Source organism: Pseudomonadota bacterium, from assembly GCA_041395565.1.
Lineage (GTDB): Bacteria > Pseudomonadota > Gammaproteobacteria > UBA9214 > UBA9214 > UBA9214.
On the sequence record JAWLAI010000002.1, the window covers coordinates 227,614 to 653,701 of the forward strand.

The window sequence follows — 426,088 nt, forward strand, 5'->3', positions numbered from 1 at the left end:
GCTGCCCGCTCAGGCGGCCAGTTGCCGCAGGACGTACTGCAGGATACCGCCATGGCAGTAGTATTCGTATTCCTGCGGGGTGTCGATGCGCACCTGCACCTCGAACGCCTTGCGGCTGCCGTCCGGCGCGGTGGCCGTGACCCGGGTGACCGGGCGCAGGCCGCCCTGCAGGCCCTCGATATCGAATACCTCGTGCCCGCTCAGTCCCAGGCTGTCGGCGGAGTCGCCGGCCCAGAACTGCAGCGGCAGGATGCCCATCCCCACCAGGTTGGATCGGTGGATGCGCTCGTAGCTTTCCGCGATCACGGCCTGGACGCCGAGCAGGCGCGGCCCCTTGGCGGCCCAGTCGCGCGAGGAACCGGAGCCGTACTCCTTGCCGGCCAGCACGATCAGCGGCACGCCGTCCCGGCGATAGCGCTCGGAGGCATCGAAGATGCTCATCTGCTCCCCGCCCGGCAGATGCAGGGTAATGCCGCCCTCGGTGCCGGGGGCGAGCCGGTTGCGCAGGCGGATATTGGCGAAGGTGCCGCGCATCATCACCTCGTGGTTGCCGCGGCGCGAGCCAAGCGAGTTGAAATCACCCGCGGCCACGCCCAGGGCGTTGAGGTATCTGCCGGCCGGACTGTCCGGCTTGATGGCGCCGGCTGGAGAGATGTGGTCGGTCGTGACCGAGTCGCCCAGCAGCGCGAGCACGCGTGCGCCGTGGATCGTGGCCGGTTCTCCGGCCTGTTTCGACATGCCGTCGAAATAGGGCGGCTTGCGGATGTAGGTCGAGGCGTCGTCCCAGGCGTACTGCTTCGAGGCGGGGGACGACAGTACGTTCCAGTGCTGCTCGCCTGCGAAGACATCCGCGTACACGCTGCTGAATTCCTCCTGCTTGACGCTGTGCGCGATCGCGGCCTGGATCTCCTGCTGCGTCGGCCAGATGTCCTTCAGGTACACCGATTCGCCGTTGTTACCCGTGCCGAGCGGCTCCGACTGCAGGTCGATATCCATACGCCCGGCCAGGGCATAGGCAACCACCAGCGGCGGCGAGGCGAGGTAGTTCATCCGCACCTCGGCATGCACGCGGCCCTCGAAATTGCGGTTGCCGGAGAGCACCGAACAGACCGAAAGGTTGCCGTCCTGGATGGCGCGCGAGACCGGTTCCGGCAACGGGCCGGAATTACCGATGCAGGTCGTGCAGCCGTAGCCGACGGTATGGAAACCGAGCGCCTGCAGGGCCGCCGTCAGCCCGGCCTGCGCCAGGTAGGCGGTGACCACGCGCGAACCCGGTGCGAGCGAGGTCTTTACCCAGGGCTTGACACCGAGACCATGCTGCATGGCCTTCTGCGCCACCAGTCCGGCAGCGATCATGACCGAGGGATTCGAGGTGTTGGTGCAGGAGGTGATCGCCGCGATCACGACGGCCCCGTCGTCGAGTTCGACCTCCTGCCCGTCGAGCGTGGTGGTGACGGCATGGCTGTTCAGATTGCGTTCGGACTTGAGCGCCGCCAGCGCCTCGAGAAAGCGTGGCTTGGCGTCGTGCAGCGGGACGCGGTCCTGCGGGCGTTTCGGACCGGCGAGGCTCGGCACCACGCTGGCTAGGTCCAGCTCGACGGTGCGCGTGTAGCTGGCGGCCGGCGCGCCGGACGTGCGGAACATGCCCTGGGCACGCGCGTAGGCCTCGACCAGCGCAATCTGGTGCGCGTCGCGGCCCGACAGCTGCAGGTAGGCCAGGGTTTCGGCATCGACCGGGAACAGGCCGCAGGTGGCGCCGTACTCGGGCGCCATATTGGCGATGGTCGCCCGGTCGGCAAGCGAGAGGTGGTCGAGACCGTCGCCGAAAAACTCCACGAACTTGCCGACCACGCCTTCCTTGCGCAGCATCTCGACCACGGTCAGCACCAGATCGGTCGCGGTGGCGCCTTCGGGCAGGGTGCCGTGCAGGTGAAAGCCTACGACCTGCGGGATGAGCATGGAGATCGGCTGACCGAGCATGGCCGCTTCTGCCTCGATGCCGCCCACGCCCCAACCCAGCACGCCCAGGCCGTTGATCATGGTGGTATGGGAGTCGGTGCCGACCAGGGTGTCGGGATAGGCCTGGCTGCCGTTTCTGAAGACCACCCGCGCCAGGTACTCGAGATTGACCTGGTGCACGATGCCGGTGTCGGGCGGAACGACCTTGAAACTGGAAAACGCCTTCTGGCCCCACTTGAGGAAACGGTAGCGTTCCTCGTTGCGGCGGTATTCGAGCTCGCTGTTGAGATCCATCGCCTGTGCCGTGCCGAAACTGTCCACCTGCACCGAGTGATCGATGACCAGCTCGGCGGGCTGCAGCGGATTGATGCGGTCCGGATCGCCACCCAGCGCGGTCATGGCGTCGCGCATGGCCGCGAGGTCGACCACCGCCGGCACGCCGGTGAAGTCCTGCATCAGTACCCGTGCCGGCCGGAACGCGATCTCGGTATCCGGTTCCGCCTGCGCATCCCAGTTGATCAGTGCCTCGATATCGCTGCGGGTGACGGTCTTGTCGTCCTCGCAGCGCAGGAGGTTTTCCAGCAGGATCTTGAGCGAATAAGGCAGGCGCGTGGCGTCATCCGCCCCGCTCAACCTGCGCAGGTTGTAGAATTCGTAGGACTGGCCCCCGACCACGAGCGTGTCACGGGTATCGAAACTGTTGATCATGGAATCTCCTGCAAACGGAACGCACCACCGGCAAACGGCGGCAATTATACACAGAATCCGCTGGCTGTCGGTTACAGCGCGCCGTGCAGGCGCGCCTCGCGCAACAGGGTGGCAGCGGCTTCACGCAAGTGGCGACGGCCGAACAGCAGGCGCAGGCGGCTGCCGCCGCACTGACGCCAGAGCACGGCGGCACGGATGCCCGCAAGCAGCAGCGCCCGGATCATGTTGCGGGTGGACGTGCCCGACAGCACCCCGGGATCGCCATGCACCAAAATGCGCGGGGTCAGGGTGCTGATGGTCTGGGTATAGAGTTCGGCCAGCGCCCCGACCGTCTCCGGGTCAGGTGCCCCGGCCGCCGGCAGCTGTGCGGCAATCCGGCGTAAGCCGCTGCCGAGACGCGCCTGCAGGTCCGCGTTCCGCGTCAGCTTGCGCTCCAGGTGCAGCAGCGTGATGGCATAGCCGGTGAGTTCCATGTCGCGCAGCCGGCGCTCGTCACCCAGCTGGTCGGCCAGCGTTTCCAGTCCGACGCGCAGGGCGGGGATACCGCCGTAGACATCGCTTACGCTTGCGGCGTCGAGCTTCAGGATACTCGTCAGGCTGGCCTGCGTCGCGGCCGCGTCCCGCATCCGGCCCAGACCGGTCTGCCGCACCAGCGCGGCGACCTGAAACAGGCCGGCGAGTGCAATGGCGCGGTTGCGCGGTGTGCGGTTGTCGGGACTGGTCATAACCTGTGTCAAGAATCCCCGCGGCGGCGGCCGGCGCGAACCGGCCAGGTCACCCGGGCCGGCGCTCGGCAGCGACCGTCCGGGATGCGCGTGGCGGTGCTGCGCGGCGCCACCAACACAGTGCCTGCCGGAGCGGGATTACGCAACCGGCAGCGCCGCGTCCAGGGCGCGCTCGATGATGGCGCCGCCCAGGCATTCGTCGCCGGCGTAGAACACGACGGACTGTCCCGGTGCGATGGCCCGCTGCGGCCGGTGGAACGTGACCCGGCATGCAGCCGTGGCGTCGGTCTGGACGCGGCAGGCCTGGACCGGCTGCTGGTGGCGGATGCGTGCCGTGCACTCGAACGCCGGTGCCGGCGCTGCGCCGGCGATCCAGTGCGTGTGGCTGCCGAGCAACCCGGGGCTGTAGAGCGCGGGGTGGTCGCTGCCCTGTACCACGTACAGGATGCCGCGTTCCAGGTCCTTGCCCGCCACGTACCAGGGGGCGCCGCTGGATTCCCGCAGACCGCCGATCCCCAGCCCCTGCCGCTGGCCGATGGTGTAGAAGGCAAGACCGCGATGCCGGCCGATGACCCGGTCGTCCAGCGTGCGGATGTCACCCGGCGCGGATTGCAGGTAGCGGGAGAGGAAGGCGCTGAAGCGCCGCTCGCCGATAAAGCAGATCCCGGTACTGTCCTTCTTGGCGTGGTTGGCGAACCCCGCATGCCGCGCCATGGCCCGCACCTGGTGCTTGTGCAGGGTGCCGAGCGGGAACAGGCTGCGCGACAGTTGTTCCCGGTCGAGCGTATGCAGGAAGTAGGTCTGGTCCTTGTGGGCATCCGCACCCATGAGCAGGCGTACCGCGGGGGCATGCTCGATGCGCGCGTAGTGGCCGGTGGCGATGTAGTCGGCCCCCAGGCCCAGGGCGTGGTCGAGAAAGGCGCGGAACTTGATCTCCCGGTTGCAGACGATGTCAGGACTGGGTGTGCGCCCGGCGGCACATTCCTCCAGGAAGACGGCGAAAACGCGGTGCCAGTAGGCGGCAGAAAAACTGACTGCCTCCAGACCGATGCCGAGTCGCGCCGCGACCGCGCGTGCATCGGCGAGATCCTGCGCGGCTGGACAGAAATCCGTGTCGTCGTCATCGTCCCAGTTCTTCATGAACACCGCGCTGACGTCGTGGCCTTGCTCCAGCAGCAACAGGGCCGCCACGGCCGAATCGACACCGCCTGAAAGTCCCACGACGACCCTGCTCATGTGCCGCTGCGCCCCGTTCCCGACACGGCCGGCGGCCGCTAAACGATATCCGTCAGCAGGGCCAGCGGGTAGTCGGCGCCGGCCAGGTAGTCATCGATGGTGCGCTGCACCAGTGGGCTGCGCAGCTGATCCGCCCTGGCGCGGACCTCGGCGGCCGTGAGCCAGAGGGTGCGCTCGATGCCGGCATCCAGGTCGCAGTGCGGATCATGCGCGAGTCCGCGCCCGGCAAAGGCGACCCTGAGATAGGTCTGGTGGCGCTCGGGCATGCGCCAGCGATAGATTCCGGTAATGCGATCGGGCGCGAAATCCCAGCCGCTCTCCTCGCGGGTCTCGCGGATCACGGCAGCGATCAGGCTTTCGTCGTCTTCCAGGTGGCCGGCCGGCTGATTCAGCACCGAGCGTCCAGCGACGCGTTCCTGCACCAGCAGAAACCGGCCGTCCTGTTCCAGGATCGCGGCAACCGTGACGTGGGGCTTCCAGATCATAAATAACTTTCAACGGTTTAGGTTTGCAGAAAAGTCCAGGGCCGTGCTGCGGTGCTTGCCGGTATGTGCAGGCTTGCGAGCCGGCGATGCTGGATAATTGGCGCTCGCACTGTAACAAACAATCCCCTATACTTCACAACTCGTTCGTGGGGGTGTAGTTATGGCGTCTACCTGAGGCAATATCTCATAGCCTCAATCTAACGGTAAACAACTACGGGCTTATTAACAAAAACGTTCTGGAGGAATTGGTAATGACTGGCTTGCTACGAAAGACTCTGTTTACGGTATTCCTTTTCGTCGTGACAGCAGGGGGCGCCCTTGCCGACGACATCCTGATGCCGTTTGTGCTGGCTTACACCTCGAGCGGCGATGTCGCATCGGTCGCGTCCGAGGTCAAATCCAAGCTCACCGGTGCCGGTTTCCAGGTGGTGGGTGAGTACTCACCCTACGCCGATGCCGATGTCATCGTCGTTACCAACGATGCACTGAAGAACCATGCCGCCAAGTCGGAGTTCGGTGCCTATGGCGCGATGGTCCGCGTGTCCGTGACGAAGGACGGCGACAGCACCGAGGTGGTTTACACCAACCCGGTCTACATGGCGGCCGCCTACCGGATGGCCTCCGACCTGGCCGATATCCGCGCCCAGGTGGAAGGCGCGCTCGGCGCCGAGAAGGAATTCGGTTCCGAAAAGAACCTGACGGCGAAGGACCTGCGCGATTATCACTACACCGTGATGATGGAGTACTTCGACGATCCCAGCGTGCTGGCCGAGTACGACAGCCAGGAAGAGGCCGTCAAGGCAGTGGAGGCCGGGCTGGCCGCCGGCAAGGGCGCTACCGCCAAGGTCTATCGCATCGATATTCCGGGCAAGGATGAGACCGTGTTCGGTGTCGCGCTGAAAGGCAAGGACAAGGACGACTGCAGCGGCGATCAGTTCGTCATGAGCCGCATCGACAAGGCGGCCCCGCGCTCCACCGCGCACCTGCCGTACGAGATCGTGGTCTCCGACGGCACGGCCTACGCGCTGTTCGCACGTTTCCGCATCGCGATCAACTGGCCACACCTGCCGATGGTCGCCAGCGAAACCGGCGCCACCTTCATGAACATCATGTGCTCGCCGGGCGCGATCGAGGAAGCGCTGATCAAGGCCTCCGGCGGCGACGTGTAAGAACAAACCGCCTGCCACGAGCGGCCGGATGCTGTAACCTAGAGCCCCTGCATCCGCAGGGGCTTTTTTTTGCGATCCAGTAACACAAACCAGGACTGATTCATGGCGTACAAGCACATCGTAATACCGAAGGACGGCGACAAGATCACGGTGCATCCGGACCAGTCGCTCAGCGTGCCGGAGCGGCCCATCATCCCCTACATCGAGGGTGACGGCATCGGCATCGACATCACGCCGGTCATGCGCGCGGTGGTCGACGGCGTGGTGCAGGCCGCCTACGGCGGCAAGCGTGCCATCGCCTGGATGGAGATCTATGCCGGTGAAAAGGCGAACAGCGTTTACGGCGCCGACACCTGGCTGCCTGCCGAGACTCTCGACGCCATTCGTGAATACAGCGTTGCCATCAAGGGGCCGCTCACGACACCGGTGGGCGGCGGTATCCGCTCGCTCAACGTCACCCTGCGCCAGGAGCTGGACCTGTACGTGTGCCAGCGGCCGGTCCGGTACTTCGACGGTACGCCGAGTCCGCTGCGCGAACCGCAGCACACCAACATGGTCATCTTCCGCGAGAACTCCGAGGATATCTACGCCGGTATCGAGTGGCCCGCGGGCAGTGCCGAGGCCGTCAAGATCATCGACTTCCTGCAGCGCGAGATGGGCGTGACCAAGATCCGTTTCCCCGCCACCTCCGGGATCGGCATCAAGCCGGTGTCCGCGGAAGGCACCAAGCGCCTGGTGCGCAAGGCGCTGCAGTATGCCGTCGACCAGGATCTGCCCTCCGTCACGCTGGTGCACAAGGGCAACATCATGAAATTCACCGAGGGTGCCTTCAAGGCCTGGGGCTACGAGCTGGCGCGGGAGGAATTCGGCGCGGTCGAGCTCGACGGCGGCCCCTGGTGCACCTTCAGCAATCCCAGGACCGGCAGGGAAATCGTGGTCAAGGACGTGATCGCTGACGCCTTCCTGCAGCAGATCCTCCTGCGCCCGAAGGAATACAGCGTGATCGCCACGCTCAACCTGAACGGCGATTACATCTCGGACGCACTGGCCGCGCAGGTCGGCGGCATCGGCATGGCCCCCGGCGCCAACCTCTCCGACACGGTCGCGATGTACGAGGCGACCCATGGTACCGCACCGGGTTATGCCGGCAAGGACCAGGTCAATCCCAGCTCGCTGATCCTGTCGGCGGAGATGATGTTGCGGCACCTCGGCTGGAACGAGGCGGCGGATCTCATCATCAAGGGCCTGTCCGCCACCATCGCCGGCGGCACCGTGACCTATGACCTGCATCGGCTCATGCCGGGCGCGACGCTGGCGAGCTGCTCCGGCTTCGGCCGCGCCATCCTCGCCAACGCCTGAGGCGTTTGCCGCACCGGCGCGGCGGCCGTGCGCAGTCATGCGCGGCCCGCTGCGCCGGCTTCCCGCATGCCACGCAAGCGGGCGTCGCCATTTCAAGTTCGCACCGGTCTTGCCGATTCATGGGACAGGGTCCGGTCGCGCAACTTGTCGTCTGCCGCGCTGTCAAACACCCGTCGGGCTACTCTGTATGTTTATGAAGTGAGTGGTAAAATACCCTCATCGTGAACAGGTGCCCGGAACGGGAGGCAGGAACCGGATTATGAGCGGTGAGCAGGAACGTCGGGACGGTGACGGGCTAGCGCTCCAGGAGGCAAAGCCCGAGCTCAAGGAACCGTCCATGTACAAGGTGTTTCTCCTGAACGATGACTACACGCCCATGGAGTTCGTCGTGACCTTGCTGGAGAAACTGTTCGGGATGGATCGCGAGAAGGCAACGCGCATCATGTTGCTGGTGCACAGTCAGGGCAAGGGGGTTTGCGGCATCTACACCTACGAGATCGCCGAAACCAAGGTGGCGCAGGTCAATGAATATTCCCAGCGCCACCAGCACCCGCTGCTGTGCAGCATGGAAAAGGTCTAGTTGGCGATTTGCTTGCGAGGTGCTGACATGTTGAGCAAGGAACTCGAATTCACCCTGAACCTGGCCTTCAAGGAGGCGCGGGAGAAAAACCACGAGTTCATGACCGTGGAGCACCTGCTTTATGCGCTGCTCGGCAATCCCTCCGCGGTCGAGGTGCTGCGCGCGTGCGGCGGCAACGTCGAGCAGCTCAAGCGGGAAGTCGGCGCCTTCATCGAGGAAACCACCCCGAAACTCAACCCGGGCGACACCCGTGAGACCCAGCCCACGCTGGGATTTCAGCGCGTGCTGCAGCGCGCGGTGTTCCACGTGCAGTCGTCCGACAAGAACGAGGTTACCGGCGCCAACGTGCTGGTGGCCATCTTCAGCGAGCAGGAATCCCAAGCGGTGTATTTCCTGAACAAGCTGGACATCACGCGCCTCGACGTCATCAACTACATCTCGCACGGCATCTCCAAGGTCAACGAAACGCCCGACGAAAGCATCGAAAATCCGGCGGACACCGAGCTGCAGGACAACACCGCGAAGCAGCCGCTGGAAACCTTCGCCACCAATCTCAACGAACTCGCCGCGCAGGGCCGCATCGATCCCCTGATCGGGCGCCGCGCCGAGGTCCAGCGCACCATCCAGATCCTGTGCCGCCGGCGCAAGAACAACCCGCTGTTCGTGGGCGAGGCGGGCGTGGGCAAGACGGCGATCGCCGAAGGGCTGGCGCGCATGATCGTGGAAGGCGATGTACCGGATGTGCTGTTGAACAGCACCATCTATTCGCTCGACCTGGGCTCCTTGGTGGCGGGCACCAAGTACCGCGGCGATTTCGAGAAGCGCTTCAAGGCGGTGCTGTCACAGCTGCGCAAGGAACCGGGCGCCATCCTGTTCATCGACGAGATCCACACCATGATCGGCGCCGGCGCCGCGTCCGGTGGCGTCATGGATGCCTCGAACCTGATGAAGCCGCTGCTGGCCTCCGGCGAGCTCAAGTGCATCGGCTCGACCACCTACACGGAATACCGCGGCATCTTTGAAAAGGACCACGCCCTGTCCCGGCGCTTCCAGAAGGTCGACATCAACGAACCCTCGGTGGAGGAAACCTTCACCATCCTCAAGGGTCTCAAGTCGCGCTTCGAGGAGCATCACAAGGTCAAGTACTCCATCGGCGCCTTGCGCAGCGCGGCCGAGCTGGCCGACCGCTACATCAACGACCGCCACCTGCCCGACAAGGCCGTGGACGTGATCGACGAGGCCGGCGCCAGCCAGCGCCTGCGTCCGCCGTCACGGCGCAAGAAGACCATCGGCGTCGCCGAGATCGAGCATGTCATCGCACTGATGGCGCGCATTCCGGAAAAGTCGGTTTCCGCCTCCGACAAGGAAACGCTGCGCAACCTGGAGCGCGATCTCAAGATGGTCGTTTACGGCCAGGATAAGGCGATCGAGACCCTGGCCACATCGATCAAGATGCAGCGCTCCGGACTGGGCAACGAGACCCGCCCGATCGGATCGTTCCTGTTCGCCGGACCGACCGGTGTCGGCAAGACCGAGGTCACCCGCCAGCTCGCACGCATCATGGGATTGGAGCTGGTCCGGTTCGACATGTCCGAGTACATGGAACGGCATACCGTATCGCGCCTGATCGGCGCACCGCCCGGTTATGTCGGCTACGACCAGGGCGGCCTGCTGACCGAGGCCATATCCAAGAACCCGCATGTGGTGCTGCTGCTGGACGAGATCGAGAAGGCGCATCCGGATGTCTTCAACCTGCTGCTGCAGGTCATGGATCACGGCACGCTGACCGACAACAACGGCCGCAAGGCGGATTTCCGCAATGTCATCCTGGTCATGACCACCAATGCCGGGGCGCACGAGATGAACCGACCCTCCATCGGCTTCACCCAGCAGGACCACAGCTCGGACGCCATGGAGGCGATACGCAAGCTGTTCACCCCGGAGTTCCGCAACCGGCTCGACGCCATCGTGCAGTTCGCGCCGCTCGACCCGACCGTGATCGTACAGGTCGTGGACAAGTTCATCTTCGAGCTGGAGGCGCAGCTGCAGGAACAGCAGGTGACGCTGGACCTCGACGAGGCGGCGCGGCTGTGGCTGGCCGAGCACGGCTACGACCCGAAGATGGGTGCACGGCCGATGGCGCGGCTGATCCAGCAGCACATCAAGAAGCCGCTGGCGGAGGAATTACTGTTCGGCCGGCTCGTGGGCGGCGGTCACCTGCTGATTCACCTGGAAGACGGCGAACTCGCCTTTGATATCGAGGGCAAGGCGCTGCCGGTCACCTGAGGCCGCGGGGGCGGCTAGCGGGCGCGGTAGATGATGCGCCCCTTGGTCAGGTCGTAGGGGGTCAGCTCGACAGTGACCTTGTCGCCGCGCAGGATGCGGATGTAATGTTTGCGCATCTTGCCGGAAATATGCGCCGTCACCACATGGCCGTTCTCCAGTTCGACCCGGAACATGGTGTTCGGAAGGGTCTCGACCACGGTCCCCTCCATCTCGATGTGATCTTCTTTTGCCATGAAATTCCAAGCGCCTGTTGAATTCAGCCGGGCATTATACCGGAATTGGGCGTCCTTCATATCCCGTCTTCTACCGAGATCCGCCAGCGCCCGGGGGCAGGGCCGTCGGCACAGGATTCGGCGAGGATCCGCACGAATTCCCGGCGCGGCATGGTGATTGCGCCCAGGCTGGCCAGGTGCGCGGTGTGCACCTGGCAGTCGATCAGGCGAAAACCGCGCTGCTGCAGCAGTCTCACCAGCTGGACGAACGCCACCTTGGACGCATCCGGTTCGCGGGCGAACATTGATTCACCGAAGAAAATACGACCCAGCGCGACCCCGTAGAGCCCGCCGACCAGGACGTCGTCGCGCCAGCATTCCGCCGAATGCGCGTAACCGGCGGTGTGCAGCGCGATGTAGGCCGCCTGCATCTCGGGGATGATCCAGGTCCCGGCCTGCCCGGGTCGCGGCGCGGCGCAGTGGCGGATGACCGCCGGAAAGTCGCGATCGAAGCTGACGCGGAACCGTTCCCGGCGCAGCGTTCTGGCGAGGCTGTGCGAGACATGCAGGTCCGATGGGTACAGTACCAGGCGCGGGTCCGGCGACCACCACAGGATCGGCTGGCGGGGTCCGTACCAGGGAAAGATGCCCCGGCGGTAGGCCGCGAGCAGCCGCGGCAGGGACAGGTCTCCGCCCAGCGCAAGCAGGCCGTCGGGATCCCGCAGGGCGAGTTCGACGTCCGGGAAGCCGGACGCCGGATCCTTGCTGTCGATCCAGAACGGTGCCGTGTCGTTGCTGCGTATCATTGCTGGCCGCCTGCCTGCCCGTCTCCGCTGCCGCCGTCGCCGTCGCCCGTACGGTAGGGCGAGGTCTCCTGCAGGTCGTCATGATACGCGACCATCAGGGTATGTTCCTGGTTCAGGTAATGCGCGATCGCGGCGCGAAATCGCTCGTCCCGGAGCCAGTGGGCGGACCAGGTATAACTGGGCAGGAAGCCGCGGCTGATCTTGTGCTCGCCCTGGGCGCCCGGTTCGAACAGTTCCAGACCGTGCCGGATGGCGTACTCGATACCCTGGTAGTAGCAGGTCTCGAAATGCAGGCTGTGATAGTCCGCGCGGCAACCCCAGTGACGTCCGTACAGCGCCGTCGGGCTGCGCAGCATGATGGCGCCGGCGACCGGAAGCTGATCGTGCAGCGCTAACACCAGCACCACCTGGTCGCCCATGGTGCGGCCGATCTCCTCGAAGAACGCCAGCGACAGGGTCGGGATGCCGGATTTCTTCTCGAAGGTCGTGCGGTAGAAATCATGCATGACCCGCCACTGCGCGGGCGTTACCTCGCCGCCGTGCAGGATTTCCATGCGGATACCCGCATCCGCCACGTAACGGCGCTCGCGGCGGATCTTCTTGCGCTTGCGTGAGGTCAGGCCTGCCAGAAAATCGTCGAACGACGTGTAGCCTCTGTTATGCCAGTGAAAGTGACAGCTGCTGCGGCGCAGCAGCCCGCGCGCGACCAGCAGGGCGGTATCCGCGGGATCGGTGAACAGCCAGTGCAGCGAGGAGGCCCCGGCCGCCGCGGTCAGTGCCAGCGCGGCATCGACCAGCGCCTGCGCCACCGCGTCGCGGTCGGCATCCGCTGCCACCAGGATGCGGGCGCCGGTAACGGGCGTATAGGGGATGGCGGCCACGAGCTTCGGGTAATAGGGCAGGCCGGCGCGATGATAGGCATCGGCCCAGGCCCAGTCGAAGACGAACTCGCCGTAGGAATTGTCCTTGAGGTACAGCGGCACCGCACCGCACAGCCGGCCGTCCGCGCCGTAGGCGGCGAGATGGCGCGGCAGCCAGCCATAGTGCGCGCCGACGCAATCATGCCGCTCCAGGGCGGCGAGGAATTCGTGCCTGAGAAGGGATGCGCGGTGCCGGCAACGCGGTTCCAGTCAGCGGCCGTTACCGCGTCGATGCACTCCAGTACGGCCGTACGCATCGTTCAGTCCGCGCCCGGGCCGACCGCCTCGGTAGCGCCGGCCGTATCAGCCCCCGGAACGGTGCGCCAGGTTGTCGAGATAGGCCTCGGCATCCAGGGCGGCCATACAGCCGGTGCCGGCCGAGGTGATCGCCTGGCGGTAGACGTGGTCGCTGACGTCGCCCGCGGCGAAAATGCCCTCGACGCTGGTGGCGGTCGCCATGCCTTCCAGGCCGCTGCGCACCTTGATGTAGCCGTTGGCCATGTCCAGCTGGCCATCGAATATCTGCGTGTTGGGCCGGTGGCCGATGGCGATGAACACGCCGGTCAGTTCGATGTCGGACGTGTTGTCGTCCTTGATGTTCCTGACACGCATGCCGGTGACGCCGCTGGCATCGCCCAGCACCTCTTCCAGCACGCTGTCCCACAGGATCGTGACCAGGCCTTCTTCCTGCTTGCGGAACAGCCGGTCCTGCAGGATCTTCTCGGCACGCAGTTCGTCGCGCCGGTGCACCAGGGTGACGTGTGCAGCGATATTCGCAAGATAGAGCGCTTCCTCCACCGCGGTGTTGCCGCCGCCGATCACCGCCACCTGCTGTTGCCGGTAGAAGAAGCCGTCGCAGGTGGCGCAGGCCGAGACGCCCTTGCCCTTGAACGCCTCCTCCGAAGGCAGTCCCAGGTACATCGCCGAGGCGCCGGTCGCGATGATGAGCGCATCGCAGCTATAGGTGCCGGAATCACCCGTGAGCGAGAAGGGGCGGCGACTGAAATCGACACTGTGGATGTGGTCGAACACGATCTCGGTATTGAAGCGTTCCGCGTGCCGGCGCATCTCCTCCATCAGTCCAGGCCCCTGCAGGTCGGGCGCGCCACCCGGCCAGTTCTCCACCTCCGTAGTGGTCATGAGCTGGCCGCCCTGTTCCAGGCCGGTCACCAGCACCGGCGCCAGATTGGCGCGTGCGGCATAGACCGCGGCCGTGTAGCCAGCCGGTCCGGATCCGAGGATGAGAAGGCGGCAGTGCTTGATATCGCTCATGTATAATGCTCCGATTTGAATCCGTGAGACGCCGTTCGTGTAATGTCAGCATGCTGGCGGGAGAGTTTCGACCGGATTGTGGTCGCCGGGTTCCGGCAGCAGCCGGCAACCGGTCCGACCGACGCCTCGCGAATGGTACGTAACTTGACGAACAGGGTAAAGCAAGCGTGAAGATCGGGATTCCACGGGAGATCAAGCCCCTGGAGGGGCGCGTCGCACTCAGCCCGGACGCCTGCGCCGCGCTGGTGCAGGCGGGACATGCGGTGTACGTGGAGCAGGGCGCCGGGCTGTTGTCCGGCTTCAGCGATGCCGGCTACAGCGCGGCAGGCGCGACACTGTGTCCCTCCGCCGCCGCGACCTACGCGGCGGCCCAGCTGCTGGTCAAGGTCAAGGAGCCGATCGCGGGCGACCTCGCGCACCTGCGCAAGGACCACCTGCTGTTCTGTTTTCTGCATCTGGCGCCCGAGCCCGCGCTGACCCGCAGGCTGCTGGAGATCGGGCTGACCGCCATCGCCTTCGAAACCGTGGAAACCGACAGCGGCGAGCTGCCGCTGCTGGCCCCGATGAGCGACATCGCCGGCCGGCTGGCGACGCAGATTGGCACGCACCTGCTGCATCAGCCTCAGGGCGGCAAGGGTCTGCTGCTCGGCGGGCTGCCGGGTGTCGGGCGCGGTCGCGTGGTGGTGCTCGGCGCCGGGCATGCCGGAGGCAATGCGGCGGCCATGGCGGCCGCGATCGGCGCCGAGGTCACGGTATTCGACCTGCGCCGCGACCGGCTGGCCGCCATGCGCGCGCTCGGCAACAATGTCACCAGCCTGTATCCTTACCCCGACAACGTGCGCACGCATGTTGCCGCCGCCGACCTGCTGATCGGCGCGGTTTTGCGCACCGGTGCGCGGGCGCCGCACGTCGTCACGCGCGAACTGGTGGCCAGCATGGAGCCGGGCAGCGTGGTCGTCGACATCTCGGTCGACCAGGGTGGCTGTATCGAGACCACGCGACCGACGACCTATGCGGACCCGACCTACGTCGAGGCAGGCGTCGTGCATTTCTGCGTGACCAACATGCCCGGTGCCGTGCCGCACAGCGCCAGTCATGCGATTTCGGCAGCCCTGCTGCCCTATGTGCTGCAACTCGCGCAGGCGGGCTGGGAGGATGTCGCCGAGCTGCGCCGGGGCATCAACGTGCGCGCAGGCGCGGTGATCCACCCGGCCTTGCAAGTCAATACTTGATTGCGGCACAAAATAGCAAATAGAATCCTGCGATTGGCGAGACAAGCTCCGAAAGAAGATTATTTTGGCCCAGGCACGGCGCAAAACGACTGATGTTCCCCGGATCACCCACCAGGTGACCCGCGGCCTGCGCGAGGGCGCGCTGCTGCTGCTCGGCACGCTCGGCATCTTCCTGCTGGTCTCGCTGGCCAGTTACCACCCGGCAGATCCCGGCTGGTCCAACAGCGGGGCGGTCACCCACATCAGCAATGCCGGTGGCCTGATCGGGGCGTGGCTGGCCGACGTGCTGCTCTACCTGCTCGGATTCCTGGCCTATCTGTTTCCCGTCATGATCGCCTACAGCGGCTGGCTGGTTTACCGCGACCACAGCCCGACCGGCGGCATCGATCTGCACGTGCTCGCGGTGCGCTGGGCGGGTTTCCTGCTGACGGTCGGCGCCGGCTGCGGCCTGGCGGCGCTGGAAGCGGGCAATACCAACAGCGGCCTGCCGGCCGGCGCCGGCGGCGTCCTCGGCAAAGTGATCACCGGCGGCCTGATCGACGTGGTCAGCCCGGTCGGCACCATGTTGTTCCTGCTGGCCCTGTTCCTGACCGGGGTCACCCTGTTCACCGGCATATCGTGGCTGTCGGTCATGGATTTCATCGGCAAGCACACGCTGACCGCGGGCGACTTCCTGTATTACTACGGCGCGATGGTCCCGGAATACCTGGCGGCGCGGCGCGCGCGTAACGAGCGCAAGGAAGTGATAGAGACGGTGCAGCGGAAGCTGGCCGCCCGCAAACCGGTGCGGATCGAACCCGTCATCGAAAAGCCGCCCGTCAGCGATCGCAAGGAGCGCGAGCGCCAGGTCCCGCTGTTCGACCCGCCGGAAGACGGTGAACTGCCGCCGCTGTCGCTGCTGGACGAGCCGCGCGAATCCCAGGCGGGCTACTCGGAAGCTGCGCTGGAGGCGATGTCGCGCCTGGTCGAGATGAAACTGCTCGACTTCAACATCGAGGTGGAGGTCGTCGCCGTCAATCCAGGCCCGGTGATCACGCGCTTCGAGCTGGATCTCGGCCCCGGGGTCAAGGTCAGCCAGATCACCAACCTGGCCAAGGACATCGCGCGCGCGCTGTCCGCGATCAGCGTGCGCGTGGTCGAGGTCATCCCGGGCAAATCGGTGATCGGGCTGGAGATCCCCAACGAAAACCGCGCCATCATCACGCTGGGCGAGATCCTGAACACGCGCGAATACGATGACTCGTCCTCGCCGCTGACCCTGGCGCTGGGCAAGGATATCAGCGGCGTGCCGGTGGTGGTGGACCTGGCGAAGATGCCGCACCTGCTGGTGGCCGGCACCACCGGCTCCGGCAAATCGGTCGGCATCAACGCCATGGTACTGAGTCTGCTGTTCAAGACCCTGCCGAAGGACGTGCGCCTGATCATGATCGATCCGAAGATGCTCGAACTTTCGGTGTACGAGGGCATCCCGCACCTGCTCACCCCGGTGGTCACCGACATGAACGACGCCGCCAATGCGCTGCGCTGGTGCGTCGGCGAGATGGAACGGCGCTACCGCCTGATGGCCGCGCTCGGAGTGCGCAACATCGCGAGCTACAACCGCAAGGTCAGGGAGGCCATCGAGGCGGACGAACCCATCGAGGACCCGCTGTTCAATCCCGAGGAGGCGCTGGAAGGTACCGAGCACCCGACGCTGGAGACGCTGCCCTACATCGTGATCATCATCGACGAGCTCGCCGACATGATGATGGTGGTGGGCAAGAAGGTCGAGGAACTGATCGCGCGTCTGGCGCAGAAGGCGCGTGCGGCCGGGGTGCATCTCATCCTCGCCACCCAGCGGCCCTCGGTCGATGTCATCACCGGCCTGATCAAGGCCAATATCCCGACCCGCATCGCCTTCCAGGTTTCGTCCAAGATCGACTCGCGCACCATCCTCGACCAGATGGGCGCCGAGCAGCTGCTCGGGCACGGCGACATGCTCTATGTCGCGCCCGGTACCAGCGTCCCGGTCCGGGTGCACGGCGCCTTCGTGTCCGACCAGGAGGTGCACAAGGTCACCGCGCACCTCAAGGGTCGCTCCGAGCCGGAGTACCTGATCGATATTCTGGAGATGCCCAGCGAGCCGGTCCCCGGGCTGTCACCGGCCAACGGCGGCGGTACCGGCGACGACACCGAATCCGACCCGCTCTACGACCAGGCCGTGATGATCGTGACCCAGACCCGCAAGGCCTCGATCTCCGGTGTCCAGCGCCGGCTCAAGATCGGCTACAACCGCGCCGCGCGCATGATTGAACATATGGAGGAAACCGGTGTCGTAGGCCCCATGGAAACCAACGGCAGCCGCCAGGTGCTGGCGCCGCCGCCGCCCGACTGAGGGACTCATGCCCATCCGTCTGATCAAGGTCCTGTGCACGGCCCTGCTGTGCCTGGCCACGCCGGTGCTGGCGGGAACAACACCGGCGTACGTGGAGCGTTTCTTCAGCGATCTGGTCACCCTGCAGGCCGATTTCGACCAACTGGTGGTCGACAGCAGCGCCCGGACCGTCCAGTCGTCACGCGGCCAGCTTTGGATCATGCGTCCGGGGCGCTTCCGCTGGGATTATCTCGCCCCGTACAAGCAGCAACTCGTTGCCGATGGCGAGCGGGTCTGGTCGTATGACGAGGACCTGGAACAGGTCACTGTGCAGCCTGCGAACGAGGTGCTGACCGCGACCCCCGCGATGCTGCTCAGCGGCAGCCGGCCACTGGCCGAGGCATTCACCATCGAGGAAGTGGCGAACGGGCAGGTGCGGCTCACCCCGCGCACGGACGACAGCAACATCACCACGCTCACGCTCGCCTTTGCCGACGGCGTGCTGTCCCGCATCGAGGCGCACGACAGCTTTGGCAACACCACGACCTTCAGCTTCAGCAACGTGGTCCGCAACCCGCCGCTCGGAAAGGAACTCTTCCACTTCGAGCCGCCGCCCGGGGCGGATGTGGTGGGAGCAACCGACTGACGCCACGCGCGTATGCCGGATCACGCCGTTGCACCCTACCGGCCCCTGGCCGACCGCATGCGACCGCGCAACCTGGCCGCTTTCACCGGCCAGCCGCATATCCTCGGTCCGGGCAAGCCGCTGCAGCGCGCCATCGAGGAGGGCAATCTGCACTCCATGGTGCTGTGGGGCCCGCCGGGCACCGGCAAGACCACCCTGGCACGGTTGCTGGCCGAGCAGTCCAACGCACAATTCCTCACCCTGTCGGCGGTGCTCGCGGGGGTGAAGGAAATACGGGCCGCCGTCGCCACGGCGCAGGAACTGCGCGAGCGGGATGGGCGGCCGACCATCCTGTTCGTGGACGAGGCGCACCGCTTCAACAAGTCCCAGCAGGACGCCTTCCTGCCTTACGTGGAGGATGGCACGGTCATCTTCATCGGGGCGACCACCGAGAACCCGTCGTTTGAACTGAACCGCGCGCTGCTCTCGCGGGTGCGTACCTACGTGCTCAGACGACTCGAACCCGCTGCCCTGCGCGCCATCATCGACACGGCGCTCGCCGATCCCGTGCATGGACTGGGCACGCGCCGGCTGTCGATTCCGGGTGACTGGCTCGACCGCTTGGCCGTGGCCGCCGACGGCGACGCGCGGCGTGCACTGAACCTGCTGGAGATCGCCGCGGATCTGGCCGCGACGGAAGACGGCGTGGCGGTCATACCCGAGGGTGTGTTTGCCGAGGTCATCAGCGGCGGTACCCGGCGCTTCGACAAGGGCGGGGACGACTTCTACGACCAGATCTCCGCGCTGCACAAGTCGGTACGCGGCTCCAGCCCCGACGCGGCGCTGTACTGGCTGGTGCGCATGCTGGACGGTGGCTGCGACCCGCTCTATCTCGCCAGGCGCATCGTGCGCATGGCATCCGAGGATATCGGCAACGCGGATCCGCGTGCGCTCACGCTGTGCCTGAATGCCTGGGACGTGCAGGAGCGCCTGGGCAGCCCCGAAGGCGAACTGGCGCTGGCCCAGGCGGTGCTGTACCTGGCCTGCGCACCCAAGAGCAATGCCGTGTACACGGCCTACAATACGGCACGCGGCGACATCGGCAGGACCGGCTCGCTGGAGGTGCCGGTGCACCTGCGCAACGCACCGACCCGGCTCATGAAGGAACTCGGCTATGGCCGGGAATACCGTTACGCGCATGACGAACCGGAGGCCTACGCGGCCGGTGAATGCTACTTCCCGGAAGGCATGGGGACGCCGAACTACTACCGACCCGTGCCGCGCGGCCTGGAGATCAAGCTCGCCGAGAAGCTCGCCCACCTGCGCGAGTTGGACCGCCGGCAGGCGAAGAAATGACGGCCCGCGCCAAGGCGCAAATACGCCAAGGCTAGCGCCCCAGCGGATACAGCGCACCCAGGTAACAGAGAGGATCCGCTGATTGATACGTCAGTGCGAGGAACGACGTTCCGCAGCAAGCGCCAGTCAGTCGATGCCATAGTGGGGATTGCACCGCTGCAATCGCAGAGACGGGTTAATCAGATGTTCCACAATCATTTGCGCCTGAATTCAGTTGCGTGTTCGATCCCGCCAGCATTGATCAGCCGCTGTGATCGCTGTGGTAAATCGTTTATTCCGGCCTGGGTCCTGAAATTTCCGGCGTGCCTGCATGCCGCCCAGGAGGTACCATAGCGCCATGAATCAGGTCGCGCGGACATGAACCAGCTGCTCGCCATCGCCGCCGGCGGTGCGCTCGGGGCGCTGCTGCGTTACTGGACCTCGGTGTCGGTGCACGGCCGCTTCGGCACGGCCTTTCCCTGGGGCACCCTGACGGTGAATGTCCTCGGCAGCCTGCTCATGGGCTTCCTCTATATCTGGCTCATCGAACGCACGGCCGCCGCTCCCGCGCTGCGCGCCTTCCTCATGATCGGCCTGCTCGGCGCCTTCACGACGTTCTCGACCTTTTCCATCGAAACCCTCAACCTGCTGGAGACCGGCCAGGCGGGCAGGGCGCTGGCCAACGTCCTGGTCAGCGTGATTGTCTGCATTTTCGCCGCCGGCCTCGGCGTCTTCGCTGCGAGGCAGTTATGAAACAGCTCGATGTCATCTTCGTCCATGTGTATCTGACCGAGGGGGAGGGACGCCTCACCGCTTTGCTGAAATGCCTGCATGACGAAGCCAAGGTCAGGGGCGTGACCGTGCTGCGCGGCATCAGCGGCTTTGGCCGATCCGGTAAACTGCACTCGTCCAGCCTGCTGGACATGTCGCTGGACCTGCCGCTGGTCGTGGAATTCTTCGACGAGCCGCACAAGCTCGAACGGATCATGGCGCATATCGGCAAGGAAATCGAACCCGGACATGTCGTGAGCTGGCCGGCGACGCTGTATGTATAACCCGGGTGCTCCGGCAAGCCACCGTTACAGATCCCATCTCATAATCCCGCACGGGATTATGAGATGGGTTTAGCGTCTCTAATAGGGGATCAGTAACCCCCCCCGCCTTCAGGCGGCAAATCGTCATGCCGGCGTATGCCGGCAGCCAGAGAGACTGCTCCATGGGTAGATCTGGATTGCGGCCTGCGCCGCAATGACGGGGACCTTCATACAGGCGTATGGGCAAGTGCGGTGCACGGGGAGCGTGGAACGCCAGCGGAGTTGTATGTCGGGGCAATCGGCCGGGTGGCCGATCGATCCGGCTTTCAGCCGTAACCTGAAGCCACCGGCTTTAGCCGGTGGAGTATTCACCCATTCGCCAGCCTGCCGGCTCCTGCATTACAATCCCGCTCCAGCAGCACAACCCGACAACGCCGAAAAGGACTGCCATGCTCGATCCCCGACTCCTGCGCACCGAACTCGAGACCGTCGCGAGGCAACTGGCCCGGCGTGGTTACACCCTGGACACGGCAGCGCTGCAGGCGCTGGAGGCACGCCGCAAGGCGCTCCAGGTGCGGACCCAGGAATTGCAGGCTGAGCGCAATGCCCGCTCCAAGGGCATCGGCAAGGCCAAGGCGGCGGGCGCGGATATCGCACCGCTGCTGCAGGAGGTCGAGGGCCTGGGCGCGCAGCTCAAGGCGGCCGAGGACGCGCTGGCAGCGCTGCAGGAGGAGCTCAACGCCATCCTGCTGGAGATTCCCAACATACCGCACGACTCCGTTCCGGAGGGCAGGGGCGAGGAGGACAATCCCGAGCTCCGGCGCTGGGGCGAACCGACGGCCTTCGATTTCGAGCCGCAGGACCATGTCGACCTCGGCGAGCGGCTGGGCCTGCTGGATTTCGAGACCGCCGCGAAGCTCACCGGGTCGCGTTTCGCCGTGATCCAGGGTCTGCTCGCGCGGCTGCACCGTGCACTGATCCAGTTCATGCTCGACACCCATACCCGTGCGCACGGCTACCGCGAGGTATATGTTCCCTACCTGGTGAACGCCGATAGCCTGCGCGGCACCGGCCAGCTGCCCAAATTCGAGGCAGACCTGTTCCGCACCGCCGGCGAACAGGCGTACTACCTGATACCGACGGCGGAGGTGCCGGTCACGAATCTGGTGCGTGATGAAATCATCGACGCCGCCGCGTTGCCGCTGCGGTTGACCGCGCACACCCCGTGCTTCCGTTCCGAGGCCGGGTCCTATGGCAAGGACACGCGCGGCATGATCCGCCAGCACCAATTCGAGAAGGTGGAAATGGTCCAGCTGGTGCGGCCGCAGGATTCCTGGGCCGCCCTGGAGGAACTCACCGGTCACGCCGAGGCCATCCTGCAGCAGCTCGAGCTGCCCTACCGGGTGGTCGCGCTGTGCACGGGCGATATCGGCTTCTCCGCCGCGAAGACCTACGATCTGGAGGTGTGGCTGCCGGGGCAGCAGAAATACCGCGAGATCTCCTCGTGCAGCAATTTCGAGGCGTTTCAGGCACGCCGCATGCAGGCGCGCTGGCGCAATCCCGAAACCGGCAAGCCGGAACTCCTGCACACCCTGAACGGATCCGGACTGGCAGTGGGGCGCACACTGGTCGCGGTCATGGAAAACTACCAGCAGGCGGATGGCTCGATCCGCGTGCCCCCGGTGCTGCGGCCCTACATGGGCGATGTCACCGTCATCGGTGCCTGAGCCCCCGCGATCCCCGAGAATCCCGGTGCGGGATGATGAGATAGGTTCTAGAAAATGCGGTAGCGGTTGTACGGCCGGTTGGTAAAGCGCAGCAGCTTGCCGGCGGCATCCTGCAGCAGCAGTCCCGACTGGTTGCGCAGGAAGGTGTAACGGGTCGCGGAGTTGGTCTTCGGGCTGTACAGGGTAACGACGTCGCTTTCGAGCGTGATGGCGCCATCGACGCTCAACTGGCCCTGCCGCAGACGAAAGCGGTTGCCGCGGATCTCCAGGATTTCACCGGACGTCCCGTACCAGCGTCCATCGAGCAGCGAAACGGCCGCGGGCAGTCCGCCGCCATACCAGTTGCCGGGCATAAGGTTGCCGAATTGCTGCGGGTAGCCCCTACCTGAATTCCGGAACGGCGCATAACCCGCCCCCGGCCAGCCAGTGGCCGGCATCGCGCTCCAGGGGTTGCTGCCCAGCGACCACGGCGACATGCCGGACCAGGGCGACATCCCCGACCAGGGCGACATACCGAAGGTATTGAACGGGGAATAGCCGAAGCTGGTGAACGGCGAGCCGAGACCCGACAGCATCGGCCAGGATTGCATTCCCGCATTAAAGTTGTTCAGGCCGCCGACGCCGAAATTGTCGCTCCAGTTGCCACCACCCCAACCGTTATCCTTGTCGTGCATGGCATCGGACATGACGTTCATCATGGTCAGCATCATGCGGAACATCATGCTGAACATGTCGTCCGCCGCCCGTGCCGATCCTGCCCCGGACAGCGCGCACAGCAGTAGGAGAATGGCGCCTGAGCGTTTCATTGCCTGACCTGTGTCAATCGACACCTGTCCCTGAGAGTAGGAGATTTTCGCACCCGCATCACTTTACGCAGTATAAAACCAGATGTAGGGTTTGGATACAGAACCAACCCCGAGATTTTGTGCTTTTACCCGGTCGATCGCATGATCGTGCCTGACAACGCCGGCAGTCGCGTGCGGGCGCTGTTTTCATTTACGGATCATGCAATTATCGGCGCCGTTCATGTTAGACTTGCGCTTTTTAACCCAGCCCGCTGATGCAATGACAAAAATCAACGAACTGCTAGAGCAACGCATCCTGTTCCTCGACGGTGCGATGGGTACCATGATCCAGCGCCACAAACTCGGCGAGGCGGATTACCGGGGCGAACGCTTCGCGGCGTGGCCGCGCGATCTGAAGGGCAACAACGACCTGCTGGTGCTGACCCGCCCGGCGCTTATCGCGGACATCCACCGCGAGTACCTGGAAGCCGGGGCGGACATCCTGGAGACGAACACCTTCAACGCTACGCGCGTGGCGATGGCCGACTACGGCATGGAGGAACTGGCCCACGAAATCAACGTCGCCGCTGCCAGGCTGGCACGCGACGTCGCGGACACGTTCACCCGGAAAACGCCGGACAAGCCGCGTTTCGTCGCCGGCGTGCTCGGCCCGACCAACCGCACCGCCTCGATCTCACCGGACGTCAACGATCCCGGTTTCCGCAACATCACATTCGACGCGCTGGTCGCGGCCTATCTCGAAGCCACGCGCGGCCTGGTCGAGGGCGGCGCCGACCTGCTGCTGGTGGAGACCGTCTTCGATACCCTCAACGCCAAGGCGGCGCTGTACGCCATCGAGGAATACTTCGAAACCGCCGGCATACGCCTGCCGGTGATGATCTCGGGCACCATCACCGACCAGTCCGGGCGCACGCTCAGCGGCCAGGTGACCGAGGCCTTCTACAATTCGCTGCGTCATGCGCGGCCGCTCTCGATCGGGCTCAATTGCGCGCTCGGCGCCGCCCAGTTGCGCCAGTACGTCGAGGAACTGTCCGGCATCGCGGCAACCTTCGTCTCGGCGCATCCCAACGCCGGACTGCCGAACGAATTCGGCGAATACGACGAGACGCCGGAGACCATGGCCCGCGAGCTGGCGGACTGGGCCGCGAGCGGTTTCGTCAACATCATCGGTGGCTGCTGCGGGACCACGCCGGCACACATCAGGGCCATCGTGGCGGCGGTCGGCAAACACCCGCCACGCAGGATCCCCGCCATTCCTCAACAGTGCCGCCTCGCCGGCCTGGAACCGTGCAACATCGGCCCGGAATCGCTGTTCGTCAACGTCGGTGAACGCACCAACGTCACCGGCTCGGCGATCTTCCGGCGCCTGATCACGGAGGGCGACTACGAGCATGCCCTGGACGTCGCCCGCCAGCAGGTGGAAAACGGCGCGCAGATCATCGACGTCAATATGGACGAGGGCATGCTCGACTCGCAGGCGGCGATGGTGCGTTTCCTGCACCTGATCGCGGCCGAACCCGACATCGCGCGCGTGCCGGTCATGATCGATTCCTCCAAGTGGGAGGTGCTCGAGGCCGGGCTGAAATGTATCCAGGGCAAGGGCGTGGTGAACTCCATCAGCCTGAAGGAAGGCGAGGACGAGTTCCTCGCCCACGCCAGGGCGGTGCGCCGCTACGGCGCCGCCGCGATCGTCATGGCCTTCGACGAACAGGGGCAGGCCGACACGCGTGCGCGCAAGCTCGAGATCTGCCGGCGCGCCTACCGGCTGCTGGTCGAACAGGCCGGCTTCCCGCCGGAGGACATCATCTTCGACCCGAACATCTTCGCGGTCGCGACCGGCATCGAGGAGCACAACAACTACGGGCGCGATTTCATCGACGCCACGCATGACATCAAGTCGCAGTTGCCGCACGCGCTGGTCTCCGGCGGCGTGTCCAACGTCTCGTTCTCGTTCCGCGGCAACAACCCGGTGCGCGAGGCGATCCACGCCGTGTTTCTCTTCCACGCCATCCGTGCCGGCATGGACATGGGCATCGTCAACGCCGGCCAGCTGGCCATCTACGACGAAATCCCGGGTGAGCTGCGCGAGCGGGTCGAGGACGTGGTCCTGAATCGCAGACCGGATGCGACCGAACGCTTGCTCGAGATCGCCGAGCGATACCGCGGCGACGGCACCGGTGCGGAGCAGGCCGTCGCCGCGGCCTGGCGCGAGTGGGAGGTCAACAAGCGCCTGGAGCATGCGCTCGTCAAGGGCATCGCGGACTACATCGAGCAGGACACCGAGGAGGCGCGGCGCGCGGCCGCCCGGCCGCTCGAGGTGATCGAAGGCCCGCTCATGGCCGGCATGAACGTGGTCGGCGACCTGTTCGGCGCCGGCAAGATGTTCCTGCCGCAGGTGGTCAAATCCGCACGGGTGATGAAAAAGGCGGTGGCCTATCTGATGCCGTATATGGAAGCCGAGAAGGACGCCGCTTCCACCAGCAACGGCCGCATCCTGCTGGCGACCGTGAAGGGCGACGTCCACGATATCGGCAAGAACATCGTCGGCGTGGTCCTGCAGTGCAACAACTACGAGGTGATCGATCTCGGGGTCATGGTGCCGGCCGACAACATCCTCCAGGCCGCGCAGGAACGGCAGGCGGACATCATCGGCCTGTCCGGGCTGATCACGCCGTCGCTGGACGAGATGGTGCACATCGCGCGCGAGATGCAGCGTCGCGGCCTGACGCAGCCGCTGCTGATCGGCGGCGCCACGACCTCGCGCATCCACACGGCGGTGAAGATCGACCCGGCCTACACGGGCGCCGTGGTCTATGTGCCGGACGCCTCGCGCGCGGTGGGCGTGGCAAGCAATCTGCTCAGCGCGGAGCGCCGCGAGGACTACATCAGGGAGCTGAAGGACGGCTATGGCGAGTTGCGCGCGCAGCGCGCCGCGCAGCAGAAGGAACGCCGGTTGCTCGACCTGGTCGAGGCCCGTGCGCGCAAATTCGCCACTGACTGGGGCCATTACCGGGTGGCGCAGCCCGCGTTCCTGGGCCTGAAGGTGTTCGATGACTATCCGCTCGCCGAGCTGGTGCGCTACATCGACTGGGGCCCGTTCTTCAAGGCCTGGGAGCTGTCCGGCAGGTTCCCGCAGATCCTCGACGACCCGAAAGTCGGCAGCGAGGCCACGCGCCTGTTCGAGGACGCCAACACCATGCTGAAACAGATCGTCGGCGAGAAGTGGCTGCAGGCCCGGGCGGTAATCGGCCTGTTCCCGGCCAACAGCAGTGGCGATGACATCGAGCTCTATACCGACGACAGCCGCAGCACGGTGCGCACCGTATTCCACACCCTGCGCCAGCAGATCGCGCACCGCGGCAACGCACCGGACTACGCGCTGGCCGACTTCGTCGCTCCCGTAGAGTCGGGTATTGCCGATTATATCGGCGCCTTCGCCGTCACCACGGGCATCGGCATCGAGGCGCGACTCGCCGTGTTCGCGGCGGATCACGACGACTACCACGGCATCCTGCTCAAGGCCCTGGCCGACCGCCTGGCCGAGGCCTTCGCCGAGCGGATGCACGAGCGTGTGCGCCAGGAGTTCTGGGGCTACGCGCCGGCAGAGAGCCTGTCCAACGAGGAGTTGATCCGGGAGGAATACCGCGGTATCCGGCCGGCGCATGGCTATCCCGCCTGCCCCGACCACACCGAGAAGGCCATCCTCTGGGAGCTGCTCGAACCCCTCGCCAATGCCGGGATTTCGCTCACCGAGTCCTATGCCATGTGGCCCACGGCATCCGTGTCGGGACTGTACTTTGCGCATCCCGAGGCATGCTACTTCGGCACCGGCAAGATCGGTCGCGATCAAGTCGCGGACTATGCCCAGCGCAAGGGCATGACGCACGCAGAGGCCGAACGCTGGCTGGCGCCGGTGCTGGGCTATGATCCGGAGGGGAATGCGTCCTGAGCGCGCAACAGCGCTTGCCGGCCCCGGCCGGACTGCCAGCAAGCGCGCCGCTCATGCCCTGGCATGTGCGGCTCAAGTTGGCAACCGGTCTGCCGCCCTAAGATGGTCGCCTCGGGCCGGATACCGCCGACCGTCGTACCGCGGCACCCGCCGCAACCACAAACCAGGAGCAGGGCATATGCAGAGATCACCGCTGAAGCTCACGAGCACGCTGTTAATGGCAACGCTCACGCTGGCCGTCGCCGGTCCAGCGTCCGCCACGCCGCCGCCCTGGGCACCGGCGCACGGCTACCGTGACAAGCACCATGACCGTTACGAACACCGGGAGCATTACAGCTACCGCGAGTACCGGCCGGCGCTGCCCTGGCATAGCCGCGACCAGGAAAATCGCTATATCCGCAACGGGCGCTGCGACCGTGACGCACTCGGGGCGGTCGTGGGCGGCGTGGTCGGCGGTCTTGCCGGCTCGCGCCTCGGCAAGGGGGACGGACGCACCGTCGCGACGATCGCCGGGACGGTCATCGGCATCCTGGTCGGCCGTTCGATCGGTCAGAGCATGAACGCCAGCGACCAGCAGTGCACCGGCCAGGTCCTCGAGCATGTTCCGGATCGGGCTGCGATTCAGTGGCGCAACCCCGACACCGGCGCGGAATACCAGGTCACCCCCACCACGACCTACCAGGATCCGGGCGGTCGCTACTGCCGCGAGTACACCACACGGGCCACTATCGGCGGACGTGCGGAGCAGGTATATGGTCGCGCCTGCCGGCAGCCGGACGGCAGCTGGGCCAGGCTCTGAACCGGGCGGGGATCGGTATTGCGACGCCGGCCGGTACGCAGGTGCCGGACGGCGTGCTGATTATTTGAATTCCCCCACGCGGGCGTGGGGGATAATGAGATAGGTTCTAGTCGCAGACCTCGGACTTGGGGTATCTCTCCCTGACCTTGCGGATCTTCTCGTCGATGGCCTGCTGCATGGCCGGATTACCCTGGCGTGCCTCGTAGGCCGCCTCCAGCTGCTCCGCGACACTGGGATATTCCGCGCGCCGCATCTCGGCATATTCCTCTTCATGGTAACGGTTCGCGAGTTCGGCCAGCGCGAGCCGGATCTGTTCGTCGCTGGGGCGCGGCACGTCCGCGTTCCATTGCGCAATGACCGGGTCCTGTGCCGGATTGTCGTGCCGGATGACGTAATCGACGCCGGCGGAGACATTCGGGTTGATCAGGTGTATAGCCCGGCACAGGGTGCGCACGCGGTCGTCATGACGGATGAGGTGGTGCTGCTGGGCCACGTGCTTGATGTCGCTGTTGAGCTTGCGGGAGTTCTTCCACAGGAAAACGATCCAGAAGCAGACAAGTATCAACAGCAAGACAGCGATGTTGGTTACGCCTTGGTCCATGGTGTTGCTCCTCTGTTATTGTCAGTCGCTTCCGTCAATAGTGTCGCATGCGGCCCCGAACCACAAGAGAAGCGGGGTATTGCGGCCGCCCCCGACCGCCTGCCGCGGCGTCGTCGCGCCGTGGGCAGGGCCACGTGGGGGGGGGGGGCGGCTGCCGCTGGGGACAGCCGCGCCCGCCGGTCGCGCATCACTTGAAGATGTTTTTGAGAAAATCCTGCATGGCCGACCAGGAGGCCGCATCCGCATCGGCGTTGTACGCCAGCGGCAGCCCGAACTGCTGGCCAAAGGCATCCGCGTCCGGGTTGGTGAAGCTATGCTTCGCGCCCGGGTAGCTGATGAAATTGTAGTCCACGCCTGCGGCATCCATGTCCTGCTCGAACAGCTCGATCTGCTCCTTCGTCACGAACGGGTCAGCCGCGCCGTTGGCCACCAGGAACTTGGCGGTGACCTTGTCACTGATCGGACCGAGACCGCCGAGACTGCCGTGGAAACTCACCACGCCGTCGAGATCCTCGCCCATGCGCGCCATTTCGAGGACCACGCTGCCGCCGAAGCAGTAGCCGATCGCCGCGTTATGTGACGGATCGACGCTGGGCTGCCGGTTGAGGAAGGCACGGGCGGCCTCGAAGCGCGCCTTCATGAGGGGCAGGTCCTTGCGTACGGCACCGGAGAATTTGCCGGCGTCCTCGGGATGGCCGGCGGTGCGGCCGTCACCGTACATGTCGACAGCGAGTGCCGTGTACCCCAGCGCGGCCAGCATCTCGGCACGCCGGCGCGCATAGTCATTCAATCCCCACCATTCGTGTACGACCAGCACCCCGGGGCGCTTGCCCGCGATCGCGTCATCCCAGGCCAGGTAACCCTTCATGGTCGTCTCCCCGTCCTGGTAGGTGACTTCCTGGCCGACAACGCTGGCCTGGGTGCATGGCACCCCGCCCAGCAGCAGGATCAAAACGAGTGCATATCGCGACATGGCGCCTCCCCGGTACTCGGTTGCTGTGGATGGTACCCGGAATATAGCCAAAAATCCGCTGCGGCGCTTTATGTGGACGGCATTCTGATAAATAATCCCGGCTGACCGCAACGACCTGAATCCATGCACGGGAGCCTGCCATGAAAATGCCTGCCAGTCTGTTACTGCTTCTGCCGATCCTGCTGGTCACCGGCTGCACCGGGATCCCCAGCTATACCCCCGGCGGCGACGAAGATCAGCCGTCCGCCACGCGCATGGAACGCGTCAGGCCGCAGGACCGTCAGTCTACCCGGGAACGCAGGGTACAGTTCGGCAACTGGCGGGTGGACTGCATCTATGAGGAAGTCAATTTTTCCACGCAATGCAAGGCCGAAACCTACGGCAAGATCAGTGTTTCGGTCGGCGACGAGATCTATCATCCTACCCCGGTGCTGTGGATTGCCTGGCTGAAGGGCGAACCGCGTGGATACCGTTCGGTCTGCGTGTTCGGACACGACTATCCGGTGAAGGCGGTCAGCATGCGTGTCGACGGCAATCCGCCGCTGCAGATCGGCGCACACAACGCCACCGGCTGCGTCCCCGCCGACAGTAACATCCTCAAGCAACTGCGTGCGGGCCGTGAGCTGGCCGTGACCTTCCACCGCTGGCCCTGGGGCGAGACTACCGCGACTTTCAACCTGCACCGATCCAGCCGGGCGCTCGAAGAGCTGGACCGGCTCGTCGCCGCACAGTGAGTCAGCCACAGGCGTGGCGGACAGGACCTCGGGCCGCTGCATGAAGCGTGACTGGCCCGCCATCTTTCCCGAACTGGTCGCGCCGGGACAGGTAGCCATGGAGGCCGAGGTCGCGGCCTTGCTGGATGCGGCAGCCGAGGTCAGGGTGCCGGCGCGCGCAACGATATTCCACCAGGGCGACCAGTGCAGCAACTATCTGCTCGTCATCGAAGGCAGTGTCAAGGTGATGACCCGCGCCGAGAACGGCCGCGAGATCGTGCTCTATCGGCTCAGCCCCGGCGATTCCTGCGTACTGACCACGTCCTGCCTGTTCGGTAACAGCCGTTATCCCGCCGAAGGCGTAACGGCCACCGCGGTCCTCGCCCTGGCGATACCCGCCGACCGTTTCCATCAAGCCGTGCAGACCTCCGTCGCCTTCCGGCGGTTCGTGTTCGCCACGTTCAGCGGCCATCTCGGCAGTCTCATCACCCTGGTCGAGGAGGTCGCATTCGGCCGGGTGGACGTCCGCCTGGCCCGTCACCTGCTCGATCACGCGGACGCGACGGCTGCCCTGCAGGCCACCCATCAGGAACTTGCGACCGAACTTGGTACCGCGCGCGAGGTGATCAGTCGTCAGCTCAAGGATTTCGAACAGCGCCAGCTTGTCCGGCTGCAGCGCGGCAGCATCACCCTGCTCGATACCGAGCGCCTGGGTTCTCTGGCAAGCGACTGAAAATATATGAAAACTTCTGGAGTGGTTGGCTGCGGATACCGCTTCGCTTGACCTCCGTCAAAGATATAGCGCCTGCTGTGGCGGTAGTGTCGCGCTATTGCGGGGCCGCAGCGCCAGGCGGTTGCCCCGGATAACGTGCGATAACAGGAGGAGAATATGAGCAAACCCGCGCGCTTCAACCCGCAGTTGGTGGCACTGGCCGCCGCACTCGCCCTCTACGGCGCTTCCGGCTGGCCGAATCCGGCACTGGCCGAAGCCGAGAACGCGCCTGCCGCCGCAACCGCCGACGTGGCACCAGCAGCCACCGCGGAAACCGCAGCGGCGGCGGCAGCCCCGGCGGAAACCGCAGCGGCGCCGGCAACGGCCACGGATGCCGCCGCCGACACGGGCACTGCGGAATCAGCAACACCGGCCCACGCCCGCAACCGCACCCTGCAGAACCAGCGCATCGCGCAGATCAGGGAGGCCGCGCGGCAGCGGCGCGAGAACATGGAACGTTGGCGCAGTGCGCGTCGCTGGTGGAACAATCCCGCAGCGGAAGACCGCCGCCAGTGGAACCGCGCGCGCAGCGAGTGGCAACGCGAGCTGATCGAGGCACGCCGTCGCGCCGATGAACAGGCCCGGCCGGACTATTCCTATCGCTACCGTTACTGGCGCGCCTATCCCTAGACGCGCAACCGGCACGGTCCGCGCACCGCGCCGCTTGCGAGCGGGAACGCTGCGTAGCGCGCATGGTTGCCGCCCGCCGCGTCCACGTGGCGTGAGCGGTTGGGTACAGGCGGCCGCACGGCCACTCAGGCAAAGGAAGCGTTGTCGTGGATATCAAGGTTCTGCTGACCGTATTCATCGCCGTATTTATCGCCGAACTGGGCGACAAGACCCAGCTGGCAACCATGCTGTTCGCCGCCGACCGTGAGGTCAGCAAGCTGACCGTCTTCCTCGGCGCCTCGTTGGCGCTGATCGTGGCATCCGCCATCGGCGTGCTGGCAGGAGGTCTCGTGTCGGCTTACATCAGCGCACGGGTCCTCCGCTATATCGCCGCCGCAGGCTTCATCGCCATCGGGGTCTGGACCCTGCTGAAAACCTAGCCGCGACGGGTCTGCCGGCTGCCGGCACACGCGATGACGCACCGACCCTATTCGCTCATGCTCCATGGCGGCGCACTGACACCGTCCACGCCGCTGCGCACTGAGGCGCTCGCCGCGCGACTCGACAGCCTGCATGCCATCCTGGAACAGGGCAGGGAGATCCTGGTACGCGGCGGTAGCGCACTGCGGGCCGTCGAATACTGTGCCTGCCGGCTCGAGGACGATCCCTTGTTCAACGCGGGCCGTGGCTCGGTACTGAATGCTGACGGCGCCATCGAGATGGATGCCGCCATCATGGACGGGCGCGACCTCGCCGCAGGTGCCGTGGCTGCCATCCGCCGCATCGCCAATCCGGTCGCCCTGGCCAGGCAGGTCATGCGACACAGCGGGCACGTGCTGCTTGCAGGTGCGGGTGCGGCGCGCTACGCAAGGCAGCAGGGCATACCCCGCGTCGCCGCAGCCGCGCTCGTCACCGCGGCGCGCCTGCAGCAGTATCGAAGCGCAGACCCGGGCGACGGGTCGGAGTCACCGACCGGCACCATCGGCGCCGTGGCCTGCGACAAGCGCGGCAATCTGGCAGCGGCGACCTCGACCGGCGGTGTGGCGCGCAAGCGGGCTGGCCGCATCGGTGATTCAGCACTCGTCGGTGCGGGAGTGTACGCCGACAATTTGAGTTGCGCGGTTTCCGCGACCGGTCGTGGCGAGGATTTCATCCGCACCGTGCTGGCGAAGTACATCGCCGACCGGATCGAACTGCTGGGCGAAGACGCGGCGCGTGCGGCGCAGGCCGGCATCGAACAGCTGCAGCGCCGGGTTGCGGGTCACGGTGGCGTGATCGTCATCGATGCCAACGGCCGCTGCGCCAGCCGCTTTACGCCCGGGGGAATGCTGCACGGCTGGATCGAGCACGGCGGACCTGCGCGTTGCAGTTGGAACGGGGTGCCGCCATGCGGCGTGCCGCGTGCGGACGCTACAGGAGGAATAGGCAGGTGAACGGCGCGGTGACGGCTGACGGCCGCCACCGCACGAAAATCAGGCTAGAGTGCGAAAGTCGTGTAGACCCAGACGAGACCCAGTACCAGCGCGATGCTGGTCACGCCCATCAGCACCGTGACAATGTGATTCTTGCGCCAGCCCCGGAATACCCAGTAGCTCTGCAGGCCGACAAAGCCCGCCGCGGTTCCGACCACCATGACCAGTCCCTTGTTGGCGATGTCGGAACTCAGGATGAAGACAATGAAAAACACGAAGGCAACACCCAGCGGGGTCAGGGTGAACATCCAGTCCTCGACTTCATGCCGGTCACGACTGGTGTTCAGCATTTTCGCCAACTTTCCGGTTTCATCCATAGCTCGTCTCCTTGTGTCGATTTGGTGTAAGGATAATGCCAGCCGCTCGAAATTTGTTATTGACGCTAATCAAATCCGGTTAATACAAAACGCATGCTATTCTAATTCACGAAATTACCGATACAACCACTGACAAAATGACGCACGTGTTAGCGTATTCCGCGCTGTACAGCGGCACCCGCGCGACGGCATACAACTCGTCAACAAAATGTCATCTCGTCTCCGGCCATGCCTGCCGGCGCACGCCATGCGCATCAAGTTACGAACGCACAGGCAACGCGCTAGACCTTCGTCTATGCGTTTAACCGAGCGCAACCGGCCGACGGCATGATCGTCCTGTTCAACAAGCCCTTCAGGGTGCTGTCGCAGTTCACTGCCGCCGATGGCAAGACCACCCTCGCGGACTACATCGACATCCCCGGTGTCTACTGTGCCGGACGCCTGGACTACGACAGCGAGGGTCTATTGGTGCTGACGGATGACGGTCGGCTGCAGCAAAGCATCAGCAACCCCCGTCACGGCAAGCACAAGGGTTACTGGGTACAGGTCGAGGGCGTACCCGATGCGGCCGCGCTGCAGCGGTTGCGCTCCGGCGTCGCGCTGAACGACGGCATGACCCGTCCGGCACAGGCCGAATGCATCGAGCCGCCCCAGCTCTGGCCGCGCGATCCGCCCATCCGCGTGCGCAAGGCCATACCCACCGCCTGGCTGGATCTGACCATCGGCGAGGGCCGTAACCGCCAGGTCCGGCGCATGACGGCACAGGTGGGTCATCCCACGCTGCGGCTGGTCCGTTACCGTGTCGACAAGTGGACGCTGGACGGTATACCGAGCGGCACGTATCGCGTGCTGGCATGAACCTGCCGCACGACAGCCGGCTACCGAGCGCGCCCGGCCGGGACCCGCACTGTCGTGGCCGCTAGGCACAAGCGCGCTGCCGGTACCCGCTGGTCCGGCGAGGTCACCCGCACGAGTAATGCGCTCGACCTGGAGGCGGGCGTATTCACCTGGCAGGACCCGGTCCGCATCGCGCGCTCCCTGCAGCGCTCGGCCGAAGCCAGCCGCCGCCGCAAGCGTCCGCCATTCCACTCTGCCATGTCGATGCTGGTGTTATACATCAACCGTGCCGGCCGCAATCTGGACCGTCAGCAGCGCGCAGTCCTGGAACAGGCCAAGGACGAGCTGCGCCGGCTCTACGGCAGGACCCCGCGCAGTTGAACCCGGGGACACCGCCGCGGCCGTTTTACGCTATGCTTCTGAGGTCGACCCTGAACAGGAACCCGCAATGACGCTCAGGCTCGGATCCGCGGCATTCGTCCAGGGCGGAGAGATCCCCGCCCGCTATACCTGTGACGGGAGCAACCGCGCACCGCCGCTGGCATGGACCGGTGTACCCGCTGCGGCGCACAGTCTGGTCCTGATCGTCGATGATCCGGATGCCTCGGATCCCGACGCGTCGCACCTGCCCTGGGTGCACTGGGTGCTGTACAACATTCCGCCAACGGCGCACGGGCTGCCGGAAGGCTGCGGCCCGGCGGACCTGCCGTCCGGTACACGCGAAGGCAGCAACAGCTGGAAACGCACCGGCTATGGCGGCCCTTGTCCACCGCTCGGGCGGCACCGCTATGTGCACCGCCTCTATGCGCTGGACAGCGTGCTGCCGGACCTGCAGACGCCCGGCAAACAGGCCATCGAGAACGCCATGCAGGGACATGTGATCGCACAGGCCGAGCTGATCGGCACCTACAGGAGGTCCGACTAGCATTGCTCACGAGATCCGCCCGGCCGGGACCGGCGCAATGATTTATGCCCGGCAGCGCAGGGCATGTGCCGTGGCTGCAGGCTCTAGCCACTATGCGACAATCGGGGATGCGAAACCTGTTAGCCCTGCACCAGGTCCGGCTGCCATTGTGCGTGCGTGGCCGTACCCGCCGGCTGCCTATGCTGGCCACCGCGGGCAGGGGATGACCGGGCCGGTGCGGACGCATGCACTGGCCCGCATCCGGCCATGCCGATACTAGCGCGTGCCGGCAGTACCGGCAGGAAACCGTTCATGGAGACGCCGGGCCCCGAACCGCTGCTGTACTTTGCCTATGGTTCGAACATGTCCACACCACGCCTGCGCCGTCGCATCGCCAGCGCACGCCGCGTTGCCGTGGCCAGCCTCGCGGGTCATGCACTGCGCTTCCACAAGCGCGGCCGGGACGGTACCGCGAAGTGCGACGCCTGCCACACGGGTCGTGCCCGCGATGTCGTACACGGCGTCGTGTTTGAAATCCGCGCCACGGACAAGCCGCGGCTGGATGCCTGCGAGGGACTCGGCCACGGGTATCTCGAGAAGACGGTTACCGTGACGGACCGCGCCGGCGCTCAGTACCGTGCCTTCACCTACTACGCCACTGACATCGCGGCGGGGCTGCTACCCTATCGGTGGTACAAGCAGCATGTATTGCGCGGCGCGTGCGAGCATGCGCTTCCCGCCGCTTATATCGCGCGCATCCGGCGCATTCCCGCATGCGCCGATCCCGTACCCGGAAACCACGCGCGCGAACTCGCGATCTATCGTGACTGACGCCATGCCGCTCCTGCCGGCTGCCAGGGGATGCAGCTAGCTGTTTGTATTGAAAGCGTTTTTATACGCCCGCCCTGGCAGCATTGCCTGACAGTTTGTCAGCCCCGGGAAACGGGGCTATTCTCAGGCGCATAACAACACGCTGCAACGGAGCATACGGGGGGATGTTCCATCATGGACAAGCCACACAAGCCAGATCTCAGCCTGCAGTCCATCATCGACTCGCATTCCAATCCGTTCGTCCTGCTGGACGAGAATTTCACCATCATCGCCGCCAACAAGGCCTACTGCGATGCCTACGGCATCACCGACGACAGCGTGGTCGGCCACAAGTGTCACCGGATCTCGCATCATTTCGATACCCCGTGTGCGATGAACGGCGAGGACTGCCCGTTGGCACAGGTCCTGGAGACCAATGCACGCTACGAAGTCCTGCACATCCATTACGATCAGCATAACCAGCCGGAGCACGTGCGCATCAAGGGCTATCCGATCCTGGGTGCGGACGGCACCCGTTACGTCGGCGAGGAGGTCATTCGCCTGGCCCGCGCCACCGAACTCGATTGCGAGGAGCAACAGCTGATCGGCAGGTCCATGGCCTTCCGACGCTGCATCGAGGGTTTGACGACGGCGGCGGCCTCGGATGCGAATATCCTGCTGGTCGGCGAAAGCGGGGTGGGCAAGAACCTGGCTGCCAGTTATATCCACAACCGTTCATCCCGCAGCGGCCGCACCTTCATCACCATGGACTGCAGGAACATCGATGCAGCACAGTTCGAGAGCGAGCTGTTCGGCCATGAGCGCGGCGCCTTCGCCGGCTGTGTCGGTCGCCGGCGCGGTCTGCTGGACGAGGCCGACGGCGGCACGCTGTTCCTGGACGAGGTCGGCGATCTGCCGCTGGAACTGCAGGGCAGGCTGCTGAATGCCATAGAAACCGGACACTATCGCCGGGTCGGCGGCCGCGAATTGCGCAAGTCCGACATCCGCATCATCGCCTCGACCCATCAGGACCTGCCGACGCTGATCCGCTGCAACAGCTTCCGTTCCGATTTCTACTACCGGCTCTCCGGTATCGTGCACAAGATCCCCGCGTTGCGCGAACGCAAGGACGATATACCGGCGCTTGCCGATGCGCTGCTCGTGCGTCTGCGCGATCCGGCCGCCTATCGCTGCCAGATCGACGAAGACGCGCGCATGTTGCTGGCGGAGTACGACTATCCCGGCAATGTGCGCGAACTGCGCAATACCCTGCAACGGGCGGTGTCGCTGTGCACGGACGGGCATATCCGGGCCGAGCACATCCGCTTCGACGAGCGACCCGCCGTCCCGGCGCCGGCCGGCGGCGACGCGCGCTCGCTGCGCCAGATCGAGTCCGAGCAGATCGCCTACCTGCTGGAGAAGTACCAAGGCCACCGGCGCAAGGTCGCCCGGGAACTGGGCATCAGCGAGCGCACCCTGTACCGCAAGCTGGAAAAATACCGGCTGACCCGCGCCGGCAGGACACCGTGACAGCCGCCGTTCGTGATCCGCCGCCAGCCGGCGCATGCGGGCGGCGGCAGCGCTGATTTTCGTCATGTCCTTCCGCGTCCTGCTACAGTCGCTGCGGCTGCCGTTCCTGGTGCTGACCCCGGTCTGTGTGCTGCTCGGCGTCGCCACGGCTGCGCATAGCGACGCACATCTCGACCCGATGCTGGTGCTCGCGACGCTGGCTGCCGCCCTGTTCGCACACATCAGCGTCAACACGCTCAACGAATATCACGATTTCACCAGCGGTCTCGATCTGCACACGCAGAAGACACCGTTCAGCGGCGGCAGCGGGGCACTGCCGGCGCACCCCGGTATGGCCCCGGCCGTGCTGGCGACGGGGCTGTTGTCGCTGGGGGTCGTCGTGCTGGCCGGCTGCTATTTCCTCTATCTGCGCGGACTGGTGCTGCTCCCCGCCGGCATGGTGGGCCTGCTGCTGGTGACGACCTACACGCGCTGGCTGAACCGTTCGCCGTGGCTGTGCCTGGTCGCACCCGGTCTGGGCTTCGGCCCGCTCATGGTGGCCGGGACCCATTTCGTGCTGACCGGGCAGATCACCGCCCAGGCGCTCAGCACCGCCTTGGTGCCGTTCTTCCTGGTAAACAATCTGCTGCTGCTGAACCAGTATCCGGACATCGAGGCCGATGCCGGCGCCGGCCGCAGGCACGTGCCGATCGCCTTCGGCACGACCACGGCCAATACCATCTACGCAGTGTTCCTGGCCGCGGCTGCGGTGGACCTGCTGGCTGCCACAGCCAGCGGGCTGCTGCCCGCTACGGCGCTGCTGGCGCTGCTCACGCTGGCACCGTCATGCTTCGCATGGGTCGGCGCCCTGCGACATCACGGCGGCATCGGCCGCTATCCGCGCTACCTTGCCGCCAATGTCGCCACCGCGGTACTGACACCCGCCGTACTCGCGGCCGTGCTGATCGTTGCGCACTGAGGCGGCATCCCGCAGCGGCTTCAGAACGTCGTCTTGGCCTCCAGCAGGAGCTGCACGCTGTCGATCGAATCCGTGCGATCGAGCGGAAAGGCAAGGTCGACATGAATCACCTTGCCGCTGCCGGTGCGGTTGTTGCCGATGCGCAGTCCGAAGCCGACATCCGACAGCCAGCCGAGATTGTCCGCACCAACCGGATTCTCGCCCCAGGTGCGGCCGACGTCGGCGAACACCGCGCCGCCGATGCGGAACAGGTTCCACGGGTACCAACGCGTGAAATAGCGCTCCTCGATTGTGAGCAGCAGGCTGCGGTCGCCGCCCTGGTAGCGTAACGGGTAACCGCGCAGGCCGCTATCGCCGCCGAGATACAGCGGGTTGTCCAGGTCGAGATTCGTACCCGCGCTCGCCGCCACCTTGCTGAAGAACATGCGCCGCGGCGAATGGCGGTAATACCAGCTGGCACTGGTGTCCAGCAACAGGTTCTGCGCGCCGCCATCCTGCCAGCGCCCGCCCAGGCCGGCGGCGAGATAGAGGGCATTCTCGCCAGGATTGCCGAAGCCGCGGCTGACGGTGGAATCCAGCAGCACGGCATTGTCGAGCGAACCGAACGCCGTGCTGGCGAAACCCAGCTGCAGGTTCAGCTGCAAGCCCCGCAGGATGTCCTCGACGCGTCCGATCTGGTCTCGGTTCACCACGACCGCGTAATCGTCCTCGATCACTTCCAGGCCCACGAACGGGAAGACGTACTTGCGGTCTTCCGGCAGCACGCCGGCCTGTGGCAGCGTGCTGTTGCCGTCCGGGCTGAAGCGGTGCTCCTCGAACCCGAAACCTGCGCTGTAGCGCATCACCCAGCCGGACTTCAGGCCCGGCGAGAAACCGACGTGCACCTGATAGCCGTCTTCCTCGTGGCGGAACTCGGCCTGCTGCTCACCGCGGTCGTAGAGCGTATCGACACCGTTGCTGCTGTGCAGCGACAGGCCGTGGGCATGGCGGCTGTCCAGGGCGTAGAACGGTAACCCGGCGTCGAACTGATAGCCGCTGCCCTCGTCACTGTCGGCATAGGAAGCCAGCAGACTGTAACGCGTCCCGCCCACCTCGCGGTCGTAGTATTCGATCATGTCGGATTCGCTGTCCACATCCGCCTGGTGGCGCAGACTGAGCGAGATGCCGGTACCGAGCAGGTTGGACTCCTCGAAGCCGATCGTGCCGCTGTTGGTGCCGCCGTTACGGCCGAAATCGAGCCTGGGCTTCAGCGTCCAGACGTCGGTGGTCTTGACCCGCAGGTCCACCACACCGTCCGCGTAACGCACCGGTTCGATACGCGCGTTCTCGAGGTAGGCATTGCTGCGCAGGATCCGTTCGGATTCCTCGAGCAAGCGCTGTGAGTACACGTCCCCGGACCGGAACAGCAGCTGCCGGCGGATGACGTGCGGCATGGTCCGGATATGCAGGCGGTTCGCGGCGCGGTAGAGCAGGCGGTTCTCCTTGGGATCTTCGGGGTTGAAGATGTCGCCGTTGTCGATGAGGATCTCGCCGATCCGTGCGCCCGTCGCCTCCAGGTAGGCCGGGGACAGCGGATCGACTGCCGCCGTGGCCGTGACTTCCGCCCGTGCCGGACACAGGAACAGCAGCGCGCACAACAATACTGCCGGGCTAGTGCCACGCATGATTCAGCCCAACACCGGAAACAGGCCGCGCAGGCCGTTGGCGATGATTTCTATCGCGATGGCGGCCAGCAGCAGTCCGAACAGGCGATCGATGATACTCATGCCGATCCGGCCCAGCGTGGTGCCGATCTCAGCGCCAGGCTCAGCACCAGCCACAGCACGACGCAGACCAGCAGGATGCAGCCGATGACGACAACCGGATGCAGGGTTGCGCGGAGCGCTGCATCTGGATGATGACGGTGCTGATGGCGCCCGGACCGGCAAGCATCGGAATCGCCAGCGGTACGACGGCGATACTGGACATGTCCGCGGCGGTCTTTTTCTCGGTATGGGTGGTCCGCAGCGTGTCGGGCTCGGCGCGCAGCATGGCCAGCGCCATCAGCAACAGCACGATCCCCCCGCCGACGCGGAACGAGGACAGGCTGGTGCCGATGAAGGCGAGCAGGTGCTCGCCGAACAGCGCAGCCGTCACCAGCACCACCGCCACCGTGATGCTGGTGATGAGTGCCACGCGTCTGCGCTGGCGGCTGTCCTGGCCCTGGGTCAGGGACAGGAATAGCGGCACTGCGATGAAAGGGTCGAGGATGACCAGCAGGGCGGTCGTGAAGCGTGTATATTCGGTCCAGTGTTCCATGCGTCTCGGGCCAGCAGGATGGATGCGGTGGCAGCATGATTATCAAGTTACCTGCGCCAGATTAACAGAGGATTAACCGACCATGCCTGCGCGGCCGGCACCATGCCCGGCAAACAGACCAGCGTGCGATTCTGCAACAACCGTGAGGAGGCCAACATGTCCCAGATCAATCCGCACAACGATACAGTAAGCAGCGCGGAAACCAGTGCCATCTGGAAACACCACGTCAGCGTGCCCGACACGCCGGACGGCTTCACGGTGCGTACCGCCTACCCCGGCAATCCCGCCGGCGTGGAAGTCATGCTCGAACGCTGGGAGGCGGGCAGCAGTGAACCCCCGCACTCGCATCCCGGCGACGACATGACCGTGGTGGTGGCGGGCAGGATGACCGTCAGGTTCTACCTCCGCCGGGGCGACGACCTGGTCATCGATGGCGAGCCGCTGGTGCTGAATGCGGGTGACACCGGATACATCCGGGCCGGCAGGATCCACGATGCAAGCTACCTGGATGACTGCAAGCTGGTCTATGTGCATGACCGGGCCTTCGGGTTCATCCCGGCCTAGGGCACGAGGCGGCGTATGCTGCCCAGCCGTAATCGATCCCGCCGCTGCGCACTGGCGCTGCTGCTGGCCTGCCTGGGCGGATGCAGCGGCAGCGGACAGCGACTCGACCCGCAACAGCCTGCGACGCTCGCGGCGGGCGATCACACCTTCACCCTGCAGCAGGGCGATCTGACCCGGCGCTACCATGTCCATGTTCCTCCGCGGCGCGACGAGCGGCCACTGCCGCTGCTGCTGGCGCTGCACGGCGGGGGTGGCAGCGGCCGGCAATTCCAGCGCGAGAACGCGCTCGACCCGGTCGCCGACCGGGAAGTGTTCCTGGCGGTCTACCCGGACGGGACCGGCCCGTTGCGGGAGCGCCTGCTGACCTGGAATGCCGGCACGCATTGCTGCGGCTGGGCGCGGGCGCACGCGGTCGACGACAGCGGCTTCCTGGCCGCCGTCCTCGACGACCTGGCCGCACGCATCCCCTTCGACACGGGGCGCGTCTACGTGACCGGACATTCCAACGGCGCCATGATGGCCTACCGCTTCGCTGCCGAATATGCCGAACGTGTGGTGGCGATCGTGCCGGTAGCCGGTGCCATGGATCTCGCGACCTTCAATCCCGCACGGCCGGTCGCCGTACTCCATATCCATAGTACGGACGACCCGCGCGCCCTGTACGAGGGCGGACTCGGCCCCAGCTTTCCGGGTACCGATCAACGCGTCGAGCACCAGCCGGTGACCAGCGGGCTGGCACGCTGGGCGGCGTACAATGGTTGTGAGCCGCAGCCGCAGGTACTCGACACCCGTGCCGGCAGCGGGACGAATGCCGGGCAGGACCTGACGCATCTCGTCTACCGCGGCTGCCGTCCGGACGGGGCGGTGGAACACCTGCGCCTGAGTGGCAGCGGTCACGGCTGGCCGGGCGTTACGGCGCCGCGGTGGCGGCAACGACTGCTGGGACCACCCACCACGCTGGTCGATGCATCCGCAGCGGCCTGGCAATTCGCCGCGCGTTTCGTCCGCGACAGGTGAGGGACATGCCGCGCCACTGAGCTGCGCTCAAGCACCATTACCGGCCGTCCCGCCGCAGACAAAGGTCCCGGCCCGGGGCCACGCCAGTCACGGTTCCTCCAATCCTTCCAGCCCCATGCTGCGGACACGCCGGCGCCACAGGCGGCGGGCATGCGCCTGCAGATCCGGGGTCCGGTCGCCCTCGTCGACGATCTCGAGTCCCAGCAGCGTCTCGAGTAGGTCTTCCAGGGTGACCAGGCCGACCAGGCTGCCGTATTCGTCGACGATGATCAGCATATGCGCCCGTTGCTGCAGGAAGGCCTCGAATGCCTGTGCCACGGATATGGAGGCCGGCAGTGCGCGCAGCTCGCGGCGGTAAGCGGACAGCGGGGTGTCGGTATTACCGCGCGCCTGTGCCAACAGCAGGTCGCTGCGCAGCACGAAGCCGTTCAGGTGTTCGGGATCGTCCCGGTAGATCGGAATGCGGGAAAACCGCTGCTGCCCGTGCTTCCAGAAATACGCCGCCACCGGCAGCTCTTCCGGCAGCGCGAATATGACCGGGCGCGGCGTCATCACCGCGGTTATCCGGATCTCACGCAGTCGCAGCAGGTTCTTGAGCACCCGGGTCTCGTCGCGGGCGAGCAGGCCCTCGCCGGCACTGATCTCTGCCATGGCCGCCAGCTCGTCGCGATTGAAACCGGTCAGTACCGGTCCGTGGGACAGGCCGCGCGTGATCAGTTCCGCCAGCAGCACGAACGGATAGAGCATCCAAATCAGCAACTGCAGCAGGTAGGCGGTGGCCGGTGCCAGCTGCTTCCAGTAGTGGGCCCCGAGTGTCTTGGGAATGATCTCGGAGAAGATCAGGATCAGCAGGGTCAGTACCGCCGAGGCGAGCCCGACCCAGGCGTTGCCGAATACCACTGCCGCCTGGGCACCGGCGCCGGCGGCACCGATGGTATGGGCGATGGTATTCAGCGTCAGGATTGCCGCCAGCGCCCGGTTGATCTCCGCCTTCATGCGCCCGAGCAGCAGCCCGGAGCGGCGTCCCTCCCGCTGCAGCAGGGTAATGTAGGGCGTGTTCACGCTGAGTATGACCGCCTCGGCGACCGAACACAGAAACGAGAATCCCAGCGCGACCAGCACATATACGGTCAGCAATACCATGCCGCCGCATTATACCTGCATTGCGGCCAGCGCCGGCCGGCGCGGCTGCCGGACCGGGGCCGGTAGCGGAGCTGGCCCGCAGGCGTTGCGCCATGGCTGAATGTGAACCGCGTCCGCCCAGCGTCCGCAACGGCGCGCTAGAGTGGCCGGGTACTGCCTGCCGGAGAGACCATGCGCCCCAACACCGCCATCCTGCTGATACTGCTGCTGCCGGCGTTTGCGCCGACTGCCGCTGGCGGTGGCCTGCACCTGGAGCTGTTGCAGTGCTGGCGCGCTGCGCTGACCGGCGGCGTGCCTTGCCGCACGGACGGGCGCGCGCCGGCTGCCGCGGGCACGGCGCTCACGACCGGCCAGGCCATATCCACGGGTGCGGCAGCCGGTGCGCGGCGGACCGTGGTGTATCCCGGCGGCACCGGCTTCACTGTGGGCGAGGACCCCGGCAGCCAGCGGCAATACCGGCAGGGTGATGTCATCCGCTACTACAGCGTACTCGACAACGGCGGCGGAGTGGAAACCGGCACGGAAAGCGACGCATATCCGCTGCTCTCCGGTAGCGCGTCCGTCCTGCCGCTGAACGATCTCGCGCGCGGCGTCGGGGGCGTCCCAGCCGGACGCGACGAGCGGTCCCGCGACGCAGCGACAGCGCATCCGCGCTGGCCAGCGGCTGCCGGTCTGGAAGCATGGCGGCGCGGCGGTAACAGGCCAAGCCGCCCGTAGCCGGGGGCGGACGCCCCCCGTGACAGCAGCGCGATCGAACTTCCAAGCCGAGGCGTCAGCCGCGCTGTTCCACGACGACGGCGGTCTCCTCGTCGCACAGCCCCCCGCACATGAACCGGGCCGGCAACTGCGGGAAGGCGCTGATGATCGACACCAGCAGGCTCGCGAAGTAGGGGACCGACTGGACCAGCAGCACGATGATCCACAGCAGCAGATCGAGCATGCCCGCACCGCTCTTCCAGGCAATCGTGCCTGCTGCCAGCCACAGGGCAAGCGCGAACAGCGTTTCCTCGCGGGCCGACATCAGGGCACGCCAGAGCGCGCTGGTCCGTTCCATCTTGGGTGTGCGCAGAAACGGTCGTGACCGGGTCACCAGTCCCAGCCAGATCGCGCGCGCGATGGTGTGCGACAGGGACAGGCCGGCGAGCGCAGCCGCCAGAGTCTGGCGCAGGGTGCCGACGATACGCACACCGCGATACAGATAGAAAACCTTCGCCATCTTGAAACAAAACAGCACCAGCGGAAGAATTGAGAAGATGATCAGCGGCGGATCGAGCGACAGCGGCTCGAACACCATGGCGAACGACCAGAACAGTGCCGCGAAGTTGAACAGCAGGTTGACCCCGTCTGCGATCCAGGGCAGCCAGCCGGCAATGAAGTGGTAGCGCTGCCCGGCGGTCAGCCTGCTCTTCACCAGGCCGAGCAGGTCGCCCGCATGGTGACGCATGATCTGCATCGAGCCATAGGCCCAGCGGAAGCGCTGGTTGCGGTAGCCGCTGAAGGTGTCCGGCATCAGGCCCTTGCCGTAACTGCGCGGGATGTACATTGCCTGGTGACCTTGACGCAGGATCAGCAGGCCGAGTTCGGCGTCCTCGGTGATGCACCACTCGCTCCAGCCACCGACTTCCTCCAGCGCCGTCCTGCGCACCAGTGTCATGGTGCCATGCTGGATGATCGCATTACGGTCATTGCGCGTGATCATGCCGATGTAGAAGAAGCCGCGGTACTCCGCGTAGGACATGGCCTTGAAGGCATTGTCGCCGGCATCGCGATAGTCCTGCGGCGCCTGCACGATGGCGATTCCTGGCTGCCCGAACTGCGGCATCAGGTCCCGCAGCCAGTTCGGGGCTACCACGTAATCGCTGTCGATTACCCCGATCACCTCGGCCTCGGGCGCGGTGTGCCGCAGCGCGAAGTTGAGCGCCCCCGATTTGAAGCCAGCCAGGGGATCGACGTGAAAGAAGCGGAAGCGCGGACCCAGCGCCTGACAATGCGCCTCCACCGGCTGCCAGACGGCCGGATCCTTGGTATTGTTGTCGATCACCAGCACTTCGAAGCGGGGATAATCCAGCCGCGCCAGCGCATCGAGCGTTTCGATCAGCATCTCCGGCGGCTCGTTATGCGCCGGCACGTGAATGGATACCAGCGGCAGGTCCGTGTCGTCGGCCGGCAGCGGTATGAACAGGCGCCGCCGCTCCCTGGCCCAGAGGGCCTCGGCCCATTCGTGCGCCTCCACCAGCACCACGATGATGACGCCGATCATGCCGATCAGCATCAGCACCCCGACCAGGATGGCGCTCCAGGAGAGGTACTGCTGCAGGTAGCGGTAGACGATGAGCACGGCCGCGGTGGCCATGACATAGGCCACGATGGCGAGGAAGCCGCGACCGCGCGAATTCAGCGAGATCGCATCCGTCAGCAGCAGGGTGAAGGTGATCATCGCGATCACCACGGAGATTCCAGCCAGCAGGCGCCACTCCGGTATTTCCACGATCGGTTCGGTGAAGGTGAACTTCGGTTTCCGCAGGACGTCGTAAACCCCCCAGTAGGCGCCGACCGCGCCTTCGACCTGCTTTTTCCAGGGCTGGTCGAAGGCTTCCATGACGTAGTAGATGTAGTTGTTCTCGGCGGCCACTTGCAGGAACCGGCGCAGGAACGTGGCCTCGTTGGCCTCCGAGGCCACGGCGCCGCCGCGGATCCGGCCGTTGCTGGGCCAGCCCACTTCCGAGATCACGATCGGTTTGCCGGGGTAAGCCGCCGCAAGCTCCCGGTAGCGGCGCACGACGTAGTCGACGGCCATATCCAGCGGTATGTTCTCCCAGTAGGGCAACAGGTGCACCGCGATATAATCGACATGGTTGACCAGTTCGGGATACTTGAGCCAGATATGCCAGGGTTCCGCGGTACTGACCGGTACATGCAGCTTGCCACGCACGTAATCCAGGTAGCCGGTTAGCTCCGCAAGCGGCAGGTCGTTGCGCAGCAGGGACTCGTTGCCAACGATGACCCGGACCACGTTGCGGCGATTCTTGTCAGCCACCTGCACCAGCTGCTCCACTTCCTTGCGGCTGCGCTCGCGACGGCCGTCGACCCACGCGCCCAGTGCCACGTTGAGGCCGTACTTGCGCGCCAGCGCGGGCACCTCGGCCAGCGCACCTTCGAGGGTATAGGTACGCACGGCATTGGTCTTGCCGGCCAGCAGGGCAAGGTCGGCGTCGATCTCCTCGACGGTCGGATTGATCTGCTTGAGCGGATCGTGGTGCAGCCGCATGGGCGAGAACGAGAATCCCTGGATGACCGCAGGCCATGCCGGCTCCTGCTCCGGGCGATTGAGCAGTGCCCACATGCTGACGGTGATGGCCGCGATTACCGCAGCGATTATGAGATTGGTCCGGGTCATCGTGCGCAGGAAACCTGCCGCTGGGCTATCCCGCAGTCAGGAAGCGATATTCTTGGTGGCGGGATGGTATCCCAAAGCGCAAGCAACTGTCGACAATTCCCCGGCTGGGGACCGCGAAATGACGCGGCTGGGGGAAGCGCCGCGACCCGGCTCGCCCCGGCAGCCGGCTTACTGCGGGTTTGGCAGGCGGCGGCCCGTTTGATCAAGTAGAATGTCTGCATGAGCGAGCACGCTTTCAGCGCGGCATGTGCGACAGGGCAGGACTGGCAGGCAGTGGTTGCAGCACTGCTGGCGGCTCCCGGCATGCAGCGCAACGGCGCAGGCCCGGGATTCATCTACGTGACCGATCCGCTGGCACCGGACCTCGCTGCCATCCTCGAGGCACTGCGCGCGGGCACGGGCGTGCGCGACTGGGTGGGGAGCGTCGGCAGCGCGATCTGCGCCACCGGCCGGGAGATCTACGACGTCCCGGCGGCCGCCGTCCTCGTCGCGGACTTCCCGCCGGACAGCTACCGCCTGATACCCGCAGGCATCCACGCCCTCACCGACATGCTGACGCGGCAACAGGCCTGGTTGCAACAGCGGCAGGTCCATTTTGGCGTGGTGCACGGTGATCCGCGCGACCGCCACATATCCCAGCTCGTCGACTCCCTGTCGGCCCAGCTCGACCCCGGCTTCCTGGTCGGTGGCCTGTCATCGGCAGCCAGCGACGACGCGCTGCTCCAGGTGGCCGGCGCTATCCAGCACGGCGGCCTGTCCGGCGTGCTGATGTCCACGGAGGTGGCTGTCGTCAGCGGGTTGACGCAGGGCTGCACCCCGCTGCCGCAGCGGCATGTCATCACGAAATGCCAGGGCAACGTACTCGCGGAACTCGATCACCGTCCCGCGCTCGACGTCTTCCGGGAAGACATCGGCGAGGTCATGGCACGCGACCTGTCCCGCGTCGCCGGCTACATCTTCGCCGGCATCCCGGTGCCGGGTTCGGACACCGGCGATTATCTGGTCCGCAACCTGATCGGCATCGATCCGCACGAGCGGCTGCTGGCCATCGGCGACAACCTCGAGGAAGACGCCGCGCTGCTGTTCTGTCGCCGCGACGGTGCCGCCGCGCGCCAGGATATGCAACGCATGCTGGACGATCTGAAGCGGCGCGCGCCGGGTGACATCCGCGGGGGGCTCTATTTCAGCTGCCTGGGACGCGGTCGGCACCAGTTCGGCGAGGATTCCGCGGAACTGCAGATGATCCGTGACACGCTGGGGGAATTTCCGCTGGCCGGCTTCTTCGCCAACGGGGAGATCTCGCACAACCGGCTGTATGGCTATACCGGTGTGCTGACCCTGTTTGTCTGAGCAGTACCGCTGGCCGGCTGGTGCCGGAACCCATCGCGTCGCTGTCCGCGGCCGCGGGGAATTATGAGATAGGATCTAGGTCTTCCAGTACTGCTCGGTCGTAATCTGGCCGGGTTCGCGCCGGCGGTTCTTCTTCATGCCACGCGCCTCCAGCACGCGCTGGGTATCGGCCACCATGTCCGGATTGCCGCAGATCATGACCTGGGAGGTCGTGGCAGCCAGTGCCAGGCCGGCACGCTGCTCGAGCGCGCCGCTCTCCAGCGCTGCCGTGATGCGTCCGCGCACGGCGAAGCCGGTGTCCTCGCGGCTGACGAAGGGAATGTAGCTGAGCTGCTGCGGGTGGGCCGCGCGCAGTGCCTCGATCTGGTCCCGGTAGGTCAGTTCCGGCAGATAACGCACCGCGTGCACCAATACGAGGTGGCGGAACTGATGCCAGGCCTGAGCGGTCGCCAGGATGGAAAGAAACGGTCCGATCGCGGTACCGGTGGACAGCATCCACAGCACGTCCGCGGCCGGCACTTCGTCGAGCACGAAGAAGCCGGCGCTGCGCGGCGAGATCAGGACCCGGTCGCCGGGCCCGAGTGCGACCAGTCGCGCGGTGAGCGGCCCGTCCGGGACACGCACGAAGCAGAATTCCAGCAGCGGCTCATCCGGCCCGTTCACGAACGAGTAGGGACGCGCGACCAACTCGCCTTCGAGTTCCAGCGCCAGCCGGGTGAACTGGCCGGCCCGGAATGGCGGGATGTCTGCCTGCAACCGGAGTGAGTACAGCGTGTCGGTCCAGCGCCGCAGGCTCACGACACGGCCTTCGACCCAGTCTGCCATTAGACAAGGTCCGTGCAGGCGCCGGAAGCGCCGCCGACTACCCCATGGAGATCATGCATTTTGCCGCTTCACCCGCTGTCGTCACATGCCTTATCATAGCGCAAATCACGACAGCCCCGCGGCAGGCAGTGGGGCTGCTGCAGCCCGATCCGGACACACGACTCCGACACATGCAACAGCCATCAACCTGGGAAATGCTGCTGCTCGGCGTACTGGTACTGCTGGTGCTGTGGTGGATGGGGCCCGGCATCAAGGCAACCCTGGAGCGCAGCCGCCAGGCCGAGAACCGCGACTGGGCCGGCTTCCTGCTGCCCATCGCACTGGTGGTGCTGTTCGTTCTGTTGCTGATCAAGCTGGTCTGAGCATGACACCTGCACTGTCGATCCGCGATCTGCGCAAGATCTACAAGGGTGGGCTGGTCGCCCTGAAGGGCGTCAGCCTGGATGTCGCGCAGGGCGATTTCTTCGCGCTGCTGGGCCCCAACGGTGCCGGCAAGACCACGCTGATCGGGATCGTGGCCTCGCTCGTGAACCGCAGCGCCGGGTCGGTCGCCATCTTCGGCCACGATATCGCACGGGAACCGGCCGCCGCGAAGGCCTGCCTCGGGCTGGTGCCGCAGGAATTCAATTTCAACATGTTCGAGCCGGTGGTCGAGGTGGTCGCGAACGCCGCCGGCTACTACGGCATTCCGCGCGGCGAGGCGTTCCGGCGCGCCGAGAAATACCTGAAGCATCTGGACCTGTGGGACAAGCGCCGGGTGATGGCGCGCAACATCTCCGGCGGCATGAAACGCCGGCTGATGATCGCGCGCGCCCTGGTGCACGAACCGCGGCTCCTGATCCTGGACGAACCGACCGCCGGCGTCGACATCGAGATCCGCCGCTCGATGTGGCGCTTCCTGCGCGAGATCAACCAGGCTGGCACCACCATCATCCTCACCACGCATTACTTGGAAGAGGCGGAAAGCCTGTGCCGAAATATCGCCATCATCGACGAGGGGGAGCTGATCAGCAATACCAGCACCAAGCAGCTGCTCAACACCCTGCACAAGGAAACCTTCATCCTGGATGTCGAGCAACCGCTGCAGCGGGCGCCGCTGCTGCGGCAGCACCGGGTGCAGCTGCTGGACGAACATACCCTGGAAGCCGAGATCTATCGCAATGAAACGATCAACACCCTGTTCGCCGAACTGACGGAGCAGGGCATCCGGGTACTGAGCATGCGCAACAAGACCAACCGGCTGGAGGAACTGTTCATGCGCCTGGTGGAAAACGGCGGCGGGGAACAGCCATGAACGCCCGCGGCAAACTGATCGCCTTCCAGACCATCCTCACCAAGGAGACGCTGCGTTTTGCGCGCATCTGGGTGCAGACCGTGCTGCCGCCGGTGGTGACGACGGCGCTGTATTTCATTATTTTCGGCAACCTGATCGGACCGCGCATCGGCACCATGGAAGGTTTCGATTACATGGAATTCATCATCCCGGGGCTGATCATGATGGCCGTGATCACGAATTCCTACGCCAACGTGGTCTCCTCGTTCTACGGCTCCAAGTTTCAGCGCCACATCGAGGAGATGCTGATCTCGCCGACGCCGACCTATGTCGTGGTGCTGGGCTTCGTCTGCGGCGGGGTCATGCGCGGCCTCACCGTCGGCTGCGCCGTGACCGTCGTCTCGCTGCTGTTCAACCCGCTCAACATCCACAGCCTGCCGGTCATGTTCAGCATGATCCTCTTGACCTCGGTCCTGTTCTCGCTGGCGGGGCTGATCAACGGCGTGTATGCCAACAGCTTCGATGACATTTCGATAGTGCCGACCTTCGTGCTGACTCCGCTGACCTACCTGGGCGGCATCTTCTACTCGATCAGCATGCTGCCGGAGTTCTGGCAGCAGGTCTCCCGCTTCAATCCCATCCTCTACCTGATCAATGCGTTCCGCTACGGTTTCCTCGGCATCTCCGATATCAGCCTGCTGACCTCGTACACGATCTGCTGCGGCTTCATTCTTGCACTGTATCTGTTCAGCCTGTATCTGCTGCGTACCGGGCGCGGCATCCGCACCTGAGTGCGGTGCCCTGCCGGGCGGGTGCGCTTGCCGCATGGCGACAGCGGCGGGCTGGATGACTGCGCTGCTAGAGCACCAACCGGCCATCCCGGACGGAGAGCGCCAGCTGTCCTGACAGCAGGCGCTGCAGGCGCGCCCCGACCAGCCGGTAGCGCCAGCCGTGCAGCAGGCTGCTGGCGGGATCGTCCAGCAGCAACGCCTCGAGATCGCGGCGGCCGGCCAGCACGCTCTGATGCAGCCGGTTCTCCTCCGCGGTGATGCGCACCACGGCCATCATCACGTCGATCAGTGCCTCCTGGGCCGGGGCGAGCCGGGCGCGGCGGTCGCTGTCAGCAAAGGGCTGCGGCGGACGCGCGGCGGCCTGACGGATCAACTCCAGCATTTCCGCACCGGACCGGCCGAGCAGGCCGTCGCCGAGCCCGCGGATGGCACCGAGCGACTCCAGCGTTGCCGGCCGCTGCCGTGCGATGTCGACCAGCGTGTCGTCGCGCAGCAGCCAGCCGCGCGGCCGGTCACGGCGGCGTGCCGTTTCCTCGCGCCACTGTGCCAGTGCCTGGAGCACCGCAAGCGCGGGACCCTTCAGACGGCTGGCGGCCTTGACCCTGAGCCAGGCCTGCTCGGGCGGACTGTCGTAGAGCGCGGCATCGGAAAGCTGGCGAAAATCCTCCGCCAGCCAATCGAGCCGGTCGAGCGAGCGCAGTTGCGAGACGATGCGGCGGTAGATATCGACCAGGTAGATCACGTCGTCGGCCGCATATTGCAGCTGCGCCGAGCTCAGCGGCCGTACTGTCCAGTCGGCGCGGGTATGCAGCTTGTCCAGCGCTACCCCGGTCATTTCCTGTACCAGGTTCGCATAGCCGATCTGGTCTGCATATCCGAGCAGGGGCGCGGCGACCTGGGTATCGAACACCGGGGCAGGGGCGCGTCCTGCCAGGTGATAGAAGATCTCCATGTCCTGGCGGCAGGAATGCATGACCTTGGTGATGCCGGGCGCTGCCAGCAGGTCGAGCAGGGGCGTGAGATCAGTCAGCGCCAGCGGATCGATCACGGCCACTTCCCGCGGCGTCGCGATCTGTACCAGGCACAGCTTCGGGTAGTAGGTCTTCTCGCGCAGGAACTCGGTGTCGATGGCGAACCAGTCGTCTTCCGCGAGCCGTGTGCAGAGCGCACCGAGACCCGCTGCCGTGTCGAGATACGCGACGGGCTGCGCCTCGCTCACCGGCGCAGTCCCGGGACGGGTGCACGGTGTGTCGCAGCGGCTGAACAATGCCGTGGATAATCTGTCACATGCATAAGCTGTCTGGTCCCCGTGTGCAGCCCGCTGCAGGAGCGCTGCATGATACAGACATCCCCCGGGCAATTCAGCTTCAGCCGCCCGCGACTGACGCGCTACAATCTGCCGGACAGTCTCTCCGCAGCCGCCGCGGGCAGCGCCGGCAGGCAGCTGAAGCCAGATCTGTAATGATCATGTATCCTTTTGTAATGAATAATTAATATGAAAGTTCTCCTGATCAATCCCTATGAACTCGGGCGGCAGCCGTTCGGCCTCGCGGAACCGGCCGCCTGGCTGGCACGGGAAGACTGCGACGTCAGTTGCTGCGACCTGTCGCTGCAGCGGCTCGACAACTGCCTGACAGCGGACACCGACATCGTCGCCATCTACGTCGCCATGCACACCGCCACCCGCATCGCGGTCGAGGCCCTGCCGAAGATCCGCCGGCTCGCGCCCGGCGCACATCTGTGCGTGTACGGCCTGTACGCCCCGATGAACGAGCCGCTGTTGCGCACACTCGGTGTGGATACCGTGATCGGCGGCGAATACGAGTCCGGACTGGTTCAGCTGGTGCGGAACCTGCGGGCCGGTCGGCCGGGCGCCACGGATATCCCGCGCATCAACCTCGGCAAGACGTCGTTCCTGCTGCCGGACCGCAGCCGGCTGCCGGCACTCTCGCGCTACGCCAGCCTGATCCTGCCCGACGGCACACACCGCACCGTCGGTTTCACCGAGACGACCCGTGGCTGCAAGTACCATTGCCGTCACTGCCCGATCGTACCGGTGTACGAGGGCCGTTTCTTCGTCGTCCCGGCCGCTGTCGTGCTGGCGGATATCCGCGCCCAGGTCGCCGCCGGCGCGCAGCACATTTCCTTCGGCGACCCGGACTTCTTCAATGGCCCGGGGCACGCATTGCGCATCGTGCGTGCCATGCGGGCGGAATTCCCGGCACTGACCTTCGACGCCACCATCAAGGTCGAGCACCTGGTGAAATACCCGGACGAGATCCGGGAACTCGGCAAGCTCGGCTGCCTGTTCATTCTCTCGGCAGTCGAAGCGCTGGATGACGCTATCCTGACCCGGCTCGACAAGGGTCATACCCGGGCGGATTTCCTCGCCGCGCTGGCGCTGATGCGCGCCGCCGGCATCGACCTGGCGCCAACCTTCGTGGCGTTCACCCCCTGGACCACGCTGGACGGCTATATCGATCTGCTGCGGCAGCTCGCCGCATTGCAGCTGGTCGAGGCGGTGGCACCGGTACAGCTCTCGATTCGGCTGCTGATCCCCGCCGGCTCGCGCGTGCTCGGGATCGCGGGGATGCAGGAGACCGTCGGCGCGTTCGATCCAGCGACGCTTGGCCACCCGTGGCGCAATCCCGATGCGCGCGTCGACGCCCTGCAGCAGGCGGTGGCGGACTGGATCACCCGCGCCGAAGCGGCCGACACGCCGCGCGGCGAGATCTTCCGCGGCATCTGGCGGCTGGCCTGGGAGATACGCGGACAAGCGGCGCCCGCACTTGACCTGGCCGCCGCCGGCAGCCCGGTTCCGCGGCTGTCCGAGAACTGGTATTGTTGCGCCGAGCCGACCTGCGAACAGCTCGTGTCATTCTGATTCGCCACGCACACGGACACGCCCGCCGGATGCCGCGCCTTGAACAGGATCCTCTTCGTCCCCGGCAAGAATCCCAAACCGCCGCCCGACCTGCATCGCCATCAGCTGTTGCGCTGCCTGCTGCATGGCGTCAGGCGCCTCGACCCCGCGGTCGCGGACGCCATTGCCGCGACCGACTGTTTCACCCTCGTCGCCTGGAACAGCCTGCTCTACGACACGCAACGCGACATCGCTGAGGACCGGCGCTGGGTCGATCACCTGCTGTTGCAGGATCCTGACGGGCCAACCGGCCTCCAGGATGGCCGCACGCTCGGCTACCGGCTCACCCGGGCCATGTACCAGATCGGCGACCGCCTGCCCTGGCTCATCCCGCTGCTGCCGGACCGGCGAGTCAAGTTATCGATCCGGGATACCGAAATCTATTTCCGTAACCATGGCAACATCGGCTGCCGGATCCGCGCCGTGCAGAAGCAGCCGCTGCGCGCGGCGGTGGCCAGGGGCGACCGCGTCCTGCTGATCGGGCACAGCATGGGATCGGTGATCGCCTACGACGCGCTGTGGGAACTCGATCACCTGGAAGGATTGCCGCCCTGTGTGGACTGTTTCCTCACCATCGGCAGCCCGCTCGGCATGCGCTACGTGCAGCGCCGCCTGATCGGGTTGGGGCAGGCGCAGCCGCGAATCTATCCCGGGAACATCCGGCGTTGGGTTAATATCGCGGCGCGCGGCGATCTGGTCGCGCTGGATCCGACCCTGGCCGACGATTTCAGCGAAATGGTGAGGGACGGGGCGGTGGCGAGCATCACGGACATGACCAGAGACGTGTACAACCATTATCGCGACGGGCATGGGCTGAACGTGCACAAATCCTACGGCTATCTGGTCAACCCACACCTGGCGCGTGTCGTTACGCAGTGGTGGAACGGCGCATGAAGCGCGTCCTGATCGCGCATCGCGGCGAACCCGACCACTGGCCGGAGAACTCGCTTGCGGGTTTCCGCGCCGCGCTGGCTGCCGGCGCGCATTACCTCGAAACCGACGTCCAGCTCACCGCCGACGCCGTCCCGATCCTCTGCCATGATGCCACCCTGTTGCGCGTGACCGGCCAGGACCTGGAAGTCGGTCGCACGGACTGGGCGCGGATTGCCGCGCTGCCGGCCGGCGAGGCGGGACGCTTCGGCAGCGCATTCGCGGACACACGGATCCCGCGTCTGGCGGATTTCGTGCACCTGCTGGCGGAATGGCCGCAGGCGCAGGCCTTCGTGGAACTCAAACGGGAAAGCCTGCAGCGGTTCGGCGCTGCGGTCGTGATCGAGCGCGTGCTGGCATGCCTGCAACCGGTGCTGGCGCAATGTATCCTGATCTCGTTCGATGCCGCCGTGCTGGCCGAGATCCGCCGGCACCATGACGTGCCGATCGGCTGGGTGTTGTCCGAATGGTCGTCCGCGAGTGCGGCGACCGCGGCGGCCCTGGCCCCGGATTACCTGTTCTGCAACCGCAAACGGCTGCCGGAGGCACCCGCGCCGCTCTGGACCGGTCCCTGGCAGTGGGTCGTATATACCGTCAACGACGCCGCGGAGATCGCGCCGTTGCTCGCCCGCGGCTTCCGGCTGGTGGAGACCAACCAGATCAGCCGCTTGCTGGCCGCTACCGACGCGGCGGACACGGGCAACCGCCATGTCTGATCATTTCGACCTCGTCGTGGTTGGCGGCGGCATCCATGGGGCGGGTGTGGCGCAGGCGGCGGCCTGTGCCGGTTATACCGTGCTGGTGCTGGAACAGACCGCCCTGGCGGCAGGGACGTCCAGCCGTTCCAGCAAACTGATCCATGGTGGCTTGCGCTACCTCGAAAGCCATGCCTGGGGGCTGGTCCGGGAAAGCCTGCACGAACGCAGCGTGCTGCTCAGGATCGCCCCGGAGCTCGTGCGCCTGCAACCGTTCCACATACCGGTCTACCCGGACACCATGCGCCGCCCGCTGACGCTGCGCGCGGGCCTGAGCCTGTACGCCATGCTCGGCGGCTGGCGCCGGTCCAGCCTGTACCGGACCTTGCCACGCCGCCTGTGGGAGACGCTGGACGGTCTCGATACGCGCGGACTGCAGGCAGTGTTCCGGTATTTCGATGCCCAGACCGACGATGTCGCGCTGACCCGGGCCGTGATGCAATCAGCAGTCCGCCTCGGTGCCACCCTGGCGTGTCCCGCCGAATTCAGTGCGGCCCGCATCGATACCCATGGCTGCAGCATCAGCTACCTGCAGCGCGGCATCGACAAGCACTGCACGGCAACCGTGCTCGTCAACGCCGGCGGCCCCTGGGCCGACCGCATCGACGCGCGGATCGAGCCACAGCCGTCTCGGATCCCGATCGAGTTGGTGCAGGGGGCACACCTGGTCGTTCCGGGCCGGCTCGAGCATGGCTGCTACTACATGGAGGCACCGCGGGACCGGCGCGCGATCTTCCTCCTCCCCTGGGGCGAGCATGCCCTGCTGGGTACCACCGAGCACCGCTACGGCGGCGATCCCGCCGCGGTCTGCGCCCGCGCGGACGAGGAAAGTTACCTGCTCGAGGTGCTCGCGCATTATTTTCCGCGGCGTCCGGCCACGGTCATGGCCCGCTTCGCGGGACTGCGCGTGTTGCCGGCTGCGGACGGTACGGCGTTCGGCCGTTCACGCGAGACCATGCTGCGCATGGATGATTCCCGGCGACCGCGCCTGGTATCGATCTACGGCGGCAAGCTGACCGGCTACCGTGCGACGGCGACAAAGGTCCTGCGCGCGCTGCAGCGCACCCTCCCGCCCCGCACGGCCAGGGGGGACACCGCGGTGCTCAAGCTGGTTCCGGTGAGTTGAGGTGGACGGTCTGACGCTTGCCATCGACCAGGGGACGCACGCGACACGGGCACTGGTCTTCGACGCGCAGGGCAGGGCGATCGCGCAGGCCCGCCAGGCCGTCGCCCTGCAGACCCACAGCCACGAAGCGGTCGAACAGGACGCAGCAGAGATACGCGCCTCGTTACACACGGTGCTGGCACAGGTACTGGCCGATCCTGCGCTGGCGGGGCGTGCGATCACCGCTGCCGGACTGGCGACACAGCGTTCCAGTGTCGTGGCCTGGGACCGCGTCACGGGACAGGCCCTGGCACCGGTGCTCAGCTGGCAGGATCGCCGCAGCACCGCGTTGATCGCGGCACTGGCTACGCACGAAACGGAGATCGCACAGCGCACCGGGCTGCGTCTGTCCCCGCATTACGGCGCCGGCAAGATGCGCTGGCTGCTCGACCATATCCCTGCGGTGGCGGCTGCGGCGCAGGAGGGACGCCTGCTGCTGGGACCATTGGCGAGCTTCCTGCTCTTCCACCTGCTGGAGGGCCGACCCACCGCCGTCGACCACGCCAATGCCGCCCGCACCCTGCTGTGGAACCTGCGCTCACGTGACTGGGACCCGACCTTGCTGGCGCTGTTCGGAATTTCGCGGGCGGCACTGCCGCAGTGCCGGCCGATCCGTGCCGACCACGGCCGCCTGGTCTCCGGCAGGATCCCGCTGCGTGCGGTGAACGGTGACCAGACTGCAGCACTCTATGCACTCGGCAGTCCGCGCACGGACACCATCCTGGTCAATATCGGTACCGGTGCCTTCGCGCTGATGCCGATCGACGAGCCGGCGCGGCGCCCTGCGGGACTGCTCGCCGGCATCGCCAGCAGCACTGCCGCAGAGGCGCGGTACTATCTCGAAGGCACGGTCAACGGTGCGGGTGCTGCGCTAAGCTGGGCAGCGCAGCGGTTCGCGCTCGACGGGCTAGAGCAGCTTTTACCGGCCTGGCTGGACGAGATCCGCATACCGTCGCTGTTCATCAACACCGTCGGCGGACTGGGCGCCCCCTGGTGGCGTTCCGGAACAGAACCCCGGTTCGAACGGGCGGGGATCGCCGCACCCGAGGCCATGGTGGCGGTGCTCGAGAGTATTGTCTTCCTGCTCCAGGCCAACATCACACTACTGTGCAAGGCGCATCCCGTTATCGACAAGATCCGCGTCAGCGGTGGCCTGGCCAACCTCGATGCATTGTGCCAGAAACTGGCCGATCTCTCGGGGCTGACGGTACAGCGCCCGCCGCAAGTGGAGGCCACCGCACGCGGCATTGCCTGGCAGGCGGCCGGCGTCAGCGTCGACTGGCCGGCAGCAGGCACCAGCAGCAGCTTCCTGCCCGGGGACGATCCCGCGCTGCGCGCGCGTTACGCACGCTTCATCGACATCCTCGAGTCCCGGACGTAACAGAACATGGCTGCCGTTGCGCGTCCGGCGCAGCGCCGCGGTTGCGGCCGCGTTGGACGGGCGCCGCCAGGGCAGCTCACTCCGCGCCCTAACCGGGCGCGGCAAACAGCCAGAGGAACCCGCTGTTGTAAAACACGTGCAGGATGACCGGTGCGGTCAGCGCCCGCGTGCGATCCTTGAAATAACCGAACACCAGGGATGGCAACAGCACCAGTGCCGCCCACAGTGGCGGGTGGTTGAGGAAGTGCAGCAGGGTGAACACCGCGCTGGTGAGCAGATTGGCATGGGTCAACGGCCCGAGCGCGCCCGCGCCGAGGCGCTCGCGCAGGAGTTCCTGAAGCAGTCCGCGGAAGGCGATCTCTTCGAGCACCGGGTAGACCAGCGCCGGCATCAGGAACAATGCAGGCTGGCGCAGTGGCCAGCCCCAGGCCGGCTGCGGGGCGAGCAGCGGGAACAGAGCCAGCCAGCAAAGCGGTCCCGCCAGCAGCGCCAGATAGAACAGACCGTCCCGTGCCAGTGCAGCCGGTGCGTTCAAGCGCTTCAGTTGCTTTTCAGTTGCTGGATCAGCTCCGGCTCGAGATCGAAGCCGACCGGCCAGTTCGGGTTGATCGAGATGCCGACACCGCTCCCGATCCGGTCCAGCACCCAGCTGAATTCCGCCAGCAACCCCCCCTCATAGCCGGGAAAGTCGCTAACGAAGTCCTTGGCCCGCTCGGGACTGGTGAACAGGATCAGGACCTCGATGCCGTCCTCACTCTTGAGCGTCAGCGGAACCGCCTTGCTGCTGGCCGTGAATCCGCCGATACCGAGCTGGTCACGCACCGGCATGAATACCTGGGTATCCATGAGATAATGCATGAAATCCGCGTCACTGAGCTGGCCCTCCTGGGCCGCCAGCAGCTTCTCTTCCAGCTCGTTACGCGCGTCGAATGAATCGTGCATTACGACATCCTGAAAAAAACTGGCCCCGCGGGGCGGGGCCAGTCGGGTTGGGGGGAGGTGCGATTACTCGTCGCCGCCCAGCGCTCCTAGCAACTGCAGCAGACTCAGGAACAGGTTGTAGATGGACACGAACAGTGTCACCGTGGCCAGTATGTAGTTGGTCTCGCCGCCGTGGATGATCTCGCTGGTCTGGTACAGGATCATACCCGACATCAGCAGCACGAACATGGCGGAGACGGCCAGCGACAGGCCGGGCATGTGGAGGAACACGCTGGCGATGCCCGCCAGGAACGCCACCAGGATGCCGACCATCAGGAAACCGCCGATGAAGCTGAAATCCTTGCGGGTGGTCAGTACGTAACCGGACAGGCCCAGGAAGATGATGCCGGTACCGCCCATGGCGGTCATAACGACCTGATCACCGTTTGGAATCGACAGGTACATGCTGATGATCGGGCCGAGCGTCAGTCCCATGAAGCCGGTCAGCGCAAACACGAACAGCAGGCCGAGGCCGCTGTTGCTGAAACGCGTGGTCAGGAAGAGCAGGCCGAAGTATCCCACCATGGTGACGAGCATGCCCAGCGGAGGCATCTTGAAGGCGACGGCCGCGCCGGCGCATAAGGCGCTGAAGAGCAGGGTCATCGACAGCAGGGCATAGGTATTGCGCAGCACCTTGTTGGTGGCCAGCACTGACTGTTCAGAACGGATTACGGTCTTTTCAATCATGCTCATGTTGTAGCTAACTCCTTGGCTGTTAAACTTCGCTGCCGGATATGACAAGCAAATACCCGAGCGGTTCACTAAGAATATACAGCCACGCGCCAAACAGCAACTTGCTAAACACGTCATTTCCATGGCAATTCGCTGGCCACGGCGCGGACGCTTCCGGTATTCTTCCGTGTCACGCCGCTGCCGGGCGAGCGGCCCGCCCGTCGGGAATCCGCCGGTGGAGCGACGCAGCGGCCGCCGGCAGCAAGCGGCAGGACGCTGGCCCAAACCAGGAGAGGTGGCTGAGTGGTCGAAAGCGGCGGTCTTGAAAACCGTTGACCGGCGACGGTCCGTGGGTTCGAATCCCACCCTCTCCGCCATATCGAGCGCACGACGGCCCCGGCGGGATCAGTCGTAGAGCGCAGCACGCAGGGCAGACCCGCACCCGAGCCAGGTTCGATCCGGTCTACGCCGCGCGCAGGCGCGGCCTTGATCCGGTGCCGGCGGTACAAACAACCTCAGGTTTGGCGTGCCAGTGTAATCGAGCCGTGCAGGGTGTGCCGATGCGCCATCCGCGACTACGGCTCGTTCCGGCGATCAGCATATTGGCAACAGGAGCACAGCAGGCCGGCAGCGGCATGGGATCATGTGTGGTATAGCAGGCATCAGCAACCTGGGCGAGGGTCCTCACATCGATCAGGCGCTGCTCGAAGCGATGGTAGGCATGCTGCGTCATCGCGGGCCGGACGGCACGGGCTACTATCGCGATGCCGTGACGGGTCTGGGTCATGCACGCCTCAGTATCATCGACCTGGACGGCGGGCAACAGCCGATCCACAACGAGGATAAAACCGTCTGGGTCGCATTCAACGGCGAAATCTTCAACTACATCGAACTGCGCGAAGCGCTGATCACGCGCGGCCACCGGTTCTACACCCGAACGGATACCGAGGTCCTCGTGCATCTGTACGAGGAGTACGGAACGGATTTCGTGACCCGGCTCAACGGGCAGTTTGCGATCGCGCTGTGGGACTGCGCCAGGAAGCGCCTGATACTGGTACGGGACCGCCCCGGGATCCTGCCCCTGTTCTATGCGCAGGACGGTGACCGGCTGCTGTTCGCCTCCGAGGTAAAGGCCTTGCTGTCCGGCCTGGGACGGCGTCCCGAGTTGAACGTTGATGCGCTCGATCAGCTACTGACATTCTGGGCGCCCGTAGCTCCGGACACCATGTTTACGGGCGTCAGGTCCCTTGGTCCCGGCGAAATGCTGGTCGTGCATGCCGGCCGCGTGACGCGGCTCCGCTACTGGGACTGGCAGTTCCCGGAGGACAACGCCTATCACCAGGGAAACATCGAGACACAGGCCGAGGAACTGCACGCGTTGCTCACCGATGCAACACGTATTCGCCTGCGCTCCGACGTGCCGGTGGGCGCCTATCTGTCGGGCGGCCTGGATTCCTCGGTACTGGCTGCGTTGATTCAGCATGTCAGCACTGCGCCGTTGCGCACCTTCTCCATCCGCTTCGACGATCCGGGGCTGGACGAGGGCCGCTATCAACGGCTGATGATCGAGCATCTGCAGGTGGATCACCGCATGGTGCAATGCGGTCAGGACGCGATCGCAGCGCGCTTTCTCGACGCAATCTGGCACATCGAGAGCCCCGTAGTGCGCATGGCACCGGTGCCGATGGGCATACTTTCCGGGTTGGTGCGCAGCGAACACTACAAGGTGGTGCTTACGGGTGAGGGCGCCGACGAGGTCCTGGGCGGTTACGACATTTTCAAGGAATCCAAGATCCGCCAGTTCTGGGCGCGCGATCCGGCCTCGCACTGCCGCCCCCTGCTGCTGAAAAGGCTCTATCCCTACCTCGACATGAGCCAGGCGAGTTCGCTGAACTACCTGCAGAGTTTTTTCGGCGCAGGGCTCGATCAGCCTGATTCCCCGTTTTTTTCGCATATCCCGCGCTGGAACACCACGGCCAGGTGCAAGGAGTTCTTCTCTGCACAGACCCGCGAGCGACTGGCAGACGATGCCGTCGGGCGCATTACCAGAACCTTGCCCTCCGCGCTGGACGCGTGGCATCCGTTCAACCGCGCCCAGTACCTGGAGGCCAGGTCGCTGCTGGCAGGATACCTGCTGTCGGCTCAGGGTGACCGCATGCTGATGCAGCATTCGGTGGAGGGGCGCTACCCCTTCCTCGATCACCGGGTCATCGAATACTGCAATCGCCTGGACCCGAGACTCAAGATGCGGGTCCTGAACGAGAAATTCCTGCTCAAGCGGGCCATGCGGCGTTACCTGCCGGACGCCATCCTCGAACGCTACAAGCAACCCTACCGTGCGCCGGACATCCCGAGTTTCTGCTCGGCACAGGCACCCGCCTACGTCGATGCCCTGCTCGACGATGCCATGATCCGCCGCACCGGCTATTTTGACAGCCGCAAGGTACAGCTGCTGCGCGCCAAGATCCGGCGGGGGAGGGCAATCGGCTACAAGGACAACATGGCCTTCAGCAGCATTCTCTCGACACAGGCCTGGCATCACCTGTTCGTGGACCAGTTCGAGCAGCGGATCAAGCTCCCAGGCCACCGTGCCGATATCGTCTAATCAATCAGTTAGGTGTTTTCACATGTTGCCAGAACGCCAGGTGCGCGAGTACATCCTCGAAAACTATCTGTTTACCGACGATGAATCCGCGTTAACGAATTCCGATTCCTTCCTGGAATTGGGCATACTCGATTCCACCGGCATCCTCGAGGTCATTCTGTTCCTGGAAGAGGAATTCGGCATCAAGGTGGCACCCGAGGAAATGATTCCTGAGAACCTCGATTCGGTCGAACGGATCGTCAACTTCATAGGGCAAAAGCAGCGCAGCGTCAGCTGATTGCGACATGACCGACACGCTCGCAAGCCTACTTCACGCCTCGGTACAGCGCACACCCGACAATGCCGCCCTGGTGCACAGGGACACACGCCTGAGCTACGGAGCGCTGTGGGAGCAGGCCAGCATCATGGCCGGCTTGCTCCGTGCATCCGGCCTGCGGCCCGGGGCGCACGTTGCCCTGTTGCTGGATAATTCGCCGGTCTATGCAATCGCCTACTACGGAGTGATGCTGGCCGGCGGCGTGGTGGTCGCCCTGAACACGGCAAGCCGGGCACGTGATCTCGCCAACTGGATCCGGCACAGCGAATCGCAATGGCTGATCGCCAGCCATCGGCATCCCGAGCTCCGGTCACTGGTCGTTCAGCTGGGGACCTCGATACGTTGGATCGATACCGGACCAGCGGACGCCTGCAACACGCCGGAGCCTTATGCGCGCTGGACGGCCATCGTCACCGACGGCGGCCTGCGCGGCGAGTTGCCCGGGCAGCCGGCTGCGGCGGAGCTGGCCGCGATCATCTATACCTCCGGCACGACCGGTCAGCCCAAGGGCGTCATGCTCAGCCACCGGAACCTGTGTGCAAACACCCGTTCCATCCTGTCCTACCTTGACCTCACGTCCGGCGACAGTGTCATGAACGTCCTGCCATTCCATTATTCCTACGGCAACTCGGTGCTGCACACCCACCTCGCCGTCGGCGCGAGCGTGGTGCTGGAGAACAGCCTGCTCTATCCGCACGAGGTCGTTGCCACCATGGCGGCCGCGCGGGTCACGGGATTCGCGGGCGTGCCATCGACCTTCAGCCTGCTGCTGCAGCGGGTGCGGCTGGCGGATTACGATCTGTCCAACCTGCGTTATGCTACCCAGGCGGGTGGCCCAATGACAGCGGCTGCGATCCGGCAATGGCGCAGCGCATTGCCACATACGCGCTTCTTCGTCATGTACGGCCAGACCGAGGCCAGTGCGCGGCTGACATACCTGCCACCCGCCATGCTGGACAGCAAGATGGGATCGGTGGGCGTCGCCATACCCGGTGTGAGCATCCGCGTCGTGGACCGCCAGGGCAATCCCGTGCCACCTGGAAGCGTCGGGGAAATCCAGGCGCGCGGCGAAAATATCATGCTGGGCTACTGGAAGGACGGGACGTCGACTGCGGCCTGTATTGCCGACGGCTGGTTGCGCACGGGTGATCTGGCCAGTTGCGATGAAGACGGCTATCTCTACCTGGCCGGGCGGACTTCGGACATGATCAAGTGCGGGGCGAACCGTATCAGCCCGGCTGAGATCGAGGAGATCCTACTGGAACTCGAGGGTGTCGAGGAGGTGGCTGCCGTGGGCATACCCGACGCGATACTGGGACAGAGCATCAAGGCGGTGGTAGTCCTGGCATCCGGTTACGAACCCGACGCAAGGCGTATCAAGCGGCACTGTCGTGAGCATCTGGCGGGCTACAAGGTGCCGAAGATCATCGAATTCGCGCGCGCGATTCCAAAAACAGCAACTGGCAAGGTGCAGCGCTTCAGGCTGCAGGACGCACCGGAGTAGAACATGACGCAACAGACTGGCAGCGGCTTCGCCGCGGACGTATTGAATCTGGATTGCGCGGCGGAAGCCGGGCGTATCGCAGCACGCCTGAAACAGATCCTGCGCGAGGACCTGCACCGGCGCGGCCTGGTGGTCGCCATTTCCGGTGGCATCGACAGTTCGGTCAGCGCTGCATTGTGTGTGCATGCGTTGGGCAGTCGCAAGGTCTTCGGCCTGCTGTTGCCAGAGCGCGACTCGTCGCCGCACAGCCTGCAACGCGGCAGGCTCCTCGCGGAGCACCTCGGCATCTCCTATCTGGTACACGATATCGCACCCACGCTGGAAGCGATCGGCTGCTATCACTGGCGCGACGAGGCCATTCGGGCCGTGGCGCCGGCATACGGTGACGGCTGGAAAAACAAGATCGTCATCCGCGGCGGGGCCCATGGCCAGGTGAATCACTTCGCGCTCGTGGTCCGCGCCCCGGACGGGCTGACACAGGAATATCAACTGCCGCTGCGGGAGTATCTCCAGATCGTCGCGGCCACCAACTACAAGCAGCGGATCCGCAAGACCATCGAATACTTCCATGCCGACCGGCTGAACTATGCGGTTATCGGGACCCCCAACAGGCTCGAATACGACCAGGGTTTCTTCGTGAAGAACGGGGATGGAGCGGCCGACGTCAAGCCCATAGCCCATCTCTACAAGACCCAGGTATATGCCATGTCACGCCACCTCGGATTACCCGAGGAGATCTGCTCGGCAACGCCGACCACGGACACCTACAGCCTGGAACAGGGTCAGGATGAATTCTATTTCGCGCTGCCCTACGACAAGATGGATATCGCGCTCTGGGCTCACAACCACGGCATACCGGCAGGCGAGCTGGCTCCGGCGCTGGACCTGGCGCCAACAGCTGCGGAGTTCATCTACCGGGACATCGAGGCGAAACGCCGCGCTACCCGCTACCTGCATGCCGCTCCGGTCCTGGTGGCGACCGTTCCGGAACTGCACCAATAGTGGCTGTCGCGTGGCGGTCGACTAGCGGTGCGCCGGCGCCTGCCGTGGCGTCAGACTGGCGAGGAACCCCAGCAGTTTCGCGGCGACATACGCCTGTGCCGGCGCATTCAGATGCCCGTCATCCGGCGTGTACTCGGGTGCCAGCGCAAAGTAGGTGCGGCCGCCGTCTTCGAATGTCACCCGCGTTCCGTCCGGCCGTGTCGATTCCAGGCGCGCGAGATCGAACAGCGGTTCCCTGCCCAGATACGCCTGGCGCAGCAGTTCGTTGTACTCGTGGCGCTTAATATTGTCTGCATGGCCACTGATGTCGCGGCCGATGAGTTGCTTCACCCAGGCCTTGGGGCCGCGCTGCAGGACCGTCAGCGGCGCGGTCACATGAACGAAGGTGATGTCCGGATGTGCCGCCCTGAGCGCCGCCAATGTCTCCTGATAATGTCGGAATACGGTCTGGACATCTGCAGCAGGGCCAATGTCGAGGTAACAGTACTTGGCAAACGCGAAATCCATGCGGGGCAGGGCTGCAACCGTGGCGGCGAAGTCGCGGTTCTTGGCAGCGGGGTCTGCATTGCTGCCGATGTAGGAATCCGCGAACCAGCCATCATCCCCCAGCGCCGCGGGTGATTCTGCCGTACCAGACGATCCCAGATGCACGAAATTGAGGTGCAGGTCGGGATTCGCTGCGGCAAGCCGATGCATACCTGCCAGAATGTTTTGGCCGACAGACTGGTGCCCGAAATAGATCCGCTGCCTGGCCAGCACCGCCAATTGTCCTGCGTCGATGTCGTTCATAGCCTGCCTGGTCCTTTCCTCCAGCACCCTGTGATCCTGGCCGCACGCTGTTGCAAGCAGACCCAGCGCGATCCCCAACCATGCCGATTTCATTGCAGCCACGACGAGGCTTCTCCTGCCACGATTCCCATGCCTGGCCGGTCAGGGCATCAGGTTGCAGCCCGTCGCTGCCGTGGCTGCGATTCAGGTTCAGCCCCGACTCGCAGCGGTTTTGCGGGATTGCCGGCGATGGTCAGGCCGGCGGGTATATTCCTGGTCACGATGGAGCCGGGATAGATAGAAACATCGTCGCCGACAGAGACGCCCTTGGCGATGATGCTGCGCGCACCGATCGATACCCGATCCCCAATCCGGACACGGCACTGTTCCGGGCGCTCCTGCGGCGGACCACGGTCCGGTGTGATGGCGTGGAAATCGGTATCCATGATCCCGGATTCCTCCATCAGCAGGTCATCGCCGATGCTGATTCCATGGCTCGAAGAAATCCTCCCGGCATACAATCTGGCGCGTGCGCCGATCGAGATCTCCGCATCCGGGCTATGGGTATACAGGGTCACGTAATGACGGTTGTCACCCGGGATCCCGGCCACCACACAATCATCCCCGAGTCGGACCCTGCCCGCGCCACAGATCTCGAGTTTGCAGTAAAGCCGCAGCCCCCTGCCGATACAGATACGCGAGCCTCTGCCGGTTTGGGAGATACGGAACAGCATTCCGCGCAGCCGTGCAAGCAAGTCCCTCATGTCACCCTCAGCAGATTTTCGATGCGTTCGATGCTCAGGAAGCGATCGACCGGATTACCGAAAGCCACATGCCTCGAAGGCACGCGCTGCCGGCAGCACACGGCGCCCAGACTCAACACGCTCTCATCACCGACATGGCATCCGTCGAGTGCGACCGTCTGGCTCGAGAGCCAGCTCTGGCTGCCCAGCGTAATTCCCTCCGGGACCGCAGGTTCGGCGGATGCACGCCCGGAATGCGACCCGCTGCGGGACCAGAACGGTGTATCCTGGACCAAGCAGTTGGCGAACATGGCCTGTGCGCCGATGGTGACGCGGTTCTTGCAACGGATGGTAATGCCACCGAGATTGCAGCGCGGGCCTATCTCCACCTTCGCATCAGCAGACAGGGTGGTGATGTTGAGGCCATCGAAAACATTCCAGCGCACGGCACAACCGCGCCCGATGAAAACCGCGCCCGGTCCCTGGATACTCACCGGTGCCGACACCAGAAACGGCAGCTGAATCCGGACCTGTCTCCGGAACAGGCGGAAAAAGACCGCGTAGGCGGTACCCCGCAGCGCTGCCGTTGCCCACTCTAGTACGTAACGCGGATTGGAGCGCAGTTTCTGTATGGCTCGGGTTAGCAGGTGTGTCATAGTCTTGGTACGCGATGTGGGCGCAGGGATAGACGCTGTCCAGGATCGGTATCGGCCAGCCCAGTGAGTGATTCAGCGCGCCCGACCGGCAGCGATCCGCGCATTAACGGCAGCACCTCGGCGCTTCGACCCATTATAACAACCATATCATTCATTATCATAGGGTTAAGACAGAGATCGCGAGCGGCCCCGGCGCTGGCACGAGCGTGCAGGTGGGGCAAGCACAGCGCCTTCCGGCCGGTGTCAGCAGACACGCAGCTGCTGCTGCAAACCTCACGACAGGCATATCCGGACGCAGATCCCGCTAGCGGAGGCCGGCGTTGTTTGTCGAATAACGGCCCTACGGCAGTGCAGGCAGTGCGCGGGCATTGACTCCGGCCATCCTAGACTGCAAAGTCAGCAGCACGTGATCGGCAATAAGCCCACACCAGCGGGGTTTTATCCTGCGGGTCTGTCATGACATCCTGCGACGATTCAGTACAAACCTGATCATGCATCGAGTAACATTGCCCATCCTCATGAATTAAATAGTTTTTCATCCACTCCCCGCGCGGCACGGACATGGATACTGCAAATCCGGTTATCACCCAACGCCTCGGCAAGCTGCTGGCATCGGTATTCCTGATGTTCGCGCTGATGGCGGTCAATTCCGTATACCTGGTCGCGATCACGCTGTTGGAAGAAACCAGCGGTCGCCTGTACCAGGATTATTTCTACCTCATGATGTTCCTGGCACACCTGGTGCTGGGCCTGGTTATGATCGTGCCGTTCCTGTGGTTCGGGGTCGGCCACATGCGACGTGCGTTGCAACGACCGAACCGCGCCGCGATCACTGCCGGTATCGCACTGTTCATCAGCGCGCTGGTATTGCTGCTGACCGGCCTGCTGCTGACCCGATTCGAATTTTTCGAACTCAACGATCCGGACATACGGCGGATCGGTTACTGGATTCATGTCCTCAGCCCGCTCGTGGTGATTTGGCTGTTCGTGCTGCACCGGCTGGCTGGCCCTCCCATACACTGGCGCAAGGGCTTGCGCTGGTCGGGGCTCGCGCTGGTCTTTGCGGTCCTGATGGTCGCAATGCAGGCCGGTACCGGCAGCCGCGAACAGGCGCCAGCCGGGATCGTGTGCTCACCCTCGTTCGCGCATGTGGCAGGCACCACCCCGATTCCGCCGGAGCACCTGATGACGGATGCGACCTGTGCCACCTGCCATGAAGAGATTGCGCGCACGCATGAGCACAGCATGCACCGCTTCAGCTCCATGAACAACGAGGCCTACAAATTCAGCGTGGAGGAGACACGCAGGGTCGTACTCGAGCGCGACGGCTCGGTCGGCGTGTCGCGCTTTTGTGCCGCCTGCCACGATCCGGTGCCGCTGTTCAGTGGCCGCTTCGACGATCCCGGCTATGACCTGGAACATGACCCGACCGGCCAGGCCGGCATCACCTGCATGGCCTGCCATGCCATCACCCAGATCAACAGCCCGCGCGGCAATGGCGACTACACGCTGGCAGATCCGCCACGCTATCCGTTTGCCTTCAGCGAGTCCGGCCTGCTGACCGGCATCAACCACCTGCTGATACGGGCGAAACCCGAGCTGCACAAGAAGAGCCTGCTCAAGCCGCTGCACCGCTCGGCAGAGTTCTGCTCGCTCTGCCATAAAGTGAGTCTGACGCAAGAAGTGAACCACTATCGGTGGCTGCGTGGACAGGATCACTATGACAGTTTCCTGCAGAGCGGTGTCTCGGGCCACCGTGTGGACAGTTTCTACTATCCGCCGCAGGCGATCCCGCGCTGCAGCGAGTGCCACATGCCGCTCGAGGCCTCGGATGATCCGGCGGCGCGCGATTTCGACAGCAGCGGCCAGCACAGTATTCACAGCCACCAGTTTCCGGGGGCCAACACCGGCGTCGCGACGCTGGCCAACCTGCCTGCAGCAGTTGTCGCGGCCCAGCAGAAGCAGATGCGCAAGGCAGCGCGGGTCGATATCTTCGCCATCAAGGAAGACGGGCACATCGACGGTGCACTGCATGCCCCGTTACGTCCTGAAGTGCCGGTGCTGCAACCCGGCAAGCGCTACCTGATCGAAATCGTCGTCCGCACCACGGGCATGGGTCACGCCATGACCGAGGGCACCGCCGATTCGAACGAACTCTGGTTGGAGGTGGCCGCTACCAGCGGCGACAGCGTGATCGGCCACAGCGGCAGCATGGACGCCAGCGGTGCGGTCGATCCGTGGTCGTATTTCGCCAATGCCTATGTTCTGGACCGTCATGGTAACCGCATAGACCGGCGCAACGGGCAGGACATCTTCGTCGCGCTCTACAATCACCAGATCCCGCCCGGTGCCGCATCCGTGGTGCATTACCTGCTGGAAATCCCCGCTGATGCCAGCGGCGATATCACGCTGGAGGCACGCCTCAACTACCGCAAGTTCGATACGACGTACCTGCGCTACGTACAGGGTGATGATTTCCATTGCAATGATCTGCCGGTCACCGTTCTCGCGAGCGACCAAGTCAGCATACCGCTCGCCGGCAGCGGTTCCGGCCAGGCCGAGCAGGATCGGGATATTGCAGTGGCCGAACGCTGGAACGACTACGGCATCGGACTGCTGCGCGAGGGTGACAGTGGCTCGACCAAGGGCGAACTGCGCCAGGCGGAGCAGGCCTTCAAGCAGGTGGAATCGCTGGGCCAGGGGTACGGTGCGTTGAACCTGGCGCGCGTCTACTTCAAGGAAGGCCGCCTGGACGAAGCAGCCGCGGCGCTGGTGCGCGCGGGCCACGGCGAGCAGCCGGCACCGCCCTGGACCATTGCCTGGTACAGTGCCCTGATCGATCGTCAGAACGGCCAACTCGAGGCCGCTATCGATGCGCTCAAGACCATCGTCGACAACCGCTTCGTGCTCGCACAACAGCGCGGCTACGACTTCTCATATGACACCCGGGTGCTGAACGAACTGGGTCGCACTCTCTACGAGCGTGCACGCCAGCTGCGCGCCCCCGGACAACAGACGGCACGCGAACAACTGCTGGAGGCGGCACGCTCCTGGTTCGAAAAGACCCTGGTCATCGATCCGGAGGATGCGGCGGCACATTTCAACCTGGCGCTGGTCTATTCGCAGCAAGACAGGCAGGCGCACGCAGATGAGCATCGCGCGCTGCATGAAAAATTCCGCCGCGACGACAGCGCCATTGAGCAGGCCGTCACCCGCCATCGCAGCACCAACGCGGCAGCCGATCATGCGGCCTCCGAAATCGCAATCTATTCGCTGCAACGGGATGCCGGCGGCTTCACTGTCCGGCCTGGCGCCGGAGCGGTGTGCGGAACAGCACGGCCGGTAGCCGGAATACCACCTGACACAGATCAAACCGGCAGGGGTTCACATGAAGTTACACTTCCACCACTACTAGCAGGAGAAATGCACTCAGGTGAATAACCAGAACCGCCCGGAGCGGCAACCGCACGGCGAGCACATCATCCGCAGCGCCTTCTATCGCTCGCTCGCGGTAATCCTCACACTCGCAGCCGGCGCGGGTGGGCTGGTCTGGTACCTGGATCGCGGACCGGAAACACCGGCACCTGTAGTCGAATCCGGCCCCGTTGTACCCGTGGCCGATGACAAGGCGGGGGAACCCCGTCCGCCGGCAGCAACCTTCGCGGATATCGCCCGCGCTGCTGGTATCGCGTTCACGCACACCAACGGAGCCTACGGCGAGAAACTCATTCCGGAGGCCATCGGCAGCGGTGTCGCCTTCCTGGATTACGACAACGACGGCGACCAGGATCTGCTGCTGGTTAATTCGGCCTGGTTTCCCGGACAGTCGCATGGCACGCCGCCCATCCAGGCACTTTACCGTAACGACGGCAGCGGCAGCTTCACCGACGTCACGCAGGAATCCGGGCTGGCGCTGACCTGTTACTGCATGGGTGTCGCAGTCGGCGATTACGACAACGACGGCTGGACCGACATCTATCTCACCGCGCTGGGACCGAATCACCTGCTCAAGAACACCAACGGTCGGTTCAGCGATGTCACCGCTGCAACCGCGACGGCCGGCGGTGCAACTGACTGGAGTACTGCGGCAGCCTTTGTCGATATCGACAATGACGGCGATCTTGACCTGTTCGTGGGCAACTATGTCGAGTGGTCTCGCGAGATCGACATGGAAATCGATTTCCGCCTCACCGGCGTCGGGCGAGCGATCGGCGCACCCAACCACTTCTACGGTACGCAGAACCGGTTGTACCGCAACGACGGCAATGCCACCTTCACCGACATCACGGAAGCCGCCGGCATGCTGGTGCGTGATTCCAATACGGGTGTTGCGGTCGGCAAGACACTCGCGGTCGCTCCGGTCGATTACGATCGCGATGGCCTGATCGACCTGTTCATCGCCAACGATACCACCCGCAATTTCCTCTTTCATAATCTGGGGCAGGGGAGATTCGAGGAAATCGGCGTGCTCGAGGGCATCGCATATGACCGCAACGGCAAGGCAACAGGCGCCATGGGCATCGATAGCGCATGGTATCGCAATGACGATGATCTCGCCGTCGGCATAGGCAATTTTGCCAACGAAATGAGTTCGCTGTACGTCACGGCCGGCGGCAGGCCTCCATTTGCCGACGAGGCGGTGCTCGAGGGGTTCGGACCGGCATCGCGGCTGGCACTGACCTTTGGCCTGTTCTTCTTCGACTATGACCTGGACGGGCGGCTTGACCTGTTCCAGGCCAATGGCCATCTGGAGACAGAGATCAGCGTGGTGCAACCCAGTCAGACCTATGCACAGCCTGCTCAGCTGTTCTGGAACTGCGGCGACGCCTGCCGGAACCGATTCCAGCTGGTGGATTCTCCCGGTGACATCTCGGAGCCCATGGTTGGTCGGGGCGCAGCCTACGCCGATATCGACCAGGACGGCGACCTGGATATCGCGGTAAATCAGAATGGCCGTACCGCGGTGCTGTTCCGTAACGAACAGCAGCTCGGGCATCACTGGCTGCGACTCAAGCTGGTCGGTACCAGCGCTAACCGCGATGCCATTGGCGCAGAAGTGGAGCTGCGTGCGGGTGGTACGATCCAGCGGCATGTCGTCATGCCGACACGCAGTTATCTGTCGCAGGTGGAACTGCCAGTAACCTTCGGCCTCGGTACTGACACGGTAATCGATACCCTCCGGATCACATGGCCAGGCGGCGAGGTTCAGACGGTACCGGTCGGGCAGGTGGATACCACAATCACCGTGACGCAGGCAGCTTCGCTACAGCAGCATGACTGACCAGGGGCTACACCGACTGCTGGCCGCCGCCATTTTCCTGTTCGTCAGCGCACAGGAAGCGCAGGCCGATGCACTCTCGAGTCTGCCCGGCGACCTGGCGGGAAAGCTTGAGGCGCTGGCGACAGTCGCGACAGACACGCTGGATCGGGACGCACGCGACCAGCTCGCACAGGCACGCCAGAACGTAGTAGACACTGTCGTGCAGCCTCATCCCGATAGTGAAATTGCAGATGCCTACGGCGAGTTGGGCTCCCTGTATCTTGTTCAACACGTATACTCGGCTGCGGATGTCTGCCTGCATAATGCGCGCGTACTGGCACCCGACGCCTTCCGCTGGACCTACCTGCATGCTTATCTGGCCACGCTCAACGGCGAAACGGCGGCAGCTGCCGAACGTTACCAGCAGGCACAAGCGCTGCGACCTGACTATCTCGCCGTGACGTTGCGTCTGGCCGATACCTGGCGTGATCTCAATGAGCAGGACAAGGCCCTGGAGGCCTACCGGCAAGTCGCGGACAGCCGCGGCCTGGAAGCCGCGGCGGCATTCGGTCTTGGCCAGATCGCCATGCTCAGACGAGAACACGATGAGGCGATCCTGCAGTTCGAGCGGGCGCTGACGCTGCAACCTGATGCATCCCGGATCCATTACCCGCTGGCACAGGCGTTGCGTGCAGCCGGCCGCGACGAGGAAGCCCGCAAGCAGGCAACCCAGGTCGGGGACCGGCTTCCCACATTTACAGATCCGCTGATTGAAAGTCTGCAATCGCTTCGACTTGGTTCCCGCAGCCACTTCAGCCAGGGCATGAAAGCGATCAAGCAGCGGGATTACACCGGCGCCCGCGATGCCTTTGCCCTCGGGCTGGCACGGGAACCCGACGATACCGAAGCCCGCATCAGTTATGCGCGCGCCCTCTATCTGAGTGGCGACACGGCTGCGGCCAAGGAACAGCTACGCATGGCGCATGAGCAGGGCCCCGATAATATCCTTGCCATATTTTTGCTCGGAATATTGGCGGAGGAGGCCGGGGAAACCGCAATCGCACTGAAACACTACGCACAGGTCATCGAACTGGATCCCGCGCATGCCGGCGCCAACTTCTATCTGGCCAATCACCATTACCGCAGCGGAGCACTAGCCAAGGCGCTACCACACTTTGCTGCCACGCTCGCCGCAGATCCGGAGAATCTCGCAGCCTATCTGGCCTATGCAGGTGCACTGCTGCAGGCCGGACATGCCCGCAGCGAGATCATGGCGGTCATGAGCAGCGCCCTGCAACGCTTCCCCGACCAGTTACCACTGCGCTTTCTGCGCATCCAGATGCTGGCCTGCAACGACACCGGACCGGGCTGTGACCCCGGGCAGGCAGTCGTCGAGGCAGACAGGCTCGCCGAACAGTCAGGTCCGGCGCGGCGCGAGCTGCTGGCGCTGGCGCACGCCGCTGCGGGAGAATTCGAACAGGCGGTGGCCGAGCAGCAGGCGTTGGTATCGGATGCCATCTGGATGATGCCCGCGGAAATCAGCCGGCTGCGCGAGGCGCTGGACGCGTACCAGGCGGGCCAGATTCCCAGGCCGGAGACCTTGTTTAGCTGGCGTTTGCTGCAGGCACCACGGACGCGTCCGGCCGACGTTTTCCGCGACTATCCGACACCCAAGCCGTATTAAAAAAAAGGCGCGTCCTCTTGGACGCGCCTTGATCGTCAGACCCGATGGTCTTACTTGGCGGTGCTGGTCGACGGTGTGGTCGGTGCAGTGTAGGTATAGCCGGGATAGCCATACCCATAACCCGGATAACCCCAGCCGCCGTAGCCGGGATAGCCGCCCCAGCCGTAGCCGGGATAGCCGCCCCAGCCGTAACCGGGATAGCCGCCCCAGCCGTAACCGGGATAACCGCCCCAGCCGCCATAGCCAGGGTAACCGCCCCAGTAGCCCGGATAACCCCAGGGACCGTCCCAATAGTCGTTACCCCACCATGCGCTGGCCGGGCTCGCCGCGAGTACGGCAGAACCGGCGATCGCAGCAGAGGCAACGAGTTTTGCTACCTTGTTCATTAGTAGTTCCTCCAACTCATACCAGAATGAATAACCAACAATCCACGCTGTATACGCGATACACCCGTGTACACCCAATTATAAAAACGCGTTAGCGAACTGTCTGCTGCTACGTAACGCCAGACGGCAGGATTGTTAGCAATAATTGACACAGATCAATTTTATCAGTGGCTTATCAGGTTCCTGCACAGAAGACATCAAGCGCGCCGCCACCGGGGGACACTGCAAATCCCGAGGGCAGCACGGCATCCCGTCCGCCGGTAATCCAGGCTGCGATATCGTTGAGCACGGTAGCTGCCTGCAAGTCACGTGTCAGCATGTGATATCCCTCCGGATACAGCACCAGGCGCCAGGCAACATCTCGCAGACCACTCTGCCCGGTGAGCAACCGACACATCGCAGTACGTGGTATGACTTCATCGTGTTCGCCATAAAGCAGCAATACAGGTCGGGTCACGTTACCGCTGTTGCGATAGGCCTCCTCCATCAATCCGGTCAAACCGTAGAGCGTGTCGATACGTGTCGCCTTGATAACCATGGGGTCACGGCCGAGCGCACGCAGCATCTCGATATTGTCAGAAGGCTTGATATCAAGCCCGTCAGCGGTAACCCGGCTCGCCGGGAATAACCACGCAGCGAGCCTGAGAACCGTTGCCTGCCACAGCGGCATGGTCTGCCATCCCCAGATCGCAGGTGCAACCAGGATTACGCCCTGAATACAGTCATCTTCGCCCGGTTGCGCGGTCATGATACTGACCGCGCCACCCATGCTCTCGCCGAGCAGGTATAGCGGGGTCCCGGGATACTGCCGGCACAGCAGTCGTGCAACGGTTGCGGCATCCTGTTGCAGGGCATTCCGTCCCGGCCAGATTCCACGTTGTTCGGTCGCGCCAAAGCCGCGCTGGTCGTAGGCAGCCGTCAAGATGCCGCGTGCAGCCAGATAGCGGCCAGGCTCGCGGAATGCATTGTGGTAGTCATTGAAGCCATGCAGCCCCAACATTATGGCCCGGGGCTTGCCCGCAGGGCGGTACATGGCAAGCGGCAGCCGGTAGCCGTCAGCCATCACGGCTGCTTGTGGATATAGGGCAGCGGCCTGTGTAGTATTCGAATCAGACTGGATCTGCGGCCCGGCGCATGCTGCCAGGAATAGGGCGACGAGGACTAACAGGCGCTGGCTCACTTGCCCGAATTTGAATGATATTTGTAGTTAAACGGAGAATGCACCATGGCTAATGAAGGATACCACGAACCGCTCGATGAACTCTCGGATGAAACCCGCGACATGCATCGCGCCATTACCTCGCTCATGGAGGAACTGGAAGCCGTTGACTGGTACAACCAGCGGGTCGATGCGTGCAAGGACACCGAACTCAGGGCCATCCTGGCACATAACAGGGATGAGGAAAAAGAGCATGCCGCCATGGTGCTGGAATGGATTCGGCGCCGGGATCCAGCTTTTGACAAGGAGTTGAAGGACTACCTGTTCACCAAGAAGGAAATTGCGCACGGCTGAACCAGTCCGCCGGCAAGCCATTACTGACCAGACACCTGCGCACTGATTGCTAGGTGTTAGTTGCAGGCATCCGGAGCAGGCGGCGGATGAGCATACTCAGAACCAGACCGAAAGATACAGCTGAAAAACGTCAGCGGCAAAGCTGTAGAAGGGTTCCTCGCCAGGCACAGGGGAGACAACCCGCAGGTCCCTGAAATCGTCGTAATTGAACATGATGTGATCCCAGGCCACATTTACCGTGCCGCGTTCAAGCGAGTGCCAGCCGTTCTCGAGAAAGTCGTAACTCAAGCGCACACCAAATGTGTGGCTGCTGAAGGTGCTCAGCTCCTTGTCACGCGCCAGGAAATTCTGCGCATCCTCATGCGGGAAAAGATCACTGTAGAAGTCGGCTGCCCCCTGCGTGTAATAGCGGTAGTGGCCGTCGACAGTCCAGCCACCTGCGAGTGGGTGGGTATATCCCGCTTCCAGGGTGTGCGCATCGATGCCCCAGGTGTCAGTGAAATACCGGTATTCACCTGAAATGGCTGCACGATATGGCAAGTAGTAACGGGCACGCAGAGCGACTGCGCTGCTGGTGCGGGTATTGGGATACATCTCCGGCTGGGTACCGGAAGTATTGTTCAGCTCATCGTACCAACGCACCGTTCGATAGGGATTGTTCAGGAACCCCTCGTCGGTAATGCCTTCATAGTTGAGTTCCATCACCATGTCCTTGGTGATGACCTGTGACAGGCCGAGTTTGTAGTTTTGCCGGTTGACATCGCGCGAGAATGTATCATCCAGATTATTCTGGACCGTATCCCAGCCTCGAATATAACCCATCGATACCGTCGTCATGTTTTCAAACATATCCATGCTGATACCGAAACTCGCGGTATTAGCCTCGTAGTCATTCTCCGTGCTGTTGGTATAGGACACGCTGATTGTCGAGTTTCCATGTAGGTAATCAGCACCGCCGGTAAACTCCTTGCGCTCCTCAGTGTATGCGCTGGCGCCGCTGGTCACGACATCGATCGAAGCACTGCTGATCGAGTCGACGTAGTAGTTGCCATTCAGCGCAACATTCTGCCCAATTTTTTTCAGCACCATTACGGAAGGACCGTTGATCTCAACGCCGCCACCTTCGTAGGAATGATACAGAACGTCGGCACGGTCGTCTGGCAGCACACCTGCATCGGCTGCCAGCGACGTACAGAGTAATATGGCCGTCAGTTGCAGCCGCTTGCATAAGCTAGTTGCAGCCACAACCACCTCCATGTCCGCCTTCGGCTCCGCGCGCAGCCTCGCGCGCCTGGTAGACATGCGTAATATATGCGCCCGAGACAGGATCGCGTTCGAAACTCATGATGGGATCGGCGAGATGGGCCCGCTCGTAGGGCTTTACCCATGGTTCGAGCGTACCGCATCCCGCCAGGACCAGCAGCATTGCCAGTAGACCGTAAAGGCGCAGGCGCATGGTGGCAGGTTACTCCTTGATCAGGCTACGCACCTGCTCGACATAGGTATTTTCCAGGCCCGGCTTATAGCCCTTGTGCAGATAGCGTACTTTGCCGTCGCGATCGACCAGCACGGTGCTCGGCATCGCCACGACGTCATACTGCTTGCTTACGGTGCTGTCATTGTCGAACAGTACCGGGAAGCTGACCGGCATTTCCTGCAGCATTTTCTTCGCAGCTGTTGAATTCTCCTCGACGTTAACGCCGAGCACTGTGAATCCCATTGCCTTGTACTTGTCGTGCAGTTCGCTCGGGATCGGCATTTCCTGGCGGCAGGGACCGCACCACGACGCCCAGAAATTGATCATGACCACCTCGCCGCGTAACTCGCTGAGCCGCAGATTGTCACCGCCGGCGCTTTTCAGTGTGAAGTCCGGGGCAGGGGACTGTTCGATACCGGCGAGTGCGGACGCGGACAACAGAATGAACAATGTCGCAAGGCTGAAATTCCTGAACGTGGCTAGTTTGAGATTCATGGCATACTCCTTAGAAGAAAGCGGTCAGTCCCAGTGTGCCTTCCAGATTATGGGTATACTTGGCGGTACCCAGCAGATCCGATTCAAACACGTGATCCTTGAAATCGATGTGCAGCGCAATCCAGTCGTTTACCAGGAAGCGGTAGCCGGCACCTATATCGAATGTGAAATGACTGTCGTCGGCGAACTCTGTATTGCCGGCGCCCGCGATCAGGTACAGCGCACTGTTGAATGCATAGCTGCTGCCAATGAAGCCTTCACCGGGTAGGATGTTGTAACCCAGTGAGATATTGTAATAATAGAGATCGCGCTGGCTGTCGGTGAGGAGCTGGGCGCCGCCGCTGAGAGTTTCATAGCTCGTCTTGCCGGCCTGCGTGGTGCCCGCTGCCAGTTCGAAGAAGAAGTCTTCCGTCGTATGATAGGCTGCGCGCACACCGTACACCGCGTTGCTGCCAAAATCCTCGATACTCATTACACCCACGAAGGCACCAACCTCGAAATCCTCGCTGTCGATGTCGGCCTCGGTTATCGTGCGCCGTTCCAGCCCCGGCTTTATCACGGGTTCCGATTCCGAGTACACCTCCGGCTCCTCGGTGCGCAGCATGGAACAACCGCCTGCCAGGCCGAGCAGCAGTGTCAATGCCGCCGACTTTAGAAGAAAAATGCAAATCCGGCTTTCCATTCGTTGATCTCCTGGTTGTCATCCTTGTTCTGGAAGATGACATGATTCTGGTATTCAGCCCGCAGGATGAATCTGCGGGTCAGATAGCCGCGCAGACCCAAACCGACATTGCTGATCTGCTCTGTACGATCGCGTTCATTGACAAGCGTTACGTGCGGATCCGTATAGATTGCACCTGTCCCGAGCAGGAAATACGGGGATATACGCCATTCCGGAAACGGTTGCGCCAGCAGGTTAACGCTCGCCGTCAGGGCGTCTGAGAAGTTACCGAACACCTGAGACAGGACCAGCTCGGCGGAAAGGTTCGGCGTCAGGTAATAATCGGTGTATACCGACATGACGTTCGCACCTTCGAAGTCGCCGGACATGAATCCCGTTTCCCAACGTCGACGCGTGAAATCACCGAGCTCCGCCTCAGCGAATTGCGTCGGTTCGCCTTCCGGCGACAGTGTCAACGTCATCGCAGCGCGGCTCGCCCATCCTTCCTTGCCCTTGGCAGTGCGCAACATGAACCAGTCGGTCCGGCGCTTGATGACCTCGACCAGTTCGCCCCTGTCCACGACATGGAAGACTGGATAACCGCGCCCCGGTCCGGTATGCAGCTCGATGTAGGGTTCCGCGATCCGTACCGCGTAGTACGGCGTATCTGCATGCGCTACCGTTACGCCTAGACATAGCAGCAGACATGCAACGATGACACGGAGATGGGCCAGTGCTTCAATGCAAACGGCATTAGTCGTCACAAATTCGCCAACTTTAACAAGTTACCGCGCAGTCACGGCTAGGGAACGACCGACGGATCGTTGTAGTACTGCGCACCGATATCCAGCCATTCGGCCAACAGTCGCAATTCTTCAGGAGTCAAATATCCGTCGTGCGTGCCGCCTGCAGCAAAGGGCGCGAAAAAGGCAGTGCTGGCGAGGGCGCCGGCCGGCGACATCGGTGGATTGACGATGATCGGCTCCGGTGTCGGCAGGCCCGTAACAGGGTCGATGGGGCCGGTCGGTTGCATGATGTCCTGCAGACCGCCCATACCATCCAGTTCCTCGGCATTGTCCTGGAACAGCAGTTCCCGATACGCCTTGAAGTGTTCAGGGACATTCGGGTCGACCCCGTCGGTCAGGTCGAGCTGGCCCGCCGGCACCATGGCCGCCCCCATGTTGTCCGCCCTGGCATGGCAGTTGATGCAGGTATCGGCACCGGCGACGCCGCGAGTGACACTCCAGAGCGGGTGTATATGGGTTTCGTAATGGATCATCGCCCGGCACAGGCTGGTCCAGGCAGGAGGGCTGCCGGTCTGGCAGGCAGCCGACTGCGGTGCGGGTGTTGTGAGTGCGGCATATGCCAGCGTAGTGCTGGCATCAGGCGTACGCACAGTCGGATCCGTCCAGTAGTCCACATAATGCAGGTCGGCGGAGGGCAGGAGGGTATCCGGAATTACGCGTGTTATCGTCTCAGCCATGCTTTCGCCGGGGTTGGAAAACAGCATGTTGGCGTTGTTGGTGTTCGGGAACTGCCCGTTTGCCGGAGCGCCGGCATAAGCCGATATCGGTGCTTCGGGATGCCCATGCGGCGTTCCACTGGTATGGTCATGGCAACCGTTGCAACGCACTTCCTCGCCCGGCCTTAACTGCAACCAGTTCTGGTGACGGCTGGAAAGGCGTCTGCCAGTGCCGTCGACCACGCTGATCGCCAGTGGCACGTTGGCCGGCACATAGGTGCGCACGGAACCATCGGGCTGAACCGGGGCATAACCGACTATCTCGCGCATCAGCTGTTGCGCGCTCGCGCCGAACGCCGTCCCGGGTATCTGCTTGGTATCATTATCCGGCATGCCAACGCTCTTCACGATTCGCAGAAAACGGGCAGGGCGGTCAGCGGCCGTCGTCAGCGCAGGATCGGCGAGCGTCGCGATATCCGGCACCGCGGTGTCGACGCCATCGACATCGTAGACACTACGAATATTCAGTATCCCGGCATTCATGGCCGCCGCTTCCGAGTCAAGATCGACTCCGGGCACCTTGTCGAAAATGATAGTCGGCACCTGATGCGGTGATACAGCAACGACATCTGAATAGGCGAAGCCTTCCTGCGGAACTACGATTGGAATCTGGGTATTGTTATCCATGTCGTAGATATAGACGCCATAGATGGGGTCGGCCTCGACTGCGGCAGGATCAGCGAGCCGGGCAGGGGTGCAAGGTACGATGAGACCATTCTCCACGACACGGCAGGCGCTCCAGCTTACCAATGCGCGGCTGGTACCGTCATTGAGTGGCCACGCACTCATGAAGCGGCCTCCTGGCGAGATCGAGTTGTCAGTATGCACCTCCATTCCGGTAGCCGGCTCCTGTGCCGGTCCACTCAAAACCCCCGTATTGGCCGCAGTCGGGAAGGTGTTGTCGATGTAATTGCTTGTGTCGATCAGCGTCAGATCACCACCAAGATTGGTGCCGGTAAACGGCAGCATGACCGTCATTATGCGGCCATCCTCCATCTCGCGCGGTTGTAGAAACTGTATCGTCGAGTTGTTGGTGCCGGTTGCATGACTGTGTGCTCCGTAGAGCAGCTGCAACTCGGTACCGTCGGGATTCATTTCATACAGGCTGATTTGCTCGCGGCCACCCATATTGTCCCAACGGCTGAACATGATCCTGCCGGAATGTGACGGATCCGCGCGCACGACCGGATCTAGATCATGACTGACGTTCATTGAAATCTGCTGGATATTGCCGCCGGGTGTATCCGGTAGCCCGGGAGGACCGAAATCGCCGGCCTCCATGACATGCAGCATCATGGCGTGCTCGGCTCGGTTCTCGTCCATTGCATAGAATGGACCAGTACCTTTTCCTTCGTCGGTCAGCGTAGCACGGAACTGACGCTGCCGATTGGACGAAAAGACGATTCTTCCATCGGGCAGGTAATGTGGTGCGATATCATCACCAGCCATGGATGAATTCGCCGTGGTTACACGCCGTAATCTGTCGGTCGGTATATCGTATTCCCAGATATCCCACTTGTTCTGCTCATCTCGTGTGGCATTGGGGATATCCGGCAGACGCAGGGAAAATATCAGCCTGGTACCGTCATAGGACACCTCTACATCCTTGACATCACCCAGTCCGCCCGTGATGGTGCCGGTGACGTTGTGCGTAGGCGCACTGGGAGATGCGAGGTCACGATAAAAGAGATCGCCGCCGGGGGTGAATCCTTCTGCCGTACGAATATCCTGCTGTACCAGTGCTCCGCCGGCATCGAACGCCAGTGGTCGCATGACGAAGGCGATACCGAAATCCTCTACTAGCGGGTCCGGGTCCTGACCGCTGCCGGTCCCGCCGCACCCGCTCAGTACGACCGACACCAGCGCGAGCAAGGCAAGCCTCCAAGCGGCTGTTTTCATTGGATATACTCCAGATTCGATATTGGTATTCATGGCTAATCGGCTCTCCGCGTAGCAAACCTGATACACGCAACAAAACCGATCACAGGATTGTGATCAGTTTCTCAGAGATCTTGAGCAGCAGGTGCGATACCACTATAGGGTTGGGCTTTGCACCATTCCGCGACGTCGATCACAGAAATTTATCGCCCTGCACCTCAGTATCTGCCTTCAGGGGCCGACTGCTGGTCCTGTAACCATCACCAGCCGGGATAGATCGCATGTGTTACAAGACTGAACGGAACTATGTTAAATACCGCATTTCCATTCGCAACGTCACACTTTTACTGCTTGCCTGCGCGGTATCAGCGTCGGCACTGGGTGGCGATCTGGAACGCCGTCAGGCCAAAAGAATCCATGACCGTATAGCCGGCGTCCCGCCCAGCGATACCGTTCTCGATGCAATGGAGGCCGCAATCGTCGGTAACGATGCTATCGGTGCCGCCTACATGGCGATGGATAACAGCGAATTCTACAACGTCACGCTCAAGAATTTCGCCACACCCTGGACGAACGAGGAGCAGACCCTGTTCGCACCCCTGAATGACTACACGGCGACCGTGATCGGTATGGTGCGTGACGATATCCCTTTCAACGAATTGCTGTCGGCAGACATTGTTTACAGAGGAAACCCGTCACTGCCTATCCCAGACTATTCGATGACGAACAATGACCACTACGAGGCATTGGAGAATCAGGGCTATGATCTGAAGACCGTGCTGGTACAGAGTGCACAGTCTGTTGAAAGCACGCTACCTACTAACGCGACCGCTGGTGTCATGACTACCCGCGCAGCTGCCGAAGCATTCTTTGTCGCCGGGACCAATCGGGCAATGTTTCGCTTCACGGTACTGAACCATCTCTGCAACGATCTGGAGCAGCTGAAGGATACCAGCAGGGTTACTGACAGGATCAGACAGGATGTGTCTCGCAGCCCCGGCGGTGACAGCAGAATATTCTTGAACTCCTGTGTCGGATGCCACAGCGGAATGGATCCTATGGCACAGGCATTCGCCTATTACAATTACAACGAGACGACCGGTAGCATCGAATATACCCCGGGTATTGTACAACCTAAGTACACAATCAACTCGGATACATTCAAATATGGCTTTGTGACGCCGGATGATTCGTGGAACAACTACTGGCGCGCCGGACAGAATTCATTGCTGGGATGGGATACGAATCTGCCAGGTAGCGGTAGTGGTGCAAAGACCCTCGGCATGGAACTAGCCAACAGCCATGCTTTTGCGAGCTGCCAGGTACAGAAGGCATTCGAAACCGTGTGCTTGCGCACTCCGGGGAATGCCAGTGACAGAAACCAGGTGGATGCCATTACTGCTGATTTCATTGCTAGCAACTACAACATGAAGACTGTCTTTGCTGAAACGGCTGTCTACTGCATGGGTGATTGAGGCATGAGCATACGTATCCTGAAAGATATTATTGATAACGCCCTGCGGTTTTCTGTAGCAGCAATGCTTGCTGCAGGCCTGGTTGCCTGTGGTGGCGGCGAAAGCACGGTTCAGAATCAGAATTCTGCCGGCACCAGTTCCGCACCGACCTATTCTGGCCCGGCGCCTGCTACCGCCGATGTTCAGTCGTTCAAGCTCAATGTCTGGGATAATCTGTATCAGGCCAACAGATGTGGTGGATGTCATATCGCGGGAGGGCAGGGCCCGACGGCGTTCGTGCGTACGGACGATATCAACCTTGCATATTCCGCTGCCAATACGATAGTCGATCTCGCTACTCCAGCCAATTCGCAGATGGTGGCCAAGGTGGCAAGCGGGCATAATTGCTGGCTCGGTTCCACTCAGGCGCAGGCCTGCGCTGACATCATTACGGCCTATATCACAGCCTGGGCTGGCGGCACGGCAAGCGGTGGTAACGTCATCACGCTGACAGCTCCGCCACTGAAGAGTCCGGCTGATACCAAGCGCTATCCGGCAGACTCGAGCCTGTTCGCTACTTTTGTGCACCCGCTGCTGACAGCCAACTGTTCCGGCTGTCATGTGGATTCCGCTGTCAATGCCCAATCGCCGTTCTTCGCTGACAGCGATCCCGACGCTGCCTACGAGGCGGCCAAGACGAAGATGAACCTGAACAATCCAGCTGATTCACGCTTTGTCGTGCGGCTACGCGACGAGTTCCACAATTGCTGGGATCCCAATAGCACCGGAAGCTCGGATTGCGCGGCATCCGCGCAAGTCATGGAAGCCGCAATTACCAACTTCGCCAACCAGGTTTCCGTGGTACCGATTGACCCGAACCTCGTCACTAGCATGGCTCTTACCTTGCCGGACGGCATTGTCGCCAGTGGTGGCAGCCGTATCGAGGACAACGTCATTGCCAAGTACGAGTTCAAGTCAGGATCCGGCCTAATCGCTTACGATACCAGCGGCATTTCTCCGGACATGCACCTTACCCTGAGTGGCGGTGTCGACTGGGTCGGGGGCTGGGGTATCAATATAACCAGCGGCAAGGCACAGGCACTGACAAGCGACAGTGCCAAACTCTATAACATGATCTCCGCTACAGGCGAATACACCATTGAGGCCTGGGTTGCTCCAGCCAATGTCTCCCAGGACAACACGGCACGAATCGTCAGTTACTCTGGCGGAACGACACAGCGCAATTTCACACTGGGGCAATCGCTGTACAATTATGAATTTCTGCATCGCAGTGACACCACTGACCTCAATGGCGAGCCAATGCTGCATACGGCAGATGCCGACGAGGACCTGCAGGCTACGCTGCAACACGTTGTCGCCACCTATGATCCTGTCAATGGACGCCGGATCTACGTCAATGGCGTATTCACGGGCGATACCGATCCGGTTAACGGCGGTTCACTGGTTGACTGGGACAACAGCTTTGCCTTCGTTATCGGCAACGAGGTGTCTAATGACCGCCAGTGGCAGGGCACCGTCCGGTTTGTTGCCATACACAATCGCGCACTGACTCCGGAACAGATAGTCCAGAATTTCAATGTTGGAGTTGGTGAAAAATTCTTCCTGCTGTTCAATGTTGATGCGCACACTGGCGTACCGGACAGCTATGTCATGTTCGAGGTTAGCCAGTTTGACAGTTACAGCTACCTGTTCAACAAGCCAATATTCATCAGCCTTGATCCTGCCGCCACACCCGATGGCATACCGGTGCGCGGCATTCGCATCGGTATCAATGGTTCGCTGGCGACCGTCGGCCAGGCATATGCCAACCTCGACACTACTGTCAGCAGCTCGCTTTACACGCCAGGCGTAGGTCAGCCGTTGTCGCCGCTTGGCACGATCATCGCGCTTGAAAGTGGGCCGGCGCAGGATGAATTCTTCCTTACCTTTGAACAACTCGGCAACGACACCAATGTGTTCACTGAACCGGCTGTTGTGGTACCGGCCTCGCCGCCGGATCTGCCGGAAGCCGCGGTAATCGGGCTGCGCAACTTTGACGAAATCAATGCCACCATGGCCAAGGTAACTGGCGTCGATAAGAATCAAGTCGACGTTAATGGCGTGTTCCAGACCGTCAAGCAGCAGCTGCCGTCTGCGGAGAATATCGAGGGATTCGTTTCTGCTCAGCAAATGGCGATATCCCAGCTGGCTATCGAGTACTGCAGCGCCCTGATAGAGAACCAGGGCACGATCTCGCGCGAAGCATACTTCCCTGGATTCTTTGCGCCAGCGCCGCTGCCGGAGTCCGCAGGCACCGCCTTCAACACTGCCGGCAAACGCGCCCTGATCATTACGCCCCTGATGGACCGGATACTCAACACGGGGCTCACGGTACAGCCGGATACCGCCGCGGTCACGACGGAGATCGAGAACCTGATGCTATTGCTTTCGGCTCCAGGCTGCTCGGCCACGCCACCGGTGACGTGCAATAGCGTCGCGCGTACCGAACAGGTTGTGAAGGCGAGCTGTGCTGCAATTCTCGGCAGTGCGGCCATGCTGTTGCAATAACATCACGAGGACTACCAGATGGCGAGAAACCGCAAATTCCGCGACCTCAACGAGCCCTTGCGCCTGAACACCCACGGCCGTCCGCGGACACGGCGCGAGTTCCTGGGGCAGGGTCTGATCGCCGGCCTTGGCCTCGTGACGGGTCCCACCCTGTTCAGCCTGTTTGCCAATCCGCGCAGCGCTGCGGCAGCGCTCTCACCGGAATACGATGCCCTTAAGGCCGCATGCGGGATCAGCACCCTGGGCGCGGGGAAAATACCCTTCATCTGTTTCGACCTTGCCGGTGGTGCGAATATCGCAGGGTCCAATGTCCTGGTCGGACAGCAGGGCGGACAGCTCGACTCCCTGAGCACCGCCGGATACAGCAAGCTTGGTCTGCCAGGAGACATGACTCCGGACTCAATCGATCCCTTGACCGGGCTCAATTACACCAACTTGGATTTCGGACTGGCATTCCATACGACAAGCGCCATGCTCACCGGCATCATGGAAAAGGCGCAGACTCGTGCTGCACTTGTCAATGGTGCAGTTATCCCGGCACGTTCGGATAATGATACAGGCAATAATCCGCACAACCCGATGTATGGCCTGGCCAAATATGTACTCGCGAATCCGAGTATCACTGCCTACGGCAGTGTCGTCGACCTGATAGGGTCACGCAGTTCTGACTCCGGCGGCAATTCCATGGCGCCCGCGGCAATGATAGATCCGGCATTGCGACCGACCAAGGTTGATCGCCCGTCAGATGTGACAGGTATGGTAGACACAGGTGATCTGATCGGTGTTCTCAGCCAGGATGATGCCGTTGCAGTGATGGAGTCTATCGAGCGTATCAGCAAGATGAAGCTAGACAGGGTCAGTACGCAGGTGACGGCGGATGCCGTCATCAAGGACCTGGTCCGCTGTGGCTATATCAAGGCAGCTGATATCGCTGATCGCTTCGGCAACCCGAGTCAGCTGGATCCCGCTCAGGACCCCGCTATCGTCGGTCCAGCCGGCATATTCACGCAGAGTGAATTCGACAGCGACAGCGAATTCCAGAAGACAGCTTCCGTGATGAAAATGGTGATCAACGGTTTTGCCGGCGCCGGGACGATAACCATGGGTGGCTACGACTATCATACCGGTGATCGATCCACAGGCGAGGCACGCGACCTGCGCGCCGGTCGTTGCATAGGCGCCTGCCTGGAATACGCAGCACGCGTCGGCGTGCCACTCATGGTCTACGTATTCAGCGACGGTTCGGTGTTCAGTAACGGCAGCGTAGACAACAGTGCAGGCGGCGGTGGCAAAGGTGTCTGGACCGGTGACAACTCCTCCACGGCCGCTTCATTTTTCCTGGTCTATAACCCGACCGGCCGACCGGCATTGCTTGGCTCAGACATTATCGAACAGGCCCGCCATCAGCAGATCGGATGGATGCGCCCGGACGCATCGGTGGAAACAACGGCCACCCCGGCAGCGAACCAGGTCAATCTATTGGTTGAAACGGTGATCCTCAATTACATGGCTTTACACGGCGAGGCAGCCAGCTTCCCGAATCTGTTCCCGAATCATGGTCTTGGCAATGCGGTGATGATGGACAGCCTGACTGCCTTCAATCCCATTGTGAACGGCTTTATCACCTAGCAGGCTGCACTGTTACAAGCAGCCCGGATGATGGGCTCGTCGCCGTAAACCAGGGCAGTCATTGCAGCCGGCCCGGTATTGCGGCGCCTTTCATCCGGGCTGCATCCCGTCAATCGGCCGGGATCGCTGCCGATATACCCGTCCATGCGCGTGCTTCGTTGCCTCCTGGCGATTGTTTTCCTGATGCTGATCATCCCGGCAGCATCTGCCGAGTGGTTGCGGCAGCACGCCGCGATCATGGGTACGGATATCAATGTCGAGTTATGGTACCCGGATGCGGTAAAGGGGCGCGATCTCATCGAGGCCGTGCTGGACGAAATGCGGCGCATCGACCGTCTGATGAGCACCTACCGCCCCGACAGTGAGATCTCGCGCATCAATGACACAGCCGCAAATCAACCGGTCACCGTTGGCAGCGAATTGTTTCACCTCATCGAGCAGGCATTGGAATATTCCGGCTTGACTTCAGGCGCATTCGATATTACATACGCAAGTGCCGGTTATCTCTATGATTATAGGAATCAAAAGAAACCCGATGAAAATCAGTTGGCTGCCGCTCTGCCTGCCATCGACTACCGTCACGTTGTCCTGGACGCAGCGAACCAGAGCGTGAGTTTCACACAGCCTGGGGTACGAATCGATCTCGGCGGCATCGCCAAGGGGTACGCTGTAGACCGCTGCATCTCGATCCTGCAGACGGCAGGAGTGGCAAATGCCCTGGTCAGTGCCGGCGGCGACACGCGCGTCATAGGCAGGCACTGGGACCATCCATGGGTGATAGGAATCCGCGATCCACGCAAGCGGGACGGTATCGTCACCCGTATTCCCTTAGAGAACATGGCGATATCGACGTCCGGGGATTACGAGCGCTATTTCGAACAGGATGGGGTCCGCTACCACCATATCCTCAATCCCGGAACCGGAAGGTCGCCGCATGAGATTCACAGCACGACGATCATAGGTGAAAACGCGACCCGCACAGATGCGTTGTCCACCAGCATATTCGTGCTTGGTGTGCAGCAGGGACTCGAGCTGGTCAATCGTCTGCCAGATGTCGAAGCCATCATCATCGATGCAGCCGGGAAACTGCATTATTCAAATGGGCTAGCCCGTCTGACCGACGCGAGATAAGCCTGGCATGACGGGCGGCATCGACCTATGTTCACACGCAGCCGTAGTTTCAATACCGGCGTGATTTTGTGAATCAGCTCGCAATATCCAACACGGGATCGCTGCAGACTCCGCATCAGTGACCGGAGCGCCAAAATTCGATCAATCTTTTCCCGCTGTAACCGACATATTTCGAGTCAGACGCGTGACTGCCGGCAATCCTCGAGGTCCAAGATGTTGCATCCAGAAATAAGCGGAAATTCAGTCAAATACATCATTGCAGGCATGATCCTGATGCTGGCGCTCAATGTCGCACTTGCCGACACACCTGGCACCGTCAGCCTGGATGAGGACATCCAATCACTGAAGCAGGATGTTATCGCACTGAATCGTGACCTGTTCCTGCTTGAAGAAGAATTGTTGTATCCAGCCAACACACAATTGGCCGTATTCGTGTCTCTCGATGTTGGTGAATTTTTCAAACTCGATTCGGTGCAACTGAAGATCGATGACAAGATCGTATCGAATTACCTTTACACACAGCGCGAGGTTGATGCCCTGCACCGAGGAGGGATTCAGCGACTCTACATGGGCAACCTGAAGGCAGGTGAACACGAACTGGTCGCTATCTATACCGGCATGGGTCCCAAAGGCCGCGACTACCGGCGAGGCGCGAACCTGGTGATCAACAAGAGCCTGGGCGCCAAGTTTGTCGAATTGAACATCGTTGACAACCCGAGCAGTGAACAGCCGGATTTCAGTATCAAGGAATGGGAATAAATCATGTTCCTGTTTGCTCGCAGCATTCTCTTGCCAGCGATGCTCGCGATGTGCTCTGCAATGTCTGCTGCAGAAGCAATAAAGCATCCAACGACTGCCCAGGACCTGCAGTACGGCGAAACGCTGTTCTATTATTATCAGGACGATTGGTTTGACAGCATCGTTCGGCTGCAAATTGCAAAAAGTCAGAACCGTCTTCCATACCACGGTCAGGAAGCTGAACTGCTGCTGGGCGGGCTGGATCTTTCCTACGGTTTGCGTGGCGAGGCGAGCCGCATCTTCGAGGTTCTGCTCACCGACTCAAACGCTGATGAACGCACCCGCAATCGCGCGTGGTTTTATCTTGCCAAGATATCCTATCAGCGCAGTGATATCACCACGGCATTGCAGGCACTGGCGCATGTCAGCGGCAAGATGACGCGATCAACGCGAACGGAAATTGCGCAACTGCACAGCCTGCTTCTGCTGCAGCTTGGACAAAATGAAGAAGCGATCAAAGTACTGCAGTCCGCAAGAAATGATGACGCATGGTCTCCCTATCTGGCATACAACCTCGGCGTTGCTCTCATTAAAAGCGGCAGTCTGCAAGAGGGTGCCGATGAACTGGATAGTATTGGTAAGATGTCCGGTCGCAGCGATGAAATACGCCTGCTGCGCGACAAGGCGAATCTGGCGCTGGGCTATAGTCATCTTCAACACGGGGAATCGACTGAATCAAGAACATTTCTAGACCGCGTACGTCTGGAAGGACCACTTTCCAACCAGGCATTGCTGGGGGCTGGCTGGGCCAATGCCGACTCGAACGATTACGGTCGCGCGCTGATCCCATGGAGCGAGCTTGGTAAGCGTGATTTAACGGATCCTGCTGTGCAGGAAGCGCTGCTTGCCATGCCATATGCCATGACCCGCATGAATCTGCACGGGCGGGCGGTACAGCATTACAACGACGCCATAGCAGTACTGTATGAAGAGAAGGAAAAACTCGACGCTTCCATAAATGCCATAAAAAATGGCGAGATGCTCGAGGTGCTGGAACAGCAGGATTTGCGCAGCGGTTCCGGCTGGCTGCAGAAGCTGACGGTGGACTCACAGTCACCGGCGATGCGTTATCAACTCACGCTCATGGCCGAGCATGAATTCCAGGAAGCTGTGAAGAACTATCGGGATTTGCTGAAGCTGCATGCCAATCTACAGACCTGGTCTGACAGTATGGATGCATTCGGGGAAATGCTCGCAGCGCGCGAGCAGCGCTTTTCCGATCATCGTCCTGCAGCCGAACAGGCCATACGCGCCAATGTACACACCCAGCTAGAGCAGCGGCATCGCGAACTCAGGCTGCGTGTCACGTCAGCCGAATCGACTGATGACCCCGTCAGTCTGGCTTCCGCAGAAGAACTTGGATTCTGGAATAATATCCAGAAAATCAACCGCAAGCTGGACGGCATGCCAAAAGGTGTGCAAACGGCTGGATTGCGCGAACGCGCACGACGAATTAAGGGTGCGCTGTACTGGGATATGAGCATGGACTTCAAGCCTCGCCTTTGGCAGGCCAAACGTCAACTGGTCGAAATAGCCGGACTGCTGGATCAGACGGCTCAGGCACGCCATTCGCTGGAATCCGCGGACATGCACACCACCACTGAATTTTCCAGTTACCAAGGGCGTGTTGATACGCGCAGAAAACAGGTTGATCGCCTACTGGCACGCACGGACAAGCTGCGGCTGGCACAAGGTAATTCTATCGAACAACTAGCGGTGGCGGAGCTCGAACAGCAAAAGAGTCGTATCGACACCTATATCGTACAGGCGCGCTTCTCACTGGCGCAGACGTTCGATAGCGCCCTGCATTCCGGAACAGGCGGTATCGAATGATGAGGTGTCTGCCAATCATGGCTATCCTGGCTACTTGCTGCAGTAGCTGCTCGTTGTTTCGTGCCGATGATTCTCGGACAATTGCGGATCTCGGCAATCGCCCCATAGTCCTGAGCGACTTACCGATCGACTCTACGGATCAGCAGGCTATGCTCGCCTACCGTAATTTCCTCGATACCGGCGACGCAACCGAGGCAAGGCCTCAGGCGATGCGCAGACTCGCTGATATCAGCCTCGAAGCAGAGGTATTACCTGAGGTTCAGCTCGAAGAGGCTAATGAGCCTGTCGCTTATCCGCAACAGATTCGCGATTCCATCCACCTGTATCAGGACGTCCTGAAGAATTATCCGGACCGCGCTGACAATGATTCCGTGCTGTATCAACTCGCTCGCGCCTACGAAATGGACGGCGAGGCGGAAAGTTCACTGGCGACTCTGAATAAGCTGGTCGCACAGTATCCGCAAAGCAAGCTTCGTATCGAAGCGCAGTTCAGGCTGGGTGAAATACTCTTTGTCAGGAAAGACTACCACCTGGCCGAACGGGCGTATCAGGAAGTGGTCTACGCCAGAGAAAATAATCCATTTTACGAACAGTCGCTGTACAAGCTGGGTTGGTGCTATTTCAAACAGGGCATGTTCACAGAAGGCCTAGAGGAATTCACAGCCCTGCTTGATATCAAGCTTGCAGCACAGACCAACGACGGTGATCGCCTTGACGCGCTCGAACGCGCGGACCGCGAACTCATAGACGATACTCTGCGCGTGATGAGCCTGAGTTTCTCGTATGAGGAAGGCGCCAGAACTGTCGCCGTATACTATGCATCGCATGGTACCCGGCATTATGAAGACCTTGTTTACGATCGTCTTGGCGCACTCTATCTAGACAAGGAGCGCTATACTGACGCCGCTGAAACATTTCAGTCATTCGTGAACAGTAATCCGATACACCGGCAGGCTCCTGCATTTCAGATGCGCGTGATCGGAACTTACGAAGCCGGCAATTTCCCCTCCCTCGTGTTGCAGGGTAAAACGGAATTCGTGAAACGCTACAATCTCCAGGGTGAGTACTGGCAGCACCATAACAGGGAAGAAGCAGGGCAGGTGCTGGGATTCCTTAAGGAAACCATGACCGACCTGACACGTTACTATCATGCACAGGCGCAACGCAGCCATAAGCAAGAAGAATATGCCGAAGCCGCGCACTGGTACCGTACCTGGCTGGGGTCATTCGTCGATACGCCTGAAGCGCCGGCCATGAATTTCCTGCTGGCTGAACTGCTGGATGAATCCGGCAAGCATGATGAATCTGCCACCGAATTTGTTCGCACTGCCTACGATTACGGTGAGCATTCCAAGGCGGCCGAGGCCGGCTATGCCTCGGTTCTCGCTTATGAAAAACACGAGGCACAACTGAACGGGACAGAGCGCGACAGCTGGCATCGTGAGTCGATTGAAAATGCATTGCGCTTTGCGGCAAGTTTCCCGCAGCATCCCCAGGCAGTCGCCGTTCTTACCCACAGCGCGGAGCAGTTGCTCGCTGTTGGTGAAACACAGCGCGCCATTCAGGTGGCGCAGCAGGTCATCGATGCTGACTCTGCCTCAGCGCAGCAACAGCTGGTCTGCTGGACCGTTCAGGGTCACGCCTTTTTCGATATCGAAGATTACCTCCATGCCGAACAGGCCTATCAGCAGGTGCTGGCGAGAACAGCAGCTGATGACAAGAATTTAAGTCTTTTGACAGAAAGGCTTGCCGCGTCTATATACAAACAGGGCGAAGCGGCACAGGCAGCCGGAGACATGTCTGCAGCCGTTGGTCATTTCCAGCGAGTCGGCAGCGTAACACCGACGGCGAGCATTGTTGCAACGGCAGAATTCGACGCAGCCGCCGGTCTCATGCAACTGCAGGACTTTGGTGCCGCTGCGAGTACGCTGGAACGCTTCCGCAACAGCTACCCTGACGATCCGCGTGCTGGCGAGGTTTCACGCCGGCTCGCATCAGCCTATCTCGGCAGCGCCCGCCCCCTACAGGCAGCCAGGGAATTCGAGCGTATCGGTCGCAGTGAAGCAGGGCCGGAATTGCGCAGAGATGCATTGCTGCAAGCCGCAGAACTGTATACCAAAGCAGGAGAAGACGCGCAGTCAGTCGCATTGTACGAGAACTACGTAGAACAGTTTCCCCAACCGCTCGAGGCTGCCGAAGAGGCGCGTCACCATATTGCCGACTACTATCATGATGCCGGTGAAACGCGTGCATGGCAGGACTGGCTCGCAAAGATCATCGCTGCAGATGCAACTGCAGGGCGTGATCGTACGGATCGCACGCGCTACCTCGCTGCGATCTCTAGCCTGGCTTTGGCGGACGCAAAGAATGATGAATACCAGGCTGTCAAGCTGACGCTGCCGTTGGACAAGACATTGGCTCGCAAGAAGCGCCTGCTAGAGGATACGCTGGCACGATACCAGCAGGCAGCCGCTTACGATGTCGCTATCGTTACCACTGCCAGCGCCTTCCATACAGCACAGCTCTATTCGCACCTGGGCAAGGCCCTGATGGAATCCGAACGACCGCACAATCTTGGTGCAGACGCACTCGAGGAATACAACATACTGCTGGAAGATCAAGCATATCCATTCGAGGAGCAGGCGATTGCATTGCACGAGACCAATGCCACGCGCGTTCAGTTCGGCACATTCGATGCGTGGATTGAACGGAGCCTGCAGGAACTGGCACGACTCGTCCCGGGGAAATATGCCAAGCTCGAAAGGAGCACAAAATATGTGGCAACGCTTCATTAAACCAGTTCCGCTCTTGTATCTGATCTTGCTGGCGGGGTGCGCCACAGCACCGCAGGTGGAGACCGTGCAAAGGCCGCCGGTAAGCGCGCTCAATGCGGCCACGGATGCTGACGTAGATGCGGAGTTTAAGGCCGCAGTGGCTCTGATGAAGGCAGACCGCTGGGAAGCGGCAGCGGAGAAACTTGCCGCGATCACCGTGACAGACTCGCAATTATCTGGTGCCTGGACCAATCTTGGTATCGCCAGGAACATGCTTGGTGATCAGGCAGGCGCAGAAGCTGCGCTGCGCCAGGCAATCGCAGTCAACAGCAGCCAGGTTGCCGCCTATAGTGAGCTGGCTCTCCTGTGCCGCCGCAGCGGGCGCCTGGAGGAAGCCGCAGCCATCTACAACCAGGGCCTGGCCGTCAATCCCAACAGTGAAGATATCCATTGGAATCTGGCCGTGCTGTATGACCAGTATCTCACGGAACCCGTCCTCGCGTTACAACACTACGAGCGTTACCAGCAATTGACGGGATCTGAGGACAGGTTTTTACTGTCGTGGATAGATGAATTGCGCGACAAAGCCAGCCAGGTGAGCGTAGCTGCGGGAGCCAAACAATGAGTACGATTGACGTTCGATACCTTGCAGCCTTCACAGTACTACTGTTGTGCAGCCTCGGCACGGCGCTTGGTGCCGACAAACTCGAACTCGAGGGCACGACCATCACGGGTAATCAGGAGCTGCCCAAGGCACTCCATATCGTGCCTTGGAAGCCTGCAGAAGCTGGCGAACTGGCTACTCGTCCGATGAACAGCCTTGTTGACCAGATTCTGGCGCCTGTCGACCGTGACGTATTTCTCAGGGAACTCGAATACTACGAAGCAGTTCACAGTTCTGAATAACCAGTTTATTTAAGGTTATTGAACTTTTCTGCGGCCGTGCCGATTCGCAACACTACCAGCGCGCTGGCGCATTGAATTCAGGAAACACAGGGGAAGCAAGAGGACTTTGACTATGGACTTGTACAATACTTTTGTCGGATTTTTCCAGTCTGGCGGGTTTTTCATGTACCCGATTGTTCTGGTTCTTGCGCTGGGACTGGCAATCGCAGTGGAAAGATATATCTACCTGAGTGCCGCGAATAGCAGCAATCAACGCCTGTGGAAGAAGTTGGCACCCCATCTTGCCAAGGGTGATTATCTTCAGGTCGCCATGCTCACCGAAAAGTCGCGCTCTGCAATCAGTCATATCTTCGGTTACGGCCTTAGCCGCGCCAGAACGTCACGGCGCCGGGACGATGTTGAAATTGCCATGGAGGAGGGACTGATGGAAACAGTTCCGAATCTTGAAAAGCGTACGGCCTATCTGGCCACATTCGCCAATATCGCCACACTGCTAGGCCTGCTCGGGACCATCATCGGACTGATCCAGGCATTTACCGCTGTGGCATCGGCCAATCCATCGGAAAAAGCCGATATGTTGTCAGCGAGTATCTCGGTCGCGATGAATACCACGGCTTTCGGCCTGATGGTAGCCATCCCGTTACTGCTCATTTATGCGGTTTTGCAAACCAAGACCACGCAATTGATCGACAGCCTGGAAATGGCTTCTGTCAAGTTTCTTAACAGCATCACCGAGAAACCGCTCGAAGGTAAGGCGGGATGAGAAACCGCTTCACCCGAAAGCACAGGTCCCAGGAATCCGGTGATATCAATATCACCGCATTCATGAATCTGATGGTGATCCTGGTGCCTTTCCTGCTGATTACAGCAGTATTTTCGCGCATAACAATCCTGGAGCTGAACCTGCCAGCCGCAGCCAGCACGTCACAGCAGGACATCGAGCAGAACTTCCATCTCGAGATTGTCGTGCGCAGTGACGGGATCGAGGTGGGCGATCGTGACGGCGGCCTGATCAAGCGTCTGCCGCTGAAGGACGGCAACCAGGACTATGAAGAGCTCTCCACGTTGCTGCAACAAGTCAAGGCGCGTTTTCCAGAAAAGGCTGATGCAACATTGCTGCTGGAGCCTGATACCGAGTACGAGACAATGGTGCACGTCATGGACAACATACGCACTGCACGTGTGGTACAAGCGGGCAGCGTGATCAGTGCCGAGCTCTTCCCGGAGATCTCCATCGGTGATGCACCAGACTCGCAGATGCAGGTGGCAAAAAAATGAAAATGTCGAGACGCGCCAAGCGCATGGAGCGCCAACACGTACGCCATGGCCGCGGCATGGGGCTGAATCTCGTTTCCTTGATGGACATATTCACGATTCTCGTGTTTTTTCTGCTGGTCAACACATCCGACGGCGAGATATTGCCAACCCATAAGTCCGTGAAGCTGCCGGAGTCCATATCGGAGCAACAGCCGCATGTCACGGTAACTATCATGGTCAACGAGGAAAGCGTACTGCTGCATGGCCAGGTAATCGCATCAGTCTCCAGTATCATGCAAGAGCAGGGCAGCTATTCACGTGTGCTGCAAACCGCACTCATCACCCAGGCGAACGAGGCCCTCGGCGGTAACGGCACAACCCCGGACCGGCGGGAAGCCACGATCATGGGTGACAAGGAGATACCCTACAGCCTGTTGAAGAAGGTCATGGCCTCCTGTACCAAGGCCGGTTTCAACCACATCTCACTTGCAGTACTGCAGAAGCCACTGGAGAGCTGAGCATGTCTGCAATCGTACTGAGCTTCGATATGACCTGGGGAGCACTAGGCCCGGATGACCTGCGCTTCCGGCGCATCGTGCGCACAAACCTCGTATTGGCACTATTGTTCGGTATCATCATGCCGTTCCTGCCACTGCCGGAAGTCGTGAAGCCGGTACAAGTCGAGCCGCCGCGAATGGTACAACTGCTGTTCGAACAGGACGAAGTTAAACCCCCGCCACCGCCGCCGCCAGTACCTGTCAAGCAGGAACCCGAGCCTGTCAAGGAAAAGGTAGAAGCGCCTAAGCCGGTTGTGAAGAAACCGGTCGTGGTAAAGAAGCAGATCCAGGAAAAGCCCAAGATCAGTGCGCGCGAGCAGGCCGAACAATCCGGATTGCTGGCATTGCGCGATTCCCTCTCCGACCTGCGTCAGAATTCGGTTTCACAGAGCTTTTCCAAGAAGGGCGAACTCTCCCAGGCGGTCGGTTCGGCCAAGCAGACAGAGCGCGCCATTCTGACTTCCGGCACCACACGCGGCAGCGGCGGAATACAGACCTCCAGCCTGAGCCGTAATACCGGTGGCGGAGAACTGGCCGGTCGCAGCACCACCAGGGTGCACAGTCCAACCGGTAATGCCGCCGGAACTACGGTCGGTGGCAAAGGCAATGGCGGGAAATCGGCCGGTCGCAGCATCGAGGAAATACAGATGGTGTTCGATCGCAACAAGGGATCGATCTATAGCGTTTACAATCGGGCCTTGCGTTCTGACCCGAGCCTTAAAGGCAAGCTCGTACTGCGCCTGACCATTGCACCGTCCGGCAAAGTGATTAGCTGTGAACTGGTTTCCAACGAGCTGGGTAACCAGGATCTGGGCGAAAAAATCGCTGGCCGGGTCAAACTGTTCAATTTCGGCGCAAAAGACGTATCGGAGATCACCATCACCTATCCGATAGACTTCCTGCCCGCTTAGTTGCCTAGCATCGCTTGCGAGCAGGGCCATCATGCTGAAGCTACTGGTATTGGCGTTACTGTGCCTGACCAGATCCTGCGCTTACTACATATACGGCTACACGCAGCGGGACGCCTAGAACCGGTACGTCCCGATCGGCGACACACCCGGTGATTTCAGGCGCAAGCGACTCGGTTACATCATGGGCTGCAGTGCACCGATTGACGGCTTCGTAGCCGCTCATGGCTATCCTGACATGACCTACGAGACCACCATCAACAACCGTGCGGCGCTTGCGCTCTATTACGTGAAGCCAAATGAAGTATATGTATTCATTGAGAAAAACAGGAATCCTGATTCCAGGTACCTGCTGGATCACCGGCGCCGCCTTGACAGCGAGCGCGCAGCCTATGCGGAATTGAGCGGGACTATGAGCTTGGATTCCATCTAGCCTGCGCTATCGCTCGCAGTTGCAACCGGACACAGCCGGTATTTAACGCCCGCGTTCCGAAACAGCTACCGCCACCATCCTTTCCGCCCGCCGGCGCAGCAGCGCTGCATCGAGTCGGCAATTCCGCATGCTCACAACACTGCGCGACCAGCAGCAAACCCGCTACAATGCGCCGCATGCATGAAACAGCACCACATCCGGTCGACACGGCGGTTGTCACAGCCCGCGGTCTGAGCAAGCGCTACGGCGGCCGGGTCGTGGTCGACAATGTGAATTTCGACATACCGCCTGGATGCTGTTTCGGGTTTCTCGGACCGAACGGGGCAGGGAAGACCACCACGTTGCGTATGGCGATGGGGCTGACACCACCCAGCTCAGGCTCACTGTCGATCTTCGGCCTGCCGGTGGGCGTACACGCCGGCAGAATACGCAGCCGGACGGGCATCGTCCCGCAGGCCGACAACCTTGACCCCGATTTCAGCGTCGAGGAAAACCTTATTGTCTATGCCACTTTTTTCGGCCTGTCGCGCAAACAGGTATTACCACGTATCGAAGCCCTGCTCGAGTTCGTCTCGCTGTCCGACCGCCGCCGAGCCAAGACCACAACCCTGTCGGGCGGCATGCAGCGCAGACTGACGATCGCTCGTGCACTGGTCAATGATCCGGAACTGGTCGTTCTGGATGAGCCCACGACAGGCCTGGATCCACAGGCGCGTCATGTCATATGGGGACGTCTCGGCGAACTCAAGGCCAGCGGCAAAACACTCCTGCTGACGACTCATTACATGGAGGAAGCCGAGCGCCTGTGTGACGATCTGGTGATCATGGACCACGGCCGGATTCTTGCCCGGGGTTCACCGCGGGAGCTGGTAACGATGCACGTTGAACCGGAAATCGTCGAGGTCCGCGGACAGAGCGGCGCACTCGCCCAGCTGGCTGCGCTGGCCGGTTGCCGCCTGGAGCGCATGGGTAACAGCCTCTACTGCTATACAGACAATGCCGCAGCCCTAATCGAACAACTCAAGGATCGCCCGGCGCTCAGATTCATCCATCGCCCGACCGGACTTGAAGACGTGTTTCTGCGTTTGACCGGCAGGGAGTTGCGTGACTGATGACTGACCTGAGCCTGCCGCGCCTGCGCCCTGGGGCGCTTGCCGTCTGGAGACGGAACATCCTGGTCTGGCGGAAACTGCTGATACCGGCGCTGCTGATGAATTTCGGTGAGCCGACGCTCTACCTGCTGGGATTGGGCTACGGTATCGGCCACTTCGTCGGTGCAATGTCCGGTATGCCGTACCTTGCGTTCCTGGCCTCCGGCATCATCGCCTCGAGCGCCATGACCACTGCCAGCTTCGAGGGAATGTACTCGGTATACACCCGCATGGTACCTCAGAAGACTTACGACGCACTGCTCGCAACCCCGCTGGAGATAGACGATGTCTTGGCCGGCGAAATGCTTTGGTGCGCGACAAAAAGCCTGTTCAGCGGGATGGCGATACTCACCGTAGCGGCGGCGCTGGGGGTGGTGGACGGCTGGCAGGCACTCTGGGTGTTGCCTGTGGTGTTCCTGACAGGTATGTGTTTTGCTGGCCCGGCCATGATCATGGCCGCCCTGGCAAGCAATTACGACTTCTTCAACTATTTCTTCGTGCTTGTCATCACGCCGATGTTCATTCTGTGCGGGGTTTTCTATCCGATCGAGACCCTGCCACAGGCAGCGCAGGGCCCGGTCGGACTACTGCCACTTACACATGCCGTTGCATTGACGCGCGCACTGGTCGCCGGGGCTCCGCTTGAACAACCCTGGCTGCATCTCGGCGTACTCCTCGCGTATGCGCTCGTCTGCTACTATATCGCCGTTATCCTGGTCAGAAGAAAGCTGCTGGTATGAACATGCACTACCACGCAGTACAATCGGTATGTTCACCTCCGCTGGTCATTGCCGCCATAGCGCATAACGCCGTGGCACCTGAACCGTGTCACCCACGGACCCGGGTATGAAGGGAGTGAAATCCCGCTACCGGATGCGCTGGCTATTCGAACTCGCTGCATTCCTGCTGCTGATACTGCTCATCAATACCTGGCAGTCACGTGATGCACCGACGGGTACCGCACCCGACTTCACAGGCACATTGCTGGACGGCAGCCGGGCCGCATTGTCACATTTCCGCGGCAGACCGGTGCTGCTGCATTTCTGGGCGACCTGGTGCCCGGTCTGTGCCATGGAGCAAGGGACCATCGACGCCCTCGCCGAGGAATATCAGGTCGTGACCGTTGCCATCGACGATGATTCCGCCGCGGTTCAGGACTACCTGCGTACAAGGGGATTCGACTACCCTGTCATCCATGATCCCGACGGCGCCATTGCCCGGACATACGCCATTCGCGGGATTCCAGCCAGCTTCGTGCTCGATGCCGAGGGCCGCATCCGCTTCGTCGAGATGGGCTATACCACCGGCCTGGGCCTGCGCCTGCGGCTGTGGTGGGCGGGGAGGAACCGGCACACCATGGCGGCATCCGGGACTTGATATCTCAGTGCAGCACCACAATATTGGACCCATTCGCCTTACTACAGGAGTGCGAACGTGTATGATTCCAGGCACATCGTCTGCCCCCATTGCAACGCAGTGAACCGTGTCGCCGCCAACCGGCTTGCTGACCAGCCCGCTTGCGGCAAATGCCATCGGCCGCTGTTTACCGCCCACCCGCTGGACCTCAATGGCAACAATTTCGAACAGCACATCGGCCGCAGCGATATCCCGGTCGTGGTCGACTTCTGGGCACCCTGGTGCGGACCATGCAAGATGATGGCTCCCGCATTCGAGCAGGCCGCCGCCCAACTGGAACCGCGAACCAGGCTCGCCAAGCTCAATACCGAGAACGAGCCGGCACTAGCCAGCCGGTTTCGCATCCAGAGCATCCCGACCCTGGCGCTGTTCCGCGACGGTCGTGAGATCGCGCGTCAGCCGGGTGCCATGGGGGCGGGCGATATCGTGCGCTGGGTGAATACACATGTGCGCTAGGCCAGATTCACCGAGCTGCAGTCAAGCAGACTGACAGGGCTACGGATCGGCAACTGCGGCCGGACCATCGCGTCAAGGCAGGGGGGTACAGGCAGTCCAGCCGAGCCCGGGAATCCGGCCATCGCCAGGCGGCCCTGCCGCTAGCCGGCAGTGAACAACGTGCGCTGGCGGCAGCAATTGACTCCCCGCCGGCGGCGTCGATAATGATCGCTATCCCGATGTCGCCGACCACCGACTGCGCGCAGCCATGCCTGACTGGATCGCTCATCTTAACAGCAACGTTTTGTCGCACTACCGGACGCGTCTGGTAGGCGGGTTTGACGAGCCGTTTTACCGGGCACACCGCGATGAAATCCCGGCCGAGATCCAATTCACCCGTGATTACGAACGCAGCGCGCTGCATGAACTCGCGCACTGGTGCGTGGCAGGGGAGGCACGCCGCCGCCTGGATGATTACGGTTACTGGTACGCCCCGGACGGGCGCACCAACGACCAGCAGCGGGCATTCTTCGAGGTCGAGGTCACGCCGCAGGCGCTTGAGAAACATTTCTGTATGGCGCTGGGCATAGCCTTTTGCGTCAGCGTCGACAACCTCGGCAATGGGGCCGTAGACGGAATCGAGGGCTTCGCCGCAGCAGTGAACATGTGCTTCGACCGTTACACCCGCCACGGGCTGCCTGCGCGTGCGGCACTGATCAGCCGCCATCTCAGCGTTTACCGCCATGCATCTGAAAAAAATAACAATCAACCTATTGCATGATATTGCAGTACGACTTTCACAACTGCGGAGCACGCGGCGATGCTTGCCGCGAATGCGCCGGCTGCCGCTGGCAGCCCTGTTGTGCTGGCTGAGCGCATGCCTCGTCACCGCCGTGCCTGCGGAAGATACCCGTAACGGCGAATGCGTCATCCTCTTGCATGGCCTCGGACGCACCGCGCTCTCGATGCGTACCATCGAAGCGGCTCTGACCGATGCGGGCTACTGCGTCCGGAACAGGAGCTATCCCTCGCGGTCGGCTGACATCGAATGGCTCGCTGCCGCAGCCATCGGTGACGGCCTGGCATACTGTGAATGGCATGACGCAAGCAGGATTCATTTTGTCACCCACTCGCTGGGAGGGATCCTGGTACGCCAGTATCTGCAGGATAACCGCATCGAAAATCTGGGTCGCATCGTCATGCTGAGCCCGCCCAACCAGGGCAGCGAAATCGCCGAATTATTAAAGGCGCGACCACTCTACCGCTACGCGGCCGGTCCCGCCGGAGCGCAACTGGGCACCGGCAACGACAGCGTACCGTTGCACCTCGCCCCGATCCCCGGGCAGATTGGAATCATCACCGGCGCCAGTAGTCTGGATCCCTGGTTCTCACCCCTGATTCCCGGGGCCGACGATGGCAAGGTTTCGGTCGAGCGTGCCAGGCTCGCCGAAATGCACGATTTCCTCGTGGTCGATCATGGACATACCTTCATCATGCAGGCCGGCGAGGTCATTGCCCAGATTATCGCTTTTCTGCAGACGGGGAGCTTCCGCCACGAGCCGGCTGGAGGAGCGTCAGCTACGGGTAGTTAAGACATCAGTCGCTCAGGCCGATAGCCGGAATAATCCGGAACCCAAGAAACCGGGGTAGCTTATGGGTAATACTTCATGCCGGTTCTTTAGTTTGCTCGGGCCTATGCTGCTGGTCAGCGCGCTGGCGGCATGCGCAGCAGAACCGGCCCGCATGAGCCAGTCACGCCCGGCACAAGCAGCTGCCGAGACCGCAACACACCCCGGCGCACGCATCGCGGCCACCCTGATCGGCACACCCTACCGCTATGGCGGCGCCTCTCCGCGCGGCTTCGATTGCAGTGGTTTGGTGTATTACGCCTATCGCAAGGCCGGCATACCGGTCCCGCGCACGACTCGCGCACAGCTGCGCCATGCCGCCCGCATCCCGCGCAACCGGCTCCAGCCGGGCGATCTGGTTTTCTTCAAGCTCGACAGACGACCGGTATCACATGTTGGCATCTATGCGGGTAACGACCGCTTCATACATGCCCCGTCCAACGGCAAGCCCGTATCCTATACCCCCATGAACGATCCTTACTGGCAGGCGCGCTACGTCACTGCCGGGCGATATTACTGAAGCGAACGGGCAGGGCGGGCACTGGTCACCGGGCATGTTGCCGTACCGTAGCCGGTATCCCCCCAGACCAGGCGCAGATGGCCTGGCACGACCTTGCAGTTGTATCATGGGCCTATGCGGAAGAGCATCGCACACCCCTTCGCGCTGGTTGCGGCGCTGATGCTAGGACTTGCTTCATCGTACGTCATGCCATCACCACCGACATCATTGCAGGATTGCCCGGCCAGCCCCAACTGTGTCTCCAGCCAGGCTGCGGATCCGGCACATGGAATCGAAGCATTCCAATATTCCGGCTCCGCTGCGGAGGCCATGCGTCGACTGCGGTCAGCACTGCTGTCCGAAAAGCGGATTACCCTGGTGACAGAAACGGCTGGCTATATCCATGCCGAGGCACGCAGCCTGGTATTCCGCTTCGTGGACGACATCGAGTTCCTGCTCGATCCCGCGCAGTCTCTGATCCAGGTGCGCTCAGCGGCACGAACCGGTTACAGCGATTTCGGCGTCAATCGCAAACGCCTGGAACGGATCCGGCGGAACTTCAGTCCGCAGCGGTGATGGCACGTGCCGGAAGAGGGTGTCAGCAAGTTTGTCCTGCACTATACGCACATGCCGGCTGGCAGTGTGGACCTGCCTGAGGCTCTGAATCAATGGCGCAGCCGGCTCTGGCAGCATCGTCTCATCGGCTACCTGGCAGCATCTGGCGGTGGCATAGGCTACGGCAATGTCAGCCGCCGCATCCAAACCGGCCTCAGCGGGGCCGGATTTCGCGGCTTCATCATCAGCGGCACACAAACCGGCGCACTCGCAATGCTCGACGCCAGCCAGTATTGCTTGGTGACCGACTGGGACGCAGAGCAGAATCGCGTAACCGCGCAAGGCCCCGTGAGACCGTCTTCTGAAGCGCTGACACACGGCATGCTCTATGACCTGGATGCTGACATCAATGTCGTATTTCATGTACATTCAGCGACCATTTGGCAGGCGGCGAGGCGATTGGGTCTGGCAACGACGAAACCTGCGGTAGCGTATGGCACCCCGGAGATGGCGAGCGAAGTGGCACGTCTGTACCGCAATGCCGACTTCACCCGGCAAACGGTCTTTGCCATGGGCGGGCATCGGGACGGCATTGTCGCATTCGGTCCCGACGAGGAAACTGCCGGCCGTGCGCTCCTGGAAACCCTCGAGCACAGCCAGCGGCTCTGAAATACTGCTGCCTAGGCAATCAAGCAGGATCGGCAACGGGCCTTGTCACGGGAGCCCGTTACCGAGCGCGACGCGCGACTGCGGAGTTTCACTGAACTTCCCGGGTCAAATTTATGCCAAATGCTTTTGTCCCTAGCATGCTGGCAGCCACATGATGCATAAAACGGCAGAACCCCAGTATGACAGGCAGCGAAGACAAACCGAAGGCGAGCGTACGCTGTTTACACCAGGTGGGCCTGTGAGAGCGGTTGCGAACAGCGGCATAACAGCAGGGGGATCCTGCCGTGCCGGATCCGTTATGCCGGTCTCCAGTATATTTAACATAATATACATTACACGAACTAATACGCATGCGCATGACACCCCAAGCCCCAGGCCCCCACATACCCTGCCGCGGTCCGGCCAACCTGGATTTGCAGGCATGAACCGCAGTCGCCTGCGTCCCTGGCTGCTGCTGTGCTGCCTGCTCATCCATGGCACGGTCCGGGCCGAGACATTCCTGCTGCCGCCCGATGACGTTGACGTGATCGGCCGCCTGGAATTCACCAGCGCCGGCCGCAAGGATACCTTGCTCGATATCGCGCGCCGGTATGACATCGGCCAGAATGAAATCCTGCTCGCCAACCCGACCGTCGACCGCTGGATGCCCGAGGACAACTCGCGCGTGATCATCCCGAGTCGCTATGTGCTGCCCAAGGCCGAGCGCACCGGCGTCGTCATCAACCTGCCGGAGATGCGTCTCTATTACTTTCCCAGCCAGAAGGCTAAGAGTGGCCAGCCCAGGACCATGATCACCCACCCGATCAGCGTGGGACGCATGGACTGGCGCTCGCCGCTGGGCAAGACCACCATTGTCAGCAAGCAGACCGATCCCACCTGGACGCCGCCCGAATCCATCAAGCAGGAGGCGCTGGCCGACGGTCGCGTACTGCCGGACGTGGTACCGGGCGGGCCGGACAACCCGCTCGGACGCTTCGCCATGCGCCTGGGCAAGGCCGGCTACCTCATACACAGCACCAACAAGCCCTACGGGGTTGGCATGCGCGTCACGCATGGCTGCATCCGCATGTACCCGGAAGACATCGAGGGTCTGTTTGCCGATATACCCGTGGGCACCCAGGTTAACCTGGTCAACCAGCCAATCAAGCTCGGCTGGCTGGCTGGCGCGCTGTTTCTGGAACTGCATCCGCCACTCGAGGAAGACGAACCGCTTTACCAGGATTATCTGCAGCGCGTCCTCGACGCCGTCGCCGACATGCTTGCCGAGCAGCCCGATGCCACCGGCCTGAATGCCGACCGGCGCCTGAGTCTGAGCGGTGCCGCCCTGCGTCAGGCAGTGGAAGAAAAAAGCGGGATACCCATCCAGATAACGCGTTGATCCGGACCAGCGTCACCCCGCCTGAAAAAGACAAGGCCCCTCGCGGGGCCTTGTCAGGTGCTGTGCACGTAAGCGTCGCTTACTTGTGCATCGCCTTCTTGAACATACGGTCGATCTTGGTTTCCGTATCCTCCGCGATGGCCTTCGCCTCGTTGGCCGTCCGCAGGGCATCGGCAGACTGGGATCTGGCAGCTGCGGCATCAGACTTGGCAGCTGCAGCATCCGCACTTGCGGCATCGACCTTGGCCTGCAGGGCAGCCATCTCGGCGTTACCGGTAGAGGCACAGCCGGACAGACCCACCATCACGGCCGCCACTGCAGCCAGTGCATACATGCGAACTCGACTCGAAATATAGACAGACATTCCTTTCTCCTGCTCGAAAATTGAAAAGCGATAATGATCCAACCACCCTGTTGGCCGGCGGTTGGTGCGTATGCTACATGAAATCCGCAACAACTTGAAATGACGTCAAACAGCGACAAATCCACCTGCGATCAGCGAATTTCCACTGGTGTGCCGACCTCCACCCATTCCAGCAATTCCTCGATCTCCGCGTTCGTCAGCGCTACGCAGCCATTGGTCCAGTTGTAGTCCCTGTGTATCTCGGCATCACCCTCGCCCAGGCCATGGATGCCGATCATCCCGCCCAGTGCCGTGTTCTGCGGTGGCCGTACACCGGTCTTGGCAGCTCGACGAATTGCCAACCATTCTTCCTTGCTAATCAATTTATTAAAGAATCCTCTTGAAGCCGTATCTAGATCTGGATAGTTCAGTCCGAGGAACCGGTGATAGCGGGTACGCGTCGTGATCCAGCCTATCGTGAAATAGCCGAGCGGCGTCTTGTTGTCCCCTCTGTGCTTGGCGTCTGTCACGCCGAAGCGCCCGATCGCGATGTCGTCGAAGCGCTTGAGTACCTCGCCTTCCCGCATGACCGCCAGCGTACCGGCGTTTGTATCAACCAGTATGTGCACGTCGGCCGCGACCGCGTTACCGGCAACCACCAGTACCAGCAAGAACAGCAGACGAAACCCGGGACGACAGAATGGCATTTTTGCTATACCCTTTGACTGCGCGTTGGCGCGCGGCTGGAAACGGCGTGCATTGTACCTGTAACACGGTCGTTGTGGCGCCATGCCAGCCCTGCCTTGAGAACGCCGAATGCATCGTATTTCCCGGGACGACAGCCCCGCCCCCGCGAGTGTCCGCGCGCAAGAACTGGAAGCCGCAATGACAGATTACTACGCGTCTGAGTTCCTACTGAATGCAGGCGTCGTCTATCTCAACCACGCCGCCGTAGCGCCTTGGCCACGTCGAACCGTCGACGCAGTACGGGATTTCGCCGCCGAAAACGGTCACTACGGCTCACGCAACTACGCCGACTGGGTACACACCGAATCACTGTTGCGCGAGCAGCTCCGCCAGTTACTGCATGCCCGCTCGACCGAAGAAATCGCGTTGCTCAAGAACACGTCCGAAGCCCTGTCGGTCGTGGCCTGGGGATTACCCTGGATTGCTGGGGACAACGTCGTGGTAAGCAACCAGGAGTTTCCTTCTAATCGCGTGGTCTGGGAGTCACTCGACACCCTGGGTGTGGAGACACGCGTTGCCGATCTGAATAATGCCGACACCCCCGAGGCCGCGCTGATCGCCAGTATGGATGACCGTACCCGGCTGCTGGCGGTCAGTTCCGTACAGTTCGGCACGGGGTTGCGACTCGACCTCGAACAGCTCGGCGCCGCCTGCCGCGCACGCAATGTGCTGTTCTGCGTGGATGCGATCCAGAGCCTTGGCGCGATGGATCTCAACGTGCGCCGCTGCCAGGCAGATTTCGCGATGGCTGACGGACACAAGTGGATGCTGGCACCGGAGGGACTCGCGGTATTCTACTGCCGCCGGGAGATCATGGATCGGCTGGTACTGCGCCAGTATGGCTGGCACATGCTGAGAGACCCGCTCGACTTCGACGGCCGCTCCCGTGCGGTAGCGACCGATGCACGCCGGTTCGAATGTGGCAGTCCGAACATGCTGGGAATCCATGCCCTGCATGCCAGTCTTGATCTGTTGCTCGAAGTCGGCATCGACCGCATCGAGCGGCAGATTACGGCGCACACACGCTATATGCTGGATTTCCTGGCGGCTCGTGCGGACCGTTACGAAACCATCACGCCCGGCGCACCCGGCAGGTACGCCGGCATCGTCACCTTCAGACCGCGTCACGGCGCTCCGGACGCCCTCTTCGAAAGACTCCGGCAGCACCAGATCGCCTGCGCGCTGCGCGGCGGTGGCGTGCGCCTTTCGCCGCACTTCTACACGCCCCGCGCGCAACTGCACGCCGCCCTGGAACTGCTGGATGAATAGTCATCCGCGCAACGCCAACCGCGAGACGCCGCATTCATATTCACACGCGCCCTGCCGATAGTCACTGGGATGAGAACGGTGCCTCCGGTCTGCGCCATGCAACTCGACGCCACCATTCCAGTCTAACTTGTTAGTTGCTGTTTTTTATATAAATTCGTAGTATCAATACAAACACTTCAGGCGCCCGCGCGCCAGGGAATGCCGTCATGATGTGGATGACTGAATTGCTCGGGGTGTTCATTGCCGTCAGCCTGATGCTCGCACGCAAGGCGCCGCGCGGCCTATGGATAGCGTTCCTCGCCGCCCTCCTGACCTACTGGTCCTTGGTGCATACCCCGGCCTTCTGGCTCGCGACAACCACCTGGTTATTGTTCCTGTCGTTCACCGCCCTGCTACTGGTTGACCCACTGCGTCACGCCCTGGTGATGCGACCGCTGCTCGCCCTCTATCGCCGCATCATGCCCGGGATGTCCGACACGGAACGCGCGGCACTGGAGGCAGGTAGCATCTGGTGGGAAGCGGAGCTGTTCAGCGGGCAGCCGGACTGGCATCGCATGCTCAGCTACAAGGCGCCGGTACTCACCAGGGAGGAACAGGAATTTATCGATGGTCCGACCGCACAGCTCTGCGCCATGGTCAACGACTGGGAGATCACCGAACAACGCCACGACCTCACCGAGGAAACCTGGGATTTCCTCAAGCGCAAGGGCTTTTTCGGCATGATCATTCCCAAGGAATACGGCGGGCTGGGCTTCTCGGCACACGCCCATTCCTCGGTTGTCATGAAGGTCGCCAGCCGCAGCATCTCGGCCGGCGTGACCGTGATGGTGCCCAACTCACTGGGTCCGGCCAAGCTACTGCTGGCATACGGTACCGATCAGCAGAAACAGCACTACCTGCCCAGGCTTGCGCGCGGAGTCGACATCCCCTGCTTTGCCCTGACCGGTCCCGAAGCCGGCAGCGATGCGGCCTCGATGCCTGACACGGGCGTGGTCTGCCGGCAGCGCTTCGATGGCCGCGACGATGTCCTCGGGATACGCCTGAACTGGGAAAAGCGCTACATCACTCTCGGGCCCGTCGCGACGCTGCTGGGTCTCGCCTTCCACCTGAATGACCCGGATCATCTGCTCGGTGACACGGAAGACATCGGCATCACCCTGGCATTGATCCCAACCAAGACACCCGGCGTCGAAATCGGTGACCGCCACTACCCCATGAGCCAGGCCTTCATGAACGGCCCAAACCGCGGGCACGACGTCTTCATCCCGATGGACTGGGTGATCGGCGGCCAGGAGTACGTCGGCCAGGGTTGGCGCATGCTGATGAACTGCCTGTCGGACGGGCGCGCCATCTCGCTACCCGCGCTGAGCACGGCAGCCGGCAAGCTGGTCAGCCGCAGCGTCGGCGCGTACGCGGCCGTACGCAAGCAGTTCAAGGTACCCATCGGTAAGTTCGAAGGCGTCAGCGAGGTACTGGCACGCATTGCCGGCCTGAGCTACATCATGAACAGCGCCCGCGGCTTCACGACGGCCGCGCTGGACAGCGGCACGGAACCATCCGTCGCCTCGGCGATCGTCAAGTATCATCTGACCGAACGCATGCGCATCGTGATGAACGATGGCATGGATATCCTGGGCGGACGCGGCATCAGCATGGGCCCCCAGAACTTCATAGCCCGCTCCTACCAGGCATTGCCAATCGCCATCACCGTGGAAGGCGCGAATATCCTGACCCGTAACCTGATCATCTTCGGTCAGGGGGCAATCCGCTGCCATCCCTACCTGTTCCGGGAAATGGAGGCGGTAGCTAGCGGCGACATCGCCGCCTTCGATGCCGCGTTGCTCGGTCACGGCAGCCATGTCATGAGCAATGCCAGCCGCAGCCTGTTCCACAACATCAGTTGCGGCCGCCTGCTGCACGCGCCGCAGCATGGGATACGCGGACATTTCTACCGCCAGTTCGGTCGCATGAGCCTGGCCTTCGCCGTCATCACCGAAACGACCCTGCTCTCGCTGGGCGGCGGCCTCAAGCGCAAGGAGTCGATATCCGGCCGGCTCGGCGATGCGCTGAGCTGTCTCTACCTTGGCAGCGCCGTACTCAAGCACCACTATGACAATGGTTCACCCGATGACGAGTTGCCGTTGCTGGAATGGGCCTGCAGGGATCTGCTCTATAACATCCAGCAACGTCTGTTCGAGGTGGTGGACAACCTCCCCGGACGCCTCGTCGCACGCATCGCGCGCATGCTGGCATTCCCTCTCGGCAAGGGTTACCGGCGGCCTGACGATGCGCTCTGCCAGCGTGTCGCAGATATCCTGCTGCAGCCTGGCGCAGTGCGTGATCGCCTGACGCAAGGCGTGTATATTCCGGAAGACGAAAACGAACCGGTCGCACAGCTCGAGACTGCACTGCAGAAGGCCGTCAGTGCAGAACCCGTACTGAAAAAGCTGCGCAGCGCCATGCAGCAAGGCCGCATCGCGCGCGGCGATCCCGAGGCGAGCCTGGCTGCCGGCCTCGCAGCCAACATCATCACAGAAGTCGAGGCGAATACCGTGCGTGCCGCCATCGCCGCACGCCAGATTGTCATCCAGGTCGATGCATTCGCACCTGAGTTCTTCACCAAGGAGCAGAGGTTATGGGGGGACAGCAAGCTGGATGGGGTGGCCGGCCGGTCTATGTAGTCGACGGCAGCCGCACGCCTTTTCTCAAGGCACGCGGCAGGCCGGGGCTGTTTTCTGCATCCGATCTGGCTGTCGCCGCCGGCCGGCCGCTGCTCGTGCGGCAGCCGTTTGCACCCGAGGCGCTCGATGAAGTCATCCTCGGTTGCGTCATGCCAAGCCCGGACGAAGCCAACATCGCAAGGGTGGTGGCGCTGCGGCTGGGTTGCGGCGCGCGCGTCCCGGCGTGGACCGTACAGCGCAATTGCGCCTCCGGCATGCAGTCGCTCGATTCCGCAGCGCAGAACATAGCGAGTGGCCGTTCCGATCTGGTGCTCGCAGGCGGTACCGAAGCCATGAGTCGTGCTCCGGTGCTCTACAACGATACCATGGTGCACTGGCTCGCCGATCTGGCCGGGGCGCGCACCCTGAACGCACGCATCAGGCTGCTCGGGAAATTGCGACCGGCGCACTTCAAACCGATCATCTCGCTGCTGCGTGGCCTGACCGATCCGGTGGTCGGCCTCTCCATGGGCCAGACTGCCGAGATTCTCGCACACCGTTTCGCTATCACGCGTGAAATGATGGACCGCTACGCCATGCGCAGCCACCAGCGTCTCGATGCCGCCCAGCGCGAAGGCCGCCTTGACGAAATCGAAGTGCTCTACGATGGCAAAGGCAGGGTGCATGATCATGACGACGGCGTGCGCGCCGACAGCAGCATGGACAAGCTGGCGCAGCTGAAACCCGTATTCGACCGTCCTGTCGGTCACATCACCGCCGGCAACAGCGCCCAGATCACGGATGGCGCCGCCTGGCTGCTGCTCGCCTCCGAGGCGGCCGTGGGCAGATACAATCTGAACGTCATGGGCAGGCTGGTTGACAGCCAATGGGCCGGGCTCGATCCCGCACAGATGGGGCTCGGTCCCTGCTACGCGATGGCACCGATCATGCAGCGCCACGGACTCGACACGTCCGACCTTGATTATATCGAAATCAACGAGGCCTTTGCGGCACAAGTGCTGGCATGCGTCGCTGCCTGGCAGGATGCGGATTTCTGCCGGTCCGAGTTCGATCGGGAGCATCCCTTCACACCCATCGATGAGCAACGACTCAATGTCGATGGCGGCGGCGTGGCAGTCGGGCATCCGGTCGGCACCAGCGGTGCACGTATCGTCCTGCACCTGCTGAAGACACTCGAACAACACGCAGCCCGCCGTGGTATGGCAAGTATCTGCATCGGTGGCGGCCAGGGCGGCGCCATGCTGGTCGAGAGAACTTGACATGATTTCCGCATGCGGACATTGCCGCATACGGGCAGACGCTGCCCGCGCCGCAGACCGCAGGCAATCACCCGCTCCCCTGCCGATCCTGAACATGGACCATCACTCATGACCGACGCCAACGATCCGGAACATTTCCGACTCGAGTTCGACGCCGACAACATCGCCTGGCTGTCCTTCGACAAGGACGATAGCGGCACCAATGTGCTCAATCTCGAAGTCTTCGCTCAGCTCGACCGGCACCTGCAGTCGATTGCCGCGCGCGGCCCGCGCGGCCTGGTGCTGCAATCCGCGAAATCCAACGGGTTCATCGCCGGCGCCGATATTACCGCCTTTACCAAGGTGACGACGGAACAACAGGCGCTGGAGCTGCTGCATGCCGGCCAGGCCGTATTCAACCGGCTCGAATCCCTGCCCTTCCCGACCGTGGCACTCATCCATGGCTTCTGTCTGGGCGGCGGCCTGGAACTGGCCCTTGCCTGTCGTTACCGGATTACTCGTGATGATCGCGGCACCCGGCTGGGCCTGCCCGAGGTTCGGCTCGGTATTCATCCCGGCTGGGGCGGCAGCGCACGTCTGGTCCCGCTGATCGGCGCTGTCAAGGCGATGGACCTGATCCTTAGCGGCCGCACGGTCGACGGTCGCGCCGGCCGGCGCATGGGGTTCGTCGACCTCGTGGTACCGGAACGGCATCTGCAGGATGCAGCCCGGAAACTCGTGCTGGAATCCCCTCCGGCGCGGCAGCCGCGATTCGCCGAACGTCTCACCAACTCACCGTTGGTGCGCCCACTGCTGGCCGGCCTGTTGCGCAGGCAGGTCGCCAAGCGCGCTGCCCGCGCGCACTATCCCGCGCCTTACGCCATGATCGACGTGTGGCGCAAGCACGCCAATGACAAACCTGCCATGCTGGCAGCTGAGGCGGCCTCACTCGCCCGTCTCGTCACCGGCGATACCGCGAGAAACCTCGTCCACGTGTTCTTTCTCCAGGAAGAACTGAAGTCACTCGGCAAGGACAAGTCCTATCAGCCACGCCACGTGCACGTCGTGGGCGCAGGCACCATGGGTGGGGACATCGCGGCCTGGTGTGCGCTGCGCGGCTTCCATGTCACGCTGCAGGACCAGTCGCCCGAACGCATCGCCCCGGCAATCGCCCGGGCACACAAGCTGTTCGCGGACAAGCTCAGGAAACCCGACCAGGTGCGGTCGGCGCTCGATCGGCTGATGCCGGATCACAAGGCGCTCGGCGTGGAACAGGCCGATATCGTGATCGAGGCAATCTTCGAGGATGCCGGGGTTAAACGCGCGCTGTACCAGTCGCTCGAACCGCGCATGAAGCCTGATGCCATCCTCGCCACCAATACCTCGAGCATCCCGTTGGAAGACCTCACGCCTGCATTGTCACGACCGGAACGCCTGGTCGGACTGCATTTCTTCAATCCGGTCGCCAAGATGATGCTGGTCGAAATCGTCCAGGGCGCGGAGACGGCGCCGGAGGTCAGCGCCCGTGCCATGACCTTCACCCGTCAGATAGACCGGTTGCCGCTGCCGGTCAGCAGCACCCCCGGCTTCCTGATCAACCGCATCCTCATGCCCTATCTGATGGAGGCCGTCGAACTCGTCCAGGAAGGCGTTCCGCCGGCGCTCGTCGACCGGGCCGCCACCGCTTTCGGTATGCCGATGGGACCGGTCGAACTCGGCGACACGGTGGGTCTGGACATCTGCCTGCACGTAGCCAGGATCCTCGCCGGTCATTTCCACGAGGCGGTTCCCGGCAAATTGGTGCAACTGGTCGACGACGGTCATCTCGGCAAGAAATCGGGGCAAGGATTCTACCACTGGAAAGGCGGCCGTCCGGTCAAGCCGAAACCGACCGGCAACGGCTGGACCGCGGAGGAAATCGGCAACCGACTGATACTGCGCCTGCTGAACGAGGCTGTCAGCTGCCTTGACGAACATGTCGTCAGCGCAGCCGATCTGCTCGATGCCGGCATGATATTCGGAACCGGCTTTGCGCCCTTTCGTGGCGGCCCCATCAACTATATCCAGACTGTCGGCAAGCAGAAGCTGCTCGGCCAGCTGCGCGAACTGCAACAGCAACATGGCGAACGCTTCGCACCTGATCCCGGCTGGGAGCATATGTCAGTATCCTAGGGAGAAACATTCATGCACCACTCCGCGCAGACGAAGATACCGGCGGAAACGGCACGGACGCTGGCAGGGCTGTTTCGCGAACGGGTGCGGCGCACACCGGACAAGGTCGCCTATCGCCAGTACCACGACGGCGACGGCAGCTGGCACGACTACACGTGGGCCGACATGGCGCACGATGTTGCGCGCTGGCAGTCAGCATTTGCCGCGGAGGGGCTCGAACACGGCGACCGGGTTGCCATCCTGTTGCGCAACTGCAGGGAATGGGTACTGTTCGAGCAGGCGGCGCTGGGTTGCGGCCTGGTGGTGGTGCCGCTCTATACCGATGACCGTCCCGAGAACAGCGCCTACATACTCAACAACTCCGGCTGCAAGATCCTGTTTCTCGAGGGCCAGGCGCACTGGCAGAACATTAACACCGTACTCGCGGAACTGGGGGGACTGCAGCGCATCCTGACCATCGAGCCGGTCACGGTAGCGGCCGGGGAAACACGGGTACGTACGATTGCCGAGTGGGTGCCGGTCGGTGACGCAGAACTGCGCTGCGATGACGGCGCTCCCGGCGAGCTCGCCACGATAGTCTACACCTCGGGAACCACCGGACGCCCCAAGGGCGTCATGCTCAGTCATTGGAATATCCTGTTCAACTGTGACAGCGCCCTGGATGTGGTACAGATTCTGTTCGACGACCTGCTGCTTTCCTTCCTGCCGCTGTCGCACACCTTCGAACGTACGGTGGGCTACTACATCCCGATGATGGTCGGTGCGACGGTCGCCTATGCGCGCTCAATCCCGCAACTGGGAGAAGACCTGCAAACCGTGAAGCCGACGCTGCTGATCTCGGTGCCGCGCATCTACGAGCGTGTCTACAACAAGGTTCAGGCAGGACTGGCAGAGAAACCACCGATTGCGAGCTGGCTGTTCAACACCGCGGTCAATATCGGCTGGGCCCGTTTCGAGCATCAGCAGCATCGCGCCGGCTGGCGCCCCAGCTTCCTGCTCTGGCCCCTGTTCGACAAGTTGGTCGCCAGCAAGATAATGGCAAAACTCGGCGGACGCATGCGCATGGCCGCATCCGGGGGCGCCCCGCTGCCACCACAGATCGCACGGGTGTTCATCGGGCTGGGACTGCCGCTGATTCAGGGTTACGGCCTCACTGAAACCAGTCCCATTCTCACCGCGAACCCGGTCGACGACAACGATCCCAGCAGTGTCGGTATCCCCCTGCGCGGTCTCGAACTGAAGGTCGCCGAGAACGACGAACTGATCGCGCGTGGACCCTGCATCATGCTCGGATACTGGGACAATGCGGAGGCGACCGCTGAGGTGATCGACGGCGATGGCTGGTTTCATACCGGCGACAAGGCCAAAATCGAGAACAATCACGTCTACATCACCGGGCGACTGAAGGAAATCATCGTGCTGGCCAACGGCGAAAAGGTGCCGCCGGCCGACATGGAGATGGCGATCGCACTGGATCCGTTGTTCGAACAAGTTCTGGTGATCGGCGATAACCGGCCGTTTCTCACCACCATCATTGTGCTGGAACCCGGCCAGTGGAAATTGTTCGCCGCCGAACTGGGGCTTGATCCGCATGCACCAGAATCGATCAACGACCCGATCCTGGAAAAGGCGGTATGTGAACGGATCAAGAGCAGGCTTGCCGCTTTCCCCGGCTACGCACAGATCTATCGCGTCAGCTGCACGCTGGATGCCTGGACTATCGACAACGGCCTGATCACGCCTACCCTCAAGCTGAAGCGCAACCGCATCCTGGAACATTTCTCCGCAACGGTTGCCGCCATGTACGAGGGACACTGACGGCCAGCTGCAGGCCGTCCCGCACGCGCATGCCCGACCGTACGCTGCTTCCCGACGATCGCCACCTCGCGATCCGTATCATGGCCACGCCGGCGGACACCAACGCCTCCGGTGACATCTTCGGCGGCTGGCTCATGGCACAGGTAGACATCGCCGGCAGTATCATTGCGCGCCGGCGCGCCAACGGCCGCATCGTCACGGTCGCGGTCAACTCGTTCACGTTCAGGCAACCGGTCTTCGTCGGAGACCTCGTCAGCTGCTATGCACAGATCACGCGCATCGGCAGGACGTCGCTAACCGTCAACGTCAAGGCCTTCGCCGAGCGCCAGCAGGAAACGCACGCGATCATCCTGGTGACCGAGGCGGACCTCACGTACGTCGCGGTGGACGCGGACCGCCGCCCCCGCCCCATGCCCTGAGGCCGTCCCGGCTACGCTTTCCCTAGAGCGCTGCCGGGGGCCGGAACAGCGTCCGGAAATTCGCAGTGGTGGCCGCGGCAATGGTGTCGTAGCTCTCGCCGCGCAGTCCGGCGATGCATTCCGCCGTATGGCGGACCCAGGCCGGCTGATTGGGCTTGCCGCGGTGCGGCACCGGTGCGAGATACGGACAGTCGGTCTCCACCAGCATGCGCTCCAGCGGCAGCCTGCGGGCCACCTCCTGCAGGATGGTCGCGCTGCGGAAGGTGACGATACCCGAGAACGAAATGTGGAAATTGAGTGCCATGGCCTGCCGGGCCAGCTCCCAGTCGCCGGTAAAACAGTGCATGACGCCGCCGATCTCATCGGCCCGTTCGTCCGCGAGGATGTCGATGGTATCCGCGCCCGCGTCGCGCGAATGAATGATCAGCGGCTTGCCGGACTCGCGCGCCGCCGCGATGTGGCGCCGGAACCGCTCCCGCTGCCAGCCAAGATCGCCTTCACTGCGGAAATAGTCCAGCCCCGTTTCGCCGATGGCGACCACCCGGGGGTGCCGCGCCAGCTGCACGAGATCGTCGATGCTGGGTTCGCGACCGCCGCGCTCGTTGGGGTGCAATCCAACCGAGGCCGTCACATCGGCATGCGACTCGGCGATGCGCAGCATGGCCGGAAAGTCCTCGAGGTTGACCGCCACACAGAGAAAATGCCCGACATCGCTGGCACGAGCTGCCGTCAGCACCCCGTCGAGACTGCCGCCAAACGGTGCCAGGTCGAGCATATCCAGGTGGCAATGGGAATCGACGAGCATGTGGACAACCGCGTAGCAGGACAGCGGTAATGATAGAGGGTTTGCCGGCTACTGCCAAACCGGCAGGCCGGGCCGGCCGCCGCTTACATGGTGTGGGTCGGACGGTCGCTATCGAGCGCGCCGGCCAGGAAGCCCTCGATCTTGTTGCGGGCGTGGCCGTCGTCCTGATTGCTGAACTGCACGCCGATACCCGCTGCGCGGTTGCCCTGTGCGCCGACCGGGGTAATCCAGACGATCTTGCCGGCAACCGGAAGTTTCTCGGGCTCGTCCATCAACGTGAGCAGCATGAACACCTCTTCACCCAGCTTGTATTCCTTCTTGGTGGGAATGAACAGGCCGCCACCCTTGATGAACGGCATATAGGCAGCGTAGAGCGCACTCTTGTCCTTGATGGTAAGCGAGAGTATGCCCTGTCGTGCTGAGGTTCCAGTGCTCATTGTCGACGTTCCCCTGTGGTTACTGCCCTGCCGCCCAGGCGAGCAGGATATCTTCAGCCAGCAACTGGCGATTCAGGCTGCCGTCATTGTAGCGCAGCAGGCTGTTGATCCTGTCCAGTTGCCGGTACAGCTGCCGGTTGTCGAATCTGCCGGCCAGCCGGTTCAGCCCTTCGGCCAGGTCCGGGCTGCGTATCGTACCGGCGGCGTTGCCGCCAAGACGAATTCGAATCAGGTCCATTAACCAGTCGCGCATCCACTTTACCGCCTGCAGATTCTCGTCCTGGCCCCAGTCAGCCGCAACTGCCAGCGGATTCGCCCTGCCCTCGAGCACCCCCAGCAGCGCCTGGAACCGTGCCTGCCGCGCTTCGACGACCCGCGCCTCGGCCAGCCGCAGCGCCTCCAGTGGGGCACCGCCAGCGAGTTGCAGATAAATTTGCGGATCCTGTCCTGCAAGCTGCCCGGCCAGCCAGGTCTGCGCGACCGCCGGGTCCGGCGGCGGAATAAACACCTGCTGGCAGCGGCTGCGTATGGTGGCGGGCAACCGCGCCGGCTGCGCGCTGATCAGCATCAGTATCGTGTTATCGGATGGTTCCTCCAGCGTCTTTAACAAGCTGTTGGATGCATTGATGTTCATGGCCTCCGCCGGTGCCACGATCGCGACCTTGTAGCCGGCGCGATGGCTGGACAGCGCAAGCTTTTCCGCCAGCCCGCGCACCTGGTCCACCTTGATGGCCTGGGCGCCCTCTTCCGGGGCAATCATGAAAAAATCCGGATGACTGCCGGCGCCGAACTGCTGGCAGCCGGGACAGGCGCCGCAGGCCGCGGCTCCCTCCGCACGCCGTTCGCACAGCAGCAATGCCGCGAGTGTACGGGCAAGGGCCGTCTTACCCACCCCGGGCTGCCCACACACCAGCAGACCGTGCGGCAACCTGCCACGGGCGATCACCCCCAGCAGCTGCTGCAGGCGGGATTCCAGCCAGGGATACGGGCTCAGCATATCCACGCCGGCGCTCCGGGTACGGCCCAGGGGGCAGCCTGACACAGGCCGGCCAGGCAGGATGTCGGACAGCGCCCCGGCAGCCGGTGGGCACACCCCGGTCCCGCGCAGCCGGCCCGGTGGTCGCCATGCTTCGGGGCACTACTCAAAGCGGCAGGCATTCCCTGATCAACTGCTGCACACCCGCCAGCGGCTGACTGGCATCGATGACACGGTAGCGACCGGGATGCCTGCGGGCCAGTTCCAGGTAGGCCTGGCGTACCCGCTCGAAGAATTCCACCCGTTCGCGCTCGAAGCGGTCCGGCGCGCCGCGAGCGCTGATGCGTGCCAGTCCGGTGGCAACAGGCAGGTCGAGCAACAGGGTGAGATCAGGGCGGAAGCCGCCCTGCACCAGGTCCTCCAGCCGGGCGATGACCGCAGCATCCACGCCGCGCCCGCCGCCCTGATAGGCATAGGTGGCATCGGTGAAGCGGTCGCACAGCACCCAGCGGCCGGCCGCCAGTGCCGGCCGGATCACTTTCGCCAGGTGCTCGGCACGCGCGGCGAACACCAGCTGCAGCTCGCACAGGGTATCCATACCGGTATGGGCAGGATCGAGCAGCAGTTCCCGGATCGCCTCGGCCAGCGGGGTTCCACCCGGCTCGCGCGTGACCACGACATCCTTGCCCGCAGCCTGCAGCTGCTGGCGGATGAAATCCATGTTGGTGCTCTTGCCAACCCCCTCGATGCCTTCGACGGTAATGAATTTTCCGGTCACTGCGCGTCTTCCTCGCCGGGCAGATCAATGCCTGATTTGCCGCGCTGATACTTGTCCACCGCACGGTTGTGCTCGTCCAGGGTGCTGGAAAAATAGTGACTGCCGCCCCCCCTGGCGACGAAGTAGAGACTGTCTCCTGCAGCCGGATGCAGCACGGCATCGATCGCCTCCCTGCCGGGCATGGCGATGGGCGTGGGCGGCAGGCCGTCGCGCATATAGGTGTTGTAGGGTGTATCACGCATCAGATCGGCACGGCGCAGGTTGCCGTCGAAGTGCTGGCCCATACCGTAGATCACGGTCGGATCGGTCTGCAGCTTCATGCCCTTCTGCAGACGGCGAAGAAAGACACCGGCAATCCGGGCACGCTCCTCTGCCAATCCGGTTTCCTTTTCCACTATGGAGGCCAGGATCAACGCTTCGTAGGGACTCGCCAGGGGCAGTCCCTCCGCGCGTTGTTCCCAGGCGCGCTGCAGGTAAGCCTCCATGGCATCCCACGCCCGCCGCAGGAATTCCACGTCGGTCGTATTGCGCGGAAAGTGATAGGTGTCGGCGAGGAAACGCCCTTCCGGCTGCTCACCTGGATGTCCGATGCGCTCCATGATGGCCGTCGTATCCAGGCCAGTCAGCGTATGCTGCAGGCTGGGATGCGCCGCGACGCGCGCCAGCATCTCGGTAAAGGTCTGCCCCTCGATCAGCGTCAGGCCGTACTGCAACACCCGACCTTCGGTCATCAGCTCGAGCAGGGCCGTCGGGGTCAGGTCACCGGTGAGGGTATATTCGCCTACCTTGAGGTGACGCGCCGCGTCGAGCCGGCGACCGAGCTGAATGAAAAAACGCGGGTAACGGATGATACCCGCTGCGTGCAGCCGCCGGGCCAACAGCCCGAGCGAGGTGCCTTCGCTGACGGTGAAGATGTAGGGGTCCTGTGGCAGGGTGATCGGTGTCTGGCTGAAGTGCTGGTAACGGCTGTAGATCACACCGATTGTGCCGAGTGCGAATACGACCAGCACAACCAGCAGTTGCAGGAACCGGTGTTTGCAGCGGGGACAGGCTTGTTCGTTCATCGACCGGTCATCACGATTCGTCTGGTTGAGCCTGCAGCAGTGCCTGCAGGTACGGCGCTATTCTACCAGCCGGATAGCAGCGCTCTGCAATCCGGGTCACAGGCCAGATGCCGATCAGGCTGTTGCACAGCATCACCTCGTCCGCTGTGTCCAGTTCCGCCAGCGGGATGTCGCGGATCCGCACCGGGATCCCTGCCTGCGCGGCCAGTTCCAGGATCAGCGCACGCGTGACGCCCGCCACCCCGCAGTGCGTGAGATCGGGGGTGGACAGCACCTCGTCCCTGAGCATTAGGATATTGCTCATCGTGCCTTCCACGATATTGCCGCGCGCATCCTGCATCAGACCCTCCGCGATGGCAGGATCATCCCATTCGGCGCGCGCCAGCACCTGCTCGAGGCGGTTGAGGTGCTTGATCCCGGCCAGCCGCGGATTGCGGGCCAGCCGCTCACTGCAGATGCGTACGCACACACCCTGTTGCGCGTAATCTGCCGGCCAGTCCGGATACGGATGCAGCTGCAGGATCCGTGTCGGTACGGCTGCCGGATCCGGCCGGTAGCCGCGCCCGCCCGTGCCCCGGGTAACCAGTATCTTGAGTACGGCACGCGCGGCATCCCGGCACAGTACCGCGGCCTCTTCCCGCAGCAGAGCCGCAGCGGGCGGCGCGATGCCGAGACGGGCGCAGCCAAGCTGCAAGCGCTCCAGGTGACGTGACCAGTGCCGGGGTATCCCGTCACGAACGGCCATTGTCTCGAACAGGCCGTCGCCGTACAACAACCCGCGGTCCCGGGTCGACAGGCAGTCGCCGGCCGCGCCGTTGACCAGGACCCTTAGCACCGCTGCGCTCATGCCTCGTGCAACCCCAACGCACGCAGCAGACCACGGGCCTTGGCGCGTGTTTCCGCGAGTTCGGCATGGGCATCCGAGTCCGCCACGATACCGGCGCCCGCCCGCAGTTCGATCCGGCGGCCGTGGCTGACCATGGTGCGAATGAGGATATTCATATCCATGCTGCCATCAAGATTCAGGTAGCCCATCGAACCGGTGTAGGCACCACGCGGCCGGCACTCGAGTTCCGCGATGATCTCCATGCAACGCACCTTGGGACATCCTGTAATGGTGCCACCGGGAAAGACAGCGCGCAGCACCTGCCCGGGACGGATCCCGGAGCGCAGGCGTCCGCGCACATTGGAAACAATATGGTGCACATGTGCATAGGTTTCCAGTGCCATGAGTTCGTTGACCTCGATGCTTCCGGGCACGCAGATCCGGCCGAGGTCATTGCGTTCCAGGTCGATGAGCATGATGTGTTCGGCACGCTCCTTGGGATGCGCGAGCAACTCGCCGGAGCTGGCCGCATCCGCCGCCGCTCCCGCGCCGCGCGGCCGGGTACCGGCGATGGGACGCGTTTCCACGCAGCCGCCCGCCACCCTGACCAGCCGCTCCGGCGAGGAACTGATGATGGCGGCATCGTTCCAGACAGCCAAACCGCCGAACGGCGCGGGATTCTGGATACACAGATTACTGTAGAGGACATCCGGGGGAACTGCATCCCGCAGACTGGTATACCATGCCCGCGACAGATTGACCTGGAAGACATCGCCCGCGACGATGTAGTCGTGGATGCGCGCCACGGCATCGAGGTATTGCTGCGGATCATCTTCCTCGATCCCCGCCAGAGCGACAGCGCGCATCGAGGCCGGCGCAGTCAGCGCAACGCGTTCGATATCCCGGCGCATGGTCTCCAGCAAGTCCCGGCGCCCGGATTCGGCGATGATCACGGTACGTCCGGTGGCATGATCGTGCACGATCCCGCCCGGCATGCGGGTGGCAAACGCCACCGGCAGCGGCGCTGCGGCAGCCGGCTGCTGCAGGCGTGGTTCGATCTGGCCGGCGAGCTCGTAGCCCAGGTAGAGAAACCAGCCCCCCCTAAACGGCAGTTCCGTGTCTGCGTCAGCCGCCTGTTCGCGCAGCCACCAGCCATCCAGCGCCGACAGAAAATCTGTCGTGCCTGCCGGCTCCGGAGCATCCAGCTGGCCGTTTGCGTCCAGCACCAGACTCTGTCCGGGACAGGCGAACAGGATGTCGTAGCGGCCCCCTGCCGAGCTCTGGAGCAGGTAGGGATAGCGCACCGGATTCGAGCGGTGCAGGGCCAGCAGCGTCAGTACCGTTCCAGCCTCTGTGATGAGTGCGGCCATCTGTGCATCCGCTGCCCTCAGCCTGTCCCGACGCAGGACAGCTGGACAATTGCGGGCAGGCGTCCCTGCCCGGGTGCGATTATCCGAGGTGGCGAAATACCAGGGTACCGTTGGTGCCCCCGAAGCCGAAAGAATTCGACAGGGCGATGTTGATTACCATGTCCCGTGCCGTATGCGGCACGTAGTCGAGATCGCAGGCAGGATCCGGATGCTCGAGGTTGATGGTGGGCGGCGCCACCTGGTCGCGTAAGGCCATTACCGTGAACACCGCCTCCACGCCGCCGGCGGCACCGAGCAGATGGCCTGTCATCGATTTGGTCGAACTGATCGCCACTTTCCCGGCGCTGGCACCGAAGGCGCGCTTGATGGCAAGCGTTTCCGCCACGTCACCCGCCGGTGTCGAAGTGCCGTGCGCGTTGATGTAGTCGACCGCGTCGTGGCTGATACCGGCATCGCGCAAGGCGGCATCCATGCACTGGGCCGGTCCCTCGCCGCCTTCCGAGGGCTGGGTCATGTGGAAGGCGTCGCCGCTCATACCGAAACCGACGATCTCGCAGTAGATGTCGGCGCCGCGCCGGCGTGCATGTTCGTATTCCTCGAGCAGCAGGATGCCGGCACCGTCACTCAACACGAAACCGTCGCGGTCGCGGTCCCAGGGGCGGCTTGCTGCCGTCGGATCGTCATTGCGGGTGGACAACGCGCGCGCCGCGGCGAAGCCGCCGATTCCGGTGGGACAGGTGGTCATCTCCGCACCACCTGCGACCATGATGTCTGCATCGCCGTAGGCAATGGTCCGCGCGGCCACGCCGATGTTGTGTGTGGAGGACGTACAGGCCGTGACGATGGCGATGTTGGGTCCCTTCATGCCGTACATGATGGAAAGGTTGCCGGCGATCATGTTGATGATGTTGCCGGGCACGAAGAACGGCGAGATCTTGCGCGGACCGCCATCAAGGTAATTCTGGTAGGCGACCTCGATGCCATGCAGCCCGCCGATGCCGGAACCGATGGCTACGCCCGCACGCGCGGCGTTGTCCGGCGTGATCTCTATGCCGGCATCACTGATGGCCTGGACAGCGGCGGCAATGCCGTAGTGGATGAACGCACCCATGCGGCGCGCGTCCTTGCTGTTGATGTACTGCGTCACGTCGAAGTCGCGGATCTCGCCGGCAAATCGCACCGGGAAATCGGCCGCATCGAAGTTCGTGATGGGACCGATGCCACTCCTGCCGGCACGGATGTTGTCCCAGGCGTCCGCGACGCTGTTTCCAACAGGTGAAATGATCCCCAGACCGGTTACTACCACGCGTCTCTTGGACACAGTTCGACTCCACTAACGCCTGTTTGGCTCCACAATAAAACAAAAGGCCGCACCCGTCGCGACGGTGCGGCCGGCATGCTCATGGAAATGCTTAGCCCAGGTGAGCGTTAACGTAGTCAATCGCCTGCTGAACTGTAGTGATCTTTTCGGCCTCCTCGTCGGGAATCTCGCACTCGAATTCCTCTTCCAGCGCCATGACCAGCTCGACGGTATCCAGAGAATCCGCGCCAAGGTCGTCGACAAACGAAGAGTTCGCGTTGACTTCTTCTTCCTTTACGCCCAACTGCTCAACGACAATCTTCTTGACGCGTTCATCAATCGTGCTCATTTCAGGTGGTTCCTCTCTGTTTTATGGAGCGCAGCCGCGGCCGCGCGAAGTATTGTAGTGAATGGCCGCCGCTAGTTACAAGTCGCGGCCCCCCTGCCATTACAGGCACTTGCGTGGGCACGGCGGCGGTTCTGCGCGGCGCCGCGCGTGCTGATTATTTTTATTTATTTAACAGATGTTTAATGTCCTCGATCCGAACAAGGCGCAGATCAGTGCATGTACATGCCGCCGTTGACGTGAATTGTCTCGCCGGTGATATAACCGGCGTCGCTGGAAGCGAGAAACGCCACGGTGTTGGCGATGTCGGTCACGTCTCCGAGCCGCCCGAGCGGGATCTGGCCCAGCAATGCGGCACGCTGTTCTTCCGGCAGTGCCCGTGTCATGTCGGTATCGATGAATCCGGGCGCGACGGCGTTGACCGTGATGCCGCGCGAACCGATCTCGCGTGCCAGTGATTTGGCGAATCCGATCACGCCGGCCTTGGTCGCCGCATAATTGGCCTGGCCTGGATTGCCGGTCGCACCGATCACCGACGAGATCATGATGATACGACCGAAACGCGCCTTCATCATACCCTTCAGACAGGCGCGGCACATGCGGAATGCGGATGTGAGATTGGTCTCGATCACCTCATCCCATTCCTCGTCCTTCATCCGCATCAAGAGATTGTCGCGCGTGATACCCGCATTGTTGACGAGTATGGCCGGGGTACCGTAATTCTCCGTCACGGCCTTGATGAATGTCGCGATCGAATCGGAATCGCTCACGTCCAGCACCATGCCTTCCCCCCTGATCCCGGCAGCGGACAGTGCCGCGGAAATCGCCTGTGCGCCCTGCGCCGAGGTCGCGGTCCCGATCACGGTTGCCCCGCGTCGTCCCAGTATCTCCGCGATGGCCTTGCCGATGCCACGGCTGGCCCCGGTCACGAGTGCGATCTGGTTTTCAAATGACATGGCTGCTCTCCACCTTGAATCTAATGCTGACTGTTACCGGCCGTCGGCGCCGACCAGGGCGGCATCCAGCGAGGCCGGATCCTGCACGGTCTCGGTGCTGACCGTCTTCGCGATGCGCTTGTTGAGACCCGCCAACACCTTGCCGGGGCCGGCCTCGATGATACGCGTGATGCCGTCTGCGGCCATGGCCTGCACCGTCCGGACCCATTGCACCGGGCTGTAGAGCTGGTGCCGCAAGTTCGCGCGGATGACATCCGGCTCGCTGTGGGGACTCGCATCGACATTCTGAATGACCGGGATACGTGGCGTAACGATGCTGGCGGCATCCAGGCGCGCCGCGAATTCCTCAGCTGCCGGTTCCATGAGCGCGCAGTGCGAAGGCACGCTGACCGGCAGGATGACCGCGCGCTTGGCACCGGCCGCTTTCGCCGCGGTCACCGCGCGCTCGACGGCACCGGCATGGCCGGCGATGACCACCTGGCCGGGCGAATTGAAGTTGACCGGGCTGACCACCTCGCCGGCTGCCGCGGCAGTGCAGACACCGGCCACGACATCGTCATCGAGACCCAGAATCGCCGCCATGGCCCCCACGCCGGACGGAACCGCGTGCTGCATGCAGCGGCCGCGCTCGGCGACCAGGGCGACGGCATCCGAGTATTCCAGTGCGCCGGCACAAACCAGCGCCGTGTATTCACCCAGGCTGTGACCTGCCATCATGGCCGGTTGCGTCCCGGCGCGACTCTGCCATACACGCCAGACCGAAACGCCCGCCGCAAGCATCGCCGGCTGGGTATGGTCTGTCTGGTTGAGCTGCGCTTCCGGTCCTTCCTGGACCAGCGCCCAGAGGTCGTAGCCGAGGACATCGCTGGCCGCCTCGAAGGTCTCGCCGACCTGCGGATAGGCCGAAGCCAGCTCAGCCAGCATACCGACGGATTGTGAGCCCTGCCCGGGAAAGACCATGGCCAGCGTCACGCCAGTTTCTGATATGTTCATGGGATTACCTGTTTTGCTGCGCCGGGCATAGCGGCACCAGCTGTCGTTTTGATCCTGCCGTCCGGCGCTCCCGGCCCGCGAGCGCAACGGCAGAAATGTAGCGCAACATCGTCAAAATTTCACATTACCGGGGCAGCGCGGCGCGCCGGCAGTCCGCCTGCCCGGGTCAGTACCGGACCAGTGCCGAGCCCCAGGTGAAGCCGCCGCCGAAGGCCTCCATCAGCAGCACCTCGCCACGCTTGATACGGCCGTCGCGCACCGCGACGTCCAGCGCCAGCGGCACCGAGGCCGCAGAGGTGTTGCCATGTTCGTCAACCGTGACCACCACATGATCCATCGACATTTTCAGCTTCTTGGCGGTCGCCTGGATAATCCGGATGTTCGCCTGGTGCGGAATAAGCCAGTCGACGTCGGATTTCTGCATGTCATTCGCCGCCAGTGTCTCGTCGACGATGCGGCCGAGCGTGTTCACGGCCATCTTGAACACTTCGTTGCCCTGCATCTGCACGTAGGCCTCGCCTGCCTGCACGTGTTCGTAACCCTGGGAAATGCCGCTGGGTACCGTGAGCAGATGTTCGTAACTGCCGTCCGCATGCAGGTGGGTTGACAGGAGACCGGGTTCGTCGCTGGCCTCCAGCACCACGGCACCGGCACCGTCGCCAAACAGGATTGCGGTACTGCGATCGTTCCAGTTGACGATGCGTGACAGGGTCTCGGCACCCACGACCAGCGCGCATTTCGCGGCGCCTGTCTTGATGAACTTGTCGGCCACGCCCAGCGCGTAGACGAAACCCGTGCAGACCGCCTGGATGTCGAAGGCGGCAGTGCCATGGATATCGAGGCGCTGCTGCAGCAGGCAGGCGGTGCTCGGGAACACGCGGTCCGGTGTGGTCGTGGCGAACACGATGAGATCGATCTGGCGCGGGGTCTTGCCGGCCGCCTCCATGGCGCGTGTCGACGCGATCTCGGCCAGGTCGCAGGTAGTCTCGTCACCGGCCGCGATGTGGCGCTTGTAGATCCCGGTACGCTCGCGGATCCAGCTGTCCGAGGTGTCCATGATCTTTTCCAGGTCATGGTTGGTCAGGGTCTTTTCCGGCAGGTAGCCACCGGTGCCCGTGATGCGCGAGTATTTCATACCGCTTCCTGCCGGCCGGCGCGCCAGGCTTCGAGCTGCAGCCGGATGCGCTCCGGCACCTGTTCGCGCGCCGCGATAACCGCCACCTTGACGGCATTGGCGAAGGCCAGCGCATCCGCGCCGCCATGGCTCTTGATGACAATGCCGTTCAGACCCAGCAGACTGGCACCGTTGTAGCGGCGCGGATCGATGCGGCGGCGGAATGCCCTGAGCACGGGCATGGCCACCAGCGCGGCCAGGCGTGTCAGAACATTGCGGGTGAATTCCTGCTTAATGAACGTGGCGATCATCTGCGCCACGCCCTCGCTAGTCTTGAGCGCGATATTGCCGACGAAGCCATCGCAGACGATGACATCGAAGCTGCCACGGTAAATATCGTCGCCCTCGGCGTAGCCGATGTAGTTCAGGTGACTGCCGGCGATCAGTTTCGCGGCTTGCTTGACCTGTTCGTTGCCCTTGATCTCCTCCTCGCCGATGTTGAGCACACCGATGGCGGGACGCTCGTTGCCGTCCACCGACTGTGCCAGCACCGAGCCCATCAGGGCAAACTGGAACAGGTGCTCCGCATCGCAGTCGACATTGGCGCCAAGGTCCAGCATCCAGGTATGCGTGCGCTGTGTCGGCAGCGCGGTGCAGATGGCCGGGCGGTCGATGCCGGGCAGCATCTTCAGCACGAAACGCGCGGTGGCCATGAGTGCACCGGTATTGCCCGCGCTGACACAGGCGTGCGCACCCCCCTCCTTGACCAGGTTGATTGCGACCCGCATGGAGGAATCCTTCTTGTTGCGCAGGGCATGGGACGGCAACTCGTCCATGTCGACGCACTGGCTGGCATGCGCGACGCGCAGGCGCGGGTTGTCCGCTCCGCCCGCCCGCTGCAGGGCAGCCTGCAGGATCGCACTGTCGCCAACCAGGATGATATTGATGTCGCTGTGCTGCTCCAGCGCCAGCATGGCCGCCGGCACCACGACGCCACAGCCGATATCGCCACCCATGGCGTCCAGCGCAATCGTCAGCGGACTCGTCATGTCAGGAACGGCCGGCGGATTTCAGCCCTGCACACACAGCCGGATCGGACGCCGGGCCGGGCTTGGCAACACCCGTCCGGACACCCGCCGTGCTCATGCATGGACAGGCCGATCAGGCCTGGTCTTTGGCGATGACCTTGCGGCCGCGGTAGAAACCGTCGGCACTGATGTGATGGCGCAGATGTGTCTCGCCCGTGGTCGGTTCGATGGACAGCGCCCGTGCAGTCAGCCGGTCGTGGGCGCGGCGCATGCCACGCTTCGACGGTGTCTTGCGGTTTTGCTGAACGGCCATAGTCTCACTCCTCTACTACTGCTTCTGTTTCAATCCCGCCAGCACGGCAAACGGACTGTCACGCAAGTCGTGCTCGGGCGGTCGGTAGGCTTTCACAAATTCATTGCACTGCGCATCCTCGACATGCGCGGGCACCAGCGGCAAGGCGAGCAGCACCTCGTCCGCAACGATATCGGCGATACGGACCGGCTCGGCGCCGACGACCAGCGGTTCGTAACGCGCGTGCAGCCGGGCCGCCGCCTCCGTATCGCGCACGATCCCAAGCCGGAACGCCAGATCCAGCAATAGCTCGAACGGCTCCAGGCAGCGCTGGCACTGCAGCTCCACGGTACCGTGTACGGTTCCGGCCAGATATCGCGTCCCGTCGGGATCCTTGCCCAGCTCGAGACTCACCTGCAGAGTCCCCGCACTCGAACTCAGCAGCGGCACGACCCGTTCCATACTGGCCAGCGGCAGGCGGCCTTGCAGTACCCGCCCCGCATCGGCTGTCGCGAGCAGGTCGAGGCGCTCGGGCAAGTGGTCAATCATAACCCGCGAATACTACCCGGAACCGGTCACCACTGTCAAAGGAAAAACCCTGAAAAATCGGCAAGTTCCGGGTACGGCCGGCGCCTGCCCGCTATTGACAGCCGCAGGGAAATTCCGTACTTAGGCGGGACACCGGCAGCCGCAGCAGACGGGCCGCCCCCACTCGACCGGGATCACGACTTGCTCAAGAAAATCCTGATAGCCAACCGTGGCGAAATTGCCGTGCGCATCATACGGGCCTGCGCAGAGGCCGGGATCACCTCCGTGGCGATCTATGCCGATGCGGACAGCCACGCCCTGCACGTGAAAAAGGCTGACGAGGCCTACAACATCGGGCCGGAATCCATCGCCGGCTACCTCAACGCCCACCGCATCGTCAATCTCGCGATCGCGACCGGGTGCGACGCGGTCCACCCCGGTTACGGCTTCCTCTCGGAAAACCCGCTGCTGGCGGAAATCTGCCAGTCACGCAACATCAGGTTCATCGGGCCGGATGCCGCCGTGATCAGGCAGATGGGCGACAAGGTCGCCGCGCGCCATGCCATGCAGGCGGCTGGCATTCCGGTGATCCCCGGCAGCGACGGCAACCTCGCCAACGTCGACGAGGCCGTGATCCTGGCCGCGGAGATCGGCTATCCCGTCATGCTCAAGGCGACGTCGGGCGGCGGCGGCCGCGGGATCCGGCGCTGCGACAATGAAACCCAGCTGCGTCGCAACTACGAACGGGTGCTTTCGGAGGCCAGCAAGGCCTTCGGCTCGGCCGAGATATTCATGGAGAAATGCATCGAGCGGCCGCGCCACATCGAGGTGCAGATCCTGGCTGACCGGCATGGCAACGTCGTACACCTGTTCGAACGCGACTGCTCGATCCAGCGCCGCCACCAGAAGCTGATAGAGATCGCCCCGTCGCCGCAGCTCGACGATACCCAGCGCCAGTGGCTGGGCAAGATGGCGGTGCGCGCCGCACAGGCCGTCAACTACGAAAACGCCGGCACGGTGGAATTCCTGCTCGCACCCGATGGGCAATTCTACTTCATGGAGATGAACACCCGTCTGCAGGTCGAGCACACGGTAAGCGAGGCCATTACCGGCATAGATATCGTGCAGGAACAGATCCGCATCGCCAGCGGACTGCCGCTGACCTACTTGCAGGAGCAGATCGGGCGCCGCGGCTTCGCCATGGAGCTGCGCATCAACGCCGAGGACCCGAAGAACGATTTTCTGCCCAGTTTCGGCCGCATCACACGCTACTTCGCCCCGGGCGGCCCCGGCGTCCGTACCGATGCCGCGATCTACACCGGCTACCAGATCCCGCCGCACTACGATTCCATGTGCGCGAAACTCACCGTATGGGCGCTGACCTGGGAAGGCCTCCTCAACCGTGCCAGCCGGGCCCTGCGCGATACCGGGGTCTACGGCGTCCGGACCACCATCCCGTACTACATGGAAATCCTCAAGGTACCCGGGTTCCGCTCTGGCCGCTTCGATACCGGATTTGTTGAGGATCATCCCGAGCTGGTAGGCTACACCACCAGCCGGCCCAACCGCGAACTGAGCGCCGCGATCACTGCCGCCCTGTCCGCCCATCTGGGCCTGTAACCCGACGCAGCAGGAAGTCCTTCACCCATGCCAAGCGTACACGTTACCGATGTCATCCTGCGCGATGCGCACCAGTCGCTGATCGCCACACGACTGCGCACCGCCGACATGCTGCCAGTGTGTGCACAGCTGGACCGTATCGGCTACTGGTCACTGGAAGCGTGGGGCGGCGCCACCTTCGATGCCTGCCTGCGCTATCTGAAGGAGGATCCGTGGGAGCGCCTGCAGCAGCTGCGTGCGGCCCTGCCGAATACGCGCCTGCAGATGCTGCTGCGCGGACAGAATCTGCTCGGTTACCGGCATTACTCCGACGACGTGGTACGTGCCTTCGTGGCACGCGCCGCCGCCAACGGTATCGACGTGTTTCGCATCTTCGACGCGCTGAACGATACGCGCAACCTGAAAACGGCGATCCGGGCGGTGCTGGAGACCGGCAAGCATGCGCAGGGCACGATTTGCTATACCACCAGCCCGGTACACGATATCGGGACCTTCGTCGCCATGGGACGGGAGCTGGAAGCCATGGGTTGCCAGAGCATTGCCATCAAGGACATGGCCGGCCTGCTGACACCGATGGTCACCGCGGAGCTGGTCACCCGGCTGCGCGAAGCGGTCTCGCTGCCGCTGCACCTGCATTGCCATGCCACGGCGGGTACTGCGGAGATGTGCCTGCTCAAGGCGGTGGAATGCGGCTGCACTCACATCGATACCGCCATCTCGTCGTTCTCGGGCAGCACCAGCCATGCCGCCACCGAAAGCCTGGTGGCGGCGCTGCGTGGTACGGATTTCGACACGGGGCTGGATCTCGAGGCACTGCAAACCATCGCCCAGCATTTCCGCACGGTGCGCAAAAAATATCACCAGTTCGAAAGCGAGAATCACGATCCTGACACGCGCGTGCAGGTCTATCAGGTGCCGGGCGGCATGATCTCCAATCTGTACACCCAGTTGCGCGAACAGGGCGCGCTGGACCGCGTCGAAGCGGTCTTTGCCGAGATCCCGCGCGTGCGCAAGGAGCTCGGCTATCCACCCCTGGTGACGCCCACCTCGCAGATCATCGGCACCCAGGCGGTGCTGAACGTGCTCACCGGCAAGCGGTATCAGACGATCACCAACGAAGTGAAGCTGTACCTGCAGGGTCGCTACGGACGCCCGCCGGCACCGCTCGACCCCGCCGTGCGCCAACAGGCGATCGGCAAGGAAAGCACCATCGATGTCCGCCCCGCGGACCTGCTCGCAGACGAGATGGCTACATTGCGCGCCGGCATCGGTGACCTGGCCGCGAGCGAGGAGGACGTGCTCACCTACGCAATGTTCCCCGAGATCGGCAAGGATTTCCTCAGCCACCGCAAGGCAGGCACGCTCACGCCCGAACCGCTGGCACTGGAGGTGGCCGAGCTGGGCGGCGAACGGCGTTCGCGCCCCACCGAGTTCCGGGTCATCCTGCACGGCGAGCCCTACCACATCAAGATCACCGGTACCGGCCACCGCACCCTGGACAACCGTCCGTTCTACATGACGGTGGACGGCGTTCCCGAGGAAGTGCTGGTGGAGACGCTGGACGAGCTCCCGGCGGAAGGCGGGCGCGGCAAACGCGAGCCGCACGCCTCGGGCAGCCAGCGCCCGCGTCCGACCCAGCCGGGGCACGTCACCACATCCATGCCCGGCACCATCATCGACGTACTCGTGCAGGTCGGCGACAAGGTGGAAGCCGGCACACCGGTCCTGATCACCGAGGCCATGAAAATGGAAACCGAGATCACGGCGCCAATCGCCGGCACGGTAGTTGCCGTCAACGTCAGCAAGGGCGAGGCGGTCAACCCCGATGAGACGCTAGTGGAAATCCGGGCCGGCGGTTAGCCGCCGACTGCTGCCATGACCGGCCAGCCCCCCCTGATCCTGGCCTCGACTTCCCCGTTCCGCCGGCAATTGCTGGAGCGGCTGCGCCTGCCGTTTACCACCGCGGCACCCGAGGTCGACGAAACCCCGCGCCCCGGCGAAACGCCACATGAGCTGGTCATCCGCCTGGCCGAGGCCAAGGCGCGCGCCATCGGTGCCACCCAGCGCGGTCTGATCATCGGTTCCGACCAGGTCGCCACGACGGGTACTGACATCCTGGGCAAGCCCGGCACGCACGAACGCGCAGCGGCACAGCTGGGCCACCTCTCCGGCCAACGCGTCACCTTCCATACCGGTCTCTGCCTGCTGCACAGCGCCGTCGACGAAGTACAGGTGGATGATGTGCCCTACCACGTAGTGTTCCGCACGCTCGCCACCGACCAGATCGAACGTTACCTGCGTGCGGAACGACCCTACAACTGCGCCGGCAGCTTCAAGTCGGAGGGGCTCGGCATCACCCTGTTCGAACGCTTGGAGGGCGATGACCCGACCGCGCTGATCGGCTTGCCGCTGATCCGGCTGACCCGCATGCTGGCACGCGCCGGTGTGATCCTGCCCTAGCGCCTGCGCCCCGGACCGCGCGGCTGCATCCAGGGCGGCGCCCCCCCGGCGGGGCCGTGCGGCGGCATGCCGGGCGGTGGTGGCATGCCCCAGGGCGGCGCTGGCGGGGTCTGACCCGGCCGGGTCGCGGCGGCCTGGCGCCAGACCTGCAAGCGCCAGTGCTGCTGGTGCCGGAAGGCATCCAGCTCCTGCCGCTGATGCGCGTCGAAGCGTTGCCGTTCCTGGTCCTGATAGGCGCCGAAGCTTTGCAGGTCGCGCTGCTGTTTCAGCTGCAGGCCGTTCAGCTCCTGCTGCTGGTGCGCGCGGAAAGCCGCCCATTCCTGTCGCCACCACTCCTGATCGAGATCGTCCTCGTCCAGTTCGGGGGTCGGCCCTGCAGATGCTGCAGCTCCGCCCGCTTCCGCCGGCGCCGGCGCGTCACTGCCGGCCACGCCGGCCTCGGCCGCAGGCGCGTCCGTTTCCGCCCGTGGCGTACCGGGCAACGGCGTGCTCAGGATGTCCTTGATACGCTCGAGCAGCGAATCGTCCGCTACGTCACCCGCCGCCGGGGCCCGGCCGTTCGTATCCGCCGTCCGCGTACCCGGGAGCGGCGCGTTCAGGATGTCGCCGAGCCGGTCGAAGAAACCCTTGTCCTGTTCCTGTGCCATGACGCCCTCCCCCGAATCAGGCTGCCGGCTTGATCAGCTGCGTCAGCCAAACCAGCAATACGGCACCTGCCAGCGCCGCGACGCAGGTCAGCAGCAGACCACCTACCGTGCCGCCGCCACCGATACCCAGCAATGCCAGCAGATAGCCGCCAACCACGCCGCCGGCGATACCGAGCACGATATCACCGATCCTGCCGAACGGCGGCGTACCGCCCAGCAAGTTGCGTGCGAGCAAGCCCGCGACGGCGCCGATCGCCAACCAGACGAACAATGACCAAGCCGGCATAGCTGTTTCTCCTCGTAATGGTGTGTGAACCTCGCGCCCGGGCCGGTGGCTGCCCGGTCACTAGCGCAGCGTCGCCGTGTTGTCCGTCAGCAGCTCGCCCAGGGTACGCGCCATGGCTACGCCGATGCGATCGCTGATACGCTTGAGCAGGTCCGGCTCGCGGGTGTAGTCGACGATATCCTCTGCGCCGATCACGTCGCGCGCCACCTGTCCGGCACTGCCGATGTGATCGGCCAGGCCCATGTCCACACTTTCCGCGCCGGTCCAGACCAGCCCGCTGAACAAGGCCGGGCTGTCCTTGAGGCGGTCGCCGCGACCGGCGCGCACCGCGTTCTTGAACTGTTCATGGATGTCGCCGAGCAGTTGTTTCACGTGTTGGACATCCGATTCCTTGCTCGGCAGGAAGGGATCGAGGAAGCCCTTGTTCTCACCGGCAGTATACAGACGTCGTTCGACGCCGAGCTTCTGCAAGGTATCGACGAAGCCGAAACTGTCCATGCGCACGCCGATGGAACCGACGATGCTGGCGTCGTCGACATAGATCTCGTCCGCCGCGGACACGACATAGTAGCAGCCGGAGGCGCAGAGGTCGGTGACCACCGCGTATAGCGGGATATCCGGATGCTTCTCGCGCAGCCGCTTGATCTCGTGATAGATGTAGGACGATTGCACGGGGCTGCCGCCGGGCGAATTCGCACGCAGGATCACGCCCTTGGTGTTCTCGCTGTCGAAGGCGTCGCGCAGGCCCTCGATGACCGTGTCCGCATTGGCCTCGCTGGTATCCGCTATGGGGCCGGACAGGTCCACCAGGGCAGTATGCTTGGTCGTGCCTTCGAGCAGTTCGGCCCAGTCCGTCGGTAGGTAGAGGATCAGCAGCGCCAGCAGGTATACGGCCAGCAGGCACTTGAAGAATATGTTCCAGCGGCGCGCCCGGCGTTGCTCTTCGAGGGCCGCGAACGCCAGCCGGTTGACGACATTCCGATGCCAGCTGTCATCGGCTCCGCCACCCTGCTCCAGCGACTCGAAGTGCACATTGCCCCGGCGCCTGCCGCCGAATAATCCCTTGTCTGACATACCCTCTCCCCTACGGTTGAAACGTCAATTTTTTACAAGCCCCGTTGTGGACAGCCATGCCGGCAGCTCGGCCACGCCGTCCAGGCATGTCAGCGGCGCATGCCGGCACAGTCGCGTTTCCGAATGCACGCCGGACCGTACCGCCACCTTGCCGGCGCCGGCATTGGTGGCCATTTCCATATCATACTCGGTATCACCCACCATGAGCGTCGCACGCGCCGCCACACCCACTTCCTCCATCAGCTCCAGCAGCATGCGCGGATGCGGCTTGGAGGCCGTCTCGTCGGCACAGCGGGTGGCATCGAAATGATTCGTGAGACCGGTCTGCTCGAGCACCTGTATCAGCCCGCGGCGGGCTTTACCGGTGGCGATGCCGAGCAGAAATCCCTGTGCCCGCAGCAGTTCGAGCATCTCGCGTGCACCCGCGAACAGGCTGGAGCCCTCGGAGGCGAACCAGTACCTGCGGTAGGCCTCGACGAATGACTGCCGGAACGCCTCGTCGCGCCCCGGCAGCAACGCTTCGACGGCCTCGCGCAACCCCAGTCCGATCACGTCCTTGACGGTGTCGTCGCGCATCGGTGGCAGCCCAAGATCGGCGATAGCCCCGTGCAGGCAAGACACGATCTGCGCCTCGGAATCCATGAGGGTGCCGTCCCAGTCAAATACGATGAACTTTACGCTCGCGGTCATGAAAATCGGGGGGCGTGATCGGGCAGTGCGCGGATTGAACCGCGGATTATGACGATTCGAGCCGTTCGAGAACAGCCTGCAGGGCGGGGTCGAGCGGCGCCGTGACTTCGATCACCGCAGCGTCGGCAGGGTCGGTGAAGCTCAGCCGGCTGGCGTGCAGGAACATCCGCCGCAGCCCGAATGTGCGCATGCGGGTGTTGAAGTCCCGGTCACCGTATTTCAGGTCACCGGCGAGCGGATAACCGAGATGGGCGGCATGCACGCGGATCTGATGGGTGCGGCCGGTCAGCAGTTCGACCTCCACCAGCGTGGCACCCGGATAATGCGCCAGCGGACGGAACACGGAGACCGCCGGTTTGCCGTCGGCCGCGACGCGCACCACGCGTTCCCCACCCTGCAGCTGGTTCTTGCGCAGCGGTGCATCCACAGTTCGCTCCCCGCCCTTCCAGCCGCCGGCCAGCAGCGCCAGATAGCGCTTGTGTACCGTGCCTGCGTGCTGCTGCGCATGGAAGGCCCGCAGAAAACTGCGCCGCCGCGCCAGCAGCAGGCAGCCGGAAGTCTCCCGATCGAGCCGGTGCGCCAGTTCCAGAAACGGTGCCCCGGGATGCGCCGCCCGCAGCGCCTCGATCACGCCAAAACTGACCCCGCTGCCACCGTGTACGGCCATGCCCGCCGGCTTGTTGACGACCAGGCAGCGGCCGTTCTCGAACAGCACCTCCAGCGACAGCCGCGGTGGCGGCTGTCGGGCAGGTCCCTCCGGCGCAGCCAACCGCACGGGTGGGATCCGCACCGCATCGCCGGCACGTACCTTGTAGCGCGCCTGGATGCGTCCGCTGTTCACGCGTACTTCGCCGCGCCGCAGGATGCGGTAAATATGGCTCTTGGGGACACCCTTGAGATGCCGTGCCAGAAAATTGTCAATGCGTTGGCCGGCCTCCTCGTCGCTGACGTTGACAAGGCGCGCCTGCGGTCGGTCGGTAGTTGTGGCGGATGTTCGGGACATGGGCGTTGGCGTCGGCACGGGTAATCTGGGAAATTGTACAGGGAATCACCCGTTTGTAGCAGCTGAACCTGTTTGCGGCTAATCTGTAACATTGATATAGTGCAGCCTCGGCGCCGGCCACGGGCGGACAAGTTTCACCCGGCGCACGCCGAAATACCTGTTTACCCGGGAGATGGCGGTGCACCAGCAGCGTGCATCTCTCTGTTGTCTGTGTTTGCTGTAGAAACCTGTTTAACGAACATCGCTCCCATGGAACACGCTCAGCTCCTGTTCATCACGTTCAGCCTGGCACTGCTGGCGGGTATTGCCGTTTCCCGTACCCGTACCGGCTGGCTGCGTGTTGCGGCACCGGCACAACAGCCGGTGTGTCTGTGGCGGTTCCGGGTCGAGCGCACGAGAGACAAAAACCATGAAAAGAATGCTTATCAACACCACGCAGCCCGAAGAGCTGCGTGTCGCCATGGTCGATGGCCAGAAGCTCTACGACCTTGATATAGAAGTCCCTGCCCGCGGCCAGAAGAAATCCAACGTCTACAAGGGTAAGATCACACGCATCGAGCCCAGCCTCGAGGCCGCCTTCGTCGATTACGGCGGCAACCGCCACGGTTTCCTGCCGCTCAAGGAGGTGGCGCGCAACTATTTCAGCGAGTCAGCGCGTCAGTCCGGCGGACGGCTCAGCATCAAGGATGCCCTGCACGAAGGCCAGGAACTGGTGGTCCAGGTCGAGAAGGAGGAGCGCGGCAACAAGGGCGCCGCGTTGACGACCTTCATCAGCCTCGCCGGCCGCTACATGGTGCTGATGCCGAACAATCCCCGCGCCGGTGGCGTCTCGCGGCGCATTCAGGGCGATGACCGCGACGAGGTGCGCGAGGCCATGAGCGCCATGAACATTCCGGAAGGCATGGGCGTGATCGTGCGTACGGCCGGCATTGGTCGCAGCAGCGAGGAACTGCAGTGGGACCTCGACTACCTCACCCACCTCTGGAGCGTCATAGAAACGGCGGCGAATGAGCGACCGGCCCCCTTCCTGGTGTACCAGGAGAGCAACGTCATCATCCGCGCGTTACGTGATTACCTACGCAACGACGTTACCGAGATCATCATCGACAGCAAGGAGGTCTTCGAGACCGCCCGGGAATTCATGGAGCGGGTGATGCCGCACAACCTCGGCAAGCTCAAACTGTACCAGGAAACCATCCCGCTGTTCAGCCGCTTCCAGATCGAGTCCCAGATCGAATCCGCCTTCCGCCGTGAAGTGCGCCTGCCCTCGGGCGGCGCCGTGGTCATCGATCATACCGAGGCACTGGTCGCCATCGACGTCAACTCCGCCCGCGCGACCAAGGGCGGCGACATCGAGGAAACCGCCCTCAATACCAATCTGGAGGCCGCCGACGAGATCGCCCGCCAGCTGCGCATCCGCGACCTCGGCGGGCTGGTGGTGATCGATTTCATCGACATGCAGCCGGCACGCAACTTGCGCGAAGTCGAGAACCGCCTGCGCGAAGCGCTCAAGCTGGACCGTGCCCGGGTGCAGATCGGCCGCATCTCGCGCTTCGGCCTGCTCGAAATGTCACGCCAGCGGCTGCGGCCATCCCTCGGCGAATCGAGCCAGATCGTGTGCCCGCGCTGCACCGGTCAGGGCACCATCCGCGGGGTGGAATCACTGTCGCTGTCGGTGCTGCGCGTGATCGAGGAAGAGGTAATGAAGGAGAACACGGCACGCGTGATCGCCCACGTGCCGGTCGATGTCGGCACCTTTCTCCTCAATGAAAAACGCGATCTGCTGGCCATGCTGGAGGCGCGCCACAAGATCACCATCATGCTCATCCCGACACCGGCGCTGGAAACGCCGAATTTCGACGTGCAGCGGATCCGCACCGACGAGGCAGGCCCGGTACGCCAGCAGGCCAGCTACGACCTGACCCTCACGCGGGAGGATGTCGAGGGCCAACCGGGACATGCAGATGCGCGTGCGGATGCAGAAATACCCGCAGTCCGCGCGGTCTCGCCACTGACCCCCGCGCCCCTGCCGGCTGCGGCCCCCTCCAATCTGGCTCCGGTCGAAGCGACCAAGCCGGGCCTGCTCAAGCGCGTTTTCGGCAGCCTGTTCGGCAGCGGGATGGATGCGGAGCAGTCCGCGCAACCCGTATCGATCGACGTGGAACGTCGCGAGCGTCCCGCGCGCGAAGCCGGTGGGTCCCGGCGTGGCACGAACCGCAAACAGGAGGACCGCCAGGGCGGCGGCCGCCAGCCACGCCAGGGCAAGACGGCGCAATCGCGCCAGGGCGATACCCGGAAAGCCGCGCCATCCGGCGCCAAACCGGATTCCCAGACCGACGAAGCGCAGCCTCAGACCCAGGACGAGGGGCAGTCACAACAGCGACGCAGCTCCCGCCGCGGCCGGCGCGGCGGCCGCCGGCGGAGTGGACGCAACGGTGGCCCGGAGGGTGCAACCGGCACGACCGAGAAGCGGACCGAACAGGAGGACAGCCGGAGCGGTGCCGAGAAGGAAACGACAGGCGGTCGCGGCACGGGCAGCGAACAGCGTACACCGCCACCCGCACGTACCGGCGCGGACAAGTCCGCACCTGATACAGCTCGCGGCGAACCTGTGGCAGCCGCTCCCGTCGCTGCACCGGCGGCATCCGGGCACACGCACAAACCCGCCGAGGCACCTGCGGCACAGGCGGCAGCCACCCCGACGCGCAGCGACTCCAGCGCATCGGGCCCCACGGACGCAGGTCAGCCCAAGGAAAAAATAGCGGCGGAGTAACCGTCCCGCCCGTTCAGATCCCGTGCTGCTCGCGGATCTTCGCGAGCAGCCCGCGGGAAGCCGCCTCGATCAGATCGAGCACCCGCTCGAATCCCGTGGTACCGCCGTAATAGGGATCCGGCACCTCACGTACGCCCAGCTCGGGTGCAAAATCCAAGAACAGGTGCAGCTTGGCACGCTGTTCCGGCAGGCAAAGGCTGGCGAGGTCTTCGTAATTGCTCTCGTCCATCGCCAGTACGTAATCGAACTCCTCGAAATCCGCCGCATCGACCCGGCGAGCCTTCTGGTCGCTCAGGTCGACCCCGCGACGCTGTGCTGCGGCGCTGGCCCTGCTATCCGGGGGCTCGCCGATATGATAAGCATGCGTCCCGGCCGAATCGATGCGGATTCTGTCCGCTAGGCTGGTTTCCGCGACATGCCGGGCGAACACACCCTGCGCCGTCGGCGAGCGGCAGATGTTGCCCATGCAGACGAACAGGACCTTAATCGTTTCCATGGGAAGTACTATACAGAAGTCGGTTTGTGGCTACAGGCGTGCAACAGACCGCTCAGCCGTGCGCCAGCCTCAGGTAGGGCCATTCCCGACTGGCGTGATCCTCCATGATCCGGACCACCGCGGCGTGCCCGTGCAGTTGCGCAAGTTGCAGTGCCGTCTGCCCGGAACTGTTCCTGACATCGGTATTGGCGCGATATTTCAGCAGTGTCGAGACGGCGTCGGCATGGGCCGACTGGGCGGCCAGGTGCAGTGCTGTTTCATGCCGCGCTGTCATCGCATCTACAGCGGCACCATAGCGGATCAGCGCGTCGCAGATCGCGGCATGACCCTGCAGCGCAGCGATCTGCAGCGGCGTATAGCCACTGGCAGGATCGGCCGCATTGAAATCGGCCCCCTGCTCCAACAGCTGCAGCGTCAGCCCGGCATCACCGCGCATGGCGGCCTGATGCAGCGACTGCTCGGGGGCGGCGGAATCAGTCACCTTCCCCACCCGCGCCGGTTTGATCCGATGTACCTCGGCCGGCTTCGCGCGGGCCGGTTCATGCTCTGCCCGCAGCGCCGGCGCCGTCACGGTTTGTTCCTGCAGCAGCCGTGCACCGACGAACATCACGTAGGGCAGGATCGTAGCCGCTAACATCAGTGGCTCATGCAGGTGCCGGAAAAAATGCGGGTAGGCAGCCATGAACGAGACGGCATCCATTCCGGGCAGGGCCACGATACCCCGCCCTGCCAGCCACCAGAACAGCACCGGCAACATCATAAAGCTTGCAAATAACCATAAGACAAGGTATTTCAACTCTTTTCCAATACGTTTCATGGACATTCCAGAGTAAATTAAAAGTTCCTGATTTGCTGATTATAAAGTGATCACGGTGACACAACCACTCTCTCCGAGGCGACGGAGACACGTTTGATCGCGCGGGATGGCGCTTGGTTCCGCTGGTGTCGGCGCGGCGCTGTACACCCGGTTTACGACACCGGTTGTCGCACGGATTATGATGACCGCACCACGAGCGAGCACGGCTGCAGCAACTGCCGGACACAATCATGACAATAAAGAAACAGCATTTATGGATAGACCGTGAGTACGACCGGATCTCGACCGAGATACCCTGTCGGATAGGACCGGTGGGCGGCGCCAGGAAATCCGCCGTCATCGTCAACCTTTCTGCAGGTGGTCTCAAATTCACCTGCAGCCGCGAAGTCTTCGATCTGCTGTTGCCGGAAGACCAGCGTATCCCGGGCCAGATCGGCAACGTGGATATCGAGATACAGTTTCAACTGCACAGCACCGGGAGCAGGAAGCCGCTCAACATCCGGACGCTTGCCCGGATTATCTACACGGAGCGGCTTGCCCAGGACAGTTACACCGCAGGTATCAAGTTCCTCAGTCTGGGGGAAACCGATGTCCGGGCACTTGCAACCAGCATTCGCGAGCGCAATATCCGCCCCGGCTGGTTGTAGCCGGGTATACACCTCAACCGGCATCCGCGATCAGCCCCTCGACTAGCAACAAATCGGCTTCGGTGTCGACACCAGGTCCGGGCATGCGGGCGGCCAGGCTGACATGGATCTTCATGCCATGCCAGAGCACGCGCAACTGCTCGAGCTTCTCCACCGTTTCGCAGGGCGCGGGTTCGAGGTCGCAATACCGGCCGAGGAAACCGACGCGGTAGGCATACAGACCGATGTGACGCAGCCCGGCATGGCCGTCAGCCCCCGGCGCGTCGCGCACGTACGGTATCGGTGCGCGACTGAAATACAGGGCAAATCCCGCCCGGTCGAGCACGACCTTCACCACATTCGGGTCGCGTTGCGTGACGGACGAATTGAATGGATGGGCGAGCGTGGCCATGGCCGCCTCCGGCGTGGCTGCCAGATCATCCGCCACCTGCCGGATCAGCTGCGGTTCGATCAGCGGCTCGTCACCCTGCACATTCACCACGATACTGTCTGGCGGCCAGCCGCGCCGGGCGACCACCTCCGCCAGGCGTTCGGTACCTGAGCCATGCGCAGCAGCGGTCATGCAAACGTCCGCACCGAAGCCCGCTGCGGTGCCGGCGATGCGCTCGTCATCGGTGGCAATCACGACCTCGCGAGCACCGCACTGCCCCGCCCGTTCGAAGACATGCTGTAGCATGGGACGGCCGGCGATCGGCAGCAACGGCTTCCCCGGGAGCCGCGTAGAGGCATAGCGCGCGGGAATGACCACCCTGAAATCGGAGGCGGACATGGCTCCGCTCAGACGTCTTCGTCGGCAGCAAGCCGGCGGGCCTCATCGACCAGCATCACCGGGATGTCATTGCGAACCGGGTAAGCCAAACGGTCGACCTTGCACACCAGTTCCTGCGCTTCCTTGTGATACACGAGCGCTCCCTTGCATACCGGGCATGCGAGAATTTCCAGCAATTTTTTATCCATGACAGACTCCTGGAGCAAATTCTCCGGCCACGCCCGGCACCCCCGGACGACAGCCGCGTGCCGCCAGCAGGGCATCCAGTCGCGCCTGGAAATCCCGCGACAGCTCGGCCCGTACCGGCACGTACCACTCATTGCCGCTGGCAAAGCGCCGGCACTTGACCGCATCCTTCGCCGTCATCAGCACCGGCGCATCGTCGTCGAAGCGCAGGTCGATGGCCCGAAAGCGGTGATGATCCGGAAACGGATGTTCCTCCACCCGCCGGATCACCTGGCGCAGGGACTGGAAGAACCGCTCCGGATGACCGATGCCTGCCACCGCATGCACCTTGCCATCACGGAACTCGGCCAGCGTACGTGTCACGCTATCGTCGCGCAGGTTGCGCGCCTCTCCCGACTTCAACTTCATCGGGTGCTCACCCGCACCGCCGATACCATTGACGACCAGCAAATCAGCCTCGCGCAGGCGACTGACCGGTTCGCGCAGCGGTCCGGCCGGCAACATGAAACCCACACCGAACCGGCGCACGCCATCGATCACGATTATCTCGATATCGCGTCCGAGCGCATAATGCTGCAAACCATCGTCGCTGATGACGAGATCGCAGTCATTGTACTTCAGCAGCGCCTCGGCCGCGGCTACCCGGCGCGGCCCGACCGCCATCGGACAACCGGTCAGACCGGCCAACAGCACGGCCTCGTCGCCGACGACGGCAGGATCGCTGTCCGGCCGCACCTGCTGCGGCCAGGACGCGGCCCTGCCGCCGTAGCCACGCGCCACGATACCGGGCTTGAAACCCCGCTCACGCAGGTATGCGGCCAACCAGGCGACCAGCGGCGTCTTGCCGGTACCGCCAACGGTGATATTGCCGACGACGATAACCGGGGCGGCAACGCGGCGGGTCCGCAACAAGCCCTTGCGGTAGGCGGCGCGCCGGAGCCGGACCGCAATCCGGAACAGCAGTGACAGCGGGGTCAGCAGGGCCAGCCATGGACTGCGGGCATACCAGTAATGCGCCAGACGCTTCATCCCGGGTAGCGCGAAATCCGCGTTATTCTTCCTCGATCTTCGACGTCGCCAGGGATATGTGTGTCAGACCCAGCTGGCTGGTCGCGTCCAGCACCCGGATCACGGCCTGGTGTGGCGTGTTGGCATCGGCGCGTATCGTCACCGGGATGGCGGCGCGCTTGCCGAGGGCCTTGCCGATCGCCGCTTTCAAAGTCTTCAGCTCGGAATTGATCACCTGTTGGTCGCCGATGAAATACCGGCCCTGGGCGTCAATCACGATTTCGAGCTTTTCCTCATCCTGTGGCGTGGCCTCGGCTGTGGCCTCGGGCAGCTCGATCTGGATGCGCGACTGCTGTTCGAAGGTGGTCGAAACCATGAAAAAGATCAACAGCAGGAACACCACGTCGATCAGCGGCGTCAGATTGATATCCGGTTCGTCGCTATCACCCGGTTGCAGGTTCATGGCAGCCTTCTCCTAGTCGTCGCGCCGCTTGCGGGTGCCGTGCATGATTTCGACCATCAGCATGGCTTCCTTCTCCATGCGCAGCACCAGCATGCGCACGCGTCCGCGGAAATAGCGGTAGAACATCAGTGCCGGGATGGCGACCGACATGCCGGCTGCCGTGGTGATCAGCGCCTTCGATATGCCATCGGCGAGCGCACCGGGATCGCCCACGCCCTGCGTGGTGATGGTCGCGAACACCTCGATCATGCCGAACACCGTCCCGAGCAGCCCGAGCAGCGGCGTGATGGCGGCGATCGTTCCGAGCGAGTTGAGGAAACGCTCGAGTTCATGGACGACATGCCGCCCGGTATCCTCGATGCTCTCCTTCATGTATTCCCGGCTCTTGTGGCGGTTGATGATACCGGCTGCGAGTATGGCACCCAGCGGCGAGCTCGCCTGCAGTTCCTTCAGATGCTGATCGTCAAGCTGGTTGATCTTCTCCCAGCGCCAGACCTGGGCGACCAGGTGCTTGGGCAGGACCCGCCGCACCTGCAGTGACCAGAGGCGTTCGGCAATGATCGCCACGGCGATCACCGAACACGCGATGATGGGCAGCATCAGCCAGCCACCCGCCTTTACCAGTTCCAGCACGCTATCACCGTCCTTTGTCCAGTTGAGGAATCACCAGCCGCTGCAGATCATACTGTATTTACTGCTGCAGCCAAACAATGCTATTCACGCCAGCTCCAGACATGCCGGGACCGCTCGCGCCAGCTGGACACCTCCGCGCCGGGTCTCGCCGCTTCCAGCCGGATACTGATGGCGCCGGCGCGACCGGTCTCCAGCATGGCTGCGCCGGCAGCGCGATAACGTTCGACCACATCGTGTTTCGGAAATCCGTAACGGTTGCGCCAGGCCGCAGGCACGATCACGAGTTCAGGCGCCACGGCCGCCACGAAGCCCGGCGACGAGGATGTGGCGCTGCCGTGGTGCGGCGCAACCAGTATGTTCGCCCGCAGTCCGTTCCGATGGCGCGCCAGCAACTGCGTCTCCGCGGCATGTTCTATATCACCCGGCAGCAGCAGACTGCCGCCGGCAGCGCTCCGCACGCGCAGCACGCAGGAGGCATTATTACCGACGTGGGCATCATCCACGCCCGGGTGCAGCAGCGCGAATTCGACTCCGTCCCATTGCCATACCACACCCTGACGACAGGCGCGTGCGCCGGTACCCGGCAGGCGCTCTGGCACGCTGGTGTGGATGGTCCGTACCGGATAGGCAGCCAGCAGCGAATCGGTACCGCCGATGTGGTCATTGTCACCATGACTCACCACCAGCGTATCGAGCCGGGTGATCCCCTGGCTGCGCAGGAACGGGACCACCACAGCCCCCCCGGTATCGAATGCCGGGCCGTAGCGCGGCCCCGTGTCATAGACCAGGGCGTGGTTGGCAGTCCGGACCACGGCAGCCAGCCCCTGCCCGACATCCAGCAGGGTGATCCACGCCGCGCCCATCGGTGGCGCAGACGGCCGCACCAGCAACAGCGGTAGCAGCAACACACCACCCAGCCAGCGGCCTGGCAGCCCGCGCGGCATGCACAGCAGTGCGACTCCGAATAGTGCCGGGGCGAGCGTCCAGAGCGCGGGCTGGTGCCGGGTCCAGACCGCCGCATCCAGGCGTGCCAGCGCCTGCAGCGCCGGCCAGGCCAGCTCCAGCAACAGCGCCGCCACCCCCAGCAGCCAGGTACCCAGGGCTGCATGCACGGCAAAGACCGCGGCAGCGAATAGCGCCAGGGGCACGACCAGCAACCCGACGAACGGTACGGCAAACAGGTTCGCCAGCGGCGCGACCAGAGAGGCCTGCTGGAACTGCAGCAGCAGGACCGGTGCCATGCACAGCGCCAGTGCCAGATGCGTCAGCAGACGCTGTCGGATGCGTTCGGTCATATTGCCGCAGCGTCCCGCTGCGAGCCAGGCGATGCTGCTCACGGCCAGAAACGACAGCCACCAGCCGGCCGCGAGTATCGACAGCGGGTCGAACAGTAACGTACCGAGCAGCGCCAGGCTGATCAGCCGCCCGGGTTCGGTCTGCCGGCCTGTGAGCAGCGCCAGCATAACGACACCGATCATGATCAGCGCTCGCCGCGCCGGGATACCGAATCCTGCCAGTTGGGCGTACAGCAAGGCGGCGCCGAGGGCAGCCCCGGCTGCCAGGTACGGGGCCGGCAGGCGGACGGCACCAACGCCGAGACGCGACCAGCCCCGGCGCGCCAGCCAGAACGCCAGGCCGGCAACCAGGCTGATGTGCAACCCGGAGATTGCCAGCAGATGACTCGTCCCGGTGGCATTGAGCACCTGCCACTGCGTGCTGCCGATGGCACTGCGTTCGCCAACGGTGAGCGCGCGGATGAATGCCGCACCGGTGGCATCTCCCAAATGCGAAAAGGTCTGGATCAGCCGAACCCGGAAGGAGTCCAGCGCGGACAGGTGACCGACCGACAGGCGCGTGTTGCGCGGATCGTTGCGCACGTAGCCCGTCGCCCGGATGCGTTGCTGGAACAGCCAGCGCTCGTAGTCGAACCCACCGGGATTGGCCATCCCGTAAGCCCGCTTGAGACGTACCGCGAGTCGCCAGCGCTCTCCGGCTGCTGGCGCGCCGTCCTCACCGTACCAGCCCAGCCGTACCGTCGCATCGAACTCCTGCCAGATGGCGCCGGATTGCAGCCGCGTTATCCGGAACCGGAACCGCGAATAGCGCCCGCTGTAGCGTTCGGGTGACCCACTGACCGTGCCCTCAACCAGCACCGTCCTGCCTTCGATAGCGGGATCCAGGACCGGCTGCAGCGCCAGCGCCGCATGCATCACCGCCCACGCGAAGCCCAACGGCATGGCCGCCATGGCCCTGAACCGAGGACAGATCAGCAGAACCAGGGCGAGCGGCAGTGCGCTGAGCGCGGCCGCGACTGGCAATTCTGCGAACGCGCATAGCGCGCAAACACCAGCCGTGAAGTAAATTGCGATATGGAACATAGTCTTCCATGATATTTACGGATTCCGGATTAACCGGCGCGCGCATCAGGAAGACTGTTTGCAGTACGCGCGCTAGCGCAGTCGGCCATCCTCCAGATGCACGACCCGATCCATGCGCTCCGCAATCGCGTTGTCATGCGTCGCCACCAGCAAGCTGGTACCGAGCTCACGGTTGAGTTCCAGCATCAGCGCGTAGACCTGGTCTGCGTTACGGCGATCCAGATTACCGGTCGGTTCGTCCGCCAGCACGCAGCGCGGGTGAGTCACCAACGCACGCGCCACCGCGGCACGCTGACGTTCGCCGCCCGAAAGCTCACCCGGCTTGTGACCCAACCGGGCGGAGAGTCCCACTCGCTCCAGCATGGCAGCGGCCTGCCTGCCTGACTCCGCGGGTGCCAGCCCGCGCACCAGCAATGGCATGGCCACATTCTCCAGCGCGGTGAATTCCGGTAACAAGTGATGAAACTGATACACAAAACCCAGCATGCGGTTACGCAACCTGCCCAGCCTGGCCGCATTGAGCCCGGCCAGCACCTGGCCGGCCAGGATGACGCGCCCCGTCGTCGGCTGGTCCAGCCCGCCCAGCAGATGCAACAGCGTACTCTTGCCGCTGCCCGACGCGCCCGTGATCGCAATGCGCTCGCCGCCCGCGACCGTGAAATCGATCTCGCGCAGGATCGTGAGGGCCTGGCTGCCTTCGCGGAATGTCTTGCCCAGCTGCTCGCAGCGCAACACCTCACTCATAGCGTAGCGCCTCGGCCGGGTGGGTGCGCGCCGCACGCCATGCCGGATACAGCGTCGCCAGCAGGCTCAGCAGCAAGGCCACTGAAGCCATTACCCAGACGTCGCCCCAGTGCAGTTCGGACGGAACCTCGCTGATGTAGTAAACGTCCGCGGCCAGGAACTGCACTTTGAACAACCGCTCGATCGCCGGCACGATCGTCTCGATATTCAGTGCGAGCCCCACACCACCCGCCACTCCCAAGGCGGTACCCAGCACGCCGATCACCACACCCTGGATGATGAAAATCGTCATGACCGAGCCCGGTGTCACGCCGAGCGTCCGAAGAATGGCGATGTCGGCACGCTTGTCGGTAACTACCATAATCAGCGTGGACACGATATTGAATGCGGCGACCGCGACAATGAGTGTCAGAATAATGAACATGACGCGCTTCTCGGTCTTCACCGCGCGGAAGAAATTGGCATGCTTGCGGGTCCAGTCCTCGAGCCGGTAGTCGCCTGGCAGCTGCGCTGCGAGCTGGCGTACCACCGCGGGGGCATCGAACACGTCGTCGAGCTTGAGGCGCAGACCGCTGACCGCGTTATCGAGACGGAACAGTTTCGCCGCATCTTCCAGGTGCACCAGCGCCACGCCGCGGTCGTATTCGTACATGCCGACCTCGAACGTGGCCACCACGGTGAAACGCCGCAGGCGCGGCAGTATCCCGGTCGGCGCGATGGTGATCTGGGGCGATACCACGGTGACCGAATCGCCGACTCCGACGCCCAGCGCGGCGGCCAGTTCACTGCCGAGGATGATGCCATAGCCTCCGGCGACGAGCTGCGTGATAGTGCCACCCCGGATATGGTCCACGACATCGGACACCCCGCCTTCCAGTGACGGGTCGATACCACGCAGGATGGCGCCACTGACCAGTTGGCCGTTGCTGAGCATGGATTCGCCGCTGACGTAGGGCGCCGTGGCGAGCACGTGCGGCTGGTCCCCGACCGTCGACGCGAGTGCGCGCCAGTCCTCGAGCCGGCCATCATAGCGGGTGATGGTGGCGTGGGCTGCCATGCCGAGTATGCGCGCACGCAACTCGGTTTCGAAGCCGTTCATGACCGACAAGACCGTGATCAGCGCCGTCACGCCCAGCGCGATACCGAGCATGGAGGTCAGAGTAATGAAGGATATGAAGTGGGTGCGCCGTTTCGTCCGCGTGTAACGCAGGCCGATGAACAGCTCGAGTGGACGGAACATGGATTGGGCGGTTTCCCTTCCGGGGCGATCAGGAGGTGGGATTATTACATACCCGCTGTCGATGTTTCACTTGCAGCAATCCTGACTCAGGACGCGTTGACGGGACATCGCTCGCCAGTTTCAGGAGATCTTGCGGACACCCGGCCGTGAGCCCAGCGCGCCGGATCCGCTGGCCTGCGGCTACCACTGCAGCATGCTGCCGCGCCCACCTGCCCGTGCACCCGGCGAGTCCACTGCGCCGATCCAGGGCTGACCGGCCCTAACCAGAAACGGCGCCGGCCGGAACGGCCGTTGCCGGTTGCCGGGCGGCTCAATTCAGGCGTGTACCGCGGGTCGGCACGGCAGGCAACATGCAGTCTTGCTGCAGCATGCGGAAGCGCAGCGATTCCGCCAGCCGGCGCGACACCCAGGCCTCCCCCGCGTACAGCGCCGGAATGGCCTTGCGCAGCATGGAACGCATCCCGGCACGCGGTATGACCCCAGAAAAGCCAAGAGAAACCGCGTCCAGCACATTGTTTTCCATGTACTTATCAGCGATCAGGAGGAACTTGAGTCGGGGTTGGGAGCTGCGGATCTCGCTCAATTCGATCACCCCCCGCGCCGTCAGCGCCGCCTCTTCCACCACCATGATATCGCTGCCGGCGATTGCGTCGCGGACACCGGCCGCGTGCAGCGTCTCGGCGCAGGCGATGATCTCGAATTCGGGACAGCTGTCGAGGATATCAGCACTGCCCGGGTACTCCGCCGCCGCCGCGATGACCGTTATTTTGATTTTTTTCATAAGATGTTGTTTTTATAGTTTTAACGAGTCTAGGTTCGAGGTGCCGACGGCGCAATTGGACGTAGGTACCAAGCGGATCGCACGCCGTTGACGGCAAGGTCGGTGGCCGTTGCCCGCTCCGCAGGCCAGGAATCCTGAAAGTCGGCAGCACCCGTGCCGATAGGCATGCGTATGCCACCAGTATACGCAATGACAGCCCGATGACGGCGCACCCCGCACAAGCGAACTTGGCATTGTTACGGCTATGCCGTGCCGTGTTCGCCTCCATGCTGCTTTGGAGCGGCGTGATCTCCGGCTCGATGGCTGCGGAATTCGCCCTGTCGGCGGAATCGATGGCGAAGATCAAGCACGACTACGGCGACCCGGCGGTCGAGCGCGTCCTGCAGTGGCAACGTATGATACAGACCGCCGGCACACTGGATGATCAGGAAAAACTCAGGCTCACGAACGACTTCTTCAACCGTCTCAGCTTCGTCAGCGATATCGAACATTGGGGCAAGGAAGACTACTGGGCCACCCCCGTGCAGTTGCTCGCCTCTGCCGGGGGCGACTGCGAAGACTTCTCGATCGCAAAGTATTTCACGCTGCGGCAGATGGGCATACCGGCAGATCGGATGCGGCTCACCTACGTCAAGGCGCTCGAGCTGAATCAGGCCCACATGGTCCTCACCTACTACAGCAAGCCCGGCGTGGACCCGCTGGTACTCGACAATCTGATCAACGACATCCGTACGTCCTCGAGCAGGACCGACCTGCTTCCGGTATACAGTTTCAACGGTAACGGGCTGTGGCTGGTGAAGGCGCGGGGGATGGATCAGCACGTCGGCAATCCGGACAGGTTGAGCCGCTGGCAGGAGGTCATAGCCCGGATCAGCGACGAACACCTTGCTCTGCCCTATTGAATGGCCACACACTAGCCCCCTGGCGGCTACTGCGGCGTGACGGACGCTGGAATGAGATGAGCCTCTACAAACAACTCTCATCAGGCATACTGCTGGTGCTGCTGGCCGCCTTTCTCGGGACGGTTGTCATCAGCACGCAAAACCTGCGCAGCTTCATGCAGGACCAGCTCGAGTCCCACGCGCGCGACACCGCCACCTCGCTCGGCCTGTCGCTCTCGCCGCACATGTCACCGCCGGATATCCCGGTCATAACCGCCATGATCGGGGCAGTATTCGATCGTGGCGAGTACCGCAGGATCGTGCTTACCGGCACTGACGGAGCAACCGTGCTGGAAAAAAGCGTCCCGCCCGATAACGGCTCGGCCCCCGCATGGTTCGTCCGGGCGTTCCCCCTGGAAGTGCCCGGCAAAGAGGCCTTGGTCATGTCCGGCTGGAACCAGGCCGGCGTGATCTCCGTCACCAGCAACACGGGGCGGGCCTACGACCGCCTGTGGTCCACTACGCTGGACAACCTGGCCATGTATCTCGCACTCGCCGTGCTCAGCCTGGGTCTGGCGACCGCGGCCGTCAGGGTCCTGTTGCGCCCACTCGCACGGGTCAAGACACAAGCCGACGCCATCCGCAACAATTCGTACATGATCCAGCGGCACCTGCCGCGCACGCCCGAACTGCGCAGCGTCGTGCAGGCAATGAACCTGCTGTCCGAGAAGGTGGGCAAGATCTTCAGCGAGCAGTCCGCGCTGACGGAGCGGCTGCGGGAACAGGCCTACCGCGACCCGGTGACGGGACTCGGCAACCGGCGGTACTTCGATCGCCAGCTTGCCGCCCTGCTGGACGCCAGGGATGAAATCACGCAGGGCACGCTGCTGGTACTGGAACTGCGTGACTTAGCACGCGTGAATGAACGCACCGGCTATACCGCTGGTGACATGCTGCTGCAGCGGACGGGCGAACTGATCCAGGCGCAGCTCGCCTATCTCGAGAACAGCTTTGTAGCACGCATATCCGGCGCCGCTTTCGGTATAGTCGCCAGCGGCCTGCCGCCCGGCAGCGCCGATGCCCTGGCCGCCACACTCTGTCGCGACCTGTTACAGTTACGTGCCGATGGCCTTGCCACGTCCAATGACATCGGCCATATCGGCATAGCGATGTGGCGTCATGGGAAGAACCCTCAGGACGTGCTGTCCGAGGCAGATATGGCACTGCGCGCTGCCCAGGCCAGCGGTCAGAACACCTGGCAACGCTACCAGCCGGTCGCCGCCAACCAGCCTGACGTGCACACCATGGAGAGCTGGCGCCGGCGACTGCGAGGCGTCATCGACCGTGGCACCATTGTCCTGTACCTGCAACCGGTTTGCGAAGCTGCGGGACGGTCCGGCACGCTGCTGCACCGGGAGGTCTATGCACGCATAGACGACCACAGTGCCCACGGCGTCAATGCCGGCATTTTCATGCCACTGGCGGAGCGCTTTGGTCTGGCGAGCCAGCTCGACAAGCTGACCATCACTCGCCTGCTCGAACACCTGGCACGGGATGCCGAGGGCACGGCTCCGTTTGCGATCAACCTGTCCTCGACTTCATTGCACGACACGGTGTTCATTCAATGGCTGTGCAGCACGCTCGCGCAGATACCCGAACAGGCGCCGCGTGTCCTGATCGAGTTTCCCGAACATGCGGCACTCGCGAACACGCGCAACGCACAAAGCCTGGTTGAGCGCCTGAAAGCGCTGGGATGCGGGTGCGGTATCGACCATTTTGGCAGGGGTTTCGCCTCCTTCGGCTATCTCCGCAGCATGCCGGTCAGTTACGTGAAGATCGACAGCAGCTACATTCGCGACATCAACAGCAACAGCGACAACCAGTTCTTTGTCCAGGCGCTCACCGATACCTTGCACAGTCTCGATATCAGGGTCATCGCGCAGTCGGTAGAATCGCCCGCCGAGCGGGAAACCCTGGCAGGGCTCAATATCGACGGCCTGCAGGGACATCTTACCGGCAGGCCCGAGCCGGTGCGCTCGGCAGAGAGCAAGAGCCAGCGCAGCTGAGCCGGGTCTACGGGTCAAGGCAGGGCTGCAGCCGGAACGGGCCCGATACCGACAGGACGGCTACAGGGCAGATCGCAAGATCCACCGCCGCCGCCCCACAGGTCTGATCATGCCCGGCGGGCGCAGTCAACTTCACCCTAAACCCGTCCCCACCCGTGCCGATACCCTAACAGGTGGCAGCGGCAGGACTTTCCGCCCGCGCCACGGGGGGGCAGACAGCTGCTGCGTGAGTGGCAGGTAAGACACCGAGCGGACCGGCGGGCGCACAACGACCCGCCGTAGCGACCGCCGTACCGGCCCCGGGAACCAGAGTGAGACATCGGCAGACGGCAGGCTGACTCAATGACGGCGAAAACTTCAGCGGACAGCAATTACATTCTGATAGTCAGCCGTGACGGTGACGTCACGGAACGCTATTCGGCTGTACTGCAAAAGAACCATGCCGTCCAGCTTTCGAATACGCTCCCGGCGATGCACGCATGTATCGCCGGCAGCAAGCCGGTCCTGATCTTCGTCGATCCGCTGGTCTGCCGGCAAAACACCACACCCGAGCTGACCGGTCTGCTGAAAAAACTGGCCGGCAACCATGTGGTCGTAATCGAGAACGCAACCGACCGTATGGTCGACCAGCGCAGCCTGTTCAAGGCCGGTGCCCGGGGATTCTGTAGGGATGACATCACGCCCGCCCTGCTCGTCCGTGCCGTGGCGCAACTGCTCGACGGGGAATACTGGATACCCAGGAAACTGATATCCCGCATGATCAGCGAACTGGCAAATGAAGGTTCGATGACGGCAGCGGATAACACTGCCAACAACACCTTGATCAGCTCACTGACGCCACGCGAGTTGCAGGTTGCACGCATGGTTCACCTGGGCGGCAACAACAAGATGATTGCGCGTGAACTCGACATTTCCGAACGCACGGTCAAGGCGCATCTCAGCGCCATCTTCCGCAAGCTGGACATCGAAAACCGGCTCAATCTCGCACTGTTCTTCAACGAGATCAGCTGACGCCTGTCAGCGCAGCTGGCCAGACAGCGCAGCCATCCAGATTCGGCTGCTGTTCGGACCCTCGCCAGGTCGCCAATCCAAGCTGCCGAGACACCGAGGAACCCGGCACGATTATCGGCCTTGGTCTGCATGGACGAAAATCCGTCCCGCTAAGCACAACTGTAGCCGCAGCATCGCGGATTCTTTATTTTCCCGCAACTCGGCCTTACGATAAGGCATGCCTGATCACTCGATCATTTTTTCGATCTTCCTCATCTTCACGGGGGCTGCAGTACTGGCCGCCGTCGCCCTGTTCGCGAGGCAGTCATTGCTGGTTGCCTATATCCTGCTGGGTGTTATTGCCGGCCCCTGGGGCCTGCGCCTGGTAACCGACGCCTCGGTGATACAGCAGATCGGACATATCGGCATCATCTTCCTGCTGTTCCTGCTGGGTCTGAATCTGCAGCCATCCCAGCTGGTGCGCATGTTCAGGGAAGCCCTGCTCGTTACCGTGGCCAGCTCGCTCGCCTTCTGCGTGATCGGCTTCCTCCTTGGCAGGGCATTCGGGTTCAGCACCTTCGAGAGCCTGATCATAGGTGCCGTCACCATGTTCTCCAGTACCATCATCGGGCTGAAGCTGCTGCCCACCACAGCCCTGCATCATCGTCACATGGGACAGGTCATGGTCAGTATCCTGTTGTTGCAGGACATTCTGGCAATCCTGATCCTGGTATTCCTGGAAGGCTATTCGCAGGCATCCATCCAGTGGCAGCGGATCGGCAGTCTGGCGCTCGTGATACCCCTGCTGATAGCCGCTGCCTTCATCATCGAGCGCCACGTTCTGCAACCGCTCATGCGCAGGTTCGACACCATCCAGGAATACGTCTTCCTGACCGCGATCGGCTGGTGCCTGGGGATAGCCCAGCTCGCGGAAGCAGCCGGACTTTCATACGAGACTGGGGCGTTCATAGCCGGTGTCGCGCTCGCCGCCAATCCGCTCTCGCTGTTCATTGCCGAGAGCTTCCGCCCGTTACGCGACTTTTTCCTGATCATGTTCTTCTTTTCGCTCGGTGCCAGCTTCAACCTCACCATCCTGGCTGATATCTTCGTTCCCGCGCTGGCCATCGCCACCGTGGTGCTTGCCATCAAACCCCTGGTGTTCGCGCAGCTGCTGCGCTACTCCGGGGAGCAGCGCAAACTTGCGCTGGAGGCCGGTTTCCGGCTCGGCCAGGTCAGCGAATTCTCGCTCATGATCGCGGTCCTGGCCCTGAACGCGGATGCCATTGGCAGCCGTGCGTCCTATCTCATCCAGACCACTACGCTGCTCACGTTCGTCGCTTCGTCCTATCTGATTATGCTGAACTACCCGACCCCGATCGCCGTCAACGCCAGGCTGCGCCGCGACTGAATCTGGCGGCTGCTGACCCGGCATCTTACCGCTGGCGTGCCTGCGTCCCCGGACGCGGCCATCGCCGCCACAGGCATGGACGAATTGCCGCAATGATCGTATAGTTCACCTCAATCCGGGCCCAGCTGGTCGCCCGGGCACAACCTATCGGATCGGCTGCCAGTATGCGTAGATCAGCAAGCGAAACCGTGGAACGCAGACGTCAAGCTCGCACTCCTGTCAATATCAATGCCCTGGTCATCGGCGAAAAGACGGTGCCGAAGGGCTGCCGCGTCATGAACGTCAGCCAGAACGGCATGCAGCTGCAGTGTCATGCCGACGGGCGTCTGCTGACGTTCAAGGAAGGTGACAGTGTCGACGTTCACCTTACCATCCAGCACGAGGGCAAACAGAAGAAACTGACTATCCCGTCCTGGGTACGCCACGTGGCCGCGAACACGATCGACGTAGAGTTCCACAAGCCCGATCCGCCGCTGGTTGATCTGATCGAAACCTACCGTGCCAGCGAACAGCACAAGCTAGAGGCGGCACTGGGCCGGTTGGATCGGCGGGTCGCGGGCAACAAGACCGGCACCGGAGTCGCCGGTGTTGAGCAATCACCTGCAGCCAAGCAGGTACCGAAACAGAACAGCCGCCCTTTTTACGCCGTGGTACTGGCGACGCTGTTTGCCGTTTGCGTAATCACCGGTGGCTACGTCTACACGGCCAGTATCGACAGTCGCATCACCACCCTGGAGACGATCAGCGAGCGCCAGGCCAATGAACTCTCCGAATTGCAGAACCGTGTCTTCAGCGCCAGCCTGCAGGAAGGCAGATACGCCTCGCTCAACGCCCGCATGACGGCGATCGTCGATGCAATCCTGGGTTTGGAGGAACGACTGGGTCCCGGCCGCACCGGCACCATCACCACGCCACTGCATGAACGCCTGCAGAAAGCTGGCAATCCGTTCGCGGATCAGGCCACGGTCAAGTCCGCCACGCCGGCCGGCAAACCCGCACCGGATGTCCAGACAGCGGCAATCGGCTCTACCCAGACTCCCGCCGCCCAATCGGCACCGGCCACCGGCAGTGGTGCTGTAGCGACGCCGGAACCGGCAGCTCGCCCCGTAACGGCGCAGCCGGGTTCCCAAGCCACACGCAGCGACCGGCCAGTGCAGCCCAAGGCGCAGGCAGAGGTGCCGGCTGTCAAGGCCGACGCGGTCCCACCGACCGCCGCGGCGAAGACCAGTACGGACAACAACACCCCGGCGCCCGTGGAAAAGTCAGCACCGTCGCCTGACGCGCCATGGGTCATCAATCTCATCTCATCCACCGACAAGGCATACGTGGAGCGATTCAGCAAGGAAAGTGGCGCCGCGGCCCGGTTCAATACCGAGCTGAACAGCGCCAGTGTAAACGGCAGGCAGTACTGGCGCCTGCAGATCACCGGCTTTGCCAGCGCCGCCGAGGCAAAGTCACAGGCGGGCGCCGTCAAGACGGCACTCGGCCTCAAGGATGTCTGGATATTCAGGCAGAAGTAGTGCCGCCGGCGCCTGCCTATACAGGCTGCAGCAGCTGCGCGCCATCACGGGTTTGCGCGCCAATCACCTGCGCGCAGGCTAGCTGCGGCGGCTGGCCTGCAGTCGCTGTGCAGCAAACCGAGTAATGCGCACGGCGCACGTGCCTAAGCACCTGCGGCGGTGACCGCAGCACCTACGCAAGACTGGACATCGTCGGCACCAGTGCAATCGAGACCGCGACAGCCACGGAAAACACCATCAACGCGAGCCTGAAACGACAGGGAAGGCGCTTGGTGCAATGCCTGGTTTTCTCAAAAAGGGACATGATCATACCCGCCTGCAAACTGGTAAAAGTGTGTCTTAAGCCGCGCGCCAGGACGACTTGTCGCGCGTGCCGGCAACCCTGTCCGGCGCAGGAAACTTCGCAGATCGAAGTCGCAGCCGCCAGCGTAATGGCGTCCCCAAGGGGATTCGAACCCCTGTTACAGCCGTGAAAGGGCCGTGTCCTAGGCCGACTAGACGATGGGGACAAAAAAACTCAACCCGCACGCACGGGTTAGAAATTGGTGGAGCCAGGCGGGATCGAACCGCCGACCTCTTGCATGCCATGCAAGCGCTCTCCCAGCTGAGCTATGGCCCCGAGACGAAGCGCGCAATTTACGTTAGACGTCCTGCCCTGTCAAGGGATTACGCGCAGAAATACGTCGTGCGCCCGGCATAACCGGCTGAAACCGTGGCAATTCCGAGTTAGCGCTCCCGCTGGGCCTCCTCGATCTTCGCCCAGGAGTCACGCAGGGTCACGGTACGGTTGAATATGAGCGCCTGTGCGGACGAATGCAGCGCATCGACACAGAAGTAGCCTTCCCGCTCGAACTGGAAACGTTCACCCGGGACGGCATTTTCCAGCGCCCCCTCGACGACGCATCCGGTCAGCGTCCGCAGGGAATCAGGATTCAACGCCGCCCGGTAGTCGCCCTCCGCATCAGGAACGGGATGACTGAACAAACGATCGTACAGGCGAACTTCCGCTGTCACGCCGAACCTCGCAGATACCCAGTGGATCACGCCCTTGACCTTGCGTCCTTCCGGGTTGGCGCCCAGGGTAGCGGCATCGTGGCTGCAGTGAAGCTCGATGATTTCCCCGTGTGCATCACGGATGATCTCGTTGCAGCGGATGACATAGGCATTGCGCAACCGTACCTCGCCACCGGGTATCAGCCGCTTGAATCCCTTTGGCGGATTTTCCTCGAAGTCGCTCCTGTCGATATAGAGTTCGCCGGTAAACACCAGCACCCGGGTTCCCATGGATGCATTCTGCGGATGATTGGCGACCTCGAAATGCTCGACCCGGTCCGGCGGATAATCGGTGATGACGACTTTCAGCGGGCGCAGCACGGCCATCCGGCGCGGTGCGCTGTTATTGAGATCCTCGCGAATGCAGTTTTCCAGCACCCCCATTTCGACGGTGTTTTCCGATTTGCTAACACCGATGCGTGCGCAGAAATCGCGGATAGCGTCCGGGGTATAGCCACGCCGGCGCAATCCGGCAATGGTCGGCATGCGCGGATCATCCCAGCCTTCCACGTAGCCCTCGCTCACGAGTTCGGTAAGCTTGCGCTTGCTCATGACCGTGTATTCGAGATTCAGTCTGGAGAACTCTATCTGCTGGGGATGACACGGTGCCGGGATATTGTCGAGCGTCCAGTCGTACAAGGGACGGTGATCGGCAAATTCCAGCGTACAGATCGAATGGGTGATCCCCTCGAGCGCATCCGATATCGGATGGGTGTAATCGTACATGGGGTAGATGCACCATTCGGCCCCGGTCTGGTGATGAATGACGCCGTGACGGATCCGGTACAGGGTCGGATCCCGCATATTGATATTCGGTGATGCCATGTCGATCCTGGCACGCAGGACGCGCTCACCATCCTGGAACTCGCCGGCACGCATACGCGCAAACAGGTCCAGGTTCTCTTCCACGCTGCGGTTTCGGTATGGGCTTTCCCTGCCGGCCTCGGTCAGGGTTCCGCGGTATTCACGGATCTGCTCTGCGCTGAGATCGCAGACGTAGGCCTTGCCAGCCTTAATCAGGTCTACCGCGAATTCATGGAGTTGTTCGAAATAATCCGACGCAAAATACAGACCGTCCCAGCCGAACCCGAGCCAGCGCACATCCGTCTTGATAGCCTCGATATACTCGATATTCTCCTTATGGGGATTGGTATCGTCAAAGCGCAGGTTGCAGGAACCACCATAGTCCTGCGCTATGCCGAAATTGAGACAGATTGACTTGGCATGACCGATATGCAGATAGCCGTTCGGCTCTGGCGGGAAACGGGTTGCAACACGCCCGGCATGCTTGCCGCTCGCGATATCCGTATCGATGATCTGGCGTATGAAATTGACGCCGGTCGGGGCATCCGGGTTTGTCATCCTTCAATCCTCGTCGCGTCGCTGCGAGATGTAATTCAACGCCCTGTCGATCCTGCGCAAGCAGGCTTCGCGCCCGACCAGGTGCAGGGTCACGTCGATACCCGGCGAGGCAGCCCGCCCCACCACCGCAACACGCAGCGGCTGGGCGACCTTGCCGAGCTTCAGGTCCAGCTGCGCCGCAACATCCTTGACGACCTGATGTAGCGCATCGGGTTCCCATGGTGCCAGTGCAGCCAGGGCTTCGCGCAGCTTGGCAAGCGGTACAGCGGACGCGGCAGTCAGGAACTTCCGCGCTGCATCGTCCTCGTAGGCTTCGAAATCGCGGTAGAAGAACTCGCTGATTTCCGCCATCTCCACCAGCGTCTTGGCTCGTTCGCGCTGCACTTCGGCCACGGCCACAAGATCCGGACCACAGGCCGGGTCAATCCCCCGCTGCCCCATGTGCGGACTCAACACACGTGCGATCCGGGCGGGCTCGGAACCCTTGATGTAGCACTGGTTGAGCCACAGCAGCTTTTCGGTATTGAACGCCGAGGCGGCCTTGTTAACCGCATTGATATCGAACAGCTCGATCATCTCCTCGATCGTGAAAATCTCCCGATCGCCATGCGACCAGCCCAGCCGCACCAGATAATTGAGCAGGGCCTCGGGCAGGATTCCCTGGTTGCGATATTCCATCACGCTTACCGCCCCGTGACGCTTGGACAGCCGCGCCCCGTCATCGCCCAGGATCATGGGCACGTGCGCGTAGACCGGCTGCTGCGCACCGAGCGCCCGGAGTATGTTGATCTGCCGCGGGGTATTGTTCAGATGATCATCGCCGCGTATGACATGGGTAATCTCCATGTCCATATCGTCCACCACCACGGTCAGGTTATAGGTTGGCGAACCATCGGTACGGCGTATGATGAGATCATCGAGCTCGCTGTTATCGAATACCACCCTGCCGCGCACCTGATCATCCACCACCACGCCGCCCTCCGCCGGATTGCGGAATCGCACGACATGCGGCTGATCCGGCGCAACCGACTTGCTGCGGCAATGGCCGTCGTAACGGGGCTTGAACTTGCGCTGCATCTGTGACTCGCGCAGGGCCTCGAGACGCTCCCGGGAACAGTCACAGCGATATGCCAGCCCCCTGTTCAGGAGGTCATCGATAATCTCGTTGTAGCGCTCGAACCGGTGCGTCTGGTAGAAGGGACCTTCGTCGTAGTCCAGCCCGAGCCAGGTCATACCCTCGAGTATGGCGTTGATCGAATCCTCCGTAGAACGCTCGAGGTCGGTGTCCTCGATGCGCAGAACGAATCTGCCGCCATGCCTGCGGGCATACAACCAGGAGAACAGTGCAGTACGCGCACCGCCGACATGCAAATAGCCGGTCGGACTAGGGGCAAACCGTGTTTTTACGCTCATACTTCAACCACATGCGGAATCCGAGGCGGGATTATACCGTGCGGTCGAACATAATACAGCGTCACGCACGGTTCACGCCGCCGCCTTGCCGACTTACTCCCTGGCGGTGGCAAGATCAGCGCCGTAGGCGGGAATATAGGCGGTAGCCAGTTCGTGCAGTTTCTCCAGCGTGACGGGCTTTGCCAGGAAGGCCTGCACACCCAGTTGCTCGCAACTCTGCTCAACATCCGCAGTTGCATCGCCGGTGATCATGACGATGGGTATTCTCCTGGATTCCGGCGTGGCTGCGTAATACCGCTTTATGATGTCGATGCCGGACATCCCCGGCATCTGCATGTCCACGATCAGCAGGTCATACCCCGAATGTCCGAGCTTTGCGAGTGCGATCTCACCTGTTTCTGCGAAATCGATACTGACACCAAGATATCCGAACATGGTTGAATACACGTAGCGATTGATGTCACTGTCTTCGGCAATGAGAATGCTGGCGCCCTCAGGTGCACCTGAACCGAATTCCTGCAACCTGCGTCTGTTCTCGGTCATGGCAGCATATCGCGCCTGCTGCTGCGCGGTCGGCAGCTGGAGTGGCAGCGTAAACCAGAACCGGCTACCGGATCCGTACCGGCTATCCATACCGATCCGTCCACCCATCAGTTCTACCAGGTTCTTCGCTATCGCCGTACCGAGCCCGGTTCCGCCATGCTGCCGCTGCGCCGTGTCATCGGCCTGGCGAAATCTGTCGAATATGTGCGCGTGAAACTCCTGCTTGATCCCGATGCCGGTATCAATGACCTCGAAACGAAGGCTGTCCCCGGCATCGGGCGAACACTCAAGCCTGGCGAGGACATCGATGCCTCCCGTTTCGGTGAACTTGACAGCATTGCCGATCAGGTTAACCAGTACCTGCCGCAGCCGCTGCCTGTCACAGACAATGCGCGCCGGCACCTGCGGATCGATCACGGTTGAATAGTGCAGACCCTTGCCTTCGGTTTGCAGCGAAAACATGCCTTCGATCGACCCGAGCAAACCGCGCAGATCGGTCAGCACCGGCTTCAGGCGAACGTGGCCGGATTCGATCCTGGAGAAATCCAGCACCCCCTCGATCAGGTCCATCAGGCTATCCGATGCTTCCTTGATACGCACGGCCATCTGGCGATGCTGCACGATGTCATCAACCCTGTTCATCATGCTGCTGAAACCCACGATGGCATTCAGTGGCGTTCTGATCTCATGACTGATATTTGCAATAAATCTGGATTTTTCCCTGCTAGCTGTCTCTGCTAATTGCTTTGCATCTTGAAGACGCTTCAGCATGACAGCAACGTAAACAGGAATAACTGAAAGCAACATCATCCCTGTAATAGCCAATAAAAATTCATTTTCCCAAAACTGAGTGGTTAAACAAACAATGGTAAATCCTGTTAATGACATGCCAGCGCATAGGATTAATTCACGATAACCATATCTGAAACCATTACCCACAGATAACCATAGATATAAAACGAAATATGGGATTCCATACTCTTCAAAGGCATGCATAACGATACTTGTTACTATGACATCAAAAGCCATGTATACGGTATGACGCCATTTTCTCCCATCAGGCCATACAAGTACTTGAATTATACTGGCGCATGAAACCACCAAATATATATATCCGAGCAAGACGACTTTATTCAGCTGACCTTGCTCAAAGATATCTAACGAGTTAATTGTCAAACCATAGGAAACAGCACACCCCACCAGCAGCAAGCGCATAAACGCCTGCTCAAGCTCAAGATTTCTTCCCCTTCCAAGAAAAAACAGGCGCTTACTCTTCATCACACCCCCATCCCGCCGCCCCCGACACACCGTCAGAGTTCATACTGCATTATCCCGGATACTACAATTCGGGCGCCTCCCGCCAAATACTGTATATAATCACAGTATATGAGCCCTGCCCCTTATACCGATACCACCGCCTGGCCACGCGCTATCGCACTGGTCGACATGAACGCCTTTTTCGCATCCGTCGAACAGCGCGATCACCCCGAGTGGCGCGGACGCCCGGTGGCGATTACCAACGGCCTCAAGGGTACCTGCATCATCACCTGCTCCTACGAGGCCCGCGCCCATGGTATCAGGACCGGCATGCGCCTGAAGCACGCACGCCGGCTGTGCCCGGAACTGATCCAGTGCCCGGCACGCCCCGAACGCTATGCGGCCACATCCACCGCAATCATGTCGGCACTGCAGGACCTCACGCCGGATATCGAGGTCTTTTCCGTAGACGAGGCGTTTCTGGACATCACCCGCTGCCAGCGCCTACTCGGCACCCCGGAGCAGATCGCCTGGCTGGCCAAGCGCAGGGTATTCGATGCTTCGGGCGTCCTGTGCTCGATTGGCGTCAGCGGTGACAAGACCACCGCCAAGTTCGCCGCCAAGCTGGACAAGCCCGACGGACTGACCGTGATCCCACCCTGGGAAGCGGCCCAGCGCCTGTATGACATGCCGGTAACCGCACTGTGCGGCATCGCCGAAGGCATTGCCGGTTTCCTGGCCGGGCACGGCGTATACACCTGCGGCGAGGTCGGACGCCTGCCGGTCAGCGTGCTGGCACGGCGCTTCGGCAACCCGGGCCGGCGCATCTGGCACATGTGCCAGGGTCAGGATCCGGCCGGCCTGCAGCTCGATGTACCGCCCCCGAAATCCATCGGCCATGGCAAGGTCGTGCCGCCAGGCACCCGCGATCGCGAATTGTTGCTGACCTGGCTGCTGCACATGAGCGCCAAGGTCGGCGCACGCCTGCGACGCCATCAATTGCAGGCGCAGATCTTTTTTATCGGTCTGCGTACCCGCACCGGCTGGGCCGGCGGCAAGCTGCGCAGCGCGCTGCCGACCAGCGACGGCCGGGACATCATGGCCCTGTGCCGCCAGGTCATCCACGAGATCTGGCGCGGTGAAGGCGTACACCAGGTGCAGGTGACCGCGCTGGATCCGGCACCCGCCGGCTGCCAGCTCGAGCTGTTTGCCGGCACGGACGAGACACGGCACGAGGTCAACCGGGTCATGGATGCGGTTAACCGGCGCTACGGCGAACTGGTACTGGCCCCTGCCCGCCTGCTTAACCGCTCCAGTATGCCGAATGTCATCGCACCGGCCTGGAAGCCATTCGGACACCGCCAGACCCTCTGAACCTCGATGTGTGACGGCATCTACTACAGCGCCTGCGACCGGGACATCCGGAGCTACTTTCCCAACCCGAAGGCACAGCTGCCGGTCATGACCCGCACCGGCGGCACGATCCTGCTCGCATGGGGGCGACGGCATGACCAGAGCGGCAAGCTACCGCTCGGCGGCTGGGCACGGCTGGACAGCATCTACGCAGGGCGCTGGGATCGCTGGTTCCCGATGCCGGTCAAGATACCGGCCAAGAGCTTCATGGAAAAGGATTTCGAAGGCCGCAGCCACTGGTATGACCTGACCCGTGGGCAATGGATCCAGGGCCTGGTGGCACGCGACGGGCATGAGCGGCGCATCTATGTGGTCACGATCGAACCGGAGCTCGCCGATGCGATCCATGTGCGCTGGCCGCGCATCATGAGCGGTCGGTAGACGGGCTAGCCTGCCCGCTCACTGCCGCGTGACAGATTCATTACTGCCTGAGGGCCCGGTCGGCGACGGGATGGTGTGGTGCCCGGGGCCGGGGTCGAACCGGCACGGGGTTGCCCCCGAGGGATTTTAAGTCCCTTGCGTCTACCAATTTCGCCACCCGGGCCGAGGTTTGCCCGACGATTCTACTAGAACCCATTACAAAATTCCGCGCGGCCGCAGCCGTGACCACAGGAGCGTACCGCAACACGATCAGGCGCAAAAACCGTCAGCCTCCCAAAGGGTTGCACCCGGAAACGCGCACGGCACCGCGCAGGACTTAACCCAAGGGCAGGCAGCGCCTGCACGCGCGCGTCAGGGCAGCCGTACTGCCGGAAGATGCCGGCAACTTGTGCACCAAGGTGCGCCACGAGGAAACGGGCAAATTTGGAGGCTGAGGCCGGAATCGAACCGGCGTACACGGCTTTGCAGGCCGCTGCATCACCACTCTGCCACCCAGCCACGGAACGGGCGAACCGGCGCCCTGACAGTAAAAACCCCGGAAACCGGGGTTGGAGGAAATTTGGAGCGGGAAACGAGATTCGAACTCGCGACCCCAACCTTGGCAAGGTTGTGCTCTACCAACTGAGCTATTCCCGCACACGGCAAACCGCCATTTTATAGACTGGCAGGGTACTGTCAAGCTTCCTTACCGCCTTTCGAGCCACCGGTAGCGCCGAAGATGACCGGCCAGGCGGCCCGCATGTAGATCAGCATGGACCACAGCGTCAGGACGGCAGCCACGTACAGCAGCACCAGTCCCACCTCGTGCGTCGGAAAGGGCCCAAGCGGGGCGTCATACAACAACAGCAGGATCGCAACCATCTGCGCAGTGGTCTTGACCTTGCCGATGATCGACACGGCAACCGTGGCACGCGCACCAATTTCCGACATCCACTCGCGCAGCGCCGAGATGGCGATTTCCCGGCCGATGATGATGGCGACGGGAATGGTAAAGAGGAGATCGTGATTGGATTCGACCAGCAGCACCAAGGCAACGGCCACCATCAGCTTGTCCGCAACCGGATCCAGGAATGCGCCGAAGACCGATTGTTGCTTCAGGCGCCGCGCCAGATATCCATCCAGCCAGTCGGTCACGGCAGCGAGGCCGAATACTGCAGCGCACAGCAACGGCATCCAACGGCCGGGCAGATAGAACACGACCACCAGCACCGGGATCAGGATAATGCGCAACAGAGTCAGTATGTTCGGCAATGTCCACTTCATACGGCTTTACCCTGCCCATCAGTCACCGTGAAAAGCGTCATAGATCTGCTGCGCCAGTGTCCGGTTGATGCCCTTGACGCTTGCAAGATCCTCGATGCCTGCACGCGCCACTTCCCTGAGTCCGCCAAACTGCTGCAGCAACAACTGGCGACGCCTGGCGCCGACACCGGGAATACTCTCCAGCGGCGAGGCAGTCCGGCGCCGGGCCCGCTGCTGGCGGTGACCGGTGATGGCAAAACGGTGCGCCTCGTCCCTGACCTGCTGAATCAGGTGCAATGCGGGCGAATCCGGCGGCAACACCAGCGGCTGTGCCCGTTCCGGCAGGATCAGGGTCTCACGTCCCGGCTTACGCCCGGGACCTTTGGCCACACCCACCACTCTGAGGTCTGTCACCTGCAACTCTTCGAGCACCCTGCACGCAGCTGCCACCTGCCCCTTGCCACCGTCGATCAGCAGCAGATCCGGCATGCGGCCTTCGCCTTTTTGCAGCCGGGTATAGCGCCGCGTAATGGCCTGATCCATTGCCGCATAGTCGTCACCGGGCTCGATATCGCGGATATTGAAGCGCCGGTAATCCGATTTTATAGGTCCCTCAACCCCGAAAACAACACAGGATGCAACCGTGGACTCGCCACCGGTATGACTGATATCGAAGCACTCGATACGTTCCGGCGTATCCGGCAGCTGCAACGCCTCTGCCAGTGACGCCAGCCGTGCAGCGAAGCTGCTGCGCGTGTGCAAGTGAGCATGCAGCGCATGACTGGCGTTATCCAGCGCCATCTTCACCCATCGTGCCCGATTGCCGCGCACCCGGGAACGCAAGGTCACGCTGTGTGCCGCATGCTGGCTCAGCGCCTGCGCAATGATCACGCCGTCCTGCAGCTCATGGCTGAGCAAGAGTTCGGGCGGTATATCCTTGCCAAGATAATACTGGGGTAAAAACGCGGACAGAACCTCGTGCGGCGCAAGCTCCATCGGCGTCTTTGGGAAAAACACGGCATTACCCAGATTCCTGCCACCACGGACAAAAAACACCTGCACGCAGGCGCTGCCCTGCGCGATCGCGCAAGCGACGATATCGAGGTCGCCGTGCGCGGTGCTGATGTACTGCTTTTCCTGGACATGGCGCAGGCTGCTTATCTGGTCCCTGAACACTGCAGCCTGCTCGTAGTCCTGCTCGGCAGCTGCCGCATCCATGCGCCGGACCAGTCCGTCGATGACCTGGCCGCTCTTCCCCTCCAGGAACATGACGGTATTTTCGACATCCTGCGCATAGGATGGCGCATCGATCAGACCGACGCATGGTGCGGTACAGCGCTTGATCTGGTATTGCAGACACGGCCTGCTGCGATTATTGAAGAAGCTGTCTTCGCACTGCCGCACCCGGAACAGTTTTTGCAGCAACTGCAGACTCTCGCGTACCGCACCGGCACTGGGATAAGGACCAAAATAGCGACCGGCTGCGCGGCGCGGACCACGGTGCAGCGCCAGGCGCGGAAATGCCTGACTGGAAGAAACAAGGATGTAAGGATAGCTCTTGTCATCGCGCAGCAGTACGTTGTAGCGCGGCCGCAGCTGCTTGATCAGGTTGCTTTCCAGCAGCAGCGCCTCCCCTTCGGTATGGGTGACCGTCACTTCGATGGCGGCAATCTGGCCGACCAGCGCTGCCGTCTTGGCAGACAGGCCGCTGTTGCGAAAGTAACTCGCGACCCGCTGCTTCAGGTTGCCGGCCTTGCCGACATAGAGTACGGTGCCGTCGCTGTCCAGCATGCGGTAAACACCCGGACGTGCTGCCAGCGTTTTCAGGAAGCCACGCGCATCGAAAACAGCAAGCTTCCTGTTCATGCGGGTTCCGTTTCGGCCGGTACACGGGATGGATCTGTGGCCAGCAACTCACCGGCGCACCGGAACACGGCACGGAACATCTCGGGAGTGAGACGTCGCGTCTGGGTGTTGTAGCGGCTGCAATGATAGGAATCCACCAGGCGCAGTCCGGCTGCCAGCCGGTGCACCGCCCCGTGCCCGAAGACGTGAGCGGACAGGCGCAAGCCGAGGGCACGCAGGACCGCCTCGTGCGCCACCCGGCCGAGCGCGATGATCACGGCGTGGTCCGGCAGTGCTTTCAATTCAGCCTGCAGATAGCGATTGCAGTTCCGGACTTCCGCCGGCGCGGGCTTGTTCTGTGGCGGCAGGCATTTCACCGCGTTGGTTATCCTGCAACCGCAAAGCTCCAGGCCGTCATCACGCGCCACGGAAACCGGCTTGGTGCCATAGCCGAAGGCATGCAGGGTCTCGTAGAGCAGAATACCGGCAAAATCCCCGGTGAACGGACGGCCGGTAGCGTTGGCACCATGCATGCCCGGTGCCAACCCGACGATCAGCAGCCGCGCCCGCGGGTCACCGAAAGCCGGCACCGGCCGGGCATGGTAGTCAGGATGTTTGCCCGATACGGTATCGAGGAAATCGGCCAGCCGGGGACAGATTCTGCAGTCAGGATCGAATTTCCGTGAACTCTTCGGTGACATTCAGGGCTTCAGTGCGGCCATTGTTGGGATCAAGGCGCAGTACCTCGTGCGCATTCGTATTGGCAATGTATAGGGTATTGTTGCTGAACGCCAGCCCACCCGGCTCGTCCAGACGCCGATCTAGCAGCACGCTGGTAACATGCCGCGATTTCACCCCGATGCGCCTAATCTTGTTATTGTACGTGTCCGCCACCCAGAGCAGGTTCTGGCTCTGGTCTGCCTTGATATCGAGCGGATACTGCAGCCGCGCCGCGAGACCGACGCCGTCCTGCTCGCCGAACGAGAACAGGCCTTCCCCTACCAGCGTCGTAACAAGGCCGGTTGACGGATCCACACAGCGTACGGCGGATGCGGTGGCATCGACAGTGTACAGCATGTCGTCGCAGACCGTGAGGCCGGTTGGCTGGGCGAACGACGCGGTACTGGGCGGGCCGTCAGCTAGGCCCTCGTGGCCGCTGCCGGCCAGCACCTCAAGGCGGTTGTGCAGCAGCGACAGACGCCATATCTGATGGGCGCCCGCCATTGCGACAAACAGGCTGCCCTTGTGGAACACCACGTCCGTCGGCGAGTTGAGCGCAGTCGCAAGCGGCGCACCACCCGCTGCGGCCGGCGGACCGCCCCGTTTGCCGGTCCCTGCGATCGTAACCACTTCATCACTGCGCAGGTTGACGCGCCGGATCGCATGGTTGCCCTCGTCTGCGACGAACAGGAACTCATCATTCACCGCGATACCCTGGGGGTTGCTGAAGGCAGCCGATTGCCCGATGCCATCGAGGAATCCCGGGCCTTCACCACCGTACTGTCGTAGCACGTGGCCATTACCCGACGTGACCAGGATTCGGTGGTTGCCGCTATCGGCGATATACACCCTGTCCCTGGCCGCGACGATCCGGCCCGGGAAGTTCAGTACGCCCCGCTGTTCCGGGCTGGGCGTAATGCGGATACTGTTGGCAGCCTGTCCGACCTTCCCTGCCCGTCTGCTCAGCAGGCTGCCGATAACCTGTTCCAAGCGCTCGCCCTTACCATCGCCCGACAGCGAACCCACGATATAGCCCGCGTGATCGATCAGGACCTGGGTCGGCAGCATCCTGATGCCATACAGACGCTTCAGCTTGTGTTCGGCGTCGTGTATGACCGGAAACGCGATCGTGTGTCGGTTGATGGACTTCCGGACATGCGAACGTCGCAGCTCGCTGCGAAAACGCGGCACATGCACCCCGATAATGACGAGATCGCTGCGGAACCGGCTGGCCAGATGCTGGAGATCCGCCAGTGCATGACAGCAGTGAATGGAACAGTAGCTGCCGAAATCCAGCAGTACGATCTTACCGCGCTGCTCCGCCAGCCTGACCGGCGCGTCGACATTGAACCACTCCAGGCCGCCGGGAAAGGCCGGCGCATGACTCAGCACAGCAGACATCCTCGCGCTCCCGCCCTGCCTGCAGACATCACCAGCCACGGCAAGGCCCAATCCACGACAGCATAGCGCCGTCGCACAACGGGACTCTGACGGATGTCTCAAATCCGGCAGTCGGCAGATCATGCGGCAGCGATGCCGTACAGCCACGTCGCCGCCGTCAGTGCGAAATATTTTCCTTGATCAAACCATACCGAATCGCAAAGCGTGTCAGGTCGACTTCGCTGTATACCCCCAGCTTGTCGTACAGACGGTAGCGGTAGGTACTGGTTGTCTTGGGGCTCAAACAGAGCTTTTCCGAAATCTCCTTGTTGGTACTGCCCCTGACGATCATCAGCATGACCTGGGTCTCGCGCTGGGTGAGGCGGTCTATGGGCGACTTCTCCCCGTTGTTCAGAAATGACAGTGCAAGTTTCTGCGCGACAGCCGGTGTTATGTACTGCTTTCCGACGTGGACAGAGCGGATCGCGTTGATGATTTCGCGCACATCGCAACCCTTGGTCAGGTAGCCGACAGCACCGGCCTCCAGCAGGCGCGCCGGAAATGGATCGTCGTCATGGATCGACACGACGATGATCTTGATGCCGGGCAGGGAACGGGCGATCTTGCGCGTCGCCTCGAGCCCCCCGATACCGGGCATACTGATATCCATCAGGATCACATCAGGCCGCTGCTTTCTTACCTGCTTTATGGCCTGCTCGCCGTTTTCCGCCTCGGCCACAACGGCGATGCCGTCGACATCATCGAGGATGCGCTTGATACCGTTTCGAACCAGACCGTGATCATCGACCAGCATGACGTTGATCATTCTCCCCTCCTCCTGTAATCCCTTGCGCGTTGTTGTCCCTAATACCACTTTTCCAACACCGAGGCTAGCGCCCCGGAAAAGCGCGAAAAATAGGAAAAATCCTACAGCTTGGAGGAACGATCGCAGGCAGAATTGGTAGGTTATTGCCTCACGGCCGCAGCGCTCCTGAACCAGTCAAGCCGGTCGCGCAGGCTGACCACCCTGCCCACAATAATGATCGTCGGCGGCTTGACCTCATGGCGCTCACCCAGGGTCGGCAGTGAGGCCAGCGTTTCGATATAGACTCGCTGCTGCGGCGTGGTACCCTGCTGGACCACGGCCACCGGTGTATCGGATGGCAGGCCATGCGCGATCAGCTCGCGGCTGATCACCGGTATGCTGTACATCCCCATGTAGAAGACAATGGTCTGCGCCGGCTTGGCCAGACGCTCCCAGTCGAGATTGACGGTGCCGTCTTTCAGATGGCCGGTCACGAAGATGCAGGACTGGGCGTAATCGCGATGGGTGAGTGGTATACCGGCGTATGCGGCACAGCCCGCAGCCGCGGTTATTCCCGGCACCACCTGGAAGGGTATACCCTCCTGCGCCAGTGTCTCGATTTCCTCGCCGCCGCGACCGAAGATGAACGGGTCACCGCCTTTCAGCCGCAGCACCCGTTTGCCCTGCTTCGCCAGACGCACCAGCAGCTCGTTGATGCTTTCCTGGCTGAGCGTATGCTTGTCGCGCTCCTTGCCGGCATAGATGAGGTCCGCATCGCGTCGCACCATGTCCAATATCGGTTGCGCCACGAGGCGGTCGTACACCACCACGTCGGCCTGCTGCATCAAGCGCAGTGCACGGAAGGTGATGAGATCCGGATCACCCGGACCGGCACCGACTAGATAAACCTCGCCGCCGCTGTCAAAATTCTCGCTGGTGTCGGCGATAGCCTCCTGCAGCGCCGCACGCGCCTTGTCTTCCTGGCCTGCGAACAGCAACTCGGCAACACGACCCTGCAGGATACTCTCCCAGAAGTAGCGTCGTTGCGCAGCCTTGGGAAAGCGCTGCTTCACGCGCTGGCGGTATTCGTCGACCAGGCGCGCGAGCCTGCCGTAAGCTGCAGGGATAAAACTCTCCAGACGTGCACGCAGCAGCCTTGCCAGTACCGGCGAGGCGCCGCCGGTCGACACGGCGACCTGGACGGGGGAGCGATCGATAATCGAGGGCACGATGAAGCTGCACAGTTCCGGATTATCGACCACATTGACGGGGATACCCTGTGCCCTGGCCAGATCCGACACCTGGTGATTGACCGCCTCGTCGTCGGTGGCCGCGATCGCCAGTGCCATACCGTTTATGTCATCGGGCTGGAAACCCCGCTGCACGCAGGTCACGGACGCCGCCAGCGCCTGCACCTCGTCGCAGCGCTGCGGGGAAACCACCGTCACCAAGGCGCCAGCCCGCAGCAGCAGGGCAACCTTGCGCGCCGCCACCTTCCCGCCCCCGACCACCAGGCAAGGCCGGCCCTTCACCTTGAGGAAGATAGGCAGATAATCCATCGGGTTTGCTTCCGTCCAGGTTCAACCGGCCAGCAGGGGATCGAGTCCACCGCGCTTGTCCAGCGCAGCGAGATCGTCATAACCGCCAATGTGCCGTTCGCCGATGTAGATCTGCGGCACGGTCCTGCGCCCGGTCAGCCGTGCCAGTTCCTGGAAACCATCCGGCATATTGTCGATGAAGATCTTGTCGATCTCCGTCACGCCCTTGGCCTTGAGCAGCATTTCGGCACGCACGCAATAGGGACAAAAGGCGGTGCAGTACATACGAATATCAACCATCTGGTTTCACCTGCAACGGTTACGAACCCTTGAGTATGGCAATCTGCTCGAACAGGGGTTCGGTGACCGGCTTCAGCTTCTTGCGCATGACCGAGCCGATGGCATCGGTACCGGCAAACACCGTATCGAGCACATGCTCGTCCAGCAGTCCGAGATACAGCATTGCGCGGATATGATGCACGTGCCCGGGCAGCGCCTGCAACACCGCGGTTAACGCGGCATCCTCGACTCGGGCCGCCCCCAGCTGGCGCTCCACCTCCGCTGCGATCTCCGTGCTGCCGGTCGGCCGCCGCGTGGGCAGCGCGCGGGCATGGGCCGCCATGGCGTGCATCAGTTCGACCATCACGTCCTGGTTGGACGGCTTGTGCAACACCTGCTCGACCGTGCGCAGGAATGCCTGCCCGGGCGCCCCGAGCAGACGGCACAGCTGGTGGGCATAGGGATTATCCGCCTGCAACTGCGCGGCCAGCGCAGCCCGCACCTGTTCCCAGACCGGTCCCGGTTGCACCTCGCCCGGCAACTCATCCGGCAGGGCCTGCAGAAAACCGACGTGGAAGCTGTTGCGATGCCGGCCCTGCTCCCACAACCGCAAACGCGCTTCGGCGCTGATCAACTCACCCTGCAGCACCAGCCGCACAGAGTGGATCTGGTCACGCGCCTCTTCCTCGAACGGCAGGAATTCTAGCAGGAACTGCGCCAGTTCCGGGCCCATACGCCCCGCCACCACGGCTTCCTGACGCAGCATGCAGCGTGCATTTTCCGCGGTCTGCGCCGCCCACCAAGCCCGGCTGGCAATCTCGTCCGTGATGCCGGGCGCATTGACCACGGCCACGACCGCCTCGGGTTCCCCCAGCAGCAGCAGCGCCTCCAGGCTGCTGTCGCGCGCCTGACCCATGCGGGTCCAGCGTTTCAGATAGACCGGATAGCCGCCGGGCGACCCCAGCACGTGGCTGGACAGCGCCTCGCGCACCAGGCGCAGATAGGTTTCATCACGGCAGTTCGGATTGAGCTGGATCCTGGCCTCGCCCCGTTCAGACAGCGCATACAGGACCATCTTCGACTCATCGATGCGCACGGCCTTGAGGGAACCGGCCAGCAAAACATTCACGCGCAGCGCGTCTTCCGGTGTCAGTTCCACGATGGCATATCGGCCCGCTCAGGGTATGTAGCGATTAGAGTTCGAAGCCTGCTGCGGCAAACAGCCGTCTGGCCTCTTCCGGGTCCTGTTCGACACCGTTACCTTCCTGATACATCTGCGCCAGGGTCGTCAGCGATCCGGCAAGTCCCTGCTCGGCGGCCTTGCGGAACCAGAGCGCCGCCTGAGCGCTGTTCTGCTCCACGCAATCGCCTTCCAGATACATGAAACCAAGCCCATGCTGGGCGATGGCATGCCCCTGCTCAGCGGCGGCCTTCATCATCTTGTACGCACGCAGTTCGTTGCGTACCACCCCGAGCCCGTTCTGGCACATGATCGCCACGCGGTGCTGTGCATCCGCATTGCCGGCATCCGCCAGCGGCGAGAGCAGCCGCATGGCCATGGAGAAGTTCTTGGCTTCGAACGCCGCTATCCCGCTAGTGAATTCAGGACTGTTGATTACCTCAGCCATTGACTGCCTCGCATGATCGGTTCATCCCCGCGGAAGGCGGTGACGCCAGTGGCACAATGCTAGTCATTCGGCCCCGGTGATCGAATACCTCTAAAGAGAGAATCTTCACGATTTTCATATGGATACATCAAGGTCTTGCGGGGCGGCCCACTCCCCCCATCGGGATATACGGAGCCCATTTTGCCTCCTGTATACTTCCCGACTCGAGTTTATCTCAATCGAAACAACAAGCTAGCGCACATGACAGGACGTGGCGCCGGTACGGACGCAGCGACACGCGGCCCGCGCGGACAGGCACCGACCTGCGGTCTTGTGGCTACGCTGGCCGTGGCGACAACGTCGTCCGGAGTAAACATGAACTGCGCGACACCGCGCCGAGCGCCGGGTGCGCGGACAGATTCTGCAAACAGCCAATGACCCTAACGAGGATGCGACGATGAACCAGGAATACTACAAGGCAGTCACCAAGATGGAAGAGATGGGTGTCGACCCGGAATACATCCAGGGCTGGCAGGGGGGCTACCTGCTGAATCCGGAGCGTGAGGAGCAGCGGGTAAACGACGCCTACTCTGCCGGCTACGAAGACGGCAAGGCCCGCAACACGGACAACTTCGACAACTGGAAGAAGTAGCTACCGGCCAGCGCGGCGTAAAAAGGCGGGCGCGGCCCGCCTTTTTTTATGTCTGCGGTACGGTGAACAGCTCGCGCAGGGCCTTGCGCAGCGGCTTCAGCGCCGCCGGCACCTCGACATCCATCACCTGATCGGTGATCCACTGGTTGTCCTTAGCGCCCATCACGGCGCGCACATGCTCTCCGAAATAGCGTTTCATCGCGTAACCGGGCTCGCCGTCCGGCATGGTGAATTCGGCAAGATCCGCCGTCCGTGCATTGAGCAGGTCGATGAACGACCGCCGGTATTCGCCCGCACCCTGCACGCCGCTGCGGTTGTCCTGCATCTGGTCGGCAAGGTGACGGGCCAGGGCGGAAATGAATTCCTGGCGTTGCACCTGGTCCAGCTCGGCGGCCTTCAGGCGGTCACAGAAGTGCACCAAAAATGCCACAAATTCTGCAATGACATCCAGCCGCTGCGCGTTGCTGTCGGTCTGGAACCCTTCGTTTTCCAGATTCAGCGTCCCCTGCTGCGCGATTCGCCAGACGATGAAGGCGACCGCACCGCCGATTTCAGCCAGGCTGCGTTCCCGCGCGCTGATATTCCACTTGCTCTTGACTCTCACCTTGGATCTCCCGGCGCCCGCGTCTGCGATGGCGAGGCATGATGGCACATGCTAGCATAGAAAAAACTGCGGGATTATCAGGGTAGCGATCGTGAAATGCAGCAGCGGGCAGCGCGTGACACCGGCCGACATCAGCACGCTGATGCCAACCCTGGAAGCCGTCCGCACCAATTGCCACATTTCCGATGCGCAATTTGCCACCAACTACACCCTGTGCGTCTACCTGCTGAAGATGCGCGAATACTTCCGCTGGGAACAGGGACTGCCGTTCGGGGCCGCGCTCCCCCACCATGAACTCACCGAGTGGCTGACACAACGCGAACAGCACTGGGACAGCATCGAGCACAGTCACTACGAACGCGTTCCGGTCGGCAGCAATCGCTACGATCCGTTCGATGCCGCGGCCATCAATGCGGCACTGAACCCGCTGGGGTATGTCTACAGCAGCGGATTCGGCCCGGGCATGAAACCCGTGTTCTTTCTCGGCACGCTGGAGACACACCGGCGCCACCGCGACTACCGCTTGCTGGTCTCGGGCCGGGAACTGGCGCGCGATCTGGCCGCACCGCCGGCCATGAGCCTGGACGGCACCATCTTCATCCGCCGCGAATCGCTGCGGCGAATGCTGTGGGAACGACTCGAGGAATGGCGCTGGAACCGGCCCGCCAATGCCATGCAGCAGGCGCTGGCCTGTTATGATTTCGACAATGCGCCGGATACTGCGCTCGAGGCGATGACCGACGATGAACTGCAAACCGCCATCCTGCACGAGATCGGTGAAGTGCAGGCCGGCAGACTGCTCGGGCCGCAATGGGAAGACATGCTGGTGAGCTTCGGCCATAGCAAGGTGGAGATTATGCTGCGTGCCGTGCGCGATCATCTGGCCGATGCGCTTTCGACGCTGCCGGGTCTGCTGGCGGCAGGCAGCCCGGCTATGCTGCACGGGTACATCGGCGGCCTGTCCAATATGCGCAAGGAGCTGTTCCCGCAGCTGCTCGCCGCCTATGAGATCTGGACGGTAACCGGCAACCCCCGAGAACTCGAAGCGCTGAACGCACAAGCGGCAGTACACTGGACCGCGCTGGCCGGCCGGCTGCTCGAACTGTTCGGTGCGAATGGTGCGGATTGCCGGCAACAGCTCATCACCGCCATCGAGGCAGGCACGCTCTAGCGCGCCGGACGCCGGAAGGAGACCATGACCCAATCCGCCCCCGCCCAGGCCGTACCGCTGACGACCCTACGGGAAGTCAAACCACTGAGCTTTATCTTCGAGAAACCACGCGCACTGCCGCTCGATGTCTGCCAGGAGATGATCCGCCGCTTCGAGGCCAGCCCCGAGGAGCAGTATCCAGGGCGCATCGGCCAGACGGTCGAGGAGGAATTCAGCATCAAGCGTTCGACCGATCTGGTGGTCAGCGGCAAGGCACACTGGCAGGACATCGACCGCGAGTTGTTCCGTTCGCTGAGTCTCGCGATCCAGGAGTTCCGCACCGCCTACCCGTTCTTTCGCGGTCCCTTCAAGGACAGCGGCTACGCCATCCAGCGCACCCGACCTGGCGAGTTCTATCACTGGCACATCGACGGCGGCAGTCACGAGTTCGCCCAGCGCCAGCTCGTGGCAGTGTGGTACCTGTGCGATGTGCCCGCCCCGGGCGGTGCCACCGAGTTCTCCTACCAGGATGTCCAGGTCCAGCCCGAGGCCGGCAAGCTGCTGCTGTTTCCGCCGTTCTGGACCCACGAACACCGCGGCGCCGAGGTCAGATCGGGCGTAAAATACATCGCCACCACCTGGGTAGTGTTCGCCTGAACCGCCCAGACCCACCCGGCCTGCGGATTATCGAGCCGGGCTCGGCCGAGGATTTCCGCAGCTACTACGATCTGCGCTGGCGCATCCTGCGTGCACCGTGGGACCAGCCACGCGGCAGCGAACGGGATGCACGGGACCGCGACGGCATTCATCTCATGCTGATCGATGCATCCCGGCGGCCGCTTGCCGTCGGGCGCGTGCACTTCAACACCATCCGCGAGGCACATATCCGCTACATGGCGGTCGAGGTCTCGCACCAGCGCCACGGCCTCGGCAGCCGCTTGCTGGCCGCATTGGAAGCTCGCGCGCGGTCATTGGGTGCAGCGCGCATCGTGCTCGACGCCAGAGAAACCGCCATGGGTTTCTATCGCAGGCATGGATACGGATTAGACGGCACGGGACACATGTTGTTCGACAGCATCGCCCACGTGAAGATGAGCAAGCTGGTCGGGGGTAACGCTGCTCAGGGTAGATAACCGGCGGCGTGCGCCATGGCCTGCAATGCCTCCCGGTCGGGATAGCCATCGGCAAGTTGTTCGCGATGAATACACCAGTCGGCGAACTCGGCAGCCGCGTCGGGGTCGGTGCCCTGACAGCCGAGTACCGTTATCACGGCAGCACCGATCTTCCAGGGCCCACCGCCGCGCACCGCGCCTTCGACGCGGCAGATACCCCGTTCCGGCCCGAGGCGATCCCAGAACGGGCGAAAATACACCATCCCCCCGGGGTACGCGAAACGTTCCACCATGACGTCCCGACTGCCATCCGGATAGCGGATCAGCAGGGGCGCGGTTACGCTGAACAGATCGGCCATGTTCGTAGCTGCGCCCTACCGCACTCAGCCCGTAACCAGCTCGGTACCCTGCATCTCGCCATTGGTGTCGATGCGAATGCCAGTGACACCGGGCACCCGTGCGAGGATGTAGGCGGACAGCAACAACAGCATCTTCTTGTTGTCCTGATGCATGGCAGTCAGCATCTTGTCGCCCACGATCTGGCAACGCTGCTCCAGACTGGGATTGTCGACCCAATCGCGGCTCATCTGCCAGCCCCGGTCCATGTCGGCGTCCATCTTCGCGAAAAAATCATCCGCCTCCTGAATCAGGCTGTCCGGCACCCGCACCGGATACACCTGTTCCTCAACCACCACGTTCAGAATCATGATTACCACCCTGATTTTGGTTACACTTCCGGTTTCGGAACCATGTTACCGCAGACCCGCCACCGGTTGCAGGACTGAATCATGCTCACAGTCATCAGCAAGGTACTCGACAGCGCCCAGATCCGGCAGGCCAGCGAGCTGATCGCCGCGGGCCGTTTCGGCGATGGCCGCACCTCGGCCGGGAGCGCCGCCAGGCGCGTCAAGCGCAACGAGGAACTGGCGCTGGACCCGCAGCGGCTGACGGCGCTCAATAATCTGGTCATGGGCCAGCTGGTCCGGCACCCCACCTTTCGCAGTGCCGCCATGCCCCGCAGGACCGCCACCCCCTTTTACGCCCGCTACGTCCCCGGCATGGCCTACGGTAATCACGTCGACGACCCGATCATGGGACAGGGCGAGTTGTACCGCACCGATGTCTCGGTGACCGTGTTCCTCAATGCACCGGAGGAATACGGCGGCGGCGAACTCTGCATCCAGACGCCGTTCGGGGAACAACAGGTGAAGCTGCCGGCCGGCGACGCCGTGATCTATCCTTCATCCAGCATCCATCGCGTCGCCGCGGTTACCCGCGGCGCACGCCTGGTCGCCGTGAGCTGGGTCCAGAGCCTGATACGCGAACCCGAGCGCCGCGCCCTCCTGCACGAGCTCAATCAGGCGCGCGAAACACTGTTACAGGATCGGCCGGACGCGCCGGAGACAGCGCAGGTCAACCAGAGTTACGTCAACCTGGTGCGCATGTGGGTGGATGTGTGAACAATCCTTGCCCGCGCCAAGACGCCAAGAGAAAAAGATCGCCACAGAGGACACAAAAATAACTTATTCCGCTGTAGGAAATACAGCTCCCCTGTTTTGGATGCCCTAGATCTCACCCGAAAATTCCTCCCCCCTTGCGCGGCCAGCTCGTGCCGTGAACTGACGTTCCCACCAGTAATATGGTAACCGTCGATTCACCTTTGACAGTACACAAAGGCGTTGACTAGAAGCCACCCCGTCGAGCCGATTCCGGCTGTTGCCGCCCGCTTTTCAATTCCACTTGACTGGAATCAATGTATGACCACGATTTCTGGGCGATAAGATCGGTAACAAGATGACGAGACCATGGCAAACTATTCCGGCTTTGTCGCGCTTTCTGTCCTGGGCGGCTTCCTGATTGCAGCAGCCCTGTATTGCCTGCGTGTGTCTATACGCGAGTTGCTGAGCGGGCAGCATTTCCGCGCAGGGCTGGCGGGGCAGATAACCCGCCTGCGTCTCGGCAGATTGTTCGCCAGGCATGACATCGATCTGCACGACTACCTGTCTAGCCAGACCGCCGCGGAGATTTTGCGGCAGATCCGCAACTGCAAGCAGTGTCGCAATTTGTCCCGCTGTGATTACTACCTGAACGAGATGCGCAGGGATAATGATATCGACCCTTCGTTCTGCCCTAACCGCAACGCCATTGCCCGGCTCCGGCAACGCCTGCAGTCCTGATACAGAATCGGGACAGAGGGGCTGGATGCATGATACTGCGGCCGCGTCAGTGACGCCGCCATCTCCCGGTGCCCACTGTGCCAGACAAATCACTGCGGACATCCGCGTCCTCTGCACCGCTCGGCAACTGCATCCATGCATTGCTCGGTCTCCCATGTCCCTGTGGTCGTGTGCGGTGCATTGCAGATTGAGTTTACTCGCGCCGGTGCTTCGCGGCGCGAATCATTGATCAAGCAGTTGGCCCAGAGCAGTCGATCATCCCGGTTCAGCCGGGTACCGCGCAGCCATAGCGGTCAGTCCTGACGTGCGCCGGCGTACCCGGGCAGCGGTCGCGGTAATCAGGTGTGCCGTCGGCATCGCTGTGCTTGGGACAGCCGTTGGCGGCGACACCCAGCGCTATCGCCGCCGGCGTGTCGTCCGGACAGTAATCCCGGCTGTCGATCACGCCGTCCCGGTCGCTGTCGTACTCGCAGCCCCGCCGGTCCACCGGAAAGGCCTGCGCCCCCGGCTGCAGCCGTGCCGGATTGACCGCCGCGGAGTACTTGAAATCGGCGGGCAACTTGCCGAGCTGCGCAGTATCCGGGCAGCTGTCCTGCGCATCCGGCACGCCGTCATGATCGTTATCCGCCGCCTGCACGTTCGTCGCAGGTACGACGCCAGCCGCAAGTAACACGGCAAGACACCACTTGAATCTGGTCATAAACACTCCCGCCGCCCGAATCCGATCGTCGGGTGGCGTATGCCACCCGACAAGCGCCACTGGAACCCGGCCGGTGCTAACGGCCGAGGATCGCGTCGACCTCTTCCTGGCTGAGATACTGGGCGACGTAGTTGCCGGCACCGATCACCGCCTCGATCTGACCCACAAAGGCTCGCAGATGATTCTCGGATCCATCGATCAGTGAACGGTAGGCATTGCGCAGCGCCGTCTCGTCGGTGTAATGCAGGCCGCAGGGATCGCTGTATCCGGCATCGACCATCACCTGCGGACACTCGGCGATGTCGTGCATGTCGAGTTCCTCGATCAGGGCTCCCACGTACAGCGCAGCAAGTTCGCTCTCGGCGCCCTTGCTCACCAACGCCTGGTATTTCTCCGCGAAATACCAGCCCCATGCCACACCGCTGAACACGCCCACGCTGCCAGGCAGGTTGTTGGCATCCGGGTTCGGATCCGGCAAGCCATACTGTTCCAGCCGGTCGCGCATCGTGTCCGTGTGGGTCTGCTCAGAGCGGGTCGCGATGGTCGAAAAGACAGCCTGCTCCGGATACATGCCGGCAAGGCTGAGATAGACATCCCGGGCCAGCTTCTCTTCCTCGCGCATGAATGTGAGGTGCGCAGCCTCGTTCCCATCGAGTAGCGGGGCACTCGCGGCATCGATCCGCAGACCGTGTCCGCCTTTACCCGCTGCTGCCGCAGTGGAGACGAGCACAGCCGAGCACAGGGATACAGCCAGCATGCTGCCGGTTCGTGGATGCTGCGTGATGCGGGTTGCTTTCATGTGAACTCCTGTCGTTGCGGAAAATGATGCACGGCGGTCCGGCACCTGATTGCCATGACGATTCGAGACGCCTGGTGCAGCGATTGCGAAACGCGTCGTGCGCTACGGCAGGCCGGCTGCCTCGAGGTGCAGGCAGTCTATAAAACGCATGCCGACATTGAATTGATATTTCTTAAAATCCGCGGCCGGATTGGGTGAAGCGTGACGCAGTTCGCAACAGCTGGGGATTGCTTGAGTACCGATACGCCATGTACAGAGCAGACTGCGCGCGCAACACCAAGACGAAGCAATACGCCTCGCGCAGGGATCAAATGGCTACAGGGAACACCAAGGGCGCTGAGAATCCAAGCGACAACCAAAGATGCCGGATACAATCACCCGCAGGCGCGTGAGACAGCCGTCAGGAACAACGAACTTTCATTATGCCCCGCAACCAGCGCTAGACCTGCGATTGCATTCTTGGCGCCTCGTATCTATGCGCGGGATGGTATTAAAGCAGGACTTACGCCGGTCCGATATTCATTGCCACCGACAGCCGCAGCTCGCTGCTGTTGTTGGCCGTGACCTCGTGCATGACACCCGGGCCGAACATCACGAGCTTGCCTTCCTCTGGTTGTACGCTGACAGGCGTTGCGCTGTTGTAGAGAATCAGCGCGCCGGAGTTTTCCGGCACGCGGATGTAATAAACCGCCGACAGCAGCTCGTCATTTTCGTCATGATGGTGCGGCGCGGTCACGTGCCCCGGCCCCATGGCATTGAACCAGAATCCGGCCTTCAGGCTGTCAGGCCCACGGCCGAGCCAGGCGCCTCCCTGCGCCCGGAACACGTCCAGGACGCGCGCCATATCGGGTATGTCGTCTAGATCGATGTAGGTGTTTTCGAAGCGACCGGCGAAATGGTGGGTCTGGCGGACACGACCGGCACCGGCAACCGCCAGGTACCGTGCGTACAGCCGGGTGTTCAGATCCTCCGGATCGATCAACCGGTATTCCCGGTACAGCATAGGGGCTCAGTCTCGTGTTCTGGCGCCGGGCAGCATGATCCGAGCATCGGAATCTGGCGTATGAAGGCCTTCCGCCCCCTTCCGGTTCCCGGCGCATTGCAATACAATTTCGCGCTACGAATTGTAATCTCAAGTTGAATCAGGAGCATAGCAATGTCACTGGAAGTCAATGGCAAAACCATCGAACTGGATGATAACGGCAACATGACCGATCCGACACTCTGGGATGAGGACGTCGCACGCGCGCTCGCCGCCCAGGACAACATCGAACTGACCCAGGAACACTTCGATGTGCTGAAATATCTGCGCTCGGAGTATTTCGACAACAACGGCGAGCAGCCGATGGAGCGGGCGATCAACAAGGGCATGTCCAAAATCTGGGACAAGAAAATCGGCAGCAAAGAGCTCTACGCGTTGTTCCCGGGCGCCCCCAGCAAACAGGGCAACCGCATCGCCGGCCTGCCCTTCGTCGCGCGCAAGGGCGGCTACTGAGCCGGAGCACTCGCACTACCCATGTAATGCCACCCAACAAAAAAGCCGCATCCCTTCGGGATGCGGCTTTTTTATCGATACCGAAGTCCGTGCTAGCGATGCGAACCCTTCTCGGCATGGGCCGTCTCGACCAGCTGCATCGCCAGATCCATGTATTCCTGGCGGAAGTTGTGCAGCGGATGCCCTTCCTCGGGGACGAAATAGTCCTTCATTTCCACGCCGTTGGCATGTTCGTAGTCGATGAATTTCTTCTGCATTTCCAGCAGCTTCGCAATCATTTCCTGCTTGTTGCTCATGGTCTGGTTTCTCCGGATGCGGGTAAACGCGATATAAATTCATGAATTGCCGCAACTATAGCCAGTTGCCTGGAGTGCGAACATATCCCATATGGGCAGCGCCGCGACCGTCCGCGCCGCGCGCATGCAGTGCCCGCCGGGGTGCGAGGACTATCCCCGCAGGGCTGGCAACAGGCGAACCCCGGCCCGGCGGGTGTATCTCATTCCTTGGTATCGCCAACCGGCTGGATCCCCTTGTGCGGCAGGAACAGGCCGCAACCGATGTGGCGTCCCGCGCCGAGCCCGACCTGCTGCAGGCGCACCGACTGTTCCGGTGTGAGATCCGCGACCAGCAGGCTGCGGGTATGGAGCGGACCCTCCGGAAACTGCAGCGCATGGCTGATGCCGCCCAGCAGCTTGCGGCAGTCGATGTCGAGTTCCCGCAGTTCGCGCGCGGCCGTCTCGAGAAAGGCCTGCTCGTCGGTATCGGCACCGGTGATCACGTATCGGGCGAACAGCGTGGACAGACTGCTGAGCAGGAAGACTTCCGAGTCGCCGAGCTCGAGCGGGTGACCATCGATATCAAGCTTGCGACCGCTGAGTCCGCGCGCCTCGTCCAGGCGGTGCTTGGGTACGCGCAGGCGCATGCGGGTACGCCGGGACAGGTGCAAGACCTCATGGGTACTGTCTTCCGGACGGTACCAGCCGTTGCCGGAGGCGGCGCCGTGGATCAGATGCACGCCGGCGTGCGCCTCGTCCTCCAGCCAGGGCAGGGCCTCCAGCAACGCGCTCGAAAGCGCATGGGCATGGTCCAGCGGCAGGGTCGGACAGCCGATCATCCGAAACGCCAGATCGACCACGTCGTCTGGTATCACGAATTCCGGCTTTTTCTCTTGCTCGTCGTTCCAGTACATGCGTATCACCCTGCACGGCCTAGCCGTTGGATGTGTAGAAGGCTGCCTCCAGCCGGTCTTCCCAGTCCTCCGGGGTGTCCGGAAACGGGGGGCGCACGTCCATGCGAAAGTGGATCTCGCCGGCGCGCGCGCGTGCGCTGATCACCTGTTTCAGGGCCTCGAAGGAATCGATCTCGTGCTGCTGAATCAGGACCTCGCTCAGCCACAGCATTGCCTGCCTCCATAGAAACCGTGGTGGGCGACGGTATCCCGGATCCGGTCATGATAGCGCGCCCGGTACAGCAGCCGCCCTGCACCACCGGCGGCGTCATCGAAACCCAGGCGCCGGTGCAATACATTATTGCAGATAATGCCTTCACCGGGCCGCAGCCGGTAGCGGAAGATCCAGGGCAGTTCACTGTCCAGCAATTCGCGCAGAAACTGCACGGCCGCGCGCACGTCCGGATCGTCCTTCCACACAATGCTGCGGGTACGCGCCGTATAACGCATATGGAGGGCATGACTGCCGTTTGCAACCGCGAAGACCGGCCCCGTCTGTGCGCCGCGCAATTCCCTGCCTTCCTCGACATTCGCCGGGATGGTCATGACATCCGGCTGCATCAGCGCACGGATCCAGGCGGGATTCTCGTCGCGCAGCAGCAGGTAGGCGATCTCGTGATCGAGCAGCAGGCTCTCCCCGCCGCTGGCAGCGGCCGAGACGCAGTGCAGCACGATGGCACGCACCTGCTCGTCCAGGCTGTTGTAGTAGCCGTCGGTATGCCAGCTGAGCGGCCGGTTGGTATAGGGTATGTAGTGCGTGCCGGCCTGCTGCGGCAGCACCCGCAGCGAGGTGATGCTGTCCTCGTCGGCGCGCAGGTTCATGTCCAGGTGTTCCAGCCCGAACTGACGGCCCAGCGCCCGGATCGCCGCCTTGTCGGCGCCGCTGCCGGCGCGGATGGCGTAGAGGGCCATGTTGGCCTTGCGGCAGACGGCCAGGATCGCCGCGTGTTCTTCCGCGGTGAGCTGCCCGGGATCCCCGATCTCGACCCGCAGGTCGGCCGCACGCGCCGGATAGGCGTCCAATTTCCAGGCGCGCCAGGTACGGTAGTCGGCCTCGCGCGCGAGATCGAAGGGGTTGAAATCGGTTACGGTCATGGCCATGGCGGATGTGCGGAAACCGGGATTCGGGTGGCGCTATGTTAGCGGTGCCAACCGGCGCGGATATATATCGCCTCGGTTGTATCCACCCCGCCCCCGCCCCCCAACGCAAATGAGAGTAATTCTCACCTAATTGGCTGAAAATCCTCGGACAATCCCGGCGTAGCGGCTGCAATGGAATTTAAGTGCTCGTGAACATAAGAAAAAATTCTGCCTGCATTAATTCCCACCGGCGAATTCGATAACTTGCGGAAATTAAATCATTATTGTGCCAATACCCCGTTCGGGATACAGGCCCAAATACGCGCCACCCCAAGGGTAGGATATGTTCCCCCCAGTGGCCTTCCTACAATTCGTGGCATCACGAGTTAGCTGTCGTCATTCCGTTTAACTCACTGATTTCGGTTGCCCACCGGGCAACAGCGCGCGCTGTCATCAGTAGAAACCAATTGGTGTAGAAAACATCCAGGAGATAATTGCCATGGCCAAGAACACCTACCCGACTCCCATGCTGGACGAACTTGAGCACGGCCCGTGGCCGAGCTTCATCACCGGCATCAAGCGGCTCCGCGACGAACATCCGGATGCGCGCATCAACTCCATGACCAATGGTCTGCTGGGGCAGCTCGAACATTCCTATGAAACGCGCAAGGGCTACTGGAAAGGCGGTACCGTCAGCGTCTACGGCTATGGCGGCGGTATCATCCCGCGCTTCTCCGAGGTCGCCAAGGCCTTCCCGGAGTCGAAGGAATTCCACACCCTGCGCGTACAGCCGCCGGCCGGCAACTTCTACACCACCGACATGCTGCTGCAGCTCGGCGAGAGCTGGGAGAAATGGGGTTCGGGCCTGGTCACCTTCCACGGCCAGACCGGCAACATCATGTTCATCGGCGCCACCACCGAAAACACCCAGCACTTCTTCGACGAGATCAACGAGTATGGCTGGGACCTCGGCGGCGCCGGCCCCTGCGTGCGCACCGCCATGTCCTGCGTCGGCGCTGCCCGCTGCGAGATGTCCTGCTGCCATGAGCACGGCATCCAGCGCTGGATGGTGAACAACTTCACCGACGACGTGCATCGTCCGGCCCTGCCCTATAAGTTCAAGTTCAAGGTCTCGGGCTGCCCGAACGACTGCCAGAACGCCATCGAGCGCGCCGACTTCGCGATCATCGGCACCTGGCGCGACGAGATGAAGATCGACCAGGAAGGTGTCAAGTACTACCTCGGCAAGAAGGGCCGCCAGTACCTCATCGACAACGTGATCACGCGTTGCCCGACCAAGGCGATCAGCCTGAACGACGACGACACCATCACGGTGAACAACCACGAGTGCGTGCGCTGCATGCACTGCCTGAACGTGATGCCGAAGGCCCTGCATCCCGGCGACGACAAGGGTGTCACCATCCTGATCGGCGGCAAGCGCACCCTGAAGATCGGCGACCTGATGGGCACCGTGGTGATCCCGTTCAAGAAGCTGGAGACCGAGGAAGACTACGAGAGCCTGCAGGAGATGGCCGAGGAAATCATCGATTTCTGGGCCGAGAACGGCCTCGAACACGAGCGCTGCGGCGAGATGATCGAGCGCATCGGCCTGGTTAACTTCCTCGAGGGCATCGGCGTCGACGTCGACCCGAACATGGTCAACAACCCGCGCCAGTGCTCCTACGTGCGCATGGATGGTTGGGACGAGGAAGCCGAGAAGTGGTTCACGCGCAAGGCAGAGGAACAGGCCGCGTCCGCCTAAACCGGCTCAACAGTTAAAACAGATCCGACAATCCCGGCGTAACAGCCGGGATTTGTTGAAAAACTTGAAAAGATTTTCAGGAGAATCACATGGCACAAGATATGCGTTCGCCGATCGAATCCGGCTGCCCCGACGGGTTCCAGTACATGCATCCGGTAATGCGGAAGAACTACGGCCAGTGGGCCTATCACGAGGATCCGCAGCCGGGCGTACTGCTGCACGTTTCCCATAACGGCGACAAGATCTGGACCGTGCGCGCCGGCACCCAGCGCATCCTTGACCTGTTCACCCTGCGCAAGCTGTGCGAGATCGGTGACAAGTACGGCGATGGCTATGTCCGTTTCACCATCCGCAGCAACATCGAGTACATGGTCGCCGACGAGGCCAAGGTCCAGCCGCTGATCAAGGCGCTGACGGACGCCGGCTTCATCGTGGGCGGCACCCGCAACTCCGTGGCCATGCTGTCGCACACCCAGGGCTGGCTGCACTGCGACATCCCGGGCACCGACGCCTCCGGCGTGGTGAAATCCATGATGGACGAGCTGATCGACGAGTTCAAAGGCTGGAACATGCCGAACCGGGTGCACATCACCACCTCCTGCTGCCAGATCAACTGCGGCGGCCAGGGCGACATCGCCATCAACGTGCAGCACACCAAGCCGCCGAAGATCAACCATGACCTGGTGTCCAACGTCTGCGAGCGCCCGTCGGTCGTCGCGCGCTGCCCGGTCGCGGCCATCCGTCCCGCGCTGGTGAACGGCAAGCCGTCGCTGGAAGTGGACGAGAAGAAGTGCATCTGCTGCGGCGCCTGCTTCCCGCCCTGCCCGCCCATGCAGATCAACGACGCCGAGCATTCCAAGCTGTCGATCTGGGTCGGCGGCAACCACTCCAACGCCCGCGGCAAGCCGACCTTCCAGAAGCTGGTCGCCTCCGGCATCCCGAACAACCCGCCGCGCTGGCCGGAAGCCACCGCCGTGGTCAAGAAGATCCTCAAGATCTACAAGGAAGACGCCAAGGACTGGGAGCGCATCAACGACTGGATCGAGCGCATCGGCTGGCCGCGCTTCTTCGAGAAGACCGGGCTGCCGTTCACCAAGTACCACATCGACAACTGGCGTGGCGCGCGCGCGAGCCTGAACGCTTCTACCCATATCCGTTTCTGACCGAACAAGGGGATATGAATGAAGTTCACGATCCAGGTTAACGAGGGGCCCTATCAGCACCAGGCGGCGGATACGGCCTATCACTTCGTCAAGGCGGCCATCGAAAAAGGTCACGAGATATTCCGTATCTTTTTCTACCATGACGGCGTCAACAACGGCACGCGGCTGACCACGCCGCCACAGGACGATCGTAACATCGTCAACCGCTGGACCGAGCTGGCCCAGGCGCACAACATCGACATGGTGGTGTGTGTGGCCGCGGCCCAGCGCCGCGGCATCGTCGACGACGGTGAGGCGCAGCGCAACGGCAAGGACGCGACCAACATCGCCCCCGGCTTCCGTATCTCCGGACTGGGGCAGCTGATCGAAGGCGGCATCCAGAGCGATCGGCTGATCGTGTTCGGCGACTGAGCGGGAGAGTGCAATGTCCGATATCAAGAAGATGATGTATGTAAACCGCAAGGCACCCTACGGCACGATCTATGCCTGGGAGTCGCTGGAGGTCGTGCTGATCGGCGCCGCCTTCGAGCAGGATGTCAGCCTGGCCTTCATGGACGACGGCGTATTCCAGCTGACCAAGGGTCAGAAAACCACCGGTATCGGCATGAAGAACTTCTCGCCGACCTACACCGCGCTGGGCGACTACGAGATCAACAAGATCTACGTGGAGAAGGAATCCCTCGAGGAACGCGGCCTGACGCTCGATGACCTGCAGCACCTGGTGTGGGAAGACGAGGACGAGGACTACGCCGAAAAGGATTCCATTCGCCTGGTCACCCGCGCCGAACTGGCGGACGTGCTCGCTGAGCAGGACGTCCTGTTCAACTTCTAGCACTGGGAGCACGGAACAATGGCAATGCTACACCTGGTAAACAAGTCGCCCTACGACACCTGCAGCATGAACACTGCCGCCACCATCATGCAGGACGGCGACCAGCTGCTGCTGATCGAGGACGGTGTCTACGGTGCGATGAAAGACGGCAAGGCGGCAAGCCTGCTCGCCGGCCGCAAGGTCGCGGTGCTCGGTCCGGATCTGGCCGCGCGCGGAATACCGGAAGACAAGCTGCTGGATGGCGTCGACGTCATCGATTACGGCGGGTTCGTCGATCTGGTAACAGCCAACGACAGGGTCCAGTCCTGGCTCTGATTGTTTTGTTTTTTTGATTAGCGTCATCCAACGAGGAGACCACACATGGGTACTATTGAAGTTAATGGCAAGAGCTACGAAACCGACGAGGAAGGCTACCTCGCCAACCTGAACACCTGGGACAAGGACGTGGCGGTGGCCATGGCCAAGGCCGATGATTGCGAACTGACCGAGAACCACTGGGAAGTGATCAACTTCCTGCGTGAGTACTACGACGAATACCAGATCGCCCCGGCCGTGCGCGTGCTGACCAAGGCCATCGGCAAGAAGCTGGGCAAGGACAAGGGCAACAGCAAGTACCTGTACGAACTGTTCCCGTACGGTCCTGCCAAGCAGGCTTGCAAGTACGCCGGCCTGCCGAAGCCGACCGGCTGCGTCTGACGCCGCATCGAAGGCTGCAGGGGCTATCCCCTGCAGCGCTTCGGAATTCGATTCACTCTGACAGGAGCCCGGAAGCATGCCGTTCTGGACCATTGTGTATGCACTTCTGTTCTATGTCGCCACCGCCCTGCTGATCGGCGGTCTGGCTTACCGGATCAGAAAGTATGCAAAGACACCGGCACCACTGAAGATCCCGACCACGCCGGCACCGGTGACGCGCCAGGGCGTGGTGCTGCGCATGTTCCGGGAAGTGGCGTTCTTCGAGAGCCTGTTCCGCTCGAACAAGTGGATCTGGATCTTCGGCTACCTGTTCCATTTCGGCATGTTCCTGGTGCTGGCCCGGCACCTGCGCTATTTCACCAATCCGGTCTGGACCTGGGTCGACCTGATCCAGCCGTTTGGCAAATATGCCGCGTTTGCCATGGTCGCCGGCCTGGCCGGATTGTGGGCGCGCCGAGTCCTGGTGGACCGGGTCCGCTACATCTCCGCCCTGTCGGATCACCTGATGCTAGCCCTGCTGGTCGCAATCGCCCTGACCGGCATGAGCATGGACTACTTGACGCATACCGATATCGTGTCGCTCAAGGCCTTCTTCCTGGGCCTGATGTACTTCAACTGGCATCCGCTGCCGGAGGATCCGCTGCTGCTGACGCACCTAGGTCTGGTGGCCACGCTGATGATCATCTTCCCGATCAGTAAGCTGCTGCACGCGCCAGGCGTGTTCTTCAGCCCGACACGCAACCAGGTGGACAATCCGCGCGCCGAACCCGGCCTGCGCCCGCACACCTCGCGGCACATCGCGCCGTGGGCAGCGGAACTTGACAAATAACCGGCGTAACGAACGTATCAGGAGCTGAGCGTGGCTGATTTCGAAGTCCCGGAGCTGAAAGAATACCCCGTCATCCCGACTCTGCATGAAGGGGTGATGGCTCACAGCAAGCCGTTTGTCGCCAAATCCGACTTCCAGGAGCCGCTGGGTTTCCCGGGCGAACTGGTAGACAACTGGCAGCAGGTCGCCATCGACAAGATGGGCGAGCTGACTGGCAAGTACCGCTCGCTGCAGGTATTCCTGGACGCCTGCGTCAAGTGCGGCGCCTGCACCGACAAGTGCCACTACTATCTCGGCACCACCGATCCGAAGAACATGCCGGTCGCGCGCCAGGACCTGTACCGCAAGGTCTACCGCCGCTACTTCACCTTCGCCGGCAAGTACTTTCCCAAGCTCGTCGGCGCGACCGATCTGACCAAGGAAGTGCTGGACGACTGGTACAGCTACTTCCACCAGTGCTCGCAGTGCCGGCGCTGTTCCGTGTTCTGCCCGTACGGTATCGATACCGCGGAGATCTCCATGGCCGCGCGCGAAGTGATGGACAGCATCGGCGTGGGCCAGAAGTACTGCAATGAAATCATCGGCAAGGTCTACAAGATCGGCAACAACCTCGGCCTGCCCGAGGCGGCCCTGGCCGACACCCTGGAAGGACTGGAAGAGGACATCGAGGACGATACCGGTGTGAAGGTACGCCTGCCGCTGGACGAGAAAGGCGCCGAAGTGCTGTTGGTGACCCCGTCGGCAGACTTTTTCGCGGAGCCGCACGTGGACGGCCTGATGGGCTACGCCAAGGTCTTCCACCAGGCCGGCATCAGCTGGACGCTGAGTTCGTACGCCAGCGAGGCCGCCAACTTCGGCATGTTCATCGGCAGCTACGAGAACATGCGCAAGCTGTCTATGCGTATCCGCGAGGCCGCGCTCGACCTCGGGGTCAAGCGCATCATCTTCGGCGAATGCGGCCACGCCTGGCGCGTCGCCTACAGCTTCCTGAACACGCTGGCCGGGCCGTTCGACTTCCTCGATCCGAGGTACCCGGTACCGCAGCACATCCTTGAATTCACGCACGACCTGATACAGCGCGGCGCCATCACGCTCGACAAATCGGCCAACGACGACATGGTGCTGACCTTCCACGATTCCTGCAACGTGGCGCGCGCCACGCGCATGGGTCCGAAGCCGGGCGGTCAGTTCACCATTCCGCGCGAGGTCATCAAGGCCAGCTGCAACCACTTTTACGACATGCCCCGGGACACCATCCACGACGCCACCTTCTGCTGCGGCGGCGGCGGCGGCCTGCTGACAGACGACCTCATGGAACTGCGCGTCAAGGGCGCCATGCCGCGCATGGAGGCCCTCAAGCACGTAGTCGAGAACCACGGCGTCACGCACATGGCCGCGATCTGCGCGATCTGCAAGAGCCAGTTCACCAAGGTTCTGCCCTACTACGGCTTCCGGATGGACAGCATCGTCAGCGTGCACCAGCTGGTCAGCAACGCGATCGTGCTCGGGGACAAACAGTAGAATTCGAGATTTGCTCAGGTAACACCTGACCGGTTAACAGGAGAATAGGCATGGCAACTTCAAAAGAAGACATGGAATCCCAGAAACTGTCTTTCCGTCGTTTCAAGGACGGTGAGCACAAGTACGCGCGCACGGGCGATTACATCTTCGAGGGTGACCACAGCTACAAGTGCCCGACCTATGTGCACCGCACGCCACCCTGCCAGGGCAGTTGCCCCTCCGGCGAGGACATCCGTGGCTGGCTGCAGATCGTGCGCGGTATCGAACTGCCGACCGGTGGCCTGAGCATGGAGGAATACGCGTTCCGCCGCTCCACCGACGCCAACCCGTTCCCGGCCATGATGGGCCGCGTCTGCCCGGCGCCGTGCGAGGACGGCTGCAACCGCAACAATGTCGAGGATTTCGTCGGCATCAACTCCGTCGAGCAGTTCATCGGCGATTCCGCCTACGAGCAGAAATTCACCTTCGACAATTCCGCCCCGCTGAACGGCAAGAAGGTCGCCATCATCGGCGGCGGTCCGGCCGGCATGGCGGCAGCCTATCAGCTGCGGCGCAGGGGCTATGCCAGCACCATCTTCGACGACCATGAGGAACTGGGCGGCATGATGCGCTACGGCATCCCGGGCTACCGCACGCCGCGCGACGTGCTCAACCACGAATGCCAGCGCATCGTCGACATGGGCGGGATCGATCTGCGCATGAATACCCGCGTCGGCAGGGACGTCGCTATCGAGGCCCTGGAGCAGGAATTCGACGCCATCCTGTGGGCAATGGGCTGCAAATCCGGCCGCAAGCTGCCGGTGCCGAACAGCGACGCGCCGAACTGCGTCTCCGGCGTCGCCTTCCTGGAGGCCTTCAACAAGGGCACCCTGAAGGTCACCACCGACAAGGTGGTCTGCGTCGGCGGTGGCGACACCTCGATCGACGTCGTGTCCGTTGCCCGCCGCCTCGGCAAGATCAGCAAGATCAACAAGGAAGACCGCCCGGAGCAGGTCATCGGCGGCTACGTCGCGCACGACTCGGCATTCGCGGCGGCACGCGAAGGCGCCGACGTCACGCTGACCTCGCTGTTCGCCCGCGAGGAAATGACCGCGACCGAGCACGAGGTCGAGGACGCGCTGCGCGAGGGTGTCACCATCCTCAACGGCGTGATGCCGATCGAGGTCGTGCTTGCGGACGACGGCCGCGCCCGTGCGCTCAAGATGGCCAAGTGCGAAATGAAGGACGGTCGTCCGCTGCCGGTAGCGGGCACCGAATTCGAAGTCGAGTGCGACTTGATCGTGTCCGCCATCGGCCAGGGCGGCGACCTGTCGCAGGGTCTGGAATCCCTGGACAACGGCCGCGGCCTGATCGACGCCGACGGCTTCTACCAGGTACCTGGCCGCAAGGGCCACTTCGCCTGCGGCGATATCATCCGCCCGCACCTGCTGACCACCGCCATCGGCCAGGCCTCGATCGCCGCCGAGAGCATCGATCACTACCTCAAGCAGGAAGAGCAGAAGAAGCGGCCGAAGGTCGACGTGCATCATTTCGAACTGTTGAAGAAGCTGGAAGAGACCAATCACGCGCCGGAACATTTCGACGCCAGCGATGGTGATCTGCGTGGCACCAGCGACGCCAACTACGCAGTGCACAACTACGAGGACCGCTCCTCTGCAGAGATCATCTCCTCCGAGCGCCTGTTCCTGGGCCATTTCCCCTTCACGCCGCGCAACAAGCGTTCGTCCCACGGACCGTCGGCCGAAGAGGTGCTGGGCCACTTCGAGGAACGTGGCATCGGCCTGACCAAGGAGCAGGCCGTCAACGAGGCGGAACGCTGCATGAGCTGTGGCCTGTGCTTCGAATGCGACAACTGCGTGATCTACTGTCCCCAGGACGCGATCTTCCGCGTCAAGAAGGACCAGGCGACCACCGGCCGTTACGTCGACACCGACTACTCCAAGTGCGTCGGCTGCCACATCTGCTCCGATGTCTGCCCCACGGGCTACATCGACATGGCGATGGGCGATCACTGATCCGGACTGATACTGGCCATGCTAAAACACAGTCTCATCATCATGCTGCTGGCAGTCACCGCCGCCTTTGCCGCGCCGGGCCGGGCCGATGATTCGCTGCTGCCTGTGATTCCGCCGGCCCAGTCCCGCTTCAGCGCGGAACAGGGCTGCGTGGAACCGACCGAGGACATGCGCAAGAATCACATGGAATACATCCTGCACCAGCGCGATGAGACCATGCACGAAGGCATCCGCAGCAGCCGGCACAGCCTGGTGGATTGCATCAACTGCCATGTCAGCGCCGCGCCGGACGCGCCGCGCGTGACCAGCAAGGAGCATTTCTGCAAGAGTTGTCACAGCTACGCTGCGGTGCAGATCGACTGCTTCCAGTGTCACGCGGACCGACCGGAGCAGTCGGACCCCCACCGGGTGGTTTCCGGTACCGGGCATGCGCGCATCCTGGCAAGCGAGGATAATATCCATGAGTGAAGAATCCGGCATCGACATCTACCGTCGCCGCTTCCTCGGCGGCGCCGCGACCGCGGCCGGCATGGCGGTGGTGCCCGGCGTATTCCTGCACGAGGTCGGCCAGGCGGCACGCCCCCTGGATGAACCCGTGACCGATCTCGTGCGCTGGGGCATGCTGATCGATTCCAACAAATGCGCCGAGGGCTGCGACGACTGCGTGACTGCGTGCAATGACGAGCACGGGTTGACCGGCTTCGGCCGACCGCAGACCGACGCACAGTGGATCCGCAAGGTCAAACTGAAGGACAAGCAGACCGGCCATATCCAGACACTGCCCATGCTGTGTCAGCATTGCGAGTTCCCGCCCTGCGTGGACGTCTGCCCGACCGGCGCCTCGTTCAAGCGCGCCGATGGCATCGTGCTGGTCGACAAGCACATCTGCATCGGCTGCCGCTACTGCATGATGGCCTGCCCGTACAAGGCACGCTCCTTCATCCATGAGGACCTGGAGGATCAGAAGCCGCATACCCCGCGTGGCAAGGGTACGGTCGAATCGTGCAATTTCTGCGTCAACCGCGTCGACAACGGCCAGACGCCGGCCTGTGTCGATGCCTGCAGCGCCAACAACCACAATGCCATGGTGTTCGGTGACCTGAACGATCCGGACAGTGAAATCTCGCAGCAGCTGGAGCAGTACACCTCGCGCCAGATTCGTGCCGACCTGCAGCTCAATACCGGCGTGCGTTACCGGGGGATCTGATGAAACCACTCGACTACAAGGAAATCGACGGCGGCCTGCCCTTCTATCTGCTGGTAGGCGCAATCGGTATATTCGTCATCCTCGGCCTGGGCGCCGCGCTGTACATGGAACACTACGGCCACTATGTCACCGGCATGAGCAACCAGATCGTCTGGGGTACGCCGCACGTGTTCGCCGTGTTCCTGATCGTCGCCGCCTCTGGCGCGCTCAACGTGGCATCTATCAGTTCGGTGTTCGGCAAGGCGATGTACAAACCGCTCGCACGCCTGTCCGGCCTGCTGGCGATCACCCTGTTGGTCGGCGGACTGGCCGTACTGGTGCTCGACCTGGGGCATCCGGACCGTCTGATCGTCGCCATGACCTACTACAATTTCAAGTCCATCTTCGCCTGGAACATCATGCTCTACACCGGTTTCATGGCCATCGTCGCCGTGTATCTGTGGATGATGATGGAACGCAAGATGAACGGCTTCACCAAGCCCGCCGGCATGGCCGCCTTCCTCTGGCGCCTGATCCTGACCACCGGTACCGGCTCCATCTTCGGATTCCTGGTCGCACGTCAAGCCTATGATGCGGCCATCATGGCGCCGATGTTCATCATCATGTCGTTCTCCTTCGGCCTGGCTATCTTCATCCTCGTGCTGATGGGCCTGTACCGCTGGTCCGGCCGTCCGCTCGGCGATGCCGTCCTGTTCCGACTGAAGAACCTGCTCGGCGTGTTCGTAGCGGCCGTCATGTATTTCGTGATGGCCTATCATCTCACCAACCTGTACGGCACCGAGAACCATGGCGTGGAACGGTTCCTGCTGCTCGAGGGCGGCGTCTACACCATGCTGTTCTGGATCGTCCAGCTCGGCCTCGGCAGTCTGGTGCCGCTCGCCCTGCTGTACAGTCCGGCCGGCCGCTCGCGCCTGTGGATCGGCCTCGCCTGCCTGCTGGTCATCATCGGTGGCCTCGCCCAAATGTACGTGATCATCATCGGCGGCCAGGCCTACCCCATGGAAATGTTTCCGGGCATGGAGGTAAGCAGCACCTTCTACGACGGCGTGGTCGCGGACTATGCGCCGACCCTGCCCGAGGTGGTCCTGGGTATCGGCGGTATCGCGCTGGCGCTGGCGGCCACCGTCGTGGGTACACGGGTACTGCGCTTCCTCCCGGTCAGCCTGGCCGATGACCTGGTGGATCCGCACCACGCTGCGGATGCTGCCTGAAGCGCTAGCGACTGCCGCCGGCAGGATCGGCAACCCCGGGGACGGCTGACATCATGTCCCGCCTGCTGATCTCGGCGGCCCACAAATCCTCCGGCAAGACCACCGTTACGCTCGGGCTGTGCGCGGCATACGCCGCGCGCGGCCTGCGGGTAGTACCGTTCAAGAAAGGCCCTGACTATATCGATCCGATGTGGCTGGGACTGGCGGCAGGGCATCCCTGCCACAACCTCGACTTCCATACCATGACCCACGCGGAGATACTCACCGCGGTGGGCCACCACGCGGCGGCCGCCGACATCGCGCTGATCGAGGGCAACAAGGGGCTCTACGACGGCCTGGACCTGGAAGGCAGCAACAGCAACGCGGCACTCGCCACGCTGACCCGTACACCGGTGGTGCTGGTGCTCGATGCGCGTGGCATGACCCGCGGGATCGCCCCGCTGATACTCGGCTACCAGGCCTTCGACCCGCAGGTGCACATCGCCGGCGTTATACTCAACCAGCTCGGCGGCAGCCGGCACGAGGCCAAGCTGCGCGCGGTGATCGAGCATTACACCGACGTGGCGGTGCTGGGTGGCGTGCACCGCAGCGCAGAACTGGAGATCGTCGAACGCCATCTCGGCCTGATTCCGAGCAACGAGGACGCATCGGCGCGCGCACGGATCGAGCGCATCAGTACGCTGATCGCGGCACAGGTGGATCTCGACGCCCTGCGTGCGGCGGCCGGCAGCGCACCGCTCGTGTACGAACCGCCGCCGCCTCCGGTCGCTGGCACACCGGTACGGATCGGGATCGCCCGCGATGCCGCCTTCGGCTTCTACTATCCGGATGACCTGGAGGCCCTGCGCCGCGCCGGGGCCGAACTCGTGCCGTTCGACACACTGCGGGATGCCCGCCTGCCGGATATCGATGGCCTGTTCATTGGCGGCGGCTTCCCGGAAAGCCGCATGCAGGCGCTGCAGGCAAACAGCGCCCTGCGGGCCCGGATCCGGGAGGCCATCGCCGGCGGCCTGCCCGCCTATGCCGAGTGCGGTGGACTGATGTATCTCGCGCGCGGCCTGAGCTGGCAGGGGAACCGATGCGAGATGGTCGGCGCGATCCCGGGCGAGGTGGTCATGCACGAGCGCCCGCAGGGCCGCGGCTATGTACGGTTGCGCGAAACCGGGCACGCACCCTGGCCGGCGCCACATCCGGCAGGCGTCATCGCCGCCCACGAATTTCACTACTCTAGCCTGGAGGCGGTACCACCCGGCCTGCGCTATGCCTACGAGGTGGTACGCGGCACCGGCATTGACGGCCGCCACGACGGACTGCTCGTCAACAATCTCGTGGCCTGCTACAGCCACATGCGCGATACCGCGCAGCACCATTGGGCCCGACGCTTCGTCGATTTCGTCCGGGCCCGGCGCCAGCCCGGCAAAACCGACCTGCATGCAGTATAATGATCCTCGGCTTCAAGGAGTTATCATGATCACCATCACCCCGGCTGCTGCCGAACAGATTCGCGCCTCCGCCCAGGCCGGCGACATGGAGGGGCTGGCCATGCGCATCGCCGCACGCCGCGAGGCGGACGGCAGCATCCACTACGGCATGGGTTTCGATGACAATGCGCAGGAGGACGATATCCGCCTGCATACCGGTGGCATCGAGATACTGATCGGGGAAGCGAGCAAGATCCTGGTCGACGGCATGACGGTGGATTACGTGGAACTCGAACCGGGCTCCTGGCAATTCATCTTCCTGAATCCGAATGACGCCAATTACGTCCCGCCCGCGAAATAATCACGACCACCCGCCCACCCTCTGCCGCCACCGGGGTCGAGTATGAACAGCCCCCCGTCCGAGGCCGGCCAGGGCAGGCACACCGCCCTGCGCAGGGGCCTGTTGCTGCGCCTGGGGCTGCTGCTGGCGGTCGCGCTCGCACTATGCTGTGTCGCCATCGACTGGCCGGCGCAGGTGTCCGGCCAGGGCCGGCTGCTGCTCGCCGCCCTGCTCTGCGCGTCCGCCCTGCTGCTCGTCCTGTCTATCGTCCGGTTGCTTCAGGTCCAGGTGCTCGAACCGCTGGCAGAGCTCGACAACTGGGCCGCCAGCCTGCGCGACGGCCGTCATGCCGATCCGCTGGCCGCACCGCCCGATCGCTACTGGGGAGAACTGGCGGAAAACCTGAGCGTGATCGGCAAGCAACTGACCGCCGATACGGGTAAGCGCGTGCCGGCCGCACCGCGCGTGAAGGAGCTCGAGGCAGACAGCATCAGGATGCTCTACGAGGTGGTGTCGAGCATCAACACCGCGCACAGCCTGGACGACCTGCTCACGCGCTTCATGTACACGCTCAAGCGCATCACGCGTGCACACGGCGCTGCGATCTGGGTTGATCACAACCAGCACCAGACCGAACTCGGCGCCAGCAGCGGCATCGATGACGACCTGCTGCTGTCCGACCGGCACGAGTTCCGGCGCTGCCTGTACGAGCGGGCCGCTACCGAGGGCAAGGTCTGGGTCGAGCATAACCTGGAAAAGTGCGAGAAGATCGCGGGCAGGCGCCTGTTCGAGCAGAACGACATCGGGCTCGTTTCGATACCGATGCGCTATCGCGGGCGCATAACCGGAGTGATCAACCTGTTCCTGGACAGCGGGATGCTGGCGCGCATCGAGAACATCAAGCCGATGCTGCACAGCCTGGCACACCATCTCAGCCTCGCCATAGAGCGTTACTACAGTGACGAGGAAAGCCGCGCCCACCTGATCCGCGAGGAACGCATCCGCATCGCTCACGAGCTGCACGACTCGCTGGCGCAGACCATGGCCAGCCTGCGCTTCCAGGTCCGGGTGCTGGACGAGACCCTGCACCAGGGCGACGAATCGACTACCTGGCAGCAACTTGAGCGGATCGAAAACACGCTCGACGAGGCCAATACCGAGTTGCGCGGCCTGATCGCCAACTTCCGCGCGCCGGCCTACCAGCGCGGCCTGGTCGAGGCCATCGAGCAGATGGTCAGCCAGTTCCGCAACGAGACACGCATCCGCACCTACATCCAGAAGGACTGCTCGACCAGCGCGTTTCCGCGCGACACCGAGACGCAGATCCTGCGTATAATACAGGAGGCGTTGTGGAACATCCGCAAGCACAGCCAGGCCAAGACGGTTCGCATCCTGCTGCGGGGAGCCAATAGCGAGTTCTGCCATATCCTGATCGAGGACGATGGGGTCGGCATCAACAAGCAGGTGTACGGCTCGCCGGGCGAACACGTCGGCTTGACCATCATGCGCGAGCGCGCCAACAAGATCGGCGGTGACCTGCGCATCGAGAGCGAACCGGGAGAAGGCACGCGCGTCACACTGGAAATCAGGAATCCCGCGGCGGGCGGTACGAAAACATGAGCCTCGATATTCTGCTGGTCGACGATCACACCCTGTTCCGCGAGGGCCTCGAGGGACTGCTCAGCCGGCGCAACATCAACATCCTGGCCGCGGTCGGCAGCGGCCAGGAAGGCCTGCGCCTGGCCAACGAACTCAATCCCGACGTGGTCCTGCTGGATATGCGCATGCCGGAAATGGACGGCATGGAGGTGCTGCGGCAGCTGCGCAAGAGCGGCTTCAAGAACCCGGTCGTTATGCTCACCACCAGCAGCGACGAACGCGACCTGGTCGAATCTCTCCGCAGCGGCGCCCAGGGCTACCTGCTCAAGGACATGGAGCCCGACCAGCTGGTGCTGGCCCTGCGCGACATCGTGGCCGGCAAGACGGTGGTGGCACCCGACCTGGCACCGGTGCTGGCGCGCGTGGTCCAGGGCGAGAGCATCACCCCCTCCGAGGAAAGTCCGTTCGCCAAGCTCACCCCACGCGAGTTCGAGATTCTCGCCCTGCTCGCCGAGGGCCAGAGCAACAAGGTCATTGCCCGTAACCTGGGCATCTCCGACGGCACGGTCAAGCTGCACGTGAAGTCAATCCTGCGCAAGCTCGGCGTGCATTCCCGGGTCGAGGCCGCCGTCATCGCCGTCGAGCAGGGCATGCGCTCGGGCCGTGGCAGCGACGGCGACGACAGCGCCTGAGGCCGGAGCGCGGCGTGAAACGCTTCACCGAACTGGTCACCGCTGTCCTGTCGCAAATTACCGAGGTATTCCCCTGGGATGTCGCCGACATGCTGGAAGGCAGCGCGTATCCGCTGATCGTGGATGTGCGCGAGGCCGAGGAATACAACGCCATGCATATCAGCGACTCGCTGCTCGTACCGCGCGGAATCCTCGAATCCGCCTGCGAGTACAATTACGAGGATACCGTGCCGGAGCTGGTCGAGGCGCGGGAACGCCCGCTGGTCGTGGTGTGCCGTTCCGGCAACCGCAGCGCGCTGGCCGCCCACACCCTGCAACTGCTCGGTTACAGCCGGGTGAGCTCAATGAAAACCGGTCTGCGGGGCTGGAACGACTACGAGCTGCCGCTCGTCGACGCGGCCGGTAGAATGGTGCCGATCGAGGACGCCGACGAGTTCTTCACCACCCGCCTGCGCCCGGACCAGCGCGACCCGGCCGCCCGGTAGGCGCACGCCGCTCAGGTGTAGTATTTGCGGTGTTTGCGCCGCATGCCCTGCTGGGTGATCACGCCCTCGATGGCGGATAGATCCGGCAGCTCGATGACCTCGTGACCGTCCTGCAGGGCCTTGAGGTAATAGCGGCCTTCCCCGTAGACCAGCTGGCGGAAGATATAGGAATCGCCGTGCCGCGCCATGACGTAGGATCCGTCGCTGATCACGCCCTCGGGATCGACGATGATGATGGCGCCGTCGGCGAATTCCGGCAGCATGCTGTCGCCGAGGACCTGCAGCGCAAAGGGCTCGCGCCCGCAACTGTTTTCCTGCATTCCGGCACCCTCCCCGCCGCAGTAGATTGACAATAGCTTCATTGTAACAACAAGTTACAATGATTATCTCTTGCAGTATGCAGGGTTTTTTACGGCCCCGCCGGGGCGCTCAGACGGCGTAGTAGTCGCGGTACCAGGCCACGAAATTCGCGATACCCTGCTCCACGCTCATGGCCGGCTTGTAGCCGATGTCGCGCACCAGGTCGTCGACATTGGCGTAGGTGGCCGGCACATCGCCCGGCTGCAGCGGCAGCATGTTCTTCTGCGCCTGCTTGCCGAGGCACTCCTCCAGCACCTCGATGTAGTGCATCAGCTCGACCGGCTGATTGTTGCCGATGTTGTAAAGACGGTAGGGAGCCGTGCTGGTGGCGGAATCCGGCTGATCGCCAGACCAGTCGGGGTTGGGATCGGGCACCTTGTCGAGTACGCGGATGACGCCTTCGACGATGTCGTCGATGTAGGTGAAATCGCGCCGGTGATTGCCGTAGTTGAAGACATCGATCGGCCTGTCCTCGAGGATGTTGCGCGTGAACATGAACAGGGCCATGTCGGGGCGGCCCCAGGGGCCGTACACGGTGAAGAAACGCAGGCCGGTGGTCGGCAGGCGATACAGGTGGCTGTAGGTGTGCGCCATCAGCTCGTTGGCCTTCTTGCTGGCTGCGTACAGGCTGACCGGGTGATCCACGTTGTCGTGCACCGAGAACGGCATGTTCGTGTTCGAGCCGTACACGGAACTGCTGGAGGCATAGACCAGGTGCTCGACGTCGTTGTGCCGGCAGCCCTCCAGGATATTCACGAAGCCGACCAGGTTGGTATCTACGTAGGCGTGCGGATTGATCAGCGAATAGCGCACCCCGGCCTGGGCGGCAAGATTGACGACACGTTGTGGACGGTGCTTGCTGAACAGTTCCGCGATGCCGGCACGATCCTCCAGGTCAATACGCACGTCGGTGTAGTTGGCATGGTCCGCGGTCCGCGCCAGCCGGGCCTTTTTCAGCTCGACGTCATAGTAGTCGTTGAGGTTGTCGATACCGATAACCTCGTCGCCGCGCGCCAGCAGGCGCAGCGCCAGTGCCGACCCGATGAAGCCGGCGGAACCTGTGATCAATACCTTCATGGGTGTTGCAGTCCTTGGTCAGTTGAAAGCAAAGCTAGAGCCGGCCGTCGACCGCGTCCGCCGGCAGCACGTACTTGACGTCGTAGAGCACGCCTTCCGGCTTGCACAAGGCGCGCAGCCCGGCCGCCCCCAGCGCGGTGAAATCGCGGTGCGCCACGGCGACAATGACCGCATCATACCGGCCCGGCTGCGGCTGTTCGATCAGATCGATCCCGTACTCCGCACGGGCCTCCTCTGCGCTGACCCATGGATCGTGGACATCGACCTCGACGCTGTAGCCCTGCAGTTCGCGGATGACATCGATCACGCGCGAGTTGCGCAGGTCCGGGCAGTTCTCCTTGAAGGTCAGCCCGAGGATCAGGGCGCGTGAACCCGACACCTGGATGCGGCGTTTCATCATCAGCTTGATCACCTGCTCGGCCACGTAACTGCCCATGCGGTCGTTGATGCGGCGCCCGGCGAGGATCACTTCCGGGTGATAGCCGATCTCCTGGGCCTTGTGGGTCAGGTAATAGGGATCGACACCGATGCAGTGGCCGCCCACCAGGCCGGGCCGGAACGGCAGGAAATTCCACTTGGTGCCGGCGGCCTCGAGCACTTCCTGGGTATCGATGCCGATGCGCTCGAAGATCAGCGCCAGCTCGTTGATCAGCGCGATGTTGAGATCGCGCTGGGTGTTCTCTATCACCTTGGCGGCCTCGGCGACCTTCAGGCTGCTGGCCCGGTGGGTGCCGGCGGTGATGATGCTGCGGTAGAGGGCGTCGACGTAATCCGCCGTGGCAGGGGTCGAACCGGAAGTCACCTTGAGGATGTCGGTAACGCGGTGCTGCTTGTCACCGGGATTGATGCGCTCGGGTGAATAGCCGGCGAAGAAATCGCGGTTGAACGTCAGTCCGGAGACGGCCTCGAGTACCGGGACACAGACCTCCTCGGTCGCGCCCGGATAGACCGTCGATTCGTAGACCACTACGTCACCGCGCTGCAGCAACCGGCCCACGGTCTCGCTCGCGCGTTCCAGCAGCGACAGGTCGGGACGCTTGTACGCGTCGACCGGCGTCGGCACGGTCACGATATAGGTATTGCAGTCGGCGAGATCCTGCGGTTCGGACGTGAACACGAGCTGCTGCGCGCTCGCCAGTTCCTCCCCGGTGACCTCGCGGGTGGAGTCATGTCCAGCCTTGAGTTCCGCGATGCGGTCGCGCTTGATATCCAGCCCCACGGTCGGATAGCGCCTGCCGAATTCGATGGCCAGTGGCAATCCCACATAGCCCAGCCCGATGATGCCAATTTTTGCTGACTTGAGATCTGACATATCCACATCCGTTACCGTGACAGGAATCAGTCGGCACCGGCCGCCCGTCCTGAAGTTGGCGCATTCTAGCAGAGTGGTCTGGACGGCGCTGCGCTATCTCAATGATCGGCATCCGCCCAGTCCCGGTACGGCCGCTCCGCCAGGCTGGCATTGTAGTAGCGCACATCGTCGGTTACCTCGCGCCGCACCCAGGGCGGAAGTTGCAGCCGCTGCCGTTCGTCGCTGAGTTCCACCTCGGCGATGCGCAATCCCGCGTTCGCACCCTCGAATACATCGATCTCCCACAGCAGGCCGTCCAGCTCGACCTTGTAGCGCGTCTTCTCGATCAGGGGCTGCCGGCACAGGCGGTCGAGCATGGCGTCCGCATCGGCCGCGGGTATGGGGTATTCGTACTCCTCGCGCGTTATGCCGACGGTGGCGCCCTTGATGGTCAGCCAGCCGGTCACGCCCGCCAGCCTGACCCGCACGCTGCACGCCGGGTCGGTGGACAGGTAACCCTGGCGATAGCGCACGCCCTCACCGGCAGGCTGCCAGGCGGGATCGATCAGGAACTTGCGTTCGATTTCCACGGCCATGGGTCATTTCTCGGCGACGATGAAGCACACCCAGCCGGGATCGGCGCTTCCCACCGTGGCAGGTGCGTAGACGCCCGTCCCCTCCCCCGTCTCCTCGTCCACCTCCTCCCAGTACACCGTGACCCGCGCGAATCCGGCCTCGATCAGGAGTTCCTGCAACTCCGGCAGGCTCCACAGCCGCCAGTCGTAGGTGAAGGCACGCTTCAGTTTCGAGCCGTCGGGGAAATGGAAATGGATGTGACAGAGGATGTCGCCGTTGATGGGATTGTAGCGTGCATGCTCCCAGATATAGTCGAAGCGCTTGTGGCGGGTTTTCTCCCGCAGCTCCTGGTATGCCTCGTAACCACCGAAGGCGTCGAGGAAGAACACGCCGTCCGCGCCGAGCCCGGCATGCACCTGGCGAAAGTAGCTGCCCAGGCTGGCCCGGGTCTTGAAGACCTGGTAGCTGAAATTCATGGCGAGTATCACATCGGCCGGCGCCGGCGTCTGTACGCTGCATACGTCCGCCTGCAGCAGCTGCACGCGCATGCGCACGTCCGGTTCGAGCCGCGCCAGGTTGTGCTGCCGCGCCCAATCCAGGACCTCCGCATCGAGGTCCACGCCGATGGCGCTGTTCTTGACATGATGCCGGACCCATGCGCAACAGACTGCCGCGGTACCGCAGAAGTCCTCGCGCAGCAACCGGGGCGGACGCCCGCGCAGCGCGCGGAAGGTCCGGCGAATGAAGCGGCACTCCAGCGGCGCATCCTGCACCGCCTGCTCGTACAAGCGGTGCCGGTCGGCGCTCTGCGCCAAGCTCCGCGCCTGCTTCCTGCGCCCTTCCTTCACGTGCTTTGCCATCTGTCCTCCTCCGGCCGGCAGGCGCGGCAATCGCCCGTCTCCGCCACCACAACCGGCGGAAGTACGCCTGCTCACTGCCGATTTATTGATTTTCAGCAAAAACCGGCGCCTGCCACACCGGTATGATTGTCGTTAAAATGTGGGAAAATACATGCAATTTCATAAGCCTGTCATTGAAACCCCGGCAGCCGGCGCGAACCGGATCCTGACCGGTCTGCTCGACAGCATCGGCGACCGGCTCGCCGGGCAGACCCACCTGTCTGACAGCAATATCCACGAAATACGCAAGACATGCAAAAAGCTGCGCGCCGTCCTGCGCCTGATACGCCCGGCGCTGGATTTGGACCGGTTCCGCACCCTGGACCGCCTGATCCGTGATTTCGCGCGCCAGCTGGCCGGCCTGCGCGATACCCGGGTCATGCGCGACACGCTCGATCTGCTCGGCCGGCATTTCGCGCCCGTACTGCACGAACAGGCCCTGGCACCGGTGGTGGCGGCGCTTGAACAGGGCAGCGCGAAAAGCGCCGGGGCGGCGGCCGTAACGGCGGACGCCGCAGTCCTGCAAACGCATTTGACGGAGATCGTGGCCGCGGCCGGCCAGCTCGATTTCCGTCCGATCGGTGCCGACACCCTGCTCGCCGGCCTGGAACAGAGCTATCGACGCGGACGGCGCGCACTGGCCCAGATGGAGGCGGCACCGGATACCGAAAACAGCCACAGCCTGCGCCGGCAGGCGAAGTACCAGTACTACCAGTTGCGCATGCTGGCCGGCTGGAACGCGCAGCTGCTGCACGCCCTGGTCGAGAACTTTCACCGGCTCGAGGATACCCTCGGCAAGGATCACGACCTGGCGCTGCTGGGAGAGGCACTCGGCAGCCGGCCTCAGCTCTGCCCGGACGCGGTTCGCCGGGAGCTCCTGCAGGCCTTGGTCGAAAGCCGCCGGATCGCACTCATGACCCAGGCGCTGCGTCTCGCCCGCGGTCTCTATCGCCCCAAGCCAGGCCGGTACCGGAGCTGGCTCGAGAACACCTGCCAGCAGCCGGCCTAGCACCCGTCTCGTCAATCCACGCGGTCGCGACCGTGTCAAATTTGGTTCGCCTTGCGGCGTGACGGGCACGGCGTCACCGTAGCCACATGACCGCGCCGCAATACCGCCTGGGAACACTTCACCCGCTCCCCACGGCATGGCGCCCGTGATACGCGCCTGCCTGCATTGATAAAGATCAAGGCCGGCTGATGCACGGCATCGATAATGCCTGCATGTCACCACATCCGCACTCCCTGCCGTGGCACGCCCGCCGCTCGCTGCGCTGGCTGTACCTGTGTCTGCTGCTGGCGGCCGCCAGCCATGCCGCGGCCGCGGCCGATCCGGTGTTCGATCTAGCCACCCGCTACTTCCCTGGCGCGGACCGGGTCGATGACTTCAGCGGCGAGCCGCTGGCCGCCCCGGTGTACGGGGACGGCCGCCTGCTCGGCTATGTCATCCGCACCACGGATATCGCCCCGATCCCGGCCTATTCCGGCAAGCCGATTACGCTGCTGGTCGGACTGGACCTGCAGGGGCGGATCGCCGGCCTGCATATCCTGGAGCACGCCGAGCCCATACTCGTGGTGGGCATCTCCGAGCAGGACCTGAAGCACTACGTCGACCAGTATCGGGGGGTCTCGGCACGCGACCGCGTCAAGCTCGGCGGAGCGGAGCGCGACGGCTATGTCACCGTCGACGGTATCTCCGGGGCCACCATCACGGCCATGGTGATGAACGCGACGGTCATGAAGTCGATCACGCAGGTCGCCGCGGCGCGCAAGCTCCCGGCAACAACGGCCGGCGCCGCTGACGTCACGGACGCGGCGGCCGCCCCCGCAGGCAAGACCGCCGCTAGCGACGTCGCTGTCGCCACGACGACAGCCTGGTGGCGTGACGGCACCGACGCACCCTTCTGGCTCAGCGTGTGGCAGGAGCGCTGGTGGCAGATCGCCGTGCTGTCCTGCGCCCTAGGCGTGCTGACGCTGATCCTGCTGTTCCAGGACTGGCTGACCCGCCGACCGCGTCTGCTGCAGGTCGTGCGCGACGGCTACCTGCTGTTCACCCTGTTCTTCATCGGCTGGTACGCGCTGGCCCAGCTGTCGGTCATCCACGTGCTGACCTTCATCAATGCCGTGCTGCACCAGTTCAGCTGGGAATCCTTCCTGGTCGATCCGCTGATCTTCATCCTGTGGGGCTTCGTGGCCCTGACCCTGCTGCTGTGGGGACGTGGCGTGTACTGCGGCTGGCTGTGCCCGTTCGGCGCGCTGCAGGAGCTGCTCTACCAGCTGGCCCGTCTCACGAGGCTTCCCGCCGTCAACATTCCGGATGTCGTGCACGAACGGCTGGCGGCGCTGAAGTACGTCATCTTCGTGGCGCTGTTCGGCCTGTCACTGCAGTCTATCGGCTATGCGGCACGCGCCGCCGAGGTGGAACCCTTCAAGACAGCGATCGTCCTGCATTTCCAGCGCGAAGGCGTATTCGTGTGGTATGCGTTCGCGCTGCTGCTCATCGGCCTGTTCAACCGCAAGTTCTTCTGCAAGTACCTGTGCCCGCTCGGCGCCGCACTGGCGATACCGGCACCGCTGCGCATCTTCCAGTGGCTGCGGCGGCGCAAGGAATGCGGCCGGCCGTGCCAGATCTGCGCCACGCAGTGCGAGGTGCAGGCGATCCGCCCGACCGGAGAGATCAATCCGAACGAGTGTCATTACTGCCTGGATTGCCAGGTGACCTACTGGGACGATCACCGCTGCCCGCCGCTCGCGGAAAAGCGCATCCGGCGCGAGAAGAGCAAGGCCGCGCTGGACCGGATCAAGCACGCGCATGTGGCGCCTGGCCTGACTGAAAACTGACGCCAGAGCACCCTTGATGTATATCAAGGATAAGCCTGCGCGCAATTGTGAGTATGCAATCCGGGTACCAGCCTAACCGAGGAGATCATGATGAAAACAGCAGCAGTTTACCGCGCGGTGCGCCTGGCCATGGCCGGCGCGCTCGCACTCGCGGCGACCGGCACGTTCGCCGCCGAATCCGAACATCCGGGCACGACCCCGGGTGAGATGCGCTACAAGGGCGCACCGGTGCCTCTGCAGGAGGGTTCCGTGGACGTGATCACGCCGGGCGCACCGGCCCTGACCGAGGCCGAGTTCGCCAAGGCCAAGCAGATCTACTTCGAACGTTGCGCCGGCTGTCACGGCGTGCTGCGCAAGGGCGCCACCGGCAAGCCGCTCACGCCGGACATCACCAACGAGCGGGGACTGGACTACCTGAAGGTGTTCATCAACTTCGGCTCGCCGGCCGGTATGCCGAACTGGGGCACCTCGGGCCAGCTCAGTGACGAGGAAGTCACGCTGATGGCGAAGTACCTGATGAACGAACCGCCCATCCCGCCGGAGTTCGGCATGAAGGAGATGAAGGCGACCTGGAAGGTGCTGATCCCGCCGGAGCAGCGCCCCAAGAAGCAGGAAAACAGGTACAACCTGGACAATGTCTTCTCGGTAACGCTGCGCGACACGGGCCAGATCGCCCTGATCGACGGTGATACCAAGAAGATCATCAATGTCGTCAACACCGGTTATGCTGTGCACATCTCGCGCTACTCCACCTCCGGCCGCTATCTGTTCGTCATCGGGCGCGACGCCAAGGTCAACATGATCGACCTGTGGATGAAGAAGCCGGACAACGTGGCCGAGATCAAGATCGGCCTGGAAGCGCGCTCCGTCGAAACCTCGAAGTACAAGGGTTACGAGGACAAGTTCGCGATCGCCGGCTCCTACTGGCCGCCGCAGTACGTGATCATGGATGGCGCGACCCTGGAACCGCTGCAGATCGTGTCGACCCGCGGCATGACCGTCGATACCCAGGAATATCACCCGGAACCGCGCGTGGCCGCGATCGTGGCGTCGCACGAGCACCCGGAATTCATCGTCAACGTCAAGGAGACCGGCAAGGTCCTGATGGTCAACTACGAGGACGTGGACAACCTGAAGGTGACCACGATCCCCGCGGCGCGTTTCCTGCATGACGGCGGCTGGGACAGCACCCACCGCTACTTCCTGACGGCGGCGAACCAGTCCGACAAGATTGCCGTGATCGACTCCCGCGAAGACAAGCTCGCGGCACTGGTCGACGTCACCAAGATCCCGCATCCGGGCCGTGGCGCCAATCTGACCGATCCCAAGTACGGTCCGGTGTGGGTGACCAGCGCGCTCGGCAACGAGAACGTCACCGTAATCGGCACCGACCCGGCACAGCACAAGGACAATGCCTGGAAGGTGGTCCGTACCCTCAAGGGCCAGGGTGGCGGCTCGCTGTTCGTCAAGTCGCATCCCGCCTCCAGCAACCTGTGGGTGGACAGCCCGCTCAATCCGGACGGGAAGATCAGCCAGTCGGTCGCCGTCTACAACGTCAACAACCTCGACAAGGGCTTCGAGGTGCTGCCGATCGCCGAGTGGGCCGGACTGAGCGAGGGTCCGAAGCGCGTCGTGCAGCCGGAGTACAACGCGGCCGGCGACGAGGTCTGGTTCTCTGTCTGGAGCGGCAAGGATCAGGAATCCGCCATCGTTGTGGTGGATGACAAGACCCGCAAGCTGAAGACGGTGATCAAGGACAAGCGGTTGGTGACGCCGACCGGCAAGTTCAACCTCCACAACACCATGCACGACATCTACTAGGGAAGTCGCCGGGCATGGCGGCACCGCTACAGGCCTCCATGCCCGGCACCCGACCCGCGGAGCCCGCTCGCCATGTCTCAACACGCCAGGATCTATCTCGTGGGCGCCGGTCCCGGCGATCCGGACCTGCTGACCGTCAAGGCCCTGCGCCTGCTGCAGCAGGCCGACACCGTCATCTATGACCGGCTGGTCTCCGGCGAGATCCTGCGCCTGGTACCGCCCCAAGCGGCACGCATCTACGTCGGCAAGGCAAGCGGTCGCCATGCCTTGAGCCAGACCGAGATCAACACCCTGCTGATCGAGCAGGCGCACGCCCGCAAGATCATCGTCCGGCTCAAGGGCGGCGATCCCTATGTCTTCGGGCGCGGCAGCGAAGAGGCGCTGGCGCTGGTGCGTGCCGGCGTCGACTTCGAGATCGTCCCCGGCATCACCGCCGGCCAGGCCTGTACGGCCTATGCCGGCATCCCGCTCACCCACCGCGGCCTCGCCAGCGGCGTGCGTTTCATCACCGGCCACCGGCACGACGACACCGCCCTGGCACTCGACCGGCAGACCCTGGCCGATCGCGACCAGACGCTGGTCATTTACATGGGGCTGGCGAATCTTGGACTGATCGTCGCGGCGCTGATCGCCGCGGGACGCGACTGCGACACGCCGGCCGCGATCATCGAGCGCGGCACGACCCCGCGCCAGCGCACTATCATCACCACGATCGGCGGCCTGGAGTCCGTGGCTGCCGAAAATCATGTCGAACCCCCGTCGCTGCTGGTGGTCGGCGACGTGGTTGCACTGGCCGCGGAGCTGGGCCGCATGGCACCCGCCGCGGACGGCGACGCACTGCAGTATGCGTAGACGTTCGGCATTGCTGTCCGCTGTCCTCGCCTGCATACCGCTCGCGCTCGCGGCCGCTCCGCTCACGCCCGCGCGGGAACAGGAACTGCACAACCTGCTGTACCAGGACTGCGGCTCCTGCCACGGCATGCGCCTGACCGGCGGCCTGGGTCCGGCGCTGACACCGCAGGCCTTGGCCGGCAAACCGCGCGACCTGCTGCTCGCCACCATTCGCGACGGCCGTGCCGGCACACCCATGCCGCCCTGGAAGGGGCTGCTCGGCGAGGACGACATCGCCTGGCTGGTCGACACCCTGCTCGCCGCGGAGACACACCCGTGAAGCCCCTGCTGTTCGTGTGCCTCTGCCTGTTCAGCCTGTCCGCGCCCGCACAACCGCGCGGCAGCGGCGACCTCGGCGTGGTCGTCGAACGCGCCTCGGGCCAGCTCTTGATCGTCGAGCACAGCCATGACACCCGGCTGGCGGAGATCGACGGGCTCGGCGACCTGTCGCATGCCTCGGTCGTCTTCTCGCGCGACGCCCGCTACGCCTACGTGTTCGGACGCGACGGCGGCCTCACGAAGGTCGACCTGCTCGGGGACTGTATCGAGAAGCGCATCCTGCAGTCGGGCAACAGTATCGGCGGTGCGATCTCGCAGGATGGCCGCCTGGTGGCGGTATCGAACTACGAACCGGGCGGCGTGCGCGTGTTCGACGCGGACACGCTCGAGCCGGTCGCCGACATCCCCGCCGAGTACGCGCCGGGCAAACGCTCCAAGGTCGTCGGCCTGGTCGACGCGCCCGGGAACCGCTTCGTGTTCAGCCTGTACGACGCCGATCAGATCTGGATCGCCGATCTGAGCGACCCGCACCGACCCGCGCTCACCCGTTTCGAGAACATCGGGCGGGCGCCCTACGACGCGCTGATCACGCCGGACGGACGTTACTACATCGCCGGCCTCTTCGGCGAGGACAGCCTGGCGCTGCTCGACCTGTGGCACCCGGAACGCGGCGTGCACAAGATCCTCGCGGGCTATGCCGCGCACGACGAGCAGCTGCCCGTCTACAAGATGCCGCACCTCGAGGGCTGGGCGCTGGCCGGTCGCACGGCCTTCGTCCCTGCCGTCGGCCAGCACAAGGTGCTGGTGGTGAACACCGACACCTGGCTGCCGGAGACGGCGATCGAAGTACACGGCCAGCCGGTATTCGTCATGGCCCGCCCCGACGGCCGCCAGGTGTGGGTGAACTTCGCCCACCCCGACAACGACACGGTGCAGGTCATCGACGTCGAGTCGCGCCGGATCATACGCACCCTGAAACCCGGCAAGGCTGTGCTGCACATGGAATTCACGCCGCGCGGCGAGAAGTTGTGGCTGTCGGTGCGGGACGATGACCGCATCGACGTGTATGACACCGCCACGCTGGAACGCACGGCCACGCTGCCGGCGCACAAACCGAGCGGCATCTTCTTCACCGACCGCGCGCAGCGCATAGGATTGTAGTCATGGAGGCACTCACCCGCCGCCTGCTGAACGACTACCAGAGGGAGTTTCCCCTCGAACCGCAGCCGTTCGACCACATCGCGCACGCGCTGGATACCGGCACCGATGCCCTGCTCGACCACTTGCGCGAACTGCAGGTGCAGGGTGTGGTCAGCCGGGTCGGTCCGGTCTTCCGGCCCAACACCATCGGCGCCAGCACCCTGGCCGCGATGGCGGTGGCGCCGGCGCAACTGGCGCACGTCGCCGCCCTCGTGAACGAATACCCGCAGGTGAACCACAACTACGAGCGTGAACACCGATACAACCTGTGGTTCGTGCTCACCGCCGCTGACCGCACGGCCATCGACGCGACGCTGACGGCGATCCGGCGACGCACCGGGTACGCGGTCATGTCACTGCCGCTGGTGCGTGATTACCATATCGATCTCGGCTTCCACCTGCACTTCGACCCCGCCGCAGACCTGACGCGCATCCCCGATGCCGTCGCGCCATGCGTGGCGGCGCCGCAGGGCTTGCCCGCAGTCTGCACCGAAGACCTGATCGAGGCGATCCAGGCCGGCCTGCCGCTGGTGCCGCGGCCCTACCTGGCCATCGCCGAGCGAATCGGCACGAACGAGGCGACCGTCATCGCGCAACTGCGGGACATGCTGGAGCGCGGGGTGATCAAGCGGCTCGGCGTGGTCGTGCGCCACCATGAACTGGGTTATCGCGCCAACGCGATGGCGGTATGGGACGTGCCGGATGATCGCGTCGACCGTGTCGGCCGCCTGCTGGGAGACCAGGACTGCGTTACGCTGTGCTACCAGCGCCCGCGCCACCCGCCGGACTGGCGCTACAACCTGTTCTGCATGGTTCATGGCCAGGAGCGCGCCGAGGTGCTGGCCTGTATCGCACGCATGCGCGCCGCGCTCGACCTGAACGGCATACCGCATGCGGTCCTGTTCAGCGGCCGGCGCTTCCGCCAGCGCGGCGCCCGCTACCGGATCAGAGACTGATGGACGCGCTCGACCGCCGCATCGTCAACGAACTGCAGATCGGATTTCCGGTCTGCGAACGCCCCTTCCGGGAAGTCGCGGAACGCCTCGGCAGCACGGAGAGCGAACTGATCACGCGCATCGGCTGCATGCTCGACGACGGCCTGCTGACCCGTTTCGGCCCGCTGTTCCACGCCGAGCACATGGGCGGGGCGCTCAGTCTGTGCGCCATGCACGTGCCGGAAGAACGTTTCGAGGCGGTGGCGCGAACCGTGAACGACCTGCCCGAAGTCGCGCACAACTACCGGCGCGACCATCACATGAACATGTGGTTCGTGCTGGCCACCGGCACACCGCAGGCCCTGGATGCGGCCATCACCCGTATCGAGCAAGCCACCGGCCTGCCGGTGCTGAACCTGCCGAAGCTGGAGGAGTTCTATGTCGGCCTGCACCTCGAGGTCTAGCGCGTGAATACCTGTACCCGCGCCGGAACGGCGGAGTCGCTCGCCGACTTCGACCGGCGCCTGGTGCTGGCCACGCAGGCCGGCCTGCCGCTGGATGCGCGCCCCTACGAATGGCTGGCGGCGGAGCTGGACGTGTCGCCCGCGCTGGTGATGGCGCGCATCAACGCCATGCTCGCCGACGGTCGTATCCGCCGTATCGGCGCTGTGCCCAACCACTATCGCCTGGGTTACACGGCCAACGGCATGACGGTGTGGGACATACCGGATGAACATATCGCAGCGGCGGGCCGCGAGGTCGGCGCACTCGACTTCGTCAGCCACTGTTATCACCGCCCGCGCCGGTTGCCGGACTGGCCGTACAACCTGTTCGCGATGGTACATGCCCGCAGCCGGCCCGAGGTGGCCGTCCTGGTGGAGCGCATGGCTGCACTGCTCGGCCCGCGCCAACGCGCACATGATATCCTGTTCAGCAGCCGCATTCTGAAAAAAACCGGTCTGCGCCTGGGAGGCTGACATGTTCCGTATCTCGCAATACATGCAGTTGCTGGCACAGCCGGCCCAAGACCCCCTGCCGCCCGCGCGCCGGCCGTCCGGCCCGGTGGTGATCTGGAACCTCATCCGGCGCTGCAACCTGACCTGCAAACACTGCTACTCGATCTCCGCTGACATCGACTTCCCCGGCGAGCTGAGCACGGCCGAGATCTATGCAGTCATGGACGACCTCAGGCGTTTCGGTGTTCCCGTGCTGATCCTGTCGGGCGGCGAACCACTGCTGCGACCGGACATCTTCGAAATCTCGACTCGCGCCAGGGAAATGGGGTTCTACGTCGGCCTGTCGACCAACGGCACCCTGATCGACCGGGACAACATCGCCCGCATCGCCGCCGTCGGCTACGACTATGTCGGCATCAGCATTGACGGCATGCGCGCGACACACGACCGTTTCCGGCAGAAAGCGGGCGCATTCGACGCCTCGCTGGCAGCACTCCGCCTGTGCCGCGCTGCCGGTATCAAGGTCGGCATGCGCTTCACGCCGACCCGGGACAGCGCCCGGGAACTGCCGGCCATCCTGCACCTGATGGAAACCGAGGACGTGGACAAGCTGTACGTGTCGCACCTGAACTACGGCGGCCGTGGCAACCGTCATCGCGGCGCCGATGCCGTCCATGCGGCCACCCGGCAGGTCATGGATCAGCTGTTCGAAGCCGCCTGGGCCGACGCGCAAGCCGGCGGCCGGCGCGAGTTCGTCACCGGCAACAACGATGCCGACGGCGTCTACCTGCTGCACTGGGTGGCACGCAAGCTGCCGGATCGCTACGCCGAGATGCACGCACGGCTGCGCCGCTGGGGCGGCAATGCCTCCGGTGTCAACATCGCCAACATCGACAACCTGGGCAACGTCCACCCGGACACGTTCTGGTGGAACTACAACCTCGGCAACGTCAGGGAGCGGCCGTTCTCCGCCATCTGGCCTGACACGCGCGACCCGCTGATGGCGGGCCTGAAGGCGACGCCGCGCCCCCTGCGCGGCCGCTGCGCAGCCTGTGGTTACCGGGATGTCTGCGGCGGCAACACCCGCGTGCGCGCCTTCCAGCTGACCGGAGACCCGTGGTGGGAAGACCCGGCCTGTTACCTCACCGACCGGGAACTGGATATCGAGGCGGCGGACTACGCGGACGCACGGCCGCAGCCCCTGCCGCTGCAGGTACGCACCATCCGCCGCGCGGGCTGAATTGCACCAGGTGTTGCGCACAGCGCACCTACATGTATACAACCAAGATACTCGTAGGAATCTGATTGATACGTCATTCCGGCGGAAGCCGGAATCCATGTGGTTGTATTTCCTGGATCCCGGCATGCGCCGGGATGACTCATAATTAATTTGAACAGCTTCCTTTAGTTCAGGCAGGATGCGCGCTGTGCACCCTGCCTGTCAGGCCAGTGAAAATATATGAACCATCCGGCAATGGCAGTTCTGACCGTATTCGTTGCAGGCATCTGCGCTCTCCTCCACCATCCTGCCGCCGCTGTGACAGCGGACGGCGCCGCACTCTTCGCGCAGCACTGTGCCGGCTGCCACGGCGCCGACCGCCTGGGCGGAACCGGTCCGGCCCTGCTGCCGGACAACCTGCAACGGCTGCGCCGGAACGATGCCGCGTCGGTCATCGCCGGCGGCCTGCCCGCCTCGCAGATGCCCGGCTTCGGCGATCGGCTCGCAACGGCACAGATCGAGGACCTGGTTGACTGGATCTATACCGCACCCGCCCAGCCGCCGGTGTGGGGCGCGGCCGAGATCCGCGCCAGCCACGTCATCCACAAGCCGGAATTGCTGACTCCCGCGGCGGCCAATCTCAAGCCGCGCTACGACGCCGATCCGCTCAACCTGTTCGTGGTGGTCGAAGCCGGCGATCACCATGTCAGCGTGCTCGATGGCGACCGGCTGGAACCCATCCACCGCTTCAAGTCACGTTACGCACTGCATGGTGGCCCCAAGTTCTCCTCGACCGGGCGTTACGTCTACTTCGCCTCGCGCGACGGCTGGATCAGCAAGTACGACCTGTACCGGCTGGAGACCGTCGCCGAGATCCGCGCCGGCATCAACACCCGCAATGCCGCGGTCTCCGCCGACGACCGCTTCGTACTGGTCGGCAACTACCTGCCGCACACACTGGTCATGCTGGACGCGCGCGACCTCAGCCTGATCAAGGTGATCCCGGTGCAGGATGATTTCGGCCACGGCTCACGGGTCAGCGCGGTGTACACCGCACCGCCGCGCGAGAGTTTCATCGCGGCACTGAAGGATCTGAAGGAGGTCTGGGAGATCAGTTACGCACGCGACCCGGAACCGGTCTACAGCGGCCTGATGCACGACTACCGCATGGGCGAGGGCATGCCCGTGACCGGCAGCTTCCCGGTACGGCGCATCCGGCTGGACGACTACCTGGACGACTTCTTCTTCGACCAGTCCTATCAGCACCTGATCGGCACGGCCCGCAACGGCAACAACGGCCAGGTGGTGAACCTGATCGTCGGCCGCAAGATCGCCGACGTGGACCTGACCGGCATGCCCCATCTGGGTTCGGGTATCACCTGGCCCTGGCGTGACACCACCCTGCTCGCCACACCCAACCTGAAGGAGTCCGAGGTCACGTTCATCGACATGAAGGACTGGAAAACGGTGAAAAGGCTCCAGACCCTGGGGCCGGGATTCTTCATGCGCAGCCACGAAAACTCGCGCTATGCCTGGGTCGACGTGTTTTTCGGCAAAGACAAGGACGCGGTACATGTCATCGACAAGCAGACGCTCGAGATCGCCAAGACGCTGCGCCCGGCACCCGGCAAGACCGCGGCCCACATCGAATTCACCCGCGACGGCAGATACGCGCTGCTCAGTATCCAGGAACCGGCGCCCGATGGCGCGCTCGTGGTCTACGACGCCGCCACCCTGGACGAGGTAAAGCGCATCCCGATGAACAAGCCGGTCGGCAAATACAACGTGTGGAACAAGATCACTCGCTCGGAAGGCACGAGCCACTAGGTCCCGTCCGGCTAGACTGCAGCCTGCGCGGACGCGGTCCGCACCCCAGGCATTTCAGGCCGCGCTGCCGAACCAGAAGGCGGTGTTCTTCGCCAGGAACTCGTCGTAGCGCATGTAATGCGAACCGTCGCAGGAAAACGTCAGGCTGATCATGCCGTTGAAGATATTGATCGAAGACATGCGCAGGTACAGGTTCTCGTCGGTCGTGCGCAGCGGCTGCAGGGTCGCCAGAATCTGCCGGATGGCAGGCTGCGGGATCACGGCGTTGGCAGGATAGATGCGCGATGGATAGACCAGGCAGATGTCCGGATCGCTCAGCGCCTCGCTGTCGAGGATGCGGTAACGGAACGGATCGTCCGCGGTCCAGATCGTCGCCTGGCTGCTGGAGAAGTGGATCTGGCACTGGAACACCCCGCGCGTGGTCAGCAGTTCCTCGAGGATGGACAGCGTCTGATCGAGATTGCGGTCCATCGGGCTTTCGATGCGGCACTGCTGGAAGACGGCCCCGCGTATCGCCGGGTCACCCTTGATCTGGCGCCAGTTCCTCGGCTCTTCGTAGAGTCGCGGTGTCGCCGGCAGGTTGCGCAGGTCGAAATCCGCACCGAGATAACCCCGCGTGCCGTTACCGTCGTACACGACCTGCAGGGCGGTCAGCGAGGGCCGGTTTTCAGCCAGGCTGATATAGGCATCCGACAGCAGGAAGCCCCAGTTCGGGACCGCCTCCTTCATGTACGGGCGCTGGGAACGGTCACGTCCGAAATAGTCGCTGCGCACCCCTTCGGCGCCGACGTTGTCGCAGACCTGCACACCGTTGGTGCCGACGCAATAGAGGTAACCGCAGTGCGGGATGGTGTCGAAGCCTTCCATGAGCACGCCATTCAACAGGGCGCGGTCGCCCCACACCGGTGCGCAGCGGCCGGCGAGTGCCGCCAGCGGTTCGTGCAACAGGCGTGCGAGCTGTTCCCGCTGCAGGTAAATGTTGTCCCGTAAAGAATATTCCATATCGTGCCATCTCCTTGCGTCGCCTCATGACGACAGCATGGCCAAACTTCAACAGCGTGCTACCGGGCTATTGGATTAGTCTTACCGCTGACAAGTTCCATCGCCTCCGGCGGTTCATACACTACACCTTAAGATCATCTCCTGCCATGTCGGTTACCCGCGCACCCGACGTGGCGACAAGCGTGCCGGGAATGCCAACTCGCATGCACAAAGCTGCGCGTAGCGGCGGGGAATGCCCGGTATCCGTGGCCAGGCCCGCCTGTACGACGGCGCCCGGCGCCAGGGTGGGCGCCGGCAATCTGTTCATACCCGGCGACTGCATGCGACCGACACCGGACGTCCGCGGTGCCGCACCAGCCGGCGACTAGGATATCGACACAGCCGGGAATGACGTACAGCCACCTCGGCCAGCGGCAACAGCCGGTTCGCGCAGCCAGGTGGGACACGATCACGGCGGCGGGATCGGCGCGTGCAGGCTCACCGCCCGGGAATGTCGGCAGCTTCGGGCCACGCTCACACAGCGACAAAACCGGGTTCGGCAGCGCGCGCGGCCGCGGTGCATGAAGCGATCGCTTCCAGGCGTGGCAGTAACTTCGCCGCGGTAGGATTCCTGCTCACCACCGCCAGAAGATGCCGGAAAACCGTCTTGATGTACATCAAGGACACCCCGGCGTGGCACCCATTCTAATCGTCACACGGTGACAGCCAACGAGAGAGGACGCGTCATGAGCACTGTGTTTACCAAGAGCATGGCGAGAAACATCTATTACGGGGGAAGTATCTTCTTCATCCTGCTGTTTCTCGCCCTGACCTTCGACACCGCCGGCAAGACGCCGGATCGCGACAATCACGCCGCAATGAACGCGCAGGTCGCGCTCGGCAAACGGGTGTGGGAGGAAAACAACTGCATCGGCTGTCATACCCTGCTCGGCGAAGGCGCCTACTTCGCGCCGGAGCTCGGCAATGTATACCAGCGCTTCGGCAACTCCACGGACGCCATCGTCGCCTTCATCAAGAGCCGCCCCGCCGACGGGATTCCGGGTCGCCGCAGCATGCCGCAGTTCAACCTCACCGACGAGGAGCTGGCAGCGGTCGCGGCCTTCCTGAAGTACACCAGCGAAATCAACAGCGCCAACTGGCCGCCCAACCTCCAGGGCTGAGGGACTCGTCATGCAATACAGATCACAAGCGGTTGCCAAACCCTATTTCATCGCCGCGATCGGCCTGTTCGTCGGCCAGATCCTGTTCGGCCTCGTCATGGGCCTGCAGTACGTGTGGGGTGATTTCCTGTTCCCGGAGATCCCGTTCAACGTGGCACGCATGGTGCACACCAACCTGCTGATCGTGTGGCTGCTGTTCGGCTTCATGGGCGCCGCCTACTATCTGGTGCCCGAGGAATCCGAACGCGAGCTGCACAGCCCGGGGCTGGCCCTGCTGCTGTTCTGGGTATTCCTGGTCGCCGGCGCCCTGACCGTGCTGGGCTACCTGCTGGTTCCCTACGCGGGCCTGGCCAAGCTGACCGGCAACCAGCTGCTGCCGACCATGGGCCGCGAATTCCTGGAGCAGCCGACCATCACCAAGCTCGGCATCGTGGTCGTCGCGCTGGGCTTTCTGTTCAACATCGGCATGACCATCCTCGGCGGGCGCAAGACCGTCGTCAACCTGGTCCTGCTGACCGGTCTGACCGGCCTTGCCCTGCTCTTCCTGTTCGCGTTCTACAACCCGGACAACCTGGTCAAGGACAAGTTCTACTGGTGGTGGGTCGTGCATCTGTGGGTCGAGGGCGTCTGGGAACTGATCCTCGGCTCGATCCTCGCCTTCGTATTGATCAAGGTCACCGGCGTCGACCGCGAGGTCATCGAGAAATGGCTGTACGTGATCATCGCCATGACGCTCATCACCGGTATCGTCGGCACCGGCCACCATTACTACTGGATCGGCACCCCGGAATACTGGCAGTGGTGGGGTTCCATCTTCTCCGCCATGGAACCGATCCCGTTCTTCATGATGACGGTGTTCGCCTTCAACATGGTCAACCAGCGCCGCCGCGAGCATCCCAACAAGGCCGCCGTGCTGTGGGCCCTGGGCACCGCCGTGATGGCCTTCCTCGGCGCCGGTGTGTGGGGCTTTCTGCACACCCTGGCCCCGGTCAACTACTACACGCATGGCACGCAGATCACCGCGGCGCACGGCCACATGGCCTTCTACGGCGCCTATGTCATGGTCGTGCTGACCATCATCTCCTACGCCATGCCCAAGCTGCGCGGCGAGGAAGCCAGCAGCGAGCGCTCGCAGGTGCTGGAGATGTGGTCGTTCTGGTTCATGACCGTGTCCATGGTGTTCATCACGCTGTTCCTGACCGCGGCCGGCATCCTGCAGGTCTACCTGCAGCGCTACTCGGACGCCCCGCAGGCGTTCATGACGGTGCAGGAGAAGATCGAGATGTTCTACTGGCTGCGTGAACTGGCCGGCGTTGTGTTCATGATCGGCCTGGTCATGTACGTGCTCTCGTTCTTCGTCAAGGGCGGCGCTCGCCACGCCCTGGCCCCGGCCTGAGCCGTGAGCGGGCGTGGGTTCCCCGGCAGCGACAGGGCAGCGTCACCTGCCGGGGGACTTCGCGATCTGGATCTTCATCTACGCGGAGCTGCTGGTGTTCGGCATCTTCTTCCTGTCCTATGCCTTCGCCCGCGCCGGCAATCCGGACCTGTTCAACATCCATCAGCAGTTCCTTGACCGCGAGAGCGGCGCTCTCAACACGATCTTGCTGATCACCTCCAGCTGGTTCGTGGTGCGCGCGCTCAACGCGATCCGCGCCGACCGGGGACGCGCCTGCGCCCGCTGGCTGGGGCTGGCCATCCTGTGCGGCGCGGCCTTCGTGGTGATCAAGTCGCTGGAGTTCAAGGCGAAGTACGCGGCCGGCATCTCGCTCAGCACCAACACCTTCTACATGTTCTACCTGTCGCTGACCTTCTTCCATTTCATGCACGTGCTGATGGGCATGGTCATCCTTGGCGCGGTCGGCACCAAGGCGCTGCGTGGCGGCTATTCCGCCGCTGCGCACACCGGCGTGGAAACCGGCGCCTCCTACTGGCACATGGTCGACCTGGTGTGGATCGTGCTGTTCCCGCTGGTCTACCTCATCCGCTGATCATGACGCACGCCGACCGCATCGCACTGTACGTCTGGCTGGTGCTGATACTACTCACCGCCGCGACCTACCTGCTGGGTCGGTTCGGCCTGGTCGGCCCGGCCGTGGTCCCGGTATTGCTCGGCACCGTGATCGTCAAGGGCCAGTTGCTGGCCAGCCATTTCATGGGCCTCAAGCACGTGCGTTCGCCCTGGCGCTGGGTCGTGACGGTCTGGCTGCTGGCAATCGTCGGACTCATCAGTGTGGCATACTGGATGGGAGCAGAATGACATGACACGCACATACGCCGCCATGCACGCATCCGCGCCGGACACGCCCTACTACCTGCCACAGCGCAACGAGGTGGAACTGTTCAGCTATGCCTGGCACAACCAGCTGCCCGTACTGCTGAAGGGACCGACCGGTTGCGGCAAGACCCGGTTCATCGAGCACATGGCCGCCCGCCTGGGCCGGCCGCTGTACACCGTCGCCTGCCATGACGACCTGACCGCCGCCGACCTGGTCGGGCGGCATCTGCTCGGCGACGGCGCCACCGTCTGGCATGACGGCCCGCTCACACGCGCGGTACGCGAGGGCGCCATCTGCTATCTCGACGAGGTCGTCGAGGCGCGCAAAGACACCACCGTCGTGCTGCACCCGCTGTCCGACGACCGCCGCATCCTGCCGCTCGAGCGCACCGGCGAGATCCTGCAGGCCCCGCCGGAATTCATGCTGGTGGTGTCGTACAACCCGGGTTACCAGAACATGCTCAAGGGCATGAAGCCGTCCACCCGGCAGCGTTTCGTCGCGCTGCGCTTCGCTTACCCGGCACCCGCGCTGGAAACCGAGATCGTCTGCGCGGAGACCGGCATCGACCCGCCGTCCGCCTTGCAGCTGGTGCGGCTGGCCGGCGATTTGCGCGCGCTCGAGGACCACGACCTCGAGGAGTCCGCCTCGACGCGCCTGCTGATCTACTGCGCACGTCTCATGCGCGACGGCTTCGACCCGCTGGAGGCCGCCCGCGCCGCGCTCATCGAGCCGCTCTCCGACGACGAGACCACCGTCGCGGCCTTGATGGAGGTCGTGCAGGCACACCTGGGCGCCCGCGACGCCTGATCCGCCCCGGCATGGCATTGACTATAGTGAAATCGAGATGAACGCACCCCGGGCAGAACACAGGACCGGCCAGGACCCCCCCGGCCGCGGGCTGGCGATTGCAGCCGAGACGCTGTACCTGGTCAACCTGCTGCTGTTGCCGGGCCTGGCCTTCCTGGCGCTGCTGGTGCTGTACCTGAGCCGCCGACACACGGCCGCACCCCTGGCCGCCAATCACCTGTCGCAGACCACCGGCGTCAGCATCATCGGCGGCGCCCTGATCGTCACGGTGCTTCTGGCCATCGTCCTGCTCGGCGCGCTCGATACCGCCTGGACCTGGGTGGTGGCGATCCTCTATTTCACCTTCGTGCACAGTACCCTGATCCTGCTCGGGGTGCTGGGTCTGGTGCGCGCCATGGCCGGCGAGCACTACCGCTATCCCCTGCTGGGACGCTACTTCCGCTCATGAACCGCACCCAGCGTCTGCGGCTGGCCTGGCGCACCGGCTTCTTCGCACTGTTCCTGCTGGCAGCGCCGCTCGACCTGTTCCGCTACGACCTGACCCGCGGCCATTTCATCCTGTTCGGGCAGCCGTGGACGCTGGGCATCGACGCGGCCGGTGCGCTGCCGGTCGGTCTCAACATCCTGCTGCGCGGCCTGCTGCCGCTGCTGATCGTGCTGGGTTTCGGCATCTGGGTCGCCTGGCGCTATGGTCGGCTCTACTGCGGCTGGTTGTGCCCGCACTTCAGCGTGGTCGAACTCATCAATGCCCTGATGCGGCGTGCCTGCGGCAAACCCTCGCTATGGGAACGCGATCCCCTGCCCGAACGTCAGTCCGACGGCACGCACATCGCACCGCGCGCGGTCTGGTGGCTGGCGGTGGGCGCGGTCGCGCTCGGCTGTGCCCTGCTCTGGGCCATCACCCTGCTGACCTACCTGCTGCCGCCGGCCGAGGTCTGGGGCAACCTGGCACACGGCACACCCACGCGCAACCAGGCACTGTTCATCGGCGTGGCCACCCTGCTGCTGCTGCTGGAATTCACCCTGGCGCGCCACCTGTTCTGCCGCTTCGGCTGCGCGGTCGGGCTGTTCCAGAGCCTGATCTGGATGGGCAATCCGCGCGCGCTGGTGGTCGGCTTCGATACGCAGCGCGCGGCGCTGTGCGCGGGCTGTGACGCCTCCTGCGAACATGCCTGTCCGATGCGGCTGCAGCCGCGCCGCATCAAGCGCCGCATGTTCACCTGCACCCAATGCCAGCAATGCATCCAGGCCTGCGACCGGGTCAACCGGCCACTCGGCCAGCCCGGCGTACTGCGCATGGTCACCGGTGACGACGCGCTCCATACCGCTGCCTCCGCCCACCGGCGCCCGGTGGCAACCCCTGCAGGAAAGCCGCACTGACATGGAAGAACAGGTCGGGGCACTCTGGCATCGTCTGATCACGCGCGCCGCGCGCCGCGATCATCCCGCAGCCGCGGTGGAACTCGCCGAGGTGCGTCTGCCGGCGGCGCTGCTGTTCCGGGCGCTGGGCGGCGCACCGGGCCTGCAGGTGAAACCCGCCACCGAGACCACGCACGGTGCGCGCCGCCCGCTGCTCGAGCGCATCGCCGGACAGGGCCGGCGCGTCGAGCTCGCCTGGCGCGACGCGGAAACCCTGCGCCTGCCGGCACGCCTCGCCTGGTTTGCGGAGCGCGACCTCAACCGGGATCTGTACCTGTGGCTGGCGGCGCTCGCCGCCATGCCGCAGGCGGCCGGCGGCGACTGGTTGCAGCGCAACGCCGCAGCGACCGCCGCTGTGCTCGCGCGCTGCCCCGGCCTGTGTCCGCGCTACCGGCGGCTGGTGCAGGCCCACCTGGCCGACCGGCCGGCAGCGGACGGCATGGGTGCAGCGGAGGCGGCCCGTGAACGGGCGCTCCGCGCCGCGCTGGAGCACCCGGATGTGCGGGCCGCGCCCCTGCCTGCGGCCTCCACCGCACCCGCCCCGGTGCCGCTGTGGCTGCATCCGGCCCCGCCCGTTTCGAACACGCCCCGATCCGCGCCGGACGATCCGGAGGACGCAGAGGCCACCGGCGGTGACAGCACCGATGTGGAGAATGCCAAACGCCGGCGCGGCGAACGCGTGGACGCCCCCAAAGGCCGCGGCGGTCTGCTGGCCTTCCGCCTGGAAAGCCTGTTCACCCGCGCGGAATATGCCAGCGTGGACCGCAGCACGGAGGAAAGCGCCGATCCGGACGCGCGCGCGGCGCTCGAGGACCTCGATGTCCTGAGCCTGGCGCGCGCGCGCAAACGCACTGCCGCACGTCTGCGCTTCGACCTCGACCTGCCGCCCGAGGCACACGACGACATCCGGCTCGGCGCCGGCATCGCACTGCCGGAGTGGGATTATCGCCACGGGCGGCTGCTCGACGCGCATTGCCGCCTGCAACCCATGCTCGCGCGCGATGCGCCGCCGCAGCCGCTGCCCGTCCACCTGCGCCAGCATGCACGGCGCCTGCGCGCCCTGTTCGAGCACCTGAAGCCGGCCCGGGTCTGGCAGCATGACCAGCCGGACGGCTGCGAACTGGATATCAACGCCGTGATCGCGCACGCCGCGGAGCGCCTGCAGGGCCGGGAACCGGACGATGCCGGCCTGTTCCGCGACCTGCGCAACGGGGCGCGCGATCTGTCCTGCCTGCTGCTGGCCGATCTCTCGCTGTCGACGGACGCCTTCATCAGCGACCGGCAGCGCGTCATCGACGTCATCCGCGACAGCCTGTTCCTGTTCTCCGAGGCGCTCGCCGCCACCGGCGACCGCTGCGCGCTGTACGGCTTTTCCTCGCGGCACCGCAGCCACGTGCGTTTCCATACCCTGAAGGCGTTCACCGAGCCGCACTCGGACACCGTGCGCGGACGCATCAACGCACTGCGTCCCGGCTACTACACACGCATGGGTGCCGCTATCCGGCATGCCACGCACCTGTTGCAGAAGGAGCCTTCCGCCGACCGGCTGCTGCTGCTGCTCACCGATGGCAAGCCCAACGACCTGGATCACTACGAGGGACGCTACGGCATCGAGGACACACGCCACGCGATCCAGACAGCGCAACGCTGCGGCGTGCGGCCCTTCTGCGTGACCATCGATCGCAAGGCGCGCGAATACCTGCCCTATCTGTTCGGCAGCAACGGCTGGATGCTGGTGCGCAATGCCGGCGAGTTGCCGGGCAAGCTGCCGCAGCTGTACGCCCGCCTGACGGGCTAGGCTATCACGCCACCGCTGCGCACGTATTCGCGCAGGCGCTCGATGTCGTGGATATCCACTGCATTGTCCTGGATCTCCAGGAAGCCTTCCTTGGCGAGCTTGGCGAAGGTGCGCGACAGGGTCTCCGGCGTGATGGACAGGCGCGAGGCGATCACGTGCTTTGGCGTGTCGAGATGTATGGTACTGGTGCCGAGATCGGTGCTCGGCACCTGGTCCAGCAGGTAGGCGATAAGGCGAAAGGCGGCGTTGTGCAGGGTGAGACGGTCGATCTCGGCGATCTGCCAGTGCAGGCGCCGGCTCATCTGGGTCATCACTCCGAAACAGGCATCGGTCGACTGGCGCAGGATGCTCGCGTAGGTGGCTGCGTTGACACCCCAGACCGAACTGCTGACCAGCGCCGTTGCCGAGACCGGGTAGATGGGCGCACCGGCAAACATGAGCGCCTCGGCGAAGGAGCCGCCGGGAGAGATCAGGTCGATGACCTTCTCGTGGCCCTCGGGGGAAACCAGCGCCAGTTTGACCTGACCGCTACGCTGCAAGAAGATGTCCTTCGCCGGCTGGCGCTGCTCGAACAGGACTTCGCCCTCCTGCAGGATGACGAGGCGGGTATGGTCGAGAATCTGGTCGAACTGGTCCTCCGGCAAACGTGCGAACAGCACACAGCGGCGCAGGCAGACCTGCGCATCGCTGCGTTGCTCGGGTGTCAGCTGGCGCATGGTTCCGGCATGAAGAATGGCTCCCCCTGCCGCGCATGTTAACAGGAACGCGCAAACGAATGGGGGGACGGCTGGGACGGCAGTTGCCGGCCGGTCCGGTAGCGCTGCGAGTTGACCACCCGGCGCCAAATCACTACCCTATCTCCTCGCAGCAAATCGGGCGATTAGCTCAGCGGGAGAGCACTGCCTTCACACGGCAGGGGTCACTGGTTCAATCCCAGTATCGCCCACCAATCAAATCAATCAGTTGGAAACCCCATTACCACCTGATCTGGGTCTTAACTGATTATTTGTCACAGCGTTGTCCACTCGAACGTCTGCGAGTGTGACAATGGCGTCCTTCCGCAAACGCGGCGCATAGCAATGGCAGGCACAGGTCCGCAAGAAGGGCCAGCCGCTGCACAGCAAAACCTTCGAGACCCGTAGTGAGGCCGAGCAGTGGGCGTGCGCCATCGAGGTCGAAATGGACCCGGGCGTGTTCGTCTCGCGCGCCGAGGCCGAGACGACCACGCTCAAGGAACTGTTCGAACGCCACCTGGCCGAGATCACGCCCCGCAACAAAGGCGCGGCCTCCGAGGCCAACCGCCTGCGCGCCCTGATGCGTCTGCCGCTCGCCCGGCGCTACGTCGCCGGCATCCGCGGCATGGACATTGCCTGCTTCCGACAAGACGGCTGTGCAAGGTCAGACCGTCCACCGTCAAACTCAATCTGGCGCTCCCTACGGCAGCGGACCGGCAAATACCGCGAGCCATCGCGGCGACGGTGGCGCAAAGAAAATGGCGGGGTCGATGGTGGCGCTGTGCTGCTCTGCGCGAGCGTGGTCGTGGGCACGCTGCCGCAGACAGTTCAGAACGAGTTCCATGGTGCTGCGGGCCCGGCAGTGGCAGGGATTCCGGCACCGGACACGGTCATCGGTTGCGGCGAACTGCTCCGAATCCAGCGCAAGTCAACACAATAACGCAGCAGGCGGATTAGATACGGGATGGAGGGATTGATTGAAAATCGCCGACCCACGGCGGCTGCTCGTTAATCCCTCTGTCCCCTTGCATGATGGCACAGTCGTGATAATGCGGTCAGTATGCATGTTGTAACGTCACCGCATACGACTATGCAGTGCGTTTGCGCCGTGCCACACCCAGCAGGCCGAGCAGGCCGGAACCGAACAGCCACGCCGCAGCCGGTACCGGCACATGGTTCACGACACCTTCGATATGCAGGTAATACCGGGAAACCTCAATGAGTCCCGTTAATTCAGCGGGTGCCGTAGCAGTGTAGTCGAGGGTGAAGGTGTCTCCGTATATGCCACTCCACGTCAGGTTGCCAATACCATCGGCATAGGTCATGCCACAGCCCGTGGGCGGATTGCAATTGGAGGGGGTGTTGGGTGCCCAGGCGCCAGTACCCATCGCGTAGTCGATGCCTTTCAAAAGACATGGTCCAGCCTGACATGTCCATACCCGCGGCCAGGGGCGAAAACGGGATGGTGATATAGTCTTGACCTTGGCCACCACCTGGGAACTGCCAGAGTGCATCAATCTCGCCGGGCAGGCTGGTCAAGCCCACGATAAAACCTGTTGTGCCCATGGCTATGGGAACTTTTTCAGGTCCTCGTATCTTGCCATCGCCGAATGTATCGAATAAGAAGAATGATCCGGATGAAACATCCACAGGAGATCCAAACTGGTCCGTAACGGCTACGCCGGCATCGACCGTCAGCCGGTCGCCGTTCTGCAATAACAGGTGACTGGCCTGGGCGGTCAGGGCGCCGGTACCCAGCAGGGCAAAAAGGGCTATTGACAAGGGGGTCTTGTGTGCCGTCATGGAAAGCTCCTCCTGATTGCGGTGATGCAACGCATGGGGATCTAAGGGGCTTCTGGTCCCTGGATCCCGAATCCTTGAGGCGTCATGCCACCGGCATTTATTAAAATCTTTATCACAGTGTATACATAATTACCCACGGATCAATAAACAACCCGACGCAGCGGCATCCGCTGCAGGGGTTATCAGGGGGCATTCCGCCGGCTGATGACACGGCCAGGTCAGTAATTTCCTTGAATTTCAAACGGAGATCACTTCGACGCTGTCTTGCCGCTGCTGCAGCGCCGGCCAGCCCGTCGCGATTACACCTGCAGATCGTCAGGGCCTGTTTTCGCGTCCTTGCTGTAGACGCAGACGTAACCTTCAACCGCCTTGCCTTGCTGTTCCCGTATCGACAATTTTTCGAGATAGCGCTCGCGCAGGCCGGCGACACGGGCCATGTGTCTGATGTACTCGATATGATGCTGGTATCGACCGGTGGGTTGCAGACGATAATCGCCTTGCTCATTGAGCAAGGCCTCGACTGAAAAGGCGAAGACCCCGCCCAGGGTTAACACGCGAACGACCTCGATGAAGGTCGTCTCGAGATCGCCCATGTAGACGAAGACATCGGCCGAGGTAATCAGGTCAAACGTCGCATCGGGTTGGTCTTGCAGGTAACCATCGACATCTGCCTCGACGAGTTCCGTGTAGGCCTTTCTGGCAGCCGCTCTTTCCAGCATCCTGGGCGAGAGATCGATGCCGACGAGACGTTGGTAGCCCTTGAGCGAGTCAGCCATCAGACCCGTGCCGCAGCCCAGGTCCAGGATGGTCGAGACAGTGTCCGGCCCCACTATACCAATTGCCCGGGCGATACATTGCGGGGTGCGGTAATTCAGCGTGCTGACGAGATGGTCTTCAAACGTATCGGCATAATAGTCGAAGGTGCTTCTGACGTACTCGGCCGGTGCCGTCACGCTGTTATCACCGCTCAGTGCGCTCAGCATATGACGTGCCGTGGCGTCATCGGGCACCAGCTTCAGTACGGCCTCAAAGTGCAGACGTGCCTCGTCATAGTCGCCACGACCCTGCAGGATCAATGCGAGATTGTGGTGCATGTCGGTGCAGTCGGGGTAACGCGCCAGTGCGCTGCGATAATGCGCGATCGCACCTTCCTCATTGCCGGATTTCCTGAGTGCAACGCCGATTCGCAATTGCATGTCCGGCGCATCGACATGCTGCGGACTCATCTCCCGGAACAGTTCAAGGGCACGCAACGGCGCATTGCAGGCTAGCGAAACATCTCCCAGCCCGGCGAGAGCGAGAAAGTGCCCCGGTGACAGTTGCAGGGCTTGTTCGAAAGCCGCCCTGGCCTTGCTGATACGATTCAGTTGCAGGTAGGCTGTACCGAGATTGATGCAGGCATCGAGCAGATCGGGTTGTAGTTCGCAGGCGCGCAGTAGCGACTGACAGGCACCCTCGGGATCGCCTGTTTTCAACAGGATGTTACCCAGATTGGCATGAAACATCGCTGCTGTGGGAACGATGCGGATCGCGCGCCGAATGAGGTTCTGTGCCTGCTCCGGATCACCCAGCTCCATTCGGCAGAGACCGAACAGATGCAGGGCATCGGCATTTTTCGGCAGTGCCTGGACGATGACGCTGAGCAGGTTGTTCGCCTGCTGCAGGTGTCCGGCTTGTAACTGGCCCATGGCCTTGGTCAGGGCATCAGTTGCACGTGTCCGGGTTCCATCAGGCAGCCTGATGATTGACTTTGCCGGATTTGTCATCTCTCTGCCATCTTATGCTGTGAGCCCCGGGCTATAGCAACGATATCCCACCGATCGATAGGTAACCAGACGCAGTGGCATCCGCTGCAGGCGTATCCGGAGCGGCATGCGGCAACCGAAAACCCGTGTCGCGTGAACGCCTAACAGCGGACGGCAGGAGGTCACTGGTACAATTCCAGCATATCCACCAAACGAAATAAAAAGTTACTACACACACCGCTCAACTTCCAGCCAGCGAAACCCGCTCCGGGAAAGGTGCAGCGATAATGCGGAATTCCAGCAGAAAACAAAAGCACACACCCCGCGTCAGGTCAGGGTGTGTGAGTGACCAGGGAGGCTGTGAATTATTGTTATTAGCGAGTCACTGGTTAACAGAGTATCGGCGTGACAGCCGGCTGCCTATTGGCCTGAGGTACCAGTGCGACCGCCCCGGCAATTTCCAGTTCACACTCGGTCAGACCGCCGACAATCATGCCTTGCAGTTCAGTCGCATGCATGCGGGATGGTGCCAGCAACAGTCGGTATGTGAGACCGTTTCGACAATGGTTGTGTGCTAGCGACCCAGCGACCAGTTGCTACTTCCGGTGCTCTACTCTGAATACTGCACGATACGTCAGTGTTGTATGACAGCGTTGCTGGATATGAAGACAAGTGCACTGCCTTGACTGATCAGATCAAGCTAAGGGTTTGTGCCGACAAATCGAGGCATACATCCAAGAGCTAACCGACTCACACAACCTGAACGTCGATCAACAAATCGCACCAGTCAATCATCCGACCTGCATTGCAGGGAATGCAATCAACCCCGTGCGACCTATGCCGACCGGTTCCGGTTTGCTGACCGCGTACACGCACAGCAACACTCCGTTGCACACCCCCCTGCTCGGCAGGCCATGTCAACCGCCTGGCATAGCAGACTCACCGGCATCTTGTGGCGGGTGCCGCGCAGACGGATCAGGCGGACCGGGATTGCCGTACGTAATTTTACGTATTTTTTACCGGTTCTTACTCCAGTAGTCTGCACTACCAAATGAGAATCTCGAGCCAGTTCGAGGACTTTACTGTCTCCCACAGGGTGATCAGTAGTAACAATCTTTCTTACATTAGAGTTATATCTATTTGATTATTTTTACTTAATCCGGAACGCACAATGGCACCCACAAGCACACGCAAGACATCTGCAAGGCAACCCGCCCGGAGCAAAGCCGCGAGGGAGAAAACGACCCAGGATGGCTATAAGACCGGCAAACCACGGCTAGCCGGAACGTCGCAGCCAGCAATCGACAAAGCAGCGATCAAAACGACCGAGCAATCCAAGGCAGACAGCAACCCGCCCGGCATGACGCCGGAAGAACGCCGGCAGATGATCGCTGTCGCCGCCTATCACCGGGCGCAACAACGGGGCTTTGCGCGTGGCGCTGAAGTGGAAGACTGGCTCGAGGCGGAAAAGGAGATCGAAATCCTTCTCGCCGGTTGAAGCGAGCCGTTGATTTTGCGCGGACACCGGAAGTCTCACTAGCTTGCAGCAGATGTCGGCGGAGCGGACGGTGCATGCATCTGCACAGAACGACCGACAGCGCGATCCAGCACCGCACAGGTGCACCGGACCCCTGCAATTGCGCGTCCACGGTCGATTGACAGGTAGCGAGACAACAGCATGCAAATGGTCACACATCACCTCAACGATGATCGTCAGAGCGGTTATTTCGCCATCGACTGTGGCTATAAGATCTGCCACTGGGTATGGGACGCGGGCACCTCGACTCTGCGGGTGCGGGTCGGCTACGCCGAGCGGCCCGTGGAGTTACAGCATTCCGATATTGACCGCTTGTCAGAAGACCAGCTGCTGGAATGCCTGGTTGAACTGGCCAAGCGCACTGGTGAGGCGCTGGGCGCCAAATTCGGCCCGAAGTCACCGGGGTAAAGCGCAAGCACCGGCACTGCGAATAGCGCTGGATTCCCTCCTGGCATGCATATGTCAGCACCCGGCAATCGAACCGCGGTGTTTTCCCTGACTGCCGCTTAACCGCCACTAACGTGTATTAGCCGGCATCGGTTGCACTGCCGCCCTACCATCTCCGTCATCCGCCTGTCCAGCATCGGTACGGCGAAGGCACGACATCCCGACGGCGGCACAGTGCCAGTTGCGGAACCGGCAGACATTGAAACATTGCCTGCAGCATCCGGCATCACGATCATGCCCGTCAGCTGAAACCATACCCCGCGGATCCGGTCTATAGACTGGCAGGGATCTGTTCAACAATGCCATCCAGGCACGCTGTGCCGGTACCTGCTGTTTGACTGCGGGCATGCCGTCATGTTTGCCCCCTGGACCATGAGCAGCGCAGGAGCCATCAATATGAAATCGAATCCACTCACCCGCGTCTGCGAACTCGGCCAGAGCCTCTGGCTGGACTACATCCAGCGTGACATGCTCGAGAACGGCGAGTTGCAGCGCCTGATCCGCGACGACGGTATCAGTGGCATCACTTCCAACCCGGCCATACTCGCCAAGGCGATCGGTGACCACCATGAATACGACGACGCCATTGCGGAGGCGGTACGGCACGGCACAGGCGCGCCCGCGCTGTACGAAGCACTGGTGCTGGCAGACGTTCAGGCTGCGGCCGACTGCTTCCGGCAGGTGTATGAGCATAGCGGCGCGCGCGACGGCTATGTCAGCCTCGAAGTGTCGCCACATCTGGCGCACGATACTGCAGGAACGATAGGCGAGGCCCGTCGCCTGTGGCAACTGTTCGGGCGCGACAACGCCATGATCAAGGTGCCGGCTACCCGCGCCGGCATCCCGGCCATCGCCACACTCGTGGCCGATGGGATCAATATCAATGCCACCCTGCTGTTCAGTCTCCCGCGTTACCGCGAGGTGGCCGATGCCTACCTGCAGGGACTTGAATGGCGCCTGGACGGCGGCCTGCCGATCGACCGCATCGCCTCGGTGGCCAGCTTCTTCCTCAGTCGTATCGATGTACTGATCGATGCAGACCTGGACCGTCGGCTTGCACAGGATCCGGAACTGGGCAGGCACGATGCCGCTCTGCGCGGCCAGGTTGCCGTGGCCTGCGCGAAACTGGCCTATCAGGACTTCAAGCAGCTGTTTCAGGATGCACGCTGGCGGCGGCTGGCACAGCGCGGCGGCCGGCCGCAACGTCTGCTTTGGGCAAGCACCTCGACCAAGGATCCGGCCTACAGCGACGTGAAATATGTCGATGCCCTGATCGGCGCGGATACCGTCAACACCCTCCCGCCGGAAACCCTCGCAGCCTATCGTGATCACGGTCAACCCGCGGCACGGCTGGAGTCGGACGTGGCCGCTGCCCGGGATATCCTGCAGAGATTGCCGGCTGCCGGCATCGACCTGACAGCCGCAGCCAAGCGGCTCGAACAGGAAGGGGTGGACAAATTCATCAAGCCCTATGACCAACTCCTGGCACTGCTGGGACAACGCACGACAAACCCGGGCGCCTGAACGATCTACCGTGCCCACGTGCACCGCAACGACCGCGGCGTATCGAGTGCAGGGCCCCGCTGCGTCGGCTGGCCCCTTAAAGACACTGCCGGCCGGCGCCGATAGCCTGTGTTGAGCGAAGCCAGGGAACGGACGCCCGACACTGCGCACGCCCGGGAAACCGCGCGACGTCCACCGTCTGGATCCGAGACAGACATGAACAGGGATAACAACGCGCACACCAGCCGGGAACCAGCGCAGCCAACCGGATATGATGCCATGCACGCAGACACTCGCACATCTATCCATCCGCAGACGATTATCACGCTCGGCCTGGGCAGCCAGGCACGCGCGGCACTCGAGCGGCTGTTCGCCAGCCGCGAGGATGCGGCTTACGTGTTCGTTGAGCGGTTCGAGGATGCCGGCATCGGCATCGTGGATCTGGACGCCCCCCAGGCCAGAGAGCTGTTCCAGGATTTCCGCCGGCGCCTGCATGGCCAGGTGCTGGTATTGTCGGCGCATGATCCCGATATGGACGACGTCATCTGGCTGCCGAGGCCGATCAAGCCGTCATCCCTGCTTTCCGCCCTGGCCGGACTCGCGCCGCGCACCCCGGCGCCACGCGTGCCTGCCTCATCCCCGCAGCCGAATGTCTCGAATCTGAACACGATCGAGGACGTCGCAACGGACATGCCAGAGCGATCCTGTGCGCCTGCAAACGACGCGCCAGACGCGGCGCAGTCCGCAACTTCGGAGCCGGGGCAGACACAAACGGCGGATGCAGACATCATGGTCGCAGCGGAGCCGCATCCCGCAGCGACAACATTTACCCGCCCGGCTGAGGCAGCCGATCCGCTTGCGACGACCTGGGCCGCCGGCCTGGCGAAGACCGAACGCCGCAGACACCCATCGTACGGCAACCTGAGTAATGATGCATATGCGGATCCCGAGCGAAGTCAGCTGTTCTTCTATGACCCTGCTGAATACTTTCAGGGCAAATTGCAGGCTGCCATGGCAGCAGCATTGGACAGCAACCAGCCGTTGCTCGTGCGCATGAACGGATCGGAGAAATGCCTGACCATCTTTCCGGACGGCGACCGGGTACAGAGCGACGTGAAAGAACATTTCCTGCGCAGCATGTCCATGGTGAAAGGTAGTGGCAGAACGGTCACCACGGAGCTGTTACCGCCCGGCACCCAGCCCGCGCCGGCGGTGGGTGAGTTACGCCTGCAAAGCAGAATTGGCCTGCTGTGGAAGGTTGCGCTATGGACCGCAATCGGCCGCGTCCCGAAGGGAACCCGGCCTGAACACCCCGTGCAGCTGGTCTACTGGCCAAATTTCACCCGCATACTCATTCCGCACTACGGCATCCAGATCGCATCCCTGTGGTCGCAACGTCCGGCAACGTTACTCGAAACAGCCGCAATACTCGATATCGATTACCGCTACGTTTTCAGCTTCTACAGTGCCGCAATTGCAATCGGTGCGGTGGCCCAGGCGAATAGTGGCACGTACGATAGCCGGGAATATACACCTGCCGGACAGCGCGGCATCCTTGGGCGCTTGCTGATCCATCTGGGTGCGCGGGACTGAATTCGATGAGCGCAGACGCAATGCTTGAGCACACGATCATCTTCAGCGGACCCGCAGGCGCCGGCAAGACCAGCGCGCTTGCAGCACTCGACCTGAAATCGCCACAACGGCAACGTCCGGCGCTTGCTCCTGACACCATGGACCACGGCGTCCTGCAACTCAGCCGGACGGAACGTATCCATTGTTACGGTATCAGTGGTCGGTATTACAGCGAGCACGCACAGGTCATACCATCCGCGAATGCCCTCGGGCTGGTGCTGCTGCTGGACAACACCCTGGCAAACCCTTTCGCCGAGTTGGATTTCCATCTCGATGTATTTGGCGATTTCATCGACCGTTCCGGGCTCGTGATCGGCGTAACGAAAATGGATATCGGGGAAACCCCCAGCCTGGTCGAGTACAACAATTACCTGCGCAAGCAGGCGCAGCTGTACCCGGTTTTCGAAGTCGATACCAGAAAACAGCGTGATGTGGCCATCCTGATACAGGCGCTGCTGTACTGTATCGATCCGCGAATTCGCGCCTGCGGCTGACATCGCATCCGTTAGCCACCATCGCTGCCTGCCAACGTCCGGCGAGCCTCCCCGCGTACCCGTAACGGCAGACTGCCGCTGCCACTGGGCAGGGGCTACGCGCGCGACCTGGCGCCAACCCCATTCCGCACCCGCCCCTCTGGTGGCGCCCGATGAGCATCCGAGGCCCCCACGGCGCGGTTCTTCACCATGCGCCAGGCCGGCCCGACATTTGCTGAAGCGCACTTCATTATTTGGCACAGAATATTATACTTCAGTATAATTATTTTACAGGTATGGTCTTTTTCTGCCGATAATTATACTATCGTTATATGTCCAGTCATATCATGCAACTGATCAAACAGCTGGTGGCCGTTGCCAGGACGCGTGGCCTGTCGCAGGCCAGGCTGGCGGAAATGGCCGGCATGACCGCGGTCGGCCTGAGCAAGGCCAAACGCCGGGGCGACATACGCGCCTCCACGCTCGAAGCGCTCGCCGCACAATTGGATCTCGAACTTGCGCTCGTACCGCGTCGCGCCAGGGAAAAGGCGACAGCAGCGATCAAGTCCGGGACCTTCTTCCGTCTCCCCGGTAATGGCGATCAGGGAGATACCTAGGCATGGCGCGCGACCAGCATGCCGTGATCTGGACCCGGTTGACGGGGACCCCCGAGAAGATGGGGCATCTGGTGCTGTCGGGCGATCTGGCCGCCTTTACCTATACCAGGGAGTATCTGGCAACCGGCCAACCCGGTTTCTGCCTGCTCGGCGACGGCAGGATCTGGGGCACGGATACCGTGACCTACCCCGTCAGTGAACGGATACCGGTCTTTCCCCGCCTGCTCAGCCTGATCCCGGGCAACAACCCGCGCAACCTGCAGCGCCGACACTACCTCGATATCCTGCGGATGCGATCGGGCCAGGAACCGCCGCCCGGCCTGGAGACGGAATGGCAGCTACTGGTGTTGGGTGGCCATGGCGGTATCGGCCACATCGACGTTTTCGCGGATGACATCGCCGCCGAACGCTGGTACCACGGCAGCGACACGCCGTCCGCGGCCGGCGCAACACGCCCGCCCCTCGACCGACGCTCCCAACTCTGGCGCATGCTCAAGCGCGAAGTACTGGATGAAAACGTCGAATTCGATGTGCGCCTCATCGAAGCGACGCTCGGACCGACGCCTTCGGTCGGCGGCATGATCCCGAAACTGCTGGTTTCCCTGACCCCGGGTTCATCGACTCCCGATTTCCTCCCGCCCGAGACGCCACAACAGCGCGACGTGGTGCTGAAGATCGAACCGCCGGAGTACGCCGGCCTGCTGGACCTGGAGGCCCTGTGCCTCGAGATCCATCGCGAGGCCGGTTTCGAGGTGCCCGCCTGGCACCGCTTCGACGACAGCGAACTGCACTTCCTGGCGGTGGAACGTTTCGACCGCGTCGAAGGCAGGCCGGTACCGATGGAATCCCTGTTTTCGGTAATCGCCACCGGTGACCACCGTTTCCGTGAAACCGGCGATATCGTGCTAGACGAACTCGGCACCATCCTGGAACGTCTGACCGAGGTGGCCACGCTGCACAGGGATGCCGCAGCGCAGCTGTATCGGCGTCTGCTGCTGGCCTTGCTGACTGGTAACGGCGACCTGCACCTGGACAACATCGCACTGCTGGGTGGATTGTCCGACTGCCGGCTGGCACCGGTCTACGATCCGGCACCCATGCGTGCCTGGCCACGCCACAACCTGGTCAGCGCCATTCCCTTCGACCCGTCCGGCTATTCAGACCACGGCGCCTACTATGCGGACCTGGGAGAATCCTTCGGGCTGACTGCCGAGGCAACGGACCGGTGCATCAGGGCTGCACTCGATGCGACCGCGGATTTCGGCGAACGGGTACTGGCGCTGCAGCGGGTGCCCAAGCAGCAGCGTATTGGACTGGCGGCGATCGCACACCAGGAACGGACACTGCTGGAACGCCATTCCGGCTAGGATTGTTGTGAGAACGTAGTCACCGGAACACTGCGATCTCCACGGGCCCGGCGCAAAGCGCTTGTCCGGTTGTCACCCTCACACCGACGGCAATTTCCCTCCTTCGCAACCACGGGATTGCGGCAAGCATCTGCTTCGCCGGCTGCAGCGCAACGCCGTCCGCGGTACGCTGAATACAACCTGACCCCACTCGGCGTCCGCAATGCGCACTGCCGCACAGATTCAGCATTCAATCCTTTTACCACTCTTCTACCAGTCTGTTTTAATTGATTATTTTTTCCACTTTACCCGAGTGTTTTGCTCAAGTATTCATTTACTGCGCCGTAGGTGTTGGACAGGAGCCGGTCGCTGTAATGCAACCCGATCCGAGAATGGACGCGCAGCGTCAGTCGGTACTGGCCTGAGGCAAAGCGGTGCTGCTGCGCAGTCAGGGAATGACAACCGGCATGAGGCGCGACATATGGTCAGCCTGAAGAAGATCGCAGACTGCGCATTCAGTTACCGCAACAGGCTGTTGTTGCCGATCGCACTGATGTTGCTCTCTGCAGGCTACCTGCATATGGTCTGGTTCCCCGGCGTCTATTCCGAGGTACTCGAGAACAGCCAGCGCGCCGAAGCCGACTACCTGCAGATTCTTGGCCAGCGTGTTCAGGGTGTCCTGGAACAAGAAGACGCGGCAGCGGCCTCTCACCTGTTGCAACAGGCCCTGGAGCAGCACCCCGCTTGGATGTCCATCGAACTGGACGGCTCACTCGAGAACAGCATTCACGTGCAGCAGGAGCATATCCCCGCCAGCACGACCCAGACCTATATCAGCCTGCCGCTGGGGCTGCGCGACGATCTGCCGCTCACCCTTTCCGCCGGCATCGACTTCAGCAGCCACCATTTCGGCGGTCTGATGCAGCTGCGGATCTTCGAGCTGCTGCTGGTGACGAGTATCGTGCTGGCGGCGCTGGGCGGTTACTATCTCCATGAAAACAGCGTGCGCAAACCGCTGCTGGCGCTTTCCCGCACCGCGGAACGGCTCATGCACTCCGTTAGTCACACGACGCAGCCGATGCGCATGATCAACGAACTCGGCAAACTGACCCAGGTGCTGACCTTCCTGCATTCCGAGCTAATCAGATGCCAGATCGAGATCGAGCAGCGTCATCGCGTGCTCGAGATCATCCGCAAGTCACAGCTGAACTTCATTCGCGATATCGAACCGGGCGACATCTTCTTCAATATCATCGGCGACCTGCTGGATCTTACCGACAGCGAGTTCGGTTATCTTGGCGAAATCCTCTATCACCCGGATGGCAGCCGCTACCTGCGCGTAATCGCGCTGAAGAACAACGGACTGTATGACGCCGCCTTCGACGAGTTGCAGGGCAGCGCCATGTCGATTCGCCAGGACACGCTGACCGGCAGAGTCATCAATCAGGCAGGCATTGTCACGCTGGACTCGGCCGCCGTCATCCAGGATGTTGCCGGACTGGACAACTATCTGCCGCTACCCAACACCTACATCGGAATCCCGTTCATGCGTGGCGCCAAGGTCATCGGCATGCTGTGCCTGGCCAACAGGAAGCAGGGTTACGACGCTGAGCTTATTGATTCGCTGCAACCGATTGCCAGCACCTGCACCAGTCTGGTCGAGGCCACCAAGAATGAGCGCGAACGCGCACGGGTAGCCGCCGAACTCGAGGACAAGGTGGAACATATCAAGGCCATCGTCGACACCGTGGTTGACGGCATCATCACCATCAACGAGAAAGGCATCATCGAATCCTTCAACCCGGCTGCCGAGATGATATTCGGCTACCGGTCCGAGGAGGTCGCCGGCAAAAACGTCAGCCTGCTGATGCCGGAGTCATACCGCCATGCGCATAACGGCTATCTCGAAAACTATTGCTTGACCGGCGAACGCAAGGTTATCGGCATCGGCCGCGAGGTTGAGGGTCTGCGCCGCGACGGCAGCGTCTTCCCGATGGACCTCGCTGTCAGCGAGATGTATGCCGGCGGCGCCCGCATGTTCACCGGCGTGGTGCGTGATATCACCGAGCGCAAGGCAGCCGACCGCATCAAGAACGAATTCATTTCCGTCGTTAGTCACGAACTGCGCACACCCTTGACCTCGATCCACGGCTCACTGCGGCTGATCGAAGGCGGAATGGCCGGCAAGATATCGCGCAATTGCACGGAACTCGTCAGGCTCGCCAACAAGAATGTCGAGCGGCTCATTCGCCTCATCAATGACTTGCTGGATATCGAGAAAATGGAGGCAGGCAAGTACTCCTACCAGCTCGAACCCATGGGGATCAGGGACGTGCTCGAATATGCCATCCGGGAAAGTTCCGGCTATGCACAGGAACACGATGTTACGTTGGCATGCGCGGCGATCCCCGACGATATCGAGGCCAATATCGACCGCGACAGGATCATCCAGGTCATGGTCAATCTGCTGTCGAACGCGGTCAAGTTCTCGCCTGAGAACAGCGTGGTGGAGATCACGGCAGGACTCAACGGCAACCAGTTGCGGGTCTCGGTCACGGACCATGGCACGGGAATCCCGTCCGAGTTTCAGGACAGCGTGTTTAAGAAATTCTGTCAGTCCGATTCTTCCGACAGCCGCAAACTCGGCGGCACCGGTCTCGGTCTGAGCATATGCAAGTCGATCATCGAGGGGCACGGTGGCAAAATCGGCTTCGACACCATGCCGGGACAGGGCACCACCTTCTACTTCGAACTGCCCGCGACCACACCAGCGACTGCAGTGGCGCTGCCAGGGCGGCTCCGGATCCTGCTCTGCAATGCGGACGATGCTGTTGCCGAGCACTGCGATTTCCTGCTGCGCAACGCCGGATTCGACATCGACAAGAGCAGCGACACCGCCGCTGCTGTACGCCTGCTGGATGAACAACACTATGATGCCATGATACTTGATCTGCCTGCTCGGGATGCCATGGCCTTTGCCAGCACCCCGAGCGTCCAGGACGTGGGTATACCGGTAATCATGCTCTGCGATGCTGCGGACGACAATGCGGTTCAGACCGTGACAACTGACACAATCAGGCAGTTGTACAGGCCGATCGATGGTGAAGTACTGGTCGATGCCGTACTGCAGTGTGTACAACATGGCTGTCAGGTCCGCCGTATCCTCCATATCGAAGATGACCCGGACATGCTGGCGCTGGTCCAGGCCATACTGGCCGACACCTGGCAAATCATACCGGCACGGTCACTGGCGGAGGCGCGCAAGCTGCTTATCGAACATGACTATGACCTGGTCATGCTGGATATCGGCTTACCTGATGGCTCCGGACTTGATCTGCTACCTGATATCAGGCAGCGCGAATACCCAGTCATGCTGTTCTCGGAGGAGGACTCCATCGAGAGCGCCATGTTCAGCTTCGACGCCAAGCTGGTCAAATCCTATACCAGCAGCGCGACGCTGCTCAAAACAGTACTGGACCTGACCGAGGCTGCATGAAACCGCGACCCCGGGCAGCGACTCCAACGGGAGATGTGCCATGAACACACCACAACGCATACTGTACGTGGAAGATGAAACGGATATCCAGACCATCGCCCGTATCGCACTCGAGATGGTCGGCGGCTTCACGCTGGAGGTTTGCGATTCCGGCAAGGAGGCGCTGGAACGGGCGACGACCTTCGAACCCGATCTCATCCTGCTCGATGTCATGATGCCGGATATGGACGGCCCCTCGACGCTGAGCGCACTGCGTTCGCTGCAGGCAACACAGGACACCCCGGTAATCTTCATGACGGCGAAGGCACAACGCAGCGAAATCAACGAGTACAAGGCGATGGGTGCGCTCGATGTCATACCCAAGCCCTTCGACCCCATGCTGCTCGCCGACAATATCAGATCCATCTGGGAGCGTTCCCATGTCAGCACCTAGTCTACAGGCCAGGCAGAAGCTGGCCGCATTGCAGTATAGCTATGTCTGCAATCTGCCCGGCAAGCTGGGCGCGATCATGCATGAATTCGACCGCCTGAGAACGGATGCAGATGCACCGCAGGCACTAGGTGAATTGCACAAGCTCACGCATCAGCTGGCCGGCTCTGCCGGAAGTTTCGGTTGCCGGGACATCAGCGTCGCAGCACGCGAATACGATGCATTCCTCAGCCAGCTCGACCCGTCGCACAGCCCGAACCGTACCGACATGCGCACGCTGGAAATACTTTTCGAACAACTGCAGCATGTGATCGACAGCACAGTGGCAACCACGCTGCACGCCGCAACCGACACCACCGACAAACCCAACCGGGAGGTATAGACCATGAAGATCCTGATTGCAGACGATGACCGAGAACTGAACTGTTATTTCGAAACCTGGCTCGCCGCGATGGGCTGCGACGTCATCACCGCCGTCGATGCCATGCAGGCGATGAGCTTCAGCGTGAAACATCAGCCGGATGTGATACTACTGGATGTGGAGATGCCGGCAGGCACCGGCCGCAACGCCCTTCTCAACCTGAAAAAGTCGCGGCAGACACGGGCGATACCGGTCATCGCATTCTCCGGCAGCACAAATCCGTTCCTGTATAACGAAATGACCGACTTGGGTGCCGTGGAATTCCTGCAGAAGCCGGTCGATCCGGAATCACTCTACAGCATCTTGCACCACTATGCCGAGGCGCGCCAGTCGGCCTGACCCCGGGGACGACATGATTGCGGCACCGGTCCCGCGAAACGCCGGCGTCATGCAGCGCGCCCATTTAGCATCCGTGCAAGCGTGATACCACATGACTGGCCGTCGTCCGGTCGTCACGGACCGGCAGCGCCGAGGGTCGTCGAATCCCGCCCACCTGACGCCAGCACCGCGCAGGAATCATTCAATCTGGCTGCTGTCATAACGGCATCTGCTTCAACCGAGCGCTGCCGACATGCCCCATCCTCTTGGCCGGATCTTTTGCTTCGGACTCGCGATCGCCTGCAATTGCCTGCATGCCGACGTCTTGACGGTCAACGGTTACCGTTACGAGGGTGGCACGCCGGACTTTCCCGGCACGCAGCGCGTCTATTCAGCCTGGAATCCGCGCAACGACCAGGAATTACTGGCGCCAGGACTCAAGGTCCTGTTCTTCGGCGAGGGCACCGGTTGCGACCGGACGGCCGCGAACGGTCCGACCGCCGCGCACGGCAATCCGTATGTGCAGCGGTCGCATGAACTGACCGGCATCGACTACACCCCGGAACTCGGCATGACCTGGACACCCGTCGGGGATCTCGCCGCATGCGACCCGGCAGCACACCGCATGGCGGGAGACGCCTTCGTACATCTGAACCCCGCTGCCGCAAACGGTGGCGTAGCGCTGTTCACCACTAACGGACGTGACGCCACGGGACGTACGCCGTTCCTGCAACCCTTCCCGGCCACGGGCCGTAACGGCACCGGTAACAATGCCTTTATCACCGGCACCTTCGTCGCATTCCGCTTCGGCACCGGCACTGCCTTCGGCATCCTGCCCTGGCAGCGGTCCGCGAACGGACTCGAACCACTGCTCGAGATCCGCAGCACCCAGTCGGTCGCGCGGGTCCTACTCCCTGCAGCCGATTCCCAGGCGTCTGAGACATCAGCCCAGGCCAAGCAGCAACTCGCCTTCACGCTACTCAACCGGCACTGCCTGCATACCCTGGGCGGCCCCGGCAGGCTGTGCCAGATCCAGTACCTGCTCAATATCGCCGTCTACCGCAGCGGCATCGAAGACTGGGATGCCGTCGACTGGTTCAGGGATGCGGCGGTACGCGCTGATCCTGCCCAGGGTGGCATGCCCGTGGTACATGGTCCGATACCCGCCAGCGGCGAGACGGCACATGAGGCCCGCACCGGTTATGCGCTGTACAGTTCTGCTGGCACACCCACGCAGCATGCCCCGTTCAGCGGCCGGACATTTACTGTCCGTATTACGTTCCCGCAGCTGCTGCACGCGGTGCGTGCAGCCACCGCGGCACGGCTGGACAAGGTTGCGACCGACATAACCGACACCGATCTGCGCACCGAGTTCGGCGCACACTGGGACGATCCGGCGGAATGGTCATTGCTAGCGGTCAATGTCGGCCAGGAGGTCTATAACCGCACGCGCGAACAGGCGTCCATCGGCGGCAATTTCCAGACCCTGTCCCTCAGCGGGCGCGACTAACGCATAAATCCTCTCGGCCGTGGGTATTTTACGATCGGATCAAATACTGCTGGCCCACTACTCGGCACCCGCGCCGGCATTCGGCACCGTCACGGTATCGGCCTGTGAACTGCCCTTGACAAGCAGCGGCAGCAGCTGTTCGTGCCGCTTGCGATTGGCATAGTCAGCTGCAGACATGCCACCCTTGCTTTTCAGGGACGGATCGGCTTTGGCTGCCAGCAGCAGTTCAACGATCGCCCTGTTACCGTGGTCGGCGGCAATCATCAGTGCAGTCCGGCCGCTCTTGTCGGCCAGGTTCGGATCGGCCTTGTGTTCCAGGAGCAGGCGTATCAAGTCCGGGTTGTTTCTGCCGGCAGCCCACAGCAGGGCGCTAGCACCCAGATCGGTGGTCCGGGCGTTTACATCGGCACCCTTCTCCAGCAACAGCTGTGCGGATCCCGCCTCGCTGTTCACGATTGCAATGATCAGGGCTGTCGTCCCGTTGCCGGTGACGGCGTTCACGCTGGCGCCGGCTTTGATCAGCGCCTGCATGGCGCCGGTAGCGCCCCGCATGGCGGCCCGCATCAGGGCGGTACGTCCGCTCCTGTCCTGGCGATTCACTTCCAGCCCCCGTTTCAGGAGTGTTTCCACCGTCGTACTGTCATCAGCCATGGCGGCAATATCCAGCACGGTCATCCCGCTGCGGCTGACGGCGTCGATACGTGCACCGCGCTCCAGCAAAAGACTGGCAATCTCCGACTGTCGACGTTCAAGTGCAGTCATCAGGGCGCTGACATGACCGGTATTGACTGCATTCATGTCGGCGCCCTTGTCGAGCAGCAACCGGGCGATCGCGGTCCTGCCGTGCCAGGCGGCCAGAATGAGCACGGTGCTCTTGCTCTTGCTCAACCGCGCGTTGACATTCGCGCCATGCTCGACAAGCGCGGCTGCAGCCTCGAGATGTCCGCCAGCAACGGTCTGCATCAAGGGCGTGGCACCGGAGTTATCGGAGCGATCAACGGCGGCACCCCGGGCGAGCAGCAGCCTGATGGCGGCAACCTGGCCGGCCGCGGCCGCATGGGCCAGGGCTGTTGTCCCGTCGGGATCCTGTTCGTTGATATCGGCACCGTTTTCCAGCTCATCCCTGATGGCATCGAGGTCGCCGCGGATTGCCGCGCGCGCCAGGGCTGTCGTACCGGGTATGGCATTCGTTGACTTCGGGACCGGTAGCGGAGGAAGCAGCGACTCTGCCGGAGGCAGGGGGTGATTCGGGTCCAGGGTGCGGGTAATAGTGACATCCGTCTCATTACCGAAGTCGACAGGACCGGTCGGTTCGGCGGCTATAGCCGGAGTTGCGAGGATGGCGATCATCACGGCACAGCACGAGCGTCGGATATGCAAGGTGTCTGGTAATGCCAAGCGTTTGAACATGGTCTTCCTGTTTCACAAGGTTGGGGATTGTAAATTGCCGGAAACAGCCGGCTAAAAAAAAGAGGGAGCAATCGCCCCCTCTTGTAGAGTATCAACAAACCGGTTTTGTTCCGCTCGGGACCCGTCTGGCGGGTCCCTCGCTTCACTTGACTGAGATGCTCCGATAGTTACGGGTTACCGTCATCGTATTCGACGATCAGCCACGCCGTGTATAGCTGGGTCGGCTTGCGGTCACCCTTGACGTAGATCGACAGGTCGAAGTCACTCGATACCGGCGCGCCATTGATAGTGACCGCGTCGAGGTTTGGATTGACCACTGCCACGGCGGGGTTGATGATCGTGCCTTCATTCGCCGTGTGATCGACCCAGCCGCTGGTGAACGTCAGCGGCGAGACCGGGTCACTGGTATCCGGGTCGGTCACGCTGCGCACATCGGCAGGATTCCAGCTCAGCATGTCAAAGACATCCCGCCCGTTCGGTGGCACTGAGTCGCCAACCGTGTACTTGATGAGGTCCTTCTGGTAGGGCGGCGGCGCACAGTTCACGTTCGGGATATCCAGGCCAGGAACGTCCTGCCCGAACTTGCCCGCCGTCAGGCGCCAGCGCGGCCCGGACAGCAGCGTATCACCCGGGGTTGCCAGCACGGGTTCGCGTACGCTGTAGTCCGCCGCACCGTCCCCGTCGGTGTCGTAGGACCACTCGAAGGGCTCACGGTCCACGGTGGTGGCCCAGGCATTGCTGTAGCCCTCTTCCAGGTCGGTCGACCAGGCATAGGGATCGGTGCCGACAATGGCATCCACGCCGCCGAGTGCCATGTCGGTATTCTTCAGTACCGTACCTGCGGGCATGAAGTGACCATCCGCCTCGTAGCAATCGACATCCGAGGTCCAGGACCCGGCGCCGTAGTCCGCCACGTTGACATCGATATCGTAGCCCGGCAGGCGGCCGGTGGCGCCCTCGTTCTCCATGTCCTCGGGACGTACCTGGTCGTTCGGGTTGTTGGTGATGTTGTGATAGATGTACAGGGTCGCCTTGGTCACGCGGCAGCCGAGTCCACCATTCAGGCTTTCACAGGCGCCACCGCTCTTCCAGGCGTCCGGGAGTTTCATGCGCGCGTAGATGCGAATATCGTTGGGTTTCTTGATCAGCGTGCCCCAGCGATACAGCGGCTTGCCGTCATCCTTGGCGGTGATGGAATAATCGGCCGTGTAGGCAATGTCCTCCAGGATCGTCGATTCGTTGGGATCGAGGTAGGTCAGCGGATCTTCCGGTGTGGTAAAACCGGCCAGCACCGCGTCGCTGAGCAGCATGCCGGTAAACGGGCCGTTGGCATTGATAACGTACGGGTCATTGTCGAGCTTCTTGGTCGCGCAGTCGACCAGCGGGGTGCCGTCCTCCGGGCTCAGCAGTATCGGCTGCGTGCCATCGACCGGATCCGCCCGCTCCGGATCGTTTTCCATATAGGCCACGGTCTCGTGGCAGGTCAGGACGTGCTCCATCACCACGTAGCGCTCGGTCGAGCACTTCACCGCCGTCTCGCCGATGCCGGCGCACCAGGTACCCAGCGGCGCCGGCACCTTGAAGAAATCCGTTTCGGCATCGGAGAACTCCAGACCGATCTTCTTGTTACTGAGATCCTTGATGTTGCCGATCCAGCCCTCGCCCCAGACACCGTCGCCGATCACCTTGGTGAAAGCCGCGGCGAAAGGAACCACGTTGAAGCCGAACTCGCTATCGATCGGAAACAGCGTGACCGCTTCGGAGCCGGGTATGGGCGCATGGTCGGCATCACAGACGGGCAAACCCGGCAGACCGCACAGGGTGGCCTGATAGCGCCCGTTGCCTGCGGGGCCGAAGGTACGACCGGTAAAGTCCGCCACCAGGTCGTCGGCCGTGAAGGTGTGTCCTGCGATGTGCTGCACCACGACTGCCTGTGCGGTACCGACCGTGCCGAGCGCAACGGCGACGGCGGCCTGCAGGGCACGTAGGCGCCAGGGCTTGCTTTGAATCGATCTCATTTTGTATTCCCCTCGAATCAATTGACTCAATCAGGTTGCTGGATAGTGAGCACTGAATGCAGACATGGCGGCTACCGCAAGGATTGAACCGCACGGCCAAGCCACCGGTCCTATGCCAGGTACAACGTACCGGCAAACCTCACCTCCACCGGTGGCGGTTCAGTACAAATACTGGAGGGAGTCTATCCATAGTGAATGGACATGACATTGATCGATCTCAAATTACCTTCGCAGATCACAGAACCATGCGCGCCTCATTCCCGTGCACGAGCTGCGCCGGCGCGGCTGGCACGCCTGGGATCCGCACTAAAGTAAAATCCGGGTTATGATCTGGATCTGTCGCGCACGGGAATCCGCCGACGGGCGGTACATGCAAGCCAGCACCGTGGACTACAATACGCAAGCTGTGCCTGCCGCCGCGCATTCCAGCCAGGACGCCCTATGAAAAACCTCGCACTTCTCGTACAGCTGACCGCCCTCGTCCCGCTGCTGGCCGCCTGCGAGCAGGCCACACCCAAGCCCCCCGCGAGCGCACCGCCGCCGGCGGAGGTTGCCGTGATCGAGGTGACACCGGGCGCCATACCGCTCACCCGGGAACTGGTCGGCCGGCTGGCGCCCACCCGGGTCGCAGAGGTCCGGGCCCGGGTCGCGGGCATCATCCTCGAGCGCAGTTACCGGGAAGGCACTGACGTCGCACAGGGCACGGTTCTCTATCGCATCGATCCCGCCCCGCTCGAGACGGCCCTGCATGCGCGCGAGGCCGCCCTGGCCCGCGCGCGCGCAGATGCCGCCAACGCCGCGGCGACGGCCAAACGCTTCCGGGAACTGGCAGAAAAACAGCTGATCTCCACCCAGGATCTGGATGATGCGCTGGCCGCCGAGCGCAGCACTGCAGCGGCCGTCAAGCAGGCCCAGGCCGACGTGGAAAGCGCACGCCTGGATTTGGGCTATGCCACCGTCACCGCACCGATCGCCGGGCGCGCCGGGCGTTCGCTGGTAACCGAGGGTGCCCTCGTCGGCCAGGGTGAGGCAACCCGGCTCACCAGCATCGAACAGATCGATCCGCTGTACGTCAATTTCAGCCTGTCCGTCGCGGAGTTGCGCGAGCTCCAGGGCGGCATCAGGGCGCCGCAGGCTGCCGCCCCGGTGGAGGTGCAGCTGCCGGACGGCACGGCCTACGGGCATCCCGGCACACTCGATTTCTCCGACCTCGCCGTCGATCCCGGCACCGGCGCACTCTCCCTGCGCGCCGTCCTGCCCAACCCGGAACATGCCCTGCTGCCGGGCATGTTCGTGAACCTGCGTCTGACCACCGGCACGCTCGACGCCGCCTACATCCTGCCGCAGTCCGCGGTCACCCGCGACAGCGCGGGCGCCTATGCGCTGACCGTGGATGCCGCTGGCAAGGTTGCGCAGCGTCGCCTCCAGACCCATGGCATGACCACGAGCGGCTGGATCGTAACGGGCGAGCTGGGCACGGGTGAACAGGTGATCGTCGAGGGCCTGCAGAAAGTCCAGCCGGGCGGCAGCGCCAAGCCGGTAGCGGCGCCGCAGGCCGCCGCACCCGCGAATACCCACTGAGGCCGGCGCATCATGCCACGCTTTTTCATCGACCGGCCGATCTTCGCCTGGGTGATCGCCATTCTGATCACATTGGCTGGCGCAGCCGCCATCTTCAACCTGCCGGTGTCGGCCTACCCGCCGATCGCCCCGCCCCAAATCAGCATCAACGCCGTCTACCCCGGTGCCAGCGCGGAGGTGATCGAGAAAACCGTGACCTCGGTGATCGAACAACAGCTGACCGGGGTCGACAACCTGCTCTACTTCGAATCGACCTCGCGTTCCAACGGCACGGCACAGATCACGCTGACCTTCGAGAGCGGCACCGATCCGGATATCGCCCAGGTACAGGTGCAGAACCGTCTCAGCGTGGCGCAGCCACGCCTGCCGCAGGAAGTGATACAGAACGGCCTTACCGTGTCCAAAGCCAACAACGACTTCCTCATGGTGGTTGCGTTGCACTCCACCGATCCGGCCATGGATACCTACGCCCTGAACAACCTGATCGCGGCCCAGGTGCTCGATCCGGTGCGGCGGCTGCCGGGTGTTGGCGATGCCAATCTGTTCGGCGCCGCCTATGCCATGCGCATCTGGCTCAACCCGGACCAGTTGCATGGTTACGGCCTGAGCGCCGCGCAGGTGCTGGCAGCGGTACGCGCGCAGAACGTGCAGATCGCCGCCGGCAGCATCGGCGCCGAGCCGGCCCCGCCCGGCCAGGGCTTCACCGCAGCGGTCAATGCCGCCAGCCGCTTCACCTCGCAGGAACAGTTCGGCGACATCATTCTGCGCACCAATCTCGACGGCAGCAGCGTGCGCCTGAAGGACGTGGCACGGGTGACACTGGGCGCGGAATCCTACGGTCACGACGTGCATCTCGACGGCGACCCGATCGCCGGATTCGCGATCCTGCTGGCACCCGAGGCCAACGCCCTGCAGGTTGCCGCCGCGATCCGCACCAAAATGGATGAACTCGACGACTACTTCCCCCCCGGCGTGAGCTGGCTGGTGCCCTACGACAGCACGCAGTTCATCAGCATCTCCATCCAGGAGGTGATCTACACCCTGTTCGAGGCGGTGATACTGGTATTCCTCGTCATCCTCCTGTTCCTGCAGAACCTGCGCGCGACCCTGATCCCCACCCTGGTAGTGCCGGTGGCGCTGACCAGCGCGTTTGCCGGCATGTACCTGGCCGGTTTCTCCATCAATGTGCTCACCCTGTTCGGCCTGGTCCTGGCCATCGGCCTGGTGGTGGACGATGCGATCGTGGTGGTGGAGAACGTGGAACGCATCATGACCGAGGAAGGGCTGCCACCGAAGGAAGCCACGCGCAAGGCGATGGACCAGATCACCGGTGCGGTGATCGCCATGACCACGGTGCTGGCCGCGGTATTCATCCCCATGGCGCTGGTCGGCGGCAGCGTGGGGGTGATCTACCGTCAGTTCTCGCTGACCATCGCGATCTCCATGGCGATCTCGGCGCTGATGGCGCTCAGTTTCACCCCGGCACTATGCGCCGCGCTGCTCAAGCCGGTGCACGGGGAGCCGAACCGGTTGCTGCGCGGCTTCAACCGGCTCTACAACGGCCTGACCGGCATGTACCTGGCACGCGTGACACGCGCCATCCGCCACACACCGCGCTGGATGGTCGCGTTCGTGCTGCTGGTGGGCATCGCGGTGCTGCTGTTCACCCGCCTGCCGACCAGCTTCCTGCCCGAGGAAGACCAGGGCTATGTGCTCGTCATCGTGCAGCTGCCGCCCGGCGCCAGCATGGAGCGCACGGGGGGCGTCCTGCGTGAAATGGAGCGGATCCTGCAGGGACACCCCGCCGTCGACAAGGTATTCGACGTGGCGGGTTTCAGCTTCGTCGGCCAGGGCGAGAACGTAGGCCTCGGATTCATCCGCCTCAAGCACTGGGACGAGCGCCGTGCGGCCGGCGACCAGGTAAACGCCTTCATCCAGTGGGCGAACGGTGCGCTGTCTGCCATCAAGGGCGCGCGCATGTTCGTGATCAACCTGCCCACCATACGCGGGCTGGGCCGCTTCGGCGGCTTCGATTTCCGGCTCGAGGACCGTGCCGGACTCGGACACGCGCAGCTGTTGGCGGCACGCAACACCCTGCTCGGCAAGGCCGCGCAGGATCCGCGTCTCTTCGGGGTGCGGCCCAACCAGCTGGAAGAGGCGCCCGAGCTGCACCTCGAGGTGGATCGTGTGCAGGCGCAGTCCATGGGACTCGACCTGCAGGATGTCTACGAATCCATCCGGCTGATGCTCGCACCGGTATACGCCAATGACTTCAACTACAAGGGCCGCGTGCTCAAGGTACTGTTGCAGGCGGATGCGGCGTACCGCAGCCGCATCGACGACCTGAACCACTTCTACATCCCGGGCAGCGACGGCGATATCGACAACATGGTGCCGCTGTCCAGCCTGGTGACGCCGAGCTGGTCCATCGCGCCGCCGGCGATCGACCACTACAACGGCAGTCCCGCAGTCCAGATCAACGGTGCCGCGGCGCCTGGCCACAGCTCGGGCCAGGCGATGGCGGCCATGCAGCAGATCGTGCGCGCGGACCTGCCTGCCGGCATCGGCTACGAGTGGTCGGGCCAGTCGCTGCAGGAAATCATTTCCGGCCAGCAGGCGCCGGTGCTGTTCGCGCTCTCGCTGCTGGTGGTGTTCCTGGCGCTGGCGGCGCTGTACGAAAGCTGGTCGATACCCATGGCGGTCATGCTGGTGGTGCCACTCGGTGTGCTCGGGGCACTCAGCTTTACCTGGCTGCGCGGACTCGAGAATGACGTCTACTTCAAGGTCGGCCTGATCGCAGTCATCGGCCTGTCCGCCAAGAACGCGATCCTGATCATCGAATTCGCCAACACCCTGCACAGGCAGGGCCGCAGCGTGCTGGACGCCACGCTCGAGGCCTGCCGGCTGCGGTTCCGGCCGATCCTGATGACCTCGATCGCGTTCATCCTCGGCGTACTGCCGCTCGCGGTTTCCACCGGCGCCGGCGCCAACAGCCGGCACGCCATCGGCACGGGTGTGATGGGCGGCATGGTCGGCGCCACGGTGCTCGGCGTGCTGTTCGTGCCGGTTTTCTTCGTGGTGGTGCGCTGGCTGCTCGGCGACCGGACCGGCCGCCAGGAGGCCTGAGCCGCACCCCGGCAGCCGTGCCGGCCCCGCGGCCGGTCGCATGCCCGTCTGCGGTGACTTCCCTGCCGCATGGCCGAACCCCACGCGCCAGACAGCACCGCGCCGTGTCCCGCCGGCGCAGCGCTTAATCACCCCTTAAGCAAACTGTGCAAGAGTGCGCTGCTCGTGTTAGGCAACGGCGGCGGATTCGCGGTCGCGCCAGCGCACATCCGCAACAGCAAGGGATCCTGTCCACCGTCAACCAACCGGCATTCTCCTTCCCTTACACCCAGCACAGGTAAATCATCATGAACTACAGGGACAGACTTCGATCAGCAAGCGGTACCTGCATCATGCTTCTGGCGTTCCTATCACTGCCGCCACAGATCAGCCAGGCCGTTCCGAGCTATGCGCGCCAGACCGGCCTGGCCTGCACCGCCTGCCACACCACCTACCCCGAACTCACGGCATTCGGGCGCGACTTCAAACTCAATGGCTACACCCTGACCGGCATCCAGCAGATCGAGTCCACGCGCACGGGTACCGCAGCCGGCGTCAAGATCAACGAAGTCCTGCCCATCTCTGCCATGCTGACCGCCTCCGTCACCCAAACCGCGAAGACACAACCCGGCACGCAGAATGGCGATGTCGCCCTGCCGCAGGAATTCAGCGTATTCTTCGCCGGCGAGATCACCCCGCACATCGGCTCGTTCGTGCAGGTGACCTATGCGCAGGACAGCGACAGTTTCGATGTGGACAACACGGACATCCGCTATGCCAATCATGCCACGATAGGCGGTGCCGACACGGTATACGGCGTCACCGTAAACAACAGCCCTACCGTGGAGGACCCCTGGAACAGCACGCCGACGTGGGGCTTCCCGTTCGCTTCCTCACCGGTTGCACCCACACCGGCGGCCAGCCCGCTGATCGCGGAACTGGGACAGGATGTCGCCGGTTTCGGCGCCTATAGCCTCTGGAACAACCATCTCTATGGCGACCTGTCCCTCTACCGTTCCGCGCATCACGGACCCGATATCCTGCCCAACGCTGCCAGCACCATGACAATCAAGGGGCTGGCGCCATACTGGCGGGTCGCGTGGCAGCAGAACCTCGGTGCGGACAATCTCGAAATCGGCACCTTCGGCATGCAAACCAGGCTCTACCCCGACGGCGTGTCCGGACTGACCGACAAGTACACGGACACGGCGCTGGATGCGCAGTACGAACATCCCATGGGCACCGACATGCTGACCCTGCGTGGCAGCTATATCCATGAGAAACAGGACCTGAACCGCAGCTTCGCTGACAGCATTTCCGCCAATCCCTCAAACAGCCTGGACGCGCTCAATCTGAACGGCACCTACCATCTGGGCAGCACGGCAGCCTTCTCACTGGGCTATTTCTCCACGACCGGCGATACCGACACCGGCCTGTATGCACCCAACCCGCTCGATGGCAGCGCCAACGGCAGTCCCGATAGTCGCGGTTATATCCTGCAGGCAACCTTCCTGCCCTGGCAGAACACGCAGTTTGCCTTGCAATACACGGGGTATACGAAATTCAACGGCGGCGGCAACAATTACGACGGTGCCGGCCGGAACGCCTCGGACAACAATGCCCTGTTCCTGCATGCCTGGCTGGTCTGGTGACCCGCACAGCGGTGCCGGTCGGATTCACGATCGGCCGGCACCGGTTCATACCGTTACCGAACCGAAGCGGCACTCGTCAGCGCTGCACAGGATAGCGACATGAAGCGTCACAGCCGCGCACGCGCACCTCTCATCCTCGCCGGAACCGGACTGCTTTACTGTCTGCATGCCGCAGCCGCACCCGATACCTCGATTGCGGCGCAGCTGGAACAGCTGCAGCAGGAAGTGCACGATCTTGCGAACCGCGTCAGGCAACTGGAAGGCATGCCGTGTGCCGGCGATGCAGCAGGCCAGGCCGCGGTGACCACCGCAGTGGCGCCAACAGCCGCGCCAGACGACTCCGCCATTCCCGCGCCGGTATCGAACCTCGACCCCGCCCTGCAAAGTCTCGGCCGGCTCAAGGCGGCCTGGCATGGCGTCAGCACCGGCATGGACCAAGCCCAGATCCACGAGCGCCTGGGTGACCCTTCGCGCCGGTTTACCATCGATGGCAAGCCGGTGTGGTACTACGACTACCCGGGGGTGGGCAGTGGCTCGGTTCTGTTCGCCGCCGACGGCGGGGCGATCGGCGTACAGCATCCGCCCTGGAGGCTGTGGTAGGCCGCAGCGGCCCCCTGCGGTCTCGCGCAGATCAGAGCGGGCACTGCGCACCGTCATGGTGGCGCTGCTGCCGGCAGCGGATTATGTGCCTGTTAATACATGGGTTATCATCAGCGCGGCAGTAACTGGCAGCCTGCGCCCGGGCAGTCCGGGTTGGCGCAAGCATTCCGCAGGTGCCCTGAGGTGTCATTTCAGCAACGCGCCAACCCTGCCGACATGCACTAGACCGCAGAAAATCATCGCAATTACAGGGAGGTGTGGATGATTCGCCTGACAACCCGGATACTACCGGCCAGCGCCGTCTGCCTCATGCCACTGGCTGCGGCTGCGGCCGATGGCCAGCAGCACCACGTCCTGGATCTCACCACGCACTGGTCCGGTTTCCTCGCCCTGGCTGTTTTCTTCCTGGCCTATGCGCTCGTCATCGCCGAGGAAACCCTGCACCTGCGCAAGTCCAAGCCGGTCATGGTCGCGGCCGGCATCATCTGGACGCTGGTCGCCGTGGTCTACGCCCAGCACGGCGACACCCATACGGCCGAGACCGCGGTGCGTCACAACCTGCTCGAATTCGCCGAGTTGTTTTTGTTCCTGCTCGCGGCGATGACCTATATCAACGCCATGGACGAGCGCGGCATTTTCGATGTCCTGCGCGCGAAACTGGTTTCGCAGGGCTATTCGCTGCGCACCATCTTCTGGATCACCGGCGCGCTGGCATTCTCGATTTCACCTGTCGCCGACAATCTGACCACCGCACTGCTGCTGGCCACGGTGGTGAGCGCGGTCGGCGGCGACAATACCCGGTTCATCGCCCTTGCCTGCATAAATATCGTGGTTGCCGCCAATGCCGGCGGGGCCTTTTCGCCCTTCGGCGACATCACCACGCTCATGGTATGGCAGAAAGGCATCGTCGAATTCGGCCAGTTCTTCCTGTTGTTCATCCCGGCCGTGGTCAACTGGCTGGTTCCGGCCGCCATCATGAGCCTGGCGGTCGGCACGGGCACGCCCGCGGCGATCGAGGAGCAGGCCAGACTGCACCACGGCGCCTGGGTCATCACCGGCCTGTTCCTGCTCACCATCACCATGGCGGTCAGCGCGCACAACTTCCTGCACCTGCCGCCGGTCATGGGCATGATGACGGGTCTCGGCCTGCTCAAACTCTATGGCTACTATCTCAAGCGGCGCAAATCGTTCTTCCCCCGTCCCGCCGAGGGCGACCTTGGCAGTACGGCACTGGCCATGGAGAAGGCGGAATCCCCGGCACATGACGGCGACGCCGCTACCCAGTACAACATCTTCAAGTCGCTGGAACGCGCCGAATGGGACACGCTGATGTTCTTCTACGGCATCATCCTGTGCGTCGGCGGCCTCGGCACCATGGGCTACCTGTCACTGGGCTCGGAGCTGATGTACGGCAAGCTCGGCGCGACCACTGCCAACATCCTGGTCGGCTTCCTGTCGTCACTGATCGACAATATCCCGGTGATGTTCGCGGTGCTGGCCATGCTGCCCGACATGGATCTCGGCCAGTGGCTGCTGGTCACACTCACCGCAGGCGTCGGCGGCTCGATGCTGTCGGTGGGCTCCGCCGCCGGCGTCGCGGTCATGGGCCAGGCCCGCGGAATCTACACCTTTTTCACACACCTGAAATGGACGTGGGCCATCCTGCTCGGCTACGCGGCCAGCATCTGGGTACACTTCCTGGTCAACGCCGGCAGCTTCACCTGAACCCGGCGCGCCCCGCCCGCTAGCCCACGCCGGCGGCAGCGCCGTCGGCGCAGCACACCGTCCCAGCCGGACAGGCAGGGAAACAAACCCTGTCCCTGTGGCATAATCATGCCCGGATCAACACAAGCGAATTCCGGAGTTGCCATGATGCATACCATCCGGCTCGCCACCCTGCTGTTCGGCCTGTGGCTCGGACTGTCCGGTCACCTGGAGCCCCTGCTGCTGGTGCTGGGCCTGGCGTCGACCGCACTTGCCGTTACCATCGCGCGACGCATGGACCAGGTGGACCGCGAACATCACAGCGCACATGTGCCGCTGCGGCTGCTGCGCTTCTGGTTGTACCTGATCGGCAAGGTGATCGCCGCCAACTTCCACGTCATCCGCTGCATCGTCACGCCCGGCAAGTCCATCAGCCCGCAGCTGTTCACCGTGCCGTTGCCGCAGCGTTCGGATCTCGGCCGGGTGATCTACGCCAACTCGGTCACCCTCACCCCGGGCACGCTGACCCTGCGCGTCAGCCCTGACTGCCTGCTGGTGCATGCCCTCACCCGGCAGGCGGCCCGCAAGCTCCAGGACGGCACGATGGCCAGGAAGGTGCCGGACTTCCCGCCGGAGGACACCCCGTGATCTATGCCGTAGCCGCAGCAGCGATCCTGGTGACCATGGGACTGGCACTGGCCCGCGCACTGCTGGGACCGACGGTGTGCGACCGCATCCTCGCCGTCAATATGTTCGGCACCAAGACGGTACTGCTGATTGCGGTACTCGCGTTCATGTCTGGCCGGACCGACATCATCGATATCGCCCTGATCTATGCCCTGATCAACTTCATCGGCGTGGTCGCCGTTTTGAAACTGGTCGAGCAGGGCAATTTCTTCACGTCCGGCGAAGAGGAAAACCGGACCTGCGAGCAGATCAATGATTAGCGATGTCGCAAGCTGGATCTGCGTACTGGGCGGCGCCGCACTCAGCGTGATCGGTGGCATCGGCATGCACCGCTTCCCGGATTTCTACACGCGCGTGCATGCTGCCGGCACCACAGACACGCTGTGCGCCGCGCTGTTCCTGCTCGGCCTCGGCCTGCAGGCGGGACTTTCACTGGCGAGTTTCAAGCTGTTCCTTATATTCACCTTCCTGTTCCTCACCAGCCCTACCGCAGCGCATGCGCTGGCAAACACCGCGACCGAGGCCCAGCTCAGGCCGCTGCTCGCCGACAACGAGAGCGCAGACCCATGATCGAGACCCTGATCGATGTCACCCTGCTGGCATTCCTGGCGCTCACTGCCATTGCCATCCTGCACCTGCGCAGCCTGTTCGCCATCGTCATGCTGTTCGGGATCTACAGCCTGCTCTCGGCCGGACTGTTCACCGTCATGGATGCCGCCGATGTCGCCTTCACCGAGGCTTCCGTGGGGGCCGGTATCGCCACCGTACTGATGCTGGCCACGCTGGCGCTGACCGGCATGCGTGAGGAAAAGGCGTCACCGCGCCAGCCCTGGCTGCCGCTCGTCGTGGTGGCGGTCACCGGGCTCGCGCTGGTCTACGGCACCCTCGACATCCCCGCATTCGGCGACCCTGCAGCACCGGCGCACCTGCACGTGGCCCCGCGCTACCTCGAACAGAGCCTGACCGAGACCGGCGTGCCCAACGTGGTGACGGCGGTGCTGGCCAGTTACCGCGGTTTCGACACGCTCGGCGAAGTGTCCGTGATCTTCACCGCGGGAATCGGCGTGCTGCTGTTGCTGGGCCGGCCTCGGCGGCACGCAGACCGCGAGGATGCGGAATGAAACACAATCTCATTCTCAAGGTCATCGCCAAGTTCATCGTGCCGGTGATCCTGCTGTTCGCACTGTACGTGCAGTTTCACGGCGATTTCGGCCCCGGCGGCGGCTTTCAGGCCGGCGTCATATTCAGCGCCGCCTTCATCCTCTACACCCTGGTATTCGGCCTCGACGCCGCCGAGCGCATCATCCCCGCATGGCTGCTGCGCGTACTTGCCAGCATGGGCGTACTGCTCTATACGGGCACCGGATTCGCCACCCTGCTCGGGGGCGGTCGCTTCCTCGACTACAGCGTGCTTGCCGCCACGCCGGTGGCGGGCCAGCACCTTGGCATCCTGGTGATCGAAGCGGGCGTCGGCATGACCGTCGCCGCCGTCATGCTGCTGATCTTCTTCACCTTCGCGGGGCGCCACCGGCCATGACCGATTTCATACTTGGCCATTACAACTACTGGATCGTGATACTGCTGATGATGACCGGCTTCTATACCGTGATCAGTTGCGGCAACCTGATCAAGAAGATCGCCGGCCTCAATATCTTCCAGACCTCGGTGTTCCTGCTCTACATCAGCCTCGGCAATGTCAGCGGCGGCACCACGCCGATCATCACGGATGGCGTCACGCGCCACTCAAACCCCCTGCCCTATGTACTGATCCTGACGGCGATCGTGGTCGGCATTTCCACCACCGCGCTCGGCCTGGCGCTGGTCGTGCGCATACGCGAGGCCTACGGCAGCATCGAGGAAGATGATATTCACAGGCAGGACGCCTCTTTGTGATCGAATCCAATCTGAGCCTGCTGCTGGTCGCCATTCCGCTGCTGGCCGCGCCGGTCACGGCACTGCTGCCGGCGGGACGGGCACCCTGGCTGCTGGCCCTGGGTGTAACCTGGAGCGTCATGCTGCTTGCCGCCTGGCAGTTGTGGCTGGTATCCGACGGCAGCGTAATCAGCTACGAGCTTGGCGGCTGGGCACCACCCTGGGGGATCGAATACCGCGTCGATGCGCTGAATGCGCTGGTGGCGCTGATCGTGACCGGCATCGGTGCCGTCGTCCTGCCGTTCGCGTACCGGAGTCTTGCCCAGGAGATACCACGCCACCAGCTCTCGCTGTGCTATGCCGCCTACCTGCTCTGTCTCGATGGGCTGCTGGGAATCAGCCAAACCGGTGATGTCTTCAACCTGTTCGTGTTCCTGGAAATCTCCTCCTTGTCGTCCTACGCGCTGATCAGTCTCGGGCAGCGCCGCCGCGCACTGACCGCCGCCTACCAGTACCTCATCATGGGCACCATCGGCGCGACCTTCCTGCTCATCGGCATCGGGCTGGTCTATGCCGAGACCGGCACACTCAATATGCAGGATCTGCACCACCGGCTGCACGCGCTGTACGCACACCGCACGGTACATACCGGTTTCGCCTTTATCGTGGTTGGCGTCGGGCTGAAACTGGCGATGTTCCCGCTGCACCTCTGGCTGCCCAATGTCTACAGCTACGCCCCCCTGGCGATAACGGTATTCCTGGCGGCGACGGCTACCAAGGTTGCCGTCTACATCATGCTGCGCATGCTGTTCACCGTATTTCCGGATAGCCTGGTGGCACTCACGCCCACCGGGCTGGTATTCCTGTTGACGGGTGTAGGGGGCATACTGTTCGCCTCGATCGCCGCCAATTACCAGCGGGATGCACGCCGCCTGCTGGCCTACTCCAGCATCGCCCAGATCGGCTACATGGTGCTGGGCATCTCCTATGGCACGGTGCTCGGACTGACCGCGACCATCGTGCACGTGTTCAACCATGCCATGATAAAGGCCGCACTGTTCATGGCGGTCGGCGCACTGGTATACCGCACCGGTTCGAGCCAGCTCAAGGATCTGCGCGGTACCGCGCGCCAGATGCCCTGGACCTTCGGCGCCCTCGTCATCGCCGGGCTCAGCATCATCGGCGTCCCGGGCACCGCCGGCTTCATCAGCAAGTGGTATCTGGTACTGGCCGCGCTGGAACAGCACGACTGGCTGATCGCGCTGATGATACTGGCCGGTTCCCTGCTGGCTGTCGTCTATGTGTGGCGGCTGGTCGATGCGATGTATTTCCGGACCCCGGCCGAGAACGCGATATCGGTACGCGAGGCGCCGCTATCGATGCTGGTTCCGCTATGGCTGCTGGTGCTGGCCAATATCTGGTTCGGCCTGGATACCCGCCTGACCCTGGGCACGACTACCACTGCCGTGCAGCTGCTTACGGGTACGGGCCCATGACGGCTGAGTGGTTGATGCTGGCGCTGCCATTCTTGCCGCTGCTGGGGGCAACGGGCATTCTCATGCTCGATCGCCATCCAGATCTGCGCGAAGCGCTGTCGCTGGCGGTTTCCGTAATCGTCGCGGGGTGCGCGCTGGCCCTGTACCCGCAGATCCGCGACGGCGCGGTGGTCTCGCTCCGCTTTGCCGAACCGCTGCCCGGCCTCCCCCTCGAATTCACGATCGAGCCGCTCGGCATGTTGTTCGCGCTGGTGGCGAGCCTGCTCTGGCCGGTAACCACGATCTACGCCATCGGTTACATGCGCAGCCACAGGGAACGGAACCAGACCCGTTTCTATGCGCTGTTTGCCGTCGCCCTCGGCTGCACCTTCGGCGTGGCCTTCGCCGGCAATCTGCTGACGCTGTTTCTGTGGTACGAATTGCTCACGCTGGCTACCTTCCCGCTGGTCGGTCATGCCGGCACCGATGCGGCGCGGCGCGGCGCCCGCACGTATCTCGGTATCCTGCTCGGCACTTCCATCGGTCTGTTCCTGCTCGCCATCCTCGCCACCTACAGCGTCGCCGGCACCCTGGCCTTCCGCAGCGGCGGCATCCTGGCCGGGCGACTCGATCCGGGCTGGGCGGGAGTACTGCTCGCGCTGTTCGTGTTCGGCATCGGCAAGGCGGCGATGATGCCCTTGCACCGCTGGCTGCCGGCGGCGATGGTCGCGCCCACACCGGTCAGCGCGCTGCTGCACGCGGTTGCCGTCGTCAAGGCGGGTGTATTCAGTATCCTCAAGGTCACGCTGTACGTCTTCGGTACCGGCTATATCACCTCCAGCGGCGCCGCCGACCTGTTGCTGTGGTGCGCCGCCGCGACCATTCTGCTGGCCTCCCTGGTCGCCATGACACGCGATAATCTCAAGGCACGGCTGGCTTACTCCACCATCAGCCAGCTGGGTTATGTCGTGCTCGGCGCACTGCTGGCGACACAGGCCGGGGTCATCGGCAGCGCGTTGCAGATCGCGATGCATGCCTGTGCCAAGATCACACTGTTCTTCGCCGCCGGCGCCATCCTGGTGGCCACGCAGCGCACCGAGATCAGCACGATGGCCGGGCTCGGCCGCGCCATGCCGGTCACCTTCGGGGCGTTTTTCATCGGCAGCTTGAGCATCATCGGCCTGCCGCCGTTCGGTGGCCTGTGGAGCAAATGGTACCTCGGTATGGGTACCCTCGAAGCCGGCCACTGGCCGCTGCTCGGTGTGTTACTGCTCAGCTCCCTGCTCAATGTCGCCTACCTGCTGGCGATCCCGGTGCGGGCCTTCTTCGGCAGCGCCAACGCAGGCAGCAGCGGCCAGGACATCCGCGCCGCACCGCTGACCTGCCAGGCGGCGATGATCGTCACCGCAGGCGCCTGCGTGGCACTGTTTTTCTATCCCGACCCGGTGTACCGGCTCGCACTGGAGGCCAGCGGCGGCCGCTGACATGCGCACCAATCCCGACCAACGCGAGCATCTGTTCGACCGGCCGCGCAATGTGCGCCGTCTGCTGGGCACGCTCTACGCCGCCTGCGGCATCCTGCTCGCGCTGGATTTCATCCTGCAACGCCATGCGCTGCATGCCTGGGACAGACTCCCGGGCTTCTACGGCCTGTTCGGCTTCAGCGCCTGCGTGTCGCTGGTGCTGATCGCGAAACTGCTGCGCCGACTGCTCCGGCGAGCGGAAGACTACTACGATGTGGATGCCTGAGCTGCCACCGTTCGTCCCGTTTCTAGTCGCCGCCCTGCTGGCACTGGTGACGCGTGGCCGGCTGCGCGCCGCACTCATGCTGGCGACACCGATCCTGGGCGGCGTACACCTCTGGCTCGACGTGCACCCCGGTACCGTGGTCGCCGTGCCGCTACTGGAATTCGAGCTGGTGCTGCTGCGCGTCGACCGTCTCAGCCTGCTGTTCGGCTATCTGTTCCACATCGCGGCAACCTTCGCCTTCCTGTTCGCGCTGCACGTGCGCGATACCACCCAGTGCGTCGCCGGCCTGCTCTATGCAGGCAGCGCCCTAGGCGCGGTGTTCGCCGGCGATCTCGTCACGCTGTTCATCTTCTGGGAACTGCTTGCGTTCAGTTCCACCTTCCTGATCTGGGCCCGGCGCAGTGCCCGGGCTCGCGCCGCCGGCATGCGCTACCTGCTGGTCCAGGTGACATCCGGGCTGTTGCTGCTGGCCGGTGTGCTGGTGCACTACCGCCAGAGCGGCACGCTGGAATTCGGACTGATCGGTCTCGCAGGCAGCGGCGGCTGGCTGATCTTCATCGCCTTCGGTATCAAGTGCGCCTTCCCGCTGCTGCACAACTGGCTGATCGATGCCTACCCCGAGGCGACGCCCACCGGCACCGTCTTCCTGTCCGCCTTCACCACCAAGGTCGCGGTCTATGCCCTAGCGCGCGGCTTCCCGGGGACCGAGCTGCTGATCTACATCGGCGCCGTCATGACCTGCTTCCCGATCTTCTACGCGGTCATTGAGAACGACCTGCGGCGCGTCCTTGCTTACAGCATGATCAACCAGCTCGGCTTCATGGTGTGCGGCGTGGGTATCGGTACCGCGCTGGCACTGAACGGCGCCGTTGCACATGCCTTCAATGACGTCATTTTCAAGGGATTGCTGTTCATGAGCATGGGCGCGGTGCTGTTCCGCACCGGCCGTATGAACGGGTCCGACCTGGGTGGAATGTACAAGTCGATGCCCAAGACCGCACTGCTCTGCAGCATCGGCGCCGCCTCGATCTCCGCCTTCCCCCTGTTCAGCGGTTTCGTCAGCAAGTCCTTGATCATGAGCGCCATGCTCGAACAAGGTCATGAGGTACTGTGGCTGGCGCTGCTGTTCGCTTCGGCCGGTGTCTTTCACCATGCCGGCATCAAGATACCCTACTTCGCGTTCTTCGCGCGCGATGCCGGAATCCGCACCGCGGAGGCGCCGGGCAATATGCTGCTTGCGATGGGACTGGCCGCGGTGCTTTGCATCTGCATCGGCTGCCAGCCGCAATACCTCTATGCCCTGCTGCCCTGGGATGTCGACTATTGGCCCTACGAAACCAGCCACGTACTCGCGCAGCTGCAGCTGTTGTGCTGGGCTGCGCTGGCCTTCGTCTGGCTCAACAAGCAGGGCATCTATCCGCCGGAACTGCGCGCGGTGAATCTCGACGCCGACTGGCTCTATCGCCGGCTGTTGCCGGCCGGCGGCCGGCGTGTCTTTGTCAGCCTGCGGCATGCCCGGCAGGTGCTGGCGGGTGTGGGACGCTTCTATCGCCGCAGCGTACTCAATGCGTACTGCCGGACATCGCTGGCGAACTTTCACCTGGAGGATTTCTGGCCGACCGGCAGCATGGTGCTCTGGATCGCAGTGGTGCTGGGCGCCTACCTGCTGCTGGACACGGTGTTCTGACGCAGCCAAGCGCGCCTTCCACGAAGGCGCGCGCCGCTACGGCCCGGTGCGAATACACACAGCGTTCAGTTCTCCAAATTGCGCCAGACGACGTTGCCATCGCATTTGCCGGCAATGGCATCCAGCCGCGTCTCATGCAGGGCGAGTTCCTCGTCGCTGGCCCGGATCACGCGCAGTGCCGGCCGGCCGACAGGCAGGCGGCGAATCGCGGCATCGGTACTCCTGCCGCGCAGTTCCTGGGCACCATCCGCCTCCAGCGAAAGACTGACCTGGCCGCCGGTCATGGCCAGGTAGACATCGGCAAGAATCTCGGCATCCAGCAAGGCCCCGTGCAGGTCGCGCTGGGAGTTGTCGATGCCGTAACGCCGGCATAGCGCGTCCAGGCTGTTCCGCTGCCCTGGATGCAGGCGCCGCGCCAACTGCAGCGTGTCCAGCACGCTGCAGTGCTGTGCCAGGATGTCGGTCGCCGCGCCTAGCAGCCGGTACTCGTGGTTGATGAAGCCGACGTCGAACGGCGCATTGTGGATGACCAGCTCGGCACCACGGATGAAGTCGAGGAACTCATCCGCGATATCGGCAAAACGCGGCTTGTCGAGCAGGTACTCATTGGTGATCCCGTGTACCTCGATGGCCCCGGGATCGATCTCCCGATCCGGCTGAATATAACGGTGATAGGTATTCCCGGTCAGGCGACGGTCGACCACTTCCACGCAGCCGATTTCGATGATGCGGTGCCCTTCGGCGGGTTCCAGACCGGTGGTTTCGGTATCGAGCACGATTTGCCGCATGACTGATGCTCCAGGATGGTCGGGTTGCGCGAGCGGGATCAACCCGCGCGCAGCATCGCATCGATCGCCTGGTTCGCGAGGCGGTCGGCGAGTTCGTTTTCCGGATGGCCGCTGTGACCACGCACCCAGCTCCAGCGGACCCGGTGTCCGTTCGCGGCCTGGTCCAGGCGCTGCCACAGGTCCATGTTCTTCACGGGTTTGCGGTCCGCCGTTTTCCAGCCGCGCCGCTTCCAACCCTGCAGCCACTCCTCGATGCCCTTCTGGACGTACTGGGAATCGGTGACCACGTGGACTCGGCAGGGCCGTTTCAGGCTTTCCAGGCCGACGATCGCCGCCATCAGTTCCATGCGGTTGTTGGTGGTATGCGCTTCGGCCCCGGACAGCGTCTTCTCATGGCCATTGTGGCGCAACAGCACGCCCCACCCCCCCGGACCCGGATTGCCGCGGCAGGCACCGTCGGTGAATATTTCGGTTTCAGCTGCTGCGTCGGACATTGCCCTGGCTCGAGGACGGTATGCCGACCGGGAACAGGCGCGGTTGCGGACGGACGTTCTCGCGCAGCGGGGTCATGACGACGGTGCGCTTGCGCGCGACCAGGATATAGGCCGCCGACAGCAACATCGTGCCCTGCCCGCTGGCCGGCTCCATGAAACCCAGCCGTGCCAGCACGCGCCGGCTGCGCACCGGCGGCCGCTGGAACAGATAATGACTGTGCAGGGTATCGAAGCCGAGCAGGCCGAGCCAGTCCTGGATGCGGTGCAGGCTCTGGAAGCGCGCGCCCCACGGCATGCGGTTGCTGCGCCGCGTCAGCTTGCGGCGCAGGCCCCACAGGCTGAACGGGTTGAATCCGATGATCACGAGATGTCCGTCCGGGATCAAGCTGCGGTCGGCCTCGCGCAGCACCTGGTGGGGATTGGTGCTGAGTTCGAGGGTATGCGGCAGGACGATGGCGTCGACCGAATCGGTCAGGATCGGCCAGTTGTCCGTGTGTCCGGACAATCCCACCCCCGGCTGCGTCAACGGCCCGACGCTCTGGATGACATGATGCGGGATACGGCTGTCATCCAGCGGACACTCGCCCCACGGCGGATCGATCACCACCATGTGATAACCGAACAGCGTCTGCAGCTGCGCCGCGAGCGCCGCCTGCTCGACAGCGGCCAGCTGCCGGCCCAGCGGGCGCCGGTACCAGTCGCGCAGGGACATGGCGCGGGAGGGCATGGAAACGACAGCATTCATCGGTGACATTCTAGCGCAACTGCCGCACCGGCGCGTCATAAAACTGCAACCGGCGCAAGCGGTTGACCTGAACCGGCAGGACTGTCAGCATACCCGCACGGCATCCCCCCGCACATCGGCAGCACTGACGGCCCGAGCGTGAACTGCGTCACAGTTTGCGTTCAAGCCCGTTTTTAGCCCAGACGATACAAACAGTCATGAAACCAACGCGCCTGACACTGACCGTCACGATGATCCTGCTGCTGGTCGGCTGTGCCACCGCGCAGCACGATTCCGCTGCGTACCGGGAGCCACCACCTCGAGCTGCGGAGCGCATCCCGACCCTGCAGCAAGCGGACCAGGGACCGGCTGCCGGCAATGCCATCGCACAGGCGCGCTATACCGACGACGACTTCTGGGAGCAGATGCGCAGCGGTTTCGATCTCCCCGGCGCACAGCAGCAGGCCGTGCAGCGCCAGATCGGCACCTACAGCAGGAACCCGCGCCAGGTGGAAAAGATCTTCGAACGCGGCACGCCGTACATGGCCTATATCCTGCGCGAGGTCGAAAAGCGCGGCCATCCGCACGAGATCGCACTGCTGCCATTCGTGGAGAGCGCGTACGACCCCTTTGCCTATTCGCACGGACGCGCCGCCGGTCTCTGGCAGTTCATCCCCGGCACCGCCAAGCTCTACGGCCTGGAACAGGACTGGTGGTATGACGGTCGCCGCGACGTGATCGCCTCCACGGATGCCGCGCTGGATTACCTGGACCAGTTGCATGCGGAATTCGAAGGCGACTGGCTACTGGCGCTGGCGGCCTACAATTCCGGCAGCGGCACCGTTCGTGCCGCCATCCGCCGCAATGAAAGGGCCGGCAAGCCCACCGATTTCTGGCACCTGAAGCTGCCCAGCGAAACTGCGAGTTACGTCCCGCGCCTGCTGGCGATCAGCGCCATTGTCGGTCACCCCGAACGTTATGCCGTCGCACTGGCGCCGGTCGATCCGGAACCTGCCTTCGAGGTGGTCGACACGCGCGGCCAGTTGGATATCGGCATCGCCGCCGAACTGGCCGGCATCGACACCGAGGAACTCTATCAGTTCAACCCCGGCTTCAACCGCTGGGCTACGCATCCCGACGGACCGCACCGCCTGGCGATCCCCAGCGAGAAGACCGAAGCCTTCCTGCAGGGCCTGCAGGAACTGCCCGCAGAGCAGCGCCTGAAGTGGGTGCGGCACGACGTCAAGCGCGGCGACACGTTGTCACAGATCGCGCAGCGCTATGACACCACGATCGCGGTGCTGCGCACCACCAACCGGCTGCAAGGCAGCAACATCAGGATCGGGCAGCATCTGCTGGTTCCGGTGGCGGCGCACGATCCCGAGGACTACCGCGCCTCCCTGGCTGCCAGGCAGGTACGGGCGCAGCGCAGCAGCGGCGCGGTCAATCACGTCGTCAGCACCGGTGAGAGTCTGTGGTCGATCGCGCGGCGTCACGGCGTGCAGGTAAACCAGATCATCCGCTGGAACCGGCTCGACAGCGGCGGCGCCATCAGACCGGGGCAGCAGCTGGTTCTATACGGCGGCGCCGCCGCCGTGCCCTCCGGCAAGCAGATCCGCACCATCCGCTACACCGTGCGCAACGGCGACTCGCTGTACGGCATCTCCAGAAAGTACAACGTGGCCGTCAGCGACCTGCGCCGCTGGAATGACCTGCCCGAGGGCAAGTACCTGCAGCCAGGTCAGCGCCTCAAGCTCTATATCGACATCACCGACGTCGCGCAGAACAGCTGAACGCGCGCCAAGCCTGCGCCACCGGCATTAACTTTCCGCAGTGCCTGAGGCGCCCTATTCCGGCCGCATGTGCGGAAACAGCAGCACATCCCGGATCGATGGTGAATCGGTGAACAGCATGACCAGGCGGTCGATACCGATCCCCTCGCCCGCCGTCGGCGGCATGCCGTGTTCCAGCGCACGGATGTAATCCGCGTCGAAGTGCATGGCCTCGAGGTCCCCGGCATCCTTCTCCGCCACCTGCCGGCGAAAACGTTCCGCCTGATCCTCCGCATCGTTCAGCTCCGAGAAACCGTTGGCAAGCTCGCGCCCGCCGACAAAGAACTCGAAGCGATCGGTCACGAACGGATCATGGTCGTTGCGCCGCGCCAGCGGCGAAACCTCGGTGGGATAGGCGGTGATGAAGGTCGGGTCGTCGAGCTTACCCTCCACGGTCTTCTCGAAGATCTCGATCTGGATCTTGCCCAGCCCGTAGCTGTCCTTGAGCGGTATCTCGAGCGCAGTCGCCGCGGCCCGCGCCCGCGCCAGCTCATCGATATCCGCCGCGGTGAGCTGCGGGTTGAAATGCAGGATGGAATCGCGCACCGTCATGCGCCGGAACGGTTTGCCGAAATCGTAGCGGACACCCTGGTATTCGAGTGACGTGCTGCCAAGCAATTGCTGCGCCATCCCGCGCAACAGTGTTTCGGTCAGGTCCATGAGGTCGTGGTAGTCCGCATAGGCCTGGTAGAACTCGAGCATGGTGAATTCGGGATTGTGGCGCGTTGACAGCCCCTCGTTGCGGAAATTGCGGTTGATCTCGTACACCTTCTCGTAACCGCCCACCACCAGGCGTTTCAGGTACAGCTCCGGGGCAATGCGCAGGAACAGATCCATGTCCAGGGCGTTGTGAAAGGTCGTGAACGGCCGTGCCGTGGCGCCGCCCGGTATCACCTGCATCATCGGCGTCTCGACCTCCAGGTATCCCTGTCGGTTCAGGTAGTCGCGGATGTACTGGATAATGCGGCTGCGCATGCGGAAGGTTTCACGCGAGGCCTCGTTCATGATCAGGTCGAGATAACGCTGCCGGTAGCGCGTCTCCTGGTCGGCCAGCCCGTGGAATTTTTCCGGCAGCGGTCGCAGCGACTTGGTCAGCAGGCGCAGTACCTCCACCCGTACCGACAGCTCACCCGTCTTGGTCCTGAACATCACGCCCTCGGCCGCGAGGATGTCACCGATATCCCAGCCCTTGAAGGCCTGGTATACGCCGTCTGGCAACTCGTCGCGCTGCAGGAACAGCTGGATGCGCCCGGTCATGTCCTGCAGCTGGGCGAACGCGGCCTTGCCCATGACACGCTTGGCCATGAGCCGGCCCGCCACCTTGACGCGCACCGGGCTGGCCTCGAGCGCCGCGTCGTCCTTGCTGCCGTATTCCGCGTGCAGCTCTCCGGCCATGGCATTGCGGCGGAAATCGTTCGGAAAGGCGGCCCCTTCCTCGCGCAACGCCTGCAGCTTGGCGCGCCGCTGCGCGATGAGCTTGTTCTCGTCCTGATCGGTCATGGTCGCATACCACCTATAAACCGCTTTTCAGGCTGGCTTCGATAAAAGGGTCGAGATCGCCGTCCAGCACTGCCTGGGTATTGCCCACTTCCACGCCGGTGCGCAGGTCCTTGATGCGCGACTGGTCCAGGACATAGGAGCGGATCTGGCTGCCCCAGCCGATATCGGACTTGCTGTCCTCCAGGGTCTGCTGGTCGGCGGTGCGTTTCTGAATCTCCATTTCGTAGAGCTTGGACTTGAGCTGCTTCATCGCCGTGGCCTTGTTCTTGTGCTGCGAGCGGTCGCTCTGGCACTGCACCACGATGCCGCTGGGTGCATGCGTGATACGCACCGCCGACTCCGTACGGTTGACGTGCTGGCCGCCGGCGCCGCTGGCGCGGTAGACATCGATGCGCAGGTCGGCCGGATTGATGTCGATCTCGATGTCGTCGTCGATCTCGGGCGCAACGAACACCGCGGCGAACGAGGTGTGGCGGCGGTTGCCGGAATCGAACGGTGACTTGCGCACCAGCCGGTGCACGCCGATCTCGGTTCGCAGCCAGCCGAAGGCGTAGGGGCCGTCGAATTTCACGGTCGCGCTCTTGATGCCGGCGACCTCGCCGGGAGACACCTCGATCAGCTCGGCGTCGAAGCCGTGCCGCTCGCCCCAGCGCAGGTACATCCGCAGCAGCATCTCGGCCCAGTCCTGGGCCTCGGTACCGCCGGAACCGGCCTGGATGTCAAGGAAGGCGCTGGCCTCGTCCATCTCGCCCGAGAACATGCGGCGGAACTCCAGGTCGCCGATCTCCGTCTCCAGGGCATCCAGGTCCTGCTCGATGATATCGAGCGTCTCCTGGTCGTTCTCCTCCGCCGCCACCTCCAGCAGCTCACGCGCATCGCTCACGCCCTGGCTGAGCCGGTTGAGCGTCAGCACCACCTCCTCGAGCCGCGCGCGCTCGCGCCCCAGTTCCTGCGCGCGCTCCGGCTTGTTCCAGACATCGGGGACCTCGAGTTCGCGGACGACCTCGGTCAGCCGCTCCGACTTGGCATCGAGGTCAAAGATACCCCCTAAGGCTGGCCGTACGCCCGTCAAGGTCCTTGATGTGATTGCGGATGGTGGTCAGATCAGCCATGGTGCGACACTAAATGAGCGTGAAAATCAGGCGCGTGATGATACACCGGATAACACCTCGCGGCCACCGCCGGGCAGCGGCTCCAGGTATTCGACACGCAGTTGCGGACCGAGTCGGCCACGGAATTCATTGACATCCAGCCGGTAGGCCAGCCGCGCCTGCCGGCAGCTCGCGGGCACCGGGTCGGTATTGAACGCGATCGCCTCGAGGCGACCGGCACCGGCGCGCAGCACCAGTTTCAGGTGCCGCTCACCGACCACGCGCTGCTCGAGAATCGTGAATTCGCCGTCGAACAGCGGCTCCGGAAACCCCTGCCCCCAGGGACCGGCATCGCGCAGGGTCTGCGCCGTGGTCAGCGAGAACTCCTCCTCCGTGAGCGTCCCGTCCGAATAGAGCACGCAATCCAGATCATCCGCGCCGAGATGGCGCGAGACCTCGGCATCGAAGGCCGCGGCGAACGCCGTGAAGTCCCGCTCCGCCAGCGTCAGCCCGGCCGCCATCGCATGACCGCCGAAACGCCGGATCAGCGCCGGGTGGCGCGCCGCCACGGCATCGAGCGCATCGCGGATGTGCAGGCCGGGGATCGAGCGTGCCGACCCCTTGATCTCGCCTGCCGCACTGCGCGCGAAGGCGATCACCGGCCGGTGCACTCGCTCCTTGATACGCGCGGCGAGGATGCCGATCACGCCCTGGTGCCAGTCCGGGTCGAACAGGCACAACCCGGTCGGCAGCTGCCTGTCCCGCAATTCGAGATCCGCAAGCGCAGCCAGTGCCTGTGCCTGCATGTCCGACTCGATTTCCTTGCGGTCGCAGTTAAGGGCGTCAAGCCGGGCGGCCATTTCGCGCGCACGCGGCATGTCATCGGCCAGCAGGCACTCGATCCCCAGCGACATGTCGTCCAGGCGCCCGGCCGCATTCAGCCGCGGTCCCACCGCAAAACCGAGATCGGCCGCCACCGCACGGGCGGAATTGCGGCCACCCGCCTCCAGCAGGGCGCGCATACCCGGCACGCAGAGGCCGGCGCGGATCCGCGCCAGGCCCTGCTGCACCAGGACGCGGTTGTTGCGGTCCAGCGGCACCACGTCGGCCACCGTGCCGAGCGCGACCAGGTCCAGCCATTGCGCCAGGTTGGGCTGCGGCCGCTGCGGCGTGAACCAGCCACGCTCGCGCAGGTGGGCGCGTAATGCGAGCATGACATAGAACGCCACACCGACACCGGCCAGCGCCTTGCTCGGAAACGCCTCGCCCGGCTGGTTCGGATTGACGATGACATCGGCTGCAGGCAAGTCGGCGCCGGGCAGGTGATGATCGGTGATAAGTACGCGGATGCCGGCCTGCCGCGCCGCCGCCACCCCGGCCACGCTGGAGATGCCGTTGTCCACGGTCATGATCAGCGCCGGCTGCAGGCGGCACGCGTCCGCGACGATCTCCGGCGTCAGCCCGTAGCCGTACTCGAACCGGTTCGGCACCAGATAGCGCACGTCAGCGGCGCCCATGGCCCGCAGCGCACGCAGGACCAGCGCACAGCTGGTGGCGCCGTCGGCATCGAAATCGCCGACGACCAGGATGCGCTGCCGGGCCGCCATGACCTGTGCGAGCAGCGCCGCGGCGGCCCCTGCACCGCCGAGGCGCTGCGGCGGGATCAGCCGTTCCAGGCTGTAATCGAGTTCGGCGCCCGAGGCGACGGCGCGCGCGCTGTAGACCCGCCGCAGGATCGCGGGCAGGTCGTCCGGCAAACCGTCCGGCAGCGCCGCGATATTCCTCCGGATGATGCGCCGGCTCATGCCTTCAGTCTCTCCTCGAACGGGCGCGTCCGTCGCCAGAAACCGCGCAGGCGTGCCCGGGTGGCCTGGATGCGTACGCCGTTACACGGCTCGATCACCAGCGTGCCGATGCGGCCTGCGCCCAGCGCCGCCAGCAGTGGTGCGAACCAGCATGTCTCCAGCTGGTCGAGCTGGGTCAGCCAGCCCTCGATATCGTTGTAGTGTGCAGGCCATGCCAGCGAATCCAGCACCAGGAGCGCGCGCTGGCCGGCCGGCGCAACCGGCAGCAGCGTCTCCACCGCGGACGGCACGCGGCCACGGGGAATACCGGCATGGCGCGCCAGCCCCAAGGCCAGTGCATCGTCCGCGTATACCGCATCCACTTGTGCCGCGAGCGTGAGCGGCAGCACGCCGCCACCCCACAACCACAGGCTGTTGATGACGGGTTCGCCACGCAGCTCGCGCGCGCGGTTGACCGGGTGATCGTGCAACAGCATCTGCAATTCAGTGAGTACGGCCTGCCAGCGCGCCGCATCCTCGCCGCGCGGGAGGAAATCGTCTATGTTGCGCCCGGCGGCCTGTGCCGGGGCAGTGGTATGCATGCGCGGCGCCGTCGCGAGCTCCAGATACCAGCGCTGCGGATGCGGCGCGCGCAGACTCCAGTCCTGCCCGGTCTGCAGTGCGTTGATGCCGGCCACCAGCGCGTCCGCCTCGTCCTGCGTGATGAAGAAACTGTGCCCTTCGAACAGGTGCAGCCGGCTCTGGTCTGCGCGCAGGTGCACGGGGTCGGCCCGCAGCACGTAGCGCGCCGGCGGCCGGCCGCTGTCGGCCAGGTAGCTCAGCGCCGCGGCCGGCAAGGTCGCAGTGGCGGGCACGCCGAACTGGTGTCCCAGCGCCGCGTCCCATCCGCGGTAGGTGACGGCGCCGGGCTCGCCCCGCGTCAGCAGGCGATCCAGCGCGGCCGGCCGTTGCCTGATGTGGCCAGTGATGCGCCGGTCGCAGTCCGGACCGGCCAGGCCCGGCAACAGCACGACGAGCTGGTCGAGCGCGGCAGCCAAAACCGGATCAGGCCATGTTGTTCATGATCGCGGCCTTGACTGCACCGAGTTCGGCGTCCACGGTCAGCATGCCACCCTGGCACTGTTTGATGGCGGTATCCGGATCCTTGAGGCCATGGCCGGTCAGGGTGCACACCACGCTACTGCCTGCGGGAATGCGGCCGCTGCGGATATCGCGCAGGGCGCCGGCCACGGAAGCGGCGGAAGCCGGTTCACAGAAAATGCCCTCGCTCTCGGTAAGCAGCTTCTGTGTCTCGAGGATCAGTTCGTCGGTGCACTCGTCGAACCAGCCGCCGGATTCGCGTTGCGTCGTCCAGGCACGATCCCAGGACTGCGGGTGACCGATGCGGATGGCGGTGGCCACGGTTTCGGGATTGTCGACCATGTGCCCGCGCAGGAACGGTGCGGCGCCGGCGGCCTGGTAGCCGACCATGACCGGACGCTTGGCGGTCATTGCCGGCCGCGTGAATCTGCAGCTGCCGTCGCAGAAGGCACAGGCCCGGGTCTCAATGCCGGCATACTCGCTGTAGCCGATCCAGTGCGCGGTGATATTGCCGGCGTTGCCGACCGGCAGACAGTGGTAATCCGGTGCCCGGCCGAGCGCATCCACGATCTCGAATGCAGCGGTCTTCTGCCCCTGCAGGCGGTAGGGATTGATGGAATTCACGATCGTCACCGGCGCCTCCTCGGCAACCTGTTTGACCAGCGCCATCCCGGCATCGAAGTTGCCGCGGATCTGGATCACCACTGCACCATGAATCATGGCCTGGGCCAGCTTGCCGAGCGCGATCTTGCCCTCGGGGATGAGGACGAATGCAGTGATGCCGGCGCGTGCCGCGTAGGCCGCAGCCGCCGCGGAGGTATTGCCGGTCGACGCGCAGATGATGGCGCGGCTGCCCTCCGCCACCGCCTGCGTCACGGCCATGGTCATGCCGCGGTCCTTGAACGAGCCGGTGGGATTGAGCCCTTCGTATTTCACGTAGATCTCGACATCGCGGCCCAACGTGGCGGGGATGTTTTCCAGCCGTATCAGCGGCGTGTTGCCCTCGCCGAGGCTGATGACGCGCGTGTCGGCGGTGACCGGCAGCCGGTCGCGGTAGCGTTCGATCAGCCCGGTGTAGCGTTTCGATTCTGGCATGTTGTTTACCTTTCAGAAATATCGCGCGCAAAGACGCCATGATGCGAAGAAAATATTCATTGCCACAGGGGGCACAGAGCGCACAGAGAAAATTTGCTTCTGGTGTGGCGGAATCTGAAAGTCAGATACGGACACTACCGGTAGTGCCGGATTCACAGCAGTGACAGCAATGCTGTCCGGCCTGTTTTCCGCTGCGATCTCTGTGCCCTCTGTGGCTGGTTTTTAATACCTTTGCGCCTTGGCGTCTTTGCGCGAGGTGGTTCTCAGCTTGCTAATTCTTCACGCTCAAATGCTCAAGGCGGATGCGCGTGACGCTGCCGTGGATGCTGTCCAGCGCCTCGATCCTGGTGATCGCCGCGTTCATCTGGCGTTCCTGCACGACGTGCGTAAGCAGGATGATCGAGGCTCTGTCCGCTTCCGGGGCCGGCTCCTTTTGCAGGATCGCCTCGATGCTGATGCCGGCATCCCCGAGGATGCGCGCGACATCGGCCATGACGCCCGGCTTGTCGGTCACCTGCATGCGCAGGTAATAGGCCGTCTCCACGTCCTCCATGGCCAGCACCGGCATGTCCGCGATCGCACCCGGCTGGAAGGCCAGGTGCGGCACGCGGTTCTTCGAATCCACCGTGAGGGTGCGGGTGACGTCGATGATATCCGCGACCACCGCGGATGCGGTCGGCTCGGATCCGGCGCCCGCCCCGTAATACAGGGTCGGACCGACGGCGTCGGCATTGACCAGCACCGCGTTCATCACACCGTCCACGTTGGCGATCAGGCGCCGTTCCGGGATGAGCGTCGGATGCACGCGCATCTCGATGCCGCGCCCGGTACGGCGCGTGAAGCCGAGATGCTTGATGCGGTAGCCGAATTCCTCGGCATAGCCGACGTCCTCGCGCGTGATGCGGCTGATGCCCTCGGTATAGACCTTCTCGAACTGCAACGGGATGCCGAACGCGATCGAAGCCAGAATGGTGAGCTTGTGCGCGGCATCGATACCTTCGACGTCAAAAGTGGGATCGGCCTCGGCGTAACCGAGTGCCTGCGCCTCCTTCAGCACATCGCCGAAATCGCGGCCCTTGTCGCGCATCTCGGTCAAGATGAAGTTGCCGGTGCCGTTGATGATGCCGGCCAGCCAGTTGATCTGGTTCGCCGCCAGGCCCTCGCGGATCGCCTTGATGATCGGGATGCCGCCGGCTACCGCCGCCTCGAAGGCCACCATCACGCCCCGGTCCTGCGCGGCGCTGAAGATCTCGTTGCCGTGTTTGGCGATCAGCGCCTTGTTGGCGGTGACCACGTGCTTGCCGTTGGCAATGGCCTTGAGCACCAGCTCCCGCGCCGGCTCGTAACCGCCGATCAATTCCACCACGATCTGGATTTCGGGATTGTCCACCACGGCGAAGGCGTCGCCGGTCACCTGGATGCCGTCGATTCCCGGCAGTCGGGCCGGATCGTATTCGCGTGCGGCCGCGTGCGTGATGCGGATGCCGCGACCGGCACGCCGGGTGATTTCCGCAGCATTGCGATTGAGCACATTGAACGTGCCCCCGCCCACTGTGCCCAGACCCAGCAGGCCGACATTCACCGGTTTCACAGATTATCCTCCAGAGGCTTGCGCGGCCTGTCCCTGGTCGCGGCGGAACATGTCCTTGATGCAACGTATCGCCTGGCGTGTACGGTGCAGATTCTCGATCAGACCGAAGCGCACGAACTCGTCGCCGTATTCACCGAAGCCGATGCCGGGCGAGACCGCCACCTTGGCCTCGCTCAGGAGTTTCTTGGAAAACTCCAGCGAGCCCAGCGCGCGGTACTGTTCGGGAATGCGTGCCCACACGAACATGGTCGCCATCGGTTTCTCCACTGCCCAGCCGGCGGCATTGAGGCCGTCACAGAGCACGTCACGCCGCTCCTGATACATCTCGCAGATCTCGCGCACACAGTCCTGCGGACCTTCCAGTGCGGCGATGGCTGCAACCTGGATGGGCGTGAACATACCGTAGTCAAGGTAGGACTTGATGCGCGCCAGCGCGGCAACCAGCGTTTCGTTGCCGCACATGAAACCGACGCGCCAGCCCGGCATGTTGTAGCTCTTGGACAGCGAGAAGAATTCCACCGCGATATCCTTGGCACCCGGCACCTGCAGGATGGATGGCGCCTTGTAACCGTCGAACACCAGGTCGGCATAGGCCAGGTCCTGGATCACCCAGATCTCGTGCTCGCGCGCGATCGCGACCACCTTCTCGTAGAAGTCGAGTTCGACGCACTGCGCGGTCGGGTTGCCGGGAAAATTCAGCACCAGCATCTTCGGTTTGGGCCACGAGTCCTTGATGGCCTTCTCCAGCTCCTCGAAGAAATGGTCCAGATGCGGCCCGAGCGGTACGTGGCGGATATCCGCCCCGGCGATGGCGAAGCCGTAGGGGTGAATGGGATAGGCCGGATTCGGCACCAGCACGGCATCGCCCGGCCCCACCACGGCCAGCGCCAGATGCGCCAGACCCTCCTTGGAACCGATGGTGACGATGGCGTTGCGTTCCGGATCGAGCACGACGTCGTAGCGCCGCCGGTACCAGTCGCAGATCGCCTTGCGCAGGCGCGGTATCCCGCGCGAGAGCGAATAGCGATGCGTATCGCCGCGCTGCGCGGTCTCGATCAGCTTGTCGACGATATGCTGCGGCGTGGGCTGATCCGGATTGCCCATGCCGAAGTCGATGATATCCTCGCCGCGCGCCCGTGCCTGCGCCTTCAACTCATTGACTATATTGAAAACGTACGGGGGCAGCCGCTTGATGCGGGCAAAATCCTCAATCACGCTGGTAACCGGTTATTTCCTTGTTTATGAAGTAATTACTGCGCTCTCTTTGAGAGTGCCTACGGTACTCAAAAGCGCGGGGGGAAACAAGGGGATGTACAGGGGCAGCGCAGGATTTCGGCGCCGCCGCGCCCGGCGCGGCGCTGTGCTATGGTTGGCCCATGCGCTTCTCCCTGGACACCGGCGGCGGCAACAGCATCCAGTCCTACAGCGATCAGGGGGTCGTCATCAGCGACCGGGTGTACGCCAGCAGCGTGCTGGTCACCGCACTGCAGGTCGAGACCTGGACCCCGGGCACGATCGCCGATCTGGACGAGTCCCACCTCGCACCGCTGCTCGCACACCAGCCCGGTATCGTCATCCTGGGCACCGGCGCACGCCTCGTCTTCCCCGCCCCGCGGCTGCTGGCCGGCATCCAGCAGCACGGGATCGGCGTCGAGGTGATGGCGAACGCCGCTGCCGTACGCACCTTCAATGTGCTGCTCTCGGAAGACCGCCCGGTGCTGCTGGCGTTGCTGCAGGGTTAATGCCAGCGACAGCAAGCCAGGCCGGGATCCGGATCGACTGATCTGCCCGTGCGGGATGGAAAGTCACAAGCGGCGGACATCCAGCGGCCCCGGCCCGCACAGCAGCACCGATTCGTCTACAATAGCGCCCTTTGCCTGCCAGCGGATGATCGACTATGGAACACACCTTCGAACGCCTCATGTATGCCAGCCGCTGGATACTCGCGCCGATCTACCTGGGACTGAGCATCGCCCTCCTGCTGGTGGGCATCAAATTCTTCCAGGAGGCGGTGCATACCCTGCCGCTGGTGCTGGGGCTGAAGGAGGCGGACCTGGTACTGGTCACGCTGTCGCTGGTCGACATGGCACTGGTCGGCGGCTTGCTGGTGATGGTGATGCTGAGCGGGTACGAGAACTTCGTCTCGCGCATCGACGTGGCGGAAAATACCGAAAAACTGTCCTGGCTGGGCAAGCTGGACTCGGGCTCGCTGAAGCAGAAGGTCGCCGCATCGATCGTGGCGATCTCCTCCATCCACCTGCTCAAGGCCTTCATGAATGCGCAGAACATCAGCAATGACAAGCTGATGTGGTTTGTGATCATCCACCTGACCTTCGTGCTCTCGGCGCTGGGTATGGCGCTGGTGGACCGCATGAACCAGCAGGCGCACTGAATCGGACGCGCACTTCTCATCGCGCCCCGGCGGCACTGCAGCCGCGCGCCGGTCGCGGCGGCGCATCATTCCGAACCCGGCATTCAGGTTTGCGCGCCCGGGTACGATAACAAGCTTGTCCCGGCCGACCGAGGCGTCCGGGTCGGAGCGCCATCGGAACAGGTATACTGACCCGATAGCGGCGCCGGATTCGGGGGGAACGACGACCGTATGTCTTGTTGCCTGCCAGCGCCACCTGCAGCGCGTCGTCCGGGATGCGCGCGTGACCGCCCGGCGCGAACGCGGACATGCATCACACCCGCGCACAGGGATTTCTGTTTCACTGGACCCGGAACGCATTGAATTCGGGATGGATACAGACAGCAACAGCCAGAACCGCCTTCCCGTCGCAGCCGCTGCGGCGCAACGACGCCCGGTACCGCCGGCAGCGGCCGTGCTCCGGGCCTGCCTCTGCAGCCTGCTGCTGACCGCCTGCGGCGGCGCCTCCGGGCCGGAGGCAGTCTCGGGCAGCCAGACACTCAACAATGGCAGCGGCTCCGGCACGCCACCCCTGCCGCCAGCCAGTCCGGCGCCATCCAGCAACAGCTACAACCTGGGCAGTACACCCCAAGCCGTCATCGACCAGTGCATGACGGACGCGGACAAGGCGATGCTAACGGTGGTAAACGACACCCGCGCCAGCGCCCGCAGCTGTGGTACGGTGGACTATCCGGCAAGCCCCGCGCTCAGCTGGCACTGCACCCTGGAGGACGTCGCGCTGGCACACAGTCGCGACATGGGCGATGTCAATTTCTTCAGCCATACCGGTTCGGATGGCCTGCTGGCGGCGGACCGGCTCACCAATGCCGGCTACGACTGGTCCGCCGTAGGCGAGAACATCGCCGCCGGCCAGCCGGATCTCGCGGCCGTGATGAGTGCCTGGCTGAACAGCCCCGGTCACTGCGCGAACGTCATGCAGACCGCATTCACCGAGTTCGGCGCGGCGAGCTACACCGTGAGCGGCTCCGATTATCCCATCTACTGGACCCAGGTGTTCGCGACACCACACTAGCACTTCGATGCCGCGCTGCAGTGCATCAGGCTCGCAGCAGGCGCCGCGCAAACGGCCAAAGATACCGCACCCGCTGCTCCGTCCCCGTCAGTCAACATCCCCTACGCCGGCAAGCCTCTCCAGCCGCGCCCTGAGGCTTGCCACTTCCGCGCGCAACTCACCCAGCTGCTGCTCGAGCCGGTCCAGACGGTCTGAGCCGACGCGGCCTGCGCCTGCAGCTGCGTCACTTTCCGATGTTGCCTCGGGAGGCAGTTCCGGAACGTCGCCGAACAGGTGGGCATAGCGGGACTCGCGCCTGCCCGGTTCGCGCGGCAGCTTTGTCACGAACGGCCCGTCATCCCGCAGCATGAGCTGCTCGAGCACCGCCTCGACCGCATTGATGTCCTGAAACCTGCACAGGCGTTCGGTGCGGGTGCGCAGTTCGCCCGGTGTCTGCGGGCCGCGCAGCAGCAATACGCAGACGATCCCGACCTCCTGGTCCGAGAACCGCAGCGTGCCGAATTCGGTGTTGCAGAGGCGGTGCTGGTACTTCGTCACACGGCTGCCGAAGCCGCTCTTCTCACTCACCAGGTGTCGTTTCATCAGCGCATCCACCGTGTCCTGCACGCTGGCCTCGTCGAGATCCAGCACGGGATCGCGATTGCTTTTCTGGTTACAGGCACTGGTCAGCGCGTTGAGGGAGAGCGGGTACTGTTCAGGGGTGGTGCGTTGCTTCTCGAGCAGGCAGCCGATGACGCGTGCTTCATTGGGGGTCAGGTGTATGTCCACCGGCGGTCTCCGGGTGCGCGGGCGCCGCCACTATACCACCCTCACGGCGGGAGCGCGCACGGGTGCTAGCGGCCGGCCCAGAAATACACGACAGCGGTCACGCACGCCACCAGCAGCGCGACTGCGGCGAGTATCCGGGCCTGCTGCAGCCGTCCGGTCTGCTCGCGCTGCTGCCCGAGCATCCGCTCGATCACCGCCTGCTGCTGCCCGCGCTGGACCTCGAGTTTTTCCTCCAGCGCCCGGACCAGGCTCCCGGTCGCTTCGAGTTCGGCACTGGCGGCACTGCGATAGGCCTCGTGCTGTTGCGCCTGTTCCGCCTGCAGCGCCCGCAGCTGCGCCAGCGCACGCTGCGTCTCGTCGAGCCGGGCGGTCGTGCCGGCCAGCGCTGTCTCGAGCGACGCGACCCGCGCTTGCGCCGTATCCTGCAACTGGCGGATCTCGTCATCGCGCGTCTCCAGCCGGCTGACGGCCGCAGCCAGCGCGGTACGCAGTGCCTGTAACTGCTCGCGTGCGGAATCCTGCAGGAACTTGAGCTGGTTGCCCCGGGCCTCGAGCCGTTGCGTCGACTCGGCCAGTTCGGCCTCGAGCGCGGCGATCTGTGCCTGCTCCGCCGTGCGACCTTCCATGCTGGCCGTGAGTTGCCGTTCCAGCGTTTCCAGCCGCGCCACCCCGGCCATCCGGGCGGTCTCGACCTGCCGGCCAGCCTGCGCCAGCGTCTCGAGCTCGCTCGCCAGCTCCGCCAGATGCCGGTCGAAACCGGCCTGCATGACCTCGATCCGGCGCGCCAGGGCCTGGTTCTCCGAGGTAAGGACCAGAATCTCCTCGTCGAGCGCGTCCCGCTGTTGCCGCTCGGCAGCCCGCCCGCCGCGCGGCTCGCCGAGCCGCGCCTTGAGCATACGCCAGATTTGCATGAGACTCATTACGAGGTTTTCCGCTTATTATTATGTTTTATATTGTAAATCTGGAATAATTTCGAGGGCGTCATTCATTTGGCAGTATAAAGACACGGCATTGAATATGCCAGCGCCGGCTGCCGTAACACTGGCCACGAAGATGTAATAGACTTGTGCTTGAGGTGGACACGGATACTGCTGCAAAATGATCCGGTTATCTGCCGTAACCCTCGAGCCAACGGTTTCCGCGCCGTGCCCCGACGCCAGCCATTCAGAACTATGAGTCGTCATTCGGAGATCAAACAGGCGGTATTGCGCAGCGTCTACGAGGACAATGCCGGCATACCCCGCTCCAGCCATGGCAAGGGTCGCGCCCGCATGACGGCGCAGCCGGCGGCAGACGGCAGGACCAGTTACCGCACCCGGGCGCTGGTGGCCCTGCTCATCGGTGCGATCGCCCTGTTCGGCATCAATTTCCGGCTGGTCACGGTCGATGGCAGCGGACCGGTGGCCATGCAGGTCATGGAGCCCGATCCCCGCACCCTGCCGCTGGCACTCCTGGCCGGTACCGCGGATGCCAGCCTGGCCGACGACGGCCAGGCGACGACACCGGAACCGCTGCAGGTGGTTCAGGACGCCGTGGCCACCAGCGGCCGTTACGACAGCATGCTGGCCCGGCTCGGCATGCCCATGGCCGACCTGTTCAATCTCAGCATCCAGACCATCGTCATCGATCCGGGTCACGGCGGTATCGATCCGGGCGCCACCGGCCCGCGCGGCCTGAAGGAAAAAGACGTGGTGCTGGACATCGCCCAGCGACTGCGGGACAAGCTCGCCCGTTCCGGCAAGTACCGCGTCCTGCTCACGCGCGAGGACGACCACAAGGTCTTCCTGAAGGAGCGGGTGGCCTTTGCCAGCGAACAGCGGGCAGACCTGTTCATATCGATCCACATCAATTCCCTGCCCGCCGGCGCCGAACACCTCAACTATGTCGAGACCTACTATTTTGGAGCGCACACCGACCAGCAATCGCTGCTACTGGCAGAGAAGGAAAACCGGGATTCCGATTATCTCATGGGCGACTTCCGCAAGGTCATCGCCAGGATCGGCGACACCTTCAAGACCGAGGAATCGAAATGGCTGGCCGGCGCGATACACACGCACCTGTTCAACAATCTCAAACGCCAGAACCCGGACCTGCTCAACGCCAGGGCCAAGACCGGGCCGTTTATGGTACTGTTGGGTGTTGACGTGCCGAGCGTACTCGTGGAGGTCTCCTGCCTCAGCAACCGGGCGGAAGAAAACCGCCTGAGCAGGCCGGAATACCGCGACGACGTCGCGAGCTACCTGGAGAAGGGAATCGATGAATACCTCGAGCAGCGAGCAAACCGAAGAACGATTGACAGAGGAAGAACGCAACATGTCGCCAAGCAAGAAAGATAACATGCTGTACGTCGGTATCGATCTGGGCACCTCCAGGTCCGTGGTCTCGGCCAGCAACGGCAACCGCAAATGGGTGGAAAGCTATGTCGGCTGGCCGAAGGATTTCGTCGCCAAGAAGATGCTCGGCAAGCGCGTGCTGTTTGGCAGCGAGGCCCTGGAACACCGGCTCGCGCTCAACCTCACCCGGCCGCTGCGCAATGGCATCATCACCGAGGGCACCGAGCGCGACGAAGCCGCCGTGCACGAATTGATCGATCACCTGATCGAACTGGCCGGTGCCGGCCCGGACGACGAACTGTGCGTCGCCGTCGGCGTGCCGGCCGAGGCGCTCAAGGTCAACAAGAACGCCATCAAGAAAGCCGTCGCCCAGCATGCGAAGAAGCTGATGGTCGTATCCGAACCCTTCTCGGTAGCCTATGGCCTGGGCGCGCTGGACAACACCATGATCATCGACATCGGCGCGGGCACGGTCGATTTCTGCATCATGCACGGTACGGTCCCGACGGAAGAGGACCAGCGCAGCATCCTGATGGCCGGCGATTACGTTGACGAGCAACTGCTCAAGCAGCTCAGCGAAAAACACCCCGAGGCAGACTTCTCCATCAACACCGTGCGCAAGTTCAAGGAAAAGCACGGCTTCGCCGGCGAACCGAAGCGCCGGGTCAAGATCGAGGCCCCGGTCGACGGCAGGTTCACGGAGTTCGATGTCACCAACGAGATGCGCAAGGCCTGCGAGAGCCCGATGCCCGCCATCGTCGAGACCGTCACCGACCTCATCGCCAGCTTCGACCCCGATTTCCAGGAAAGCGTGCGCAACAACATCATCATCGCCGGCGGCAGCCAGTTGGAAGGCATCGACACCTTCCTCACCGAGGCCACCAAGCAGTTCGGCTCGTGCAAATTCACCTGCATCACCGACCCGCTGTATGCCGGTGCGGACGGTGCCCTGCAGCTGGCCATGGACATGCCCGAGGAATTCCTCGAGAAGCTGTAAGCGGCGGATAGCGTGCCATGCCCGGCCGGCATGGCACGCTATCGTCGCATTCAACCATGGCCCCGCTGGCAGCCCTGCGCGCGCACCGTGCCATCAGCGGGACCTGCGGCGCTTGCCTTTCACACCTCCGGCCAGGCTTTCGCCTCAGTCACCGACAATGGCAGCCAGCGGCACCTCGTAGGTTTCGCCGTCGCTCAGCGTCACGGTCCAGGTATCGCCATTCAACTCGGCGCTCACCTCCCGGTTGCTGGCATTCACGTAGTCCTGCATGAAGTTCATCGTGAATTTCTCGCCCCCCGGGCTCAGTACGACTATCGATGCCTGACCGTCCGCCATGCGCAGGACTCCGGCCGGGCAGCTGCCGAAGTCTCCCGCGCCGGCAGCACGGCAACGCAACAGTGTCGTGGCATCGTAATCGGCGGTGGTGAACGGGGCGGTCGGGTTGTCCACAGCGTCCTGCGGGTGCAAGGCTGAGGTATCCCAGTAGACGTAGACGCTTTCCCGCGCAAGACGGAATATCTGCCCCTGGTCGCCGAGTCCGCTTTGCCGGTATGCCGGCTTGCCGTCCTGGTCCCGGTAGTTGCCAGGCTGATCCCCGACCGGCGCAAGTTCGTAGGTCACACCGTCGCTGCGGGCAATGGTGATCGCACCCTGGCGCTGCGAAAACGTGCAGGCCAGCATCGTGCTGAGCCTGTCCGAGCCGCGCGGATAGATGTCGCAGCGCGCCGCGGTCGAGTCAGCCGAAGCGGCCATGGCTGCGAACGCGGCAAACACGCCAGGAAGCATCGTCCATTTGCTCATGATCGGCATTCCTTGGATCGGGAAAAGCATGAGTGCAGGCTAACAAAAGGGCGGGTAGACCGCCCTTTTGCAGCACCGGGATTGCGCCGGCACAGCGCGCCGGTTCAATTCATGACATGGATGCCGTTGATAACCTGCTTGACGTTGCTGGTCTCCTTCGCGAGATCAGCGGCCTTGGCCTTGGTCGCGGCCGAATCGACGAAACCGGTCAGCAGCACGACGCCGTTGTAGGTGTCCACATTGACCTTGTAGCCGGTACCGAGCGCGGCGTTCGCCAGCTTGCCCTTGACCGTGGTCGAAATCACCCGGTCATCGACGATCTGCCCGATGGATGCCTTGCCTTCCTTGACGTGCAGCTGGTTGTCGACGGCGACCACACCCTCGACCGATCGTGCGGTATTCGCTGCCTTGGTCGCGCTCGCGGCGTCATCGACAAAACCGCCCAACTGAACCACGCCCCGGCGAATCTCGATATTGATATTCAGGCCGCCGAAGAAATTTTCATCGACCAGCCTGGCCTTGACCCGCGCCTGGACGGCGGCATCGTCGACGACCTGGCCCGCACTCTTGTCAGCGAGTCCCGGCCCCGCGCACAGAGCCAGACCCAGCAATAGCGCAACCGCACTGGATTTCATGTTTCCTCCTTGAATCAAGATGTTGGTCTTATTCGTGTGTCTGCACATACAGGCAGATACGGGCACAACCCGTTCACTGGTTTTGGCGGCACACCCGTTCGGCGCCCTGCCTGGCAGCAAGCTTAGTCCATGATTGCCGGTTTATCCATGCACGCGGTTAGCCTGACACCGCCACCTGTCTCATGCTTCCACGTCTGCCGCGCCGCTGACTGCAGCCGGGTGCTGCGTGCCGCCCGTTCGGCGCTGCTGCACTGCGTCGCACGCAACTGCTGCGGCAGTCGGCCCGGGTCACAGCTGCTGTTCGAACAGTTCCCCGAACGACTTGCGCAAACGCCGGATGATATCCTCCGGCGCCTCGAATCCGGCCGCCAGTTCCGGTGTCACTTCACGGCTGTACCTCATGTCGTTGTCGAAAAATGCCGTACGCAGCTGCTGTGACAGCAACGGCTCCAGGAATACCATGGCGGTTTCGCTGTTCAGCTTCTCGCTGCGCGGGTCGAGGTTGTAGGAGCCGACCAGGCTGCGCCGGCCGTCGAATACCGCGAACTTGGAATGCATGGTGCCCTGGTTGCGCGTCGTCTCGCCCCCACCCTGCCCGGTCCATTCCCAGATGCGAATGCCGGCATCGCCATTGTGACAGGCATGCACGGCGGCAGTGTCGTTGACCGCCAGCAGCTCCTTGTAATAACCGCGGCCGACCAGGCTGATCTCGGGCAGATCGTTGGTATCCGGACTGTTGGAGATCAGCCGTACCGATACACAGCGCTGCGCCGCCGCCTTGAGCACGCGCGACAGCGTCGGCGTGGGAACGAAATAGGCATTTGCGATCAGTATCTCGTGCCGGGCCTGCTCGATCAGCTTGATATAGGCCTGCTGGATGTAACTTTCCCGCAGGCGCGGCCGGCTTTGCAAGAAGCGGCAGGTGGCCGGTCTGAACACCGCTGCCGGCTGCCGGGCCTCGAGCCGCGCGACGCTGGCCACGATCTCAGGGTCGGTCGTATACGAGATCGGCACCATACCGGTCTTGTCGAGCACGGCGCGGGTGGCATCCCAGTAGCGGTTGGTGTTGAAGATGCCACGGCGCTGCTTCACGCCGATGAAATAGTCGAAATTGCGGTCGAACGCGGCGACCAGGTCATGCACGATGTCGCCGCGCACCACCACGTCCTGGTCGCGCCAGGTGAAATCCGGATCCATGGGATTGGCGCGGAAATATTCGTTTCCGATATTGAGGCCCCCGGTGACAGCGATTCCGTGGCTGGTTTCACCGTCGATGATCCACATCTTCTCGTGGAACCGTTTGTCGAGCTGCTCGGGATCGTAGTGCGGGGTCAGTACCGGGATCGGCACCTCGTTCAGCCACTGCAGGGCCATGGCCTCGTAGCCCTCGACCTCGATACCGTGCTGTTTCAGGTCGAAGTACATCCATTGCGTCTGCAGCCAGGGATTGGAGAATGCGTCGACGATGACGCGCACGTCCAGACCGGCGGCCTTCTTCTGTTTCAGTATCTCGGCGATGCGCAGCCCCGACTCGTCGCCCTTGAACACCAGCGCCTGGATGCGGATGGAGGTTTGCGCGGCCTGCAGGGCCGCCAGGCGCACGGCAAAGGAGTCCTCGCCCCCCGTCAGCACGGCCAGCTTGCAGGCATCCGGCCCGCGCACCGGGAACAGGCCGCTCAGGCCGACGTCCGGATAGGCACTGCCGGCGAACCGGCTGTCTGGACCGAGAACCGAGGTGGTGGCCGTGGCCTCGATAAACGCCGCCGGCTCCTGCGGCGGAGCCGATGGCACGGCGCTGCAACCGGCCAGCACCACCAGGCATGCGGCAGCAAGCATCGCGGGTAGACGTCCCGGACAGCACCGGGACAGGGCCCGGTTCCGGGCAGTGTTAAACGGGTGCCGCATGAATGTTCGACCACGCCGGTTCTGTGGAAAATGGCAGAATAGAGATAAACTCGACATTATGAAAGCTGCCAGCCCCGCCCCGACCCGCGCCTGTACCGGCTTGCCCGGACCAGCCCCGGCCGCTGCCACGGACGGTTTCCGATTGAGGGTACTGCCGTGTCTGGCGGCACTGCTGCTTGCCGCCGTGCTGTTGTCCGGCTGTGCAACAGGCCCTGCCCACGACCCGGCTGCCGACCAGAATCTGCCGATGCAGCTGGGCCGTATTCAGCGCCTCGAGCAGGACGGCGTCACCGTGGAGGTGTCGATCCCGACCGACGACGATGCCTCGCACTTCTTCGGCGTTGCGCTGGCCAGACATGACATCCAGCCGATCTGGCTGCGTATCGACAACGCCACTGACGTGGATTACTGGCTGATGCCCATCGCGGTCGATCCGGATTACTATTCGCCGGATGAGGCCGCACTGGTGACCGGCGCGAAACTGCCCCGCGCCGAGCGCAGCGCAAACCGGCTGCGTTTCCGCAGCAACGCACTGTCGTTCTTCACGCCTGCACACACCACGCACGAGGGTTATATCTATGCCTCCTACAAGCGTGGCGGCCGTTTCATCGACGTGCGCCTGTCAGGTCACCGGCACGCGGTGCGCATGCGCTTCGCCATGCTGCTGCCGACGGAGAGCTTCGACTACGAGAAATCGGCATTGCGCAACCTGTACGAGCAGGTCGACACCCTGCCGGACCTGACCGCGGCGCAGCTGCGGGCGCAGCTGCGGACACTGCCCTGCTGCACCACGACGGCATCCGGTACCGGCGAAGGCGATCCGCTGAACCTCGTCCTGGTCGGCCGCGGCGAGGATGTGGTCGCCGCGCTGACCGCAAGTGGCTGGGATTTCACCGAGGCGATCACCATCGACAGCATCCGCCGCATGATCGGCGCCGCGATCGAGGAAACCGCCTTTCCCACCGCGCCGGTCAGCTCGCTGTATGCCCTGGGACGCAAGCAGGATCTCGCACTCCAGCGTGGCCGCTCGACGATTTCGCAGCGCAATCACATGCGCCTGTGGCTGGCGCCGTTCCGTTGCGAGGGAGAGCCGGTCTGGATCGGACAGGTGAGCCGCGACATCGGCGTCAAAATGACCGCCAAGTCCGCTTCGCTCACCACGCACGTAATCGATCCGGTGGTGGACGAGGCACGCGAATACCTGTTTCACAGCCTCCTGCACCACGATGCGATCAGCCGCTTCGGTTTCGTGCAGGGGGTCGGCGTGGCCACCGAGGCGCAACCCCGTCACAACCTCACCGACGACCCGTATATCACCGATGGCATGCGCATGGTGCTGTGGGTTTCCCGCCAGCCGTTGCCGCCGCACCTGGCCCAGGACCTAGGCTGGAACGAATCGGCCGATCCGATACTTGAAGGCAAGGGCGAGCAGCACATGATCCCGGCACTGCTCGACCAGTAACCCGCCATGCCTGCCATGCACCTGCCCCGGGGCGCCCGCACGATCCACCGCCGTGCGGCTTGCCGCGGCCGAGCCGCGCTGCTGGCAGCGCTGTCGCTGGCGGGATGCGCGGCGCCGCTGCAGCCATGGAACACGGCGACCACGCCGCAGATGCGGGTACCGGCGATCCAGCACCAGGGCCAGGACCGGCGCGCGCGCTTCCGCGAAATCCTCTGCGCCGTACTCGCGGCGGACCGGGACGGCGTACCGGACTACAGGCCCTGCGATGATGCGCTGACGCGGCTCGGTGATGAACCCGCCGCCAGCGGTGCGCCAGTCAGGCTCGGCCCGGCGCGGCGTCCCCTCAAGGCCGTGTTCGTACCGGGCCTGGGATGGGATTGCTTTGCCCAGTGGCTTAACGCCCAGGACAGTATTCCTGCCCACCTGCGCGCTATCGGCTACGACATGCAGACACTGGCCATCGAAGGCCTGGCCGGCAGCGCGCACAACGCCCGCCGCATCCGTGATCTGATAATCGCCATGCCGCATGCCGCTACGACGCCGGACCTGGTGCTGATCGGTTATTCCAAGGGCGCCGTCGATACACTGGAGGCGCTGGCCGAGTATCCCGAGCTGCGTCCGCGCATCGCGGCGGTGGTCAGCGTGGCCGGTGCGGTAGGGGGGTCACCGCTGGCCAATACGATGCGCGAGGCACAGCTCGACCTCATGCGCTACTTTCCCGGCGCCACCTGCCGGAACTACCCGGACGGCGCGCTTGCCGACCTGCGCCCGGACGCGCGCCAGGCGTGGCTGGCCAGCCATGCGCTGGTCCCGGGCGTGCGCTACTACTCGCTCATCACATACCCCGAACCGGCACGCATCTCCGGTCTGTTGCAGGGTAGTTATCGCAAGCTCGCACGCGTCGATGCGCGCAATGACAGCCAGCTGATCTTCTACGACCAGTTCATCCCCGGCAGCGCGCTGATGGCATACCTGAATGCAGATCACTGGGCGGTTGCGCTGCCGATCGCGCGCGGCCACGCACTGGCGGGTGCGACCCTGATTGAGCAGAATGCCTATCCCCGCGAGGCGCTCTACGAATCCGTGCTGCGGCTCATCGAGGAAGATCTGCTGCTCGATACCGAGTAAGCCCCCTGCGCGCGGCAGCGGTTGCATGGCCCGCCGGTTTGCGGCTGGCGGACGGCTGCGGGCTTACCGGGGCGCCGCATGAGCACTGCACGCCATGCCATCAGCAGCTATAATCATTTCTGGTTCAGTGTCCTGCCAGCACCGGCACAGAAGAAGGAATAAGCAGCCGCCATGCAATTGAGCCGGTTCCAGCGCCCGCTATTCTACGTCCCGGCCGCAGTGCTCCTGTTGCTGGCCGTCACCGCCAGCGTGTTGTTCAACCCGGATGTTCAGCAGCGCCTGTTGCTGGAACAGGCCGGTCCGCTGGTCGATGAACTGGAGATCGGGCACGTACAACTGACCCCCTGGTCACTGTCCTTCGACCACCTCGTCGTGGCATACCGTGGCGCCCGCGTCCGGATCGCGCAGGGCGAACTCCGGTTCTGCCTCACGTCCCTGCTTCGGCTGGAGCTCGATGTCAGCAAACTGCTGCTGCGCGACGTACACGCGGATCTGCAGGAATTCTCGCCTCCGGACACTGCACCGGAGACAGCGCCCGGTATCTTCCCGGGCGCGCTGGCCGTGCTTGCACACGGGGTGAGCTACAGACTGCTGCGGGCGGACAGCAACATCGAGATCGTGCTGCCTGCCAACCGCACTGTCAGTGCCAGCATCACCGGCAGCGGCATCCGCCCCGGGGCCACCGGCGGGCTCTACCTGCAGGCCAGCCTGCGCACCGGCACCGGCGCCGACCATATCGACATCGACAGCCGTATCTACCTCGCCCAGCTCCACCGCGGCAGATTCAGGGATCTGACCAGCTTCCATACCCTGACGGCCGCGCTGTCGGCCCTGCCGGCGCCGGAACGTGCCGACATCGAGCTTGACGTGAAACCGGCGCAGTCCACGGCTGCCACCGAGCAGCACCCGGCGGAAGCCGTCACACTCGTCCTGCGTCAGGACGACAACGCGGGTGAACCGCGCGCCCGGCTCGCGCTGCAGGGTGATTACGATGGCAATACCGGCCTGTTTGCCGGCCGCTATCGCGTCGCCGCGAATGAACGCCTGGTCCAGCCCTATACCGGCGCCACGGCGGTACCACCGGCAGAGCAGACGCTGACCGGCAGCCTGGACTTCAATCTCGCCGCCGTGACCGGTGAATTGACCATCACCAGCGACCTGCTGGTCAGCGAACTGCGCGAGACCGCGAACAACGCCCGTCTGCCCGAACGACTGCGCCTGGAGAACAACCTGCGCGTGTCCCTGCTGCCTGACCGGCAGCTGCTGGTGGAAACCCTCGATAGCGGCCTGACGGACGAAGACAGCACACGCCCGCTCGCCGCCCGGCTGCCGGCCAACCTGCAGGTGCCGCTGAATGACATCGACGCCTTCCTGCACCGCGAACAGACCCTGCTGGAATTCGAACTGCCGGTCGTGCCGCTGCCCTGGTTCGACGTGCTGCTGCCGGAGCAGGAGATCGCGGCCGGCACACTGACCGGCGCCTTCGCCATCACCACCGACGCCGACGCGACACTGCATCTCAAGCCGCTCAAGCCGGTGCGTGTCCAGGGGCTGGAGATCCGGCAGGCCGACGGCAGGACGCTGCGCGACATCAACCTGTCGGTGCTGGCTGGCGCCAGCTACAACAAGGATATCCTGCAGGTCACGCTCGACAAGCTCGAGCTGAACACGGGCAGGGACAATCTGGCACGCGGCAACGCCGCCCTGAGACTGCCCTTGTCCGGAACCGCAGCCGGATCGATCCAGGCACGTTTGCAAACCGATCTTGCCATGCATCACCTCGCCGCGCTGCTGACCGGCAAACGCATCCGCAACCAGAGCCTGCCGCAACAGCTGGCCGTGAACGCGCAGACCCGCCTGCTGCGCCAGCACGGTACCATGCGAGTCGAACAACTGGATGCCGGCATCACGAGCGGCAAGGACAGGAAAATCGCCAGTCTGCAGCTCAAGCAGGCACTGCTGCTGACGGACACGAACGGGGGGCTGCAGCTGGGCAACGACAGCGGCACGCTGGCGACCCTGGCGTTGAGCGACATTCCGCTGAGCTGGTTCTCGTCGTTCGTGCCCGACACGACGCTGCGCGGCAGACTGTACCGCGCGAATTTCACGCTGGCGGCGGATACACCGGGCGTGGTGAGTCTGAAACCGGACGGCGCGTTTCGCCTTGCCGGTGTCACCGTGACCGGACGCGCTGGCGCACTGTTGGATGCCGTGAGCGTCAGCGTGCTGCCGAGTATGCAGCGCACGGCGGATGGCACCACCCTCGATTACCGTAATTTGCGTGTGACCGGCGGCGACGAGATCCTGATCAGTGGCGATGGTTCGCTCACGCTGCCGGCGCAGGACCGGCCCCTGCAGGCCGCGGGACACCTGGAGGTCAACCTGGAAGCACTGTCACGGCAGCCGTTGCTGGCCGGCCGGCTGCAGGCGGCTCTGAGCGCACCGGCGCGGCTCCAGGCGGATTACCGCCTCGCGCAGGACAGCAACCGGATCGATATCAGCCGGCTGTCAGCCGCGTTGCTCTATACCGACGCGCAACCGCGCATCGCCCTGCAGGCGGACGCCGGGATCAGGATTCCAACCGTGCTCAATACCCGGCGCTCAGCGCTCGGCGGGAGCCGCGGCAAGATCGCCTTCACCGTCAGCAACCTGACTCCAGAACCGTTTGCCGACATCCTCGCCGCCAACGGCATCAGCATCACCAGTGCGGACGGACGCGTCGTGCTGGACACCGACGGCCGCGCCGTCTCGGTCAGCACACCGCAGACGCTGCAGATCAGGGGGCTGACGCTGACTTCTGCGGGCAAGACACGGGTGCGTCCGTTCACGTTCTCCGCCACGACGGCAGCGGTACTGCGCGGTGACGAGCTGCGCGCTAGCCTGAATGACCTTGCCATCCGCTTCGACAATGACCCCACCACAGCGGCATTGCAGGGCGAGGCGGAACTTACATTGCGCGGTGGAGACATGGGCACGCGCGCCGAAACCGTCCGCGCCGAGCTCGCGCTGCAGTTACCCGGCCTGCTGGACCAGCCCGCACTGCTGCCGGGGCACACGCTCGAGACGGGTGTACTGGACGCCAAGCTGCAACTGGACGGCGCGGGCCGGCTGTCCGCAACTGCGCGCGTACACGACCTCACGGGCGGACGCGAATTGCCGTTGCAGACCATACGCTGGCAGATCGACGGCCAGCTCGATCCGGACGGCGGTTTTTCCATCACGGCGCCGGTGACGACGGCAGGCAGATCCGGCAGCAGCACGCTCGGCATCACCGCGGTGCACAGGGCGCAACCCGGCGACAACCACGATGTCGCCATCAGCATCGACAGCCCCGTGTTCTATCTGAACGATATCCTGAACACGCTCCAGCTCATCGCCGGGCACCATCCCGACCAGACGGCGGATTCGGCGCCTGCGGCGGGCGACACGGCGCTCACGCCGACCGCTGGCGCGAACGTCACGGCACCGGACCGGCATGCAATCTGGGACCTGACCGACTATGACCTGCAGGTTGCCATGCGCATGGACCGGCTGTTCTACACCGATTACCTGGAATTCACCGGGATTCGCGGCCAGCTGGAATCGCTGCCCCACCGGCTCGACCTGAGCGACTTCGAGGCGCATTTCCACGACAGCCCCATCGACGCCCACGGCACGCTGCACTTCAACGCCGGCGAGCTGCCCTACGATCTGAATCTCAGTGCCAGCGTTGATCAGTTCGACCTTGCGCGCTTCTTTCGCGAACTGACGCCGGGGGCCACACCCCAGGCCGAAGGCCTGTTCGATGTGCGCATCGACGCCTACGGCCAGTCGCCCAACATGACGCAATACCGCAACAATCTGCTCTTCGATGCCCGCCTGCAGAGCAGCAATGGTGTGTTCCGCCTGCTCGACCCCGACAGCCCGCTGGTGGGCGGCAGCACCGGGCTGGCCGGCGGTTTCGGCGAGATCGTCTCCTATGTACCAACCGGGCTGTTCGGTATTGGCGCCGTGTCGCGGCTGGTCAACTACATCAAGGAGGTCGACTATGACAAGGTGGTCGTGGAACTCGCGCGCGATACCTCGCGCGACGTGAAGATCCGCCAGTATGTCGTGCAGAATCCCGAGGTACTGATGACCGCCAGCGGCGGGATCAGCTATCAGCCCGGCACGGACGTGTTGCAAAGCCCGCTGTCACTGGACGCCCAGCTCAGTCTGCGGGAAAAAGGCGCCGCCATCTTCTACGAACTCGGCCTGCTGTCTTCGGAACACGACGCGTGGGGGTACTGGTTGGGCCCGCAGATCCAGTTCCGCGGCACGCCGGCGAATCCCGAGTCGAATCTCGATGACATCATCTCGGATGCCGGCAAGGGCGCCGTGCTCGGCGGTATCATTCGTCCGATCTCGGGCCTGATCGGCAACATCCGGCATCGCTGGCTGGAGGAAAAGCCACCCCGGCTGGAATACCCGACGGATACGTCCCCGTAACCCGCGCCGCCGGAGCGAGCGGCCCGCGACAAGGCCGGCGCAGCATGCGGGCTGGCGCGACCCGGCGCACCGTGCCCGGCGCCGATGCTGCTCATGCTGCCGGGGTGCCGCTGGTATAGTTGATCTCGATTTCCAGCCACAACCCCCTGTCGTCGCACAAGGGTCGCAACTCATCCAGGTGTTCCCGCCGAAACTCCGCGACCCTGTCACCCAATTGCTCGACGAGGCCGCGGAAACCGGCATTCCACACCACGTCCCACCAGCCATCGAGGCCGATATGATAGCCGATGGAACGCCGTTCTATACGCATGGCATCAAGCCCGGCCTGTGCGAAGATCTCCTGCAATTGCACCGCCTCGGACATTCTCTGCCAGGCTATGGTCTCCGGCACCTCCAGGCCGTAGGCACGCAAGCGGTTCAGGCAGCGCGCCGCCATCGGCTGGAATGAGTCGCCACGGAACCCGCTGACCAGCACCCTGCCGCCGGGTTTCACGGTTGCGGCTATGGTTTTCAGCGCGGCACCCATGTCATCCGCGAAAAACAGGCCGAACGCACAGGTGGCATGATCGAAGCTGTGCCTTGCGAATGGCAACTGCATCATGTCATGGGAATGAAAGCTGATGTTGCGCAACCCCTGCGCCGCTGCCGACCGGGTTGCCTCCTCGAGCATGCCGGACGAGAAATCGACTGCCACCACCCTGCCCTGCGGCAGTCTTCTTGCCAGTGGCAAGGCGGTCGCACCGGTACCCGCGGCGACGTCCAGTACGGACTCATTGCCCCGCAGCGTAAGCAATGCGGCCATCAGCTCCCCGCTCATATGAAAAAAGCGGCTGGCCCCGCGCCCATAGTCCCGGGCCACGGTATCGAAGGTTTTCCTTATCTGCTGTTTGCGCTGCGTCTCGTCCAGCATAGCGTCATGGAATCAGCACACACCGCGCCCGCTGCAAACCGCATGCACGCTGCCGGATCCGCCGGCAAGCGCCAGCGAAACCGATAGACGAACTGCGCATCGGCCGCCCCGCACCGTCGTGATGCAGCGTCATTTCAGCAGCGACTCGAACGAGATGCCTTCCTGCTCCAGTATCTTCTTCAGCTTCTTCAGCGCGTCCATCTGGATCTGGCGCACACGTTCGCGGGTGACGCCGATCTCGGCGCCGACCTCTTCCAGCGTGGAGACGGAGTAGCCGTGCAGTCCGAACCGGCGCTCCACCACCTCGCGCTGCTTGTCGGTGAGCTGTGCCAGGCATTCCTCCAGGTTCACATGGATGTCCTCGTCGGCGATCGAGTCCGAGGGATCCGGCGCCTGGTCGTCGGCGATGGTGTCGAGCAGGGTGCGCGACGGGTCGTTCAGGATGCTGGTGTCGGTCGAGGTGACACGCTCATTGAGTCCGAGCATGTTCTCGACATCCGCGATCGGCTTGTGCAGCAGGCTGGCGATCTCCTCCGCGCTCGGTTCGTGGTCGAGTTTCTGCGCCAGCGAGCGGGCGGCGCGCAGGTAGGTGTTGATTTCCTTGATCACGTGGATCGGGAGGCGGATGGTGCGCGTCTGGTTCATGATCGCGCGCTCGATGGTCTGGCGTATCCACCAGGTCGCGTAGGTGGAAAAGCGGAAACCGCGCTCGGGATCGAACTTCTCCACCGCCCGGATCAGGCCGAGGTTGCCCTCCTCGATCAGGTCCAGAAAGGCAAGTCCACGGTTGGTATAGCGGCGCGCGATCTTCACCACCAGACGCAGGTTGCTCTCGATCATGCGCTTGCGGGCGGCCTCGTCGCCGCGCTGGGCGAGACGCGCGAAGTGGACTTCCTCTTCCGCCGTGAGCAGCGGCGAGGCGCCGATCTCGTTCAGGTAGAGCCGGGTGGGATCGTGGCTGTCGCTGGCATGGCGTCTGACCGGAAGGCGTTCCTGGACTTCGTCCGGCTCCGCATCGACGTCGGCCGCTTCGTCCTGCGCGCCCGAACCGCCCTCCGCGTCGAGGTCGGCGGGCTCGTCATCGTGCGATTCGTCAATGCCCTTGTGTCTGGCCATGGGCTGTACCGTCTTGTTATTGGCTCCCTGTAGACCTGCGGCAGACGCAGACCCGGGTGATCGGCCAGGATTATTGTCTGGGCAGAAACTGCAGGGGATCGACCGGCTTGCCGTCCCGGCGTATCTCGAAATAGAGCGCAGTGTGGTCGGTACCGCTGCTGCCCATGTTTGCGATCAACTGCCCCGCTCTGACCTGATCACCTTCGGCAACGACCAGCTTGCTGTTATGGCCGTAGGCACTCAGCAGGCTGTCATTGTGTTTGATGATGATAAGCCTGCCATATCCGACAAGTCCACTCCCGACATAGACCACCTTGCCGCCGGCGGCCGCGGTGACCGGCTGGCCATGATAGCCGCCGATGTCTATACCCTTTTTTCCATTGGTATTTTCCTGATACCCGCGCAACAGCTTGCCGCGCGTGGGCCACTGCCATTTGCCATCGTAGAGACGATCCCCCGCCATACGGGCGCTAGCCGGTGTCGGTGCAGGCACCGGTGTCGCTGCCGGCGCGGACGGCCCCGGCGCCGGGACCGGTTGAGGTCGCGGCGGCGGGCGCGCGGGTGCCGCGCGCGCCACCGGCGCAGTGTCTGAGCCGGATTCCGCCCGCACCCGCAGGCGCTGACCGGGATAGATGGTATAGGGTGAACGCAGGCGGTTGAGTCGCGCCAACTCTTTCATCTTCAGGCCATGCTGCCAGGCAATCGAATACAGCGTGTCGCCGCGCCTGACCACGTAGTCCGTTGCCGACGCATTGCGCTGCACAGCGGCGGCGCCCTGCGGCTGCACGATCCGGGCCTGCGGTGCCGGTGCCGTGCCGCGCGCGGACACCGGCGCCTTGGCGACGGTGCCACACCCGGACAGCAGAACCACGGCGCAACAGCAGGCCAGGATGTCATTCCGCAACAGCATCACGTTCTGAAGTAGAAATACGCCACGACCGCGAGCGCGACCATCAGCCAGCCCAGCCACTCGATCCAGTGGCGCAGCTTCGCCTCCATGCGCGGACCGCCCCACGCCATCATGCTCGAGACCAGGAAGAAGCGTCCGCCGCGCCCCACCAGCGAACCGAGCGCGAACAGCGGGAGGTTCATGGCCAGCGTACCGGCGGCAATGGTGAACACCTTGTACGGAATGGGCGAGAATCCCGCCACCAGGATCGCCCAGAAACCCCAGTGGTCGAACCAGGTGCGGGCATGCAGATACTTGTCCCAGTAGGCGGACGACTGCAGCCAGGGCTGGAGCAGCTCGAAGAAGTAGTACCCGATCAGGTAACCGAACAGTCCGCCGACCACGGAAGCCAGCGTGGTCAGCATGGCGTAGCGGAGGGCATGCTGCGGCCGTGCCATGCTCATCGGCGCCAGCATCACATCCGGCGGGATGGGGAAGAAGGAAGACTCGGCAAAGCTCAGGCCGGACAGGTACCAGGCGGCATGACGGTGACGCGCCCACTGCATCGTCTTGTCATAGAGCCAGGTGAAAATACGCATCAGGCCTGTCCGCTCAGCAATGGCACAAAGGTTACCGGATCGAGGTCCTCGCGTTCAAATGCGTCGCCGTGGCGCGTCACCAGGGTCAGGGTCTGGCGGTTGCGGCCACCGACCGGTATCACCAGGCGCCCGCCTTCTGGCGCGAGCTGTTCCAGCAGCGCATCGGGTATGCTGTTCGCGGCGGCCGTGGTGATGATGGCGTCGAATGGGGCGAACTCCGGCAGGCCGGCGGTACCGTCCGAATAGCTGGCGCGGATGTTGCGCAGGCCCAGCTTGCGAAAGCGCTGGCGCGCCTGGCGCGCCAACGGCTCGATGCGCTCCACGGTATAGACCTTGGGTACGAGCGCGGCCAGCACGGCGGCCTGGTAGCCGGAACCGGTGCCGATCTCCAGCACGGTCTGGGGCTGGTTGCGAATCACGAGATCCGTCATGGCGGCGACCACGTAGGGCTGCGAGATGGTCTGGTTATAGCCGATCGGGAGCGCGGTATCCTCGTAGGCGCGACTCGCCAGCGCCTCGTCGACGAACAGGTGGCGCGGCGTGGCACGGATCACCTCCAGCACCCGTTCGTTGCGGATGCCCTCGGCGCGCAGCCGCTCGACCAGCCGGTCGCGCGTGCGCTGCGAGGTCATGCCGATGCCGCGCTCCTGGGTGATCATCGCCGCGTCACCCCGCCAGCCAGCTGGCCAGCCGGTCCATGGCCTCGTAGCGCGTCAGGTCCACATCCAGCGGCGTGATGGAGACATAGCCGGAACGCACCGCGTGGAAATCCGTCCCCGGTCCCGCGTCCTGCTCGCTGCCGGCCGGCCCGACCCAGTATACCGTGCGCCCGCGCGGGTCCTTCATCCGCACCACCGGTTCGGACTTGTGGCGATGTCCGAGCCGCGTCGCCTGCATACCCCGCAGCTGCGCCCAGGGCAGGTCCGGCACATTGACATTGAGTATGGTGTCGGCGGGCAGCGTACCGGCGCGCACACGCTGCACGAGTTCGAGCGCCACGCGCGCAGCGGTGTCGTAGTGCACGGGCCGGTCGCCGGCCAGCGAGACCGCAAGCGCCGGCGCACCGAGGAAACGACCCTCCATGGCCGCGGCCACGGTACCCGAATACAGCACATCGTCGCCGAGATTGGCCCCGGCATTGATGCCGGCCACCACCATGTCCGGCTCTTGCTCGAGCAGGCCGGTGATCGCGAGATGCACGCAATCCGTGGGCGTGCCATCGACACAGGTATAGCCGTTGTCGGCGCTGCGGGCACGGATCGGGCTGTCCAGGGTCAGCGAGTTGCTGGCACCGCTGCGGTCGCGTTCCGGCGCCACGACATGCACCGTGGCCACCGCCGCGAGCGCATCCGCGAGGGTGCGGATGCCACGGGACTGATACCCGTCGTCATTGCTGATCAGAATGTTCATGTCGCTGAGCACCTCTGGCAGACCGGGGTTGCTGGCAGCGCCCGGGATTGCGGCAGCAGACCCGCCGGCGCGGCGATCGCTGCGGCCCCGTCCGCCTTAGCTGCCATGGGCGCTCCCGTCCCGACCACTGCTTGTTATTTAATGGCCGGTAGTATAAGGATTCCGGCACCGGCTGGACACTGGCAAGCTGCCGCTTGCGCGCTGTCCGTGTTGCGGTTACGGTTGCCCCTCCCCACCCTGGAATCCAGCCGGCATGGCACGCAGCAAGAAACCCAGCGCCGACGATGTCGCCCTGTTCCGCAACGAGGCGGGCGCGGTGCGGCCGCTGACACACGACCGGATCGAGCCACCGCAGCGGCTGCCGCCGGCCCGGCCGCGCCGGCAGGCGGCGCACTGGCATGCCGCGCGCACCGATGCGTTCTCGGATGCCTATGATCCCGGCACCGTCACCCCGGAGGATACGCTGTTTTTCGCCCGTCCCGGCGTGCAGCAGCGCCAGCTGCAGCGCCTGCGGCGCGGCCAGATCGAGGCCCGCGCCGAGCTGGACCTGCACGGCATGACCAGCGCGGTCGCCCGCCAGGCGCTGGTGGACTTCATCGCGCTGTGCGGCGAACGCCATATCCGCTGTGTGCGCATCATTCACGGCAAGGGTGCTGGCAGCGGCATGGCACCGGTATTGAAAAACCGCCTCAACAGCTGGTTACGTCAGCATCACGACGTGCTTGCATTCAGCTCGGCCCAGGCCCGCCACGGCGGCACCGGCGCCCTGTATGTGCTGCTGCGCAGCGCGCGGCACGAATAGCAAATACCCCGGCTCGCGCCAAGACGCCAAGCAGAGCGCATCGCCACAGAGCACACAGAAAGCTATCTGCTGGCTACATCAGTGGTTGTGGTGAGCGCGCACACCGCAGCGGTGTACGCTGCTGCAGTCCCTGCGGGACCACTTACCGCACATATTCTAGTCTGCAGGAAATCACGACTGCCGGCCGCCACCACTGTTAGACCTGACTCGGAAAAGACGGGAATTCTGTAGGCGCCGCGCCCGCTGCGGCGACTCTTTTCCAGGCCGCCTAGCGCAAACCTATTGTTCCAGCACCAGCTCGCGCAGCACACTGGTGGCATAGCTGCCGGCCGGCAGGGAGAATTCCAGTATCAGGGTCGTGTCGTCCGGCCAGTGCCAGGACAGGCCGGCCGCGATCAGGCACAGTGCACGCCGCTCCTGCTGCAGACCGGCTGCGGCCAGTCCCTGCACGATCGCAGCGTGCGCTGCCAGCTCGTCCTGCTCCAGTGCAAGGCAGGCGCCGCGCACCGGGCTGTCGCCCGCACCGGCAAGCGGCCCGGTGGGCTGGATGTCCCGGGCAGCGATACGCGCCAGCAGCGCGTCGTCGATCGCGTCCGCCACGAAATAGCTGCGGGTGCCTGCCAGCTGCATGGCATCACCGGGCAGCGCGTGATCCCAGCAGCCTGCGGCTACCCGGCGCGACAGCACGCGGTTGAACAACAGCGCCCGCGCCGCCGACAGCGCCAGTCCGCGGCGATTGCGCGACAGGCGCAGGCGCGGATTGTCGAACAACCGCAGGGCGGTATCGAGGTTGGCACCGGCCGCACCGAAGCGCTGGCCGCCAAAATAGTTGGGCACGCCAGCGGCGTCGATGCGGCGCAGACGCTGCTCGAGCCCGGCGCGGTCACCCGCGATGGCGCGGACGGTAAGCACGAAGGCATTGCCGCGCAAGGCGCCACGCTGCAGCTTGCGGGTGTGGCGCGCATGGCGCAGCACCGTGATCGTGTCCGAATCCAGCGCCTGCCACTGCGGCTCCGCACGTCCCGGCAACTGCACCGAGAACCACTGCTCGGTCACGGCGTGGCGGTCCTTCAGGCCGGCATAGCCGACGCCGCGCGGGTGCACGCCGGCGAATCTTGACAGTAACGTGGCGACATGCTCGGTGTTGTTATCGCGCTTGCGGATATTCAGCCAGACATGTTCGCCACTGCCGGAGGGTTCGACCGCTGGCAGTTCCACGACCCGGAAATCCTCCGGCTGCTGCCGCAGCACGCCGCGTGCCGGCGGCACGCCGTGGGCATGGGCGAGCCCGTGCACGGCAAGTTCCAGCCAGTCAGTCGTCATGCGGCAGCGAGACGGGGAAGGAAAGCGCTCCCCACAGTGACGGCTGACAGAGCAACATGCTGTGCCCTGTGTCCCCTGCATCGCGCTACCCGCTGCATCCTCGTTGCGAGACGCGAGCAAGTGTACTCATGAGCAAACATGGCGACAGGACACAGCACAAGCTGTAAGAGCGGACCGTGCCCGCGCATGAGTGACCCCGGCCGTTCACGCATGTAACGCGCTCCTACAGATGCTTCAAAAACCTGGATTCGCCTTAATCACTCTGTGGCGAACCTATATTGAATTTCCCGGCGCCTTTGCTGCTGCGTGCGTGCCCTATCCACCATCGCGCTCAGTCTTCCACCAGCACCACGGCGAAGGCGGCAATACCCTCGCCGCGCCCGGTGAAGCCGAGATATTCGGTCGTGGTCGCCTTGATGTTGACCCGGTCGGCACTGATACTCAGATCCGCCGCGATCACCTCGCGCATGGTCGCGATATACGGGCCGAGTTTTGGCTCCTGCGCCACCACGGTGATGTCCGCATTGACCAGTCTGCACCCCTCCTCGCCGACCATGTCCATGGTCCTGCGCAGCAGCACGCGGCTGTCGATGTCACGATAGGCCGGATCTCCGGGCGGGAAATGCCGGCCGATGTCGCCAAGACCGGCCGCGCCGAGCAAGGCGTCGCACAACGCGTGCAGCACGACGTCGCCGTCCGAATGGGCCTCCAGACTGCGCGGGTACGGCACGATCACGCCGCCCAGCACCAGGGTGCCGCCGGCCTTGAAGGCATGGGCGTCGATGCCCTGACCGATCCTCATGCCACCCCCTCCCGGCAAGCTGTCCGGGTAATGTGAGCCCAGACGAGAACGCGGCACGCTGCCGTGGCCTGCGCGAGCGCCGGCGGCGCCGGATACGCACTGCGCGCGGCGATGCAGCGCGCGAAGTGCCGGACATGGTGCGCTCGCGGCTGGTTCAGCATGACACGGACGGGCTCCTGTGGTGCAGATAAAACGCCGCCAGCGCGAGATCCGCCGGCAGGGTGATCTTGATGTTGTCGCGACTGCCCTGCACCATGCGCGGCGCATATCCGGCGCGTTCCATGGCGGATGCCTCGTCGGTAACGGCCACGCCCGCATCGATGGCGGCGGCCAGCGCGGCGTCGAGCAGGTCGATACGGAACAGCTGCGGCGTCAAGGCGTGCCACAGGCCTGCGCGCTCGACCGTGCGGGCAACACGCTGATCCGCATCCACGCGCTTCATGGTATCGGCGACCGGCATGCCGAGCAGGCCGCCGTTGACGTCCGCGCCGACGGCCGCGATCAGCCGGCTGACGTCATCCGGACGCAGACAGGGACGCGCGGCATCGTGTACCAGCACCTGGTCACGCGGCTGCGCGAGTCCGGCCAGGTGGCGCAGGCCGTTGCGAACGGAGTGGCAACGTTGCGCACCGCCGGTCACGCTCACCAGCGGGCGGCCGGCATAGCGGCTGCTGATGTCGCCCCAGTGCGCGTCACCCTCGGCCACGACCAGCACGATACCCGCGAGCGGCGCGCAGGCCAGCAGGGCATCGAGCGTATGTTCGAGCACGGTGCGGCCGCCCAGTTGCAGGTACTGCTTGGGTAATGCCGCACCCATGCGCGTACCGCTTCCCGCGGCCGGCACCACCGCCCAGTAACGTGCATCAGCAGGTACTGCCGTCATGGCTCATGCGAGTTGCCGGTCGACGGCAAAATGGGGACAGACCACGTTTTATGCCTGCTCGCTTCGTTCAGGGGTAATAAAACGTGGTCTGTCCCCATTGTCATTCCACGACCTGGTAGAAGGTCTCGCCCTGCTTGATCATGCCGAGGTCCTCGCGCGCACGCTCCTCGATGGCGTCGAGTCCCTGCTGCAGATCCAGCACCTCGGCATCGAGCGCGTCGTTGCGCTCGCGCAAGCGCAGGTTTTCCTCGCGCTGCGACTCCACCTCACGGTGCAGCGACCAGACCTCCTGCAGGCTGCCGTCACCGAACCAGAGGCGGTACTGGAGGTAGACCAGCAGCAGCAACAGCACGATGACCACCTTCTTCATCGCCTGGTACCCGGACCTCCGCGCCGCAGGCCGACACGCACTCAGCCGGCCAGATGACGGAACGCGGCGCGCCCGGCATAGCTCGCCAGGCTGCCGAGTTCCTGCTCGATGCGCATCAGCTGATTGTACTTGGCCACGCGATCGGAACGCGACATGGAGCCGGTCTTGATCTGTGTTGCCGTGGTACCGACGGCGACATCGGCGATGGTGACGTCCTCGGTTTCGCCGGAACGGTGCGAGACCACCGCGCTGTAACCGGCATCATAGGCCATGCGTATCGCTTCCAGCGTCTCGGTGAGCGTACCGATCTGGTTGAGCTTGATCAGGATGGAATTGCCGATACCCCGGTCGATGCCTTCGCGGAAGATCTTGGTGTTGGTCACGAACAGGTCGTCACCCACCAGCTGGACCTTGTCGCCGAGTTGCTCGGTGAGGTACTTCCAGCCGTCCCAGTCGCTTTCGTCGAGGCCGTCCTCGATGGTGATGATGGGATACTGCCTGACCCAGCCGGCCAGATAGTCGGTGAACTGCGCGGAGCTGAACTCGCGCCCTTCCGAGGCCAGCACGTACTTGCCGTCACGGTAGAATTCGGAACTGGCCGCGTCCAGGCCGAGGAAGATATCCTTGCCGGCGCTGAATCCCGCCTTGCCGATCGCCTCGAGGATCACCTCGATCGCGGCCTCGTTGGAGGCCAGGTCCGGCGCGAAGCCGCCCTCGTCGCCGACCGCGGTGTTGAGTCCGCGACCGTGCAGCACGCTCTTGAGGGCATGGAACACCTCCGCACCGTAGCGCACCGCTTCATGCAGGCTGCCTGCGCCCACCGGCAGAATCATGAACTCCTGCAGATCGACGCTGTTGTCGGCATGCACGCCGCCGTTGATGATGTTCATCATGGGTACCGGCAGCTGCAGCGGACCATCCCCGCCCAGCAACTGATAGAGCCCGATCTTCTGCTCGCTGGCCGTGGCCTGTGCCGTGGCCAGCGAGACTGCCAGCAGCGCGTTGGCGCCGAGCCGGCCCTTGTTGTCGGTGCCGTCGAGGTCGATCAGTGCCCGGTCGAGCTCGGCCTGGGCGCTGGCTTCCATCCCGGTGACGGCATCGCGAATCACGGTGTTGATGTTTCCCACGGCCTTGCTGACACCCTTGCCCCCGTAGCGTGACTTGTCGCCGTCGCGCAGCTCCACGGCCTCGCGCGAGCCGGTCGAGGCACCGGACGGCACTGCGGCGCGTCCCACGACGCCCGAGGCCAGGGTGATTTCCGCCTCGACCGTGGGATTGCCTCGCGAATCAATGATTTCGCGCCCGAAGACGCCTGAAATTTCCGACATTTTAACCCCACATATCAGTTGGTTATTTGATCTTAAAAGAATCCGTATCAGCTATTGCAGCAGCGCCGTCTCCGGCAGCGGCCCCGCCTTGACGGCGGTATCCAGCGCCTGCAGCGTGGCGAGCAGTTCGCGCATCTGCCCGAGCGGCCAGGCATTCGGCCCGTCGCTGAGGGCCAGCGCAGGATCGGGGTGGGTTTCCATGAACAGCCCCGAGATGCCTGCGGCAACGGCGGCACGCGCCAGCACCGGGACGAACTCGCGCTGGCCGCCGGAGCGGTCGCCCTGACCGCCGGGCAACTGCACCGAATGCGTGGCGTCGAACACGACCGGCAGACCGGTATTGCGCATCACCGCCAGTGCGCGCATGTCCGAGACCAGGTTGTTGTAGCCGAACGATACCCCACGCTCGCAGATCATGATCTGGGTGTTGCCGGTCGCCAGCGCCTTGTCCGCCACGTTCTTCATGTCCCAGGGCGAGAGGAACTGCCCCTTCTTGATGTTCACCGGCCTGCCCTGGCGTGCCACGTTCTGGATGAAGTTGGTCTGCCGGCAGAGGAAGGCCGGGGTCTGCAGCACGTCCACCACGGCGGCAACCTCCGCCAGCGGCGTGTCCTCGTGCACGTCGGTCAGCACCGGCACACCGATCTGCGCCTTCACCTGTTCCAGGATGCGCAGGCCGTCCTCCAGACCCGGACCGCGGAAGCTCGTGTGCGAGGACCGGTTCGCCTTGTCGAAGGACGACTTGTAGATGAACGGCATGCCCAGATCGGCGGTGAGCTCACTGAGCGCACCGGCCGTGTCGATGGCCAGCTGCTCGCTCTCGATGACGCAGGGACCGGCGATCAGGAACAGCGGATGTTCCAGACCGGCATCGAAATGACACAGTTTCATGCGCTGACCGTCGGTGCGTCGCAGGCCATTCAGGCGTCGGCCTCGGCCACCGCCGGCGCCGCGGCGGCCGTGAGCGTACCGGCCTGGTAGGCCAGCGCGGCCTGCACGAACCCGGTGAACAGGGGATGCCCGTCGCGCGGGGTGGAAGTGAATTCGGGGTGGAACTGGCAGGCGAAGAACCAGGGGTGGGACGCGATCTCGATCACCTCGACGAGCTGGCCGTCCAGCGAGGTGCCGGACAGCACCAGGTCATGCGACGCCAGGACCTCGCGGTAATGGTTGTTGAATTCGTAGCGGTGGCGATGCCGCTCGGTGATGATATCCCTGCCGTACAAGCGGTGCGCGAGCGTGTCGGGAACGAGCCGGCATTTCTGCCCGCCCAGGCGCATGGTGCCGCCGAGGTCGGAATCCTCGCTGCGGGTCTCGCGGCTGCCGTCCTCGCGGCTCCACTCGGTGATCAACGCGATCACGGGATGCGCTGCGGCCTTGCGGAATTCGGTGGAATGCGCGCCGTCCAGCCCCGCCACGTGACGCGCGAACTCGATGACCGCGACCTGCATGCCGAGGCAGATGCCGAGATACGGAATGTTTTGCTCGCGGGCGTAACGCACCGCCTCGATCTTGCCCTCGACGCCGCGTTCGCCGAATCCGCCCGGCACCAGGATGGCCGCGGCCCCGGCCAGTATGCCGGTGCCGTTCAGCTCGATGCTCTCGGAATCCACATAGCGTATCTTGACCTTGCTGCGCGTGTGGATGCCGGCGTGCACCAGCGCCTCGGACAGCGACTTGTACGATTCGGTCAGGTCGACGTACTTGCCGACCATGGCGATGGTGACCTCCTGGTCCACCTGCTCGATGCCGCGCACCACCTGCTGCCACTCCGCCAGGTCCGCGGGCGCGCACTCGATGCGCATCTTCTCGACGACGATGTCGTCGAGCTGCTGGTCATGCAGCAGCAGCGGGATCTTGTAGATACTGTCGACATCGACCGCGGAGATCACCGCGCGCTCCTCGACGTTGGTGAACAGCGCCACCTTGCGGCGTTCGGACGGCGGCAGCGGCCGGTCGGAACGACACAGCAGGATGTCCGGCTGGATGCCGATGGAGCGCAGTTCCTTCACCGAGTGCTGGGTCGGCTTGGTCTTGATCTCGCCGGATGCGGCGATGTAGGGCACCAGGGTCAGGTGCATGAACAGCGCGCGCTCGTGCCCGAGTTCGACGCCCATCTGGCGGATCGCCTCGAGGAACGGCAGCGACTCGATGTCGCCGACGGTACCGCCGATCTCGACCATCGCGATGTCCGCGTCGTCGGCGCCCTTGCGGATGCTGTGCTTGATCTCGTCGGTGATGTGCGGGATCACCTGCACGGTGGCCCCGAGGTAGTCGCCGCGGCGCTCCTTGCGGATCACGCTCTCGTAGATCTGGCCGGTGGTGAAATTGTTGTCCTTCGTCATGGTGGTGCGGACGAAGCGTTCGTAGTGCCCGAGGTCGAGGTCGGTCTCGGCGCCGTCGTTGGTGACGAAGACCTCGCCGTGCTGGAACGGGCTCATGGTGCCGGGATCGACGTTGATGTAGGGATCGAGCTTGAGCAGCGTGACCTTGAGTCCGCGGGTCTCCAGCAATGTACCCAGCGAGGCCGATGCGATGCCCTTGCCCAAAGAGGACACCACACCACCGGTGATGAAGATGAATCGGGTCATTGAATTCCTGGAGTCGGGGTGCGACACGGGTGCCGCAGGACGGGCGTCAACGTTACCAGATCGTGCCGGGCACCTCAATTACCCGCGGCGCCGGGCGCGCCTGCTGCCGGCGCCGCAGCGTCCCACGTGATCTCGAACGCGGACTCGCCGGGACCGGCCTGGAACGGCTCGCACACCCACAGCCCGGCTACCAGCGCGAGCCGCTCGCCGACGAAGATCAGGGGAATTCGTGTGCGTTCCCAGGGCGGTATGCCGTGTTCCTGGAACAGTTTCTTCAATGCGTGATGGCGGCCGCGTCCTGCCGGCGCGCAGCATTCGCCGCCGTGCCGCCAGCGCACCAGGACGCCGCCGTCCGGGACGGCGGCGCGGCGGATCCCGCGCCCCGTGGTCGGCCGTGCGTGCAGCACGCCGCCGGCACCGGGCAGGACCAGCGGCGCATCCAGCGTCCAGGACAGCGCCTCCGCCGGTGCCGGCTCGGGGCGCGCCTGCAGCAGGTACAGGGTGTCACGATACCGGCGCAATTCGTACCCGCCCCAGCTTACGCAGGGCTGCGCATCCCCGCGACTGCGCGGGATATCGTCGAGCATGTGCGCAAGCACGGCAGCCGAAGGCGTCGTGCCCGTCGCCCGTCGCAGCCAGTAACGCAGGAGCGCGCGTGCGCGCGCCGGCGGCAGGCCGGCCAGGACCGGCAGCCGCAGCTGCCCCGCTGCCGCGCCGGCCGCGGCCTGCAGATCGGTCATGGCCATTGCATCCAGCAGCGCGGCCGCCTCGGCCTGATGTGCGGCGCTGCGCGCCAGGTTCGCCGCCACCGCCGGCCAGCGCGCCGCGAGCAGCGGCATGACGTGATGACGCAGGTAGTTGCGATCGAAGCCGGTATCGAAATTGCTGGGGTCGTCGATCCAGCGCAGGCGCCGGCTTTCGGCATAGGCGCGCAGCGCGGCGCGCGACACGTCCAGCAGCGGCCGCAGGCGCGTGCCCGCGCCGAGGCCGCTCCGAACCGGCATGGCGGACAGCCCGTGCACCCCGGCGCCGCGCAGCAGCTGCAGCAGCAGGGTCTCGGCCTGGTCGTCGCGATGCTGGGCGGTGAGCAGGCAGTGGCCGGCGGGCAACCAGCCGGCCAGCGCTGCATAGCGCGCGGTCCTGGCCGCGGCCTCCGGGGAATCGCCGCGGCCGGCACGTGCGTCCACATCCAGCTCGGCATAGTCGAGCCCGAGCCCGGTACAGACGGCACGGCAATGCGCGCCCCAGCGCGCCGCCTCCGGGTGCAGTCCGTGGTTCACGTGCACGGCGCCGAGCGGCAGCGCCAGCTGCGCCTGCAGTGCCGCCAGCGCGTGCAGCAGGGCGTGGGAATCCATGCCGCCACTGAAGGCCACCTGGTAGCCGGCCGGCCGCGGGAACGCCTGCAACCGGGCATGGAGGAACTGCGGGGTGAAGCTCACGTCGGCCCTAGGCACGGCTGCGCGACAGCGCACAAACCTGCGGCACGCGTGCGAACGTCAGCGCTCGCTGAACTGTCCGTACGCCATCAGGCGCTTGTAGCGCTGCTCGATGAGCTTGTCCAGCGACTTGCCGCTCAGCTTGCCGAGCGCTTCCTGCAGCACCTGGCGCAGGTTCTCGGCCGCTCCGTCCACGTCGCGGTGCGCACCGCCGAGCGGCTCCTTGATCACCTTGTCGACCAGGCCCAGCTCGCTGAGCCGCGCCGAGGTGATACCGAGCGCCTCGGCGGCATCGGACGCCTTCTCCGCGCTCTTCCACAGGATCGAGGCACAGCCCTCGGGCGAGATCACGGAATAGGTGCTGTATTGCAGCATCAGGGTCACGTCGCCGACGCCGATCGCCAGCGCGCCGCCCGAACCGCCCTCGCCGATCACCGTACAGACGATCGGGGTGCGCAGGCGCGACATCACCAGCAGGTTGCGGGCGATGGCCTCGCTCTGGCCGCGCTCCTCGGCGCCGATGCCGGGATACGCGCCCGGTGTGTCGATGAAGGTCAGCACCGGCAGGCCGAAGCGTTCCGCCAGCTGCATCAGCCGCAGGGCCTTGCGATAGCCCTCGGGCCGCGGCATGCCGAAATTGCGCTGCAGCTTCTCCTTGGTATCGCGTCCCTTTTGCTGCCCGATGACCATGACCGGCGTGCCCTCGAAGCGGGCGAGTCCGCCGACAATGGCATTGTCGTCGGCATAGTGCCGGTCGCCGTGCAGCTCCTCGAAATCGGTGAACAGCCGCACGATGTAATCCATGGTGTAGGGGCGCTGCGGGTGGCGCGCGAGCTGCGAGATCTGCCAGGGCGTCAGGCTGTTGAAGATCGACTCGGTCAGTTCGCGGCTCTTGGCCTTGAGCTTCTCCACTTCCTCGCTGATATTGATGTCGGTGTCGCCACTGACATAGTGCAGCTCGTCGATTTTCGCCTCCAGCTCGGCGATCGGCTGCTCGAATTCGAGAAAATTGAGGTTCATCAGCGGGTCCGGTGCGGTTTCGCGGGAGCGCCTAAGGTAACGTTTCCGCCCCGGCGAGACAAGAACCCGCCCGGACATCCACGCGGGCGCGACCGTGGCGCCGCTCGATCCAGCCGCCTGCACGGACCGCTCTGACGCGCGCGGGAGCGGGGGGCGGGTTCAGATCAGGCATACTCCACCTGCACGCGGTCGCGGCCGGCCAGCTCGCGCAGGCGGTGCAGCAACTCGTCGGTGGGATGCACGGTCCAATCCTCGCCGAGTGCCAGCCGCGCGCGCGCAGCGCCGCCGGTATAGTCGATGCATACCCGGCAGTGTCCCTGGCGAAACGGCTGCAGGATGTCGGCGAGGACATCGGCGAAGCCGTTACCGGCCTGCGCGGACTCGACCCCCACCACCAGCCGGCGGGCGAACAGTTCGCGCGCCTGGTTGATGTCGTAGATGCTCTGCGCGGTGACCTGGTGACCGCCGGTGTAGTCATCCAGGCCGAAGCCGCCCTGGATCACCAGCACCTTGTCCTTGCCGAGCACGGCCTGGTATTTCTCGTACACCTCCGGAAACACGCGCACCTCGACGCGCGCGCTGTTGTCGTCCAGGGACAGGAAGGCGATCTTGCCGCCGCGCTGGGTCTTGCGGATACGCATGTTCATCACCAGCCCGGCAACGGTGACCGCGCGTTCACCGCTCCCCGGCCGGCCGGGCCGGGCTGCCTGCGCGGGCATGGCGGCACACACCTGCTCGAGCTCGGCCAGCCGGCCGCTGACGATATGCGCCAGTTCCGGCAGATAGCGCGTGATCGGGTGACCGGTCAGATAGAGTCCGAGCGCATCCATCTCGCCCTGCAGGCGCTGTTCCTCCTCCCACTCCGGCAGGACGACGCGCGCGGGCGGCGGCGCCGGGACCGCGGCCGCCGTTTCCCCGAACAGGTCGTTCTGGCCGGTGTCCAGGTCGCGGCTGCGCTGCTCCGCCAGCTTCAGGGCCTGGGTCAGATTCGCCGTCTGCGAGGCGCGCGTCTCGCCCATCGAGTCGAGCGCGCCGGCACGAATCAGCGCATCCAGCACGCGCCGGTTCAGTTTGGCTCGATCCACGCGCTGGCAGAAATCGAACAGGTCGGTAAAGGTGCCGCCCTGTCCGCGCTCGGCCAGCATGCCCTCGATCGCGGCCTGACCGACGCCCTTGATGGCGCCCAGACCGTAGATGATGGTATCCCCCGACTGCACGGTGAAACGGTAGTCCGAACGGTTGACGTCCGGCGGCACGACCCTGAGTTTCATGTCGCGGCATTCGGCGATCAGATGCACCACCTTGTCGGTGTTGTCCATGTCCGCCGACAGCACGGCTGCCATGAACGCGGCCGGATAGTGCGCCTTCAGCCAGGCGGTCTGATAGGACAGCAGTGCATAGGCGGCGGAATGGCTCTTGTTGAAGCCGTAGCCGGCAAACTTCTCCATCAGGTCGAAGATGTAGGTGGCCACGTCCGCAGCGACGCCGCGCTGCTCGGCGCCCGCCAGGAAGATGGAGCGCTGCTTGGCCATCTCCTCTGGTTTCTTCTTGCCCATAGCGCGCCGCAGCATGTCCGCGCCGCCCAGGGTGTAGCCGGCCAACACCTGCGCGATCTGCATCACCTGTTCCTGATACAGGATGATGCCGTAGGTCGGCTTGAGAATCGGTTCGAGGTCCGGGTGCGGGTATTTGATCTCCGCGCCGTGTTTGCGCGCGATGAAATCGTCGACCATGCCGGACTGCAGCGGACCCGGCCGGAACAGCGCGACCAACGCGACGATGTCCTCGAAGGTGTCCGGCTGCAGGCGCCGGATCAGATCCTTCATACCCGTCGATTCGAGCTGGAATACGGCGGTCGTCGCAGACGCCTTGAGCAGGCTGAAGGCGGCCGCATCGGTCAGTTCCAGCTTGCCGATGTCGACCGGCGCTTCGCCGGCCGTGGCGCGGCGGGCGTTGATGGTCTTCAACGCCCAGTCGATGATGGTCAGGGTGCGCAGGCCGAGGAAGTCGAACTTGACCAGGCCGACCGCCTCGACGTCATCCTTGTCGAACTGGCTGACCACCCCCTCGCTGCCCTGTTCGCAGTACAGCGGTGTGAAATCGGTCAGCTGCGACGGTGCGATCACCACACCGCCGGCATGCTTGCCGGCATTGCGCGCCAGCCCCTCCAGCGCACGTGCGAGATCGATCAGCGCCTGCACCTCCTCGTCGCCGTCGTACAGCTCGGCCAGCTGCGGCTCCTGCTCGAGCGCCTTGTCCAGCGTCATGCCGATCTCGAACGGGATCAACTTGGCGATGCGGTCGGTGAATCCGTACGGATGCCCCAGCACCCGGCCGACATCGCGCACCACCGCTTTCGCGGCCATCGAGCCGTAGGTGATGATCTGCGACACCTTCTCGCGCCCATAGCGCTCGGCGACGTACTCGATGACGCGGTCGCGCCCCTCCATGCAGAAGTCCACGTCGAAGTCCGGCATGGACACGCGTTCCGGATTCAGGAAGCGTTCGAACAGCAGGTCGTAGCGCAGCGGATCGAGGTCGGTGATGGTCAGCGCGTAGGCGACCAAGGAACCGGCACCGGAACCACGCCCCGGCCCGACCGGAATGTCATTGACCTTGGCCCACTTGATGAAATCGGCAACGATGAGAAAGTAGCCGGGGAACCCCATCTTCAGGATCACGTCGATCTCGACCGCGAGCCGCTCGCGATAGCGCGCGCGGATTGCGTCGATGTCGGGTGGCGCGGGATCGTACAGCTGCGCGAAGCGCTGCTCCAGCCCCTCCTCTGCCTGGGCACGGAAATACGCCTCGATACCGGTCCCCGCCGGCAGCGGGAAATCCGGGAGGTAGTTGCGGCCCAGTTCCAGCTCCAGGTTGCAGCGGCACGCGATCTCGACGCTGTTTTCCAGCGCCTCCGGTATATCCGCGAACAGCGCCTGCATCTCCTGCGGCGTGCGCAGGTACTGCTGCTCGGTGAACTGGCGCGTACGGCGCGGATCGTCGAGCGTGCGGCCCTCGTTGATGCAGACCCGCGCCTCGTGCGCGATGAAGTCTGCCGGCGCGAGGAAATGGACGTCGTTGGTAGCCACCACGGGCACGTCGTGGCGCGCGGCCAGCGCGACCGCCCGGTGCAGGTAATCCTCCTCCCCGGGCCGGCCGGCGCGTGTCAGCTCGAGGTAGAAACTGTCCGGGAACAGACGCTGCCACGTTGCCAGCGCCTGCCCGGCCAGGTCCTCCCGGTTGGCCAGCAGGGCCCGGCCGATATTGCCGGCCATGCCGCCGGACAGCGCAATCAGACCCTCCGCGCCGCCCTCGAACCAGTCCGGCTCCAGTACCGGTATCCCGCGCTGCTGTCCCTGCGTATAGGCACGCGAGACCAGGCGGGTGAGATTCAGGTAGCCCGTGCGCGACCGGCACAGCAGGACCAGGCGGGCGGGCGGGTCGCCCGCGGCAGGGTCTGCCACCCACACATCCACGCCGATGATCGGTTTCACCCCCGCGGCCATCGCGGCACGGTAGAACTTCACCATGGAAAACATGTTGCACTGGTCGGTCACCGCCACGGCCGGCATGCCGGCTTCGGCGACCTGCCGGACCAGCGGCTTGATGCGCACGGTGCCGTTGACCAGCGAGTATTCGGTATGGACGTGCAGGTGAACGAAGGTGGCCGGCATGGCAAAAAGTGTCCGATTTTCACTGCCCGGTTGCAAGCCGGCCAACACCCAGAAAAAAGATTAGATAAATATTATATATATTTGAATATAAACAGTAACAGATCATGGACACGGCCACCCCCAGGGGCCGCGGCACCGGCAGCGGGAATTTGCCTGAAGTGCGAGAGCGCTCATATTAATTTTCGACGTCTTCTGGTCGATACAGGCTGTAGCGCAGCTGCCCGTGGACGTCCCGACCCATGCACCCGCCCCACAGCGTACATCTAGCCGGTATCTTCGAAGCCGAGGAACTCAGGGGCTTCTCGCGCAGCATGGCGGATCTGCACTGGCTGCTGCTGATCCTCGTCCTGGCATATTTCTTCATCCCCGGCACCGCGGTGACGGCACCGGATGCGATCGTCCTGGCCAGCGTGCTGTACACGGTGTTCATCCTCATCTTCCGTTACCTGAACATCCTGGCGCCCAACACCCGGTTGAAGCTGGCAATCGAAACCTGGTCCATGGTCATCTACATCACGGTGGTGCTGCAGCTGACCGGACACATCGACAGTCCGCTGATCAACCTCTACCTGCTGGTGATCATCGCCTGCGCGATCGCACTGGGCAAGGCCATGACCACGCTCGAGGTGGTGCTGGTCGCCAGCTGCTACGTGTTGACGGGCTATCAGCAGTATGCCGAGGAGATGTTCACCGCGCAGACCCTGACCCTGCTGGCGGCGAAGTTCTCGCCCTTCCTGCTGGTTGCCGGCGTGACCTCCATGCTGGCCGCGGACATCCTCGCCGCCAAGCGCAAGATCACGCTGCTGTCGCAGACCGATGAACTGACCGGCCTGCTCAACATGCGCGCCTTCAACAACATCCTCAAGCGCGAGATCGAGCGCGCACGACGCCACGACGAGTCGCTGAGCCTGGTGATGATCGATATCGACGGCCTGAAACAGGTCAATGACCTGTACGGTCACGCGACCGGCAGCCACATGATCCAGGCCGCGGCGCAGGCGCTGCAGCATTGTGTACGCGCCTCCGACGTTATCGCGCGCTACGGCGGCGACGAATTCGTCATCCTGATGTCCCGCACCACACTGGACAACGCGCGTGCCTGCGCGGAACGCATCCGCAACACCATCAGCAACACCACGCTGAGCGTCCGAGGACAATGCATCGCCCCCAGCGCGAGCATCGGCCTGGCCAGCTACCCGGAGGGCGTGAGCGAGCCGGCCGAGGTGCTCGACAAGGCCGACCTTGCGCTCTACAACAGCAAGCAGTGCGGCCGCAACCGGGTAACCAATTACGCCAAGGAGCTGGAGAGCGGACTGGTCTGCGCCTAGAACCTATCCCATGATCCCGCGGCCGCGCGGGATCATGGGATAGGTTCTAATCCCGGCACCGCTCGGCCACCCGCCGCACGGGCGCGAACGACAGCCGGTGCTGCGGCGTCGGGCCCAGCGCCGCCAGCGCCTCCAGGTGTGCCTTGCTCGGATAGCCCTTGTGCCGGGCGAGCCCATAACCGGGATAGCGCGCATCCAGGACAATCATTTCCCGGTCCCGGGTCACCTTGGCGAGAATCGATGCCGCGCTGATCGCGGCCACCCGGCTGTCGCCCCGGACGATGGCCTGCGCCGGACAAGGCAGCCGGGGACAGCGATTGCCGTCAACCAGCACGTACTCGGCACCGGGCTGCAACGCCTCGACCGCGCGCTGCATCGCCAGGAGTGTCGCCTGCAGGATGTTGATCCGGTCGATCTCGGCCGCCTCCGCGCGTCCCACGGCCCAGGCCAAGGCATGGCGGATGATCTCGTCGTAGAGCCGCTCCCGGCGCGCGGGACTCAGCTGCTTGGAATCGCGCAGACCGGCAATCGGCTGCAAGGGATCGAGGATCACCGCGGCGGCCACCACCGGCCCGGCCAGCGGACCGCGCCCGGCTTCGTCCACGCCGGCAACCCGACCCTGCGGCAGTTGCAATTCAGTCGCCATCGCAATGTCCCGTGGCTATCAGTTTGAACACGGCTTCCGCCGCGCCGCGACTCGCATTACGCCGCAGCCCGGCATGCAAGTCGGTGAAGGTGCGTTGCAGCCGCCCGGCCAGGTCCGCGTCGTCGAGCAGCCGCAGCAGCTCCCCGCCAAGCCGCTCGGGCGTGACTTCGTGCTGGACCAGTTCCGCTACCAGCGGCGCGCCTGCCAGCAGGTTGGGCAACGCGATATACGGTGTCCGCACCAGCAGCCTGGCCAGCCGGTAGGTCAGCGCGGAGAGCCGGTAGGCCACCACCATCGGCCGCTTCAGCAGCATGCATTCGAGCGTGGCGGTACCGGAGGCCAGCAGCACCACATCGGCCGCGGCCATTGCCTCCAGGCCCTGGCCGTCGAGCAGGATCAGCGGCAGCGGGTGCGCCAGCGCGGCCAGTGCCCGCTCGAACGCCGTGCGGCAGCGGCCGTTCGCCAGCGGCACCACGAAGCGCAGCCCGGGCCGGCGCGCATGGCACCAGGCCGCGGCCTCGAGCATCGGGCGCGCCAGCCGTCCGACCTCGCTCACCCGGCTGCCCGGCAGCAGTGCCACCACCGGCCCGTCCTGCGCCAGCGCCAGCCGGTCGCGCGCCGCGGCGGCATCGACGTCATCCGCGATCAGGTCCGCCAGCGGGTGACCGACAAACCGTGCCGGCACGCCCTGCTCGCGATAGAACCGCGCCTCGAAGGGAAACAGGGTCAGCACGCAGTCCGCGCTGGCCGCGATCTTGCGTACCCGGTAGCGGCGCCAGGCCCACACCGAAGGGCTGACGTAATGCAGCGTCCCGATGCCGGACCGCTTCAGTGCGCGTTCCAGCCCCAGGTTGAAATCCGGCGCGTCCACACCGATGAACAGGTCGGGCGGCGTGGCCGTGAAATGCCGGCGCAGGGCACGGCGCATCCGCAACAGTCCCGGCAGGTGCCGCAGCACCTCGGTCAGCCCCATGACGGACAAGCGCTCCATCGGGAACAGGCTCGTACAGCCGGCGGCCTGCATGCGCGGACCGGCCACGCCCTCGAACACCGCGTCCGGCGCCTGCGCGCGAATGGCGCCGATGAGCCCTGCCGCGAGGGCGTCGCCGGATGGCTCGCCCGCGACGATGCCGATGCGCAGCGGACGCGCCGCCGCGCTCATGCCGCCCCGCGCGGCCGTTGCCTCGGCGCGTGCAGCATTACCTGACGATACCGCGCCTGCGATTTTCCAGGAAATCCGTCAGCAGTCCGACTTCGGGGCATTGCGCGCGCAATTCCTGCAGTCGCTGCAACGCTTCCTGCAACGGCAGATTCTGGCGATAGAGGATCTTGTAGGCCTGCTTCAGCGCGTTGCGCGTCTCCGGCGCGAAACCGCGGCGGCGCAGGCCCTCCATATTCAGGCCGTGCGGCTGTGCGGGATTGCCGCCGACCGTCACATAAGGCGGTATGTCGAGGCTGACACCGCTGCTGAACGCGGTGAGCGCGTGGGCGCCGATCGAGCAGAACTGGTACACCAGCGTATAGCCGCCGAGTATGACGTAATCGTGGATGTGCACATGCCCCGCCAGGGAGGCGTTGTTGGCGAAGATGGTATGGCTGCCCACGATGCAGTCGTGGGCGATGTGGCAGTAGGCCATGATCCAGTTGTCGTCGCCGATGCGGGTGACGCCGGCATCCTGCACCGTGCCCCGGTTGCAGGTGACGAACTCGCGGATGGTGTTGCGGTCCCCGATCTCCAGCCAGGTCTCCTCGCCGCCGTATTTCTTGTCCTGCGGCGCCGCCCCAAGCGAGGCGAACTGGAAGATGCGGTTGTCCCTGCCGATCTTGGTCGGCCCCTCGATGACGACATGGGGGCCGATTACCGTGCCAGCGCCGATGCTCACGCCGGGCCCGATCACGCTGTACGGGCCGACGCTGACGTCAGCGGCCAGTTCCGCCTGCGGATCGATGACGGCACGCGGATCGATCAAGGCTCGATATCCTGTTCGGTGCACATGATTTCCGCGCTGGCGACCAGGTTGCCATCGACGCTGGCAGCGCAATCGAACACCCAGATACCCCGGCGGGAGCGCAGCAGTTTGGCGTGCAACACCAGCCGGTCCCCGGGTTCCACCGGCCGCTTGAACCGCGCCTTGTCCATGCCTACCAGGAAATACAGGCTCTCGCGCCTGGCGCCGCGCTCCACGGTCTTGAACGCGAGCAGCCCGGTCGCCTGCGCCATGGCCTCGAGTATCAGTACCCCGGGCATGATCGGGCGCTCGGGGAAATGCCCCTGGAAGAAAGGCTCGTTGTAGGTCACGTTCTTGTAACCCACCAGCGATTCACCGGCATTGAACTCGGTGACGCGGTCAATCAGCAGAAATGGATACCTGTGCGGCAGGTGCTGGAGTATGTCGTTGATGTCCATGTTGAGGTATCCCCGGATGAAGTCTTGTGTGATTGTCCTGTTGCCGCGGCGCGCAATCAGCCGCGCTTGCCGCCATCGCCGTCACGAGCGCCAATGCCACGCTCGAGCGCCTGCACCCTGCGCGCGAGCCGGTCCAGCTGCCGGAATCTGGCGTAGTTCCTGTTCCAGCTGTCGTTGTCCTGGGCCGGCACACCGGACGAGTACACGCCCGGTTCGGTGATTGACTTGGTTACCATGGTCATGCCGGTGATGATCACGTGATCCGCGATTTCCAGGTGCCCGACGATACCCGCACCCCCGCCGATCATGCAGTGCCGGCCGATCCGCGCGCTGCCCGATATGCCGACGCAGCCGGCGATCGCGGTATGCGCGCCGATGTGCACATTGTGCGCGACCTGGATCTGGTTATCGAGCCGGACATCGTCCTCCAGCACGGTGTCGTCGAGCGCGCCGCGATCTACCGTGGTGTTGGCACCGATCTCGACGTCATTGCCGATGCGTACGCCGCCGAGCTGCGGCACGTTCAGCCAGTTGCCGCGGTCGTTGGCCAGACCGAAACCGTCACTGCCGATGACCGCGCCGGGGTGTATGGTGACCCGCTCGCCGATGACGACACCGTGGCAGATCACGACATTCGCCGCCAGGCGGCTGTTGGCCCCGATCCGGCTGCCGCTGCCGACGCAACACCCGGCGGCAAGCTGGACCCCGGCCGCGATCACGGCCGCGCGCTCGATGACGCAGTGCGGCCCCACCCAAGCGCCGGGATCGACCTGGCAGCCGTCCTCCAGCACGGCTGTCGGATGGACCCCCTGGCGCGCCGGGGGCGGCGGCACGAGCAGTGCCGCCGCACGCGCATAGGCGACGTAGGGTTGCGCCGCGATCAACGCGGCAACCGGGCACTCGCCGGCATGCTCGGCAGCCAGGATCACGGCGCCGGCGCGTGTGGCGGGGAGGAATTTACGGTAGCCCTTGTTGGCAAGAAAGCTGAGATCCTCCGCGCCGGCGTGCTGCAGGGTCGCCACCGACGTCAGCCGCTGCGCCGGGTCCCCGCCCTTGAGCGTGGCACCGAGCCGCTGCGCCAGCTCTCCCAGTGTCATGACCATGGGCGCTCTCCGCAGCGGATCGGCCGTGCTTACTTGGCCGACTCGAGTTTCTTCAGGATGAGGTCGGTGATGTCAACCTGCGGGCTCGCGAACATCACACCCTGCGCGATGATCAGGTCGTAGTGCTCGTCCTTGGCCAGCTTCTCGATCACGTTGCCGATCTCGACATTGACCTGCTTGAGTATCTCGTTCTTGCGGATATTGAGATCGTCGCGGAATTCATCCTGCGAGCGTTTCAGATCGCGACGCTTGCTGAGGATGTCGCGCTCCTTGTTGCTGCGTTCCGAGTCGCTCATCACCGTGGCGTTGGTGGCAAGGTCCTCCTCCATCTTGGAGATCTTGCGCTGCAGCGCGACCAGCTCCTTCTCCCGCGAGGAGAACTCGGCATCGATCTTGCCCTGGGCGGATATGATCTGCGGCGCGTTCTCGCTCAGCTTGGCGAGGTCGACGAAACCGATCTTCAATTCGGCCCTGGCAGCGCCGCTGCACAACAGCAGGGCGGAAATCGACAACAGGGCGAGTACAGTATGCTTGCGGTTAGTCACATCAATTCTCCATACGATTGTGGCGTGATCAGAAAAAGGTCCCCACCGTGAACTGGAAGTTCTGCTCCTGGTCACCGTCTTTGGCGTTCAGCGGGAAACCGAAACTTACCGATATCGGGCCGAGCGGCGACGACCACAGGCCCGCCAGGCCGACAGAATACCTGAATTCCTTGGTGTCGAAGGCATTGACATCCTGGAACACGTTACCGCCGTCGAGGAAGGCGCTCAAGCGGGTGCCGCTGCTGGTACCGAGGTACGGCACCGGAAACATCAGCTCCATGTTGAATACGGTGAGAAAGGCACCACCGATGGAGTTGTTGTTGGAGTCCCGCGGACCCAGCGTGTTGTCATCGAAGCCGCGCACCGATCGAATACCGCCCGCGAAAAAATTCTCGAAAAACGGCAGGTTGTCGAAGTCGCCGTAACCATCGCCATAACCGACGCGCCCTTTCAACCCGAGCGTCAGGGTGCTGGTGAGCGGGAAGAAATGCTGCTGGGTGTAATCCAGCTTGTAGTACTCCAGGCCGGAGCCCGGCACGGTGGTCTCGAGCGCGATGCTCTGCAGTCCGCCCTTGTCCGGGAACAGGACCTTGTTGCGCGAGTCGTGGCTCCAGCTGGCCGACAGTACCAGGTCACCGAAACTGTTGCCGTAGGTATCCTCGAAATCGGTCACCTCCACCGGCGACAGGACGTTCGATGTCAGGTCCAGCCCCTTGTAACCGATACTGAAGCGGATGGTATCGTACTCGTTGATCGGAATACCGAAATTCATGTCGAGGCCGCGGGTGTCGGTGGTGTAGTCGGCGATATTGGCCTCACTGGCATTGGTTTTGCGCAGGTAGGCACCGAAACCGCGGCTGATGCCGTCGACAGTCCAGTACGGATTGACGTAGCTGAAGCTGTAGACGGTGTTGACACGGCTGTTGTCGAACGCCAGCGCGAGCCGGTTGCCGGTACCGAGGAAATTGTTCTCCTGGATGCTGGCATTGAATAGGAAGCCTGAACTCTGGGCATAACCGACACCGGCCGTGATACTGCCGGAAGAGGTTTCGGTCACCGAATAGTTGACATCCAGCTGGTCGGCGGTACCGGGCACTGCCGGGGTTTCGACGTTGACCTTCTCGAAGAAACCGAGCCGGTCCAGGCGCGTGCGGGAACGCTCCACCTTCTCCGCCGAATACCAGCCACCTTCCATCTGGCGCATCTCGCGGCGCAACACCTCGTCGCGCGTGCTGTTGTTACCCGCGAAATTGATCCGCCTGACGTATACCCGCTTGCCGGGATCGACGAAAAAGCCGAGTGTCACCTGGCGCTGTTCCTCGTCCACCTCCGGCACGGTGTTGACATTGGCGAAGGCATAGCCCTCGTTGCCGAGCAGGGAACTGATCTTGTCGACCGATTCGGTCACGCGCTTGCGCGAGAACACGTCGCCGGGATTGATGTTAATGAGCGGGAAGATCTGCTCGGCGGGTACGACCAGGTCGCCGGACAGCGTCACCACCTTGATGGTGAACTGGTCCCCCTCGGTGATGTTGATGGTGATGTAGATATCCTTCTTGTCGGGCGTGATCGACACCTGGGTGGAGTTGATGTTGAACTTCAGATAACCCCGGTCCAGATACCAGGTGCGCAGCTTCTCGAGGTCCGCCGACAGGGCTTGTTTGGAATACTGGTCGCTCTTGGTGAAGGCGGAAAACAGCCGCGGCGTGGTCAGGCTGAACTCGTCGAGCAGCTCCGCGTCGCTGTAACGATGGTTGCCGATGATGTTGATCTGCCGGATGCGCGCCACCCGGCCTTCGGAGATATCGATCAGGATGCCGACGCGGTTGCGTTCCAGCGGCGTGATCGTGGTACTTATCTTGACCGCGTACTTGCCACGGCTGAAATACTGCCGCTGCAGTTCCTGCTCGACCTTCTCCAGCAACGAGCGGTCGAACACGCGGCCTTCCGCCAACCCGATCTGCTTGAGACCGTCGAGCAGCTCCTTGCTGTCCAGATCCTGGTTGCCCTCGATCTTGATGCTGCTGATGGCAGCGCGCTCGCGCACGAACACGACCAGGACGTTGCCATCGCGTTCCAGCCGCACATCGTCGAAGAACCCGGTCTTGAACAGGGCGTTGATCGCATCCACGCTGCCGCTCTCATCCAGGGTCTGCCCGATCTTGAGCGGCAGGTAGTTGAATACCGTACCCGAAGAGATGCGCTGCAGGCCCTCGACGCGGATGTCCTCGACGGTGAATGGCTCGAAGGCATATGCGGCGCCGTTGAGCAGCAGTGACAAAAGCAGGATCCGGCACGCCGGCAGCAGACGCTTCACAGACAGACTCCCTGTACCCATTCAGTCAATCAGCCGTACCAAATCGTTGTAGAAGGCCACCGTCATCAGCATGAGCAACAGCAAGATCCCGATCTTCTGCCCCGCGAGCTGCGCCGCCTCCGAGAGCGGACTGCCCTTGACCAGCTCCACCAGGTAATACAGCAGGTGCCCGCCGTCCAGCACCGGTATGGGCAGCAGGTTCAGCACACCGAGACTGACACTGACGATGCCCAGGAACGCCAGGAACGTCGTCAGGCCGACCGCCGCGGATTCACCTGCGTACCTGGCAATGCTGATCGGACCGCTCAGGTTCTCGACCGAGGCCTTGCCGGTCAGCATCTTCCACAAGGTGCGCAAGGTCAGGGTGGTGACTTCCCAGGTCTTGTCGAGCGCTGCGGGGACCGCCTCCAGCGGACCGCGGTGCACGACGACGCGCATTGTAGCATGCTGATCTGCCGCCGGTAGTTGGACCGAGGCACCGATAAAACCGTGCGTGGCGCCGTCCTCGGTGACGCGCCGGGGCACGAGTTGCAGCGTCAACGCAGCCCCGTCGCGCCGCACCTCGACCGCGATCGTCTGCCCCGGCCGCGCGCGCACGTACTCCACCCAGTCGTTCCAGCCGTTGATCGGTGTAGCGTCGGCGGCAACGATACGGTCGCCATGCAGCAGACCGGCCTGTTGCGCGGGTTCCCCGGCCACGACCGCGTCGATCACGGCGGGCAGCTGCCAGGGTTCGAGGCCGAAATTGTGCAGCACCCCGCCCTGCTCCAGCAGCTGCTCGGATTGCGTCAGCGGCGCCTGCAGCGTGCGCACGGCACCGTCCGGGGAACGCAAATCCAGGACGATGCTGTCGCGCTCGTCGAGACCGGCGGCCAGCAGCGCCATGACCGCGTTTTCCCAGGTCGGCGTGGTCTTGCCCTGGATGGCGACGATCTCGTCGCCGGCCACGATGCCGGCAGTGGCCGCGAGCGAGCCCGGCACGACATCGCCCACCACCGGGCGCAGGCCGGGTATGCCGGCCACGAACATCAGCCAGTAGGCCAGGATCGCGAACAGGAAATTGAACAGCGGACCGGCCACCACCACGGCGATCCGGGTTGCCAGCGGCTGGCGGTTGAAGGCACGCGGCAGTTCCTCCGCTGCCACCTCGCCCTCGCGCTCGTCGAGCATCCGGACATAGCCGCCCAGCGGCAGGGCCGCCACGACGAACTCGCTGCAGTCGGCGCCGAAGGTCCGCTTCCACAACGGCGTGCCGAAACCGATGGAAAACCGCAGCACCTTGATACCCAGCCGCCGCGCCACCCAGAAGTGACCGAATTCGTGCACCGTGACCAGCACGCCGATGGCGAGGATAAATGCCAGCAGTGAGGACAGGATACTGTTCATCGTGCCTGTGTGACCCTGCCGTCGTCGATGAGTTCGGCGGCACAGGCGCGCGCGGCGGCATCGTCGGCCAGGATCGCCTCGAGGCTGTCGGCCGCGTGCGCCGGGCAGCGCTGCAGGGTGTCGTCGATCACCTGCGCGATGGCGGTGAAGGCGATGCGCTGGTCGAGGAAGGCCTGCACGGCGACCTCGTTGGCCGCGTTCAGCAGGGCGGGCGCCGTACCGCCGCTGCGCAGCGCCTGATAGGCGAGTTCCAGGCAGGGATAGCGCGCCGGTTCCGGCGCCTCGAACTGCAGGGAACCGACCGCCGTCAGGTCGAGACTGGCGGCGCCCGACTCGATGCGCTCGGGCCAGCCCAGTGCATGGCTGATCGGGATGCGCATATCGGGGTTGCCGAGCTGCGCCAACACCGAACCGTCATGGTATTCGACCAGTGAATGCACCACCGACTGCGGGTGCAGCACGACCTCGATGCGCGCCAGCGGCAGGCCGAACAGGCGCTGGGCCTCGATGACCTCGAGCCCCTTGTTCATCATGGTGGCGGAATCCACCGAGATCTTGCGCCCCATCACCCAGTTGGGATGGGCGCAGGCCTGTTCCGGCGTCACCCGCGCAGCGAGCTGCGCGGTAGCCGCGTCCTGGAACCGGTCCACACCCGAGGGCGGTAAGCAGCACGGCGCACGCCGACCGGCTCCGCTGCCCGCGACGTAGGCGTCGGGCAGACACGCAGTATCGCGTTGTGTTCGCTGTCCGATCGGCAACAGCGTGGCGCCGTGCCTGCGCACCGCCTGCATGAACAGGTCGCCGGACTCACCAGGGCTTCCTTGTCCGCCAACAGCACGCTGCGTGCCGGGCGGCGGCCAGCGCGCCGGCAACGGGTAGCAGCCCGATCGCGGCCATGACATAGGTGACGTGCTCCAGTGCCGCGACACGAGCCATGTTCTCGGCACCGCTCGGTACCTGGTCGGGACGGCGCTGCAGCGTGCGCGCCAGCTGCTGCGCCGCGACCGGATCCGCCATGACGGCGGGTCGGACGGAAACGCCGGCACTGCTCGACCAGCCGCTCGACGTTGCCGCCGGCGGTCAGCGCCGCGACCCGAAAGCGCTGCGGGTGAGCCGCAACCACGTCCAGCGTGTTCATACCGATGGACCCGGTCGAACTCGAGCACGACGATACCGGCCGGTTGCTGCGCCTGCGGCCATCGTCTGCTCGTACAGCAGCCCGGCGACGAAGACCGGGGCGGCGGCCAACAGGCTGTCGATGCGGTCGAGCACGCCGCCGCCGTGACCGGGGATGATACTGCGCCGCTGTCCTTGATGCCGCTCTGGCCTGTCGGCTCAACAGGTCGCCGACCACGGAAAACAACAGCGCCGGCAGCGCCGCCAGCCTGAAGCTCAGGGTCCAGGCCGGCGTACGAGCTGTAGTACCAGCCGGCGCCGGCCGCAGGCAGCAAGCTCGCAGCCAGGCCGCCGTAAGAACACCCTCGCGGGTCTTGCCCGGGCTGATCCGCAGCGCGGCGTACGCTGGCGGCCAGCATCAGGCACCGGTATCAGCCAGCCAGACCATGACCAGCAGCAGCAGCGTCGGCACCGGACCGTCCGTGGCGCGCGCGTGCAGGACGACCAGTGCGTCCACGGCGGCACGCTGACGAGTGCACCGGCCAGCAGCTTCATGGCACGGCAGCCGTTCGATACCGCCGCAGTACTGCGGATGAATCAGCCGAGCAGAAGGCGCGAACAGCCACCAGCACACGGCCGCGGCCAGCACAGGGAACGGCCAGTTCAGCGGAACCGCCGAGCCAGACGAGCACCAGCAGCTACGGCGATCGCCAGGGCGTAAAGCATGCGTGCGGGATAGCCACCAGCGGCACCAGCCGGCTCAATTCCCAGATGCCGGCCAGCAGGATGAGCGCGAAGACCGCTGCGAGGCCGGCGTCGGCGGGTACAGAGACGCCACAGACGACCAGCGGCACCAGCACGGCCGCGGAATGCGCCACTTAAGCGCCTTGAGCTGCTCCACCTGCTCCCCGGTGCGCCCAGACGCCGCCGATTGGCATACCAGCGCAGCGCCCGCTCGGGATTCGCCGGCATCGAACTCCGGCCACAGCAGATCCGGTAAAGTAGAGCTCGGTATAGGCGAGCTGCCAGAGCAGGAAATTGCTGATGCGCTGCTCGCCGCCGGTGCGGATGAACAGGTCCGGCGCGGGCAGGTCCGCGAGCGAGAGCGCGGCGGAGATGTCGCTGCTGCAGACATCCTGCGGCTGGAGTTCCCCGCTGGCCACGCGCCGCACCACTGTCCGGCAGGCCTCGGTGATATCCCACTGTCCGCCATAGTTGGCTGCGATCGCGAGTTCGAGGCGGTCGTTGGACGCGGTCTGTTCCTCCGCGCCGGCGATCAGCCGGCGCAGGTTGTCGGAGAATGCGCTGCGCTCGCCGATGAACCGCAGACGGACGCCGTTGCGGTCGAGGGCGGCCACCTCCTTCTTGAGCGTGTTGACGAACAGGTCCATGATCATGCCGACCTCGTCACTGGGCCGCCGCCAGTTCTCGCTGCTGAAGGCGAACAGCGTCAGCGCCCCGACCGCGCGGTCGATGCAGGCCTCGACCACCCGGCGCACCGCCTTGACACCCTCGCGATGGCCGATCGCGCGCGGCAGCAGCCGCGCCCGCGCCCAGCGCCCATTACCGTCCATGATGATGGCGATATGGCGCGGCAGGCTGCCCGGGTTGTCTTGCGCTGCGTTCAATTCGGCTCCATGTTCGGCCTTAGTCACGTGCTTCGCCGCCCGACCCGCGGCTCCGGTCAGCACCGGCAGGATCGCGTCGGGCATGCTGCCGGCACGCGCGTTCCGACCCTAGATGACCATCAGTTCGGCTTCCTTCTTCTCCAGCACCTTGTCGACCTCGGCGATGTGCTGGTCGGTCAGCCGCTGGATCTGCTCCTCCGCACGGCGCTCCTCGTCCTCGGAAATCTCCTTGTCCTTGAGCAGTTCCTTGAAGTCGCCATTGGCATCGCGCCGGATGTTGCGGATCGCCACCTTGGCCGCCTCGCCCTCGTGGCGCACCACCTTGACCAGGTCGCGGCGCGTCTCCTCGGTCAGCGGCGGCATCGGGATGCGGATGACGGTGCCGGCCGTGGCCGGGTTCAGGCCGAGATCGGATTTCAGGATCGCCTTCTCGACCACCTGCACCATCGGCTTTTCCCACGGCGTGACGGTCAGTGTGCGCGCATCCTCGACGCCGATGTTGGCGACCTGCGAGATCGGCACCTCCGAGCCGTAGTACTCGACCCGCAGGTGATCCAGCAGGCTGGGGTGCGCACGCCCGGTGCGCACCTTGCCCAGCGACTGCCTGAGCGCATCGATACTCTTGGCCATGCGGACGCCTGCATCCTTGACGATTTCCTCGATCATTGCCCTACCCCTTTGACTCAACCAGTGTGCCGATGTCCTCGCCGGCGACGATCCTGCCGAGCTGGCCGGCCTCGAACACGTTGAATACCCGCAGCGGCATACCGTGCTCGCTGCACAGTACCAGCGCAGTCGCGTCCATCACCCCGAGTTTCTGCTCCAGCGCCGCGGCATAGCTGATGCGCTCGTACAGAATCGCATGGGGATGGGTGACGGGGTCGGCCGAATACACCCCGTTGACCTTGGTTGCCTTGAGCAGCAGGTCGGCGCTGATCTCGATCGCACGCAGGCTGGCCGCCGAGTCGGTGGTGAAGAACGGATTGCCGGTGCCGGCGGCGAAGATGACCACCCGGCCCGCCTCCAGGTGACGTATGGCCCGGCGCGCCGTATAGGATTCACACACCTGATCCATCGTCAGCGCCGACATGACCCGGCAGTCGACGTCGATCCGCTCGAGCGCATCCTGCATCGCCAGCGCATTGATCACCGTGGCCAGCATGCCCATGTGGTCGCCGGTGACCCGGTTCATGCCGCGCGCGGCCAACCCGGCGCCGCGCAGGATATTGCCGCCGCCAATCACCAGACCGAGCTGCACGCCGCGCTCGACCTCGGCGCGAATTTCCCCGGCCAGGCGGCCGAGAATCCCGGGATCGATACCGTAGGAATCCTCGCCCATCAGCGCTTCCCCGCTGAGCTTGAGCAGTATGCGCTGGTATCTCATGTCGTTTACCTTTTATTTCAGCCAGATAACGGGGCTTTTCTGCCGGCGTCCCGGCCGGCATTGTCTTACTTTTTAGCGCGGAATGCCATAACAAAACGGGGCCGATCTCCGGCCCCGTCCACGCTGACAAGTTCTCACCCCGGCAGGCGCCGGCCCTGCTGTCAGCCGCCCTTGACCTGCGCCATCACCTCGTCGGCGAAATTCTCGGTCTTCTTTTCGATTCCCTCGCCGAGTTCCATACGCTGAAAGCGCGCAACCGTCGCGTCCGCCTGCTGCAGCAGCTTGCCCACGGTCATATCCGGATCCTTGACGAAACCCTGACCCAGCAGGGTGATCTCGGACAGGAACTTGCGGATACGACCCTCGATCATCTTCTCGATAATGTTGTCCGGCTTGCCGCTTTCGCGCGCCTGGGCGGTGAAGATTTCGCGCTCGCTGGCGACCAGTTCGGCCGGGACTTCCGTCTCGGACACGCAGACCGGACGTGGGTCGTGGGCGGCGATGTGCATCGCCAGATCCTTGCCGAGCACCTCGTCGCCACCGGTAAAGTCGACCACCACGCCGATGCGGCCGCCGTGGCTGTAGGTGGCCAGCGGGTTGCTGCTCTCGATGCGCACGAACCGGCGTACGGTGATGTTCTCGCCGATCTTGGCGATCATCGTCTTGCGCGCATCCTCGATCGAGGTGGTGCCGGCGTCCGCGAGCGGCATGGCCAGCAGCGCGTCGATGTCGGCCGGATCGCTGGCCAGCACGCGCTTTGCGATCGCCTCGGCAAAGTCCCGGAACTCATCCTTCTTGGCGACAAAGTCGGTTTCGCAATTGACCTCGACCAGCGCCGCCGTCTTTGCATCGCCGGACAGCTCGATCACGACCAGGCCTTCCGCGGCCACGCGGCTGGCCTTCTTGTCGGCCTTGGCGATGCCGGCCTTGCGCAGGGCCTCGATCGCTGCCTCCATGTCGCCGTTGGCGTCGACCAGCGCCTTCTTGCACTCCATCATGCCGGAGCCGGTTCGTTCGCGCAGTTCCTTCACCTGCGCTGCAGTAATAGCCATGTCAAATTCCTCTGTCAGATCTGTTCAGTTCCAGGCCGGCCGGCACGGGGCATTATTCCCCGGTTTCCTCGGCCTCGGTCTCCTCGGTCTCGGCCGGCTTGACCGGCGCCTTCTTCTTGACCGTCACCTTGCTGGCCTTCTTCGGCGCCGCAGCGCGGGTCTTCTTGCGGTTCGGCTTGTCGGCACTCTCCTCGTCGAGCTCGACGAACTCGTCAGTGGACTCGGACACCGCATGGGCCACGCTGAGCTTGCCGGTGCTGACCGCATCGGCTGCACTCTGCACGTAGAGCTGGACGGCACGGATGGCGTCGTCGTTGCCCGGAATGACATAGTCGATGCCGTCGATCGAGTTGTTGGTGTCGACCACGCCGACGACCGGGATACCCAGCTTGCGCGCCTCGCTGACGGCGATCTTTTCATAACCGACGTCGACGACGAACATGGCATCGGGTATGCCGCGCATGTCCTTGATGCCGCCCAGGCTGCGCTCCAGTTTCTCCAGTTCGCGCGTCAGCATCAGCGCCTCTTTCTTGCTGAGGCGGTCGAAGGAGCCGTCGGTGGACATGGTCTCCAGTTCCTTCAGGCGCCTGATCGACTGGCGCACGGTCTTGAAGTTGGTGAGCATGCCGCCGAGCCAGCGGTGGTTGACATAGGGCATGCCGCAGCGGATCGCGTTTTCCAGCACCGTCGCCTGTGCCGAGCGCTTGGTACCCACGAACAGCATGGTGCCGCCGTTGGCGACCAGACTGCTGACGAAATTCATCGCGTCGTTGAACAGCGGCAGGGTTTTCTCGAGATTGATGATATGGATCTTGCCGCGCTCGCCGAAGATATAGGGGGCCATCTTCGGGTTCCAGTAGCGGGTCTGGTGACCAAAATGCACGCCAGCCTCAAGCATCTGGCGCATCGTGACGTCTGCCATCGTTTACTTCTCCGTATTTTAGGGTTGATCTTGCCGATACCCCACGACCGCAACCCGGCGCCAGCACTGGCTTCCCGGGCACCCGGCGGTCATGTTCCGGTACCTGCGTGGATTTTGTCCGGTGGCACCTGACGGGCCACTTAACAAGCCCGCCTTTATACCATACACTCAGGGTCCCGGCAAACAGCCGCCGTGCCGTGCCGAGCGGTTTCCGCCAACGAATCAGGACCCTGGATGCCCGTCACCATCAAGACCCCGGACGAGATCGAGAAGATGCGCGTCGCCGGACGCCTCGCCGGCGAGGTCCTGCGCATGATCCGGCCGTACGTCCAGCCCGGCGTCACCACCGACGAGCTGGACCGCATCTGCCATGACTACATCGTCGACGTGCAGCAGGCCATCCCGGCGCCGCTCAACTACCGCGGCTTCCCGAAGTCGATCTGCACCTCGGTCAATCATGTCGTATGCCACGGGATCCCGGGCGACAAGAAACTGAAGAAGGGCGACATGGTGAATGTAGACATCACCGTGATCAAGGACGGTTTCCACGGCGACACCAGCAAGATTTTCTTCGCCGGCGAGCCGACCGTGGCCGCGCAGCGGCTGGCGCGCATCAGCCACGAATGCATGCGCATCGGTATCGACATGGTGCGGCCGGGCGTGCAGCTCGGCGACATCGGCCACGCCATCCAGACGCATGCCGAGTCGCAGCACTGTTCCATCGTGCGCGAGTACTGCGGTCACGGCATCGGCCGCGAGTTCCACGAGGACCCGCAGGTCCTGCATTACGGCAAACCGGGGACCGGGCTGCGGCTGGAGGCGGGCATGACCTTCACCATCGAGCCCATGGTAAATGCCGGCAAGCGCTTTACCCGGCTGCTGCCCGACGGCTGGACCGTGGTCACCAAGGACCATAGCCTGTCGGCGCAATGGGAGCATACCATCCTGGTCACGCCGGACGGCCACGAGGTGCTGACCTGCCTGGCGGGCGACGAGATCTGAACCGATCCATGACCGCCCATCTTGACGCCACGGCAGGCCCGCAGGACTTCGAGGCATGGTTCAACCTGGCGCCGCTCGGCGTCCGCCACGGGACCGCCGCGGCGTTGCTCGCAGCCTACAAGGGCTGCCTCGGTCACGGCCGCGCGGTACTCAAACAGCAGTTCGATGCCGGCCGCGACACCCACACCCTGCTGCAGGGCCGCTCCTGGCTGGTCGACCAGGTGCTGGCACATGCATGGCACCTGCATCTGGCCGATGCGGCGGAGCTGTTGGCGCTGGCCGCGGTCGGCGGCTACGGTCGCAGCGAACTCATGCCCGGTTCGGACATCGACCTGCTGCTACTACTGCCGGATGTGGCCGGCGACCGCTACAACGCACGTCTGGAAGCGCTCCTCACCTTCCTCTGGGATATCGGCCTGGAGGTCGGGCACAGCGTGCGCACCGTCGACGAGTGCGTGGAGCAGGCGCTCGCCGACGTCACCGTCATCACCAACCTGATGGAAGCACGCTGGCTGGCGGGGTCGCTGGAGCTGTTCTTCGAAATGCAGGACGCCACCGAGCCGGCCCGCATCTGGAGCAGCAGCGACTTCTTCCGGGCCAAGCGCGACGAACAGCGCGCCCGCTACCACAAGTACAACAATACGGCCTACAACCTGGAACCCAACATCAAAGAGGGGCCGGGCGGATTGCGCGACATCCAGATGATCGCCTGGGTCGCGAACCGCCATTTCGGCACCGACTCGCTGGAGAAACTCGTCGAGCGCAAATTCCTGACCGCTGCCGAGTACCGCACCCTGGTCGAGGGCCGCGAACAGCTGTGGCGGATCCGCTTCGCACTGCACATGCTCACCGGACGCGGCGAGGACCGCCTGCTGTTCGATTACCAGCGCACCCTGGCCGAGCAGTTCGGCTACGAGAACGACGCGACCCGGCTCGGTGTCGAGGCGTTCATGCGGCAGTACTACCGCACCATCATGACGCTGAGCCGGCTCAACGAGATGCTGCTGCAGCTGTTCCACGAGGAGATCCTGTTCCCGGAAGGCCCGGGCCAGCCGGTCGCGCTCAACAAGCGGTTCCAGTCACGGCATGGCTTCCTCGAGATCGCCTACCCGACCGTCTTCAAGCACTACCCTTACGCATTGCTCGAGGTGTTCCTGCTGCTGCAGCAGCACCCGGAGCTGAAGGGCGTGCGCGCCGACACCATCCGCGCCATACGCGAACACCGTCATCTCATCGACGACAGCTTCCGTCATGACATCCGGGTGCGCAGCCTGTTCATGGAAATTCTGCGCCAGCCGCACGGGGTGACCCGCGCGCTGCATCGCATGAACAACTACGGCGTGCTCGCCCATTACCTGCCGGTATTCGGCAATATCGTGGGGTTGATGCAGTACGACTTGTTCCACATCTACACGGTCGACGAGCACATCCTCACCGTGGTTCGCAACCTGCGCCGGTTCACCGTACAGGAATTCGCGCTCGAGTTTCCGCTCTGCAGCCATGTCGTGGCCACCATACCCAAACCGGAGCTGCTCTACCTGGCGGGACTGTTCCACGATATCGCCAAGGGGCGCGGCGGCGACCATTCGGATCTGGGGGCGCAGGACGCGCGCGATTTCTGCCTGCGCCACGATCTCAGCGACTATGACACCGAACTGGTCACCTGGCTGGTGCAAAAGCACCTGATCATGTCGTCCACCGCCCAGCGCCAGGACATCAGCGATCCGGTCGTCGTCAACCGCTTCGCGAAGCAGGTGCGCGATCCCATGCATCTCGACTACCTTTACCTGCTGACGGTGGCCGACATCCGCGGCACCAACCCGGAGATGTGGAACAGCTGGAAGGACGCCCTGCTCAAGCAGCTCTATTACAGCACCCGGCGCGCGCTGCACCGCGGGCTGGAAGATCCGATGGAGCGTTCCGAGCACATCCAGAAGGTACAGGAAGCCGCGCGCGAGCTGCTCGGCGCGGATGCCCCGGACTATGCCGCCATCTGGGCCCGGCTCGGTGACGAGTATTTCCTGCGCCACATACCCTGGCAGGTGGCACACCACACCCGGCTGCTGCTGGGACGCCTGGATCCAGCCGCCGCCCTGGTCGACATCCAGCCGCTGACCGAACGCGGCGGTACGGAAATCTTCATCTATGCCGGCCCCACCGACGACCTGTTCAGCCGCATTACCGCGGTACTGGACCAACTCGGCCTGAACGTGGTCGACGCCGGCATCGTCACCACCGACGACAATTTCGGCCTGCACACCTACCACGTTCTGGAGGAATCCGGTGCAGCGGTGGTGGAACAGGGGCGCAGCGACGAGATTCGCGCCGCCCTGCTCGCCGAGATCGATCACGGCAGCAGCGACACCTGGCATGTCGCACGGCGCATGCCGCGCCAGTACAAGCACTTTCCCATCAGGACCCACGTCGACTTCAAGCTCGACGAGTATGATCAGCGCACCGTGATGACACTAATCACCGCGGACCGCCCCGGCCTGCTGTCACGGGTCGGCCGCGCCTTCTCCGACTGCAAGGTGCGCCTGTTAAACGCGAAGATCGCCACCCTCGGCGCACGCGCCGAGGATGTCTACTACATCACCGACCTGGACAATCGGCCGCTGTCCGATCCGGCACAGATGTCCTGCCTGGAACAGGCACTGCACCGTTACCTGGACCACGACACGCACCGGCAGTCGGTGTTCCACGGCCAGCCTTGACCGGCGCACCGATGCGACCGCGGCAATGCTGCCGCGGTCGCCCGGCCTGATTCATTCAGCCGCGATGGTGTCGGACTGTTCCGGGAACGAGATCGTGAAGGCGCCGCGGATATCGCCGACCGCGAAGCCGGTGGCTTGATCCTGCGGATACAGCTCGGCGAGCCGCTCCGTGAGTGCGGGCGCCAGGTTGCTGCCATGGCAGGCGAGACACATCTCAGCGGTCGGTATCGCCTTCATGTAGCGATACACGCTGCCGTTGTCCGTCGTCACGGTCTCGGCGTATTCCAGCTTGTCGACGGCCACGCCGGATGCCTGCTCCTGCGCGAAACGTTCCAGCACGCCGCGTTCCCAGCTGTCGGGCGCATTGGCCGGGTTGCGCACCTTGAGCGCGGTGCGGCCGACGTCGATACCGCGCCGGGTGGAGATCGCGCCGGCGATCTGCGCCGCCTTCGTGTTGCAGACGCCGATCGCGGCGACCGGCCCGCCCGCCTGCATGGCGCTCAGCAGTACCGATTTGAGCGCGCCGCCCAGCTCCTGCGCCGCGGCACGGCTGGCAGCGAGACGCGGGTCTGCCGTATCGGCCAGTCCGGCGCTCGCGCCGGCGAGCAGCAAGGTCATGACGATCAGTCTGTTCATAGTCACACTCCAGTTAGCAAGGTTGAGGATCGTTTCGTGCCGCGGCAAGGCCATTCTGCCGCAACGGCTCATAGCGCGCACGGTGACAGCATGCATCCCGGCACCGGCGGCGGCCTGTGGCGGGGTTCACCCGCCGGGTCGTCCCAGCCGCGCGTCACGCCAGCTCCACCAGCTCGAGGGCGTTGCCGTCCGGGTCGCGGCAGAACAGCGCACGCCGGCCGGACCGGCTCAACGTGAAATCTATGCCTGCCGCCTGCAGCGCGGCGACTGCCGCATCGAGATCCGCCACGGCGAAGGCCAGATGGTAGTCGCGGCCGCCGTGGCCGGCGGCGCCGCCCCGGCCCGCCCCGGGCAGTTCCAGCAGGTGCAGTTGCTGCCCCTGCCCCGTTTCCAGCCAGGCGCCCGGGTAACCCAGCGCCGGTCGCTGTGACGCCGGCGGCAGGCCCAGTACGTCGCGATAGAAACGCAGCGCCCGCGCGGTATCGCCGACCAGTATACTGGCATGGTGCAGGCCGGTGACGCGAATCATGCCACGTCTCCGGCATGGCTACGCGCCGCCAGCCAGGCGGCCAGCACGATCATGCAGCCGCCCGCCCATTCGCGCGGCAGCACCGCCTCGTCGGTGAGCAACAACGCGGATACCGCCCCGACCACCAGCTCGAACAGCAGGATCACCGCCGACCGGTGTACCGGCATGCGTGTCACGCCGTACTGCACGGCCAGCGTCATCACCAGGAATCCGAACAGTCCCAGCGCGACCGCGCCCAGCCAGGTGCCTGCGGCCACCGCAGGCACACCGGCGCGCTCGACCAGGATCCACAGTGCGGCCACGACCACCACGCCGGCACAGCTGGCGGCCGACTTCAGCACGACCTTCGCACCCTGCAGGCGCCGCACGTAGACGTTGCTGAGGGCGAAACCGAAACCCGCCGACACTGCCAGCCAGTCGGCGCTGTCACGCGGCCATGGCACGCCGACCTCCTCGTTCCACAGCATGATGAGGGCACCCACCACCGCCAGCACGAACACCTGCAGCGAACGGCGGTCGGGACGCTCGTCGAGCATGATCCAGCCGAGCACCACCGCCCAGAACGGCGACAGGTAGAACAACAGCAGCACCCGCACGACATTGCCGTCGAGCACCGCCAGGATGAAGGCGACATTGCACCAGCCCGCCCCCAGGGCGAGCATCACCAACCCGGGCAGGTGCGCGGCAAGTTGCCCGCGCTCGCGCACGAACAGCCACCCGAACACCGCGAGTACGGCCGCGTAGCTGACCAGGGAACTCCACAAGCCGGGCAGGCCGGACGCCTCCAGCAGGCGCAGCGGATACCACACGAGACCCCACAGGGTGGCCGTCAGCAGCAGGCTGAAGACGGGCAATAGATGGTGCTCGGAACGCGTGCCGTTCATGCCAGGGGCTCGCCGCCGCCAGCTGCCGTGCCGCGCCGGCCGCTCGCTGCCGGCGGCGGGGGAGCGGGAAATCCGCGGCCGGTTGCTGGTATCCGCTTGTTCACTTTCCGGTTATTCCTCGGGTCGCACCGCAGCATTACGCGCCGGTTTAATGTCGTTCGGGGAATCCATTATACTGGCACCTCCTCGAACCACCGGACCGACCAGAGCCGCGCCTGCCCGGGTGCAGCGCGCGCAGCCGCCCCACCACAGTATGAATCCCGACATGGCAAGGTTGCAGCCCTACCCGTTCGAACGACTGGGCAGGCTGTTCAGTGGACTCACCCCGGCGGCCGGCCTGCAGGAGATCTCGTTGTCGATCGGCGAACCGCGTCATGCTACACCGGGTTTCATCGCGGAAGAAGTGATCACCCACCTGCACGGGTTGGCGCATTATCCGCTGACACGGGGCGCAGCCGGGCTGCGCACGACCATCGCCGACTGGCTCTGCGCCCGCTTCGCGCTGCCCGCCGGCAGCATCGATCCCGAAACCATGGTGCTGCCGGTCAACGGCACGCGTGAGGCGCTGTTCGCCTTCGCCCAATGCACGATCGACCGCAGCAAGGCGCCGCTGTTGCTCATGCCCAACCCGTTCTACCAGATCTACGAGGGCGCCGCGCTGCTGGCCGGGGCGGAACCCTATTTCCTCAACACCACGCGGGCGACCGGCTATCTCCCCGACCTCGACAGCGTGCCGCCGGCGGTATGGGCGCGCTGCCAGCTGATCTACATCTGCACACCGGGCAACCCGACCGGCGCGGTCATGCCCAGCGCGCAGTTGCAGCAGCTGATCGGGCTGGCCGACGAATACGACTTCGTGATCGCCTCGGACGAATGCTATTCGGAAATCTACCCCGACGGTAGCGCGGCGCCGGTCGGCCTGCTCGCCGCCGCCGCCGCCCTGGGCCGTACCGACTACCGGCGCTGTATGGTGTTCCACAGCCTGTCCAAGCGCTCCAACGCGCCCGGGCTGCGCTCCGGTTTCGTGGCCGGCGATGCCGCGCTCATCGCGAATTTCCTGCGCTACCGCACCTACCACGGCTGCGCCATGCCGCCGGCCACGCAGGCGGCCAGCCAGCGCGCCTGGGCTGACGAGCGGCACGTGGAGGAGAACCGGCGCCTGTACACGCAGAAGTTCGACGCGGTCCTGCCGCTGCTGGCGGACGTACTGGACGTGCAGCGACCCGCGGCCGGCTTTTACCTGTGGGCGCGCACCCCCGGGGATGATGCGGCCTTCGCGCGCGCGCTGCGGCAGCACTGCAACGTCATCGTGCTGCCCGGCAGCTTCCTGTCGCGGCCGGTCGCGGGCTTCAACCCCGGTCAGGGCTATGTGCGGATGGCGTTGGTCGCCCCGCCGGAGGACTGCATCGAGGCGGCGCAGCGCATCAGGACGTACCTTCAGGCGGTCTAACGGGTACAATCGCATAATTTTACAGCCATACCGGAGAATACCAGCCATGAGCGACCTGCAGGCAACCATCGAAGAGGCCTTCGAACGACGCGCCGATATCACCCCGCGCAGCGTGGAAACCCATGTCAAGGAGGCCACCCTGGAGGCCATCAACATGCTCGACCGCGGCGTGGCACGCGTGGCGGAAAAGAAAAACGGTACCTGGGTGGTCAACGACTGGTTGAAAAAGGCCGTGCTGCTGTCGTTCCGCATCGAGGACAACGCTTTCATCAAGGGCGGCTTCACCAACTACTACGACAAGGTGCCTTCGAAGTATGCCGACACCAACTCGCGCGAGTTCCGCGAGGGTGGCGTGCGTGTGGTACCCCCCGCCACCGCGCGCAAGGGTGCCTACATCGCGCCGGGCGCGGTCCTGATGCCCTCCTACGTCAACATCGGCGCCTACGTCGATTCCGGCACCATGGTGGACACCTGGGCCACCGTCGGCTCCTGCGCCCAGATCGGCAAGAACGTGCACCTCTCCGGCGGCGTCGGTATCGGCGGCGTGCTCGAACCGGTGCAGGCCGCACCCACGATCATCGAGGACAACTGCTTCATCGGCGCCCGTTCCGAGGTGGTCGAGGGCGTCATCGTCGAGGAAGGCTCGGTCATCTCCATGGGCGTCTACATCGGACAGAGCACCCGCATCTACGACCGCGAATCGGGCGAGATACTCTATGGCCGCATACCCGCCGGCTCCGTGGTGGTATCCGGCAACCTGCCCTCGAAGGACGGCAAGTACAGCCTCTACTGCGCGGTGATCGTCAAGCGTGTCGACGAGAAGACCCGCTCCAAGGTCGGCATCAATGCGCTGCTGCGGGATATCTAGTGACAGCCATGCGACTATTCCCCGTCATTGCCGCGTCGCTACGCGCCTCGTAATGAGGGGGTATCTCTTGACTCCCGGACACCGCCCCTGATGATCACGCTCTACGGCATCCCCAACTGCGACACGGTGAAGCGGGCACGGCGCTGGCTGGACGACCATGGTATCGCCTACCGCTTCCATGACCTGCGCAGGGACGGGCTGGACGACGACCGGCTCGCGGCATGGATCGATGCGGTGGGTTGGGAGTCGCTCCTGAACCGCCGCGGCACCACCTGGCGCCGGCTACCGGAAGCGGCGCGCGCGAGTATCGACCGGGGCAACGCCGCCCGTCTCATGCTGGAGCAGCCGACCCTCATCCGGCGTCCGGTGCTGGCCCGGGGCCGGCGGCTGCAGGTGGGCTTCGATGCCGACAGTTATCAGGCACTGTTCGGCGGAGCGGCCCGGTCATGAGCGCCACGCTGGACCTGGCGCAGGCGCTGATCGCGCGTCCCTCCATCACGCCGGATGACGCCGGCTGCCAGCAACTGCTCGCGCAACGCCTGGCGCAGGCCGGCTTCGGCATCGAGCACCTGCGCTTCGGGCCGGTCGACAACCTGTGGGCGCGGCGCGGCCACGACGCGCCGCTGTTCGTCTTCGCCGGTCACACCGACGTGGTGCCGCCCGGCGACCGCAGCCAGTGGGACACCGATCCGTTCACGCCCGTCATCCGCGACGGCATGCTCTACGGTCGCGGCGCGGCCGACATGAAAGGCAGTATCGCGGCCATGGTCACGGCCTGCGAGCGCTTCGTCACGGCGCATCCCGACCATGCGGGTTCGATCGCCTTCCTGATCACCAGCGACGAGGAAGGCCCGTCGGTGGACGGCACGGTCAAGGTCGTCGAGCACCTGGCCGCACGCAACGAACACATCGACTGGTGCCTGGTCGGCGAACCCTCCAGCGTGGACCGGACCGCGGACGTGATCAAGAACGGCCGGCGCGGCTCGCTCAACGGCCGCTTGCGGGTACACGGCCAGCAGGGCCATGTCGCCTATCCGCAGCGCGCGGACAATCCCATTCACCGCGCCCTGCAGGCGCTGGCCGAACTGGCGGCGGTGGAATGGGATCGCGGCAACGCGCATTTCCCGCCGACCAGCTTCCAGATTTCCAACATCCATGCCGGCGATGGCACCGTGAACATCATCCCGGGGACGCTGGAGGTGCTGTTCAATCTGCGCTTTTCCACCGCCTCGACCGCGGCCGGCATCAAGTCACGGGTGGAAGAGATCCTCGAGCGGCACGGCCTGCGCTACACCCTCGACTGGCACCTGTCCGGGTCGCCGTTCCTGACCCCGTCCGGGGCGCTGGTCGATGCCACCTGCCGGGCCATTGCGGACGTCACCGGCCGCCAGACCGAACTCTCCACCAGCGGCGGCACATCGGACGGCCGTTTCATCGCACCCACCGGCGCACAAGTGGTCGAACTCGGTCCGCTCAATGCGACCATACACAAGGTCAACGAATGCGTGGAGATCGCGGAAATTGACCAGATATCCGTAATCTATGAGAGAATCCTGGAACTGCTGCTAGGAAAGGAGACGGCATGAAATCAGCGCTTCGTCCACACCGCGCGGCCCGCCTGCTGCGCCGCGCCGGCCTGCTGGCCGGCGTCACGCTGCTATCCGCCTGCTCCATGGGCCAGCTGGTGGTGCGCGGCTCGACCGCGATCCTCGACAGCGGCATCACGGCCATGAACCGCGAGACCGACCTCGAACTCGCACGCGCGGCGATGCCCGCGAACCTGAAAATGCTGGAAGGCATGTTGGTCGAGGACCCGGGTAACAGCACCCTGCGTCTGTATGCCGCCGAGGGCTTCTACGGTTACGGCTTCGGTTTCATCGAGGCGGAGGACCCGGCGCGTGCCGCCGTGCTCTACCGGCGCTGCTACACCCATGCCCGCAGCGCGCTGCAGGCGGCCGGACTGTCGCTGGATCCGGAAAGCGCCAGCGCGGACGAACTGACCGCGGCCGCCGCCGGCCTGGATGCGCGTGCCGTTCCCGCCCTGTTCTGGACGGCTTCGTGCCTCGGCAAATGGATCGACCTGAACCGCGACACGATCACGGTGATCGCCAGCCTGGCGAATGCCGCCGCCCTCATGCAGCGCGCGCTGGATCTGGACGAAGGTTTCTACCACGCCGGGCCGCACCTGTTCTTCGGGGTCTACTACGGCGGCCGCTCGCCCTTGCTGGGCGGTGATTTCGAGCGTTCTGCGCATCATTTCAAACGCGCGGCACAGCTGAACGCCGACCGGCTGCTGCTGGTCGATGTGCTGCAGTCGCAGTACCTGCACCGCCAGCAGCTCGACCGGGACGCATTCCACGCACGCCTGCAACACGTGCTCGACGCGCCGGACGACCTCGATCCCGACCTCGCGCTGATCAACGGCATCGCCAAGCAGCATGCCGCGCGCCTGCTGACCCTGGAGCACGAATGGTTCTGATGAACATGCACGCACTGAAACGCTGGTTGACCGCGCTGCTGCTGACGGCCTGCAGCACCGCACCCGCCTTCGCGGAGCGGACCTGGGAGCTGAAATTCGCGACCCTGGCACCGGCAGGCACCACCTGGGTCAAGCTGCTGGAGGACTGGGGCGAACAGGTCAAGGCCGCGAGCGGCGGCCGCCTGGTCTTCAAGATCTACCCGGGCGGCGTGCAGGGCGACGAACCGGACGTGCTGCGGAAGATCCGCTTCGGGCAGCTGCAGGGCGGCGCCTTCACCGGCTACGGTATCGGCCAGATCTACTCGCCCGCGCGCGTGCTGGAGCTGCCGTTCCTGTTCGAGGGCATCGATGAAATCGACTACGTGCGCGAACGGCTGATGCCTTCCATCGAGCAGGGCTACCGCGACAGCGGTTACGAACTCGTGGGCTGGATGGAGGTCGGCTATATCTATTTCTTCTCCAAGGAACCGATCGCCACACTCGACAACCTCAGGCAGCGCCGCATCTGGTTCTGGCAGGGTGACCCGCTCGGCAAGGCATTCTTCGACGCCGCCGGCCTGGCGCCGGTGCCGTTGTCCATCATCGACGTCTACACCAGCCTCTCGACCGGCATGATCGACACGGTGTACGCGCCCCCGCTCGGCGCCATCGCGCTGCAATGGTTCACCAAGACGCAGTACATCACCAACGTGCCCATGGCCAACGGCATCGGTTCGCTGGTCGTCTCGCGCCGCTTCTTCCAGAACCTGCCGCAGGATCTGCAGACACTGCTCAGGCGTACCGGCGCGGAAACCGGGAACCGGCTGATTGCGGCGACGCGCGCGGACAATCTCGAGGCGCTGGCGCTGATGAAGGAACGCGGCATGATCCTGGTCGATGCCGATGCCTCGCTGGTCTCGGGTGACATCGAAAAAATCAGCCAGCAGGCCGGGCGGGAACTGATGGCGACCGGCTACATACCGGAAGCCGTGTTGACCAGGGTCAACGGCTGGCTGACCGAATTCCGCGCCCACAAGGCAGACGTCAGCACCGATGCTGCGCACTGAGCCGGCCTGGATCAGCGCCCTGCGCCACACCCTGATCCGTCTCGACGGTTTCATGGCCGGGCTGTCGCTCATGCTGCTGCTGGCACTGATCCTGGGACAGGTCCTGCTGCGCAACCTGCTGGATTCCGGCGTTCCCAACGCGGACGTGCTGGCCCGCTACCTGGTGCTGTATATCGCCTTCTTCGGCGCCGCGCTGGCCATCGAGCGTCACCGCCACATCCGCATCGACATCGTTGCCGCCTTCCTCACGCAGGAACGGCTGCGCCGGATCACGCCGCCGCTGTACCTGCTCTCGGCCATGATCTGTGCCGTGATGGCATGGGCCGCCATGCGTTTCTGGTATGACGACTGGCAGTTCGTGGCCGCCCACGAACGCTGGTCCTCGATCCTGGCCCTGATCACGCCGTTCGGCTTCTGCCTGCTCACCGTGCACTTCCTGATCGGCGGCCTGTACCTGCCCCCCCTGGACGAACGGCGATGACCGTCGTGCTGGTCGTGCTGCTGGTCGCACTGGCGCTGGTCGGCATGCCGCTGTTCGTCGCCCTGGCCGGCGGCAGTCTGCTCGCGACCTGGAATGCCGGCCTCGATCCCGCGCTGCTCGCGGTGGAGCTGAACCGGCTCGCATCTTCGCCCTACCTGGCCGCCATCCCGCTGTTCACCTTCAGCGGCGTGGTGCTGGCCGCCGGCGGCGCCCCGCAGCGCATGATCGGGTTGTTCAACGCCCTGGTCGGCTGGCTGCCCGGCGGCATCGCCGCCGTCACACTCACCTCCTGTGCCTTCTTCACCGCCTTCTCGGGCGCCTCGGGCGTCACCATCCTCGCACTCGGCGGCCTGATGATGCCGCTGCTGCTGCACGCCGGCTATCGCGAACGTTTCAACCTCGGCCTGCTCACCACCTCGGGCTCGCTCGGCCTGCTGTTTCCACCCAGTCTCGCGATCCTGTTGTACGGCATCGTCGCCGGAGTCAGCATCGACCAGCTGTTCCTGGCCGGCATCGTGCCGGGCCTGCTGCTGATGCTGATCCTGGGCATGTACTGCCTGTACGCGTGCAACAAGAGCGGCGCACAGCGCCAGCGCTTCTCGCTGCGTACCCTGGCGCGCGCGGCGCGCGCGGGCATCTGGGACATCCTGCTGCCGGTCGGGGTCCTGCTCGGCATCTTCGGCGGCTTCGTCACCATCAGCGAGGCCTCGGCCTGCACCGCGGCCTATGTACTGCTACTGGAATGCTTGATCCACCGCGAACTCAGCCTGCGCCGGGACCTGCCGGGCCTGCTGCGGGACGCCGCCATCCTGGTCGGCAGCATCCTGATCATCCTCAGCGTGGCCATGGGTCTCACCAACCTGCTGATCGATGCGCAGATCCCGATGCAGCTGCTGGGGTGGATGGAAACGCACATCGACTCGAAGCTGCAGTTCCTGGTACTGCTCAACGTGTTCCTGCTGGTCGTCGGCTGCATGATGGACATCTTTTCAGCCACCGTGGTGGTGGTGCCGCTGATCCTGCCCATCGCACGCAACTACGGCATCGACCCGATCCACCTGGGCATCATCTTCCTGGCCAACCTGGAGATCGGTTACAGCACGCCGCCCGTCGGCATCAACCTGTTCATCGCCAGCCAGCGCTTCCGGCGTCCCGTGCTGCTGCTGTTCAATTCCGCACTGCCGTTCCTGCTGCTCATGCTGCTGTGGCTGGTGATCATCACCTACGTACCGGCGTTCACATTGTGGTGGCGCTAGCCGCGGCGTCTGCCGGCAGTACTGCAACTCCCTGCGCGCGCAACGGCGTCTTGTGAATACGCCATAACGGCTGCTGAACCCGGCGTGACGATGCGCAATCCGGCCGTCTTAGTCCGGTTCCCTTACCGGAACCTGCTGGCCGGCGTCTGCCTCGCAACCTGTCTCCTGCTCGCAGCCTGCGGCGAACGCCCGCCACGCCTGCCGGCATTGCCGGTCGATGCGGTCATTCTCGCCTTCGGCGACAGCCTGACGCGCGGCAGCGGCGCCGCGCGGGAAGCAAGCTATCCCGCCGCGCTCGCGCGCCTGCTCGGGCGCGAGGTAATCAACGCCGGCGTGCCCGGCGAGGTCAGCGCCGCGGGCCGCGCACGCCTGCCCGAGCTGCTGGAACGCTACCGGCCGGCACTGCTCCTGCTATGCCATGGCGGCAATGATCTGTTGCGGCGCCTCGACCCGCACGCCTTGCGCGCAAACCTGGAGGCGATGATCCGGGCAGCGGAATCCCGCGGCATACCAGTGGTACTGCTCGGCGTGCCGGAGCCGACGCTGTTCGGTCTATCAGCCGCCAAGCTGTATGGAGAACTGGCCGAGCAGTACGGACTAGCCTACGAGAACGCCGTCATCGCCGCGGTTGAAGGCGATGCGCGACTGAAGTCGGATCGCATCCATCCCAACGCCGCGGGCTACCGGCATATCGCCGAGGCGATCTACGCCCTGCTCGAAGACAGCGGCGCCATCGACTGACAGCGCGGGACAGCAACCACCGCGGGGAAAGTGTGACTGTTATGGAATCAGGCCTGCGCGGCACCGGGACGGACGCGTATTGAATATCCGTTGGCATGTCCCCGGTTCGGATATCGAGTCAGTTGCTGGTCGCATGTCTCACGCTGTCGGCACATACATGATCGGACAGATGCAGTGACCCAGCACGCCCTCTTCCGTGAATTCCGTGAGTACGCCGTAGGGTACGCGATGCCGGTGGCAGCCCATGATGATCAGGTCGATCGCCAAGCGCTCGCTTTCCTTCAGGATCGTCCGTACGGTCGCGCCTTCGATCAGCAGCGCCTTCGTCTCGACGCCGCGCTCGCGCATGCAGCGCGCGAGCGTCTGCAGGAACTCGTGCTCGGCACCCAGTTCGGCGGCACCCTCGCGGCGCAGCACCGTACTGTCGACGTTGTAGACCCCGTTCGAGCTCGTATGCGGCACGACATGCACCAGCCAGACCCTGCCCCCGAGCGCACGCGCCAGTTCCAGGGCATGCTCGATGAGCGGCGCGGCGATGGTTGTGGTATCGATATCGTCGATGGCGACGAGCAAATTCTTCACGTCCCGGGCTCCTGTCTGTGCGGTGCACTATCGCTATGTTTATACGCAAGGCTGGCAATTTGTGGAAGAGCCGCCTTGACGGGCATCAATCCAGCCGCCGACGCGGCCGCGGCGGGTGGCGCCCGCCGCGGTCATGCCGTCAGGCCCGCCGCGCGTCGGCCACGTCGTTGCGCAGGTAGACCGGCAGGGCCTGTTCCGGCGCGACCGCAGCGCCGTCCGCGAACGCCGGCAGCGCGAGTCGCGCGACGTCACCGGCACTCGGCTCCAGATCCGGCAGGACCCGCACCACGCGTTCGCCCAGGCGCGGCATGAGGCTGTCCCCGTAGGCCGCCCAGCCGCTGCCCGCGGCGATCCAGTCGCCGTGCGCCGGGACCGCGACCGCTGCCGGCGCCCGTACCACCTCGGCCGTCTCCGCCTGCAGTCGGCCGTCACGATAGCGGTAGGCGCACCAGTACACCTCGTGCTTGCGCGCGTCCAGCGCGGCCAGGATGGCCGTGCCGCCGCTGGCGCGCTGCGCACCGAGGGCCAGGGCCGCCAGCGTGGATACAGGCACCACCGGGCGTTGCGCGGCAAAGGCGATACCCTGCACGATGCTGGCGGCGATGCGCACCCCCGTGAAGGAGCCGGGACCACGCCCGAAGGCGATGGCATCGAGCGCCGTCACCGCCAGGCCGGCCTCCACCAGCAGCGCTTCGATCATGGGCAGGATCAGCGTGGCGTGCTGGCGCGGCGCCAGCGCGTAGCGTTCCAGCACGTCCCCGTTGACCGTCAGTGCGGCGGAGCAAGCCGCGGTCGCGGTCTCGATCGCGAGGATGTGCGTCGCCATATCAGCCGAGTTCCAGCGGCGCGGCGCCTGCAGCGGCGAAGAAATCCTGCACGTCGGCCACGGCATGCGTACGCGGCATGGCCGGCAGGCTGTTCAGGAACACCCGGCCGTAGGATTTGCTGCGCAGGCGCGGATCGCACAACACTAGCACCCCGCGGTCGGCATGGTCGCGGATCAGGCGCCCGATACCCTGCTTGAGCGCGATCACCGCATGCGGCAGCTGATAGGCCATGAACGGATTCACGCCCTGTTCACGCAGCGCCTCGATGCGCGCCTGCAACACCGGGTCGCCGGGCGATCCGAATGGCAGCTTGTCGATGATGACACAGGACAGTGCCTCGCCGCGCACATCGACACCTTCCCAGAAACTGCTGGTACCCAGCAGCACGGCATTGCCGAGCGCCCGGAAACGATCCAGCAGCGCCCGCCGGGGCGCCTCGCCCTGCACCAGCAGCGGCCAAGGACAGTCCGCCTCCAGTTGGCGGGCCGCCGTGCGCAGGGCATGGTGGCTGGTGAACAGCAGGAAGGCGCGTCCGTCACTGGCAGCCAGCACGTCGCGCGCGCAGGCAACCACGGCGTCCGTGTAATCCGGTCCGTTCGGGTCCGGCATCGCATCCGGCAGATAGAGCAGCGCGTTGCCGGCATAATCGAACGGGCTGTCCAGCTTCAGGGTCTTCGCATCTTCCAGTCCGAGCCGGCTGGCGAAATGCGCGAAGCTGTCACCCACCGCGAGGGTCGCCGAGGTGAACACCCAGGCGCAGGCGAGGTTGTCGAGACAATTGCGAAATACCGGCGCCACCTCGAGCGGTGTCAGGTTGAGCCGGAACGCGGTACGCTGCGTCTCGAACCACTGGATATAGCCGCCGGATTCGCCTGCCATGAGCTGCGCCAGCCGCTGGCGCAGCTGCAGCGCGCGCTGGCGGCAGTTATCCAGCCCCTTGCCGCGCTCGGCCGCCGGCACCAGCCAGTCTTCCAGCCGCAGCAACGCCCCCGCCAGGTCCTCCAGCACCGCGCGCACGCGCGCGTCTGCGGCGACTTCCGACCACGCCGCGCGCCGGTCCTGCTGACCGAGCGCCAGGCGCAGCCGGTGCACCAGCCCTTCGAGGTGCTCCGCCGCCTCCGGCAGGTCCTGCATGTCGCCGGCCTCGCGCAGATGCTCCATGCGCACGTCACGCGCGAGGTCGCGCAGCTGGTGGCTGCTCAGCGTGATCCCGAAGAAGACCGAGGCGACCTCGGGCAGCTGATGTGCCTCGTCGATGACGAAGGCATCGGCGCCCGGCAGCAGTTCGCCGAACCCCTCCTCTTTCAGCACCATGTCCGCGAACAGCAGGTGATGGTTGATCACCACCACATCGGACTCGAGCGCGTTACGACGCGCCCGGATGACAAAGCAGTCCTGGAAATATTCGCATTCCTGGCCCAGACAGTTTTCCACCGTCGAGGTCACGCGCGGCCATACCGGCGAGTCTTCCGGGACCGCGCCGAGTTCGGCGATATCGCCCAGCGTGGTGAGTCCGGCCCAGGCCCGGACCTGTTCGAATTCATGCAGCTGCCTGCCGTTGAAGTGGCGGCCATCGCCGCCCGCCGTTGCCAGCCGGTGCAGGCACAGGTAGTTGGCACGGCCCTTGAGCAGCGCGCTGCGCACCGGCAAGCCGAGGGCCGCGCGCACGACCGGGAGATCCCTGCCGTAGAGCTGGTCCTGCAGGTGGCGAGTACCGGTCGAGATGATGACCTTGCGCCCGGCGCGTAGCGCCGGCAGCAGGTAAGCGAAGGTCTTGCCGGTACCGGTACCTGCCTCGACGATCAGACGGGAACGCCCGTCTATCGCCGCGGCGACCGCCTCGGCCATCTGCTGCTGTTCCGCGCGCGGCGCGAATCCGTGCACGTGCACGGCCAGCGGACCAGCATCACTCAGCAGCTCGGAGATCTCGGTCATCGTCGGTTACCGGCCGGGACGCGAGCGCGCCTCGCAGCCCGAGGTCTCTCGATCATGCGCAAGCGCCATGGGGTGATGCGATATAGCTGCAGGTCTGGCCGCGTCCGCGCGCGTCTCGCCCAGACAAAGCGCGTGCAGGCGCAGCGCGCCTACAGTCTGCGGCACGGCGTCGGCAGGCTGTCACCGTCCCGCCAGCTCGCGGGCCCGCTGTTCCGCGGCCGCGGCCCCCGCGTCGTCGCGCTGGGCGTGCCGGGCACGTGCGATGAGCTGCCAATTGCGCGCCTGCTGCGCGGCATTACCGCTGGCCAGGCTGTTGGACTTGGCGGCGAGCTGTTCCGCGGCCTGCGAATCACCCTGCGACAAGCGTACCGTTGCCAGGTGATACCAGAGCACCGGGTTGCGTGGATCGATGCGGATCGCGCGTTCGAGCGAGGCGGCAGCGGCCTCCAGATCGCCGCTGTTCGCCTGCCGTTCCGCGGTATCGAGCAGTGCCACCACGGCCGGCGGCTGCGGCCGCGCCACGGGCGCTGCCGGCTGCTGCGGTTGCGGCATGCCGCTCACGGGCGGTGCCGGCTGCGGCAAGCCGCCCGAATCCGGCCATTGTCCACCGACCGGTGGGGGCTGGCGCTCGCCGCGCGGTGGGTAGTAGGTCGGCGCGCAGCCCGACAGCAGCAACAACAGCGCCAGCACGGCCAGGCCGGGGTATGTCGTGTCGATCGATCTCACTGAAACAGCTCCTTGAACCAGTCAACCGCCTCCGGCAGGTTGCCGATGCCGCGCATACAGGGTGCGGGCTGGGTCGGTGCGCTGCCGCTGATAAACGGCAATTGTACGGCATCGGGGCAGCCGGCATCAGCCAGCAAACCGGTAGCCGGATCGATCCACTGATATTCGATGCCGTCGATCAGGGTCTGGTGCCAGCCCGAGTCGTTGAAGCCGGCGAACACATCGCGCCAGATGCGCAATGCCCCGGTGGAGCCGCTGAGACCGGTAGACTGATTGTCGTCGCGTCCCACCCAGACGACGCCGAGCCGGTCACCGGTGAAGCCGGCGAACCAGCTGTCGCGCAGGTCGTCGGTGGTACCGGTCTTGCCGGCGACATTGCGGTCCGCCGGCAGGGACTGGTAGACCGCCTGTCCGGTGCCTTCCCGCACCACGTAGAGCAGCGCGGTGGTGATCAGGTAGTCCGGTCCCGGTGAGATCGCCGCCTGGACATTGAGCGGATACCGCTGCAAAGGCGTCTTGTCCGCGGCGAGAACCGCCGTGATGGCGCGCAGCGGCGTGGCGAACCCGCCGTTGGCGAAGGTCTGGTACATGCGCGTCACCTGGTAGGGGGACATTTCAACGGCACCCAGCAGCAGCGACGGATAGGCATTGAGACGCTGTTCCACCCCCAGCCGGCGCAGGGTGTTTATGACCTTGTCGATTCCCAGTGTCAGACCGAGGCGTGCCGTGCTGATGTTGTAGGAATGCGCCAGTGCCTGGTAGAGCGGCACCATGCCGTGATTCTGCTTGTCGTAGTTGGCGGGTTCCCAGGTATCACCGTTACGGGCGGTCCAGGTCAGCGGACTGTCATCGAGCAAGGTGGCCAGCGTATAGTGCTGCGGCTGTTCGAGCGCTGTCAGGTACACCGCGGGCTTGAGCAGCGAGCCTACCTGGCGGTAGGCATCCAGCGCCCGGTTGAAGCCCGCGAACTTGGGGTCGCGCCCACCCGCCATGGCCAGCACCTCGCCACTCTGGACCGAGGTCACGACCGCTGCGCCCTCCAGCTTGCCGCGCTCCATGCCAAGACCGCGCTCGAGTTCGTCCAGACGCCTGGACAGCACACGCTCGAGCTGCCACTGGGCCTGCGGATCCAGCGTGGTGAAGATGGTCAGGCCCTCCGAGGTGATGTCCTCGTCACGGTAATCGGACTGCAACTGGCGCCGCACCAGGTCCAGGAAGGCGGGAAACGCGTTGATCGCCTTGCGCCCTACCGAACCGACACCCAGCTTCTGGGACTTGGCGCGTGCGGCAGCCTCCTTGTCGATGAGCTTGAGTTCAGCCATCACGTCCAGCACCAGATTGCGCCGCGCACGCGCACGCTCGGGGTGTTTCCAGGGATTGTAATAGGAAGGCCCCTTTACCAGTCCGACCAGCAGCGCATACTGGTCGACCGTGAGCTCCGCGAGCGGCCGATCGAAATAGAAATAGCTGGCCAGACCGAAACCGTTGATGGAACGGCTGCCGTCCTGTGCCAGATAGACCTCGTTCAGGTAGGCCTCGAGGATCTCGTCCTTGCTGTAGTGCAACTCCAGCAGCAAGGCCATGATCGCCTCGTTGATCTTGCGCACCAGCGACCGTTCGCTGCTGAGGAAAAAGTTCTTCACCAGCTGCTGCGTCAGGGTACTGCCGCCCTGCACGACGCCGCCGGCACGCATGTTGACCCACAGTGCACGCAGGATGGCAAGCGGCGCGACGCCGTGATGCTGATAGAAGCTGCGATCCTCGACGGCAATCAGCGCATTGATCAGCCCGACCGGCACCTGGGCGAGCTGCAGCAGCACCCGGTCCTCGTTGTGTGCGGGGTAGAAACTGCCGACCAGTACCGGATCGAGCCGTGCCAGCGCGACGGCGCTGCCGCTGCTGCGGTCTGCTAGCTGCGCCACCGCCCCGCCCGCGAATGACACACGCAGGTTCCGGGACGGCTCCATACCGTCCCAGAAGGCGAACGGCCGGGTCATGATATGGAAGACCTCGCGGTTGCGCGAATACTGCCCGGGCTGCTGTGGTGAACGCACCGGTCGGTAATTCAGTGCGTTCAGTTCGCCGACCAGTTGCTCCGGTGTCAGTTCCTGACCAACATACAGATCGAGCGAACGGGCATACACCCGGGCCGGGAGCGACCAGCGCTTGCCGGTGAACTGCGCGTTAACGCGAATGTCCAGCCACGCGACATACGCCGCGCCCACCAGCAGTAAAGCCAGCGACAGCTTGAACCAGGGAAACGACTTGTGGCTGCGCTTGCGCCGGGACGACTTGCGCCGGCGCGGGCGACGTCGGGTCATGGAAAAGGGCCTTCGCTGGTCAGGAACGCGGTGCACGCACCGCGATCACGGCAGAACGGAAGTGGGCTAGTTTAACCGATCCAGGCGGGTACGCCTATCGCCACCCCGCAGTGACACTGTGCCGGATCGCCGCGCGCGTACGGCGCCCACTGCGGCTGCATTTACGCCGTCGATACGGCGTGTCGGCATCCGCGCGAACGTCTGACTACTGACTGCCGAAGACCTTTTTGAGCAGATCGCTGGAACGGGCCAGCGGGTTCTGGCGTATGCGCTTTTCTTCCTCCGCCACCATCAGGAACAGGCCGTCGAGTGTCCTTTCGGTCACGTAGCCGTCCAGATCAGTGGCATCGCTGGACAGTAGGCTGGACAGACCGCCCGCCTTCGACACCATGTTCTTGTACGAGGAAGTGACGCCGGCGCGCGCCGTCGCTTCCGCCACGATGGGGCGCATCCTGGCGGTCAGCGTTTCCGCCGTGGTCCTGCGGAAATACTGCGTGGCGGCATCATTCGGGCCGGTCAGGATCCCGCGCGCATCGTCCAGCGTCATCTGCTGGATGGCGTCGCCGAACACCGCCGCGGCCTCGGGTACGGCACGCTCTGCCGCATGGTTCATCGATGCCACGAATTCGTCCGCCAGTTTGTCCTGACGCAGGGTGCGCAGCGATTTCTCAACCCAGGCCAGGCTCTTCGGCATGGGTATCCGCACCCTGGCATCGTTGAGGAAGCCACCGTCCTTGCCGAGTTGTTCGACCGCGAATCGCGTACCCTGACTCAGCGCCTCCTTCAGGCCGGAGGCCGTCTCGGCCTCGCTCAGTGCACTGACGCCGCTCGTACCGGAACTCCCCTTGCCGGACATGCCTTCCTTCAGCGTTCCGAGCAGGTCCGAGAGCCCGGCGTGCAATGTGCTGCTGATCAGCAGCGCGGCAACCAGGGTGGCTGGCAGATACGCTTTCTTATTCATGGCATGCCTCCGCGAAACGGTGTTTTCAATCGATTCTGCCCTCCCGGCGGGGTCAGGATATGCATCCGGATCCGGCGGAACCACAGGGCCACCCAGGAAGGTAGCACAAAACCGGCAGTCGGACAGGACCCGCCACCCTGGATACACCCGCCCTGCGCTGACCAGCGTCCTGGCTGCCACTGCGTTCATAGGCATCCGTCTGCCGTCAGACCGGGCCGAACACACCAGCTGTGAATCACGGGCTGAACTTGGGCACGCGCTGCGTGGCGGGATCGGGTAATCAAAAAAAACGCCCCTGGTTCGCGGAGCGTACCAGGGGTTATTTACGGAGATGGAAACCTGTCTATTCACTTTCCGAAAAATCCCCCCGGTCGCAGCGCGGTGCCGGGGGTTATTTACGGAGATGGAAACCTGTCAATTCACCTTCCAAAAAATCCCCCCGGTCGCGATGCGGTCCCGGGGGTTATTTACGGAGTCGTTCAATCCTGTTTGCCCTTGCGATTGCGGCGACGCATGATGCTGGCCATACCGATCAGACCGCTACCGAACAGCCAAGCCGATGCCGGCAGGGGTACCACGGTATGATCATCGCCATGGTGATGATCACCATAATGATGATGACCGTGCATATCGCCCGGCGGGAAAGGCCCGCATTCACTGCCGTGCTCGGCGCAAATATCGCGACCGTGGCGAAAGCCGCCCATATGCCCGGAAAACCCGTCACCATGACCGTCGTCTTCATGGCCGTCATCGCCATCGTGCCCATTCCAGCCACCCATGCCCTCATGGTTGCCCTTGCCCGGCCCGTCATGGCCACCGGCATCACCATAAGAGTCATCGAACACGTTGTGGATCATTGACCCGGAGCTGCTGCCTGACAGGGCTGTCAGCAGTAGGGCTGCGGAACAAGCTGTGATAATTTTCCTGACGTTCATTGCCGTTGTCCTGGATGGTTTGTGTTGGTATAAATCCTGTTCCGGCTAGCGCTGTTTTGCCGTGTGTACCAGCCGCAAAGGCCCGTTATCGTTTTCGGTCAAGTTGGCGGCTTCAGTGGTGTACGTTTCGCGCAATGCGCTCACCAGGCTGGTGTAACTGGTGAAAGGCTTGCCGTTACCCATACGGCCGACACGCTCGACAAGTCCCGCGATTTCTCCGGGTTGGCCATTTTCCTGGGCTGTGTGCCGGTACACCCTGATGATGAAGCAATCCATAGTCACGCCTGCTTGGTTATTATGTTTAAGTTGCCGGTTGCCTTTATTCAGCATGGATAAACGTAACCTGGAGCGGCTTACAGATAACTTACAGATTCAAAATTTCACGCCGGCTTGAATGCGACTGCGGCGAAATCAACGGGTGTGGAAGCGCGCACTTGAATGATGCCATGCACACGGGATGATACCGGCGCGGTGCTGTCCGCGCCGTTGCAGGACCAGGACCTATCGTGGTATTGCCCGCAACCGCGACCGTGGCAATGCGGGATCGAGGCAAGGCGCGGCGCGTAGCAGCACCGCAGCGCTACGGGCACACCGCAATACAGCGGGAACCGAGATCACCCACCCGGGGATTCGTCCGGATAACGCGCCCGGGGTGTTACGGGCTTGCACCTGCAGGACCACCACGCCACCGCCGTACCCCTTAGCGGGAAGAGGCTGTCGCTCTCGCACTTCTCTGCGCTGCGCGACACTCGGACAGACTCGGCAATTGCTCCAGGCACTGCTCTACCTCCTGTATCCCTGCAGTCGTGTCCAGCGCCGCGGGAGGCAGGAGCAGGTGAGTCCGCAGAGCGGTCGAGAGACTGGCCTGGGCCAAGCCGGGAGCGGCCGCCATACACCTTGCGTACAGCTTTACTGCACGCGACGGCGTACCAGACGGGTTCTTGGAAAGGGGCTCAGGCGCGCCGGGCCTGGCGGTCAAGCAGATTGCGGTAGAGCCGGTTGGTGTGCTCGGTCGGCTGCAGACCGAGTACGACGGAGAGGACGTGGCGGCACTGACGGTAGGTCGCGATCGCCTCCGGTTCGCGCCCGGTCTGCTGCAGACAGAACATCAGGCGCTGGTAGAAGGTTTCGATCAGGTCATCGACCTCGATGCCCTTGCGGTAACACGCAACTGCCTTGTGGACCTGGCCACGGACTTCCCAGTAGTGGCCGAAGTCGAGCAGGCAATGCACATACTTGTTGCGCAGGCGCTCCTGGATCGACACCATCCAGCAGGCTGCGTCGTCACGGGCAAGGAAATGACCCTGGTACATCCGCAACACGCTGCTCGCGAGCATGTCGAAGCGGCTGGCCGCGGTACCGTCCCCGGCGGGCCGGGTCATGAGCAGCCGTAACTCTGACAGATGGCGCTCGAAAGCCCAGGCATCGACCCACACCTGTTCACTGTTGAGTGTGACACGACCGTCTTCCAGCAGCAGGAAATCGTCACGCCCGAGAAACTTGCGCAGCCGGTGCAGCGTGGTTTCGAATGACTGCTGGGCCAGGTCGCCATCCTTGTCGGGCCAGAGAATGGCGGCGATGTTTGCGGCACCCACCTGGCGCCCGCCGCAAGCGATCAGTACCTTGAGTAGCAGGAGCGGCTTGCTTGGCGCCTTGCGGGTGTAGCGCAGCACAGTGCCTTCGCGTACCAGCGAAAAGCGGCCAAGTGTGTAGATCCTGAGTGATGTGCCTGCGGTTGCTTCGGCGACTTCACCTTCGATCTCAGGGTCGATTTCTGTCATGAGTGTTGTTCTTCGCAATATGCACGCCTGCCCGGCGGCTTTTCACACCTTACACCTGAGAATATTTTGCAAAAAATATGCCGTACACATAACCCGTTGTATTAAATTACAAAAATGGATGGCGCCGAATTACGATGGATTTTTTTGTCAAATTTGCTGACGGCACCTCTGACGCCGCACAACGCTACTCTAAACAAAATACCAACAATTCAGCGAGTTGGAAGATTCAGACAAGAATTGTAAGAATGTTCGGAAAATCTGACACTTTCGTCAGCTTACCGGCAGTAGGTGGGACATTTCCAAACCCCACCCGTGCAGGCACTGCACCAGCACCTCAAGAGCCTGGGTCAATCCCACCATCGCAGGCAGGATACCGCTGCAATCGCCCGCCAGGGCACGGGGCGTGGATCCCGCAACTCACTGAACCGTGCCCGCCGGGCCGGGCGGGTTGCCATAGGCGTTGCGGAGGATGATGAAATCGAGCAGGCTGACACCCGCGTCACCGTTGAAATCCGCATGATCGGCCAGGCTGCCGGTACCCGGCGCTGACTGCCCGTACACGCTGCGGAAGGCGATGAAATCGAGCAGATCGACCGTACCGCTGTTGTTCAGGTCGGCATCGCAGACGTTACCGAACCCGTCGCCATCGCTATCGCGCTGACTGTTACCGCCCGCATCGGGCAACAGGGGCCCGTTGGCAACGGCGCTGCAATTGTCCTGCACATCACGCACCCCGTCACCATCGCTGTCCGTCGCCAGCCAGGCATAGGCCGCCTGCACGTCGAGCAGGCCGTAGCCGTAATCCGCATCCGGGCCGCCGACACCGAGGTCCACGGCACTCTGCAGCAGCGCTGTCTCCAGATCGTCCACGGCGGTGTCGGGAAAGGCGCTGAGCAGCACGGCCATGGCGCCGGTTACGTGCGGCGCCGCGAACGAGGTGCCGGACACCGGTGCAATCCAAGGCTGGCCGCCGGCGACCGGATTGGCGGTGAACAGCGCCTCCCCCGGCGCGACCAGTTCCGGATATATCGTCGCATCGCAGGTGGCGGGACCCCGACCGCTGAAGCCGGAGATCTCCCGGTTGGCATTGACTGAACCGACCGCGTAGCCTCCGGGATTGTTCGCCGGGCTGATGCTGGTGGCCGGAGCCGGACCGGTATTGCCGGACGAAAAGACCACGGCGATCCCGGCCGCCCGCAGCGTCTGGATATCTACCTGGAATTCGGGCGAACAGACGTCCACCAGATTCTGCAGCCCCCAGGAGTTGTTGACCACGTCCGGCGCATCGTCAGTCAACGGGTCACCGTCGGGGTCGAGCAGCCACTGCAGGCCGGCATGGACATCGCTGAGCAGGGCGTCGCCGTTGTCATCGAAGATCTTGGCCGCGATCCAGCGGGCGCCCGGCGCCACGCCGATGGTGTTGCCACTGGCATCGCCGCCCAGCAGCAGGCCCAGGGTGCGCGTCCCGTGCCCTACGGCATCGAACGGTACCAGGGGGTGCTGGCCATGCGGATCGAACCAGCTGTTGCTGCCACCGCGCCAACGCGGCGCCAGGTCGGGATGGCCGGCGTCGACACCCGTATCCAGGCTGGCGACGATCACGCCCTGACCGAGGAAACCGCCGGCCCAGACCTCCGGCACATGGATGTCCACCAGATTCCATAACGGCGGCCCGGTCGGCGGCGCATCGCCCAGGATGGTACCGGTACCCTCAGCGTCAGCCAGGACCGCGTTGACCGGGGTGCCCAGGATCACGCTGAACGATTCATCCGCTTCCACAACGCCGTCGTCGATGATCGGCACCGCGATCGGCAGACTGGTCGTGCCGGCGGCGAAGACCAGTTGACCACTCACCGCCACGTAATCGCTTGCAGCGAGTGCACTACCGTCCTGACTGGCATAGTCGACACTGGCGACGGCATCGATATCTCCGCTGCGGGTCACCAAGAACACGGCACTGCCGGCCGGTTCGGTCACGTTCGCATCGCTGATCGACAGCACCGGCGTGTCGTTATCCAGGATCGTGGCCAGCGCCGAACCCTGCGCCAGGACGGCGCCGAAGGGACTGCTCAAGGCGAAGGTAAAGGTCTCGTCGCCTTCGGCCAGTGTATCCTCGGCGATCGGGACGTTTACGGTCTGCACCACGGCGCCGGCCAGGAAGGTCAACTGTCCCGCGACGGCCGTGTAGTCGCTGCCCGCCACGGCCGTGCCATCCTGAGTGGCGTAGCTCACGAGCACGATCGGCGCGGTGGAACCACTGCGCGTCACAGTGACCGCCATGCTGCCTGCCCCTTCATCGACGCTGATATCCGCCACGCTGAGCCGCGGGAAATCGTCATCGATGATGGTGGCGGTACCCGTGCCGTCCAACAGTGTCGCGTTGACCGGATTGGCAAGCACCACGCTGAAGGTCTCGTCGTTCTCGATCGCGCCGTCGTTAACGATCGGCACGACGATGGCCCGGCTCGTTTCGCCGGGCTGGAAGGTAAGCACACCGCTGCCTGCCGTGTAATCCTGGATGCTGAACGCGGTGCCGTTGGCGGTGGCGTAGTCGACCGTCACGACGGCACCGGTGGGTGCTGACAGCGTCACCGTGAACACGGCGCTACCCGCGGCCTCGGTCACACTGACGTCGTTGATCGCCAGTTCCGGCACGGCGGCGGCAGCCGTCTGCAGGCTGATCCGCTCGTCCAGGCTGATCCGCGCAATACCGGGGAACCGTTCCAGCTGACGGATGGCGCGTGCAGGCAGCGTCATGGCAAGGCCGTTGATCAGCCACAACCGCCTGACAGCGCCAGCCCCCTGCGACCTGACCTGCGACTCCAGCAGCGCCTGGTCTGAACGTGCCTGCTGCTTGAGCGCGGTGACGAGCCGGTTACGGCGCAGGCCGCGATCGCGCTCGCGGAACTGGCTGAGATCGACCCGGTCCGCCAGGGTCACGATGATCGGATAAGTGGTTTCCGACTGGCCCGCAGCGAGCACGGCCTGTAACTGCGGGTCGATGACCGCCGCGGCGTGCAGAGTGCCACTCCAGACACAGGCCAGGGCAAAGACTAGGTTATAAAGAGACAAGCGCCGCATCGCGATCCATAGGGATTGCGACCGGCCGCCAATACCACCGGAAAATGCAAGCGCCCTGCCAGCCGGACTACGTGGTCGATCACCAATCCTGTTTTTTATTCTCTGTTACTGCATTGCTAAGATCGCACAGGCAGGAGATCACCGCAACCTGACAGATCGACAGGTTGAGCTGATAGTTGCCTGCTGATTACCACCATGGAGGCGATTCCGGCCTGCGCAAGGGTGGCCTGTGGCCGCGTCACGACCGCAGCCGCATCGCGCGTGCATTCCACGGCACAGGCCGCCCCGGTCAAGCCCGCTAGTCGTTCTCGTCGACACGCACCAGCATGCTGTCGATGCCCGCGGCCTTGAGACGCGCGCGCACGCCTTCCACGGCTGTCATGTCCTGGTACGGTCCCACCCGGACACGGTGCCAGGTTTCCCCGTTGGCCAGCCGGATGGCCTCGACACCGGCCGGCAGCTGCAGGGCCTCGAGCCGGGCCTTGAAGCGCCCCGCATAATCGGCGGCACGGAAGGCCCCCACCTGCAGATAGTAACCGGTGGTCGGTGCGGCCGGCGGTAGCGTCCTGCCGGTGGCCTTATCCGCCATCTGCCCGGCGGACGCGGCTGCCGGTGCCGGCGCGACCGGTGCTGCGCCCGCTTCCTGCCGCTGCGGCGCGGCGGCCGGGGCGGACACGGGCTGCCGCGCGGCATCCGCCGCGACGGCCGGCACCGTTGCAGCGGACGGTTCCGATGCTGGTGCAGCGGCAGCGGGAGCGGACGTGACCGGCGCCGCTGGCGGCACCGGCCGCGCCGTCGCTGGCGGCGCACGTTCGGGCACCTCCACCTGCATTTCCGGCAAGGTCCGGTAAAAGTCGAAACGCGGCCGCGGCGGCCCGGCAGCCCCAGGCGGTGCTGACGCCTGCGCCGCCGGTCGCCCCGGCACGGCCGCAGTGCTACCAGCGGCCGCTGCATCCGCCTTCGGCGCAGCATCCGGCAGCGGCTCGGCATCGGCCGCCTCGCGCCGTGCCGAGGCCGGTGGCAGGGGCAGCCTGATGCGCCCGGCCTCGTGCGCAGTTGTCGTGCCGGCGGATGCCGGCGCCTGCGGGACTTCGCGCTCGGCCGGCGCCTGCGGCGGGGCGCTGATATCGGCCTGTTCCTGCATCAGTACCACCAACACCACGCTGAGCAGCGCCACGGCGGCGACGCCACCGGTGGCCAGCCAGTTGCCGCCGAACGGCGACCACGCCCGCCGCCGCAGCGCACGGCGCGCGAGTTCCAGCACGGCGAGATCGAGCTGCGCCGGCGGTTCCTCGCGCGAGGAGCGCCGGTACAGCTGGGCGATACTGTCGTCCTGTTCGTCCATCGCGATCAAACCTCTTCCAGGCATTCCTCGGGCAGCAACAGGCGCAGGCGGTCCATGGCATAACGCAGCCGGCTGCGGGCCGTCTCGGTGCCGGTCTTCATCGCCTCGGCGATCTGCGCCAGCGACAGACCGGCCTCGTGGCGCAGCAGGAAGGTTTCGCGCTGTGCATCCGGCAGTGCCGCCACCTGTGCCAGCAGGTGCTCGATGCAGTCGCGCAGATCCGCCAGCTGCAGCGGACCGGGCGCCGGCTGCCGCGCATCCGGCAGCGCGTCAGGTTCGGACAGCGCATCCATGTCCGGCGCCCGTCCCTGGGCGCGCCAGTAGTCGACGAGGCGGTTGCGCGCCAGGGTGTAGAGCCAGGTGCGAAAGGCGGCATGCGGCCGGTAACGGCGGCGTGCCTGGATCACGCGCGCCCAGACATCCTGGAACAGTTCCTCCGCCATGCCCCGCCCGGTCTGGCGCAGGAAGTAGCGGTACAGGCCGGCGCGATGCCGGTTGTAGAGACTGTGGAAGGCCTCGAGGTCACCTCGACCATAGCGCAGCATGAGATCCTCGTCGCTGCCCGCTACCGGTCTGTCACCCCTCATGCATGTCTCCCCGTCATCGCGCCACGCCGTGCAAGCTTACAGCGATGCCGCCAGGTTCACCAGTTGCAGGAATTCGCCGCGATAACCGAACGGATCATCCCCGCGGGCGGCGCGCGCCAGCGCCAGCACATCGTCGTAATCGAAGGCCCCGGTGTATTTGCCGTCGCGCAGCAACTGGCCGAAGCCGGCCACCGCAGCGGCGAAGCGGTAACGGTCACTGGTGCGGGCGATATCGCCGATCGTGGCGGATGCCAGCACCGCTGCCTCGACCAGTGTGCTGGTGTCACCCTGCGGCAGTTTGTAACGCACCCGTACCATGGCCAGTTCGTCGCTGTGCACAGCCCCACCGGCAGCCGCCGGCTGGTAGCGACCGCCGCCCAGGCGCTCGCCCTTGCTGCCGGTCAGTGCCAGCTCATAGACGGCGGTCACCGCGTGCCCGGCGCCGATCTCGCCGGCATCGACGCGGTCATTCTCGAAGTCGGCTCGCGCCAGCATCCGGTTCTCGTAGCCGATCAGGCGGTATTCCGCGACTGTCGCGGGATTGAATTCGACCTGGATCTTGACATCCTTCGCAATGGTGAACAGCGTCGACGACAACTCGTCCACCAGTGATTTGTTGGCCTCGCTCAGGGTGTCGATATAGGCATAATTGCCATTGCCGGCATCGGCCAGCTGTTCCATCAGGCGGTCATTGTAGTTGCCGCTGCCGAAGCCGAGCGTGGTCAGTCCGATACCACTGGCGCGCTGTTCCTCGACCAGCTGTTGCAACGCCTCGAAATTGACGGTACCGACATTGAAATCCCCATCCGTGGCCAGGATCACGCGATTGATGCCGTCCTTGATATAGGCCTGGCGCGCGACGGCATACGCGAGCCGGATGCCGGCGGCCCCGTTCGTGGAACCGCCGGCGGTAAGCGCGTCGAGCGCTGCCGTGATCGTCGCGGTCCGGTCGCCCGGCGTCGGTTCCAGCACGACGCCGGAGGCACCGGCGTACACCACGAGCGACACCCTGTCATCCTGGTCGAGCTGCCGGGCGAGCAGCTTCAGCCCCGACTTCAGCAGCTCCAGCTTGTCGGGAGACTGCATGGAACCCGACACATCGACCAGGAACACCAGGTTGGCCGGCGGCAGTTCCTGCCGGGGCACGTCGTAACCCTGGATGCCGATGTGCAACAAGCGGGTTGCGGGATTCCACGGCGTGGGTCCGACCTCGGTGGTGATCGAGAACGGCGTACTGCGCCGAACGGGTCGCGGGTAATCGTAGCTGAAGTAATTGATCAGCTCCTCGGTGCGGATCGCATCGCGCAGTGGCCGGCTGCCGGCATTGAGCATGCGGCGCATGTTGCTGTAGGACCCGGTATCGACATCGATGCTGAAGGTCGAGAAGGGCTGCTCGGTGACGCGTCTCAGGGGGTTGTCGTTGAAGTGCGCGTAGGTCTCGCGCTGCAGCGGTTCCAGCGCCTGGCGGTAATCCGCAGCGGGCTGCGCATAGGCAGCGGACTGCTTCAATGCGGCGGCGAGGTCGGCCCGTGCCTCCGGCGCCGGCGCCAGCCGCCCGGCAGCGCTGTCGGGGGCCGTGGCTTCCGCCGCCTGCGGCTGCACGGCAGTAATCGCCTCTGGCTGCGCCTGCGCTGTCGCCGCGGGTGGCGGGGGTACGGTGACGCGGTCGGCGGTTTCGACGCTGCAGGCGGCGGCCAGTACGACAGCGAGTGCGGTAAACAACGCGAGATTGGGTTTGCTCCAGGTCATGACACGCTCCTTGGTGAGTGGCTGGTCTACCTGTAAACGTCGCGCGGGCGCGAACGGGGTTAGGCGTGACGAAAATTTTTCATCCCGCCTGCGGCCGCCACCCGGCACCGGATGGCGGCGCCGGCTTGACAACATGGGGGCATGGCCTAGTGTTATGGCTAGACCTCAGACCCGGAGGCAGGCCTTCCCGGGACTCAGAGCCAGTGGAAGGCGCTGCAGAATCGCATGACCGTACCAACCCGTCCGCCACGGCAAACCCTGTGCCGGCACGCCGCTGCCCCGCCCGCGCGAATCCGCTTGCTGCTCGCGCACGGTTTGGCCCGTTGCCGCCGGCGCCGGCCGGGCGGACGCTCAGCGCAAGGTTCGTTGCGCTGCGCAAGTCCGTCCCGGCACCTTGCCGGACTGCCCGCCCGGGGCGAGGAAACCCGAACCATCATGCATTGACCGGACCTGTGCGCCGGTCGGGAGTGCACCATGAAAAGACGACTGTTCTTCCTGCTGCCGGATATCGCGCACACCCATGCGGTAATCAAGGAACTGCTCGCCAGCGGCATCCGTCGCGATGCCCTGCACGTGGTCGCGAAGCCGGGCCTCGACACCCGTCATCTGCCCGTCACCGTCTACCCGCGTCTCGGCGACAGCGCCGGCCGGCTGGAAACGATCCTGTGGGACGGCAATCTGCTGGTCTTCCTGCTTGCCCTGCTCGCGGGCATAGCCATGTTCCTGCTACAGCTGCACTGGTCCTGGCTGCTGCTGCCCGCCGCGCTCATGCTGATCAGTTCCGCGGCAGGCGTCCTGTTCACGGCACACGTACCCAGCGTGCAGCTGTCCGGGTTCGCCGATGCGATCCATCACGGCGAGCTGCTGCTGACCATCGATGTCCCGCTACGGCACGTCTCCTGGGTGGAATCACTGGTGCACCGGCATCACCCGGAGGCGGTCGCCGGCGGCGTCAGCTGGCATATCGATTTCCTGCATGCCTGATGCGAACCCCTGCGCCCGCGGGGGATGGTGGAATAGGTTCTAGATCGGGGATGTGAGGGTGATACCGCACGCCGCCAGTCGCGCCTGCACGTCCGCGGCAGCGAAGGGCTGGCAGGTGTCGATGCGCAGGCAAATCTCACCCGCGGTCTCGGGTAACGGCTCCCAGCGGGACAACTGGTGTTCGAGGATGACCAGGTCCGCATCGGAGGCGCCTCTCTCGCGCGACACGATTCGTTCGCGCAACACCGCGGCTGGCGCATGGAACTCGAGCACGGCGCAGGCCACTCCCCGCGCCGCGGCCAGTGCGCGGAAGCGCGCAACCTGTTCCAGTCGCAGACAGGCGGCATCCACAATCACCGGCATACCGGCCGCCAGCACAGAATCCGCCAGCTCGGCCAGCCGGTCGTAGGTCCTGCGACCGGCCGCCTCCGTGTAGATCCCCTGCCCTGCGTCCGCCCCCGCAGCGGCCAGCGCCGTCAGACCGAACAGGCGCTTGCGCTCCACGTCGGAACGGATGCGCACCGCACCGAGCCGCTCCAGCAAGGGTTGCGTCAGGGTGGTCTTGCCGGAGGCCGACAGGCCGCGGGTGACGAGCAGCGCCGGCCGGGTCGGGGCGGTATAGCCCTGCGCCAGCACCAGGTAGCCGTGGAATGCCGCCAGCACCGTCTGCCGATCCGCCGCGGCCAGGTCCGGTTGCGCGGCCCGGATCGCTTCGACCTTGGCCCGCACCATGGCACGGTATGCCAGATAGAACGGCAGCACGCGCGCGCCCGCGTAGTCACCGCTGTGCTCGAGATAGCCGTTCAGGAAACGCCGGGCCAGGCTGGGCTGGTCGTGATCCTCCAGATCCATGATCAGGAAGGCCACCTCGCTGATCACATCGATCCAGCGCAGTGCGGGATTGAACTCGATGCAGTCGAAGGCCAGCGGCCGGTCATCGAGCCAGGCCAGGTTGCGCAGATGCAGGTCGCCGTGACACTCGCGCACGCAGCCCGCAGCCTTGCGCGCCGCGATGGTGTCTTGCAGGCGTGCGAACGCCTGCCGGCTCCAGCGTGCCAGCAGTTCCACCTGCGCCTGCGCCGGCACATCCTGCCCGATGCATGCGCGCACCTGGCGAAAGTTTTCCTCGACCGGCTGCAGCACGAGCGCAGGGCCGCCGTAGTCCGTGTCCGCCCCGGCGACGTCCGCCTGCCGGTGGAATTCCGCGATCAGCCGCGCCACGGCATCGATCTGCGCTGCACCGAGCTCGCCGCGTCCGAGCATGCGGTCGAACTGGGCCTGCTGCGGGAACTGCCGCATGCGCACGGCATACTCGATGGCGGGTCCCGCCCCGCCCACGCGCGGCTGCGCCGTTGTCCCGGTGACGGGCACCACATCGAGATAGATTTCCGGCGCCAGGCGCCGGTTCAGTCGCACCTCTTCGTGACAGCACTGGCGGCGCAATTCGAGCGTGGAGAAATCGAGGAAGCCGAGGTCGACGGGTTTCTTGATCTTGTAGGCGTAGTCGCCGGTCAGGATGACCCAGGAAATATGGGTTTCGATCAGTTCGATCGCGGCCGCGGGATGACCGTAGGCCTCCGGCCGCAGCAGGGCCGTGACCAGGGCCGCGGCGCCGGCGGGCGCAGCCGTCATGGCGTCGGGGACAGCCGCCGCGCCGGACAGCCGCACACGGTCGGCATCAGGCCGCGCGCTCGAGACCGGCAACCCGCAGGAACGCCGCCGACAGCTCGCCCCGGCCATAGCGGTCGAGCAGCTCCTGGGCGGTGCGGGTGAGTTCCGCCAGCGGGCCGCTGAGATACACCATGCCGATCTGCAGGGTCGCGTGGACATCGGCCGCCGGATTGGCGCGGTTCGGGTGTTCGGGTCGCAGGAACACCATCTGGATTTCGTTGACCTCGTCCGGGATGCGCTCGCAACCGCCGCCGGGGGCGATGAATGCGAACAGTTCTTCCGGGCTGTGGATCGGCACACTCTCTTCCTGGTAATCCGTGCCTTCTGCACACGCACCGAATTCCAGGGTGATGATTGGCTGCTTCATGTACGCTCCTGATCGATGTGATACGGCATGGCCCGGCTGCGGGGGGGCCGGCACGCCTTCATGTTAAGACCCGGCCAGGCACGGCCACCTTGACACGGATCAACAGCGCGCCGATGCGCGTTGCTCGATCAACCGCCCTCGCGCTCGATCGAACAGCAGTGCAGGTCGGCGGCCGTACCCGGTGTTTGCAGATCCAGCACCGCGCCGCGCACCGGGTTCGGCCGAAACAGGGTACATCCCTTCAGGCCGCGCCGGAACGCCTCGCCGTAGAGCTCGCGGAACGCAGCGAATGGATAGTCTTCCGGCACGTTGATGGTCTTGGAGATCGCATTGTCGACATAGGGCTGCAAGGCCGCCTGCATGTCCAGGTGGGCCTGCGGCGGCAGTGCGTGCGCCGAGACGAATGCCGCCGGCAGCGCCCGGGTATCGCCGCCGGCAGCGCGGTACACCTGCCAGGCATGATCCTCGACCTGGAACTGCCGGTAGCTGCCGTCACGGTCCAGCACCCGGCGGTCATAGCGCAGCGCGAATACGGGTTCGACGCCGCTGGAGACGTTGTTGGCAAGCAGACTGATGGTGCCGGTCGGCGCTATCGCCGTCAGGTGACTGTTGCGCATGCCGTAACGCGCGATCCCGCTGCGGATGTCGTCCGGCAGTGTCCGGACGAAGCGCCCGGCGAGATAGGCATCCCGTTCGAAGTACGGGAAGGACCCCTTCTCGCGCGCCAGCGCGATCGAGGTGCGGTAGGCCGTGTGACAGATCGTCCGCAGCGCCGCGACCGCGGTCTCCCTGGCCGCGGCACTGGCATAGTGCAGGTCCAGCATGATCAGGGCATCCGCCAGCCCGGTGATGCCGAGACCCAGGCGCCGGCTGCCGCGCGCCTGTTCGGCCTGCTGCGGCAGCGGGAAACCGGAGCAGTCGATCACGTTGTCGAGCAGGCGCGTGGCGACGCGGGTAGCGGCGGCGAGCGCGTCGAGATCGAGCGCTGCGCCCGCGGTGAACGGCGCTTGCACGAAGGCGGTCAGGTTGAGGGAACCCAGATTGCAGGCGCCGTAGGGGGGCAGCGGGATCTCGCCGCACGGATTGGTGGTATGAATCGTCTCGCGCCACGCCAGGTTGTTCCCGGCATTGATCCGGTCGACGAACAGCACGCCCGGTTCCGCAGTTTCGTAGGCGGCGCGCATCAGCCGCTCCCACAGCTCGCGCGCCGGCAGGCTGGCATGGACCCGGCACGCCACCGGCGCTTCGTATCCCGGCCATTCGCGCAACACGCTGTGGCAGTCTGCGCCTTCCCCGGGTTCCAGCGGGAACAGCAGCGGCCAGTCGGCGGCGTCGGCGACGGCCTGCATGAAGGCGTCGCTGACCTGGACGGACAGGTTGAAATGCCGGAGCTGGCCCGCGGCGCGCTTGGCATCGATGAAGGCCTCGATGTCGGGATGGTCGCAGCGCAGGCTGGCCATCATGGCGCCGCGGCGCGCGCCGGTGGACAGCACCGTGTCGCACATGGCATCCCACACGCGCATGAAGGCCACCGGCCCGGAAGCGATACGGCCGCTGGCGCGGGCCGCACTGCCGGCCGGCCGCAGGGTCGAGAAATCGTAGCCGATCCCGCCGCCGGCCTGCATGGTGAGCGCCCCTTCCCGCAGCGCGTCGAAGATGCCGTCCAGGTCGTCGCGGATGTGCCCCATCACGAAACAGTTGAACAGGGTGACGCGCTGGCCGCTGCCGGCACCGGCGAGGATGCGGCCGCCGGGCAGGAAGCGGAACCCGCGCAGCAGTTCGAGAAACTGCCGCTCCCGGTCGGCGGTGCGCGTGTGCTCGATCGCGGCCAGGGTACGCGCCACACGCTGCCAGGTCTGCTCGATGGAGGCTTCCGCCGCCGCGTGGTCCGGGACGAGACGATAACGGGTCTCCCAGATGTGACGGGCGATGGGTGTCCTGAACCAGTCGGTCTCGGTCTGCATGCAGCTCCTACGCTCCGGGCCTGCCGGCCAGTGTAGCAGAGGACGCGACCGGCACGGACAGGCGCCGATGCGGTATCATGGCAGCACATCACAGCATACGCCCGCGCGCCGCATGGCGGCCGCCTTGACCGTGATCAAGGCGGCATCCCGATCCGCCGGGAGAATGGAATCCACCCTACAGCAGCAGGAGTCCCAACAAGATGTCGAACGGCGATCCGGAATTACCGCCCGGCGTACCACCCGAGCTACCGCCGGCCGCTCCACCGGCGGAGATCCCGCCCGGCAACCCGGCCGAGGTGCCCGGTCCACCCGCGGAAATCCCGCCCCCCGCACCGCAGGAAATCCCACCGCCGTCCGAATAGGCAGCACTCGTGCTAAAGTCCCGGTGACCCAGCGCCCGCGGGCACGGGCTGGCTCCTGCGTACCACCAGCATTCGCCAACGGAAAGATACATGACCGTCAGACGACTCGAAGCCGATGCGCTGATTCACCGCTGCGATCCGGAGCAGTTCAGTTTCCGGACCACCGCCGAACTGGAAGACCTGGCCGAGGTCATCGGCCAGCCGCGCGCCGTCGATGCCGTGCGCTTCGGCATGGGCATCCGGCACAAGGGCTACAACCTGTTCGCTCTCGGCCCGACCGGCACCGGCAAACACGCCCTGGTGCAGCGCTACGCCCAGGCGCGCGCGGCCACCGAGCCGCTGCCATCGGACTGGTGCTACGTCAACAATTTCCGTGATCCGCACAAGCCCTGCCGCCTGCGCCTGCCACCGACGCGGGGCGGCAGGCTCAAGCGCGACATGAACCAGCTCATCGAGGATCTGCACGCGACCATCCCTGCCATCTTCGAGAGCGACGAATTCCACGCACGCGCGCAGGAGATCGAGGAGGAGTTCAACGAGCGCAAGGAACAGGCCATGCAGGTGGTGCAGGAGGAAGCGGAGCGGCGGCACATCGCGCTGATCCGCACCCCCTCCGGATTCACCCTGGCACCGGTACGGGACGGCAACACGCTCAGCCAGGAGGATTTCGACAAGCTCCCCGAGCAGGAGCGCAAGCAGATCATTGCGGACACCGAGGTACTGCACGAACAGCTGCGCCGGATGCTGCAGGACTCGCCCAGACTGCACAAGGAAATGCGCGATCGCATGAACACGCTGAACCGCGAGATGGCGACCAGCGCGATCTCCCATCTGATCGACGCGCTGCGCGGGGCCTACGCGGAACTGCCGGAGGTCATCGGCTACTTCGACGAGGTCGAAAAGGATGTGATCGAGAATTTCCGTCACTTCCTGCGCGAGGAAGGCGAACGCCCGGGACTGTCCCTGTTCGGGCTGGAACTCGGCCAGCACGGCGACGGCGAACAGGCGGACAACCGCTATCGCGTCAATGACTTCGTGATCCGCGAGGACAACAGCGGGGCGCCGGTCATCTACGAGGACAACCCGGGTTACAACAACCTCCTCGGCCGCGTCGAGCATCGCTCGGAACTGGGCGCCCTGGTCACCGATTTCACGATGATCCGTGCCGGCGCCCTGCACCGTGCCAACGGCGGCTACCTGATCCTGGACGCGCTCAAGGTGCTGACCCAGCCCTACGCCTGGGAGGCGCTGAAGCGCGCGCTGCAATCGGCCGAGATCCGCATCGAGTCACTGGCCCAGCTCATGAGCCTGGTCAGCACCGTGTCGCTGGAACCCGAGCCGATCCCGCTCGAGGTAAAGGTGATCCTGGTGGGCGAGCCGCACCTCTACTACCTGCTGTCGCTGTACGATCCGGAGTTCAGCGAACTGTTCAAGGTCGCCGCGGACTTCGACTTCCGCATGGCACGCACCCCGGATTCCCAGCAGGCCTACGCCCGGCTGGTCGCCACCCTCGCGCGCCAGGAGGGCCTGCACGCCCTCGACCGCGCCGCGGTCGCGCGCGTGATCGAACACGGCAGCCGGCTGCTGGGCGACGGCGAGAAGCTCGTCACCCATACCCGCAGCCTCGCCGACCTGCTGCGCGAGGCGGATTACTGGGCGGTGCAGCGCGGCAGCGACACGGTCGGTGCCGACGACGTGCAGCAGGCCATCACGGCCGGCATCTATCGGGTCGACCGCATCCGCGAACATATCAACGAGGAAATACAACGCGGCACGCTGTTCATCGATACCGCGGGCGCTCAGACCGGCCAGGTGAACGGCCTGTCGGTCATCGACCTCGGCAACTTCATGTTCGGCCGGCCCACGCGCATCACGGCACGGGTACGCATCGGTGACAAGGAAGTGGTGGATATCGAGCGCGAGGTGGAACTCGGCGGTCCGATCCACTCCAAGGGCGTTTTCATCCTCACGGCGCTGCTGGGCGCGCGCTACCTGCCCGACAGCCCGCTGGCCGTTTCCGCCAGCCTGGTGTTCGAACAGTCCTACAGCGAGGTCGAGGGCGACAGCGCCTCCTCCGCCGAATACTACGCCCTGCTCTCCGCGCTCGCGGCGGCACCGGTCAAGCAGTCGCTGGCCGTCACCGGCTCGGTCAACCAACATGGCCTGATCCAGCCGATCGGCGGCGTCAACGAAAAGATCGAGGGGTTTTTCGACGTCTGCCGGCTTCGCGGACTGAGCGGCGAGCAAGGCGTCATCATCCCCGCCGCCAACGTGAAACACCTGATGCTGCGCGAGGACGTGCGTGCGGCGGTCGCGGACGGCAAGTTCGCCGTCTACGCCGTGGACACGGTCGACGACGGCATCGAACTGCTCACCGGCATCCCCGCGGGCGTTCGCGATGCCGCGGGGCAGTTCCCCGAGGGCAGCATCAACCGCCGCGTGGAAGACACGCTGGCCGGTTTCGCGGAAAAACTGCGGGCCTTCGCCGCCAGGAGCGCCGACGCGGCGCAGGAAGCTACGCCACCATGACCATCCCCGCCGTCCGACCGGAGACACGCCGCATCGTGGTGCCGCTGAGTCCGGCATTGTGCGGCCGCACCGCGCTGGCAACCGCGGCGCGCCTGGCCGGTTCGCTCGGCGCCGAGCTTGAGGGCGTGTTCATCGAGGACATCGACCTCATCCAGCTGGCCGGCCTCTCCTTCCTGCGCGAGCTGAGTCCATGGTCGCTGGCGGAGACCGCCATGGACAGCCGGCGCATGGAACGCCAGCTGCGCGCGCTGGCGCGCCAGGCCCGTACCCTGCTGGAACAGGAAGCTCGCAAGGCGGATGTCCCCTGGACCTTCCAGGTGTGGCGTGGCCGCACCGCTGCGGACGTGCTGATCCAGGCCTTCAGCGCCGACATTCTCAGTCCCGGCCGCCTCAGCGCCCTGGCATCCTGCCGCCTGTGGGCGCGCGCCGGGCAACGTCGCGCGGCACCTGCCGGGGATTTCCGGGTGATCGGCGTACTGGCCGGCCAGACGGAACCGGCACTCCGGGCCGTCGCCACGGCCGCGCGCCTGGCGTCCGCGCTCGATACCGCGCTCGCGGTGTTTCTGCCGGCACTCGACGCGGCGGGGTTGCTGCAGCTCGAGCAAGGGATCCGCAGCCTGCTCGAATCCCTGCAACAACCGGCCCGCCTCGTGCACCTGGGCGGCAGCGACATCCAGCGACTGATCGACGCCGCGCAGGCTGCCGGCAGCGGCCTGCTGATCGCCGAGGCCGGGCACGAACTGCTGCGGCTGGGTGGACTGGAACGTCTCCAGGACGTATTCGACCGCCCGGTGCTGCTGGTGCGCTGAGCCGTGCGCCCGCACCGACGGCACGATTCTCCCGGCGGCGGTTGAACGCATGTGTGGCCGCTTCTCGCTCGCCACCCTGCCGGACACCCTGGCCAGCCACTTCGGCGTGCCGCGGGTACCGACGCTGGCGCCGCGTTACAACATCGCGCCATCCCAGGATATCGCCGTCATCCGCGCGGGTGCGGCCGGCCGCGAATGCGTGCTGCTGCGCTGGGGACTGGTGCCGGCCTGGTCGAAGGAGCCGCGCACGAAATACAGCACCATCAACGCCCGCGCCGAGACGGTGGCCGACAAACCGGCCTACCGGGCCGCCTTCCGGCAGCGCCGCTGCCTGATCCCGGCCACCGGCTTCTACGAGTGGCAGCAGCGGGACGGCAGCAAGGTCCCGCATTACATACACATGCAGGACGGCGGCCTGTTCGCCTTTGCCGGGGTGTGGGAGCGCTGGCAGCAGGGTGACGCAGCACTGGAATCCTGCGCCCTGATCGTGACCGCGGCCAACCCGGTGATGGCGCCGATCCACGACCGCATGCCGGCCATCCTCGCACCGGCGCAGTACGCTGACTGGCTCGATCCCGACAACGCGGACCGTGATCGGCTGCTGGCCATGCTCGCCCCCTGGACGTCCTCGCCCATGGCGGCCTGGCCGGTCAGCCGGCTGGTCAACAATCCGCGCCACGACGCCCCCGAGTGCACGGCGCCGGTAGCGGCCGGCTGATGCCAGCACCCGCGCGCCACGTGTGATATAAGTAAATACACACAACAGCGGCCGGCAGCCGGGGGCAGACCGTGCCGGCAATCGACGCGCGGGGGGATGGCGGATGTTCGAGGCAGCCGAGGTCGGTTCCAGCGTAACCAAGGACGAATTCAAGCAGCGTGAGCCGGTGCTGCGCCAGGAACTGCTGGAGCTGCAGCAGGAATTGCGCAAGACCGCGGCATTCCCGGTGATCGTGGTATTCGCCGGCGTGGACGGCGGCGGCAAGGGCCAGACCGTCAACCTGCTCAACGAGTGGATGGATCCACGCTGGATCGTCACCCGCGCCTACAACGAACCCACTGAGGAAGAGCGCGACCGCCCGGAATACTGGCGCTTCTGGCGCGACCTGCCGCCGAAGGGCCAGCTTGGCCTGTTCCTCAGTTCCTGGTATTCGCGGCCGGTGCTGGATCGCGTGTACGGCAAACTCGACCTGCCGCAGTTCGTGGACAGCCTGGACCGTATCGTCGCCTTCGAGAACGCGCTAACGGAAGACGGCGCCGTGCTGCTGAAGTTCTGGATGCATCTCAGCAAACCCGCACAGAAGCGGCGCCTGAAGAATCTCGAGAAGGATCCGCTGACGCGCTGGCGCGTGACCGAGCGGGACTGGAAGCACTGGAACATGTACGAGCGCTTCATCGAGACCGCGGAACGGACCATCATGCGCACCAGCACCGGACGCGCGCCCTGGACCATCGTCGAGGGCGAGGATTTCCACTACCGCAGCCTGACGGTAGGCACGCTGATCCGCGACGCCGTGCGCAAGCGGCTCGATGACCAGCGCTGGGAAAGCGAGGCCCGCCACCGCATCAAACCGGTCCCGCCGCAAGACACGCCCGCGGCCGCGGCGGCGGCGGATGAGCCGCAAGCCGCACCGGCTGCAATAGCGGGTCCGACGGTTCTCAGCAAGCTGGACATGTCGAATCAGCTGTCCAAGAAGGACTACCAGCGCCAGCTGCGCGAGCAGCAGGCACGGCTCAGCAAGCTCTGCCGTGCGGCACTGGAGCAGCGGGTCTCCACCATCCTCGTGTTCGAGGGTCCCGATGCCGCCGGCAAGGGTGGCAACATCCGCCGTATCACGGGACCGCTGGATGCCCGTAACTACCAGGTGCTGCCGTTCGCCGCGCCGACCGACGAGGAGCGCGCCCATCATTATCTGTGGCGCTTCTGGCGGCACCTGTCGCGCGCGGGACGGCTGACCATCTATGACCGCAGCTGGTACGGCCGCGTGCTGGTCGAGCGCGTGGAAGGCTATGCCGACGAGACCGCCTGGCGCCGCGCCTACGCGGAAATCAACGACTTCGAGGAACAGCTCATCGAACACGGCATCGTGCTGGTCAAATACTGGGTCCATATCAGCAAGGACGAACAGCTCGCGCGATTCCAGGCGCGCGAGCAGATCCCCTACAAGCGCTGGAAACTGACGGACGAGGACTGGCGCAACCGCGAACGGTGGGACGAGTACGAACAGGCGGTACACGACATGGTGCAGCACACCAGCACCATCAACGCACCCTGGACCCTGGTCGAAGGCAACGACAAGCGCTATGCACGCATCAAGACCATACAAACGGTGGCCGACCGCCTGGAGCAGCGCCTGCGGAGCAAGTAGCCTCACCCCACCGTGTCACATTTCTGTAACATTTCCGTAACACATTACTGCTAGATTAGGACCATCCCGTCGTGGCATGGGCAGGTCACCTTCCCTGCCTGGCCGTCCCGGCAACCGAGTGAACGACATGCACAGCACCTCTTCTTCCCAGGCCGGCAGCTCGCAGCACACCGCAGCATCGACAGCACCGGTACTGGTACCGGTGGACTTCTCATCCTGTTCGCGCGCCGCCCTGCAATTCGCGGCGAATTTCATGCGCTGCATCAATGCGCCGCTGCTGGTGCTGCACGTGGTCCACGAGGCCGGCAGCGAAGCCGGTTTCTATCGCCGCAACGGCACGCCGGGCACGCTGCGACCGGTCGAGGACATCGCCCGCGACATGCTGCAGGAGTTCGTCGACGACGTGTGCGGAGACTGCCGGGATGCCAGCGGCCCGCTCGAGCCGCGCCTGCTGCTGGTCAGCGGCCTGCCCGCCGCGCGGATCCAGGAGATCGCGGAGCGCGAGCAGGCCGGATTGATCGTCATGGGTACCCACGCCCGCACCGGACTGGCGCGCATGGCGGCGGGCTCCGTCTCGACCGAGGTCATGCAGCACTGCCGCGTGCCGGTCACGATCGTCAAGGCACTGCCGGAACAAGGCGAATCGGACACTGCAGGAGCACAGACCTACCAGACCATGTGGTGGCCGTTCCGCAGCAAGCGCTCAGACAGCGAGCACACGGCTGCCTGAGCACCGGCCGGGACGCGCCGGTTCAGCCGTAGCGACCCTCGATGTAATCCGCGGTCTCGCTGTGGCGCGGGGTCACGAACAGCTCCTCCGTCGCGGTATGCTCGATCACCTTGCCCAGCAGCATGAAGATGCACTCCTCGCTCGCGCGCCGCGCCTGCGCCATGTTGTGAGTGACGATGAGGATGGTGTACTCGCCGCGCAGTTCCCAGATCAGCTCTTCCACGGCCTCGGTACCCTTGGGATCGAGCGCCGAACACGGCTCGTCCATCAGCAGCACGGCAGGCTTGACCGGCAGCAGGCGTGCGATACACAGCTTCTGCTGCTGTTCGAGTGACAGCCCGGTCGCCTTCTCATCCAGCCGGTCCTTGACCTGGTCCCACAGCAGCACCTGGCGCAGTGCCGCCTCCACGATCGCGTCGCGCTCGCGGCGCGAGCTCCGGTCCCGGCCGGCATGCAGGGCATGGCCGAACAACACGTTGTCGCGGATCGAGATGGGCAGCGGATTAGGGCGCTGGAAAACCATGCCCACCTGCTTGCGCACCTGCACCAACTCGACATCGGACGCATATACATTCTGACCCAGCACCTCGATCGCGCCCTCGATGCGGGCGTAACCGAGCCGCTCGTTGATGCGGTTGACACTGCGCAGCAGCGTGGACTTGCCGCAACCGGACGGCCCGATCAGCGAGGTGATATGGCCGCCGCGAATCGCGAGATCCACGTCGAACAGGGCCTGGAAGGTACCGTACCAGAGGTTGAGCCCGCGCGTGCGGATCGCGTACGTTGCTGCCTCCATCAGCCGAACCTGCCTTCCACGTAGTCGCGGGTGCGCGGATCCCGCACCTGGCCGGTGAACAGATCCTCCGTGACGCCGATTTCGACACATTCCCCGTCCAGGAAGAAGGCGGTACGGTCGGCCAGGCGCCGTGCCTGCTGCACCAGGTTGGTGACCAGCAGGATGGTCATCTCCTGCTTCAGCTCCTTGAGCACGTCCTCGATGCGCATGGTCGTGACCGGGTCGACCGCGATCGAGAATTCATCCAGCATCAGCAGTTCGGGATCCTGGGACAGTGCCCGTGCGATGGTCAGGCGCTGCTGCTGACCGCCGGACAAGAGGCTCCCCAGGGAACCGAGCCGGTCCTTGACCTCGTCCCAGAGTGCGGCCCGCTGCAGGCAGCGCTCGACGATCATGTCGAGCTCGCCCTTGCGGCGAATGCCGGCCAGGCGCGGCGCGAAGGCGACATTCTCGTACACCGTGAGCGGCAGACCGACCGGCAGCGGAAACACGACCCCGATGCGCGAACGCAGGGCGTAGATGTTGCGCACCCGGTTGACCGGACGGCCGTCGAAACGGATCGTACCGTCCACCTGCATGCCGCGCTCGAACTGGTCCATGCGATTGATCGCTTTCAGGAACGAGGTCTTGCCCGCATTGGCCGGACCGATGATGCCGAAGATCTCGTTGCGCCGGACCTCGAGGTTCACGGCGCGCAGCGCGAGCTGCGCGCCGTAGCGGATCGACAGGCCGGCCACCTCGAGCATGCCGGTACCATCGCCGCCGGCCGCCGCGCTGCCGCGATCCGCTGCCGCCATCGGGGTGGTCACCATTTCTTGCGCCCGCGCAGGTACATGCGAAACCCTATGGACAGGCTGTTCATCAGCAGCACCAGCGAGATCAACACCAGCGCCACACCGTAGGGCAGGTCCTCCGGCACGCCCGGTACCTGGGTCGCCACCACGAACAGGTGCAGCGACAGCGCCATGGTCTGGTCGAAGATGCCCTGGGGCAGGAACGGGGTGAAAAACACGGCGCCGGTGAACATGATCGGCGCGGTCTCGCCCGTGGTGCGCGACACCTCGAGAATGACACCGGTGAGAATGCCGCTGACGGCATTCGGCAGCACGATGCGGCGGATGGTCTGCCAGCGGGTCGCGCCCATGTTCCAGCATGCCTCACGGAACGCCATCGGCACCGCGCGCAGCGATTCGCGCGTCGACACGATGACGACCGGCAGGGTCATGATCGCCAGGGTCAGGCTGGCGGACAGGATGCTGGTGCCGAAGCCGAAGAAGATGACGAAGGCCCCGACGCCGAACAGCGCATGCACGATGGACGGCACCCCGGCCAGGTTGATGATGGCCAGGTTGATGACGCGCGTGAACCAGTTGTCCGAGGCATACTCATTGAGGTAGATCGCCGCGGCCACGCCGATCGGTACGGACACCAGCAGCGCCACCGTGACCAGCCAGATGGTACCGAGGAGTGCGGGAAAGATGCCGCCGGCGGTCATGCCGTCGGTCGGCGAGGTGAACAGGAAATCGATCGACAGCACGGAACCGCCCTTGTAGATGAGCGTCGCCAGGATGATCAGCACGGGCAGGATGAGCAGACCGGTCATGAGCATGAACAGGATGCGGTACAGACCCTGGATGCGCCGGTTGCGGACATTGAGTTCGGTTTCGGTGAACATGGGAATCAGCCCTTGCGGATGCCGCGCACGACCAGGTCGGCCGTCAGGTTGATGACGAATGTGACCAGGAACAGCAGGATGCCGATGGTGAACAGCGCCTGGTAGTGCTCCGAGCCAACCGCCGTCTCGCCGAGTTCAGCGGCAATCGTCGCCGTCAGGGCGCGCACCGAGTCGAACACGCTGGTCGGCAGATTGACCGAATGGCCCGTGGCCATCAGCACCGCCATGGTTTCGCCGAAGCCGCGGCCGATACCGAGCAGCACGGCACCCAGCAGCCCGTTCTTCGCTGCCGGCAGCACGACCTTGTAGATCACCTGCCAGCGCGTCGCGCCCATCGCCTCGGCTGCCTCGCGGTAGCGGTCGGGTACCGCCTTGAGGGCGTCCTCGGCGATCGAGGTCATGATCGGGGCCACCATCAGGCCCAGGATCAGACCGGCGTTGAGCACGTTCAGTCCGACCGGCACGTCGAACAGCCGGATGATCAGCGGATTCATGATGGTGAGTCCGATGAATCCCCATACCACGGAGGGAATGGCGGCCAGTAATTCGACCAGCACCTTGAGGAATTCGCGGGTCTTGCCGGTCGCGAACTCGCCGATGTAGATCGCCGCACCCAGCGAAAACGGAATGGCCACCAGCAACGCCAGCCCGGTCACGCTGGCGGTGCCCGCCAGCAGCGCCAGGATACCGTACTCCGGGGCGTCCTCGTCGCTGGGCTCCCAGTACTGGGACAGGAAGAATTCCTTCGGATCCATGGTGTCGAGGATGAACCCGAGCCCTTCCTTGGTAATGAAGATAAAGATCCCGATGATGAAAACGATGGCGGAAATACCGCTGATGAATACCAGCAGCTGGACGCAGCGGTCGATATACCAGTCGAGGTTGCGGCGGTCCAGATTGCTCGAGCTGCGCGCTGCCATTGGTATGGGTAACGCTCAGGGCGCGTTCGGTCCGCGCAGGGTTTCCATCAGGTCGCGCACCCGGCTCGCGATGTCGCGGTACACGGTTTCCCAGGCTTCCGGCCGATCACCCTCCTCCGGCACGGCGCCCACCTGCCATTCGACCGCCGTGGTATGGAACGGCAATTGCTGAAAGTAGTGCCGGACCGGCCCCTGCAGGCTCACGATCACGTGCTTGTCGACCAGTTCCTGCGGCGTCAGGTCGAGCGGTGCCGGACCGGTGTCGCTCAGGTCGAAGCCGTGCTGCTCGAGGAAGCGGACCATCTGCGGGTTGAGCCCGGCTGCGGGATTTCTGCCGCAGCTGCTGTAACTGCCGCTGCCCGGATGCGTCTTGCGCGCCACGAGCTCCGCCATCTTGGCAAGCGCGCTGTTGTCCTCGTCGACGAACAGGATGTGGTAGACCTTGGGCGCCTTGATCTCGCCGGTGACCGCAAACACGGTCTCCTCGCACAGGTTCTTCGCCTGGTCGGCCACCCGCTTGAGGTGCGTGAGCACCACGAATACCACGAGCAGCTCCTTGACACTCTCGCGGTCGGGGTTCGAGGTCAGCGCGGAGTAGACGGACTCCAGGTCGTATTCCATTTCCTGTTCCAGCACCATGGTCGCCCGTGCCATTTCCGCGTTCAGCGACGTGAAGGCCTCGATCGCCTGATCGAGCATGGTGCACGCCTCGTTCGCGATGCGATCCAGCTCGCGCCCCATTTCCCCGCCGGGCGGCGCGGTGAGCTGGCTGGAGGCGCGCGCGATGGTCACCGCGTAGTCGCCGATGCGTTCCAGCGCGATGTTGGCGCGAATCGCCGCCGACAGCAGCCGCAGATGACTGCCGCTCGGCAGGTGCACGGCGATGAAGGCATGGCAGCGGCGATCGATCTCGCGCATGGCCCGGTTGATGGAATGATCCGCGAGGATGGTCGCGGCGGCGAGCGCGCTGTCACCGGCCTGGAAGGCTCGCACCGCGTTCCTGATCGCGGTCATGACCTGCCCTGCCATGTCCGCTATGCCGCTGCGGATCTGCTGGAGGTCGTGCTCCAGCCGTTGTTCGTAATGGCTCATTGTGCTGACCCCGTCCGGTTATCCAATCTGCCCCGCCGCGGCGAGGAGGCACCCGCACCACGCCTGCGGACAGCTGGATAACCGGCCACCGGCATGACCAGGGCGAAGGCCTACTCGCAACTGACCTTGCGTACCGGGGCGTAGCCCTTGTTGCTGATGATGCACTGGCCCTCGTCGCTGAGTACCCAGTCGAGGTAGGCCTTGACCTCGCCTTTCGGCGTGCCGCTGGTATACATCATCAGCGGCCGGGCGATGGGATAGCTGTTGTCACTGGCCGACTGCACGCTTGGCATCACGCAGGCATCGGCCGTGGTCTTGATACAGACCATATTGACGTGATCGGTGGCATAGGCCAGGCCGCTGTAACCGATGGCGCAGGGGGTCTTCTCCACCAGATCGACGACGTCCTTCGATCCGTGCATGTCCAGGGTACCCTGGCGATACTTGCCCTTGTCGCCCAGCACGGCCTCCTTGAAATAGGCGTAGGTGCCGGAATTGTTCTGCCGGCTGACCACGATGATCTCCTGCCCCTTGCAGCCCGGCACCTCGATGCCGAGGTCGGTCCATTTCGTGGCCTTGCCGCCGCGACCGAAGACCTCGCTCAGCTGCTCGATGGACAGCTCGTGCACCGGATTATCCTTGTTGATGAACACGGCCAGTGCGTCGTAACCGACGACATATTCCACCGGTTCATGGCCCTGCGCCTCGGCCTGCTTGATCTCCTTGTCCTTCATCTTGCGGCTGGCGTTAGCGATATCCACCGTGCCATTGATCAGCGCGGCGATACCCGTGCCGGACCCTCCGCCGGAGACCGCGACGGCCACCTCCGGATTGACCTTCTGGTAGGCTTCCGCCCAGGCCTGGGCAACATTGACCAGTGTGTCGGAACCCTTGTTCTGGATTTCGGTGCGCGCGACGACACCTGCTGAAAGCACGGCGATGCCGGCTGCGAGCAGTGCGGCATGAAGATGGTTCGGTTTCATTGATACTCCCCCTGGTTATTTCTGCTTGGGACACCACTACCGGCTTTGATTTTTTCATCAAAACAGTCGGTTGTATGGGATATTGTAGCCCGGACGCAGGCAATCTTGTAACAATACTGTAACATTCCTGTCATGATATGTATCAATTGACATGATTTTTTTGACTGCCCATGGCCGCAATCACGGGTCATGAGCGATCCGGGTCTGCACGACTACGCCTGAACTGCGCATGATAGAACTGGCCGCCCTGCTGTTGTTGCTGATCCTTTCCGGAGTTTTCTCCGGCTCGGAAACGGCGCTGGTTTCCCTTTCCATTGGTCGCGTGGAGGGACTCGTCCGCGAGGGGCGACACGGCGCGGAAGCGTTGTACCGGCTCAAGCAGGATCCCTCGCGCATGCTGACCACGATCCTGATCGGCAACAACCTGGTGAACATCGCGGCGTCGGTACTCGCAACCGTGGTGGCCACGCGCTGGCTTGGCGCGGCAGGCCCCGGTGTCGCCGTCGGGGTGCTTACCATACTGGTGCTCGTGTTCGGCGAAATCACGCCGAAGAGCCTGGCCACACGCTACTCGGAACGCATCTCACTGTTCATCGCACCCGTCTTGCTCGGATTCATGCACCTGATCTATCCGGTGGTGTGGATCTTCGGTCGCTTCACGAGTTGGATCCATCAGCTCAGCAGCCATACCGGCGATCCCACCGTAACCGAGTCGGAATTCATCAGCATGCTGGAGCACGGCGAACAGGAAGGCACCATCGAGCCCAGCGAGCGCGAACTGATCGAGCGCGTATTCGCGTTCAACGATCTGAAGGTGCGCGACGTAATGACCCCGCACACGGCGATCTTCGCGCTCGAGGCGGGCCAGACGGTACGCGAGGGACTGCCTGCCATCCTGCAGGCGCAGTATTCCCGCATCCCGCTCTACGAACAGCACCGCGACCGGCTCTACAAGGTGCTGCACCTGCGCGACCTGCTCGAGGCACTGGCCGCTAACCGGCTGGACATCCCGCTGCGGGAACTCGCCCGCGATCCGCTATTCGTACCCCAGTACCAGCCGATCGACGAACTTTTCGCGGAATTCCAGCGCAGCAAGCGCATGTTCGCCATCGTCGTGGACGAATACGGCGTGGTCAGGGGACTGGTCACCCAGGAGGACCTGCTGGAAGAACTGGTCGGCGAGATCTACGACGAGAGCGACGTGACGGAACCGGAGGTCACCGGGATCTCCGCGGACGAGCTGGTGGTCGCAGGCACCACGGAACTGCGCGTGGTCGAGGAGTATTTCGGTCTCGACCTGCCGGGCAAACCGACCGACACGGTCAACCTCTGGATCCTCACGCACACCGAGTGCATCCCGCGCAAGGACGAGCAGTTCGACATCGACGGCCTGGACGTGAGAATCCGCGCCGCCACGCCGCGCCGCATCGAGCAGGTCAGGATCAGGCGCAGCGCCGAAACCAGTGCAGAGGCGGCGGCGCCGGCGTGAGTGTCAGGCCGCCGCCCCGGCCGCCTCCGCGTGCTCCTCGAGTTCCCGGTCGACATTCTTCGCCATGCGCTTGGCAAAGTAGTAGGTGCGCTTCAGCTTCTCGATGATATCCATTTCGATGGTGTAGGACGCCAGCCGGTTCGGCTCCTCGGCCACCAGGCGCTTGAGCTGGTGCATGGCCGCGGAATGGGCGAGCGCCCCGATCGGCTCCTTCATGGCGATGACCTCGCGCGCCTTGGCCGGATCGTTCTCGACCACGCTGCGGATGGCCAGCTCCGCCGCCGCCGCGACGGCGTGGTGCACCTCTGTCAGCACCTGGCGGGTCGAGGGGCTGATCGACACCCCCTCGCTGATGCGCTGGTTACCCAGGTGTACCAGGTCGGTCTCGATCACATCGCCGATGTTTTCCAGGTCGTTGACCGCCGCCATCAGACCGACGAAATCATGGGTCTGATCCTCGGTCAACGGCTTGCGGCTGATCTGCCCGAGATAGGTGACCACATGACCGTGCAGCTGGTCGACGCTGTCGTCGATCCGCGCGATCTCGCGCAGCGCGGCGCGGTCACCACCGAGAATGGCCGGCAGGATGCGCTCCAGCATCTCGCGCACCCGGTCGCCGATATGACCGATCTCGAGACGCACGCGATCGAGCGCCAGCGAGGGTGTCTCGAACAGCGAATCGTCGAGGTAGCGCGGCCGCGCCAGTGCCTCTTCCTCGAGTGGGCGGTCCGGTACCAGCCATTCGACCAGCCGTGCCAGCTGGCCGGTGAAGCCGATGAACAGCAGGGTGTTCGCGATATTGAAGATGGTGTGTGCATTGGCGATCTGGCGCGGCGTGTCGGCGGCCAGGCGCTCGGTCCCGCTGAGCTGTGCATGCGCCGGCGAGATCGCGCTCACCAGTTCGGCCAGGTAGCCGATCAGCCCTACCCACACCGCCACGCCGAACACATTGAACAGCACGTGGACCATGGCGGCACGCACCGCCTCGCGGGGCTTGCCGATCGAGGCGAGCAGCGCCGTGACGCAGGTGCCGATATTGGCGCCGAAGGCCAGCGCGATACCGGCCGGGAGCGTGATGAAGCCCTGACTCGCCATCACGATAACGATGCCCGTGGTGGCCGAGGATGACTGCACCAGGGCGGTGAACAGCGCCGCGACCAGGATGCCGATCAACGGGTTCTCCATGTGCGTCATCAGGTCGAGGAACGGCTGGTAGGTGCGCAGCGGGTACATGGCATCGCTCATGACGCTCATGCCGAAGAAGATCAGGCCCAGCCCCATGACCATGCCGCCATAGTGTTTCAGCTTCTCGTTCGCGGTGAAGAACAGCATGGCGAAACCGACCGCGATCATCAGCAGCGCAGCCTTGGTGACCTTGAACGCGACGATCTGGGCGGTGATGGTGGTGCCGATATTGGCACCCATGATGACACCGATGGACTGTGCCATCGACATGAGTCCGGCCGAGATGAAGCCGACCACCAGCACGGTAGTGACCGATGACGACTGGATGATCGCGGTGACGAAGGCGCCGGTCAGCGCACCCATGAAGCGATTGGTGGTCAGCTTGGCCAGCACGATCTTCATGCGCTCGCCGGCCACGGCCTTGAGGGCGTCGGCCATCTGTTCCATGCCGAACAGGAACAGCGCCAGCCCCCCGAGCAGGTTCATGGCCATGGTGCCCCAGCCGGGCGTCGCGGCCTCGGCTACATCTCCCGCCAGGGACACGGGCGCGAACAGCAGGCAGGCGAGCGCTAACAACGGCAGCGCGGCCAGCGGGTACCAGGACTGGAGCTGGATACTCTTGTTATGACGTGCTGCTGACCGCATCGCTCGCCCCCCCGCCCCGCTATTCTTCCTGCACATTCGCCTTGACGATGGTGACCGGCACATGCGCCAGGCGCACCACCTGCTCGGCCTTCGAGCCGAGCAACGCGCGCGCCAGCCCGGTGCGGCCCTGGCTGCCCATCACGATCATGCGCGCCCCGGACTTGTCCGCCAGTTCGAGTATGCGGTTGACCGGCAATCCGGTGATCAGGCTGGTTTCCGCCGACTTGACCGCGTCCAGCCCGGGATGTGCGGCGATGAAATCCTGCAGGAATTCCTCGAACATGCCGGCGGCGACATCCTCGAGTTTCTGCAGATGCTTGTTGTGGCCCTTCACGGCGTAATAGCCCGGGGCCTCGCCCGGGTCGTGCACGACATGCACGATCAGCAGCGGCGCCCGGAACAACGCCGCGAGTTCCGCGGCACAACGCAACGCCGCAGTCGAGTCCGGCGAGAAATCGACCGGCACCAGTATCGGTTGTGCAGCAGCCGTCTCTGCCATGCCCCCTCCTCCCTGCCGGCGCCTGCCACCCGCCCGAGGTGTGCTAGCCGGCCCGACGGAAATGTTACATTTTTATTACAGACTTGGGTTGATTCTATACCGAATCGCGCGGGATAAAAGTCACGACAGGGGTTTTTTTGTGTTGACAGGGAGTTACAGCATCAAACGCCGGTCTCGAGCGTCTGGTCGAGATCGCTGAAACGCGGCGGATAGCGCTTCATCACCCGGGACATGACCAGGTTGAGCACTTCATGCACGGTGGTTTCGATGTGCCAGTTGGTGATGATCGGTATCCCCGCGTTGTCGGCCTCGCTCAACAGGTAGGACTGCAGCTCCCAGATATCGTCAATTCGCTGCAGATAGCGCGCGGCCTGGCGCCCGCTCTTTTCGCGGCCGCGGCGTTTGAGCTGCTTCTCCAGTGCCGCCCGCTCGCGGGTGGCGAGCATGAGCGGCACCACGATGGCCTGCTGCTGCGCGCCCGTGAGATCCATCATGAACGGCGCGATATGCACCCCCTCGATGATGAGGTCATGCCGCTCCTTGACCGCACGGCCGATGGCGGCGCCCAGCGCCGGCTTCATGGTGACGAATTGCGACAGAAAACCGGCGACCACCGGATTCTCCGTCGCCCCAGCCGGTTCTTCCGTCGGCGCAGCCAGACCGCGCCAGGCCTCGAAACTCGAATAGCGCAGCGTCGGCACCGCCTCGGGCGTCAGGTAGGCACGGATGATCTCCCGCATCATGTCGGTGGACTGGATGCGGCCGATATCCATGCGATAGGCGACTTCCGCGGCGATCGTGCTCTTGCCGGTTCCGGTCACACCGCCGATCAGGACGATCAGGGGGTCGCCGCTGTTCTCGAAGCGACGCCAGGACAGATAGCGGTTGGCGGCCTCCTCGGAACAGTGTTCCTTGAGACACAGGAAGATCACCTTGCGCAGGGTCTTGTGGTTGATCTCGCCGTGCCCGGTCTTCTGCAGGGACAGATACACCTTGCGCGCGCCTGCCAGTGCGACGTCGGGCGCGATCGCGCAACTCTCGAGCGAATGCGCGAGCAGGCCGATGGAAAACGGCTCGCTGCGCGTGGGTGTGTGCACGATGATGCCGGCCTCGGTGTCCGGCCGGGTCAGATACTTGAGCCGCCGGCTGCGGCCGAAGCGCGCCTCGAGCAGGCCCGCCACCTTCTGCTTCAGGTCGGTGCTGGTGATCTCCTCGAGATCGCGCAGGTCATCGCGCACCTTCTGTGCCAGGCCATAGGCTTCCTCGAAATTCAGACCGACGTTGAGCAGCGACTGCACCAGGATGCCACGCAGGAACGGCGTGCGGTCGCCGTCGGGCTGGTTGATCACTATGGTCTTTGCCATGCTGGACACCTGGATGATCCGGTGCGTGCCGGAAATCGTGGACTACGGCCAACGATAGTACATCAGTCGTTCGGCTGGACAGCCAATTTCTTCACGATCCGGCGTAACGGGGACCGTTGCGGCGAAATAAGATGCCATGGCGGCATAATCCGGCGAAAACCGCTTTCCTTGTCGCGAACATCTTGCTAACTTGATGAATATGCGCGCAATCGTAGTCAGGCATTACAAGACGGTGCTCAATGCCAGCGACCGCATCATCGGCTGGGGCGATGCACCGCGCGCCAAGGACTGGGGCGAAGACGTTGCCTACGTGCACGAGCGGCTGCGGGAACTGGGCATCAATTTCGACCGGATCTATTCCAGCAATCTCGAGCGGGCGCGCCGTACGGCCATGCACTATGCCAGCGCCTACGGCATCCTGTTCGTGCACGACGCGCCGGAGCTGAACGAGGTCAACTACGGCACGCTGTACCGCAAGAGCAAACAATGGGTCGCCAAGAACATTCCCGAGCACAAGCGCGATCCCGACTTCGTCTATCCCGACGGCGAGAGTTTCCGCCAGATGCAGCGACGCAGTGTGGATTTCCTGCAGTCACAGAATGCGTTTCATCCCGACAGCACCGTGCTGGTGGTCGCGCATGCCGGCGTCATCCGCGGGCTCATCTGCCACTTCCTGGGACTCGATTACGGATCACACCTGAAGCAGAAGATCACCCACCGTTACATCGGTGACTTCACGCTCGACCACGAGGGCAACTGCACGCGCTACGACGAACACGGCAAGCAATCCGGCTTCGTGCGTTCCGCCAGTATCAGGATACCCTGGTCCCGCCCGGCCGCGCTCGCGGGCAGCACCGATCCGCTGGCCAGCGCACCGGGCCTCTGACCGCACGGCTGCGGCCTGTCCCGGGCCAGCCAGGCGGCGCACCGCTACTGGCTGCCCTGCACCCGCTTGTGGAAATAGGTCAGCAGCTTCTTGCGCAGCTTGGCCTGGCGATGCTTGAGCGCAGCCGCCTGGCGCTTCTGGGCCAGTTCGACGAAGATCTCCTGGCAGCTGCGCGACTCCTTCTCGCCGCCGGCCGGCACCTCGGTATAGCTGCCGTCGGGCTGCATCTCCCAGACGTTCTTGCGGCTCGAGAGCTGGGCATCGAGGATCAGGCGCAGCTCCTGGCGCAGCTTCGGATCCTCCACCGGCGCCACCACTTCCACCCGGCTTTCCAGGTTGCGCTTCATGAGGTCCGCGGAACCGATGAAATACTCCTCGTCCCCGCCGTTCTGGAAAAAGTAGATGCGTGAATGCTCGAGAAAGCGCCCGGTGACGCTGATCACCCGCACCGATTCGCTCAGCCCGGGCATACGCGGCCGCAGGCGGCAGGTATCGCGCACGATCAGGTCGATGCGCACCCCTGTCTGCGCCGCGCGGTACAGCGCACGGGTGATGTCCTCGTCCTCTAGCGCGTTCATCTTCAGCTGGATCAGGCCCGGCGTGCCGCTGCTGTGCAATTTCGCCTCGCGTTCGATCTTTTCGATCAGGGCTTTTTTCAGCGCGTAGGGAGAAGTCAGTATCTTGCGGTAGCGCGGCGGCGGGGAATAGCCGGTCAGGTAGTTGAACAGCTCGGTCAGGTCCTGGCTGATCTCCTGATCGCACGTCAGCATGCCCAGGTCGCTGTAGATGCGTGCGTTGCCGGCGTGGTAGTTGCCGGTGCCGATGTGCGCATAGCGGCGCAGGCCGTTGTAGTCCTTGCGCACCACGAGGATGATCTTGCTGTGGGTCTTGAGGCCGACCACGCCGTAGGTGACGTGGATGCCCACCTGCTCCAGCCGGCGTGCCCAGCCTATGTTCTTGGCCTCGTCGAAGCGCGCCTTGAGCTCGACCAGCACCGCGACCTGCTTGCCGTTCAACGCCGCCTTGATCAGCGATTCGATGACCTTGCCTTCCGCCGAGGTGCGGTACAGCGTCATCTTGATCGCCAGCACCTTCGGGTCCTCGCTGGCGGTACGCAGGAAGCGTTCGACGCTGGTCGCGAAGGATTCGTACGGGTGCTGCAGCAACAGCGCGCCGCGCTCGCGGATGATGTGGAAGATATTGCGCGAATCGTGCGCCAGGTGGGTGTGGTCGATCGGGGTGTGCACCGGGTCGTGCAGCTCCGGGATATCCAGCGACGCGATCTCGAACAGGTCGCGCATGGCCATGAGCGACTCGACCTCGTAAACGTCCGCCGCCTCGTCCAGCCCGAGCTCCGCCGCCAGCATGCCCCGATGCACCGGGTTCATGCTGTGCTCGACCTGGAGGCGCACGATCGGCGCGAAGTGGCGGTCGCGCAGTTCCGACTCGATCATCTCCAGCAGGTCGTCCGCCTCCTCCTCGTCCACCTCCACGACCGCGTTGCGCGTCACCCGGAACAGCTCGCAGGACACGATCTCCATGCCCGGGAACAGCATGTCCATGTTCGCGGTGATGACGTCGTCCAGGGTCACGAAGGTGTTGGCCTCGCCCACCCGGATGAAGCGCGGCGCCACGTCGCCGGCGATCGGCACCTTGACGCGGGCCAGATGCGTGGCGCTGCCGCCGGGATAGCGCACGGTCACCAGCAGGTTGAGCGCGAGGTTGGAGATGAACGGGAACGGGTGCCCCGGATCCATCGCCAGCGGCGTCAGCAGCGGGAAGATGTTCGCGCTGAAATGCTCGCGCAGGGCGGCGCGTTGCGCCTCGGGCAGATCGCCGTAATGCACGATACGTATATTGTGCTGGCGCAGCAGTTCGCGCAGGCGCTCGAGCACGACCTTCTGCCGCCGGTGGATGTCGCGCACCACGGCCTGGCACTCGACGACCTGCTCCTGCGGTGTGCGTCCGTCCACGGTCGGCGTGCGGATACCTGCGGCGATCTGCTGCTTCAGGCCGCCGATACGCTTCATGAAGAATTCGTCGATATTGCTGCTGACGATAGCGAGGAACTTTACCCGCTCCAGCAGCGGCGTGGTTTCGTCCTCGGCCATGCGCAGCACGCGCCGATTGAATTCCAGCCAGGTGAGTTCCCGGTTCAGGTAGCATTGCGGGCTGTCTGCCTCGATTCGGCAGGGTGGCACGGCAACCGTCTCCCGCCCGGTTTCCGGTGCGTCCGGCGTCGTGCCGGAGGCGGCCTGCGGCGACGCCGGATTCATGCTGGTAGACATCTGGACTCCCGTATTCATGTGCTCTGCAATGTTCGCCCTGTAATTGAAAATTATACGTCGATACCAGTCAAGTCATGCACAATTTCCACCCGATTCAGGTAAATTACGCCTGACCGGACGGCGCCGCGGCGCTGCCGGCCGCCCCGGCCGGGGCGCACCGGCAGACGTCACCCGCTCACGAGGAATCGACCCGATGTACGACCAGAGTCCGGAACACGACCCGCCGCTGCGTGGCTATGCCCTGCTGCGGCATGCCGGCTACAACAAGGGCACTGCATTCAGCATGGCGGAGCGGGAACGCTTCGGCCTGCGCGGCCTGCTGCCGGCGCGCGTCTCCAGCCAGGCGGGGCAACTGCACCGCGTGCTGGCCAACCTCCGGCGCAAGACCTCCGACATCGAGCGCTACATATTCCTGCTCGCCCTGCAGGGCCGCAACGAGCGCCTGTTCTACCGCCTGGTCATCGACAATCTGGCGGAGATCATGCCGCTGATCTATACCCCGACGGTCGGTCAGGCCTGCCTCGAATTTGCGCATATCTTTCGCCAGCCGCGCGGTTTCTACATCACACCGGAAGACCGCGGCCAGATACGCGCCATCCTGGACAACTGGCCGGAACGCGACGTGCGGCTGATCGTGGTCACCGACGGCGAGCGCATACTCGGACTCGGCGACCTGGGCGCCAACGGCATGGGCATACCGGTCGGGAAGCTCGCGCTGTACACCGCCTGTGCGGGCATCCCGCCCCGCCAGTGCCTGCCGGTGATGCTCGACGTCGGCACCGACAACGAAACCCTGCGCAGCGACCCGCTGTACCTCGGCACCGACCGCCCGCGCCTGCGCGGCCCCGAATACGATGCGCTGGTAGAGGAATTCGTCACCGCGGTGCAGGATGCCTATCCGCGCGCCCTGCTCCAGTTCGAGGACTTCCTCACCCCGAACGCCTACACCCTGCTCGCGCGCTACCGCGACCGCGTGCTGTGCTTCAACGACGACATCCAGGGCACCGCCGCGGTGACCCTGGCCTGTCTGCTGGCCGCCAGCCGGGTCACGGGCACCGGACTCACCGACCTGCGAATCCTGTTCCTGGGCGCCGGCTCGGCCGCCACCGGCATCGCCGAACTCGTGCTTGCCGCCCAGGTTGCCGCAGGCGCTGACGCCACCGCCGCCCGTAGCCGGCTGTGGCTCGTGAACCGCGCCGGACTGGTGGTAAGAACGAATGGACCGCACCCGGCACATCTTGCGCCCTACGCCCATGACCTCCCGGAACGCGACCTGCTCACAGCGATCCGCGACCTGCGCCCGCACGTACTGATCGGCGCGACCGGCTCTCCTGGCAGCTTCACCGGCGAGATCATCCGGCTGATGGCCGAACTGAACGAACGCCCGGTGATCTTCGCCCTGTCCAATCCCTCCTCGCGCGCCGAGTGCACGGCCGAGGACGCCTATCGCTGGAGCAGCGAACGGGCGCTGTTCGCCAGCGGCAGCCCGTTCGGCCCGGTAGGCTGTCAGGACAGGACCCTGATACCCGGGCAGGCCAACAACGCCTACGTGTTTCCGGGTATCGGCCTCGGGGCACTCGCCTGCCAGGCCAGCACCTTGAGCGATGCGATGTTCCTCGCCGCCGCCCGCGTCCTGGCGGACAGCGTGGAACCGGCGCAACTCGCTGCCGGCACACTGCTGCCACCGCTGCACGACATGCGCCGGGTGTCTGCAGACATCGCCCGGGCCGTGGCCGAAACGGCCTGGGACAGCGGGCTGGCGGGCGCACCGCGACCGGCCGACATCGGGCAACTGATCAGGGACATGATGTACGACCCGAGCTACTGACCGGCGTCTGCACCCGGAACCGTCGCAGCATCCCCCGCGGCGCGCGGGACGCTGCAGCGGATTTCAGATCACCCGGGAGAATGACTGCTGCGCCGCGCGTTCCTGCAGGTAGCGGTCGAAGACCATGCAGATATTCCTGATCAGCAGGCGTCCGGCCGGCAGCACCTCCAGCGCCCGCGCATCGCGGGTCAGCAGCCCATCCGCGGCCATGGCGTCGAGCCGGGTGAGGGCATCGTGGAAGTACTCGGCGAAGTTGATCCGGTACTTGCTTTCGACGGCAGGGATATCCAGGAAAAAGTGGCAGATGAGGTCGGTGATGATCTCGCGTCGCAGCACATCGTCCGTATCGAGCACGACACCCCGGTATACCGGCAACTCTCCCCGCTCGATGCACGCGTGATACGCGTCCAGGGTCTTCACATTCTGGGCATAGGTCGCACCGACACTGCTGATGGACGTGATCCCCAGCGCGACCAGGTCGCAGCCGGCATGGGTCGAGTAACCCTGGAAGTTCCGGTACAGCCTGCCCGCCTGCTGGGCCCTGGCCAGTTCGTCGTCCGGCCGGGCGAAATGATCCATGCCGATGTAGACGTAGCCTGCCCCGGTCAGGCGCTCGATAGTGAGCTGCAGGATCTCCAGCTTCGCCGCGGGTGGCGGCAGGTCTGCCTCGTTGATGCGCTTCTGCGGCATGAACAGATGCGGCAGGTGGGCGTAGTTGAACACGGACAGCCGGTCCGGTCCGAACTCGATCACGCGGTCCAGGGTGCGGGCGAAGGAATCGACCGTCTGGAACGGCAGGCCGTAGATCAGATCCGTGTTGATGGACTTGAAGCCCTGTGCTCGCGCCGCATCCATGATCGCGAGCGTCTGTTCCTCGGGCTGGATGCGGTTGACCGCCCGCTGCACGCGTTCCTCGAGATCCTGTACGCCCAGGCTGATACGGTTGAAGCCGATTTCGCGCAGCAGCGCGATGGTCTGCGCATCGGCCTCGCGCGGATCCACCTCGATCGAATACTCCCCGGTATCGTCGTCGCGCAGGCGGAAATGCCGGGCCGTCTCCTGCATGAGCCCGGCCATCTGTTCATGACTCAGGAAGGTCGGCGTGCCGCCGCCCCAGTGCAACTGGTCGACCGGCCGGGCGCCGTCGAACAGCGCGCCCTGCAGGGCGATCTCCCGATACAGGTCATGCAGGTAGGGCAGCGCGTGGGCACGGTTCTTGGTCACCACCTTGTTGCAGGCACAGTAGAAGCACAGGCGTGCGCAGAACGGGATATGGAAGTACAACGACAGCGGCCGGCCGCTGGCATTGGTGCCCAGCGCATGGGTGCGATAGGACTCCGCGTTGAAGCCTTCGTGGAACTGCACCGCCGTCGGATAGGAGGTATAGCGCGGCCCGGCCTGGTCGTAACGGCGGATCAGGTCGGCATCAAATGAGACGTTCTGTTCCATCTGCACTCTCGTTGCGGCAGCTTAGCGCTCGCCCCGGCGCGAGATCGTGCCGGTGGGCGTGCTGCAGTTGTCTGTACTCACATTACCCTCATCGGCAGCGAGGGACCACACCCCGGGCGGTCGCGCCCTGACGCTGCAACCACAGCGCTGCGCGCAGGCATGCGGCCATCGCGCCCATCAATAGATTGTAACTAGTTGTATTTAAATTCGTTATTTCGGTATCGCAGCGGCCGTGGTGGCGGACGGGGATGACATGTCCGTCCCCGCCAGAAATTCATAACACGCTTATTCTTGTCAAGAAATGTAATTTTTGGTATTAGTGTACCAAATCATCCAGATTAGGGGCGCAAGACCCATCACCACGGATAGGACGACCTGCAACCGTCATGACGAATCCCGAACAGGCATTGACTAGCGCGCTGATCAGGCTGCTGCGCCCCGTGGTGCGCATCCTGATGCGTTACGGCATGCCCTACGAGGGATTCGCCGAGCTGGCCAAGCGCACCTTCGTCGATGTCGCCCAGCATGACTATGCCATCGCGGGGCGCAAGCAGTCGATCTCGCGCATCTCGACGCTGACCGGCATTTACCGCCGCGAGGTCTCGCGCCTGCTGGAACTCCCGCCACTCGACGATGCCGCGCTCGCCCAGCGCCACAACCGGGCCGCGCGGGTGATCGGCGGCTGGCTGCAGGACCGGCATTACCTGGATGCCGGGCGCAAGCCGCTGGCGTTGCCGCTGGAAGGCGGCGAGCCCAGCTTCACCCATCTGGTGCGCAAATACAGCGGCGACATCCCGGTGCGCGCCATCCTGGACGAACTCATCCGGGTTGGCTCCGTGGAACAGCACGCCGACGGGATGATACACCTGTTGCACCGTGCCTACGTGCCCAAGCGCGGCGAGGCCGACATGCTGTCGATATTCGGGACCGACGTCGCCGACCTGGTCAGCACCATCGATCACAACCTGGTGTCGGATCACGACACTTCCCGATTGCAACTCAAGGTGCAGTACGACAATCTGTCGCGGGAGGCCGTGGACGAGTTCAGGCAGCTGGCTGGCGAGCGGGGCCGCACCCTGCTCGAGGAATTCAATGCCTGGCTGGCGCAGCGCGATCGCGACGCCAACCCGCAGGCGGGCGGCAGCGGCCGGATCCGCGCCGGGCTGGCCATGTACTATTTCGAAGAAAACCTCGACGAGGATTCATCACCATGAAGTCACCGTGCACACGTGGATTGCTGACGGGCCTGGCCCTGGCTGGACTGGCCGGTTGCGGCGGTGCAGGTTCCTCCCTGTTTGCGAGCGGAGGCATCAGCGGCACCGGACTCGGCTCCGTTACCGCCTTCGGCAGCATCATCATCAACGACACGCGCGAGTTCACCATCGATGCCAGCACACAGATCTTCTGGGATGGCACGCCGATCACGGAGGCGCAGCTGATGCAGCGCGGCATCGGCGCGGTCGCGCGCATCGACATCGGCGACGATGTCAGCGCCGATTTCAGCAGCGGCACCGCCGTCACCATCGACATCGGCAACCAGGTCAAGGGTCCGGTCACGGCACTGGCCCCGCTGCAGGTCCTGGGCCAGAACGTGCTCACGACCGCGGACAGCGCACAATATCAGGACGACAACCCGGTCGCCGGACTCACCCTGACCGCGGGCGACGAGGTCGAGGTCAGCGGCTTTGCCGACAACGCCGGCATAGTCCTGGCCGCGCGCATCGAACGGGTCACCACCGGCCTGGCGGAATGGAAGCTGGTGGGCAGCGCGGCAGCACCAGCCAGCAGCGGGAGCTTCAATATCGGCATCCAGGAGATTGCGGTTCCGGGTACCGTGACGGCGCGTAACTGCAGTGGCGGCGTGGTGAGTCCCGGCGATCTCGTGGAGGTCAAGGCAACCCCCGATCCGCTGTACAGCGCGCCACCCGATATCATCGCGACGGTGACGGATGTCGAATGCCTCGCACCGGGCCTGGCGATACCCGGCAATGCCAGCAGCACGTCGCTCCGGGCGGAGATCGAGGGACTGGTAAACAGCGTGAGCCCGCTCGTGATCGCCGGCCAGCCGGTCACCCTCGGTGCCGGCACCGTGTTCGAGGGCGGCACCCAGGCCGACATTGGCATCGGCGCGAAACTCGAGGCCGAGGGCACGCTCGACACTGCCAGCGGCGTCCTGAGCGCCGACAGGATCCGCTTCCGCGACCGCCGCGTGCGCATCGAGGCACCGGCGAGCCTGCCCCTCGGCGGCAGTTTCAACATGCTCTCGGTGATCACGGTCAACACCTCGGCGCTGACCGCCGACAGCGACGGCCTCATCGCCGGCGGCAGCGGCAACCGCCAGGTGGAGGTGCGCGGCTACCTCGATGCGAACGACGCGGTGATTGCCACGGAAGTGCGCGACCGTGGCGCCGCCGATCCTGGCCAGGTGCGTCTGCGCGGCCCGGTCGGCAGCAACACCTGCAACCCGGCCATCGTAGACCAGGATTTCGACATTCTCGCGGTCCTCGTCGATACCGCCACGGCGGCTGCGTTCGCAGATGTCGACGGCGCGGCGCTGCAGGAGCAGGCCTTCTGCGATCTCGCCCAGAGCGGCACGTTCGTGCAGGCGCAGGACGCCACGTTCAACAGCGGTCCGGTGCGCATCGAGAACGCCGGACTAATCGAGATCGAGGACTGACCCATCCCCTGTGTACCCGGACACCCGACCCGGGCACACATTTCCGACCGCGCTACGGCGCGGTCTTTTTTTGTGGCTGCACACACCACGTCACGCCACCGTCCGGGATGGTTACGCTTGCGACAGCCAGCCTGTGCCGCCTGTGGTCACAGCAACCCGCACGCGGCAGCCACCCTATGCACGCCTGCGGGGCGCGCCAGGCAAGGCTGTAGCGCCATGAGCGGGAAGTGCCGTAGCTTGGAATGGAATCGCAACGGTGGCGTTGCGGGGAATAGGCAACGGGTGCTGGAACCCGTCTTAAAATATGCCTGTTTTAGACACCGCCATGCCCGCGGAGACGGGCATTCAGATCAGCCTGCCAAAATCGGATTCCCGCCCACGCGGGAATATCAACCGGATGCTGCTGCAAGGCAAATACGAAATTTGAGATAGGTAAACATCATTGCGGTACGTGCTCGGTACGCTGCCGGTCCATGGACTGCGCCGAGATATCGTGCAGTATGCCGGTGAACTTACGCCGGCCCTGCAGGCTGAATTCCCCGATCGACAGGTACAGCGGCACGGTACGGCCGTTCTTGTGGCGGCCGACCACCTTGCGCCCGATACCGATCACATGCGCTTCGCCGCCGTCCAGGTAACGCTGTATGTACTCGTCATGATGGCTACGATACGGTTCGGGCATCAGCAGCTTGATGTTCACACCGCGCAGTTCGCTGGGGGCATAGCCGAACAGCCGCTCTGTTGCCGGGTTGGAATATTCCACGCTGCCATCCTGGTCGATGATGAGGACCGCATCCGGCACCGCCTCGAACAGGCTCTGAAAGCGCTTGCGCTGCATGTCCAGTTCCGTCACCTGCTGATCGATGCGGCCGGACATGCGCGCGAAGGCCTGGGCCAGCTGACCCACCTCGTCCTGCCGGTTCTGTTCCGGCAACTCGGGCTGGTGGCCCGGCGCGTAGCGACTGACCTCGCGGGTAACACGCTCGAGCGGTGCGATGAGGACCCGCACCAGCCAGATCACCACGAAGGCGCCGGCCAGCACCAGGGGGATGATCAGCGTCGCGTTGCGACGCCGGGCCTGGTTCACTTCCGCCAGGATTTCCGCACGCGGACGGGTCAGTCCGATGAGCAGATCGTTGCCCGTTTCCGGCTCCAGCGGCAGCCGGCTGAGGTAGGCGACCACCGGATGCGGGGCATCGGCGGGCTGGACTTCCTCGAGCATCACGCCGGCAGCGGCGCTGGGCTGGAACACGGCGTCGGTGAAATCGTCCTGCATCAGGAAACGCTGCCCGCGCTCGAAGCCGAAGGTCTTCTCCGGTTCCGGATGGTAGAGGTAATCGCCGGCCTGGTTCGCGATGTAGAGGTTGATGTCGGGCGTGACCACCTCCCGTGCCGCAGCGAATACCTGGTGCACATCGAGATTGACGATCATGATGCCGAAGGGCTGCCCGTCCTTGCCCGTGACCGGCAGCGCGGCGCGCAGCATGGGCTGGATCGGCTCGACGATCTGCCCATGCTCCTGGTTGAGATCGATCGGCGACCAGTAAACCTGGCCGGGCGGGGTGTGCAGCGCCTGCCAGAAATACTCGCGGTTCTGCTTCTGCTGCAGGGCCTCGTCGGGGACGCGCAGGACCTGGCCGCCCGCCTGGTTGACACGCACCACTTCCCGGCCTTCGTCGGCGACGCCGATGAGCCGCATCTGCACATACCAGGGGTGGTTGTTCAGCAGGGCCGCAAAGACATCCTGCAGCCGCGCGCGGGCCAACCGCACTGCCTCAGGGTCGGGGACGTCGGCCTGCATGGCATTGACCACGGCACGTACGGCGGGACTCTGGGCCAGGAAACCCACATCACGCTGCACGTCATCCAGGATATCGCGCAGCCGGATGGATGCCACCCTGCTCTCCTGCGCCAACCGCGAGGTGGAGGCGTTGATCAGCAGTTCGGTGCCGGACTGGGTGACGGCTATCCCCGTCAGTATGCCGCTCACGGCCACAATGATGACCAAGGCGGTGGAGAGTCTGGTTGCTATTCGCCGGTGCATGGATTCAGTCAGTGATCGATGGAAAGACGTCGGGTTGCGCCACAGTTATACAGACACGCGCGCGCAACGGCCAGTCCGCGCGCAGCGGTGACACCCGGCATTGTAGTCCCGCGGCAGAGGCTCAGGAAGCATGCGTCTCCTCCCCGCCCACCAGCGGCACGAAGGCGACACCGAGGATGGTACGCTCCTGCAGCGTACCGTCCGCCTGTTTTTCCGCCAGCTTGAGCGCCTGGTGGCCATAGCGCTCCCCGACCGGGATGACAAGCCGCCCGCCCGGCCGGAGCTGCTCGGCCAGCGCCGGTGGGATGAACGGCGCCGCTGCAGTCACGATGATACCGTCATAGGGGGCATGCGCGGGCCAGCCTGCATAGCCGTCGCCGATATGCACCTCGACATTGTCGTAGCCCATGGCGTGCAGGCGTTTACCCGCCGCCGCACCAAGTTCGGGCACGCGCTCCACGCTATGGACCCGGGCGCACAGGCGTGACAGGATCGCGGCCTGGTAGCCGGACCCGGTGCCGATCTCGAGTATCGTGTGATCGGCCGCGGGTTGCAGCAGGTCGGTCATGAGCGCCACGATGTAGGGCTGGGAAATCGTCTGGCCGTGGCCGATCGGCAGCGGACCGTTCTCGAAGGCGAGCATGCGCAGGTTATCCGGCACGAACCGCTCGCGCGGCACCGTTGCCATGGCCTGCATCACCCGCGGGTCAAGGGCCGCGCGGCCGATGAGATGTTGCGTGAAACGCACCTCGGCCTCGATATCGCCGATCATGTCCTGCTGACTCGCGCTCATGGCAGCATTTCCCTTCCGTTCCACACACTCCGCCGCTGCCTGGAACCGGTCTCCTGATTCCGCGCGGTTGTGCGCAGCAGGCCCCGTGCATGGTCTTGCAGGCATGGCGTAACCGATGCTACCTGAGCGGATGGCGCCAAGGCCAGGGAGCGGCAGCGCCCGGAACGGGCTTACCCTCCGTAGCGCGCATCACCAAGCCGCTGACACGGCAGGATGAGACAGAGTCCAAATGTTACCCGTTGCATGGATCGGGTCGACACGGGATGCTAGCGCCGTTACGTGCAATCGCGATCGCTCCGGTGCCGTAACCGGCAGACCAGGGATACGCTGACCGCACACCGCCAGCGGCCGCGCCATGCCGTGCGCCTGAACCGGGCAAGGCAGCCCGGAAAGACAGGGCGGATCCGGCAGGCAGGCATCCCACGCGCGCGCAATCATGCCCCTGCGGCCGCATCGACGCCGCCGCTGGCTTGTCGCCTGCCACCGATTCCGTAACACTGTTGCGACCAACCCGCGCCCGGCTGCCATGCCCGACACCGACCACCCATCTGCCCCGACACCGCAACCGCCCCTGCGCCGTTCTCTGACACTGGCTCGGGTGACCTATTACGGACTGGGCAACATCATCGGCGCCGGCATCTATGTCCTCATCGGCACGGTTGCGGCCCACGCCGGTTACCAGACCCCGCTGGCATTCCTGCTGGCGTCACTGCTGGCGGCATTCACGGCGCTCAGCTATGCCGAGCTGTCGGCCCGATTCCCGTACAGTGCCGGCGAGGTGATGTACGTCCAGCAGGGCCTGGGTCGGCGCGCGCTGGCGCGGCTGACCGGTATATTGATCAGCCTGGCCGGCATCGTTTCCGCAGCCGCCATCGCCCGCGGATTCACCGGTTATCTGCAGGTGTTGGTCGCAGTACCGGAGCCGCTCGCCATCGCGCTGCTGGTGTCTGCGCTGGGCGCGCTCGCGCTATGGGGCATCACCCAGTCCGTAACCGTCGCCAGTTTGATGACCGTGGCGGAGATCGCCGGCCTGCTGCTGATCCTGTGGGTAGCCCGGCCGGACGGTGCCACGCTGCTCCATACCCTGGCATTGCAGGCCAGCCCCATGTCCGGCCTGGCGCATCACGGTCTCATGGCGGGCGCGTTCCTGGCCTTCTACGCCTTCCTCGGTTTCGAGGACATGGTCAACATCGCGGAGGAGGTGCAGGACCCGCAACGCAATCTGCCACGTGCCATCCTGCTGACCCTGGGCCTGTCGACCCTGCTCTACTGCGCGGTCGCACTGGTCGCGGTCAGCGCGACCACACCGGCACGGCTGGCCGCTGCGGACGCCCCGCTGGCCTTTCTCTACGCGCAGGCGCGCGGAACGTCCCCGGTCCTGATCACGGTGCTGAGCCTGATCGCGGTGATCAACGGGGCGTTGATCCAGATCATCATGGTCTCGCGCGTCTGTTATGGCATGGGCAGCCGCGGCTGGGCGCCGTCCTGGCTGGCACGGGTGCATCCGGTGACACGCACCCCCGTGCACGCCACCGGGCTCGTGGCGGCCCTCGTCCTGCTGATGGCACTGTGGTTCCCGCTCGAGGATCTGGCGCGCGCCACCAGCTACTGCATCCTGCTGGTGTTCGTGCTCGTCAATCTGTCATTGTGGCGCATCAAGCGGCGTGCGGCGGAGACCTACCGCGGCTTCGCCGTCCCGGCCTGGGTACCGGCAACCGGGGCGGCCGGCACCGCGCTCTTCATCGCCTGGCAGTTCGCCGGCCGGCTCGGTCCAGCGGCCGGCCCGTGACAGGCTTGGTCCGGGCGATGCGAATAAACGTACAGCCGCGCATCGAGAAGCAGTAGAATATCCGCAATTACTCACCTTTCCACGACACCCGGCAGGCGGCACGGCCCGTATGACACACCCAAGCAGCAGCACGAACACCCAGCGCAAGACCAAGATCGTTGCCACCATCGGACCGGCCTGCAGCGCGCTGGACAAGCTCGTCGCCATGATCCGCGCCGGCATGAACGTGGCGCGGCTGAACCTGTCGCACGGCACCCTCGATGCGCACCGGGAACAGATCGGCCTGCTGCGCCAGGCGTCCGAGCAGGTCGGCACCAATATCGCCATCATGATCGATACCCGCGGCATCGAGATCCGTACCGGTCTGCTCGAAGACGGCAAGGCCGAACTGCTGCCCGGTGCCAGCTTCACCCTGTACAACGACGGCCGCAAGGGTAACGCCAGCGGGGTCGCGATCACCTACAAGAAACTGTTCGAGGAAGTCCGGGCCGGCACGCCGATCCTGCTCGACGACGGTGCCATCGAGCTGGTGGTGGCAGCCGTCAGCGGCAGCGCCATCACCTGCCGGGTCATCCACGGCGGCTGGCTCGGCAACAGCAAGAGCGTCAATCTCCCCGAGACGCGGCTGGCACTCAGCGCCGTCAGCCCGGAAAACCGGGAGGACGTGGTCAGGGAGCTCGGCTTCGCCGCCGAGAACGACGTCGATTACATCGCCGCCTCCTTCATCCAGTCCGCCGACGATATCTACAAGATGCGCGAGATCCTCGTCGAGAAGGGTGTGAATATCCCGATCATCGCCAAGATCGAGAACAAGGCCGGGGTGGCCAACCTGCAGGAGATCGTGAGCGCGGCGGACGGGATCATGGTCGCGCGCGGCGACATGGGCGTGGAACTGCCGCTGGCCGACGTGCCCGCCACCCAGAAGCTCATCATCCGCACCACCGTGGCCGAGGGCAAGCCGGTCATCACCGCGACCCAGATGCTGGCGAGCATGGAGCACAATCCGAAACCGACCCGTGCCGAGGCCAGCGACGTGGCCAACGCCATCCTGGACGGCACCTCGGCCGTCATGCTCTCCGGCGAGACCGCGGTCGGCAAGTACCCGGTCGAGGCCGTCATCACCATGGCCACCATCGCCCGGCGCGCCGAGGCCTCGCTCGGCGACTACGGTTACCTGCAGCGCATCAAGGCCATGCCCTCGAACGTGGTGACCGAGGCTGTCAGCCAGGCTGCAGTCAGCATGTCCTCGCATGTCAAGGCGGCAGCGATCATCAGCCTGACCGAGACCGGCTTCACCTCGCGCCAGATCTCCAAATACCGTCCGGAGATTCCGATCCTCGCCATCACCTCTTCCTCCCGGGTGGCGCGCAAGCTGGCCATGAACTGGGGCGTGATCCCCATGCTCTACGACGGCGAACCGGCGGATCGCGCACGACTGGACTTCGCCATCGAGCAGGGCAAGGCACTGGGTTATCTGCAGACCGGGGATATCGTGGTGTCGACCGCGGGTCACCACCAGCAGGCCGGCGGCACCGACCTGATCCGCGTCATCACGCTGGGGAACTAGCACCGATCTCGACTTTTCTGTTTGCTTTGCAGCAAGATCCGGCTGTCATTCCCGCAGTTGCGGGAATCCGGTATTCACGGACGTTTCTGGTTGCCCGCCGCCGCGGGCATGACGGCGGCTATCCAAAGGACCTGTTTTGAATTAGATGCTTGAGCGAGAGTTTGCGCCGGGTCCGGTCGCGCTGTTCCTGGCGGGTCTGGCGCGGCATGCAGCGCCGCGCCGCATTCCACGCACTGCCCCTAGCCACCCCGGGCGATACGCCGCAGCACCGCGTCGATGGCGCGAATTTCGGCGGCATGCCGGTCGAGTTTCGCCAGCGACACATCGACCAGCAGGTCGGCCAGCGCGGCCTCCTCGCTGTCATGCACCCGGCCGACAAGTTCGATGTAGCTCTGCTCGCCGGACTGCAGCAGCAGGGTGTGGATCCGTTCCAGCTCCTGTGGGTAACGTTGCCTGAGCATCTGCCCGAATTGATCGACCTGTTGTTCGCGCAGCATACCGTTTCCGCGTCAGTCTTCGCCCTGCCGTGTCGTCTCATCCCACTCGTCGAGCGGCCCGGTACCGATCAGCGGCTCGTTTTCGGCGGCATGTCGAATCTCTTCCTGCGGCGCCCGCCAGTCGTCATCGCTGGTATCGGTAACCTCCTCACCCAGATCGTCGATTTCGGCGATGTCCAGGGCGCCGGCCCAGTTTTCCGGCTCCTCGGCCGTCTCGATTTCGAGCTCGTACCATTCATCCGGCTCCAGTGCCTCGATGCTGCCATCGAAATACTGGATTTCCACGGTACCGTCATCATCATCGATGGCGACTACGCAGAACTCCTGGCCCTTGTCGAGATGCCGGTACCAGTTACCGAGCAGCGGATCGAGATCTGTCGTCATGTCGGTTCTCCTGCAGCGTTTACATCCGCATCCGGGTCACGCAGGTGCGCGACTCCCTGGTGTCAGCGCGAGGATACTGGCATGTGTGCGGTTACGCACGCGAATTTGCGGCTGCGGCGCCCGCGCTGCAATGACAACCGTCAACCCACGCGCCACCGCGCCGGCACGGACCCGCAGTCCACCCGACCGCGCCATCCTGCCCGTCCGTATAAATACGTACGTAGTCACACGGATAGCCTGTGCCCGGCACGATCGCTACCTTCGGGATCAATGGTTTCCGACGGCTACCGTATGACACCGGACGACTGCGGCGAGACGGCGCGTGCTGCAGACTGGCAACCGGGTGCTGGCCGACGCATCCCCCTGTACAGCAGGGTGACAGGTGCGTGGCGGCGCGAACCGTACCCGGAAGCCCGCGGCCGAACGGAGGAACCGCCGTGCAAATCAAGACATTCGAAACCCGTACCGGCAGAACGATCGCCATCCGTGCCGATGAACGACTGGACTGGAGAGTGCACAACATCTTCTCCCAGGCAGTCACCCTCGCCTGTAGCGCCTCCCAGTCGTTGAGCGACATCGTGATTGACCTGCGCAAGACCCGGCTGATCCGCGATTCCGGACTGTCCATGCTGTCGATGCTGTGCAAGAAAACGGGATTGCCGCGGGAGCAGATCCGGCTCGTGAACTGCAGCCCGGAGATCCGGGCCCGGCTCAACGCCAGCGCGCTGGCCGGCACCGTGCGCGTCATGTAACCGCACGGACCCGGCTTGCCTGCGCGCCGTCCCGACCAGGGCCGGGACAGCGGTTGCCATGGCGTCGGCCACGGCTATCGCTGTGCACAGGATCGGCAGCAGCCACGCTACTGAATTGTTCCGCCCTATCCATTATGATCGCGCCCTGCCAACCCATCCCGCCGCCAGCGCCGAACCCGTAACCAGCGAACAGCGATCATGCGCAGCACACCTCCCAATCAACCCGGCAGCTACCATATCTATGTGCTGATCATCCTGCTGATGGTCGGGCTGCTGCTGGCGTGGCAGGCATGGAGCCGTACGAGTCACTTCTACCGCTTTCACCAGCAGCTGGCGGTCACCTCGGTCAAGGGCGCCGCCGATGAAATCGAGATCCTGCTCAACGAACTGCGGCGTTCCATGCGGCTGTTCGCCGTCGACCGGCGCGCGCTGCTCGACCTGATCCTCACCGAACCCGATGACGATACGCACTGGAACGAACTCGAAGCCGCGGTCCAGGAACACTTTCCCGAAGTCTTCGGACTGACCGTCACGGATACGCAGGGCAATGTCCTGCGACCGGACTTCGAGAACCGTGTCGCCGACATCTGTCAGGAGGACATCCTGGCATTCATCGCGCGCGGCTACCAGGAACAAGGACACATCCATCCCAATCCGCTGGGCTATCATTTCGATGTCATGGTGCCCTGGGGTGACGCGAACGCACCGCGCGGCGTGTTCTTCCTGAGCTTTCAACCCGCCATGCTGGCGCGCGTGCTGCAGCGCCTGCAATCCCCCAAGCACGAACTCATACTGGTGGACCGGAACCGGCCGGGACTGATCGAGGTTACCGCGCAGGGCGCACGCGACACCCTGCAGCGGGAATTCTTTCTCGCCGCCGAGGAACGCGGTCGCGTCACGGAAGCACTGCCAATCGCGGGCAGCCGCTGGGATGTGATCGACCTGCCCGCGACCAATCTCCTCAGACGCGAGGCCGTGCGCAACTGGGCCTACGCCGCCACGGTATTCGGCGTCTTCATCAGTGTCACCTTGCTCATGCTCTACCAGCTGCGCCGCAAGGAACGTTTCCGCATGCTGGCTGAAGAACAGGCAATCCGGCACCAGAACGAACTCGCCCACGTCGACCGGCTCAACACGCTGGGCGAGATGGCCTCCGGCATCGCGCACGAGCTGAATCAACCGCTCACCGCGATTTCCACCTATTGCCAGTCGGGCCTGCGCATCCTCGAGAACATTGAGGACAAGCCGGACAAGCTGGTGCACATCCTCGAGGCATCATCGCAGCAGGCCAAGCGTGCCGGTGAGATCATCCACCGCATGCGGCAGTTCGCCGCCAAGGGCAAGGCGCAGCGCACCCGCATCAACGTCAATCGTGTGATCGGCGAAGCGGCCGAGTTCATCCGGCCGCGCCTGGACCGGCAGGGTATCGCCCTGCAGCTCGACCTTGCACACGGCCTGCCGGATGTCATGGCCGACAGCATCCAGCTCGAGCAGGTCATCCTCAACCTGCTGCACAACGCCATCGAGTCCATCGGCGCGACACCGGCACACGGGGCGCATCGGCTGGTGATCTCGACCCTGGCCTCGACCGACCAGATCGAGGTCGGGGTGAGCGACACGGGTCAGGGCATCCCGCCGGACAGCTTCGACCGGCTGTTCGATACGTTCTACTCGACCAAAACCGAAGGCATGGGGCTCGGACTGGCGATCAGCCGCTCCATCATCGAGGCGCACGGCGGCCAGTTGTGGGCGGAAACCCGGCCGAGCGGCGGCGCCGTCTTCCGTTTCACCCTCCCGCGGAACGGGTTAAGCTGAGGGCATGGATACCCGCCCCACCGTTTTCCTGGTCGACGACGATGCGGCCGTGCGCAACGCCCTGGAGCTGCTGCTGGAAACCGCCCGGCTGCGGACCGAGAGTTTCGACAGCGCGGAGAGCTTCCTCGAGGCCTGTGCGCCCGACCGTCCCGGTTGCCTGGTGCTGGATATCCGCATGCCCGGGATCAGCGGCATGCGCCTGCAGGAAATGCTGGCGGCGCGACATGTCAGCCTGCCGATCATTTTCCTGACCGGGCACGGCAACGTCTCGATGTCGGCACAGGCATTCCGGCGCGGCGCGATCGACTTCTTGGAAAAGCCCTGCGACGAGAACCTGTTGCTGGAGCGGATCCAGGAAGCGATACGCAAGGACAGCGACAACCGCGCGCTGCTGGCGATCCGGCGCGCGGCCGAGGCACGACTGGCGGCGCTGACGCCGCGCGAACGCGAGGTGCTGTGGCTAGTCGTCGCCGGCAGGGCCAACAAGGAAATCGCCACGGCACTGAACCTGAGCAATCGTACCGTGGAGACCCACCGCGGCCGGATCATGGAAAAGACCCGCGCCAGATCGCTCGCCGACCTCATCGAGCTCACCCGGCAAAGCCAGGCCACGCTGCCGATCTGATCCCGCTGGCGCCATGGTTGAGACCTGCGCGGGTTGCAGTGCCCTCGCAGAGTAACGTCAAAATACCGTCGATTTGGTGGCTACGTAGTTTTGCGGATACTTGGCGATTGGACTATCGTCTAGGATGAAGCGTGTCGCGATTTCCAGGCAGCCGGCGTATTCCCCGACCCCGGCTGTCGGCACGACGCGCCGCTCAGGAGGCAAATCCATGCAGATCAGGACGATAATAAACGATACCGGCCGAACACTGAGGATCTGGGCCAACGAATCGCTGGATCTTCAGCAACACGACACCTTTAGCAAGGCAGCCATCGTTGCCAGCTATACGCTGATCAACGATATCGAGATCGACCTGCAGAACACACGTATCATCCGCGACTCCGGTCTGGCGCTGCTGCTGATGCTGCGCAGGAAGACCCGGCAGCGCAACGGCAGCATGCGGCTCATCAACTGTCCCGCAGAGCTGCAGACCCGATTCAGCAACACCTCACTGGCTGGCGATCTGCGCATCGCCTGAATGACCCGGCGGGCGCGGTCCACCCGCGCCCGACCGGATGCATAAGACACCTCCGCCTTGGCACCACCGGACGGCCACCGCAGCACCAGGTTCGTAGCGCTGGCGCGGACCATGCGCCTGTCCCCGACGCGTTGACGGCCGCTGCCCCGGCGGTCCGACGTGCCGGATTCAGAACCAGCGACGGACACCGCTGCATCTACTACAACCCCATTGCATGGCCGTGCCAGCCTACCCAGCCCAGAATACTTGACTAATTTGGTCAGGATTACTAGGCTGTGTCTGCGTGCCGCGCATCGCAACAGCGAGACCGGCCCGGTTACGCGCGGCAAAGGAGGTATTCATCATGACCCAAAAGACGTTCGTAGCGACCCGACGGCTACTGATGCTCGTCTCGTTCGCGTTTTCCCTGCTCCTGGTGTGGTACCTGCAGTCGCAACTCTGAGATGCGGCAATCACGCGCACTCACCTCCGGCGCCGCCGGAACAAGCACGGTGTGTTTCACCCGGTGACACTCCGGCGCACAGCATGGAACCGGTTTTATTCTTACAGCGAGGTGTAGCAATGCAATTACCCGAACGTGACGGTGACGGCTACCTAGTCGACAGCAGCCTGTGGACACCTGAAATTGCCCGCAGCATGGCCGAGCTCGACGGCGTGGAACTCGATGAAGCCAAGTGGCAGCAGATACTGAAGGCCCGGGAATATTATGACGAACACGCCGTCGTGCCGCCCATTCGCAAGTTCTCCAAGTACCTGGGCGAGGACCAGAAGGAGATGTTCAAGATGTGGATGACCGGCCCGATGAAGCCGATCACCAAGTATGGCGGCCTGCCCAAGCCGACAGGTTGCGTCTGACCCGCGCCCCGCAGGGATTGGTGCAGCGCGCAACCGGTCTGCATCGATCCGCGGGCCGACGCTCTGCGGTCTGACCTGGCGCGCACCCCGACGGCGCGGGCGAGCGCACGGCACCTGCGCAATCAGACATCCAGCATCAGCTTGCGCGGCTTGCGCATCCCGGCGAGCTTGCACGCCTGTTGCCCGTAACCGCGCGGAAACAGCCGGTAGAGATAGCGCCGGGTGGCCTTATCTCCGCCCCAGATGCTGCGCATGTGCCTGAGCAAGACCCGCGCCTCCGGGACACTCTGGCGGGTCTCGAAATACTCCCGAATGTAGCGGATGATTTCGCGCCGCTCCGCGGTCAGCGCCAACCCGGACTCCGCGGCCAACGGCTCGACCAGTTCGGGATTCCAGTCAGACGCGTCGAGTAGGAATCCCTCCTCGTCGCGCGCGAGCCCGGCCAGCGCAGCGCCGGGATGGATCTGAACTGCGGTTTTGGTCATGGACTGCTCCTCTCAGGGACCTTTCCTGCCATTATGCGACCGGACAATATTTAGACAAACGATATTTATTGCTTGATAATATCGAATAATTCGATATTTGACGGTGTACACGCGTGGACATCGAGCAGGCCCGCACCTTCCTTGCCATTGCCGCCCACGGCAGCTTTCTCGAGGCGGCCAGACGTCTGCATGTGACCCAATCGACGGTCAGCGCCCGGATCCAGCAACTGGAACAGTCGCTCGGCGCCAGGCTGTTCGTCCGCAACCGCGCCGGGGCAACGCTCACACCGGCCGGATCGCGCCTGCTGCAGCATGCCAAGACCCTGGTGCTGACCGTGGAACAGGCGCGTCATGACGTGGGACTGCCCGAGCGCTTCCGTGCCAGCCTGCGGATCGGCGGTCGCATCGCCCTGTGGGAGGCATTCCTGCCCGCCTGGGTCGGCTGGATGCGACGCACGGCACCGGACGTTTCCATCCGCAGCGAGATCGGGTTCGAAGAGGACCTGATGCGGCGACTGATCGAGGGCACGCTCGATATCGGCCTGATGTACACCCCGAGCCATGCCCCGGGGCTGGTGGTGGAACACCTGTTCGACGAGACCCTGGTGCTGGTGAGTTCCGCGCCCGACACGCGCTGGCCCGGCGCGGATTATATCTACGTCGACTGGGGTCCCGGCTTCTTCGCACACCATCGCGAGAGCTACCCCGACCTGGAACGGCCGGCGCAGGTCGTCAACATCGGCTGGCTGGGCATCCAGCTCATCCTCGCCTACGGCGGCTCCTGTTTCCTGCCGCTGCGCATGGCCCGCCCCCTGCTGCTGGCAGGCCGCCTGTACCGGGTCGACACGGCACCCGAGTTTCCGCACCCGGCGTACATGGTCTTTCCGCGCGCGGCCGCGAGCGAGGTGCTGCGCCGGGGACTCGAGGGATTGCGCGAACTGGCGCTGCAGGAACAGGCGAACACCTGATATCGACAGCGTGACATCAACATAAACGGTAAGGACCGAGAGGCTGTTCACACCAATTTAACAAATGAGCCGGGGCGAGTGGATTAAACCTCCGACCACCTGCACCGCATGCCGCTTAGTCGTTCATACGATACTGTCACTATGTGTGAGATACGGGCCGCCCGTCGTAAAAAATTGCAGGACAGCACATCACGATGCTGATCAGGTTTCGCACTAATCCCGCATGTCATTCATCCCTCAGTCCTGTTACCTGTCTCGATAGCAGTGCGCGCAACGGCACCGAAAATTGTGGCCGTCAGAGCCAGCATCCACACTACAGCCGGGCCTGCCGGCCAGTCGAACACGAGCGAACACAGCAGACCACCGGCATAGGCCGAGGTGCCCAGCAGGTAGCCGGTGACGATGGCGATCTTTCCCTGCAGATGGCGTACCGCCACCGCCGGGATGATCAGCGTGGAAAATACCAGGTAAACACCGACCAGTTGCACCGACACCGTGACCGTCACTGCAAACAGCAAGTAGAAAACGGGCCCGCGGACGCTGCCGAGATACCAGGCTGCCAGAACAACCGCATACACCGTCGCGGCGGTTGCCAGCTGCCGGGGATCGACCCACAGCAGCTGACCCGACAGCAGCTCGGACAGATGCTCCGCCCCATGCGGATTGCCTGCCAGCAATAGCAGGCCGGACGATGCCGCCAGCACGAAGGTGATGCCGATCAGTGCTTCCTGGATCTCGGGCCGAAAGCGTTCGAAGGCATGGATCAGCAATGCGCCGAGCAGCGCACTGACCACGGCGACGAGCTGGGTGCGCCAGCCGCCGATCTCCCAGCCCATGGACAGTGCCGCAATCACGCCCAGACCGGCGATCTGCGCCACGGCCAGATCGATGAAGATGATCCCACGGCGCAGCACCTCCCGTCCCAGCGGCACGTGCGTGGCCACGACCAGCAACCCGGCCAGCATCGGCACGCCGATGATGTCGGGGTCGAGTCCGCCCGCCGTCATGGTACTGCGGCCAGCAACTGTTGCAGTGTGTCGTCGAACAGGCCGAACAGATCCCGCGCCGCGGGCGATCCACCCACCGTAAACGGCAACACCGCCACCGGGATACCCGTGCGTTCCGACAGCCACTTCGCACCCGCATCGTCCTGATAGGCAGCACGTATGATGACATCGGCCGGCTGTTGCTCCAGCTGTGTCACCAACCGGGACATGTCACCACTGGCGGGCGGCACACCGGGCTTCGGCTCGATGGCGGCCACCTCAGTAAGGCCCAGCCACTGCTCCAGGTAGGACCAGCTGCGATGCTGCACCACGACGGTCTTGCCGCGCAGCCGCAGCGCCGCCTCATCCCAACGCGCATTGGCGTCCTGCCAGCGGACGAGGAAGTCATCCAGCCTGTCCCGATAGTCTTGCGCATGGTTCGGATCGAGGGTCGATAAGCGCGCGGCCAGCAGCCGCGCGACGGCTGCCAGGTTGTGCGGATTGGTCTGGATATGCGGATTGCCCTGGGCATGGATGTCACCCGCGGCACGGTCCAGCCGTTGCGGTCGATCCAGCAGGGTCACGGCCGCCGCTGCTTCCAGATAGCCGGGCTGTCCGGGCTGCACGCGCGGATTGTTTGCGCGGCGCAGTAACAGCGGCAGCCAGCCACTTTCCAATTCGGCACCGGTACAGATGACCAGATCCGCGCTGCGCATGCGGGCGATCAGGCTGGGGCGCGCCTGGATCCGGTGCGGATCCTGCAGCGCGGTCGTCGCCGATGTCACCTCGACCCGGTCACCGCCGAGTTCCGTTGCCAGCGCCGCCCATTCCGGTTCGCAGGCAAAAACGGACAGTTCCGCCGCAACGGATAGCGTACTGGACAACACCCCTATCATCATTGTCAGGTAACGTAGCATGGTCGTCTCCTCAGAACTGGTGCGCCCCGTGGGCGCCCAGGCTCATGAGATACTGCAGGTACCAGCGGTCGACCGCGGCAAGGTTTGATTCATCCCGGCTGTATTGCAGGCGCAGCCGACTGAACTCGCTATGCGACCAATCCAGCATGATCGACGTGATCTCAGGCGCAACCCCCAGCGTTTCCAGTGCGGTGCCGGCAAAAACCGCGCCCGGCTCTGCGCTGTCGAGCCAGGCATAGCGTACGCCAGCGCGCCAGCGGGGCATGAACTGGTAGACGCCTTCGAGATAGCCGCCACGCTGATCAGCCTCGTAGGCCAGACCGCCTGCGCCGGCGGGCGTGAACAGCCCGTCCTGATGCTGCCAGAACAGGGCGCCCTCCAGTTTCAAGTTGGTGCCGACCGGGTTGCCGTGCGGCGCCCACTTCCAGACAGCGTCGAGCAGCGCGAGATCGACATCTCCGCTGAAGCTGTCGCCATTCCCGGATTCCCGCCCGGCGGCGCGCGCAGACAGCCAGGACAGGCTGCCCTGCCAGCTGTGACTGTCGCCAACATCACCGCCCGTGCGCGCGAATAGGCTCCAGGCGCCCTTGCCGGCATGCGCAGCACCGCCGGCGGGGTAACCCACACCCCGCAGCCACTCCGTACCGAGTTCCAGGTACCGGTCCAGCGGCGCCAGCCAGCGTACCTGGATCCCGTCATCAATATACTGACCGTCCAGGAACACCCGGTACGGCAACGGCCGGTCGACAAAATCATCGGCATGGCGATGAAACTGGTTGCGATAACCGATCCCGGAAAAGAACCGACCGGCACGAACCTGCATACCGTATGGCAGCGCCGCCGTTTCGAGCCAGGCCTCCTCCAGATCGACCGCGGTTGCGCCGTCCTCGTCGGCGATCGCCAGGGTGAAGTTGCCATAGAAACGGTCATCGATATTTGCCCGGGCATTGAGTTCGGACTCGCCAGCGGACAGCCCCGCCGCGCCGGCCCCCGCCTCGGCACCGGCCATGAATCCCGGCACGGCAAACGTCTGATCCGGCGCGAACTCCGTGGCCGTTCCCACCAGCACCACACTGAGCGCCGGATTGAAGTCGTTCGGTTTTTCCTGGACGGCGGCTTCGGTCGCAGCGGGTGCCGCGCCAACCACCGCTGCAGCGTCATCGAGTTGCCGGATACGGGCTTCCAACGCTTCGATGCGCGACTCGTAGTCGCGCCTCAGCGCCGTGAGTTCCTGCCGCAACGCGTCGAGCTCGGCAGGTTCGCCGGCAAATGCGAGAGAGGTGGTGAGTGCACAGAGCACCACCGGGATGGATATCCTGATGAACATGGTTGTCTCCTGACAGAACTGACAGCCGACACGGCGCAGCCGATGGCGGCGTCGTGCGCTAGATACAGGGTTCAGCAGGAGACGGCAGGCGGGGCGCGGGAACGGAACGGCGGCGGGGCGACGACGGTACAGGAATGCCACCTGCCCTTGGCAGCCGGCAATGGCACCGGCAGCACTGGTAAACACGGCATGGCCGGCGGGATGAAATGCGCGGTTTGCTGCGCGTAAAGACACAACGCGCAGCTGCCGTCGTCATCCGCGTGCACACCGTGATCATGACCCAGCGCTAACGACTGCCCTACCAGCAACGCCAGGATGAGGACCCAGTGTGTCATGGTGGGCAGGATAGGCCTGTGCGCAATACCGTTCTGCATAAGGTCGCAAACATAAATACACGCGGCGGCTTAGTCAACAGCGCGTAGCAGGGCTAGAGTGATAATCCTACTCAGTTCGCAAACGATAGTTCCGTGACCCGTGATTGCTTGCCGCGGGCAACAGACCCGGTTGCGCAGGCGCCCGCCGACACACCGTCGGCGTAACCGGCTTCAACCCGCTGATGCAGCGGTCAGCGCATCAACATAGCCGGGGCTGTCTCGCCTGAACAGCGGCTGCCAAATCCACTCTATGTCGGATCCATGCAAGATCAACAGACTTCCATTATTCGGAGTCACGCAACATTCGTGCAAACCGCCAACACTCCGCACCCGGGCTGCGCCACTGTCGCCCATGAGTAACAGGTTATTTCACGCACCAGTTCACGGACATAACCGACTGCTTACAGGACACTAGCAGCAGTTGCATTAAACGGATCAGCCCATCGCTTGGCTGGATTGTCGTGGATCAGTAACGACGTAGCACGCAGCTATGGACGCAACCGTCTGATTCACATCAACACCGTCAACCGGAACGGAACCTGCAAAGACTTTGCAGAGCAGCGCATTGAAGCCAGCTCGATTTGGCAATGCACAGAGACAACATGATTGATTAGGGGGTATTTGTATGCGGACCTTACTCCTACCGCTCACCGCAGGCTTTGCTTTGAGCACACTGATCGCCTTTGAACAGGCCGATGCCAATGATCGTCGCGACCGCTTCCGGGTTGGGCGTAGTGCACCCAGCGAGGAGCCTGCCATGAACAATCGGCGCGGCGGCCGGCAAGCGCCAGTGAGCCAGAACCTCTCCGAGGCGCCAACGGGATACGACAATCTCACCAACGGTTACCTCGAGCAGGGTCCGGATTACGCAACGCTCAACGCGGACACCGTCGTCGCCCTGCGCTCGTTCAATGACAACCGCTTTATCTTCGAGGAGGTCGAAACAGTTGCGGACGGCATCGGTCCGGTTTACAACGCGCAGAGCTGCCGCGAATGCCACGAGAACGTGGTCACGGGCGGTGCGAGCCAGGTCGCCGAACACCGTACCGGACGGCTCGATGGTGACGAGTTCTTCGAATCGCTCGGTGGTTCTCTCGTGCACTCGCGCGCGACGCACGCCGACATCGTCGAGCACGTCTATTACGAGGATACTATCCGTACCTTCCGGCTCTCGACGAGTACCCTCGGCGACGGCTACATCGAGGCGCTCTCGAACGATACCCTGCTGCGGTTGCGCGCTGCGCAGCCTGCTGCCATGCGCGGCATCGCCGTGCTAACGCCCGTGCTCGAAGCCCCGGGCACAACGCGCATCGGGCGCTTCGGCTGGAAGAGCCAGCACGGGAGCCTGGTATCGTTTTCCGCCGATGCCTATCTCAACGAAATGGGCATAACCAGCCCACTGCTGCCCGAGGAGAACACCTCGAGCGGCATGCCCGTCGGCTACGGCACGGCGTACGATCCGGTACAGGATCCTGAGGACGACGGCGACGACGTGATTGCGTTCGCCGATTTCATGCGCTCGACCAAGGCGCCACCGCGTGGCGAGATCACCGACACCGTGCTTGCGGGCGCGGCCGTGTTCAAGCGCATCGGTTGCGAGACGTGTCACACTGAATCACTGGCCACCGCCGCACCCGGCACACCGATCAACGGCGGTACATTCGTAATACCCGAGGCACTCGGCAACAAGGTCATCCATCCCTACAGCGATTTCCTGCTGCATGATGTTGGAACCGGGGATGGCATCCCGGTGCAGCCGACACCCGAGTTTGCGCACACGGCCAACGCCATGCGCACCGCACCACTGTGGGGTCTGCAGACACGGAACCGATTGATGCATGACGGACTCACATTTACCCGCCAGGAAGCGATCCAGCGTCACCAGGGACAGGCCAGCACGGTAACGCGGCGATACAACGCACTTTCACCCGAGGAACAAGCGCTGCTGCTGGAGTTCCTGGACTCGCTCTGAGCACCGGACCAAGACTCCCGATATGTGCATCTGGCGAGCTGCCTTGTAATACACCGCCATGCGTCATCGCACCCCCGGGGAAGCAGGCGACGCAGACGGCATGGAGGTATGAATCATGAAGCATCGATACCTGCTGACCGCCGCCGTCTTTGCGACCTGCAGCCTGCCCGCCCAGGAAGGTGCGCAGCTGCTGCTCGAGGCAGACCGCAGTGCCCGCGACCCGGGCACCTCGCCGGTCCTCCGTATTCAACGTTCTCCGAACAGACCCCGGCCCGAGATCAATCCCGGGGCGGGTTTCCGGCGCCTGGACGGTCGCGGGAACAATCTTCGACAACCCGACATGGGGGCTGCAGGCACGCAGCTGCGGCGCTGGGTTCCAGCCGCCTATGCCGACGCGATTGCGGCACCTGCAGGCCCGCTGCGCCCGAGCGCCAGGCGCATCAGCAATATCGTCTCGAGCCAGGACGGCGGCATTCCCAATTCGCGCCGGACCAGCGACTACTTGTGGCTGTGGGGGCAGTTTCTGGATCATGACATCGACCTCACCGACGGTGCCGATCCGGCGGAACTCATACACATTCCGATACCCACTGGTGATCCCGAATTCGATCCAGCGGGCAGCGGCGTCGTGACGCTGCCGATGAACCGCTCCCTGTACGATACCGCCACGGGCTCCGATATGCCCAGACAGCAACTGAACGAGATCACCGCCTGGATCGATGCCTCGAATGTGTATGGCTCCGATGCCGATCGGGCAGCGGCACTGCGGGCAAATGACGGCAGTGGACGGCTGCAGACCAGTGCCGGTGACCTGCTGCCGTTCAATACCGCCGGCCTGCCGAATGCTGGCGGCAGCAGTGCCGACTTGTTCCTGGCCGGCGATGTACGCGCCAACGAGCAAGTTTCGCTGACTGTCATGCACACGCTGTTCGTGCGGGAGCATAACCGGCTGGCGCAGCAGATTGCCGCGGTGAATCCGGGTTTGTCGGACGAGCAGATCTACCAGCGGGCACGGCGGCTGGTGGGTGCGATGATGCAGGCCATCACCTACCGCGAATTTATCCCGGTCCTCCTTGGAAAGGACGCGTTGCCACCCTATACCGGCTACGACAGCCGGGTCGACGCCGGCATCGCCAACCTGTTCTCCACCGCCAGCTTCCGCTTCGGTCACAGTGCGCTCAGCCCCACCCTGCTGCGTCTGGACGTGGACGGCAATCCCATCGCCGCCGGCAACCTCGCCCTGCGTGATGCCTTCTTCTCCCCCAGCGCGATCGCCAAGGCAGGTGGACTGGAGCCCTATCTGCGCGGTCTCGCCACGCAGCGGCATCAGGAGATCGATCCATTTGTCATCGACGATGTACGCAACTTCCTGTTTGGCGCGCCTGGCCAGGGTGGTTTCGACCTGGTAGCGCTCAATCTCACGCGTGGACGGGATCACGGCCTGCCCGACTACAACACCGCACGGGAGGCGATGGGTCTGTCCCCGCAGTCGGGCTTCACAGGAATCAGCGGCGATCCCGCGATCCAGGAACGGCTCAGGGCCGCATACAACGACTCGATCGCGGACGTGGATGCTTGGATCGGTGGACTGGCTGAAGATCACCTGCCGGGCGCACTGGTGGGAGAACTGATCCATGCCGTGTTGGTGCGGCAATTCACCGCCCTGCGCGATGGTGATCGCTTCTGGTACGAACGCACCCTGTCGAAAGGCGATCAGCAACTGGTGAACAACAGCCGGCTCTCAGACATCATTCGGCGCAACACCGGCATTGCCGACGAAATACAGGACGATGTCTTCCACGTGCCGGCCGTAGCAGCAACACCGAGCACCAACAGGCCAAGACCGATAAATGCGCCTGACCGTACCAGGACACGACGTCGTTAGCCGATTCTTCCGATCGGGCTTCCCGGCAGTCTGGGAACCGCAAGCGCTGATCGCTGCGAAGCACGCAGATACAATCTACATTGCGTTTTCTACTTGCTGTTTAAAATGGGTCGGGGTCAGGGCATTTGCGGCCAGACGTCCCTGACCTGTGGGCCGCGCGATGCACGTTCATTCCCGCCATCGCGAGGACCACGAGACCGGAGGCCGCGATAGGCCGACGCAAACTCCCCGGTCAGGCGCTCGATCCGCAGATTGCCACGGCCGCCTGCGGCGGCCTCGCAATAACGAGGATAGTTGTCGGGGTGAAAGGATTTATGGCGAACGTTCCTGTCCGCCATGCCTCGTGACCGCCGCTACGCGCTGTTTAAAATTTGTTCCAGACAAATTTTGTGAACCACTGTCTCGGTCCCAGCTTCCACACGCTCACACAAAATGAAAAGGCCTCCACCGCAGGGTAAGAGGCCTTTTCATTTTGTGTGATTGGTCGGGGCGAGGATTTGAACCTCCGACCACCTGCACCCCATGCAGGTGCGCTACCAGGCTGCGCTACGCCCCGTGGAAACGGTTAGGATTATATACCGACGCGGCCGCGGTTACCGCTTCAGCAGATGCAGCACGTCCTCGAGTTCGACGCGGATCTGGTGCACGATCTGCTGGCTCTGGGTGACGTCTTCCCGGGCCTCCTCGCCTGACATCTTCTGGCGTGCGCCGCCGATGGTAAACCCCTGCTCGTACAGCAGGCTGCGGATCTGGCGGATCATCAGCACATCCTGGCGCTGGTAGTAACGGCGGTTGCCGCGGCGCTTGACCGGCTTCAGTTGCGGAAATTCCTGCTCCCAGTAACGCAGCACGTGCGGCTTGACGCCGCACAGATCGCTCACCTCGCCGATGGTGAAATAGCGCTTGCCGGGGATGACTGGAAGTTCGTTGTTATTGCTCGCTTCCAGCATACGCCTCTACCCTCGCCTTGAGTTTTTGACCGGAACGGAAGGTGACGACGCGTCGTGCGGAGATGGGGATTTCCTCCCCCGTTTTGGGGTTGCGGCCGGGACGCTCGTTCTTTTCCCGCAGATCGAAATTCCCGAACCCGGACAGTTTCACCTGGCGCCCGCCCTCCAGCGCCGCGCGGATTTCCTCGAAAAAGAGTTCGACCAGTTCCTTGGCCTCGCGCTTGTTCAAACCCAGTTCCTCGAACAGCTTTTCTGCCATGTCGGCTTTGGTTAGTGCCATAGCGTTACTCTCTCAGTGATGCCCCAAGTGTCTCCCCGAGCCGGGCGGTGATTCTGCCGACCGCGCCCTCGATGTCCTGCTCGGTTAGTGTGCGGGAATTATCCTGTAGAATCAAGCCGAAAGCCATGCTTTTTCGCCCCTTTTCTACTCCCTGCCCCTGATAGACGTCAAAAATCACCAGCTCCCGCAGCAGCTCGCCCGCCGCGGCGCGAACCTCTGCCAGCACGGCCTCGGCCGCGATGTCAGCGTCGACCACCAGCGCCAGGTCGCGGCGGATCGAGGGGAAGCGCGAGATCGGGGCAAAACGCGCCAGCGTGCCGCGCGCCAGCACCGCGTAGTCCAGCTCGAACAGGCAGGTCGCCGCGTCGAGATCCAGCTGCTGAGCCAGCTGCGGATGCAGGCGGCCGAGCCAGCCGACCGTGACCGCATCCTGGCGGATCGCCGCGCACTGGCCCGGATGCAGTGCCGGGTGGGTGTCCGCCACGAAGCGGAAGTCGCCCCCGGCCCGCGCCAGCAGGGCCTCGACGTCTCGCTTGAGGTCGTAGAAATCGACCGGCCGGGCCTTGCCGTCCCAGTGTTCGGGCAGTCGAGACCCGGCCACGATACCGCCCAGCACCGGTTCCTGCTGGATGTCGCCGGACTCGCGCCAGAAGCGCAGCCCGTACTCGAACAGGCGCACGCGCGTCTTCTGACGATTGCGATTGTGCTGCACCGCCCGCAGCAGTCCCGGCCACAGGCTGGTGCGCATGGCGGCCATCTCCGCGGACAGCGGGTTGGCCAGCATGACCGCCGCGCGCGCGGGCTGCACCGCCTGCTGCAGTTGCGGGTCGACGAAGCTGTAGGTGACGACCTCCTGAAATCCGCGCGCCACCAGCAGGTCGCCGTAGTGTTCGACACTGCGCGCGGTCTCCGGCAGCGGCAGCAGACCGAGGCTACCGTGCATGGGCTCGCTGGGCAGGCGGTTGTAGCCGTAGATGCGCCCGATCTCCTCGATCAGGTCCGCCTCGAGCGCGATGTCGAAGCGGAACGACGGCGGCAGCACGTGCCAGCCAGTCGCATCCTGTGTCTCGATGCGCATGCCCAGGCGCTGCAGGATTTCCTCCACCTCGGCCGCGGCCGGCTGCAGCCCGAGCAGGCGGGCGATGCGCGCCTGGCGCAGGTGAATCACCTCGCGCGGCGGCAGCTGCTCCGCCGCCACCTGTTCGGTAACCGGCCCGGCCGTGCCGCCGCAGATCTCGAGCAGCAACGCCGTGGCGCGCTCGATGGCGCGCGCCTGCAGCTGCGGATCGACACCGCGCTCGAAGCGGTGCGCGGAATCGGTGTGCATGGCGTAACGGCGTGCGATCCCGGCGATCGTCGCGGGCGGGAAGAACGCGCACTCCAGGAACAGGTCCACGGTCGTTGCGCCCACGCCGGAGTCCAGCCCGCCCATGACGCCGGCAATGGCCAGCACCTTGTCGTGATCGGCGATGACCAGGGTCTCGCCATCAAGTTCGATCTCGCGTTCGTCCAGCAGCGTGAGCCGCTCGCCCGCCTGCGCGAAGCGCACGCGGATACCGCCGGACAGCCGCGCGAGATCGAAGGCATGCATGGGCTGGCCCAGTTCGAGCATCACATAGTTGGTCACGTCCACCAGCGGGCCCAGGCTGCGCAGGCCGCTGCGCCGCAGCCGTTCCTGCATCCACAGCGGCGTGCCGGCATCCGCACGCACACCGCGCAGCACGCGGCCGAGATAGCGCGGACAGGCCCGCGGCGCCTGCACATCGACCGCGAAGGTGTCGGCACCGGCCGCAGGGACGGGGGCGATCGTCACGGGCTGCACCGGCGTGCGCGTGAGCGTGCCGACCTCGCGCGCGATGCCCTCGATGCCGAGGCAGTCGCCGCGGTTTGGCGTAAGGTCGATCTCGATCAGCGCGTCGTCGAGGCCGAGCGCCGCGACCAGCGGCTGGCCGGTGCTGACAGATGCCGGCAGCTCCATCAGACCCGCGCTGTCCTCGCTGAGGCCCAGCTCCCTGGCGGAACAGAGCATGCCGAACGATTCCACACCGCGCAGCTTGCTCTTCTTGATCTTCAGGTCGCCGGGCAGCTTCGCCCCGACCGGCGCGAGCGGATACTTGCCGCCGACGGCGACGTTGGGCGCGCCGCAAACCACCTGCAGTGGCTCGCCTGCGCCCAGCGACACAGTGCATACGCGCAGCTTGTCGGCGTCGGGATGCGGCGTGAGCGCCACGACCTCGCCGACCCGCAGGTCGGCCAGACCGGCGCCGGGACGCTCGACGGCATCCACCTCCAGCCCCGCCATGGTGAGCTGGGCGACCAGTTCGTCGGTCGTGAGCTCCGGGTCAACCCAGGTACGCAGCCATTGTTCGCTGAATTTCATCTTCTATCTAAACCTTTGCCACAGAGGGCATAGAGAACACAGAGCAAGACAATACTGCATCGCCCCCCTCGTCCCCGCGCCGGCGGGGACCCAGCCCCGCAGCGTGTGCCTCTCTATGAGGCTGGGTTCCCGTTTGGGCGGGAATGACGTACGAACTGTTATGCCACGGTGGTTGAACGAGAACCTTGCAAAATAATCTCTTTCCGTGTTCTTTGCGCGCTCTGTGGCAAATCCGCTAATTAAACTGTTCCAGGAACGTCAGGTCGTTCTCGAAGAACAGCCTTAAATCATTTACCCCGTAACGCAGCATGGCCATGCGCTCGACGCCCATGCCGAAGGCAAAGCCGGTGTAGCGCTCGTTGTCGATGCCGACATTCTCGAACACGCGCGGGTGCACCATGCCGCAGCCCAGGATCTCGAGCCAGCCGCTGTGCTTGCACACGCGGCAGCCGCTGCCCGAGCAGATCACGCACTGGATATCCACCTCGGCCGACGGCTCGGTGAACGGGAAATACGACGGCCGGAAGCGGACGTCGAGATCGTCGCGTTCGAAGAAGGCGCGCAGGAAGGCATACAGCAGGCCGCGCAGGTTGGCGAAACTCACCTGTTCATCCACCACCAGGCCCTCGACCTGGTGGAACATCGGGGTATGGGTCAGGTCCGAGTCGCAGCGGTAGACGCGCCCCGGCGCGATAACGCGCAGCGGCGGTGCGCGCTCCTCCATGACCCGCACCTGCACCGGCGAGGTGTGCGTACGCAGCAGCGTGTGCGCGTCGAAGTAGAAGGTGTCGTGCATGGCGCGCGCCGGGTGGTGATCCGGGATGTTCAGCGCGCCGAAATTGTGGTGATCGTCCTCGATCTCCGGTCCCTCGTCCACGGTGAAACCGAGCGGCCGGAACAGCGCCTCGATGCGGCGCATGGTCAAGGTCACCGGATGCAGGCCGCCGCCGGCCTGGCCGCGCCCCGGCAGGGTGACATCGATGCGTTCGCCGGCTAGCTGGGCGTCCAGCGCGGCAGCCTGCAGCGCCGCGCGCCGCGCGTCGAGCTCGCCCTGGACGCGTTGCTTGACACGATTGATTTCCTGGCCGGCCGCCGGGCGCTCCGTCGCCGGCAGCTGGCCCAGCTGCTTGAGCTGTTCCGTGAGCAGCCCCTTCTTGCCGAGGTAACGCACGCGTACGTCCTCGAGCACGCCGGCATCCGCCGCCGCCGCGATGTCCTGCAGGGCCTGCTGTTCGAGTTCGTCCAGGCTGTTCACCTGACGGGGCTCCCTGTTGCTGTTCGTTGTTGGTCGATTCTACCGCAGCGCGGTGCGGCAGCGGCGCCGCCGGCCCGATGCAGGTGCTCTTATCCCGCCAGCCGCCGCGGCTGCAACAAAAAGGGGAAAGACTCGCGTCCTTCCCCTTGCGGTTTACGTCTGCAGGCGGGGCTTATGCAGACAATCCGGCCCTGGCCTGGTCTGCCAGCGCGCTGAAGCCGGCTGCATCGAATACGGCCAGATCGGCGAGCACCTTGCGGTCGATCTCGATGTTGGCCTTGTTCAGGCCGTCGATCAGGCGGCTGTAGGACAGGCCGTTGTCGCGGGCCGCGGCGTTGATGCGCGCGATCCACAGCGCACGGAACTGGCGCTTCTTCTGGCGCCGGTCGCGATAGGCATACTGACCGGCCTTGATGACGGCCTGCTTGGCAACACGATAGACCTTGCTGCGCGCGCCGTAGTAACCCTTCGCCTTGTTCAGCACCTTTTTGTGCCGGGCATGGGCGGTTACCCCACGTTTGACTCTTGGCATGACTGACTACCTCGAACTATGGATTCAGACAAAGGGCAGCATGCGGCGCACCATGGCCACGTCGGACTCGTGCACGTGGGCCGGGCAACCGAGCTGGCGTTTACGCTTGCTGCTCTTCTTGGTCAGGATGTGACGCAGGTGCGACTGGCCGCGCTTGAAGCCACCGGAGCCGGTCTTCTTGAAGCGCTTGGCAGCACCACGATTGGTTTTCAGTTTAGGCATTTCCGTACATCTCCAGATTACTAGATTCTGTTCGTCATTCCGGATCAATGGGGTCAGACTCGATTGATTTTCGCAATCAACCCATCTGCCAGCTCAAAATCAATCGAGTCTGACCCCATTGATCCCTTTCACTTGTGCTTCTTCGGCGCCAGTACCATGACCATCAGGCGCCCTTCCATCTTTGGTTCCTGTTCCACGACCCCGAATTCCGCGAGGTCCGCCTTCACGCGCATCAGCAGTTCCATACCGAGTTCCTGGTGCGCCATCTCGCGGCCGCGGAAGCGCAGCGTCACCTTGGTACGGTCACCTTCACCGAGGAACTCGATCAGCTTTTTCAGCTTGATCTTGTAGTCACCGATGTCGGTACCCGGCCGGAACTTGATTTCCTTGACCTGGGTCTGCTTCGTTTTCTTGCGCTGGGTCTGAAGCTTCTTGTTCTCCTCAAACCGGAACTTGCCGTAATCCATGATCCGGCACACCGGGGGCTCAGCATTCGGCGAGATCTCCACCAGGTCGAGGTTGGCCTCGCTGGCAAGACTCATTGCCGCATCGACCGACATGACGCCGACCTGCTGGCCATCCTGTCCGATGACCCGAATCTCGGGCGCGAGGATCTTCTCGTTGATCCGGTGGTGGTTCTTTTTCGCGCTGATACGCTAACCCTCCAAAACAGTACGGCCGTGGCTCGCTACCTCGGTTTGCAGACTCCGGGCCAGCCGCTCGAGCGGCATACTGCCCAGGTCCGCACCGCCTCGCGTGCGCACGGCCACGGTACCTGCTTCCGCTTCCCGGTCGCCGATTACCAGCAGATAGGGAACGCGTCTTAACGTGTGCTCGCGGATTTTAAAGCCGATCTTTTCATTTCTCAAGTCGGATTTGACCCTCAATCCCTGATTTCTCAAGGATTCTTCGACCTGCCGGGCATAGTCGGCCTGGTTGTCGGTGATATTGAGGATCACCGCCTGGGTGGGCGCCAGCCACAGCGGCAGCGACCCGGCGTGGTGCTCGATCAGGATACCGATGAACCGCTCCAGCGACCCGAGGATGGCGCGGTGCAGCATGACCGGCACCTGCTTGCTGCCGTCCTCCTCTATATAGTGCGCCCCGAGCCGCCCCGGCATGGAAAAATCCAGCTGGATGGTGCCGAGCTGCCAGACCCGTTCCAGGCAGTCCCAGAGCTGGAACTCTATCTTCGGGCCGTAGAAGGCCCCCTCCCCGGGCTGCAGCTCCCAGTTCAGCTGCTTGGCATCGAGCACCGCCTGCAGCGCGGCCTCGGCCTTGTCCCACAACGCGTCCTCGCCGACCCGATTCTCAGGCCGGGTCGAGAATTTCACGCTAACTTCTTCAAAACCAAAGTCAGAATAGACTGAGTACAGTAAGTCGATGAAGTCCGAGACCTCGGCCTCGATCTGCTTCTCGGTGCAAAAGATGTGGGCATCGTCCTGCACGAAGTTACGCACCCGCATCAGCCCGTGCAGGGTGCCGGAGGGTTCGTTGCGGGTACAGGATCCGAACTCGGCCAGCCGCAGCGGCAGGTCGCGGTAGCTTTTCAGGCCCTGGTTGAAGATCTGGATATGGGCCGGGCAGTTCATCGGCTTGATGGCGTAGGTCCGGCTCTCCGACTCGGTGGTGAACATGTCGGCGTGGAACTTCTCCCAGTGCCCGGACTTCTCCCACAGCGAGCGGTCGAGGATCTGCGGGGTATGCACCTCCTGGTAGCCGTGGCGCCGCAGCCGGCCGCGGATGTAGTCCTGAATCACCAGGTAGACCTGCCAGCCGGCATCGTGCCAGAAGACCATGCCCGGCGCCTCCTCCTGGGTATGGAACAGACCCATCGCCTTGCCGAGCTTGCGGTGGTCGCGCTTCTCGGCCTCCTCCAGGCGCTTGAGGTAGGCGTCCAGCTCCTTTTTGTCGCGCCAGGCGGTGCCGTAGATACGCTGCAGCATCTCGTTGTCCGAGTTGCCGCGCCAGTAGGCGCCGGCCAGTTTCATCAGCTTGAAGCCCTTGCCGAGCTTGCCGGTACTGGGCAGATGCGGGCCGCGGCAGACGTCGAACCAGTCGCCCTGGCGGTAGACCGAAACTTCCTCGCCCTCCGGGATGATGTCGTCGATGATCTCGACCTTGTAGGTCTCGCCGATCTCGCCGAACACCTGCATGGCCTCGGCCCGGTCCCACACCTCGCGCACGATCGGCAGGTCGCGCTTGACGATCTCGTGCATGCGCGCCTCGATCTTGCCGAGGTCGTCCGGCGTAAAAGGGGTGGCGCGCGCGAAGTCGTAGTAGAAGCCGTTCTCGATGGCCGGGCCGATGGTCACCTGGGTGCCCGGATAAAGCTCCTGCACCGCCTGCGCCATGATGTGCGCGGCATCGTGGCGCAGCAGCTCCAGCGCCTCCGCGTCCTTGCCGGTGATGATGGCAAGCTCGGCATCGCGCGCGATCAGGAAGCTGGTGTCGACCAGCCGCCCGTCCACCCGGCCGGCCAGTGCGGCCTTGGCCAGACCCGGGCCGATGGCGGCGGCCACGTCGTGGACGGTGACGGGTTGCGGGAATTCACGGCGGCTGCCATCGGGAAGGGTGATGATCGGCATGGCTGTCTCCAGTGGTGACCGATACGAGGGGCCACATGGTAGGTCCACAAAAAAGGGGTCTGACCCCATGCAAAAATGGGGTCAGACCCCTTCTAGAATCTGGTAGGCGCGATTGGACTCGAACCAACGACCCCCACCATGTCAAGGTGGTGCTCTAACCAACTGAGCTACGCGCCTGCGAAGCCAGGAACGATACCGGGAGCGCCGACCGGTTGCAAGGGATTCGGATCGATCCGGGATTCCGTTCCATCCCGTTTCACGGGAGGCGACCTGTTCGCGGGCCCGTGCGGTGGGTTCATTCGCGCAGACCTGCGCTCCTGCCGGAAACGGCAATGCATGCGGGAGCCGCGCACACCGTTCATCCCGTCAGCCCCAGGTTGCCGAGCTCGATATCGCGGATGCGGTCGCGCAGCCGCGCGGCCTCCTCGAACTCCAGGTTGCGGGCGTGCTCGTGCATGGCCGCCTCCAGCCGCGAGACTTCCTGCGCGAGCTGCTCCGGGGACAGGCTTTCGTACTCGATCAGCGCGCCGGCCACCCGCGCGAAACCTTCCGGCGACCCGGTCAGACCGCGCGCGCCCTCCATGATGTCGGTGATCGCCTTGCGGATGCCGCGCGGCGTGATGCCGTGATCCGCGTTGTAGGCGAGCTGCTTCTCACGCCGGCGCTCGGTCTCCTCGATGGCGCGCCGCATGGAGCCGGTCATCCGGTCGGCATAGAGGATCGCCTTGCCGTGCAGGTTGCGCGCGGCGCGCCCGATGGTCTGGATCAGCGAGCGGTCGGAGCGCAGGAAACCCTCCTTGTCGGCGTCGAGGATGGCGACCAGCGACACCTCCGGCATGTCCAGGCCCTCGCGCAGCAGGTTGATGCCGACCAGCACGTCGAACTCGCCCAGGCGCAGGTCGCGGATGATCTCGACGCGTTCGACGGTGTCGACATCGGAGTGCAGGTAGCGCACGCGCACGCCATGCTCGGCGAGGTAGTCGGTCAGGTCCTCCGCCATGCGCTTGGTGAGGGTGGTCACCAGCACGCGCTCGTCGGCCGCCACGCGTGCGCGGATCTCCGAGAGCAGGTCGTCGACCTGGGAGGCGGCCGGCCGCACCTCCAGCTCCGGGTCGACCAGGCCGGTGGGCCGGATCAGCAGCTCGACCACCGCGCCGGCATGGTCCTGCTCGTACGGTCCGGGCGTGGCCGAGGTGAACACGGTCTGCGGTGCGAGCGCCTCGAACTCGTCGAAGCGCAGCGGCCGGTTGTCCAGCGCCGACGGCAGCCGGAAACCGTACTCGACCAGGTTCTCCTTGCGCGAACGGTCGCCGCGGTACATGCCGCCCAGCTGCGGGATGGTGACGTGCGACTCGTCAACCACGAGCAGCGCGTTGGACGGCAGGTAGTCGAACAGGGTCGGCGGCGGCTCGCCGGCCTGGCGTCCGGACAGATAGCGCGAGTAGTTCTCGATACCCGAGCAGTAACCCAGCTCGTGCATCATCTCCAGATCGTACAGCGTGCGCTGTTCCAGGCGCTGCGCCTCGACCAGCTTGCTGGCGGCGCGCAGTGCCTCGAGCCGCGCACGCAGCTCTTCCTTGATCTGCTCGATGGCGCCGAGGATCACCTCGCGCGGCGTGGCGTAATGCGTCTTCGGGTAGATGGTCACGCGCGGCACCCGGCGCTGCACCTCGCCGGTGAGCGGGTCGAACCAGGCGATGGCGTCGACCTCGTCGTCGAACAGCTCCACGCGCACCGCCGCGCCGTCCGACTCGGCCGGGTAGATATCGATGACCTCGCCGCGCACGCGGTAGGTACCGCGGTGCAGCTCGAGCTCGTTGCGGGTGTACTGCAGCTCGGCCAGGCGGCGCAGGATGGTGCGCTGGTCGGCCTTTTCGCCGCGCACCAGGTGCAGCAGCATCTGCAGGTAGGCGCGCGGGTCGCCCAGGCCGTAGATCGCGGACACCGTCGCGACGATGATGGCATCCGGACGCTCCAGCAGCGCCTTGGTGGCCGACAGCCGCATCTGCTCGATATGCTCGTTGATCGAGGCGTCCTTCTCGATGTAGGTGTCCGAGGCCGGCACGTAGGCCTCCGGCTGGTAGTAATCGTAGTAGGAGACGAAGTACTCGACCGCGTTGGCCGGGAACAGCTCACGCAGCTCGCCGTAGAGCTGCGCGGCCAACGTCTTGTTGGGCGCCAGCACCAGGGTGGGGCGCTGCACCTGCTGGATGACGTTGGCGATGGTGAAGGTCTTGCCGGAGCCGGTCACGCCGAGCAGGATCTGGTGCGAGAGCCCGTCGCGCAGCCCCTCGACGAGCGCGGCGATGGCCCGCGGCTGGTCGCCGGCCGGCTGTATCTGCGCCTGTAGCTGGAATAGTTCGCTCACGACTCTTTTCTATTGACGTCCGTTGGGTATGATAAACGGGCTCGTCATCTACAGGACAAGGCCGTGGCCACACTTACCCTCGCCGACCGGGTCGCCCGCGTCAAACCCTCTCCCACCCTGGCAGTCACCGCGCGCGTCGCCGAACTGCGTGCCAGCGGCCGCGATATCATCGGCCTCGGTGCGGGAGAGCCGGATTTCGGCACGCCCGAACACATCCGGGCGGCCGCGATTGCCGCCATCAATGACGGTTTCACCCGCTACACGCCGGTCGACGGCACGCCCGGCCTGAAAAAGGCGATTATAGCCAAGTTCAAACGCGACAACGGCCTGGACTATGCGCCCGACCAGATCCTGGTATCCTGCGGCGGCAAGCAGAGCTTCTACAACCTGTGTCAGGCCTACCTGAACAGCGGCGACGAGGTGATCATCCCGGCGCCCTACTGGGTCTCCTACCCCGACATGGTGCTGCTGGCCGACGGCACGCCGGTGACCCTGCCGACCGGGGTCGAGACCCGCTTCAAGATCACGCCCGAGCAGCTTGAAGCAGCGATCACGCGCAAGACGCGCATCGTGGTCATCAACAGCCCGTCGAACCCGACCGGCGTGGCCTACAGCAAGGCCGAGCTGGGCGCGCTCGGCGCGGTCCTGCGCCGGCACCCGCACGTGCTGATCGCCACCGACGACATGTACGAACACATCCTCTGGACCGAGGAGCCGTTCGCCAACATCCTGAACGCCTGCCCCGACCTGTACGAGCGCACCATCGTGCTCAACGGCGTCTCCAAGGCCTATGCGATGACCGGCTGGCGCATCGGCTACGCCGGCGGCCCGGCCGGGCTGATCAAGGCCATGAAGAAGATCCAGTCGCAGAGCACCTCCAACCCGACCTCGATCTCCCAGGTCGCGGCCCAGGCGGCGCTGGACGGCGACCAGTCCTGCATCCAGCCCATGCTCAAGGCCTTCCGCGAACGTCACGACTTCGTGATCCGGGAACTCAACACCCTCCCTGGCGTGCACTGCCTGCCCGCGGACGGTACCTTCTACTGCTTTCCGCAGGTGCAGGCGGTGATCGACCGGCTCGACGGCATCGCTGACGACGTCGCGCTCAGCGAACACCTGCTGGAGGCCGCCGGCGTGGCCCTGGTGCCCGGCACCGCCTTCGGCGCCCCCGGCTATGTCCGCTTCTCCTTCGCGACCGGAATGGATGTGCTCACCGAGGCGCTCGCGCGCCTGCGCAAGGCACTGACAGCCTGAACCGCCCTGCCCCGACCCGGCCGGACGGTTATGGCCGCTGGTCGGTGTGGCATCGCCCGCCGAGACTATACCCGTACCGGCACGCCGGCGCCGCCGGCACACCGCGCGCAAACCGGTGCGGGGAGGTTGCGGGTGGACACGGGTATGGCCGTCCGGCGTACCGGGCTGACGCTGCTGGAGTTGCTGGTCACGCTGGCCGTGGCCGCGATCCTCATCGCGGGCGGCTCGAGCGCGCTGCCCCGCTTCGTCCAGGAGGCACGCATGGTCACCGCGGTCAACCACCTCGCAAGCACGCTCGCACTGGCGCGCAGCGAGGCGGTGCTGCAGGAGCGCCGGGTGGTCCTGTGCCCGAGCCGGGACCGGCAGCGCTGCGGCGCCGCGGGCGACTGGCCGCAGGGCTGGCTGCTGTTCGCCAGCGCGGATAACATCCGCGACCCGGACGAACCGCTGCTGCAGGCCGACACGCGCATGGGCGCCGGGATCGAGCTGTATACCGGCAACCGGCGCACCCACATCGCCTTCCAGCCCGACGGCAGCAGCGGCGGCGCGAATGCCTCCTTTACCTTTTGCGATCGCCGCGACCGCGCCCGGCCGCGGGTCATCTGCCTGTCGAATACCGGCCGGGCACGCCTGAGCAACCGCGGCTGCAGCGGGCAAGCGCCCCGATGCCCCTGAAATATCAGGCCTAAGCCTAAGCGCGCGTTGACCGAAAACCCGGAATGCCGGTATGATGCGCCCCTTCACAGGTTCTCTGATCCCCGGTAGCTCAGTCGGTAGAGCGGGTGACTGTTAATCACTAGGTCGGCGGTTCGAGCCCGTCCCGGGGAGCCATTTCAGTACATCGATTTCCATATCCTCGTCCGCCCGGCGGCTGATCGGAACAACGACTCCCAACGCGTGGCTGCCTGCTGCATAGCCGACATGCAAAACGCGGTTTCGTACCGCCCGGGCCGCAGCGGGCGTGACGAGCGCAACCGGATGCCAGCCGCATGAATCAGACACTGCAGGAATCCATTGACCGTCAGCGCAGCATCCTGAAGGACTGGCTGGCCGCGCCGCTGCTGCGGATCGCGGCAGACTGCGTGCGGTTGTGGCCGCAACGACAGGCGCTAGAGACCCGCCTGCTGGCGGGGCTGGCCGAACTGCCCTACTGCAAGTACCTCTACCTGCTCGACGCGGATGCGCAGCAGATCACCGCCAACGCATCCCGCACCGGCCTGCTGGAAGAGCACTACGGCCGTGACCGGAGCGAGCGACCCTATCTGGCGGAAGCGCTCGCCGGTACGCCGTTCTCGCTCTCAGACGCCTATATCAGCCGCAACGCCCGCCGCCCCTCGCTGACGGCCGTGCAGGTCATCCGTGCGGATACCGGCCAACTGCTCGGTTATCTCGGGGCGGATTTCGACCTGCGCGAGCTGCCTGCCACGCAGGCGCTGAGTACGCAACCGGGTGAATGGATGCAGCTCAAGGGCGACCCGGCCATCCGCTCCGGCCTGTTCCACCAGGCGCGGGCGACCAGCCCGATGGACGAACGCATCGACCTGGTGCTGGACCTGCTCGCCGAACTGATCACGATCAACGGCATTTTCCACGCCAAGCTGCACTTCTCCAGTTCCCGTGCCACCCTCTGGTCGGTGGAGGACCCGTTTCGTTTTCGCATCCATGGCATCGATGAACTCAGCAACCCGGATCTGTGCCTGGCCTATCCGCGGCGGGACTATCCTGTCGATGCCGAGATCCCGCAGGATGCCGTCATCAAGATACTCCGCTGTTTCCGTGACCTCAGGTTCATGGACGAAACCCTCTACCTGCGCTCGGGGATGCTCAATATCTTCAATGGCCTCATCGGGCTGACCTTCTCCTGCGACGGCTCCCATTACATGCCGTGGCATGAGTTTCTCGACAAGAACCTGGGGTTCTGGCTGGGCACGTCGGCGACCGAAGGCATCTGTTGAGCATTGCAGCGGCTGCCCGGACCCGCCCGGGGCCAGCTCATCGAGCAGCCTGCCGGCATCCCCCTGGCAGCTAGCGCGACCCGGCATGGACCGGCGGCGGCGCGCGCCCGCCCACGTCACGCGCAGGACTTGAAATCCGCCCGGATTGACCTATATCAAGGCCACGGCCCGATCCGGCCGGGTGCGCGGGTCGGTAACTGCCGGAGCAACCCAATATCCAGGAATGAGAATCTGCAAATAGGAGGCATGGCTATGGCACGCACGATCTGCACGTCTGTCTGTGGCGCAATCATCCTGCTTGCGGCAATCACGCCGGTCGCCATCATGATCATGGACAGGGTCTGACAGCGGCGCGCCGCTGTCAGACGTGACCGGCGGCGGAATGCAACAGGCCACCCGCAGGGGTGGCCTGTCTGCTAGGGATTGCCGGCACCCGCGCGCCGCTGCCGCGGTGCCGTGTGCAATCCCCGCGCCTCAGTCGTTGATCGCGCGCAGGAACTTCTTCGCACGCTGACCGAATTCGGTCACCAGGTATTCCAGGAACGGCTCGCGCAGGTCCGGGTGCAGCAGCGCATATTCCACGGTCGCCTGCAGATAGCCGAGCTTGCTGCCGCAATCGTAGCGCTTGCCCTCGAACTTGTAGGCCAGCACCACCTCGTTCTGCAGCAGGCACTGGATGGCGTCGGTCAGCTGGATCTCGCCGCCGGCACCGCGCGGAATGGTCTCGAGATGCCTGAAGATCGTCGGGGTCAGGACATAGCGCCCGACCACGGCCAGGTTGGAACTCGCTTCCGACGGCTTGGGTTTCTCGACGATGCTCTTCAGTTTCGTGATGCGGCCTTCGGATTCCTCCGGGTCGACGATGCCGTACTTGTCGGTCTCGTCGCGGGGCACTTCCTCGACCCCGAGGATGCTGCAGTTGCGGTCGTTGAAAACCGACAGCATCTGACCGAGCACGCAGTTCTTGCCGGTGTGGATGAGGTCATCGGCGAGGATCACGGCGAACGGCTCGTTGCCGACCACCGGTTTCGCGCACAGCACGGCATGGCCCAGACCGAGCGCCTCGGGCTGGCGCACGTAGACGCAGGCCACATGCGGCGGCACCACCTCGCGCACGATCTTCAGCAGGTTGTGCTTGCCCTTGCGCTCCAGCTCCGCCTCCAGCTCGTAGTTCTTGTCGAAGTGGTCCTCGATGGCACGCTTGCTGCTGCTGGTGACGAACACCAGCTCGTCGATGCCCGCATTCACGGCCTCTTCCGCGGCATACTGGATGAGCGGCTTGTCAACGATGGTAAGCATTTCCTTCGGATTGGCCTTGGTCGCCGGCAGGAAGCGCGTACCGAGACCGGCCACGGGAAATACTGCCTTGCGTACTTTCTGTTCCATATGCTGATCCTTGTTACCCTTGCTGTACCCTGTCATATACGTCCTCGAAGCGCACGATATCGTCCTCCCCAAGGTAGCTACCGGACTGGATCTCGATGACCTCGAGCG

At 64.0% G+C, this 426,088-nt stretch carries 401 protein-coding genes, 10 tRNA genes and 1 pseudogene; 208 read left to right on the forward strand and 204 right to left on the reverse strand.

Annotated features, from left to right (window positions below):
* Nucleotides 1–9: 9 nt before the first annotated feature.
* From acnA to R3F42_01135, 4 genes are all read right to left on the reverse strand, one after another.
* Nucleotides 10–2,667: an aconitate hydratase AcnA gene (gene acnA, locus R3F42_01120; GenBank protein ID MEZ5540624.1), complete on the reverse strand. Its 2,658-nt coding sequence runs from the start codon at nucleotides 2,665–2,667 to the stop codon at nucleotides 10–12.
* A 71-nt stretch (nucleotides 2,668–2,738) separates the two neighbouring features.
* Nucleotides 2,739–3,392 (reverse strand): high frequency lysogenization protein HflD, encoded by a 654-nt coding sequence (hflD, locus tag R3F42_01125; GenBank protein ID MEZ5540625.1) that lies wholly within the window; start codon nucleotides 3,390–3,392, stop codon nucleotides 2,739–2,741.
* Between the two features lie 138 nt (nucleotides 3,393–3,530).
* Nucleotides 3,531–4,628, reverse strand: coding sequence for a tRNA 2-thiouridine(34) synthase MnmA (gene mnmA / locus R3F42_01130; protein ID MEZ5540626.1), 1,098 nt, complete (start codon nucleotides 4,626–4,628; stop codon nucleotides 3,531–3,533).
* Between the two features lie 38 nt (nucleotides 4,629–4,666).
* The gene (locus R3F42_01135; protein MEZ5540627.1) at nucleotides 4,667–5,113 is read right to left on the reverse strand and encodes an NUDIX hydrolase; all 447 of its coding nucleotides are present in this window, start codon (nucleotides 5,111–5,113) and stop codon (nucleotides 4,667–4,669) included.
* Between the two features lie 299 nt (nucleotides 5,114–5,412).
* Here R3F42_01135 and R3F42_01140 point away from each other — a divergent pair, with 299 nt between their 5' ends.
* The 4 genes from R3F42_01140 to clpA all read left to right on the forward strand — a co-directional run bounded on the left by R3F42_01140 (nucleotide 5,413) and on the right by clpA (nucleotide 10,507).
* Nucleotides 5,413–6,282, forward strand: a complete 870-nt coding sequence (locus R3F42_01140) for a hypothetical protein (GenBank protein MEZ5540628.1) — start codon at nucleotides 5,413–5,415, stop codon at nucleotides 6,280–6,282.
* Between the two features lie 102 nt (nucleotides 6,283–6,384).
* Nucleotides 6,385–7,641: an NADP-dependent isocitrate dehydrogenase gene (gene icd / locus R3F42_01145; protein MEZ5540629.1), complete on the forward strand. Its 1,257-nt coding sequence runs from the start codon at nucleotides 6,385–6,387 to the stop codon at nucleotides 7,639–7,641.
* A gap of 259 nt (nucleotides 7,642–7,900) precedes the next feature.
* Nucleotides 7,901–8,221: an ATP-dependent Clp protease adapter ClpS gene (clpS, locus tag R3F42_01150; protein MEZ5540630.1), complete on the forward strand. Its 321-nt coding sequence runs from the start codon at nucleotides 7,901–7,903 to the stop codon at nucleotides 8,219–8,221.
* A 27-nt stretch (nucleotides 8,222–8,248) separates the two neighbouring features.
* Nucleotides 8,249–10,507 (forward strand): ATP-dependent Clp protease ATP-binding subunit ClpA, encoded by a 2,259-nt coding sequence (clpA, locus tag R3F42_01155; GenBank protein MEZ5540631.1) that lies wholly within the window; start codon nucleotides 8,249–8,251, stop codon nucleotides 10,505–10,507.
* Nucleotides 10,508–10,521: 14 nt separating this feature from the next.
* Here the strand turns inward: clpA and infA are convergent, their stop codons facing one another.
* The 4 genes from infA to trxB all read right to left on the reverse strand — a co-directional run bounded on the left by infA (nucleotide 10,522) and on the right by trxB (nucleotide 13,717).
* A complete protein-coding gene (gene infA, locus R3F42_01160) occupies nucleotides 10,522–10,740 on the reverse strand; it encodes a translation initiation factor IF-1 (GenBank protein ID MEZ5540632.1) in 219 nt (72 codons plus the stop codon).
* Nucleotides 10,741–10,796: 56 nt separating this feature from the next.
* Nucleotides 10,797–11,525: a leucyl/phenylalanyl-tRNA--protein transferase gene (gene aat, locus R3F42_01165; GenBank protein MEZ5540633.1), complete on the reverse strand. Its 729-nt coding sequence runs from the start codon at nucleotides 11,523–11,525 to the stop codon at nucleotides 10,797–10,799.
* On the reverse strand, nucleotides 11,522–12,655 hold the full coding sequence (locus R3F42_01170; GenBank protein MEZ5540634.1) for a GNAT family N-acetyltransferase: 1,134 nt from the start codon (nucleotides 12,653–12,655) through the stop codon (nucleotides 11,522–11,524). Before R3F42_01170 ends, aat begins: the two co-directional genes overlap by 4 nt.
* 93 nt (nucleotides 12,656–12,748) lie before the next feature.
* Nucleotides 12,749–13,717, reverse strand: coding sequence for a thioredoxin-disulfide reductase (gene trxB / locus R3F42_01175; GenBank protein MEZ5540635.1), 969 nt, complete (start codon nucleotides 13,715–13,717; stop codon nucleotides 12,749–12,751).
* 167 nt (nucleotides 13,718–13,884) lie between these two features.
* Here trxB and ald point away from each other — a divergent pair, with 167 nt between their 5' ends.
* The 7 genes from ald (at nucleotide 13,885) to serS (ending at nucleotide 22,023) form a co-directional block, all read left to right on the forward strand.
* The gene (ald, locus tag R3F42_01180) at nucleotides 13,885–14,949 is read left to right on the forward strand and encodes an alanine dehydrogenase (protein MEZ5540636.1); all 1,065 of its coding nucleotides are present in this window, start codon (nucleotides 13,885–13,887) and stop codon (nucleotides 14,947–14,949) included.
* Between the two features lie 115 nt (nucleotides 14,950–15,064).
* Nucleotides 15,065–17,323, forward strand: a complete 2,259-nt coding sequence (locus R3F42_01185) for a DNA translocase FtsK 4TM domain-containing protein (protein MEZ5540637.1) — start codon at nucleotides 15,065–15,067, stop codon at nucleotides 17,321–17,323.
* Between the two features lie 7 nt (nucleotides 17,324–17,330).
* Nucleotides 17,331–17,948: an outer membrane lipoprotein chaperone LolA gene (gene lolA / locus R3F42_01190; GenBank protein ID MEZ5540638.1), complete on the forward strand. Its 618-nt coding sequence runs from the start codon at nucleotides 17,331–17,333 to the stop codon at nucleotides 17,946–17,948.
* 12 nt (nucleotides 17,949–17,960) lie between these two features.
* On the forward strand, nucleotides 17,961–19,283 hold the full coding sequence (locus R3F42_01195; protein ID MEZ5540639.1) for a replication-associated recombination protein A: 1,323 nt from the start codon (nucleotides 17,961–17,963) through the stop codon (nucleotides 19,281–19,283).
* A gap of 357 nt (nucleotides 19,284–19,640) precedes the next feature.
* The gene (crcB, locus tag R3F42_01200) at nucleotides 19,641–20,015 is read left to right on the forward strand and encodes a fluoride efflux transporter CrcB (protein ID MEZ5540640.1); all 375 of its coding nucleotides are present in this window, start codon (nucleotides 19,641–19,643) and stop codon (nucleotides 20,013–20,015) included.
* On the forward strand, nucleotides 20,012–20,317 hold the full coding sequence (locus tag R3F42_01205; GenBank protein MEZ5540641.1) for a DUF190 domain-containing protein: 306 nt from the start codon (nucleotides 20,012–20,014) through the stop codon (nucleotides 20,315–20,317). Before crcB ends, R3F42_01205 begins: the two co-directional genes overlap by 4 nt.
* Nucleotides 20,318–20,745: 428 nt before the next feature.
* Nucleotides 20,746–22,023: a serine--tRNA ligase gene (gene serS / locus R3F42_01210; GenBank protein MEZ5540642.1), complete on the forward strand. Its 1,278-nt coding sequence runs from the start codon at nucleotides 20,746–20,748 to the stop codon at nucleotides 22,021–22,023.
* A gap of 47 nt (nucleotides 22,024–22,070) precedes the next feature.
* Here serS and R3F42_01215 read toward each other — a convergent pair whose 3' ends face one another.
* Nucleotides 22,071–22,829: a hypothetical protein gene (locus R3F42_01215; GenBank protein MEZ5540643.1), complete on the reverse strand. Its 759-nt coding sequence runs from the start codon at nucleotides 22,827–22,829 to the stop codon at nucleotides 22,071–22,073.
* Between the two features lie 259 nt (nucleotides 22,830–23,088).
* Between R3F42_01215 and metH the strand changes: the two genes are divergently transcribed.
* Both metH and R3F42_01225 read left to right on the forward strand, forming a co-directional pair.
* Complete coding sequence (gene metH / locus R3F42_01220) at nucleotides 23,089–26,778, forward strand: methionine synthase (GenBank protein ID MEZ5540644.1); 3,690 nt, start codon at nucleotides 23,089–23,091, stop codon at nucleotides 26,776–26,778.
* Nucleotides 26,779–26,956: 178 nt separating this feature from the next.
* Nucleotides 26,957–27,577: an RT0821/Lpp0805 family surface protein gene (locus tag R3F42_01225; protein ID MEZ5540645.1), complete on the forward strand. Its 621-nt coding sequence runs from the start codon at nucleotides 26,957–26,959 to the stop codon at nucleotides 27,575–27,577.
* 106 nt (nucleotides 27,578–27,683) lie between these two features.
* Here the strand turns inward: R3F42_01225 and R3F42_01230 are convergent, their stop codons facing one another.
* Nucleotides 27,684–28,178, reverse strand: a complete 495-nt coding sequence (locus R3F42_01230; GenBank protein ID MEZ5540646.1) for a hypothetical protein — start codon at nucleotides 28,176–28,178, stop codon at nucleotides 27,684–27,686.
* Nucleotides 28,179–28,365: 187 nt separating this feature from the next.
* Nucleotides 28,366–29,151 (reverse strand): dienelactone hydrolase family protein, encoded by a 786-nt coding sequence (locus R3F42_01235; GenBank protein MEZ5540647.1) that lies wholly within the window; start codon nucleotides 29,149–29,151, stop codon nucleotides 28,366–28,368.
* A 140-nt stretch (nucleotides 29,152–29,291) separates the two neighbouring features.
* On the opposite strand from R3F42_01235, the gene R3F42_01240 reads away from it, so the two are divergent.
* The 5 genes from R3F42_01240 (at nucleotide 29,292) to R3F42_01260 (ending at nucleotide 32,678) form a co-directional block, all read left to right on the forward strand.
* Nucleotides 29,292–29,885, forward strand: coding sequence for a hypothetical protein (locus R3F42_01240; protein ID MEZ5540648.1), 594 nt, complete (start codon nucleotides 29,292–29,294; stop codon nucleotides 29,883–29,885).
* A gap of 40 nt (nucleotides 29,886–29,925) precedes the next feature.
* Nucleotides 29,926–30,597, forward strand: coding sequence for a Crp/Fnr family transcriptional regulator (locus tag R3F42_01245; GenBank protein ID MEZ5540649.1), 672 nt, complete (start codon nucleotides 29,926–29,928; stop codon nucleotides 30,595–30,597).
* Nucleotides 30,598–30,753: 156 nt separating this feature from the next.
* Nucleotides 30,754–31,266: a hypothetical protein gene (locus R3F42_01250; GenBank protein MEZ5540650.1), complete on the forward strand. Its 513-nt coding sequence runs from the start codon at nucleotides 30,754–30,756 to the stop codon at nucleotides 31,264–31,266.
* Nucleotides 31,267–31,412: 146 nt separating this feature from the next.
* The gene (locus R3F42_01255) at nucleotides 31,413–31,685 is read left to right on the forward strand and encodes a TMEM165/GDT1 family protein (GenBank protein MEZ5540651.1); all 273 of its coding nucleotides are present in this window, start codon (nucleotides 31,413–31,415) and stop codon (nucleotides 31,683–31,685) included.
* A 33-nt stretch (nucleotides 31,686–31,718) separates the two neighbouring features.
* Nucleotides 31,719–32,678 (forward strand): isoaspartyl peptidase/L-asparaginase family protein, encoded by a 960-nt coding sequence (locus R3F42_01260; protein ID MEZ5540652.1) that lies wholly within the window; start codon nucleotides 31,719–31,721, stop codon nucleotides 32,676–32,678.
* A 44-nt stretch (nucleotides 32,679–32,722) separates the two neighbouring features.
* Here R3F42_01260 and R3F42_01265 read toward each other — a convergent pair whose 3' ends face one another.
* Nucleotides 32,723–33,034, reverse strand: coding sequence for a hypothetical protein (locus tag R3F42_01265; protein ID MEZ5540653.1), 312 nt, complete (start codon nucleotides 33,032–33,034; stop codon nucleotides 32,723–32,725).
* Nucleotides 33,035–33,361: 327 nt separating this feature from the next.
* On the opposite strand from R3F42_01265, the gene R3F42_01270 reads away from it, so the two are divergent.
* The 6 genes from R3F42_01270 (at nucleotide 33,362) to R3F42_01295 (ending at nucleotide 38,073) form a co-directional block, all read left to right on the forward strand.
* Nucleotides 33,362–33,892 carry a pseudouridine synthase gene (locus R3F42_01270; protein MEZ5540654.1) on the forward strand — a complete coding sequence of 177 codons (531 nt, stop codon included), beginning with the start codon at nucleotides 33,362–33,364 and terminating at the stop codon, nucleotides 33,890–33,892.
* Nucleotides 33,893–33,946: 54 nt separating this feature from the next.
* A complete protein-coding gene (locus tag R3F42_01275) occupies nucleotides 33,947–34,252 on the forward strand; it encodes a DUF3175 domain-containing protein (GenBank protein MEZ5540655.1) in 306 nt (101 codons plus the stop codon).
* Between the two features lie 67 nt (nucleotides 34,253–34,319).
* Nucleotides 34,320–34,796: a YbhB/YbcL family Raf kinase inhibitor-like protein gene (locus tag R3F42_01280; protein ID MEZ5540656.1), complete on the forward strand. Its 477-nt coding sequence runs from the start codon at nucleotides 34,320–34,322 to the stop codon at nucleotides 34,794–34,796.
* Between the two features lie 246 nt (nucleotides 34,797–35,042).
* Nucleotides 35,043–35,606, forward strand: a complete 564-nt coding sequence (locus R3F42_01285) for a gamma-glutamylcyclotransferase family protein (GenBank protein ID MEZ5540657.1) — start codon at nucleotides 35,043–35,045, stop codon at nucleotides 35,604–35,606.
* A 174-nt stretch (nucleotides 35,607–35,780) separates the two neighbouring features.
* A complete protein-coding gene (locus R3F42_01290; protein MEZ5540658.1) occupies nucleotides 35,781–37,115 on the forward strand; it encodes a sigma 54-interacting transcriptional regulator in 1,335 nt (444 codons plus the stop codon).
* Between the two features lie 64 nt (nucleotides 37,116–37,179).
* On the forward strand, nucleotides 37,180–38,073 hold the full coding sequence (locus R3F42_01295; GenBank protein MEZ5540659.1) for a prenyltransferase: 894 nt from the start codon (nucleotides 37,180–37,182) through the stop codon (nucleotides 38,071–38,073).
* Nucleotides 38,074–38,093: 20 nt separating this feature from the next.
* On the opposite strand, the gene R3F42_01300 is transcribed toward R3F42_01295, so the two are convergent.
* From R3F42_01300 to R3F42_01310, 3 genes are read right to left on the reverse strand one after another with little or no spacing between them, the layout of a single operon-like run.
* The gene (locus R3F42_01300; protein MEZ5540660.1) at nucleotides 38,094–39,737 is read right to left on the reverse strand and encodes a hypothetical protein; all 1,644 of its coding nucleotides are present in this window, start codon (nucleotides 39,735–39,737) and stop codon (nucleotides 38,094–38,096) included.
* Nucleotides 39,738–39,740: 3 nt separating this feature from the next.
* Nucleotides 39,741–39,893 carry a MarC family protein gene (locus R3F42_01305; protein ID MEZ5540661.1) on the reverse strand — a complete coding sequence of 51 codons (153 nt, stop codon included), beginning with the start codon at nucleotides 39,891–39,893 and terminating at the stop codon, nucleotides 39,741–39,743.
* Nucleotides 39,880–40,371, reverse strand: coding sequence for a MarC family protein (locus R3F42_01310; protein ID MEZ5540662.1), 492 nt, complete (start codon nucleotides 40,369–40,371; stop codon nucleotides 39,880–39,882). Before R3F42_01310 ends, R3F42_01305 begins: the two co-directional genes overlap by 14 nt.
* A 102-nt stretch (nucleotides 40,372–40,473) precedes the next feature.
* Between R3F42_01310 and R3F42_01315 the strand changes: the two genes are divergently transcribed.
* Nucleotides 40,474–40,935 (forward strand): cupin domain-containing protein, encoded by a 462-nt coding sequence (locus R3F42_01315; protein MEZ5540663.1) that lies wholly within the window; start codon nucleotides 40,474–40,476, stop codon nucleotides 40,933–40,935.
* 15 nt (nucleotides 40,936–40,950) lie between these two features.
* A complete protein-coding gene (locus R3F42_01320; protein ID MEZ5540664.1) occupies nucleotides 40,951–41,952 on the forward strand; it encodes a PHB depolymerase family esterase in 1,002 nt (333 codons plus the stop codon).
* An 87-nt stretch (nucleotides 41,953–42,039) separates the two neighbouring features.
* Here R3F42_01320 and R3F42_01325 read toward each other — a convergent pair whose 3' ends face one another.
* Complete coding sequence (locus R3F42_01325; protein MEZ5540665.1) at nucleotides 42,040–43,095, reverse strand: CNNM domain-containing protein; 1,056 nt, start codon at nucleotides 43,093–43,095, stop codon at nucleotides 42,040–42,042.
* A 171-nt stretch (nucleotides 43,096–43,266) separates the two neighbouring features.
* On the opposite strand from R3F42_01325, the gene R3F42_01330 reads away from it, so the two are divergent.
* Nucleotides 43,267–43,812 carry a hypothetical protein gene (locus R3F42_01330; protein ID MEZ5540666.1) on the forward strand — a complete coding sequence of 182 codons (546 nt, stop codon included), beginning with the start codon at nucleotides 43,267–43,269 and terminating at the stop codon, nucleotides 43,810–43,812.
* 55 nt (nucleotides 43,813–43,867) lie between these two features.
* On the opposite strand, the gene R3F42_01335 is transcribed toward R3F42_01330, so the two are convergent.
* Nucleotides 43,868–46,492 carry a glycosyltransferase gene (locus R3F42_01335; GenBank protein MEZ5540667.1) on the reverse strand — a complete coding sequence of 875 codons (2,625 nt, stop codon included), beginning with the start codon at nucleotides 46,490–46,492 and terminating at the stop codon, nucleotides 43,868–43,870.
* A gap of 219 nt (nucleotides 46,493–46,711) precedes the next feature.
* On the opposite strand from R3F42_01335, the gene R3F42_01340 reads away from it, so the two are divergent.
* Entirely contained in the window at nucleotides 46,712–47,842 is a 1,131-nt protein-coding gene (locus R3F42_01340) for an FIST C-terminal domain-containing protein (protein ID MEZ5540668.1), read from the forward strand.
* Between the two features lie 75 nt (nucleotides 47,843–47,917).
* Here R3F42_01340 and R3F42_01345 read toward each other — a convergent pair whose 3' ends face one another.
* Nucleotides 47,918–48,667, reverse strand: a complete 750-nt coding sequence (locus R3F42_01345; protein MEZ5540669.1) for a ferredoxin--NADP reductase — start codon at nucleotides 48,665–48,667, stop codon at nucleotides 47,918–47,920.
* Nucleotides 48,668–48,837: 170 nt separating this feature from the next.
* On the opposite strand from R3F42_01345, the gene R3F42_01350 reads away from it, so the two are divergent.
* Genes R3F42_01350 through R3F42_01360 form a run of 3 tightly spaced genes read left to right on the forward strand, consistent with a single transcriptional unit; the run spans nucleotide 48,838 to nucleotide 50,731 of the window.
* Nucleotides 48,838–49,029 carry a hypothetical protein gene (locus R3F42_01350; GenBank protein MEZ5540670.1) on the forward strand — a complete coding sequence of 64 codons (192 nt, stop codon included), beginning with the start codon at nucleotides 48,838–48,840 and terminating at the stop codon, nucleotides 49,027–49,029.
* Between the two features lie 2 nt (nucleotides 49,030–49,031).
* Nucleotides 49,032–49,961: an ABC transporter ATP-binding protein gene (locus tag R3F42_01355; protein MEZ5540671.1), complete on the forward strand. Its 930-nt coding sequence runs from the start codon at nucleotides 49,032–49,034 to the stop codon at nucleotides 49,959–49,961.
* Nucleotides 49,958–50,731 (forward strand): ABC transporter permease, encoded by a 774-nt coding sequence (locus tag R3F42_01360; GenBank protein ID MEZ5540672.1) that lies wholly within the window; start codon nucleotides 49,958–49,960, stop codon nucleotides 50,729–50,731. The genes R3F42_01355 and R3F42_01360 overlap by 4 nt, the downstream gene beginning before the upstream one ends.
* A gap of 67 nt (nucleotides 50,732–50,798) precedes the next feature.
* On the opposite strand, the gene rnd is transcribed toward R3F42_01360, so the two are convergent.
* Complete coding sequence (gene rnd, locus R3F42_01365; protein MEZ5540673.1) at nucleotides 50,799–51,950, reverse strand: ribonuclease D; 1,152 nt, start codon at nucleotides 51,948–51,950, stop codon at nucleotides 50,799–50,801.
* A gap of 117 nt (nucleotides 51,951–52,067) precedes the next feature.
* Between rnd and R3F42_01370 the strand changes: the two genes are divergently transcribed.
* From R3F42_01370 to R3F42_01395, 6 genes are read left to right on the forward strand one after another with little or no spacing between them, the layout of a single operon-like run.
* Nucleotides 52,068–52,193 (forward strand): hypothetical protein, encoded by a 126-nt coding sequence (locus tag R3F42_01370; GenBank protein ID MEZ5540674.1) that lies wholly within the window; start codon nucleotides 52,068–52,070, stop codon nucleotides 52,191–52,193.
* 33 nt (nucleotides 52,194–52,226) lie between these two features.
* A complete protein-coding gene (locus R3F42_01375; protein MEZ5540675.1) occupies nucleotides 52,227–53,615 on the forward strand; it encodes a CUAEP/CCAEP-tail radical SAM protein in 1,389 nt (462 codons plus the stop codon).
* A 39-nt stretch (nucleotides 53,616–53,654) separates the two neighbouring features.
* Nucleotides 53,655–54,548 carry a hypothetical protein gene (locus R3F42_01380; protein ID MEZ5540676.1) on the forward strand — a complete coding sequence of 298 codons (894 nt, stop codon included), beginning with the start codon at nucleotides 53,655–53,657 and terminating at the stop codon, nucleotides 54,546–54,548.
* Nucleotides 54,545–55,300, forward strand: a complete 756-nt coding sequence (locus R3F42_01385) for a glycerophosphodiester phosphodiesterase family protein (GenBank protein ID MEZ5540677.1) — start codon at nucleotides 54,545–54,547, stop codon at nucleotides 55,298–55,300. Before R3F42_01380 ends, R3F42_01385 begins: the two co-directional genes overlap by 4 nt.
* On the forward strand, nucleotides 55,293–56,465 hold the full coding sequence (locus R3F42_01390; GenBank protein MEZ5540678.1) for an FAD-dependent oxidoreductase: 1,173 nt from the start codon (nucleotides 55,293–55,295) through the stop codon (nucleotides 56,463–56,465). Before R3F42_01385 ends, R3F42_01390 begins: the two co-directional genes overlap by 8 nt.
* A gap of 1 nt (nucleotide 56,466) precedes the next feature.
* Nucleotides 56,467–57,885, forward strand: coding sequence for an FGGY family carbohydrate kinase (locus R3F42_01395; GenBank protein MEZ5540679.1), 1,419 nt, complete (start codon nucleotides 56,467–56,469; stop codon nucleotides 57,883–57,885).
* Between the two features lie 88 nt (nucleotides 57,886–57,973).
* Here R3F42_01395 and mrtJ read toward each other — a convergent pair whose 3' ends face one another.
* The 3 genes from mrtJ to R3F42_01410 all read right to left on the reverse strand — a co-directional run bounded on the left by mrtJ (nucleotide 57,974) and on the right by R3F42_01410 (nucleotide 59,559).
* Nucleotides 57,974–58,420, reverse strand: a complete 447-nt coding sequence (mrtJ, locus tag R3F42_01400; GenBank protein MEZ5540680.1) for a JDVT-CTERM system glutamic-type intramembrane protease — start codon at nucleotides 58,418–58,420, stop codon at nucleotides 57,974–57,976.
* A gap of 5 nt (nucleotides 58,421–58,425) precedes the next feature.
* Nucleotides 58,426–58,827: an SseB family protein gene (locus R3F42_01405; protein ID MEZ5540681.1), complete on the reverse strand. Its 402-nt coding sequence runs from the start codon at nucleotides 58,825–58,827 to the stop codon at nucleotides 58,426–58,428.
* 63 nt (nucleotides 58,828–58,890) lie between these two features.
* Nucleotides 58,891–59,559, reverse strand: a complete 669-nt coding sequence (locus R3F42_01410) for a Bax inhibitor-1/YccA family protein (protein ID MEZ5540682.1) — start codon at nucleotides 59,557–59,559, stop codon at nucleotides 58,891–58,893.
* 268 nt (nucleotides 59,560–59,827) lie between these two features.
* Here R3F42_01410 and R3F42_01415 point away from each other — a divergent pair.
* The 5 genes from R3F42_01415 (at nucleotide 59,828) to nadE (ending at nucleotide 64,965) form a co-directional block, all read left to right on the forward strand.
* Nucleotides 59,828–59,915 (forward strand) — tRNA-Ser (locus tag R3F42_01415).
* 266 nt (nucleotides 59,916–60,181) lie between these two features.
* Entirely contained in the window at nucleotides 60,182–62,143 is a 1,962-nt protein-coding gene (gene asnB / locus R3F42_01420) for an asparagine synthase (glutamine-hydrolyzing) (protein ID MEZ5540683.1), read from the forward strand.
* 22 nt (nucleotides 62,144–62,165) lie between these two features.
* A complete protein-coding gene (locus R3F42_01425) occupies nucleotides 62,166–62,420 on the forward strand; it encodes an acyl carrier protein (GenBank protein MEZ5540684.1) in 255 nt (84 codons plus the stop codon).
* A gap of 7 nt (nucleotides 62,421–62,427) precedes the next feature.
* Nucleotides 62,428–63,963: a class I adenylate-forming enzyme family protein gene (locus tag R3F42_01430; GenBank protein MEZ5540685.1), complete on the forward strand. Its 1,536-nt coding sequence runs from the start codon at nucleotides 62,428–62,430 to the stop codon at nucleotides 63,961–63,963.
* 3 nt (nucleotides 63,964–63,966) lie between these two features.
* On the forward strand, nucleotides 63,967–64,965 hold the full coding sequence (gene nadE, locus R3F42_01435) for an NAD(+) synthase (GenBank protein ID MEZ5540686.1): 999 nt from the start codon (nucleotides 63,967–63,969) through the stop codon (nucleotides 64,963–64,965).
* 21 nt (nucleotides 64,966–64,986) lie between these two features.
* On the opposite strand, the gene R3F42_01440 is transcribed toward nadE, so the two are convergent.
* The 3 genes from R3F42_01440 to R3F42_01450 form a co-directional block, all read right to left on the reverse strand.
* Entirely contained in the window at nucleotides 64,987–65,754 is a 768-nt protein-coding gene (locus tag R3F42_01440; GenBank protein ID MEZ5540687.1) for a hypothetical protein, read from the reverse strand.
* 149 nt (nucleotides 65,755–65,903) lie between these two features.
* Entirely contained in the window at nucleotides 65,904–66,497 is a 594-nt protein-coding gene (locus tag R3F42_01445; GenBank protein MEZ5540688.1) for an acyltransferase, read from the reverse strand.
* Nucleotides 66,494–67,132, reverse strand: a complete 639-nt coding sequence (locus tag R3F42_01450; GenBank protein MEZ5540689.1) for a hypothetical protein — start codon at nucleotides 67,130–67,132, stop codon at nucleotides 66,494–66,496. The genes R3F42_01445 and R3F42_01450 overlap by 4 nt, the downstream gene beginning before the upstream one ends.
* Nucleotides 67,133–67,693: 561 nt before the next feature.
* On the opposite strand from R3F42_01450, the gene R3F42_01455 reads away from it, so the two are divergent.
* From R3F42_01455 to R3F42_01465, 3 genes are read left to right on the forward strand one after another with little or no spacing between them, the layout of a single operon-like run.
* Complete coding sequence (locus R3F42_01455; protein MEZ5540690.1) at nucleotides 67,694–70,573, forward strand: multiheme c-type cytochrome; 2,880 nt, start codon at nucleotides 67,694–67,696, stop codon at nucleotides 70,571–70,573.
* On the forward strand, nucleotides 70,566–72,413 hold the full coding sequence (locus tag R3F42_01460; protein MEZ5540691.1) for a CRTAC1 family protein: 1,848 nt from the start codon (nucleotides 70,566–70,568) through the stop codon (nucleotides 72,411–72,413). Before R3F42_01455 ends, R3F42_01460 begins: the two co-directional genes overlap by 8 nt.
* Entirely contained in the window at nucleotides 72,406–74,076 is a 1,671-nt protein-coding gene (locus R3F42_01465; GenBank protein MEZ5540692.1) for a tetratricopeptide repeat protein, read from the forward strand. The genes R3F42_01460 and R3F42_01465 overlap by 8 nt, the downstream gene beginning before the upstream one ends.
* 50 nt (nucleotides 74,077–74,126) lie before the next feature.
* Here the strand turns inward: R3F42_01465 and R3F42_01470 are convergent, their stop codons facing one another.
* Entirely contained in the window at nucleotides 74,127–74,462 is a 336-nt protein-coding gene (locus R3F42_01470; protein MEZ5540693.1) for a sulfur globule protein CV1, read from the reverse strand.
* Between the two features lie 175 nt (nucleotides 74,463–74,637).
* The gene (locus R3F42_01475; GenBank protein MEZ5540694.1) at nucleotides 74,638–75,642 is read right to left on the reverse strand and encodes an alpha/beta hydrolase; all 1,005 of its coding nucleotides are present in this window, start codon (nucleotides 75,640–75,642) and stop codon (nucleotides 74,638–74,640) included.
* Between the two features lie 45 nt (nucleotides 75,643–75,687).
* On the opposite strand from R3F42_01475, the gene R3F42_01480 reads away from it, so the two are divergent.
* Nucleotides 75,688–75,975: a ferritin-like domain-containing protein gene (locus R3F42_01480; GenBank protein ID MEZ5540695.1), complete on the forward strand. Its 288-nt coding sequence runs from the start codon at nucleotides 75,688–75,690 to the stop codon at nucleotides 75,973–75,975.
* A gap of 96 nt (nucleotides 75,976–76,071) precedes the next feature.
* On the opposite strand, the gene R3F42_01485 is transcribed toward R3F42_01480, so the two are convergent.
* The 6 genes from R3F42_01485 to R3F42_01510 are packed head-to-tail and all read right to left on the reverse strand — an operon-like array spanning nucleotide 76,072 to nucleotide 82,062.
* Nucleotides 76,072–77,220 carry a DUF3570 domain-containing protein gene (locus tag R3F42_01485; GenBank protein ID MEZ5540696.1) on the reverse strand — a complete coding sequence of 383 codons (1,149 nt, stop codon included), beginning with the start codon at nucleotides 77,218–77,220 and terminating at the stop codon, nucleotides 76,072–76,074.
* Entirely contained in the window at nucleotides 77,207–77,431 is a 225-nt protein-coding gene (locus R3F42_01490) for a DUF4266 domain-containing protein (GenBank protein MEZ5540697.1), read from the reverse strand. The genes R3F42_01485 and R3F42_01490 overlap by 14 nt, the downstream gene beginning before the upstream one ends.
* Before the next feature lie 9 nt (nucleotides 77,432–77,440).
* The gene (locus R3F42_01495) at nucleotides 77,441–77,947 is read right to left on the reverse strand and encodes a TlpA disulfide reductase family protein (GenBank protein MEZ5540698.1); all 507 of its coding nucleotides are present in this window, start codon (nucleotides 77,945–77,947) and stop codon (nucleotides 77,441–77,443) included.
* Between the two features lie 10 nt (nucleotides 77,948–77,957).
* Nucleotides 77,958–78,629 carry an outer membrane beta-barrel domain-containing protein gene (locus tag R3F42_01500; GenBank protein MEZ5540699.1) on the reverse strand — a complete coding sequence of 224 codons (672 nt, stop codon included), beginning with the start codon at nucleotides 78,627–78,629 and terminating at the stop codon, nucleotides 77,958–77,960.
* Nucleotides 78,599–79,372, reverse strand: coding sequence for an SH3 domain-containing protein (locus tag R3F42_01505; GenBank protein ID MEZ5540700.1), 774 nt, complete (start codon nucleotides 79,370–79,372; stop codon nucleotides 78,599–78,601). Before R3F42_01505 ends, R3F42_01500 begins: the two co-directional genes overlap by 31 nt.
* A gap of 38 nt (nucleotides 79,373–79,410) precedes the next feature.
* Nucleotides 79,411–82,062: a hypothetical protein gene (locus tag R3F42_01510; GenBank protein ID MEZ5540701.1), complete on the reverse strand. Its 2,652-nt coding sequence runs from the start codon at nucleotides 82,060–82,062 to the stop codon at nucleotides 79,411–79,413.
* 227 nt (nucleotides 82,063–82,289) lie between these two features.
* Between R3F42_01510 and R3F42_01515 the strand changes: the two genes are divergently transcribed.
* The 24 genes from R3F42_01515 to R3F42_01630 all read left to right on the forward strand — a co-directional run bounded on the left by R3F42_01515 (nucleotide 82,290) and on the right by R3F42_01630 (nucleotide 105,987).
* Nucleotides 82,290–83,483: a hypothetical protein gene (locus tag R3F42_01515; GenBank protein MEZ5540702.1), complete on the forward strand. Its 1,194-nt coding sequence runs from the start codon at nucleotides 82,290–82,292 to the stop codon at nucleotides 83,481–83,483.
* A 3-nt stretch (nucleotides 83,484–83,486) separates the two neighbouring features.
* Complete coding sequence (locus tag R3F42_01520; GenBank protein ID MEZ5540703.1) at nucleotides 83,487–86,030, forward strand: LamG domain-containing protein; 2,544 nt, start codon at nucleotides 83,487–83,489, stop codon at nucleotides 86,028–86,030.
* 18 nt (nucleotides 86,031–86,048) lie between these two features.
* Nucleotides 86,049–87,659 carry a hypothetical protein gene (locus R3F42_01525; GenBank protein ID MEZ5540704.1) on the forward strand — a complete coding sequence of 537 codons (1,611 nt, stop codon included), beginning with the start codon at nucleotides 86,049–86,051 and terminating at the stop codon, nucleotides 87,657–87,659.
* 183 nt (nucleotides 87,660–87,842) lie between these two features.
* On the forward strand, nucleotides 87,843–88,790 hold the full coding sequence (locus tag R3F42_01530; protein MEZ5540705.1) for an FAD:protein FMN transferase: 948 nt from the start codon (nucleotides 87,843–87,845) through the stop codon (nucleotides 88,788–88,790).
* 213 nt (nucleotides 88,791–89,003) lie between these two features.
* Nucleotides 89,004–89,549, forward strand: coding sequence for an AraC family transcriptional regulator (locus R3F42_01535; GenBank protein MEZ5540706.1), 546 nt, complete (start codon nucleotides 89,004–89,006; stop codon nucleotides 89,547–89,549).
* A 3-nt stretch (nucleotides 89,550–89,552) separates the two neighbouring features.
* Nucleotides 89,553–91,421, forward strand: a complete 1,869-nt coding sequence (locus R3F42_01540) for a tetratricopeptide repeat protein (protein ID MEZ5540707.1) — start codon at nucleotides 89,553–89,555, stop codon at nucleotides 91,419–91,421.
* Between the two features lie 149 nt (nucleotides 91,422–91,570).
* Nucleotides 91,571–94,216 (forward strand): tetratricopeptide repeat protein, encoded by a 2,646-nt coding sequence (locus tag R3F42_01545; protein ID MEZ5540708.1) that lies wholly within the window; start codon nucleotides 91,571–91,573, stop codon nucleotides 94,214–94,216.
* Nucleotides 94,197–94,820, forward strand: coding sequence for a tetratricopeptide repeat protein (locus R3F42_01550; protein MEZ5540709.1), 624 nt, complete (start codon nucleotides 94,197–94,199; stop codon nucleotides 94,818–94,820). Before R3F42_01545 ends, R3F42_01550 begins: the two co-directional genes overlap by 20 nt.
* Nucleotides 94,817–95,101, forward strand: a complete 285-nt coding sequence (locus R3F42_01555; GenBank protein MEZ5540710.1) for a hypothetical protein — start codon at nucleotides 94,817–94,819, stop codon at nucleotides 95,099–95,101. The genes R3F42_01550 and R3F42_01555 overlap by 4 nt, the downstream gene beginning before the upstream one ends.
* Before the next feature lie 112 nt (nucleotides 95,102–95,213).
* Nucleotides 95,214–95,864 (forward strand): MotA/TolQ/ExbB proton channel family protein, encoded by a 651-nt coding sequence (locus tag R3F42_01560; protein ID MEZ5540711.1) that lies wholly within the window; start codon nucleotides 95,214–95,216, stop codon nucleotides 95,862–95,864.
* On the forward strand, nucleotides 95,861–96,379 hold the full coding sequence (locus R3F42_01565) for a biopolymer transporter ExbD (GenBank protein MEZ5540712.1): 519 nt from the start codon (nucleotides 95,861–95,863) through the stop codon (nucleotides 96,377–96,379). Before R3F42_01560 ends, R3F42_01565 begins: the two co-directional genes overlap by 4 nt.
* Nucleotides 96,376–96,876 carry a biopolymer transporter ExbD gene (locus tag R3F42_01570; protein MEZ5540713.1) on the forward strand — a complete coding sequence of 167 codons (501 nt, stop codon included), beginning with the start codon at nucleotides 96,376–96,378 and terminating at the stop codon, nucleotides 96,874–96,876. Before R3F42_01565 ends, R3F42_01570 begins: the two co-directional genes overlap by 4 nt.
* 2 nt (nucleotides 96,877–96,878) lie before the next feature.
* On the forward strand, nucleotides 96,879–97,826 hold the full coding sequence (locus R3F42_01575; protein ID MEZ5540714.1) for an AgmX/PglI C-terminal domain-containing protein: 948 nt from the start codon (nucleotides 96,879–96,881) through the stop codon (nucleotides 97,824–97,826).
* A 235-nt stretch (nucleotides 97,827–98,061) separates the two neighbouring features.
* Nucleotides 98,062–98,256: a hypothetical protein gene (locus R3F42_01580; protein ID MEZ5540715.1), complete on the forward strand. Its 195-nt coding sequence runs from the start codon at nucleotides 98,062–98,064 to the stop codon at nucleotides 98,254–98,256.
* Between the two features lie 167 nt (nucleotides 98,257–98,423).
* Complete coding sequence (locus R3F42_01585) at nucleotides 98,424–99,368, forward strand: ATP-binding cassette domain-containing protein (protein MEZ5540716.1); 945 nt, start codon at nucleotides 98,424–98,426, stop codon at nucleotides 99,366–99,368.
* Nucleotides 99,368–100,147: an ABC transporter permease gene (locus tag R3F42_01590; protein MEZ5540717.1), complete on the forward strand. Its 780-nt coding sequence runs from the start codon at nucleotides 99,368–99,370 to the stop codon at nucleotides 100,145–100,147. Before R3F42_01585 ends, R3F42_01590 begins: the two co-directional genes overlap by 1 nt.
* A 106-nt stretch (nucleotides 100,148–100,253) precedes the next feature.
* Nucleotides 100,254–100,784, forward strand: a complete 531-nt coding sequence (locus R3F42_01595; protein MEZ5540718.1) for a TlpA disulfide reductase family protein — start codon at nucleotides 100,254–100,256, stop codon at nucleotides 100,782–100,784.
* A gap of 57 nt (nucleotides 100,785–100,841) precedes the next feature.
* A complete protein-coding gene (gene trxC / locus R3F42_01600; GenBank protein ID MEZ5540719.1) occupies nucleotides 100,842–101,279 on the forward strand; it encodes a thioredoxin TrxC in 438 nt (145 codons plus the stop codon).
* 247 nt (nucleotides 101,280–101,526) lie between these two features.
* On the forward strand, nucleotides 101,527–102,039 hold the full coding sequence (locus R3F42_01605) for an elongation factor P hydroxylase (protein ID MEZ5540720.1): 513 nt from the start codon (nucleotides 101,527–101,529) through the stop codon (nucleotides 102,037–102,039).
* A gap of 52 nt (nucleotides 102,040–102,091) precedes the next feature.
* Nucleotides 102,092–102,850, forward strand: coding sequence for an alpha/beta fold hydrolase (locus R3F42_01610; protein ID MEZ5540721.1), 759 nt, complete (start codon nucleotides 102,092–102,094; stop codon nucleotides 102,848–102,850).
* A gap of 151 nt (nucleotides 102,851–103,001) precedes the next feature.
* The gene (locus tag R3F42_01615) at nucleotides 103,002–103,406 is read left to right on the forward strand and encodes a C40 family peptidase (protein ID MEZ5540722.1); all 405 of its coding nucleotides are present in this window, start codon (nucleotides 103,002–103,004) and stop codon (nucleotides 103,404–103,406) included.
* 186 nt (nucleotides 103,407–103,592) lie between these two features.
* On the forward strand, nucleotides 103,593–103,961 hold the full coding sequence (locus R3F42_01620) for a DUF1499 domain-containing protein (GenBank protein MEZ5540723.1): 369 nt from the start codon (nucleotides 103,593–103,595) through the stop codon (nucleotides 103,959–103,961).
* A 6-nt stretch (nucleotides 103,962–103,967) separates the two neighbouring features.
* Complete coding sequence (locus tag R3F42_01625; GenBank protein MEZ5540724.1) at nucleotides 103,968–104,609, forward strand: class II aldolase/adducin family protein; 642 nt, start codon at nucleotides 103,968–103,970, stop codon at nucleotides 104,607–104,609.
* 421 nt (nucleotides 104,610–105,030) lie between these two features.
* Nucleotides 105,031–105,987, forward strand: coding sequence for a L,D-transpeptidase family protein (locus R3F42_01630; GenBank protein ID MEZ5540725.1), 957 nt, complete (start codon nucleotides 105,031–105,033; stop codon nucleotides 105,985–105,987).
* 79 nt (nucleotides 105,988–106,066) lie between these two features.
* Here the strand turns inward: R3F42_01630 and R3F42_01635 are convergent, their stop codons facing one another.
* Together R3F42_01635 and R3F42_01640 are read right to left on the reverse strand one after the other, a co-directional pair.
* Entirely contained in the window at nucleotides 106,067–106,351 is a 285-nt protein-coding gene (locus tag R3F42_01635; protein MEZ5540726.1) for an Lpp/OprI family alanine-zipper lipoprotein, read from the reverse strand.
* A gap of 131 nt (nucleotides 106,352–106,482) precedes the next feature.
* Nucleotides 106,483–107,037 (reverse strand): L,D-transpeptidase, encoded by a 555-nt coding sequence (locus tag R3F42_01640; GenBank protein MEZ5540727.1) that lies wholly within the window; start codon nucleotides 107,035–107,037, stop codon nucleotides 106,483–106,485.
* 178 nt (nucleotides 107,038–107,215) lie between these two features.
* Here R3F42_01640 and R3F42_01645 point away from each other — a divergent pair, with 178 nt between their 5' ends.
* The 6 genes from R3F42_01645 (at nucleotide 107,216) to R3F42_01670 (ending at nucleotide 116,674) form a co-directional block, all read left to right on the forward strand.
* The gene (locus R3F42_01645; GenBank protein ID MEZ5540728.1) at nucleotides 107,216–108,346 is read left to right on the forward strand and encodes an aminotransferase class V-fold PLP-dependent enzyme; all 1,131 of its coding nucleotides are present in this window, start codon (nucleotides 107,216–107,218) and stop codon (nucleotides 108,344–108,346) included.
* A gap of 206 nt (nucleotides 108,347–108,552) precedes the next feature.
* Nucleotides 108,553–111,027 carry an acyl-CoA dehydrogenase gene (locus tag R3F42_01650; GenBank protein ID MEZ5540729.1) on the forward strand — a complete coding sequence of 825 codons (2,475 nt, stop codon included), beginning with the start codon at nucleotides 108,553–108,555 and terminating at the stop codon, nucleotides 111,025–111,027.
* Nucleotides 110,982–112,286, forward strand: coding sequence for an acetyl-CoA C-acetyltransferase (locus R3F42_01655; GenBank protein ID MEZ5540730.1), 1,305 nt, complete (start codon nucleotides 110,982–110,984; stop codon nucleotides 112,284–112,286). Before R3F42_01650 ends, R3F42_01655 begins: the two co-directional genes overlap by 46 nt.
* Nucleotides 112,287–112,394: 108 nt before the next feature.
* Nucleotides 112,395–114,437 carry a 3-hydroxyacyl-CoA dehydrogenase NAD-binding domain-containing protein gene (locus R3F42_01660; GenBank protein ID MEZ5540731.1) on the forward strand — a complete coding sequence of 681 codons (2,043 nt, stop codon included), beginning with the start codon at nucleotides 112,395–112,397 and terminating at the stop codon, nucleotides 114,435–114,437.
* A 12-nt stretch (nucleotides 114,438–114,449) separates the two neighbouring features.
* Nucleotides 114,450–116,255: a long-chain fatty acid--CoA ligase gene (locus R3F42_01665; GenBank protein MEZ5540732.1), complete on the forward strand. Its 1,806-nt coding sequence runs from the start codon at nucleotides 114,450–114,452 to the stop codon at nucleotides 116,253–116,255.
* 29 nt (nucleotides 116,256–116,284) lie between these two features.
* On the forward strand, nucleotides 116,285–116,674 hold the full coding sequence (locus tag R3F42_01670) for an acyl-CoA thioesterase (protein ID MEZ5540733.1): 390 nt from the start codon (nucleotides 116,285–116,287) through the stop codon (nucleotides 116,672–116,674).
* A 22-nt stretch (nucleotides 116,675–116,696) separates the two neighbouring features.
* Here the strand turns inward: R3F42_01670 and R3F42_01675 are convergent, their stop codons facing one another.
* The 15 genes from R3F42_01675 to R3F42_01745 form a co-directional block, all read right to left on the reverse strand.
* Nucleotides 116,697–117,479, reverse strand: a complete 783-nt coding sequence (locus R3F42_01675; GenBank protein ID MEZ5540734.1) for a TatD family hydrolase — start codon at nucleotides 117,477–117,479, stop codon at nucleotides 116,697–116,699.
* A gap of 83 nt (nucleotides 117,480–117,562) precedes the next feature.
* Nucleotides 117,563–117,916, reverse strand: coding sequence for a PilZ domain-containing protein (locus tag R3F42_01680; protein MEZ5540735.1), 354 nt, complete (start codon nucleotides 117,914–117,916; stop codon nucleotides 117,563–117,565).
* Between the two features lie 19 nt (nucleotides 117,917–117,935).
* Nucleotides 117,936–118,913: a DNA polymerase III subunit delta' gene (locus tag R3F42_01685; GenBank protein MEZ5540736.1), complete on the reverse strand. Its 978-nt coding sequence runs from the start codon at nucleotides 118,911–118,913 to the stop codon at nucleotides 117,936–117,938.
* A 145-nt stretch (nucleotides 118,914–119,058) separates the two neighbouring features.
* Nucleotides 119,059–119,670 carry a dTMP kinase gene (gene tmk / locus R3F42_01690; GenBank protein MEZ5540737.1) on the reverse strand — a complete coding sequence of 204 codons (612 nt, stop codon included), beginning with the start codon at nucleotides 119,668–119,670 and terminating at the stop codon, nucleotides 119,059–119,061.
* Nucleotides 119,667–120,734 carry an endolytic transglycosylase MltG gene (gene mltG / locus R3F42_01695; protein MEZ5540738.1) on the reverse strand — a complete coding sequence of 356 codons (1,068 nt, stop codon included), beginning with the start codon at nucleotides 120,732–120,734 and terminating at the stop codon, nucleotides 119,667–119,669. Before mltG ends, tmk begins: the two co-directional genes overlap by 4 nt.
* A gap of 10 nt (nucleotides 120,735–120,744) precedes the next feature.
* Complete coding sequence (gene pabC, locus R3F42_01700; GenBank protein ID MEZ5540739.1) at nucleotides 120,745–121,581, reverse strand: aminodeoxychorismate lyase; 837 nt, start codon at nucleotides 121,579–121,581, stop codon at nucleotides 120,745–120,747.
* Entirely contained in the window at nucleotides 121,578–122,930 is a 1,353-nt protein-coding gene (locus R3F42_01705; GenBank protein ID MEZ5540740.1) for an aminodeoxychorismate synthase component I, read from the reverse strand. The genes pabC and R3F42_01705 overlap by 4 nt, the downstream gene beginning before the upstream one ends.
* Nucleotides 122,931–123,009: 79 nt before the next feature.
* The gene (gene fabF / locus R3F42_01710) at nucleotides 123,010–124,251 is read right to left on the reverse strand and encodes a beta-ketoacyl-ACP synthase II (protein ID MEZ5540741.1); all 1,242 of its coding nucleotides are present in this window, start codon (nucleotides 124,249–124,251) and stop codon (nucleotides 123,010–123,012) included.
* Nucleotides 124,252–124,342: 91 nt separating this feature from the next.
* Nucleotides 124,343–124,579, reverse strand: coding sequence for an acyl carrier protein (acpP, locus tag R3F42_01715; protein ID MEZ5540742.1), 237 nt, complete (start codon nucleotides 124,577–124,579; stop codon nucleotides 124,343–124,345).
* A gap of 209 nt (nucleotides 124,580–124,788) precedes the next feature.
* Nucleotides 124,789–125,532 carry a 3-oxoacyl-ACP reductase FabG gene (gene fabG / locus R3F42_01720; protein MEZ5540743.1) on the reverse strand — a complete coding sequence of 248 codons (744 nt, stop codon included), beginning with the start codon at nucleotides 125,530–125,532 and terminating at the stop codon, nucleotides 124,789–124,791.
* Nucleotides 125,533–125,565: 33 nt separating this feature from the next.
* The gene (gene fabD, locus R3F42_01725; protein MEZ5540744.1) at nucleotides 125,566–126,525 is read right to left on the reverse strand and encodes an ACP S-malonyltransferase; all 960 of its coding nucleotides are present in this window, start codon (nucleotides 126,523–126,525) and stop codon (nucleotides 125,566–125,568) included.
* Between the two features lie 166 nt (nucleotides 126,526–126,691).
* Nucleotides 126,692–127,660, reverse strand: coding sequence for a beta-ketoacyl-ACP synthase III (locus R3F42_01730; protein ID MEZ5540745.1), 969 nt, complete (start codon nucleotides 127,658–127,660; stop codon nucleotides 126,692–126,694).
* On the reverse strand, nucleotides 127,657–128,688 hold the full coding sequence (gene plsX, locus R3F42_01735) for a phosphate acyltransferase PlsX (GenBank protein MEZ5540746.1): 1,032 nt from the start codon (nucleotides 128,686–128,688) through the stop codon (nucleotides 127,657–127,659). Before plsX ends, R3F42_01730 begins: the two co-directional genes overlap by 4 nt.
* Before the next feature lie 112 nt (nucleotides 128,689–128,800).
* Nucleotides 128,801–128,980 carry a 50S ribosomal protein L32 gene (gene rpmF, locus R3F42_01740; GenBank protein MEZ5540747.1) on the reverse strand — a complete coding sequence of 60 codons (180 nt, stop codon included), beginning with the start codon at nucleotides 128,978–128,980 and terminating at the stop codon, nucleotides 128,801–128,803.
* 15 nt (nucleotides 128,981–128,995) lie between these two features.
* On the reverse strand, nucleotides 128,996–129,508 hold the full coding sequence (locus tag R3F42_01745) for a YceD family protein (GenBank protein MEZ5540748.1): 513 nt from the start codon (nucleotides 129,506–129,508) through the stop codon (nucleotides 128,996–128,998).
* Between the two features lie 180 nt (nucleotides 129,509–129,688).
* Between R3F42_01745 and R3F42_01750 the strand changes: the two genes are divergently transcribed.
* From R3F42_01750 to R3F42_01760, 3 genes are read left to right on the forward strand one after another with little or no spacing between them, the layout of a single operon-like run.
* Nucleotides 129,689–131,107, forward strand: a complete 1,419-nt coding sequence (locus R3F42_01750) for an acetyl-CoA carboxylase biotin carboxylase subunit (protein MEZ5540749.1) — start codon at nucleotides 129,689–129,691, stop codon at nucleotides 131,105–131,107.
* A gap of 27 nt (nucleotides 131,108–131,134) precedes the next feature.
* Nucleotides 131,135–132,967: a sodium-extruding oxaloacetate decarboxylase subunit alpha gene (gene oadA / locus R3F42_01755; GenBank protein ID MEZ5540750.1), complete on the forward strand. Its 1,833-nt coding sequence runs from the start codon at nucleotides 131,135–131,137 to the stop codon at nucleotides 132,965–132,967.
* 15 nt (nucleotides 132,968–132,982) lie between these two features.
* Nucleotides 132,983–133,567 (forward strand): Maf family nucleotide pyrophosphatase, encoded by a 585-nt coding sequence (locus R3F42_01760; GenBank protein ID MEZ5540751.1) that lies wholly within the window; start codon nucleotides 132,983–132,985, stop codon nucleotides 133,565–133,567.
* Here the strand turns inward: R3F42_01760 and R3F42_01765 are convergent.
* Genes R3F42_01765 through R3F42_01785 form a run of 5 tightly spaced genes read right to left on the reverse strand, consistent with a single transcriptional unit; the run spans nucleotide 133,564 to nucleotide 137,267 of the window.
* A complete protein-coding gene (locus R3F42_01765) occupies nucleotides 133,564–134,214 on the reverse strand; it encodes a hypothetical protein (GenBank protein MEZ5540752.1) in 651 nt (216 codons plus the stop codon). The genes R3F42_01760 and R3F42_01765 overlap by 4 nt on opposite strands.
* A gap of 16 nt (nucleotides 134,215–134,230) precedes the next feature.
* Nucleotides 134,231–134,500 carry a GlsB/YeaQ/YmgE family stress response membrane protein gene (locus R3F42_01770; protein ID MEZ5540753.1) on the reverse strand — a complete coding sequence of 90 codons (270 nt, stop codon included), beginning with the start codon at nucleotides 134,498–134,500 and terminating at the stop codon, nucleotides 134,231–134,233.
* Between the two features lie 60 nt (nucleotides 134,501–134,560).
* Nucleotides 134,561–135,574 carry a S49 family peptidase gene (locus R3F42_01775; GenBank protein ID MEZ5540754.1) on the reverse strand — a complete coding sequence of 338 codons (1,014 nt, stop codon included), beginning with the start codon at nucleotides 135,572–135,574 and terminating at the stop codon, nucleotides 134,561–134,563.
* Nucleotides 135,575–135,598: 24 nt separating this feature from the next.
* Complete coding sequence (locus R3F42_01780; GenBank protein MEZ5540755.1) at nucleotides 135,599–136,264, reverse strand: HAD-IA family hydrolase; 666 nt, start codon at nucleotides 136,262–136,264, stop codon at nucleotides 135,599–135,601.
* Nucleotides 136,265–136,310: 46 nt separating this feature from the next.
* Nucleotides 136,311–137,267: an RluA family pseudouridine synthase gene (locus tag R3F42_01785; protein MEZ5540756.1), complete on the reverse strand. Its 957-nt coding sequence runs from the start codon at nucleotides 137,265–137,267 to the stop codon at nucleotides 136,311–136,313.
* Nucleotides 137,268–137,676: 409 nt separating this feature from the next.
* Between R3F42_01785 and rne the strand changes: the two genes are divergently transcribed.
* Nucleotides 137,677–140,040, forward strand: coding sequence for a ribonuclease E (gene rne / locus R3F42_01790; GenBank protein ID MEZ5540757.1), 2,364 nt, complete (start codon nucleotides 137,677–137,679; stop codon nucleotides 140,038–140,040).
* A gap of 13 nt (nucleotides 140,041–140,053) precedes the next feature.
* Here the strand turns inward: rne and R3F42_01795 are convergent, their stop codons facing one another.
* Both R3F42_01795 and R3F42_01800 read right to left on the reverse strand, forming a co-directional pair.
* Nucleotides 140,054–140,536 carry a low molecular weight protein-tyrosine-phosphatase gene (locus R3F42_01795; protein MEZ5540758.1) on the reverse strand — a complete coding sequence of 161 codons (483 nt, stop codon included), beginning with the start codon at nucleotides 140,534–140,536 and terminating at the stop codon, nucleotides 140,054–140,056.
* Between the two features lie 52 nt (nucleotides 140,537–140,588).
* Nucleotides 140,589–141,296, reverse strand: a complete 708-nt coding sequence (locus R3F42_01800; GenBank protein ID MEZ5540759.1) for an ankyrin repeat domain-containing protein — start codon at nucleotides 141,294–141,296, stop codon at nucleotides 140,589–140,591.
* A gap of 287 nt (nucleotides 141,297–141,583) precedes the next feature.
* On the opposite strand from R3F42_01800, the gene R3F42_01805 reads away from it, so the two are divergent.
* A complete protein-coding gene (locus R3F42_01805) occupies nucleotides 141,584–142,000 on the forward strand; it encodes a PilZ domain-containing protein (GenBank protein MEZ5540760.1) in 417 nt (138 codons plus the stop codon).
* Nucleotides 142,001–142,013: 13 nt separating this feature from the next.
* On the opposite strand, the gene kdsB is transcribed toward R3F42_01805, so the two are convergent.
* The 9 genes from kdsB to R3F42_01850 form a co-directional block, all read right to left on the reverse strand.
* On the reverse strand, nucleotides 142,014–142,769 hold the full coding sequence (gene kdsB, locus R3F42_01810; protein ID MEZ5540761.1) for a 3-deoxy-manno-octulosonate cytidylyltransferase: 756 nt from the start codon (nucleotides 142,767–142,769) through the stop codon (nucleotides 142,014–142,016).
* Between the two features lie 8 nt (nucleotides 142,770–142,777).
* Nucleotides 142,778–142,957, reverse strand: a complete 180-nt coding sequence (locus tag R3F42_01815) for a Trm112 family protein (GenBank protein ID MEZ5540762.1) — start codon at nucleotides 142,955–142,957, stop codon at nucleotides 142,778–142,780.
* Entirely contained in the window at nucleotides 142,950–143,984 is a 1,035-nt protein-coding gene (lpxK, locus tag R3F42_01820; protein ID MEZ5540763.1) for a tetraacyldisaccharide 4'-kinase, read from the reverse strand. The genes R3F42_01815 and lpxK overlap by 8 nt, the downstream gene beginning before the upstream one ends.
* A 22-nt stretch (nucleotides 143,985–144,006) precedes the next feature.
* Nucleotides 144,007–144,426, reverse strand: a complete 420-nt coding sequence (locus R3F42_01825) for a biopolymer transporter ExbD (protein MEZ5540764.1) — start codon at nucleotides 144,424–144,426, stop codon at nucleotides 144,007–144,009.
* Nucleotides 144,427–144,438: 12 nt separating this feature from the next.
* The gene (locus R3F42_01830) at nucleotides 144,439–145,059 is read right to left on the reverse strand and encodes a MotA/TolQ/ExbB proton channel family protein (GenBank protein ID MEZ5540765.1); all 621 of its coding nucleotides are present in this window, start codon (nucleotides 145,057–145,059) and stop codon (nucleotides 144,439–144,441) included.
* Between the two features lie 80 nt (nucleotides 145,060–145,139).
* The gene (locus tag R3F42_01835; protein MEZ5540766.1) at nucleotides 145,140–147,437 is read right to left on the reverse strand and encodes a DNA internalization-related competence protein ComEC/Rec2; all 2,298 of its coding nucleotides are present in this window, start codon (nucleotides 147,435–147,437) and stop codon (nucleotides 145,140–145,142) included.
* A 72-nt stretch (nucleotides 147,438–147,509) separates the two neighbouring features.
* The gene (gene lolD, locus R3F42_01840; protein MEZ5540767.1) at nucleotides 147,510–148,181 is read right to left on the reverse strand and encodes a lipoprotein-releasing ABC transporter ATP-binding protein LolD; all 672 of its coding nucleotides are present in this window, start codon (nucleotides 148,179–148,181) and stop codon (nucleotides 147,510–147,512) included.
* On the reverse strand, nucleotides 148,174–149,421 hold the full coding sequence (locus R3F42_01845) for a lipoprotein-releasing ABC transporter permease subunit (protein MEZ5540768.1): 1,248 nt from the start codon (nucleotides 149,419–149,421) through the stop codon (nucleotides 148,174–148,176). Before R3F42_01845 ends, lolD begins: the two co-directional genes overlap by 8 nt.
* 310 nt (nucleotides 149,422–149,731) lie before the next feature.
* On the reverse strand, nucleotides 149,732–150,202 hold the full coding sequence (locus R3F42_01850; GenBank protein MEZ5540769.1) for a hypothetical protein: 471 nt from the start codon (nucleotides 150,200–150,202) through the stop codon (nucleotides 149,732–149,734).
* Nucleotides 150,203–150,402: 200 nt separating this feature from the next.
* On the opposite strand from R3F42_01850, the gene R3F42_01855 reads away from it, so the two are divergent.
* The 5 genes from R3F42_01855 (at nucleotide 150,403) to R3F42_01875 (ending at nucleotide 157,067) form a co-directional block, all read left to right on the forward strand.
* A complete protein-coding gene (locus R3F42_01855) occupies nucleotides 150,403–151,104 on the forward strand; it encodes a transglutaminase-like cysteine peptidase (GenBank protein MEZ5540770.1) in 702 nt (233 codons plus the stop codon).
* A 56-nt stretch (nucleotides 151,105–151,160) separates the two neighbouring features.
* Nucleotides 151,161–153,149, forward strand: a complete 1,989-nt coding sequence (locus R3F42_01860) for an EAL domain-containing protein (protein MEZ5540771.1) — start codon at nucleotides 151,161–151,163, stop codon at nucleotides 153,147–153,149.
* Nucleotides 153,150–153,491: 342 nt separating this feature from the next.
* On the forward strand, nucleotides 153,492–154,160 hold the full coding sequence (locus tag R3F42_01865) for a response regulator transcription factor (protein MEZ5540772.1): 669 nt from the start codon (nucleotides 153,492–153,494) through the stop codon (nucleotides 154,158–154,160).
* A 217-nt stretch (nucleotides 154,161–154,377) separates the two neighbouring features.
* Nucleotides 154,378–155,547, forward strand: coding sequence for a cation:proton antiporter (locus R3F42_01870; GenBank protein MEZ5540773.1), 1,170 nt, complete (start codon nucleotides 154,378–154,380; stop codon nucleotides 155,545–155,547).
* 188 nt (nucleotides 155,548–155,735) lie between these two features.
* Nucleotides 155,736–157,067 (forward strand): PilZ domain-containing protein, encoded by a 1,332-nt coding sequence (locus tag R3F42_01875; GenBank protein ID MEZ5540774.1) that lies wholly within the window; start codon nucleotides 155,736–155,738, stop codon nucleotides 157,065–157,067.
* Between the two features lie 432 nt (nucleotides 157,068–157,499).
* On the opposite strand, the gene R3F42_01880 is transcribed toward R3F42_01875, so the two are convergent.
* From R3F42_01880 to R3F42_01900, 5 genes are all read right to left on the reverse strand, one after another.
* A tRNA-Glu gene (locus R3F42_01880) sits at nucleotides 157,500–157,576 on the reverse strand.
* Nucleotides 157,577–157,610: 34 nt separating this feature from the next.
* Nucleotides 157,611–157,686: transfer RNA gene (locus R3F42_01885), tRNA-Ala, on the reverse strand.
* Nucleotides 157,687–157,793: 107 nt separating this feature from the next.
* Nucleotides 157,794–159,482: a glutamine--tRNA ligase/YqeY domain fusion protein gene (locus R3F42_01890; protein MEZ5540775.1), complete on the reverse strand. Its 1,689-nt coding sequence runs from the start codon at nucleotides 159,480–159,482 to the stop codon at nucleotides 157,794–157,796.
* Between the two features lie 3 nt (nucleotides 159,483–159,485).
* Nucleotides 159,486–160,895: a glutamate--tRNA ligase gene (gene gltX, locus R3F42_01895; protein ID MEZ5540776.1), complete on the reverse strand. Its 1,410-nt coding sequence runs from the start codon at nucleotides 160,893–160,895 to the stop codon at nucleotides 159,486–159,488.
* 93 nt (nucleotides 160,896–160,988) lie between these two features.
* Nucleotides 160,989–162,716, reverse strand: a complete 1,728-nt coding sequence (locus tag R3F42_01900) for an ATP-binding protein (GenBank protein MEZ5540777.1) — start codon at nucleotides 162,714–162,716, stop codon at nucleotides 160,989–160,991.
* A 108-nt stretch (nucleotides 162,717–162,824) separates the two neighbouring features.
* On the opposite strand from R3F42_01900, the gene R3F42_01905 reads away from it, so the two are divergent.
* Nucleotides 162,825–164,069, forward strand: coding sequence for a DNA polymerase IV (locus R3F42_01905; protein ID MEZ5540778.1), 1,245 nt, complete (start codon nucleotides 162,825–162,827; stop codon nucleotides 164,067–164,069).
* Between the two features lie 6 nt (nucleotides 164,070–164,075).
* Nucleotides 164,076–164,489 (forward strand): hypothetical protein, encoded by a 414-nt coding sequence (locus tag R3F42_01910; GenBank protein ID MEZ5540779.1) that lies wholly within the window; start codon nucleotides 164,076–164,078, stop codon nucleotides 164,487–164,489.
* 76 nt (nucleotides 164,490–164,565) lie between these two features.
* Here R3F42_01910 and R3F42_01915 read toward each other — a convergent pair.
* The 12 genes from R3F42_01915 to R3F42_01970 all read right to left on the reverse strand — a co-directional run bounded on the left by R3F42_01915 (nucleotide 164,566) and on the right by R3F42_01970 (nucleotide 173,926).
* A tRNA-Leu gene (locus R3F42_01915) sits at nucleotides 164,566–164,652 on the reverse strand.
* A gap of 261 nt (nucleotides 164,653–164,913) precedes the next feature.
* A tRNA-Cys gene (locus R3F42_01920) sits at nucleotides 164,914–164,987 on the reverse strand.
* Between the two features lie 62 nt (nucleotides 164,988–165,049).
* Nucleotides 165,050–165,125: transfer RNA gene (locus R3F42_01925), tRNA-Gly, on the reverse strand.
* 39 nt (nucleotides 165,126–165,164) lie between these two features.
* The gene (gene pgsA, locus R3F42_01930) at nucleotides 165,165–165,752 is read right to left on the reverse strand and encodes a CDP-diacylglycerol--glycerol-3-phosphate 3-phosphatidyltransferase (GenBank protein MEZ5540780.1); all 588 of its coding nucleotides are present in this window, start codon (nucleotides 165,750–165,752) and stop codon (nucleotides 165,165–165,167) included.
* 18 nt (nucleotides 165,753–165,770) lie between these two features.
* Nucleotides 165,771–167,597, reverse strand: coding sequence for an excinuclease ABC subunit UvrC (gene uvrC, locus R3F42_01935; protein MEZ5540781.1), 1,827 nt, complete (start codon nucleotides 167,595–167,597; stop codon nucleotides 165,771–165,773).
* Nucleotides 167,594–168,277, reverse strand: a complete 684-nt coding sequence (locus R3F42_01940; GenBank protein MEZ5540782.1) for a uracil-DNA glycosylase — start codon at nucleotides 168,275–168,277, stop codon at nucleotides 167,594–167,596. The genes uvrC and R3F42_01940 overlap by 4 nt, the downstream gene beginning before the upstream one ends.
* The gene (locus tag R3F42_01945; protein ID MEZ5540783.1) at nucleotides 168,243–169,697 is read right to left on the reverse strand and encodes a redoxin domain-containing protein; all 1,455 of its coding nucleotides are present in this window, start codon (nucleotides 169,695–169,697) and stop codon (nucleotides 168,243–168,245) included. The genes R3F42_01940 and R3F42_01945 overlap by 35 nt, the downstream gene beginning before the upstream one ends.
* A gap of 157 nt (nucleotides 169,698–169,854) precedes the next feature.
* Complete coding sequence (gene uvrY / locus R3F42_01950; GenBank protein MEZ5540784.1) at nucleotides 169,855–170,502, reverse strand: UvrY/SirA/GacA family response regulator transcription factor; 648 nt, start codon at nucleotides 170,500–170,502, stop codon at nucleotides 169,855–169,857.
* 140 nt (nucleotides 170,503–170,642) lie between these two features.
* Nucleotides 170,643–172,040 carry a siroheme synthase CysG gene (gene cysG / locus R3F42_01955; protein MEZ5540785.1) on the reverse strand — a complete coding sequence of 466 codons (1,398 nt, stop codon included), beginning with the start codon at nucleotides 172,038–172,040 and terminating at the stop codon, nucleotides 170,643–170,645.
* Between the two features lie 21 nt (nucleotides 172,041–172,061).
* On the reverse strand, nucleotides 172,062–172,319 hold the full coding sequence (grxC, locus tag R3F42_01960; protein MEZ5540786.1) for a glutaredoxin 3: 258 nt from the start codon (nucleotides 172,317–172,319) through the stop codon (nucleotides 172,062–172,064).
* A gap of 19 nt (nucleotides 172,320–172,338) precedes the next feature.
* Nucleotides 172,339–173,457, reverse strand: coding sequence for a sulfur reduction protein DsrS (locus R3F42_01965; protein ID MEZ5540787.1), 1,119 nt, complete (start codon nucleotides 173,455–173,457; stop codon nucleotides 172,339–172,341).
* Nucleotides 173,458–173,491: 34 nt separating this feature from the next.
* Nucleotides 173,492–173,926 carry a tetratricopeptide repeat protein gene (locus R3F42_01970; protein MEZ5540788.1) on the reverse strand — a complete coding sequence of 145 codons (435 nt, stop codon included), beginning with the start codon at nucleotides 173,924–173,926 and terminating at the stop codon, nucleotides 173,492–173,494.
* Nucleotides 173,927–174,362: 436 nt separating this feature from the next.
* On the opposite strand from R3F42_01970, the gene R3F42_01975 reads away from it, so the two are divergent.
* Entirely contained in the window at nucleotides 174,363–174,557 is a 195-nt protein-coding gene (locus R3F42_01975) for a hypothetical protein (protein MEZ5540789.1), read from the forward strand.
* A gap of 46 nt (nucleotides 174,558–174,603) precedes the next feature.
* Here R3F42_01975 and R3F42_01980 read toward each other — a convergent pair whose 3' ends face one another.
* The gene (locus R3F42_01980) at nucleotides 174,604–175,161 is read right to left on the reverse strand and encodes a hypothetical protein (protein MEZ5540790.1); all 558 of its coding nucleotides are present in this window, start codon (nucleotides 175,159–175,161) and stop codon (nucleotides 174,604–174,606) included.
* 91 nt (nucleotides 175,162–175,252) lie between these two features.
* Between R3F42_01980 and R3F42_01985 the strand changes: the two genes are divergently transcribed.
* The 3 genes from R3F42_01985 to R3F42_01995 all read left to right on the forward strand — a co-directional run bounded on the left by R3F42_01985 (nucleotide 175,253) and on the right by R3F42_01995 (nucleotide 177,444).
* On the forward strand, nucleotides 175,253–176,332 hold the full coding sequence (locus R3F42_01985) for a hypothetical protein (GenBank protein MEZ5540791.1): 1,080 nt from the start codon (nucleotides 175,253–175,255) through the stop codon (nucleotides 176,330–176,332).
* 24 nt (nucleotides 176,333–176,356) lie between these two features.
* Nucleotides 176,357–176,968, forward strand: coding sequence for a 2OG-Fe(II) oxygenase (locus R3F42_01990; GenBank protein MEZ5540792.1), 612 nt, complete (start codon nucleotides 176,357–176,359; stop codon nucleotides 176,966–176,968).
* A 71-nt stretch (nucleotides 176,969–177,039) separates the two neighbouring features.
* Nucleotides 177,040–177,444, forward strand: coding sequence for a GNAT family N-acetyltransferase (locus R3F42_01995; GenBank protein ID MEZ5540793.1), 405 nt, complete (start codon nucleotides 177,040–177,042; stop codon nucleotides 177,442–177,444).
* Here R3F42_01995 and R3F42_02000 read toward each other — a convergent pair.
* Together R3F42_02000 and R3F42_02005 are read right to left on the reverse strand one after the other, a co-directional pair.
* Nucleotides 177,432–177,782 carry a hypothetical protein gene (locus R3F42_02000; protein MEZ5540794.1) on the reverse strand — a complete coding sequence of 117 codons (351 nt, stop codon included), beginning with the start codon at nucleotides 177,780–177,782 and terminating at the stop codon, nucleotides 177,432–177,434. The genes R3F42_01995 and R3F42_02000 overlap by 13 nt on opposite strands.
* 24 nt (nucleotides 177,783–177,806) lie before the next feature.
* Nucleotides 177,807–178,130 carry a hypothetical protein gene (locus tag R3F42_02005; GenBank protein MEZ5540795.1) on the reverse strand — a complete coding sequence of 108 codons (324 nt, stop codon included), beginning with the start codon at nucleotides 178,128–178,130 and terminating at the stop codon, nucleotides 177,807–177,809.
* Nucleotides 178,131–178,211: 81 nt separating this feature from the next.
* On the opposite strand from R3F42_02005, the gene R3F42_02010 reads away from it, so the two are divergent.
* Nucleotides 178,212–178,883, forward strand: coding sequence for a Fe2+-dependent dioxygenase (locus R3F42_02010; protein ID MEZ5540796.1), 672 nt, complete (start codon nucleotides 178,212–178,214; stop codon nucleotides 178,881–178,883).
* Nucleotides 178,884–179,228: 345 nt separating this feature from the next.
* Entirely contained in the window at nucleotides 179,229–179,600 is a 372-nt protein-coding gene (locus R3F42_02015) for a DUF6455 family protein (protein MEZ5540797.1), read from the forward strand.
* Between the two features lie 265 nt (nucleotides 179,601–179,865).
* On the opposite strand, the gene R3F42_02020 is transcribed toward R3F42_02015, so the two are convergent.
* The 3 genes from R3F42_02020 to R3F42_02030 form a co-directional block, all read right to left on the reverse strand.
* Nucleotides 179,866–180,300 carry a thrombospondin type 3 repeat-containing protein gene (locus R3F42_02020; GenBank protein MEZ5540798.1) on the reverse strand — a complete coding sequence of 145 codons (435 nt, stop codon included), beginning with the start codon at nucleotides 180,298–180,300 and terminating at the stop codon, nucleotides 179,866–179,868.
* A 76-nt stretch (nucleotides 180,301–180,376) separates the two neighbouring features.
* Nucleotides 180,377–181,099 (reverse strand): DUF2202 domain-containing protein, encoded by a 723-nt coding sequence (locus R3F42_02025; GenBank protein MEZ5540799.1) that lies wholly within the window; start codon nucleotides 181,097–181,099, stop codon nucleotides 180,377–180,379.
* A 502-nt stretch (nucleotides 181,100–181,601) separates the two neighbouring features.
* Nucleotides 181,602–182,102 (reverse strand): putative 2OG-Fe(II) oxygenase, encoded by a 501-nt coding sequence (locus tag R3F42_02030; protein MEZ5540800.1) that lies wholly within the window; start codon nucleotides 182,100–182,102, stop codon nucleotides 181,602–181,604.
* Between the two features lie 153 nt (nucleotides 182,103–182,255).
* Between R3F42_02030 and R3F42_02035 the strand changes: the two genes are divergently transcribed.
* Nucleotides 182,256–182,594, forward strand: coding sequence for a TusE/DsrC/DsvC family sulfur relay protein (locus R3F42_02035; protein MEZ5540801.1), 339 nt, complete (start codon nucleotides 182,256–182,258; stop codon nucleotides 182,592–182,594).
* A gap of 92 nt (nucleotides 182,595–182,686) precedes the next feature.
* Here R3F42_02035 and R3F42_02040 read toward each other — a convergent pair whose 3' ends face one another.
* The 4 genes from R3F42_02040 to R3F42_02055 all read right to left on the reverse strand — a co-directional run bounded on the left by R3F42_02040 (nucleotide 182,687) and on the right by R3F42_02055 (nucleotide 184,923).
* Entirely contained in the window at nucleotides 182,687–182,890 is a 204-nt protein-coding gene (locus R3F42_02040; GenBank protein MEZ5540802.1) for a hypothetical protein, read from the reverse strand.
* Nucleotides 182,891–183,090: 200 nt separating this feature from the next.
* Nucleotides 183,091–183,783, reverse strand: coding sequence for a type I-MYXAN CRISPR-associated protein Cas6/Cmx6 (cas6, locus tag R3F42_02045; GenBank protein ID MEZ5540803.1), 693 nt, complete (start codon nucleotides 183,781–183,783; stop codon nucleotides 183,091–183,093).
* 19 nt (nucleotides 183,784–183,802) lie between these two features.
* A complete protein-coding gene (locus R3F42_02050) occupies nucleotides 183,803–183,994 on the reverse strand; it encodes a sulfur relay protein DsrC (protein MEZ5540804.1) in 192 nt (63 codons plus the stop codon).
* Nucleotides 183,982–184,923, reverse strand: coding sequence for a TauD/TfdA family dioxygenase (locus R3F42_02055; GenBank protein MEZ5540805.1), 942 nt, complete (start codon nucleotides 184,921–184,923; stop codon nucleotides 183,982–183,984). Before R3F42_02055 ends, R3F42_02050 begins: the two co-directional genes overlap by 13 nt.
* Nucleotides 184,924–185,401: 478 nt before the next feature.
* Between R3F42_02055 and dsrA the strand changes: the two genes are divergently transcribed.
* The 17 genes from dsrA to R3F42_02140 all read left to right on the forward strand — a co-directional run bounded on the left by dsrA (nucleotide 185,402) and on the right by R3F42_02140 (nucleotide 200,675).
* The gene (gene dsrA, locus R3F42_02060; protein MEZ5540806.1) at nucleotides 185,402–186,664 is read left to right on the forward strand and encodes a dissimilatory-type sulfite reductase subunit alpha; all 1,263 of its coding nucleotides are present in this window, start codon (nucleotides 185,402–185,404) and stop codon (nucleotides 186,662–186,664) included.
* Between the two features lie 89 nt (nucleotides 186,665–186,753).
* Nucleotides 186,754–187,827, forward strand: coding sequence for a dissimilatory-type sulfite reductase subunit beta (gene dsrB, locus R3F42_02065; GenBank protein ID MEZ5540807.1), 1,074 nt, complete (start codon nucleotides 186,754–186,756; stop codon nucleotides 187,825–187,827).
* Between the two features lie 18 nt (nucleotides 187,828–187,845).
* Nucleotides 187,846–188,238 (forward strand): sulfurtransferase complex subunit TusD, encoded by a 393-nt coding sequence (gene tusD / locus R3F42_02070; GenBank protein MEZ5540808.1) that lies wholly within the window; start codon nucleotides 187,846–187,848, stop codon nucleotides 188,236–188,238.
* A gap of 13 nt (nucleotides 188,239–188,251) precedes the next feature.
* A complete protein-coding gene (gene tusC, locus R3F42_02075; protein MEZ5540809.1) occupies nucleotides 188,252–188,659 on the forward strand; it encodes a sulfurtransferase complex subunit TusC in 408 nt (135 codons plus the stop codon).
* A gap of 24 nt (nucleotides 188,660–188,683) precedes the next feature.
* Complete coding sequence (gene tusB / locus R3F42_02080) at nucleotides 188,684–188,974, forward strand: sulfurtransferase complex subunit TusB (GenBank protein MEZ5540810.1); 291 nt, start codon at nucleotides 188,684–188,686, stop codon at nucleotides 188,972–188,974.
* A 45-nt stretch (nucleotides 188,975–189,019) separates the two neighbouring features.
* Nucleotides 189,020–189,355 carry a TusE/DsrC/DsvC family sulfur relay protein gene (locus R3F42_02085; GenBank protein ID MEZ5540811.1) on the forward strand — a complete coding sequence of 112 codons (336 nt, stop codon included), beginning with the start codon at nucleotides 189,020–189,022 and terminating at the stop codon, nucleotides 189,353–189,355.
* Nucleotides 189,356–189,431: 76 nt separating this feature from the next.
* Nucleotides 189,432–190,184 (forward strand): respiratory nitrate reductase subunit gamma, encoded by a 753-nt coding sequence (locus R3F42_02090; GenBank protein MEZ5540812.1) that lies wholly within the window; start codon nucleotides 189,432–189,434, stop codon nucleotides 190,182–190,184.
* A 24-nt stretch (nucleotides 190,185–190,208) separates the two neighbouring features.
* Entirely contained in the window at nucleotides 190,209–191,705 is a 1,497-nt protein-coding gene (locus R3F42_02095) for a (Fe-S)-binding protein (protein ID MEZ5540813.1), read from the forward strand.
* Nucleotides 191,706–191,755: 50 nt separating this feature from the next.
* Nucleotides 191,756–193,720: an NAD(P)-binding protein gene (locus R3F42_02100; GenBank protein MEZ5540814.1), complete on the forward strand. Its 1,965-nt coding sequence runs from the start codon at nucleotides 191,756–191,758 to the stop codon at nucleotides 193,718–193,720.
* Nucleotides 193,721–193,738: 18 nt separating this feature from the next.
* The gene (locus R3F42_02105; protein MEZ5540815.1) at nucleotides 193,739–194,188 is read left to right on the forward strand and encodes a sulfur reduction protein DsrJ; all 450 of its coding nucleotides are present in this window, start codon (nucleotides 193,739–193,741) and stop codon (nucleotides 194,186–194,188) included.
* On the forward strand, nucleotides 194,181–194,927 hold the full coding sequence (locus R3F42_02110; protein ID MEZ5540816.1) for a 4Fe-4S dicluster domain-containing protein: 747 nt from the start codon (nucleotides 194,181–194,183) through the stop codon (nucleotides 194,925–194,927). Before R3F42_02105 ends, R3F42_02110 begins: the two co-directional genes overlap by 8 nt.
* Nucleotides 194,927–196,138, forward strand: coding sequence for an NrfD/PsrC family molybdoenzyme membrane anchor subunit (nrfD, locus tag R3F42_02115; protein ID MEZ5540817.1), 1,212 nt, complete (start codon nucleotides 194,927–194,929; stop codon nucleotides 196,136–196,138). The genes R3F42_02110 and nrfD overlap by 1 nt, the downstream gene beginning before the upstream one ends.
* A 53-nt stretch (nucleotides 196,139–196,191) precedes the next feature.
* Nucleotides 196,192–197,580, forward strand: coding sequence for a cobyrinate a,c-diamide synthase (locus tag R3F42_02120; GenBank protein ID MEZ5540818.1), 1,389 nt, complete (start codon nucleotides 196,192–196,194; stop codon nucleotides 197,578–197,580).
* A 25-nt stretch (nucleotides 197,581–197,605) separates the two neighbouring features.
* The gene (locus R3F42_02125; GenBank protein ID MEZ5540819.1) at nucleotides 197,606–197,920 is read left to right on the forward strand and encodes an iron-sulfur cluster assembly accessory protein; all 315 of its coding nucleotides are present in this window, start codon (nucleotides 197,606–197,608) and stop codon (nucleotides 197,918–197,920) included.
* Nucleotides 197,921–197,962: 42 nt separating this feature from the next.
* The gene (locus R3F42_02130; protein MEZ5540820.1) at nucleotides 197,963–199,519 is read left to right on the forward strand and encodes a histidine kinase; all 1,557 of its coding nucleotides are present in this window, start codon (nucleotides 197,963–197,965) and stop codon (nucleotides 199,517–199,519) included.
* Nucleotides 199,516–200,190 (forward strand): response regulator, encoded by a 675-nt coding sequence (locus tag R3F42_02135; GenBank protein MEZ5540821.1) that lies wholly within the window; start codon nucleotides 199,516–199,518, stop codon nucleotides 200,188–200,190. The genes R3F42_02130 and R3F42_02135 overlap by 4 nt, the downstream gene beginning before the upstream one ends.
* 14 nt (nucleotides 200,191–200,204) lie before the next feature.
* A complete protein-coding gene (locus R3F42_02140; GenBank protein ID MEZ5540822.1) occupies nucleotides 200,205–200,675 on the forward strand; it encodes a rhodanese-like domain-containing protein in 471 nt (156 codons plus the stop codon).
* A gap of 11 nt (nucleotides 200,676–200,686) precedes the next feature.
* Here the strand turns inward: R3F42_02140 and R3F42_02145 are convergent, their stop codons facing one another.
* The 5 genes from R3F42_02145 to R3F42_02165 all read right to left on the reverse strand — a co-directional run bounded on the left by R3F42_02145 (nucleotide 200,687) and on the right by R3F42_02165 (nucleotide 204,839).
* The gene (locus tag R3F42_02145) at nucleotides 200,687–201,037 is read right to left on the reverse strand and encodes a S24 family peptidase (GenBank protein MEZ5540823.1); all 351 of its coding nucleotides are present in this window, start codon (nucleotides 201,035–201,037) and stop codon (nucleotides 200,687–200,689) included.
* A gap of 67 nt (nucleotides 201,038–201,104) precedes the next feature.
* Entirely contained in the window at nucleotides 201,105–202,112 is a 1,008-nt protein-coding gene (locus R3F42_02150; GenBank protein MEZ5540824.1) for an NAD-dependent epimerase, read from the reverse strand.
* 34 nt (nucleotides 202,113–202,146) lie between these two features.
* Nucleotides 202,147–203,424: a Vi polysaccharide biosynthesis UDP-N-acetylglucosamine C-6 dehydrogenase TviB gene (gene tviB, locus R3F42_02155; GenBank protein ID MEZ5540825.1), complete on the reverse strand. Its 1,278-nt coding sequence runs from the start codon at nucleotides 203,422–203,424 to the stop codon at nucleotides 202,147–202,149.
* A gap of 98 nt (nucleotides 203,425–203,522) precedes the next feature.
* Nucleotides 203,523–203,999, reverse strand: coding sequence for a CYTH domain-containing protein (locus R3F42_02160; protein MEZ5540826.1), 477 nt, complete (start codon nucleotides 203,997–203,999; stop codon nucleotides 203,523–203,525).
* Between the two features lie 3 nt (nucleotides 204,000–204,002).
* A complete protein-coding gene (locus tag R3F42_02165) occupies nucleotides 204,003–204,839 on the reverse strand; it encodes a class I SAM-dependent methyltransferase (GenBank protein ID MEZ5540827.1) in 837 nt (278 codons plus the stop codon).
* A gap of 151 nt (nucleotides 204,840–204,990) precedes the next feature.
* Between R3F42_02165 and R3F42_02170 the strand changes: the two genes are divergently transcribed.
* From R3F42_02170 to R3F42_02220, 11 genes are all read left to right on the forward strand, one after another.
* A complete protein-coding gene (locus R3F42_02170) occupies nucleotides 204,991–205,887 on the forward strand; it encodes a CHAD domain-containing protein (protein MEZ5540828.1) in 897 nt (298 codons plus the stop codon).
* Between the two features lie 188 nt (nucleotides 205,888–206,075).
* The gene (locus tag R3F42_02175; protein ID MEZ5540829.1) at nucleotides 206,076–207,716 is read left to right on the forward strand and encodes a 4Fe-4S binding protein; all 1,641 of its coding nucleotides are present in this window, start codon (nucleotides 206,076–206,078) and stop codon (nucleotides 207,714–207,716) included.
* 90 nt (nucleotides 207,717–207,806) lie between these two features.
* The gene (locus tag R3F42_02180) at nucleotides 207,807–209,537 is read left to right on the forward strand and encodes a cytochrome D1 domain-containing protein (GenBank protein ID MEZ5540830.1); all 1,731 of its coding nucleotides are present in this window, start codon (nucleotides 207,807–207,809) and stop codon (nucleotides 209,535–209,537) included.
* A 72-nt stretch (nucleotides 209,538–209,609) separates the two neighbouring features.
* Nucleotides 209,610–210,389 (forward strand): uroporphyrinogen-III C-methyltransferase, encoded by a 780-nt coding sequence (gene cobA, locus R3F42_02185; GenBank protein MEZ5540831.1) that lies wholly within the window; start codon nucleotides 209,610–209,612, stop codon nucleotides 210,387–210,389.
* Nucleotides 210,382–210,708 carry a cytochrome c gene (locus tag R3F42_02190; GenBank protein ID MEZ5540832.1) on the forward strand — a complete coding sequence of 109 codons (327 nt, stop codon included), beginning with the start codon at nucleotides 210,382–210,384 and terminating at the stop codon, nucleotides 210,706–210,708. The genes cobA and R3F42_02190 overlap by 8 nt, the downstream gene beginning before the upstream one ends.
* Nucleotides 210,705–211,868, forward strand: coding sequence for a cytochrome D1 domain-containing protein (locus R3F42_02195; GenBank protein ID MEZ5540833.1), 1,164 nt, complete (start codon nucleotides 210,705–210,707; stop codon nucleotides 211,866–211,868). Before R3F42_02190 ends, R3F42_02195 begins: the two co-directional genes overlap by 4 nt.
* A gap of 2 nt (nucleotides 211,869–211,870) precedes the next feature.
* Complete coding sequence (locus tag R3F42_02200) at nucleotides 211,871–212,863, forward strand: Lrp/AsnC family transcriptional regulator (protein ID MEZ5540834.1); 993 nt, start codon at nucleotides 211,871–211,873, stop codon at nucleotides 212,861–212,863.
* Complete coding sequence (locus tag R3F42_02205) at nucleotides 212,863–213,306, forward strand: AsnC family transcriptional regulator (protein MEZ5540835.1); 444 nt, start codon at nucleotides 212,863–212,865, stop codon at nucleotides 213,304–213,306. The genes R3F42_02200 and R3F42_02205 overlap by 1 nt, the downstream gene beginning before the upstream one ends.
* 3 nt (nucleotides 213,307–213,309) lie before the next feature.
* Nucleotides 213,310–213,819: an Lrp/AsnC family transcriptional regulator gene (locus tag R3F42_02210; protein ID MEZ5540836.1), complete on the forward strand. Its 510-nt coding sequence runs from the start codon at nucleotides 213,310–213,312 to the stop codon at nucleotides 213,817–213,819.
* Between the two features lies 1 nt (nucleotide 213,820).
* The gene (gene nirJ, locus R3F42_02215; GenBank protein MEZ5540837.1) at nucleotides 213,821–215,038 is read left to right on the forward strand and encodes a heme d1 biosynthesis radical SAM protein NirJ; all 1,218 of its coding nucleotides are present in this window, start codon (nucleotides 213,821–213,823) and stop codon (nucleotides 215,036–215,038) included.
* A gap of 219 nt (nucleotides 215,039–215,257) precedes the next feature.
* Complete coding sequence (locus tag R3F42_02220) at nucleotides 215,258–216,844, forward strand: cytochrome D1 domain-containing protein (GenBank protein MEZ5540838.1); 1,587 nt, start codon at nucleotides 215,258–215,260, stop codon at nucleotides 216,842–216,844.
* Between the two features lie 54 nt (nucleotides 216,845–216,898).
* On the opposite strand, the gene R3F42_02225 is transcribed toward R3F42_02220, so the two are convergent.
* Together R3F42_02225 and R3F42_02230 are read right to left on the reverse strand one after the other, a co-directional pair.
* Nucleotides 216,899–217,846 carry a PDC sensor domain-containing protein gene (locus tag R3F42_02225; GenBank protein MEZ5540839.1) on the reverse strand — a complete coding sequence of 316 codons (948 nt, stop codon included), beginning with the start codon at nucleotides 217,844–217,846 and terminating at the stop codon, nucleotides 216,899–216,901.
* Nucleotides 217,847–218,359: 513 nt separating this feature from the next.
* Nucleotides 218,360–218,503 carry a hypothetical protein gene (locus R3F42_02230; protein ID MEZ5540840.1) on the reverse strand — a complete coding sequence of 48 codons (144 nt, stop codon included), beginning with the start codon at nucleotides 218,501–218,503 and terminating at the stop codon, nucleotides 218,360–218,362.
* A 68-nt stretch (nucleotides 218,504–218,571) separates the two neighbouring features.
* On the opposite strand from R3F42_02230, the gene R3F42_02235 reads away from it, so the two are divergent.
* The 8 genes from R3F42_02235 to R3F42_02270 are packed head-to-tail and all read left to right on the forward strand — an operon-like array spanning nucleotide 218,572 to nucleotide 225,306.
* The gene (locus R3F42_02235) at nucleotides 218,572–219,006 is read left to right on the forward strand and encodes a cytochrome c (protein MEZ5540841.1); all 435 of its coding nucleotides are present in this window, start codon (nucleotides 218,572–218,574) and stop codon (nucleotides 219,004–219,006) included.
* Between the two features lie 10 nt (nucleotides 219,007–219,016).
* Nucleotides 219,017–220,402 (forward strand): cbb3-type cytochrome c oxidase subunit I, encoded by a 1,386-nt coding sequence (locus tag R3F42_02240; protein ID MEZ5540842.1) that lies wholly within the window; start codon nucleotides 219,017–219,019, stop codon nucleotides 220,400–220,402.
* A 13-nt stretch (nucleotides 220,403–220,415) separates the two neighbouring features.
* The gene (locus R3F42_02245; GenBank protein ID MEZ5540843.1) at nucleotides 220,416–220,994 is read left to right on the forward strand and encodes a cytochrome c oxidase subunit 3 family protein; all 579 of its coding nucleotides are present in this window, start codon (nucleotides 220,416–220,418) and stop codon (nucleotides 220,992–220,994) included.
* A gap of 2 nt (nucleotides 220,995–220,996) precedes the next feature.
* Nucleotides 220,997–221,263: a cytochrome C oxidase subunit IV family protein gene (locus R3F42_02250; GenBank protein MEZ5540844.1), complete on the forward strand. Its 267-nt coding sequence runs from the start codon at nucleotides 220,997–220,999 to the stop codon at nucleotides 221,261–221,263.
* A gap of 22 nt (nucleotides 221,264–221,285) precedes the next feature.
* On the forward strand, nucleotides 221,286–222,089 hold the full coding sequence (locus R3F42_02255) for a CbbQ/NirQ/NorQ/GpvN family protein (GenBank protein MEZ5540845.1): 804 nt from the start codon (nucleotides 221,286–221,288) through the stop codon (nucleotides 222,087–222,089).
* Between the two features lie 37 nt (nucleotides 222,090–222,126).
* Nucleotides 222,127–222,537, forward strand: coding sequence for a hypothetical protein (locus tag R3F42_02260; protein MEZ5540846.1), 411 nt, complete (start codon nucleotides 222,127–222,129; stop codon nucleotides 222,535–222,537).
* Nucleotides 222,534–223,469, forward strand: coding sequence for a 4Fe-4S binding protein (locus R3F42_02265; GenBank protein MEZ5540847.1), 936 nt, complete (start codon nucleotides 222,534–222,536; stop codon nucleotides 223,467–223,469). Before R3F42_02260 ends, R3F42_02265 begins: the two co-directional genes overlap by 4 nt.
* Before the next feature lies 1 nt (nucleotide 223,470).
* On the forward strand, nucleotides 223,471–225,306 hold the full coding sequence (locus R3F42_02270) for a VWA domain-containing protein (protein MEZ5540848.1): 1,836 nt from the start codon (nucleotides 223,471–223,473) through the stop codon (nucleotides 225,304–225,306).
* Here R3F42_02270 and R3F42_02275 read toward each other — a convergent pair.
* Nucleotides 225,303–226,022, reverse strand: coding sequence for a Crp/Fnr family transcriptional regulator (locus R3F42_02275; GenBank protein MEZ5540849.1), 720 nt, complete (start codon nucleotides 226,020–226,022; stop codon nucleotides 225,303–225,305). The genes R3F42_02270 and R3F42_02275 overlap by 4 nt on opposite strands.
* Nucleotides 226,023–226,180: 158 nt before the next feature.
* On the opposite strand from R3F42_02275, the gene R3F42_02280 reads away from it, so the two are divergent.
* Together R3F42_02280 and R3F42_02285 are read left to right on the forward strand one after the other, a co-directional pair.
* Nucleotides 226,181–226,255, forward strand: a tRNA-Val gene (locus R3F42_02280).
* 230 nt (nucleotides 226,256–226,485) lie between these two features.
* Entirely contained in the window at nucleotides 226,486–226,980 is a 495-nt protein-coding gene (locus R3F42_02285) for a hypothetical protein (protein MEZ5540850.1), read from the forward strand.
* Between the two features lie 148 nt (nucleotides 226,981–227,128).
* Here R3F42_02285 and R3F42_02290 read toward each other — a convergent pair whose 3' ends face one another.
* From R3F42_02290 to R3F42_02300, 3 genes are all read right to left on the reverse strand, one after another.
* Nucleotides 227,129–227,221: a VPLPA-CTERM sorting domain-containing protein gene (locus R3F42_02290; GenBank protein MEZ5540851.1), complete on the reverse strand. Its 93-nt coding sequence runs from the start codon at nucleotides 227,219–227,221 to the stop codon at nucleotides 227,129–227,131.
* Between the two features lie 52 nt (nucleotides 227,222–227,273).
* A complete protein-coding gene (locus R3F42_02295; GenBank protein ID MEZ5540852.1) occupies nucleotides 227,274–227,843 on the reverse strand; it encodes a hypothetical protein in 570 nt (189 codons plus the stop codon).
* A 299-nt stretch (nucleotides 227,844–228,142) separates the two neighbouring features.
* Complete coding sequence (locus tag R3F42_02300; GenBank protein MEZ5540853.1) at nucleotides 228,143–229,609, reverse strand: tetratricopeptide repeat protein; 1,467 nt, start codon at nucleotides 229,607–229,609, stop codon at nucleotides 228,143–228,145.
* Nucleotides 229,610–230,759: 1,150 nt separating this feature from the next.
* Between R3F42_02300 and R3F42_02305 the strand changes: the two genes are divergently transcribed.
* From R3F42_02305 to R3F42_02360, 12 genes are all read left to right on the forward strand, one after another.
* Nucleotides 230,760–231,086: a DUF2934 domain-containing protein gene (locus R3F42_02305; protein ID MEZ5540854.1), complete on the forward strand. Its 327-nt coding sequence runs from the start codon at nucleotides 230,760–230,762 to the stop codon at nucleotides 231,084–231,086.
* 180 nt (nucleotides 231,087–231,266) lie between these two features.
* The gene (locus R3F42_02310) at nucleotides 231,267–231,533 is read left to right on the forward strand and encodes a hypothetical protein (GenBank protein MEZ5540855.1); all 267 of its coding nucleotides are present in this window, start codon (nucleotides 231,267–231,269) and stop codon (nucleotides 231,531–231,533) included.
* A 435-nt stretch (nucleotides 231,534–231,968) separates the two neighbouring features.
* The gene (gene tal, locus R3F42_02315; protein MEZ5540856.1) at nucleotides 231,969–233,096 is read left to right on the forward strand and encodes a transaldolase; all 1,128 of its coding nucleotides are present in this window, start codon (nucleotides 231,969–231,971) and stop codon (nucleotides 233,094–233,096) included.
* Nucleotides 233,097–233,354: 258 nt separating this feature from the next.
* The gene (locus R3F42_02320) at nucleotides 233,355–234,668 is read left to right on the forward strand and encodes a hypothetical protein (GenBank protein MEZ5540857.1); all 1,314 of its coding nucleotides are present in this window, start codon (nucleotides 233,355–233,357) and stop codon (nucleotides 234,666–234,668) included.
* Nucleotides 234,669–234,673: 5 nt separating this feature from the next.
* Complete coding sequence (locus R3F42_02325) at nucleotides 234,674–235,201, forward strand: GTP-binding protein (GenBank protein MEZ5540858.1); 528 nt, start codon at nucleotides 234,674–234,676, stop codon at nucleotides 235,199–235,201.
* Nucleotides 235,202–235,527: 326 nt separating this feature from the next.
* Complete coding sequence (locus R3F42_02330) at nucleotides 235,528–235,797, forward strand: hypothetical protein (GenBank protein ID MEZ5540859.1); 270 nt, start codon at nucleotides 235,528–235,530, stop codon at nucleotides 235,795–235,797.
* Between the two features lie 2 nt (nucleotides 235,798–235,799).
* On the forward strand, nucleotides 235,800–237,164 hold the full coding sequence (locus R3F42_02335; GenBank protein ID MEZ5540860.1) for a HipA domain-containing protein: 1,365 nt from the start codon (nucleotides 235,800–235,802) through the stop codon (nucleotides 237,162–237,164).
* Between the two features lie 460 nt (nucleotides 237,165–237,624).
* Nucleotides 237,625–240,639 (forward strand): PAS domain S-box protein, encoded by a 3,015-nt coding sequence (locus tag R3F42_02340; protein ID MEZ5540861.1) that lies wholly within the window; start codon nucleotides 237,625–237,627, stop codon nucleotides 240,637–240,639.
* A gap of 40 nt (nucleotides 240,640–240,679) precedes the next feature.
* Entirely contained in the window at nucleotides 240,680–241,072 is a 393-nt protein-coding gene (locus R3F42_02345) for a response regulator (GenBank protein ID MEZ5540862.1), read from the forward strand.
* A complete protein-coding gene (locus tag R3F42_02350) occupies nucleotides 241,059–241,451 on the forward strand; it encodes an Hpt domain-containing protein (GenBank protein MEZ5540863.1) in 393 nt (130 codons plus the stop codon). The genes R3F42_02345 and R3F42_02350 overlap by 14 nt, the downstream gene beginning before the upstream one ends.
* A gap of 3 nt (nucleotides 241,452–241,454) precedes the next feature.
* A complete protein-coding gene (locus tag R3F42_02355) occupies nucleotides 241,455–241,829 on the forward strand; it encodes a response regulator (GenBank protein ID MEZ5540864.1) in 375 nt (124 codons plus the stop codon).
* A gap of 232 nt (nucleotides 241,830–242,061) precedes the next feature.
* Nucleotides 242,062–243,318, forward strand: a complete 1,257-nt coding sequence (locus R3F42_02360) for a hypothetical protein (protein MEZ5540865.1) — start codon at nucleotides 242,062–242,064, stop codon at nucleotides 243,316–243,318.
* A gap of 57 nt (nucleotides 243,319–243,375) precedes the next feature.
* Here R3F42_02360 and R3F42_02365 read toward each other — a convergent pair whose 3' ends face one another.
* Together R3F42_02365 and R3F42_02370 are read right to left on the reverse strand one after the other, a co-directional pair.
* A complete protein-coding gene (locus R3F42_02365; GenBank protein MEZ5540866.1) occupies nucleotides 243,376–244,728 on the reverse strand; it encodes an ankyrin repeat domain-containing protein in 1,353 nt (450 codons plus the stop codon).
* Between the two features lie 167 nt (nucleotides 244,729–244,895).
* Nucleotides 244,896–246,746, reverse strand: coding sequence for a hypothetical protein (locus tag R3F42_02370; GenBank protein MEZ5540867.1), 1,851 nt, complete (start codon nucleotides 246,744–246,746; stop codon nucleotides 244,896–244,898).
* Nucleotides 246,747–247,187: 441 nt separating this feature from the next.
* Between R3F42_02370 and R3F42_02375 the strand changes: the two genes are divergently transcribed.
* From R3F42_02375 to R3F42_02445, 15 genes are all read left to right on the forward strand, one after another.
* The gene (locus tag R3F42_02375; protein ID MEZ5540868.1) at nucleotides 247,188–248,327 is read left to right on the forward strand and encodes an efflux RND transporter periplasmic adaptor subunit; all 1,140 of its coding nucleotides are present in this window, start codon (nucleotides 247,188–247,190) and stop codon (nucleotides 248,325–248,327) included.
* 12 nt (nucleotides 248,328–248,339) lie between these two features.
* The gene (locus R3F42_02380; protein MEZ5540869.1) at nucleotides 248,340–251,453 is read left to right on the forward strand and encodes a multidrug efflux RND transporter permease subunit; all 3,114 of its coding nucleotides are present in this window, start codon (nucleotides 248,340–248,342) and stop codon (nucleotides 251,451–251,453) included.
* 332 nt (nucleotides 251,454–251,785) lie between these two features.
* Nucleotides 251,786–253,084, forward strand: coding sequence for a cytochrome C (locus R3F42_02385; protein MEZ5540870.1), 1,299 nt, complete (start codon nucleotides 251,786–251,788; stop codon nucleotides 253,082–253,084).
* 99 nt (nucleotides 253,085–253,183) lie between these two features.
* Nucleotides 253,184–253,684 (forward strand): hypothetical protein, encoded by a 501-nt coding sequence (locus tag R3F42_02390; protein ID MEZ5540871.1) that lies wholly within the window; start codon nucleotides 253,184–253,186, stop codon nucleotides 253,682–253,684.
* A 309-nt stretch (nucleotides 253,685–253,993) separates the two neighbouring features.
* Nucleotides 253,994–255,409: a sodium:proton antiporter NhaD gene (gene nhaD, locus R3F42_02395; protein ID MEZ5540872.1), complete on the forward strand. Its 1,416-nt coding sequence runs from the start codon at nucleotides 253,994–253,996 to the stop codon at nucleotides 255,407–255,409.
* Between the two features lie 144 nt (nucleotides 255,410–255,553).
* Nucleotides 255,554–256,036, forward strand: coding sequence for a Na+/H+ antiporter subunit E (locus R3F42_02400; GenBank protein ID MEZ5540873.1), 483 nt, complete (start codon nucleotides 255,554–255,556; stop codon nucleotides 256,034–256,036).
* The gene (locus R3F42_02405; GenBank protein ID MEZ5540874.1) at nucleotides 256,036–256,335 is read left to right on the forward strand and encodes a monovalent cation/H+ antiporter complex subunit F; all 300 of its coding nucleotides are present in this window, start codon (nucleotides 256,036–256,038) and stop codon (nucleotides 256,333–256,335) included. Before R3F42_02400 ends, R3F42_02405 begins: the two co-directional genes overlap by 1 nt.
* The gene (mnhG, locus tag R3F42_02410) at nucleotides 256,328–256,645 is read left to right on the forward strand and encodes a monovalent cation/H(+) antiporter subunit G (protein ID MEZ5540875.1); all 318 of its coding nucleotides are present in this window, start codon (nucleotides 256,328–256,330) and stop codon (nucleotides 256,643–256,645) included. Before R3F42_02405 ends, mnhG begins: the two co-directional genes overlap by 8 nt.
* On the forward strand, nucleotides 256,642–257,196 hold the full coding sequence (locus tag R3F42_02415; protein ID MEZ5540876.1) for a DUF4040 domain-containing protein: 555 nt from the start codon (nucleotides 256,642–256,644) through the stop codon (nucleotides 257,194–257,196). Before mnhG ends, R3F42_02415 begins: the two co-directional genes overlap by 4 nt.
* Complete coding sequence (locus R3F42_02420; protein ID MEZ5540877.1) at nucleotides 257,193–257,612, forward strand: Na(+)/H(+) antiporter subunit B; 420 nt, start codon at nucleotides 257,193–257,195, stop codon at nucleotides 257,610–257,612. The genes R3F42_02415 and R3F42_02420 overlap by 4 nt, the downstream gene beginning before the upstream one ends.
* Entirely contained in the window at nucleotides 257,609–257,968 is a 360-nt protein-coding gene (locus tag R3F42_02425) for a cation:proton antiporter subunit C (protein ID MEZ5540878.1), read from the forward strand. The genes R3F42_02420 and R3F42_02425 overlap by 4 nt, the downstream gene beginning before the upstream one ends.
* Complete coding sequence (locus tag R3F42_02430; GenBank protein MEZ5540879.1) at nucleotides 257,968–259,443, forward strand: monovalent cation/H+ antiporter subunit D family protein; 1,476 nt, start codon at nucleotides 257,968–257,970, stop codon at nucleotides 259,441–259,443. Before R3F42_02425 ends, R3F42_02430 begins: the two co-directional genes overlap by 1 nt.
* Nucleotides 259,440–260,906, forward strand: coding sequence for a proton-conducting transporter membrane subunit (locus tag R3F42_02435; GenBank protein ID MEZ5540880.1), 1,467 nt, complete (start codon nucleotides 259,440–259,442; stop codon nucleotides 260,904–260,906). The genes R3F42_02430 and R3F42_02435 overlap by 4 nt, the downstream gene beginning before the upstream one ends.
* A 1-nt stretch (nucleotide 260,907) precedes the next feature.
* Nucleotides 260,908–261,171: a hypothetical protein gene (locus tag R3F42_02440; protein ID MEZ5540881.1), complete on the forward strand. Its 264-nt coding sequence runs from the start codon at nucleotides 260,908–260,910 to the stop codon at nucleotides 261,169–261,171.
* Nucleotides 261,158–262,858 carry a Na(+)/H(+) antiporter subunit D gene (locus tag R3F42_02445; protein ID MEZ5540882.1) on the forward strand — a complete coding sequence of 567 codons (1,701 nt, stop codon included), beginning with the start codon at nucleotides 261,158–261,160 and terminating at the stop codon, nucleotides 262,856–262,858. Before R3F42_02440 ends, R3F42_02445 begins: the two co-directional genes overlap by 14 nt.
* A 65-nt stretch (nucleotides 262,859–262,923) precedes the next feature.
* On the opposite strand, the gene dnaQ is transcribed toward R3F42_02445, so the two are convergent.
* The 3 genes from dnaQ to R3F42_02460 are packed head-to-tail and all read right to left on the reverse strand — an operon-like array spanning nucleotide 262,924 to nucleotide 264,885.
* Nucleotides 262,924–263,646, reverse strand: a complete 723-nt coding sequence (gene dnaQ / locus R3F42_02450) for a DNA polymerase III subunit epsilon (protein MEZ5540883.1) — start codon at nucleotides 263,644–263,646, stop codon at nucleotides 262,924–262,926.
* Nucleotides 263,647–263,684: 38 nt separating this feature from the next.
* Entirely contained in the window at nucleotides 263,685–264,140 is a 456-nt protein-coding gene (rnhA, locus tag R3F42_02455) for a ribonuclease HI (GenBank protein ID MEZ5540884.1), read from the reverse strand.
* Nucleotides 264,121–264,885 carry a methyltransferase domain-containing protein gene (locus R3F42_02460; protein MEZ5540885.1) on the reverse strand — a complete coding sequence of 255 codons (765 nt, stop codon included), beginning with the start codon at nucleotides 264,883–264,885 and terminating at the stop codon, nucleotides 264,121–264,123. The genes rnhA and R3F42_02460 overlap by 20 nt, the downstream gene beginning before the upstream one ends.
* Nucleotides 264,886–265,082: 197 nt before the next feature.
* Here R3F42_02460 and R3F42_02465 point away from each other — a divergent pair, with 197 nt between their 5' ends.
* Nucleotides 265,083–266,657, forward strand: coding sequence for a LysM peptidoglycan-binding domain-containing protein (locus tag R3F42_02465; GenBank protein MEZ5540886.1), 1,575 nt, complete (start codon nucleotides 265,083–265,085; stop codon nucleotides 266,655–266,657).
* 54 nt (nucleotides 266,658–266,711) lie between these two features.
* On the opposite strand, the gene lysS is transcribed toward R3F42_02465, so the two are convergent.
* The 7 genes from lysS to alaC all read right to left on the reverse strand — a co-directional run bounded on the left by lysS (nucleotide 266,712) and on the right by alaC (nucleotide 276,070).
* Complete coding sequence (lysS, locus tag R3F42_02470; protein ID MEZ5540887.1) at nucleotides 266,712–268,196, reverse strand: lysine--tRNA ligase; 1,485 nt, start codon at nucleotides 268,194–268,196, stop codon at nucleotides 266,712–266,714.
* Between the two features lie 13 nt (nucleotides 268,197–268,209).
* Nucleotides 268,210–269,308 (reverse strand): peptide chain release factor 2 gene (prfB, locus tag R3F42_02475; protein MEZ5540888.1). Its coding sequence is split into 2 segments (ribosomal slippage): nucleotides 268,210–269,232 and nucleotides 269,234–269,308, totalling 1,098 coding nucleotides; the frame shifts between segments, so codons are not numbered across the junction.
* Between the two features lie 26 nt (nucleotides 269,309–269,334).
* Nucleotides 269,335–271,092: a single-stranded-DNA-specific exonuclease RecJ gene (gene recJ, locus R3F42_02480; GenBank protein ID MEZ5540889.1), complete on the reverse strand. Its 1,758-nt coding sequence runs from the start codon at nucleotides 271,090–271,092 to the stop codon at nucleotides 269,335–269,337.
* The gene (locus tag R3F42_02485) at nucleotides 271,089–272,129 is read right to left on the reverse strand and encodes a hypothetical protein (GenBank protein MEZ5540890.1); all 1,041 of its coding nucleotides are present in this window, start codon (nucleotides 272,127–272,129) and stop codon (nucleotides 271,089–271,091) included. The genes recJ and R3F42_02485 overlap by 4 nt, the downstream gene beginning before the upstream one ends.
* A gap of 7 nt (nucleotides 272,130–272,136) precedes the next feature.
* Nucleotides 272,137–273,267 (reverse strand): threonine synthase, encoded by a 1,131-nt coding sequence (gene thrC, locus R3F42_02490; protein MEZ5540891.1) that lies wholly within the window; start codon nucleotides 273,265–273,267, stop codon nucleotides 272,137–272,139.
* Nucleotides 273,268–273,538: 271 nt separating this feature from the next.
* Nucleotides 273,539–274,858: a homoserine dehydrogenase gene (locus R3F42_02495; protein ID MEZ5540892.1), complete on the reverse strand. Its 1,320-nt coding sequence runs from the start codon at nucleotides 274,856–274,858 to the stop codon at nucleotides 273,539–273,541.
* Nucleotides 274,859–274,861: 3 nt separating this feature from the next.
* The gene (alaC, locus tag R3F42_02500) at nucleotides 274,862–276,070 is read right to left on the reverse strand and encodes an alanine transaminase (GenBank protein MEZ5540893.1); all 1,209 of its coding nucleotides are present in this window, start codon (nucleotides 276,068–276,070) and stop codon (nucleotides 274,862–274,864) included.
* A gap of 164 nt (nucleotides 276,071–276,234) precedes the next feature.
* On the opposite strand from alaC, the gene R3F42_02505 reads away from it, so the two are divergent.
* From R3F42_02505 to R3F42_02515, 3 genes are all read left to right on the forward strand, one after another.
* A complete protein-coding gene (locus R3F42_02505; GenBank protein ID MEZ5540894.1) occupies nucleotides 276,235–276,600 on the forward strand; it encodes an MTH938/NDUFAF3 family protein in 366 nt (121 codons plus the stop codon).
* A 155-nt stretch (nucleotides 276,601–276,755) separates the two neighbouring features.
* Entirely contained in the window at nucleotides 276,756–277,250 is a 495-nt protein-coding gene (locus R3F42_02510) for a TIGR00645 family protein (protein MEZ5540895.1), read from the forward strand.
* 349 nt (nucleotides 277,251–277,599) lie between these two features.
* A complete protein-coding gene (locus R3F42_02515; GenBank protein ID MEZ5540896.1) occupies nucleotides 277,600–278,301 on the forward strand; it encodes a CAP domain-containing protein in 702 nt (233 codons plus the stop codon).
* Between the two features lie 87 nt (nucleotides 278,302–278,388).
* Here the strand turns inward: R3F42_02515 and R3F42_02520 are convergent, their stop codons facing one another.
* Nucleotides 278,389–279,069, reverse strand: a complete 681-nt coding sequence (locus R3F42_02520) for a DUF480 domain-containing protein (protein MEZ5540897.1) — start codon at nucleotides 279,067–279,069, stop codon at nucleotides 278,389–278,391.
* A gap of 65 nt (nucleotides 279,070–279,134) precedes the next feature.
* Nucleotides 279,135–279,989, reverse strand: a complete 855-nt coding sequence (locus R3F42_02525; GenBank protein MEZ5540898.1) for a hypothetical protein — start codon at nucleotides 279,987–279,989, stop codon at nucleotides 279,135–279,137.
* 252 nt (nucleotides 279,990–280,241) lie between these two features.
* Between R3F42_02525 and R3F42_02530 the strand changes: the two genes are divergently transcribed.
* Both R3F42_02530 and mamK read left to right on the forward strand, forming a co-directional pair.
* On the forward strand, nucleotides 280,242–281,405 hold the full coding sequence (locus tag R3F42_02530; GenBank protein ID MEZ5540899.1) for an N-acetylmuramoyl-L-alanine amidase: 1,164 nt from the start codon (nucleotides 280,242–280,244) through the stop codon (nucleotides 281,403–281,405).
* Entirely contained in the window at nucleotides 281,383–282,399 is a 1,017-nt protein-coding gene (gene mamK, locus R3F42_02535) for a MamK family actin-like protein (GenBank protein ID MEZ5540900.1), read from the forward strand. The genes R3F42_02530 and mamK overlap by 23 nt, the downstream gene beginning before the upstream one ends.
* Nucleotides 282,400–282,543: 144 nt before the next feature.
* On the opposite strand, the gene R3F42_02540 is transcribed toward mamK, so the two are convergent.
* The 3 genes from R3F42_02540 to R3F42_02550 form a co-directional block, all read right to left on the reverse strand.
* A complete protein-coding gene (locus tag R3F42_02540) occupies nucleotides 282,544–283,200 on the reverse strand; it encodes a hypothetical protein (protein ID MEZ5540901.1) in 657 nt (218 codons plus the stop codon).
* Between the two features lie 104 nt (nucleotides 283,201–283,304).
* Nucleotides 283,305–283,835 carry a BON domain-containing protein gene (locus R3F42_02545; GenBank protein ID MEZ5540902.1) on the reverse strand — a complete coding sequence of 177 codons (531 nt, stop codon included), beginning with the start codon at nucleotides 283,833–283,835 and terminating at the stop codon, nucleotides 283,305–283,307.
* 288 nt (nucleotides 283,836–284,123) lie between these two features.
* On the reverse strand, nucleotides 284,124–285,671 hold the full coding sequence (locus tag R3F42_02550; GenBank protein ID MEZ5540903.1) for a phosphatidylserine/phosphatidylglycerophosphate/cardiolipin synthase family protein: 1,548 nt from the start codon (nucleotides 285,669–285,671) through the stop codon (nucleotides 284,124–284,126).
* 211 nt (nucleotides 285,672–285,882) lie between these two features.
* On the opposite strand from R3F42_02550, the gene R3F42_02555 reads away from it, so the two are divergent.
* The 3 genes from R3F42_02555 to R3F42_02565 all read left to right on the forward strand — a co-directional run bounded on the left by R3F42_02555 (nucleotide 285,883) and on the right by R3F42_02565 (nucleotide 292,797).
* The gene (locus tag R3F42_02555) at nucleotides 285,883–287,202 is read left to right on the forward strand and encodes an LssY C-terminal domain-containing protein (GenBank protein ID MEZ5540904.1); all 1,320 of its coding nucleotides are present in this window, start codon (nucleotides 285,883–285,885) and stop codon (nucleotides 287,200–287,202) included.
* Between the two features lie 6 nt (nucleotides 287,203–287,208).
* Complete coding sequence (locus R3F42_02560) at nucleotides 287,209–288,330, forward strand: hypothetical protein (protein MEZ5540905.1); 1,122 nt, start codon at nucleotides 287,209–287,211, stop codon at nucleotides 288,328–288,330.
* Nucleotides 288,331–288,501: 171 nt separating this feature from the next.
* A complete protein-coding gene (locus R3F42_02565) occupies nucleotides 288,502–292,797 on the forward strand; it encodes a hypothetical protein (protein ID MEZ5540906.1) in 4,296 nt (1,431 codons plus the stop codon).
* A 91-nt stretch (nucleotides 292,798–292,888) separates the two neighbouring features.
* Here the strand turns inward: R3F42_02565 and R3F42_02570 are convergent, their stop codons facing one another.
* The 6 genes from R3F42_02570 to surE form a co-directional block, all read right to left on the reverse strand.
* Nucleotides 292,889–293,707 (reverse strand): methyltransferase domain-containing protein, encoded by an 819-nt coding sequence (locus R3F42_02570; GenBank protein MEZ5540907.1) that lies wholly within the window; start codon nucleotides 293,705–293,707, stop codon nucleotides 292,889–292,891.
* Between the two features lie 129 nt (nucleotides 293,708–293,836).
* Nucleotides 293,837–294,823, reverse strand: coding sequence for an RNA polymerase sigma factor RpoS (gene rpoS, locus R3F42_02575; protein MEZ5540908.1), 987 nt, complete (start codon nucleotides 294,821–294,823; stop codon nucleotides 293,837–293,839).
* Between the two features lie 70 nt (nucleotides 294,824–294,893).
* Nucleotides 294,894–295,733, reverse strand: a complete 840-nt coding sequence (locus tag R3F42_02580) for a peptidoglycan DD-metalloendopeptidase family protein (GenBank protein MEZ5540909.1) — start codon at nucleotides 295,731–295,733, stop codon at nucleotides 294,894–294,896.
* Entirely contained in the window at nucleotides 295,733–296,311 is a 579-nt protein-coding gene (locus tag R3F42_02585) for a YqaA family protein (protein MEZ5540910.1), read from the reverse strand. Before R3F42_02585 ends, R3F42_02580 begins: the two co-directional genes overlap by 1 nt.
* Entirely contained in the window at nucleotides 296,311–296,970 is a 660-nt protein-coding gene (locus tag R3F42_02590; protein MEZ5540911.1) for a protein-L-isoaspartate(D-aspartate) O-methyltransferase, read from the reverse strand. The genes R3F42_02585 and R3F42_02590 overlap by 1 nt, the downstream gene beginning before the upstream one ends.
* A 7-nt stretch (nucleotides 296,971–296,977) precedes the next feature.
* Nucleotides 296,978–297,721 carry a 5'/3'-nucleotidase SurE gene (surE, locus tag R3F42_02595; GenBank protein MEZ5540912.1) on the reverse strand — a complete coding sequence of 248 codons (744 nt, stop codon included), beginning with the start codon at nucleotides 297,719–297,721 and terminating at the stop codon, nucleotides 296,978–296,980.
* Nucleotides 297,722–297,974: 253 nt separating this feature from the next.
* On the opposite strand from surE, the gene R3F42_02600 reads away from it, so the two are divergent.
* Complete coding sequence (locus R3F42_02600; protein ID MEZ5540913.1) at nucleotides 297,975–298,523, forward strand: Smr/MutS family protein; 549 nt, start codon at nucleotides 297,975–297,977, stop codon at nucleotides 298,521–298,523.
* 279 nt (nucleotides 298,524–298,802) lie between these two features.
* Here the strand turns inward: R3F42_02600 and truD are convergent, their stop codons facing one another.
* The 10 genes from truD to dnaE all read right to left on the reverse strand — a co-directional run bounded on the left by truD (nucleotide 298,803) and on the right by dnaE (nucleotide 311,950).
* Nucleotides 298,803–299,846 carry a tRNA pseudouridine(13) synthase TruD gene (truD, locus tag R3F42_02605; protein ID MEZ5540914.1) on the reverse strand — a complete coding sequence of 348 codons (1,044 nt, stop codon included), beginning with the start codon at nucleotides 299,844–299,846 and terminating at the stop codon, nucleotides 298,803–298,805.
* A 331-nt stretch (nucleotides 299,847–300,177) separates the two neighbouring features.
* Nucleotides 300,178–300,648, reverse strand: coding sequence for a 2-C-methyl-D-erythritol 2,4-cyclodiphosphate synthase (ispF, locus tag R3F42_02610; GenBank protein MEZ5540915.1), 471 nt, complete (start codon nucleotides 300,646–300,648; stop codon nucleotides 300,178–300,180).
* A 154-nt stretch (nucleotides 300,649–300,802) separates the two neighbouring features.
* A complete protein-coding gene (gene ispD / locus R3F42_02615; GenBank protein ID MEZ5540916.1) occupies nucleotides 300,803–301,531 on the reverse strand; it encodes a 2-C-methyl-D-erythritol 4-phosphate cytidylyltransferase in 729 nt (242 codons plus the stop codon).
* A 100-nt stretch (nucleotides 301,532–301,631) separates the two neighbouring features.
* Nucleotides 301,632–301,901, reverse strand: coding sequence for a cell division protein FtsB (gene ftsB, locus R3F42_02620; GenBank protein ID MEZ5540917.1), 270 nt, complete (start codon nucleotides 301,899–301,901; stop codon nucleotides 301,632–301,634).
* A 41-nt stretch (nucleotides 301,902–301,942) separates the two neighbouring features.
* The gene (gene eno, locus R3F42_02625) at nucleotides 301,943–303,229 is read right to left on the reverse strand and encodes a phosphopyruvate hydratase (GenBank protein ID MEZ5540918.1); all 1,287 of its coding nucleotides are present in this window, start codon (nucleotides 303,227–303,229) and stop codon (nucleotides 301,943–301,945) included.
* A 51-nt stretch (nucleotides 303,230–303,280) separates the two neighbouring features.
* Nucleotides 303,281–304,120, reverse strand: a complete 840-nt coding sequence (kdsA, locus tag R3F42_02630) for a 3-deoxy-8-phosphooctulonate synthase (protein ID MEZ5540919.1) — start codon at nucleotides 304,118–304,120, stop codon at nucleotides 303,281–303,283.
* A 29-nt stretch (nucleotides 304,121–304,149) separates the two neighbouring features.
* Complete coding sequence (locus tag R3F42_02635) at nucleotides 304,150–305,820, reverse strand: CTP synthase (GenBank protein ID MEZ5540920.1); 1,671 nt, start codon at nucleotides 305,818–305,820, stop codon at nucleotides 304,150–304,152.
* A 74-nt stretch (nucleotides 305,821–305,894) separates the two neighbouring features.
* Nucleotides 305,895–307,274, reverse strand: coding sequence for a tRNA lysidine(34) synthetase TilS (gene tilS, locus R3F42_02640; protein ID MEZ5540921.1), 1,380 nt, complete (start codon nucleotides 307,272–307,274; stop codon nucleotides 305,895–305,897).
* A gap of 42 nt (nucleotides 307,275–307,316) precedes the next feature.
* Nucleotides 307,317–308,276 carry an acetyl-CoA carboxylase carboxyltransferase subunit alpha gene (locus R3F42_02645; GenBank protein MEZ5540922.1) on the reverse strand — a complete coding sequence of 320 codons (960 nt, stop codon included), beginning with the start codon at nucleotides 308,274–308,276 and terminating at the stop codon, nucleotides 307,317–307,319.
* Nucleotides 308,277–308,440: 164 nt separating this feature from the next.
* Nucleotides 308,441–311,950, reverse strand: coding sequence for a DNA polymerase III subunit alpha (dnaE, locus tag R3F42_02650; GenBank protein ID MEZ5540923.1), 3,510 nt, complete (start codon nucleotides 311,948–311,950; stop codon nucleotides 308,441–308,443).
* A 239-nt stretch (nucleotides 311,951–312,189) separates the two neighbouring features.
* On the opposite strand from dnaE, the gene R3F42_02655 reads away from it, so the two are divergent.
* The gene (locus R3F42_02655; GenBank protein ID MEZ5540924.1) at nucleotides 312,190–313,278 is read left to right on the forward strand and encodes a GGDEF domain-containing protein; all 1,089 of its coding nucleotides are present in this window, start codon (nucleotides 312,190–312,192) and stop codon (nucleotides 313,276–313,278) included.
* Between the two features lie 46 nt (nucleotides 313,279–313,324).
* On the opposite strand, the gene rnhB is transcribed toward R3F42_02655, so the two are convergent.
* The 17 genes and pseudogenes from rnhB to rpsB form a co-directional block, all read right to left on the reverse strand.
* Nucleotides 313,325–313,924 (reverse strand): ribonuclease HII, encoded by a 600-nt coding sequence (rnhB, locus tag R3F42_02660; GenBank protein MEZ5540925.1) that lies wholly within the window; start codon nucleotides 313,922–313,924, stop codon nucleotides 313,325–313,327.
* The gene (lpxB, locus tag R3F42_02665) at nucleotides 313,914–315,086 is read right to left on the reverse strand and encodes a lipid-A-disaccharide synthase (GenBank protein ID MEZ5540926.1); all 1,173 of its coding nucleotides are present in this window, start codon (nucleotides 315,084–315,086) and stop codon (nucleotides 313,914–313,916) included. Before lpxB ends, rnhB begins: the two co-directional genes overlap by 11 nt.
* A gap of 37 nt (nucleotides 315,087–315,123) precedes the next feature.
* On the reverse strand, nucleotides 315,124–315,894 hold the full coding sequence (lpxA, locus tag R3F42_02670; GenBank protein ID MEZ5540927.1) for an acyl-ACP--UDP-N-acetylglucosamine O-acyltransferase: 771 nt from the start codon (nucleotides 315,892–315,894) through the stop codon (nucleotides 315,124–315,126).
* A complete protein-coding gene (gene fabZ, locus R3F42_02675; GenBank protein ID MEZ5540928.1) occupies nucleotides 315,891–316,349 on the reverse strand; it encodes a 3-hydroxyacyl-ACP dehydratase FabZ in 459 nt (152 codons plus the stop codon). The genes lpxA and fabZ overlap by 4 nt, the downstream gene beginning before the upstream one ends.
* Nucleotides 316,350–316,387: 38 nt before the next feature.
* Nucleotides 316,388–317,434 (reverse strand): UDP-3-O-(3-hydroxymyristoyl)glucosamine N-acyltransferase, encoded by a 1,047-nt coding sequence (lpxD, locus tag R3F42_02680; GenBank protein ID MEZ5540929.1) that lies wholly within the window; start codon nucleotides 317,432–317,434, stop codon nucleotides 316,388–316,390.
* 29 nt (nucleotides 317,435–317,463) lie between these two features.
* Nucleotides 317,464–317,979 (reverse strand): OmpH family outer membrane protein, encoded by a 516-nt coding sequence (locus tag R3F42_02685; protein MEZ5540930.1) that lies wholly within the window; start codon nucleotides 317,977–317,979, stop codon nucleotides 317,464–317,466.
* Between the two features lie 28 nt (nucleotides 317,980–318,007).
* A complete protein-coding gene (gene bamA, locus R3F42_02690; GenBank protein ID MEZ5540931.1) occupies nucleotides 318,008–320,296 on the reverse strand; it encodes an outer membrane protein assembly factor BamA in 2,289 nt (762 codons plus the stop codon).
* Between the two features lie 21 nt (nucleotides 320,297–320,317).
* Nucleotides 320,318–321,682: an RIP metalloprotease RseP gene (gene rseP, locus R3F42_02695; protein MEZ5540932.1), complete on the reverse strand. Its 1,365-nt coding sequence runs from the start codon at nucleotides 321,680–321,682 to the stop codon at nucleotides 320,318–320,320.
* Entirely contained in the window at nucleotides 321,679–322,332 is a 654-nt protein-coding gene (locus R3F42_02700) for a hypothetical protein (GenBank protein MEZ5540933.1), read from the reverse strand. Before R3F42_02700 ends, rseP begins: the two co-directional genes overlap by 4 nt.
* 157 nt (nucleotides 322,333–322,489) lie before the next feature.
* Complete coding sequence (locus tag R3F42_02705; GenBank protein ID MEZ5540934.1) at nucleotides 322,490–322,699, reverse strand: hypothetical protein; 210 nt, start codon at nucleotides 322,697–322,699, stop codon at nucleotides 322,490–322,492.
* Between the two features lie 67 nt (nucleotides 322,700–322,766).
* Nucleotides 322,767–322,820: pseudogene (locus R3F42_02710) on the reverse strand (hypothetical protein).
* A 676-nt stretch (nucleotides 322,821–323,496) separates the two neighbouring features.
* On the reverse strand, nucleotides 323,497–323,676 hold the full coding sequence (locus tag R3F42_02715; GenBank protein ID MEZ5540935.1) for a hypothetical protein: 180 nt from the start codon (nucleotides 323,674–323,676) through the stop codon (nucleotides 323,497–323,499).
* Nucleotides 323,677–324,426, reverse strand: coding sequence for a polyprenyl diphosphate synthase (gene uppS / locus R3F42_02720; protein MEZ5540936.1), 750 nt, complete (start codon nucleotides 324,424–324,426; stop codon nucleotides 323,677–323,679).
* Nucleotides 324,427–324,534: 108 nt separating this feature from the next.
* Nucleotides 324,535–325,092 carry a ribosome recycling factor gene (gene frr / locus R3F42_02725; GenBank protein MEZ5540937.1) on the reverse strand — a complete coding sequence of 186 codons (558 nt, stop codon included), beginning with the start codon at nucleotides 325,090–325,092 and terminating at the stop codon, nucleotides 324,535–324,537.
* 4 nt (nucleotides 325,093–325,096) lie between these two features.
* A complete protein-coding gene (gene pyrH / locus R3F42_02730) occupies nucleotides 325,097–325,810 on the reverse strand; it encodes a UMP kinase (protein ID MEZ5540938.1) in 714 nt (237 codons plus the stop codon).
* Between the two features lie 161 nt (nucleotides 325,811–325,971).
* The gene (gene tsf, locus R3F42_02735) at nucleotides 325,972–326,862 is read right to left on the reverse strand and encodes a translation elongation factor Ts (GenBank protein ID MEZ5540939.1); all 891 of its coding nucleotides are present in this window, start codon (nucleotides 326,860–326,862) and stop codon (nucleotides 325,972–325,974) included.
* A gap of 52 nt (nucleotides 326,863–326,914) precedes the next feature.
* Nucleotides 326,915–327,784 (reverse strand): 30S ribosomal protein S2, encoded by an 870-nt coding sequence (gene rpsB / locus R3F42_02740; GenBank protein ID MEZ5540940.1) that lies wholly within the window; start codon nucleotides 327,782–327,784, stop codon nucleotides 326,915–326,917.
* Nucleotides 327,785–328,018: 234 nt separating this feature from the next.
* On the opposite strand from rpsB, the gene map reads away from it, so the two are divergent.
* Both map and glnD read left to right on the forward strand, forming a co-directional pair.
* Nucleotides 328,019–328,786, forward strand: a complete 768-nt coding sequence (gene map, locus R3F42_02745) for a type I methionyl aminopeptidase (protein MEZ5540941.1) — start codon at nucleotides 328,019–328,021, stop codon at nucleotides 328,784–328,786.
* Nucleotides 328,787–328,794: 8 nt separating this feature from the next.
* Entirely contained in the window at nucleotides 328,795–331,500 is a 2,706-nt protein-coding gene (gene glnD, locus R3F42_02750; GenBank protein ID MEZ5540942.1) for a [protein-PII] uridylyltransferase, read from the forward strand.
* Nucleotides 331,501–331,551: 51 nt separating this feature from the next.
* Here the strand turns inward: glnD and R3F42_02755 are convergent, their stop codons facing one another.
* The 3 genes from R3F42_02755 to R3F42_02765 form a co-directional block, all read right to left on the reverse strand.
* Nucleotides 331,552–332,136 (reverse strand): DUF3365 domain-containing protein, encoded by a 585-nt coding sequence (locus tag R3F42_02755; protein MEZ5540943.1) that lies wholly within the window; start codon nucleotides 332,134–332,136, stop codon nucleotides 331,552–331,554.
* Nucleotides 332,137–332,290: 154 nt separating this feature from the next.
* Nucleotides 332,291–332,665: a VOC family protein gene (locus tag R3F42_02760; protein ID MEZ5540944.1), complete on the reverse strand. Its 375-nt coding sequence runs from the start codon at nucleotides 332,663–332,665 to the stop codon at nucleotides 332,291–332,293.
* Nucleotides 332,662–333,549, reverse strand: coding sequence for a DMT family transporter (locus tag R3F42_02765; GenBank protein ID MEZ5540945.1), 888 nt, complete (start codon nucleotides 333,547–333,549; stop codon nucleotides 332,662–332,664). Before R3F42_02765 ends, R3F42_02760 begins: the two co-directional genes overlap by 4 nt.
* Nucleotides 333,550–333,802: 253 nt before the next feature.
* Here R3F42_02765 and dapC point away from each other — a divergent pair, with 253 nt between their 5' ends.
* The 9 genes from dapC to R3F42_02810 all read left to right on the forward strand — a co-directional run bounded on the left by dapC (nucleotide 333,803) and on the right by R3F42_02810 (nucleotide 341,870).
* On the forward strand, nucleotides 333,803–334,999 hold the full coding sequence (dapC, locus tag R3F42_02770; GenBank protein MEZ5540946.1) for a succinyldiaminopimelate transaminase: 1,197 nt from the start codon (nucleotides 333,803–333,805) through the stop codon (nucleotides 334,997–334,999).
* Between the two features lie 46 nt (nucleotides 335,000–335,045).
* Nucleotides 335,046–335,867, forward strand: a complete 822-nt coding sequence (gene dapD, locus R3F42_02775; protein MEZ5540947.1) for a 2,3,4,5-tetrahydropyridine-2,6-dicarboxylate N-succinyltransferase — start codon at nucleotides 335,046–335,048, stop codon at nucleotides 335,865–335,867.
* 90 nt (nucleotides 335,868–335,957) lie between these two features.
* Nucleotides 335,958–336,317, forward strand: coding sequence for an ArsC family reductase (locus R3F42_02780; GenBank protein MEZ5540948.1), 360 nt, complete (start codon nucleotides 335,958–335,960; stop codon nucleotides 336,315–336,317).
* Nucleotides 336,314–337,453, forward strand: a complete 1,140-nt coding sequence (gene dapE / locus R3F42_02785) for a succinyl-diaminopimelate desuccinylase (protein MEZ5540949.1) — start codon at nucleotides 336,314–336,316, stop codon at nucleotides 337,451–337,453. Before R3F42_02780 ends, dapE begins: the two co-directional genes overlap by 4 nt.
* The gene (locus R3F42_02790; GenBank protein ID MEZ5540950.1) at nucleotides 337,450–338,346 is read left to right on the forward strand and encodes a TRAP transporter TatT component family protein; all 897 of its coding nucleotides are present in this window, start codon (nucleotides 337,450–337,452) and stop codon (nucleotides 338,344–338,346) included. Before dapE ends, R3F42_02790 begins: the two co-directional genes overlap by 4 nt.
* Nucleotides 338,346–339,392 (forward strand): TRAP transporter substrate-binding protein DctP, encoded by a 1,047-nt coding sequence (gene dctP, locus R3F42_02795; GenBank protein MEZ5540951.1) that lies wholly within the window; start codon nucleotides 338,346–338,348, stop codon nucleotides 339,390–339,392. Before R3F42_02790 ends, dctP begins: the two co-directional genes overlap by 1 nt.
* Entirely contained in the window at nucleotides 339,379–339,873 is a 495-nt protein-coding gene (locus R3F42_02800; GenBank protein MEZ5540952.1) for a TRAP transporter small permease subunit, read from the forward strand. The genes dctP and R3F42_02800 overlap by 14 nt, the downstream gene beginning before the upstream one ends.
* The gene (locus R3F42_02805; protein ID MEZ5540953.1) at nucleotides 339,870–341,129 is read left to right on the forward strand and encodes a TRAP transporter large permease subunit; all 1,260 of its coding nucleotides are present in this window, start codon (nucleotides 339,870–339,872) and stop codon (nucleotides 341,127–341,129) included. The genes R3F42_02800 and R3F42_02805 overlap by 4 nt, the downstream gene beginning before the upstream one ends.
* Before the next feature lie 90 nt (nucleotides 341,130–341,219).
* Entirely contained in the window at nucleotides 341,220–341,870 is a 651-nt protein-coding gene (locus R3F42_02810) for an arylesterase (protein MEZ5540954.1), read from the forward strand.
* A gap of 138 nt (nucleotides 341,871–342,008) precedes the next feature.
* Here R3F42_02810 and R3F42_02815 read toward each other — a convergent pair whose 3' ends face one another.
* From R3F42_02815 to R3F42_02840, 6 genes are all read right to left on the reverse strand, one after another.
* Complete coding sequence (locus tag R3F42_02815; protein ID MEZ5540955.1) at nucleotides 342,009–342,452, reverse strand: universal stress protein; 444 nt, start codon at nucleotides 342,450–342,452, stop codon at nucleotides 342,009–342,011.
* A gap of 139 nt (nucleotides 342,453–342,591) precedes the next feature.
* Entirely contained in the window at nucleotides 342,592–343,278 is a 687-nt protein-coding gene (gene tsaB / locus R3F42_02820) for a tRNA (adenosine(37)-N6)-threonylcarbamoyltransferase complex dimerization subunit type 1 TsaB (protein MEZ5540956.1), read from the reverse strand.
* Between the two features lies 1 nt (nucleotide 343,279).
* Nucleotides 343,280–345,214: an ATP-dependent DNA helicase gene (locus R3F42_02825; protein ID MEZ5540957.1), complete on the reverse strand. Its 1,935-nt coding sequence runs from the start codon at nucleotides 345,212–345,214 to the stop codon at nucleotides 343,280–343,282.
* Between the two features lie 180 nt (nucleotides 345,215–345,394).
* Complete coding sequence (locus R3F42_02830) at nucleotides 345,395–345,940, reverse strand: tetratricopeptide repeat protein (GenBank protein MEZ5540958.1); 546 nt, start codon at nucleotides 345,938–345,940, stop codon at nucleotides 345,395–345,397.
* On the reverse strand, nucleotides 345,937–348,261 hold the full coding sequence (gene mrcB, locus R3F42_02835; GenBank protein ID MEZ5540959.1) for a penicillin-binding protein 1B: 2,325 nt from the start codon (nucleotides 348,259–348,261) through the stop codon (nucleotides 345,937–345,939). Before mrcB ends, R3F42_02830 begins: the two co-directional genes overlap by 4 nt.
* Before the next feature lie 205 nt (nucleotides 348,262–348,466).
* Nucleotides 348,467–349,222: a DUF4197 domain-containing protein gene (locus R3F42_02840; GenBank protein ID MEZ5540960.1), complete on the reverse strand. Its 756-nt coding sequence runs from the start codon at nucleotides 349,220–349,222 to the stop codon at nucleotides 348,467–348,469.
* 581 nt (nucleotides 349,223–349,803) lie between these two features.
* On the opposite strand from R3F42_02840, the gene R3F42_02845 reads away from it, so the two are divergent.
* Nucleotides 349,804–350,082 (forward strand): hypothetical protein, encoded by a 279-nt coding sequence (locus tag R3F42_02845; GenBank protein MEZ5540961.1) that lies wholly within the window; start codon nucleotides 349,804–349,806, stop codon nucleotides 350,080–350,082.
* 120 nt (nucleotides 350,083–350,202) lie between these two features.
* Here R3F42_02845 and R3F42_02850 read toward each other — a convergent pair whose 3' ends face one another.
* From R3F42_02850 to R3F42_02875, 6 genes are all read right to left on the reverse strand, one after another.
* Nucleotides 350,203–350,487, reverse strand: a complete 285-nt coding sequence (locus tag R3F42_02850) for a hypothetical protein (GenBank protein MEZ5540962.1) — start codon at nucleotides 350,485–350,487, stop codon at nucleotides 350,203–350,205.
* Between the two features lie 623 nt (nucleotides 350,488–351,110).
* Nucleotides 351,111–351,938 (reverse strand): bacterial transcriptional activator domain-containing protein, encoded by an 828-nt coding sequence (locus R3F42_02855; GenBank protein MEZ5540963.1) that lies wholly within the window; start codon nucleotides 351,936–351,938, stop codon nucleotides 351,111–351,113.
* A gap of 417 nt (nucleotides 351,939–352,355) precedes the next feature.
* Complete coding sequence (locus tag R3F42_02860; GenBank protein ID MEZ5540964.1) at nucleotides 352,356–355,010, reverse strand: Calx-beta domain-containing protein; 2,655 nt, start codon at nucleotides 355,008–355,010, stop codon at nucleotides 352,356–352,358.
* A gap of 307 nt (nucleotides 355,011–355,317) precedes the next feature.
* Nucleotides 355,318–356,364: an SPOR domain-containing protein gene (locus tag R3F42_02865; GenBank protein MEZ5540965.1), complete on the reverse strand. Its 1,047-nt coding sequence runs from the start codon at nucleotides 356,362–356,364 to the stop codon at nucleotides 355,318–355,320.
* A gap of 5 nt (nucleotides 356,365–356,369) precedes the next feature.
* Entirely contained in the window at nucleotides 356,370–356,951 is a 582-nt protein-coding gene (locus R3F42_02870) for a sigma-70 family RNA polymerase sigma factor (protein MEZ5540966.1), read from the reverse strand.
* A 36-nt stretch (nucleotides 356,952–356,987) separates the two neighbouring features.
* Nucleotides 356,988–358,700, reverse strand: a complete 1,713-nt coding sequence (locus tag R3F42_02875) for a VWA domain-containing protein (GenBank protein ID MEZ5540967.1) — start codon at nucleotides 358,698–358,700, stop codon at nucleotides 356,988–356,990.
* 474 nt (nucleotides 358,701–359,174) lie between these two features.
* On the opposite strand from R3F42_02875, the gene R3F42_02880 reads away from it, so the two are divergent.
* Nucleotides 359,175–359,684 (forward strand): hypothetical protein, encoded by a 510-nt coding sequence (locus R3F42_02880; GenBank protein ID MEZ5540968.1) that lies wholly within the window; start codon nucleotides 359,175–359,177, stop codon nucleotides 359,682–359,684.
* 39 nt (nucleotides 359,685–359,723) lie between these two features.
* Here R3F42_02880 and R3F42_02885 read toward each other — a convergent pair whose 3' ends face one another.
* The 3 genes from R3F42_02885 to R3F42_02895 form a co-directional block, all read right to left on the reverse strand.
* Nucleotides 359,724–361,316 carry an AAA family ATPase gene (locus R3F42_02885; GenBank protein MEZ5540969.1) on the reverse strand — a complete coding sequence of 531 codons (1,593 nt, stop codon included), beginning with the start codon at nucleotides 361,314–361,316 and terminating at the stop codon, nucleotides 359,724–359,726.
* A gap of 46 nt (nucleotides 361,317–361,362) precedes the next feature.
* On the reverse strand, nucleotides 361,363–361,722 hold the full coding sequence (locus R3F42_02890; GenBank protein MEZ5540970.1) for a hypothetical protein: 360 nt from the start codon (nucleotides 361,720–361,722) through the stop codon (nucleotides 361,363–361,365).
* Nucleotides 361,723–361,850: 128 nt separating this feature from the next.
* Nucleotides 361,851–363,686: an adenosylcobalamin-dependent ribonucleoside-diphosphate reductase gene (locus R3F42_02895; protein ID MEZ5540971.1), complete on the reverse strand. Its 1,836-nt coding sequence runs from the start codon at nucleotides 363,684–363,686 to the stop codon at nucleotides 361,851–361,853.
* Between the two features lie 452 nt (nucleotides 363,687–364,138).
* On the opposite strand from R3F42_02895, the gene R3F42_02900 reads away from it, so the two are divergent.
* The 5 genes from R3F42_02900 to R3F42_02920 all read left to right on the forward strand — a co-directional run bounded on the left by R3F42_02900 (nucleotide 364,139) and on the right by R3F42_02920 (nucleotide 370,482).
* Nucleotides 364,139–366,577 (forward strand): ATP-binding protein, encoded by a 2,439-nt coding sequence (locus tag R3F42_02900; protein ID MEZ5540972.1) that lies wholly within the window; start codon nucleotides 364,139–364,141, stop codon nucleotides 366,575–366,577.
* The gene (locus R3F42_02905; GenBank protein ID MEZ5540973.1) at nucleotides 366,574–367,386 is read left to right on the forward strand and encodes a hypothetical protein; all 813 of its coding nucleotides are present in this window, start codon (nucleotides 366,574–366,576) and stop codon (nucleotides 367,384–367,386) included. The genes R3F42_02900 and R3F42_02905 overlap by 4 nt, the downstream gene beginning before the upstream one ends.
* A gap of 49 nt (nucleotides 367,387–367,435) precedes the next feature.
* Nucleotides 367,436–368,104, forward strand: a complete 669-nt coding sequence (locus R3F42_02910) for an SOS response-associated peptidase (protein MEZ5540974.1) — start codon at nucleotides 367,436–367,438, stop codon at nucleotides 368,102–368,104.
* Nucleotides 368,105–368,207: 103 nt separating this feature from the next.
* Nucleotides 368,208–369,752, forward strand: coding sequence for a polyphosphate:AMP phosphotransferase (gene pap, locus R3F42_02915; protein MEZ5540975.1), 1,545 nt, complete (start codon nucleotides 368,208–368,210; stop codon nucleotides 369,750–369,752).
* Between the two features lie 127 nt (nucleotides 369,753–369,879).
* Nucleotides 369,880–370,482, forward strand: a complete 603-nt coding sequence (locus R3F42_02920) for a universal stress protein (GenBank protein MEZ5540976.1) — start codon at nucleotides 369,880–369,882, stop codon at nucleotides 370,480–370,482.
* 22 nt (nucleotides 370,483–370,504) lie between these two features.
* Here R3F42_02920 and R3F42_02925 read toward each other — a convergent pair whose 3' ends face one another.
* The 6 genes from R3F42_02925 to R3F42_02950 form a co-directional block, all read right to left on the reverse strand.
* Nucleotides 370,505–371,278 (reverse strand): phosphate ABC transporter ATP-binding protein, encoded by a 774-nt coding sequence (locus R3F42_02925; protein MEZ5540977.1) that lies wholly within the window; start codon nucleotides 371,276–371,278, stop codon nucleotides 370,505–370,507.
* A complete protein-coding gene (locus R3F42_02930) occupies nucleotides 371,278–372,090 on the reverse strand; it encodes an ATP-binding cassette domain-containing protein (GenBank protein ID MEZ5540978.1) in 813 nt (270 codons plus the stop codon). Before R3F42_02930 ends, R3F42_02925 begins: the two co-directional genes overlap by 1 nt.
* Entirely contained in the window at nucleotides 372,084–372,953 is an 870-nt protein-coding gene (gene pstA, locus R3F42_02935) for a phosphate ABC transporter permease PstA (GenBank protein MEZ5540979.1), read from the reverse strand. The genes R3F42_02930 and pstA overlap by 7 nt, the downstream gene beginning before the upstream one ends.
* Nucleotides 372,954–372,958: 5 nt before the next feature.
* Nucleotides 372,959–373,873 carry a phosphate ABC transporter permease subunit PstC gene (gene pstC / locus R3F42_02940; protein ID MEZ5540980.1) on the reverse strand — a complete coding sequence of 305 codons (915 nt, stop codon included), beginning with the start codon at nucleotides 373,871–373,873 and terminating at the stop codon, nucleotides 372,959–372,961.
* Between the two features lie 15 nt (nucleotides 373,874–373,888).
* The gene (gene phoU / locus R3F42_02945; protein ID MEZ5540981.1) at nucleotides 373,889–374,965 is read right to left on the reverse strand and encodes a phosphate signaling complex protein PhoU; all 1,077 of its coding nucleotides are present in this window, start codon (nucleotides 374,963–374,965) and stop codon (nucleotides 373,889–373,891) included.
* A gap of 110 nt (nucleotides 374,966–375,075) precedes the next feature.
* Nucleotides 375,076–375,948 carry a phosphate ABC transporter substrate-binding protein gene (locus R3F42_02950; protein MEZ5540982.1) on the reverse strand — a complete coding sequence of 291 codons (873 nt, stop codon included), beginning with the start codon at nucleotides 375,946–375,948 and terminating at the stop codon, nucleotides 375,076–375,078.
* Nucleotides 375,949–376,177: 229 nt separating this feature from the next.
* Here R3F42_02950 and R3F42_02955 point away from each other — a divergent pair, with 229 nt between their 5' ends.
* A complete protein-coding gene (locus R3F42_02955) occupies nucleotides 376,178–377,437 on the forward strand; it encodes a hemolysin family protein (protein ID MEZ5540983.1) in 1,260 nt (419 codons plus the stop codon).
* Nucleotides 377,438–377,440: 3 nt separating this feature from the next.
* Here R3F42_02955 and R3F42_02960 read toward each other — a convergent pair whose 3' ends face one another.
* The 3 genes from R3F42_02960 to R3F42_02970 form a co-directional block, all read right to left on the reverse strand.
* Nucleotides 377,441–379,267 (reverse strand): Na/Pi cotransporter family protein, encoded by a 1,827-nt coding sequence (locus R3F42_02960; GenBank protein MEZ5540984.1) that lies wholly within the window; start codon nucleotides 379,265–379,267, stop codon nucleotides 377,441–377,443.
* A gap of 19 nt (nucleotides 379,268–379,286) precedes the next feature.
* Nucleotides 379,287–379,766: a universal stress protein gene (locus R3F42_02965; GenBank protein MEZ5540985.1), complete on the reverse strand. Its 480-nt coding sequence runs from the start codon at nucleotides 379,764–379,766 to the stop codon at nucleotides 379,287–379,289.
* A gap of 161 nt (nucleotides 379,767–379,927) precedes the next feature.
* A complete protein-coding gene (locus R3F42_02970) occupies nucleotides 379,928–381,130 on the reverse strand; it encodes a hypothetical protein (GenBank protein MEZ5540986.1) in 1,203 nt (400 codons plus the stop codon).
* Nucleotides 381,131–381,329: 199 nt separating this feature from the next.
* Between R3F42_02970 and R3F42_02975 the strand changes: the two genes are divergently transcribed.
* On the forward strand, nucleotides 381,330–382,016 hold the full coding sequence (locus R3F42_02975) for a histidine phosphatase family protein (GenBank protein ID MEZ5540987.1): 687 nt from the start codon (nucleotides 381,330–381,332) through the stop codon (nucleotides 382,014–382,016).
* 44 nt (nucleotides 382,017–382,060) lie between these two features.
* Here R3F42_02975 and ppk1 read toward each other — a convergent pair whose 3' ends face one another.
* Nucleotides 382,061–384,304 carry a polyphosphate kinase 1 gene (gene ppk1 / locus R3F42_02980; GenBank protein ID MEZ5540988.1) on the reverse strand — a complete coding sequence of 748 codons (2,244 nt, stop codon included), beginning with the start codon at nucleotides 384,302–384,304 and terminating at the stop codon, nucleotides 382,061–382,063.
* A gap of 193 nt (nucleotides 384,305–384,497) precedes the next feature.
* On the opposite strand from ppk1, the gene R3F42_02985 reads away from it, so the two are divergent.
* Nucleotides 384,498–386,132, forward strand: coding sequence for an NAD-dependent malic enzyme (locus tag R3F42_02985; protein MEZ5540989.1), 1,635 nt, complete (start codon nucleotides 384,498–384,500; stop codon nucleotides 386,130–386,132).
* 63 nt (nucleotides 386,133–386,195) lie between these two features.
* On the opposite strand, the gene hemN is transcribed toward R3F42_02985, so the two are convergent.
* Nucleotides 386,196–387,581 (reverse strand): oxygen-independent coproporphyrinogen III oxidase, encoded by a 1,386-nt coding sequence (gene hemN / locus R3F42_02990; protein MEZ5540990.1) that lies wholly within the window; start codon nucleotides 387,579–387,581, stop codon nucleotides 386,196–386,198.
* A gap of 386 nt (nucleotides 387,582–387,967) precedes the next feature.
* On the opposite strand from hemN, the gene R3F42_02995 reads away from it, so the two are divergent.
* Together R3F42_02995 and R3F42_03000 are read left to right on the forward strand one after the other, a co-directional pair.
* Nucleotides 387,968–388,795: a DUF6502 family protein gene (locus R3F42_02995; protein MEZ5540991.1), complete on the forward strand. Its 828-nt coding sequence runs from the start codon at nucleotides 387,968–387,970 to the stop codon at nucleotides 388,793–388,795.
* A complete protein-coding gene (locus R3F42_03000) occupies nucleotides 388,792–390,258 on the forward strand; it encodes a DUF5666 domain-containing protein (GenBank protein ID MEZ5540992.1) in 1,467 nt (488 codons plus the stop codon). The genes R3F42_02995 and R3F42_03000 overlap by 4 nt, the downstream gene beginning before the upstream one ends.
* A gap of 439 nt (nucleotides 390,259–390,697) precedes the next feature.
* Here the strand turns inward: R3F42_03000 and R3F42_03005 are convergent, their stop codons facing one another.
* Both R3F42_03005 and R3F42_03010 read right to left on the reverse strand, forming a co-directional pair.
* Nucleotides 390,698–392,248, reverse strand: a complete 1,551-nt coding sequence (locus tag R3F42_03005; protein MEZ5540993.1) for a PAS domain S-box protein — start codon at nucleotides 392,246–392,248, stop codon at nucleotides 390,698–390,700.
* Nucleotides 392,249–392,423: 175 nt separating this feature from the next.
* Nucleotides 392,424–393,095, reverse strand: a complete 672-nt coding sequence (locus tag R3F42_03010) for a protein-L-isoaspartate(D-aspartate) O-methyltransferase (protein MEZ5540994.1) — start codon at nucleotides 393,093–393,095, stop codon at nucleotides 392,424–392,426.
* A 526-nt stretch (nucleotides 393,096–393,621) separates the two neighbouring features.
* Between R3F42_03010 and R3F42_03015 the strand changes: the two genes are divergently transcribed.
* Both R3F42_03015 and pyk read left to right on the forward strand, forming a co-directional pair.
* Nucleotides 393,622–394,884 (forward strand): APC family permease, encoded by a 1,263-nt coding sequence (locus R3F42_03015; protein MEZ5540995.1) that lies wholly within the window; start codon nucleotides 393,622–393,624, stop codon nucleotides 394,882–394,884.
* Nucleotides 394,885–394,993: 109 nt separating this feature from the next.
* On the forward strand, nucleotides 394,994–396,451 hold the full coding sequence (gene pyk, locus R3F42_03020) for a pyruvate kinase (GenBank protein ID MEZ5540996.1): 1,458 nt from the start codon (nucleotides 394,994–394,996) through the stop codon (nucleotides 396,449–396,451).
* Between the two features lie 239 nt (nucleotides 396,452–396,690).
* Here the strand turns inward: pyk and R3F42_03025 are convergent, their stop codons facing one another.
* Both R3F42_03025 and R3F42_03030 read right to left on the reverse strand, forming a co-directional pair.
* Nucleotides 396,691–396,948 (reverse strand): hypothetical protein, encoded by a 258-nt coding sequence (locus R3F42_03025; GenBank protein MEZ5540997.1) that lies wholly within the window; start codon nucleotides 396,946–396,948, stop codon nucleotides 396,691–396,693.
* Nucleotides 396,949–396,960: 12 nt separating this feature from the next.
* The gene (locus tag R3F42_03030) at nucleotides 396,961–397,332 is read right to left on the reverse strand and encodes a DUF6763 family protein (protein MEZ5540998.1); all 372 of its coding nucleotides are present in this window, start codon (nucleotides 397,330–397,332) and stop codon (nucleotides 396,961–396,963) included.
* A 437-nt stretch (nucleotides 397,333–397,769) separates the two neighbouring features.
* On the opposite strand from R3F42_03030, the gene R3F42_03035 reads away from it, so the two are divergent.
* From R3F42_03035 to R3F42_03055, 5 genes are all read left to right on the forward strand, one after another.
* Nucleotides 397,770–398,084, forward strand: coding sequence for an STAS domain-containing protein (locus tag R3F42_03035; protein ID MEZ5540999.1), 315 nt, complete (start codon nucleotides 397,770–397,772; stop codon nucleotides 398,082–398,084).
* Nucleotides 398,085–398,282: 198 nt separating this feature from the next.
* Nucleotides 398,283–399,899 carry an ATP-binding protein gene (locus tag R3F42_03040; GenBank protein MEZ5541000.1) on the forward strand — a complete coding sequence of 539 codons (1,617 nt, stop codon included), beginning with the start codon at nucleotides 398,283–398,285 and terminating at the stop codon, nucleotides 399,897–399,899.
* Nucleotides 399,900–399,903: 4 nt separating this feature from the next.
* Nucleotides 399,904–400,524, forward strand: a complete 621-nt coding sequence (locus R3F42_03045) for a response regulator (GenBank protein ID MEZ5541001.1) — start codon at nucleotides 399,904–399,906, stop codon at nucleotides 400,522–400,524.
* A gap of 208 nt (nucleotides 400,525–400,732) precedes the next feature.
* Nucleotides 400,733–401,041: a hypothetical protein gene (locus tag R3F42_03050; protein MEZ5541002.1), complete on the forward strand. Its 309-nt coding sequence runs from the start codon at nucleotides 400,733–400,735 to the stop codon at nucleotides 401,039–401,041.
* Between the two features lie 561 nt (nucleotides 401,042–401,602).
* Entirely contained in the window at nucleotides 401,603–401,896 is a 294-nt protein-coding gene (locus tag R3F42_03055) for a TusE/DsrC/DsvC family sulfur relay protein (GenBank protein MEZ5541003.1), read from the forward strand.
* A 122-nt stretch (nucleotides 401,897–402,018) separates the two neighbouring features.
* Here the strand turns inward: R3F42_03055 and R3F42_03060 are convergent, their stop codons facing one another.
* Nucleotides 402,019–402,381, reverse strand: coding sequence for a TusE/DsrC/DsvC family sulfur relay protein (locus R3F42_03060; GenBank protein ID MEZ5541004.1), 363 nt, complete (start codon nucleotides 402,379–402,381; stop codon nucleotides 402,019–402,021).
* A gap of 113 nt (nucleotides 402,382–402,494) precedes the next feature.
* On the opposite strand from R3F42_03060, the gene R3F42_03065 reads away from it, so the two are divergent.
* The gene (locus tag R3F42_03065; protein ID MEZ5541005.1) at nucleotides 402,495–403,349 is read left to right on the forward strand and encodes a LysR family transcriptional regulator; all 855 of its coding nucleotides are present in this window, start codon (nucleotides 402,495–402,497) and stop codon (nucleotides 403,347–403,349) included.
* 230 nt (nucleotides 403,350–403,579) lie between these two features.
* On the opposite strand, the gene R3F42_03070 is transcribed toward R3F42_03065, so the two are convergent.
* Genes R3F42_03070 through R3F42_03080 form a run of 3 tightly spaced genes read right to left on the reverse strand, consistent with a single transcriptional unit; the run spans nucleotide 403,580 to nucleotide 406,579 of the window.
* On the reverse strand, nucleotides 403,580–404,356 hold the full coding sequence (locus tag R3F42_03070) for a metal ABC transporter permease (GenBank protein ID MEZ5541006.1): 777 nt from the start codon (nucleotides 404,354–404,356) through the stop codon (nucleotides 403,580–403,582).
* The gene (locus R3F42_03075) at nucleotides 404,353–405,252 is read right to left on the reverse strand and encodes a zinc ABC transporter substrate-binding protein (protein ID MEZ5541007.1); all 900 of its coding nucleotides are present in this window, start codon (nucleotides 405,250–405,252) and stop codon (nucleotides 404,353–404,355) included. Before R3F42_03075 ends, R3F42_03070 begins: the two co-directional genes overlap by 4 nt.
* A 10-nt stretch (nucleotides 405,253–405,262) precedes the next feature.
* Nucleotides 405,263–406,579 (reverse strand): hypothetical protein, encoded by a 1,317-nt coding sequence (locus tag R3F42_03080; protein ID MEZ5541008.1) that lies wholly within the window; start codon nucleotides 406,577–406,579, stop codon nucleotides 405,263–405,265.
* A gap of 1,131 nt (nucleotides 406,580–407,710) precedes the next feature.
* Here R3F42_03080 and R3F42_03085 point away from each other — a divergent pair.
* Both R3F42_03085 and R3F42_03090 read left to right on the forward strand, forming a co-directional pair.
* Nucleotides 407,711–408,925, forward strand: a complete 1,215-nt coding sequence (locus tag R3F42_03085; GenBank protein MEZ5541009.1) for a di-heme oxidoredictase family protein — start codon at nucleotides 407,711–407,713, stop codon at nucleotides 408,923–408,925.
* A gap of 115 nt (nucleotides 408,926–409,040) precedes the next feature.
* Nucleotides 409,041–410,810 carry a peroxidase family protein gene (locus tag R3F42_03090; protein ID MEZ5541010.1) on the forward strand — a complete coding sequence of 590 codons (1,770 nt, stop codon included), beginning with the start codon at nucleotides 409,041–409,043 and terminating at the stop codon, nucleotides 410,808–410,810.
* A gap of 481 nt (nucleotides 410,811–411,291) precedes the next feature.
* On the opposite strand, the gene R3F42_03095 is transcribed toward R3F42_03090, so the two are convergent.
* The 11 genes from R3F42_03095 to uvrB form a co-directional block, all read right to left on the reverse strand.
* A tRNA-Pro gene (locus R3F42_03095) sits at nucleotides 411,292–411,366 on the reverse strand.
* Nucleotides 411,367–411,403: 37 nt separating this feature from the next.
* Nucleotides 411,404–411,760 (reverse strand): MerR family transcriptional regulator, encoded by a 357-nt coding sequence (locus R3F42_03100; GenBank protein ID MEZ5541011.1) that lies wholly within the window; start codon nucleotides 411,758–411,760, stop codon nucleotides 411,404–411,406.
* Nucleotides 411,741–412,040 carry an integration host factor subunit alpha gene (gene ihfA / locus R3F42_03105; GenBank protein MEZ5541012.1) on the reverse strand — a complete coding sequence of 100 codons (300 nt, stop codon included), beginning with the start codon at nucleotides 412,038–412,040 and terminating at the stop codon, nucleotides 411,741–411,743. Before ihfA ends, R3F42_03100 begins: the two co-directional genes overlap by 20 nt.
* Before the next feature lie 4 nt (nucleotides 412,041–412,044).
* A complete protein-coding gene (gene pheT / locus R3F42_03110) occupies nucleotides 412,045–414,420 on the reverse strand; it encodes a phenylalanine--tRNA ligase subunit beta (protein MEZ5541013.1) in 2,376 nt (791 codons plus the stop codon).
* A gap of 235 nt (nucleotides 414,421–414,655) precedes the next feature.
* The gene (pheS, locus tag R3F42_03115) at nucleotides 414,656–415,666 is read right to left on the reverse strand and encodes a phenylalanine--tRNA ligase subunit alpha (protein MEZ5541014.1); all 1,011 of its coding nucleotides are present in this window, start codon (nucleotides 415,664–415,666) and stop codon (nucleotides 414,656–414,658) included.
* A gap of 181 nt (nucleotides 415,667–415,847) precedes the next feature.
* Entirely contained in the window at nucleotides 415,848–416,207 is a 360-nt protein-coding gene (rplT, locus tag R3F42_03120; protein ID MEZ5541015.1) for a 50S ribosomal protein L20, read from the reverse strand.
* A gap of 24 nt (nucleotides 416,208–416,231) precedes the next feature.
* Nucleotides 416,232–416,429 (reverse strand): 50S ribosomal protein L35, encoded by a 198-nt coding sequence (gene rpmI, locus R3F42_03125; GenBank protein ID MEZ5541016.1) that lies wholly within the window; start codon nucleotides 416,427–416,429, stop codon nucleotides 416,232–416,234.
* Nucleotides 416,430–416,557: 128 nt separating this feature from the next.
* Nucleotides 416,558–417,082, reverse strand: coding sequence for a translation initiation factor IF-3 (gene infC / locus R3F42_03130; protein ID MEZ5541017.1), 525 nt, complete (start codon nucleotides 417,080–417,082; stop codon nucleotides 416,558–416,560).
* 3 nt (nucleotides 417,083–417,085) lie between these two features.
* A complete protein-coding gene (gene thrS / locus R3F42_03135) occupies nucleotides 417,086–419,017 on the reverse strand; it encodes a threonine--tRNA ligase (GenBank protein MEZ5541018.1) in 1,932 nt (643 codons plus the stop codon).
* A 100-nt stretch (nucleotides 419,018–419,117) separates the two neighbouring features.
* Nucleotides 419,118–419,194 (reverse strand) — tRNA-Val (locus R3F42_03140).
* A 181-nt stretch (nucleotides 419,195–419,375) separates the two neighbouring features.
* Entirely contained in the window at nucleotides 419,376–421,385 is a 2,010-nt protein-coding gene (gene uvrB / locus R3F42_03145; protein MEZ5541019.1) for an excinuclease ABC subunit UvrB, read from the reverse strand.
* A 63-nt stretch (nucleotides 421,386–421,448) separates the two neighbouring features.
* On the opposite strand from uvrB, the gene R3F42_03150 reads away from it, so the two are divergent.
* The 4 genes from R3F42_03150 (at nucleotide 421,449) to R3F42_03165 (ending at nucleotide 424,594) form a co-directional block, all read left to right on the forward strand.
* On the forward strand, nucleotides 421,449–422,639 hold the full coding sequence (locus tag R3F42_03150; GenBank protein ID MEZ5541020.1) for a pyridoxal phosphate-dependent aminotransferase: 1,191 nt from the start codon (nucleotides 421,449–421,451) through the stop codon (nucleotides 422,637–422,639).
* Nucleotides 422,640–422,783: 144 nt separating this feature from the next.
* Complete coding sequence (locus tag R3F42_03155) at nucleotides 422,784–423,314, forward strand: GspH/FimT family pseudopilin (GenBank protein ID MEZ5541021.1); 531 nt, start codon at nucleotides 422,784–422,786, stop codon at nucleotides 423,312–423,314.
* An 80-nt stretch (nucleotides 423,315–423,394) separates the two neighbouring features.
* Nucleotides 423,395–423,470, forward strand: a tRNA-Asn gene (locus tag R3F42_03160).
* Between the two features lie 158 nt (nucleotides 423,471–423,628).
* Nucleotides 423,629–424,594, forward strand: a complete 966-nt coding sequence (locus R3F42_03165) for a cache domain-containing protein (GenBank protein MEZ5541022.1) — start codon at nucleotides 423,629–423,631, stop codon at nucleotides 424,592–424,594.
* 474 nt (nucleotides 424,595–425,068) lie between these two features.
* Here the strand turns inward: R3F42_03165 and galU are convergent, their stop codons facing one another.
* Both galU and R3F42_03175 read right to left on the reverse strand, forming a co-directional pair.
* A complete protein-coding gene (galU, locus tag R3F42_03170; GenBank protein MEZ5541023.1) occupies nucleotides 425,069–425,980 on the reverse strand; it encodes a UTP--glucose-1-phosphate uridylyltransferase GalU in 912 nt (303 codons plus the stop codon).
* A 13-nt stretch (nucleotides 425,981–425,993) separates the two neighbouring features.
* The coding region (locus tag R3F42_03175) for a xanthan biosynthesis protein XanB (GenBank protein MEZ5541024.1) at nucleotides 425,994–426,088 on the reverse strand (95 nt) is incomplete at its 5' end.

Bases quoted from the DNA above. Each gene is read 5' to 3' on its own strand.
- R3F42_02200 (MEZ5540834.1), top strand. From the start codon at position 211,871: ATGGAGGCACTCACCCGCCGCCTGCTGAACGACTACCAGAGGGAGTTT.
- R3F42_02370 (MEZ5540867.1), bottom strand. From the start codon at position 246,746: ATGAGATCGATTCAAAGCAAGCCCTGGCGCCTACGTGCCCTGCAGGCC.
- R3F42_01670 (MEZ5540733.1), top strand. From the start codon at position 116,285: ATGCCCGACCGTACGCTGCTTCCCGACGATCGCCACCTCGCGATCCGT.
- R3F42_01970 (MEZ5540788.1), bottom strand. From the start codon at position 173,926: ATGGCTGAGGTAATCAACAGTCCTGAATTCACTAGCGGGATAGCGGCG.
- dsrA (MEZ5540806.1), top strand. From the start codon at position 185,402: ATGGCCAAGAACACCTACCCGACTCCCATGCTGGACGAACTTGAGCAC.
- nhaD (MEZ5540872.1), top strand. From the start codon at position 253,994: ATGCCACTGGCTGCGGCTGCGGCCGATGGCCAGCAGCACCACGTCCTG.
- R3F42_03085 (MEZ5541009.1), top strand. From the start codon at position 407,711: ATGAACAATCGGCGCGGCGGCCGGCAAGCGCCAGTGAGCCAGAACCTC.
- infA (MEZ5540632.1), bottom strand. From the start codon at position 10,740: ATGGCAAAAGAAGATCACATCGAGATGGAGGGGACCGTGGTCGAGACC.
- mltG (MEZ5540738.1), bottom strand. From the start codon at position 120,734: ATGAACGAACAAGCCTGTCCCCGCTGCAAACACCGGTTCCTGCAACTG.
- R3F42_02755 (MEZ5540943.1), bottom strand. From the start codon at position 332,136: ATGAACAGACTGATCGTCATGACCTTGCTGCTCGCCGGCGCGAGCGCC.
- kdsB (MEZ5540761.1), bottom strand. From the start codon at position 142,769: ATGTCCGCCTCCGATTTCAGGGTGGTCATTCCCGCGCGCTATGCCTCT.
- tsaB (MEZ5540956.1), bottom strand. From the start codon at position 343,278: ATGGCGACGCACATCCTCGCGATCGAGACCGCGACCGCGGCTTGCTCC.
- dnaE (MEZ5540923.1), bottom strand. From the start codon at position 311,950: ATGCCGGCCACCTTCGTTCACCTGCACGTCCATACCGAATACTCGCTG.
- R3F42_01265 (MEZ5540653.1), bottom strand. From the start codon at position 33,034: ATGGATGAAACCGGAAAGTTGGCGAAAATGCTGAACACCAGTCGTGAC.
- tsf (MEZ5540939.1), bottom strand. From the start codon at position 326,862: ATGGCTATTACTGCAGCGCAGGTGAAGGAACTGCGCGAACGAACCGGC.
- uvrY (MEZ5540784.1), bottom strand. From the start codon at position 170,502: ATGATCAACGTCATGCTGGTCGATGATCACGGTCTGGTTCGAAACGGT.
- trxB (MEZ5540635.1), bottom strand. From the start codon at position 13,717: ATGAGCGATATCAAGCACTGCCGCCTTCTCATCCTCGGATCCGGACCG.
- R3F42_01785 (MEZ5540756.1), bottom strand. From the start codon at position 137,267: ATGTCCCGAACATCCGCCACAACTACCGACCGACCGCAGGCGCGCCTT.
- R3F42_02175 (MEZ5540829.1), top strand. From the start codon at position 206,076: ATGCACGGCATCGATAATGCCTGCATGTCACCACATCCGCACTCCCTG.
- R3F42_02230 (MEZ5540840.1), bottom strand. From the start codon at position 218,503: ATGTACATCAAGACGGTTTTCCGGCATCTTCTGGCGGTGGTGAGCAGG.
- R3F42_02170 (MEZ5540828.1), top strand. From the start codon at position 204,991: ATGCAATTTCATAAGCCTGTCATTGAAACCCCGGCAGCCGGCGCGAAC.
- R3F42_02385 (MEZ5540870.1), top strand. From the start codon at position 251,786: ATGCTTCTGGCGTTCCTATCACTGCCGCCACAGATCAGCCAGGCCGTT.
- R3F42_02125 (MEZ5540819.1), top strand. From the start codon at position 197,606: ATGATCACCATCACCCCGGCTGCTGCCGAACAGATTCGCGCCTCCGCC.
- clpS (MEZ5540630.1), top strand. From the start codon at position 7,901: ATGAGCGGTGAGCAGGAACGTCGGGACGGTGACGGGCTAGCGCTCCAG.
- R3F42_03010 (MEZ5540994.1), bottom strand. From the start codon at position 393,095: ATGAGCGCGAGTCAGCAGGACATGATCGGCGATATCGAGGCCGAGGTG.
- R3F42_01635 (MEZ5540726.1), bottom strand. From the start codon at position 106,351: ATGTCTGTCTATATTTCGAGTCGAGTTCGCATGTATGCACTGGCTGCA.
- R3F42_02885 (MEZ5540969.1), bottom strand. From the start codon at position 361,316: ATGACGGCTGCGCCCGCCGGCGCCGCGGCCCTGGTCACGGCCCTGCTG.
- R3F42_02220 (MEZ5540838.1), top strand. From the start codon at position 215,258: ATGAACCATCCGGCAATGGCAGTTCTGACCGTATTCGTTGCAGGCATC.
- R3F42_01215 (MEZ5540643.1), bottom strand. From the start codon at position 22,829: ATGAAACGCTCAGGCGCCATTCTCCTACTGCTGTGCGCGCTGTCCGGG.
- lpxB (MEZ5540926.1), bottom strand. From the start codon at position 315,086: ATGAGCGCGGCGGCGCGTCCGCTGCGCATCGGCATCGTCGCGGGCGAG.
- dapD (MEZ5540947.1), top strand. From the start codon at position 335,046: ATGAGCGACCTGCAGGCAACCATCGAAGAGGCCTTCGAACGACGCGCC.
- pyk (MEZ5540996.1), top strand. From the start codon at position 394,994: ATGACACACCCAAGCAGCAGCACGAACACCCAGCGCAAGACCAAGATC.
- R3F42_01540 (MEZ5540707.1), top strand. From the start codon at position 89,553: ATGTTCCTGTTTGCTCGCAGCATTCTCTTGCCAGCGATGCTCGCGATG.
- fabD (MEZ5540744.1), bottom strand. From the start codon at position 126,525: ATGAACATATCAGAAACTGGCGTGACGCTGGCCATGGTCTTTCCCGGG.
- R3F42_01195 (MEZ5540639.1), top strand. From the start codon at position 17,961: ATGCCGGATCACGCCGTTGCACCCTACCGGCCCCTGGCCGACCGCATG.
- R3F42_01280 (MEZ5540656.1), top strand. From the start codon at position 34,320: ATGACGCTCAGGCTCGGATCCGCGGCATTCGTCCAGGGCGGAGAGATC.
- R3F42_01565 (MEZ5540712.1), top strand. From the start codon at position 95,861: ATGAGAAACCGCTTCACCCGAAAGCACAGGTCCCAGGAATCCGGTGAT.
- R3F42_01845 (MEZ5540768.1), bottom strand. From the start codon at position 149,421: ATGTTCCGTCCACTCGAGCTGTTCATCGGCCTGCGTTACACGCGGACG.
- R3F42_02465 (MEZ5540886.1), top strand. From the start codon at position 265,083: ATGAAACCAACGCGCCTGACACTGACCGTCACGATGATCCTGCTGCTG.
- ftsB (MEZ5540917.1), bottom strand. From the start codon at position 301,901: ATGAAGAAGGTGGTCATCGTGCTGTTGCTGCTGCTGGTCTACCTCCAG.
- R3F42_02015 (MEZ5540797.1), top strand. From the start codon at position 179,229: ATGGCAAACTATTCCGGCTTTGTCGCGCTTTCTGTCCTGGGCGGCTTC.
- mamK (MEZ5540900.1), top strand. From the start codon at position 281,383: ATGTCGCCAAGCAAGAAAGATAACATGCTGTACGTCGGTATCGATCTG.
- oadA (MEZ5540750.1), top strand. From the start codon at position 131,135: ATGCCAAGCGTACACGTTACCGATGTCATCCTGCGCGATGCGCACCAG.
- thrC (MEZ5540891.1), bottom strand. From the start codon at position 273,267: ATGCCAGAATCGAAACGCTACACCGGGCTGATCGAACGCTACCGCGAC.
- rseP (MEZ5540932.1), bottom strand. From the start codon at position 321,682: ATGAACAGTATCCTGTCCTCACTGCTGGCATTTATCCTCGCCATCGGC.
- R3F42_02295 (MEZ5540852.1), bottom strand. From the start codon at position 227,843: ATGACGGCACACAAGACCCCCTTGTCAATAGCCCTTTTTGCCCTGCTG.
- R3F42_01330 (MEZ5540666.1), top strand. From the start codon at position 43,267: ATGCGCCCCAACACCGCCATCCTGCTGATACTGCTGCTGCCGGCGTTT.
- R3F42_02180 (MEZ5540830.1), top strand. From the start codon at position 207,807: ATGAAAACAGCAGCAGTTTACCGCGCGGTGCGCCTGGCCATGGCCGGC.
- R3F42_01585 (MEZ5540716.1), top strand. From the start codon at position 98,424: ATGCGCCGCATGCATGAAACAGCACCACATCCGGTCGACACGGCGGTT.
- R3F42_01780 (MEZ5540755.1), bottom strand. From the start codon at position 136,264: ATGACCGCGAGCGTAAAGTTCATCGTATTTGACTGGGACGGCACCCTC.
- R3F42_02255 (MEZ5540845.1), top strand. From the start codon at position 221,286: ATGCACGCATCCGCGCCGGACACGCCCTACTACCTGCCACAGCGCAAC.
- R3F42_01410 (MEZ5540682.1), bottom strand. From the start codon at position 59,559: ATGAGCATGATTGAAAAGACCGTAATCCGTTCTGAACAGTCAGTGCTG.
- rnhA (MEZ5540884.1), bottom strand. From the start codon at position 264,140: ATGTCCGACGCAGCAGCTGAAACCGAAATATTCACCGACGGTGCCTGC.
- kdsA (MEZ5540919.1), bottom strand. From the start codon at position 304,120: ATGAAACTGTGTCATTTCGATGCCGGTCTGGAACATCCGCTGTTCCTG.
- R3F42_02110 (MEZ5540816.1), top strand. From the start codon at position 194,181: ATGAGTGAAGAATCCGGCATCGACATCTACCGTCGCCGCTTCCTCGGC.
- R3F42_01520 (MEZ5540703.1), top strand. From the start codon at position 83,487: ATGAGCATACGTATCCTGAAAGATATTATTGATAACGCCCTGCGGTTT.
- R3F42_01500 (MEZ5540699.1), bottom strand. From the start codon at position 78,629: ATGGAAAGCCGGATTTGCATTTTTCTTCTAAAGTCGGCGGCATTGACA.
- R3F42_02965 (MEZ5540985.1), bottom strand. From the start codon at position 379,766: ATGGCAGAGACGGCTGCTGCACAACCGATACTGGTGCCGGTCGATTTC.
- R3F42_01360 (MEZ5540672.1), top strand. From the start codon at position 49,958: ATGAACGCCCGCGGCAAACTGATCGCCTTCCAGACCATCCTCACCAAG.
- R3F42_02400 (MEZ5540873.1), top strand. From the start codon at position 255,554: ATGATGCATACCATCCGGCTCGCCACCCTGCTGTTCGGCCTGTGGCTC.
- R3F42_02150 (MEZ5540824.1), bottom strand. From the start codon at position 202,112: ATGAAGGTATTGATCACAGGTTCCGCCGGCTTCATCGGGTCGGCACTG.
- R3F42_02805 (MEZ5540953.1), top strand. From the start codon at position 339,870: ATGACCGTCGTGCTGGTCGTGCTGCTGGTCGCACTGGCGCTGGTCGGC.
- R3F42_01270 (MEZ5540654.1), top strand. From the start codon at position 33,362: ATGATCGTCCTGTTCAACAAGCCCTTCAGGGTGCTGTCGCAGTTCACT.
- icd (MEZ5540629.1), top strand. From the start codon at position 6,385: ATGGCGTACAAGCACATCGTAATACCGAAGGACGGCGACAAGATCACG.
- ppk1 (MEZ5540988.1), bottom strand. From the start codon at position 384,304: ATGTCTACCAGCATGAATCCGGCGTCGCCGCAGGCCGCCTCCGGCACG.
- R3F42_02900 (MEZ5540972.1), top strand. From the start codon at position 364,139: ATGACCGTCAGACGACTCGAAGCCGATGCGCTGATTCACCGCTGCGAT.
- R3F42_02425 (MEZ5540878.1), top strand. From the start codon at position 257,609: ATGACCGATTTCATACTTGGCCATTACAACTACTGGATCGTGATACTG.
- R3F42_02165 (MEZ5540827.1), bottom strand. From the start codon at position 204,839: ATGGCAAAGCACGTGAAGGAAGGGCGCAGGAAGCAGGCGCGGAGCTTG.
- cysG (MEZ5540785.1), bottom strand. From the start codon at position 172,040: ATGGATTATCTGCCTATCTTCCTCAAGGTGAAGGGCCGGCCTTGCCTG.
- R3F42_02325 (MEZ5540858.1), top strand. From the start codon at position 234,674: ATGAGCGCAGACGCAATGCTTGAGCACACGATCATCTTCAGCGGACCC.
- tviB (MEZ5540825.1), bottom strand. From the start codon at position 203,424: ATGTCAGATCTCAAGTCAGCAAAAATTGGCATCATCGGGCTGGGCTAT.
- R3F42_01795 (MEZ5540758.1), bottom strand. From the start codon at position 140,536: ATGGAAACGATTAAGGTCCTGTTCGTCTGCATGGGCAACATCTGCCGC.
- R3F42_02305 (MEZ5540854.1), top strand. From the start codon at position 230,760: ATGGCACCCACAAGCACACGCAAGACATCTGCAAGGCAACCCGCCCGG.
- R3F42_02765 (MEZ5540945.1), bottom strand. From the start codon at position 333,549: ATGAACGGCACGCGTTCCGAGCACCATCTATTGCCCGTCTTCAGCCTG.
- dapC (MEZ5540946.1), top strand. From the start codon at position 333,803: ATGAATCCCGACATGGCAAGGTTGCAGCCCTACCCGTTCGAACGACTG.
- crcB (MEZ5540640.1), top strand. From the start codon at position 19,641: ATGAACCAGCTGCTCGCCATCGCCGCCGGCGGTGCGCTCGGGGCGCTG.
- frr (MEZ5540937.1), bottom strand. From the start codon at position 325,092: ATGATCGAGGAAATCGTCAAGGATGCAGGCGTCCGCATGGCCAAGAGT.
- R3F42_01945 (MEZ5540783.1), bottom strand. From the start codon at position 169,697: ATGTCTGCTGTGCTGAGTCATGCGCCGGCCTTTCCCGGCGGCCTGGAG.
- R3F42_03155 (MEZ5541021.1), top strand. From the start codon at position 422,784: ATGGCCGTCCGGCGTACCGGGCTGACGCTGCTGGAGTTGCTGGTCACG.
- surE (MEZ5540912.1), bottom strand. From the start codon at position 297,721: ATGAACATTCTGATCAGCAATGACGACGGGTATCAGTCCCGTGGCATC.
- plsX (MEZ5540746.1), bottom strand. From the start codon at position 128,688: ATGACGAGTCCGCTGACGATTGCGCTGGACGCCATGGGTGGCGATATC.
- R3F42_02850 (MEZ5540962.1), bottom strand. From the start codon at position 350,487: ATGCTGAATAAAGGCAACCGGCAACTTAAACATAATAACCAAGCAGGC.
- R3F42_02320 (MEZ5540857.1), top strand. From the start codon at position 233,355: ATGCACGCAGACACTCGCACATCTATCCATCCGCAGACGATTATCACG.
- R3F42_01470 (MEZ5540693.1), bottom strand. From the start codon at position 74,462: ATGAACAAGGTAGCAAAACTCGTTGCCTCTGCTGCGATCGCCGGTTCT.
- metH (MEZ5540644.1), top strand. From the start codon at position 23,089: ATGACAAAAATCAACGAACTGCTAGAGCAACGCATCCTGTTCCTCGAC.
- lolD (MEZ5540767.1), bottom strand. From the start codon at position 148,181: ATGAGTGAGGTGTTGCGCTGCGAGCAGCTGGGCAAGACATTCCGCGAA.
- R3F42_03165 (MEZ5541022.1), top strand. From the start codon at position 423,629: ATGAATCAGACACTGCAGGAATCCATTGACCGTCAGCGCAGCATCCTG.
- R3F42_01705 (MEZ5540740.1), bottom strand. From the start codon at position 122,930: ATGGCCGCACTCATCACAGAGGCTGGAACGGTACTGACGCTGCTGGCC.
- lolA (MEZ5540638.1), top strand. From the start codon at position 17,331: ATGCCCATCCGTCTGATCAAGGTCCTGTGCACGGCCCTGCTGTGCCTG.
- rpoS (MEZ5540908.1), bottom strand. From the start codon at position 294,823: ATGGCCAGACACAAGGGCATTGACGAATCGCACGATGACGAGCCCGCC.
- R3F42_02120 (MEZ5540818.1), top strand. From the start codon at position 196,192: ATGTCCCGCCTGCTGATCTCGGCGGCCCACAAATCCTCCGGCAAGACC.
- R3F42_02550 (MEZ5540903.1), bottom strand. From the start codon at position 285,671: ATGCTTGCTGCCGCATGCCTGGTGGTGCTGGCCGGTTGCAGCGCCGTG.
- hflD (MEZ5540625.1), bottom strand. From the start codon at position 3,392: ATGACCAGTCCCGACAACCGCACACCGCGCAACCGCGCCATTGCACTC.
- R3F42_02310 (MEZ5540855.1), top strand. From the start codon at position 231,267: ATGCAAATGGTCACACATCACCTCAACGATGATCGTCAGAGCGGTTAT.
- R3F42_02375 (MEZ5540868.1), top strand. From the start codon at position 247,188: ATGAAAAACCTCGCACTTCTCGTACAGCTGACCGCCCTCGTCCCGCTG.
- R3F42_01225 (MEZ5540645.1), top strand. From the start codon at position 26,957: ATGCAGAGATCACCGCTGAAGCTCACGAGCACGCTGTTAATGGCAACG.
- R3F42_03030 (MEZ5540998.1), bottom strand. From the start codon at position 397,332: ATGACGACAGATCTCGATCCGCTGCTCGGTAACTGGTACCGGCATCTC.
- R3F42_02050 (MEZ5540804.1), bottom strand. From the start codon at position 183,994: ATGCTGTGGCTGAGCGAGGTCCTGATTCAGCAGCACGAGATCGATTCC.
- R3F42_02415 (MEZ5540876.1), top strand. From the start codon at position 256,642: ATGATCGAGACCCTGATCGATGTCACCCTGCTGGCATTCCTGGCGCTC.
- R3F42_02445 (MEZ5540882.1), top strand. From the start codon at position 261,158: ATGTGGATGCCTGAGCTGCCACCGTTCGTCCCGTTTCTAGTCGCCGCC.
- grxC (MEZ5540786.1), bottom strand. From the start codon at position 172,319: ATGGTTGATATTCGTATGTACTGCACCGCCTTTTGTCCCTATTGCGTG.
- R3F42_02970 (MEZ5540986.1), bottom strand. From the start codon at position 381,130: ATGGCAAAGACCATAGTGATCAACCAGCCCGACGGCGACCGCACGCCG.
- rpmI (MEZ5541016.1), bottom strand. From the start codon at position 416,429: ATGCCTAAACTGAAAACCAATCGTGGTGCTGCCAAGCGCTTCAAGAAG.
- R3F42_01385 (MEZ5540677.1), top strand. From the start codon at position 54,545: ATGAAGCGCGTCCTGATCGCGCATCGCGGCGAACCCGACCACTGGCCG.
- R3F42_02515 (MEZ5540896.1), top strand. From the start codon at position 277,600: ATGGATACAGACAGCAACAGCCAGAACCGCCTTCCCGTCGCAGCCGCT.
- R3F42_03040 (MEZ5541000.1), top strand. From the start codon at position 398,283: ATGCGCAGCACACCTCCCAATCAACCCGGCAGCTACCATATCTATGTG.
- R3F42_02330 (MEZ5540859.1), top strand. From the start codon at position 235,528: ATGCAACTGATCAAACAGCTGGTGGCCGTTGCCAGGACGCGTGGCCTG.
- R3F42_01905 (MEZ5540778.1), top strand. From the start codon at position 162,825: ATGAGCCCTGCCCCTTATACCGATACCACCGCCTGGCCACGCGCTATC.
- R3F42_01990 (MEZ5540792.1), top strand. From the start codon at position 176,357: ATGACCCAATCCGCCCCCGCCCAGGCCGTACCGCTGACGACCCTACGG.
- R3F42_02825 (MEZ5540957.1), bottom strand. From the start codon at position 345,214: ATGACCGAGATCTCCGAGCTGCTGAGTGATGCTGGTCCGCTGGCCGTG.
- lysS (MEZ5540887.1), bottom strand. From the start codon at position 268,196: ATGACCGATCAGGACGAGAACAAGCTCATCGCGCAGCGGCGCGCCAAG.
- R3F42_01940 (MEZ5540782.1), bottom strand. From the start codon at position 168,277: ATGTCACCGAAGAGTTCACGGAAATTCGATCCTGACTGCAGAATCTGT.
- R3F42_01325 (MEZ5540665.1), bottom strand. From the start codon at position 43,095: ATGGTATTGCTGACCGTATATGTGCTGGTCGCGCTGGGATTCTCGTTT.
- R3F42_02985 (MEZ5540989.1), top strand. From the start codon at position 384,498: ATGTACGACCAGAGTCCGGAACACGACCCGCCGCTGCGTGGCTATGCC.
- R3F42_01525 (MEZ5540704.1), top strand. From the start codon at position 86,049: ATGGCGAGAAACCGCAAATTCCGCGACCTCAACGAGCCCTTGCGCCTG.
- cobA (MEZ5540831.1), top strand. From the start codon at position 209,610: ATGTCTCAACACGCCAGGATCTATCTCGTGGGCGCCGGTCCCGGCGAT.
- R3F42_02635 (MEZ5540920.1), bottom strand. From the start codon at position 305,820: ATGACCCGATTCATCTTCATCACCGGTGGTGTGGTGTCCTCTTTGGGC.
- R3F42_01375 (MEZ5540675.1), top strand. From the start codon at position 52,227: ATGAAAGTTCTCCTGATCAATCCCTATGAACTCGGGCGGCAGCCGTTC.
- R3F42_02875 (MEZ5540967.1), bottom strand. From the start codon at position 358,700: ATGACCTGGAGCAAACCCAATCTCGCGTTGTTTACCGCACTCGCTGTC.
- R3F42_02530 (MEZ5540899.1), top strand. From the start codon at position 280,242: ATGAGTCGTCATTCGGAGATCAAACAGGCGGTATTGCGCAGCGTCTAC.
- R3F42_02035 (MEZ5540801.1), top strand. From the start codon at position 182,256: ATGTCACTGGAAGTCAATGGCAAAACCATCGAACTGGATGATAACGGC.
- dsrB (MEZ5540807.1), top strand. From the start codon at position 186,754: ATGGCACAAGATATGCGTTCGCCGATCGAATCCGGCTGCCCCGACGGG.
- R3F42_01455 (MEZ5540690.1), top strand. From the start codon at position 67,694: ATGGATACTGCAAATCCGGTTATCACCCAACGCCTCGGCAAGCTGCTG.
- R3F42_01800 (MEZ5540759.1), bottom strand. From the start codon at position 141,296: ATGATGTTGCCGGTGCTGTTCTGGTGGCTGGCAGGGCGGGGTATCGTG.
- R3F42_02145 (MEZ5540823.1), bottom strand. From the start codon at position 201,037: ATGAAGCTATTGTCAATCTACTGCGGCGGGGAGGGTGCCGGAATGCAG.
- R3F42_02975 (MEZ5540987.1), top strand. From the start codon at position 381,330: ATGCGCGCAATCGTAGTCAGGCATTACAAGACGGTGCTCAATGCCAGC.
- R3F42_02505 (MEZ5540894.1), top strand. From the start codon at position 276,235: ATGCGCTTCTCCCTGGACACCGGCGGCGGCAACAGCATCCAGTCCTAC.
- asnB (MEZ5540683.1), top strand. From the start codon at position 60,182: ATGTGTGGTATAGCAGGCATCAGCAACCTGGGCGAGGGTCCTCACATC.
- R3F42_01615 (MEZ5540722.1), top strand. From the start codon at position 103,002: ATGAGCCAGTCACGCCCGGCACAAGCAGCTGCCGAGACCGCAACACAC.
- R3F42_01685 (MEZ5540736.1), bottom strand. From the start codon at position 118,913: ATGCTGAGCCCGTATCCCTGGCTGGAATCCCGCCTGCAGCAGCTGCTG.
- pstA (MEZ5540979.1), bottom strand. From the start codon at position 372,953: ATGTTCACCGAAACCGAACTCAATGTCCGCAACCGGCGCATCCAGGGT.
- R3F42_01630 (MEZ5540725.1), top strand. From the start codon at position 105,031: ATGAACCGCAGTCGCCTGCGTCCCTGGCTGCTGCTGTGCTGCCTGCTC.
- R3F42_02570 (MEZ5540907.1), bottom strand. From the start codon at position 293,707: ATGCTGGACGAGACGCAGCGCAAACAGCAGATAAGGAAAACCTTCGAT.
- R3F42_01815 (MEZ5540762.1), bottom strand. From the start codon at position 142,957: ATGGATAAAAAATTGCTGGAAATTCTCGCATGCCCGGTATGCAAGGGA.
- R3F42_01355 (MEZ5540671.1), top strand. From the start codon at position 49,032: ATGACACCTGCACTGTCGATCCGCGATCTGCGCAAGATCTACAAGGGT.
- rpmF (MEZ5540747.1), bottom strand. From the start codon at position 128,980: ATGGCCGTTCAGCAAAACCGCAAGACACCGTCGAAGCGTGGCATGCGC.
- R3F42_01315 (MEZ5540663.1), top strand. From the start codon at position 40,474: ATGCCCGGCAAACAGACCAGCGTGCGATTCTGCAACAACCGTGAGGAG.
- R3F42_01760 (MEZ5540751.1), top strand. From the start codon at position 132,983: ATGACCGGCCAGCCCCCCCTGATCCTGGCCTCGACTTCCCCGTTCCGC.
- R3F42_01775 (MEZ5540754.1), bottom strand. From the start codon at position 135,574: ATGTCAGACAAGGGATTATTCGGCGGCAGGCGCCGGGGCAATGTGCAC.
- R3F42_02585 (MEZ5540910.1), bottom strand. From the start codon at position 296,311: ATGCGTATTTTCACCTGGCTCTATGACAAGACGATGCAGTGGGCGCGT.
- R3F42_01640 (MEZ5540727.1), bottom strand. From the start codon at position 107,037: ATGCCATTCTGTCGTCCCGGGTTTCGTCTGCTGTTCTTGCTGGTACTG.
- R3F42_01235 (MEZ5540647.1), bottom strand. From the start codon at position 29,151: ATGTCGCGATATGCACTCGTTTTGATCCTGCTGCTGGGCGGGGTGCCA.
- R3F42_02760 (MEZ5540944.1), bottom strand. From the start codon at position 332,665: ATGATTCGCGTCACCGGCCTGCACCATGCCAGTATACTGGTCGGCGAT.
- lpxK (MEZ5540763.1), bottom strand. From the start codon at position 143,984: ATGAAGCGTCTGGCGCATTACTGGTATGCCCGCAGTCCATGGCTGGCC.
- R3F42_01290 (MEZ5540658.1), top strand. From the start codon at position 35,781: ATGGACAAGCCACACAAGCCAGATCTCAGCCTGCAGTCCATCATCGAC.
- R3F42_01205 (MEZ5540641.1), top strand. From the start codon at position 20,012: ATGAAACAGCTCGATGTCATCTTCGTCCATGTGTATCTGACCGAGGGG.
- R3F42_01860 (MEZ5540771.1), top strand. From the start codon at position 151,161: ATGAGCCTCTACAAACAACTCTCATCAGGCATACTGCTGGTGCTGCTG.
- R3F42_01680 (MEZ5540735.1), bottom strand. From the start codon at position 117,916: ATGAGCACTGGAACCTCAGCACGACAGGGCATACTCTCGCTTACCATC.
- R3F42_02905 (MEZ5540973.1), top strand. From the start codon at position 366,574: ATGACCATCCCCGCCGTCCGACCGGAGACACGCCGCATCGTGGTGCCG.
- R3F42_01910 (MEZ5540779.1), top strand. From the start codon at position 164,076: ATGTGTGACGGCATCTACTACAGCGCCTGCGACCGGGACATCCGGAGC.
- map (MEZ5540941.1), top strand. From the start codon at position 328,019: ATGCCCGTCACCATCAAGACCCCGGACGAGATCGAGAAGATGCGCGTC.
- R3F42_01310 (MEZ5540662.1), bottom strand. From the start codon at position 40,371: ATGGAACACTGGACCGAATATACACGCTTCACGACCGCCCTGCTGGTC.
- R3F42_01770 (MEZ5540753.1), bottom strand. From the start codon at position 134,500: ATGCCGGCTTGGTCATTGTTCGTCTGGTTGGCGATCGGCGCCGTCGCG.
- R3F42_02600 (MEZ5540913.1), top strand. From the start codon at position 297,975: ATGGCACGCAGCAAGAAACCCAGCGCCGACGATGTCGCCCTGTTCCGC.
- R3F42_02920 (MEZ5540976.1), top strand. From the start codon at position 369,880: ATGCACAGCACCTCTTCTTCCCAGGCCGGCAGCTCGCAGCACACCGCA.
- R3F42_03055 (MEZ5541003.1), top strand. From the start codon at position 401,603: ATGCAATTACCCGAACGTGACGGTGACGGCTACCTAGTCGACAGCAGC.
- R3F42_02350 (MEZ5540863.1), top strand. From the start codon at position 241,059: ATGTCAGCACCTAGTCTACAGGCCAGGCAGAAGCTGGCCGCATTGCAG.
- R3F42_02910 (MEZ5540974.1), top strand. From the start codon at position 367,436: ATGTGTGGCCGCTTCTCGCTCGCCACCCTGCCGGACACCCTGGCCAGC.
- R3F42_02365 (MEZ5540866.1), bottom strand. From the start codon at position 244,728: ATGTTCAAACGCTTGGCATTACCAGACACCTTGCATATCCGACGCTCG.
- R3F42_02865 (MEZ5540965.1), bottom strand. From the start codon at position 356,364: ATGGACGAACAGGACGACAGTATCGCCCAGCTGTACCGGCGCTCCTCG.
- R3F42_01975 (MEZ5540789.1), top strand. From the start codon at position 174,363: ATGAACCAGGAATACTACAAGGCAGTCACCAAGATGGAAGAGATGGGT.
- serS (MEZ5540642.1), top strand. From the start codon at position 20,746: ATGCTCGATCCCCGACTCCTGCGCACCGAACTCGAGACCGTCGCGAGG.
- R3F42_01135 (MEZ5540627.1), bottom strand. From the start codon at position 5,113: ATGATCTGGAAGCCCCACGTCACGGTTGCCGCGATCCTGGAACAGGAC.
- R3F42_02890 (MEZ5540970.1), bottom strand. From the start codon at position 361,722: ATGAAGCAGCCAATCATCACCCTGGAATTCGGTGCGTGTGCAGAAGGC.
- R3F42_03100 (MEZ5541011.1), bottom strand. From the start codon at position 411,760: ATGCTGGAAGCGAGCAATAACAACGAACTTCCAGTCATCCCCGGCAAG.
- pstC (MEZ5540980.1), bottom strand. From the start codon at position 373,873: ATGGCAGCGCGCAGCTCGAGCAATCTGGACCGCCGCAACCTCGACTGG.
- R3F42_02030 (MEZ5540800.1), bottom strand. From the start codon at position 182,102: ATGCTGTACCGGGAATACCGGTTGATCGATCCGGAGGATCTGAACACC.
- tusD (MEZ5540808.1), top strand. From the start codon at position 187,846: ATGAAGTTCACGATCCAGGTTAACGAGGGGCCCTATCAGCACCAGGCG.
- R3F42_02240 (MEZ5540842.1), top strand. From the start codon at position 219,017: ATGCAATACAGATCACAAGCGGTTGCCAAACCCTATTTCATCGCCGCG.
- R3F42_02020 (MEZ5540798.1), bottom strand. From the start codon at position 180,300: ATGACCAGATTCAAGTGGTGTCTTGCCGTGTTACTTGCGGCTGGCGTC.
- R3F42_03045 (MEZ5541001.1), top strand. From the start codon at position 399,904: ATGGATACCCGCCCCACCGTTTTCCTGGTCGACGACGATGCGGCCGTG.
- R3F42_02265 (MEZ5540847.1), top strand. From the start codon at position 222,534: ATGAACCGCACCCAGCGTCTGCGGCTGGCCTGGCGCACCGGCTTCTTC.
- R3F42_02190 (MEZ5540832.1), top strand. From the start codon at position 210,382: ATGCGTAGACGTTCGGCATTGCTGTCCGCTGTCCTCGCCTGCATACCG.
- R3F42_01285 (MEZ5540657.1), top strand. From the start codon at position 35,043: ATGCCGATACTAGCGCGTGCCGGCAGTACCGGCAGGAAACCGTTCATG.
- R3F42_02540 (MEZ5540901.1), bottom strand. From the start codon at position 283,200: ATGAGCAAATGGACGATGCTTCCTGGCGTGTTTGCCGCGTTCGCAGCC.
- cas6 (MEZ5540803.1), bottom strand. From the start codon at position 183,783: ATGTACTGGAACGACGAGCAAGAGAAAAAGCCGGAATTCGTGATACCA.
- R3F42_02845 (MEZ5540961.1), top strand. From the start codon at position 349,804: ATGATCATCGCCATGGTGATGATCACCATAATGATGATGACCGTGCAT.
- uvrC (MEZ5540781.1), bottom strand. From the start codon at position 167,597: ATGAACAGGAAGCTTGCTGTTTTCGATGCGCGTGGCTTCCTGAAAACG.
- R3F42_02380 (MEZ5540869.1), top strand. From the start codon at position 248,340: ATGCCACGCTTTTTCATCGACCGGCCGATCTTCGCCTGGGTGATCGCC.
- R3F42_01730 (MEZ5540745.1), bottom strand. From the start codon at position 127,660: ATGAAATACTCGCGCATCACGGGCACCGGTGGCTACCTGCCGGAAAAG.
- R3F42_01675 (MEZ5540734.1), bottom strand. From the start codon at position 117,479: ATGCTCGTCGATTCCCATTGCCACCTGGATATGCTCGACCTGGCACCG.
- R3F42_02135 (MEZ5540821.1), top strand. From the start codon at position 199,516: ATGAGCCTCGATATTCTGCTGGTCGACGATCACACCCTGTTCCGCGAG.
- tal (MEZ5540856.1), top strand. From the start codon at position 231,969: ATGAAATCGAATCCACTCACCCGCGTCTGCGAACTCGGCCAGAGCCTC.
- R3F42_02005 (MEZ5540795.1), bottom strand. From the start codon at position 178,130: ATGATTCTGAACGTGGTGGTTGAGGAACAGGTGTATCCGGTGCGGGTG.
- R3F42_03075 (MEZ5541007.1), bottom strand. From the start codon at position 405,252: ATGCTACGTTACCTGACAATGATGATAGGGGTGTTGTCCAGTACGCTA.
- R3F42_01345 (MEZ5540669.1), bottom strand. From the start codon at position 48,667: ATGGCAGACTGGGTCGAAGGCCGTGTCGTGAGCCTGCGGCGCTGGACC.
- acnA (MEZ5540624.1), bottom strand. From the start codon at position 2,667: ATGATCAACAGTTTCGATACCCGTGACACGCTCGTGGTCGGGGGCCAG.
- glnD (MEZ5540942.1), top strand. From the start codon at position 328,795: ATGACCGCCCATCTTGACGCCACGGCAGGCCCGCAGGACTTCGAGGCA.
- R3F42_01250 (MEZ5540650.1), top strand. From the start codon at position 30,754: ATGAGCAAACCCGCGCGCTTCAACCCGCAGTTGGTGGCACTGGCCGCC.
- R3F42_02000 (MEZ5540794.1), bottom strand. From the start codon at position 177,782: ATGGCCGATCTGTTCAGCGTAACCGCGCCCCTGCTGATCCGCTATCCG.
- rne (MEZ5540757.1), top strand. From the start codon at position 137,677: ATGAAAAGAATGCTTATCAACACCACGCAGCCCGAAGAGCTGCGTGTC.
- R3F42_01570 (MEZ5540713.1), top strand. From the start codon at position 96,376: ATGAAAATGTCGAGACGCGCCAAGCGCATGGAGCGCCAACACGTACGC.
- R3F42_01545 (MEZ5540708.1), top strand. From the start codon at position 91,571: ATGCTCGCCTACCGTAATTTCCTCGATACCGGCGACGCAACCGAGGCA.
- R3F42_01320 (MEZ5540664.1), top strand. From the start codon at position 40,951: ATGCTGCCCAGCCGTAATCGATCCCGCCGCTGCGCACTGGCGCTGCTG.
- tusB (MEZ5540810.1), top strand. From the start codon at position 188,684: ATGCTACACCTGGTAAACAAGTCGCCCTACGACACCTGCAGCATGAAC.
- R3F42_02705 (MEZ5540934.1), bottom strand. From the start codon at position 322,699: ATGGCGGATCCGGTCGCGGCGCAGCAGCTGGCGCGCACGCTGCAGCGC.
- R3F42_01890 (MEZ5540775.1), bottom strand. From the start codon at position 159,482: ATGACAAACCCGGATGCCCCGACCGGCGTCAATTTCATACGCCAGATC.
- ihfA (MEZ5541012.1), bottom strand. From the start codon at position 412,040: ATGGCACTAACCAAAGCCGACATGGCAGAAAAGCTGTTCGAGGAACTG.
- R3F42_02340 (MEZ5540861.1), top strand. From the start codon at position 237,625: ATGGTCAGCCTGAAGAAGATCGCAGACTGCGCATTCAGTTACCGCAAC.
- R3F42_02205 (MEZ5540835.1), top strand. From the start codon at position 212,863: ATGGACGCGCTCGACCGCCGCATCGTCAACGAACTGCAGATCGGATTT.
- R3F42_02260 (MEZ5540846.1), top strand. From the start codon at position 222,127: ATGAACGCACCCCGGGCAGAACACAGGACCGGCCAGGACCCCCCCGGC.
- R3F42_02130 (MEZ5540820.1), top strand. From the start codon at position 197,963: ATGAACAGCCCCCCGTCCGAGGCCGGCCAGGGCAGGCACACCGCCCTG.
- R3F42_01535 (MEZ5540706.1), top strand. From the start codon at position 89,004: ATGTTGCATCCAGAAATAAGCGGAAATTCAGTCAAATACATCATTGCA.
- R3F42_02250 (MEZ5540844.1), top strand. From the start codon at position 220,997: ATGACGCACGCCGACCGCATCGCACTGTACGTCTGGCTGGTGCTGATA.
- R3F42_01620 (MEZ5540723.1), top strand. From the start codon at position 103,593: ATGCCATCACCACCGACATCATTGCAGGATTGCCCGGCCAGCCCCAAC.
- R3F42_02420 (MEZ5540877.1), top strand. From the start codon at position 257,193: ATGAAACACAATCTCATTCTCAAGGTCATCGCCAAGTTCATCGTGCCG.
- R3F42_02100 (MEZ5540814.1), top strand. From the start codon at position 191,756: ATGGCAACTTCAAAAGAAGACATGGAATCCCAGAAACTGTCTTTCCGT.
- lpxD (MEZ5540929.1), bottom strand. From the start codon at position 317,434: ATGGTCATGACACTGGGAGAGCTGGCGCAGCGGCTCGGTGCCACGCTC.
- R3F42_01850 (MEZ5540769.1), bottom strand. From the start codon at position 150,202: ATGAAAAAAATCAAAATAACGGTCATCGCGGCGGCGGCGGAGTACCCG.
- R3F42_02225 (MEZ5540839.1), bottom strand. From the start codon at position 217,846: ATGGAATATTCTTTACGGGACAACATTTACCTGCAGCGGGAACAGCTC.
- R3F42_01350 (MEZ5540670.1), top strand. From the start codon at position 48,838: ATGCAACAGCCATCAACCTGGGAAATGCTGCTGCTCGGCGTACTGGTA.
- thrS (MEZ5541018.1), bottom strand. From the start codon at position 419,017: ATGCCGATCATCACCCTTCCCGATGGCAGCCGCCGTGAATTCCCGCAA.
- R3F42_01465 (MEZ5540692.1), top strand. From the start codon at position 72,406: ATGACTGACCAGGGGCTACACCGACTGCTGGCCGCCGCCATTTTCCTG.
- R3F42_03090 (MEZ5541010.1), top strand. From the start codon at position 409,041: ATGAAGCATCGATACCTGCTGACCGCCGCCGTCTTTGCGACCTGCAGC.
- R3F42_02780 (MEZ5540948.1), top strand. From the start codon at position 335,958: ATGATCACGCTCTACGGCATCCCCAACTGCGACACGGTGAAGCGGGCA.
- R3F42_02930 (MEZ5540978.1), bottom strand. From the start codon at position 372,090: ATGGTGACCACCCCGATGGCGGCAGCGGATCGCGGCAGCGCGGCGGCC.
- R3F42_01240 (MEZ5540648.1), top strand. From the start codon at position 29,292: ATGAAAATGCCTGCCAGTCTGTTACTGCTTCTGCCGATCCTGCTGGTC.
- R3F42_01480 (MEZ5540695.1), top strand. From the start codon at position 75,688: ATGGCTAATGAAGGATACCACGAACCGCTCGATGAACTCTCGGATGAA.
- R3F42_02105 (MEZ5540815.1), top strand. From the start codon at position 193,739: ATGCTAAAACACAGTCTCATCATCATGCTGCTGGCAGTCACCGCCGCC.
- R3F42_02800 (MEZ5540952.1), top strand. From the start codon at position 339,379: ATGCTGCGCACTGAGCCGGCCTGGATCAGCGCCCTGCGCCACACCCTG.
- ispF (MEZ5540915.1), bottom strand. From the start codon at position 300,648: ATGAGGATCGGTCAGGGCATCGACGCCCATGCCTTCAAGGCCGGCGGC.
- R3F42_01450 (MEZ5540689.1), bottom strand. From the start codon at position 67,132: ATGACACACCTGCTAACCCGAGCCATACAGAAACTGCGCTCCAATCCG.
- dnaQ (MEZ5540883.1), bottom strand. From the start codon at position 263,646: ATGCGGCAAATCGTGCTCGATACCGAAACCACCGGTCTGGAACCCGCC.
- R3F42_02995 (MEZ5540991.1), top strand. From the start codon at position 387,968: ATGACGAATCCCGAACAGGCATTGACTAGCGCGCTGATCAGGCTGCTG.
- pabC (MEZ5540739.1), bottom strand. From the start codon at position 121,581: ATGAGCGCAGCGGTGCTAAGGGTCCTGGTCAACGGCGCGGCCGGCGAC.
- acpP (MEZ5540742.1), bottom strand. From the start codon at position 124,579: ATGAGCACGATTGATGAACGCGTCAAGAAGATTGTCGTTGAGCAGTTG.
- pap (MEZ5540975.1), top strand. From the start codon at position 368,208: ATGTTCGAGGCAGCCGAGGTCGGTTCCAGCGTAACCAAGGACGAATTC.
- rplT (MEZ5541015.1), bottom strand. From the start codon at position 416,207: ATGCCAAGAGTCAAACGTGGGGTAACCGCCCATGCCCGGCACAAAAAG.
- R3F42_02440 (MEZ5540881.1), top strand. From the start codon at position 260,908: ATGCGCACCAATCCCGACCAACGCGAGCATCTGTTCGACCGGCCGCGC.
- R3F42_01340 (MEZ5540668.1), top strand. From the start codon at position 46,712: ATGAGCGAGCACGCTTTCAGCGCGGCATGTGCGACAGGGCAGGACTGG.
- R3F42_02160 (MEZ5540826.1), bottom strand. From the start codon at position 203,999: ATGGCCGTGGAAATCGAACGCAAGTTCCTGATCGATCCCGCCTGGCAG.
- R3F42_02895 (MEZ5540971.1), bottom strand. From the start codon at position 363,686: ATGCAGACCGAGACCGACTGGTTCAGGACACCCATCGCCCGTCACATC.
- hemN (MEZ5540990.1), bottom strand. From the start codon at position 387,581: ATGGAACAGAACGTCTCATTTGATGCCGACCTGATCCGCCGTTACGAC.
- R3F42_02565 (MEZ5540906.1), top strand. From the start codon at position 288,502: ATGCAATTGAGCCGGTTCCAGCGCCCGCTATTCTACGTCCCGGCCGCA.
- R3F42_02360 (MEZ5540865.1), top strand. From the start codon at position 242,062: ATGCCCCATCCTCTTGGCCGGATCTTTTGCTTCGGACTCGCGATCGCC.
- R3F42_01560 (MEZ5540711.1), top strand. From the start codon at position 95,214: ATGGACTTGTACAATACTTTTGTCGGATTTTTCCAGTCTGGCGGGTTT.
- R3F42_02655 (MEZ5540924.1), top strand. From the start codon at position 312,190: ATGCACCCGCCCCACAGCGTACATCTAGCCGGTATCTTCGAAGCCGAG.
- R3F42_01835 (MEZ5540766.1), bottom strand. From the start codon at position 147,437: ATGTTCCATATCGCAATTTACTTCACGGCTGGTGTTTGCGCGCTATGC.
- dapE (MEZ5540949.1), top strand. From the start codon at position 336,314: ATGAGCGCCACGCTGGACCTGGCGCAGGCGCTGATCGCGCGTCCCTCC.
- R3F42_01245 (MEZ5540649.1), top strand. From the start codon at position 29,926: ATGAAGCGTGACTGGCCCGCCATCTTTCCCGAACTGGTCGCGCCGGGA.
- R3F42_01745 (MEZ5540748.1), bottom strand. From the start codon at position 129,508: ATGATTGACCACTTGCCCGAGCGCCTCGACCTGCTCGCGACAGCCGAT.
- R3F42_02390 (MEZ5540871.1), top strand. From the start codon at position 253,184: ATGAAGCGTCACAGCCGCGCACGCGCACCTCTCATCCTCGCCGGAACC.
- R3F42_01610 (MEZ5540721.1), top strand. From the start codon at position 102,092: ATGCGCCGGCTGCCGCTGGCAGCCCTGTTGTGCTGGCTGAGCGCATGC.
- R3F42_02580 (MEZ5540909.1), bottom strand. From the start codon at position 295,733: ATGCTGTTGCGGAATGACATCCTGGCCTGCTGTTGCGCCGTGGTTCTG.
- R3F42_01335 (MEZ5540667.1), bottom strand. From the start codon at position 46,492: ATGACCCGGACCAATCTCATAATCGCTGCGGTAATCGCGGCCATCACC.
- R3F42_01645 (MEZ5540728.1), top strand. From the start codon at position 107,216: ATGACAGATTACTACGCGTCTGAGTTCCTACTGAATGCAGGCGTCGTC.
- mrcB (MEZ5540959.1), bottom strand. From the start codon at position 348,261: ATGACCCGACGTCGCCCGCGCCGGCGCAAGTCGTCCCGGCGCAAGCGC.
- R3F42_01490 (MEZ5540697.1), bottom strand. From the start codon at position 77,431: ATGCGCCTGCGCCTTTACGGTCTACTGGCAATGCTGCTGGTCCTGGCG.
- R3F42_01805 (MEZ5540760.1), top strand. From the start codon at position 141,584: ATGACAATAAAGAAACAGCATTTATGGATAGACCGTGAGTACGACCGG.
- R3F42_01575 (MEZ5540714.1), top strand. From the start codon at position 96,879: ATGTCTGCAATCGTACTGAGCTTCGATATGACCTGGGGAGCACTAGGC.
- R3F42_02840 (MEZ5540960.1), bottom strand. From the start codon at position 349,222: ATGAATAAGAAAGCGTATCTGCCAGCCACCCTGGTTGCCGCGCTGCTG.
- phoU (MEZ5540981.1), bottom strand. From the start codon at position 374,965: ATGAGCCATTACGAACAACGGCTGGAGCACGACCTCCAGCAGATCCGC.
- pgsA (MEZ5540780.1), bottom strand. From the start codon at position 165,752: ATGAAGTGGACATTGCCGAACATACTGACTCTGTTGCGCATTATCCTG.
- R3F42_02345 (MEZ5540862.1), top strand. From the start codon at position 240,680: ATGAACACACCACAACGCATACTGTACGTGGAAGATGAAACGGATATC.
- R3F42_03025 (MEZ5540997.1), bottom strand. From the start codon at position 396,948: ATGCTGCGCGAACAACAGGTCGATCAATTCGGGCAGATGCTCAGGCAA.
- dctP (MEZ5540951.1), top strand. From the start codon at position 338,346: ATGAACATGCACGCACTGAAACGCTGGTTGACCGCGCTGCTGCTGACG.
- R3F42_01390 (MEZ5540678.1), top strand. From the start codon at position 55,293: ATGTCTGATCATTTCGACCTCGTCGTGGTTGGCGGCGGCATCCATGGG.
- mnmA (MEZ5540626.1), bottom strand. From the start codon at position 4,628: ATGAGCAGGGTCGTCGTGGGACTTTCAGGCGGTGTCGATTCGGCCGTG.
- R3F42_01405 (MEZ5540681.1), bottom strand. From the start codon at position 58,827: ATGCACGATTCATTCGACGCGCGTAACGAGCTGGAAGAGAAGCTGCTG.
- R3F42_01590 (MEZ5540717.1), top strand. From the start codon at position 99,368: ATGACTGACCTGAGCCTGCCGCGCCTGCGCCCTGGGGCGCTTGCCGTC.
- R3F42_01555 (MEZ5540710.1), top strand. From the start codon at position 94,817: ATGAGTACGATTGACGTTCGATACCTTGCAGCCTTCACAGTACTACTG.
- ispD (MEZ5540916.1), bottom strand. From the start codon at position 301,531: ATGACGGCAGTACCTGCTGATGCACGTTACTGGGCGGTGGTGCCGGCC.
- R3F42_02235 (MEZ5540841.1), top strand. From the start codon at position 218,572: ATGAGCACTGTGTTTACCAAGAGCATGGCGAGAAACATCTATTACGGG.
- R3F42_02590 (MEZ5540911.1), bottom strand. From the start codon at position 296,970: ATGATCACCCAGGAGCGCGGCATCGGCATGACCTCGCAGCGCACGCGC.
- nrfD (MEZ5540817.1), top strand. From the start codon at position 194,927: ATGAAACCACTCGACTACAAGGAAATCGACGGCGGCCTGCCCTTCTAT.
- R3F42_02925 (MEZ5540977.1), bottom strand. From the start codon at position 371,278: ATGGAGGCAGCAACGTACGCGATCCGCACGCGCGGGCTCAACCTCTGG.
- R3F42_01665 (MEZ5540732.1), top strand. From the start codon at position 114,450: ATGCACCACTCCGCGCAGACGAAGATACCGGCGGAAACGGCACGGACG.
- R3F42_01825 (MEZ5540764.1), bottom strand. From the start codon at position 144,426: ATGAACCTGCAACCGGGTGATAGCGACGAACCGGATATCAATCTGACG.
- R3F42_01230 (MEZ5540646.1), bottom strand. From the start codon at position 28,178: ATGGACCAAGGCGTAACCAACATCGCTGTCTTGCTGTTGATACTTGTC.
- R3F42_02025 (MEZ5540799.1), bottom strand. From the start codon at position 181,099: ATGAAAGCAACCCGCATCACGCAGCATCCACGAACCGGCAGCATGCTG.
- R3F42_02525 (MEZ5540898.1), bottom strand. From the start codon at position 279,989: ATGAGTCTCATGCAAATCTGGCGTATGCTCAAGGCGCGGCTCGGCGAG.
- R3F42_01300 (MEZ5540660.1), bottom strand. From the start codon at position 39,737: ATGCGTGGCACTAGCCCGGCAGTATTGTTGTGCGCGCTGCTGTTCCTG.
- rnhB (MEZ5540925.1), bottom strand. From the start codon at position 313,924: ATGGCGACTGAATTGCAACTGCCGCAGGGTCGGGTTGCCGGCGTGGAC.
- R3F42_01430 (MEZ5540685.1), top strand. From the start codon at position 62,428: ATGACCGACACGCTCGCAAGCCTACTTCACGCCTCGGTACAGCGCACA.
- R3F42_01445 (MEZ5540688.1), bottom strand. From the start codon at position 66,497: ATGAGGGACTTGCTTGCACGGCTGCGCGGAATGCTGTTCCGTATCTCC.
- R3F42_02335 (MEZ5540860.1), top strand. From the start codon at position 235,800: ATGGCGCGCGACCAGCATGCCGTGATCTGGACCCGGTTGACGGGGACC.
- R3F42_02510 (MEZ5540895.1), top strand. From the start codon at position 276,756: ATGGAACACACCTTCGAACGCCTCATGTATGCCAGCCGCTGGATACTC.
- R3F42_01655 (MEZ5540730.1), top strand. From the start codon at position 110,982: ATGGGGGGACAGCAAGCTGGATGGGGTGGCCGGCCGGTCTATGTAGTC.
- truD (MEZ5540914.1), bottom strand. From the start codon at position 299,846: ATGACGACTGACTGGCTGGAACTTGCCGTGCACGGGCTCGCCCATGCC.
- nirJ (MEZ5540837.1), top strand. From the start codon at position 213,821: ATGTTCCGTATCTCGCAATACATGCAGTTGCTGGCACAGCCGGCCCAA.
- R3F42_02960 (MEZ5540984.1), bottom strand. From the start codon at position 379,267: ATGCGGTCAGCAGCACGTCATAACAAGAGTATCCAGCTCCAGTCCTGG.
- R3F42_01510 (MEZ5540701.1), bottom strand. From the start codon at position 82,062: ATGAATACCAATATCGAATCTGGAGTATATCCAATGAAAACAGCCGCT.
- R3F42_02460 (MEZ5540885.1), bottom strand. From the start codon at position 264,885: ATGAATGCTGTCGTTTCCATGCCCTCCCGCGCCATGTCCCTGCGCGAC.
- R3F42_02270 (MEZ5540848.1), top strand. From the start codon at position 223,471: ATGGAAGAACAGGTCGGGGCACTCTGGCATCGTCTGATCACGCGCGCC.
- R3F42_01900 (MEZ5540777.1), bottom strand. From the start codon at position 162,716: ATGAAGAGTAAGCGCCTGTTTTTTCTTGGAAGGGGAAGAAATCTTGAG.
- R3F42_02870 (MEZ5540966.1), bottom strand. From the start codon at position 356,951: ATGAGGGGTGACAGACCGGTAGCGGGCAGCGACGAGGATCTCATGCTG.
- R3F42_02645 (MEZ5540922.1), bottom strand. From the start codon at position 308,276: ATGAACCTCAATTTTCTCGAATTCGAGCAGCCGATCGCCGAGCTGGAG.
- R3F42_01765 (MEZ5540752.1), bottom strand. From the start codon at position 134,214: ATGGCACAGGAACAGGACAAGGGTTTCTTCGACCGGCTCGGCGACATC.
- pheT (MEZ5541013.1), bottom strand. From the start codon at position 414,420: ATGAAATTCAGCGAACAATGGCTGCGTACCTGGGTTGACCCGGAGCTC.
- R3F42_01530 (MEZ5540705.1), top strand. From the start codon at position 87,843: ATGCTGATCATCCCGGCAGCATCTGCCGAGTGGTTGCGGCAGCACGCC.
- nadE (MEZ5540686.1), top strand. From the start codon at position 63,967: ATGACGCAACAGACTGGCAGCGGCTTCGCCGCGGACGTATTGAATCTG.
- R3F42_01370 (MEZ5540674.1), top strand. From the start codon at position 52,068: ATGATACAGACATCCCCCGGGCAATTCAGCTTCAGCCGCCCGCGACTG.
- eno (MEZ5540918.1), bottom strand. From the start codon at position 303,229: ATGTCGGAAATTTCAGGCGTCTTCGGGCGCGAAATCATTGATTCGCGA.
- R3F42_02790 (MEZ5540950.1), top strand. From the start codon at position 337,450: ATGAAATCAGCGCTTCGTCCACACCGCGCGGCCCGCCTGCTGCGCCGC.
- R3F42_03000 (MEZ5540992.1), top strand. From the start codon at position 388,792: ATGAAGTCACCGTGCACACGTGGATTGCTGACGGGCCTGGCCCTGGCT.
- R3F42_01440 (MEZ5540687.1), bottom strand. From the start codon at position 65,754: ATGAACGACATCGACGCAGGACAATTGGCGGTGCTGGCCAGGCAGCGG.
- pyrH (MEZ5540938.1), bottom strand. From the start codon at position 325,810: ATGAGATACCAGCGCATACTGCTCAAGCTCAGCGGGGAAGCGCTGATG.
- R3F42_02055 (MEZ5540805.1), bottom strand. From the start codon at position 184,923: ATGGCCATGACCGTAACCGATTTCAACCCCTTCGATCTCGCGCGCGAG.
- tusC (MEZ5540809.1), top strand. From the start codon at position 188,252: ATGTCCGATATCAAGAAGATGATGTATGTAAACCGCAAGGCACCCTAC.
- R3F42_01855 (MEZ5540770.1), top strand. From the start codon at position 150,403: ATGACGGCGCACCCCGCACAAGCGAACTTGGCATTGTTACGGCTATGC.
- R3F42_02545 (MEZ5540902.1), bottom strand. From the start codon at position 283,835: ATGAAATCCAGTGCGGTTGCGCTATTGCTGGGTCTGGCTCTGTGCGCG.
- R3F42_02040 (MEZ5540802.1), bottom strand. From the start codon at position 182,890: ATGAGCAACAAGCAGGAAATGATTGCGAAGCTGCTGGAAATGCAGAAG.
- R3F42_03015 (MEZ5540995.1), top strand. From the start codon at position 393,622: ATGCCCGACACCGACCACCCATCTGCCCCGACACCGCAACCGCCCCTG.
- R3F42_03080 (MEZ5541008.1), bottom strand. From the start codon at position 406,579: ATGTTCATCAGGATATCCATCCCGGTGGTGCTCTGTGCACTCACCACC.
- R3F42_02090 (MEZ5540812.1), top strand. From the start codon at position 189,432: ATGCCGTTCTGGACCATTGTGTATGCACTTCTGTTCTATGTCGCCACC.
- R3F42_01425 (MEZ5540684.1), top strand. From the start codon at position 62,166: ATGTTGCCAGAACGCCAGGTGCGCGAGTACATCCTCGAAAACTATCTG.
- R3F42_01650 (MEZ5540729.1), top strand. From the start codon at position 108,553: ATGATGTGGATGACTGAATTGCTCGGGGTGTTCATTGCCGTCAGCCTG.
- R3F42_02950 (MEZ5540982.1), bottom strand. From the start codon at position 375,948: ATGAAACCGAACCATCTTCATGCCGCACTGCTCGCAGCCGGCATCGCC.
- R3F42_03060 (MEZ5541004.1), bottom strand. From the start codon at position 402,381: ATGACCAAAACCGCAGTTCAGATCCATCCCGGCGCTGCGCTGGCCGGG.
- recJ (MEZ5540889.1), bottom strand. From the start codon at position 271,092: ATGAGCCGGCGCATCATCCGGAGGAATATCGCGGCGCTGCCGGACGGT.
- R3F42_01870 (MEZ5540773.1), top strand. From the start codon at position 154,378: ATGCCTGATCACTCGATCATTTTTTCGATCTTCCTCATCTTCACGGGG.
- mnhG (MEZ5540875.1), top strand. From the start codon at position 256,328: ATGATTAGCGATGTCGCAAGCTGGATCTGCGTACTGGGCGGCGCCGCA.
- R3F42_02275 (MEZ5540849.1), bottom strand. From the start codon at position 226,022: ATGCGCCAGCTGACACCCGAGCAACGCAGCGATGCGCAGGTCTGCCTG.
- R3F42_01295 (MEZ5540659.1), top strand. From the start codon at position 37,180: ATGTCCTTCCGCGTCCTGCTACAGTCGCTGCGGCTGCCGTTCCTGGTG.
- clpA (MEZ5540631.1), top strand. From the start codon at position 8,249: ATGTTGAGCAAGGAACTCGAATTCACCCTGAACCTGGCCTTCAAGGAG.
- fabG (MEZ5540743.1), bottom strand. From the start codon at position 125,532: ATGTCATTTGAAAACCAGATCGCACTCGTGACCGGGGCCAGCCGTGGC.
- R3F42_02435 (MEZ5540880.1), top strand. From the start codon at position 259,440: ATGACGGCTGAGTGGTTGATGCTGGCGCTGCCATTCTTGCCGCTGCTG.
- R3F42_02855 (MEZ5540963.1), bottom strand. From the start codon at position 351,938: ATGACAGAAATCGACCCTGAGATCGAAGGTGAAGTCGCCGAAGCAACC.
- R3F42_02955 (MEZ5540983.1), top strand. From the start codon at position 376,178: ATGATAGAACTGGCCGCCCTGCTGTTGTTGCTGATCCTTTCCGGAGTT.
- R3F42_01605 (MEZ5540720.1), top strand. From the start codon at position 101,527: ATGCCTGACTGGATCGCTCATCTTAACAGCAACGTTTTGTCGCACTAC.
- R3F42_01660 (MEZ5540731.1), top strand. From the start codon at position 112,395: ATGACCGACGCCAACGATCCGGAACATTTCCGACTCGAGTTCGACGCC.
- R3F42_01515 (MEZ5540702.1), top strand. From the start codon at position 82,290: ATGTGTTACAAGACTGAACGGAACTATGTTAAATACCGCATTTCCATT.
- R3F42_02300 (MEZ5540853.1), bottom strand. From the start codon at position 229,609: ATGACAAATCCGGCAAAGTCAATCATCAGGCTGCCTGATGGAACCCGG.
- R3F42_02880 (MEZ5540968.1), top strand. From the start codon at position 359,175: ATGAAAAGACGACTGTTCTTCCTGCTGCCGGATATCGCGCACACCCAT.
- R3F42_02560 (MEZ5540905.1), top strand. From the start codon at position 287,209: ATGCCTGCCATGCACCTGCCCCGGGGCGCCCGCACGATCCACCGCCGT.
- R3F42_02085 (MEZ5540811.1), top strand. From the start codon at position 189,020: ATGGGTACTATTGAAGTTAATGGCAAGAGCTACGAAACCGACGAGGAA.
- R3F42_03070 (MEZ5541006.1), bottom strand. From the start codon at position 404,356: ATGACGGCGGGCGGACTCGACCCCGACATCATCGGCGTGCCGATGCTG.
- R3F42_02355 (MEZ5540864.1), top strand. From the start codon at position 241,455: ATGAAGATCCTGATTGCAGACGATGACCGAGAACTGAACTGTTATTTC.
- rpsB (MEZ5540940.1), bottom strand. From the start codon at position 327,784: ATGGCAGACGTCACGATGCGCCAGATGCTTGAGGCTGGCGTGCATTTT.
- R3F42_01550 (MEZ5540709.1), top strand. From the start codon at position 94,197: ATGTGGCAACGCTTCATTAAACCAGTTCCGCTCTTGTATCTGATCTTG.
- gltX (MEZ5540776.1), bottom strand. From the start codon at position 160,895: ATGAGCGTAAAAACACGGTTTGCCCCTAGTCCGACCGGCTATTTGCAT.
- R3F42_02810 (MEZ5540954.1), top strand. From the start codon at position 341,220: ATGCGCAATCCGGCCGTCTTAGTCCGGTTCCCTTACCGGAACCTGCTG.
- aat (MEZ5540633.1), bottom strand. From the start codon at position 11,525: ATGATACGCAGCAACGACACGGCACCGTTCTGGATCGACAGCAAGGAT.
- R3F42_01260 (MEZ5540652.1), top strand. From the start codon at position 31,719: ATGACGCACCGACCCTATTCGCTCATGCTCCATGGCGGCGCACTGACA.
- galU (MEZ5541023.1), bottom strand. From the start codon at position 425,980: ATGGAACAGAAAGTACGCAAGGCAGTATTTCCCGTGGCCGGTCTCGGT.
- R3F42_01865 (MEZ5540772.1), top strand. From the start codon at position 153,492: ATGACGGCGAAAACTTCAGCGGACAGCAATTACATTCTGATAGTCAGC.
- R3F42_02285 (MEZ5540850.1), top strand. From the start codon at position 226,486: ATGGACCCGGGCGTGTTCGTCTCGCGCGCCGAGGCCGAGACGACCACG.
- R3F42_01595 (MEZ5540718.1), top strand. From the start codon at position 100,254: ATGAAGGGAGTGAAATCCCGCTACCGGATGCGCTGGCTATTCGAACTC.
- R3F42_01495 (MEZ5540698.1), bottom strand. From the start codon at position 77,947: ATGAATCTCAAACTAGCCACGTTCAGGAATTTCAGCCTTGCGACATTG.
- R3F42_02010 (MEZ5540796.1), top strand. From the start codon at position 178,212: ATGCTCACAGTCATCAGCAAGGTACTCGACAGCGCCCAGATCCGGCAG.
- R3F42_01580 (MEZ5540715.1), top strand. From the start codon at position 98,062: ATGACCTACGAGACCACCATCAACAACCGTGCGGCGCTTGCGCTCTAT.
- R3F42_03050 (MEZ5541002.1), top strand. From the start codon at position 400,733: ATGCAGATCAGGACGATAATAAACGATACCGGCCGAACACTGAGGATC.